The organism is Paenibacillus sp. Marseille-Q7038 (genome assembly GCF_965111595.1).
Window position 1 is genome coordinate 1,560,001 of record NZ_CBCOOM010000001.1, and the last position, 461,373, is coordinate 2,021,373.

368 protein-coding genes, 17 pseudogenes and 3 other annotated features (2 of these 388 cut by a window edge) are annotated in these 461,373 nt (G+C 40.9%); of the genes and pseudogenes, 76 read left to right on the top strand and 309 right to left on the bottom strand.

Features of this window, described 5'->3' with window-relative positions; genetic code table 11:
• The 10 genes from ACWPWY_RS07605 to ACWPWY_RS07650 all read right to left on the bottom strand — a co-directional run.
• A protein-coding gene (locus ACWPWY_RS07605) for a cytosine deaminase (protein ID WP_454191109.1) crosses the window boundary here: on the bottom strand, positions 1–1,097 show its 5' portion. Its footprint begins 172 nt before the window's first position; the window shows 1,097 of its 1,269 coding nt (coding positions 1–1,097); it begins with the start codon at positions 1,095–1,097; its stop codon lies off the left edge, out of view.
• On the bottom strand, positions 1,066–2,343 hold the full coding sequence (gene codB, locus ACWPWY_RS07610; RefSeq protein WP_454191110.1) for a cytosine permease: 1,278 nt from the start codon (positions 2,341–2,343) through the stop codon (positions 1,066–1,068). Before codB ends, ACWPWY_RS07605 begins: the two co-directional genes overlap by 32 nt.
• A gap of 542 nt (positions 2,344–2,885) precedes the next feature.
• A complete protein-coding gene (locus ACWPWY_RS07615; RefSeq protein WP_454191111.1) occupies positions 2,886–3,857 on the bottom strand; it encodes a 3-oxoacyl-[acyl-carrier-protein] synthase III C-terminal domain-containing protein in 972 nt (323 codons plus the stop codon).
• A gap of 14 nt (positions 3,858–3,871) precedes the next feature.
• Positions 3,872–4,231 (bottom strand): hypothetical protein, encoded by a 360-nt coding sequence (locus tag ACWPWY_RS07620; RefSeq protein ID WP_454191112.1) that lies wholly within the window; start codon positions 4,229–4,231, stop codon positions 3,872–3,874.
• Between the two features lie 298 nt (positions 4,232–4,529).
• Complete coding sequence (locus ACWPWY_RS07625) at positions 4,530–4,796, bottom strand: hypothetical protein (protein WP_454191113.1); 267 nt, start codon at positions 4,794–4,796, stop codon at positions 4,530–4,532.
• 318 nt (positions 4,797–5,114) lie between these two features.
• Positions 5,115–5,657 (bottom strand): cysteine hydrolase family protein, encoded by a 543-nt coding sequence (locus tag ACWPWY_RS07630; protein ID WP_454191114.1) that lies wholly within the window; start codon positions 5,655–5,657, stop codon positions 5,115–5,117.
• 51 nt (positions 5,658–5,708) lie between these two features.
• Positions 5,709–6,368, bottom strand: coding sequence for a nicotinate (nicotinamide) nucleotide adenylyltransferase (gene nadD, locus ACWPWY_RS07635; RefSeq protein WP_454191115.1), 660 nt, complete (start codon positions 6,366–6,368; stop codon positions 5,709–5,711).
• A gap of 39 nt (positions 6,369–6,407) precedes the next feature.
• Positions 6,408–7,271, bottom strand: coding sequence for a hypothetical protein (locus ACWPWY_RS07640; protein WP_454191116.1), 864 nt, complete (start codon positions 7,269–7,271; stop codon positions 6,408–6,410).
• Between the two features lie 325 nt (positions 7,272–7,596).
• Positions 7,597–8,769, bottom strand: a complete 1,173-nt coding sequence (locus ACWPWY_RS07645) for an MFS transporter (protein WP_454191117.1) — start codon at positions 8,767–8,769, stop codon at positions 7,597–7,599.
• Between the two features lie 141 nt (positions 8,770–8,910).
• Positions 8,911–9,675, bottom strand: coding sequence for an MBL fold metallo-hydrolase (locus ACWPWY_RS07650; protein ID WP_454191118.1), 765 nt, complete (start codon positions 9,673–9,675; stop codon positions 8,911–8,913).
• Positions 9,676–9,813: 138 nt separating this feature from the next.
• On the opposite strand from ACWPWY_RS07650, the gene ACWPWY_RS07655 reads away from it, so the two are divergent.
• Together ACWPWY_RS07655 and ACWPWY_RS07660 are read left to right on the top strand one after the other, a co-directional pair.
• Complete coding sequence (locus ACWPWY_RS07655) at positions 9,814–10,227, top strand: Lrp/AsnC family transcriptional regulator (protein WP_454191119.1); 414 nt, start codon at positions 9,814–9,816, stop codon at positions 10,225–10,227.
• A 194-nt stretch (positions 10,228–10,421) separates the two neighbouring features.
• On the top strand, positions 10,422–11,750 hold the full coding sequence (locus ACWPWY_RS07660; protein ID WP_454191120.1) for an exosporium leader peptide: 1,329 nt from the start codon (positions 10,422–10,424) through the stop codon (positions 11,748–11,750).
• Positions 11,751–11,898: 148 nt separating this feature from the next.
• Here ACWPWY_RS07660 and ACWPWY_RS07665 read toward each other — a convergent pair whose 3' ends face one another.
• The 5 genes from ACWPWY_RS07665 to ACWPWY_RS07685 form a co-directional block, all read right to left on the bottom strand.
• Positions 11,899–12,546 carry an MBL fold metallo-hydrolase gene (locus ACWPWY_RS07665; protein ID WP_454191121.1) on the bottom strand — a complete coding sequence of 216 codons (648 nt, stop codon included), beginning with the start codon at positions 12,544–12,546 and terminating at the stop codon, positions 11,899–11,901.
• Positions 12,533–13,216, bottom strand: a complete 684-nt coding sequence (locus ACWPWY_RS07670; RefSeq protein ID WP_454191122.1) for a DsbA family oxidoreductase — start codon at positions 13,214–13,216, stop codon at positions 12,533–12,535. Before ACWPWY_RS07670 ends, ACWPWY_RS07665 begins: the two co-directional genes overlap by 14 nt.
• A gap of 45 nt (positions 13,217–13,261) precedes the next feature.
• Positions 13,262–13,585, bottom strand: coding sequence for an ArsR/SmtB family transcription factor (locus ACWPWY_RS07675; protein ID WP_454191123.1), 324 nt, complete (start codon positions 13,583–13,585; stop codon positions 13,262–13,264).
• Between the two features lie 534 nt (positions 13,586–14,119).
• A complete protein-coding gene (locus ACWPWY_RS07680) occupies positions 14,120–14,302 on the bottom strand; it encodes a hypothetical protein (RefSeq protein WP_454191124.1) in 183 nt (60 codons plus the stop codon).
• Positions 14,303–14,322: 20 nt separating this feature from the next.
• Entirely contained in the window at positions 14,323–15,162 is an 840-nt protein-coding gene (locus tag ACWPWY_RS07685) for an SDR family NAD(P)-dependent oxidoreductase (RefSeq protein WP_454191125.1), read from the bottom strand.
• Positions 15,163–15,517: 355 nt separating this feature from the next.
• Between ACWPWY_RS07685 and ACWPWY_RS07690 the strand changes: the two genes are divergently transcribed.
• Positions 15,518–16,408 carry a LysR family transcriptional regulator gene (locus ACWPWY_RS07690; RefSeq protein ID WP_454191126.1) on the top strand — a complete coding sequence of 297 codons (891 nt, stop codon included), beginning with the start codon at positions 15,518–15,520 and terminating at the stop codon, positions 16,406–16,408.
• 86 nt (positions 16,409–16,494) lie between these two features.
• Here the strand turns inward: ACWPWY_RS07690 and ACWPWY_RS07695 are convergent, their stop codons facing one another.
• The 5 genes and pseudogenes from ACWPWY_RS07695 to ACWPWY_RS07715 all read right to left on the bottom strand — a co-directional run bounded on the left by ACWPWY_RS07695 (position 16,495) and on the right by ACWPWY_RS07715 (position 20,490).
• Entirely contained in the window at positions 16,495–17,139 is a 645-nt protein-coding gene (locus ACWPWY_RS07695; protein ID WP_454191127.1) for a DUF3885 domain-containing protein, read from the bottom strand.
• A gap of 43 nt (positions 17,140–17,182) precedes the next feature.
• Positions 17,183–17,467, bottom strand: a pseudogene (locus tag ACWPWY_RS07700) (aldo/keto reductase); the annotation flags it as partial.
• Between the two features lie 286 nt (positions 17,468–17,753).
• The gene (locus ACWPWY_RS07705) at positions 17,754–18,938 is read right to left on the bottom strand and encodes an epoxide hydrolase family protein (RefSeq protein ID WP_454191128.1); all 1,185 of its coding nucleotides are present in this window, start codon (positions 18,936–18,938) and stop codon (positions 17,754–17,756) included.
• A gap of 99 nt (positions 18,939–19,037) precedes the next feature.
• A complete protein-coding gene (locus tag ACWPWY_RS07710) occupies positions 19,038–19,982 on the bottom strand; it encodes a helix-turn-helix transcriptional regulator (protein ID WP_454191129.1) in 945 nt (314 codons plus the stop codon).
• A gap of 94 nt (positions 19,983–20,076) precedes the next feature.
• Positions 20,077–20,490 (bottom strand): hypothetical protein, encoded by a 414-nt coding sequence (locus ACWPWY_RS07715; protein WP_454191130.1) that lies wholly within the window; start codon positions 20,488–20,490, stop codon positions 20,077–20,079.
• Positions 20,491–20,626: 136 nt separating this feature from the next.
• Between ACWPWY_RS07715 and ACWPWY_RS07720 the strand changes: the two genes are divergently transcribed.
• Entirely contained in the window at positions 20,627–21,016 is a 390-nt protein-coding gene (locus tag ACWPWY_RS07720) for a hypothetical protein (RefSeq protein WP_454191131.1), read from the top strand.
• Between the two features lie 115 nt (positions 21,017–21,131).
• On the opposite strand, the gene ACWPWY_RS07725 is transcribed toward ACWPWY_RS07720, so the two are convergent.
• The 8 genes from ACWPWY_RS07725 to ACWPWY_RS07760 form a co-directional block, all read right to left on the bottom strand.
• Positions 21,132–21,491 (bottom strand): DUF3221 domain-containing protein, encoded by a 360-nt coding sequence (locus tag ACWPWY_RS07725; RefSeq protein ID WP_454191132.1) that lies wholly within the window; start codon positions 21,489–21,491, stop codon positions 21,132–21,134.
• Positions 21,492–21,682: 191 nt separating this feature from the next.
• On the bottom strand, positions 21,683–22,168 hold the full coding sequence (locus ACWPWY_RS07730) for an NUDIX hydrolase (RefSeq protein ID WP_454191133.1): 486 nt from the start codon (positions 22,166–22,168) through the stop codon (positions 21,683–21,685).
• 229 nt (positions 22,169–22,397) lie between these two features.
• Entirely contained in the window at positions 22,398–23,009 is a 612-nt protein-coding gene (locus ACWPWY_RS07735) for a histidine phosphatase family protein (RefSeq protein WP_454191134.1), read from the bottom strand.
• A gap of 245 nt (positions 23,010–23,254) precedes the next feature.
• A complete protein-coding gene (locus ACWPWY_RS07740; RefSeq protein ID WP_454191135.1) occupies positions 23,255–24,283 on the bottom strand; it encodes an ABC transporter substrate-binding protein in 1,029 nt (342 codons plus the stop codon).
• 119 nt (positions 24,284–24,402) lie between these two features.
• The gene (gene yjfF, locus ACWPWY_RS07745; protein ID WP_454191136.1) at positions 24,403–25,371 is read right to left on the bottom strand and encodes a galactofuranose ABC transporter, permease protein YjfF; all 969 of its coding nucleotides are present in this window, start codon (positions 25,369–25,371) and stop codon (positions 24,403–24,405) included.
• Positions 25,361–26,401: an ABC transporter permease gene (locus ACWPWY_RS07750; RefSeq protein WP_454191137.1), complete on the bottom strand. Its 1,041-nt coding sequence runs from the start codon at positions 26,399–26,401 to the stop codon at positions 25,361–25,363. The genes yjfF and ACWPWY_RS07750 overlap by 11 nt, the downstream gene beginning before the upstream one ends.
• 6 nt (positions 26,402–26,407) lie before the next feature.
• Complete coding sequence (locus ACWPWY_RS07755; RefSeq protein WP_454191138.1) at positions 26,408–27,919, bottom strand: sugar ABC transporter ATP-binding protein; 1,512 nt, start codon at positions 27,917–27,919, stop codon at positions 26,408–26,410.
• A gap of 101 nt (positions 27,920–28,020) precedes the next feature.
• Positions 28,021–29,031: an ABC transporter substrate-binding protein gene (locus tag ACWPWY_RS07760; RefSeq protein ID WP_454191139.1), complete on the bottom strand. Its 1,011-nt coding sequence runs from the start codon at positions 29,029–29,031 to the stop codon at positions 28,021–28,023.
• 260 nt (positions 29,032–29,291) lie between these two features.
• Here ACWPWY_RS07760 and ACWPWY_RS07765 point away from each other — a divergent pair, with 260 nt between their 5' ends.
• The 3 genes from ACWPWY_RS07765 to ACWPWY_RS07775 are packed head-to-tail and all read left to right on the top strand — an operon-like array spanning position 29,292 to position 33,645.
• Complete coding sequence (locus ACWPWY_RS07765; protein WP_454191140.1) at positions 29,292–31,091, top strand: sensor histidine kinase; 1,800 nt, start codon at positions 29,292–29,294, stop codon at positions 31,089–31,091.
• 11 nt (positions 31,092–31,102) lie between these two features.
• A complete protein-coding gene (locus ACWPWY_RS07770; RefSeq protein WP_454192831.1) occupies positions 31,103–32,689 on the top strand; it encodes a response regulator in 1,587 nt (528 codons plus the stop codon).
• On the top strand, positions 32,686–33,645 hold the full coding sequence (locus ACWPWY_RS07775) for a sugar ABC transporter substrate-binding protein (RefSeq protein ID WP_454191141.1): 960 nt from the start codon (positions 32,686–32,688) through the stop codon (positions 33,643–33,645). The genes ACWPWY_RS07770 and ACWPWY_RS07775 overlap by 4 nt, the downstream gene beginning before the upstream one ends.
• 89 nt (positions 33,646–33,734) lie before the next feature.
• On the opposite strand, the gene ACWPWY_RS07780 is transcribed toward ACWPWY_RS07775, so the two are convergent.
• From ACWPWY_RS07780 to ACWPWY_RS07795, 4 genes are all read right to left on the bottom strand, one after another.
• Positions 33,735–39,935 (bottom strand): family 43 glycosylhydrolase, encoded by a 6,201-nt coding sequence (locus ACWPWY_RS07780; RefSeq protein ID WP_454191142.1) that lies wholly within the window; start codon positions 39,933–39,935, stop codon positions 33,735–33,737.
• 444 nt (positions 39,936–40,379) lie between these two features.
• Positions 40,380–42,086, bottom strand: a complete 1,707-nt coding sequence (locus ACWPWY_RS07785; protein WP_454191143.1) for a cellulase family glycosylhydrolase — start codon at positions 42,084–42,086, stop codon at positions 40,380–40,382.
• A 515-nt stretch (positions 42,087–42,601) separates the two neighbouring features.
• Positions 42,602–43,168, bottom strand: a complete 567-nt coding sequence (locus ACWPWY_RS07790) for a DUF4256 domain-containing protein (RefSeq protein WP_454191144.1) — start codon at positions 43,166–43,168, stop codon at positions 42,602–42,604.
• A 116-nt stretch (positions 43,169–43,284) separates the two neighbouring features.
• Positions 43,285–43,500: a hypothetical protein gene (locus ACWPWY_RS07795; protein ID WP_454191145.1), complete on the bottom strand. Its 216-nt coding sequence runs from the start codon at positions 43,498–43,500 to the stop codon at positions 43,285–43,287.
• A 460-nt stretch (positions 43,501–43,960) separates the two neighbouring features.
• On the opposite strand from ACWPWY_RS07795, the gene ACWPWY_RS07800 reads away from it, so the two are divergent.
• Positions 43,961–44,293, top strand: coding sequence for a hypothetical protein (locus ACWPWY_RS07800; protein WP_454191146.1), 333 nt, complete (start codon positions 43,961–43,963; stop codon positions 44,291–44,293).
• Positions 44,294–44,484: 191 nt separating this feature from the next.
• Here ACWPWY_RS07800 and ACWPWY_RS07805 read toward each other — a convergent pair whose 3' ends face one another.
• The 3 genes from ACWPWY_RS07805 to ACWPWY_RS07815 form a co-directional block, all read right to left on the bottom strand.
• Entirely contained in the window at positions 44,485–45,555 is a 1,071-nt protein-coding gene (locus ACWPWY_RS07805; RefSeq protein ID WP_454191147.1) for a leucine-rich repeat domain-containing protein, read from the bottom strand.
• Between the two features lie 189 nt (positions 45,556–45,744).
• Entirely contained in the window at positions 45,745–46,725 is a 981-nt protein-coding gene (locus ACWPWY_RS07810; RefSeq protein WP_454191148.1) for an aldo/keto reductase, read from the bottom strand.
• A 256-nt stretch (positions 46,726–46,981) separates the two neighbouring features.
• The gene (locus ACWPWY_RS07815) at positions 46,982–47,926 is read right to left on the bottom strand and encodes an AraC family transcriptional regulator N-terminal domain-containing protein (RefSeq protein ID WP_454191149.1); all 945 of its coding nucleotides are present in this window, start codon (positions 47,924–47,926) and stop codon (positions 46,982–46,984) included.
• Positions 47,927–48,199: 273 nt separating this feature from the next.
• On the opposite strand from ACWPWY_RS07815, the gene ACWPWY_RS07820 reads away from it, so the two are divergent.
• Positions 48,200–49,051: an aldo/keto reductase gene (locus ACWPWY_RS07820; protein ID WP_454191150.1), complete on the top strand. Its 852-nt coding sequence runs from the start codon at positions 48,200–48,202 to the stop codon at positions 49,049–49,051.
• A gap of 136 nt (positions 49,052–49,187) precedes the next feature.
• Here ACWPWY_RS07820 and ACWPWY_RS07825 read toward each other — a convergent pair whose 3' ends face one another.
• The 4 genes and pseudogenes from ACWPWY_RS07825 to ACWPWY_RS07840 form a co-directional block, all read right to left on the bottom strand.
• Positions 49,188–52,232 carry an AAA domain-containing protein gene (locus ACWPWY_RS07825; RefSeq protein ID WP_454191151.1) on the bottom strand — a complete coding sequence of 1,015 codons (3,045 nt, stop codon included), beginning with the start codon at positions 52,230–52,232 and terminating at the stop codon, positions 49,188–49,190.
• A 220-nt stretch (positions 52,233–52,452) separates the two neighbouring features.
• Positions 52,453–52,878: pseudogene (locus ACWPWY_RS07830) on the bottom strand (5-methyltetrahydropteroyltriglutamate--homocysteine S-methyltransferase); the annotation flags it as partial.
• Positions 52,871–53,638, bottom strand: a complete 768-nt coding sequence (locus ACWPWY_RS07835) for a tetratricopeptide repeat protein (RefSeq protein WP_454191152.1) — start codon at positions 53,636–53,638, stop codon at positions 52,871–52,873. The pseudogene ACWPWY_RS07830 and the gene ACWPWY_RS07835, both read right to left, overlap by 8 nt.
• A 22-nt stretch (positions 53,639–53,660) precedes the next feature.
• The gene (locus tag ACWPWY_RS07840; protein ID WP_191801454.1) at positions 53,661–54,620 is read right to left on the bottom strand and encodes an ATP-binding protein; all 960 of its coding nucleotides are present in this window, start codon (positions 54,618–54,620) and stop codon (positions 53,661–53,663) included.
• Positions 54,621–54,737: 117 nt separating this feature from the next.
• Between ACWPWY_RS07840 and ACWPWY_RS07845 the strand changes: the two genes are divergently transcribed.
• Positions 54,738–55,052, top strand: coding sequence for a hypothetical protein (locus ACWPWY_RS07845; protein WP_454191153.1), 315 nt, complete (start codon positions 54,738–54,740; stop codon positions 55,050–55,052).
• 225 nt (positions 55,053–55,277) lie between these two features.
• The gene (locus ACWPWY_RS07850; protein WP_454191154.1) at positions 55,278–56,651 is read left to right on the top strand and encodes an amino acid permease; all 1,374 of its coding nucleotides are present in this window, start codon (positions 55,278–55,280) and stop codon (positions 56,649–56,651) included.
• 104 nt (positions 56,652–56,755) lie between these two features.
• On the opposite strand, the gene asnA is transcribed toward ACWPWY_RS07850, so the two are convergent.
• The 12 genes and pseudogenes from asnA to ACWPWY_RS07910 all read right to left on the bottom strand — a co-directional run bounded on the left by asnA (position 56,756) and on the right by ACWPWY_RS07910 (position 69,604).
• Complete coding sequence (gene asnA, locus ACWPWY_RS07855) at positions 56,756–57,718, bottom strand: aspartate--ammonia ligase (protein ID WP_454192832.1); 963 nt, start codon at positions 57,716–57,718, stop codon at positions 56,756–56,758.
• 180 nt (positions 57,719–57,898) lie between these two features.
• Positions 57,899–58,534 (bottom strand): LysE family transporter, encoded by a 636-nt coding sequence (locus ACWPWY_RS07860; protein ID WP_454191155.1) that lies wholly within the window; start codon positions 58,532–58,534, stop codon positions 57,899–57,901.
• A gap of 195 nt (positions 58,535–58,729) precedes the next feature.
• Positions 58,730–59,575 carry a manganese catalase family protein gene (locus tag ACWPWY_RS07865; protein ID WP_454191156.1) on the bottom strand — a complete coding sequence of 282 codons (846 nt, stop codon included), beginning with the start codon at positions 59,573–59,575 and terminating at the stop codon, positions 58,730–58,732.
• 183 nt (positions 59,576–59,758) lie between these two features.
• The gene (locus ACWPWY_RS07870; protein ID WP_454191157.1) at positions 59,759–60,631 is read right to left on the bottom strand and encodes a YitT family protein; all 873 of its coding nucleotides are present in this window, start codon (positions 60,629–60,631) and stop codon (positions 59,759–59,761) included.
• A 239-nt stretch (positions 60,632–60,870) separates the two neighbouring features.
• A pseudogene (locus tag ACWPWY_RS07875) lies at positions 60,871–61,761 on the bottom strand (hypothetical protein).
• A gap of 106 nt (positions 61,762–61,867) precedes the next feature.
• The gene (locus ACWPWY_RS07880) at positions 61,868–62,428 is read right to left on the bottom strand and encodes a DUF6434 domain-containing protein (protein WP_454191158.1); all 561 of its coding nucleotides are present in this window, start codon (positions 62,426–62,428) and stop codon (positions 61,868–61,870) included.
• Between the two features lie 234 nt (positions 62,429–62,662).
• Complete coding sequence (locus ACWPWY_RS07885; protein WP_454191160.1) at positions 62,663–63,016, bottom strand: DUF3221 domain-containing protein; 354 nt, start codon at positions 63,014–63,016, stop codon at positions 62,663–62,665.
• Between the two features lie 114 nt (positions 63,017–63,130).
• Positions 63,131–64,294 carry an aminotransferase class I/II-fold pyridoxal phosphate-dependent enzyme gene (locus tag ACWPWY_RS07890; RefSeq protein WP_454191161.1) on the bottom strand — a complete coding sequence of 388 codons (1,164 nt, stop codon included), beginning with the start codon at positions 64,292–64,294 and terminating at the stop codon, positions 63,131–63,133.
• Positions 64,288–65,229 carry a D-alanine--D-alanine ligase gene (locus ACWPWY_RS07895; protein ID WP_454192833.1) on the bottom strand — a complete coding sequence of 314 codons (942 nt, stop codon included), beginning with the start codon at positions 65,227–65,229 and terminating at the stop codon, positions 64,288–64,290. The genes ACWPWY_RS07890 and ACWPWY_RS07895 overlap by 7 nt, the downstream gene beginning before the upstream one ends.
• Before the next feature lie 13 nt (positions 65,230–65,242).
• Positions 65,243–66,694 carry an aminotransferase-like domain-containing protein gene (locus ACWPWY_RS07900; protein WP_454191162.1) on the bottom strand — a complete coding sequence of 484 codons (1,452 nt, stop codon included), beginning with the start codon at positions 66,692–66,694 and terminating at the stop codon, positions 65,243–65,245.
• Positions 66,695–66,793: 99 nt separating this feature from the next.
• Positions 66,794–68,383, bottom strand: a complete 1,590-nt coding sequence (locus ACWPWY_RS07905; RefSeq protein WP_454191163.1) for an alkaline phosphatase family protein — start codon at positions 68,381–68,383, stop codon at positions 66,794–66,796.
• A 231-nt stretch (positions 68,384–68,614) separates the two neighbouring features.
• A complete protein-coding gene (locus tag ACWPWY_RS07910) occupies positions 68,615–69,604 on the bottom strand; it encodes an NAD-dependent epimerase/dehydratase family protein (RefSeq protein WP_454191164.1) in 990 nt (329 codons plus the stop codon).
• A gap of 89 nt (positions 69,605–69,693) precedes the next feature.
• Here ACWPWY_RS07910 and ACWPWY_RS07915 point away from each other — a divergent pair, with 89 nt between their 5' ends.
• Entirely contained in the window at positions 69,694–71,370 is a 1,677-nt protein-coding gene (locus tag ACWPWY_RS07915) for a DUF2339 domain-containing protein (protein WP_454191165.1), read from the top strand.
• Positions 71,371–71,496: 126 nt separating this feature from the next.
• On the opposite strand, the gene ACWPWY_RS07920 is transcribed toward ACWPWY_RS07915, so the two are convergent.
• The 15 genes from ACWPWY_RS07920 to glpX form a co-directional block, all read right to left on the bottom strand.
• Positions 71,497–72,408 (bottom strand): CPBP family glutamic-type intramembrane protease, encoded by a 912-nt coding sequence (locus ACWPWY_RS07920; protein ID WP_454191166.1) that lies wholly within the window; start codon positions 72,406–72,408, stop codon positions 71,497–71,499.
• 93 nt (positions 72,409–72,501) lie between these two features.
• Positions 72,502–72,903 carry a copper amine oxidase N-terminal domain-containing protein gene (locus tag ACWPWY_RS07925; RefSeq protein WP_454191167.1) on the bottom strand — a complete coding sequence of 134 codons (402 nt, stop codon included), beginning with the start codon at positions 72,901–72,903 and terminating at the stop codon, positions 72,502–72,504.
• 224 nt (positions 72,904–73,127) lie between these two features.
• Positions 73,128–74,636, bottom strand: a complete 1,509-nt coding sequence (locus tag ACWPWY_RS07930) for an S-layer homology domain-containing protein (protein ID WP_454191168.1) — start codon at positions 74,634–74,636, stop codon at positions 73,128–73,130.
• A 118-nt stretch (positions 74,637–74,754) separates the two neighbouring features.
• The gene (locus ACWPWY_RS07935; protein ID WP_454191169.1) at positions 74,755–75,447 is read right to left on the bottom strand and encodes a response regulator transcription factor; all 693 of its coding nucleotides are present in this window, start codon (positions 75,445–75,447) and stop codon (positions 74,755–74,757) included.
• Positions 75,440–76,924 (bottom strand): sensor histidine kinase, encoded by a 1,485-nt coding sequence (locus ACWPWY_RS07940; protein WP_454191170.1) that lies wholly within the window; start codon positions 76,922–76,924, stop codon positions 75,440–75,442. Before ACWPWY_RS07940 ends, ACWPWY_RS07935 begins: the two co-directional genes overlap by 8 nt.
• Positions 76,925–77,191: 267 nt before the next feature.
• Positions 77,192–77,488 (bottom strand): hypothetical protein, encoded by a 297-nt coding sequence (locus ACWPWY_RS07945; protein ID WP_454191171.1) that lies wholly within the window; start codon positions 77,486–77,488, stop codon positions 77,192–77,194.
• 128 nt (positions 77,489–77,616) lie between these two features.
• The gene (locus tag ACWPWY_RS07950; protein WP_454191172.1) at positions 77,617–78,273 is read right to left on the bottom strand and encodes a GAP family protein; all 657 of its coding nucleotides are present in this window, start codon (positions 78,271–78,273) and stop codon (positions 77,617–77,619) included.
• Entirely contained in the window at positions 78,270–79,046 is a 777-nt protein-coding gene (locus ACWPWY_RS07955) for a MerR family transcriptional regulator (protein ID WP_454191173.1), read from the bottom strand. The genes ACWPWY_RS07950 and ACWPWY_RS07955 overlap by 4 nt, the downstream gene beginning before the upstream one ends.
• 25 nt (positions 79,047–79,071) lie before the next feature.
• Entirely contained in the window at positions 79,072–79,212 is a 141-nt protein-coding gene (locus tag ACWPWY_RS07960; RefSeq protein ID WP_454191174.1) for a hypothetical protein, read from the bottom strand.
• 272 nt (positions 79,213–79,484) lie between these two features.
• Positions 79,485–81,458: an FUSC family protein gene (locus tag ACWPWY_RS07965; RefSeq protein WP_454191176.1), complete on the bottom strand. Its 1,974-nt coding sequence runs from the start codon at positions 81,456–81,458 to the stop codon at positions 79,485–79,487.
• A gap of 21 nt (positions 81,459–81,479) precedes the next feature.
• Complete coding sequence (locus ACWPWY_RS07970; RefSeq protein WP_454191178.1) at positions 81,480–81,920, bottom strand: MarR family winged helix-turn-helix transcriptional regulator; 441 nt, start codon at positions 81,918–81,920, stop codon at positions 81,480–81,482.
• A gap of 175 nt (positions 81,921–82,095) precedes the next feature.
• Positions 82,096–83,322 carry a staphylopine family metallophore export MFS transporter CntE gene (gene cntE, locus ACWPWY_RS07975; protein ID WP_454191179.1) on the bottom strand — a complete coding sequence of 409 codons (1,227 nt, stop codon included), beginning with the start codon at positions 83,320–83,322 and terminating at the stop codon, positions 82,096–82,098.
• A 258-nt stretch (positions 83,323–83,580) separates the two neighbouring features.
• Positions 83,581–86,391 (bottom strand): glycoside hydrolase family 2 TIM barrel-domain containing protein, encoded by a 2,811-nt coding sequence (locus tag ACWPWY_RS07980; RefSeq protein WP_454191180.1) that lies wholly within the window; start codon positions 86,389–86,391, stop codon positions 83,581–83,583.
• A gap of 679 nt (positions 86,392–87,070) precedes the next feature.
• Entirely contained in the window at positions 87,071–87,598 is a 528-nt protein-coding gene (locus ACWPWY_RS07985) for a hypothetical protein (protein WP_454191181.1), read from the bottom strand.
• A gap of 182 nt (positions 87,599–87,780) precedes the next feature.
• Positions 87,781–88,899, bottom strand: a complete 1,119-nt coding sequence (gene glpX / locus ACWPWY_RS07990) for a class II fructose-bisphosphatase (protein WP_454191183.1) — start codon at positions 88,897–88,899, stop codon at positions 87,781–87,783.
• A gap of 260 nt (positions 88,900–89,159) precedes the next feature.
• Between glpX and ACWPWY_RS07995 the strand changes: the two genes are divergently transcribed.
• From ACWPWY_RS07995 to ACWPWY_RS08005, 3 genes are all read left to right on the top strand, one after another.
• A complete protein-coding gene (locus ACWPWY_RS07995; RefSeq protein WP_454191185.1) occupies positions 89,160–89,945 on the top strand; it encodes a glucose-1-dehydrogenase in 786 nt (261 codons plus the stop codon).
• A gap of 314 nt (positions 89,946–90,259) precedes the next feature.
• On the top strand, positions 90,260–90,772 hold the full coding sequence (locus ACWPWY_RS08000; protein ID WP_454191186.1) for a hypothetical protein: 513 nt from the start codon (positions 90,260–90,262) through the stop codon (positions 90,770–90,772).
• Between the two features lie 140 nt (positions 90,773–90,912).
• A protein-coding gene (locus ACWPWY_RS08005; RefSeq protein WP_454191187.1) for an IS3 family transposase occupies positions 90,913–92,291 on the top strand; the annotation gives its coding sequence in 2 pieces (ribosomal slippage) (positions 90,913–91,366 and positions 91,366–92,291; 1,380 coding nt in all).
• A gap of 66 nt (positions 92,292–92,357) precedes the next feature.
• Here ACWPWY_RS08005 and ACWPWY_RS08010 read toward each other — a convergent pair.
• Together ACWPWY_RS08010 and ACWPWY_RS08015 are read right to left on the bottom strand one after the other, a co-directional pair.
• The gene (locus tag ACWPWY_RS08010; RefSeq protein WP_454191188.1) at positions 92,358–93,146 is read right to left on the bottom strand and encodes an AAC(3) family N-acetyltransferase; all 789 of its coding nucleotides are present in this window, start codon (positions 93,144–93,146) and stop codon (positions 92,358–92,360) included.
• A 59-nt stretch (positions 93,147–93,205) separates the two neighbouring features.
• A complete protein-coding gene (locus ACWPWY_RS08015; protein ID WP_454191189.1) occupies positions 93,206–94,459 on the bottom strand; it encodes an SGNH/GDSL hydrolase family protein in 1,254 nt (417 codons plus the stop codon).
• A 389-nt stretch (positions 94,460–94,848) separates the two neighbouring features.
• On the opposite strand from ACWPWY_RS08015, the gene ACWPWY_RS08020 reads away from it, so the two are divergent.
• Positions 94,849–96,552, top strand: a complete 1,704-nt coding sequence (locus ACWPWY_RS08020; protein ID WP_454191190.1) for an RICIN domain-containing protein — start codon at positions 94,849–94,851, stop codon at positions 96,550–96,552.
• 150 nt (positions 96,553–96,702) lie between these two features.
• On the opposite strand, the gene ACWPWY_RS08025 is transcribed toward ACWPWY_RS08020, so the two are convergent.
• Entirely contained in the window at positions 96,703–98,763 is a 2,061-nt protein-coding gene (locus ACWPWY_RS08025; protein ID WP_454191191.1) for a beta-galactosidase, read from the bottom strand.
• A gap of 100 nt (positions 98,764–98,863) precedes the next feature.
• Entirely contained in the window at positions 98,864–102,514 is a 3,651-nt protein-coding gene (locus ACWPWY_RS08030) for a glycosyl hydrolase 115 family protein (RefSeq protein WP_454191192.1), read from the bottom strand.
• Positions 102,515–102,644: 130 nt separating this feature from the next.
• Between ACWPWY_RS08030 and ACWPWY_RS08035 the strand changes: the two genes are divergently transcribed.
• The 4 genes from ACWPWY_RS08035 (at position 102,645) to ACWPWY_RS08050 (ending at position 107,279) form a co-directional block, all read left to right on the top strand.
• Positions 102,645–103,454 (top strand): AraC family transcriptional regulator, encoded by an 810-nt coding sequence (locus ACWPWY_RS08035; protein ID WP_454191193.1) that lies wholly within the window; start codon positions 102,645–102,647, stop codon positions 103,452–103,454.
• 217 nt (positions 103,455–103,671) lie between these two features.
• Positions 103,672–105,276 (top strand): hypothetical protein, encoded by a 1,605-nt coding sequence (locus tag ACWPWY_RS08040; RefSeq protein WP_454191194.1) that lies wholly within the window; start codon positions 103,672–103,674, stop codon positions 105,274–105,276.
• A gap of 207 nt (positions 105,277–105,483) precedes the next feature.
• Positions 105,484–106,374, top strand: a complete 891-nt coding sequence (locus ACWPWY_RS08045) for an ABC transporter permease (RefSeq protein ID WP_454191195.1) — start codon at positions 105,484–105,486, stop codon at positions 106,372–106,374.
• 14 nt (positions 106,375–106,388) lie between these two features.
• Entirely contained in the window at positions 106,389–107,279 is an 891-nt protein-coding gene (locus ACWPWY_RS08050; RefSeq protein ID WP_454191196.1) for a carbohydrate ABC transporter permease, read from the top strand.
• Positions 107,280–107,363: 84 nt separating this feature from the next.
• Here the strand turns inward: ACWPWY_RS08050 and ACWPWY_RS08055 are convergent, their stop codons facing one another.
• From ACWPWY_RS08055 to ACWPWY_RS08100, 10 genes are all read right to left on the bottom strand, one after another.
• Entirely contained in the window at positions 107,364–108,236 is an 873-nt protein-coding gene (locus ACWPWY_RS08055) for a sensor histidine kinase (RefSeq protein ID WP_454191197.1), read from the bottom strand.
• 105 nt (positions 108,237–108,341) lie between these two features.
• A complete protein-coding gene (locus ACWPWY_RS08060; RefSeq protein WP_454191198.1) occupies positions 108,342–109,109 on the bottom strand; it encodes a cache domain-containing protein in 768 nt (255 codons plus the stop codon).
• Positions 109,110–109,131: 22 nt separating this feature from the next.
• On the bottom strand, positions 109,132–109,629 hold the full coding sequence (locus tag ACWPWY_RS08065) for a helix-turn-helix transcriptional regulator (protein ID WP_454191199.1): 498 nt from the start codon (positions 109,627–109,629) through the stop codon (positions 109,132–109,134).
• Positions 109,630–109,635: 6 nt separating this feature from the next.
• Positions 109,636–110,745, bottom strand: coding sequence for a response regulator (locus ACWPWY_RS08070; RefSeq protein ID WP_454191200.1), 1,110 nt, complete (start codon positions 110,743–110,745; stop codon positions 109,636–109,638).
• Between the two features lie 274 nt (positions 110,746–111,019).
• Positions 111,020–111,436 carry a hypothetical protein gene (locus tag ACWPWY_RS08075; RefSeq protein WP_454191201.1) on the bottom strand — a complete coding sequence of 139 codons (417 nt, stop codon included), beginning with the start codon at positions 111,434–111,436 and terminating at the stop codon, positions 111,020–111,022.
• A 43-nt stretch (positions 111,437–111,479) separates the two neighbouring features.
• Positions 111,480–111,788, bottom strand: a complete 309-nt coding sequence (locus ACWPWY_RS08080) for a hypothetical protein (protein ID WP_454191202.1) — start codon at positions 111,786–111,788, stop codon at positions 111,480–111,482.
• Between the two features lie 13 nt (positions 111,789–111,801).
• On the bottom strand, positions 111,802–112,218 hold the full coding sequence (locus ACWPWY_RS08085) for a hypothetical protein (RefSeq protein ID WP_454191203.1): 417 nt from the start codon (positions 112,216–112,218) through the stop codon (positions 111,802–111,804).
• Positions 112,219–112,269: 51 nt separating this feature from the next.
• Positions 112,270–113,001, bottom strand: coding sequence for a stalk domain-containing protein (locus ACWPWY_RS08090; protein WP_454191204.1), 732 nt, complete (start codon positions 112,999–113,001; stop codon positions 112,270–112,272).
• A 94-nt stretch (positions 113,002–113,095) separates the two neighbouring features.
• The gene (locus ACWPWY_RS08095; protein WP_454191205.1) at positions 113,096–113,704 is read right to left on the bottom strand and encodes an RCC1 domain-containing protein; all 609 of its coding nucleotides are present in this window, start codon (positions 113,702–113,704) and stop codon (positions 113,096–113,098) included.
• An 813-nt stretch (positions 113,705–114,517) separates the two neighbouring features.
• Positions 114,518–115,099 carry an LOG family protein gene (locus ACWPWY_RS08100; protein WP_454191206.1) on the bottom strand — a complete coding sequence of 194 codons (582 nt, stop codon included), beginning with the start codon at positions 115,097–115,099 and terminating at the stop codon, positions 114,518–114,520.
• A gap of 85 nt (positions 115,100–115,184) precedes the next feature.
• Between ACWPWY_RS08100 and ACWPWY_RS08105 the strand changes: the two genes are divergently transcribed.
• Positions 115,185–115,511 carry a MazG nucleotide pyrophosphohydrolase domain-containing protein gene (locus tag ACWPWY_RS08105; protein WP_454191207.1) on the top strand — a complete coding sequence of 109 codons (327 nt, stop codon included), beginning with the start codon at positions 115,185–115,187 and terminating at the stop codon, positions 115,509–115,511.
• A 173-nt stretch (positions 115,512–115,684) separates the two neighbouring features.
• Here ACWPWY_RS08105 and ACWPWY_RS08110 read toward each other — a convergent pair whose 3' ends face one another.
• The 10 genes from ACWPWY_RS08110 to ACWPWY_RS08155 all read right to left on the bottom strand — a co-directional run bounded on the left by ACWPWY_RS08110 (position 115,685) and on the right by ACWPWY_RS08155 (position 127,145).
• Entirely contained in the window at positions 115,685–116,086 is a 402-nt protein-coding gene (locus ACWPWY_RS08110; RefSeq protein WP_454191208.1) for a hypothetical protein, read from the bottom strand.
• A 266-nt stretch (positions 116,087–116,352) separates the two neighbouring features.
• Positions 116,353–117,162, bottom strand: coding sequence for a polysaccharide deacetylase family protein (locus ACWPWY_RS08115; RefSeq protein WP_454191209.1), 810 nt, complete (start codon positions 117,160–117,162; stop codon positions 116,353–116,355).
• 191 nt (positions 117,163–117,353) lie between these two features.
• On the bottom strand, positions 117,354–117,527 hold the full coding sequence (locus ACWPWY_RS08120) for a hypothetical protein (protein ID WP_454191210.1): 174 nt from the start codon (positions 117,525–117,527) through the stop codon (positions 117,354–117,356).
• 47 nt (positions 117,528–117,574) lie between these two features.
• Positions 117,575–118,858, bottom strand: coding sequence for a tyrosine--tRNA ligase (tyrS, locus tag ACWPWY_RS08125; protein WP_454191211.1), 1,284 nt, complete (start codon positions 118,856–118,858; stop codon positions 117,575–117,577).
• A gap of 49 nt (positions 118,859–118,907) precedes the next feature.
• Positions 118,908–119,138 (bottom strand) — a binding site (T-box leader).
• Between the two features lie 112 nt (positions 119,139–119,250).
• Positions 119,251–121,359, bottom strand: coding sequence for a GDSL-type esterase/lipase family protein (locus ACWPWY_RS08130; protein WP_454191212.1), 2,109 nt, complete (start codon positions 121,357–121,359; stop codon positions 119,251–119,253).
• 109 nt (positions 121,360–121,468) lie between these two features.
• Entirely contained in the window at positions 121,469–122,305 is an 837-nt protein-coding gene (locus ACWPWY_RS08135) for a formylglycine-generating enzyme family protein (RefSeq protein ID WP_454191214.1), read from the bottom strand.
• A 125-nt stretch (positions 122,306–122,430) separates the two neighbouring features.
• Complete coding sequence (locus ACWPWY_RS08140; RefSeq protein ID WP_454191215.1) at positions 122,431–123,066, bottom strand: glycoside hydrolase family 11 protein; 636 nt, start codon at positions 123,064–123,066, stop codon at positions 122,431–122,433.
• 288 nt (positions 123,067–123,354) lie between these two features.
• Entirely contained in the window at positions 123,355–124,779 is a 1,425-nt protein-coding gene (gene araA, locus ACWPWY_RS08145) for an L-arabinose isomerase (protein ID WP_454191216.1), read from the bottom strand.
• A gap of 51 nt (positions 124,780–124,830) precedes the next feature.
• On the bottom strand, positions 124,831–125,526 hold the full coding sequence (locus ACWPWY_RS08150) for an L-ribulose-5-phosphate 4-epimerase (protein ID WP_454191217.1): 696 nt from the start codon (positions 125,524–125,526) through the stop codon (positions 124,831–124,833).
• Between the two features lie 17 nt (positions 125,527–125,543).
• On the bottom strand, positions 125,544–127,145 hold the full coding sequence (locus tag ACWPWY_RS08155) for a xylulokinase (protein ID WP_454191218.1): 1,602 nt from the start codon (positions 127,143–127,145) through the stop codon (positions 125,544–125,546).
• Between the two features lie 342 nt (positions 127,146–127,487).
• Between ACWPWY_RS08155 and ACWPWY_RS08160 the strand changes: the two genes are divergently transcribed.
• Positions 127,488–128,570 (top strand): substrate-binding domain-containing protein, encoded by a 1,083-nt coding sequence (locus ACWPWY_RS08160; RefSeq protein WP_454191219.1) that lies wholly within the window; start codon positions 127,488–127,490, stop codon positions 128,568–128,570.
• A 24-nt stretch (positions 128,571–128,594) separates the two neighbouring features.
• Here the strand turns inward: ACWPWY_RS08160 and ACWPWY_RS08165 are convergent.
• Positions 128,595–129,241, bottom strand: a pseudogene (locus ACWPWY_RS08165) (LysR family transcriptional regulator substrate-binding protein).
• 1 nt (position 129,242) lies between these two features.
• Entirely contained in the window at positions 129,243–129,491 is a 249-nt protein-coding gene (locus ACWPWY_RS08170; protein ID WP_454191220.1) for a LysR family transcriptional regulator, read from the bottom strand.
• A gap of 136 nt (positions 129,492–129,627) precedes the next feature.
• On the opposite strand from ACWPWY_RS08170, the gene ACWPWY_RS08175 reads away from it, so the two are divergent.
• The gene (locus tag ACWPWY_RS08175; protein WP_454191221.1) at positions 129,628–130,818 is read left to right on the top strand and encodes a coenzyme F420-0:L-glutamate ligase; all 1,191 of its coding nucleotides are present in this window, start codon (positions 129,628–129,630) and stop codon (positions 130,816–130,818) included.
• Between the two features lie 106 nt (positions 130,819–130,924).
• Here the strand turns inward: ACWPWY_RS08175 and ACWPWY_RS08180 are convergent, their stop codons facing one another.
• The gene (locus ACWPWY_RS08180; RefSeq protein ID WP_454191222.1) at positions 130,925–131,491 is read right to left on the bottom strand and encodes a hypothetical protein; all 567 of its coding nucleotides are present in this window, start codon (positions 131,489–131,491) and stop codon (positions 130,925–130,927) included.
• Between the two features lie 320 nt (positions 131,492–131,811).
• Between ACWPWY_RS08180 and pelA the strand changes: the two genes are divergently transcribed.
• Positions 131,812–132,726, top strand: a complete 915-nt coding sequence (gene pelA, locus ACWPWY_RS08185; protein WP_454191223.1) for a pectate lyase — start codon at positions 131,812–131,814, stop codon at positions 132,724–132,726.
• Between the two features lie 376 nt (positions 132,727–133,102).
• Here the strand turns inward: pelA and ACWPWY_RS08190 are convergent, their stop codons facing one another.
• Positions 133,103–133,903 carry a phosphodiester glycosidase family protein gene (locus ACWPWY_RS08190; protein WP_454191224.1) on the bottom strand — a complete coding sequence of 267 codons (801 nt, stop codon included), beginning with the start codon at positions 133,901–133,903 and terminating at the stop codon, positions 133,103–133,105.
• A 191-nt stretch (positions 133,904–134,094) separates the two neighbouring features.
• Here ACWPWY_RS08190 and ACWPWY_RS08195 point away from each other — a divergent pair, with 191 nt between their 5' ends.
• The 4 genes and pseudogenes from ACWPWY_RS08195 (at position 134,095) to ACWPWY_RS08210 (ending at position 140,201) form a co-directional block, all read left to right on the top strand.
• Entirely contained in the window at positions 134,095–135,834 is a 1,740-nt protein-coding gene (locus tag ACWPWY_RS08195; protein WP_454191225.1) for an ABC transporter ATP-binding protein, read from the top strand.
• Positions 135,831–137,339: an ABC transporter ATP-binding protein gene (locus ACWPWY_RS08200; protein ID WP_454191226.1), complete on the top strand. Its 1,509-nt coding sequence runs from the start codon at positions 135,831–135,833 to the stop codon at positions 137,337–137,339. Before ACWPWY_RS08195 ends, ACWPWY_RS08200 begins: the two co-directional genes overlap by 4 nt.
• Positions 137,327–137,509, top strand: a complete 183-nt coding sequence (locus ACWPWY_RS08205) for a hypothetical protein (RefSeq protein WP_454191227.1) — start codon at positions 137,327–137,329, stop codon at positions 137,507–137,509. Before ACWPWY_RS08200 ends, ACWPWY_RS08205 begins: the two co-directional genes overlap by 13 nt.
• 1,738 nt (positions 137,510–139,247) lie before the next feature.
• Positions 139,248–140,201 (top strand): annotated as a pseudogene (locus ACWPWY_RS08210) (IS30 family transposase).
• A gap of 654 nt (positions 140,202–140,855) precedes the next feature.
• Here ACWPWY_RS08210 and ACWPWY_RS08215 read toward each other — a convergent pair.
• The 20 genes from ACWPWY_RS08215 to ACWPWY_RS08310 all read right to left on the bottom strand — a co-directional run bounded on the left by ACWPWY_RS08215 (position 140,856) and on the right by ACWPWY_RS08310 (position 168,387).
• Complete coding sequence (locus tag ACWPWY_RS08215; RefSeq protein WP_454189844.1) at positions 140,856–141,899, bottom strand: DUF1835 domain-containing protein; 1,044 nt, start codon at positions 141,897–141,899, stop codon at positions 140,856–140,858.
• 1,172 nt (positions 141,900–143,071) lie between these two features.
• Positions 143,072–143,275, bottom strand: a complete 204-nt coding sequence (locus ACWPWY_RS08220) for a hypothetical protein (protein ID WP_454191228.1) — start codon at positions 143,273–143,275, stop codon at positions 143,072–143,074.
• A gap of 156 nt (positions 143,276–143,431) precedes the next feature.
• Positions 143,432–143,755 carry a hypothetical protein gene (locus ACWPWY_RS08225; RefSeq protein ID WP_160037194.1) on the bottom strand — a complete coding sequence of 108 codons (324 nt, stop codon included), beginning with the start codon at positions 143,753–143,755 and terminating at the stop codon, positions 143,432–143,434.
• Between the two features lie 226 nt (positions 143,756–143,981).
• Positions 143,982–144,659 carry a DUF4304 domain-containing protein gene (locus tag ACWPWY_RS08230; protein WP_454191229.1) on the bottom strand — a complete coding sequence of 226 codons (678 nt, stop codon included), beginning with the start codon at positions 144,657–144,659 and terminating at the stop codon, positions 143,982–143,984.
• 808 nt (positions 144,660–145,467) lie between these two features.
• Positions 145,468–145,656 carry a hypothetical protein gene (locus tag ACWPWY_RS08235; RefSeq protein WP_454191230.1) on the bottom strand — a complete coding sequence of 63 codons (189 nt, stop codon included), beginning with the start codon at positions 145,654–145,656 and terminating at the stop codon, positions 145,468–145,470.
• A 1,286-nt stretch (positions 145,657–146,942) separates the two neighbouring features.
• Positions 146,943–148,325: an ABC transporter substrate-binding protein gene (locus ACWPWY_RS08240; protein WP_454191231.1), complete on the bottom strand. Its 1,383-nt coding sequence runs from the start codon at positions 148,323–148,325 to the stop codon at positions 146,943–146,945.
• A gap of 38 nt (positions 148,326–148,363) precedes the next feature.
• On the bottom strand, positions 148,364–149,182 hold the full coding sequence (locus ACWPWY_RS08245; protein ID WP_454191232.1) for an alpha/beta hydrolase: 819 nt from the start codon (positions 149,180–149,182) through the stop codon (positions 148,364–148,366).
• 99 nt (positions 149,183–149,281) lie between these two features.
• Complete coding sequence (locus ACWPWY_RS08250) at positions 149,282–150,307, bottom strand: endo-1,4-beta-xylanase (protein ID WP_454191233.1); 1,026 nt, start codon at positions 150,305–150,307, stop codon at positions 149,282–149,284.
• Positions 150,308–150,457: 150 nt separating this feature from the next.
• Positions 150,458–152,779 (bottom strand): glycoside hydrolase family 95 protein, encoded by a 2,322-nt coding sequence (locus ACWPWY_RS08255; protein ID WP_454191234.1) that lies wholly within the window; start codon positions 152,777–152,779, stop codon positions 150,458–150,460.
• Between the two features lie 27 nt (positions 152,780–152,806).
• Positions 152,807–153,304 (bottom strand): DUF1854 domain-containing protein, encoded by a 498-nt coding sequence (locus tag ACWPWY_RS08260; RefSeq protein ID WP_454191235.1) that lies wholly within the window; start codon positions 153,302–153,304, stop codon positions 152,807–152,809.
• Positions 153,297–155,495 carry an ABC transporter ATP-binding protein gene (locus ACWPWY_RS08265; RefSeq protein ID WP_454191236.1) on the bottom strand — a complete coding sequence of 733 codons (2,199 nt, stop codon included), beginning with the start codon at positions 155,493–155,495 and terminating at the stop codon, positions 153,297–153,299. The genes ACWPWY_RS08260 and ACWPWY_RS08265 overlap by 8 nt, the downstream gene beginning before the upstream one ends.
• A gap of 116 nt (positions 155,496–155,611) precedes the next feature.
• Positions 155,612–156,562 (bottom strand): carbohydrate ABC transporter permease, encoded by a 951-nt coding sequence (locus ACWPWY_RS08270; protein WP_454191238.1) that lies wholly within the window; start codon positions 156,560–156,562, stop codon positions 155,612–155,614.
• Between the two features lie 17 nt (positions 156,563–156,579).
• The gene (locus ACWPWY_RS08275; protein ID WP_454191239.1) at positions 156,580–157,491 is read right to left on the bottom strand and encodes a carbohydrate ABC transporter permease; all 912 of its coding nucleotides are present in this window, start codon (positions 157,489–157,491) and stop codon (positions 156,580–156,582) included.
• Complete coding sequence (locus ACWPWY_RS08280) at positions 157,488–160,046, bottom strand: DUF5696 domain-containing protein (RefSeq protein ID WP_454191240.1); 2,559 nt, start codon at positions 160,044–160,046, stop codon at positions 157,488–157,490. Before ACWPWY_RS08280 ends, ACWPWY_RS08275 begins: the two co-directional genes overlap by 4 nt.
• Positions 160,047–160,068: 22 nt before the next feature.
• Positions 160,069–160,695 (bottom strand): YIP1 family protein, encoded by a 627-nt coding sequence (locus ACWPWY_RS08285; RefSeq protein ID WP_454191241.1) that lies wholly within the window; start codon positions 160,693–160,695, stop codon positions 160,069–160,071.
• On the bottom strand, positions 160,692–162,152 hold the full coding sequence (locus ACWPWY_RS08290; protein WP_454191242.1) for a hypothetical protein: 1,461 nt from the start codon (positions 162,150–162,152) through the stop codon (positions 160,692–160,694). Before ACWPWY_RS08290 ends, ACWPWY_RS08285 begins: the two co-directional genes overlap by 4 nt.
• A 16-nt stretch (positions 162,153–162,168) precedes the next feature.
• Positions 162,169–163,032, bottom strand: a complete 864-nt coding sequence (locus ACWPWY_RS08295) for a carbohydrate ABC transporter permease (RefSeq protein WP_454191243.1) — start codon at positions 163,030–163,032, stop codon at positions 162,169–162,171.
• A gap of 13 nt (positions 163,033–163,045) precedes the next feature.
• Positions 163,046–163,939, bottom strand: coding sequence for a carbohydrate ABC transporter permease (locus ACWPWY_RS08300; RefSeq protein ID WP_454192834.1), 894 nt, complete (start codon positions 163,937–163,939; stop codon positions 163,046–163,048).
• A gap of 78 nt (positions 163,940–164,017) precedes the next feature.
• Entirely contained in the window at positions 164,018–166,912 is a 2,895-nt protein-coding gene (locus tag ACWPWY_RS08305; protein WP_454191244.1) for an extracellular solute-binding protein, read from the bottom strand.
• Between the two features lie 95 nt (positions 166,913–167,007).
• Complete coding sequence (locus ACWPWY_RS08310) at positions 167,008–168,387, bottom strand: ABC transporter substrate-binding protein (protein WP_454191246.1); 1,380 nt, start codon at positions 168,385–168,387, stop codon at positions 167,008–167,010.
• Positions 168,388–168,659: 272 nt separating this feature from the next.
• Between ACWPWY_RS08310 and ACWPWY_RS08315 the strand changes: the two genes are divergently transcribed.
• A complete protein-coding gene (locus ACWPWY_RS08315; RefSeq protein WP_454191247.1) occupies positions 168,660–169,409 on the top strand; it encodes a response regulator transcription factor in 750 nt (249 codons plus the stop codon).
• Positions 169,410–169,514: 105 nt separating this feature from the next.
• Here ACWPWY_RS08315 and ACWPWY_RS08320 read toward each other — a convergent pair whose 3' ends face one another.
• The 10 genes from ACWPWY_RS08320 to ACWPWY_RS08365 all read right to left on the bottom strand — a co-directional run bounded on the left by ACWPWY_RS08320 (position 169,515) and on the right by ACWPWY_RS08365 (position 184,082).
• Entirely contained in the window at positions 169,515–170,411 is an 897-nt protein-coding gene (locus ACWPWY_RS08320; protein WP_454191248.1) for an ABC transporter ATP-binding protein, read from the bottom strand.
• A 3-nt stretch (positions 170,412–170,414) separates the two neighbouring features.
• Positions 170,415–173,291 carry an ABC transporter permease gene (locus ACWPWY_RS08325; RefSeq protein ID WP_454191249.1) on the bottom strand — a complete coding sequence of 959 codons (2,877 nt, stop codon included), beginning with the start codon at positions 173,289–173,291 and terminating at the stop codon, positions 170,415–170,417.
• Positions 173,292–173,333: 42 nt separating this feature from the next.
• Positions 173,334–174,398 carry an efflux RND transporter periplasmic adaptor subunit gene (locus ACWPWY_RS08330; RefSeq protein ID WP_454191250.1) on the bottom strand — a complete coding sequence of 355 codons (1,065 nt, stop codon included), beginning with the start codon at positions 174,396–174,398 and terminating at the stop codon, positions 173,334–173,336.
• The gene (locus tag ACWPWY_RS08335; RefSeq protein WP_454191251.1) at positions 174,379–175,086 is read right to left on the bottom strand and encodes an ABC transporter ATP-binding protein; all 708 of its coding nucleotides are present in this window, start codon (positions 175,084–175,086) and stop codon (positions 174,379–174,381) included. Before ACWPWY_RS08335 ends, ACWPWY_RS08330 begins: the two co-directional genes overlap by 20 nt.
• Positions 175,087–175,104: 18 nt before the next feature.
• Complete coding sequence (locus ACWPWY_RS08340) at positions 175,105–176,619, bottom strand: glycoside hydrolase family 43 protein (protein WP_454191252.1); 1,515 nt, start codon at positions 176,617–176,619, stop codon at positions 175,105–175,107.
• Positions 176,620–176,858: 239 nt separating this feature from the next.
• Positions 176,859–178,505, bottom strand: coding sequence for a response regulator transcription factor (locus ACWPWY_RS08345; protein WP_454191253.1), 1,647 nt, complete (start codon positions 178,503–178,505; stop codon positions 176,859–176,861).
• Complete coding sequence (locus ACWPWY_RS08350) at positions 178,490–180,241, bottom strand: sensor histidine kinase (protein ID WP_454191254.1); 1,752 nt, start codon at positions 180,239–180,241, stop codon at positions 178,490–178,492. The genes ACWPWY_RS08345 and ACWPWY_RS08350 overlap by 16 nt, the downstream gene beginning before the upstream one ends.
• 51 nt (positions 180,242–180,292) lie before the next feature.
• Positions 180,293–181,957, bottom strand: a complete 1,665-nt coding sequence (locus ACWPWY_RS08355) for an extracellular solute-binding protein (protein WP_454191255.1) — start codon at positions 181,955–181,957, stop codon at positions 180,293–180,295.
• Positions 181,958–182,227: 270 nt separating this feature from the next.
• On the bottom strand, positions 182,228–183,553 hold the full coding sequence (locus ACWPWY_RS08360; RefSeq protein WP_454191256.1) for a DUF4179 domain-containing protein: 1,326 nt from the start codon (positions 183,551–183,553) through the stop codon (positions 182,228–182,230).
• Positions 183,504–184,082 carry an RNA polymerase sigma factor gene (locus tag ACWPWY_RS08365; protein ID WP_454191257.1) on the bottom strand — a complete coding sequence of 193 codons (579 nt, stop codon included), beginning with the start codon at positions 184,080–184,082 and terminating at the stop codon, positions 183,504–183,506. Before ACWPWY_RS08365 ends, ACWPWY_RS08360 begins: the two co-directional genes overlap by 50 nt.
• Positions 184,083–184,758: 676 nt before the next feature.
• Between ACWPWY_RS08365 and ACWPWY_RS08370 the strand changes: the two are divergent.
• Positions 184,759–185,397: pseudogene (locus tag ACWPWY_RS08370) on the top strand (pectate lyase).
• A gap of 215 nt (positions 185,398–185,612) precedes the next feature.
• Here ACWPWY_RS08370 and ACWPWY_RS08375 read toward each other — a convergent pair.
• A complete protein-coding gene (locus ACWPWY_RS08375; RefSeq protein ID WP_454191258.1) occupies positions 185,613–188,180 on the bottom strand; it encodes a rhamnogalacturonan lyase in 2,568 nt (855 codons plus the stop codon).
• A 665-nt stretch (positions 188,181–188,845) separates the two neighbouring features.
• On the opposite strand from ACWPWY_RS08375, the gene ACWPWY_RS08380 reads away from it, so the two are divergent.
• Positions 188,846–189,709: an alpha/beta fold hydrolase gene (locus tag ACWPWY_RS08380; protein WP_454191259.1), complete on the top strand. Its 864-nt coding sequence runs from the start codon at positions 188,846–188,848 to the stop codon at positions 189,707–189,709.
• 134 nt (positions 189,710–189,843) lie between these two features.
• Here ACWPWY_RS08380 and ACWPWY_RS08385 read toward each other — a convergent pair whose 3' ends face one another.
• Together ACWPWY_RS08385 and nirB (ACWPWY_RS08390) are read right to left on the bottom strand one after the other, a co-directional pair.
• A complete protein-coding gene (locus ACWPWY_RS08385; protein WP_454192835.1) occupies positions 189,844–191,964 on the bottom strand; it encodes a molybdopterin oxidoreductase family protein in 2,121 nt (706 codons plus the stop codon).
• Between the two features lie 53 nt (positions 191,965–192,017).
• Complete coding sequence (nirB, locus tag ACWPWY_RS08390; RefSeq protein ID WP_454191260.1) at positions 192,018–194,111, bottom strand: nitrite reductase large subunit NirB; 2,094 nt, start codon at positions 194,109–194,111, stop codon at positions 192,018–192,020.
• Positions 194,112–194,542: 431 nt separating this feature from the next.
• Here nirB (ACWPWY_RS08390) and ACWPWY_RS08395 point away from each other — a divergent pair, with 431 nt between their 5' ends.
• Positions 194,543–195,793: a nitrate/nitrite transporter gene (locus ACWPWY_RS08395; RefSeq protein ID WP_454192836.1), complete on the top strand. Its 1,251-nt coding sequence runs from the start codon at positions 194,543–194,545 to the stop codon at positions 195,791–195,793.
• A 188-nt stretch (positions 195,794–195,981) separates the two neighbouring features.
• On the opposite strand, the gene nirD is transcribed toward ACWPWY_RS08395, so the two are convergent.
• The gene (gene nirD / locus ACWPWY_RS08400; RefSeq protein WP_454191261.1) at positions 195,982–196,296 is read right to left on the bottom strand and encodes a nitrite reductase small subunit NirD; all 315 of its coding nucleotides are present in this window, start codon (positions 196,294–196,296) and stop codon (positions 195,982–195,984) included.
• Between the two features lie 28 nt (positions 196,297–196,324).
• A complete protein-coding gene (nirB, locus tag ACWPWY_RS08405; RefSeq protein ID WP_454191262.1) occupies positions 196,325–198,736 on the bottom strand; it encodes a nitrite reductase large subunit NirB in 2,412 nt (803 codons plus the stop codon).
• A gap of 363 nt (positions 198,737–199,099) precedes the next feature.
• Between nirB (ACWPWY_RS08405) and ACWPWY_RS08410 the strand changes: the two genes are divergently transcribed.
• Together ACWPWY_RS08410 and ACWPWY_RS08415 are read left to right on the top strand one after the other, a co-directional pair.
• Entirely contained in the window at positions 199,100–199,687 is a 588-nt protein-coding gene (locus tag ACWPWY_RS08410; RefSeq protein ID WP_454191263.1) for an ANTAR domain-containing response regulator, read from the top strand.
• Positions 199,688–199,707: 20 nt separating this feature from the next.
• Positions 199,708–200,763: an anthranilate phosphoribosyltransferase gene (locus tag ACWPWY_RS08415; protein ID WP_454191264.1), complete on the top strand. Its 1,056-nt coding sequence runs from the start codon at positions 199,708–199,710 to the stop codon at positions 200,761–200,763.
• A 284-nt stretch (positions 200,764–201,047) separates the two neighbouring features.
• On the opposite strand, the gene ACWPWY_RS08420 is transcribed toward ACWPWY_RS08415, so the two are convergent.
• The 23 genes from ACWPWY_RS08420 to ACWPWY_RS08530 all read right to left on the bottom strand — a co-directional run bounded on the left by ACWPWY_RS08420 (position 201,048) and on the right by ACWPWY_RS08530 (position 229,572).
• Positions 201,048–203,603 (bottom strand): glycosyl hydrolase family 95 catalytic domain-containing protein, encoded by a 2,556-nt coding sequence (locus tag ACWPWY_RS08420; protein ID WP_454191265.1) that lies wholly within the window; start codon positions 203,601–203,603, stop codon positions 201,048–201,050.
• The gene (locus ACWPWY_RS08425; protein ID WP_454191266.1) at positions 203,600–204,745 is read right to left on the bottom strand and encodes a glycoside hydrolase family 88/105 protein; all 1,146 of its coding nucleotides are present in this window, start codon (positions 204,743–204,745) and stop codon (positions 203,600–203,602) included. Before ACWPWY_RS08425 ends, ACWPWY_RS08420 begins: the two co-directional genes overlap by 4 nt.
• Before the next feature lie 40 nt (positions 204,746–204,785).
• Positions 204,786–205,934, bottom strand: coding sequence for an oligogalacturonate lyase family protein (locus ACWPWY_RS08430; protein ID WP_454191267.1), 1,149 nt, complete (start codon positions 205,932–205,934; stop codon positions 204,786–204,788).
• Positions 205,935–205,971: 37 nt separating this feature from the next.
• Complete coding sequence (locus ACWPWY_RS08435) at positions 205,972–208,029, bottom strand: glycoside hydrolase family 65 (RefSeq protein ID WP_454191268.1); 2,058 nt, start codon at positions 208,027–208,029, stop codon at positions 205,972–205,974.
• A gap of 30 nt (positions 208,030–208,059) precedes the next feature.
• Positions 208,060–210,369: a helix-turn-helix domain-containing protein gene (locus ACWPWY_RS08440; RefSeq protein ID WP_454191269.1), complete on the bottom strand. Its 2,310-nt coding sequence runs from the start codon at positions 210,367–210,369 to the stop codon at positions 208,060–208,062.
• Positions 210,370–210,483: 114 nt separating this feature from the next.
• Positions 210,484–212,670, bottom strand: coding sequence for a glycoside hydrolase family 88/105 protein (locus ACWPWY_RS08445; RefSeq protein ID WP_454191270.1), 2,187 nt, complete (start codon positions 212,668–212,670; stop codon positions 210,484–210,486).
• Positions 212,667–213,998 carry a Gfo/Idh/MocA family protein gene (locus ACWPWY_RS08450; RefSeq protein WP_454191271.1) on the bottom strand — a complete coding sequence of 444 codons (1,332 nt, stop codon included), beginning with the start codon at positions 213,996–213,998 and terminating at the stop codon, positions 212,667–212,669. Before ACWPWY_RS08450 ends, ACWPWY_RS08445 begins: the two co-directional genes overlap by 4 nt.
• Positions 213,995–215,536: an extracellular solute-binding protein gene (locus tag ACWPWY_RS08455; RefSeq protein WP_454191272.1), complete on the bottom strand. Its 1,542-nt coding sequence runs from the start codon at positions 215,534–215,536 to the stop codon at positions 213,995–213,997. Before ACWPWY_RS08455 ends, ACWPWY_RS08450 begins: the two co-directional genes overlap by 4 nt.
• Before the next feature lie 23 nt (positions 215,537–215,559).
• On the bottom strand, positions 215,560–216,429 hold the full coding sequence (locus tag ACWPWY_RS08460; protein WP_454191273.1) for a carbohydrate ABC transporter permease: 870 nt from the start codon (positions 216,427–216,429) through the stop codon (positions 215,560–215,562).
• Positions 216,429–217,388: an ABC transporter permease gene (locus ACWPWY_RS08465; RefSeq protein WP_454191274.1), complete on the bottom strand. Its 960-nt coding sequence runs from the start codon at positions 217,386–217,388 to the stop codon at positions 216,429–216,431. The genes ACWPWY_RS08460 and ACWPWY_RS08465 overlap by 1 nt, the downstream gene beginning before the upstream one ends.
• A 320-nt stretch (positions 217,389–217,708) precedes the next feature.
• Positions 217,709–218,500, bottom strand: a complete 792-nt coding sequence (locus ACWPWY_RS08470) for a phosphotransferase (RefSeq protein WP_454191275.1) — start codon at positions 218,498–218,500, stop codon at positions 217,709–217,711.
• Positions 218,501–218,547: 47 nt separating this feature from the next.
• Positions 218,548–219,432, bottom strand: coding sequence for a class I SAM-dependent methyltransferase (locus tag ACWPWY_RS08475; protein WP_454191276.1), 885 nt, complete (start codon positions 219,430–219,432; stop codon positions 218,548–218,550).
• Positions 219,433–219,542: 110 nt separating this feature from the next.
• Positions 219,543–220,040 (bottom strand): RrF2 family transcriptional regulator, encoded by a 498-nt coding sequence (locus tag ACWPWY_RS08480; protein WP_454191277.1) that lies wholly within the window; start codon positions 220,038–220,040, stop codon positions 219,543–219,545.
• Between the two features lie 110 nt (positions 220,041–220,150).
• Complete coding sequence (locus ACWPWY_RS08485; RefSeq protein WP_454191278.1) at positions 220,151–220,930, bottom strand: Cof-type HAD-IIB family hydrolase; 780 nt, start codon at positions 220,928–220,930, stop codon at positions 220,151–220,153.
• A 20-nt stretch (positions 220,931–220,950) separates the two neighbouring features.
• The gene (locus ACWPWY_RS08490) at positions 220,951–221,934 is read right to left on the bottom strand and encodes a phosphotransferase enzyme family protein (RefSeq protein WP_454191279.1); all 984 of its coding nucleotides are present in this window, start codon (positions 221,932–221,934) and stop codon (positions 220,951–220,953) included.
• Positions 221,935–222,362: 428 nt separating this feature from the next.
• Entirely contained in the window at positions 222,363–223,118 is a 756-nt protein-coding gene (locus ACWPWY_RS08495) for an ABC transporter ATP-binding protein (protein WP_454191280.1), read from the bottom strand.
• On the bottom strand, positions 223,118–223,927 hold the full coding sequence (locus ACWPWY_RS08500; protein WP_454192837.1) for an ABC transporter ATP-binding protein: 810 nt from the start codon (positions 223,925–223,927) through the stop codon (positions 223,118–223,120). Before ACWPWY_RS08500 ends, ACWPWY_RS08495 begins: the two co-directional genes overlap by 1 nt.
• Positions 223,928–223,940: 13 nt before the next feature.
• Complete coding sequence (gene opp1C / locus ACWPWY_RS08505; protein ID WP_454191281.1) at positions 223,941–224,777, bottom strand: nickel/cobalt ABC transporter permease; 837 nt, start codon at positions 224,775–224,777, stop codon at positions 223,941–223,943.
• Between the two features lie 2 nt (positions 224,778–224,779).
• Positions 224,780–225,709, bottom strand: a complete 930-nt coding sequence (opp1B, locus tag ACWPWY_RS08510) for a nickel/cobalt ABC transporter permease (protein ID WP_454191282.1) — start codon at positions 225,707–225,709, stop codon at positions 224,780–224,782.
• Positions 225,710–225,774: 65 nt separating this feature from the next.
• Positions 225,775–227,373: a nickel ABC transporter substrate-binding protein gene (gene nikA / locus ACWPWY_RS08515; RefSeq protein ID WP_454191283.1), complete on the bottom strand. Its 1,599-nt coding sequence runs from the start codon at positions 227,371–227,373 to the stop codon at positions 225,775–225,777.
• Between the two features lie 34 nt (positions 227,374–227,407).
• On the bottom strand, positions 227,408–227,938 hold the full coding sequence (locus tag ACWPWY_RS08520; RefSeq protein ID WP_454191284.1) for a GNAT family N-acetyltransferase: 531 nt from the start codon (positions 227,936–227,938) through the stop codon (positions 227,408–227,410).
• 148 nt (positions 227,939–228,086) lie between these two features.
• Entirely contained in the window at positions 228,087–228,740 is a 654-nt protein-coding gene (locus ACWPWY_RS08525; protein WP_454192838.1) for a M48 family metallopeptidase, read from the bottom strand.
• 40 nt (positions 228,741–228,780) lie between these two features.
• Positions 228,781–229,572, bottom strand: coding sequence for a helix-turn-helix domain-containing protein (locus ACWPWY_RS08530; protein WP_454191285.1), 792 nt, complete (start codon positions 229,570–229,572; stop codon positions 228,781–228,783).
• Between the two features lie 288 nt (positions 229,573–229,860).
• Between ACWPWY_RS08530 and ACWPWY_RS08535 the strand changes: the two genes are divergently transcribed.
• On the top strand, positions 229,861–232,362 hold the full coding sequence (locus ACWPWY_RS08535; RefSeq protein WP_454191286.1) for a pectate lyase family protein: 2,502 nt from the start codon (positions 229,861–229,863) through the stop codon (positions 232,360–232,362).
• 167 nt (positions 232,363–232,529) lie between these two features.
• Here ACWPWY_RS08535 and ACWPWY_RS08540 read toward each other — a convergent pair whose 3' ends face one another.
• The 10 genes from ACWPWY_RS08540 to ACWPWY_RS08585 form a co-directional block, all read right to left on the bottom strand.
• A complete protein-coding gene (locus ACWPWY_RS08540) occupies positions 232,530–232,838 on the bottom strand; it encodes a hypothetical protein (RefSeq protein WP_454191287.1) in 309 nt (102 codons plus the stop codon).
• Between the two features lie 171 nt (positions 232,839–233,009).
• Entirely contained in the window at positions 233,010–233,852 is an 843-nt protein-coding gene (gene rhaD, locus ACWPWY_RS08545; RefSeq protein WP_454191288.1) for a rhamnulose-1-phosphate aldolase, read from the bottom strand.
• 265 nt (positions 233,853–234,117) lie between these two features.
• On the bottom strand, positions 234,118–234,501 hold the full coding sequence (locus tag ACWPWY_RS08550; RefSeq protein WP_454191289.1) for a hypothetical protein: 384 nt from the start codon (positions 234,499–234,501) through the stop codon (positions 234,118–234,120).
• A gap of 63 nt (positions 234,502–234,564) precedes the next feature.
• Positions 234,565–235,599 (bottom strand): phosphotransferase enzyme family protein, encoded by a 1,035-nt coding sequence (locus tag ACWPWY_RS08555; RefSeq protein ID WP_454191290.1) that lies wholly within the window; start codon positions 235,597–235,599, stop codon positions 234,565–234,567.
• A gap of 213 nt (positions 235,600–235,812) precedes the next feature.
• Positions 235,813–237,315, bottom strand: coding sequence for a UDP-N-acetylmuramoyl-L-alanyl-D-glutamate--2,6-diaminopimelate ligase (locus ACWPWY_RS08560; protein WP_454191291.1), 1,503 nt, complete (start codon positions 237,313–237,315; stop codon positions 235,813–235,815).
• Between the two features lie 413 nt (positions 237,316–237,728).
• Positions 237,729–238,088, bottom strand: coding sequence for a hypothetical protein (locus tag ACWPWY_RS08565; protein ID WP_454191292.1), 360 nt, complete (start codon positions 238,086–238,088; stop codon positions 237,729–237,731).
• Positions 238,089–238,176: 88 nt separating this feature from the next.
• Entirely contained in the window at positions 238,177–238,992 is an 816-nt protein-coding gene (locus ACWPWY_RS08570) for a class I SAM-dependent methyltransferase (RefSeq protein ID WP_454191293.1), read from the bottom strand.
• Between the two features lie 165 nt (positions 238,993–239,157).
• Positions 239,158–239,424 carry a hypothetical protein gene (locus ACWPWY_RS08575; protein WP_454191294.1) on the bottom strand — a complete coding sequence of 89 codons (267 nt, stop codon included), beginning with the start codon at positions 239,422–239,424 and terminating at the stop codon, positions 239,158–239,160.
• 131 nt (positions 239,425–239,555) lie between these two features.
• Positions 239,556–239,978 carry a VOC family protein gene (locus ACWPWY_RS08580; protein WP_454191295.1) on the bottom strand — a complete coding sequence of 141 codons (423 nt, stop codon included), beginning with the start codon at positions 239,976–239,978 and terminating at the stop codon, positions 239,556–239,558.
• 946 nt (positions 239,979–240,924) lie between these two features.
• Positions 240,925–241,608: an NAD(P)-dependent oxidoreductase gene (locus ACWPWY_RS08585; protein ID WP_454191296.1), complete on the bottom strand. Its 684-nt coding sequence runs from the start codon at positions 241,606–241,608 to the stop codon at positions 240,925–240,927.
• Positions 241,609–241,904: 296 nt separating this feature from the next.
• Between ACWPWY_RS08585 and ACWPWY_RS08590 the strand changes: the two are divergent.
• Positions 241,905–242,457: pseudogene (locus ACWPWY_RS08590) on the top strand (TetR/AcrR family transcriptional regulator).
• A gap of 206 nt (positions 242,458–242,663) precedes the next feature.
• On the opposite strand, the gene ACWPWY_RS08595 reads toward ACWPWY_RS08590, so the two are convergent.
• A complete protein-coding gene (locus ACWPWY_RS08595) occupies positions 242,664–243,029 on the bottom strand; it encodes a DUF4181 domain-containing protein (protein WP_454191297.1) in 366 nt (121 codons plus the stop codon).
• A 333-nt stretch (positions 243,030–243,362) separates the two neighbouring features.
• Between ACWPWY_RS08595 and ACWPWY_RS08600 the strand changes: the two genes are divergently transcribed.
• A complete protein-coding gene (locus ACWPWY_RS08600; protein ID WP_454191298.1) occupies positions 243,363–244,187 on the top strand; it encodes an SMP-30/gluconolactonase/LRE family protein in 825 nt (274 codons plus the stop codon).
• A 554-nt stretch (positions 244,188–244,741) separates the two neighbouring features.
• Here ACWPWY_RS08600 and ACWPWY_RS08605 read toward each other — a convergent pair.
• Positions 244,742–245,698, bottom strand: coding sequence for a poly(ethylene terephthalate) hydrolase family protein (locus ACWPWY_RS08605; protein ID WP_454191299.1), 957 nt, complete (start codon positions 245,696–245,698; stop codon positions 244,742–244,744).
• A gap of 214 nt (positions 245,699–245,912) precedes the next feature.
• On the opposite strand from ACWPWY_RS08605, the gene ACWPWY_RS08610 reads away from it, so the two are divergent.
• Positions 245,913–246,464, top strand: a complete 552-nt coding sequence (locus tag ACWPWY_RS08610; protein WP_454191300.1) for a TetR/AcrR family transcriptional regulator — start codon at positions 245,913–245,915, stop codon at positions 246,462–246,464.
• A gap of 380 nt (positions 246,465–246,844) precedes the next feature.
• On the opposite strand, the gene ACWPWY_RS08615 is transcribed toward ACWPWY_RS08610, so the two are convergent.
• Complete coding sequence (locus ACWPWY_RS08615) at positions 246,845–247,156, bottom strand: hypothetical protein (RefSeq protein ID WP_454191301.1); 312 nt, start codon at positions 247,154–247,156, stop codon at positions 246,845–246,847.
• 755 nt (positions 247,157–247,911) lie between these two features.
• Between ACWPWY_RS08615 and ACWPWY_RS08620 the strand changes: the two are divergent.
• Positions 247,912–248,867 (top strand): annotated as a pseudogene (locus ACWPWY_RS08620) (IS30 family transposase).
• Here the strand turns inward: ACWPWY_RS08620 and ACWPWY_RS08625 are convergent.
• The 3 genes and pseudogenes from ACWPWY_RS08625 to ACWPWY_RS08635 all read right to left on the bottom strand — a co-directional run bounded on the left by ACWPWY_RS08625 (position 248,828) and on the right by ACWPWY_RS08635 (position 251,240).
• Positions 248,828–249,769, bottom strand: a complete 942-nt coding sequence (locus tag ACWPWY_RS08625; protein WP_454191302.1) for a sensor histidine kinase — start codon at positions 249,767–249,769, stop codon at positions 248,828–248,830. The pseudogene ACWPWY_RS08620 and the gene ACWPWY_RS08625 sit on opposite strands and share 40 nt — an antisense overlap.
• A pseudogene (locus tag ACWPWY_RS08630) lies at positions 249,766–250,463 on the bottom strand (response regulator transcription factor). Before ACWPWY_RS08630 ends, ACWPWY_RS08625 begins: the two are co-directional and overlap by 4 nt.
• A gap of 228 nt (positions 250,464–250,691) precedes the next feature.
• The gene (locus tag ACWPWY_RS08635) at positions 250,692–251,240 is read right to left on the bottom strand and encodes a 2'-5' RNA ligase family protein (RefSeq protein WP_454191303.1); all 549 of its coding nucleotides are present in this window, start codon (positions 251,238–251,240) and stop codon (positions 250,692–250,694) included.
• 202 nt (positions 251,241–251,442) lie between these two features.
• On the opposite strand from ACWPWY_RS08635, the gene ACWPWY_RS08640 reads away from it, so the two are divergent.
• The gene (locus ACWPWY_RS08640; RefSeq protein WP_454191304.1) at positions 251,443–252,516 is read left to right on the top strand and encodes an SDR family oxidoreductase; all 1,074 of its coding nucleotides are present in this window, start codon (positions 251,443–251,445) and stop codon (positions 252,514–252,516) included.
• A 36-nt stretch (positions 252,517–252,552) separates the two neighbouring features.
• Here the strand turns inward: ACWPWY_RS08640 and ACWPWY_RS08645 are convergent, their stop codons facing one another.
• The 22 genes and pseudogenes from ACWPWY_RS08645 to ACWPWY_RS08750 all read right to left on the bottom strand — a co-directional run bounded on the left by ACWPWY_RS08645 (position 252,553) and on the right by ACWPWY_RS08750 (position 276,981).
• Complete coding sequence (locus tag ACWPWY_RS08645) at positions 252,553–252,945, bottom strand: winged helix-turn-helix transcriptional regulator (RefSeq protein WP_454191305.1); 393 nt, start codon at positions 252,943–252,945, stop codon at positions 252,553–252,555.
• A 288-nt stretch (positions 252,946–253,233) separates the two neighbouring features.
• On the bottom strand, positions 253,234–254,226 hold the full coding sequence (locus ACWPWY_RS08650; RefSeq protein WP_454191306.1) for an aldo/keto reductase: 993 nt from the start codon (positions 254,224–254,226) through the stop codon (positions 253,234–253,236).
• Positions 254,227–254,354: 128 nt separating this feature from the next.
• Positions 254,355–255,266 carry a helix-turn-helix domain-containing protein gene (locus ACWPWY_RS08655; RefSeq protein ID WP_454191307.1) on the bottom strand — a complete coding sequence of 304 codons (912 nt, stop codon included), beginning with the start codon at positions 255,264–255,266 and terminating at the stop codon, positions 254,355–254,357.
• Positions 255,267–255,464: 198 nt separating this feature from the next.
• On the bottom strand, positions 255,465–257,543 hold the full coding sequence (locus ACWPWY_RS08660) for a pectate lyase family protein (protein ID WP_454191308.1): 2,079 nt from the start codon (positions 257,541–257,543) through the stop codon (positions 255,465–255,467).
• A gap of 294 nt (positions 257,544–257,837) precedes the next feature.
• Positions 257,838–258,761 (bottom strand): dihydrodipicolinate synthase family protein, encoded by a 924-nt coding sequence (locus tag ACWPWY_RS08665; protein ID WP_454191309.1) that lies wholly within the window; start codon positions 258,759–258,761, stop codon positions 257,838–257,840.
• Positions 258,762–258,765: 4 nt separating this feature from the next.
• Positions 258,766–259,659 (bottom strand): ROK family protein, encoded by an 894-nt coding sequence (locus ACWPWY_RS08670; protein WP_454191310.1) that lies wholly within the window; start codon positions 259,657–259,659, stop codon positions 258,766–258,768.
• A gap of 39 nt (positions 259,660–259,698) precedes the next feature.
• Positions 259,699–260,139, bottom strand: coding sequence for a YhcH/YjgK/YiaL family protein (locus tag ACWPWY_RS08675; protein ID WP_454191311.1), 441 nt, complete (start codon positions 260,137–260,139; stop codon positions 259,699–259,701).
• A complete protein-coding gene (locus ACWPWY_RS08680; RefSeq protein WP_454191312.1) occupies positions 260,136–261,260 on the bottom strand; it encodes a Gfo/Idh/MocA family protein in 1,125 nt (374 codons plus the stop codon). The genes ACWPWY_RS08675 and ACWPWY_RS08680 overlap by 4 nt, the downstream gene beginning before the upstream one ends.
• 32 nt (positions 261,261–261,292) lie before the next feature.
• The gene (locus ACWPWY_RS08685) at positions 261,293–262,129 is read right to left on the bottom strand and encodes a carbohydrate ABC transporter permease (protein ID WP_454191313.1); all 837 of its coding nucleotides are present in this window, start codon (positions 262,127–262,129) and stop codon (positions 261,293–261,295) included.
• Positions 262,129–263,028: a carbohydrate ABC transporter permease gene (locus tag ACWPWY_RS08690; protein WP_454191314.1), complete on the bottom strand. Its 900-nt coding sequence runs from the start codon at positions 263,026–263,028 to the stop codon at positions 262,129–262,131. The genes ACWPWY_RS08685 and ACWPWY_RS08690 overlap by 1 nt, the downstream gene beginning before the upstream one ends.
• A 95-nt stretch (positions 263,029–263,123) precedes the next feature.
• Complete coding sequence (locus tag ACWPWY_RS08695) at positions 263,124–264,473, bottom strand: ABC transporter substrate-binding protein (RefSeq protein ID WP_454191315.1); 1,350 nt, start codon at positions 264,471–264,473, stop codon at positions 263,124–263,126.
• Positions 264,474–264,794: 321 nt separating this feature from the next.
• Entirely contained in the window at positions 264,795–265,577 is a 783-nt protein-coding gene (locus tag ACWPWY_RS08700; protein ID WP_454191316.1) for an AraC family transcriptional regulator, read from the bottom strand.
• Between the two features lie 201 nt (positions 265,578–265,778).
• Complete coding sequence (locus tag ACWPWY_RS08705; protein WP_454191317.1) at positions 265,779–267,827, bottom strand: sialidase domain-containing protein; 2,049 nt, start codon at positions 267,825–267,827, stop codon at positions 265,779–265,781.
• Between the two features lie 299 nt (positions 267,828–268,126).
• Complete coding sequence (locus tag ACWPWY_RS08710; protein ID WP_454191318.1) at positions 268,127–268,483, bottom strand: hypothetical protein; 357 nt, start codon at positions 268,481–268,483, stop codon at positions 268,127–268,129.
• A 119-nt stretch (positions 268,484–268,602) separates the two neighbouring features.
• Positions 268,603–269,280: a hypothetical protein gene (locus ACWPWY_RS08715; protein ID WP_454191319.1), complete on the bottom strand. Its 678-nt coding sequence runs from the start codon at positions 269,278–269,280 to the stop codon at positions 268,603–268,605.
• A 245-nt stretch (positions 269,281–269,525) separates the two neighbouring features.
• Complete coding sequence (locus ACWPWY_RS08720; protein ID WP_454191320.1) at positions 269,526–270,392, bottom strand: methyl-accepting chemotaxis protein; 867 nt, start codon at positions 270,390–270,392, stop codon at positions 269,526–269,528.
• 17 nt (positions 270,393–270,409) lie between these two features.
• Positions 270,410–271,864: an aldehyde dehydrogenase family protein gene (locus ACWPWY_RS08725; protein ID WP_454191321.1), complete on the bottom strand. Its 1,455-nt coding sequence runs from the start codon at positions 271,862–271,864 to the stop codon at positions 270,410–270,412.
• A 223-nt stretch (positions 271,865–272,087) separates the two neighbouring features.
• Complete coding sequence (locus ACWPWY_RS08730) at positions 272,088–272,759, bottom strand: VOC family protein (protein ID WP_454191322.1); 672 nt, start codon at positions 272,757–272,759, stop codon at positions 272,088–272,090.
• A 144-nt stretch (positions 272,760–272,903) separates the two neighbouring features.
• Positions 272,904–273,917, bottom strand: a pseudogene (locus tag ACWPWY_RS08735) (S66 family peptidase).
• Between the two features lie 559 nt (positions 273,918–274,476).
• Positions 274,477–275,346, bottom strand: a complete 870-nt coding sequence (locus ACWPWY_RS08740) for an AraC family transcriptional regulator (protein ID WP_454191323.1) — start codon at positions 275,344–275,346, stop codon at positions 274,477–274,479.
• A 100-nt stretch (positions 275,347–275,446) separates the two neighbouring features.
• Positions 275,447–276,574 carry a glycoside hydrolase family 53 protein gene (locus ACWPWY_RS08745; protein ID WP_454191324.1) on the bottom strand — a complete coding sequence of 376 codons (1,128 nt, stop codon included), beginning with the start codon at positions 276,572–276,574 and terminating at the stop codon, positions 275,447–275,449.
• A 200-nt stretch (positions 276,575–276,774) separates the two neighbouring features.
• Positions 276,775–276,981, bottom strand: coding sequence for a zinc ribbon domain-containing protein (locus tag ACWPWY_RS08750; protein ID WP_454191325.1), 207 nt, complete (start codon positions 276,979–276,981; stop codon positions 276,775–276,777).
• A gap of 205 nt (positions 276,982–277,186) precedes the next feature.
• Between ACWPWY_RS08750 and nrdI the strand changes: the two genes are divergently transcribed.
• Genes nrdI through nrdF form a run of 3 tightly spaced genes read left to right on the top strand, consistent with a single transcriptional unit; the run spans position 277,187 to position 280,637 of the window.
• Entirely contained in the window at positions 277,187–277,546 is a 360-nt protein-coding gene (nrdI, locus tag ACWPWY_RS08755; protein WP_454191326.1) for a class Ib ribonucleoside-diphosphate reductase assembly flavoprotein NrdI, read from the top strand.
• A complete protein-coding gene (nrdE, locus tag ACWPWY_RS08760; RefSeq protein WP_454191327.1) occupies positions 277,533–279,617 on the top strand; it encodes a class 1b ribonucleoside-diphosphate reductase subunit alpha in 2,085 nt (694 codons plus the stop codon). Before nrdI ends, nrdE begins: the two co-directional genes overlap by 14 nt.
• Positions 279,618–279,662: 45 nt before the next feature.
• On the top strand, positions 279,663–280,637 hold the full coding sequence (nrdF, locus tag ACWPWY_RS08765) for a class 1b ribonucleoside-diphosphate reductase subunit beta (protein ID WP_454191328.1): 975 nt from the start codon (positions 279,663–279,665) through the stop codon (positions 280,635–280,637).
• Between the two features lie 95 nt (positions 280,638–280,732).
• On the opposite strand, the pseudogene ACWPWY_RS08770 reads toward nrdF, so the two are convergent.
• The 27 genes and pseudogenes from ACWPWY_RS08770 to ACWPWY_RS08900 all read right to left on the bottom strand — a co-directional run bounded on the left by ACWPWY_RS08770 (position 280,733) and on the right by ACWPWY_RS08900 (position 310,543).
• Positions 280,733–281,457: pseudogene (locus ACWPWY_RS08770) on the bottom strand (DUF554 domain-containing protein).
• Between the two features lie 269 nt (positions 281,458–281,726).
• Entirely contained in the window at positions 281,727–282,197 is a 471-nt protein-coding gene (locus ACWPWY_RS08775) for a manganese catalase family protein (protein WP_454191329.1), read from the bottom strand.
• Positions 282,190–282,633, bottom strand: a complete 444-nt coding sequence (locus ACWPWY_RS08780; RefSeq protein ID WP_454191330.1) for a manganese catalase family protein — start codon at positions 282,631–282,633, stop codon at positions 282,190–282,192. The genes ACWPWY_RS08775 and ACWPWY_RS08780 overlap by 8 nt, the downstream gene beginning before the upstream one ends.
• Before the next feature lie 174 nt (positions 282,634–282,807).
• Complete coding sequence (locus ACWPWY_RS08785; RefSeq protein WP_454191332.1) at positions 282,808–284,346, bottom strand: glycoside hydrolase family 43 protein; 1,539 nt, start codon at positions 284,344–284,346, stop codon at positions 282,808–282,810.
• Between the two features lie 73 nt (positions 284,347–284,419).
• On the bottom strand, positions 284,420–285,076 hold the full coding sequence (locus ACWPWY_RS08790) for an SGNH/GDSL hydrolase family protein (RefSeq protein ID WP_454191333.1): 657 nt from the start codon (positions 285,074–285,076) through the stop codon (positions 284,420–284,422).
• 158 nt (positions 285,077–285,234) lie between these two features.
• The gene (locus ACWPWY_RS08795; protein WP_454191334.1) at positions 285,235–285,807 is read right to left on the bottom strand and encodes a TetR/AcrR family transcriptional regulator C-terminal domain-containing protein; all 573 of its coding nucleotides are present in this window, start codon (positions 285,805–285,807) and stop codon (positions 285,235–285,237) included.
• A gap of 103 nt (positions 285,808–285,910) precedes the next feature.
• Positions 285,911–287,644, bottom strand: a complete 1,734-nt coding sequence (locus tag ACWPWY_RS08800; protein WP_454191335.1) for a hypothetical protein — start codon at positions 287,642–287,644, stop codon at positions 285,911–285,913.
• A 73-nt stretch (positions 287,645–287,717) separates the two neighbouring features.
• A complete protein-coding gene (locus tag ACWPWY_RS08805; RefSeq protein WP_454191336.1) occupies positions 287,718–288,383 on the bottom strand; it encodes a hypothetical protein in 666 nt (221 codons plus the stop codon).
• Positions 288,377–289,339: a sugar phosphate isomerase/epimerase family protein gene (locus tag ACWPWY_RS08810; RefSeq protein WP_454191337.1), complete on the bottom strand. Its 963-nt coding sequence runs from the start codon at positions 289,337–289,339 to the stop codon at positions 288,377–288,379. The genes ACWPWY_RS08805 and ACWPWY_RS08810 overlap by 7 nt, the downstream gene beginning before the upstream one ends.
• A gap of 69 nt (positions 289,340–289,408) precedes the next feature.
• Positions 289,409–290,281 carry a carbohydrate ABC transporter permease gene (locus tag ACWPWY_RS08815; protein WP_454191338.1) on the bottom strand — a complete coding sequence of 291 codons (873 nt, stop codon included), beginning with the start codon at positions 290,279–290,281 and terminating at the stop codon, positions 289,409–289,411.
• 22 nt (positions 290,282–290,303) lie between these two features.
• The gene (locus ACWPWY_RS08820; RefSeq protein WP_454191339.1) at positions 290,304–291,206 is read right to left on the bottom strand and encodes an ABC transporter permease; all 903 of its coding nucleotides are present in this window, start codon (positions 291,204–291,206) and stop codon (positions 290,304–290,306) included.
• A 73-nt stretch (positions 291,207–291,279) separates the two neighbouring features.
• Positions 291,280–292,869 carry an extracellular solute-binding protein gene (locus tag ACWPWY_RS08825; protein WP_454191340.1) on the bottom strand — a complete coding sequence of 530 codons (1,590 nt, stop codon included), beginning with the start codon at positions 292,867–292,869 and terminating at the stop codon, positions 291,280–291,282.
• Between the two features lie 271 nt (positions 292,870–293,140).
• A complete protein-coding gene (locus ACWPWY_RS08830) occupies positions 293,141–295,390 on the bottom strand; it encodes a helix-turn-helix domain-containing protein (protein WP_454191341.1) in 2,250 nt (749 codons plus the stop codon).
• A 302-nt stretch (positions 295,391–295,692) separates the two neighbouring features.
• A pseudogene (iolB, locus tag ACWPWY_RS08835) lies at positions 295,693–296,419 on the bottom strand (5-deoxy-glucuronate isomerase).
• Positions 296,356–296,805: a Gfo/Idh/MocA family oxidoreductase gene (locus ACWPWY_RS08840; protein WP_454191342.1), complete on the bottom strand. Its 450-nt coding sequence runs from the start codon at positions 296,803–296,805 to the stop codon at positions 296,356–296,358. Before ACWPWY_RS08840 ends, iolB begins: the two are co-directional and overlap by 64 nt.
• A 50-nt stretch (positions 296,806–296,855) precedes the next feature.
• Positions 296,856–297,956: a glycoside hydrolase family 88/105 protein gene (locus tag ACWPWY_RS08845; RefSeq protein ID WP_454191343.1), complete on the bottom strand. Its 1,101-nt coding sequence runs from the start codon at positions 297,954–297,956 to the stop codon at positions 296,856–296,858.
• 114 nt (positions 297,957–298,070) lie between these two features.
• Positions 298,071–298,333 (bottom strand): annotated as a pseudogene (locus ACWPWY_RS08850) (TIM barrel protein); the annotation flags it as partial.
• On the bottom strand, positions 298,312–298,770 hold the full coding sequence (locus tag ACWPWY_RS08855; protein WP_454192839.1) for a LacI family DNA-binding transcriptional regulator: 459 nt from the start codon (positions 298,768–298,770) through the stop codon (positions 298,312–298,314). The pseudogene ACWPWY_RS08850 and the gene ACWPWY_RS08855, both read right to left, overlap by 22 nt.
• A 122-nt stretch (positions 298,771–298,892) precedes the next feature.
• Positions 298,893–299,653 (bottom strand): annotated as a pseudogene (locus ACWPWY_RS08860) (SDR family oxidoreductase).
• Positions 299,654–299,733: 80 nt separating this feature from the next.
• Positions 299,734–300,939, bottom strand: coding sequence for an FAD-dependent monooxygenase (locus tag ACWPWY_RS08865; RefSeq protein WP_454191344.1), 1,206 nt, complete (start codon positions 300,937–300,939; stop codon positions 299,734–299,736).
• 129 nt (positions 300,940–301,068) lie between these two features.
• Positions 301,069–302,574: an MFS transporter gene (locus tag ACWPWY_RS08870; RefSeq protein ID WP_454191345.1), complete on the bottom strand. Its 1,506-nt coding sequence runs from the start codon at positions 302,572–302,574 to the stop codon at positions 301,069–301,071.
• A gap of 226 nt (positions 302,575–302,800) precedes the next feature.
• On the bottom strand, positions 302,801–303,229 hold the full coding sequence (locus tag ACWPWY_RS08875; RefSeq protein ID WP_454191346.1) for a MarR family winged helix-turn-helix transcriptional regulator: 429 nt from the start codon (positions 303,227–303,229) through the stop codon (positions 302,801–302,803).
• 243 nt (positions 303,230–303,472) lie between these two features.
• On the bottom strand, positions 303,473–305,806 hold the full coding sequence (gshAB, locus tag ACWPWY_RS08880) for a bifunctional glutamate--cysteine ligase GshA/glutathione synthetase GshB (RefSeq protein ID WP_454191347.1): 2,334 nt from the start codon (positions 305,804–305,806) through the stop codon (positions 303,473–303,475).
• 21 nt (positions 305,807–305,827) lie between these two features.
• On the bottom strand, positions 305,828–307,171 hold the full coding sequence (locus tag ACWPWY_RS08885; protein WP_454191348.1) for an MATE family efflux transporter: 1,344 nt from the start codon (positions 307,169–307,171) through the stop codon (positions 305,828–305,830).
• A gap of 222 nt (positions 307,172–307,393) precedes the next feature.
• Entirely contained in the window at positions 307,394–308,062 is a 669-nt protein-coding gene (locus ACWPWY_RS08890; RefSeq protein WP_454191349.1) for a hypothetical protein, read from the bottom strand.
• 202 nt (positions 308,063–308,264) lie between these two features.
• Entirely contained in the window at positions 308,265–309,557 is a 1,293-nt protein-coding gene (locus ACWPWY_RS08895) for a UDP-glucose dehydrogenase family protein (protein WP_454191350.1), read from the bottom strand.
• Positions 309,554–310,543, bottom strand: a complete 990-nt coding sequence (locus tag ACWPWY_RS08900; RefSeq protein ID WP_454191351.1) for a sugar phosphate nucleotidyltransferase — start codon at positions 310,541–310,543, stop codon at positions 309,554–309,556. Before ACWPWY_RS08900 ends, ACWPWY_RS08895 begins: the two co-directional genes overlap by 4 nt.
• A gap of 203 nt (positions 310,544–310,746) precedes the next feature.
• On the opposite strand from ACWPWY_RS08900, the gene ACWPWY_RS08905 reads away from it, so the two are divergent.
• From ACWPWY_RS08905 to ACWPWY_RS08915, 3 genes are read left to right on the top strand one after another with little or no spacing between them, the layout of a single operon-like run.
• Positions 310,747–311,337, top strand: coding sequence for a hypothetical protein (locus ACWPWY_RS08905; RefSeq protein ID WP_454191352.1), 591 nt, complete (start codon positions 310,747–310,749; stop codon positions 311,335–311,337).
• Between the two features lie 9 nt (positions 311,338–311,346).
• A complete protein-coding gene (locus tag ACWPWY_RS08910) occupies positions 311,347–311,766 on the top strand; it encodes a glycosyltransferase (RefSeq protein ID WP_454192840.1) in 420 nt (139 codons plus the stop codon).
• A 1-nt stretch (position 311,767) separates the two neighbouring features.
• On the top strand, positions 311,768–312,508 hold the full coding sequence (locus ACWPWY_RS08915) for a glycosyltransferase (protein ID WP_454191353.1): 741 nt from the start codon (positions 311,768–311,770) through the stop codon (positions 312,506–312,508).
• A gap of 126 nt (positions 312,509–312,634) precedes the next feature.
• On the opposite strand, the gene ACWPWY_RS08920 is transcribed toward ACWPWY_RS08915, so the two are convergent.
• The 4 genes from ACWPWY_RS08920 to ACWPWY_RS08935 form a co-directional block, all read right to left on the bottom strand.
• Positions 312,635–313,135, bottom strand: a complete 501-nt coding sequence (locus tag ACWPWY_RS08920; protein WP_454191354.1) for a PIG-L family deacetylase — start codon at positions 313,133–313,135, stop codon at positions 312,635–312,637.
• A gap of 20 nt (positions 313,136–313,155) precedes the next feature.
• Positions 313,156–314,226, bottom strand: coding sequence for a glycosyltransferase (locus ACWPWY_RS08925; protein WP_454191355.1), 1,071 nt, complete (start codon positions 314,224–314,226; stop codon positions 313,156–313,158).
• A gap of 262 nt (positions 314,227–314,488) precedes the next feature.
• Entirely contained in the window at positions 314,489–315,625 is a 1,137-nt protein-coding gene (locus ACWPWY_RS08930) for a glycoside hydrolase family 88/105 protein (RefSeq protein ID WP_454191356.1), read from the bottom strand.
• A gap of 123 nt (positions 315,626–315,748) precedes the next feature.
• Positions 315,749–316,558 carry a phytanoyl-CoA dioxygenase family protein gene (locus ACWPWY_RS08935; protein ID WP_454191357.1) on the bottom strand — a complete coding sequence of 270 codons (810 nt, stop codon included), beginning with the start codon at positions 316,556–316,558 and terminating at the stop codon, positions 315,749–315,751.
• A 134-nt stretch (positions 316,559–316,692) separates the two neighbouring features.
• On the opposite strand from ACWPWY_RS08935, the gene ACWPWY_RS08940 reads away from it, so the two are divergent.
• Both ACWPWY_RS08940 and ACWPWY_RS08945 read left to right on the top strand, forming a co-directional pair.
• Positions 316,693–317,493, top strand: coding sequence for a helix-turn-helix domain-containing protein (locus ACWPWY_RS08940; RefSeq protein ID WP_454191358.1), 801 nt, complete (start codon positions 316,693–316,695; stop codon positions 317,491–317,493).
• Positions 317,494–317,548: 55 nt separating this feature from the next.
• The gene (locus ACWPWY_RS08945; protein WP_454191359.1) at positions 317,549–317,911 is read left to right on the top strand and encodes a hypothetical protein; all 363 of its coding nucleotides are present in this window, start codon (positions 317,549–317,551) and stop codon (positions 317,909–317,911) included.
• A gap of 74 nt (positions 317,912–317,985) precedes the next feature.
• Here ACWPWY_RS08945 and ACWPWY_RS08950 read toward each other — a convergent pair whose 3' ends face one another.
• Together ACWPWY_RS08950 and ACWPWY_RS08955 are read right to left on the bottom strand one after the other, a co-directional pair.
• Positions 317,986–318,591: a pentapeptide repeat-containing protein gene (locus tag ACWPWY_RS08950; protein ID WP_454191360.1), complete on the bottom strand. Its 606-nt coding sequence runs from the start codon at positions 318,589–318,591 to the stop codon at positions 317,986–317,988.
• A gap of 149 nt (positions 318,592–318,740) precedes the next feature.
• On the bottom strand, positions 318,741–319,253 hold the full coding sequence (locus tag ACWPWY_RS08955) for a PadR family transcriptional regulator (protein WP_454191361.1): 513 nt from the start codon (positions 319,251–319,253) through the stop codon (positions 318,741–318,743).
• A gap of 239 nt (positions 319,254–319,492) precedes the next feature.
• Here ACWPWY_RS08955 and ACWPWY_RS08960 point away from each other — a divergent pair, with 239 nt between their 5' ends.
• Positions 319,493–320,722, top strand: a complete 1,230-nt coding sequence (locus ACWPWY_RS08960) for a cytochrome P450 (RefSeq protein ID WP_454191362.1) — start codon at positions 319,493–319,495, stop codon at positions 320,720–320,722.
• An 89-nt stretch (positions 320,723–320,811) separates the two neighbouring features.
• On the opposite strand, the gene ACWPWY_RS08965 is transcribed toward ACWPWY_RS08960, so the two are convergent.
• Positions 320,812–325,239 (bottom strand): endo-1,4-beta-xylanase, encoded by a 4,428-nt coding sequence (locus ACWPWY_RS08965; protein ID WP_454191364.1) that lies wholly within the window; start codon positions 325,237–325,239, stop codon positions 320,812–320,814.
• A 300-nt stretch (positions 325,240–325,539) separates the two neighbouring features.
• On the opposite strand from ACWPWY_RS08965, the gene ACWPWY_RS08970 reads away from it, so the two are divergent.
• The 5 genes from ACWPWY_RS08970 to ACWPWY_RS08990 all read left to right on the top strand — a co-directional run bounded on the left by ACWPWY_RS08970 (position 325,540) and on the right by ACWPWY_RS08990 (position 332,637).
• Positions 325,540–326,541 carry a cation diffusion facilitator family transporter gene (locus ACWPWY_RS08970; RefSeq protein ID WP_454191365.1) on the top strand — a complete coding sequence of 334 codons (1,002 nt, stop codon included), beginning with the start codon at positions 325,540–325,542 and terminating at the stop codon, positions 326,539–326,541.
• A gap of 698 nt (positions 326,542–327,239) precedes the next feature.
• A complete protein-coding gene (locus ACWPWY_RS08975) occupies positions 327,240–328,811 on the top strand; it encodes an acyl CoA:acetate/3-ketoacid CoA transferase (RefSeq protein ID WP_454191367.1) in 1,572 nt (523 codons plus the stop codon).
• Between the two features lie 24 nt (positions 328,812–328,835).
• Positions 328,836–330,089 carry an L-lactate MFS transporter gene (locus tag ACWPWY_RS08980; protein WP_454191368.1) on the top strand — a complete coding sequence of 418 codons (1,254 nt, stop codon included), beginning with the start codon at positions 328,836–328,838 and terminating at the stop codon, positions 330,087–330,089.
• A gap of 52 nt (positions 330,090–330,141) precedes the next feature.
• A complete protein-coding gene (locus ACWPWY_RS08985; protein ID WP_454191370.1) occupies positions 330,142–331,104 on the top strand; it encodes a DUF561 domain-containing protein in 963 nt (320 codons plus the stop codon).
• 168 nt (positions 331,105–331,272) lie between these two features.
• Complete coding sequence (locus tag ACWPWY_RS08990; RefSeq protein WP_454191371.1) at positions 331,273–332,637, top strand: sigma-54 interaction domain-containing protein; 1,365 nt, start codon at positions 331,273–331,275, stop codon at positions 332,635–332,637.
• Between the two features lie 54 nt (positions 332,638–332,691).
• Here ACWPWY_RS08990 and ACWPWY_RS08995 read toward each other — a convergent pair whose 3' ends face one another.
• The 7 genes from ACWPWY_RS08995 to ACWPWY_RS09025 form a co-directional block, all read right to left on the bottom strand.
• On the bottom strand, positions 332,692–333,822 hold the full coding sequence (locus tag ACWPWY_RS08995) for an NAD(P)/FAD-dependent oxidoreductase (RefSeq protein ID WP_454191372.1): 1,131 nt from the start codon (positions 333,820–333,822) through the stop codon (positions 332,692–332,694).
• A gap of 135 nt (positions 333,823–333,957) precedes the next feature.
• Positions 333,958–334,935: a glycoside hydrolase family 5 protein gene (locus ACWPWY_RS09000; protein ID WP_454191373.1), complete on the bottom strand. Its 978-nt coding sequence runs from the start codon at positions 334,933–334,935 to the stop codon at positions 333,958–333,960.
• A 342-nt stretch (positions 334,936–335,277) separates the two neighbouring features.
• Positions 335,278–336,225, bottom strand: coding sequence for a glycoside hydrolase family 113 (locus ACWPWY_RS09005; protein ID WP_454191374.1), 948 nt, complete (start codon positions 336,223–336,225; stop codon positions 335,278–335,280).
• A 16-nt stretch (positions 336,226–336,241) separates the two neighbouring features.
• Positions 336,242–337,264, bottom strand: a complete 1,023-nt coding sequence (locus tag ACWPWY_RS09010) for a glycoside hydrolase family 130 protein (protein ID WP_454191375.1) — start codon at positions 337,262–337,264, stop codon at positions 336,242–336,244.
• Between the two features lie 28 nt (positions 337,265–337,292).
• Positions 337,293–338,126, bottom strand: coding sequence for a carbohydrate ABC transporter permease (locus tag ACWPWY_RS09015; protein WP_454191376.1), 834 nt, complete (start codon positions 338,124–338,126; stop codon positions 337,293–337,295).
• Positions 338,126–339,007 (bottom strand): carbohydrate ABC transporter permease, encoded by an 882-nt coding sequence (locus tag ACWPWY_RS09020; RefSeq protein ID WP_213531694.1) that lies wholly within the window; start codon positions 339,005–339,007, stop codon positions 338,126–338,128. Before ACWPWY_RS09020 ends, ACWPWY_RS09015 begins: the two co-directional genes overlap by 1 nt.
• A gap of 90 nt (positions 339,008–339,097) precedes the next feature.
• A complete protein-coding gene (locus tag ACWPWY_RS09025; RefSeq protein ID WP_454191377.1) occupies positions 339,098–340,420 on the bottom strand; it encodes an extracellular solute-binding protein in 1,323 nt (440 codons plus the stop codon).
• A gap of 217 nt (positions 340,421–340,637) precedes the next feature.
• Between ACWPWY_RS09025 and ACWPWY_RS09030 the strand changes: the two genes are divergently transcribed.
• From ACWPWY_RS09030 to ACWPWY_RS09040, 3 genes are all read left to right on the top strand, one after another.
• On the top strand, positions 340,638–341,840 hold the full coding sequence (locus ACWPWY_RS09030) for an AGE family epimerase/isomerase (RefSeq protein ID WP_454191378.1): 1,203 nt from the start codon (positions 340,638–340,640) through the stop codon (positions 341,838–341,840).
• Positions 341,821–343,002, top strand: coding sequence for a glycoside hydrolase family 130 protein (locus tag ACWPWY_RS09035; protein WP_454191379.1), 1,182 nt, complete (start codon positions 341,821–341,823; stop codon positions 343,000–343,002). Before ACWPWY_RS09030 ends, ACWPWY_RS09035 begins: the two co-directional genes overlap by 20 nt.
• Positions 343,003–343,161: 159 nt before the next feature.
• Positions 343,162–344,187, top strand: coding sequence for a substrate-binding domain-containing protein (locus ACWPWY_RS09040; RefSeq protein ID WP_454191380.1), 1,026 nt, complete (start codon positions 343,162–343,164; stop codon positions 344,185–344,187).
• A 53-nt stretch (positions 344,188–344,240) separates the two neighbouring features.
• Here the strand turns inward: ACWPWY_RS09040 and ACWPWY_RS09045 are convergent, their stop codons facing one another.
• The 13 genes and pseudogenes from ACWPWY_RS09045 to ACWPWY_RS09105 form a co-directional block, all read right to left on the bottom strand.
• Positions 344,241–344,609, bottom strand: a complete 369-nt coding sequence (locus ACWPWY_RS09045; RefSeq protein WP_454191381.1) for a hypothetical protein — start codon at positions 344,607–344,609, stop codon at positions 344,241–344,243.
• A 98-nt stretch (positions 344,610–344,707) separates the two neighbouring features.
• The gene (locus ACWPWY_RS09050) at positions 344,708–345,940 is read right to left on the bottom strand and encodes an exo-alpha-sialidase (protein WP_454191382.1); all 1,233 of its coding nucleotides are present in this window, start codon (positions 345,938–345,940) and stop codon (positions 344,708–344,710) included.
• A 20-nt stretch (positions 345,941–345,960) separates the two neighbouring features.
• The gene (locus ACWPWY_RS09055; RefSeq protein ID WP_454191383.1) at positions 345,961–346,326 is read right to left on the bottom strand and encodes a hypothetical protein; all 366 of its coding nucleotides are present in this window, start codon (positions 346,324–346,326) and stop codon (positions 345,961–345,963) included.
• 214 nt (positions 346,327–346,540) lie between these two features.
• Positions 346,541–347,092: a GNAT family N-acetyltransferase gene (locus ACWPWY_RS09060; protein ID WP_454191384.1), complete on the bottom strand. Its 552-nt coding sequence runs from the start codon at positions 347,090–347,092 to the stop codon at positions 346,541–346,543.
• Between the two features lie 181 nt (positions 347,093–347,273).
• A complete protein-coding gene (locus ACWPWY_RS09065; protein WP_454191386.1) occupies positions 347,274–348,578 on the bottom strand; it encodes an aldehyde dehydrogenase in 1,305 nt (434 codons plus the stop codon).
• A 39-nt stretch (positions 348,579–348,617) separates the two neighbouring features.
• Positions 348,618–349,634 (bottom strand): NADP-dependent oxidoreductase, encoded by a 1,017-nt coding sequence (locus ACWPWY_RS09070; RefSeq protein WP_454191387.1) that lies wholly within the window; start codon positions 349,632–349,634, stop codon positions 348,618–348,620.
• Between the two features lie 163 nt (positions 349,635–349,797).
• Positions 349,798–350,094, bottom strand: coding sequence for an ArsR/SmtB family transcription factor (locus ACWPWY_RS09075; RefSeq protein ID WP_454191389.1), 297 nt, complete (start codon positions 350,092–350,094; stop codon positions 349,798–349,800).
• Positions 350,095–350,185: 91 nt separating this feature from the next.
• A pseudogene (gene larC, locus ACWPWY_RS09080) lies at positions 350,186–351,514 on the bottom strand (nickel pincer cofactor biosynthesis protein LarC).
• 3 nt (positions 351,515–351,517) lie between these two features.
• Positions 351,518–352,264 (bottom strand): nickel pincer cofactor biosynthesis protein LarB, encoded by a 747-nt coding sequence (gene larB, locus ACWPWY_RS09085; protein ID WP_454191390.1) that lies wholly within the window; start codon positions 352,262–352,264, stop codon positions 351,518–351,520.
• Between the two features lie 45 nt (positions 352,265–352,309).
• Positions 352,310–353,158, bottom strand: a complete 849-nt coding sequence (gene larE / locus ACWPWY_RS09090; protein ID WP_454191391.1) for an ATP-dependent sacrificial sulfur transferase LarE — start codon at positions 353,156–353,158, stop codon at positions 352,310–352,312.
• Between the two features lie 15 nt (positions 353,159–353,173).
• Positions 353,174–354,442 carry a lactate racemase domain-containing protein gene (locus tag ACWPWY_RS09095; protein ID WP_454191393.1) on the bottom strand — a complete coding sequence of 423 codons (1,269 nt, stop codon included), beginning with the start codon at positions 354,440–354,442 and terminating at the stop codon, positions 353,174–353,176.
• A 296-nt stretch (positions 354,443–354,738) separates the two neighbouring features.
• Positions 354,739–355,947, bottom strand: coding sequence for an MFS transporter (locus tag ACWPWY_RS09100; RefSeq protein WP_454191394.1), 1,209 nt, complete (start codon positions 355,945–355,947; stop codon positions 354,739–354,741).
• A gap of 169 nt (positions 355,948–356,116) precedes the next feature.
• Positions 356,117–357,004 (bottom strand): fructose bisphosphate aldolase, encoded by an 888-nt coding sequence (locus tag ACWPWY_RS09105; protein WP_454191395.1) that lies wholly within the window; start codon positions 357,002–357,004, stop codon positions 356,117–356,119.
• A 213-nt stretch (positions 357,005–357,217) separates the two neighbouring features.
• On the opposite strand from ACWPWY_RS09105, the gene ACWPWY_RS09110 reads away from it, so the two are divergent.
• Positions 357,218–358,639, top strand: a complete 1,422-nt coding sequence (locus tag ACWPWY_RS09110; protein ID WP_454191396.1) for an N-acetylmuramoyl-L-alanine amidase — start codon at positions 357,218–357,220, stop codon at positions 358,637–358,639.
• A gap of 112 nt (positions 358,640–358,751) precedes the next feature.
• Here ACWPWY_RS09110 and ACWPWY_RS09115 read toward each other — a convergent pair whose 3' ends face one another.
• From ACWPWY_RS09115 to ACWPWY_RS09190, 16 genes are all read right to left on the bottom strand, one after another.
• A complete protein-coding gene (locus ACWPWY_RS09115) occupies positions 358,752–359,216 on the bottom strand; it encodes a GNAT family N-acetyltransferase (RefSeq protein WP_454191398.1) in 465 nt (154 codons plus the stop codon).
• Between the two features lie 215 nt (positions 359,217–359,431).
• Positions 359,432–359,755, bottom strand: a complete 324-nt coding sequence (locus tag ACWPWY_RS09120) for a CHY zinc finger protein (protein ID WP_454191399.1) — start codon at positions 359,753–359,755, stop codon at positions 359,432–359,434.
• A gap of 1 nt (position 359,756) precedes the next feature.
• On the bottom strand, positions 359,757–360,560 hold the full coding sequence (locus tag ACWPWY_RS09125) for an energy-coupling factor transporter transmembrane component T family protein (RefSeq protein ID WP_454191400.1): 804 nt from the start codon (positions 360,558–360,560) through the stop codon (positions 359,757–359,759).
• Positions 360,550–361,410 carry an ATP-binding cassette domain-containing protein gene (locus ACWPWY_RS09130; protein ID WP_454191401.1) on the bottom strand — a complete coding sequence of 287 codons (861 nt, stop codon included), beginning with the start codon at positions 361,408–361,410 and terminating at the stop codon, positions 360,550–360,552. Before ACWPWY_RS09130 ends, ACWPWY_RS09125 begins: the two co-directional genes overlap by 11 nt.
• Positions 361,395–362,195 carry an energy-coupling factor transporter ATPase gene (locus tag ACWPWY_RS09135; RefSeq protein ID WP_454191402.1) on the bottom strand — a complete coding sequence of 267 codons (801 nt, stop codon included), beginning with the start codon at positions 362,193–362,195 and terminating at the stop codon, positions 361,395–361,397. Before ACWPWY_RS09135 ends, ACWPWY_RS09130 begins: the two co-directional genes overlap by 16 nt.
• Entirely contained in the window at positions 362,196–363,017 is an 822-nt protein-coding gene (locus ACWPWY_RS09140; RefSeq protein ID WP_454191403.1) for an SDR family NAD(P)-dependent oxidoreductase, read from the bottom strand.
• Positions 363,017–363,358, bottom strand: coding sequence for a MaoC family dehydratase (locus ACWPWY_RS09145; RefSeq protein ID WP_454191404.1), 342 nt, complete (start codon positions 363,356–363,358; stop codon positions 363,017–363,019). The genes ACWPWY_RS09140 and ACWPWY_RS09145 overlap by 1 nt, the downstream gene beginning before the upstream one ends.
• Positions 363,355–363,735 (bottom strand): FAS1-like dehydratase domain-containing protein, encoded by a 381-nt coding sequence (locus ACWPWY_RS09150; protein ID WP_454191405.1) that lies wholly within the window; start codon positions 363,733–363,735, stop codon positions 363,355–363,357. Before ACWPWY_RS09150 ends, ACWPWY_RS09145 begins: the two co-directional genes overlap by 4 nt.
• Positions 363,732–364,883, bottom strand: a complete 1,152-nt coding sequence (locus tag ACWPWY_RS09155) for a thiolase family protein (protein WP_454191406.1) — start codon at positions 364,881–364,883, stop codon at positions 363,732–363,734. Before ACWPWY_RS09155 ends, ACWPWY_RS09150 begins: the two co-directional genes overlap by 4 nt.
• Positions 364,880–366,361, bottom strand: coding sequence for an AMP-binding protein (locus ACWPWY_RS09160; RefSeq protein ID WP_454191407.1), 1,482 nt, complete (start codon positions 366,359–366,361; stop codon positions 364,880–364,882). Before ACWPWY_RS09160 ends, ACWPWY_RS09155 begins: the two co-directional genes overlap by 4 nt.
• A gap of 22 nt (positions 366,362–366,383) precedes the next feature.
• The gene (locus ACWPWY_RS09165) at positions 366,384–366,953 is read right to left on the bottom strand and encodes a biotin transporter BioY (RefSeq protein WP_191799728.1); all 570 of its coding nucleotides are present in this window, start codon (positions 366,951–366,953) and stop codon (positions 366,384–366,386) included.
• 172 nt (positions 366,954–367,125) lie between these two features.
• Positions 367,126–367,512, bottom strand: a complete 387-nt coding sequence (locus ACWPWY_RS09170) for a hypothetical protein (protein ID WP_454191408.1) — start codon at positions 367,510–367,512, stop codon at positions 367,126–367,128.
• Positions 367,513–367,939: 427 nt separating this feature from the next.
• Positions 367,940–368,734, bottom strand: a complete 795-nt coding sequence (locus tag ACWPWY_RS09175; RefSeq protein WP_454191409.1) for a PHP-associated domain-containing protein — start codon at positions 368,732–368,734, stop codon at positions 367,940–367,942.
• Between the two features lie 34 nt (positions 368,735–368,768).
• A complete protein-coding gene (locus tag ACWPWY_RS09180) occupies positions 368,769–369,602 on the bottom strand; it encodes an energy-coupling factor transporter transmembrane component T family protein (RefSeq protein ID WP_454191410.1) in 834 nt (277 codons plus the stop codon).
• Complete coding sequence (locus tag ACWPWY_RS09185) at positions 369,563–371,353, bottom strand: ABC transporter ATP-binding protein (protein WP_454191411.1); 1,791 nt, start codon at positions 371,351–371,353, stop codon at positions 369,563–369,565. The genes ACWPWY_RS09180 and ACWPWY_RS09185 overlap by 40 nt, the downstream gene beginning before the upstream one ends.
• Entirely contained in the window at positions 371,346–372,224 is an 879-nt protein-coding gene (locus tag ACWPWY_RS09190; RefSeq protein ID WP_454191412.1) for a cell division protein FtsQ, read from the bottom strand. The genes ACWPWY_RS09185 and ACWPWY_RS09190 overlap by 8 nt, the downstream gene beginning before the upstream one ends.
• 185 nt (positions 372,225–372,409) lie before the next feature.
• Here ACWPWY_RS09190 and ACWPWY_RS09195 point away from each other — a divergent pair, with 185 nt between their 5' ends.
• Positions 372,410–373,243 carry a MurR/RpiR family transcriptional regulator gene (locus ACWPWY_RS09195; RefSeq protein ID WP_454191413.1) on the top strand — a complete coding sequence of 278 codons (834 nt, stop codon included), beginning with the start codon at positions 372,410–372,412 and terminating at the stop codon, positions 373,241–373,243.
• 51 nt (positions 373,244–373,294) lie between these two features.
• Here the strand turns inward: ACWPWY_RS09195 and ACWPWY_RS09200 are convergent, their stop codons facing one another.
• The 16 genes from ACWPWY_RS09200 to ACWPWY_RS09275 all read right to left on the bottom strand — a co-directional run bounded on the left by ACWPWY_RS09200 (position 373,295) and on the right by ACWPWY_RS09275 (position 392,105).
• Complete coding sequence (locus tag ACWPWY_RS09200; RefSeq protein WP_213531623.1) at positions 373,295–374,443, bottom strand: Ger(x)C family spore germination protein; 1,149 nt, start codon at positions 374,441–374,443, stop codon at positions 373,295–373,297.
• A complete protein-coding gene (locus tag ACWPWY_RS09205; protein WP_454191414.1) occupies positions 374,443–375,567 on the bottom strand; it encodes a GerAB/ArcD/ProY family transporter in 1,125 nt (374 codons plus the stop codon). Before ACWPWY_RS09205 ends, ACWPWY_RS09200 begins: the two co-directional genes overlap by 1 nt.
• Positions 375,568–375,582: 15 nt before the next feature.
• The gene (locus ACWPWY_RS09210) at positions 375,583–377,040 is read right to left on the bottom strand and encodes a spore germination protein (protein ID WP_454191415.1); all 1,458 of its coding nucleotides are present in this window, start codon (positions 377,038–377,040) and stop codon (positions 375,583–375,585) included.
• Positions 377,041–377,207: 167 nt separating this feature from the next.
• A complete protein-coding gene (locus ACWPWY_RS09215; RefSeq protein ID WP_454191416.1) occupies positions 377,208–377,972 on the bottom strand; it encodes an ABC transporter ATP-binding protein in 765 nt (254 codons plus the stop codon).
• Between the two features lie 14 nt (positions 377,973–377,986).
• On the bottom strand, positions 377,987–378,493 hold the full coding sequence (locus ACWPWY_RS09220; RefSeq protein WP_454191417.1) for an FtsX-like permease family protein: 507 nt from the start codon (positions 378,491–378,493) through the stop codon (positions 377,987–377,989).
• 20 nt (positions 378,494–378,513) lie between these two features.
• A complete protein-coding gene (locus ACWPWY_RS09225; protein WP_454191418.1) occupies positions 378,514–380,319 on the bottom strand; it encodes an ABC transporter permease in 1,806 nt (601 codons plus the stop codon).
• A 33-nt stretch (positions 380,320–380,352) separates the two neighbouring features.
• Complete coding sequence (locus ACWPWY_RS09230; RefSeq protein WP_454191419.1) at positions 380,353–381,654, bottom strand: MFS transporter; 1,302 nt, start codon at positions 381,652–381,654, stop codon at positions 380,353–380,355.
• Positions 381,655–381,671: 17 nt separating this feature from the next.
• Entirely contained in the window at positions 381,672–382,295 is a 624-nt protein-coding gene (locus ACWPWY_RS09235) for a TetR/AcrR family transcriptional regulator (RefSeq protein WP_285742027.1), read from the bottom strand.
• 155 nt (positions 382,296–382,450) lie between these two features.
• Positions 382,451–382,975, bottom strand: coding sequence for a ferritin-like domain-containing protein (locus ACWPWY_RS09240; protein ID WP_454191420.1), 525 nt, complete (start codon positions 382,973–382,975; stop codon positions 382,451–382,453).
• An 84-nt stretch (positions 382,976–383,059) separates the two neighbouring features.
• Complete coding sequence (locus tag ACWPWY_RS09245) at positions 383,060–383,659, bottom strand: hypothetical protein (protein WP_454191421.1); 600 nt, start codon at positions 383,657–383,659, stop codon at positions 383,060–383,062.
• Positions 383,660–383,856: 197 nt separating this feature from the next.
• Positions 383,857–385,626, bottom strand: coding sequence for an ABC transporter ATP-binding protein (locus tag ACWPWY_RS09250; RefSeq protein WP_454191422.1), 1,770 nt, complete (start codon positions 385,624–385,626; stop codon positions 383,857–383,859).
• Positions 385,623–387,380 carry an ABC transporter ATP-binding protein gene (locus tag ACWPWY_RS09255; RefSeq protein WP_454191423.1) on the bottom strand — a complete coding sequence of 586 codons (1,758 nt, stop codon included), beginning with the start codon at positions 387,378–387,380 and terminating at the stop codon, positions 385,623–385,625. The genes ACWPWY_RS09250 and ACWPWY_RS09255 overlap by 4 nt, the downstream gene beginning before the upstream one ends.
• Before the next feature lie 434 nt (positions 387,381–387,814).
• The gene (locus ACWPWY_RS09260; RefSeq protein ID WP_454191424.1) at positions 387,815–388,750 is read right to left on the bottom strand and encodes a dihydrodipicolinate synthase family protein; all 936 of its coding nucleotides are present in this window, start codon (positions 388,748–388,750) and stop codon (positions 387,815–387,817) included.
• Between the two features lie 85 nt (positions 388,751–388,835).
• Complete coding sequence (locus ACWPWY_RS09265) at positions 388,836–389,723, bottom strand: carbohydrate ABC transporter permease (RefSeq protein ID WP_454191425.1); 888 nt, start codon at positions 389,721–389,723, stop codon at positions 388,836–388,838.
• Between the two features lie 11 nt (positions 389,724–389,734).
• Complete coding sequence (locus ACWPWY_RS09270; protein ID WP_454191426.1) at positions 389,735–390,631, bottom strand: carbohydrate ABC transporter permease; 897 nt, start codon at positions 390,629–390,631, stop codon at positions 389,735–389,737.
• A gap of 79 nt (positions 390,632–390,710) precedes the next feature.
• A complete protein-coding gene (locus ACWPWY_RS09275; RefSeq protein WP_454191427.1) occupies positions 390,711–392,105 on the bottom strand; it encodes an extracellular solute-binding protein in 1,395 nt (464 codons plus the stop codon).
• Between the two features lie 232 nt (positions 392,106–392,337).
• Between ACWPWY_RS09275 and ACWPWY_RS09280 the strand changes: the two genes are divergently transcribed.
• Positions 392,338–393,972 carry a response regulator transcription factor gene (locus tag ACWPWY_RS09280; RefSeq protein ID WP_454191428.1) on the top strand — a complete coding sequence of 545 codons (1,635 nt, stop codon included), beginning with the start codon at positions 392,338–392,340 and terminating at the stop codon, positions 393,970–393,972.
• Positions 393,973–393,978: 6 nt separating this feature from the next.
• Positions 393,979–395,826, top strand: a complete 1,848-nt coding sequence (locus ACWPWY_RS09285; RefSeq protein WP_454191429.1) for a cache domain-containing sensor histidine kinase — start codon at positions 393,979–393,981, stop codon at positions 395,824–395,826.
• Between the two features lie 67 nt (positions 395,827–395,893).
• Here ACWPWY_RS09285 and ACWPWY_RS09290 read toward each other — a convergent pair whose 3' ends face one another.
• Both ACWPWY_RS09290 and ACWPWY_RS09295 read right to left on the bottom strand, forming a co-directional pair.
• Entirely contained in the window at positions 395,894–399,616 is a 3,723-nt protein-coding gene (locus tag ACWPWY_RS09290) for a non-ribosomal peptide synthetase family protein (RefSeq protein ID WP_454191430.1), read from the bottom strand.
• 17 nt (positions 399,617–399,633) lie between these two features.
• Positions 399,634–401,415 carry a methyl-accepting chemotaxis protein gene (locus ACWPWY_RS09295; RefSeq protein WP_454191431.1) on the bottom strand — a complete coding sequence of 594 codons (1,782 nt, stop codon included), beginning with the start codon at positions 401,413–401,415 and terminating at the stop codon, positions 399,634–399,636.
• 444 nt (positions 401,416–401,859) lie between these two features.
• On the opposite strand from ACWPWY_RS09295, the gene ACWPWY_RS09300 reads away from it, so the two are divergent.
• On the top strand, positions 401,860–403,983 hold the full coding sequence (locus ACWPWY_RS09300) for a serine hydrolase (RefSeq protein ID WP_454191432.1): 2,124 nt from the start codon (positions 401,860–401,862) through the stop codon (positions 403,981–403,983).
• 65 nt (positions 403,984–404,048) lie between these two features.
• Here ACWPWY_RS09300 and ACWPWY_RS09305 read toward each other — a convergent pair whose 3' ends face one another.
• The 11 genes and pseudogenes from ACWPWY_RS09305 to ACWPWY_RS09355 form a co-directional block, all read right to left on the bottom strand.
• A complete protein-coding gene (locus tag ACWPWY_RS09305; protein WP_454191433.1) occupies positions 404,049–404,555 on the bottom strand; it encodes a DUF6944 family repetitive protein in 507 nt (168 codons plus the stop codon).
• 233 nt (positions 404,556–404,788) lie between these two features.
• Complete coding sequence (locus ACWPWY_RS09310; protein WP_454191434.1) at positions 404,789–406,456, bottom strand: L-lactate permease; 1,668 nt, start codon at positions 406,454–406,456, stop codon at positions 404,789–404,791.
• Between the two features lie 72 nt (positions 406,457–406,528).
• Positions 406,529–408,177: pseudogene (gene metG / locus ACWPWY_RS09315) on the bottom strand (methionine--tRNA ligase).
• Positions 408,178–408,248: 71 nt separating this feature from the next.
• Positions 408,249–408,535, bottom strand: a binding site (T-box leader).
• 73 nt (positions 408,536–408,608) lie between these two features.
• A complete protein-coding gene (locus ACWPWY_RS09320) occupies positions 408,609–410,816 on the bottom strand; it encodes a DEAD/DEAH box helicase (protein ID WP_454191435.1) in 2,208 nt (735 codons plus the stop codon).
• The gene (locus tag ACWPWY_RS09325; RefSeq protein ID WP_454191436.1) at positions 410,813–412,153 is read right to left on the bottom strand and encodes an ATP-binding protein; all 1,341 of its coding nucleotides are present in this window, start codon (positions 412,151–412,153) and stop codon (positions 410,813–410,815) included. The genes ACWPWY_RS09320 and ACWPWY_RS09325 overlap by 4 nt, the downstream gene beginning before the upstream one ends.
• Before the next feature lie 14 nt (positions 412,154–412,167).
• Positions 412,168–414,162 (bottom strand): TerB N-terminal domain-containing protein, encoded by a 1,995-nt coding sequence (locus tag ACWPWY_RS09330; RefSeq protein WP_454191437.1) that lies wholly within the window; start codon positions 414,160–414,162, stop codon positions 412,168–412,170.
• A 95-nt stretch (positions 414,163–414,257) separates the two neighbouring features.
• On the bottom strand, positions 414,258–415,628 hold the full coding sequence (locus ACWPWY_RS09335) for an FtsW/RodA/SpoVE family cell cycle protein (protein ID WP_454191438.1): 1,371 nt from the start codon (positions 415,626–415,628) through the stop codon (positions 414,258–414,260).
• Position 415,629: 1 nt separating this feature from the next.
• A complete protein-coding gene (locus ACWPWY_RS09340; protein ID WP_454191439.1) occupies positions 415,630–415,959 on the bottom strand; it encodes a PadR family transcriptional regulator in 330 nt (109 codons plus the stop codon).
• Positions 415,960–416,172: 213 nt separating this feature from the next.
• Positions 416,173–419,724, bottom strand: coding sequence for a response regulator (locus ACWPWY_RS09345; RefSeq protein ID WP_454191440.1), 3,552 nt, complete (start codon positions 419,722–419,724; stop codon positions 416,173–416,175).
• Positions 419,725–419,969: 245 nt separating this feature from the next.
• Positions 419,970–420,359 (bottom strand): ribosomal maturation YjgA family protein, encoded by a 390-nt coding sequence (locus tag ACWPWY_RS09350; RefSeq protein WP_454191441.1) that lies wholly within the window; start codon positions 420,357–420,359, stop codon positions 419,970–419,972.
• A gap of 79 nt (positions 420,360–420,438) precedes the next feature.
• Positions 420,439–421,599: a glycoside hydrolase family 88 protein gene (locus ACWPWY_RS09355; RefSeq protein WP_454191442.1), complete on the bottom strand. Its 1,161-nt coding sequence runs from the start codon at positions 421,597–421,599 to the stop codon at positions 420,439–420,441.
• Between the two features lie 207 nt (positions 421,600–421,806).
• Here ACWPWY_RS09355 and ACWPWY_RS09360 point away from each other — a divergent pair, with 207 nt between their 5' ends.
• Positions 421,807–421,926, top strand: a complete 120-nt coding sequence (locus ACWPWY_RS09360; RefSeq protein WP_454191443.1) for a YjcZ family sporulation protein — start codon at positions 421,807–421,809, stop codon at positions 421,924–421,926.
• Positions 421,927–422,029: 103 nt separating this feature from the next.
• On the opposite strand, the gene ACWPWY_RS09365 is transcribed toward ACWPWY_RS09360, so the two are convergent.
• From ACWPWY_RS09365 to ACWPWY_RS09385, 5 genes are all read right to left on the bottom strand, one after another.
• Positions 422,030–422,746 (bottom strand): DUF421 domain-containing protein, encoded by a 717-nt coding sequence (locus ACWPWY_RS09365; protein ID WP_454191444.1) that lies wholly within the window; start codon positions 422,744–422,746, stop codon positions 422,030–422,032.
• Between the two features lie 143 nt (positions 422,747–422,889).
• Positions 422,890–425,208, bottom strand: coding sequence for a stalk domain-containing protein (locus ACWPWY_RS09370; protein ID WP_454191445.1), 2,319 nt, complete (start codon positions 425,206–425,208; stop codon positions 422,890–422,892).
• A gap of 207 nt (positions 425,209–425,415) precedes the next feature.
• Positions 425,416–426,879 carry a carboxylesterase/lipase family protein gene (locus ACWPWY_RS09375; RefSeq protein WP_454191446.1) on the bottom strand — a complete coding sequence of 488 codons (1,464 nt, stop codon included), beginning with the start codon at positions 426,877–426,879 and terminating at the stop codon, positions 425,416–425,418.
• A gap of 62 nt (positions 426,880–426,941) precedes the next feature.
• Positions 426,942–427,472: a DinB family protein gene (locus ACWPWY_RS09380; RefSeq protein ID WP_454191447.1), complete on the bottom strand. Its 531-nt coding sequence runs from the start codon at positions 427,470–427,472 to the stop codon at positions 426,942–426,944.
• Between the two features lie 36 nt (positions 427,473–427,508).
• Positions 427,509–428,003: a GrpB family protein gene (locus ACWPWY_RS09385; RefSeq protein ID WP_454191448.1), complete on the bottom strand. Its 495-nt coding sequence runs from the start codon at positions 428,001–428,003 to the stop codon at positions 427,509–427,511.
• 180 nt (positions 428,004–428,183) lie between these two features.
• On the opposite strand from ACWPWY_RS09385, the gene ACWPWY_RS09390 reads away from it, so the two are divergent.
• Positions 428,184–429,374: an FtsW/RodA/SpoVE family cell cycle protein gene (locus tag ACWPWY_RS09390; protein WP_454191449.1), complete on the top strand. Its 1,191-nt coding sequence runs from the start codon at positions 428,184–428,186 to the stop codon at positions 429,372–429,374.
• A gap of 15 nt (positions 429,375–429,389) precedes the next feature.
• Here the strand turns inward: ACWPWY_RS09390 and ACWPWY_RS09395 are convergent, their stop codons facing one another.
• Positions 429,390–430,310, bottom strand: a complete 921-nt coding sequence (locus ACWPWY_RS09395; protein WP_454191450.1) for a LysR family transcriptional regulator — start codon at positions 430,308–430,310, stop codon at positions 429,390–429,392.
• 149 nt (positions 430,311–430,459) lie between these two features.
• Between ACWPWY_RS09395 and ACWPWY_RS09400 the strand changes: the two genes are divergently transcribed.
• Complete coding sequence (locus ACWPWY_RS09400) at positions 430,460–431,212, top strand: SDR family NAD(P)-dependent oxidoreductase (RefSeq protein ID WP_454191451.1); 753 nt, start codon at positions 430,460–430,462, stop codon at positions 431,210–431,212.
• A 102-nt stretch (positions 431,213–431,314) separates the two neighbouring features.
• Here ACWPWY_RS09400 and ACWPWY_RS09405 read toward each other — a convergent pair whose 3' ends face one another.
• Both ACWPWY_RS09405 and ACWPWY_RS09410 read right to left on the bottom strand, forming a co-directional pair.
• On the bottom strand, positions 431,315–432,871 hold the full coding sequence (locus ACWPWY_RS09405; RefSeq protein WP_454191452.1) for a 2-isopropylmalate synthase: 1,557 nt from the start codon (positions 432,869–432,871) through the stop codon (positions 431,315–431,317).
• 101 nt (positions 432,872–432,972) lie between these two features.
• Positions 432,973–433,224 (bottom strand) — a binding site (T-box leader).
• A 46-nt stretch (positions 433,225–433,270) separates the two neighbouring features.
• Positions 433,271–434,665: an MATE family efflux transporter gene (locus ACWPWY_RS09410; RefSeq protein WP_454192841.1), complete on the bottom strand. Its 1,395-nt coding sequence runs from the start codon at positions 434,663–434,665 to the stop codon at positions 433,271–433,273.
• Positions 434,666–434,820: 155 nt separating this feature from the next.
• Here ACWPWY_RS09410 and ACWPWY_RS09415 point away from each other — a divergent pair, with 155 nt between their 5' ends.
• Positions 434,821–435,687 (top strand): AraC family transcriptional regulator, encoded by an 867-nt coding sequence (locus ACWPWY_RS09415; protein ID WP_454191453.1) that lies wholly within the window; start codon positions 434,821–434,823, stop codon positions 435,685–435,687.
• A 51-nt stretch (positions 435,688–435,738) separates the two neighbouring features.
• Here the strand turns inward: ACWPWY_RS09415 and ACWPWY_RS09420 are convergent, their stop codons facing one another.
• Entirely contained in the window at positions 435,739–436,629 is an 891-nt protein-coding gene (locus ACWPWY_RS09420; RefSeq protein ID WP_454191454.1) for an LptM family lipoprotein, read from the bottom strand.
• A 167-nt stretch (positions 436,630–436,796) separates the two neighbouring features.
• Here ACWPWY_RS09420 and ACWPWY_RS09425 point away from each other — a divergent pair, with 167 nt between their 5' ends.
• Both ACWPWY_RS09425 and ACWPWY_RS09430 read left to right on the top strand, forming a co-directional pair.
• The gene (locus tag ACWPWY_RS09425) at positions 436,797–437,504 is read left to right on the top strand and encodes a FadR/GntR family transcriptional regulator (RefSeq protein ID WP_454191455.1); all 708 of its coding nucleotides are present in this window, start codon (positions 436,797–436,799) and stop codon (positions 437,502–437,504) included.
• Positions 437,491–438,711, top strand: a complete 1,221-nt coding sequence (locus tag ACWPWY_RS09430) for a CynX/NimT family MFS transporter (RefSeq protein WP_454191456.1) — start codon at positions 437,491–437,493, stop codon at positions 438,709–438,711. Before ACWPWY_RS09425 ends, ACWPWY_RS09430 begins: the two co-directional genes overlap by 14 nt.
• A gap of 103 nt (positions 438,712–438,814) precedes the next feature.
• Here the strand turns inward: ACWPWY_RS09430 and ACWPWY_RS09435 are convergent, their stop codons facing one another.
• The 3 genes from ACWPWY_RS09435 to ACWPWY_RS09445 all read right to left on the bottom strand — a co-directional run bounded on the left by ACWPWY_RS09435 (position 438,815) and on the right by ACWPWY_RS09445 (position 443,160).
• Positions 438,815–440,851: a catalase gene (locus ACWPWY_RS09435; protein WP_454191457.1), complete on the bottom strand. Its 2,037-nt coding sequence runs from the start codon at positions 440,849–440,851 to the stop codon at positions 438,815–438,817.
• A gap of 151 nt (positions 440,852–441,002) precedes the next feature.
• Positions 441,003–442,184 carry a NupC/NupG family nucleoside CNT transporter gene (locus ACWPWY_RS09440; protein WP_454191458.1) on the bottom strand — a complete coding sequence of 394 codons (1,182 nt, stop codon included), beginning with the start codon at positions 442,182–442,184 and terminating at the stop codon, positions 441,003–441,005.
• A 118-nt stretch (positions 442,185–442,302) separates the two neighbouring features.
• Entirely contained in the window at positions 442,303–443,160 is an 858-nt protein-coding gene (locus tag ACWPWY_RS09445) for an aldo/keto reductase (protein WP_454191459.1), read from the bottom strand.
• Positions 443,161–443,331: 171 nt separating this feature from the next.
• Between ACWPWY_RS09445 and ACWPWY_RS09450 the strand changes: the two genes are divergently transcribed.
• The 7 genes and pseudogenes from ACWPWY_RS09450 (at position 443,332) to ACWPWY_RS09480 (ending at position 450,105) form a co-directional block, all read left to right on the top strand.
• On the top strand, positions 443,332–444,009 hold the full coding sequence (locus ACWPWY_RS09450; protein ID WP_454191460.1) for a response regulator transcription factor: 678 nt from the start codon (positions 443,332–443,334) through the stop codon (positions 444,007–444,009).
• Positions 444,006–445,394, top strand: coding sequence for a sensor histidine kinase (locus ACWPWY_RS09455; RefSeq protein WP_454191461.1), 1,389 nt, complete (start codon positions 444,006–444,008; stop codon positions 445,392–445,394). Before ACWPWY_RS09450 ends, ACWPWY_RS09455 begins: the two co-directional genes overlap by 4 nt.
• Positions 445,395–445,527: 133 nt before the next feature.
• Positions 445,528–446,628, top strand: coding sequence for an ABC transporter permease (locus ACWPWY_RS09460; RefSeq protein WP_454191462.1), 1,101 nt, complete (start codon positions 445,528–445,530; stop codon positions 446,626–446,628).
• Positions 446,628–447,329, top strand: a complete 702-nt coding sequence (locus ACWPWY_RS09465) for an ABC transporter ATP-binding protein (RefSeq protein ID WP_454191463.1) — start codon at positions 446,628–446,630, stop codon at positions 447,327–447,329. Before ACWPWY_RS09460 ends, ACWPWY_RS09465 begins: the two co-directional genes overlap by 1 nt.
• A 147-nt stretch (positions 447,330–447,476) precedes the next feature.
• Positions 447,477–448,298 (top strand): radical SAM protein, encoded by an 822-nt coding sequence (locus ACWPWY_RS09470; RefSeq protein ID WP_454191464.1) that lies wholly within the window; start codon positions 447,477–447,479, stop codon positions 448,296–448,298.
• 233 nt (positions 448,299–448,531) lie between these two features.
• A pseudogene (gmtX, locus tag ACWPWY_RS09475) lies at positions 448,532–448,878 on the top strand (gamma-mobile-trio protein GmtX).
• 264 nt (positions 448,879–449,142) lie between these two features.
• The gene (locus ACWPWY_RS09480; RefSeq protein ID WP_454191465.1) at positions 449,143–450,105 is read left to right on the top strand and encodes an alpha/beta fold hydrolase; all 963 of its coding nucleotides are present in this window, start codon (positions 449,143–449,145) and stop codon (positions 450,103–450,105) included.
• A gap of 377 nt (positions 450,106–450,482) precedes the next feature.
• On the opposite strand, the gene ACWPWY_RS09485 is transcribed toward ACWPWY_RS09480, so the two are convergent.
• The 3 genes from ACWPWY_RS09485 to ACWPWY_RS09495 all read right to left on the bottom strand — a co-directional run bounded on the left by ACWPWY_RS09485 (position 450,483) and on the right by ACWPWY_RS09495 (position 454,240).
• The gene (locus ACWPWY_RS09485; RefSeq protein ID WP_454191466.1) at positions 450,483–451,997 is read right to left on the bottom strand and encodes an MDR family MFS transporter; all 1,515 of its coding nucleotides are present in this window, start codon (positions 451,995–451,997) and stop codon (positions 450,483–450,485) included.
• Between the two features lie 55 nt (positions 451,998–452,052).
• The gene (locus tag ACWPWY_RS09490) at positions 452,053–452,598 is read right to left on the bottom strand and encodes a PadR family transcriptional regulator (RefSeq protein WP_454191467.1); all 546 of its coding nucleotides are present in this window, start codon (positions 452,596–452,598) and stop codon (positions 452,053–452,055) included.
• A gap of 178 nt (positions 452,599–452,776) precedes the next feature.
• Positions 452,777–454,240 (bottom strand): SulP family inorganic anion transporter, encoded by a 1,464-nt coding sequence (locus ACWPWY_RS09495; protein ID WP_454191468.1) that lies wholly within the window; start codon positions 454,238–454,240, stop codon positions 452,777–452,779.
• Between the two features lie 144 nt (positions 454,241–454,384).
• Between ACWPWY_RS09495 and ACWPWY_RS09500 the strand changes: the two genes are divergently transcribed.
• Positions 454,385–454,933 carry a recombinase family protein gene (locus ACWPWY_RS09500; protein WP_454191469.1) on the top strand — a complete coding sequence of 183 codons (549 nt, stop codon included), beginning with the start codon at positions 454,385–454,387 and terminating at the stop codon, positions 454,931–454,933.
• Positions 454,934–455,032: 99 nt separating this feature from the next.
• On the opposite strand, the gene ACWPWY_RS09505 is transcribed toward ACWPWY_RS09500, so the two are convergent.
• From ACWPWY_RS09505 to ACWPWY_RS09525, 5 genes are all read right to left on the bottom strand, one after another.
• Positions 455,033–456,148: a WD40/YVTN/BNR-like repeat-containing protein gene (locus tag ACWPWY_RS09505; RefSeq protein WP_454191470.1), complete on the bottom strand. Its 1,116-nt coding sequence runs from the start codon at positions 456,146–456,148 to the stop codon at positions 455,033–455,035.
• 183 nt (positions 456,149–456,331) lie between these two features.
• A complete protein-coding gene (locus tag ACWPWY_RS09510; protein ID WP_454191471.1) occupies positions 456,332–456,745 on the bottom strand; it encodes a PaaI family thioesterase in 414 nt (137 codons plus the stop codon).
• A gap of 42 nt (positions 456,746–456,787) precedes the next feature.
• A complete protein-coding gene (locus ACWPWY_RS09515) occupies positions 456,788–458,464 on the bottom strand; it encodes a long-chain-fatty-acid--CoA ligase (RefSeq protein WP_454191472.1) in 1,677 nt (558 codons plus the stop codon).
• 88 nt (positions 458,465–458,552) lie between these two features.
• On the bottom strand, positions 458,553–460,343 hold the full coding sequence (locus ACWPWY_RS09520; RefSeq protein ID WP_454191473.1) for an acyl-CoA dehydrogenase family protein: 1,791 nt from the start codon (positions 460,341–460,343) through the stop codon (positions 458,553–458,555).
• An 820-nt stretch (positions 460,344–461,163) separates the two neighbouring features.
• Positions 461,164–461,373, bottom strand: the 3' portion of a protein-coding gene (locus ACWPWY_RS09525; protein WP_454191474.1) for an acetyl-CoA C-acyltransferase. It continues 996 nt past the right edge of the window; 210 of the gene's 1,206 nt are visible here — the last part of the coding sequence; its start codon lies beyond the right edge, outside the window — the gene reads right to left on this strand; it ends in the stop codon at positions 461,164–461,166.

Here is a 461,373-nt window from a genome sequence, read left to right on the forward strand (position 1 = left end):
CCTTCCTCAATACCATACATATCCTCGATATGCAGTGTTCTTGCGCTGTTTTTGGTAATAAGATCAATGGAATTCACGATTTGATCGTAACCTAGCAACTGCGAAGCATGGATACCCATATGCAGTACCTGAAGCATGTTGCCCGTTCCGAGCGGATACCATGGATCGAAGATATCATCGTGTCCGAAGCACACATTTAGACCGGCTTCCTGCAGCTCTTTCACACGAGTTAGCCCTCTTCTTTTCGGGTACGTGTCAAAACGTCCCTGCAAGTGGATGTTAACTAGCGGATTGGAGACAAAGTTCAGGTCCGCCATCTTCAGCAATCTAAACAATTTGTACGTATAAGCATCATTGTATGATCCCATCGCTGTCGTATGGCTTGCTGTCGTGCGGGAACCTAGCCCGCGTTCGTATGCTTCTTTGGCTACAACTTCCAAGAAACGGGATTGCTCGTCATCGATTTCATCGCAGTGAATGTCAATGAGACGATCATATTTTTCTGCGAGGTCAAAAGCAACCTTCATCGAATCGACGCCATATTCTCTCGTGAATTCGAAGTGAGGAATACCGCCGACCACGTCAACACCCATTTTCAGCGCCTCTTCCATGAGTTCCACACCATTCGGGTAAGAATGAATGCCTTCCTGTGGAAAAGCGACAAGCTGGATGTCAACGTATGGTGACATCTCTTCTTTCACTTCAAGCATCGCTTTCACTGCAGTCAAACTAGGATCGGTCACGTCTACATGCGTCCGTACATGCTGAATACCTTGTGCGATCTGCCACTTCAGTGCCGTTTTGGAACGTGTTTTGACGTCTTCATGGGTCAGGAATGCCTTACGTTCAGACCAGCGCTGGATGCCTTCGAACAATGTTCCACTCAAATTCCATTCCGGCTCGCCTGCTGTTAATGTTGTATCCAGATGAATATGAGGTTCAATGAATGGAGGCAGCACAAGAGCGCCGTTTACATCAAATACTTCCTCATTCGTTGTTACTTCCGAAGATTGCTTGATTTGCTCAAACTTTCCGTCTTTCACGACGATATTCCATAAACCTTCTTTACCCCGCAATTTTGCGTTCTGTATAATCATTTAAATTCCCCATTTCTTTGGATTCTTTCACAGGAACGATCACCATTAACACGATGTAGGCTGCCGCCGTACCAATCAGTGCATTGAGTGGCGTAATTCCCGGAGCTAGTTGAGCGAATGCAACTCCAATAGCCCAAGCCATCATCGCTACCCAGTTTACATTTTTGAATGTCATTTCGGCAAACGGTCTATAGTTTCTACGCTTCACAACAAAGTAGTCCGCGATGATGATAGCACCGATCGACGGAATCGCTGCGCCGAGCACATTCAGGAAACCAACAAAATTGTTATACATCCACATGGCAAATACAGTACCCACAATCCCGTTTACAATAACGAAGAACTTTTTCGAAATTTTAGTGATATTTGCAAAGCCTAAGCCGGAAGCGTAAAGGGCATTATCGTTCGTTGTCCAAATATTTAATCCCAGAACGATAATCGCAGGAACGATTAGTCCTTGCAGGAACATAACCTCCGAGATATCGGCCAGGTTATATGCCATTGCGCCGACTGCTCCGAACAGGAACATGAGCGAGTTACCTAAGAAGAACGAAATAACCGTAGCGGTAACTGCCTGTTTAGATGTTTGAGAATAACGTGCAAAATCTGGCGTCAACGTACCGCCGCTAATAAATGATCCAATACAAATCGTCAATGCCGCTGCCACGGTAATCGACTCTGTTGGCATGTAATCTAACAAACCTTGAAAACCGCCTAGTGTGTTTACTCCTTCAAATACGGAGTAACCGCCAAGAATGGCAATAGCGGGAACTGCAATATACCCAAGAATAACGAGTGACTTGATGCCGAAAATGGCTGTTGCTGTCATTGCTAAACCAAATATGAAAATCAAGAGATACACGTTCCAATCCATTGCTTTAGCGACTGGAACCGCGAACATCGCAACGCCGACACCAAACCATCCAACCTGTGTAAAGCCGAGCAGGAACGAAGGCAGATATGACCCTTTCCCACCAAACGAATATTTTGCTAACAAATGTGTGGAAAGACCTGTTTTAGCAGCAATGTGAGCCAGTGCTCCAGTATAGATGCCAAGAACTAAATTACCCCCAAGCACGATCCCAATGAACTGCATGAAAGTCAAACTAACTCCGAGCGTTCCCCCTGCCAGCATACTTGCAGAAAAGAAAGTGAACGCCAGCATAACTGAAAACGTCTTTCTAAAATTGTTTCTGTGCGTTTTCGGCACCTCTTGCCATGAAAACTCTTGATCTTGTTTACTCATCAGAATACCTCCAGGTTAAAGTCTCCTGATACCAAAAAAGCAGAAAAAAAGAGGCTACTTGTCAAGTCTCAAACTGACAAGTAGCCTCTTTTTCACATCATAATCCGCGCGAAGACACAGAGCATCCCATGACGGACTATGCCCAAAATCTCGCGTGATTATAAAATCCGCTGCCCTTGTCAGCCTCTCTGGACTGAATTAAAGGTACCAGTATTCAATTACAATCTATTATTTTAAAAAAGTATTCGTTTGTCAATGGTATCATTATCCATTAAATAATAACGGATTAATGTCTTCGATTAGCCACATAGTAAATAAGTGGACAGACTGGAGTGAGGAATGAAATTTACTCGTTATTAGATGAAGTGAAAATATCGACTGTTAAACGTCTCAGTAAAAGAGATCTCTAATCTTTTTTTACATAAAGCTCGTTCCAGGAGCAAAGAAAAGAGGCTCACACTGATTCGGAGAGCCTCTTTGGTAAAATTTGTTCGTTAACGTGAGAAAACGATTTTTACATAAAATAACTGCTTCACTTTATATTATAATCTGGCTAATAATCCACAGGAAGTAAAACCTGCTCCAACCGACCACATTATGTAGAGATCACCTTGCTTTAGCTTACCCTCTTCAATTGCATGATATAAAGCAAGAAATGGACTTGTTGTTCCCGTATAAGCATATTTGTCACCTACGTAAGTGAACTTTGATGCTTCCTCTTCTAATGATTCTTTTAAGTAATTAATCTTAGTCGAAAATAGCTGAGTCATTAAATAATGAGAAATGCTATCTTTGGTAAGACCATTATCTTTTAATAGATCATTTATTAAAGCGGGTGCCGTAGAGAACATGATATCGACTTTGTAGGAATCGGACACCCTTGTCTGGTTTATTTTTGAATTCTTAAATCCATGCTCAGGTAATACCAAATCTTCTGGTCTCTCAGAATGGGTGTAATAAGAAGAGTCAATTAAACCATAACCATCTTCTTCTACTCTTTCTAAAAGAATAGCACAGGCTGCGTCTCCGCTTAGGCCTTTATGTACCAAGTTTTCAGGTTTATAGAAGCTGCCAACTTGCTCAGATCCAACGATAAGCGCGTACTTCATTTTCGGATTATGTACCATTGCTCTACTTACTTGATCATAAGACACAACCATACCTGTGCAATTTGCATTCTGATCATAGATCGCACAACTGTGTTTACCACCAATTGCTTTATGAACAAAAGATGCATCGGTAGGAATATTATACTCGTGAGTACCAGACGATATGGTTATAAGGTCAATTTCATCACCACTTATATCTGCAGCTTGCAATACTTTTTTAGCAGCTTCAATTGCCATAGTAAGGGTATTTTCTTTCTCATCAGCTAGATATCTTTTATCTCTCCCTAAATGAGCCCACATGCCTAAAAGTTTCTCTTTATTTGGCGAAGAAGAAGCCATTTCTTCATTCGTATATGATTTTTCTGGATGATACACTGAAATCTGTTTTACTCTAACACTGGGCAAACAAAACACACTCCTTATATTCCTAGAATTGCTTTAGCTTCTTCCGTTGTTTTTACAAATTCACCTGTAAAACCTTCTACTTTTTTAGCAGTGTTGTGAAGCTGAATGTTAACAATTGTTTTCTTAGCTTCTACCATAATGCACCGTCCAAATTTAGAGTAGATTTCATAACACTCTGCTAAAACAGGTAGAATCTCTTGTTTAAATACAGCTAAGTTTGTAGAATCAATAACGATCGTTTGATTAGCAATCTGTGGTCCCAAAGTAGCTTTCAAATCAGCAACCTTTTGATTAGTTATCTCTAAGCTAGCGAACCCATTTAGATCTACCCAAATAATATTACCTTCATTATAAAACTTTGTAGTTGCTTCCATTTTTAGCATCTCCTTTTGAATTGTTTTCTTATACGAGATATTACTGACGAGCTTTTCTTAGTCCATCTCCTTTAAAAAGAGAACTTTTTTGTGAAGCCAATCATTAATTATCTTCTCGCTATAGCACTCCTCCTTTTTTAATATTTGGTCGCACAAAATGATTTATCGGCATTTTTTAGCTTAAAGTGAAGATATTGTATTTAAAATAATGATTATGAAGTTTACATACTCATACAAATAAAGATCTATTTTATTTTTCAATACTAAAAAAACTAGGCTCAAGTTACAGACGAAAACATTATATTTTTATATATTCTGTCCACTGCTTATACAGTTCAGGCTTGGTACACTGAAAGATCCCTTCAAAATCACGAGGGTTACGGATGGCTTTATTTAAAGCATCTATACCGTATCGATTCAGTACAAATTCCACCATCATATAGGAAAACTGAAATCCTTTCATTGTTTCAAAGTCCCATGTATCATTATCTAAATCATCAAAAGAAGGTATCGCTAGATTACGAATCATATCTTCCGTAGAACTTTTAATAAAGTCTTGCGTCATCAGTTTGGCTTCGTATTCCGCCTATTCCCAGCCTTATCCATTTCGGAGTAGAAGGATTAATGTCTTCGATCAGCCACATGGTAAATAAGTGGACAGCCCCTTTTAGAATAGATTCGTAGGTATGTTCAGGAGCTGGGTTTAGTGGAGAGACTAATTTTTGTTGATGGTCCGTAGTTTGAAATAACTTGATTACACTACTTAAACTTAGCAAAAAAACAGCCGGTCGTTTGATCGGCTGCTTCCTTGTTCTTATTAAATTAACGTTGTCTATTAGCTTCTTGTTATTATCAGATTGAATCGTTCCCATTGGTTTTGTATCTATTCAATAATCTCTGTATGGAAGCAACGCTTCATATGGTTGATCATTGTTTCTCCAAGATCCGTAAATGTTGCTACTCCTCGTTTATGAATGCAGGTTTTGAATCCTTCTGCATCAGCCCCTGCAACAGTTAGAAAGTCGCAAATATCCGTTGTCACCCCTACAGTATGGACCTTTTCTACTCCCAAACCTCGTAGCGTTTCAGCTAAATCCGTTTTAAAAAATGCATTATAGTTCGTTTTAGGCGAATAAAAGACATTTTCATGATGTTGATTCTCTTGAAACCAATCATATAAATCTCCGTACAATTGTTGCCCTTCTGTACCTTCAATATTATGTGGTGGCCATAATTTAAAATGCGGATCATTTGGTTGATGTGCATCCATTGAAACGACAACTACATTTCCTTCTGCTAAAAAACTTGATGCCAAGTCCCTAATATAAGGCACTATTTTTTGTGCTGGCTTACCCACCGTTAATGTTCCATGATCAGCTACAAAATCATTACTCATATCAACAATCACTAAAGCTTCTGCTGCCATTTTAAATCAACTCCAACTTTTTTATTTAGAAACTGTCATCATTCTTTTCTTTCAATCTTTATAACTTGTTTTAATGTCTCGATATAAATTGTGTTTCAGAATGTACTGATAACAAGTTTCAGGTAGTAAGTACCTTGGTTCGCCACCTAGTGCAAATTCTTGACGAATGTAGCTTGAACTGATTTCCATTGCTAACCCTTTATCAATCAAATGAAATCGCGAACCGTCATCGTAATTTCGCAGAAATGGACTTTTTGAAATTACTTTTGTCATGTCAATACCATCTCTAGCCATTACGATAAATTTGTTTGAGTCGATTAATTTCTCTCGATGACGCCACCGTTGATAGACGGGAACATCTTGATTATCGATATCACGTAACACGTCCGCTCCCATAATGAAAAAAACTTCATCGTTTGGAAATGTAGATCTGAAATACTCCATAGTATAATACGTATACTGTTTCCCAATTCCTGCACGCAAGGAAATTTCATAATCATCTGCCACAAATATCGGATTATCTTGAATGGCAAGTGAAATCATATTCCAACGATGTTCATCGTCCGTCTGCAATTGTTTGTCCATCCGATTACTAGCAGTGGGGAGAAAAATCACTTTGTCTAATTTTGCTCTGTGAGCAACAGTAGAAGCTGTCCATAAATGAACATTCGTGATCGGATCAAACGAAGAACCATAAATACCAATCTTCATGCAATAATCTCCTTTAGAATGAGACCTTATTGAATGAATCTATTTCGATTCATTCTTTCTCATCACAGCATCTTTTAATACCATCGCAATATCCTCTTTAATCGCAAGTCCTTTTTCTTCTATCTCCTGAGGAACGATTGCATCTTTCGGATTTATGGTAATGTAGTAGGCATTTGGAAAAGTATAAGTCATATTCCAGAACGGCTCTTTAATAAACATCGGGGTCATGGTTCCAACACCCAATTCCAGAAAAAGAATCTTTTTATCTTTGTTTTTGATAAGATATTGATTGTATTTTATTAATTCTTTTCTGTAGGAGCTTCCTTCCAGAAATACATAAGATCGCACCCATGGTTCCATTTCTTTTCCGCATGTCGGACATGTTGGAATTAACTCTGTTGGAATTCTGGTTCCTTCTATGTTTGCATACATGTTCTCAACTTGCTCTTTATTGTAATAGACATAATCATGACAACGGGAGCTACATTGAAAATATCGCCAATCTCCTTGAATTGGAGATACCTTCTCTTCAGGAAAAACCCTGGAAAACTGTGTGTCTTGATTCGTTGTAACAATGAAATAATCTTTATCTTGAAGTAATTTCAATAAATCAAGATAGGTTTGACCGACTTCGGTATCATTTACAAACTTAATTAATGTAGCAATATATGCCCATCGTTCTTCACTAGTAGAATAACGGTGATAAAAACCATGAAATATACTTTCAACACCATATTTCTCAGCGAATTTCCCGAAGTGTTTCAGGAATGTTTCGTTAGTCTCATACCAGTTATGTCCGTTTGCAGCAGACATCCCCGCAGCGCCACCCACTACAATCGCGTCCGCTTCTTTTATTTTTTGTAGTAATGTATTTATTTGTTCTTGATATTGTTGCGATAACATATTTTATTTGTCCTCCGTAATCATTTTCCACGGTTACCTCATTACAAGCATATTATATAGGTGGTATACATCCCGAGACAAGTATGTACTTTTTAGAAATATACTATCTTTAAAGATAGTGTAAATACAAAATGTTAGATAAGATGTGAAGAAGAACTCCTCATATCCAGATCCATAACTTTCGTTCTATCGTATTATCATGAGTTGACAATGTCTCGTTAGCAAAAAAAAGCATCCTGTATATATACAGGATGCTTCAGACTGTAGACCAACTAGCTTAAACTAGTTTTCCTATAGCCTTTTTTATGAAATTTAGTTATAGCCATTAGTTTTGAATGTTACGCTCTTTCTTTCCGTACAACAGATAATAAAACCAAAGCGTGGCTAATATAATGAATCCGAGTATTACATACAAACCATCATAACCTGTCACTGGGATGAGTAATCCAAGAATAGATGGGCCAAAACCATTTCCTAAATCATAAAATATAAAGAAAGTTGCAGTTGCTAAGCCAACTCGGTGGGGTTCAGCTAGACTGATTGCTATAGCTTGAGAAATGGAAGAAATATTACCAAACCCAAGAGCTACTAAAGCTCCTGCCAATAACAATATAGCACTGCTAGAAGCAGATCCTAAGAAGATCATTCCTGCTCCATAAATAATAAGAGCGGGGTATATGATAATGTTTGCTCCTTTTTTGTCCATCAATCGTCCTGTAAAAGGTCTTGATATCAATACAAAAACAGTATAGATCATAAAGAAGAAACTTGCTGCTTCTATTAATCCTAATTCCAAAGCATACACATTCAAATAAGAAACGATGCCCGAAAAACAAAATGCCATTATAAACATGATAATTCCGATCGGTATCGCTTTTGGCTCAATAAAGTCAGAGATTTTCAATCCTTTATCTTTCTTTATCGTTGCCTTATTCGTTACAGAAAACTTCACAAATATCCCGATGACTACATTTATAATTCCTAGGATCAGTGAAAAAGTGAAAATCATAGTAAAGTTAGCGTTTTGACTCATATTTAAACCAATAAATGGACCAATACCCGTGGCCAGTGCGGTACTGATTGCAAAGTAACTGATCCCTTCCCCTTTTCGTGAAGTAGGAAGGTTAAGAACGACAACTGTACTTACAACCGTAGTTATTATACCTAATGTGATCCCGTTCAAAAAACGACTTAAGATAAGAAAACCAATGTTAAAATGAACAAAGTAAAGTAATGTTGTTAAAATGAAAAAAAGTAACGAGGTCATCAAGATTTTTTTGGTTTGTATAAGACGTCCTGTAAATAAACGTCCTAATAATGAACCAATAATAAAGATCCCTGCTATGATTCCCGCCTCGCCAGTAGATGCATTAAATTCTTGAATTGAATATAGCGTAATCGTCGCATTTAATAAAAAGAAAATTAATGTCATAAAAAAATTGATTAACGAAAGAATAATAAAATTTTTCGTCCATAGTTTTGTATTAATCTGACTCATGGTTGTTCTCCTGCCTATCTTATGAATTCGGTAAATAAATAGATCCTTGATTTCACAAATAACTCGAGACCCTTGAAGGGGCTCGAGTTATTTGGTCATTTGTCTCCATAACGACTCATGATTCTTCCGTCGTCGTAGATTTTAAAAAGTGTACGATTCTCCGTCTTCAGGAACGAATAAACGGGAGGAAAATCCTTTTTCTTCTCCAAAACGTCTTAGCTCTTCTCTAGATAAAGTCCAGTGATTAACGCCTTCCATATGGACTGCGATAATTTTGGCGTCGGGGGATTCATTATGCACTTCATATACATCCTCTTTGCCCATGATAAGTAAGCCCATATCGTTCCAAGCATTGCCGCCAGCATTCACAATGATAATCTCAGGATTGTGGGTATTGATTTCTTTTTGGACACCTTCATACCATACTGTATCTCCAGCTATGTATAATGGCTTCTCGTTGGCATGTTTGAATACAACACCACATACCTGCCCCATCCTTTTTAACAGCTCTTCCCCTCTACCATGCTCGCCTTGTGTTTTAATTAATTGAATACCTTCAAAAATCGTATCTTCAGCAAGGATTTCTATTTGCTCGAAACCGTCATTTTTAACTTTTTCAGCATCTTCTTCGTTTTGAACAAAAACTTTAATTCCTTTAGGAAGCACTTCTTTTGCTATATCATCGTAGTGATCTAGATGCAAATGAGTCAGTATTACCGCATCGATATCTTTGATGATATCGTTAACTGACATCGGCAAATCTCTTATAGGATTTCTGATGTCCTCTCTGATTCCTGCAAAAAATGGAGGATACAGACCTTTCTCCGCAAGAACGGGATCGACTAAGAATTTTTTGTCTGCGTAATGGACAATGATTGTCGCATTTCGAATTTGTTGAATGAGCATATGAAAGAAAAATCTCCTTTTGTTATCTGTTTTGTTTCGCAACAGGGTTAAGTTTATACTAGAAGCTATGATTAATTACACAGTATAAATAAAGTATATTGTCCTTTTTACTTTATTTTTTAAAGGAGATGCGCTTGATTGGATCAAACAGACAAACGAATTATGGAAGAACTGACTCTAAATAGCCGAATTACAATGAAAGAATTAGGAGAAAGAGTTCACCTCACTGGTGCGGCAGCAGCAGCCCGTGTAGAGAAACTAGAGGATAATGGAGTTATTGAAGGGTACAGCATTAAGGTCAATCATATAAAATTAGGTTGCTATACGTATGCATTTCTTAATATCTACATCGAAAGTACACACCATCAACCATATCTCTCGTTCATTCAAGAAAAAAAGGATCACATCCTCAATAACTATAGAATAAGCAGTGATGCTTGCTATTTGTTAGAATGCAGGTTTACAAGTAACGAAGCATTAAACCAATTTTTATTAGAGTTAAACAATTATGCGAACTACAAATTATCCATTGTGATTGATAAAACCTTGTAGGCAACAACCTGAACAGCGTTTTTAGAACAAGATTATATTATTTGAATCATCTGACCTTATAAAAAAAGGAAGCCACATTGCACCAGGTGGCTTCCTTATTATTTTATTGATCACCTTTCTTGGATTAAACGGATGTAGCTTTGTCCAATCAAAGCCACTTTATTTAAAATATGATAGATTAAGGGGGGATTACTATGTCCATTTTTTCTACAGGGGTTATTGAAAATCGTAATCGTGAGGTTACTAATATTTCTGTCAGCATTTCCAATGAATCAACTGTCAATGCCAATGTTCAAGTTGCGGTATACTTCGTTCCAGCGATGGGGGTCAGCTCTGCTACGGTCTACTTTTTGAACGAATTTAGCTTAAATCCATTTAATACACCAGGTTCTATTCTTACCTTTGATAATATATATGCGAACTTTGATCAATTTGGAGTCCGTCTAATAACAGGACTTGAAGGGGCAGAAAACGTCGCGGTTACCGTAACGGGATTAGATAATTCGGCAAATCAAATTTTCGAGATTTTCCCTGGTGAAGTACTGGGTCCTCAAGGTCCGCCTGGCTCAATATGCTCTGATCCTTTACCCACAGCAACTCAGATTGTTTATGTAAATAAAGCAGGTAATGATGCAACTGCCGATGGAAGTAAATGCAAACCATTTCTCACGGTAACAGCAGCGATGGCCTCTATTCTAGATGCCTCTCCAACGAAACGGTATGCGATCTCCATTGGACCCGGTCAGTATATAGAGTCATTAATCCATCTTAAAGCAAATGTACAATTGGTCGGAACCAGTACACTGCTCACCCGTTTATCCATCCCCTTCGATATAAATGATCCTTCTTGGTTTGAGACCGGCTTTATAAATGATAACCGTTCGGGGTTTGTGGACCTGACTTTGTTAACGGCTCCTCTAAATTTTAATTTCGTAACTGCCAGCAGCTTCAGCGGCAAATTATTTTTTGTTAGTGTGAATTTAACCCCTGCTCCCACCTTCACCGCACTAACGACTTCCGTTAATCAAGTGAATATCCGTGATTCCATGTTATCGTCCGGTTACATTCAAAATGGGATTAATATGAGCCTTTTCTCTTCCTTCGTTTCTAGTGGAAATATCGTTATCAATTCACAAGCTACTACGGATACCCAAGTCAATCTAGTAGGCGGAGGAATAAATGGTAATATCATTGTTAATGTTCAATCCGGTCATATTCCCATAGATCCTTTGAATATAACGAGTTTTTCTATAACGGAAAATATCTTTAACCCTTTCCCTAACTCCGGGAGATTAATTGTAAATGGTATGAATAACGTCAGCACGAGGTTAAGAGCGACGGTAGATTCGATACCTATTCGATCTCGAGTGTCACTTACTGGAACGTCTACAACTTTGATTCGTGTTGATGATGCGTTTGGATTAGCCTATACACCTGCAAACCCTACAGATTGGACAGACCCTGATCCCACTACAGTGCAAGAAGCTTTAGATCGGATTGCTGCAAGTATTGGTCCTGTGTAGTTGCGTGTTGTTTCTTCATTATCATTGTCCGTCCCGAAAGGTTGTTTGCTGGCATAGACCTCGTTGAACAATATTCCCTATTCGTATATTTAAAAAGAAAACAAAAGACATATCTCCTGTACTCGACAGAAAATATGTCTTTTCATCTTTATAAACCGTATCTTTTCTTCTCATCACCAACCGTAGTTTTATCCGTATGACCATTATATAAAACAACGTCATCTGGTAAGGATAGGATCAAATTCAAACTTTTCATCAGGTTCTGTTCATTTCCACCTTCGTATTGAGTAGATCCAATATTACCTTTAAAGATGGTATCACCAACAAACGCTACTTTATCCCGTGGATTATAATACATAACTTGATCCATTGCATGACCGGGTGTATGTGTCATCGTTACTTTAAAATCTGAATTAGCCGTTAATTCAAACGTCTCACCTGATTTTACGTAATTCACATCATCAACAATGATATGTCGATTGCATAAAGCTGATAAATTCATTCTCGCATTTTGCACATATTTATGCCCGAGTTCGTGCATGTAAACAGGAATATTCAATTCATCTCTAATTTTATCGACTGCACCAATGTGATCAAAATGTCCATGTGTTAGTAGTATTTTTTCAATATGATAATCATTGGATTTGATCACACGCAATATTCTTTCGGCCTCAGCACCGGGATCAAATAAAAATCCATGTTTCGTTTCCTGATCTATATATAAAAATGCATTTGTAGAAAATACATCTTTTACTGTTATTTGATGTACGATGCTTTGATTGTTAATAGCATCCATCGATACCACAGCTCATTCCTGATACATCATTGTTCTGAATATCGTCTTGAATTGCTTCTTTTAGGGCCATTTTAAATGTTTCTACATTCTGAGCACCATTCAAAGTAAATTTTCCATTAATCAAAAAGAAAGGTACGGCTTGAATTCCCATTGAATATGCCTGCGATTCATCTTTACGTACATCACTTTCGAATTCATTGGAATTCAGAACTTTTTCCACTTCATTTTCATCCAGTCCATTTTTCACAGCAATATCTTTTAAAACATTTTTATCACTTAACTCTAAATTATCTGTGAAATAAGCTTTGAATAAATCTTCTACAATGGTTTTGTTCCCTTGTTTCTCTGCATAATGTGTTAAGCGATGAGCATCCATCGTATTTGTATATTGTGTAGTGGAATATCTAAAATCAATACCTTCTTCTTTACCCAACCGTTCGATTTGTCTTATTCTTTCAGCCGCCATGGCATTAGATAAACGATATTTTTTTGCGAAACGATCTTCTGTACTAGATACGACTTTGTAACTCGCATTAGGATCTAACTCAAAACTTCTCATTTCAATAGTCACTTGATCTTTAATTCCTAGATCATTCATCGCTTTTTCCAATCTTTCTTTTGCGATATAACAGTAAGGGCATGCATAATCTGACCATATTTCAATTTTCATGATTAATACCTCTTTCTCTTTCATTTATTAGTTGTCTCTAAAAATCTATAACTTTGTTCCTATAAAGTTTGCTAACTCATGTATGAGTTGCTCATTACGTTTATAGTACGTCCACTTTCCGATACGAGTTGCTTCGACCAGCCCTGCACGTTGTAAAGTTGCTAAATATTGAGATGTTGTAGACTGATTCATTCCCAGCTTATCTCTAATCTGACTTACACAGACCCCTACTTCATTCATTTCCTCTACCCCTTGTCGCGTTGTATCAAAATGAGTAGTGGGATCTTTTAACCAGTATAGTATCTTCAGTCTCGCTTCATTAGATAATGCTTTAAATAACTCAACCTGATCAAATTGAATATCCGTCATATCTTCACCTCAATATCTTTTACACATATCATCATATCACAATATTCCGATATGTAAATATGTAAGCTCATGGTTATTTATCCCTTAGAAACCTTTGGTACTATAATGTAATATAACAAACAGAAATTATCGCTACATTCGATCAGCAAAAGCTTTGGGAAATTTTACGTATGTCAAAACAAACATGGCGAACTCTCTCGGTTAGAAAATTCGAGAAAAGATCGCCGTCCAACAAAAAATATCTATTTTATAGTGACTACACGAAGTAGCTTAGAACCATTTTGTCATCTTCTCTACTTGGTAAAGTATCTTTCCCCAATAGCTTACCAAGTATGAATTTTTACAACATAAAATCAACTTGGTAACCCTGTTTTAATAATGATAAATGAGATGATTACAAACGCTCAGGAAAAGTATTTTTTTCTCAGGAATGGATTTTCACGAACCTAACCTCGAACTAACCATAATTGTGACCAAAAGAGATCGAAAGTTGATTGACGATGGTTGACTATTTGATTCGTTTGTCATCTCTAATCAACTACCAGAAGGTTCTTCCATTCCCATTGTCACTAACCGAAGAATCAGCTCGGCAGCGCGCTCTGCAGTTCTCGGCGTAGAGGGTCCGCCCATATCCATATTTACCCAGCACGGATCGGCTGCATAAATTTTGATATCTCCTCGAACTTCTGCAGAAGTAAGTTGGGTCAATGCATTCATTGCAAGTTCAAATGATATGTTTAGGCGTCAAACGCCATGGACCTAGAGAGATCACGGTAACCATTAATCTGCATTTGGAGGTCTGCGATTTTTCGCTCTGCAATGTCGATCGCGTCAGCACCTGCAATGAAGCGTCGTGGCGGTTGCGTTTCGCTTGCAATCATGAGAAGAGCTTTCGCGAGCTTTTCCGGATCCCCGGGTTGCTGCCCGTTCTGATTATTAAAAAACTCCATTTGACTACTTCTACGGTCTGCATAATCTTCGACTGTCGGCTTAGCGAACGTTGACGATGCCTCCGTAAGAAATTCCGTGCGGAAAAAACCTGGGTTGACAATGGTCGCATGAATACCAAATGGAGCTACCTCAAGCGTCAAAGCCTCCATCCATCCCTCAAGCGCAAATTTTGATGCACTATAAGCGGAATTAAACTCAAAACCGGAAATGCCGGCTCCTGAAGAGATCGAGATGATATGACCAGAACGCTGTTTGCGCATCACAGGTAATACGGCCCTGGTAACGTTCATGGAGCCAATGAGCGCCACCTGCAACTGACGTTCGATTTGCTCGGGGGTCAATTCCTCGAAGAATCCCCCACAGAAATGTGCGGCATTATTAACGAGCACATCGATGGTCCCGAACTGATCGATTGCCATCTTAACTGCCGATTTCGCATCTGCAGGTTGGCATACATCCAAGGGAACAACTAATACATTCTCGGAATCACCTATTGCCTTTGCCACCGATTCGGGATTACGGCCGGTAGCCACAACCTTATGTCCCGCGTTTAAAGCAGCTTTCGCGATATTTCTACCCATCCCTCGACCGGCACCCGTGATAAACCAAACCTTTGTCGTATTCATGTTATTCATTCCCTCCCGTTTTCTTTTCATTTTAATGTGACAATAATGATTAAATCCTACAGAGGATTACACTTGACGGGAATTACCATGTCCTGTTTCATTCATCTAGTCCAGCCACTGATCCAGTTACGAAACCATGGTGTTCCTGGTCTAATTAGTTTCTTCCCTCCGGTCTCATCCACCGTAGGAAGTAACCATTTCAAAGCAAAATTCTATAATGATATCAACAAATACCTCTTTCACTATTAAGTTTAGCGTGCGAATTATGTATAGCAAATACTTATATCTTATAAACAGATATGCTTGAAAGGCATTTCTAAAAAGACTATTGTAAAAACATAAAGGAGGAATCTAGATGGAAGTTAGAGTTTTGAAATATTTTCTTACGGTTGCTAGAGAAGGTAGCATTACGGCTGCTGCAGATTTTTTGCATGTTACACAGCCCACTTTGTCCAGACAACTAAAAGACCTTGAGAAAGAGTTAGGTAAAAAACTATTTGTTCGCAGTAGTCACAGTATCATTCTCACAGATGAAGGAATGCTTTTAAGAAAACGAGCGGAAGAAATCGTGGAAATGTTCGATAAACTAGAGACGGAATTTGAATCTATGGAAGAAGTAATAAATGGGGATATTTATATAGGCGGTGGGGAAACCGAAGCCATGAAACAGATTGCAGCGGTAGTAGGAGACTTACAGTTCAGCAATCCAAATATACGGTTTCACCTTTACAGCGGAAACGAAGATGATGTAACGGAGCGGCTTGACAAAGGACTGCTGGACTTTGGTGTTCTAATTCAACCAGCGGATGTATCAAAGTATAATTATATCAATCTCCCTGTTAAGGATGTTTGGGGAGTTATTATGAGAAAAGACAGTCCACTTGCTTGCAAAGACACCATTCAGCCAACGGATTTACTAAATGTCCCGCTAATCTGTTCACGACAAGCCATGAAGCAGACATTTTCGAAAAATGAATTTGCCGATTGGTTTGGAGAAGATTTTTATAAATTAAACGTCGTTATTACATATAACCTTGCGTATAATGCTGCCATAATGGTTGAACAAGGTGTTGGTTATGCATTAGCACTTGATAAAATCGTGAACACGTCTAATGAAAGTAATCTTTGTTTTAAACCACTAGAGCCAAAGCTTGAATCTAGCTTAAATATAGTTTGGAAAAAACATCAGGTTTTCTCGTCTGCTGCCGATTTGTTTTTAAAAGAAATTCAGGTTAAATTTGCTTGAAGTAAATAAAAATGACCTTCTATAGGCTAGAGGGTCATTTGGTTTGACGAGATCGTCAATCTAGGAAAGAATAGAAATTCGCTAAATTAAACTGAACTTTCAAAATTCCATCCGGTATAGGTACCATATTTTTTGCCATACATACTCATAAGATGTGTTTGATAATCTATAAGCGCTAAGGCCTGCCTTTTGGTAGCTTTAAAAGTGACTATTTCATTCATTGTAGATGTCTGTTCAATCTCGAATGATGTGAGTGCGATTTCTTTTGCAAACTTACTAGCGTTTATGAACGGAATCTCAAAATGATGCGATATGTGACAAGTATTCGTTTTTCTAAGGTCGATATCGGAAGCAGCAACTTTTTTTTCGTTGAGTTCACACCGAATCTTTCGTTCTTGATCTGTTTCAATTATACCTGCGAGCCCTTCAGCGAATAGTTCGTCAATTTCATATCGGTTATAATCCAAAATCCATTTTCGATATGAATGGTAAATAGGCAAAAGAGTGTCTTTTTCGAAACTAAAAACATCACAGCCGCGATCATCATACATATGAAACAAAATGCCTTTTGTTTTGTTATACAAATAGATCTGCCCACCAGCCATCGGTTTCCGCATAAAGTCAGCATTTACAATACATTCAACTACATATGCCATTCGGATTTCTTTCGCCTTAACTTCAACAAATCGAATATATGGATCATGAACTATCATTTCTTTTAAAATATTCACTGTAGAAATCCCCTTCTAGATGTAACTTTACTATTTTTCGCAACTATTCTGATCGATTTTTAGCAACATCATAGTGCTGGCTTGGCCAATGCTGTAAATACAAATCAATATAGTCTGTTTTCAAGCGATCTAAGCTTGCTTCTGCTGCTTCAAGAACACCTCTGTAAGAACAATTATTCGCTGAAACTTTACTGACTAGGAACACGTCGTTTCTAATATCATGAATGGCTTGTCCAACAATTTTCTCAGCTCCTCCACTTCCATATTCTTCAGCAGTATCAGTTAAGTTGAGCCCCTTTCTAATACCATAACGCAATGCCTCTACTTCATCTTTTTCTTTCCTCGTATCTTCCCCATATTTCTAAGTCCCCTGACCAATAACTGGGATATCTACTCCCGTATTACCTAACTTACGATAATGCATCAACACAGCCTCCTATAAGAGTAGTACTCTTTGTTTCTAATTCTATTACACTTTTGATTCGTGTTAGCGTAAAGATGGCCTGTCAACAATGAGCTATTCCCCGTAGTTCAATAATATCTAACTACCTAAATTTCAGGTTATCTCTCCAGAAATATTACTTGCTGTGTGTTCTATAGGATATTTACTAGTATTAACGAAGTTGACTAAAGAACAATCGGATGTCATTAACTAATAAATCAGGTGCTTCCATTGCTGCAAAATGACCTCCGCGATTGAACTCAGACCATTGTATGATATTATGTTCGCGTTCAACAAAACGACGAATCGAAACATCTTGCGGAAAAACCGCTACAGCGGTAGGAACTTTAGAGCGTTTTGCAGGAATCCCCCAGGATTTAGCTTCCTCTTTATAAATTCGTGAAGATGACCCTGCCGTTCCGGTTAACCAGTACAATGTGACATTTGTTAGCAATTGATCGAGATCAACCGCATCTTCTGGAAGATGTGCCATGGGGTCTGTCCATTCTTTGAATTTCTCAACTATCCAAGAAAGTTGACCGACAGGGGAATCCGTTAGTCCATAAGCAAGTGTCTGAGGTCTTGTAGATTGTATAATTGCATAACCGGTAGTTTCATAACCTCGGTCAGTCAACGTTTCATAGCGCGCTCGTTCGGTTTCCGTTAAATCATGTGATTCTACAGAATCTCCAGGCGGAAACGATTTAAGACCATTTGTATGTACCCCAATGACAGAGTCTGGTGTAAATCGTCCGAGTTCTGGTGAAACCAGTGCTCCGGTATCCCCACCTTGTGCACCGTAACGCTCATAACCTAGTAGGCTCATCAGTTCAGCCCAAGCTCTGGCAACCCGACCAATGTTCCAGCCTACCTCCGTTGTCGGTCCTGAAAAACCAAAACCGGGTAGCGAAGGTATAACAACATGGAAAGCATCTACCGGGTTACCACCATGAGCACGGGGATTGGTTAGGGGGCCTATAATGTTCATGAACTCTACGATTGAACTTGGCCAACCATGTGTGATGATGAGTGGCATTGCTCCTGATTCTGGAGAACGAACATGAATAAAATGTATGTTCTGTCCGTCTATGGTGGTGGTGAACTGTGGGAATTGGTTAAGAGATTCCTCATGTTTGCGCCAGTTATATTTGGACTTCCAGTATTCCGTCAATTCCTTGAGATAATCAACGGGAGTACCATACTCCCAGCCTACACCTTCCAAACCATCTGGCCACCGGGTGCGCGTTAAACGATCTCTTAAGTCATCAAGATCACCTTGTGAAACATCAATGCGGAAAGGCTTGATCTCAGCATGCTGGTGACTACGGGGCAAACTTTGTTGTTCTGAATAAGTCATTTTTGATAAGCCTCCTCAAATTCATCTTATTATCTTGTGACTGATTACTGTGTTGTCTTTATAAACTGATAATAAACGAGGCTTGTTGACAACTGTGTGTCAACGATCAATATAAAGTTTTGATATCTCTATAGCACTTTTTCGAACCGATTCTACAATATACGATGGTTCAAGAATGAACACATGGGTCCTAAATTGAAGTAAAAAGCCAATTAACCAGTCGTTATCCGGGAATCGGACTCGAACGATAAGTGAACCATCGGTTTGCCGTTCAATTTCATCCGGATCAAAATGATCTTCGGCTTGAACCTTAGCGGGTCCTGTAAATCTAAGAACCAGATCGACCATCTTGGAAGCTTTTTTCCGATCCCAATTTTCATTCACCTTAGGCTGCATCACCATTCGGCCCTGGAACGTATCCTCAAGGGAGATTAAATTCCGGATTCGAGACAGCCTGAAAATACGGTTATCATCTCGCTTTAAGCAATAACCGTGGATATACCAAGTGTAGCCTTTGAGCACTAACCCCATAGGTTCAATACTACGTTCTGTTTCTTCTCCTTGTCCGTTAATATACGTAAAATGGATCAATCTTTTATCTCTTATGGCTCTATAGAGCATGTCATACTTGTTTCGTTCTGAAGGGCTGTTTTTCCACGGATTTAAGTCTATGATAACTTGATCAGCACTAGCCATATGACTTTGTTCTGCCATAGAGACTAATGCGCCAACTTTATCGAGAAGCCCGTCCAAATTCCGTTTACTAAATGCTTGTGTAGATTGAAGACCTCGTAAAGCTGTAGAGAGAGAAATAAGTTCATCAATTGAAAGCAATTGCCGATCCAATCGAAAGTTTTCAATGATTTCGAACCCGCCTTCCACTCCTGTGTAAGAAACAATAGGGATTCCAGCTAGATTTAATGATTCCAAGTCGCGATATATTGTACGTAATGAAACTTCCAAACGATCAGCCAATTCTTGAGCCTTTACACGTTTTCGGTTTAATAGAAGGATAGTAATAGCCATAAGTCGTTCAAGTTTCATTGTTGTCCCCCTGTTCAGTGGATAATTTGACGCTTACTTGAAAAAGATCCTTCACCTTAAAAATGCAAAAAACGCATGAAATGAACACTGCATTTCAAGCGCTAATAAAATTGTAAATAAGCAGATTCAAAATGTTTTTCAAAAAGTCGTATTTGTTGTCGTCAACTTTAATAAAATAATTCATTGAGTCAGTAGACCAAATAATACTCTCTCCCGTATCAATTTTATAAAATACTTTTACAGTGAGAATATCATTTTCTATCAAAATCACTTCATTTTCTGGTCGAATTAAATATCCGTATAAAAATGGAGATAATATATTGATAAGATTCGAATTAAAATGACCCATCTTTTCAACATGATCAGAATGAGTGAGTAAACGTATAGAATACTTAGATGGTTCCGGTGGCTTTTTAGTGAAATCATATACTAAACTTCCCCCAACCATTAAAATAATAATTAAAACCATGATGAATATCCCTCTAAAATCTTTCAATCTAGTGCTCATTCCGCTCCACCCCCTCTAGTTTTTCTTAATAACAGTCCAGTAAGGAGTGTCTCCAAGGTGATGGAAGATAGAATAACTATAACTGCACTAATTAATCTCATCGTGCAACCAACTCAAAATAATAAAAGAAGGATGGATGAAAGAAGTTGAAGACAAAAAAGAAGTGGTATGCATTGTCGGTTGTCTTGTTCTAGTACTAATGCTTGGTATTTGGTACATTTTAAGTTCTGATATTTTGTTAGGATGGCCATCTCCATCTAAGCAACAGGAATATTACAGAGGCACTATTGTTGAAATCGTTGAGGAGAATTCCACAATTGATGGAGATAAAGTACTTCATTCTATAAAACTCGACACCGGAGATGTGTTAACAGTAACTAGAAATACAATGTTTTTTGACCAGACGAGTACTGTCAAACGAACAGAATCCGATTTTGGTATAATACAAGAAGGTGTTGAAGTTGAAGCATGGAGTAGACAAGTCAATAATCATATGTTTGAAGCATTTGAAATAACAGTGAAGTAGAAGATCAATAAAAAACTAGACTTGATCAAGGCTTGTTTTCGATGAACCCACCCATACGAATATGCATGTAAAGAGATCGGGCGGCTGGAGAGAAGAATATTTAAATGCCGCCTTCTCAATCCTTACGTCTTTCTATCTGACCAGCTATAATTTGTGGGGGATCGGACTGCATTACAGCATGTTCACCTTTGTCATTCGTTTTTGGGGTTACCTTCACTCTTTCGCCTATCTGAAGCTCGTTATAGAGCTGGGTATCCTCGACAATATAGTTAATTAATTCGACGTTATTCTTTTTGAGGTCAGCAAAGGTCTTACTTTCAGAATCCTTCTGTGTAATATTCTTCGCTACTAAGATTTTTTGGTCTTCCTTCGAAATAATATAATCCCCCTTAGTGGCTTCGGGCGACGCATTGCAACCGTTAAGTATACATATGGCAAGTACTAAGGTTACTCCTAAAACTAACTTTCTCATCATTTCAACTCCTTCGCGTAAATCTTTCTACTTTTTTAGACGAAGATGGAATAGATTTGTTACGTAAACTAACCGTACGTTTAACGAAAAATAGAGCTGCTGCCAACCGGCAAACTGCTCTATGCTGCTTCTGCACTAACGTTTCTCGTAAGTACAAAGATTTATAAAAAAGTGGATATATTGCTCTTTAACAGCTACACATGCCTTTGAAGCTTGATACTACATTCTGATGTTGTCGTGGTGACATACTCCATATAATTTACAGAGCCGTTAAAGTTTAAATAGGCTTCATAACGCATGCGGATAGCAGGTAAAGTAATGAAATCCAGAACATTTTCCTTTGAAACCCACCTGCAATCGCTCGTTTCATTAGAAGTAGCTAACTCTCCACCCACGGCTTTGCACACGAAATCAAACATAACCTTCGTAGGAACATCTGTCACACCGTCATACCACTTATGAATCGCCGTATTAGAAACAATGCTAACTATATAGCTAACCGTGGCGTCTATTCCACTTTCCTCTTTAATTTCACGAATCACGCCATCCATCAGGTTTTCTCCAACTTCCGTTATCCCACCAGGATATACCCAACCATCGTCATGGGCTTTTACTAATAGGATATTTCCATTTCCATCTTCTACAATTCCGCCAGCTGATACAATATGGGCCGGAAACACCAATTAAAAACCTCCTAATACAGTAAGTTGTATATTTATTACACAAACTTCCTCTATTCTCCTTCATATGTGAATTTGAACGATTCCTTTCACGAAACTTTATTTCTGTCCGTTAATGTTGCTCTATTAAGAAACATTAATATATCCCCTAAAAATGATGTATTCATATGTTCACGAATTCGATTTTCCATTGAGCTATCCTCCTCATTTGCGTAGCAAGTCGCTGATATTATAAATGCTCCAAAAAATTTTCAACGGTTACATTCCACTGTCCATTTGAATATTCCACTTTATGAATGCCTGTATTGGAAACGGGGAATGATTTATTCTTATTTGTCCATTCTTGACCTTTTAACATATGGTAGACGACATTAATAACTCCGCCATGAGTAACAATGATTACGTTTTCAAGATAATTGTTACTTGATTGCTCCTCACCTAACCTTTTAAATGTTTCTTTAATCCGCAGATAAAACTCCAAAGGACTCTCACCTTCAGGGTACCTCTCTTCCATTCGTAAACTCGAAAAAAATAACCCTGGGAATCTTTCATTGACGATTTCGTTAGGCATTCCAGCAAGTACACCATTATTCGTTTCTCTCCACTCACTGTTACTTTCAACGGATAAATCCAAATATTTTGCGATCTCATTGGCTGTATTAAGTGCCCGTTGCAAGTCACTACTCACGATACGATGTATTTGATAAGTATTCTGGTTATCCTTAAGATAAGAACCTAGTTTTTCTGATTGCCTATAGCCTTCAACATTAAGTCCTCTTTGACTCCAGCCCCCACGGTATCCTTCATCGTCTGCCCCATGTCTAACAAAATAAATAGTCATATGCTTCCCCCTAAGATTCACAGTGTTTATTTGTTCCGATGGCAATATTAATAAAAATTGACACATGATAATATTAACATATATTGGAATGTATCTGTCTGTTAACAATAAGCAAGTAACTCTAACTAAGCAGGATGTATTTCAAAGTATGGGGGTGTAGATTGATTCGAAGGAAATATGTAAATGAGATAAGAACATCAAAGAGGCAACCCTCTATTCAGTCCAAAAATGTCGGAAGACTATGGCTAATATGTACGATTCCCTACTTCCATTGCTGCAAGTTCCTGAGGAAAAATATCTTCCGGAGGTACCATGCGCTTGGGGAGGGTCCGTCCCGACATAATCTCTTGGGTAGCCTGCATCAATAGAGGGCCAAGGAGCGGATTACATTCGACGACTGCATTAATATTTCCAGCAATCATTTGTTCAAAAGCCCGCCGCGTCCCATCAACAGAAATAATAATAATATCAGTGCCCGGATTCAGCCCGGCTTCCTCAATCGCTTTTACTGCACCAATGGCCATGTCATCGTTATGGGAAAATAGCACCTGCGGCCACTCATCTTCAGATAGGCTTAGAAATTCCCGCATGACTTTATATCCGCCGGCCATAGTAAAATCTGCAGGTTGGGTCAGCGTAATTTCAAAGGAATTCAGACCCTTGATAGTTTCCCGAAACCCTCGTCCACGGTCAATCGAAGGGGTCGACCCAATCGTACCCTGCAATTCGGCAATTTTTATTCGTCCCGAGTGATTACGCATCTTGTCCAGCATATATTTAGACGCCTTCACGCCTTCTTCAAAAAAATCGGAACCAATACAGGTAACATAAAGTGAGTGGTCTTTCACATTCACGGCGCGATCAAGAATGATGACGGGAATACCGGCTTGCTTGACTTCCTCCAGAATGTCATCCCAACCGGTCTGCACAACAGGAGCGATGGCGATGATATCTACTTCGCTCTCTATAAACGAACGGATTGCTTCTACTTGGCTTTGTTGGGATTGTTGAGCATTTTTCATAATCAAAGTAATGCCAGCCTCAAGGGCTGCCGCTTTAATAGAATGCGTATTTGCAGCTCTCCAGGTGCTCTCTGAGCCCAACTGGGAGAAACCAAGTACAATCGTTTTGGGTACAGGAAGCTCCACTGACGGAGGGGTAATGATACTCAACGGCATCTCCGAAGGCGTAATCGAAGGCTGAACAATCCTCTCTCCAGTCTCAAAACATCCAGTTAACAACAAAAATACTAGGCATATCAACCATCTCCTCACTTTAACTGCAACCCCCTTTAATAATGATAGCGATTACATGAATAAACAAAAAAACACCGGATAACCAGAGTTGGATTCCGATGCTAATTGTATCAACATTTCTAGCGTATGGACAGTTGTTATTGCTTCAAAATAGAACGTCTTTCACTAAGTATTCGCTGAAACAGAATAAAGATGAAAAGAAGCAAGCCGATTACAATTTTAGTCCACCATGAGCTGAGCGTGCCATCAAAGCTAATTAGGGTTTGGATTACTCCCTGAATCAGGACACCAAAAAAGGTTCCAAGTACATATCCAACCCCTCCGGTAAGTAAAGTTCCACCTATTACGACCGCTGCAATCGTATCAAGCTCAAAGCCAACGGCATGTAGCCCATATCCCGACAACATATAGAACGTAAATACAACACCGGCTAATGCAGAACAGAATCCGCTAAACGTGTAGACCAGTACTTTGGTGCGTGCTACCGGAAGCCCCATGAGGAGCGCCGATTGTTCGTTCCCTCCAAGAGCGTACACATTCCGACCAAACCGAGTATAGTGAGCGATAAAAATTGCGGCGGCTGTGACAATCAACGCAATAATTGCGCTAATTGAAATAAAACTTCCTCCTGGGAGCGTGATCTTGGTCTGAGCAACAGCCGTATAGAAGGAATTATCAATCGTTATTGTATCGATGCTAATCACATAGCATAATCCACGAGCCAAGAACATTCCCGCTAAAGTTACGATAAAAGGTTGAATTTTAAAATAATGGATCATGGCTCCCATTCCGGAACCGAATACAGCACCCATAACCAGTACTAGCGGAATAACGATGGCTGGAGACCATCCCTGCTGTTGAATCAAGCTCGCTGATACCATTGTTGTGAGCGCAATAACCGAGCCGACGGACAAATCAATACCACCGGAAAGGATAACAAAGGACATACCAACAGCAGTGATCAGCAGAAAGGCATTATCTACGAAAAGATTCATCAGCACTTGCAAAGAGAAAAAACCAGTATATAGAAAAGAACCTGCTACAAACATGACTAGAAACAACGATATCGTTACAATAATGGGAAGATATTTGTTTTTAAGATACATGGCGTGATATCTCCTTTTCTGCTGGATAATGCCGCGTTCTCCAGCGCAAGGCAATAGCGGATCGGAAAGCAGATGACTGGACCAAGCAGACCATAAGTACTACGAAAGCTTTGACAACTAACGTAATCTCCGGCGGAACACCGATCATGTAGATCGTTGTAGTCAGCGTTTGGATTATCAAGGCGCCTACAACCGTTCCGAGTAAATAGAATCGTCCTCCGTTAAGTGAAGTTCCGCCGATAACGACTGCCAGAATTGCATCGAGTTCATACCATAGTCCAGCGTTATTTCCATCAGCGCTAGATACGTTTGAACTTAACAGCAATCCGGCTATGCCGGCGCACAATCCGCAAAACATATAAACCGATATTATAACCCAATTGGCTCGAATACCAGACATCAGACTCGCTACCGGGTTACAGCCCACCGATTCAATGAATAGCCCAAGTGCAGTCTTGCGTGTGAGCAGTGCTGCTATAACGAGAACAGCCGCAACCACAAAGATGGAGAACGGTAAAGTCGCGAGAGAACCGGATCCGATGTAAGAGAATATTTCACTAGTCACGGTGATAATTTGCCCTCCCGTAATAAGTTGAGCTATTCCACGTCCGGCCACCATAAGAATTAAAGTGGCAATTATCGGCTGAATTCCAGCAACGGATACCAGCACCCCATTCCATATACCCAGAATAAGAGAAAGCACCACTGACATAAGTACCGATAACAGTATCAAGGAGAGCATATTCTGATCTGAAGCTTTACTGATAGAAAGACAGGAAATAGCTCCCGATATAGCCACGATTGATCCGACGGACAAATCAATCCCTCTCGTAGCTACTACTGGAGTCATCCCAATCGCTACCAGTATTAATGGGGCCCCGAAGTTGAGAATATCGATCAGACTGCCGTATAAATGTCCGTCTTGCAGCGTAATTGAGAAGAAATCAGGAGAATAAATCAGATTAAATAACATCAGTGCAGCCAGTACGCACAATGGCCAGAATAAATGATGTTTATAAATGGTTTTCATATGATCTCAACTCCCTGCTATCGCCTGCATGATTGTATGCTGGTTCATATCCTTATCTGAAATTTCCATTACTTTATGACGGTCACGCAGTACTGCGATTCTATCGCTGACGCGTATTACCTCTTCCAGCTCTGAAGAAATAAACACAAAAGACATTCCTTGGCGTGATAGTGTCAATACCAGCTTCTGAATTTCTGCTTTCGCACCGATATCAATACCACGGGTCGGTTCGTCCAGAATAAACAAATTCGGCTCCGTCAAAAGCCATCTAGCGAGTAATACCTTCTGCTGATTCCCTCCGCTTAAATTCTTGATCAAATGATCAGGATTGGGAGGATTAATATTTAGAATACGGATATATTCATTCACAATTTCGTCCTGTCGCTTGCGGGATATTGTCTTGAACCAGCCCTGTTTGGCCTGCAAAGCCAAAACAATATTTTCCCGGATCGTAAGGTCTCCGATGATACCTTCCGTCTTTCGATTTTCTGAACAAAAAGCAATCTGACGATGAATGGCATCGCGCGGTGAATGTATGCTTTCCCCTCCATCAGCAAACTTCAGCTTGCCGGTATCGGCTTTATCTGCTCCGAACAATAACCGTGCAGCTTCGGTGCGGCCAGAACCCAAAAGACCTGCAAAGCCAACAACCTCTCCCTTATTGATAGTCAGATCAAATGGCTCAATTGCTCCCTTTCGGCCAAGACCTTCAGCTTGGAGAAGCTCCTCAAGTGAATTATCCTTATTCGTTCCTGACAGAACAGGTAGCTCTTCCAACAAATTCAGTTCCTTACCGATCATCTTCAGAACAAGATCAAGCCTGGTTAAATCTTCCGCTAAATGTTCACCTACAAATCCACCATTTCTCAGAATGGTCACTCGATCTGAAATCTCATACATCTGATCCAAAAAATGAGTAACAAAAAGAATGGCAAGACCGTCACTTTTCAACTTCCTCAATACACGGAATAATTGCTCGACTTCATTTTTGTCCAGACTTGAGGTTGGTTCGTCCAGGATCAGAACTTTGGCGGAAATATTTAATGCTCTGGCAATAGCAATCAGCTGCTGAACAGCCACAGAATACATGTATAGAGGCTGATCTACGTCTATATCCAGATTTAGGCGATCCTTCAGTAACTTTTCTGACCTTCGGTTCATTTCTTTCCAAAATATCCGGCCTAGTTTGCGCGGTTCTCTCCCGATAAAAATGTTTTCAGCCACTGTCAGATTGGGACATAGATTAACTTCCTGATACACTGTACTGATTCCGGCCGCCTGTGATTGTAGCGGACTATGAATAGTTATGGGGTTACCCTCCATTTCAACTGTTCCCTCATCGATGGAGTACACTCCGGTCAGTACTTTGATCAACGTGGATTTTCCTGCACCATTCTCACCCATTAGCGCATGCACCTCTCCAGGAAAGAGACGGAGACTTACATCGGAGAGCGCTTTGACTCCTGGAAACCGTTTATGTATGTTGGTCATTTGCAATAAGGGCGTAGTACCGCTCATATCTTCATCCACTCCTTGGTTTAGTGAAACCACTACCACTCCGCTGGCTAAGAAGGGGGGCGGAGTGGCGATGTAAACGAATTTTTTAGAATATGCTAGGTTTAATATTGACGGTTCGGCAAGGCTTCCTTGGCTTCTTCGGAAGTAAACGTTGTTTCTTCAGTCACAATACGGGCTTCAACTGACTTTCCATCGACAACATCTTGTACCACCTTCATTAACTGAGGTCCGAGCAAGGGGTTACACTCGACTATGAAGTTGATTTTCCCTTCGCTGGCAGCCTGCATTCCGTCCTTAACCGCATCAACTGAGATGATTTTAATGTCTTCTCCAGGCTTCATTCCGGCAGCTTCAATAGCTTGAATTGCACCAAGTGCCATATCATCATTATGCGCATAAAGAACATCAATATCTTTGTGGGCTTTCAGAAAAGCTTGCATAACTTCTTTCCCCTTGGCCCGTGTAAAATCGCCAGTTTGGGAAGCAATAATCTTAAGATTCGGATTGCTGGAGATCACTTCTTTGAATCCCTGCATCCGGTCATTAGCAGGAGCAGAACCTGTTGTCCCTTGTAGTTCAACGATATTAATATCCTCAGCGGCATCCTTATATTGCTCAGTCAACCACTGACCTGCTTTCCGTCCCTCTTCCACAAAGTCAGAGCCGAGGAACGTCACATACAGCGAAGTATCCTTTGAGTCGACAGCACGGTCAGTTAGGATAACTGGGATTCCTGCATCCTTTGCTTCTTTAAGTACAGTATCCCATCCGGATTCTACCACCGGTGAGAAAGAGATCACATCTACTTTTTGCTGAATAAATGAACGAAGAGCCTTGATTTGGTTCTCCTGTTTTTGTTGAGCATCCGAGAACTTCAAGGTATATCCGACCTCTTTCGCGGAATCCTGAATTGATTTAGTGTTTGCACTGCGCCAGCCGCTTTCTGCCCCTACTTGAGAGAAGCCAAGCGTGATGTTGTTCGTTGATTTCGTTCCGGAATTGCCAGAGTTCTCCTCTGCAGCACCTCCACCGTTATTACTGCTACAAGCTCCAACCATCATCATGGACAAGGTTAACGATAACACTAAACCTATTCTTCCAAATCTCTTCATAACTGTTGTTCTCCCCCTCATCAATCACCATTCCTTGGCGTTGACCTAATTATAAACCGCTTACAAAACAACATGATATGGACTGTCTTTCGCGTTTGTTTTCTATTTTTGATTTTTATCGTAATCTTGTTCTTCTTAGTGTAATTTTTTTATTGAAAAGTATAATATTTGGTTACGCTTTCTTATTTTACTTTCGAATAGATCATAGTTGGTATACACTAGAAGATGTTAGAACCATATCCCTTGAGAGGAACAAACTGATGAGGATAAAGCGCTGGATTTCGTCAAGCCTGAGGACAAAGCTGCTGGCCTTGTTTATCGTCCTCACCACCATACCGCTAATGACGGTGGGAATGATTTCATATCAGAAATCCTACAATTCAGTTGCAAGCCACAGTAAAGCCTCCACAATGCTCCAAGCTGATATGCTAGGAAGAAATATCGATAATTTGTTGATAGATACCGAGAGGCTTCTGGAACTAAGTAATAACCCCAAAGTTATCCATTTTCTCCTCTCACAGTCGGAGACTTACATGGAAGCCAAAGATATTCTTCGTACTTTTTCTCTTTACCGAGACACATACAAATATGAAAGCGTGCTCAATATTAGCTTGATTAATCTTTATGGGAAAGGGATCAGTGAACGCAGAGGGATTTTTCAGTCCAATACGAATCCGCTGCGGAATCAACATTTCCAGACACTTGCTGAAAACCCGGATATCGTGCTACGAATTCCGTCCGCGCAAATTAGCAGCCTTGATCAAATTGATGGGTTTACTTATAAAGATCGAGGAGTCATTTCGATTATGGCAGCAGTCAAGCAAAAAATTACTCATGAAGTAATAGGGTTTATTACAGTGGATTTAGACGATTCGTTTATTAAAACGTTTTGCGATCAGGTAAAGATCGGCAAGACAGGATTTTTTTACATTCTTGATCAGCATAGCAATCCTATTTATGTTCCTCCCATAGCGAACGCTGACAGGAACATCATTCAAAATACGCCCCTTCCTTTTCCCGATCAGTCCGATAGAGACGGATATGTATTACAAACGGACAATCAGCCACAATTTATCGTACATACTGCTTCTATTGCCACTGGCTGGACGATTATCGGTATCGCTCCTTTGCAGGAGATCGTTGCCGAAGCTAACAGCATCAGGCAGTTAATCATACTTAGTGTAGTACTCAGTATCGTATTTGCAATTACGCTTCATTACTTGCTGACCAAGCGACTAACCCGGCCTATCCAGCTTCTTCAGCATAAAATGAGGCTTACTGCAAGCGGTTATCTTGAAGCTAAAGTTAAACCGGTTGGAACGGATGAAATCGCGGATCTGGGACAAAGCTTCAACATTATGGTGGAGAAGATAAAAGAACTTCTGGAACAAAGTATACGGAAACAACAGCAGCTGCAAAAAGCAGAACTGCGAACACTACAAGCTCAAATCAATCCCCACTTTTTATACAACACACTTGATTCTATTGTTTGGATGGCCGAAGCGGGCAAAAACGACGGTGTAATCCAGCTGGTAAAAGCATTATCTGACCTGTTCCGAATCAGCTTAAACAAAGGTCGGGACTGGGTAATGATTCGCACTGAATTAGCTCATGCCAACAGTTATCTGGTCATTCAACAGATGCGATACCGGGATATACTTGAATATCGGATCGATATCGATCCTGAACTTTTAGATTACCCGATTTTAAACATGACTCTTCAACCACTGATAGAAAATGCCTTGTATCATGGGATTAAAAATAAAAGAGGGAAGGGCCTTATTGTCATTGGAGGTTATTTGGAATTAAAGGCCGTTATTCTTACAGTTACGGACAATGGGATCGGAATCCCAATAGACCGACTAGCTTTGCTAAGACATCAGCTCGAACAACCACTCCAGTCTGAGGAAGAAGAACCCGCCGAAGGAGGTTTCGGACTGCAGAATGTACATCAGCGGCTACGACTTTATTTCGGCAGTGAATACGGAGTCGAACTAGAGAGTATCGCAGGTGCCGGTACAACCATTTTTGTACGAATACCTAAGAACAGGGGGAACTGACTATAAAGAAGATCGTACTCGTCGATGATGAAATTTTGATTCGTGAAAGCATCCGGGATTCTATAGATTGGAAGAAAGAAGGTTTCTTATATTCCGGTGATGCTCCTGACGGAGAGTTAGCACTGCCGCTCATTGAAGGACAAGTACCAGATATTCTAATTACAGATATTAAAATGCCTTTTATGAACGGTCTAGAACTGGCTTCCGTAGTTAGACAAAGATTCCCTGATATCAAAATCATCATCTTAAGTGGACATGATGATTTTCATTATGCCCAAACCGCACTTCGGCTTGGCGTCGAGGATTACTGCCTGAAGCCAGTCGGCGCCGCGGAACTACTCCAGTTGCTGAATGCGGTCAGTACCAGGATTGATGAAGAAAATAGATTGAAACAGAAGAATATGTATAGTCCTGATAAGCTATATGCCGACCTTTGCGGAGGACTAATTAGCACAGGAGCTGCGATCGAAGCTGCTGCTGAGCTGAATCTGCAGCTTATAGCCCCTTACTATGCTGTCGTTATCTTATCTATTGTTCCATCCATCTTGGACGAATCCAATCTTGTGAACTCTAAGATTCAAGCAGCCGAGCTAATCGTTACGAATACACTAATTGAATACCCCGAACTTTATTACTTTAGGCGCAGCCGTACAGAAACGGTGATCATTCTAAAGGACAGCCTCCCGGATCAAATATCAAGCAGAATCGAGCTTCTGATCCAAGTATTGGAACCACAAAGTATCCATTTTGGCTTGCAACTGTCCATAAGCTGCGGAAGCGTCCACGAACGTCTTCAGGGTATACATCTTTCCTTCCAAGAGGCCGAAGATGACCGAATGATAAAAAAGCTGTCGAAGCTGAACAAAGCAGCTCTGATTGAGTCCTCGATCGACCAGACACCAGGCAGTGTGTTGCTTGACCGCTACCGACTAATTGAGTTTTTAAAGGTAGGTAATCCTCAAGAGGCTCCCTCTTTTATTCGTCAGCTGGGCATTGGTCTTCGTCAGATAAGTTTTAATTCGATGTATGCCTACTATCTGATCAACGACATTACCCTAGAATTAGTCCAGACCGCAAAGTTAACTTTTCGCTCAGAAGGAAATCAAGCAGAAATGATACATGAGTTGCAGAAGGATATCCGGAAAATTTCAAATGTTGAAGAATGCCTTGATTATATTTTTGGAGTATATGAGCAGCTGTGGGTGTGGCGGTCTAAAGGGTCTGACAAGTACGGAGAGTTAATTGAAAAAGTCAAACTCTATATTCGGCAGAATTACCACAATGACCAGCTCTCCCTTTATGAAACATCTAAACAAATTGGAGTCAGCTCCAGCCATCTCAGCAAAGTCTTCAGCCAAGAAACCGGGCAGACAATGACAGAGTACTTAACCGCCACACGAATTGGCAAAGCGAAAGTGATGCTTAAAACAACTCGCTGCAAAACCTTCGAGATTGCTTTTCAAGTAGGTTACAGTGATCAACATTACTTCTCTAACCTGTTCAAGAAAGTGACCGGAATGACACCAATGGAATACCGCAAACACGGCCGTGATGGTGAGTCGATCGTGACCACTGCGAAAGAAGGAGATCGCTTGTGAATTTCCGATTCAAAGCCGTTCAGACGCTGACGTTACTACTCGGAATCTCATTTATTCTCTGTGGATGTATGGAGACTGGAACTATAATGGACACATGGAATCAGAAGAAAGAGGTTCTCCCACTCGCTTCAAAAGACGTTCCCGAGCTAACCTTTGGCATTATCTATCCTATGGTAAACGACACATACGAGATGATAACGGAAAATGCGGAAGCCTCAGCCAGCGATCATAACATTAAACTGATCGTTCAAGCGCCAGATGAAGCAAACCTAGAGCAACAGATTCGAATCATGGAGATGATGATCAAACAGGAAGTTGACGGCATAGCTATTATCCCCGTTGACTCCGAAGCTCTAATTGACGTCATCAACAAAGCGGTATCCAGCGGAATCATTGTGATATGCTTCGAGTCGGACTCTCCGTCCAGTAAGCGGAATGTATTTATCGGTGCGGATAACTATAAGACGGGTAAAGTGATTGCCCAAACCGTAGACAATTTGCTTGGCGGCGAGGGGATGGTCCTGGTCCAGTCTGGCATGCCGCAAATGCTTGGATTAACTCAGCGGCTAAAAGGGCTTCAGGATTATTTAGATGAGTATACCGAAATAGACGTGCTCAAAGTTCGCCATAACCATGCCAGCGAAGAAAAAGCCATTCAGCAGTTGGAAGAAATGATATCGGCTCACCCACACTTCAGTGCGCTGATCAACCTGGATTTCGTTTCAAGTTCAAGTTCGGTTCTAGTCTGGAAAGCCAAAGGGCTTAAAAGATATAATGTCGCGCTCGGTCTTACTCCCTATGTCAATCAATCCCTCGAGAACGGCCAAATTACCCGCATCATCTCCCAAAATGAGCAGAATTGGGGCCAAGCGATCATTAACACCTTGCGTAGTCTATCACAAGATAAAACATTGCCAGAATTTATTAACACAGAAATCATAGAAATTCATAATTGACCATCATAACAAAGGGAAAGGGCAATCCAATTAAGGAATGCCCTTTTCCTTTGTCTATAGGTTTTACTTTATAACCTGTTTACGTAAGACTAGAACAACCCTGACTTTTTCATCAGTTCATGAGTCAATTTTGCTGCTTCAGCGCGGGTAATATACGCCTTGGGCGCTAGATTCGATGAACTTCTTCCGGAGACAATACCTGCCTGCAAGCTATCTGCCACACCTGATTTCGCCCAGCTTGAGACGCTGTTTGCATCTTCATAACTGCTTAGCCTCTCTTCCACTGATCGTTCTGCCAAACTTCTCTTCAGCTCAGTAATTTCCATCGCTTGAGAGGCAATGTGCATGGCTTGTTCCCTTGTAATCTTGTCATTAGGACGGAAAGTGTTGTCTTCGTACCCAGTGATCAGGCCGTATATTTGCGCCGTTTTCACATGTTCAGCGAACCAATCCGTTGTCTTTACATCCGTTAATGCAAGTTCTCCTTGCTCTGAACGAAGTCCAAGCGCCCGCACGAGCAGTGCAGTAAATTCGGCACGAGTGATTTCCGTATTTGGATGGAATAAACCGCTTCCCGTTCCATCAATAATCATCCGAGATCCGAGATTGTTGATGCTGTCTTGTGCCCAATGCGAGGTCAGATCGGTAAATGCTACGGAGTTCGTAACCACTGCGTAAGTGCCGCCAGTCAAGCTGCTAATTTTTGCGTAACGTTTCCCGTTCTCTGTAACGATTTGAGTCGGCACCTGATAAACTGTACCTTTTGGTTCGATCAAAGCACCAGTAGATAGCTGGTTAACTGATGAATTATCCGAAAGTGGAATCATTCTGTCCACATATCCAGTAAATGGAGTGACATCTGTAACGTTATTTCCTTGTACTGCTCTAACATTAAAGTCAAGCAGATCCGAGCTAAGCTTAAAGCCTTTTAACTTTGCTACCTGTTCTGCAACCTTGCTCATCGATGTATCCGGAACAGCAATCTCAATTTGAATCATCGTTTCCGTGCTTGTTCCATCCCCTGCTGACGGCAAGGAATTCAAACTAATTTTGGAAGCTGGAACCTTGAAGATCCCTAGGTCGGTCCGTAGTTCGAATACGATCTTCTTATCCTGAAGGGCTTTTAGAATATTCTTGTTAAATTGAGTAATTACATGCTCCGAGTCTGCCTTAACTGTAACGGCAATCACATCGGCTTCCTTCGCTGTTGAAAGCCAAGTTTCCAGCTTCTTCTGATCAAGTACTATTGTCGTTATTTTCTTGTTTTGCTGCGTTGTCGTGCCGATTGTACCCAAGTCCACTTCTTTGTCGCCAACTTTTATTTCTGCATCTTTCTTACCGATAGGTAAGGTCTGCTGTGGTGCCGCTGGAGTCAAAGGTCTATCCGATGGAGCTGGTGTTGAAGGGGCAGGGCTTGGAACAGACGGCGTACCGCTTCCTTCGTCTTCGGTGCTTACCTTAATTGTAATATGAGTAGTAATCTCTTTGCCGCCAGCAGTAACGGTTAAAGTCAACGTACCATTGCCAGCTGAGATTCCTTTTACATTTACCGTCTCTTTATCACTGTCACCTGTAATCTCAAGATGATTAAATGCTTCCCAGCGGTATGTTGGATTTGTCGCATTGACTGGATTTAGCTGGGAATCAAACGTAAGTGAACTGTTCACTTTAACAGATGTAGCTTCTCCTATTATGGAGACAGACTCCAGAGGAATCACTTCCGGTTCGATCTCATTCTTCGTAAACTGCCAGTAATCCATTCGAAGAGAATCCTGGCCTTTTGTCTTAAACATAAAGAAGATATTGTGAACACCGGTAACCGGTTTGACGTCTGTCTTCAGCGTTTTCCACTGATTCGCGCCGCCCGTTGGCGTCACATCAAGCGTACCAATGACATCACCGACTGGACTGTCCTGTCGTATTTCAATCGTTCCCCCAGCGGTTGCTGCTACACTAGTTTCAAAAATACTTGGTCCACTCGTACCGAAGTCTGCGTTTGCAACAGCAAGCCAATCTCCATCATTGACATCGGTTATATTGAGGTTGATGCTGTCCACCATGTTACCAGGCCGCAGGGACTTCTCCGTCATCATCCCGGCCTGCCATGCCATCGTTTCTGCCTCGGTGCGCTGGTATGGATTTAGAACAGCTAACTGTTCCACTCCTTCCATATCGCCCTTGATCGGTTTAATAAATCCGTTCTCATAAAACTCCACTTTATTGATGTGTGTAGAGCGATATCCTTTCGCTTTATTCATCGCCTTAGCAAGAGTTTGAGCGTGATAAGCAACATACCACTGATCTTTAAATTCGAAAATGGCATGATGATTGTTCCCCCCAACATCGAAAAACACGTTTGGATTTTGCAATATGGTTCCGACGTAAGTAAATGGCCCCATCGGATGATCGCTCACCATGTATGCAATTTCTCCTTTCGGCGGAGAACCTTCCGGATGTGTACCGGCGAAATTGGAACAGTAAGAATAATAGTACTTACCGTTATATTTGTGAATTCCAGAATCCTCAAAAAGATAAGGAGCATCAATGAGTTTTGCTGATCCTACTGTGCTTATCATATCGTCACCCAATTGAATTACTCTGCCGCTCTTCGGATGAGCAATTTGTTCTTCTGTCGGATTATTTCCGCCAGGGATTCCGCCGCCAAAATACAGATAACCTGTTCCATCATCATCTACCAGAACAGCCGGGTCAAACATCCACACTACCCCGTTCGTTCCTGGAACACTGCTATTAATAAATGATTTCCCCAGCGGATCAGTCCATGGCCCGATTGGACTATCGGCGGTAAGGACACCAATGCTGGAAGCATTATTAGCAAAGTACAAGAAAAACTTATCCTTTCCTTCAATTACCTTATGGGCAATAGCAGGAGCCCAAGAGTTGTTAGCCCATTTCGCAGCGCCATTCGGACCTGCTACGGGAATCTCTCCATGATCGGTCCAGTTCACCATATCCTCCGATGAGATGACACTGATTGTGTTGATCTTGGAATAACTATTATCTTTCAGGTTTCCATTTGCATCATATTCAAAAGCATCGCTTGTCATATAAATATACACTCTATCGTTAAAGACAAGCGCATAGGGATCTGCGCCGAATTTATGACTGACTAACGGATTCGCATATCCAGGTACTTTGGCAAGAGCTTTCGTGTCCAAAGCCTTCAAATCAATAGTTGCCACTGCATCACTCACGTTGTATACCACATTGCCGCCTTCCGTTTTGATGTAATCCGTTCGGATTTTAACCGCTTGATCCTTCGGAACAAAATCTTTCATTTTTAGTTTAATGGTGGCGAACAGATCAGATGAGGTATTCGTAAAATTCACGTTACTGCCTGATACCTTCAGTTCCAATCTTCGGTCAGCAAATGAGTAGGATGGTGTACCACTAATATTGTCTGTATGAAATGATACTCCGGTTACGGATACAAAATCCGGAATATCGAAGGAAGCAGAGATTCCATTATAGGTTCCGTCAGGCAATGCCTCCATTTTTACCGGAACTTCGAATTCTACATTCGGAACACCTAGAACGTCCGAGACATCATCCAGACTCGCAGAAAGAATAGGAGCCAACTCCCCTGTTCCTGTCATCTTGTTGCCTACTCTAAAATAGTCGAAGTCGACGTATCCGCCTACCGTTTTGGTAGCGTAATTAAATAATGCATAACGATAACCCATAAAATGAGGCAGGGTATACGTCATTTGCAGCTGCTCTCCAATTGCTGTCCAACTTACCCCGTCAAGACTGTAATAGAAATAAGCTTTGTCTGTTTGCTTTTTAAAATCCATATCAATCTTCAGATAAACTCGGTCCTCAGCAAGCGGAATGCTGGCAACCTCTTTCGGTTGTTCACCGCTGCCGTTAACCATTACGATCGATTTAGAGGTTCCTGACTTTTTAACACCGACATAACCATAATTTTTTTGGAAAGCGGCAAGACCTGCTACATCTCCGTCTTTCATATGATCGGTTTCAATAGCAATGTAACCTGAACTTTCCGGTCCAAATGTTCTCTGTGTGAGTGTATTGCGTGCATCTAGAATTCCTGTGCTTTTTCTGCCCGTTGTTAGACGTAAGAATCCAGAACGCTGGGTGAGCGACCAGTTGTTGTTATCTGGATTATGGTTCCACTGCCACGAAAGCCCTAGATTGGAGCCATTACCTTCACTCTCTCCTGGCTTTTGTGTATCTGGAATGGGAGCAGACGAAGCTGTAAACGAGATGTTGTCAACATAGAAGTCCATTAGATCTGTGATGGGATCCGGGTTACCGGTCCATGGTGTCTCAATGAAAATAAAAGTGTGGGATAAATCCGCATCTGAAGGAAGCGTATAAGTGCCTCGGAGTGTTCCCCACTCCCCTTTTTTCATCGTAGCCGAACCAAGCACCTTGATTCCTTGCCAGCTCGGACCGTTCTGGATGTTGAAGTTGAACTGTTTCTGCTCCGGTCCTTCATCGTACCTTACCTTTGCAGAGAAGGTATAAGTGACATTGGTATCCACCTTTCCGGTAATCAACTGCATCGGCCCATCTCCCGTTGCCTTGCGTCCGGTCGTCTTCAGTGCTGATATACCGCTGTAATATACGTCATTTGAAACAGATACCGATGCTGCTCCATTAGCAGTCCAAGGCTCGATACCGCTTTCAATATCACTGTTGATAATTAGCTCTGAGACGGAAGTATCTGCAAAAGAAATGTCATCGACATAGAAGTCCATCAGATCTGTGTTTTGATCGGGCGTGGCTGTCCATGGTGTCTCAATAAAAATAAAAGTATGGGATAAATCGGCGTCCGATGGGAGCGTGTACGTGCCTTGGACCGTTCCCCACTCTCCTTTGGTGATCATAGCCGAACCAAGCACCTTAATTCCTTGCCAGCTCGGACCGTTCTGTATGTTGAAGTTGAACTGTTTCTGGTCTGGCCCTTCATCGTACCTTACCTTGGTAGAGAAGGTATAGGTGACATTGGTATTTACTTTACCCGTTATTACCTGCATTGGACCATCTCCGGTCGCTGTCCGCCCCGTCGTTTTCAGAGCAGATGCGCCGCTGCCATAAACATCATTAGTAACGGATACGGAGGCTGTGCCGTTTCCAGTCCAAGGTTCAACACCACTCTCGATTCCACCGTTAACTAACAGTTCCCTCCCTGATCCTCCAACAGCTGCAAGCATATCCGCTTCCGAGAGTTCTGAAGATAAATCTGGTGCGTTGCTGTCTTCAAAAGTATAAGGGAGTCCTGATCGTGCTGAGCGATTATAGAACTCATCGGAACTTACAATATTGGATTCCCCTTTATGTAATGGAAGAGAAATTTCAGCAGGGACTTTGCCATTGACACCAAATACCGGCCAGTCATTCTCCCATGTGACGGGAACTAAATAAGGAATACGTCCGACGGAACCACGGTCACCGAACAGAAAGGCATACCAATCTCCTGAAACCGTATCGATCAGCCCGCCTTGTGCAATCCCTGCATCCTGCAGTGCGACTTTCCCTTCATAGGGGCCGTCTATAGTGTCAGAGCGGAACACCAATTGTGTTCGCATGCCGCCGCTCGGCCAAGTGATTAGAGAAATATAATATTTCCCATTCACTTTTTGGATATGAGCACCTTCCGCTTGAAGTCCCACATTCGGTCCTGCAACTAGACTCGAATCCTTAATGATGATTTTGTTCATTCCGTCTTCCTTCACTGCAGTGGCGTCCGAGTTCAGCTCGACAATCCGAATATCGCCGCCTCCATGTACAAGATACACTCGTCCATCGTCATCAAAAAGAAGGGACATATCGTGATAAAAAGGGAGCGTTGAGTGTGTCCAAGGTCCATTTTCGATATCGGTCGTTTGATAAATATATGTCTTTCCTGTTGTACTGGAAGAAAACACTACATAATATTTACCGTTATGGTACCTGAGACTGCTAGCCCAGGATCCTTTTCCATACTCATTTTCATTGTTACTCAATCTTTGATTATCGGTCTCGTCCAAAATATCATATACATAATTAACAATATCCCAATGTACTAGATCATACGATTTCATAATCGGAACGCCTGGATTCATATGCATCGTCGTACTGGTCATATAATAGGCATCACCCACACGAATGACATCGGGATCAGGCACATCAGCCCAAATAATCGGGTTATTCGCACTTCCCAGTTCTTTGGGGGTTTCCTCTGCAAATGTGAGCCCAGCTGGCATCAAATTCAGAAATAATGCAGCCGTTGTAAGAATCGAAATTAGCTTCTTTTTCCCCACTATACTGATTCTCCTTTAATATAATAATAAATAAAGCGCTTTCTAAAATGACGAAAAAGTGCAGCCGAGCTCGATATTATCCGATTGCCTCCCTTCTGGTTACTGCTTTTATAACTACTTTGTTTAAAGTTCGAGTTCATTATATCTTGCCCCTTCAAAAATCACGATGTAATATCTTTTTTAAAAGGTGAATTTTTTTGTTTTTTCAAAACAAAACTACCTTCTATAATGATAATGTAAGTATCTTACTAGAAAGTTTTAGGTTTAATCCGTAGCTGGTAAGATAAGAAAAAGCCGATCCAAAAGACCGGCTACCGTTGAAACTGTATTTTATGAAAATTAAATCATACATTTCCTACCATAAACTTCGCTTAGCAATCTCACATTATTCGGAACATACAAAAGAACATTCAAAAGAACATAAAAAACAGGATTATACACTCCTTAGGATTTAATGGCTGTTACCGTAGTCCCATCTTTCTCAATAATGTACTCTATATTTTCTCCACTCCAAAAGTGAAACTTCAAAGTGACTTTCCCATCACTGATTTCATCAAAGAAAGCTTTTGTTAATTTGATCTCATTTGTCTCATAGGATGGAACGAATGAGTGTCCAAATTCTTTAAACGAAGTCCAATCCGCTGGTCCCGCATTTCGCCCATCCTCATAGAGCGATTCCATCGTAGCCAGTTGATCTCCATTGAATTGTACTGGAATGATCAGTTCATCCGAAGATCCAGAAGTCTCACTTAGCTGAGGTACATCGTAGGTAATAATGTTAAGTTTCCAATCGGCTCCTGAAGTGAAATTGATATTGAGCTCTGCTTGCTTCCCATAAGCAGTATCAGACCACTGACCAAGGAAATTGGCTTTTAGAGTGAGTATGTTCTCATGAATTGTGTAATCTTGGTCTTTCATTAGTGTCTTTCCGTTCATATTTACATTTTGAAATTCGTTTCCGTTCGGCTCAAGAGGAATGGATACGTCCTGAACATTCTCTCCCTTCTTCAGATAGACAAGATCAGACATCGCATGGGAGGAACGACCTTTGAAACCAGCTTTGATAACAGCATACAAATCTTCATCAAACCAATTGAACTCCCTGCGGTTAAAGTGTTGACCGTTATCCCATAACATCGTTGTAAACCCTTTTTGACCGGCATAATCATTTACAAAATCAAAATATTTCAGTTTCTCTCCGTGCTGGATGGTCCCCAAAAACTTGTCAAAGCCCAATAACCCGAACTCACCCACAATGACCGGAATACATTCCTTCGTAAACCGCTCATATGTCCGATCAAACGTATCCATGATATCTTTCTGAGCGGCTCCATCAAAACGAGTTGCTCCCGCCATATTGACACTAAAAGGATAAAATCCGTAATAATGAATGGTCGCAATCAGATTAGGATCGTTATAACTGGTTATCGTCTTGTATAGTTCCTCTAATCTGGCTTCGGAAGCAGAGGCCGTTATACTTGGAATAACTAGCGGGCGCTTTCCATTTTCCCCTCCAGAAGTCCGAACGATGTGATGAAAAGAATCATTCAATTCACCAAGCATCGTAAAATATTGAGGTTCATCTTTATTCCAATCCTCTGAGAATCGAGGTTCATTAATGCTCTCAAACATTAACTTGCTGGGATGATCTTTGAAATGATCTGCTATTTGTGTCCACAAGGCATTGAATCGCTCTAATACTTCATCATGATTCGTATCCATGTACCTCACCCATTCGCTGGAGTCGTGATGGATATTAATCATGACATAAAGGCCTTCATCCAGTGACCAATCTACAACTTCCTCAATTCTTCTCATAAAATCCGGATCAACCGTATAGTCAGGAGCGTCGCCCATACGGTGCTCCCACGTAATTGGAATGCGGATACTGTTGTACCCTTGTTCGGCAATCTCAGCGATCAACTCTTTGGTGGTCAGTGGGTTTCCCCAAGATGTTTCATCACCCGTTGCATCAAACGTATTTCCAAGGTTCCATCCTGGCTGCATTTTTTCTACATAAGTTTGCATTTTACTCTTCTTCTCCTTCTGCTTATCAGCTGAAATGATGGAACCAACTACAAAAAGAATGCCTGCCATTAACACCAAAGAGATCAGCATTGCCCATAAAGGAAGACTCTTTTTATTAATCATACCAAGTCCTTTTTTTCATATTTTTGGCATATACCATATGATGAATGGATTACGAAGATGTAAGCTGCTATTCGATGGTTCTCTTTACAAAGGGAAGAGAATACATTTCCTCCACTGTGATATCTGTTAGAACATTAGTGGTATCTGTTAGAATATTGCCACGTGGATACGATTGAAGAGTAAGCTGGCAAAGAGGAGAAGGATCACCTGCTTTCTTTTACTGTAATCGCTTTCTTCATCTGTGAGTATAAGCTTAACCCTTCTCTAACTCAATAGCTATAAGAGACATGAATCTTATATTTATTAACGAATTGTGACCCCGGATCGATAACCACTTGTTGATCGCATTCATACAAGGAATTGTTGTTGGATAAAGACTTACTATCCCGCTCGTTAGCACTTATGAAAGCAAAGATACGAAAAAAGTCGCCATATAGGCGACTTATGGGACTGACCACTTCTTTCCGAATAACTCCATTAATTCATCCTAACATTCTTAGAAAATAACAACAAATTCAGACTCTTAGCGAGCCACGAAAACTCCTGACACCATAATAAGAATCTGCACCATTGTGGTACACAAAAACAGTGTCGTAGCGACGATCACAAAAGAGGGCACCACCCAGTTGTCTAATATGATCAGGTGTTTTCACCCAGCTCGATGTTTTCGTATCAAATGGCCCAAGTCTCTGCAGCTCCCGGTATTGTTCTTCTGTCAAAATCTCAATCCCCATGGCAGTTGCCATATCCATAGCACTATTCTGCGGTTTGTGTTGTTTCCTTGATTCCAACGCGGTCCGATCGTAACACACACTTCTGCGGCCTTTAGGGCTTTCTGCCGAACAATCACAAAAAACATATTCACCCGTCTCTTTATCATAAAGAGTAACATCAGGTTCGCCGCCGGTTCTTTCCATTTCGAAAAGTGACCACAGTTTTTCTGCATTCCGTTCCAGTTTTGCTTCTACTGCTGCCCATTCAAGTCCTTCGTGGCGATTCATGTTTTTCTCAAAACGTGTTTTTAATGTTCCGAGTAATTCGTCACGTTGTTCTGGTGACAACGCTTTACTTTCATTGTTCATACTGAACCTCCCCATAATATGTTTGGATCTTTATAAAAGTATCATCACTTTCATTTCTCTCTTCGAACCTATGTAATTATTCGGTTAATTTCCGACTGTTTTCGCCAGTAATAATTTTATGGAATATTTGATATCTCTGTACATCCAATCATAACATATTCTGTTTTATAAATACTTTTGAGTGCTCCAGTTATGTTTGAATGAAGCTGTTGCAACAGAGCTTCCTCAAGTTGCTTTTCCCTAACATCTGGATTTGAAGCAAACGAAAGAGTTGGAATATGGAAAAAAGCACTCATCAAGATGACAAGTACCACACATTGTTTTATGTTCAAATGAAACACCCTTTTTTTAATATAAGGTGCTTCATCTATATTGAATTTATACAATATTTACGTTTATTTCTTACACTATTCGGAAAGTTAACATACCAAAAAGCAACTGATCGCACTGACCAGTTGCTCTGTTTATATTCTAATCCCCTCTGCGAAATCATCGCTCTAAGGTGATTCGATTGGTGACGGAGCTCAAATCACTCTCCCCTTCATATGTAAAAATATTTAAAAATTTATACATTTGGCTCTATAATTGATATATACTATTTATACGAAAGAAGCAATGTCGGTACTATTTGCAATAAGAATTTCATTCTACTTCGAAGACAGGTGAACCAAACTGAACATAGAATTATTTAATCAGGCTGTAACTGAGCTACTGAAACGCTCAGGTAGCCGTGCGCTTGTCCAAATTGAATCCACTTTCCCGGACAATCGCCTCGTTGGTGGCAAATATCACATGAGTAGTCATACCGTGTATCTATATCAAAAAGAAATTATGGAGCAATGCAGAATGTTATTCGGCTCACTTGCTCCCTTACATTCATATATTTCTGTTATTCTAGCTCATGAATTGGGTCATGCTGAGGATGCAGAATTGAAACATCTATCAGGTCTTCTTGATGGACCTCTCACTGTCTCTGAACAAGCCCAAATTCGGCTGCGCATTGAAGAGAATGCTTGGCGTTATGCGGAATCCCTACTATGGGACATTGATCCCGTTTTCTTGAGTACAATCATTGACGAATCCCTGTACAGTTACCATCAAGCTATTGAACCACATATCGCTTAACGTTATCCATGATACAGCCTTAATAAATACAAGGTCAGTCTTCCCTTTTTCATAGGTGAGGTCTGGCCTTGTTTTTCTTTGACTGCACATCATCCTTCTACATCCATCCAATTTTAATTTACTTCATGATTAGACACTGAATATAAGATCTATATCTTTATTTACCCTCTCTTCTGGCTTTCAAACATACTTTAATCCATTTCATATTCATTCAAAGCAAGACTTTCGAAGATTGAATTCCTTGAAACATTAACGTACTCTAGCTGCTTCATCCGTTGAAGAAAAGCTGGTTTCTGATCTATCATACAATTTTCTATGTTTAGAGACCTGAGTCGCTTGAGTTTCTCTAACTCAATTGGTAGTTCATGGATCGAAGTATAATTGATCGTTAGCTGCTCCAACTGCTCAAGTTCTCCAATCTCAGTGGGAATACAATTTAAACTGATCTCTTCCTTTGATTTCGTCCGCCAAGTGGAATCAGGTCTATCTGAACTAGCACAACTGATTTGAAGCTCTTTTAGGTTCTTTAACTTGGCAATAGATCCGGGAATGCTTTCAAGGTCTGCTGTCATGATCCTCAAACTTTCTAACTTACTTAACTCGAACAATGCTTGAGGTAACCGATAAAGATCTTGTTCAAATATTTCTAACCATCGTAACTCTGTAAGTTCGCAGATTCGATCTGGCAGCTTCTTCAGTCTATGTCCACTTATATATAGCCGATCCGTTTTTTGCTTAATAGCATCATCTAGCAGACGATTGAAGTCCCGATGTGCCTCTATTTCTATGAAAAGTCCTGTAATTTGATCCATCAGCTCGATCGCTTCGTTCTCTGACACATTTATCCCGTACATACCCTCATGGACAACGGAATAAAGGTAGTCTTCGCCATCTTTTTTTAAGAAGCACAAGTCTTCTGGTAAATTAGGAAAAATCCAATCCGATAGGCTTCCTGCAAATTGCTTTAATAGAAGACCACTTTCTTCACAGGATTTATAAAAATAGTAGGTTCCCGAACAATAAAAGGCATGACTGCGATATGCTTCTCTTATTTGTATGACTTCCTCCCTATTGTTGTTTTGTATCACGATTGTTTTCATTAAATAAGGTTTCAATTCTTCCAGTACACTTTGATACTTTTGATTCTCACTAGGCAAATCCACCATTTTGTAACCCAGCACAAAACATTCCGAATTCTGTATCGCTAAATCTATAACTTGTTTATAAGCTTCACCTTTAGGGTCTGTATACATTCTTAACATACTAGTTCTCCTCCTATAAAATACATATTATTCCTATTATAGATTAGCACCTCTTTCTCTCCAACTAAATATGAAAATGACACGAAAACAACGAAAAACCATCCATCTCATTTATGAGATGAATGGTTTTTAGGAATCCGTCTACGTTTCGTCATAACAATTTAATAGTCTTACTTATATATCAAGCAATTAATTGTGACCTACTATTGGGTGCGGTACATATGGCTCTTCAAGGAACAAAATTTCTTCAGGTGTTAATGTAACCGATAGAGCTTCTATCGCGACTTCAAGGTGAGATATCTTCGTCGCTCCGATAATAGGAGAAGTAATTGTTTCTTTCTGCAGCAGCCAAGCAAGAGCGATCTGAGTACGGGGAACACCAAGTTTTTCTGCGATAGATGCAACACGCTCTACTACGATCCGATCCGCATCCATAGTTCCATCGTACTTAGACTTTTGAATTTGGTCGGTTTCGGAGCGAAGCGTAGTTTCTGACCAATCACGTGTCAATCTCCCGGATGCGAGTGGGCTGTATGGAGTCACCCCAATTTTTTCTTCCTTACATAGAGGCAGCATCTCTCTCTCTTCTTCACGGTAAATGAGATTCAAATGATTTTGCATAGACACAAATTTAGTCCATCCATTCTTTTCCGCTACATGTAATGCCTTTTGGAACTGCCATGCAAACATTGCAGAAGCACCAATATATCTTACCTTTCCTGCTTTTACAACGTCATGCAACGCTTCCATCGTTTCTTCAATGGGTGTATTGTAATCCCACCTATGAATGATATAAAGATCTACATAATCCGTTCCCAGTCTCTTAAGACTTTTATCTATTTCACTCATGATTGCCTTTCGAGAAAGCCCAGCACCATTTGGACCTTCATGCATTCGGCCCCAGACCTTGGTCGCGAGGACAATTTCATCACGGTTTGCGTAATCTTTGAGTGCTCGACCTAAGAATTCTTCACTTTTTCCTAGCGAATACCAATTTGCTGTATCAAAAAAATTAATGCCTTTATCCAAAGCCTTTTTTATAATCGTTCGAGAATCTGCCTCATCAAGTACCCATGGATGAACCCAATGCTTTGCATCACCAAAACCCATACACCCAAGACAAAGCTTAGATACATCTAAACCTGTGTTTCCAAGTTTCACATATTCCATTAGAATTCTCCTTTTTTGTTTGTTTTCAATCCGTATTATCTATCCACCCCTTATTATGCAATAAATGGATGGACAAGTGTGATCCTATTTGTCTCATTTCATTGCCCGATCCTCTCTGCAATATAGGATAACGTCTATCGACGATTGAGTTATCTTATGTATTGTTCGGTAACGAAAAACGGTAGCTGGAATAAGAGCAGCTACCGTTTTTATTATGATGAGTTTACTCTGATCAATAGATTTTCACTTTTGACACTTAGGATGTACCAATAAGGTTTTGATCTGTATTCGCTTCTATTGTCTCAAATTTTTCCTTTAGTCGCTTTATGTCCGCCTTTGGGGGAAATCCAAACATCCGAGAATATTCACGGCTAAACTGAGAGGCACTTTCATAACCAACCCGATACGCAACTTCAGAAGCATCCCCTGATTCCATTAATAAAAGACTCCGGGCTTCTTGTAACCGAAGGTGTTTTTGAAATTGAAGCGGGCTCATGTTAGTGATTTCCTTAAAATGTCTATGGAATGAAGAAGTGCTCATATTAGCGACTTCTGCAAGCTCTTCCATTCGTAAAGGTTGATCATAATGCTTGATAATTAGATCAATTGCTTCTCTGATACGATAAGTGTTACTTCCTTCCATTGCAATTTGTGAAAGCGCCCAGCCATATTTCCCCTGAAGGAGTCGATAAATGATCTCTTTCTTATGAATAGGTGCAAGAAACGAGATGTCCTCAGGAGAATCAAGCAATTGAACTAAACGGAGCACGGCATCCAATATCGATAATTCAATCTGACCAACGAACATGGCTCTTGAAGCATTGTCCTTTGTGTTGATGTGAATTTTAGCGTCTTTCAACACCTCTAAAATTTCATTTTGGTTAATCTCAAGTTTTAAACTTAAATACGGAACCTCAGGTGAAGCCTTTATTACCTGCCCAATTACCGGAAGATCCATAGAGGTTATCAGGTAATTCGACGGGCCATATTCTAAGCGCTCCTCAGCCAGATAAATTTCTTTCAACCCTTGAGTAACAAAACAAAAGGAAGGATTAAATACTCTATAGGCGGGTTCCTCCATCTTATCCGAACGAATAAGGAACAAAGAAGGAATCATCGTCTTTGATACTCCTGGTTGTTTACAATGGCGGTTAATCAGTTTTGTAATGTTTTTTTGTCTGATTTCTATTTCTTCAACCATTGGCCCCTCCTTAATGAGTGTTTTATATGATTATACGCATTCGTTTGTAGAAATGAAATCGTATTGAGAGGATTAGGCAATGATTTGAGACGAATTAGATATCGGTTCTTTGTTCAGGGATGCATAATATAGACGTGCCCCAAAGGTATGACTATTAATAATAACTGAGTTTTTTGGAATTAAAAGGAGCTTACATTAACCGCACTTTTCACAGCTTGTATTCGCTTGCCGTATGACGTGGGGGATAACTTTCAAAAACCAGGAGGATTTCACATGCAAAAAGTAACTTTAAATAACGGTGTTGAGATGCCGATACTTGGATTTGGTGTTTTTCAAATTGCAGATCCAAAAGAATGTGAACAAAGCGTTTATGATGCGATTACGGCAGGATATCGGCTGATTGATACCGCTGCCTCTTATGGAAATGAGGAATCTGTTGGCAGAGCAATTAAACGTAGTGGTGTGGCAAGAGAAGACTTATTTATAACGACGAAACTTTGGGTCCAAGATACTGGTTATGAGCGTACAAAAAAAGCATTTGAAAAATCACTGGAAAGATTGCAACTTGATTATTTAGATTTATATTTGATACATCAGCCTTTTGGCGATGTTTATGGTTCATGGCGCGCGATGGAAGAATTGTATCGTGAAGGAAAGGTACGTGCCATCGGCGTTAGTAACTTCTTGCCAGATCGTCTAATCGATTTGATTATTCATAACGATGTAAGTCCTGCTGTAAACCAGGTCGAAACACATCCCTTCAACCAGCAAATGGAAAGTGCTAAATTCATGAAAGAAAACAATGTTCAGATCCAGTCCTGGGGCCCTTTTGCTGAAGGAAAAAACAACTTGTTCCAAAATGAGATATTGCTATCCATAGCTAAAAAGTATAATAAATCCGTCGCTCAGGTAGTTTTGCGTTGGTTGACACAAAGAGAAATTGTTGTGATTCCAAAGTCTGTTCATCAAGAAAGAATTGTTGAAAACTTCAATATCTTTGATTTCAAATTAAACCAAGAAGATATGGAGTTAATTACTACCTTAGATACGAAACAAAGTTCATTCTTTTCACATAACGACCCTGAAATGGTGAAATGGATTGGTACTCGTAAGCTTGATATCTAACAATATCTATTTCAAAACTAAGTAATGATCATCAACGTGAACAAGCTCTTGCTCTCAGTTTGGGAGAAGAGCTTGTTTAATTGTTTAAGGGGGAAGACATGAGCGAACTTAAGATAATAATTCACGAATCTTCGGATTATTTAACGGCCAATCTACTACCGATTTTGACTTCATCTACGTTTTCTACAATAGAAGAATAATAAAGTTTCTTAGAAAATCGCTGATAATCACCAATTACATAGAACTCTTTTTTAGCGCGTGTCACAGCTACATTTAGTAGATTGGGCTTGGAACATGACCAGTTTGCTGCTCCATCACCGTTCTCGTCAGTTCCCGTTACTAAATAAACAATATCTGCTTCTTTTCCTTGAAAGGTATGGACCGTACCTACAGAATTCCTCAACCAATCATTTAATACTTCTTTAGAAATCCCCAATTTCTTTAATTTCGCTCTTAGAATTCTTTTAATACCATCCTTAACTGCCGTAAAGGGAGAAATGATATATACATTCGGAGGACCCGCGTTTTTCTTCCATAGTGCAATCATATGATCTGCCACCAATTCTCCTTGTTCTTCTACAAATTGACGATTTTTAGCCGATCCTTTACAGTCATACCAGATACTCTTACCTCGCCCCTCTTTACCCAATACCATTTTGTTATCATAAGCTATTTCGTTCGCAACAGTGAACATAGGATTTAAGCATCTTCTATGAACCCATAACGGTATGCCAATCCATTGACCATAACCGCTCGTCATTCCATATCGATTAGCTGCATCTGCTATGGTTTGAACAGAGGATCCCATTCCAATATATCTATCACTTACGTTAAAATATTTCTTAATGTCTCCTAAAATGGTTTGATCTAAGGTTATGACTGGCTCAATTTGAATTGGGTCACCTACTACTACCACATTTTTAGATCTCCATATTGCACCCGCCGATTGTTGTGGACTCGCTTGTCCTGCCTCATCTATAAATAAATATTGAATAAAATCCTTTTCTATTCCTTTATACATCGAACTAAAACTTGCAAAAGTTGTACTTACCAAAGGAGTAATTAAATGAACCGTTTGCCACATATTCTTCAAGTATTCTCTATGTTCCATATCGTTAAGATCTAAATTTGCACGATTGATCAATAAGCGTAAAGTTGATTTAATGGCTTCTAAATTGAAAGCCAACATCATTTTATGGATTTTCATAGCCTTTAAAAACAGTAATCCTCTTTCGAAATTCAGTTCATCTGTAAGCCAAATCGTATTTAATTGCCGAAACTCGTATGCCTGTTGTGTGTTCGACCAATAATCTTCATCAGGTAATATTAAACCCTGCATTTTAAAATCTTTCAGCTGTTTTGCAAAAGCAGATTCCCTTTCTTTGAGTTCCTCTATCATCTTTTTAGATTTTTCAACCTCTGTCTTTTTTATATAAAACTTATTCCCTTCTTCTTTCAACCGAGTAATAATATCGTAGAGTTCATTTTCCAATTCTATTTTTTTAGTATTTTTTTTACCTAATACCTTTTGTAAGAGAGAAAGTTTTGGTAGGGATCGAATTTGTTGTTCGGTGAGTTGCTTTTGCTGTTCTAAATGGGACTTCCCGTTCCCTAGATCCATTAGTTCTTGATTAAGTTCAGGTAATTGCTCCTCTAACTCTCTCAATAGGACAATAGAAGATTTTATGCTCTTATATTCGTCGTGAAATTTCTGGAGACTCTCCTTTTTTTTCTTAACCGAGTTAAGCGTATCTTCAAATTCTTTTACAGCTTTCTCCCAATCCTTTGTGTTTACTTGTTTACTATCTTGTTCGAGTTGTTGAAGAAAAGAAGTTCCATCCTCTTTCTTCCTAAACAAACTCCAAGCATACGTTGATATATTATCTGATTTACCAAGGGCTCCTGAAAATAATCCCCATGCCTCATCGTTACTACCTAGCAAATCCATTGCCGCAACTTTATACATAGATAAATCCTCGGCCTCTACAGCGTACGACTCTTCATAATGATTGAACTTACTTTTATCCGAAGAACGTATAACTTCATTTCGTTTAGGTAGATCCTTAGAGATATTTTCAACTGCTCCATTATTACTCGAAGCCACTACCATAGAATACGCCTTAATATTTGAATCTAATAAATAGATGGGATAAAATCTACCATTTAAATTAATTGACTTTACTTTTGTAAAAGCTTGGGACGGGGTATCCAATTGCGCTATTTTTTCAGCTCTTTGAACTACAATGTCAGCAAAGATGTCTTTTAATAAAGTGGTCTTTCCTGTGCCAGGCGGTCCATTCACAGAACTTATTTTTTGATTACTATTCATAATTTGATTTACAGCAACTTGCTGCATTAAAGATAGTCTATGTTCTACGGGAGATGGCCACCGGCCATGTGGTAAATGAATCGGCTGTAAAATATCTTCGATATATTCCTGATTTTCATTTATATTTAAGCGCTGTTCTATAGGTACTCCTTCTACAAACTGACTGAGCGCTTCGTTTTCTCCTTTCTTTAAGATGAGTTCCAAGTCACTTATATAGAAGCTATTAAAATTCTTTTGTTTAGAAATTTGACCAGCTTTCAATACTTCAATCTCCAAATAATGTAATGAATTGTCATCTAATCTATGAAAAAATTGTTGGTATACTTGTTGAATTAAGAGTAAGGATTCCTTTGTTACTCCATTAATAAAAACGGTTTGTGCTTGTTCTTCAAATAATTTCAATTTACTTTGAAAAGGAGTTAACAGATCCTCATATTTCACCTCCGAAGTTTTCGCCAAAAATTGTATTACATACATCAAAAAAGGAACGAATATTGACTCTTTTATATAATTACCTTGATCATCAACCAAAAAAGAAAAACTAAATAATGTTTTATTTTCCTTATTAACAATCTCATCCTGATTCATAAAAGCTTCACGTATAAAGCTGACAAGTTTATGATGCTCAAAACAAGCGAAGTAATAGCGGAATTGAACCTGAAACTTATCATTTTCCTTTACTATGTCGTTCTTCCACGGAGTTTCATTAAGATCAATCAAACGTGTGCGGTTCCGATTTTTATTGTCTGTGAAATAACTTCCTTTCACCGTTTCTCCCTTACCGGGCACTTCACTTGGGACCAACGCTTCAACTAAGTGCCAAGTCTTTAAAACCCGTTTGGTAATCTCCATCTTTTCACTCCTCTAGTATTCAGTTACATAATATTATAATAAAATTTGGAAAAATAAGTTATGAAATGATGAAATGAAGTGATATGTTTAGGGATAAAACAAAGGAGCATATAAAAAAGGGAGCGAATTCGCTCCCTTTACTTAAGACAAGACGTCTAACCTGTATTACATTTAATAGCTCCATTTCAATCTTGGTACAGCTTCACATATATGAATTAAATTACTTCCAAACCTCATCTGCGATTTCCTTAACAAAGCGAAGTTTACTCCATTGCTGTTCTTCGGTTAAAATATTGCCTTCTTCCGTAGATGAAAATCCACATTGCGGACTTAAACATAGCTGTTCAAGCGGTACATAGGTTGCTGCTTCTGCTATGCGAGCTTTTATCTCTTCTTTATCTTCTAATTCACCTGATTTAGATGTTATTAATCCTAATACAATTTTTAAATTTTTGCGATTCACATATTTCAATGGTTCAAAACTTCCTGACCGCTCATCATCGAATTCCAAGAACAACCCATCCACGTCTAAACCGCCAAAAATCGTTTCAGAAGCATAATCATATCCGCCGCTAGCGAAAAAATTAGATTTATAATTACCACGACAAATGTGCATCGTGATGACTAAATCTTCTGGTTTATGAGCACACGGCCACAACCCAAGTGAGCAATATTTGCCAAGTCTTCATTCTCCGCACAAATTTTCCTGGCCATAAAAACACTTTAAAGAGTATTTCGTTATGTTGAAGTGCCTCTAAAAATTCTTCCTGGTACACCTTGCTGTCCGGATTTAAGCGAATCGCACTCCGCATATAAGTCTCCTTTAGCTTATACTCTCCGCGCTCACCAGCTGCCCATCCGAGATACAAAAATACTTGAGATAATTCCCTATTATATTTCAGGGCGAGTTTTTCCACCCTCGCAGAATCCTCATAGTTTTTGTTTAATGCTTCTGTGTAGCTTAACAAAGCCAAATAAACCGGAGATTCCGGACGCAGTTCGAGCGCTTGTGAAAGGGCCGTCTTTGCTTGATTTGGCCTGTCTATTTTGTTATATAAATGCGCTTGTAAAAAATAATAATGAGGCTCGTAGGGATCGATCCGCAAGGCTTCCTGTATAGCTTCTTTGCACTCCCGATCCTGATTCGTATCGTAGTAAACGCCAACCCGCACGAACCAAGCTAGTTCATGTTCTGGCTCTCGAGTGAGTGCTTGGTTCGACCAATACAGTGCTTTATCATATTCATCCATTAAAAGGTGAATTTGTGAGATCAACGCAAAAACATCCGGGTTCTCCGGCTCTTCGCTTAGAAGTTGCTCAGCTTCCTTTAGTGCTTCTTTGTACCGCCTCCATTCGATCAGCTGCTGCGCCTTCGTATAAGCGACGTTATCATGTACGTTCTCCACCTGCTCTGCCCCCCTGTTACGATTATGACTTCACACCATGCTTACTAATGTAATCCAGCACAATTTGATAATCGCGGTTCACATCACTGAACGTCGCATAATTCTTTGCTGTAGCAAACCAGTCCAGCGTTGTCGCCTTCCGTCCTTTAGCAGATCTCTTTAAATCGTCCTGAGTAATGGGCTGGATCTCACCCTTCTCAAAAGTACGCTCCATCGCAGATTCCACAGCATCCTTGACTAACTGCTCCAAATCTGCTCCCGAATAATGCTTCGTCTCTGCGGCAATTTTGTTCAGGTTCAGCGAACCCAGCGGCTTACCGGAAAGCTTCAGTTCTAGTATCGTTTGACGCTCATTCTCTTCAGGTGGCGGTACAAAAACAAGGTGGTTAAATCGGCCGGGACGTCTCAGAGCGGAATCAAGGTACCAAGGCGTGTTGGTAGCGCCGATGACAAACACGTGATCATTCTCCGCCTGCAGACCATCAAGTTCCAACAATAATTGGTTAACGAGCATGCGGTCATGATGTTGGCGCATTTGATGACGACTTCCTCCAAGGGCATCGATTTCATCAATGAAAATAACACATGGCTTGCTTTCTCGTGCTTTTTCGAAAATATCGTGTAAGTTATGTTCGCTCTGGCCAGCATACATGGAAAGGATAGACTGAAGCTCAATATGCAAAAAGTTAGCATCGATCTCACCTGCCACCGCCCGCGCCAAGAACGTTTTTCCGCATCCAGGAGGACCGAATAAAAGAAGACTTCCTCCAGCTTGTTTGCCGTATGCAGCAAACACTTCCGGCTGTTGCAGCGGTAAGATGAAATTCATTCTGATTTTTTTCTTAACTTCTTCCAAGCCACCGACGTCAGCAAACGTTTCCTTTGGTTTCTCTGACTCAACAAGTGATTGATCCTCTTTGCTGAAATGAATGAGCTTTAAATTTTTACGTCTTTGCTCCGCTAGTTCATCATGGTCCGACATATCCTGCTCTCTCCTCCTGCAATGTTTTTATTCAGTCTACCATATTTCCATAAATTGGGGGATTACTAAACAAAAAAAGACTACTCAGAAGAGTAGCCTTTACACAGTGATTCACTTTTGCTTCGACTTATGGAATTTATCAGTACTATTGAAATGTTCGAAATGTTCTATATGGAGGATTGGAAAAACTGTTGTCCGGTTGTGGCTGGAATGTCGTATTCATACTACTCTGAACCGATTGCTCCAATTGCTTGCAGATTTGGCTTACCTGTTGCATTTGCTGAACAGCCAGCTGATGTCCTTGCAATGCAGTCTGGATCATTTGAGCTGCTCGATTTTCACGTTGAGCTAACTCTTGTAAACGCTGCTCATTTTGTTGTTCCTGTTGAAGCAGCTGTTTATACGCTTGGGAAGCTTGTTCTGTTTGATTAATGAGTTGTTGTACAATTTGCTTGCATCTTTGGATTTGCCCAGTAATTGTCGTGTTTTGTTTAGAAAACTCCCTTGTATTTTATTTGTAACTAGCGTGTGAAGACATCCTATTTTGTCTGAATTCTTATTTGATTATGTATTCGTTAATGAACGTGAAATAAACAAAAAAAGAGTACATACTCCTTACATCAAAAGAACATCATAACGAAGAAGGAGGAATGCGCTTTGGATTCAGCAGGATGTACAGGCACAGGAGAAGGGAATTCATCAAAAGAAACAAAAGGACACTTAAAATGGTGGCAACTTTCACTACTTGGTATAGGCTGTACCATTGGTACAGGTTATTTCCTAGGCTCTGGTATTGGAATCAAGCTGACAGGTCCCTCTATGGTTTTTTCATTCCTGCTTGCTGCCATTGGAACATATATCGTCTTTCATTTTTTAGCTAAAATGACCACGGCGGATCCTCAGGAGGGTTCTTTTTGCTTTTATGCCGGTAAAGCATTTGGCCGCTGGGCACGTTTTGGGAGCGCATGGAACTATTGGAGCACAAAAATATTAATAATGGGAAGCCAGCTCACTGCTCTTTCCATACTAACGAAGTTTTGGTTCCCAAATATCCCTTTGTGGATTTTCGCAACCATATACGCTGTATTATCCATTGCTGTCGTTCTACTAGGTACAAAAGGTTTTGACAAGGTGGAAAACGTTCTTGCCGTTATCAAAACAGCTGCCATCCTTATGTTTATCATTCTTGCTATCGCTGCACTAATGGGCTTGATTCATGGTGGAACTGATAGCAGACCTGGGTTCCCTAAATCAGTTAACGCTGTTTTTCCTGGTGGTATTACCGCCTTTTGGTCTTCTCTCCTGTATGCTTTCTATGCTTTTGGGGGCGTAGAAACGATCGGCTTAATGTCAATTCAACTCAAAGATAAAAAAGATGCACCAAAAGCAGGAAAAGTGATGTTAATTGGATTAACAGTAATTTATGTAATTTCTATTGGTCTTGCTGTCTACTTGGTTTCATACCAGGCATTTAGTGAGAAAGAAAGCCCGTTTGTCACCGCTTTATCGACTTATCCGCTGTCTTTCTTTCCCCATGTTTTCAACGGAGCAATTATCATGGCCGGATTCTCGACAATGAGTGCGTCGTTGTTTGCAGTTGTAAATTTACTAGTGACGATGGCGAAAGACGGAGATGCACCCAAATTATTCACTAAAAAAATAAAGAAATTCAGAAAACTACCTCTCCCTTCACTCGGGCTAGCTACAATAGGTTTATCCGCTTCCATTATCGCAGCACTCCTACTGCCGGGATCGATTTATGAGTATATTACAACGGCGGCCGGTATATTGCAGATGTATAATTGGTCGTTCATTATTATCTCAGCGTATAAGATCTTAAAATTCAAAGTTAGAGATATTATCCTAGGAGGAATTGGAATTTTGCTTCTGCTAGGCGCTGTAGCCGGAACGATTTTGGAAAAGAGTATCAGACCCGGATTTTTTGTCAGCTTAGCCCTCGGCGCTTTAGTAGCTATCGTGACATTCATTATGGTGAGAATATGGAAGAAGATGAATACAAATACGGTCTAACATAAGAGAGAATAGAAAAACCCTGAATGGAGTCACTTTTTTATAAGTGTCTATCATTCGGGGTTCAGTTCATGGTTAACTTTACATATCCTTCACTTTCTTACTTATAAAATGGGAATATTGGCGGCTTCGCATTCTTTAATCGTTTTATCATTCCATATGGACACCTGTACTTCACAGATGTGAGCTTTTTTCAGAAGAAACATGCACAACCTAGATTGGCCGATTCCTCCTCCTATGGCGGGTGGCAGCTCTCCTGCAGCAATAGATCGATGAAAATCAAGATTCATACGATCTAAATGATTACTAGTTAAAAGTTGTTCTCGCAGCGATTGTTCATCCACTCTAATCCCCATCGAAGAAATCTCTACTCCGCAGTTTAATACAGAATACCATAGAACAATATCACCATTTAACGACCAATCATCATAATCCGGAGAACGATCGTCATGAACCTTGCCAGACTTCATTTCCCCGCCAATCCCTATAATAAATACAGCCCCGTACATTTTGGCTATCTCATTTTCTCTTTCCTTCGGTGATAGTCCAGGATAACGATCTTCCAACTCTTGAGCCGTAACGAAACATATTTGATCCGGGAGAACAGGTTCTACATTAGGATAGAGCTCGTGGACATAGCTTTCCGTTGACTTTAGGACAGCATATATCTTTTGTACTTCGTTTTTTAAAGTAGCGAGGTTTCGTGAATCGCTGCTGATCACTTTTTCCCAATCCCACTGATCGACATAAGTCGAATGAAAATTATCCATTTTTTCATCTCGCCTTACCGCTTTCATATCAGTATACAACCCTTTTCCATTCGCGAAACCGTATTGTGCAAGCGCAGAGCGTTTCCACTTTGCAAGGGATTGCACGATTTCAACCGATTCACCTTCTAAATCCAGTAGATCAAATGAAACAATTCGCTCTGTTCCGTTCAAATTATCATTAATGCCTGTTCCTGCTTTCACCATAATCGGAGATGAGACTTGCGTAACATCTAATGTCTCTTCCAGCCCAGTTTGAAAAAACGATTTTACTTTCTGAATAGCGACAGCAGTATCCATTCTATTTAATATGGATTCATAACATTCAGGTATAGTTACTGTTCTCAACAAGTAGTTTCCGCCCTCTCATAATGTACTTAAACATGGTCGGTTAGGATGACAGAACAGTGTATGTATGCCTAAGTAAACTGTCGCTTTGTCCAATAGAGATTACCCATAAATAGGCTGATAACCACGAAGCTAACCTATTAGAGCGATCATGCCTTGAATACCAAAATAAACACCGAAACCAATGAGTGAAATCCCTGATATCACAGAAATAGTAGCAAGTAATTTATCATTCAGAAAACGGCGTAGTCCAGTGGTTAAACCTGCTACAAATAAGTCCCAAATCATTAATCCCAAAAAAATCATGCCACTGTACAGTAATAAATGACTTGTCCCAAATGAAGTAGCTGTCTTGGCTAGGATTGAGCCGTAGATTCCAAGCCAAAATAGAATGGATAAAGGGCTTGTTATGGACATGAAGAAACCGAGTAAAAAACAGCTAAGCATGGAATCTTTTTTTATTATTACTTCACTCAGATTTATTTTGTTCACTTTGATGATACTTTCAATCCCACTATAGATTAAGACGAATCCACCAAAGAGCCATAAAAACACTTGGACAAAAGGTATATAGAGAAAATGAACAAGTCCTAAAAATATGCATAACATGAAGGCTGCATCTGCCAACATAGAGCCTGCCCCCACGATCCACGCATGCCAAAAACCGTTCTTTATACCTTTGTCAATCCTAGCGGAGTTCACCGGCCCTATGGGAGCGGCTAAAGTTAGTCCTAAAATAATATAACTAAGTAGTATATTTACGCTCATCTCACATCACTCCCGCATAGGTATACAAAGCTTGTACTATTTACATTTTATGTACATTAATAACGAGATATGACCTAAGATCATCTATATACCTTTACTATCCCTAAACTCGATTAGGCGTTCTTATCTATATTGGCAGAATAAAAACGCTGAGATCTTAATCTCAACGTCATTTAACGTATAGTACTACTCGTACTAGTAGGGTCTTAGATTACTTTTTCTTAAAGCACAAGGTGGAGTGTCAAATATATATTCAGGTGCTGGTGGTAACTTAGGCTCAGGTGCTAAGGGTTGAGGGGCAGCTACATACTGGAAATGTCCTCTTCCATCTGGTGCTATTCCCGTTGCAAATGAAGCATCTTCTTCTCCGCGAGAAAAATTAAATAATACATAGGATACCTCTTGTTTTTCTAGTTCCCTAGGGAAAGTGGTTGGGACTACTACATCACATTCCTTTTCTTCCAATTCTCTAATCGCTTTTATCCATTGATTTTGATGCATTGTATCTCTAGCAAGCAGCCAAGATAGCATATCCTTGACCCCACGATCGTTGGTCATTTCGTACAGCCGAGCCACTTGTAATCTTCCTTGGGATTCAGCATTTAGATTAGCTCTAAAATCTGCCAAAAGATTACCGCTGGCTATAATATATTTTGCATTCCAAGGATAGCCGTTACTATCAGATGGCATAGCTCCAAGACCCGATACGATGGCATGTTGTGGATTTGACCCACCTAAGATAGCTGCAATAATCGGATCCTTAGCGGCATCTTCAAGTTCCAGATCTGGTGCACCATCAAGAAGCCTAGCTATCATCGTTGCAAGCATCTCAATATGAGCAAGCTCTTCCGTTCCTGTATCCATAATTAAATCTTTGTATTTACCGTCTCCTCTAACGTTAAAACCTTGGAAAAGATATTGTAGAGCAACAGAAATTTCACCAAATTGTCCGCCCAATACTTCCTGGAGTTTTCTTGCATAGACAGGATCTGGACGATCAGGCTTTGCTTGATATTGAAGTTCTTTAATATGATAAAACAACAAAATCACCTCTTATTCGATATGCATTATATCTAAAAGTATGTGAACGCACGAAAATCATGCCTATAATGACAAAATTATCATTAAAGAAATTAGAAAGCTATAATAACCGTCATCGAACATACAAGGTAAACAAAAAACGCGCTGGCGAGAAATACTTCTCCCCAACGCGTTTTTTTATTATTAATGAATATTTTGTTTTTTGAAACTACCGCCCTTCACTTCTGCTACATCGTATACGACAATAAAGGCGTTCGGATCAATTTCATGAATAATTTCTTTAATTTTACTTTCTTCCATGCGGTTAATTACACAAGTGATTTCTTTGAATTGTTCATTAGAGTAACCACCGTATGCTTCTGTATATGTTGCTCCACGTCCTAATCGGTCACGAATGGTTTCTACCATGATTTCCGGTTGTTTTGTAATAATCTTGAACGTTTTAGAGCCGCTAAGACCTTCCTCAACTATGTGGATTACCTTAGACGCAATAAAATAAGCGAGTGCGGATAAAATGGCCCCTTGTAGACCAAATACAGTAGAAACAACAATAAAGACAAACATATTTAAGAATAAGATTAGATCACTCGTACCGAAAGGTAATTTTCGAGATAACAGAACAGCTAACATATCGATCCCATCAAGTGCCCCACCATTACGTAAAGCTAACCCCATACCAAAACCGATGATAATCCCGCCAACCACGGTAATTAACAAGGTATCACCTTCAATAATCGTTGGTACATGGTGCATAAGACTAGTGCTTACTGCCAGCGTCGCAATACCGATTACCGAATAAATAGCAAAGCTTTTACCTATCTGCTTATATCCGAGCCACACAAAAGGAATGTTAATTATTCCAATTAACACCCCTAGTGGTAAACCAAACAGTTGGGAACCCACGATACTTAGTCCGGTTACCCCACCGTCTGAGACGTTGTTCGGTATTAGGACTGCTTCTAAGCCATATGCAGCTATGATAGCCCCAATCATAATCAGTAATACTTTAGAGACTATTTTTGGTGTATTTAGTTTTTGTTGTTTCTTTTGAATCATTACATTTCCCCCTTGGACAATATCTGCTAGAAAACAGTCTATAATAATTATCACCATTTTGGCAAATTGCTTGTCATTAGTATGAAAAGGAGTTCTTCTAACATACATGATGCTTCTATTCATTCTTTCTTTCCTCCAAATAAACATACATTCGGTGGGGTAAGGATGAAAAAAGAGGCAACCGATCGCTATGCCGGCTACCTCTTCGTATTTTATCTGACTATAGGACTTCGTTTGCGTTATAGAATACCTTTATTATCTGTTCGAATCTCTTGGTTCGTTGATGAAATAACATATTCTGAGATAATCTCTTCTAAACGTTGCTTATAATCCTTCATAGTATAATTGGAATTATCCACTTTTTCCTTTGATATATGTAGGAGATTAAATATAACTTCTTCCCATTCCCTTCTTGCCTTAAGAACTTGAATCGTTCCTTCTAATCCATAGTAACCCTGCTGTTGTCCAAATCCTTGGTTTGTGTAATATTCAATAAACCCCTCTGACCATTCTTAAGGTCTCTCCTTAACCGCTTTCCGGAAAGAGTGAGCAAGATCATTTTGTTCTACGTAAATTAACAACGGATTCAATTTCTCAACAATGGTTGCAAGTTCTATAACACAACTGATGACGTCTTCTTTCTTAGCACCATATTTAATCATTCCCATCGTAACGGGGTTTTGTATAAAACAACATTCGAAGACATAGATATCTGTTCCATTCAAAACTTGTTCAGTAAACTGCCTCCATCTTTCGGTGATCAGTTTCCTATTTTGATCCAGCGATAATTCATAGATATCGTGTTTAAAAATTGCCTGTACTAATTCATTTGGAATACTTGTCCCATATTCATTTATTATTTTTCGGTATTCTAGGAAGTAATTGTTCCCTTGAATAGTAGTGTAGCTATTAAATAGATCTTTAAACTTGTCATGGGTACTTAATAGTTCATCATATTCATACTGGGTAAAACAAGCGACTCCGTCATAGTCTGCCGGATGATCCAGATTCCCTTCTAAAAACAATTGAGACTTCAAGTTTTTCTCCGTAAGAATTTCATGAACAAGTTGAGCAGTTGTTGATTTCCCAGATCCAGGTAGTCCCTCGATCAAGATTAATTTCGGTGTCATAATAAAATCCCTCCGTTCTCAATACCCTTATGTTATGTAGGAAGTTCAGGTAGCTGTGGTGTAGCATGAGATAATATAATGGTTCTTAGAACAAAAACAGGTCATGTTATTTATATTTATTGTTTCCAGGAAGTTTCTTGATTTGATTCCAACTTTCAATCGCTTCTTCCCGACTCTTCCCTTGATTTAGCGGGTCAGCAAAAAAGTCATGAATATACTGATTGTATTCAAATTGAGGGGCAATGTTTTTCTTATATGAGGGGTCTTTCTTTCGTTCTTCTTCCTCGTACCATGCACCTACAACATCACGATATGTTTTTCCAACATTGTTTTTAAAGTAGTCTTGGATATAGGTAGAAAAGTGGAATTTAGGGATAATTGTCTTAAAAAATGCTCTTACCTCTTGGCTACAACGATGGCTTTCCCGAATAATTGTATCAAGACTTAAATTTACTGGAGACTCTACTCTCTTATTCACTCTTGTTTTTTTAGTAGGTTTTTTTATCTCTCCCGTTCGAAGAAATGTTTCTATCCGATCGGCAATTTCTATCTTTGAGCCTGAAGCACTGATCCCATTCTCTCTGCAAAACATTTGAAGTTCTTCTTTCAACCAATAAAAATCTATAAAACTTTGAATGTTAATATCTTTTGTTAGATTAGGTCTCAACACAACACATCCTCATTTCCTAAATATATCCATTATAGAACGTTTGTTCCTTTTAATCAAAAGAAATACAGATATAAACAACTAACTTTTAGAAAATAGCTGTGGCTTAAATAAAAACAGCGTCAGCCATGGATTGAATACTAATATCCAAGACTAACTGTTTTATTGAACGATCTTATTACGATAGCGATGTAATTTATTTATTCGATTGGCCAATTAAAATTCTATTAGCAATCAATTGATTATTTCTATTTTTATTGCTTTTCCTTGAATCGGGTTGCTTTCTTCATATTGTCCTGTAGTCCAGACCTTTACTTTGTCACCCACTTCTGCAACGTAATCTATTTTCGTTGTTGCAAGTGTATAGATTCTTTTTACCTTTTCATTGAGTCCGCTTTTGGAAACAGTTACTGATGTCTCATCCTTGTTTACTACGATAGCTTGAAAATCTTCATCAGTGTCGACTATTTCTTGAATTCCCTCATTCCTAGTATCGATTTTGTTGCCCCCACTTGTTTCTGTAACACAACCAATCAATACGAATGACATCAGAAATGTAATAGAAAAGATACGTAATAAAGCTTTCATAGTCAGCCTCCATATGATTACGTTATATGGAGATTGACGCAGAGCATGATCACTTAGTTCCATCAAATTCAAATAGTATACAATTGACGTTTTTTTAATTCTCTATTCCTGCATTTATATTTTCACCTTCATGAAACTATCCATCCGCTCAAGCGCTTGCGTTAATTTGTCCGTAGATACCGAGTAAGAACAGCGGATATGACCTTCTCCCCCTGAGCCAAACACATGCCCGGGAACAGTGGCAACACCCGATTCCTTCAGTAACTGATAGGCAAACGTCTCCGAGTCAAGCCCTGTGTGAGCGATACTTGGAAAGGCATAAAATGCTCCTTCCGGTACATGGCAAGGTATTCCGATCGACCGAAATCCGTTCACCAGATGTTCCCGGCGCTTCCGGTACGCTTCTCTCATCTCATTCATCGACTCAAGACCATGACGCAAGGATTCGAGTGCAGCAATCTGTCCTAGCACGGGGGCACACATTGCCGTATATTGATGGATCTTCAGCATCGCTGCCAGCAGATCGCGGTGACCACAGGCATAGCCGATTCTCCAGCCCGTCATTGCGAATGCTTTAGAAAATCCGCTTAGTACAATGGTTCTCTCCTGCATTCCTGGCAGCGAAGCAATACTGACATGCTTCCCGTCATAAGTTAGCTCGGCGTATACTTCATCGGAGATAACTAGCAGATTATTTTCCTTAACAAGGTCAGCAATCGGTTGCCAGTCCTCGGCAGTCATGATCGCTCCCGTTGGGTTGTTCGGATAATTCAGCATCAGCAGCTTGGAACGTGGAGTAATCATCTGCCGTAAACGATTGGCAGTTAACTGGAAACCCTCTTCCGCTTTCGTTTCTACCTCCACTACTGTACCTCCGTTCAAAGAGACGATCGGCGAATAAGCGATATAACTCGGAGAAGGAAGAAGAATTTCATCGCCCGTAGCGGTGAACGCTCGGAGTGCCAGGTCCAGTGCTTCGCTGCTACCTACAGTAACCAGCACCTCGCTTGCAGGGTCGTAGTGCAGATGGAAGTTTTTTTGTAGATAGCTGGCAATTTCCTCTCTAAGTTCAACCAAACCTGCGTTGGGTGTATAACTCGTTGCTCCCTGGTTCAGTGCATCTATACATGCTTTTCTAATGTGTTCGGGGGTAATAAAATCCGGCTCACCTATACCGAGTGAAATGACATCCTGATTGCCGCTGCTTAGTTCGAAGAATGCACGTATTCCCGATGGTGGAATGTCTCTTACCTTCGGGGAAATCCAATGAGTTAACATGAAGCGACACCCCTTTGGTCTTGTTGCGCTTTCTTAAGGGAACAGCTGATAATCCGGTCGAGTAATGAACTGAAAGATATTCCGGCTGCGGCAGCACTTTTAGGAAGAAGACTCGTCTTTGTCATTCCAGGCAGCGTATTCATCTCCAGGACATAAGGAACACCATCCGACAACAAAATATCGACACGGGCATATACACTGCACTTCAATGCTTGGTAACAGGTCATTGCCGTCTTACGTACCAACTCATCTAATTCTTGGGGCAGGTTCACTACCACCTCATCCGCTCCACCTTCCTCATACTTGGCACTGTAATCGAACCATTCCGAAGATGCCGAAGTAATTCCTATCATAGGCAGAACTTCTCCATCGAGAATGGAGCACGTCATTTCCTGACCTGTGATATATCGTTCAATCAAGATCGACTGATCGGGGTCACTTGCAAAAGCCCTCATGACCGCGCTATGAAGATCCTGTTCATCGTTCACTTTTTCCATCCCTATGCTGGAACCGCCTGTATTTGGCTTTACCATTACTGGATATCCCAGCTGCTGAACGTCTTTTGGTGAATAGTCTTCCATACTGTTCCAACACAGCCAGCCTGGTGTATTAACTCCTTCATAGCGGAGGATTTTTTTGGACAGATCCTTATCCATGCACAGACTGCTCGCCAGTACTCCGCTTCCTGTATACGGGATACCTAGCGTCTCCAGCATCCCCTGTATTGTCCCGTCTTCACCGTAAGCCCCATGCAGAGCTAGAAGTGCAATATCAAGTCTCTTTACCTTCTCCACAAGTTCTGCAGGCTTACTAAATACAACAGGAATCACCTCATATTTATTAGGGTCCAAATGATTCATCATCTCTCTGCCGGTGTTCAGTGACACCTCCACTTCAGAAGAAATACCTCCCATAATTACGCCAACCTTCAACATTTTCATCATTCCTTCATCCCATTAGTTTGTGCGCCGTTTTGCCAATAATCGCAATCCCCTTGCGTATATCCTCATCCGTCACTCTGGAGAACCCCAGCCGCATCGTATGCTGTCCCCCGCCATCGGTATAGAACATCTCTCCTGCCGTAAAAATAACACCTTGCGCACGACATGCCTCAAGCAGTTCTTTCGTGTTAAAACCATCCGCAAACTCCACAAACAAATGCAGTCCGCCGTCCCCGGTCAATGCTTGAAAAGGTACATGCTGCTTGCAACATTCCAGAGTCAGCTCATATTTGCGTTTATATTCCGCTTTCGCCTTCTTCAAATATTTATCTAGATTACCGTTGTATAGATATTGATACAGAATGGATTGATCTAGAGTTGACGTATGAATTGTCTGTGCCCGTTTGATACTCTCCAGATAATAGATTAATTCCTGATCAGCCAGCACCCATCCTACCCGAAGACCAGGGAACAAGACTTTAGAAAAGCTTCCAAGATAAATCACACTATTGCCTGCACCGGCCGTTGCGATCAGCGGCGATACATGTGAGCCCGAATAACGAAGTTCTTCATTAAAACCATCTTCAATCACTGGAATTCCGTATCCCGCCATCAGCTTCATGAGGCCCTGTCTTTTCTCGGGGGACATGACTATCCCTGTCGGATTATGATACGAAGGCACAAAGTATGCACAATCATACTCTCCTTCACCCAGCGCCTTCTCGAGCTCACCCAGATGAATGCCATCCCGCTCCATAGGAATCCCCCTGATTCCAAATCCATTCAGTTTCAGATTCTTAATCGCTGTATGATGCGTAGGATTTTCTGTAAGGACCTGCCCACTCCTCTGATTCAAAGCGGAAAGTACGATATTAAAACCTTCCGTGAAACCATTGGTGATTAGGATGTCCTTACCTTTCATATCCACGCCCTTGTGCTCCATATATTGGTGTAGATAGTCAATCAATGGCTTGTAACCTTTAGCATAGCCGTAGTTCAGCAGGACATTTCCTTCCACAGCCATACGGTCCATGAAAGCCCGCTTTACATTATCAAGGTCAAACAGCCCTTCATCAGGAGCAATACTGGTAAAAGAAATCGTCCCCTTCTCCGCTCGAATCCCCCGTTTCATGATATCGAGTTCTTCGGCCTGCAAGGCGTGGTCGTTCAAATACGCTTTCCAGTCCATTATTCGAGACGAGATCTTTACCGTGCCTGGTGCTGATGGGGCTACGTAATTCCCCTGGCCTTTAACGGCGTAGACAAACCCATCGTCCTCCAGTCCCTCATAAGCGGCGATGACCGAGTTGCGGCTCACCTGCAGAAGTACACCCATTTCACGTGTGGATGGGAGCTTCTGGTTACTTTGCAGCGCGCCTTTTATAATTAAGTGCTTCATATAGTCTTTAATTTGTATATATACCGGTCGTCCGGCAATGAGCTTAAAATCCTTAAACATGTATCATCGCCCCCATAGCTATCATGGCATAGTCAGAACGGTAAAAAAAGAACCACGGACTCGGATTTTTTATCCAGTCGTGGTTCTTAGGCGTTATTTCTATTCTTTTGTTAAGAGCTTTAGGAAAAATGGTTTTAAATCTATAATTCGTAAATATTGAGGTTTTTCGTTCGTACCGCATATGATAAGAGGAACGAGTGATTCTTTTTCATGAAGCGAACCGTGGCCTCCACCTCCTTCATGAGTTGGAGAACTTCGATCTGCCAATTCATATCCGGGTTTTGCAGTAACTACGAGAAACTCTCCTTGATGTGAATGTAATGCCCCTGATAACCGTCCTAAAACATCGGGATACTTACCGTAATCTAATCTTTGATTCTTTGTATTTTGTTTTAAATCGAGCACATCTAACTCCTGTTCGACCGTCCATTTCTGTTGGTAGGTATCGACCATTTTTCCATTCGGTTTAAACTTTATCTCTTTTCTTGATTCTCCTTGTAGTGCATAAATCCAATCGTTCTCCTTCCATGACACCACATCGATGCGTGGATCCGAGGTGAGAACATTAGCAATATCTCTTAATGAATTTTCCTTGTTAAGCTTGTAAACATAAGCCATCGTTTCGTTTACCGCAAGAACAATATCTGTTTCATCCGTTACGGATTCACCTTGTCTTAGTACACTGTATCCCTTAAGTAAAGAAGGTAAGTCGACAACCGAATCATTTTGGGAAGAATAAAGGGAGGTCATTCCACTATCACCAGCAACCATAAATACAACTTTGTTCAAAGCTTCTTCTCGTGAACCAAACTGTTGTAACAAGGACTCAAGCTGCTCGTCAACTTCCTCTACTCCACTTCGTTCTTGTGGTCCTTTCTTATGTATTTTCTGATCAAGATCTGGTAAATAAACGAACAAGAAATCAGGTAATTTGTTCTCTTTAATCAGGTATTTTACTGCTTCCATTGAATATTGATTGTTGAGACCTAAACGTCCCGTTAAGCCTTCGGGCATATCTTTAACATTCTCTAATGGATTTGCAAGCGAACCTAAGGCTAAAAAATCCGGACCTTTTACTTGAATTTCTTTGGGTAAAGAGGTAATCCCCTTAAGCCAATCTGGAATCGTTAACTTATGATCCTCCACACCTCGATAGATCAGACCATTAATTGAACCAGATTTTAAACCTTGCTTGGCCAAATCTTCATAAATCGTAGGAATTTGTGGATTTAAATGTTTTCCATTCAGGTTGATTAAAGCATCTTTTAATACTTGATTACCACCCTGTTTCAATATCTCCATCGGCCCCGTTCCATAATTGATTACTTTTTTCTCATCCGATGAATACCATGTAAGACCCGGTACATGATGCCTGTTCGGATATGTTCCTGTAATTAGAGAACTATCTATCGTTACCGACATCGTGGGAAATGAACTAACCATGTTCTTGTAATAATTTCCATGTTCCGTTAGATATTGAAAAGTAGGCAGCTTGTTTTGTTTGATCCCTTCGTCAATTGCTTGAGACATTAGAGAATCAATCATGAGAAAGATCACTTTCTTGGCGTCTTCGCCTTTCATTGATTTCACCTGTACTAGCTCTTTTTTATCCGGATTTGATTCTTCCTTTTCGCACCCAGAGATCAACATAAAAACAATGAGCAAAGACCAAATCACTATTTTTCTCATAGGAGTCACTCCTCTCTACCTATCAGTTTTATCCCAACAACGCCAAAATCTGTTAGGTTTGCTTGTGCAAAGTGTGTCTCATTTCAGCCCTGATCATGTAAGTGGTAATTTGGTAAAAAATGAATGTGGTAAATCCTACGCATTAACACAGCAAAATAAGACAACCGAACGGAGTCCGGTTGTCTTATTAATACAAAATCACATAAAATTTATCGTAAAACGAAAGGTTTATTAAGAATTATCTCTTATCTCTTCCTGAACACATTTACGGAGTGTCTCCCTGATTGACTCGCGGATATCATATTCATGATATGTAAGAAGAGACATGGTGTCCGCTGGGTGGAGATAGGCGTCTCGATTTTGGATCTCTGCCATCATACTCATGTGAACTCCCTGTTCTTTACCCGCTTCTGCATTTTTCACATCGATCTCTGCCATGATCGGCTTCATTTGATCTAGTGACACAACTGTAACTGTGCTATCTTCCTGTCCTAGTGCATCTACTACCATTTGATAAAACTCGCTATGCTTCATATTCATGCCGCATATGGCATACATACCGCGATGTTCACCGTACTCCATCGCTCCGATGGTTGCTTCCGCTACTTGCTGCGCAGTGACCATTGCTGTACCTCCGCCAAGTACGGGAATGACCTTTTGACCTTTTACTCTATTCACAAACATGGACCATAGCGGCATACGGCCCGGCATCACACCGAAAATGTAAGGCAACCGAATGCTCATCACATCCATCCCTCCTTCACCTTCAAGACATGCTAGTTCCTCTTGAAGCAATCGAGAGCGAGGATACGCATTCTGTTTCAAAGGGATATCGGACCACTCTTCTGCAAAATGCGCAAAGTAAGAGCTCAGTAATACAAACTTTTTCACGCCTGCTTGTTTAGCTAATCTAGCAAGACGCTGAGTAGGAAGTACATTTGCCTCATAAAAAAACTTCAAAGCCGGAGCTTCAGGTAACGTCCGTTCATCTGCTCCCGCAGCATATACAAATCCATCAGCGCCCTCAAGCATCTTCCGAATTTGGTCATCTGACATGTTATTAATATCTCCTACTCTGTACTCAACTTCACTAGGCAAAAGACCCTCTGTTGGCATGGGTTGCCGCGATATAGTTGATACTTTATATCTCCGTTTCAATAATTCTATAACTGTGAAATAACCGAGAAATCCAGTTCCACCTAATACGAATACATTTTTCACAATGTCATCTCCCATGAGTTAATTGCTGCTTCACTTTCCAAGACATACCTTAATATAGTTAAATAGAACATACAAGGGAGGGTCTGTTATTGAATAATGATGAACGATTAAATCTATTGGAAGAGCGGATCGGGGAACTTGAAAAAGAAGTACACGAATTAAAGCAGTATAAAATATCGAAAAGAAATACTACGGATACAGGATCAACGACCCAACCTTTAATAGAAGTACCTGTCCCCTCCGGTACATCATACGGTGAAACGAGAGAGAAAACGCCACAGGAGCACATCAGGCAAAAAGAAACGGATTGGGAACATCTCATTGCGAGAGTTTGGCTTCCTCGTGTATTTATGTTTGTCTTTTTAATTGGATTAATCTGGGGCTTTAAAGCAGCCGTGGATGGCGGTTTTATTACTGAGGGAATGAGATGCATTATTGGTCTTCTCGCTGGTGCGGCTTTCGTTTATCTTGGTACAAGACAACACAAGCATCAGCGCTTTTTGTTATCACAAGTGCTTTTCGCGGGTTCCATAGGTATTTTCATGCTTACCACCTTTGCAGCGCATTATTTATATGGCTTTATCAATGCACCAATCGCTTTTATCTTCAACGTACTTTGGACAATGTTGGGACTTTTGTTCTCCTACCGCTACAAATCACAGACATTAGGCGTACTAGCCATTGTATCAGGAATCCTGACTCCCTTTCTGGTCGATAATAACAATCCATCTACTGCCTTTTTTGTATGTTACGAAGTACTGCTCTATATTAGTGCCATGATTTTTGCGATTAAGCATCGATTTGTAACTTTACTTTATACCTCATTTATCTTGATACACCCTGCGTTTATGATTTTTATTCTTGGTTCGATCTCATCCGAAAGATGGATCGTCTACGGTGTTTTGGTCCAGCATCTCATTCTTTTAGCTTCCATCTTACTTAGAACAGGCATTTTAAATCATCAACTCCGTATACTGATAACCAGCTTTGTCTTAACCGCTATATGGTTCAGATTAATCTTAGACTCGGACATCATTCTAATCTTGTTATCTTTCACTCTGCTATATAGTGTGATCTCTGCTTACACCTGGAGTAAAGGTTTCAAAGATACATTACCTTTTATGCTTGTAATATCCTCCTACTCTTTACTTTTCTTATTGATGGAAGTTGTCGAAAATAAATGGGTTGTCGGTCTTCTCATTATGGAAGGTTTTATCGCTCTTTCTCTGGGTTTCATTATTAAATCATTATTCCAAAAAATAAACGGTTTTCTCATTTATCTTGCAGGGTTTCTCGCTGGGATTGTAATCTTATTAGACGGCATGGATTCCCTTGCATCCGTTAATACCTTTATATGGATCGTGATCTTGCTTACCTTAGCAGGTATTACGGTTTTATTGAGATATTACCCAACTGAAAACCAAACAAAAGAATGGATTAGAGTGCTTTACTACGGAATAGGCGTACTATTCCTAATCTTTATTACAGATGTCACTACTGTACTTACTCGAAAGGTAAGTGGAAATGCTCAGCACTTAATCATTTCATCGACATGGGTCGGATATGCCATCGCCGTTATAGCCTACGGTCTCAAGAAAAGAATCAAACAAGTTCGGCTTGCGGGTATCGCTCTACTCTTCTTAACTTTAATCAAAGTCATCTTCTTCGATCTTCCTACCGTTTCTATGATTATGAAGGCAGTTCTGTTTATCGGACTCGGGGGAATAGGGATATTACTTTCTCGATTCTTTTATAAGAAAGAATAAGATGGGACATCATAAAGAAGGTCTCTCTGTAGTAAGAGAGGCCTTTTTTATATGACTATAGAAATTCGTACCCTTACATTAGCGGAAGACTGGGTTTGTTTTTTTATTCATCTAATTCATAAGCAGTTATAAATAGTTAACTTTAATAATAAACACAACTATTGACAAGATAATGGGAAGGCTCCAACCAAAGTAACGGAGCGGGGAGGAATCATCTATCTTCTGTTCTTCAACTTCATCAGGCTGGTCAAACCGTGTGAAAAGCCACTTGCAAATCATGAAAGTGACAATAGAAGCAAAACCTGTTATTAGTATAATTTCCAGTCCGGGACCTTCTGGAGTAGAAATGCTTTCTAGCATATCCCCTCCCTGCAGGTATGAGCTGACTACGTAAGTCGAGTTTGTTATCAAATGAACAAAAATCCCGGGAATAATCGAGCCTGATTTGATTACCAGTAAAGAGGAAACTAGAGCGGCCCCAAATAATTCGAGCAACCGGTACGGATTGTCATGAAACAGGGCAAATAAAAAAGAACTCAATACAGCTGCGAACCATAACCCGTGCCTAGAATAGCCAGTAATGAGTACTCCCCGAAACAGAAGTTCTTCACATATAGGCGGAATAATTCCGATACTCAGTAAAAGAATACAGAAGGAAGAGAACGAATCCGCAACCGGATAATGTGATGTTTCATAGGATGCTCCAAGCAAGACGGATACCAATTCAGTAACTTGATGAAAAAACAACAATATAATTTGACTGAGTGCAAAAATCACCAAAGAGAGTAAGATATTTTTAAGTGAAACTTTATGTAACCTGAATACTGTACGAAGAGATATATTCCGGTATCGGCACCAGATTACAGCGGGTAACACATTGAGTACAATTTGTCCGACCGCCACGTAACCCAGAAATAAGAATAGATTCTCGTGGTGTCGGTTCCCATTCAAGCTCATCCATCCAGACAGTATGATGCCGGTGACATAGGATACAAAAAATATCCATCCTGCACTCTTCATTGTCAGTTTGTTGGTCATGTGCCACATCCCTTATCATCTTAGCCGCATTTATCCTCCAGCCATTAGGATCATATATTCGCTTTTCTATTAACAACGTTTACAATACACTGTTCATTCCACCAAATAATCGGTCAATAACACTGATTTAATCAGCTTATCATCTCTTTCGTCGAAACCATTCATATATGTTCCAATAAGGTTCTTAACACCCGCCCAACTACTACTAATTAATTCAAGTTCCTTATTCCAAATGTCATTTTGATTAGAACGAGTGTTGTTATTAATGGTGATCGTTTGAGTCTTTTGATCCCAGTTTACATTGGTGCCTAATGCCTTCGATATGACACTTATGGGTACCATAACTCGATTATTAACCATCTGGGGTACTACATCTGATGTAATGATCTGATCATTAACTACAATTTTAATGTTACCTTTAGCAAAAGCTAGCCCGATGATGCTGCTAAAAGAGCATAGAACAACAACAAGTGTGATATACAACTTCTTCTTCATTTTTTTCAGCCTCCTGTAATTAGTCAAATATAATAAATGACGTTACAGATTAGATATCGTTATATTTATTTTATTTTCATATCCATTCTGTAATAGAAGGTGGTTCCCATAAAACAAAAAAAGCCGCCATATAGGCGACTCCTTTACAAATTCTTTCCTCTTAACCATTCATGTTTAAGCTTCGGATTATAGGAATGATTGGTTATTTTCTCATTTCACTTTTCTTATTCATAAATCACTGTTACCGATGAAGCGACTCCCCAATCCCCTACTGGTGTTAATGTATATGCGGTTCCAGGAGTCAACTTGTCATTACTACCAAGATCGAATACGCCCGTCTCACCTTTACGGCTCGAATATTTGTACGTGGCTGTCAGTACGTCACCGCTCGGCGATGTTAATGTAACACTTCGGCCTGCGAATAGCTCATCGCCAGGATCTTGTGCGAGACTCACTTCAATCGACGTTTCACTTATCGCCTTAGCACTTGTAACCTGTAGTGTATCGAACAACTTCGCTATGAACGAAGCATTATTAATGTTGGCCCAATCAGAAGATACTGTATATTTAATTCCAGGGACTAAGGTTTCACCTACTGGCAAACGGAACTTTGGTTCTTGCTTACCATCCGTTGATTGCGTGAACGGGACATACCTGGCAACGATCGGTTCGCCACCTTCCGGTGTAATCACTACTTGTCTTGCCTGCATGGAAGGGATGATCTGATACGTTTTCCCTCTCGCTTGCTCGCGGTCATCCAGCACGAAGGCATTAGCCCCTCGACCGCCGCTATATGCCGAAATAATATAACCGTAATCAACGACTCCGTTCTCTTGAAGTGCTGCAATCTCGAAAGTATCATTCGTTAGTTGGCTGACCGTAGTCATATTTAATTTTGTACGATTTCCCTCAAAAGACCCTGCTGCTTGGCCTTTATAGGTGAGGGTGTACTCTTCCCCCGCTTTTTGAACGGATGTTGGGATTATGTATGTGGCGATCGATCCTGTTTTTAGGCGAGGCATATTAGTTAACGTTAGCCCCCCGCTAAATGCAAAATCCGTCTGGGCCTTGGTGAACACTTCATTCTCTGCCGTCAATGGTTTATCGAAAGTGACGATTAACGTAATTGCATTTAGTGATCTTACGTTTTTGATCTGAGCTTGGTCGGATGAAATAGCCTGGCGAGCCGTTTGCAATAGAACTGCCGTTTCACCGCGCGTTGCTGAGCTATTATCTATAAAGTAAGCACTCATCCAGTGTTGAACCGACTTTGTATCCCTTTGCAGTGCTTTAGATACAACCTGTACCAGTTCTGCATCCGATACTTGGCTATGCGGATTGAATTGGCCATTACTTGCCTCCATTATTCCAAGTCCAGCCACCTTCAACACATAAGATGCATACCATGCGTCAGGATTTACATCCGTTAGTTCTGCATCCTCTCCTGTCTTGTCCTTCAAATGAAACGTTTTGTAGACGAGTGTCGCCAATTCGGCTCGGCTAATCGCTTGATGTTCTCCCATTGAACGGTCTACATATCCATTCATGATACCGAGATTGTTCAATTCCTTAACTGCAGCTTCAATCTGCTGATTGGTAACCTGGGCTGTTGTTGCTGCAGAGTTAGTAACGTATGCAGCTGCATGTGCATGATTTGCGGTTAGCGGCAGTGCGCCTGCTGTTAAGGTAATTATAGTTAAACATGCGGCGATTTTTTTTGCTGTAGGTTTCATATTGAAATCCTCCTCTATTCGTTTTCGTTGCCTGTAACTAAAGAATAGAGGATAAAAAGAAACTCCCTAGGGTAAAAATATGAACAAAATATAAACTGCGTCTAATTTTTATCGAAACTTATACAGTAAACCGGTAACCAGCGCCCCACACGGTTTCGATATATTCTGGATTCTTAGGATCAGCTTCTAGTTTCCCGCGGAGTTTACGAATATGTACAGTAACCGTCGCGATATCTCCGCTAGAGTCCATATTCCAGATTCGTTCGAACAGATCCGATTTGCTAAATACGCGGTTCGGATGACTCGCCAGAAATACAAGTAAATCAAATTCTTTCGTCGTAATCGCCACTTCTTCTCCATTCACGAACACTCGGCGTGACGCCTTGTCGATATGCAGCCCGCGAATGTGGATTTCATCTTGCTCAGCAGGCTTCCTTTTTCCGAGTAATCTCTCATACCGAGTCAAATGAGCCTTCGCTCTTGCAACGAGCTCGCTCGGGCTGAAAGGTTTCGTAATGAAATCGTCAACACCTAGATTGAAAGTCCGAATCTTATCAATCTCCTCCTTCTTTGCAGAGACGACCAGAATCGGCACCTCTTTCACCTCACGAATACGCCTACATAATTCAAATCCATCCATACCCGGAAGCATCAGGTCAACAATAATGAGACCATAGTTTTCCTTTAAAGCCAGCTGCAGCCCTTCATCACCGGTATGACATAGCTCCACAGAAAATCCGTTGAGTTCAAAATAGTCCCGTTCCAGTTGCGCGATTGTTGTTTCGTCCTCGATAATCAAAATGTTAGCCATTCCCATTCCCTGTCTCCTCGTTAGTCAGCCTCTTCAGTTGGATATAAATCGTCGTACCGATATTTGGTTTACTATTCGCCCAGATGAATCCCCCATGCCCATCGATAATTTGGCGGGCAATGGCGAGCCCTAACCCACTACCGCCTGTCGAGGAATTACGAGATTGTTCTGCTCGGTAAAATCGTTCGAATATATGAGGCAGATTTTCTTCTGGTATTCCTCTACCGTTATCTTTGAACATGATTGTAATCCATTCCAAATCTGCATGAAGCGTAATGCCGAAGCGTTTGTGCTCATTGTCCATATACTTGAGTGCATTATCCACTATATTAACAACCGTACGCTTTAATTTATCCAGATCTATTGAAGCCATAACGGGTCTAGTAGCTTGGTTATCCCAATCAAAATCAATCCTCTTGTCCTCTAGATCGTATCTGAGTTCTTCCATGCTGTCTTCGAGGAAATCGACAATGTCCACCACTTTAAACAAGAAAGGTTCTTGATTTAGGTCAAGTTTCGAATATAAAAATAGTTCATCTACCAACTTGTCCATGCTGACGGCTTTTGCATGAATGATATTCACGTAGGTCTCCATTTTCTCAGGTGTACTCGCCACTCCATCCCGTATGCCCTCAATGTATCCTTTTATATTGGTTAGCGGCGTGCGAAGATCATGCGAAATGTTGGAAAGGAGTTCTTTACGGTTTGCTTCAACTTGCTGCCGAAGTTCATTGGACTGCTGTAATTGATTCCGCATACTTTCAAACGTTTCACTCAGTTGGCCAACCTCGTCGTTTGAGTTAAGTTTGAGTTGGAAGGCAAGGTTACCTTCCTTGATTTGTTCCACAGAGTTTCTTAATTGATGTAAGGGTGTAATAAAGCTGCGAGTGATCCAGCGGAATAATAGCAGGTTAGCTATAATAAGTACGCCGATCAGCAGTAGCGACATCATTGGCAGCAGCTTGCGAGTAAGTTCTGCAAAAGGACTTCTCTCCCGAATTACAAAAATACTCCCTCGCTCGCCATCAGAATACTGAAAATCAAATTTCGCGTATGCGTAGAATCTTTCACTAATGTTGAAGGTGCTACGGATCTGATAATTGTTAAGATCATAGGCAGGAAGCGCCTGCTTTAGTTCCGGCTGATGAAAGGTTAGTGATTCGAAGAGCTGGCTATTTTCACGCCTGACATAAAGACCCGACTTCTCGGCTCGAAGCTTCATGTCATATTCACGCAGCAGAACTTTATTCTGCAGTGCGTCCGGATCGTTTTTGGCTAGAAACTTCATCTCTTGGAAAATAGATTCTCCCTGTTCAGTCAATGGATTGACCTGATAGTGTACCTTATAAATATCTCGAAAGCTTTGAAGATCTCCTGTCGCCGCAATCGTATAGAGACTTGCCGTGAGTAGAATAAAGAGCAAACTTATAACAAACATGCTCGTAAAGGACAGCAGCATTTTTAATCGAATCGACATGGGATCCCTTTCTATATTCGCTATTTAATTAGTTAGTGCAAATGGTAACACAACTCTAATCAAATTGACTATATAATGGGTGGAATTGAAATTAATTCATTCATGAATCACTATTAGCTCTTTAAAACCAACGCAAAAAATCCCCGTAATCATGTGACGGGGAGAAAACTCAAGGACTCCTTTTACTTGGTATGCACTACTTTATCTAGAAAAGAATTCGTGAATATCAGCATTTCATCTGTATAATTCGATTGATCAAGTTTTTTATCAGTAATCGATTCGAATGGGATTAATTAATTGATAGTCACTTAAAAATTCTTCGACTTCTTCTACGGATTTCAATCCATTTTGACAAACAAAAGTCCCAGCGATATGCAAATCCGAATCTATGAAAGCAATCCCCTCTTTTACTTCGAATACATCATTTTCAATAAGATAGATAAAAGGTACTTGTGGTGTGAAGTGAATGAGTACACTGTAGAGACTTACGTTCGAGCTTTGTTCTACATAGTTTGGCGTTTCAAGGTCTTGAGATTCATTCCTTCCAAATATCCTTCCAGCCATAAAATCCCTCTATTCCAATTGTTTTTTTGTTTTAATATATGAATCAATATCTAAACACCTATGATCCCATGAATGTTTCTTTCTGTAACCCTAATTCTCTACTAATAAACTCCGTTATCATTTTCTAGTTATAAATAATCCACACTATAAAGCATTAATAACACCCCAACAATACACATGATCCATGAAGCCAGTGAACTCGAACTATTCGACACATAATTTTGGATGGATTTTAAAGGCTTCTGCATTACTGAACCTAATAACAGATATAACATGTACAATATGAGTGGCGGGAGTACCATGACTACATTATAAACGAACAGTATAGGGAGCCACTCATACCATATCAAACCTGCATTCGTCATGAGAGCAATGGCAGTGAAGTAAGGAAGCGCTGTCCCCACCTCTACAAGTGATGTTGTAACACCTAGAGCAATCATTCTCGAATTCGTTTTCGTTGTTGGACTTGTAAAGACAGTCTTCTTTCTTTTGGGAACATAAAAGCTCCAAATAAACAAAATCCCCCCTACTATAAATAGCATCCAGCTAACTACACGATTCTGTAAGAACGAAGAGAACATGTCGATAAAGAATCCAAATCCTAACTTCATTGCCACACCGGCGATAAAATAAAATCCAATGACAGTAAATAAATATACTATTAATCTTAAGCCTACTTTTTTCTTTTCGGTTAGAAGTAAATATACGGTGACCCCTAATGTGGCTGGACTGAGGGTATCGAGTAGGGACAATCCACCAATCATTAGTAACAGTTCGGTATTCATGTGTGCCTTCCCTCCGGTGTACTTGTTTGTTTATCGCTAGATATAAAAATTTCGTAAGCCTCGTCCATATATTCAAGAACCTCGGTGTTCATTGGGTATAATCCAAGTTTTTCAGACGCGGATGGACTTTTTCGTAATTCCCATAACTTATCGACAAAGGCTTCTTCTCCCCCATACTCTGCTTCTTGTTTCTCTAACATTCTTCGAATCACATGTTGCACACAAGGAGATGATGGTTTCTTGCATGTGTAGTATTTCGTCATTAAGCCAACAAGGGCAATCCATTCCATCGACTCCGGATCATCCGCATTCATTTTCGGCAGTTTAGCCCATAGACCAAGTTCAGCATCAGTAAACGTCGATTGTTTATATTGGTCAAGTCTTTTTTTATCTTGCAAGGTTAACTTTATCAGTTGCTGAATTGCTTTTTTCTGATCTCCACCCTCAACGGCAATGCCACTTACTAATGCACGTAAGGACTGCTCCATCTCATGTAACCTCGATTGCTCACCTAAAATATAGGTTAACTGATTGGCTAATCCAGCGTTCCAATTCCACTCTGGATCTATTAACATCTCCTTGATATCTGAAAGTCGGTATCCCATGCTTTTATAAAATTGAATCTGCTGAAGTTTTAGTAGATCTTCTTCCGTATACAGCCTATGTCCCCCTTCCGTCTTGGAGGAAGATACCAAGAGTCCGATTTGTTCGTAGTAACGCAGCGTTCTCACTGTAATATTCGTCTGCTCTGCTAGGTTTTTAATGTGTATCATTTCCCCTATGCCTCCAAACTTCAGTTTACTTCCTGCTCATGGCGACCTTTATCATGTAGCCTATTCCAAGACCCATGCATACTGCTGGCAGCGGGTTATCAATCAATAGCCCAATTCCTCCACCAATAATTACGCATCCATATATAATCATATCTTCTTTCTTCACACCCACATCCCCTTTTATTAGGCATTTTGTATTCAAGGAATCTCTGGTAGTGTCATTATAATAAATGACGTTACGTCACTTTCAAGTCTTTATTTCGAAAATGGTCAAAGCTTATCAGGTTACCTATGAAAGAAAACGTCTAACCATTAAGTCTTCGTTTGACTATGCGAGGATGGTTAGTTGAGATCTGTCGTCACCTTGATAAAAAAAAGCGCTGCAGGGTTTCCTGCAACGCTTGATTTCGGTATTTCTTTTATATTATGAGAAGAAAATTAAGATTTTGTGTAATTCAGAGAAGAATCAAGGACGCGAAGCGAACGCTTTAACTGCATAATGTCTTCATATACAGCAGGGAATTCAGGCAATGCAGGCATGTCCATAACTGGTTTTTTGTTATGTTCAATAGATTCCGCAAGCACGGCAAAACCATGTTGATACTTCTCAATTCGTTCACTTGAAACATGATTAATATGGTCATGATTACGAGATGCAGCTAATAACATGTAGCCAAGATGTAAACTATCTCCTATAGCAGGCCATAAAATGGTGGTTCGTGCATTTCTTCTCATCGATTCAGCAAAAGCATTATCATAGACGAGTCGGAGCTGTATGAGCGCATCTTGAAGCTTTTCTTCGATTGATTTTTTTACCTCGTTACTTTCACAGTTTAAAATGGCAGTTAACAGTTCACCTTCTCTATGTACCGCCTCTTTAAATACGGAAGGTAATCTTTTCGAAGCCGTTTTCCTCCATAACCAGGTAATGCCGACCATGGCTACCGCACTTCCTATGATAATATCAATGACCCGCGCAGAAATGAAATATTGGCTTGTCAATTCTGGTTGTAAAGTGGAGCCGATTAACAAAGTACTAGGTGTAATAAAGATAACAGCTAACGAATAATTCCGACCATAGATTAGCTCCACAACAAACTGCAGACAGGCTAATATTAAAGGAACCGCCAAGTATTGAGGATGCAGCCATAATAAGATTGCACCTACGATAATTCCGATGATGGTACCCACAGAACGCTGTATACCTCTATGTAGGCTACCCACATACGTCGCCCCGCCCATAACCGATGCACTAGATAAAGGCACCCAATAAGAGCGGTCGAAATGGAATCCATATGCAATCGCTGCTGAAATCAGAAGTATAATTCCATATCGAAGCGCAATAAAAGGAGCATTGGATCCCGATTTAAACACATTTTTTAATAATACGTAAAATCCTACTTTTGTTTTGTAGTCCTTAGGATTTGTTTTAAAATCAATTGCATTGGTCGAGTTTATCTCATAAGCGATTTTAATGTGATAATACAGGTTTTTTATTGAATGATTTAATTCGCCATCAAACGAAGGCACTATAAATCCGGATTCCTTTTCTTTTCCGAGCAACTGGTTACCTATGATTTGTAAAGAATGGCTGAGTTGTTCCTCTACTTCATGTTTTGGCATTAGGGAGATATCAAGTATGGAAAGAAAAATTTCTCTTGCCTGTGTATTGAGAGCTCTTAATTTTTCTGTGTATTGTTTGTCTCTCCGTCCGAACCATTTCGAATTTATTAATGTACGATCAGCCTGTTGCATGAGAGAAGCCGTTTGGTGCTGAAGATCCGTAAACTGTGCGGTCCCCACAGCAGATAGAAGATTTGCCAGACTTAAATATACCGCAGAAGTTGCCTTGCTCTCCGTACGGTGTGGCTTCAAAACAACCCCAGCCATACCTACAATCCAAGCAAACATTCCCCCAAGAAATAGAATGAGACTATTTTGCAAAATTACATTCAGATTCGCTGTCATAGAGGTACCTACTGCATACGCAAGCACAAAGAACATCCCGCTCGGTCCAGTGATCTGAAAAAGAGTAAACATAAGGGTAGATACCCCCCCTACGATACCGAACATAAGCACCGTTAACATTGTGTTGTAAGAGCATAATGCTCCCAGCGCGAAGGAAGCTGCTAACCCAAGAGCAATCCAAAATAATCGAACAGCACGCTGTGCATAGGTCTCATTAGATACATATAAAAAAGTGAATCCTCCTATAGAAGCCAAGATTCCTAAGGCAGGATTCCCCATTAATACTCCGAGCAGGGACGGTGTTCCGACACTAATTGCAGAGCCTACTCCTCTAAACCAGTTCAAAGGAATCGGCTTTATTTGAAAAGCCTCTTTGTACATTGTTTTCTTTGGGAACGTGTGTTTAGCACGCCGTCTAGAGCTATAAGAATTCTGATTATTCATGTTGTGTACCTCGATTCAAAACTAAGTATCCATATCGTTTATTGCATTTTTCTCAATCTGTTGAAGCACTTTAGTAAAGATCGTTAATTCTTCATTTGATATTCCTTCTAGAACTTGTTCGAATAGGTGTTCCAAATGTACATAAACTTCATTTCTTAGTTCTGTTCCTTTTTCAGTAATAAATATGAAGTAGGAACGCCGATCTGTGTGATTCGTTTTGCGAATAATGAATTGACCTCGTTCCAATATATCTAAGATCTTCGCCAACGTTGCGGGATCTTTGTCTGCGATGGAGGCCAGCTCTTTTTGTTTAATACCATCATTTTCATACACTCTTTTTAATACCGTCCACTGTTCCGGTGTAATGGAATACCTTTTAAGATGACCTGTTAGAAAACGAAGGAGCGATCTACTGGTTTTCGTAATGGAGTAACCGTAAATTTCTTCTGTGCTGAGATTCATCTGTAACCTCCCCTTCTAATTCGTATGTATACAAATAATATGTATGCTAATTAATTATAGTTAAAATATTAATAAAATTCAATCCTTCTTCAAAAAGACTAATAGCCCCCTTGATCCTTCAAGGGAGCTATTAGTTGTAAATCGAAGTAATCAACCTTCATTACCTACGTTTTATTCAGTTTGACGCCGCTGATCGGGCCCTATTCCCTGCTTCCATGCGCTTTCTGAAAGCCAAAACCAAGATCATAGCGATGATGGAAAGAAGCGTACAAATCGTAAACATCGTCGAGTACGAGCTGCCTTGCACAACAAGTCCCATTACGAGTCCGCCCAGAGAGAAGCCCAAATCATACGAGGACATGAAAATGCCCATAAGCACATATCTAGATTCAGCTGGAAGCACAAAAGACAAATAGGTAGTTAATGTGGGGTAGAGAAATGCCAAGGCAAAACCGCTGAGTACCGCAGAAAGATAAACCAGCACTCCTATCATTTCCATTAGCGCAAGCAGCCCGGTTCCCAGTGCAGCACATAACAGCAGACCCGCCATCAGCCAGGTGTTCCAGCTGCCGTCTGAAGGGATTTTTTTACGTAGAATGAATCTGCATAGAATCACAATGAGCCCCTGAATTGTTAAATAGACTCCCGCACTCGCTTCCCCGGTCGAAACCATATAGAGCGGTAAAAAGGTCGCGGTTGCCCCAAATACACACGAGGCAAACAACATGACAACACTACTTATTAACAGCGGTGTACTATGCCAGATACCACCGAATGAACGCATCATATCTCTCAGCGTATATGATTTGTTCTGCACCGTAGTCTGTGGCAAATCCACCTTGTGTCCAATCATAAGCGGGAAAATCGCTAGCCCAATCATCAGCACAGTAAACCAGATGTTGTTCGCATTTTCCCAGATTTGAATAGCAAGTATGGGGATGACCAGAGAAGGAACCATTGTAAACAAAGTATACATCGATAGACCTTGTGCCCGGTCTTTATCCTCTAGCTTTTCTACAATCCCTGCCTGCATTGTCATGGAGAAAAACGCAGTAGCCACACCCTGCAGTGCTCGCAACCAAAAATACGTGTCTACTCCAGAGATGACAAACAAAAGCAGCGTTGAAGCATGTAAAATTAGCAGCCATTTCATTACACGAAGCGGCCCATACTTCCCTAGAAGCCCTGCCGCAAACGGTCTTAAAAGCATACATGTAAACATATATGCCCCCATCATCAGACCAATTTCAGCCTGATTTAATCCAGCAGCCTCACTCCGTAAGGGTAGAATAATAGTCAGCGCTGAGTTCGCAGCGAAAAACAAAAAAGCCAACATATAAAATCGGATAAAAGAAAAAGATACCGGATTTAATTTTCCATTGGTCGTTACAGAAGAATCCAAAACATCGTCCCCACTTTCTTCGTCTAGCAGTCAATCCAAAGATGTAGATATAACTTGTTTTCGTTATGTAAGTTCATAAATATAGTCAATCGTCCTACGCTAGAATAGCATAAATCGTCTACATAAATGAATAGATGGAGAAGTCAACAGCGGGACCATTCTTACCATCATCATAAAATGCCTATGATTACTAAACAAAAAAAGCCGCTGATCATGTAAACATGTCAACGACTTTAATCGTTTTTTTATAATATTCGTTCAGCTAAACAAACTCTGAAGCTCCTCTACTTCAAGACGGGTTACTGGTTGATAAGCTGGACTTTTTACATATTGGATGAAGCTATATAATAGCTGCCTTCCCTCTATTGTAGTCATCAGACGCTCATGATGAAGTGCACCCATTAGAACTTTTCCATTCAAAACACGGCATTCCATCAGTAGACCAAGTTTATGGTTTCGCTCAAAATTATCAATGGTTTGAACCAGAGGATTCAAGTCTTTTTCCAAGTGATCTAGAATGATGGATGATGACTGAGAGACAATACTCCACCACGGATAAGTCGAATACTCGTCTGTTGCAAAGTGCTTGAATATAGGATGGTCTTTTTGTATGAGTAAACCCATCGTTCCCACAGGAACCTCTTTGTTCATACTCTCCGAGATAGAGCGAAACATCGGATAGGACCAAAAATCTGTACAATAGAACCCTTGAATAGCATTTTGAATGTGATTAGGTGAAGGGAAAAGCATAATATCTTCTCCTCGCTCAAGCAGTTCCAAAGCTTCCTCTGAAATTTCGGTAAACAGATGCACCCCTTGCCACTCTACTTTCAGCCCATTCGGGTAAATCCAAAGATCATAGGTCTTATAAATATCTGTATTCGGAATAGACAATCGCAGGGTTACTTTCGTCATGGTCGAGACATCCGGCATAGGAATGCTAAGATCGGTAAGAACCCTATAATTCTCATCATGTCCTGAAGGTATTTTTGTAATACCGTCCGCTAAGTTGTTACCTTCGCATTGCAACTCCCATTGAAGATGAAGTCCATCTAACTCCTTTTTCCTAAAGTAACTCAGCTCAATTCGTGCCTCGAAGATTTCGCCAGATTCATAGTTATATTTTGGGAACCTTGCTAAAAGAACGGCGTCAGAACAGAATGATCTCCACTCTTCAGGTGTAATCATTCCCTTTGAATCCATAAACGCATCTAGTATGCCTACTAAAGCAGTTCCCTGACCGCTAAAATCCTGGAGATCAAGCAGTTGGAACCCCGCAAGGCGTTTAGAACGAAAAGCCGCTTCCAGCTCTTCTTTGTAACATGCTACTGCCAGTTTACCGGAAGCAGTGAAATACTTAGCCGCTAGATGTCCCAAACCCTTGGCTTCTAAACGTTCGCGAAAGACCTCGAAATTCTTCGCTTTTAATGAACCTGTATACTTATGAATCTCATCAAAATTAGGGAACGTCGCGTACTGCCCTATTTCATGTGAAATGACAGGTACACGGGAAACGAGCTGCTCACTTCCAGCTTCAGCGGTAACGGTTTTGAAACCTGTGCCATATTGAATCTGAATTTCTTGCCCTTCCATTTCAGCGGAATCGTCTGAAGTGCTATTTTGCTCTGGAAAAATATTTGAGTCATAGTCTTTCCATGTGTTTGGCAAGTCCGTCTGCACATGTCCAAGGGGGGCATCACACATCGCATACGAACCTCTGAACAAGCGATCTGTAGAAAACCGTACTCCGCAAAAAAATTCACTTTCAGTTAGAATGTCCGGAGCAAACTGAAAGTTATTGGACCCTTCTGTATATAGATGACGGCTGTCATACTCTTTATAAGCTTTTAAAATCGAATTCAGTTGGTCTTTGCTTCCCCACAGTTCATTCCCCATGGACATCATCACAAACGAGGGATGGTTTCCAAAAGCCTGCAGCATTGCATATCCCTCACTAATCAAGTAGTCCTGCTCAGCTTTATTATGTGAATCAGAGGATTCATCTGTAATCGTTCCCCAAAATGGAAGCTCAGGCTCCATATAAATTCCGAGCAGGTCCGCGGCAATAAATGCAGCTTCCGGAGGACAGCAAGTGTGAAAGCGGTAGTGATTGATCCCATAGGATTTAGAGATCCCAAGAATACGAAGCCATTCGTTGACATCCGTTGGTGCATAACCGGTAAGGGGAAAAATCAATCCATCATGCTTACCTCGCAAAAATGTTTTATGACCATTGATTGAAAACTTGTCTCCATCCGCTTTGAACTCCCGTAATCCTGTGATCATTTCTTCCGAATCGAGAGTTTGTCCATTGGAATCTTGTAGAGAAATATGGAGTTTGTACACATTAGGTTCATCGTCACTCCATAACAATGCGTCTTCACCTAGCTCATATGTAAAATGCAAATGGTTGGAATCGGCAAGGAAGATTTGCTCTTTTGGCGTATGAATGGGACTCGTATTAAGGGTGTGAGACGATACAACGGCACGAAGATCCTGACAGTCACCTACAAGTTCAGCTTTGATATCTAATGAGCGGTGAGTAAGGTTGGGGTATGCCTGAACATTTTTCAGAAATACACGTTCGAAGAATTGAAGTTCCATTTTCCCGGTGATCCCGTTCCAGTTGGTCTGCGTATCTTCAGATGTAAGGTGTCCACCCTTTGTTGGATAGTTGGTATTGTCGACCCGAATCGTAATCTGGTGTGTTCCAGCCGTCAGGCCTGCTGCAATTTCGTAACGGTGAGGTGTATTAAAGCTGTTTTGAGTCCCTTTTAGGACTCCATCAATCCAGAGAGTTGTCACTCTTGTTCTTTCCAGATGCAGATAACAAAGTTTACCTGCCAAATGATCAGGAATATTGATTTCTCTTGAAAACCAAGCATAACCTTCAAAGGAATACTCGTCAGTCAACGAACCCACTAAAACAGCATCATTTTTCCTTCCTTTTTTCGCGTGAGAGGTTGTATTAGGCAAGGAAATAACATCTGTGTAAACGAGTCCGGCTTCTGACTTTTGTTCATCCAGTTGTAAATCCCAGTTCCCCTCCAAATTAATTTTAGTAAGCATAGTGTGGTCTCCTTTTAAAGTTGATTTCATTTATAGTAGTCGGCCATCGTTTATGTAATCGCTTTCTAATTTAGGTGACAAATTGTAAAATCCTATCTATATTATAAACTCATCTCACTTATAAAGCTTACTTTATTTAGGAGTTCATCATCCTAATAGATTGGTTTCCGCCAAACCATCCACCATCCCTCGTTAAGGGTTCTATAGACTCCATTAAATCTTGATGTGAACAGAAATAAAGCACCCTCTTAAGAATTCTTAAGAGGGTGCTCCATTTTATCATGTTCTAGTTTAGATGGTACCGATTTATAAGTATCAAAATTGTATTCCGCTACTTTATCCGCTTGTTCAATGTAAAGCTTGTTACCTTTCAAAAGAATCTTTTTTTGCCATACTCATATGGTGGCTCCCCCGGTACTTTCCATTTATATTCGCGGCTACCCTTCAATTCAGAAATTATTAGAGTTATCAGTAAAAAAAAGCCGCCATCAGCGACTAGATTAATGTATGTATTTTGAAATAAAAGATTATAAGGATTGTACGAATTAAATGAAAGATCATTTCATATCTAATTCTAATGTTATCCTCAATTATTTCCATTCCCTCTTCTTTTGGAAATAAACATCAAATATTCTCATCTGGTGTTTTTATGATGGGTATATCTTTTCTAATTCAGTCACTAATCACGCATTATTTCTACATTCGTCACCCTATCTTTTTCGTCAAAATCAAAGACAAGCCACTCACTATCAATAGAAATGAATCCACGCTCGTTGCCAAGATAATACACCGACCGATTAGGTGCTTGGAAATAGGCGGTTTCCGTTTCTTTGCCAAGTATAGATTCTAACGATAATGCATCCATACCAACAAAATCGTATTCTGCTAACAGGTCATCTACCATCCAAATGCGATTCTCCGGCTCAGCTACCCAATGAACCATCGTAAAATGAGATTTCTGCTCATGTATCCCTAATTGATACACAGCACCCACGAAAATAGTAACACATATTGCTAATGCTACATGGGTGCCCCAACGAGCTGCTTTCCGATTAACCATATATAACGCAATCAATAAGATAAAAGGCAGTACTATACCGGTTATACTGAGTATATTAAAGCTGCTATGCATTAATTGAATCCAACCATAATAACCGAAGAATAAGACAATGAATAAAAACACATACACTCTCCACATCATTTTCACAGCGAAGCCCACCTTTTTAAGATTAGATCTTTGAGCGAGAAAGTATAAGTAAGATGATTATACCATCGCAAACCTTTTATTATAAAAATAGCGCTTATGGTCTTCTTATATAGAATGAAAGAATTCTAATGTTCGAAGACCACAAACGCATATTCTGCTCAATGCTCATACAGCGATGAACATCAACCTTTTTTCAAAGATTCTTTCACTGGTTCTTGTACTGGTTCTCTTACGGGTTCTTTCAAAGGCTCTGCAGGATTCTCCTCTTTTTGCACTTTTGCCTGCTGCTCAAGTACACTCGCTTCTTCGGATTCTTGTGCTGCCTGTGCTTTTCTAACCTTATGAAGCACTTCCTTCCCTGGAAGGAAATGCTGTGTTCTTATGTAGCGGATTGTTTTGGTTTTGACTCTCATGACAATCGAATGTGTCTCCGCTCTATCATCAGCAAGATATCTCACGCCGCCGAGGATTTCACCAGGTGTAACCCCAGTAGCCGCAAAAATGACATCTTCCTTACCGATCATGTCCTCCATTGTAAGCACTCGATAAGGATCTGTAATTCCCATCTTCAAGCAGCGCTGAAATGCATCCGCATTGGCAGGCATGAGTCTTCCTTGGATTTCTCCTCCAAGACAAGATAACGCAGCTGCGGCAAGAACTCCCTCAGGTGCTCCTCCTGAACCCACATAGATATCGATGCCTGCTTCGGGAAATGCAGGTGCCATGGCTCCTGCCACATCACCGTCACTCAAAAATTTAATTCGCACGCCCACCTTCCGCAGTGTCTTAATAATGCTTTCATGACGATCGCGATCCAAGATCATAACGGTTAGATCGGAAATATTCTTGTTTAACTCTGCAGCGGCTTTGCGAATGGTCACATCAATAGGATCCTCAATGCTCACTTTCCCTACTAATGCTGGACCAACAGCGAGCTTTTCCATGTACATATCGGGCGCATGAAGCAGATTTCCTTTATTCGCAACGGCAATAACGGAGAGTGCGTTGTTAAGCCCCTTCGCAACAATTTCCGTTCCTTCCAGGGGATCGACAGCAACGTCCACTTCAGGTCCCTCACTGTTCCCAACCTCTTCACCAATGTAAAGCATGGGCGCTTCGTCCATTTCACCTTCTCCAATAACTACGGTTCCTTTAATAGATACAGAATCGAACATGGCGCGCATCGCCAAAGTCGCTGCCTCATCCGCACTGTTCTTATCACCTCTGCCCATCCAAGGAGCTGAAGCCAATGCTGCTAGTTCTGTTACCCTAACGATCTCAAGCGCCAATTCACGTTCCACTTATCTACACACCCTTTCACCCGTTTGAGACTTATGATAATAGAAGTAGAATTATAAATCTACCAATTAGATCCTTATTTTGTATTTAAATGGATGAATATTAGATGAATATTTCTTCATACTCTCTCGTGAAAATAGTTACACTTCAGCAAATCATGCATGTCTGGCAAATATTTCTGATTATAAACTGCTTACTCTTTAAGTTAGTTGTTTAATAATAGTTAGTTAGTCTAACTTATTAATTATTTTTGGAGGTTACTATGTATACAGAATTGGAAGGCAAAACAGTCATCATTACAGGTGCATCTACAGGGTTAGGAAAAGCGATGGCACTTCGATTTGGCCGAGAGAAAGCGAATGTGGTCATTAATTATCACAGCAAAGAAGAAAACGTGAAAGAGATTATTCAAGAGATTGCCCAAAATGGAGGTCGTGCGATCAGTCAAAAGGGCGATGTTTCTAAAGAAGAGGATATAAAAGCACTTATTCAGAGCGCACATGAAAGTTTTGGATCGGTTGATATTTGGATCAATAATGCGGGAATTGAGAATGAAGTTCCTTCCGAAGAAATGACACTGGAGAACTGGAAAGAAGTAATTGATGTAAATCTAACCGGTGCATTTTTAGGATGTCGTGAAGCGATCAGTTACATGCTCGAACATAAAATCAAAGGAAAAATAATTAACATATCTAGTGTTCACGAGCAAATACCATGGCCTCACTTCGTCCATTACGCAACTAGCAAAGGCGGTGTTAAATTAATGACCGAAACGCTAGCCCTAGAATTTGCACCTAAAGGCATCCGAATTAATAATATCGCGCCAGGTGCTATAGAAACCCCCATCAATGCGGTGAAGTTCGCAGATCCAAAATCGAGAGTCGCTGTTCAAGATCTGATACCGATAGGTTATATTGGGAAACCGGAAGAAATCGCATCCGTGGCGACTTGGCTGGCATCGAATGAATCTAGTTATGTGACCGGTACTACCATTTTTGCTGATGGAGGAATGACGAAGTACCCTTCCTTCCAAGGCGGCAACGGTTAAGTTAACGTAGATGGATTCCATTTTGACGCACATCATTCACATGAAAAACTCTATTGAATAGATAGACATATAAATAAATATTCCTTCGGATTGTTATTTATAGGAGTGACGTTTGCTCATAACAGTTGGAAGGTTACAGAGGGGTACATTTAATAACTAATTTCAGTTATTATGTAGCCCTCTTTTATTCTATCTTTGTTGATCCTACTTACAACTATTGTAATTAAAAGTATTCAAAAGAGAAACGAAGCCCTCTAAGGGCTTCTATATAATCTGAGAAGTATGGTATGATCGTTACATAAGGAGAGGATTTTATGCGTAAAAAGAAAACTTGGATCATCCTTCTAACTTGCCTCGTTGTGCTTTTCTTCGGAGGAAAGTGGGCATATAATACCGTAATTCATACGGTCATGAATCAAATATCAGCAGAACTTGCTAAGCCGGAAGTAGAACAAGCAATTAATCAATTAAAAGAACAGTATTTAACAGGTGACTCCCAAAATATAAAAAACGATTTAAAAGATATAGCAAATGAAGCCAAAGAGATAACTAAAGATGATATAACAAAAGATACTAATAACGATACAACAAAAAAAGGTGCTAAAGAAAACTCAGTTGAGTCCTCGAATAAAGAGGATGCGGCGTTTAAAAGTCAAGATGAGGCTTTAAAATTTGTTGTCAGCCGAGTATCCGTATCCGATATAAAATACGTTAAAGAGATTGCTTCTGAAGGGTTGACCGAAGAAAACAAAGAGAAACTACAGAAAATGGCGTTTGAGAATTTCACAGTTGAAGAAATTGAGGCTGTACTCGAAGCGTTACAATAGAGGTTCATACTTTCATTAATATAAAAATACGAAATGATACCAAGTCAAGATTAAAATGAACAGATAAAAAGCAACCACACCTTAATTGAACTGCACCCCAAATGTTAGACATCAACTAACATTGGAGGTGCAGTTTTTATATGGCTAAGTTTAGTTCAGATGAAAAATTACAAGCAGTTATGCGCTATCAAAATGGATCGGAAGGTATAAAATCGATTGCGAGATCTATAGGGATCCATCATTCCGTTTTATTAAATTGGATTAAACAATATGAGCACCATGGTGAAGAGGTTTTTAAAAAGCGCTATACACCGTATTCCTTACAGGATAAACTAGACGTACTTAATTATATGAACGAATTCGGGACGTCTGCTAGAGAAACGGCGACAATATTTAATATTGCGAGTCATAGTACCATTTTAAGCTGGCAAGAGAGCTTAGAATTACATGGAATAGACGCCCTAAGACCAAAGAAAAAGGGGCGTACACCCGTGAAAAAAGAATCGATCAAACAAAAGAATCAACCGTTAGTAGAAGGGTCTGTAGAGGCCTTACAGGCAGAAGTGGAACGTTTACGAATGGAAAATGAGTATTTAAAAAAGTTAAATGCCTTAGTTCAAAACAAGAAAAAATCACCAAGGAAGACAAAGTAAAGGTCATCTATGAATTAAGGCATAAATACTCGGTGAAGGCGCTTGTGGCATTCGCCGCTATTCCACGAAGCACGTATTACGATGTAGTGAAGAAGCTAGATCGTCCAGATCCAGATGCTGATTTAAAGGCTGAAATCAAAGCGATTTACGAGGAACATGAAGGTCGATATGGCTATCGTCGCATTCGAGATGAACTAGCCAATCGTGGGCAAAAAGTGAATCATAAGAAAGTGCAACGTATCATGAAAGAATTAGGGTTAAAAAGCGTAGTTCGCATGAAAAAATATAAGTCGTACAAAGGAACAGTGGGCAAAATTGCACCAAATATTCTAAACCGTAACTTTACGGCAGAAGCTCCGAACGAAAAGTGGGTTACAGATATTACAGAATTTAAATTATTTGGTGAGAAGCTTTATTTATCACCTGTATTAGACTTGTTTAACGGTGAAATCATTTCCTACACAATTGGCTCTAGACCAACGTATTCACTCGTTTCTGAGATGCTAGAAAAAGCATTAGAATGTTTACCAGAGGATCACAAGTTAATGATGCATTCAGATCAAGGCTGGCATTATCAAATGAAATCATATCGCGAAGTTCTTCGAAAGAGAGGGATCACACAAAGTATGTCGCGTAAAGGTAACTGCTATGATAACTCAGTAATGGAGAATTTCTTTGGGATTATAAAGTCGGAACTCCTTTACTTAAAGGAATTTGAGAGTGTAGAACATTTTAAATTAGAACTAGAAAAATATATGAACTACTACAACACAAAACGATTGAAGGCAAAATTAAAAACGAGTCCGGTACAGTACCGAACTCGTTTTACCCAAGCACCTAATGAAATAACCGTGTCTAACATTTAGGGGTCACTTCAAATAAAGTGGTTGCTTTTTACGTTTACTTTTGTAGCTTTTATAAAATATTCAATGTTACCGAACGGGTCTCATTACTACATATTCACGATCCAAAGGGTTATTGTCTGAGAATAAATCCGGATTCTCTTCGAGCATTTCCGTGATGATACTGGCAACCTTAGCCGCATCACAAACCCTAACAACCGCATCTCCAAGCCGTCCTTTATACATCGCACCGTTATTCTCAAGAACCTCATCTACTTTCCAAAAATGCTCCGACCACGATAACCCACAATGTCTGCGGGACGGCACAGGGATTTCGGTTCCATCGGGTAAAACCGTGTAAAGCATCTCATGGGCATCTGTTAATCTGCCCGGTATGTCCACCCACTCTTCCACACCATGAATAAAGGTATTACGTTTTAAATCGACTCCAACTAATAATATCGTCGCCTTTCGGTCGAGCAATTTCCCCCAGGCGGAACCTCTAGCACACGGAGTATCAAAACGATGATCATCCTTAGTGAATTCTATAGCATCCTGACCCAATGCTGCCACCGAATGAGTGGGATGTAATGAACGCACGACATCCGGCCGTTTACGAAAAAGTTCAGGCAGAATTCCGACGCAGGAAGGTGACTGTTCAACGTTAAATCTTGGGTTTCCTCCATTTATGTAAGACCAAGTGTGGGTAGGCAACACCAACAGACCGTCCTTCATATACTCTGTAAACGCATCCAAAACTGTGTCCGCATCGCCCTTGACTTGCCCGATACTTTTCATCGAAGAATGTATTAACAACGTGCCTTTCCTATCCATGTTCAGCTGTTCTAATTGTTCCATCAAACTTTCTACCGTGTACATGTTTATCCCCCTCCCTGTGGGTCATTATATCAAACTTGCAGTACCGCGGTAATCTTTACTTAGGACACATAACCGAATCCCAGGATCGTAAATCGCTTATTTTCCTGTTTATCATCCATTCTAATCTCCACCGTATGCTCGCCAGTGTCCTGTTCATCGTATAGTAAAATGGCATTACAGCGGGTCCAATTCACTTTATGGGGATCTGCTGTCCTCACCCGTTTCCCATTAACCCATATACTTGCACTCCCAAAATCAGCACTTCCCGTGTCCTTAAAAATCATGATGAGTCGTTTGCTCCGTATGGTCATTTTAAAATAGTGTTTGTCTGCTTGGCCCCCGTGCATCCAGTTATTAGGGAATTGCAATGTACTAAACGAGTGATCATCCATCTCGGCCTGTTGTAGATCAGTATCCATCTCTTGAAAACCACCCTCATCAATTACAGCAATAAGGTCACCATTCAGGCGATCCAGCAACTTGATGTCTACAAAATCATTTCCAATGAGTGGTAGCTTCTCATTTGTATAATCATCTTTATCAGGGGCAGATCGGTCGACCTCTTCAAATAACTTTCCTAGACAATCGCTCATGATCTTATGCCCTGCATTCGTTGGGTGATAAATATCGTGGAAAAACTGCTTTTTAGAAATAACCTTTCCTTGTTCCTCCGTCCATTGAAACTGATCTACTACGGCATCCTTCACACTGACCATAGGCAGATGATAATGCCAACCGACAGGAGCAAGCCGATCTTGAAGATTCCAATCACTCTCAAACACACTGAATAATAAGATTACCGCTGGCTTGTTCTCTGCACCAAGTGCTTTGAGCACAAGACTCTCGTAACAATTCCCTTTTGTCTCATCGTCAAGGTCATTAACAGCAAACTCTACGATTACGATATCCGTCTCGGCCGTACCATCTCGTAGGACATCACGGTCATAACGGACAATTCCCAGCTCTGAGGGTGTGCCGCCCACTCCTGCTTTAATCAAGCGAATGAAACTTCCATCTTCTCTAGCAAACATACGCTTAAATAGATCATATGTCTGGTATACATAACAATTTAGATGAAGCGGTTCAGCCCCTGCTCCGTGAGTGATTGAACCCCCAATGAAAGCCACCGTGACAGGCTCGCCACGTTTTGCTTTATCAATCGCCTTTTTTAATCTGTATGTATTGCCTTTGCTTAAAAGCGACTTATCTATCATATTACGATAAGCCTGTGATTCGAAATCAATCGTAGATTCTTTCCGAAGAGACAGGAACTTGATGCGGATCGCGTGGTGCTGTCGGACCATGGGCTTCATTTACCGATCCCGGTGTAGGGTTACGCATGGATCATCATCCTTTCGGGTGCATCTTGATAAGAAAGCTTCTGAGTAACCATAAAAGTTCTTCCGTATGCCCATTTTTTACGTTCACCGCATCATTGTAGCTCTTATTTTCAGTTACATCTACCTGTCAATCATGGTTTGAATGATAAATCTACTACACACCCATAATTAGACAGGTTGTTGTCTTCTCTTGCATGATTGTAAACTCCTTTTGTAAACGTATACAACATTTGATTATCTAATTTCTTTGTACTCCAAAATGACGTCACTGGATAATCACAGAATGGAGGTGATCCTACTTATTCAAGTAGCTTAGTCATACTTACTGCCAAACGCAAAAATATGAAGGAGTTGACTGATTAATGCAGAGGAGAACAATGATCTGGACAGTAAAATACTTACTCGTGGTAACTCTTATGATCCCGTTATTACTGAATGGACAAGTGGCTAATGGATGGGAAGGTGTGCCTGCATCTAAGCTTCATGTTAGTGGGAACCAGCTGGTAAACAGCAGTGGCCAAGCGGTTTTATTAAATGGATGGCATCAACCAGGGGGCTCATACTGGACTTACCAGGGTAGTAAATACTATTTGGATCGTAACGGTGGCAATCGTCATGCGGCGATTTTAGACTATTTAAAGGATATCACGAATACATTTACCGACACTTCTCCGAAATATGGAAACAGTCATGGATGGTATATGAACCAGGTCCGCTTATTTATCGACAAGGAGGATATGGGTGACGTTGCAGCAGGCACATACAATTTTGCTGGTGCACAAGCATTTACGCAAAATGTCCTTATCCCTTATATCGTATACGCTAAGACTAGAGGCATTTATGTAACGATTGGACTCGATTTCACACTGAAAGACAATCAAGCAACCACGCAAGCAAATCTCGATAAATTCAATCAAATCTGGGGCTACCTCGCCTCTGAGCCAAAGATTAAGAGCGCAGATAATGTGATGTTTGAGCTAGTTAATGAACCCGTTCTGTCATATGCTAATGGAAAATGGGGAGGGCATCCCAGTCAAGCTGATTTTGTAGCACACTGGGGCGCACTTAACGATTTTCAAAATTCGATGATCTCGACAATCCGAAGCAAAGGTGCAGACAATGTGATATGGGCAGCAGGCTTAGGCTGGGATCAGTACTATCAGCTGTGTGCATCCCACCCACTAACTGATCCACTGAACAACATTGGGTATTCTGTCCATTGGTATCCAGGCTACGGTGCCAAAGATGACTATACAACCTTGCAGCAACAATGGGAAACCAACATTAAGCCTTGTGCTGATAAATATCCCATTAACATCACAGAGACGACTTGGTTTAAAACACTTCCGGGAGACTCTTCCTATTGGGAGTTATTTAATGGTTCAAATGAAGGGTTTGGCAAAAACACAAAAGCAATCTTCACGACTGCAGGAAATGTGAGTATTGCGGTTCATATGAACGGATTTTTGCTTGGGACAGGCGCAAGAAGTACTTTTGCGGACCCAACGGCCGGTTTGTTGTATGACGGGAATACTTCTCGGGATGGCATGGCCCGCTTCATTTTCGAATGGTATTATGAGCGTGCGCAGATGAACCCTTGGAATGGGATCTGGAACGGAATCGCATCCGGCGGCACATATAAACTTGTGAATCGAACTTCCGGTAAAGCCATTGACGTGCCAGGAGGACAAAACACAAATGGACTACAGCTTCAGCAGTGGCCGGATAATAATGCAACGGCACAGCGCTGGGTGGTTCAGGACCTAGGCACTTATAACAACTACTACAAATTCGGAAGTGTAAGTTCATCCGATAATAAAGTCATGGATGTACGAAATGGAACGAAAAGCAACGGGGAAGCGATTCAATTATGGGAAGACTTGGGCAATACCGCACAACAGTTCAGATTAATTAAGCTAAGCAGCGGTTATTGGAGCATCCTTAATATGAACAGCAATAAGGCTGTAGAGGTAGCCGGGTCTTCAACGGCTGACGGAGCGAAGTTGCAGCAAAATCTTTACCGTGGCAATTATAATCAACAATGGCAATTAATTAAGGTGGATTGAGAAATTGATTGAATTGTGAAGTTCACTCATTGGAATAAGCATATAAATACAAAAAAATAACCAGAACTGAACCCAGTTCCGGTTATTTTTCTATTTTACCTAATAGGCTATACTCTTCCATTCAAGAAATAAAAGACCGATGTAACTCACTTATCTTCTTTTCAATATCCAAACTCCATAAGGTTCCATTTGTGTGGCACCCGTCAGTTTGGAACCAGACAGTAGCTCCTCCGCCTCAGCGCCTAGTATAATCCCAGCAGGTTCTCCACTGTAATTGAGAAGGAATACCAGTTCTTCCCCTGCATCTGCACGAATCGCAACTTCTACGGTTGTGGGAGCTTGGCACCATCCATCTAACGGAGATTTCACTGGCAATCGCCCTAGAAGTTCACTTGCTAATGCTAAATCAAAAGCGGCACCCCAATAGTAAACAAGTCCCTTACCTATTCGATTGACGGTCAAAGCCGGTTTCCCATCATAATAGCTTGATGAGTAGTTTGCTAACACTTCTACCGTATCGGATTGGACACGTAAGATGTCGTTGAAGTTTGGAGCCATAACATCAATATCTTGATCTGTAAACTTCACTGATACAGGTGATGCGGTTCCATTTACCATAGTAAAGTCCTCAACATCTATGCCACACATTTCGGCTACTGGGCCTGGAAGCGGCTGCATGCGGCAGTGTCCGAATTCATTCTTATACCCTGTTCGGCAGCCGAATATAACAATTCCGCCACCCTCTGCATATTTCTGTAACATCGCAGCTGTGCTGTCCCGTAGAATTGCCGGATGCGGATAGATTAGCACTTTGTATTTGGACAACTCCGATTGTTGCTCTGCCTCCATCCCCGGACGGATCATCAATATATCAACGGGAATATGTCCGTATTGCAGTGCTTTATACCAACTAAGCTCACTCTGCTTGGTCAAAGGACCATGCCACTGATCCAGCTCCCCGTCCCATTCATTATCATAATCACGAACCAAAGCAACTTCTGCCACATTATGTTTACCTACAATACGTTCTCCAACCTTTTGCAGCTCTTGTCCAATGTGACTTGCTTCCGCTACCCGGCGATTCGGCTGATTGTGATAATCATTGATCCCATGCCAGTAAATTTCTGTACCGAACGTTGCCGTTCTCCAGCGGAAATACAAGATCATGTCAGCTCCATGAGCGATGCTTTGGTAAGTCCATAATCGCATTTGCCCAGGCAATGGAGATGGCATCTCCATTTTATTCACCCAACCCCCAGGTCCAGATTGTTGCTCCATCACGCAAAAGTTTGGTGACATGGATCTGACGTTACTTAAAGACATCCCCCACTTACGGTCGAGTAACGGCTTATCTCCAAGGTCCGGATAAATGGTGCTGAACTGAGGATAGGAGTCATAAGAAAAGAAATCAAGCAGGTCATCCGTCATAAGGTGGCTGTCTAAATGTCCAAACACACCATTTGTTGTCACCCAATGATTAGGTGCTTCGCTTCGGAGTATATCTGCCTGTAATTTTGCAAATGAGATCGTATTATCGGAAATAAACCGTTTTTCATCCAAAGATTGATGCGGATTTGGCGATCCAGATACCGTCGGACGAGTAAGATATACCTGATCCCAACTGCTATAGGTTTGATTCCAGAATACAGCACCCCATGCAGAGTTGAGCTGCTCTAGAGTAGCATATTTTTTCTGCAGCCACTGACGAAATGCAAGATGATCTGCTTCCGAGTAGAAAACATTGATTTCACAGTTGAACTCGTTATCGATCTGCCAGCCGACAATCGCGGGGTGATCTTTATAGTGTTGTGCCATCTTCCTAGTAATTCGTTCACAAAGTTCTAAATAAACGGGACTGCTGTAGTTATAGTGCCTTCTCTGACCATGTTGATATGTAACCCCTTCCATAGATACGTTCAGCACCTCAGGATACTTATGAGTAAGCCATGCGGGAGGCGTAGCTGTCGGGGTTCCCATGATTACTTTTATACCGCTCATTGTTGCTTCTTTTAGGAAATCGTCAAACATCGTAAATTCAAACTTACCTTCCTCTGGTTCAAAAATGGACCAAGCAAATTCTCCAATTCGAATGATGCTAAAGCCCATCTCCTTCATTCTTCTCAGGTCATCTGACCAAAGTGATTTGTCCCATTGTTCTGGATAATAACAAGCACCTAAGTGAAAGCGTTTTAAAGATAAAGTTTTGGTCATGGTACATATCTCCCTCGCTAGAAGTCGTGATGCTAAGATCTGTATTTATATCATTTCTTTACAATACATAGATTACCATATCTAAAATTTATTGTTTTGACTATAATAGCTTTCTTATCGAATCTTTCCACATGAGATCAGCAGGGGGCAGTTCTTCACCCATCGACATATAAATACGGTCCATCCTGAGTTCGGACTTTCTCGCAATGATTGAAAATATATGATCCCCCGACGTGAGTTCCAAATCGGAAATGTAGCACCAGTAATATAATTGCGCTGTGTTATAAGTATGAAGTTCCCCTTGACCTGACTGCTCAGATAATGGTCTCACAACGCCGTCAAGGGACAAATAACAAGAATCGGATTGATCATTATAATGGCGAAGAAGCAGCCAAATATGATACGTTCCAGGAGTATGAATCCGAATTTGGTAGTGCATAGCCGGCGCAATATTCGGATCTTCCCATAGGATACCAGGTTTAGGAACATGCATGGCAAAGCCAGTTCTGCCATTGGTTTCAGACTGTAAGTGACTCCAAGAAAGAGCAGTCCCGTCTTTACTTGACGTCAGATAAGCATTTTCTGAATTTTCCAACACATACTCCGCTTCCATCGCAACAATGCCATTCGTTTCTAGAAATTTCCCTGCACCAAATTCGTTGATTACATCTTTTCTACTATCTGGATTATCACGGTTAACGTAGCGTTTCACACCAAGTGTTGCCTGCGGTATGTTTAAACCTTTCAAGAAAACATTACGAACCGTTTTATAAAAATCTCTCGTTGCATAAAGTACATTCGGAAGAGGTACTTCACTCTCTTTTGTCTTATACAACTCACTACATAACCGTTCTACTTCATTCCACTCTACGTCAGGGGATTCGAATCCATGTTCAGAAACGGGTATGTTATTATGCCAACTGGTAATCGGACCTATATTGGATTCGATATTTGGCTCGTCTGTATAGAGTACAATCTTGCTGATCGTTACATAATGATCAACCATATACAGTTTTAAAACATGCATACCTGCAGACAAGTAAGGGAGTTTAACTATCATTTTTTCTCCATTGTTAATGACGGATTCCTTCCAGTTCCCCATCCATTCATCACGAGTTTCAGATTCGACTATAATGGGCTCTGCATCATCTATCCCTATTCCAAATCGGATTCTCCCTGTCGAATGTAATGTGAGAAAACGATGTATCTCCAGTGTGAATTGTCCGCTCTCTTTAATTAAAATGTCGTATCCTAAAAAAGGATGTTTCTTTACCTCTCCCTCAAGTGGTCGTAAGTTCTCGTTCCAAGCCATCACCGTTGCGCCTTCATATCTTCCCATCCCCGGAACAGTCACCCAGCCGCACTTTAGCTCGGTACCCATCTCATCGTGATGATGATGGCATGAAGCTGCGGGAATCGCAACATAACCATCCGCTTCTATATATCCGCTGAACCCTTGTGGGACGTCTACATATTCCTCAATTAGAACACGTATCGGATGAGCAGTCCTCTCTATAAGATTTTGGATGATAATGAGTCCAGTCTTGCCCGCATGCTGCTTAGGATCTTTCACCGATACCAAAATTCTCTTCTCTGTTTGGATTGATCCTTCTTTTTCGGAGATCGAAATAAAGTCGGCCCCTTCGGTTACATCAATATGAAAAGGAATCTTTCCTGCTCCTAGATTACCGATCTCAAACCATTTTTGTCTTTGACCATAGATAGAGAAATGTAGCACGTCCCCTTCATCCCATAGATGGATACTCATACCGCTTCCCGATATTTTTAGTGCAGGTTTTCTCGCAGGATACATGGCAGTAGGCGGAGGAGGAAAGCTTTCCGGAGTGAGAATCCCCTCCCATTTAGCATCACTCATCTTTTTGTTATAAAAATGAAGCATGCTTCGCTTATAATCCATCATTTTTTTGGTAAGTTCGACATAGTGATCTGCTGCCTGCATGTTTCCACGATCATAAGAAAGCACACTTCGATCCGCATAATAGAATTCATGATTGGTGTAATAGGAAGCGTGGATTCTCATTAAAAATAGTTGAAAAAATGCATCTCGCTCCTCCCTTGGAAGGCGATTGATCATGTTGTTTCCCCGTCTAAAGATATCCTCAAGCTTCTTTAATCTACGGCCTGCTTCATCACCAAGTACGGTTTGTGAGAAGACATTGGAATTCATATGTTCAATTTTTCGTACATTCGTTACTTGTGCAAAAACTTCATATATTTCCGCAGCTTCCGAGCCATGATTTCCGGAAAAATTAGTGTTAATCCAGTGTTCAGTAAACTTCAACGCATTTTTCGTTAATGCTTTATCTTTTCCTGCTTCCCATCCGTACCGCAAGAAAAACTCCATATCCTGTTCAAGGGGCTTCAGCCCTCCCACATTTAGAATCCATAGTTTCCGTATTCCAGACTCATATGACTTTTTCAACTCATTCCCCGTGTGAGCCAAAGGAATTGAATTGATAAATAGATAGCTCATTGCGGTTCCTGGAGCAGCCCAGTACGAATTGTGATAATATAATCCGTTTCCTCCCGTTCGTTTGCGCTCCGTTTCATTTGGATACCTGCGCACATGACCAAAGTTATCATTTGCCCATATTAAGGTCACGTTATCAGGTAACTCAAGCCCATGATCATAAAGCTTCAATACTTCTTTGTAAGGAATAAAGGTTTGTAACGAATGTTGTTCCCTTTCTTGACCAATGACGTCTCTAATGATATTCCTTTGATTTTGTATGACTTCCCCTAGTAAAGAAACTCTCGCTTCTGTCTTCTCATCCTCATTCATTGATTGATTTTCATCGATCGCCCGAGTATGAAAACCGGAATCGTGGATTCCGCGCATGCCAACGGTATAACTCACTTCATAATTCTGGTTATTTTCGACACTTTCACGCCAATACTCATCCAGAATCTCACGATTTGTGCCTTCGATCGAATAATCATATACAGCGTCCGTATATCCTTTTGCCTCAAGCCAAGGTTCCCATTCGTTCTGATTACTGCGAAGCAGCATATCGCAATGAGATGTCCCCACCACCATACCCATTCGATCCGCAAGTGCTGCATTTTCGGGATTCTCATTAAAATAATTCACATGCATGGCTGGCCAGATGAAATTTGCTTTTAGACGAAGTAACAGTTCAAAAATAGGCTGGTAGGTAGCTGGTCCGATGGTACCATCCGGAGTATGAAGCTTAGCCCACTCATTAAGCTCCTCCTCATCATTTAAGAAGATTCCCCTATACTGCACAGAAGGCCAATCTGCTTTTGAATAATCAAGTGGCAGGTGGAATACATCTTGTGTTTTTACGGGAACATCCGCAAAGTAATACCATGGCGATACACCGATCGCCTCACACAGATCATAGATTCCAAAAACGGTACCTCGTCTATCCGTTCCTATTATATAAAATACGTCGTCTACTACTTCTTGAAGGAATGCTTCCCAGTGATATGAACCATCTTCTTGCTTCAGCTTATCTAGTGAAACCCCTTTTTCTAGTAGATGAGCTAGCAAGGACTGATTATTTGCAAGCGTACCAATGACCATACTGCCCTGTTCTATTTTTTTCGTAATGACTGCCTTACAGCCGCAAGCCCTGTCTATATCTCGTGTTACATTTTCAACAGCTAGATGCACTGCACTATTTTCCGAATCCGAAACATAAACCATTACCAATTGATTTCTTCTCAATAATTCAAGTTGATTGATCATTCCTTGGTTTGACTTCAAGATTGTGCCCCTCCTCATATCCCTTCGTAGGTAGCTAAACTATACCTGAATACCTAGCAATCATCTTTTATTATGTTGCCATATTAAGGATTTGTTATATTATATTGCTATACAGAACGGAGGCTGAGCGATGAGTGCAGATTTGTTTCAAACGCATCCGCTATTTTCAATTGAATATGTAGTTCATGACAAGAGCCACGTGATGTCTAATGAACATTACCACAATGCTTATGAACTCTATTTTCTAGAAGAGGGCTATCATCAGATGTTAACTAATGATTCCATTTATGACGTGACCATGCATGATGTTGCTTTATTTAAACCCAATTCATTTCATCGTAGTTATAAAAATCAAGCTTGTGCTAGAACATGTCTCTATTTTACAGAGCGTTTTCTGCATTTATATTTTACGGATAGGTCCATAAAATCTTTATTAAGATGCTTCGATAAAGATATCATCTCACTTACTAAAGACGTATTCCCGAAGGTGAAAAAACAATTGTTGTTATTAGAGAAAGAGAACATCGATGACACGAACAATCGCATTTTTGTATATCTGGCTGACCTGTTAACTCTATTAAATGATCATAAAAGTTCATTAAAAACAGATCAAACCTCCAAAGACTCCAACTTTACACAAATCCTTTCGTACATCAATCAGAACTATAACAAGATTACAAAAATTGAAGAGATCGCAGAACATTTTTACATATCCAAATATTATTTATGTCATCGCTTTAAAGAAACGACCGGTCTTACTTTAGTTCAATATATCAATAACATTAAAATTCAACATGCATGTAACCTGCTTATAAATACGAAATTATCCGTTTTAGAGATTGGAATCGCATGTGGCTTTAATTCTTCCATGTACTTTTGTAGAGTCTTCAAACAAGCTTTATTCATGACACCAAGTGATTTTAGAAAACAAGCTAAATAATAGTGATCAAAATCAGTCTTAACGTTACGAAGTAAAAAAAGATTCGGTAAAAGTAAAATAAGTGCAAGGTCCTCTTTTTCCCATATCTCCGCTATGAATCGAAAGTAAAAATACTTCCTGTTTCTCGTCAATAACTTTTATATCACCTGCCCCCTTTCTCGTTTACAATATTTTCAAGAAAGGTCATCAGTACCTATCGCGAAAAAGGGGGAGCATTATGAAAAAGAAAACGAAAACCTTACTATTGTGCTTATGCATGTCGACCTTATTTATCGCAGCCTGTACGAGTGGAGGTAACAATGACAAAAGTTCAACAAAAACGGATTCGGATACCACTGAGGGCGGAACGACAACAATTCACACCGTAACTTCAGAATACACTTCTGCAAAATACCCACAGGGAGACGATATCACAAACAATGTGTGGATTGAGCGATACAAAGAGAAGTTTAATATCGACGTCAAAACAGACTGGGTTAGTGATGAGTACGATACCAAATTGAATTTGGCTATAGCATCGAACGATCTACCTGACGTGTTCAGGGTCAACCCATCACAATTGAGACAGTTGGTTGAAGCAGATATGGTAATGGACCTTACGGATGTCTTTGATCAACATGCTTCAGATCGTCTCAAAGGTTATATGGAAGCGGATACAGACAGTTATGAGTCTGGAAAGAAGGACAGCAAGCTGTACGGAATACCCCAGATGCACTGGGGATTAATTGAACAACCAGACTTCGTGTGGATTCGAAATGATTGGAAAGAAGAACTTGGACTACAGGATCCGAAGTCGATTGAAGACATTAAGAATATCGCGCTGAAATTTATGGAGAAGCATGGGGGTTATGGCATAGCGGTAGATCAAACGCTAGATTACCTGAACCTGCTTGCCATCGCATGGAATGCGCATCCGGATATGTGGCTCGAGGATAACAGTGGACAACTAGTGTATGGCTCAGTTCAGCCTGAAATGAAGAATGCACTGGCTGAATGGTCAGAATGGTACAAGCGAGGGATCATTGATCCGGAATTTGCAATCAAAGACTTTAACGCGATGAATGCCGACATCGTTTCCGGTAAAGTGGGAATACAGCCTTATTACCAGTGGTGGGGGTATAATCCTGGTGTCGATACGGTAACTAATCTAGGTAAGGACGCAATCTTTTATCCTTATATCATCCCTACCGTCGATGGAAAGGAAGCGAAACAATCTATTTTCTTCGCCAACAACAATTATATTGTTATGAAAAAGGGATTCAAGAATCCTCAGGAAGTGATTAAAATTTTGAACGACTATGCTTATATTGTTGATGAAGGTAATGGTAAGGAATCCCCAGAAACTCTATCCGCCTTGCTGGACAACGATATTGCCCATATTGTCGGAGCATTCCGTGTACTTAATCCAAATTCTGACTACGAGCAGTTTGAGGCTGTATCAGCAGCCCTTCAATCCAAGGATACCAGTGGACTCACTACTTCGGGAATGTGGCAAAAATATAACAACAGTGTCGAGTTTATGGAGAATGCAACACCAGGTGCAGTCGGTGATTATTTGCAACAAGGGGCTCCAAAGAATGCTTATGGTCTTGCTAAGAAAGTACTCGACAGCGAGAACTACACGAAGACGGCGCTATGGGGTGTGACACCCGAGGTACTGTCAAGCTACGGTTCAACTTTAGATGATATTCTCACAGAGGGATTTACCAAGATCATTATGGGTAGCGAAAGTGTTGATTATTTCGATGTTGTCGTCCAAAATTGGCGAGCTGCCGGAGGCGATGAAGCAACCCAAGCAGTCAATGACGCCTACGGAAAATAATAATACTCTCACAAAAAGGGGATGAGAATATTCTCGCCCCTTTTTGAAGATTATTGAATTTCATAAGTTTTCAGCCGTGCTGAAGAATTTCGATAATCGAAAGAAAAGATCCGCTAAACACGAATGTATCATCATCAATAATGCTACGATCAGAAGCTTTTCTTATAACGGTTACATCTTTAATACGCCAAGAACGGAGGAATATTAATGCTGAGAAAATGGAAGCAGCAGAGTCCCTACCATCTAATGTTGATCCCAAGCCTTGTCTTGGTCTTCATCTTCAGTTACATCCCTTTTTACGGGCTTATTATTGCGTTTCAGAAATACAACCCAGGTCTCGGCTTCAGCTCCCCCTGGGTTGGGTGGGACAATTTTGCGCACGTGTTTAATCAGCCGAACTTCGTAAGAACGATCTGGAATACACTTTACATGTCCGTCTTCAAAATTATTGGCGGTATTATCGTGCCCGTTATTTTCGCATTACTACTTAACGAAGTATTGAACAGCGGGGTCAAACGTATATTCCAAACCCTTGTGTATATTCCAAACTTCCTGTCATGGGTCATTATGGCTGGCATCATGCTGGATATACTCAGCTCCGATGGAATTATCAACACATTTCTTGCCGCATTTGGAATTCAGCCTATCTCCTTTCTTGGTACACCTTCCATATTCCCTTGGACGATGATCGTAAGTGACATCTGGAAAGGATTTGGATTTGGCACGGTAGTTTACTTAGCAGCCCTCACCAGTATTGACCCGGGACTTTATGAGGCTGCGGTAATTGATGGAGCCAAACGTTGGAAGCAGACGATCTACATTACTTTGCCTCTCCTTATGCCAACGATTGTATTAATGACGGTATTGTCACTTGGTAACGTTCTGAATGCCGGCTTCGACCAAATATATAACCTATATTCTCCTGTCGTGTATCAGACCGGTGATATTATTGATACCTATGTATATCGTTTGGGGATTCAGCAGGCACAGTATTCGATTGGTACCGCTGTCGGATTATTTAAATCTATCATTTCCAGTGTTCTGGTTGCCGTATCATACATTCTTGCCTACAGGGTAGCCGGCTATCGTATCTTTTAAGGAGGAACTATATTATGATCCATGATAAAAGTATGGGCAGGCGTTTGTTTCATATCATGAATTACACCATATTGCTTCTGATCTCTCTTCTCTGTATCCTCCCGTTTATCAATCTTTTAGCTGTGTCATTCAGCAGCAGTTCGGCGGTATCTGCTGGTAATGTTACATTCTGGCCCATCGAATTCACGACAAAGGCCTATGAATTCGCATTAACTGGAGGAGCATTCTTCCCGTCTCTCTGGGTTGCCACCCAACGAACTGTTCTCGGAACGCTTGTGAATCTCGCTTTAATCGTACTCACTGCTTACCCGCTTTCCAAAACAAAACAAAAATTGATGGGCCGTAATATTTATATGGGATTTTTTATTGTAACGATGTTATTTAGTGGAGGTTTAATTCCAACATACCTCGTGGTGGTCAAGATGGGACTAATAGATTCGATTTGGTCTCTGATTCTGCCCGGAGCTTTACCCGTATTTAGTATGATCATACTCATGAACTTCATTAGAGGGTTACCAGAGGAAATTGAAGAATCAGCCATCATCGATGGTGCGGGGCCTGTACAGGTACTGCTTCGTATTCTACTTCCGCTGCTCAAGCCTGCTCTTGCTACAGTCGGTTTGTTCAGTATTGTCGGACACTGGAACTCATGGTTCGATGGCATTATCTATATGAACAATCCAGCCAATTATCCATTACAAAGCTATCTACAAACCCTCCTTCAGAGCTTTGAGCAAATTATGCTGAAATCTGGATCCGATTATACTCAACTACTATCGATGATGAACGCAAGAACCGGACGCGCTGCTCAAATGTTCTTAGGTGCCATTCCGATTTTGCTCGTTTACCCGTTCCTACAGAAATATTTCACCAAGGGTTTGGTACTTGGTAGCGTGAAAGGATAAATAAGAGGGTTTGCAGATCACACTGCAAACCCTTTTTATTGTATTCATTATTGTATTCAAGTTTTATTAACACCAAGAACAAGACTACTTGAACTCTGAGATAGCAGGTAGCAGAATGGTAAACATCGTACCATCTCCAATTTGACTATCCACCTGTATTCCATAGGGCTTACCAAAATGAAGTTGAATACGTCTCTGCACATTATACAGACCGATTCCTGTGGTTCCTGTGCCAACCTCGGGCTTTTCTTCCCTAAAGTTTAGGATTGTATGATGGTCCATACCGACACCATTATCACAGACTTCGATCGTAACATCACTTCCCATCGGTTGAATCCGAATGGTAATAACTCCGTCTTCTTCGAGTTCGGCCAAACCATGAAAAATCGCGTTTTCAACAATGGGCTGCAGGATCATTTTGGGCATACGGTAATCCATCAGTCTATCCTCTATCTCATATCTCATCTGAATACAACCATAGTATCTGACATTCTGAATCGTTACGTAATTCGCTATGTTTTCGATCTCCTCACGAATCGTTACGAGGGTTCCATCGGATCTGGTCGCATAGCGAAGCATAGAGATTAGTGCATCTGTCATCTCTACGATTTTGTCAGCTTGTTGCATAGAAGCGATCCATTTTACCGACCCAAGTGTATTATATAGAAAATGAGGGTTGATCTGGTTATGAAGTGCACGCATCTCGGCGGCTGCTTTCTCTATTTCTTCTTGTTGCATCCTCTCGACCATACGTTTTAATTCATATGACATCTTATTAAAACGATTCGATAAATGTCCGATCTCATCTCGAGAGCGAATAAGTTCTACTTGTTCGAACTGTCCTTTTTCAACCAAAACGATATTGTGTAGGAGTTTTTTAATGGGGTGAGTAATGACATGAGATAAAAAGATGGAAATAATGGCAGCAAAAAGAGACATCACAATGGCCAGCGTCACAAGATTGCTACCTAGTATTTTCCCGTCGGCAGTTAGCTCATCCAAAGGCATATATAAATAAGTTGTCCATTTTTGCTGACTAAGTGGACTTGTTATTACGATATTCTATGATTCGACTGGACGAACATTATCTCGGAACAATGTGCCGATCAATTGATCGTTGACGTTATACACAATTTTGTCGTCCTCGTCGACGATCATGAACCTTGAACGTAGTCCCTCCTGCAAGTTGCGATTGACAATTTCGATAAACTTTATATCAATGCTGACGACGATCACACCAAGTAGTTTTCCATTATCCACATCATGAATTTTACGAGCATGTGAAACTGCAAGGATTTTATTCTCCAACTGCTTATCGATTCGGGTTGTCAAAGTGATGGTTCGATCCTTTGAATGCATGAACTTCTTAAACCACAATTCATTCGACATTTTAAAATTATTATCAATGGGTTGGTTGGGGCTCACGAACAGATCTTCACCCCCATTCAAATTATATAGATAAATGGAGAATACGCGATCCTTCATCATAATGTAATTCATCAAATTATTGTATGCAGCAACCTCATTTTTCTTTTCACCATCCCGTAAGAAATCTTGAATGGGGAAGCTTCCTTCCTGAGTCGCAGATAAATTGTTGCTAAGTCCATTGCTGGCCAGAAGTGAGATCTTTTCAATTTCCTTAAGAAACTCATCTATGCGAATATTTGTCTGTTTGGCTAGATCGCTTAGAAGATCCGTATAATTTTGCGCCAACAATCGCTCGGAAGAGTAATAAGAATTGATCGTCATTACGAATACGGGAAGGATAATTACCGTCATACAAATCACCATGATTTTATACTTGATTTTAAAAAGTTGGGCACGCTTCATGTGATGCACCTCTATTCACGTATTACTGCTGTAGTTCTCGATATTCCTCAGGCGTGACTCCTACAGATTTTTTGAAGATCTTACTGAAATACGTGTAATTGTGGTAACCCACTTTGTCTGCTATCTCATATACTCTCAATTCTCTGCTCAATAGGTAAGCCTTTGCATGATCAATCCGCACTCGTGTTAAATAAGTAATAAAGTTCTCACCTTTCTTCTGCTTGAATAATCGGCTGAGATACGAAGAATTGACATTGATTTGGCTAGCTACACTTTGCAAAGAAATATCCTCGGCATAGTACTTTTCGATTACGTAAGTGGCGAGGTCTGCGTAGGTATGTTCCTGCATGACTTGGGAATCAGTTTTAAAACAATTCGCGATATAAGTAAGCATATCTTGATGGATATCCTTCCAATTCTCTCCATTCAAAACGGTTTCATATGGCAATTTCTCCGTAACAGAAAGCTTATCCCTTTGTGTAGCGCTTGATAAATGCGAGTGTATCACTTCCATTACCATGATGTATTACTTACGAATACTGCTTTCATCCGCATGTAACTCCTCCAGTTCAGATCGAACTTTATCAAGGAAAACCTCTGCTTTTTTAAGGTCTTTGCATACCCATAATTTTAAAAATTCTTGTTTTTGCTGCAGACTTAGTATCCCATTTATTTCTTTTCTCGCTGGAACTTGGACCACATCCTCATAAAAAAACACCTGATTATTGTCGGTGAAAAAATGCTGTCTAAGGGCAAATTCTGCCTCTTGGCATGCCTTTTTAATATAATGGAAGTCAGGAACGATTGTACTTACTCCCGCTGTGAGAGATAGATTCATAAAATCTTTTATTGAGGAAATCAGCTTATTGCCAAGTTTATTTATATCAGCGTGTACGGAACCACTATCAGGAGGAATATTAACTACAACCCAATAGTCAGATGAACTTTCAACGAAAATCTCTTTCTCCCATTTGGATGGGATGACCTCTTCCATTATATTTAGAATAGAAAATCGGAGTAATTTTTCCCCCTTCTCAACGTATTTCTTCTTTGCATCCTCGTAATAGTTTACGATAAACTTGATGATAATTAGCTTGTCCGATCTTACGCGGAAATGTAACTCCTCAGCTTTCTTTGCCATATCCTTTTCACTGATGAATCCGCTTACAATATCTTGGAAAAAGCTGTCCTTTAGATGTCTCAAACTCTTAGAATAATCATGCGGCATTAAAGGTACGTTGGTCGGTCCATAATGTTCTTTATGCAGTTTCTGTTTAACGGTAGTAAGGAGCTCAATAAGAGAAGTCTCGGAAATCTCACTTTTAATCAGGTAATCTGTCGCGCCAAGCTTAAGTGCTTCTTTCACATAATGTAATTCGTCAAAATTACTCAAAATAACATACTTACAGGTTTTCAGTAAGCAAGATGCCTCTTGTATAAACTTTAGACCATCCATTACAGGCATCTTGATATCCGTAATAATTAGATCGGGAAACACTTCTAGTGCGAGCTCCAATGCTTCCTTGCCATTCCCCGCTTCACCCACAACATAAAAACCAAATTCCTCCCAGTTAAGCATGGAACGAATTCCCACCCTCATTAACAATTCGTCATCCACAATCATCAGTTTATACATTAGACTCCCCCAATTTTCATTATTCAAGGACCAGACCTTGCTAATCTAAAGATTTTAGAAAACGGAGACCAACCTACCTAGATCATTTTCAGCTATTTTACCATTGTAAAGAGTACGCGACTATCTTCTGTAGACACAAAAATGCGAACCATCTGTGTTCCAAGCTTAGTTGCTGGAAGGTGGATAGCTCGCATAATTTAATTACTATTGTGTTAGCATCTCTGATTAGATTCATATTGGTACTTCTTATTCTTTTATCCTATTTCAGAAGCTACTAATTTATTGCGTTCCTGTATAAATGACCTTCCGGGAGATATAGAGGGGAATCAGGTTCATCCTGAAAGGCGCCATATATTTTATTCTCGCCTTCATTAGCTACGACAACGAATATGGTTTCATCTTCTCTATCTTTAACCCATTCTCCTACCTTCAAAGTGGACAAATCCGGGTCGGTAATAGCTACATTTATATTCTCCTCTGTCCAAGTTACACCTTGGTCTCTACTAATGATACACAGTTCGAAACGTGGCTTGTGTCGTTGTTCATTTAGAAAAGAAAATAAAGCTTCCCCAAAGATCCTCCCGACCTCATTGTCGTTCAGTTCGTTAACAAGGCTACTATTTCGTACCTTTGCAGCAGCCCTGCGCTTTATTCTCCGTGCTTTTCGTTTATCTACTTTGTGTATACCCATGGTTGTCTAAGCTCCTCTAATGAATTGAAATAATCAATAACAATTAAAAATGTATTGTTGCTTCTGGCACGATATCACCTGTATTTTTGACCCTAACTGCAACTTTATCATTGTATTTGTCAACATTAATCCAGCTGATAAAATCATCTGGACCATAGACATTTACATAATCAGCAAATGATTTTCCTCCATCTCTTTCCACAAATTCTGTATAGATTCTAAATGGATGATTTCCTTCAATCGTACTCATCCAGCTTCCAAACTCTTGTTGTAATTTCTCTAAATTGGTACCAACCTCATCTATTACATTATAATAAGATGGATCCTCATGTATCATAATTGCAATAATCATAATCGTATTCACCTCAAATTAGTTTCAGTATTTTCATTCCTTCTATTAATCCAGGAGCCTGGGTTACTACCGATAGAAAGTACTCTATTAACTCTTCATACGTTAGTAGGGCGATGTACTTACTATGTTTTTTTAGCAGCTCTTCCTCATTTTCTTTAATTTCCATCTCAATGATTTCTATCGTGTTATTATAAAAATGATGTCTTTCCCCTCTTTCATGGTATCCAATGGAAGCTACCGCATAAATAGTTTTCAAATCTTGAAGATCACAATTCGAAAGAGCTTGTTTTAGCATCGATTTTATATTTATAATATTTATTTTCTGTTGAACATTAGATCTTTGTTCTGGTGAAAACAAGACTTCTGATTGTCTGTAAATATCAATAAGCTGATTAATAATTCCCACATTTTTTTGTGCGATCAGGTACATTATCTTTATCATCTCCTTGTTGGAAGTTTATTCTCGCCTTGTATCTGATCTTCACTTTGGCACATTAATATAAATGGTATTCTTATCTGACTGCCACTTGACCTCGGCTCCTAACGTTTCAGAAAGGAAGCGAAGAGGAACCATTGTCACGTAATTCACACTTATTGGTTTCAACTCGCCCGTTAAAGTCTCACCGTTCAGTTTCATTCCTTCAGAAGAAGTATTAATTTCAATCGTAATATCGTCTTTTTTCACCACACCCGTGAAGTTACCTTGATACCATTCAATGGTAGCGCCTAGCGGTTCGAATACTCCTCGTAGCGGTACATAGCTAACATTGTTAATAATGATCGGTGGAATGACTAAACTTAGTGTTTCTCCTTTCATGACAACATTTATAGGAGCATTAACAGGTTTCGGTTCAGATGGCTCTCCAAGTTCCATGGTCCATTTCATAACTGTCCCGTTTTTGAGAAGTGCGTAATGACCATTAAACTGGCTGCTTGCCAGATCCACCGCATTTTTTATTCCCTTAACTTGTATAGCTTTGTAAGAAGATTTATCCCAGTAACTGTCCCATGTCCATACTGTACCGTCTTTTTTTATGATGCTAAAAGAAGAGCTGCTACCGCCGACAATCTGACGTGCATTTTCTGTACTCTGGACTTTTATCGGATTCAGCAATTCCCCTGGAGAAGGAAACTGCTTTGAGTTGTTCCATGTCCATACGGTTTCATTTGTTTGTATAGCAGCTCCTCTTTGTCGAGATGTAGCGATTGCCATATATTCCTTTGATCCGCTTATTGCTGTTGGATTTCTTAATTTGTCTGGGTTCGTGTCATATAGCCTCGTCCCCCATACATGTACTTTCCCTCGATTATCCCATCATCGCCGAACCATTACCAACCGAAATTTCCAAACCGGAAGAAAGTTCTTCAACCTTAACGGGTTTATTAGAAGGGGGATTTACTCGATCTGTCTTTCCCCATTGCCACACTGTACCGTCCTCTAGCAACGCAAGACTCTGATTACTTTCAGCGGCAATCGCCTTCACATTTACTAACTCTTTTATCTGTACAGGTTCTAGTGCTTTGTCATAAGATGTACTCCCAATACCAAGCTGTCCATCTTCATTTGATCCCGTTGCCCAGACTGTGCCATCCTTTTTCAAGATCAGTGTATGTCTAGATCCACTTGCAATATCTTTCGCGTTGTCGATCTTCATCTGAACAGGAGACGTAGATGGAACCGTATATCCGTTTCCGAGCAACCCACTATTACGAAAACCACCCCATGCCCAGACGGTACCATCTTTTTTGATCGCATAAACTGCCCTCTCTCCTGCAGAGATAGCTACGGTATCCGACAATATCTTCTCGTTGTTACCTGATAGATCTGAAGCATAGAGGCTCACGGGCATTAAGAAAATAACCACCGCTATCAGTCCGCTCAATACTGCTGTTTTAAAAGACCCACGCTTTATCATCGCTATTCCCCTTCCTGCAACTTTGAATTTCCTGTCTGTCAGCCACTAACCCAAGCAACAACTAACCACGATATCTTTGGATGACATCACAGCATATTTATGCTCAACAACCTCACTATAAAAGTTAACGACCAAGAATAAGATAATGTTTCAAATCATTTATAATCAGTAATAAAAAAGAGCACCTCCGTATAATAGGTAGCGGAAGAGGCGAAAACCTCACCCCCTATCTGGAGGATGCTCTAATTTGAAATTTATGTGCTGTTTGAATAAAGCTTAAGTTCTTTGATTAAAGTTCTTTGATTAGAATTCATTATTAAATCCTTCTTCCTAGGGGAAGAAGAATTGTAGATATAACCACACTCAATATGTATAATACTGGTTAATTAGATTATCAAATCTAGCTAGCAGGAGGTAATATTACTAATGCTTTATACAAAAGGTCAATATTATTTAAAATGGGAAAATTACCTTGCATTATTCGTATTCATTGCTATTGGAATCACGGTGTTAGGATTCATTTTGACAAAAACGAAATTAAAACGTGCTTATTGGAGCCTTGGTCAGATCATCTTAAGTTTGATTTCTTTCTTTCTTTTCGTTGGAAAACACAGTCTCGGTGCCACTGGAACCGTAATTATATCTTGTTTCTTTTGTCTTATAGGTGCGCTAATTCTCCTCATATCTTGCTTTTTCTTGAAGAATAAAAGAGTGTAATCAAACTATACAGATTAGAATGCTGGGTCTCCTTAAAGATTTAATGAAAAGGGGATAATGACATCCCCCTCAAACGATTCTAAATGGCTATCTAACTTATGTCTGTTGCTGTGTAATATAGGTTTTAATTGCAGGAGGTTCGTACGTATGGAACAGTTGAAGCAGTTCTCCTATATCCTCCGTAGATATCGCCATACCACGGTATTTTTCCTGTAGAAATCCCTCTTTCACCATATGATCAAACAAGGTTAGCAACGGATTGAAGTATTGATTTACATTGAGGAAACCGCATGGTTTTTGATGTAACCCTAATTGAGCCCATGTAAAAATTTCAAAGAACTCTTCTAAAGTTCCAGGTCCACCAGGCAACATGATGAAGCCATCAACGAGTTCAGCCATTTTTGCTTTTCTCTCATGCATGGATTCTACTATAATTAGTTCCGTTAAACCTTTGTGGGATATCTCTCTTTCTTCTAGGAACCTAGGCATGATCCCAGTAACATGACCTCCGTTTTCTAAGACCGCATCTGCTACTGCTCCCATAACCCCTACACTGGCTCCTCCATATACAAGGCCAATATGATGTCTCGCTAATTCTTCTCCTAACTTCTTAGCCGCGTCCTTATACTCTTTACTTGTTCCATCGCTTGACCCACAAAATACAGCTATTTTTCTCATTTAACTCTCCTCCTTATACCATATATTGTATCAAACAACTTATTATATGTTAAACTAAACAATGTGATAGAGAGGATGAATACATATGGATGTAAGCGAATTTCAAAAATGGGTTCAACTATACTATGAACAAAGGGGATGGTCGGAGCTAGATATTTTCATTCGGATTGGTTTTTTAGCGGAAGAAACGGGTGAAGTGGCTCGCGCTATAAGAGATTTGGAAATTGGTAGAGATCGTCCCGATGAAATATCCGGTTCATATCTGGATAAGAAACAAGAGTTAACAGAGGAATTAGGCGATGTTCTAGGTAATCTCACTGTTATAGCTAATAAATACAATATATCTCTTGAAGACATTTTTCTATCTCATAAAAATAAGCTTTCTATGCGCTATCCAGACTACAAAGTTTGATAAGTTTGCCCCTGCTTCTACAAGCAAGGGGCCCCTTTTTTATTCCACGTCGATAGAGATTCTTCCCTTCTCATTTTAAGACCTTTTCCGGGATTGGTGATGTTGATTGTTGAGTGAGATTTTTTTACTGGCGGTGAAAGTTTCGCATTTTAGAGAGTATAGTATAGGACTTCTTACTCCACTTCCATTGTATGTACTTTGCGCATCAGATTTATGGGAGAGAGAATTGCGACAATAATCACGATCAGTGCAATTAGATATAGAGTTCCCATGTTTAATGTCGCATTTACTAGAATGTTGCACATCAATGAACCAAGAAGAACGGCTGATACAATCGTAGTTGGGACTGATTTTTTAAAAAATCCAATGGCAACTGTAATAATACCGATACTTGCAGATATAAAAGCCATAACAATCGTTGTTTTAAGCGCTAGAAGCATGAATGCCACAGTGAATGGTTCGTTTATGAGGGGTATAAATCTTTCTGTAAGTCCAAATATGGTGAAAATAAGCAGATTGCTAATGAGTAATGATAGAATCGTAAATATGCTCACAACGCTTAATTTGGAAAGCAATACTTTTTTTCTGCTGACTGGATATGAGAACAGCAACAGAGGGCGTTTTCCGGAATAATCTTCAATAATAAACTTGGAGTACATCACAGCGGATAAGACACAAAAAGCAGCCATATTGAGTACTGCGAATAAAGGAAACTTCTACAGCCAGTGTATTATTCATGTGTTCCCCTCCTTCACAACTTTAAAAGGATAGCTCTATACAAGGATCAGAACTACCCTTTATTTGATACCGTATTATTAAAATGCATCCTCTTTATGTAAGGTCAGAATAACGTTAGCGTGCGTCCTCCGGGAATTTCAATAGGTTGTTCATCGAGTAACACCCATACACTCTGAGCAGAAGGGTTATAGACCAAATGTTGATCTGCTGAAAATCTTAGATTCTTGTATGCCTTTACATAATCAACAATCTCAATATTCGTAGCGTACCAAATATCGTCGTGCCCACCAATATACTCGCAAAACTGTTCTATGACATCCCAATTGTCTTTATCATCAAATTCGTAACTATGACCCCATACATACATCAGGTTAATGTTCTTTGGAGGCAGTGACACAAAAGTTTCGGCATGTTGCATCAGATTCTGATTGTGGTGACAGGTGGCTTTCCACTCCAAAAAGTTTTCTGGAAGCTGGTATCCGCCGCCCGTTGTCTGTACAACCCTTGCATATTCGATTCCGAAAACAGGAAGCATTTCGATGATCTCCTGGCTGTACGAACCATTAGGATAAGACATTCCTCTAACGGGATACCCAAATAGCCGCTCCAGATTCTTTCGATCGTCCATGATTTCATAGAGGACTTGTTCCTTAGGACAGCGTGCAATTGAAGGATGGGTAACCGTATGTACGGATACTTCATGACCTTGATACACTTCGAGGGACTCTTCTTCTGTCAGCCGGGCTCGATACCTCGTATCGCCAAACATCCCCGAGTTGATATGAAATGTTCCCTTGATTCCGTTCTCATTAAAGACGGATGCTAGTCTCCTGTCAGATAGGACACCATCGTCATAACTCATCGTGAGTGCTTTCAGTTTACCTTCCGGATAGCAGCTAAGAATTTTAGGCATACGAAATACAGCTCCTTTTTCATATAATAATCACCTACAAATTGTAACACACAAACAACCTATAAATTACATAATAAGGAAAAAGAGATAAGGATACTGCATAAAATTCCTAGACTACAACAAAAGTGAATTCTCTACCTCTACATTCCATAGGAGGCCACCCTTAACTCTGGATTCGTTTTGTGGTGACTCTAAAATAAAAGGCCTATCAGCATCAAAATAAGCGGTCCAACGAATGTAAATCCAAATATGATCGCAATAATTGCTAATGGAGCCGACAGGCCTTTCCCGCTATCTAAACGATCTAGTTTTTCGTTTATTCTTTTCAGTTCTTCGAGTATTTCCTTATTCATTTCATCTGACATGATAACCCTCCATAATATTATGATTTTATAGGAGTCCGAATCAGGTACTACATTTGTTTAGTGTCAATGTGCTCAGCTATGACTAATTTAGCAAACTTCCTTTTTCCTGATTGAATAATATCTCCGTTGTATACTTTCACCTGATCAAAAGGATCAAGAATCTTGCTTCCGTTTATTTTAACCGCCCCTTGAACTACACTTCGCTTTGCCTCGCTATTTGACGATACAAATCCAAGTTCAATAAGCAGCTTACTGATTGAAATCCTCCCTTGTTCAAGCAGTTCGTTACTCACATGCCGTTCGTCTATATTCTCCGGAATCAAACGTTTCTGAAATAAGGTAATAAAATGTTCCTTTGCTTGTTCTGCTGCCTGCTCACTATGAAACATTCGAACATAATATTTTGCCAGCTGAATTTTAGCATCCCGTGGGTGTAGATCCCCACTATGTAGATCTTGCTTTAGCTTCAATAGCTCATCATTCGTAATAGGGGTACTAAGTTCAAAGTATTTAACCATTAACTCATCTGGGATCGACATGGTTTTGCCAAACATTTCATTGGGTGATTCATCAATGCCGATGTAGTTTCCGAGGCTTTTACTCATTTTCTGGATCCCATCAAGTCCTTCCATAAGTGGCATAAGAACAGCAACTTGACTATCCTTACGGCCAAAAGTCCCCTGCAACGTTCTCCCCATTAAAATATTAAATGTTTGATCGGTCCCGCCAATCTCAATATCACTTTCAAGCGCCACCGAATCATATCCCTGCATTAATGGATAAAAAAATTCATGAATGTGAATAGGCTGGTTACTCTTATATCTTTTTGAAAAATCATCACGCTCCAGCATTCTTGCAACGGTAACATTCGCACCTAATTGCATGACATCCTGAAAATTCATTTTCTCAAGCCATGCCGAATTAAAATAAAATTTCGTTCGTTTTGGATCCAGTATTTTATACACTTGTTTTTCGTAGGTAGCTGCGTTTCGTTTTACATCGTCCTCTGACAATTGCTTTCTTGTCTCTGATTTCCCGGTAGGATCTCCGATTCTTCCTGTAAAATCGCCTATGATAAGCTGAACTTCATGACCCAAGTCTTGAAATTGTCTTAGCTTCTGCAGAACTACGGTGTGTCCAACATGGATATCTGGTGATGAAGGATAGAGACCGAGCTTTACCTTAAGAGGCTTTCCAGTCAGGACTGATGTTGCGATCTTATGAGTCAGAGCATCCTCTGGTATGATCTCTGCGGCTCCTCGCCGGATGATACTTAGTTGCCGTTCAACTTCTTGTTGTTGTTCCTTGGTAAGTTGATGGTTAGCTTCCATGAATATTCCTCCTTATCATTACAAAACAAAAAGACAACCTTCTATCCCCTAAAGGGACGAGAAGATTGTCTCGCGGTACCACCCTAATTAAAGAAGCAATCATAGCTTCTTTCGCTTCATTTGATTAACGGCAAGATCATGCCGGGAAAAGTTACTTAAGATTCGATCCTGTTCACTTTTCCAACTCCGGAAGTGTAATTCGGAAAGATGTCTGCACCGGTTCACACCAACCACCGGCTCTCTGTAGGCATTCGTTCATCTTTCTTACTTCGGTTATAAAAAAACCTTTCCATCACCGTTTGTATGATTTTCAATTTTTACCATTTAATCACACATGTAAGAGCGTGTCAACTTTGATTTATCTCCTCTTTTAATCTACATAAATACATAATCTATTTCAGAGAGGCAACATCATTTTCTACATTCACTTCATTAGTAAGCACCCACATAAAATAAAGTGCCTTCGCCGCTTTTTCTCGAGTAACAGAAGCTTTCGGTTCTAATTCGTTTCCGTTCACCATCTTGCCTCTGGTAATTCCTTTTTCTGATCGGATAAGCCCAAGTTCATAAGCATCCTTCACTTTTGAAATCCACTCGGGATTAATTTCTGTAGTATCTATAAGCTGCTCCCACGATACTAAAGGATAGTACATGGTTCCTCTGAGCGCAGGATCTAGATTTGGATCATAGTTAGGATCTCCAGGTATTACGCTCGCTCCGTTATAATTCGTCATATATTTCGGCTTCACCGGGAAGTGCATACGATATGCATCATCTAACATCGAGGCCATCATTTCTCGTGACAATTTTCCATCTTTGTATTCCGAGAATTCCTTTTTCTTCAATCCCAGCAGTTTGGAAAGGCTTTCAACAAATTCATCGACTGTAATCGTCAATTCTGGATTAAAGTTACCATGGCGGTCTTTACTCATCACACCGAGTTGAATTAATTTTTCGATCTGATTGCGGTAATATGCTCCTTCACCCGTCGTTGTGTCATTCGTTATCTCTGGAAAAATCTTAGTCCAGTCCCCTGTTATAGCCGCACGCCTTACATCTCCTTGCAGATAAGACACAAGAACAGTAGCAGTCGCATCCCCTTCTTGTTCCCTATTCAAAAGCTCTGTAACGATCATTCTTGCATATTGTTTAGACATCGCTTCTTTGAAGTGAGTTCCGTCATTTTTATTGGATGGGTGTCCGTTAGCGTAGCTGCCGTCACTCGTTTTACCCGGTGTTTCTCCTGCTTCAATCGACATAAACATCGCTGTTGTCGCTTCTACACCGATCTCGTTATAATAAGCTACACTTGCAGAATTAAGATCAATAAGTGTAATCTCCTTATCTTCTGCAATTCGTTTAAGAATATCAGGAAATTGCCGAGTCTTGAATGAGTTCGTATAGACATAGCCAGGACTCGCGTCCCCCTTAATCCGAGACATCGGTGTTACTAGAACAGGGATCATACCTTGGGCACGGATGGCGGGCAGGTAAACCTCTTCAACATACGTTTGATACATCGCTTCCGTTGATCCTCTGCCATAACGTCTGAACTCATCCGTGCTCTCGTCATTATGTCCGAACTGGATAAACACATAATCGTCGGTATTTCCGCTTAGCAAAATATCGTTCAAACGCCCTTCGGTGTACGCATTTTTGAATGAACGACCACCCATAGAGTAGTTTAAGATATTCACTTTGTTGGAATGAAACATAGAGTCAATGACTTGGCCCCAACCGCTCATCGGGGCTTCTTCGAAAATATAGGATTTAACAGTAGAATCGCCAAGAAGAAAAAGAGTAGGACGATTTCCAGGTTCACGTTTTTGAGGGGAGACCGGATGTAATACAATTTCTTCAATACCCACCAGAGTATTTATTTTATTCGGTTCGATTTCAATATCCAGAAAATTTCGTCCGTGAACATACGTATATGTCCACTCTTTACCTTTTGCTTCGGCCGTATTTTTTATAGGTACCAGCTTGGCTGCATCCCAAAAACCACCTTTCAGCAAGCGGCTGGTCTGCATACCCGATACCGATACTGTTGTGTCTGCTGCATCAGATGTTGTTCTTACATATACACGGTACGCACCGGGAGGAGCCTGAATACGAAAAGCCATACCGTAATGATTATAGTTGTCCTTCTCATACTTCGGTTCAGCATAAAAACTAGGCTCTGTAATGAAAAAACCAGTACCATCGGATGTAATCGAATCGGTATGCACTTCCCGTGCTGGCATCGCATTTGTCTGCTCTACAAAGCCATAGCCCACGGAAGAGTCATACAAAGGAACACCCTGTTCTTCGTCATACACAACGGACTTGTATCCCGACTTTTCTTGATTAGTAAAGTTAAACTTATACTCATTATCAAGCGAAATGGGAGCCGCACCCTCATCAACATTCGTTACTGGATTTGCGTTCGTTATACTCGAGATGGGAACAAAGAATGTGGTAAGTAAAAGAGTAGATATTGTCCATAGCTTGAACTTTTTCAATCCATACACTTCCTTCCTGAATTCTCGGACCCTAGTCTTAGCCTAGACTTTACTTTCGCCCAATGTGAGAATACCTCACCACCTCAACATTTTATTTTCAACTTTGATTTTATTCGCCACGAACGACACGAAAACCTTGATCTGGCCCAAAACCATTGGGATCGAATTTACCTCGAAATGATATCTCATTGCTGCTGACATCACCGATCCAACCGCCACCTTTTACTGTGCGGAATGAATCTTTGCTACTCTCGTCTTCATACCAGTCCCAACACCATTCCCTGACATTACCCGACATATCATAGATTCCAAGTTCATTAGGTACCTTAAGTCCCGCTGTCTTCGTCCTTGTTCCGTTATTTTCGATGGCAGGCCAGCTCCAATCTCCTGATAAATATTGATCTCCCGCATTTCTCCAGTACCATGAGACTTCATCTGCTTGGTTACTGCCGCTATATGCGTAATCCTTGCTCATATGGCCTCCACTTGCAGCGTATTCCCATTCCGCCTCTGTCGGTAACCTGTAACCGTTAGCCCCCTCATTTATAGTTACTATCCATTTAATAAGGTCATGTTCATTCTTGTTTTCCGGATCTTTTTTGCTCTTATCTATATCATAAAAAGGTTGTAATCCCTCTTTTTCACTTCTTACGTTACAATACTCTATTGCGTCATACCAGCTAACCATTTCTACCGGTAGTTGTTCGCCTTTAAAATGAGAAGGGTTGCTTTCCATAACTTCTACCCACTCTTTTTGAGTCACCTCATATTTGCTGATATAAAAATTTTGAATAGCTATATCTTTTCCATAATAGTTAGAGTTCTTATTTTCAAATACCCCGCCTTTGACTAGTACAAAGTTGTCATCGTTTATCTTATTTTCCTGCGAACAAGCACTGATCATCATTAAAATCAATGTAAAAAGGACAAAACATCGTTTTCTCATTCACTTATCTCCTTTGTACGTATAGAAAAAAGTTATAGGCCACTAGGGCCTATAACTTGCCTTCGGCAAAGCGAAGCGCCTTCTCTAACGGCAATTAAAATTCAGGGTCATCCTCTATTAGAGTGTTACCATACGGTTACATTCGAACTGCCACTACTTTGGTAACCCTCTGTTGCTAATACCTGATATGACCAACTGCTTCCTAAATTCATCCCTACTTTTTTCCATGCGTTAACGTGGTTGCCAAACGTGATCGCTGAATTAACTCCGGTTGGTCTCTTGGATTGTCGTACGCTCCAGTACTGGGTGAATGTTTGTGTCCCGTCTATGGAAGGGGCATTATATCTTGCTGTTGTGTAAATATCATATGTGCCGCCGTCACTTGTCACCGTTCCTTTATGAGTTCCTGTTGGTCTATAAGTACCCCAAGTATCAACAACATAGTATTCAATTAATGAATTCCTTGTCCACCCATAGAGGGTTAAGTATCCATTACCTGAAGGTGCCCAGAGGCCTGCATTATAATTAACTGTTCGAGACGGTGATCCGGTGGTCCAGCCTTTACCGACAACGAAATTTCCAGTATTACTCCAGTTGACGCTGTAATTCCCCCCAGATCCGTTAGTGGCATTCACCGTCCCGCCGCCGTCCGTCCAGTTTTGCCAGTAATCGGTCGCTGCACTCGAAGTCGCGGCAAACACGCCTAAACTCATGGACACCGCAAGGATTACCGCTCCCATTTTTTTCTTCATTTTAAACATAAACTGCCTCCTCACCTATTTTTGCCTTTCAACATGCAGCAGTTTCTTGGTTGCTTTTTTGTATCCATTGCAACATACCTATCTCTGCCTGTGTACTATTTCTTCAACCTGTACAATCACCTCCTTCTTGGCAAGATTATACGAAGAAAGCGCATACATTTATACCTTGCAAATTATAGGTGTTACTTCATTTTTCACATGTAAAATCAATCTCAACAAAAAAAAGCCGCCCCTCTATAGGACGGCTCTAACTATATGATTCTTATCATTGTAGAAGAGAATGAATGATTACTTAATGACTACATATTCCAAGTTAACAAGTTTAGCGTAAGTTACAATTTGATCTGTAGTTAAGTTAAGGGATACAACGGTATGGTGACCGCCGCCATTTTCGATCCAAGCTTTAACTCCATCTTGGAAGTTTGGTTTCACGTTCCAAAGCACGCGAGCTACAGGAAGTTTTGGAGCTGGAGTTGTCGGCTCGAACGCAGTAACTTCGTTGATCAAAAGTTTGTAGTGTGTACCGAAGTCAGCCATAGATACGACAACACCGTCTCCTTGTTTTCCGTCAAACACCAAACGAGCTGGATCTTCTTTATCGCCAATTCCTAGTGGAGAAACAACAACTTTAGGTTTGTTACAAGCGAGTGTTGGATCAACTTCAAGCATATGAGATTGAAGAATAGATTCTTGTCCAGCTGTGAGTTCATACGTGTAATCTTCCATAAAGCCTGTAGACTTGTTATGGCTCATTACTTTGAGCAAACGGTCAAGTGCCGCTGTCTTCCAGTCGCCCTCTCCAGCAAATCCATATCCTTGTGCCATCAAACGTTGGACAGCAAGTCCAGGAAGTTGTTTCATTCCATGTAAATCTTCAAAGTTTGTTGTGAAAGCATTGTAGCCGCCTCGATCCAAGAAACGTTTGATCGCGATTTCATAGCTGATTTGTACTTTCACACTTGCTTCCCAAGCTTCTTTACTATACGTACCATATTCAAAATCATACAATTCTGCATATTCAGCAAACAAATCGTTGATTTCTTCTTCCTTAACTTCGTTTATAACCTCAACCAGATCACCGATACCAAAGTAGTCAACCGTCCAGCCAAATTGAATCTGTGCTTCGACTTTATCTCCTTCAGTAACCCCTACGTTACGCATGTTGTCGCCAAAACGAGCAACTTTGATATGGAAGCTTTCATTATAAGCAACCGCTACGTCCATCCATTCTGCAATTTGTTTTTGCACTTCAGGACGTTCCCAGTAGCCAACAACAATTTTATTTTGTTTGTTCAAACGTGCATTAATAAATCCGTACTCTCGATCTCCATGAGCAGCTTGGTTCAAGTTCATGAAGTCCATATCAATGGTTGCCCATGGAATGCTTTCGTTATATTGAGTCGCTAGATGAAGTAAAGGTTTTTGCAACAGTTTTGTTCCGCGAATCCACATTTTTGCTGGTGAGAAGGTATGCATCCAAGTAATTACACCGGCAACTTCATCACGATAGTTCACTTCTTTCATAATGTCTGTAATCTTATCTGCACTTACTGCTAGATCTTGTAGTACCAATGGGTAAGGAAGAACACCGCTATTATTTAATGCATCTGTCATTTCTTGAGCGTGAGCTTTCACTTCTGCTAATGCTACTTCTCCGTATAGATGCTGTGAACCAACAACAAACCAAAATTGTTTTGTGCTAACTGTTGTCATATGAATCCTCTTTTCTATTATTTTTGTTTAATTCTATTTCGTATTCCTTACTTACTTTTGTCCGTAATAAGCGTTTTTTCCATGTTTACGTAAGTAGTGTTTATCTAAAATGCGCTGCGGCAGTTCCTCAGCAAAATGATTCAACTCTCTAGCGAATAAATTCATTTTCGAAACTTCTTCTAGTACAACACTATTCATTACTGCGGTTTTCGCATTTTTACCCCAAGTAAACGGTCCATGACCCTTAAGCAACACACCTGGTACTGCCATAATATCGATACCGCGGCTTTCAAAAGTCTCGATGATGACATGACCTGTTTCGGCTTCATAGCCACGGTCAACTTCCTCTTGTGTTAAGAAACGCGCACAGGGAATCGAACCATAGAATGTGTCTGCATGTGTAGTTCCCATGACTGGAACATCAAGACCCGCTTGTGCCCATATCGTCGCCCATGGTGAATGAGTATGAACAATACCACCGATTTCTGAATATTTTTTATAAAGAACGGCGTGAGTTGGTGTGTCAGAAGAAGGTCTATACTCACCTTCCACAACGTTTCCATCTAGATCGACAACGACCATATCACTAGCTTTCATCGTTTCATAATCAACACCGCTAGGCTTAATAACAAACAAACCGCTTTCACGATCGATGGCACTTACATTGCCCCATGTATATTTAATAAGTCCTTGTTTAGGTAGATCGAGATTGGCTTGAAACACTTCTTCTTTTAGTTGTTCTAACACCGGATTCCCTCCCCTTTTTATGCTAAGTTGTCAACAGCAGCCTGCTCAATAGCCAGACCTTTTTTGTATCGTTCAATGAATATTTCAAATCCTTTAACATCTACTTCATCCGGATGAACTTCCTCGGCCACTACATCTTTAAAGACTTTTTGATCCAGGAAGTCTTCTAAACGTTCATCTGAGTCTTTATTTATCATGTAAGATGCAAGAATAGCCATTCCCCATGCGCCGCCCTCTCCGGCTGTGCTTGTCACAGATACAGGAACATTAAGTGCCGCTGCAACCATCTTCTGTCCAACGAGAGGAGTTTTAAATAAACCGCCATGAGCTAAGATGCTGTCGATTTCTACATTTTCTTTCTTCGTCAGAATGTCCATTCCGATCTTAAGGGCTCCAAATGCAGTGAAAAGATGCGTTCTCATGAAGTTAGCTAAATTAAAATTACTTTCAGGGGTGCGGACAAAGAGTGGTCGCCCTTGCTCTAATCCTGTAATATTCTCACCCGAGAAATAACCGTAGCTTAGCAGTCCGCCGCCATCTGGGTCCGCTCCCAATGCTTTATTGAACAGGACACTGAACAGTTTTTCCGTCTCCACTTTATGACCCATCGCTTGTGAAAACTCGCGGAACAGCCCCATCCAAGCATTGATATCACTAGAACAGTTATTGGCATGTACCATTCCAACCGGGCTGCCATTTGGAGTCGTTACCATATCAATTTCCGGATGTAATTCGGAAAGATCATTTTCTAATACAATCATCGCAAACACGGAAGTTCCTACGGAGACGTTTCCTGTGCGCTTTTTAACACTATTGGTAGCAACCATTCCTGTACCCGCATCGCCTTCAGCAGGACAAAGTGGAATACCTGGTTGTAAATTTTCTGATTTATCAAGGATTTTGGCTCCAGCCGCTGTTAATTTACCAGCTTCTTCACCTGAGACATAAACTTGAGGCAGAATATCTTGTAACTTCCAAGGGTAACCCTTGGCAGCAGTAAGTTGATCAAATTGTCTCATCATTGATTCATTGTAATCTTTTGTTAATTCATCAATTGGAAATATACCTGAGGCATCACCGATGCCGATTGTTTTATGATCCGTGAGTAAAAAGTGAATAAATCCTGCCAACGTAGTGATAAAACGAATCCGAGGTACATGTTCCTCTTCATTAAGAATGGCTTGATATAGATGAGCAATGCTCCAGCGTTCTGGAATGTTGAATTGGAACAGATCCGTTAACTCTTTTGCTGCAGCACCGGTTGTTGCATTACGCCATGTCCGAAACGGGACAAGCAGCTGATTATTTTCATCAAATGCCATATAACCGTGCATCATTGCGGAAAATCCAATAGAACCGATCGTTTGAAGTGTAACTTCATATTTCTTCTCTACTTCTTGCCTCATTTCGCTGTAGGCTTCTTGTAGTCCACTGATGATATCCTCTAAGTTGTACGTCCAAAACCCATCTACTAACTTGTTCTCCCACTCGTAACTACCGGAAGCAATCGTCTCAAAGTTATTAGCAATGAGGACTGCTTTGATCCGTGTGGACCCAAATTCGATACCAAGTGAAGTTTCTCCCTTAGTAATTGCTTGTTTGATATTTAGCTGGCTCATTCTTACGTTTGTCCCCTCTCAGATAACACTTTTAGAAACCTTAAAATCGAAAGAAGGCGCTTTCCTTTTGACAGATTCAGTATATTTTTTGTTCGTACATTTGTCAACAATATTTAAAATATATACATACAAATTGATAACGGCAGTTCCTCTTTTTTGGTATTTATGTATACATAAAGATATTATGCGACATAAAGCTACGTAGATAATATAATTGTTTTGAACTTTGTACATAAATAAGATAAAATAATTGTTTTGATTAGTTATTAACGAAATTTGTACTTACAACTATTTTATATAAATTCGATGTATTAACTACCAACGATGAAAGAAGTGAATTCAGTGAAACCGAAATATCAATTTATCATTGACGATATAAAAAGTAATATTCTCTCAGGCGTTTATAACGTTGGGGAACAAATTCCTACAGAGTCTGCATTACAAGAGCAGTATCAAGTTAGTCGGCAGACGGTACGAAAAGCGATTTTAGAACTGTCAAACGAGGGATTTTTAAGGAGTGAAAAAGGTTCTGGTACTTATGTCAGCAACCAATATCGTTCTAAATCGAATGGAAATACCAATAATAAAATCATTGGCGTAATCACGACTTATATATCTGATTACATTTTCCCCTCCATTATCCGCGGGATTGAAGGAAGGCTAAATGAAGATAATTACTCACTACTATTAGCAAGTACAAATAACGATGTCGCACAAGAGAAAAAGGCATTAGAAATGATGTTGTCCTATGGTGTAGATGGTTTAATTGTTGAACCTACGAAAAGTAATTTATACAATCCCAATATTGCCTACTACCTAACATTTAAAGAACAAGATGTTCCATTCATTATGATCAATGCTCATTATGAAGAACTCGAAGTTCCTTTCTTTTGTCTTGATGACGTTCAATCCAGCTATCTAGCGACAAAAGAATTAATCTCAAAAGGACATGAAAAAATTGGGATTATTTCAAAAATGGATGATCTACAAGGTAAATACCGAATGAAGGGATATATTAAAGCGCTTGGAGAAGCCAAATTACGGTTTCAACCGGAGCAAGTACTCTCATTTGATACAGAGTCGAAGCAAAATTTATCCGTTAACATAAAGAATTTCCTGATTGAAAATAGAGATGTGCTGACGGCTATTGTTTGTTATAACGATGAGGTAGGACTCGAAGTAGTAAACGTGTGCAGACAACTAGATATATCGATACCGAATGAATTATCTATTATTGGACAAGACAACTCTTATATCGCAAAAAATGCGAATATTAAACTAACTACGTTGACACACCCGCAAGAGAAAATGGGACGGGATGCTGCCGATTGGGTCATTAAAAAATTACAAGGAAAGAAAGACCTCCCTACGACCACATATTATCAGCCGGTATTAATAGAAGGCGAGACTGTAATAGAGAAATAGCCTCTCAAAAATCAAGAGCACCGTCTATTTAGACAGTGCTCTTTGGTTTATATTTTCTGCAAACTTCTTCGCTGCACGAGATAATGGAACATTTTTTAAATAGCATATGCCAATATTTCTTTTGGGGATTTCCTCTTCTAATATGATCTCGTGTAAGTCTCCTCTATCTAAATAGTCCTTCGAGAACTCTTTAATGACACAAGAAATACCTAAATTTATTTTTGTAAATTCTAATACTAAATCATGCGATCCAAGCTCAAATACGGGAGACAGAGGGTGCCCTCTTTTTTTTAAAAAATCTTCTACGTACATTCTGGAGTTCGATTTTTTCTCTAGAAAGATAAGGGGCATCTCCATTAGATCCTCTAAGCTAACCGGATTGGATGTTAGTTCTTTATATTTTTCTCCACATACAAATATATCTGAATTTCCTGACAAGGAATGACCTCTAGATGATCCTCTTGAATGGGCAAGTTACAGATGCCAAGATCCGCTTTTCCCGTTTTTATAAACTCGCAGATTTCCATCGTCGTTCCATTGATAATATTTAGTTTGATACCAGGGAATTCTTTATGAAATTTCTCTAAGTAGGGTAGTAAATAATAACGAGAAATGGTATCCCCTACTCCGATTCGTAACTGGCCTGTCTTTAATGACTTGAATTCGAGCATTTTATCTTCTGCAAAGATGAATGATCCCTAGAGCCGAATTAATATGTTCGTTCAATAATTTCCCTTCAGTTGTTAGAACTACTCCCTTTGATGTTCGATAGAAAAGCGATATTTCTAACTCTTTCTCAAGTTTAGTAATGGCTTGGCTCACGGCAGATTGTGTCAAAAATAGTTCCTCTGCCGCTTTAGAAAAGCTTTTATTTTGGCTAACGACATTAAATACACGATATAGATCTAATTTTCCAATCATATTAATTCTCCTATATCAAACATTACGAATATTAATTTTACTTATAACACTTTTAGAAGGTATAGTAAAATCATAGTGTTTAAACATTTGGTTACTAGTGATACATAACATGAACTCGGTAAAGGGGAGATTTATCATGACAAGAGCAGTGGGAACGGTTGTACGAGGACTTCGGGGTCCGATCATTAACCAAGGTGATTCTATTGAACAAATCGTAGTAGATACGGTAATAAATGCAGCAAAAAGCGAAGGATTTTCGATTGGCGATCGTGACATTGTTACCATAACTGAATCCATTGTTGCTCGTGCGCAAGGAAACTATGCGACAATCGACCATATAGCGACGGATATCAATGAAAAATTTGGCGACGAAACCATCGGTGTTATTTTCCCGATTCTTAGCCGTAACCGATTTGCCAACTGCTTAAGAGGGATTGCAAAAGGCGCGAAGAAAATCATCTTAATGCTTAGCTATCCTGCTGATGAAGTGGGAAATCATCTGGTAGACATCGACGAACTAGATGTGAAAGGAATTAACCCTTGGACTGATGTATTGTCAGAAGCTCAATTCCGTGAACATTTCGGTTATAAAAAACATCCATTTACAGGTGTGGATTACATTGAATATTATAAATCTCTCATTGAAGCGGAAGGTACAACTTGTGAGGTCATTTTTTCAAATAACCCTAAAACCATTTTAGAGTATACAAAAAATGTGCTAACTTGTGATATTCACTCCCGTTTCAGAACCAAACGTATTCTAACAAACAATGGTGCTGAAAAAGTATTTGGTCTTGATGATATTTTATCAAAATCAATCCATGGCAGCGGCTTTAACGAGGCGTATGGTCTACTTGGATCTAATAAAGCAACGGAAGAAAGTGTGAAATTATTCCCAAATAATTGCCAACCGATCGTTGATCGCATTCAAGAAAAACTGAAAGAACTAACAGGTAAGACGGTTGAAGTTATGGTTTATGGAGATGGAGCTTTCAAAGATCCGGTGGGTAAAATTTGGGAACTGGCAGATCCTGTTGTCTCTCCTGCTTATACCGAGGGACTTAATGGTACTCCAAACGAAGTAAAACTGAAGTACTTGGCAGATAACAACTTCTCCCATCTTCGTGGCGAAGAGTTACAACAAGCGATTACTGCATTCATCCAGAACAAGAATGATGATCTCGTTGGTGAAATGGAAGCTCAAGGCACAACACCTCGTAAATTAACCGATCTCATAGGTTCATTGTCTGATTTAACTTCAGGTAGCGGCGACAAAGGAACACCAATGGTCTACATTCAAGGCTACTTCGATAACTATACAAAATAAGATAAGTCAAAAAAAGAAGCCTCAAGTTCGGGCTTCTTTTTTGCTTAATTAAAAGGAACCCCCCCACTCATTATCGAGATCAGGATTAGTCCGTAATGCAACTTCTTTATTTCCTTACTCTTCTCCAAACTAAGAAAAAGATCATACCGATGATAACTATTCCAAGCATTGTTATCCATGTGCCTGAACTTAACCGATTGAGTTCCCTTGTAAGATCTACTTGTTTTGTAGGTGCTTTACCTTCCCCTAATATAGCTAAATCCTCTTCTGCTTGAGCTAGTACACTAGTTCGATCACAAATGATGGTTACCAGCTGTTCTTTGTCACCATACATAGAAGATGGATTCGCATATACTAAATAATCCTCTCCTTTGTTAAATTGATACCCACAATCACCTCCACCGCCGCCGGTACGAATTATGATTTGAGATTCTGAACCACCCTTCCAGATCTCACTGGTTTCAAATAATACGGCATTCGACAGATACCCGTTCGCTCTATCTTCCTTTACTTCAATTACGCGACCCGAAAAAACGGTTTCTGAACGACTGAGTTCATCTTGAACACTTATAGGCTCAACACAAGAACAAGCATATGCATTGGAAGGAATGGAGATCGTCATGATGCTTACCAACAGACAAAACAATAAAACCATATTTATTTTCCTTTTCATCGTCATCCCCCTCATACTTATATTAACGTACCCACTTTAAAGTTTGTTTCTAAATAAACTTATCTAGCGTTTGAATTTACTGCCAAAAATTTTACGAATAATACATATTTTGTTTTTTGTTTTATTATAATAAGTTGTATACTATGGAAGCGTTTACAATAGCTTGTTTCTAACTCTTTCTACCTACTTATTTCCCTAGTGGATTATGACGGGTTTGGAACGTATCTATTCGCTTTACATGTACAACCAAACGAACAAAGGAGCTGGTTTACCTGATTACATCAACAATCAAAAGAATTCCCTTTCTACTCGCTTTAACATTGTTCTTCTCCACAATAAGTATCCTGTTTCTATCTCCTTCTGCCGTAAATGCCGCTTCTGGGGAAACGGCAAGCATCTCAGACATTCTTAAGTACCAGCAGGCCGATGGCGGTTGGAAAAAGGACTATACGACAACGAGTGGGGAGTGGGCCAAATCTACAATTGATAATAAGGCTACTTATACCGAGGTTAGAAGACTAGCAGCTGAGTATCAAAAAACAAAGGATAGCAAGTATTCTGCTGCAGCGATAAAAGGAATCAATTTCTTGTTAAACATGCAATATGCAAATGGCGGCTGGCCCCAAGTGTATAACAGCTCTGGTTATCATAAACACATTACCTTTAATGACAATGCCATGATTAACGTGATGACACTGCTGGACGATGTTGCTAACAAAAAAGGAGATTTTTCCTTTATCGACAGTACCTTAGCCGGAAGATGTACAACGGCCGTTACAAAAGGGGTAAGTCTTATTTTGCAGATGCAGGTGGTTGTCAATGGAAAGTTAACCGTTTGGGGACAGCAGCATGATTCAGTAACACTAAAGCCCGCTGGAGCAAGAGCTTACGAGGTTCCTTCTCTCTCCGGTCAAGAAAGTGTGGGAATTGTTAAATTCCTCAAAACTAGATCTTCAACAACCCAAATTGCTGCTGCGATCAAAGCAGCTGAAGATTGGTTTAAAACCGTGAAAATCACAGGAATCAAAGTAGTAAAAACGAGCGATGATGTAATCGTGACGAGTGATCCAAATGCTCCCGCAATCTGGGCGCGTTTTTATGAAATCAGTACAAATAAACCGATCTTTGTGGGTCGTGACGGGATTGTAAAATACAAACTCAGCGATATTGAGCAAGAAAGACGAGTGAATTACTCATGGTATGGAAATTGGCCTAATGGTCTTGGGATATACTAAGCAGCAATGGTGAAGATGGTTAGTACTGTAAAGAACAAAACAACCAGCCTGAGATATACGGGTCTGGTTGTTTTTCATTTTTTCGATAGCATCCTTAAAAATTAAGGGTACATCTATTATGAAATTTGATGCTCAAAGTCATGCAATAGGTATATACTCTCCATTGAAATGATACTGGTAGCTGTCCGCTATTCGAATATATCCGAGTATACAATGACTTCTATCCCTATATAAAATACCAGAAACATTCTTGTTATCTATATTACCTTCCGCAACCATAATCTGATTGTCGTCACAGGCTAATCTCAACAATCACAGAAATATCATTAGAGTGTTACCCCTTTTACCACATTATCTTTCGCCTAGCTTATGTATGTTAGCGCCCCTCTCCATTTACAACAATCATCTGGACCACGGTTCGGGAGTCCCCCTTAAGCTTGACATTACCTGCGAGCAGTTGGGAGGAACCATCCCCGTCTAGAAAAATACCTTCCTGCAATTTCCCTACGCCAACATTACTCTTTATCGCAGAACGAAATTGCTCCGCTGTACATTTAGAAGATGAGACAATCAGGTAGATGTCCCCCGCGGAATCGTAGGCCATTGCACTGCGAAGACGCTTGTCATCAGGAAACGGTAGTCCTTCTCCATTAATCGCAACGTCAACCCACTTATCATCGTTCGTTATATTCATACTTACTCCACCCTGAGCCCAGTACTTCGTTTCATCTGTAATCCGCAGTTCGTCGGCACTTGAAACCTGCTGCACATTCACTTTCTTTGTGATGCGATCATATACCATGGTCCCGCGATCGTATTTAACGTTAAACCAGCCGGAGCCATATTCATTAGCTCTTCCGTTTGTAGGCTCGCCATCCATCACCGCGATACTGAGCAACCGATCTTCCCAAAAGTATCCGCCGTTGATTCCGTACGACCCCGATCTTACAACGTTGTCGTTTATAGCTTTCAGAGAAATATGACTTGGTTCCGTCTGCAGCACGTGTAGAACAACCCCATTGTCAGCGGTAGTTTGAACATAATGAATTCCTTCTGGGATGTCCTCTGTTTTAAAAAATCGCAAAATTACGATACCCAGAACTAAAATAGAAGCGCATAAGAAGATCAATAAAGCACGTTTTATTAGAGTGAATCTATCTACTCTATTATTCCGCAATTTTATACCACCCCTCTTACAAATATAGACTTGTATTTATTCGTTGTGATTTCTGTGATAATGTTACATGGAATATGTCATATAAAGTTATTTTATGCAATATTAAACATGAATATCGGAACGTTAACTCAAATTCATATCATACTACAGTTACTGTATTGGAGCTGCTATGTAAATAAGGGGATATAGACTTGAAAGATCATGATGTAAGGGAAAGTACTCTCTATCTTTGGATACTTTCTTTTTTGAGTAATCAAAAGAGAAAAGTATTCTTATTCATCGTATGCGGTACGTTAGCAACGACCATAGAAATGCTATTCCCAAAAGTGTTACAACTCTTTATTGATGACGTTCTACCCAAACAAAATGTTAGAGATTTAATAGAGTTACTTGGAATCTTAGTTCTTTTAACAGGAATCATGTTTGGGCTAAATGCATGGAGAAATATACTACAACGTATTGTTTCTGAAAATGGATCAAAATCACTGCAGCTTGCTATCTTTAACCAGCTGAGACTCTTAGGTTTCTCATATCATGAAAAAACACCCGTTGGTACTACACTCTCGTTATTTCAAGTAGACGTTGCAAACGTACAACGTGTTTATGGGCTCTACATTCCTAAGATGGTTAAGGAACTCCTTTTGCTTCTTGTAGCAACCATTTTTATGTTCACTATTCATTGGAAGATCAGTTTATTAGCTATGTCTTTTTCTCTTCTTTACTATGTAATAGGCCCATTTTTTGAGCGAAAAGCAGTATCTTCTGGAGTTGAATTACGTATACAGCAAACTCAGTTTACACAAAAACTACATAATAGCTTATCAGGGATCGCTGAACTACGTACTTATGGAGCTGAGGAGTGGAACATGGGAAAGATGAATGCAGGACTTGCTACGATGAATCGTGCACGGTATCGTTACTCATTCTTTGCTGGGATCCGATCCGCGTTAAAATTCATCTCTATAAATATGGGACTACTCATTTTATTTATTTTCGGTATTTGGGCTGTTAAGAATGGGTCAATCCTTGTTGGTGAATTTGTAGCCTTGTCATTCTACTGCTTTAGAGTAATGAATGAACTTACTAGTGTTGTCAAGTTATATACCGAGCAGAAAATACTAATGAATCAGGCCAGAAACCTTTATGAATTTATGAACATAAAGCCAGACGTAATGGATCATGGAACAGCAAAACTATCTAAATTACATGGTGATATCGAACTTATGAACGTCTCATTTGGATACGATAAAGATCATCTCATCATTAAAGATCTCTCATTTCAAGTTCAATCAGGTCAACGTGTAGCGCTAGTTGGTACCAGTGGAAATGGAAAATCGACCATTTTAAAGCTTATCGCACGATTCTATGATGTAACGCAGGGGCTGATCAAGATAGATGGCTATGACATTAAAGATATTCCCCTACCTCTCCTTAGGAATCAAGTCGGGATCGTTTTTCAAGAAACATATTTATTCGGTGGCACTATTCGAGAAAATATACTCTTTGGTCGTACGGATGCAACCGAATCTGAAGTGTACGCAGCTGCACATGCAGCCTATGCACATGAATTTATAGAAGCGTTACCCAATGGGTACGAAACTACCATCGGTGAGCGCGGAGTAAAACTTTCTGGGGGGCAGAAACAGCGAATAGCGATTGCTAGATTGTTTCTTAAAAATCCATCTATTCTGTTATTGGATGAAGCTACATCGGCATTAGACAATACTAGCGAACGGGAAGTACAACGAGCATTTGAAGAGTTGCTTCAAGGTCGTACTACTATCACCGTCGCACACCGACTAACTACGGTCCAAAATGTTGACAATATCTTGCTTATTGAGCATGGCAAGGTCATTGGTGAAGGAAGTTATGAAGAGTTGTTGGTACACAGTCCCACATTCAAGAGACTCGTAACTGGGGTGAGCAAATGAACACGATTTCAATCTTGATGCGCTATGCGAAACCAATGAAATGGTCCTTGTTTGGCATCATCATGCTTATGGTTGTGGAGAATGCAGCGGGGATGCTGATGACTGCTGTGCAAAAGTTCATCATTGATGAGCTGTTCATCAACGGTAAGTATCATCTATTCATTCCTATCATCCTTCTGTTTTTTGCTTCTTTTCTCATCTTTAACTTATTGAATATCGTAGTCGCTCAATACCGTCTCCATGTAGATAATCAAATACAGCATCATCTCATGAATGACATGTTTGGAAGTATACAAAAGATGCCGATTCATTTGTTGCAAAATGAGCGCGTAAGTAAATTGACCAACTATTTCACTACCGATTTAGCAAATGTGTCCGGAGTTATTTCTAACTATATCCCTAATGTGATGAATCAATTTATAAGGATTATTCTACTCCTTTGTATTGTCGGATTTGCAGACCCCTTCTTAATGATTATCATCGTAGGGATAACTTTTCTCTATATAGCCTTAGGTAAACGTATGGTGAGCAGGCTGTCATCTCAATCCAGAAAAGTTCAAGACAGTAGAGCTGAACTTCAGGTAGTTATAGAAGAAGGGATTTCTTCCTCACGTGAGGTGATCGCTTTTGATCGAAGTACATGGGAACTTAGCAGGTACCTTACTCGTTTTCATACGATGTACGAACATGTCATGACAGAAGGAAAACTTCAAAACAAATTCATGTTTCTTAGTGATCCACTTCGAATGGGCGTTATAATAATTACGCTTGCTTACGGGAGTTACAGGGTATTAGAAGGGGATCTAACGCTAGGTATGTTTGTTATTCTGTACACTTTCTCTTCGCAGTTAATGGAAACAATAAGAGATATTCACAGCATTATTCAAGATTTTAGCAGTCGAAAGGCGAATATCGAGCGATTAACGTCCAACGTATTACAATTAGAACAAATCGAAGAAGGTATACATGAATTAGACGGTGCGATTACCTCCATTTGTTTGTCTGGAGTTTCCTTCGCGTATAGTCCTGATCAGTCATTTGTATTAAGAAACGTAACCCTTGATTTCCCAATTGGGAAGAAAATAGCGTTGGTTGGCATGAGTGGAAGTGGAAAATCGTCAATCCTACAATTGTTAAATCGATTCTACGAACCACAGGCAGGACAAATTCTAGTCAACGGTATCCCATTATCTTCGATAAAACGGACGGATTGGAACAACCGGATTAGTGTTGTAGCTCAGGAACCCTACTTATTTACGGATACGATTCGAAATAATATTAAGCTCGGTCGCTCCTTTACAGACGATGAGGTGATTGCTATGTGTAAAGCTTCTGTGATTCATGACTTTATACAAACACTTCCTCAAGGCTATGATACCGTATTAGGTGAACGAGGGTTAAATCTATCAGGCGGGCAACGGCAGCGGATTGCTATTGCACGGGCTTTGATGAAGCAACTTCGGCACTTGATATGGAGACGGAGCGCTTTATTATGTACAATGTAGAAAAAATTCGAAAAGGTAGAACGACAATTGTGATTGCCCATAGGCTGTCCACTATCGAGAATGCGGATAGGATCATGGTCATAGAAGATGGAATGGTTGCAGAAAGTGGTACCCATGAACAGTTACTGGCTGCTGAAGGTCGCTATGCTCAACTTCACTGTGTTATATAAAATAATAGAAATATGTCCAATAAGAATAGATTATCCCAGCGCGCCGCATGAAGGCGTTTATTGCGGTGTTGCCTTAAACCCATTAGCTTCATAAAAAATGGAGCAGCTGCCAACCGGCAAACTGCTCCATACTGTTAATAAACTAACGTTTCTACGTTAGTTTATTAAGTAACGAAAATATTTTCTAATCGGTATTTGTACTACTGTTTTGGTTTCTTCAGATCAATTAGTAAGTCTTAAATAGTGATGTTTCATATCGTGTAATGCAATACTTAAATCATAAGATGCATCAATAGCAATATATAATGCAACCATACTTGCTAATACAACTACAATGGCACTATCTTTAAGTGTTTTTCGGTTCTTCTTATAAAGGAAAAATGAAATTACTGCCACAAATAAAAAGTTAAATACCGATATGATCAGTTTTGAAAGGATCCCTTTACTATCGCTTACAGCCATCATAAAATTCTGTAATTCATCTGTATTTTCGATATTTTCTTCGATAGTGGTTATATCTCCTTTGTAACCTACCTTCCAAGAGTGATTTTTCCTTGTTGCTTACGGTGTATTCATAGCCCATAACTTTATCATCAACAATAATTCCTGAATATCCTTGTTCTTCTTCAAGTTGGGTACAAGCCGTTAATATTAAAGTGAAATAAAGCAACACAATCGGAATATATTTTTTTATACTAATCCCTTCCTTAACCAGACATAATATCGATACATGGAATGAACTTATATGTGTCGTAAGAACTGCTAATTCCTGATTTTAACACAGTTTGACTATCAAAAAGATAATTAAAAGCTCTAATAAATTCCTGTAAATTGGAAATAAACTACCCATTTGCTTAATAAAGATAGAGAGAAGCGACTACCGTAGAAACTGCTTCTTGTTTGTTTATTTATTTGTTGAACTAAGGTTTCTAGATTAGCGTATTGTCTTCGCATTTAAGATATATGTAGAATAAAATTATATAAATACAATAAGATGAATATAAGAATCTAAGCAAGGAGGAAATCAATATAAAAATTTTCTTATTGATTTGGACAATTGGCTTTGGCTTCATGTTATATATCATTCAAAGAATAGAGAATTCTATTCTGGCTATAAATCGGTTACATTATGAGTTTAATCCGAATAACATTTCAATATGGTCAATATACTTCTTTTTAGGCATCTACCTGTCCTTTATTTTTATTAAGAGGAACTTCAACATTGATTATCTATTTCTTTTATATACTTTTGTACCAGGTCTCCTCTTTCTTTTATATGTGAAACTAACTAATACAATATCCCTCGTTCATCCAAATGCGGTAGCTGTATTTATAGGTTTCACTCTTATCTATGGTTTGTTTAAAGGAACCAACAAAAGCCCATTATAGGGTTGATTACTTATTATTCTGTCTTGCTTTAACCAAGCGAGGTATTTTTTTCTCGTAAACAGATAATACTTGTGAAATCAATTTTTCGCTAGGAATCTCGTTATCTTTCAAAATAGCCAGTTAGCATAACGAGTTATCCTAAATTAACGGCTCCTATTGAATTAACTAAAAGAAAAGATTTTGAATTGTGTTATTAAGTAGACAGTAATGAGTACGTTTGTTGCGAGTATAAATATTGACGGATTGTAACATGAAGTGCGACACCTAGTTCAAAATAAAAAATGGCCCATGGTCGGATTCGTGTAAAATGAAGGTTCCTACACCACATTCACACAAGGAGAATCCGCCCATGAGCTACACACATCTTAGCATAATTGAACGCAGTAAACTAGAAGCATTACATCAACTGGGGCTGTCTGCCCGAGTCATTGCTCTCAAATTGAAACGACATCACTCCACGATCAGTCGGGAGCTCAAGAAAAATCAGAGCCCGGATGGTTACCTGGCGGCAACATCAGAGAAACGGTACCGACGTCTTCGTCAGGATCAAACCTCTGGAGGAAAGTGGACAGAGGCGCTTGGGAAAGAAATTGAGCGAGCGCCTTCATGAAACCTGGTCTCCCGAGCAAATCTCTATGCGTTATTATCTGAGCCAGCCCATGATTTCGTTCAAAACGATATATCGCTGGCTTTATGAAGGTCGTTTGATTCGCATGACAGTTCAGCAGTTAAGGCACAAAGGAAAGAGACAGAAGCCACAAGAAAAGCGTGGTCGCTTCCTCGTTGGCACCTCTATTAAACAACGACCTAAAGAGATTCGTTTCCGAGAAACCTTTGGACACTGGGAGCTAGACACAGTCGTCTCCAGCCGAGGAAAAAGCAAGGCTTGTGTCGCTACATGTATCGAGCGAAAAACAAGGCTGTACACTGCTATTAAAATGCCAGATCGCACTTCATTATCTATGGAAATCGCTATTGGTGTAGTTCTTTCGCACAGTACCCTGCCCAAACCTTCCAAACAGCTACCGTTGACCGTGGTAAGGAGTTCGCATGCTTTCGTGAACTGGAAGAGTCACACGGGATGAAGGTGTATTTTGCAGATCCTTATTCTTCATGGCAACGAGGCTCCAATGAGAATGGAAGGCTCCTTCGAGAGTTCTTCCCAAAAGGGAAGGACTTTGCAGAGGTGACCGAGGAAGAATTAGAACATGCCCTCCAACTCATTAACAACAGACCAAGGAAATGTTTAGGTTGGAAGACAGCTCACGAATCATTTGAAGAAGAAGTGTCGCACTTGGATTGACAATCCGTCTATTGTATTCAGATTTACTGAATATTTTATCAAATAACGACGAAAAACAAATGAAAGTAAAGTCATGCTAACAAAGTACCCAATCGGTATAACGAAACTATAAAACACTTTTTCTGTTGTACTAATGTCACCTGGTGGGGCATCTTGCTGTGAATCGTCCCATTGCTATCCATATCTTGAATACCCAGTAAAATAAGAATGATGTGGTTGATATAACTAATAGATAAGCTACATAACTAATTAGACCAAGTTTAATCTTCAAACAGTTGCCTCCAATTTTATGCGTTTTTCATTGTAATGCCCTTAAGCCAACACTTCATTAAAATAAGAACGATTGTTGTATCCACATCAAGATGGATTTTGAGAAACTTAAACGATCGTATGTGTCCGACAATCCCAAATGTTGTGATTTTTGGTTTCGTTAGGCAGGTCTAAAGCATTAACTATATAGGATAATAACCTCCAATCACAATACAGAAATTTACATCTAGAGTGGGTAGAGCGTTGGTTGGTACGAACATACTCAGATGATTCTCCGCTCTGAATCTTCATTAAGCTATTCTGCTCGTAATCGAAAAGACGGCAACCACGATTGGTCGCCGTCTTTTATATTATTACTTATTCAACTATCGTTTCTACGTTAGCTTAATCTACGGTTCCAAGTTTAATAGAGAACTGATGTAAAGCTCCCGGTACCCCTCTAAACATAAAAATTCCTTGATTAACTAAAATCCAAATCCTATAAGAAATAAATGAATATCCTACAAGTTGTCGCGATATATCAAACACCTTCTCGACAACTCTCCCTGCCTTGATAAATCCATCCTCATCATGTTCTTGCTCTAGTTCCATAACTGACCTTATTATCACTTCGTCTAGTGAATTCTCATCGTTGCTTTTAACAGTCCCATCTTCCCACAAACGAAGTACATGACTTCCTTTCGTCAGCATTAACCATTCTGATTCATACCTTCTTCTTTGACTAGGATCAAGTGGAACACCTTTAAAGTAGTTTCTCACTATTTCCTGAAAATGCTCGTGATCAATTAAACTTCTAGCATAGGGAACTCCTTCTTTATTTTGTAGCTTAGTAGCATTAACGATCTCCGTTACATTTACAACATTAACTGGCTGTTTACGTTCTCTCAACAAATGCAACACAAAACGTAATCCTGTTTGATCATGTGCATTATCAGCACACCAAATAACGATGGCTTTATTTTCGGGAATGTCTTTAACTACTTTTACCATATTGTCAAGCTGATGCTCTTGGTTGAAATGTTGACCATATCTGAAAGCCTCATCGTATTCCATTAACCAAAAGCACCTATTCTGTTGTCCAGTTGTTGTATCTAAATTAGATATTGGTCCGATTGAGAACCAATCATTGAATGCTAGGACTTTACATTGAGTTTGTTTTCCGATTTTATTGAGTGTGACTTTTAGCGAACCTGCATCAGAGAGACTGAAAACTAGATGAACGTATTGTTGGAGTTCATCCTTTTGTAATTGATGGTTGCGAACTTCATTTAAATTGTTTTGAAGCATGTTAACAAGTCCTTCTGCTAAATTTTTTTCTTCGAAGTTACCGTCCTTACAATAGCGATCAACTGTATTCAATAAATTGTAAAAGTACATTCGCAGGTCCTTTTCACTAAATTGATTTAAGCTTTCATATAACTTCTCCATGGATATCCTCCTCATTGGACAACATCCATAACAATACCATATATTGGGGCTATCCTGCCCGTTTGCATAACTAAAAGGGAGCAGTTGCCAACTGGCAAAGCGCTCCATGCTGTTATTGAACTAACTTTCCGTTAGCTTAATGATTTATCCTAATAAAACAATCATTCGGCTCCTATAGAAATTAACTAAAAGAAAAGATTGTGAATTGTGTTATTAAGTAGACAGTAATGAGTACATTTATTGCGAGTATAAATATTGTTTTCAGATTAACTGAATATTTTATTAAGTAGCGACGAAAAACAAATGAAAGTAAGGTCATGATAACAAAGTACCCAATCGGTATAACGAAACTATAAAATACTTTTTCTGTTGCACCAATGTCACCTGGTGGGGCATCTCTTTGCTGTGAATCTTCCCATTGCTATCCATATCTTAAATACCCAGTAAAATAAGAAAGATGTGGTCGATATAACTAATAGATAAGCTACATAACTAATTACGCTAAGGTTAATCTTCAAACAGTTGCCTCCAATTTTATGTGATTTTTCAGTATAATGCCTTTAAGAAGTAATTACTTCATTAAAATAAGAAAGATTGTTGTATCCACATCAAGAAGCTCAGAAATCCTGTTATGCTGAAAGTGATTAAGATAGTTACTATTCCTCTTGAAACAGACTTTAAATTTTTATTACCTGTTAGTCCTATTATTCCAAGGATTAAAGTAGTTAATGAAAGGATGTAAACAATATTAAAGGCGTCTGGGACGGATATTTTATGGATAAGTCTATAGATTTCGATCCAATATGGCATTGTCAAATACGAAACTAAACAAATTATTGAAAGAAAAAAAGACCATAAATTTAATTTTTCTCTCATAAATTCCACCTCCTCATATAGCTAATTAGGCATAAGAAATATACCAAGGATTTTGAGAAACTTAAACGTTCGTATGTGTCCGACAATCCTGAATGTTGTGATTTTTGGTTTCGTTAGGCAGGTTTGAAGCATTAACTATATAGGATAATAACCTCCAATCACAATGCAGAAATTTACATCTAGAATTCAGTTGAAATACAAGAAACACATAGGCTGTCCTAATAAAAGGGAGCAGTTGCCGGCAAAGCTCCCTGCTGTTTTCTACTAACGTTTCTTCGTTAGTTCAAATGAGTAGTTCATTTTTTTAATTGAGTAATTTTTCTTAGAATTACTGCTGTACAGACAGATATAACACTAGCTAAGTATAAAAGAGCGTATGCTATAGCAAGATAATATGTCAGTTCAGCTTCAATACCGGATCTTGTAAGAACTAAAATAATGGCAAAGCCAACAACAAAAACGACAAAACCCAATAGAGCATTTTTAATAACTTCTTTCACAAATTCACCTCCTAGGTTTATACCAGTTCCCAGCTACCTATACTAACCCGAACAGCCTAATCGACTGTAATCTTATTTATCTAAAGTTTTACGTACGCTTATAGTCCAACGGATTTATGTAGAAGATCCCATCGTCCGACAAACTTTTTCTTTAATTTATTTTCTAAGTGGCTCAGTAATTTTGAGATTTTTAATATAATTACCTCTTATAAAGTTATGGTAATACGTAATGAAGTAAGTTTGATTAGTCTCTACCAAACTATATGTAGATTCAGGCACAGATATTTTTTCTCGTTCGCCATTCCCACTAGTAATTGTGATATAGTTCTTGAATTTCCCAACTTCCTTACCTTCTACCTTTGTAATAGTAGTTATACTTGAGCTATAGAAAAACAAATAAAGTAAAAAAAATATTATAAAACATGTAAATAAAATTTTTTTCGCATCTCTCTGATAATGAACCTTTACTAATTTAAACATAAGCATCTCCTTTATTTTATTTAACTTTCTTTTGTAATCGTGAACTAATGAATTTCCCCTTCCAATTTTTACTTAATCGTAGATTCTAACATATCGTCTGTTTATAACTATAGGTTAAAATATGGAAATACGATTAAAATTGTAGGTTTCATTATTAATCCATGCAATGTGAATATGGGTCCTAAACTGTCCAGGAGCTTAAAGAAAAAGCAACTTTTTCGTTAGTTCAATTATCTATAATCTCACCATGGCAACCTCTTTGAGCAGTTGCTTTGTTAATGATCTCATTAAACTCAGAAATCAATCCCCTTCCAACATGTTTTTTTCCAATCCGATTAATTGCCCATGTTGCAAAAGAAATAGCCTGCTCATTATTGTTCATATGCAGATGTATTTTAGAAAGCACTAATGCTAGTCTCTCTCTTGTATACTTATTACCCAACCGCTTTACATTTTTATTCCATTGTTCTATATCCTTTATACTAATATTGGTGAGACATTCAGGGAAATTACTGAATTCCTCAAAGTATTGCAAACCGTATTCTAAAAAGATTTCTGTCATATGCCCGATGTTCTCTAGAGCTTCGCTTTCCGTCTCGCCATAACTCCACCATAAGTCTTCATTTTTAAGGTCTGATAGTCTCCACCGAAATTCACAATCATACGGAGAAACTTTATTGAGAGGGACATGAACACCCAAAGTGTTTGGGATGAAGTCAATGTATACTCCAAGTTCAACACAACAACACCCACCATATTTATCACCCTGAATATTAACAGTATAGATTAAATGATTATTAGGTTTGGTTCTATACCTACCAGCTGTGCCTTGGAATCCGTGTTTTCTTAGTTCTCGTGTGAATGTTTCTTTTAACAATTGCTTAAATTTTTTTGTATCAATCATTGATAATATAACAACTTCCTTTCCTGAAACATTAATGCAAAGTGTTGGATACATAAATTACAATATTTCAAAAAAACATTTTATCATCAAATTAACCTTGAAAGGAATTGATATATGATTTTCTTCAATTGGTCAAATATAACAGGCACTCCACGCTATCCTGCCGGTTTGCACAACAAAAAGGGAGGCCGCCAACTGGCAAGCGTATTTGCCCTTTAACGGAATCTTCTTCACTTCAACATCACTTTCTAATTTGTGCAATATGTGTTTATTTGAATCTTCATCTGAACTAATTATTCTTACATTAACCCCAGTGTAGCAACTCTTCAAATATTTCATTATCGTAAACCATGCTACTGCAATCCATATCGAATATTTCCCATTTCTAATACCCTGAATAATTGTCTCTTTTATCTCATCATGTTCTGTTGTCTCATCTTCCTCTAGATCAACAGGTTTTGGTTTAATATTTAATCCGTGAAAGTCATATTCGTCCGTTTCTATATATACTAAAGATGCTATTACTTCTAATTGGCTCTTGAAAGTTCGTTATATCATTTAATAGACGGATAAATTACGAAGGTTTCAAAATATAATTTATCTGCTCGCTCTTCTTTCTCATCTTCTGGTAAGTTCTCTACATCCTTCGAATACAATTCAATACTTCTCCACAATCTTAGACCTAGCTCAGGAAAATCATATTGACACCCTTCGCTATAAAAATTATTAATAGCGTATGGAGAAATTTCATTTAATTTTGGAATTAAGTCTTCCACTTTTGTCTGAAATAAATCGATATTGTACCCTTCTAAGACTGCTTTGCAATCGTTCTATCGTTTGAAATTTCAAGTTCAGTTAAGCTTGAATTCGTATAGCTGGTTGTAAGAACCGAAAAAGAATATTCTAAATCGTTTAAAATATGATTAATTTCCGTTTCAGGCATACCTAATTTCAGTGGTCCAACATATTCTCCAGGCTTAATTGTTACTTTATGCATTTTCTAAAAAACTCCTTTACTTTGTTCTAATCCCAGGCAACTATACCAAGGTAATCTTCTAACACTAATGTCGTGAGAAGTAGCTCGTTAAAATATATGTTGTACAAGTCTATTTTCCGGATTTTAAATAATTCACTAATGGGCTAGCCGCAGTCATTAGCTCTTTTTTTATGCGGATTTAGGATAATACTATATTTACCTTCACCTTTAAGTCGCTAATAAGACACCACATGAAAATAAACTTAGGAGCAAGAATATTAATGGCATTTCACTTTATCTTATAGCCAATAGCGACTTCCTCTGTCTTATCATAACCATGCCAAGAGGATCTACCAAGATGTGGTTTATGCTCATTAGTTCTTCTAACATGACATTAAAGAATTAATAGATATGAAGCGAGATTCTGTAAAGATTATTCGAAATGAAGGCCAGTGTTATACAGGCAATTAATAAATATATCTTGTAGTGCTTCTGACTTTTAAAAATCTGAACAAAACAAATGAACAAGACTATACATAAAACAGAAAAAATTGTATCAGTTCCTGTAAATCCCAACATGCACCTTGACACTCCATCCATAAATATTTTAATAGCTTTGCTCTTTACATAATACTAGAGAAGTATATCACGTCATCGTCACACTTATTAGTTATAATTTACCAATATTAATATAATTTCTATAATGACTCTTTAGTAATAGGGGCTCATATTAACAAACACGCATTCATCCACAAAACATCTAGGTTATACTTTCATAGTAACCTATCTTATACCCGCCATTTTGTCCAACTCATGTATCGCTTTTTTTATGTAAACAATATTCAGGCTCAGTATACTACACAGCCACACATTTATTGAACTATACTGCCCGTTAACTTAATGGGATTATAAGACAGTTGGTCGAGCGGCTGATTCCTGATATTTCACAACTCTAACCTGTAAATCCACATTTTTGTCGTCAAAACCCACATAAAAATAGAAATGTGGTCTTAAATTAAGATATCCCTCAAGAAGAAGGTCATAGGAATCTCCTACTAAGTCAAATGTTTTTCCGGATTTTTCATTTAATTTCAATTGCAACGGAACGTTGCTGACTTGAAATCATTCGTTTCTTTTACAATGGAAGTAATTTAATTTTACTGAGCGATGAAATGGATATTAGCTTAGACAATTTGATTAGAGGTAACAGCAATATAAAAAAACAAATCGTAAATAATCAAAAAGCAGTCCCCACTAAGTCAGAAATCGACTCCGTTCGGACTGCTTTTTATATGGTTTACACTATCTTACTTTTTCCATACTTCATCAATTGCCGCTTGGAACGGTTCTTTATATTTCTCAACAACCGTTGATACGGACACACCTTCTAGAATTTCACCGGTGAATTCATAATATGGCATGCTAGGGTAACCTGTAATATCATCAATAACTTTAATACTTTCCCCAGCATTGCGGGCATTGTTTAGATCGTCCTCATTACTGAACATCGTCTCGAATCTAGATTGTTTCGGATAATCATACATGGATTCAAACTCATTCATTTTCTCATAAATATAGACGATTTGATCCGGATTTTCGATAGCACTTGGAACCGTTAAATAGTTAGGTATTGTGTTGTGAGAGTGATATCCGGTAGCACTTGGTCCTTTAGGGAACGGCAAGAATCCAATGTCATAATCCGGCATATCTTTTGCGAAATTTTCTATTTCATAATCACTGCTCGCTACCATTAAAGTATTACCTTGACGGAAAAACTGTCCTGGTTCAGTCCAGTCTCCTCCTTCTGTCGGTCTTGCAACGGACTCCGTGGCAAGTGTAGACAAGAAGTTTAATACTTCTAATGTTTTTGGATCATCGAGATTTTGTTTATCATCGGCAACCAAGTTAGCTTCATTTGCGGCCATAGCCTGAACAAGAATGGAAGCAGTAGCTAGCCCCCAAATATCCAATTTCCCATCATTGTTGGAATCTTTGTTAGCTTCTTTAGCGACCTGTATAAAGGTTTCCCAATTCCAGTTGTCATCGTTAACATAATCTTGTAATGGCTTCATTCCTAACTGATTCATCAACGTACGATTGTAAAAAACACCGGAAGAAGCTCCATTAATTCCTGTTCTAAATCCGTATCCTCTTCCTTCAAATTGCGAGTATTCGTTCGTATACTGCTGAATAAACACTTTTTCGTTCTTGGTGTATTCATCTACTGGGGAGAATAAACCTTGCTTCACCAGCGTCGGAATCATCCAAGGTCTAGCTACCCTGATAATATCTCCGAGCGGTTCGCCGGCTACGAGCGATGCAGTCACTTTATCTTGATATTCACCAAAATCAACGACAACATATTCAATTTTAAAATTATGTTTCTCCATAAGAGCATCCAAATTTTTCTTTACTTCAATACTGTCTGGGTTGTCTTCCTTTACGGACTCATCGTACCAAGATACCCATTTAAGTGTCCGTCCGCCCATGTCAAAATCCATCTCAGGTGTCCCGGTGGCTTCCTCGTCTACTGCTGCTTCCTTATCTTTATTCTCAGCCTCTGTTCCTGCTTCAGTGCTTACATTTTCCGGTTCTGGTTCCGAAGCCGTACCTCCGCCAGCACTGCTGCATGCTACGATGAACACTAGTAGAAAACAACATAGCAGCATTCCCATTTTACGCATCCACATGTTTATCCCCCCTAAAATTGAGCCACCTCAGATTCACCTCAAGATATAGCGCTTTCATTTCTTGATTCTAAAGCCCATTTCAACGCATCCGCTATATAGTCATTCCAAAAATCCCATGTATGAGCACCTGAAGTTTCGACATATGTATGATCGACATCTTCGCTCAATAGATATTGATGTAACCGCTGGTTGGCATGAAGTAAAAAGTCTTCCGTACCACAAGCCATGTATATTCGCGGTATATCTACCTCGTCTTTTTTAAGACAGCGGATTAGCTCCTCCGGATCTTTATCACTTCCAAGAACATGGCTGAGATCCCCAAATACACTCTTGTAATAATCGTAACTAGCGATCCCATTATGAACGTCTGGCCGCATGTTTGGTAATGAGTATGGCAACAACGCTGAGGATAAGGCGATAATCCCTCCAAAATGCTCAGCATACTTCAATCCATTACGTAGGGCACCATATCCGCCCATTGATAGGCCGCCGATAAATGTATCCTTCCGCTCAGATGATAATGGGAACATACGCCGAGTAAATTGAACGAGTTCACGGCCAATATATTCCCCTAGCCATTCTTCTCTCTCTTCATTATCGAGATAGAACTTATTCTCTCCCGCAGGCATAAACACGGCCACATGATGCCGTTCGGAAAGTTCTCGTATCCTGGAATAACTAAGCCAATCCGTATGACTTCCACAAAAACCATGAAGTAAATACAAAGATTTCAGACCCTTCATGTTCTCATTAGAACTCGATTTCTCTTCTGACGTTTGATCAAGGGGCAACAATGCATGGAAAGTCACCTCTCTTTTCATACACTTAGAGAAGAAGCTGATCTGCATTACAGCCATATATTTCCTCCTCTCATGAATAGATATCTTTACTGATCAAAATCCATTACATTTTCAGGTCCCTTATCCATCTATCTTATAATCCCTATATCTGTTGTCTTAGGACTGCACTGCATCAAGTACATCCCAATAGGAAGCTTTAGGTTTATGCTGTGTATCAAAGAGAAACGGCCAGTTTTTACGATTGCGGACAGGAAAATGATCCAGCCAAGTGTAATCATCCGCAGCACCCCAGAAAGTAACAGAAGTGATGTGATCACTGTACTCTTTAAATAATCGGAAGAACTGGGCGTAACGCTCCGCTTGGAGTTCAAGCATCTCTTCTGTCGGTGCAGTCAGATCCGTCCTCTTATCTTCATGAGCAAAGAGTGAGACGTCCATTTCTGTAATATGAAGCTTCATTCCAAGACTCGCATATCGTTCGATTGCTTCCCTTATATGATCCAGCGTCGGATGGATCAAGTTCCAGTGCGCTTGCAGACCAATGCCATGTATGGGAACCCCTTGCTCGATCAGCGACTTGACAAGTGTAACTATTTTTTCTCGCTTTTCAGGTACGGATTCGTTGTAATCGTTATAGAACAAGAGCGCATCTGGGTCCGCTTCGTGTGCATATTCGAATGCTTTTGCAATAAAGTCTTCACCGATAATATCAAGCCATTTGGATCGACGCAGTATTTGTTCGCCACTGTCTGAAACAGCTTCGTTTACAACATCCCAGGCATAAATACTTCCTTTATAGCGTCCAACTACCTCATCGATGTGTGATTTCATTCTTGTAAGTAAGAGTTCCCGGTCAGCTCTGCCTCCCGAATGTTTCTCGAAAACCCAATCCGGGGTTTGGTTATGCCATACAAGTGTATGACCTCTGACTGCCATTTTGTTCTCCAATGCAAAAGCAACTAACCGATCTGCTTTTTCAAATGTATACTTTCCCTCCTCTGGTTGAACTCTTTCAAATTTCATTTCATTCTCTGCCGTTACACTATTGTAGTGCTGTGACAACAAATCTTTTTGATTAATTAATGACATCGGATTGACTGCTGCTCCAATGTGAAACAGTTCCCTATAAACCTCATGGAGTTTTGGTATGGATACTTTTTGATCGACTGTCTGATCTGCCAATTTTGCTGACCCCCTCTATACTGATTCAGAAATTTGAGACTTTTCGCAATACGGAAGATTGTTCTCCTCAAAAGTGTAGCTTTTGCCCTTATTTACAACAACCTGCTAAACGGTAGTATTTCTCTGTACAAATGAGTGAGATCCATACTTTCACAGGTTTTTTTCATTGCTATGATCTTCTATCCCAATAAGATAGATTTCGTTCGTAAGTGTATCAAAACAAATCACATCACCCATCCTTACGGTTTCGATGTTTGTCCCCGCTTCGGTTCTAACCGTTAAGGGATGCCCCTCACATCGAACCTGGCATACTGTGCTGGATGTTGCACGGATGACAGCCTGCAGAAGAATGCTGTCGTTCCATTGAATCGTAACTTCGAAACCTCCCCGTGCCCGCAGACCGGAAACCGTCCCTGATGTCCATGCTTGCGGCAAGGCAGGAAGCAAATCGATGATCCTTTCATGGCTTTGCAGCAACATCTCCGCAATACCGGCTGTCCCGCCAAAGTTCCCATCAATTTGAAACGGAGGATGATTATCTAGCAGATTCGGCAGTGTTGAATCACGTAATAGGGCTGTAATGTTACGATAAGCTTCCTCTCCATCGCGGAGTCTTGCCCACATATTGATAATCCAAGCACGGCTCCATCCCGTATGTCCTCCTCCAAAAGCAAGCCTGCGATGTAACGTCACACGAGCGGCATCAGACCACTCTGGCGTACTTCGCGGAGTGATTCGAGAGCCGGGATGAAGTGCGAATAAATGTGAGATGTGCCGGTGACCCGGCTCCACTTCTTCATAGTCTTCCATCCATTCCTGCAGCTGCCCGTGACGACCAACTTTCGGCTGTGGCAGACATGATCGTACTGTAGCAAAACGTTCACGCAGTGCATGATCGATATCTAGCAGTTCCGCTGCTTCAATACACGCCCCAAATAAATGGTCAAGGATTTGGCTGTCCATGGAAGGGGCGATACATAGTGCACCTGTCTCCCCATTTGGTAGACGATATTTGTTCTCTGGCGAGACAGATGGGGAAGTGACTAGCTTTCCATCCGAAGTTTCTATCAAATACTCCAGAAAGAAGACCGCTGACTCCTTCATTGTTTCATATGATTTCAAGAGAAAAGCTCGGTCTAATGTATAGCTATAATGCTCCCATAGATGGAGACATAGCCACGCTGCTCCCATAGGCCAGATTGTCGAAGAGATCCAAATATCTTGAGGTGCCGTATCTCCCCATAGATCCGTGTTATGATGAGCAACAAACCCACCGCACCCATACATTCGGCGTGCTGTCTCTCGGCCATTCGGACGCATCTTCTCAATCAAATCAAACAAAGGCTCATGACATTCGGCTAGATTGCACATTTCTGCCGGCCAATAATTCATTTGAGTATTGATGTTAATTGTATATTTGGAATCCCACGGCGGTGTAAAATGTTCATTCCAAACCCCTTGCAAATTGGCAGGTAATGAGCCCGGTCTACTACTCGAAATAAGCAAGTAGCGCCCGTATTGAAAATAGAGTTCAATTAAACCGAGATCTTCCACTCCTTGCTGAAATACAGCCATTCGCACATCCGTAGGCCGGTGGACAGGAGCTTCCCTTGGCATAGCAAACGTTAGGGAGACTCGTTTGAACAAACGTTGATAGTCAGCAATGTGCATTAGCCGCAATTGTTTATAACCTTTTTGTTTAGCTTCTCTAACTGTATTTCGACAATAGGTTTCTGGGTTCTCATATCGATAGGTTGTTCCTGCTGAGACGAGAATGACGGCTTCATCTGCTTGATCAACAAGGAGGAACTCACCGCAGTTTGTGACCTTTCCCCCGCTAACTTGTATTTCGACGACTGAACCTATTTGAATTCCGTCCTCCCCTCCCGTTCCGGCTTTCATGATAAGTCGGCCGTCTGCTTCCGTATGTAGACTATCAATGAATCGTTGTCGCCCCCGTGTAAACCGGAGTCTGAACGATACCGCTCTTGTTTGATCCGCCTTGATTCGCACAGCAATGACCTCATCAGGAAAACTCGCTATATGCTCTCTTTCGTAACGTATACCATGCCATTCATAATGTACGGAAGAGATTCCGCGCTCAAGGTCAAGCTCTCTCCGGTAATTAACAACTTCGGATTCATCATGACCAAATTCTATAGTAAGATCACCTAGTGGTTCATAGTGGCGCTGGCTCTCCGGCGATCCAGATAAGGACATTGCAGCAAGTTTTTCCGCTTCGCTAAGACGTCCCTCGTTAAGCAACTGGCGAATCTTAGGGAGACTAGGAAGCGCATCAGAGTTGTTACGGTCCATTGGTCCTCCAGACCATATGGAATCTTCATTCAATTGGATTCGTTCCACATGAGTCCGTCCGAAGATCATAGCTCCGAGTTTTCCACTTCCAATCGGGAGTGCTTCATTCCAGCTATCCGCAGCTTTTTCATACCATAGTTTCAGCGTTTCATTCATCGATTCGTACCCCTTTCATCATGAGGATTAAATGATTTCTTGAAGCTGTTTCTGACTGTGAGAATCTAACATCCGCCAATCCTTAATTTCACATCGTTTACCATTCATATCTGTTATAATCATCCAGCCCTCTCCTGGGTATAGAAGATGCTCATGGAGATTTCGCATCGCCATTCGAGTCGGCCCTAAGTTCGTTTGTAATTCCCATAGCCATAAACCCGATTTATTCTTCACACGATCGATGCGTGTTACTTTTGGCAGGAAGTAACGAAGTTCCAGCTCTTCTTTCAGTACGCATGCACTTTCCTTGTCCAGCTCCCCAATCTCGCGGACAATGCCAAGTTCTTCATCCTGGGCATTTCGAATGGAGATATAGGAAGAATCATATTGAAACGGGAAACATCGATAAACAATAAGTTCTTCGTAATATTTTTCATTCACAGTACCCTGTATGACCCCTCCCTTGTTTCTCGAAATTAATATATCTTCCTGCCGAAGCAGCCGAATATCAAAATGTTCAGCCATTCACGCCCACTCCCCTAATCTGCGACATTTCTTTCTGCGCATCGACTAATTTTCGGTATACTCCATCCGGTTTATTGAGCAGCTGCTCATGTGTTCCGACCTCGGCAATCTTGCCTCGATCCAGGACAACCAATCGGTCAGCATTCCGAAGAGTAGACAGGCGGTGAGCAATAGCAAATGTAGTTCTGCCTTGCACGAGCCGATTGATTGCTTCTTGGATTTGTCTTTCCGTTTCTGTATCCACAGAGGCCGTAGCTTCATCTAAGATAAGTATTCGCGGATCATGGATAATTGCTCGTGCGATCGCGATACGCTGTTTTTCTCCGCCAGACAGCTTATGTCCTCTTTCTCCTACTCTCGTATCGTAGCCATCTGGCAATCGAACAATAAAATCATGTGCGTTAGCGATTTTTGCCGCACGCATAACTTCCTCAGGTGTTGCATCTTGTTTGGAGTAGGCGATATTATCCGAAATCGAACCATCAAACAAAAAGGTTTCCTGTAATACAACGCCGATTTGTCTACGAAGATCAAGCTGACTAATCTGGCGAATAGGTACACCGTCAATAAGAATCGTTCCTTCATCCGTATCATAGAACCGGCATATTAAATTAACAAATGTTGATTTTCCGGCGCCTGAATGACCGACGAGTCCAATCATCTCTCCTGCTTTCACTTGTAAACTTACGTCCTTTAGTACAGGATGATGCTTTTCATACCCATAGGTCACTTGCTCAAAATCCACATCGCCGATGATTGTTTTTATCGGTACAGGATTACTGGCTTCAGGTACTTCAGACGGTGTATCCATAATCTCAAATATACGATGAGCGGCCGTGAACGCATTACTCGCCCAGCTCACCATTTGGCTGATCCATTGCAGCGGCCCGAATAACATCCCAAGATAAGTAACGAGCGCCAAAAGTACGCCTAACTGAATTTCGTTTCCGAGAACCTTTCCCCCTCCGTAATACCAAATCAGCAGCGTCCCCACTCCAGCAATGAGTTGGAAAGCAGGAAAAATAAACTGCCACAGTCCTTCCGTTTTAATATTATTTCGAATCACTTCCAGATTGGCGTGATCATAGCGAGTCATCTCTTCATTTTCGCGTCCAAACGCCTTCACCACCCGAATCCCTTGCATGGATTCTCCAACCATCGTGTTAAGACGGAAAATGGAACGCCACTGCTGATATAACCTTCGGCCAACCTTTGGCCAGATGGTAACAGATACAATGATGATGAAAGGAACTGGCAGTAAAGCAAGCAAGGACAGTTGCCAATCCAAACTAAAAATAATGACGCAAATAGCAGCGATTCGCAGCATCTCGCCACTGACATACATAACACCATCTGTCATGAACTGGCGCATGGATTCTGCATCACTATTAACTCGGCCGATAAACTGAGAGGTTTGCCTTCTATCAAAATAGGCGAGTGACAACCTCATAAGAGAACTATAAATATCATTACGAATGTCGCCCATCAGCTTCGAGCCAACCCAAATGCCGATATAACCACGAATAGTTTGCATTAAGGTCATCAAAACGGTTGTGGTCCCTAGCGCTAATACGAAGAAGAGAAGTGTCGAGATCGCAGCCTTAGGCTGAAGTACATCATCTATAATTAGTTTTATTAAATAGGGCGGTGCTAGTTCTACAAGTGTGGTAAGAATGAGCAGAACAGCAGCGATTCCCATCTTCAATCGATATGGTTTTGCATAACGAAGTATTCTTGCTGCCGCCTGACCTTTATTCATACAAAACTGGCAAACCTGTGTCCCCTCGCCAAGCGGGAATTCACATGTTGGACAGTGCCGCGGCAGATCTTTCTCTGAAATAATCGGTATCGTCTCTTCTTTAACAAGGGCTTCAATCAGCTTCGCTGCGAAACCAAATATAGATGAAAGTTCAGCGGTGTACCGACCAATAGCTATAGGTCCTTCCTGTGTATCAACAAGCAGTGCACCTCCGCCGATCCCTTTTGCCGTTCTCGCATGACTGATTTCTGACAAGGATATGATTTGTTCCGGTAAATCCCCCGTTCCCCACAAGTAGATCACATCGTCTGTCACCACAATCCATTGCTCACCAAAACTACCGCTTCGAAGCAGGTCCGTTTTTGCGCTAAACAGCACTTCTCCTGTTAACTGCTTCGCAATAGACTTCGGAATCTGATCATAATAGGACATAGCACCCTCCATACAAGAATGATTATTGAGTTAGACCTGTAATTTGAACAAGTAAAAGCGCCTTGCACAAGCTCTTCGAGTGGCAAGACGCTTCCTTTCGGGAAGATCCTATTGAATCATCCGACAATCCCTGTTCTTTCAATACTTTCAACAAAATAACGCTGAACAAACAAATAAATGATAATAAGCGGTAAAATCGCAAGCAGAATGCCGGTATCCTGCACCATACTCAAATAGAATGGGTCCGCTTTAGAAGCGTCACCTCCTGAGAGTTCGATTGCTAGATTATAAGGCAGTGAAGACAATTGGGTCGACATGACCTTGCTTGAAGTCAAATACGTTGTCGTAAAAAAGCTGTCATTCCATTGCCAGACAAAAGAGAACAAAAGCGTTGTAATAATAGCGGGAACCGCATTCGGTAACATGATACGAGTAAATGTTTTACCTACCCCTGCACCATCGATATAGGCTGCTTCTTCCACCTCTCGAGGAATACCTCTGAAAAACTGACGGAATATAAAGATGTATAATCCAGCCTTAAGCGAGTTCGCTGTTACCGATGTCAGAATAAACGGCCAATACGTGTTGAGCAGATTAATGGATTTGCCACCTGTAAATAATGGAATAATCCCCATGAGATTAAAATCTTTTAAGTTTAGATAGATAGGAATTAGAATCGTTGTCGGAGGAACGAGTATCGTCAAGATCACTCCAGCAAATAACAGATTGCTTCCCTTAAACTTCAGACGGGCAAAACCATACCCAGCAAATGCACATGAAATCGCCGTCAGAATCGTCGTTGTTGCCGACAATGCAAATGTATTCAGTAAGGTCTCCCAATAGTCCATAATCTGAATGGCATTAATGAAATTATCAAGCGTGAAATTCTGTGGTATCCACACAACAATCGGAGAATACAAGTCGTTCTGATGCTTAATTGCCGTTGATATTTTTTGAAGTATCGGAAACAAGATGACAAACGACAATCCTATAATTAGTGTAAACCGGACGATTATCCATATCCATTTCTTCCAATTGTCAATTGATATAAACCGGGAAAAGATCATCTTTACCCACCTTCTTCCTAATCCTGATAAAAGACTTTTCTAGATACGAGATATGTGCTAATCAGTAGGATAATGGCTATCGCCATGAAATAAATCCAGGCCATTGCCGAGCTAAGACCGAAATTAAAATTCACGAAACCCGTGTTGCGAATTAGATCCGTAAGCGCATTACGAGAGAAGGAATCTATAATCGTGTAAATCATATTAACCAGGATGATCGGACTAACCATGGGGAACGTGATTTTCCAAAAAGCCTCATACCCTGTAGCACCCTCGATCTTCGATGCTTCATACAACTGGGGCGAAATGGTCTGAATCGCTGCCAGAAAAATGAGGATTTGAACCCCTGATTGGCTGACAATCTGATAAATTCGGTCTACAGCTCCGGTCAAATAATCCACAATCGTCTCACTGACACCCGCCTGAAGCATCATATTAGAAAGTTCGAAACTGCTAAACCCTCTTAGAATACCTGTGCTCTGACTTTGATCATTTATCGCTTGAACCAGACTTGAGCTCTCTAAACTCAGAATGATACCCGAAGACAAAATTACGGGTAAGAAGAAAATAGATCTGGCTACCGACCGTAAAGCAAATTTCTGATTCAAGAGAACCGCCAGGAACAAACTGAAGATGACGATCAGCGGCACATTGACCACCATATTAATAACCGCTTCCGTCAATGTACGGTTAAAGCTCGTATTGACCGTTAATGCTTCGATATAATTCTTCATTCCAGCAAATGTTATGGAGATCCCTGCTGAATTTGCTTCAACGTTGCTGAAACTGTATCTGAGTGAAGATAGTAACGGCACCATAAAGAAGAAAATGAAACCCAGTGCCCATGGCAAGACATAGATGAATCCCCAAAATGCTTTTTGCTGTGCGTATGTTCGTTCTTTCAGTCCAAGCTTCATAAAGAGCTTCATGAATCTGCACCACCCGTCACATAACTCTCGGCTTCGATCGTTCGCCCGTCGAATGTAACGGCAGAGCGATTATAGTTCACAATAATAAATAACCCGTTCTTATATTCTGTCCGAAACACACCGTCAGCGAGCTTCTCATGATGAGTAATGCTTTCATTCTTAACATTCTTCAGGATTGCATTGACTTCTCGGTAGATATCGGAAGCCTCATCCATCCAAAGTTCATAATTCACGGCATATAAATGACTATCTTCTGAATCTTTTACTTTGTAGTTCGGTTCGTGAATCCATTCAAAATAAACATTAGCCCCATATTCCAAACTTTTCAAAATATATGGCTTCACATCGGTGTATGTTGATAGATTATAAGGATCGCCAGTGTAATCAATGTATCCACGCACGACCATTTGATAAAATGGAATCTCTTCATCTTCAATCTTAAATTTACTGCTCACCATCGGCGCATTCGTAATATCTGTGAGGTAGGGAAGTGTATAAGCATTTCCGCCCTCTGCCAAAACATCGAATCCCGATGCTCGTATTTTTTCAAAAGATTGTATGGATAGCTGTTCTGATTCTATCCGGTCAATGAGTTTGTTTTTACGAAAATCACTGTTAAGTACATCTGCCAGATCTCGCAGTGAGATACCGCTTGAGTTATATTTCTGAAATTGCTTTAGTAAGTCGTCCATATAGGCATTTGCTGTCTTTGGAGAAATAATGTATGAAGGCAGGCTGTTAGAATCCCGGCGACCCATAGCTACGTCAAGAGGATACAATGTTGCAGGATCTCCCTTCAGCGTTCTTGCCGCTTCTCTTGCTTCATTAAAGCTAGAACCTGAATTGGCCATTAAAACGGCGACGTCCGGAAATAACGAAATATGTTGTTCTTTTGCAAACAAAGCGAATGATTTCATTCCTGCCTTGCCGCCAATCGCCTGATCAACCGAGATCTTATCGGGTACCTTATGATTGAGTCCTTCGTTAAACCATCCTGAATATCTTAGCTTAATGTCACGGATTTCACGTTCTTGTAATTCGGTAATGATGTCTTTAGCTTGCTCAAACGTAGTTAGAGGTTCTAATGCCTGATAAGGAATGCCTGCAAAATGCTTTTGTTTTGAAATACTGCCAATCAGTTGAAGATAAAACGGGATATTGTCCGACTTTTGTTCTGACTGTTCTGTTTGTGGAAGTCCATTGTGCTGAACTAGATATTGTTGATAATAAGCTGCCATTCCTGGATAGGAGGCTTGATTGCCGCCAAGGAACGCATACCGAATAGTAAAGTCGGTTGCCATCGGTCGCTGTTGAAAGGAAGGAATAGAGCGTTGCTGTCCGTTCGCATCCAAGGTCAAGTCTCTCTTATTCAGTACGGTAAAGCTTGGATATACATAGTTGTAACTGTTTACTTTGCCGCTGATATCCGCATTAACCGTTGCTGCGGGTGCTCCCTCTTCAATAATACCGAGGAATGCGGAGTTTTCCCGCAAGATGCCGAATACTGGCAATCTTATGGCTTCCGTACTTAACGCATCTTCCGTTCGATCCATTGTCTTATCTGTACCATAAACCGGCTGTTGATAAGCAGGATACTGCGTTTTTCCATTGTTAAAATGAATGAGCGCTCCCGACCCGTCCGGTACGAAAAGAGAACCTTCCTCCTGAGAGCTACCTGCTCCAAAATAACTAAGCAGCGATAACGTTCCGAGAGGATACTTTTCTGGGTATTCAATTCGATCAGCAGGTACTTTTGCGATAAGGCTGTCACCGTCTAGCGTATATTCAATAGAAGCGAGAAACATTCGAGGTTCTGGTTTGGTTTGATCTAAGTTGTTTTCTTCAATATCGATTGCTAGTTCTTCTTCCGTATACCCTGCGTCTTCAAATGCCTTGAGTGCTCGTTCGAGCTGAAGACCTTTTAACGCGCCGTCATTACGAACATAAACTCCGTTATCACTTTCTTCTGTGTATACCAGCATGAGTGCCCGCTGTCCTGTTTTATCTAATGTAGCGAGAAGCGCCTCATAACGAGTCTTACTTATTTTCTGCGGCATATCATCTGCTGACTTGGCACTCGTTCCGAATTGATAATTTACTCTAACTCCCTGATCCATCGGTTCAAAATTCACTTGCTTATGCATCACGGCATCGGTATGCGAGTTAACAGCATTCACTTGACCAAATGAGTTGTAATATTGAAGCTTCAGCTGCGCCGATAACTCACTCTTATTAACCCCGGCGGCCAGAGGATCGGTATCCCGGTCAGCTGGATTGCTATACCAAATTTCACCACTGGCTTTATGAATGACAGCCACCGATCCAGACTGATCGTCTATGAGCAGTCTTAGTGCATCATTTTCGGCTACTCCTTTCATATTCGCAGCGCGGGAATCTGTGAAGGAAGCTGTCAGTGGCTTACCCTGATCAAAAGTTTTCGTCTCGGTCTCCGTATTATTTGCGCTGACCGGATCAGCGGAATTCGTACCGGAACAACTGCTGAGAAGCAGGCAGCAAACGAGGCCTATACTAATAAGTGCATTTTTGGAATTCATATTTATCTCTCTCCCTCCTTCCCTAACTCCTCATAACCAATTCTTGATAGATGACGGATATGAAGGCGATAATTTGCTGAACCAGACTGAAAAACAGCATGCCGATAAAGGCCATAAAACCCATTGCAACAACCGTCAGCAACATAATGCCAATTGTTTTTGCAGGAGTAAATTGATGTACCGTCATATTGCCTACGAAAAGCAAAAACAGAAACCATAGGATAGAAAGTGCATTTGAAAAATAATAGAAAGTGGCTTCTTGGATGGATATGATGTTGCTTAACCAGATCCAAGGAAAGTTAATAATAACAAGGGGGAGTAAAGCAAAACATGTCGATGTAAAGATTTCAACAAATTTCCCTTCCCCATCCATTAGCGTAGTCAGTGACCAGTTGGCAACACACCAAAATAGTACCGGAACAACGATATAAACTACTTCCAAAAGACTGTTCATGTCCTTGGGGTTATACAAATTGACCAGAATACCACTGTACTGCGTGCTTAAAATGTTCGTAATCACCAGGAAAAAGAGAATGATGTAAGAGAGAATCAAATTCCTTTTCTGACTTTGCTCATATTTCAAATCCCAAAATCCGTTAAATGGATGCACGATGAGCTGGAACGGAAATGTAACGAGTTCTTTATTCAAGCAGACACACCTCTTTTTCTCCGCACAGATTTTCGGTATATACGAGCTCCCAAGAAGGCCACTACCATCACGACAACTAAAGTCATGATCGTGCTGAAATAATCTCGTAACAATTCTTTGCGGTAAAGTAGGAACGACTTCGAATAATTGGCCAGATCCATGCTTCGATCAAAATAACTCATTGCATCTTTATAATCCCCTTGGCGAAGCAGCGCTTTACCAATCCCCGAGTAAGCAAATTCTAAATTAGCGTTCAAATTTATCGTTTCATTAAACAACTCAAAAGCTTTCTCTTCATCCCCAATATAATAGCTGCGTACCGCTTCATTAAGTGTTCTTCCATAGGCAGTCGTCCGGAATAAAGTGATTTCACCCAATGCTTTATCAAGTACGATAAATTCATCACCTACACGTTCGATAGCCGTCGGTGTTTTAAATTCACCAAGAAGGTTCCCGATACCACCAAAGATATACATTAAGTGTCCATCTCCGTTATATGTGAAAATTCGTCCGCGCTTAGAATCCAGCACACTATACATTTCACTATCGGATACTTCAATATCAACCAAGCGAGAAGGACCCGCATCCACTGTATATTTGATATCGCCTTGCGGTTTGAAATATCCAGTACGCCGTAAAATATCATTACCTTGAGCATTTAGCTTCTTAATGTTGTCTCCCCACTGATCCCCGTTGGTCGCATAGATAAAGCCTTCATTATCAATGTCAAGATTGGTGAATTCTGTAGGTGTGTACATGATCATCTGGCTGCGCTGAGCTTGTGTGGAGATTCGCTTCCAAAAGTAATCGATCGGATCGATTTTTACTCGGTTTGCTCCTATAAAAGAAGTGAATACTCCCTCGGCATTAAATTCCATAAATCCGTCAAATACACCAATCGACATGACATATAATCGCTGTGCATTATCCATCACAACACGTACAGGCTGAAACTGAAAATTCCCTGGCAGCAAATCGGATTCTGGCGCTCCAATCACTTTCACTAAACGAAAATCCTGGTCTAGATGAACAATTCGGTTATTTCCTGTGTCTGCAATGATGACATGATTCTGATCTGTGACGAATAACCCTTGAGGATTTAAAAAGGTATCCTCCACTCCATCGTGATCGAAAGAGGTAATCGTCACCGCATCGGTGAAACGATCATTCAGTACAACAACTCTGCTGTTACCTGAATCAAGTACATAAATCCGCTGGTCACTCGATACATGCAGATCACTCGGTTCTTTTAATGGTCCCACGCCAAGATCAGCGCCCGTATACAATTCGGTTGCCTGATAAGCTGCAGGTGCTGTAACGGTATCTCCCCAAAAAGAATAATTGTAAGAAGATCCCTCACCTGCTGCATTTGTTACTCCCCCGCCCAGCGTAACACCTAGCATGAAGCAGATTGCTGTTAGGAGCAGCTTCTTTCCTTTCGATTTCGTCTTTCGCATCGTGCAAGGCTCCCTTCTAATCCTTCATACCTGATGTCGCCATGGTTTGCATAACACTGCTCTGGGAAATAATGAAGAGCGTAATTGGAACAATCATCAGAAGCAGTGCAACGGCTGCCCCGACACCCGCTCTGGCGATACCGCCTTGTATAATTTGACCGAGCGCATAATGAAGTGTCTTCAAATTTTCACTGTAGATAAAACTTCCTCCGTCAGATCCCCACAGTGCTGGAAATTGCAAAATCATAAGTGTAAGCCATGCAGGCTTAACATTCGGCATCATAATACTCCAAAAAATACGATACTCGCTTGCCCCGTCAATTTTTGCCGCTTCAATAAGAGCATCCGGTATTTGTTCCATGAACTGTTTCATTAAGAACAAACCAAGCGGAAAGGCTAGAGATGGAATAATGATGGATGCATGTGTATTAATCCAGCCAAGCCATGACATAACCATGTAATTGGGAATGGATGTAACATGTGCAGAGAACATCAAAGATAGAATAACGATGGAAAACAGTATTTTCGAACCGAAGAATCGGTGCTTCGCCAGCGGATAAGCAGCGGCAGAAGCGAGTAAAATATGACCTACTGTACCAATGATGGTAATCAACAGCGTATTAGCGATATACCTTGTTAAAGGTACCCATGAATTCCCCATTAAGGACACCAAATCATAGAAATTATCCATCGTTGGATTGATAACAAAAAAACGCGGTGGAAAAATGAATAGCTCATCCAGCGGTTTAAATGCGTTATTGATGGCATAAATAAGCGGTAAAGCCATGAAGGCACCAAATAGTGCCAGGATGACGAACAACATCACGTTGACAGTCAAGGAACGATTGAGTTTCTTCGGCGTCCGAAAAATATTCATCATTTTTAGTACCACTTTATTCTCCTACCTTTCTAAGGAGTTTCTGCGTCAGCTTGTTAGAGCCAATCATTAAGAAGAACAAAACGGTTGCGATCGCAGAAGCATAACCCATTTCAAACCGGATTGTGCCATAGTCCATCAAATGCGTCACGACGGTATGCGCCGCATAGTTAACACTTGGGAAGCCTGCTAGAGCAATGGAAATATCCGCTACGGCAAAGGAAGCCGTGATCTGCATAACCGCTCCAAACATCAGTTGAGGTCTCATCGATGGCAGTGTGATGTACCACAATTCCTGCCACCGATTCTTAATACCGTCTACAGCTCCCGCTTCAACGAGCGTTTTGTCAATCGTCTGCAGCCCTGCAATAAATGCCAGGAAACTCGTACCTAAACTGAGCCATAACTGAACGATCATCACAATTGCAAGAATATACTTTTCATCAAGCAGCCATTGAATGGGTTCTAGAATAAATCCGGCTTTCATGAGAAAACCATTTAAATATCCGTAACTATCTCCAGAAAAAATGATGAGCCATATGAAGAACACGTTCCCTGAAATCGAAGGCGCGTAAAAAATGAGAGTCATGAACGCTCGAATCTTAGGTGATAATTCATTAATGATCCATGCAAATATAAAACAGGCTATATAACTGATCGGACCTGTAATGACCGCAAACATTAATGTGTTCTTCAAAGCAATCATGAAGATATCATCATTCAAAAACAGTCTGGCATAGTTCTGCCAACCGACGAATCGCGGAAACTCTAGCATGTTGAAATAGAAAAAACTGAGACCAAATGACAATACGACGGGTATTACCGTAAATAAGAAAAAGATGATCATGTACGGACTCATTAACAGGTAAAAATGCTTGCTTCGATGAAATTCTTTTTTGATTCGAAACATTCGGCTTGGCCGTATCGGATGGACGGCTTCTTTTATCGGTTGAACATTCGTCTTTGTCTGCACCTTTTCCCCACCCCCTTATTCGTAAGGCAATTTAAATTCCTTTCGTTTGATCTCGATTTCATCATTGATGTAAAGGATGTAATCTGAGAATGCTTCCCGTGGATTCTGGTTCGCGTTCACTACTTTACGGAAGGCATTATCCAGATGTCTGCCTGTAAAATACCCGCCTGGAACTTGCGGAATCCCTTGTACCCATTTCCACTGACTTTCCAGATTGTTATAATCCTTCACGGGCCAAGGTAGTTCTTCCAGTGCTTCTGTATTGGCTGTCGGGTATCTTGCCGCCTCGCCCATCAGCCCTTCCATCTCTCTGCCGTAACTAATTTGAACCTCTTTATTGGTCCACCATTTCATAAATTCCCACGCTGATTCTTTATCGTCGGCATTATTCAGCATCATAACTCCTGTTGTATGACTCGCTACCTCATGGTTGACCGAACCATCGGCAAGTTCAGATCCTGGTACAATCGTGAAGTCCCAAAGTCCTTTTATTTCCGGTGCCATTACGGTTAGCATATTGTAAGTCGTGTAATCGGCAATACCGATGGGCATTTCACCTGTCCGGAATCGGTTAGGGAAATCTGCTTGTAGTGGGAACTTATAACTGGTATAAAATTGCGTCCATTTCTTAAATGCATCCATTGAAATATCGGAATCCAGCGTGCTGCGCATCCCGTTTTCTTGATAGAATTCTCCTCCATTTTGGTACAAAAGCATCGAAAAAGTCGCATTAGGCACAAGACTTGCATTCGATGATTCCAGAGGTAAATAGAATTCCATATTATGTTTTTGAAGCACGGAAATCATATTGTAGATATCTTTCCAGGTTTTTGGAGGTTCAAGCTCCAGTTCTTTCAAAATATCTTTGCGATAAAACAACATAGGAAACGTCTGCTGCTCTGGGAGTGCATAGACCCCTTCATCGTACATATACGGCGTTAGTCCACTTTCACGAAAACGAGTTGCTACCTCTTCATAATCTTCAAACTGTGTCAGATCAGCGGCGGCTCCCCGCATTGCATAATTCACTGGGAGGTCTTCGCCAATCTGCATCGCAATGTCCGGTCCTTCGTCAGCAAGAGTAGCCGGCAGCAAAATGTTGGAAGGAACAAGTCTAAGATTTACAGAGATCTCCGTCTCTGGAGTGAACGTATCATCGATTAATGCTTTCAGCACCTGCGCCTGATCTCGTCCAGTGGTTACCCATACATCAAGGGAACGGTTACCTTCCGCAATATTACCGATGCTGTCATAATCCTCCGTATAGGAAGCAATATAAGCTCCAATCTCGTGTTTTATCTCTTCAAAAAAGGTAGCTTCCGCTCTTGGTAATTTCATGTCAGGTGACGAAACAACCATATAATCAAGAGAAAGCGGTTGTTCACGTACGGTCAAAATCCATGTACCAAGTCCGCCGACGTTGATCTTAAATGAATCCAGCCGCTGGGCTACAGTCTCAGGTTTCTGCACCATTTCTTTCAGCTGATATACCATCGCATAAAGAATGGCTACCTTATCGCTCTTTTCTCCTGTTACTTTCTCTAGATAATCTGCTACATTTTGAATCGTCTCTGCTTGCTGTTCGAACACTTCTACCATATCGGGAATCCGCTTCTGCAGCTGATAATCACGGTAAGGATCTGGTGTATTTGACGTAATCATCAGTATTTTCCGGTACATCTCATTCAGTTCCAGGACACTTGATTCAATGGTTCTCAGCAGTGGCGCAATTTCACCAAGCGATACGGTCATGCGAATCTGGTGTTTGCCTTTTGTTAAGTGGAATAGATAAGGTTCCTCTCCACCAAGGACGTTCATCTGCCAATCACGATGAAATTTGAATCGGATTCGTTTCATTTCTTGAAATGGATATTCACCATCAATCATCAAGCTTCTTGTTGCGTATATTCCGCGGAGCTGATCTTGTTTTTCCTTCAGAGCAATCTGATACAATCCATCTTCAGGTACATCAATTTCCCATTCAATCCATTGACCTGGGAGCTTCCAGTTCGTCCCGCCAATTGAATTGATGCGGATTTTAGATACATCATATGGAATTACGGTTGGACTCGAGCGGTCTGATATAGGGGCTAAAGTTGGAGAAGACTTATACGCCGCATTCTCAGCTTGAATCAGCATGTATTGATCCTTTACTGGCGTTAGTCCAGCGGATGCATATTCACTGCTTACTTGTTCATAAGTTTTCTGCCCTGACTGCTGATATAATTCGATATAATCAATCGCCATCGGCTCCCTTAACGCAGTAAAAGAAATTTCTTGATCGCCAGACTCAAAATAGAATGAAAACGGTTCATCGTAATACCCCTCTCGGTCCGTTAAAGCTGCAAATTGCCAGGAAGGTTTCTCAATTTGTCTTGGACGAAGATCATTATTCCTGTCATCTTGCTGAAATTCATCCAGTTTATTTCCCCAGATTCGATCGAATAATAGAATTTCCGCTCCTTTAAACGGAATCTTACCGTTGATCTCTAATTGTCTTTCAATCGCTGAACTTTTCCCTTCAATAGGGTAGTAATGTACTCTCACGTTATATAAGCCCGCTTCCTGTACAGGTACAGACCAGGATATTGTTCCTTCTTCTGGTGTTATGACAGCAGTCCCATCAAGTTCATAAGCTTGGTCTGCCACTTCAAATCCTTCGCCTTCCGCGTTTACATAACTTTCACCTTCGATTCGGATTACACGGTCTGGTCTTGCCGCACGAGTGTGACGATCTAAATATGCGGAATATCCGTTTTCATCATCTGAATTCACGACCGCTTCAAAATCGGAAATCGGTTCTATTTCGCTGGCCATAATGAATTTCGAAGGATAAAACGACCCTATAAATACAGCGCACAAACTAAATACGAGCAATGAAATGGCCCATCGTTTCTTATAGATGTTCAACGCTTTCTCCCCTCCAGCTGCATGACGTAATAAATCGACCCACAGTCCCTTTAAACCGATGCTTAAAGGGACTGTCAAGGATCAATATCTAACGTTTAATTGCCGTATACTTCGTCAATCGCTGCTTGAAAAGTTGCTTTGTACTTCTCAATTACGGTTGAGACCGAAACTCCGCTGTTCAGCTCTCCTTGAAAATCATAAAATTTCAGATTTGGAAATGTATGATGATCGAGCACGAGCATATTCGGTGCAACCATTTTCGCATTGTTCAGATCTTCTTCATTTGAGAATACGGTTTCATATGAACTTTGATCTGGGTAATCATACACGGAATCAATATCGTTCATTTTTTCCCATATATACATTAACTGCTCCGGATTCTCTACAGATTTTGGAATGGTAAGTGCTTGAAACAGTGCCTCTGCAGAATGGTATTCGGTTGCACTTGGGCCTTTAGGGAAAGGGACGAAACCTAAATCATAGTCAGGCATATCCGTTTTCAAACCGCTAAGTTCATGTAGTGCACCGGCGTACATTAACGTATTTCCTTGACGAACAAACTGACCTGGTTCAGTCCAGTCTCCGCCCTCTGTTGGTCTTACAACTTGCTCATTAGCGATGCGGTTAACAAAGTTAAGAGCCTCCACTGTCGCAGGATCATCCAGATTCTGTTTTTCGTCTTTAGTAAGTGAAGTATTATTTGAATACAGAGCTTGCTCTAAAAGAGAATTATTTGCCAAACCCCATGTATCCAGCTTGCCATCGTTATTCGTATCTCTGTTCGCCTCTTTAGCAACTTGAATAAAAGTATCCCAATTCCAATTGTCTTCATTTACGTAATCTTGAAGCGGTTTAATACCGAGTTGGTTCATAAGAGTGCGATTGTAAAAAATTCCTACGACTAGATTTGCCTGATTCTCAGTAAATCCGTACCCTCTACCTTCGTAAGTGTAGTATTCGTTCGTTACCTTTTGATTAAAGGCAACAGGATTCTTCGTATATTCATCGATAGGCCATAGCAAATCTTGTTTAACCAGAGCCGGAACCGCATAAGTTTTACCAAGACGAACAATATCTCCAAGAGGCTCTCCTGCAAGTAGCGACGCTGTCACCTTTTCTTGATATTCCCCATAATCAACAGCCACGTATTCTACTTTAAAATTATGTTTTTCCATAAGTGCATCGAGATTTTTCTTACGCTGAATATTATCTGGGTTATCCTCTGAGATCGTCATATCCCACCATGAGACAATCTTGATTGTTTTTCCGCCCAGATCAAAATCCATCTCTGGGGTGCTGTATACACCTTCTACTTCTGTGTCGTCAACTGCCTTCTCGCCGCTGTTTACCCCGCTCGTTTCTTCCGTATTTGTAACGTCTGTAGAAGCATCATTCTCGCTGCTTGAACCACTGCTACAAGCTGCAAGCAACAGAATTATCGTGAAGAATACAATGATCATTTTGCTGATCCGCATGATTCCATCCCCCTCTTGATTTGTGAGCACAATCAAAGTGTAGCGCTTACATAATAAGGCGAACAACCTGCGATATACGTGGTTTATTACCCCTCAAAATATGGGTGTCAGGACAGTTGCCATTTGTAATGTGAGAAGAAGTAAACAAAAGATAGATAAATAAAGATATGCACATTGAGAACTTCCTTTTATTTTTACATAATGAAAGCGTAATCATTTTTAGATAGAGAGGATCACATGATTCATAAATAATTACATGGGGGGCTATGATTATGTTTAAGATCCTGTTCGTTGATCTACATCATCATTGGGATGCCAAAAGGCAAGATTCCTTTGATTGGAGTAATCTGGGGTTTACTTTAGAAGATTACACGAATGAACCCAACTTGGCTTTATCTCTCCTCAAATCAAAATGCTATTCTCTTCTGATGATCGATATTGTAAAATGCCCTGAACAAGGGATTACCCTATGTAAACATGTACGCACGATAAGTTCCGTTCCCATTATTCTGATTAGCGATAGTACTGATTTTCAGCTTGCTCGAAAAGCCATGCAATATCAGGTCAGCGACTATTTACCTGCCCCTGTTTCTAGCGAAGATATGACAACCTGCCTACAGCTCATGTACCGAAAATTAGATGTATTAAGAACGGAGATTGAGGGGGCAAATTACGATATAGCAGATGATTCAGAAGAATCCGTTATTGATAAAGTGAAAGAGTATGTGACAGAATCGCTTGGACAGAATATTACCCTGAAGGAAATATCGAGCACCTTGCATTTTAACTATTCGTATCTCGGACAAAAATTTAAATATCACGAGAATATGACCTTTAATGCCTATTTGTTGCAGCAACGTATGGAAAAAGCGAAACTGCTTCTTGAAAAGACAGAAATGAAAGTATATGAAATTGCTAATGAAGTCGGATATTATGAAATGGATTGGTTTTATAAAAAATTCAAGTTATACACGGGTGTAAGTGCTAATGAATATCGAAAAATGAAAATGGTCACCGCGTAAAATGGTTGAACTCCCTTCTTGTCTCCATACAAAATAGCCGCTTACTTATCTTTCAGTAAGCGGCTATTTTCGTGGATAAATATCATTCCCATTCCTTATCCTAATCTAACCAGGAAACTTTGTTTCTGTAGGAGGGTAAAGAACAATCCGCCCCTCCTCCATTTCCACACGAACTTTGTTACTGTTCTTAAATTCTTCTGCATCGAGGTACCCCGCTGGGATCTGAAGCCTTCCCGCCTTATCAATCACTGCGTACTCAATATGACTCTCTGACATTCTCTGTTTTTCCTCTGCATCCATAATAGCTAATTCTTCAGAATAAGAAGTGCGCCGAATCATTTCTGCTGAGGTTTTACCATCGCGAATTTGCACGACCCGATCTACCTTTTGGGCTAAGTGAGGATCATGCGTAACAATGACAACCGTAAGACCCGTAGAACGGTTAAGCGAGCGAAACAGATCCAACACTTGGTCCGATGTAGTGGTATCAAGTGACCCGGTAGGCTCATCTGCCAGCAGTAAACGCGGGTTATTAGCAAGTGCAATGGCTATCGCTACCCGCTGCTGTTCACCGCCAGACAGCTCACTTAAGCGGTTTTTCATCCGTTGCTCCAGTCCAACGGCGGCAAGCAGTTCCATCGCACGCGCCCGGCTTCGCTTACCGCGCAGCAGCATTGGCAGTTCAACATTCTCTATGGCTGATAAATAAGGAATCAGGTTACGGGAATTATTTTGCCATACGAACCCTACCGTCTCTCGTTTATAGACCTTTAAATCTTTCTCTGTAAAAGAAAGCATGTCTTTACCATCTACAAATAACTTGCCTGCGGAAGGCTTATCAAGCCCGCCAAGCATATTTAGCAGTGTAGATTTACCACTGCCTGAATTTCCGATGATCGCCATTAACTCGCCATCTTCTACCGACATATCGAGTCCTTGAAGTGCAACGACTTCAAGTTCGGCTGTTTTATATATTTTTACGAGTCCTTCGCCATAAATCAAGGCTTACTCCTCTCCCAGTCTCAACGCCTCGGCAATCCGAGTACGTGATAAGCGGAAACTGATTACCGTCAGTCCAATGATCAGCATACTTCCGATAATACCGTACAATTGTAAATAGTCGCTGAGCTGATAGGTGATTTGAAAAGGCGGTACCTGATCTGTTGTTGCAAACGACATTTCAAACAAAGGAACAAATCGCTCGCTTGTTACATTACCAATCATGACTCCGATAATGACAGCAGCTACCGAGGTTAACATCTGCTCGCTGACAAGCATACCGATAATGTGACGGAAAGGCATGCCCATCGCTCTCAGCACTCCATATTGGAGCGATCTTCCGGCTAATGTCAGTGTCCAGAACAACAGAAAACCAAAGAAGCAAATAAGCATAGAAATAACGAATCCAAGCGTCATCACTCCATTAATAGCCAAACGGAAAGGGTCATTAACGGAACGAACCAGCTCTTGCGTCGCATCCCGAAGGCTTGTAACCGGTACCTTACGCTGTTCTAACTGCGTATAGATGTCTTGGCTGGGCACCCCCGCTTTAAGCTTGAGCCAAACTTCATAAGGTTCGACGGCCAATCTATTTTGAATGGTGCTTAAATGTCCGACGATCAGAAGCGGATCTGTCCCTTTTCCCTCTGTGTCACGACTAGTAGGTAGTGGATTCCAACTCGGCCAATAATCGATTATGCCATAGACAGTAAGTGGAATTTGATCGAGTCCATCCCAAGAAACTCCAATGGTATCACCCGGTTCAAGCTTCGCTTTATCCGCGAGCGAACGTGAGATGAGTACTGCTTTGGGATTTGGGGCGATCAGATTAAGATAGCTATTCATTGGATAATCCATTAATCCGCTCTTCATCCATGCGGTATTCCCAAAATCCAGCGTATCAATGCCTATAAGTTCTACCTTCCCTGATGTTCCGCTCTCTCTGGCACTATAACGGGCATCCTCATTACGATATACTTTAGCAACTGACTCTGCACCTTCCAGTTCTTCAAATGGGGTGAAAGGAGGTTCCGTATACTGCACACGTCTTGATTCGGTAAATTCACTCGTCGCCGTACCCGTCTGAGCTGCTGAAGCTACATTTACAGGTGGAAGTGCATCACTTTCCCACTTCGACGTAACTACGATATCTGTCCCAACGGAATAGCGGATTTTGCTATCCAAATTATCGTTAATTGTCCGTGCCGCATTTGCGCTGAATATACCTGTAGCAACAGTCATGATCAAAAACACATTGATCGTTACATATTGTCCTGAAGAGCGGCTAATCTGCACAAGTGAGCTATAAAGCGGCGGGGACCACCATTTTTTCCCCGATACATAAATGATACGAATCAGCCAAGGATATACTCGCAGCACGAGAAGTCCTCCGCCGAGAATGAATAATGCTGGAATTAAAAACACAAGCGGATCCACTTGAAGTGATCCTGAATCCAGTGCAAGCCGCTTTAAGTCAGCCTGTCGTTTATTGAAATTATAAAGTAGATACAATGAGATCCCGACTAAAAGGAAGTCGATCCCTGCCTTATACCAGAACGGTGTATGACCAAGCCTCGCGCTTTGCTGCTTATGGCTCACGATACTTACTTTTGAAGCAAGAAATGCAGGAATTAAAATAAGCAGAATGGCGCCTGCCATAGCAATGACCGCAATCCGATAAGCATCACTTGATAAGCTGATTTGCAGGGCAGAACGCTGAACAAATTCAAGGAATCCGTTAGATGCTCCAAGTATTTTAGTGAACCACACACCAAGTATAGGTCCCACAGCTAAAGCACTGATGCCAAGAAGCGTACTTTCGATGACGTAAATGGACATGATTTGGAAACGACTGGCACCTCTGCTTCGTAGTACAGCGATCTCCGTCTTCTGCCGATCAATAATCAGGTTTGCGGACATGTATATGTAGAAAGCTAACATCATCATAACGGGAACATATAGAGACAACATCATCAAGTCGAGCTTACCTTGTTTGTCCTGATAGGATGCTACAGTCTCGGTCGCTGGGATATTAACTTCCTCCACTCCAAGCTTTCCACGAAAATAACGTTTCACATCCGTAGCAGCTTTAGCGAACTGTGCTGTTTTCTCAACCGTTAGCTGTTCATAATTCAGTGCATAACGCCATTCTAGTTCGGTAAGACGTGCCTTTCCACCTTCAATAAATTCACGCTCAAATTGCTCGAAAGGAATAAGAAAACCATTCTCTTCGTCTGTTGTCAAATAGGGGAGATAGGGGTCCACAGCTGGATCCGTCTCGATTATGCCGACAGGAATTACGCGGAAGGTACTTCGGTCTGCTTCCGGCGATACCATCAAGAGTTCATCGCCAAGTCCGCGCTTGACTGCCAGCAGAAACTTCTGTGTCACGAGTGCTTCAAATACGCCATCTTGCCGATCCAGCGGTATACGTCCCTGAGTCAGCTTCACTCGTTTCTCCATATCAGATAAAGACTTGAAAATCCCTGTTGTTTTCTGAACCTGCCTTTCCTGGTCAGAAGCGTCGGCTCCATACACTTTCATCTTATGAGTCATCCGCTGTTGGTAGAAAGACATTGCTTCAATTCCAGTTCTATCCGGGATACTCGCAGCAAATTGATCAGCACGAGAAATCGCCTCTATTGTCTTCTCATCCATTACAGAAGAAGATACACTTGTACTGATTCGCATAAACCCAGGATATACACCGCTCTGGTGCTGGATCTCCTGTAACTCCTTGGTCAATGTCCGCTGCAAAATGGCTTCTGAATAGAGCGGCATGGAACTAAACAACGCCACACAAATGGTTAGGCCAAACCATAAATTTAATTGGAGCCATTTGTTACTTGCCATTTTGCGAAGGATCATCGTCCACAAAGCCATATGATCACCCCCTCCTTCCTGCCTTGAAAGTGAGTACAAACGCTAATTATTTAAGATAACTTGCTGAGTTTCTTCCAGGCCTTTCACAATTTCTACCTGTGTAGGTGTCGTAAGTCCAAGCTCCACATCAACTTCTTTACGCTGATCCCCATCGGTTACCTGAACATAACTGCGCCCCATATAAGAGCGTATAGCGGACCTTGGAAGAAGGATTACGTTCTCACGGCTCTGTAATTTGATGGTAAGTTCTGCGCTATGACCAATCTTCACATCGCTCGGTGCCTCTTTCATTCCGATAATGATGGTCAGCGCATTTCGCTCCGACTTTGCTTCATCTGTCGTCTGAGGTGCTTCCGCAGGGGATTGAATCACTGTTCCTTCATAATCTTTACCTTTATATTTCAAACCTACTGGCATGCCCGTCTGAATCGATAATAGATCTTTAGAATCTGCAGCTGTATACGTTAGCTTCATATCAGAAGGATCTGCAATGCTAATAACGGTTTGATAAGCGCTTACATTATCACCTGTGTTTAGTGTTTCCGTAAAGGTAACAACACCTTGGATCGGGGCATAAATTCGGGATGAAGCTAGCTTTTTTTCCATACTGTCCAGTAGTAATTTCTCTCGTTCCAAATCAATTTCACGTAGCCGCAGTTCCGTCTTAACCGCACCGGATTGCTGAGCCTCTTTATACAATAAGCTCGCACGCTCCACGTTCAATTTTTGCAAACGGATTTGAAGATCGAGATCGTCTGTTTCAAGCTCCGCTAGCAGTGCACCAGCCTTTACCTCTTCTCCAACTTTTGCCATCATGGACTTTAGACGCCCTCCGTTATCTTTAAAAAATAGTGTCGCTGAGCTTGCTGAAACAAAATTTGCCGTCCCTCTTAAAGATGTCTCGATATTCCCACGGGCCGCCTCCACGATATCAAGCTCTTCCTCGGCAGGCTGAACAAGCGGCGGCTGAAGACTTTCGTCTTCAACAGGAAGAAGCGAACAGCCCGCAAGAGTAAGCATGGCAGCTAGAAGAATACTTACCTTTACATTCGGTTTTCTTTTATAGGAACGATGATTCTTAGATCGGTTAGGGTACAATTTTGCCATCCTCCAATGCAATAACATAGTCAGCAAGCTCCATGATCCCCGGATCGTGTGTTGTTAAGACAATCGTCATGCCTGAATCATGCACTAGATCCCGAAATACACGCATCACCTGTAGACCCATCTTACTGTCCAGCTCAGCTGTGGGTTCATCAGCAATTAGAATTGCAGGCTCATGGGCGATTGCTCTAGCGATCGCCACGCGCTGCTGCTCACCACCCGATAACTCCATGGGACGATGTTTCATTCTATCCCGCATACCCACCCGCTCAAGCGCTCGTTCTGCAGCTTCTTGATTTCCTTTAACCGAATCGCTTGCAATGCGAAGGCCAAATTCAACATTTTCGTATGCTGACATAAGCGGAATCAGTCCAAACGATTGAAAGATAAGTCCAATTTCTTTACGTCGGAGCTTGCTTTTTTCTGCTTCCGACAGCCCCGTGATTTGTCGTCCTTTCAGAATGACGTGTCCTTCTGTTGGTTCATCTAAAGCAGCAAGTATATTAAGAAGCGTGGTTTTCCCTGATCCTGACCTTCCTTGCAGCGCTACCATGCTGCGAGCGGGCACAGATAGATGAATATTATCTAGTGCAGTAACCATGGTATTACCTCGCCCAAACCTTCGGTACACACCGTTGGCCTCGAGAATCGGATCACCGTGAGTCTTCCTTTCCTGCTTTGTATATGGCATGAGGCTCCCTCTCTTTAACTAACGAATGAATTGCCATGCACCAAACTGGAACAGTTCTTGATCAGATTCACCTCTAAATACAAAATAAATATCATGAATATCTTCTACATTTGAAATTTCCGTGCTGATTACTTCCCAACGCTCCACGTCTTCTGTATGCACTACGGCAAGGGTTCCTATTAATTCACCGTTTGGAGTATCCATCCGAATTTCAATCTCACCTGCACTTGATCCAATAACCCAAGCTACGATGGAGGAAGCACCTTCAGAAAAATTCACATTCGCTGCTGCGATCCAGTCACCATCATGTATATTAGTAATGACAAGTTTATCAGAAGGTCCGTCTTCATCATTCACAGTAAAAGGCTGGACGTTTATTCCTGCATTCCATGCCATAGTCACCGCATCAACTAGATAAAATGGATTTAGCGTTTTGATTGGCTCTACACCTTTTAAATCTGCCGTGATCTCTTTAATAACACCGTTTTCTTCGAAGTCGACTTTATTGAGATGAGTTGAACGGTATCCTTTTGGAACACCCATCGCAGCAGATAAAGTCTGAGCATGATACGCGATATACCATGTGTCTTGAATAGAGAAGAAGGCATGGTGATTATTACCGCCTACGCCAAAAAAATGACCTGGGTTCTTCAGAATCGTATCTTGATAAGTCCATGGCCCCATTGGATGGTTACTCGTCATATAAGCAATCTCTCCCGCCGGAGGACTTCCTTCAGGACGTGTTCCTGGATAGAAGTTAGAGCAATACGTGTAGTAGTAAACACCGTTATATTTATGGATGCCTGCATCTTCGAACATGAACGGAGCCTCTATTACTTTTGCCTCGCCAACCACACTAACCATATCTTCACCGAGCTGAATGACTCGGGCGGTATTCGGCATTTCAGGCTCTCCTTCAGGTATACCTCCTCCATAATACAGGTACCCTGTTCCATCTTCATCGACCAGAACAGCAGGATCAAATAACCAAGTCACACCTGCTGCTGCTGGCATTTCCCGGGATATAAGCGGTTTGCCGATAGGGTCCACCCAAGGCCCAGTTGGGCTATCACTTGTCAAAACTCCAATCCCGCTCGCATTATTAGCAAAATATAAGAAAAATTCGTCTTTTCCGTTCCGTGTTTTATGAGCTGCAGCTGGAGCCCACGATTGTGTTGCCCATTTTGCAGCACCCTCAGCACCAGCCACCTTAATTGTGCCGTGATCTGTCCAATTGATCAGGTCATCAGAAGATATTACTGAAAGTGTATTGATCGTACTATACGTATTTTCTTTCACATTCCCTTCACGATCGTACTCTAGTGCATCGTGAGTATTGTATAAATACACCCGTTCCTTATACACCAGTGCGTAAGGATCCGCACCAAATTTATGGGATACGACTGGGTTTCCGTTCCGAGGCAGCTTGCCAACCGCCTTAGCCTGTGACTTCTCACCGACCTTACCCTCATCAACCGTAACACCATTTACATCCGTCTTACTGTCTTCATAAAAACTTAATTCCTCTTTCATTGATCCCTTCATCTCCTTGTTAATTCATCATATTTTCTAACTTCGATCTGAATATAATGTACTGTCGAATTACATACTTCCTGCTGTGTCTCTTTAAAAAGTGTATCGCTTACATATACGGGCAACAACCTGCCGAATCGTATATCCCGTACCTGTCTATTTCTAGTCCCAAAGCACAACAAAAAGCCCGCAGCTCTCATGTCTGCAGACTTTTCCAGGGACGTATAGCACCTTTTCAACTAACTGTTACGACCCACAGTCGACTCTTTGTACAAACTGTCACGAAACTCTTGGGGCGTTATGCCGGTCATTTTTTTAAAAAATCGGGTAAATGAATGGGCTGCTTCGTATCCCACGGATAGAGAAACATCCCGTACTTTTAGTTCATGATTACGAAGCAGCTCCTTCGCTTTCCGAGTGCGACATTTATCGATATACTCTGATAGATTGATGCCATACTCTTGTTTAAAAAATCTAGATAAATAGGATGGGTTGAAAAAGTGAAGCTCTGCTAACCGTACTAACGAGAGATCCTCGTTCAAGTTTTCTTCAATATACTGACAGATATGTTCAATTACCTGAGTAGCACGGTCTCGTTCGTCTTTATTTTTATATTGAAAAATCATTTCGGCAATTTTCTTAAGATATAAAAACCCTTCTTTCATTGAAGCATGTCCATCGAGCTGCATCAATTTATTGATGTTACCCATTTGGCTGTGCAAGCCCATCCGATTAATATGTGAAAATAGAACCAGAGCAGCTGCGTAATATCCTTCCAGTGCTTTTTGAACGGAGCCGCTCGTCTGCAGCAAGGTAACTGTCAATTCATTTAACTGGTCCATAAACTCCGTTGCTTTTCCACTTTCCAAATGTGCCTCTAGTCGTTCAATTCGATGACTTATATAAGAAACATCCTTTAGAACAAGATCGTCTGATGTCTCCGCTCGATCTACTAAAATCATAGATATGCCGTTCCCAATCTTCAACTGCTGCAACTGCCGAAGTCTCTCATATTGTGATGTAACTTGTGTCCAATCGCAGGCCCTGCCGCTTAGCGTAAAATTGAGCGTCAGACTTAGTGAAGACTGACATGCTTCTTGAATAAGTTCGAGTGTTCCCTCCATAAAGCGAACAAGATGAAAAGACTCTTGTTCTTCATAACAGGGTTGAAGCAACCACAGTAGATCCCCATGCTTATCGATCGTCCCTATACTGCTGCTCTTCTCGGACATAAAGGAATCCCAGATCATTCTAACCGACGTGAGTAGTCTACTTTTTTCTAAGTACCCGGTACCTTCAGCAAAAAACAATCGACCAAGCGCTAATATAACAGGAGCTTTCGGATCTAAAGCAATACCAAGCTCTTTAAAATCTTGGGCTAGAATATCTGCACGATCCATCACGTGGTGACTTTCCTGAAGCAGCTGTCTAATATAATCCCCTTGTGCCATGAGCTGAAGGATACTATTCTGTTCCTGAGATTTTTCAATTAATCTCTGGGTTTGAATATCCTGGTCTAGTTCTTGAACGACTTCGAGTACCGTTTGAGTTACCTTTTCATATCCCTCTGTTTTCAGTAAATACCGCGCATTTGGCAATTGAATAGCTTGATAGGCATAATCAAATTCACTAAAACCGGTCAGAAAGACAATTTTGCATCTTGGCCAGTGGGTTTGGATTTCTAGACTCATGTCCAAACCACTCATTCCAGGCATACGAATGTCCGTAAGAACAATATCAATCCGGCTTCTTGACATCCATTTCAGAGCCTCTTTAGCAGAATACGCTTTATAAATATCGAGCATTTCTGGCTTGAATCGTTGCAATACTTCATATAATCCATCTGTTATAATTTCTTCATCATCCACAATTAAGAGTCTATACAATCGATCTCCTCCTCCGTCTTGATTCGTATAAGCACTTCAAGACCATTCAGCTTGCTTTTCGATAAAAACAAACCACTCCCTTCGCCAAACGTAAGTACAAGACGCCGATGAATATTGATCATTCCCGTTATTTCATAAGAGTCGGCTGTATGACTAAGATGTTCGCGTAGTGATTCAAGTTCCGAATCCGTAATTGCATTTCCGTTATCCTCAATGCGGATTACTATTTCATTTGGGTTCTTCTCAAAAGCAACATGAAGGATTCCGTCCTCTTCCATCTTCTCAAGGCTATGTTCGTAAGCATTTTCGATAATCGGTTGGACGATCAAGCGAGGTACCCGTATACATTCCATTTCCTTTGGCAACTCATCAAAAAAGACGGTAATACGCCTTGAAAATCGTAGATTTTGGATTTCAGTATACGTACGTGAATGCTTAATTTCTTCTGACAACGCTACAAAGTCTTCTCCATTTCGAGTAATAAAGCGGAAGTATTCGCCCAGCATATTCGTAAATTTTTCAATTCGATCTGCATCTCCCATTCTTGAGAGCGTATTTAAAATAAAAAAGCTGTTATATAGAAAATGGGGATTGATTTGAGATTGCAGCTGTTTCAGCTCTGCTTTTTGCATCATCATTTTTTGTTTAAAATCCTGATCAATGAGGGCTTGCAGTTTACTTAACATATGATTGAACCGAGTATATAAATAACCAAACTCATCTTTACGCTCATGTTCGATGTGGCTGTCTAAAGAGCCCCCTTCCATTCGTTTAAATCCTTGAATCAGTTTTAACAATGGTTGATGAATAATCCGGTACGAAAAATAGGAAAAAACGATGATAGCAAGAAAGGAAGTCATGATGAATACCCATGCCCATTTAGAAAACGTACTCAGCGGTCGCTTCACCGTTTCTTCAGGTATATACATAGCTACAGAGAGTCCTGTTGCATCTGAATACACTTTGTTCATTTGAAATGTTTTGTTATTTAGCTTCATTACAACAGCATCATTGCTTGACGGGGAGTTTCTTATAAAATCTTGAATGGCTAAATCTGCATCCTTATCCGTACTGAGCACGATCCCCGCTGATTCGGATAACAACAAAGAACCACTTTCCGGATATAGGTTCACTTGTTCCAAGGACTTTAGCAGTTTTTCGACATCAAGCTCAATTTGAACTGTGAAAAGTGGTTCTGCTCCTTTTCTTCCGCTTTCCTTTGATCCGTTAAGATATATGGAATTATTCCATTTGATCAATCGATGTTCACTTTCTTTAGCTCCAGAACGAAAGAAATAATATTGGATGAGATCAAAATCTTGAATGGCTTCTGCTGTAGATAACGTTTTGTTGATAGATGGAATATGAATATAAATATCTTTAATATAGGGACTGCTGTTCTGAACAGAGGTCATCCGTTGAAGTAATCTGCTTAATGCTGATCTTTTATCCGCGTTATCAATGAAATCCCATGTTACAGAAAGTGTATTAAGTCCACTATCTTCCACCATATCGAACAACTGAAGCTCAATCCATTCGACTTCCCGATCAAGTGTACCTAAGTAATAATTCAATTGTTTTACAGTAGCTCTTGATATATCTTCGCTTGCATTCTTGTAACTCCACTGATAGAGATACAAACCGAGCAAAATGATAGGAATGACAACAAAGAGGTACGTAAACACCAAACGTACAAATATAGAATTCCGTAGAGAAACAGCGGGAAATGTAAACAAATAAATGCCTCCGATACTGCGAGATGATAAATATTCGAATAAGAAGACATCTTACTGTTCAGAAAACCACTGATTAACTTCTTCTGTTATCTGATCACCGCCTAGTTTCTTCCACTGCTCGACAAAACGATCAAACTCTTCGATCGGCCTGCCGAGGATAATATCCCTATACACCTGAAGTTGAATTTCATTTAAAATGGATTGTTTCTCAATCATTGTTTCTGTTGGTATGCCTACAAAGCTTTCATACAATAATTGATTATTTTTTTCGTAACGATCAATAATGGCCATCGCCCCTTGTTCACCATAGGTCCGTTCCCAGCCCCAGCCAATCTCGATGTTACCGCTTCCAGAGAGATACATCACGATATTTTTCTGGATTGCTTTGGCTTCTTCGTTCAGTTTTGAATAGTCACCTGTAATGCGGGCTTCCTTCAATTGTTGAAAAGCTTCCATGTTTTTTCTTGCTGGATACGGTGTTATAGGAGATAGCTGCCAAACGGGATAAGGAGAACTATAGTATTTTTCATATTCTGCAGTATCGCCCCAATTCTTTTCCAAATGTAAGTTGAACATCTTAATAATCGCTTCCGGATGCTCGACCCCTTTTTTTACAGCGATAAAATGAGTAGTGTTGAACTTTAGCGGTACTTTTGGTGCTTCTCCGGAAACAGAAACAATAGGAAAGGCTCGCCAATCCGCATTCGAATCACTCTCACGGCTCTCTTGAACAAAAAAAGACCCCCACTGCTCTCCGAATAACATTCCAATTTTCCCTTTGGCTACTTGCTCTTTGACTTTAATCCCATTCTTCATGGCAAATTCACTGTCCAAATATCCATTACGAAACATATATTGCAGTGATAACAAAGCTGATTTTACCTCAGGCTGAATACCTCCGTACGTAAGCTTTCCTGAATCATCATGAATCCACATCATTGGAAAAGCATCATAACCTGCCATAAAGGAGGTTAGTCCCATAACGGGGTCCCACAAATACTGGGTTGCTCCAATCCCAAATGTGTCATTTTCTCCATTTTGATCAGGATCTTGTTCTGTAAACGCTTTCGAAACTGCGATCAGTTCATCCATCGTCTGTGGTGGTTCCAGGTTCAGTCTTTCAAGCCAATCGGTACGAATCCAAAGTACCTGAGCCGTCTCAATCGAAGAATTCGTTTCAGGAATACCCATCAGTTTTCTATCAATGGTGGCTGCTTCAAAAGGTCCTGATCCTTCTTGGTTCAAAATTTCTTTGGTGAGCGGGGTAGCATACGCATCAAATACCTTAGTCAAATCTTGAATATAACCAGCATTACTTAACAATCTTAGCTGCTCAGCATTCACCTGTACCACATCAGGAATATTACCTGACGATAGATCAACACTAAATTTTTGTGCGTATAAGTCACCTTTAGCGGTCCAATCATACTGAACTTGGATACCTAAAACTTCTTCGTAAAGTTGACTCCAGGTGTTATCGTTTAGTGATTGACCTGGCAAGCTTCCAATTAGTTCATCAAGCTGAGCACTCGTTTCTCTTACAAAAGAGACCTTGATGGGCGGATCGTACTTGCTTAGTCCCATCTCTTCATACTCATGTCTTGTCGTATTTTTGTCTACTAGAGGATCAAACTCATTGTTTACGTTGCTAGGACTGCAGGCATATAGTAACTGAAAACTAAGGAACACTGTAAGTGCAATATTCAATTTATCCATTACGCATATCCGCACGGACAGACCCCATTTCACTAGTTATATAGAAATGACGAGTTACATTATGATAATTATCAAGAACCGCTTTGTCATAGGCAAGATGCATTTTTCTATTTCGTTACCAACTCTTTACATTTTTCTATGATTATCGCATAGGTTATCTTTGTCTACAATGGACCTTTTTCTTTTATCAAAACATAAAAAACCGGAGGTCGGGCACTTCCTTTACAGAAGTCACTTTCTCTCCGGTTACATATACATTTTTTTAAACTCTTACTTCTTATTTACTGGAATAGTTATGGACTTATTATGTTTCTCGATATAATCAAATTCGTCTAGGAGGAGAAAATCCGGTTTGTCTGAAGTGTTGAAAGAATACGTCTGCTCCCATAAGATATTACCGTTTTTGAGATCCCATGGACGGGTTGTAGAAATGGAAGATACGGGAATGACTTTACCGCCGGCTTGAACGGATAAATTGTCCGTTTTCAGGAATACGAATTCTTTTCTAGCGATGATGACATCATAACCTGAATCTGTTTTGGTTACGCTACGAATCCATATTTTTTCACTGCCTAATCTAATAGATTGATCTGATGGTGAAGCAAGGGATATCGGTTCTTTTACTTTTTGTTTACCTGGAAAACTTACAAGTTCAAGTTCAATGGTTTCTACTTTGTCGGTAGGAAACACATCATATTCAAGAACAAATACAGGTTCGACCAGAACCCCCTTTTCGTTCACACTTTCTGAATGCATTCCCCATTGTTTTACTTCTGTTTCATTAACATAAAGCTTTGTTTCAGCTGGAAATCTAGGTGAACCTTCAATATCCAATTCATAGTGTCCCTTCACGATTGTTGAAGTTGGTGTAGCAGTGATGGAGTCATAGTGGACAGCACCCTGATCTACAGTAACAGATTTTGAAATCTTTTCTTTGATGATACTCTTTAGTGCCCTATTGGCTTCGTATTTAAAAGAGATTGAATAAGACACCTTTTCCCCATTATCCGGCCAATCTATAAATGTAACGGTTAGTGTTTTAGAGAACGGACTAACAGGCTCAAATTTATATACTCCTTCATAATGAGACTCGTCTGTGCTAAGAATTCCGCTCTCTCCCTGAAAGCCGGAATCAGTCAAGAAACCTTTAATACGATGTGCAAAGTAACGATATGTACCATTCTCCTTAAATACAGATCCCTCAGGTCGATCAATGCTGTAATACATTAAAAATGCGTTGTCATCTGCAATAACCCCGTCTATGGTAATAACTGTTCCATCATCTAACGTTGTGCTTTTATTGACCATTTGCCCATATCCACTCTCCGCTACTTCATTAAAGCTAAGAGAACCCAGCTCCATTTTATTAAGAAACATACCCCCGTAGTAAGCAAATGCAGAATAATGATAAGTTCCGAAAATCAGAAGGAGAGCAGCAGCGGATGAGGCAAACCATGTCATCGTTTTATTTCTTTTCTTATTCTTAACAGGAACATGTTCAAGTGTACTCCGAAGTCTACTCTCAAGTTCTGACGGAGCCTTTATCCTATGCGAGGTCTGTTTGTGTTTTTCTAATTGTTCCTCGATTATCGTCATCACGCTCACCTCCGATCATAAGTTTTAATTTCTTCATTCCAATGGAGATTCTTGATTTGGTTGTGCCAAGCGGAACACCGGTCATGTCCGCGATCGTCTGATAGGCAAGATCATGAACATAACGAAGCTCGATGGCTTCTCGCTGTGGACCATCTAAGTGAGATAGCAACACCTGCATGTCCATCTCCGACTCCATATCACGATAAGGAGAGTCATCGGTAAATACGGAATATGCTGATTCCTCATCGTCCTCAAGTGACAGGTAACGTTCCTTTTTACGTAGTAAAGTTTTGCAGCGATTGACGAGAATGGTCTTGCTCCAGCTGTAGAATACCTCTCCTGTATGCAGTTGTTCAATTTTTTCATAGAGTGTAACAATCATATCTTCCATTGCATCCATCGCATCATGCTCGTTTCCCATGTATGTATAGGCAAGACGATAATAAGCGTCCTGATCAGCTAGGATTAGTTGTAATAAAGCTTCTTTATTGCCTTTTTTGGCTTGTTTGACAAGACGACTTATTTTCATGTTCTCCCCCCTTTCATAGATAAGAGATTGCAAAAGCTATAAAAGTTCATTTTTCACAAAAATACTTTTAATATTCTTATTCGGTTGAAAATGAATCTCTCTGCTCATGTTGCATGGGTATGTAACGACAAGTTAAAAACCAGTCCCTCTGAAGATCGATAGGGACTGGTTCATTAAAAAACAGCTTTACATAAAACGACAATAGCATTGAATATATAGACTGTAATCGTGGTTCCTACAGTATTTAAAAATACAATCTTCCAGTTCATTTTTCTATCTTTCCCCATAAATTCTAGTATGAGAACAAAACAGAACATAGACAGGGCTACTCCGATAACCCCATATTCATTAACAATAAAAAAATCTCGGATAGTAAGCTCCGTCACACCTTTCAACACCTCTCGTTCACTTTTACATTATTATCCATATTAATCTATTGAACTCCTGCCGTCTATGTATTGCTTGTCATTTCTCCTTAGAAAATATATATTACTCATGCTTATTCCCCAAGTTCTATGTTAGCGCTTACATAATATTCTGTTATAATCGGGTTATGCGCAGAGGTGCACATCTGTGTATAACCCTCGTGGTACCGACACAAGGTCGGACCAACAACCTACACTAGAAAGGGTGGAATTAATTGAAAAAAGTTTTGGGTTTGTTTCTGTCTTTAGCTATGGTTTCCTTGTTTTATGTTGCTCAGCCCGTTCCGGTATCAGCCGCCTCGCCAATTGTAGTCAGCACAACGATTATTGTGCCCGAAGGTCAAACTTTTGATGGCAGCGGCCAAACTTACGTGGCTAATCCAAGTACCCTGGGAGATGGTGGACAGGGAGAGAATCAGAAACCGATCTTCAAACTTGAGAAAAATGCAACACTGAAGAATGTAATCATCGGTGCTCCCGGCGCTGACGGGGTACATTGTTATGGAAACGCTACGATATCTAATGTAACGTAGCAGGATGTAGGCGAAGATGCACTAACACTCAAAGCCTCAGGCACGGTCAATATTACAGGTGGCGGTGCATATAAAGCTTATGACAAAGTGTTCCAGGCCAATGCAGCGGGGACCATTAACATTAAGAACTTTAGAGCGGATGACATCGGTAAGCTGGCACGTCAGAACGGAGGAAGCTCTTATGCGGTGAATTTCACTCTGGACAGTTCCAACATTTCAAATGTAAAGGACTCCATCTTCCGTACGGACAGCAGCAGTGCCGCAAAAATCACCAACACGCGTTATCATAAAGTGCCTACTCTGTTTAAAGGTTTTGCCTCTGGTAAAACTACGCAATCAGGTAACACCCAATATTAATACGGCAGTCAAGCCAAATCACTCGTAATACTTCTTTCTGTTTACTACAATAAAAGATACTGAATCTATTCTTCTAATAACTTCCCAATTCTTGCATGTTTCAATGAAATAAAATAGCAAAGGCAGCCCTCGTTCGTGAGAGGGCTGCCTTCTTTAACGATTATTTTAGCTAATAGAGCAACAAATATGCTCAGTGTTATAGTAAATCAGGATCACTATTTCCACTGTTCGACTAACTGCTCCGCGTGATGAATCAGATTCAGCTTCGCCTTCTCGGTAACAGTGTCTTTGCCGCCCCGTTTAGTCAGTTGCGAGATGTACTTCTCAAGGAAGAACGAAGCCTGTTTCAGGTCTTTCTTGTCATAATGATGACGTGCCTGCTTGAGTGAATTGGTCGTCTGATTCACCACAGCACCACGGAGTTCTCCTTGTTCCACATATGTGCCATGATGCTGTTCAAGAACATTCAGTAATCCGGGAATGAACACATTTGGAATGTTTACTTGATTAAAATCGGTATCCGAGGCAAAGTAGTAACTGGTGTACACAGGCTGATTATAGCCTGTATTTTGGGTAGCTACTCCTGCACGGTACTGAGGATCATGCAAGAGCGTATGCAGCTTACGCTCTGTTACTTCCGTATTCGTATATATACGAATGGCACTGCTATCCACCGTGCGGACAAGCATTTCTTCCCGCCAATCTCCAAACACATCCGCTACAAGGGATGGCGTTCCCTTCGTGTGGTTATTCGTGCGTGTTCCTTCCGCAGTCAGTACAGTCCCTTTTTTCCAATCATCAATTGTCGGTGTATTTTCCAGCGCTCCGTTGATGATTTGAGTCGTCATATCCTTCGACCATTTGATATTCATGTTCGTACCCGGTATTTTGTCACTGATTTTTTCACCTTGAGCGGTATAAACGCCAACGGCCCAGGTTTCAAGCCCCGGATGATCTGGATCAATGTCACCAATCATACCACGTCCGGTATCTTTTCCAGTGTAACCGCCATAGATGACTTCTCCCGTCTTCGCATCTCTCAGTGCATAACCATAGGGGGCATACGGTCCACCTTCGTGCACCATGTATACTTCTAGCCCTCCCCGCGTTGGATCAATATTGGCAACATGCAGTGCATCACCGTGACCTAAGTTGGAAACAGCTCCAGGATTAGCACTTTCCGGAGGCATCACCGCGGAAGAATTAGACAACACAGACCCATCATGATCAATTGTCGTTGATCCATATACTATTTCCTGCTTGCCGTCTCCATCCACATCGGCTACGCTGAGGGAATGTGCTCCTTGGGTCGTAATTTGACCGTATTCAGGGTCCGTACCCGGTCTTCCATGTGGACCATCTCTGAACGGATTCGTCATCGGGGCCCAGCCGCTGTCTACATACCAATATTCATTTAGTTTCGTTCCATCCCAGTTATAAGAAACTAAGGTTGTTCGAGTATAGTAACCCCTTGCAAATACAGCATAAGGCTGCTGCCCATCCAGATACGCAACGCCGGATAAGAACCGATCCACCCTGTTTCCCGGCTCTATACGATTCATCGCATAGTCACCCCAGCGTAGTCCGTCATCGGTACGACCTGGTTTGTAACGGATTGTCTTCAATTCTTGTCCCGTTGCTCCCTCAAACACAGTCAAATATTCAGGGCCGGATAAAATAAAACCTTCGAACTCACGGAATTTATTCCGATTCGCATCCTTGGATGGAGCAAACACGTCCATGAAATAATCAGTCAACTGTTCCGCATCAGCACGAGATAGCGGATAATCATATTTCTTTTCGATACCGAAAACCTCTTCGAGGGTTTGCGGCCAGCTTCCATTTAGTACTTCCTCATAGTCATGCCAGTCCATAAACATGTCTACCATGTGCTCGTAATATCCTTCTCTGCTTACTCGATAATCATCTTCATTCGTATAACCTGCAGCTAGATCTTCGTCCAGCACAGTAATGTATTCTTCGGAAGTCTGCTCACCTTGCTTATTATAATGAAGGATTTTAGTTCCCGGTGCTGTTTTAAACATAAATTCTGCCTTGCCATCCCCATCAAAATCATAAACCAGGAACTGCGTATAATGCGCTCCAGAGCGAATATTAACGCCAAGGTCGATTCGGTAAAGCAATTCACCCGTAAGCGTATAGGCATCAACGTAGGTATTTCCGGTATATCCCACCTGAGAGACGTCTTTGGCATTGCTCGGGTCCCATTTCACAAAATACTCTAGTTGTCCGTCACCATCCACATCCCCTACGCTCATATCATTTGCAGAGTAACTATAAGCTTCACCGGCTGGCGTAATCCCATCAGCAGGCTTCTGAATAAGAAGATCATAATATCCATTATTCCAAGGCGTAACGGAGTTGCTCTGATCCACTTCTTTTCCATTAGACACTGCCGAGACATAATAAGAGGAACCTGCAACGCCTGCAGGGTCAAGAAAATTTGTGCTGTCTGTCACTTCACCTACAAATTTACCATCCCGGTACACATGAAAATCAGTGCCTGTCAGTCCTTTTTCACTGCTTCCCGATACCTCTTGAGCGAGCAATCTCCAACTCAAAAAGTTACCTTCTCCTGTCTTCACCGCAATAAGTCCTCGGTCTAAATACTCCATCTGAATGCGATTCTCCATATTCTGATGCCCCTTTCCACTTGTATCCTGTGCGGCAAAAGCTGTTCCACCTGTACTTAACAGGACAACACTTATTCCTGTTGCAACTGCTTTTTTCCATCCCCGAAACTTTGGTTTGACTTGTGGCATGAAAGCACTCCTTCTATCGTTATAATGTTTTCGCTTACAAGGAAGTTTCTAGCAATCTTTCATTTCCCCCCTTTTCATTCATTTTCATATTAAAACAGATTATAAACTTGTCTTCTGCCTGTCGCCATTCACATTTCAGTGTTTCTTGTTCATATATCAGAGTTGTTATGTTCGGTATTTTGGCTCGTTCGCTCCATTTGTTTTGCTACGCAAAGCCAAAAGTCGCTCACAATCCAAAAACCTCACTCAGCAATCGGATATTTCTAAACTCACAAAGTTGTTTCGTTATCACTAGTTATTAAGGAAAAGTAATCATGTTTTCTTTGGTTCAGCACGGATGTATCAATATAGAATACATGTAGTTTCAAAAGATTGAACTTTCAAAACTGAATAACGAGTGAGTGTTCACTTTGCTTTTGCAAAGTGGTCCACCGACTTTCGTCGTACGTAGTTTTGAATGTTTCCACCCTCCGGAAATGATTCTCCATAGAAAGGCGTTGATCATTATGAAAGTTGTTTAAATAAAACGGTGGGAACTTCAAGCGCATATGGATACCTTGACATATACAAGCGAGAAGCGTAGTTTATTTTACTAGGGTCGTATCCCACCAAGAATTACCACTCTGTTGGTATCTTATACTTTATTACGTAATAAGGAGATTCATATGAAGACTACAGTAACTAAAACTACACTCACATTAAATGGTATGGATTATCTCTGCCGTACGGCAGGATTAGAACAAAACGGCGAACTGGTTATTTTCCTTCACGGATTTCCAGAAAGCTCGATTATATGGGAAAAAACAATGTCTACATTGGCCTCGCTAGGCTATCGCTGTTTAGCTCCTGATCAGAGAGGTTATTCAGACGGCGCCCGCCCAGACGGCTATGGAAATTATTCATTGAAAAAACTTGCCGCTGATGTCATTGGATTTGCAGACTTAATGGGTTGTTCAGGTAAATTCCACCTGGTTGGACATGATCTAGGAGCAGCCGTTGGTTGGAACGTTGTCACTCTATATCCTCAGCGGATACAGACGTGGACAGCTATGTCTGTACCTCATTGGCCTGCTTACAAATGGGCGCTGGAAAATGATCCGGTGCAGAAACAAAAAGGTTCATATGTAAATAAATTCATGGAGCCGAATGTTCCAGAAGCCATATTAGCTGCTAATGACTATGCGGTTTTACGACATTTATGGGAAGGCTTTGATCAAGAAACGTTAGAAGACTATATGCGGATTTTCTCGCAGCCAGCAGCCAGAACAGCGGTTATCAATTGGTATCGCGGCATCATGCAGGTCCAAGAACAGATTCCATATGGAGATATTGAAACTCCGACCGCTTTCATATGGGGAAACGAAGACTTGGCTCTTGCGCGTGCAGGAATAGAGAAAAGTCACACCTATATGAAAGGTTATTATGATTTCCATGAACTTAATGCCGGTCACTGGCTAACCCAATTTAATGAACCAGAGGTAACTGAAATTATCATTAGTCACATACAAAAGTTTCCAATAAAATTATAGAATTATTTACGAACATAGAGAATTCGATAATAAATGCAAAGAAAAGCAACCGACACCGGTAATAATCCAACGACCGGTTGCTTTTTTATGTCTTATCTTTGGGCTAGTTATTCGCTAGTGAACATAAAAACATATCAAGTAATCTGCTCTATCCTTACGGCAGTCGTCTTAAACCCAGGCATTTTGCAAAAAGGATCTAGCTCTGCTCGAGTGGCCCGGTTGACATTTTGCACACCACCCCAATGCATCGGTACAAACAAAGTGTCCTTTCGAATCTGGTCATTAAAACGACATCTTACCTGAAACGCCCCATAACGCGACGAAATCTTTACCCATTTCTGATCCTCGATCCTATAATGCCGCGCGGTTTCCGGATGAACTTCCACATAACTTTCTACTTGCCTTGATAAAAGTGTCCGACTGAACCTTGTCTGTACCCCAGTCAAATAATGGGATAGCACTCGGCCGTTCGTTAGCATGAGAGGGTAACTTGCTGTAACCCTTTCCTGCCGTACATCACTTTGCTGAAAAGTAAACACGGCTCTGCCGTCTGAATGAGCAAACCTCTCTTCAAAGATCCGACCTGAACCGGCATCATCTTCCGATCTACATGGCCAATAGATTCCTTCTTCCTTACGAAGCCGGTCATACGTAATACCATAATAATCGGCTATTCCTCCACGGCTAGCTAACCGAAGTTCATCAAAGATTTCCTCGCTAGAAGAGTAATCAAAATGCTCCCCTCGATCCAAAGCAATCGCCAACTCTCTTAAAATCTCCCAGTCCTGTTTACACTCTCCCGGCGGTGATACCGCAGCTTCACGAAGCAGTACTCTTCCTTCAAGATTCGTTAATGTGCCTGTGTTTTCAAAATACGAAGTTACCGGAAGCACGACATCTGCTAATTGTGCTGTTTCAGATAGGAACATATCCGCTACTACCAAGAAGGGAATGTTCTTCATCGCTTCTTCTACAAATACAGCATTCGGATTAGACACGATAGGATTCGATCCCATCACGAATAACGCCTCCATACTACCTTTATCAATAAGCTCCATCATTTCATAGGCAGAAACCCCTTTTCTCGGCAACTGATCGGGAGTCACTCCCCATACGGAAGCCACGTACGCTCGATCCTCATCATTCTCTATGGAACGATACCCGGGGAGTTGATCTGCCTTTTGCCCGTGTTCTCTTCCGCCTTGGCCATTGCCTTGACCTGTAACAGCTCCGTATCCACAACCTTCTCTGCCGATATTTCCCGTTGCCAGCAGTAAATTAATAAAATGTCTTACCGCCAGATGTCCATCTGTCTGCTGTTCCACACCTCTTGCTGTAAGCACCATGCCGGTCTTTGCTTTGCCGAACATTTGTGCCGCACGTCTAATCTTCTCTTCGTCTATCCCTGTCGTTTTTGCAATATCCTGAATGGATAACGAATCCAAATATGATGCTAATTCATCATAATCTCTGGTTCTTTTTTCAATAAAGTTCTTATCTATATGGCCTTGTTCTATCATCATTTTTAAAATTCCATCGGCTAGAAGTAAATCCGTTCCCGGATGTACCGCAAGGTGTAAGTCTGCGATAGTTGCAGTTGAGGTACGGCGCGGATCAATGACAATAATTTGAGCACCACTTGCCTGAGCTCTTGTAAAATATGGCATGAGTGTAGGCTGGCACTCTGCAATATTCGTACCTGCCAAAATAATGCACTCTGCGTGCTCAATATCAGCTAATGGAAAAGTCAGACCGCGATCCATACCGAAAACGGCTGCACCTGCCGAAGCTGCCGCTGACATGCAAAACCTGCCATTATAATCTATATATTTTGTTCTAAGGGCGCGAGCAAATTTGCCTAATAAATAGGCTGTCTCATTCGTTAAAGAACCGCCGCCATATACCCCAATCGCATCCGGTCCTGATTTCAACTGGATTGCTTGTATTCTTTTCCCTATATAATTGGTGGTTTCCTCCCAAGTTGCCCTAATGAACTCACCATCTTTTTTAATTAGAGGATACATGATTCTGCGGGTGCTCTCTGCATGCTGATGTGCATGTAAACCTTTGACACATATTCGCCCTTCTGAGGCCTTGTTATCCCAGCCTTTTACTTCTGTAACTTGATGACTGGTTGCCTCTCCATGTTCGCTGCTTCTACGTAGTTCTTGTCTCGGTTCGATCGTGACCGCTGCCTTGCATTGGACACTACAAAAGGGGCATTGAGTGATGACAGGACCTGTCATTTCGGTCATTACTGAAGTAACATCCCCTATTTCACTGCGTTTTGATGAACACTCTTCCTTTTTCATCCCTGCTCCCCCTTGTTATCTGATCCCGTTTTGATTAATTGATCCTCATTCGTCTTGATCATTTCTCTTGTAATTCCTGGCTGCTCCAATGCCCGCTCACGCAGGTTCATAATACCGATTCGTTCCGTCCACTCCCAAGTTTTTTCGTTAAACCAAGCTTCCTTTTTGTATAATCTCACACATGCCGTTGCAATCTGAATTGCTTCTTCTTTTGTATAAGATAAGCACACAAGTTGCCCTTGTTTTACCGGATGATCAGCGTGACCCCCAATAAAAATTTCATAGCCGGCAGGACAGGCTTGAATCGCAATATCATAAAGCAGTATTCCGAATATGGAATCCATCTTTTCAGTTGCAGCGGCTTGGATGGAGTGGGGAAGAATCTGTTCTTCACACCACTCTAAGTATGTAGTAAAATCACGAAGCCGAGGGGATACTGCGGCAGGTTGCTCCTTCTGAGAAGTTTTTATATAAAATGTGATTGCTGCGTTACAGGTTGCACAACCATTCTCATTTTCTAATTCAAGTAACTTTCGAATATCGCAAGGGGTGGTCGTTTCAAGTGATACTTCTCGTGCTTCTTCTAGGGATCCTATATACCGTTTCAATTCTTCGTGTCCTATTGACACGCATGGACAAACGCTTATAGCAGTTTTTTCTTGATTCATCATTCCACTGTTTTCAGCGTCACCCGACAGAGCTACCTTTACTAGTGCTTCTACCATAGGACGGCAACCTCCACATGATCCGGAAGCCTTTGTTTTCTGCTTCACCTGATCAACTGTTGTAAGTCCATCAGTATGCACCGATTTCATAATCGCCAATTTGGAGACCTGGTTGCATGCACACACCATGTCACTAGGCGGCATCGCTTGCACTAGAGCTTCCATTTTATTCTCCGACCTTGGAGTAACAGTTAGTTTAATAAGCTCCTCCGTACTTGCCTGACGGCTTATATACTCAAGCAAGACAGGAGAGTCTGTGGTATCCCCATATAATATGGCTCCTTTCATTCGTCCATCTCGCATCGTTACTTTCTTATATTTATTATTCAGTCGATCATACTCCTGTAGGGCAATTGGGATATCAGACCCGACTTCACCGACCGAAAACACATTCACACCTGATACTTTTAATTTGGAGTAAGGAATGGAGCCTCTGTACGGCTCCGTCCTTTGCTCACATAATGTTCTAGCGAGAATTCTGGCTTGTTCATAAAGAGGCGCGACTAGACCATAACAAATTCCCTGATGCTCTGCACATTCGCCTACTGCATAGACATCTACATCGCTTGTTTGTAAATAATCATTTACGATGATGCCTCGGCCTATTTCTAGTCCGCTATTCTTCGCCAGTTCAACATTAGGTCTAATCCCTACAGCAAAAACAATCAAATCTGCGTCAAGTTTACTTCCATTAGCCAATCGAATTCCTTTTGCTCTATTGCTGCCCACGATTTGTACGGTTCGTTGCCCTAGTCTGAATTTCATACCTTGTGCTTCAAGTTCCAATTGAAGCAACTCCGCGGACATGGAATCCAATTGACGATTCATCAAAAAAGCTGCATTATGAATGACCTCCGTTTCCATTCCAAGATGAAGCAGTCCTCTTGCAGCTTCCAGACCTAGAAGTCCACCTCCAATGACAATCGCTTTTTTATATTTTTTTGCGTACTCCATCATGATCATACAGTCATCCATGCTTCGAAAAGTAATTACTCCTTCCTGATCTGCACCCGGAATCGGGGGAATGAATGCTGATGAACCCGTAGCGATCAAAAGTACGTCGTAATGAAGTTTCCTTCCGGACTCCGTTTCAATCATTTTTTCCTTACGTCTGATTTGGGTCACTCGCTCTCCTGCGTATAGATAAATTCCATTCTCTTCATACCAAGCCCAATCATGAAGGATGATATCCTCAAATGAGGTTCCTCCTTGAAGTACCTTCGATAGTTCGATACGGTTATAGCTCGGTCTAGGCTCAGCACCGAGCACCGAAATCACAAAACGATCTTTATTGATCTTCAGGATTTCCTCTATACATTTCATTCCTGCCATACCGTTACCGATGACGACTAATTGTTTTTTCACTGGATTAGCCCCCTATTTATCCATCTCATCGAAGTCATGCCTACCTATAGGAATCAAGTATAAAAGAACAAAAAAGCCCCTTTTCCATAGAAAAGGGGCTACGTTGCCTCTCAAAACAGCACGTCGTTGTGCTGAACTTGTATAAAAAACGGAACTGATAAGAAAAGAATATAACACGATGATATCAGTGTCAATATTTTTAACATCGTTTATGTATTATTTTGATTTTTCACAAATTTGCGTTAAGTATATTGACATCCAAGAATACTGTTTCTATAATCCAGTGTAAGTCATTCAAATTAAATACATCGTTGATTCACAAAGAAGTGAATCATATTTACACGGCAATGAAGCCGCAATTTCGTTCCTTTATTACAGGACGAATTGCGGCTTTTTGGTTTTTTAAATGAAAATAAAAGGAGAGAATCATGATGAAGACAAAAAGTTTTTGGGAAAGCGGGCATAAGCCTACACTCCTCGGCTCATTTTTATATTTTGATATCAGTTTTATGATCTGGGGTTTAATCGGTCCCCTAAGCGTTATCATTGCATCTGACTATCCGATGGATGCCGTACAAAAAGCAAATCTTGTTGCACTCCCGATTCTCAGCGGCTCTATTTTAAGACTTGTCTTTGGTTATTTATCGGACCATATCGGTCCCAAACTTACAGCTCAGATCGGCATGACGCTTACTTTTGTCCCCCTGCTGCTGGGCTGGCAGTGGGTTACTTCACTAGATCAACTGTACATCGTTGCCTTATTGCTCGGTATAGCCGGCGCCTCTTTCGCCGCTGCCCTGCCTCTCGCTAGTCAGTGGTATCCAAAAGAACATCAAGGACTGGCCATGGGAATTGCGGGTGCGGGAAATAGCGGAACCGTACTTGCCACCCTTTTTGCAAACCGACTGGCTACGCATTTTGGAAGCTGGGAGGTCGTGTTTGGGATTGCCATGATCCCCATTATGATTGTATTTATTCTTTTCACGATTTTTGCCAAAAACAGCCCCCATCGCCCAGCACCTAAAACCTTATCGCAGTACGCAACAGTACTTCGTCAAAAAGACACCCTCATTCTTTGTTTGTTCTATTGCGTAACCTTCGGAGGATTCGTGGGTTTATCCAATTATTTAACGATCTTCTTTAATACACAGTACGGTCTGTCCGCTGTAAGAGCAGCAGATATTGCTACCTTCTGCATTATTGCAGGCAGCTTCTTCAGACCTGTAGGAGGATTTCTATCCGATCGATTTGGCGGGACTCGTATTCTTACGATTCTTTATGCGGGTGCAGGGATCATGTTGGCAGCAGTCTCCTTTTTACCACCGCTTCCGGTCGTTATTGCACTTTTGTTTGTCGGCATGATGTGTCTTGGGGCCGGTAACGGTTCGGTCTTCCAACTTGTTCCCTTACGATTCGGATCAGAGATTGGACTAATGACAGGTATTGTCGGTGCAGCCGGGGGACTTGGGGGATATGCCTTGCCCCTCTTACTCGGTAACCTATATAAATCACTTGGATCCTATACAGCAGGATTTCTCATCCTTAGTGTTATCGCTGTGCTATCCTCTATCCTTGTCTTTACAATGAGTTTGCAGTGGAGAAGAACGTGGCTGAAAAACCAGTTAAAAACAAAACTCGACAATGGCACGGCCTTAACTACTACTGGAGAAATGAAAATATAACCATACAAAATGACAAAAGGGCAGAAGATCTTGATCAAGGTCTTCTGCCTTTTGTATGTTCCCTTTATTATTCCTCTAATCTATAGCCCTGTTTAGTACATCGCTCCATAAAAGAAACCCGTGATCATCATCACGGGCTTTCTTCGATAATATATAGTCATCCTATCTACTTCCTCACACCTGATTCATCATATTGTTACATATACAATACCACTCGGAGGGTCAACTTCCACAAGATAAGTTGAGACTTCCCCATCGTCAGGGGCTTGAACCTTGCCACTGGTTAGATGAATTTTCCAGTCATGGAGGGGGCAATGCACCATTTTTCCGCATACCATGCCCTCTGACAATTTGCCCCCCTTATGTGGACAGCGATTCTCCAGTGCTTTGATGGTTCCATCGCTGAGTCTAAATAAGGCAATTTCCGTATTTTCGATCGTTACAACCCTTGTTCCCAGCGTGTCGATATCGGACTCATGTGCTACTAAATATCTTTGACTCATGTCATCCCCTCCTTCTTCATGCGTTAACTCAAACATGATTCAGTGACTCAAAATTTTTCCTGAGTTCCTTATTTTCCGCAATCTCCTTCCAAGGATCTACCGTATGCTCAAGGGTCTCTTTCAGTCGAGCGACAAGCTCCGATCTATACACTGAATCTGCTAGAGCATCCTTAGTGGCAACAATCCCTACACGATCCAGCCAGTGAGAGGTTCGCTCACTCCAGCTCGCTTGTTCTCGGTAATATTGAATAAAGGCTCCCGCCCACTCTAGCACTTCATCCTCTGTCTTCACCGTACAGAGCAGCTCTCCTGCTCGTACCTTGATCCCTCCGTTACCTCCAACATAAAGTTCCCAAGCCCCATCAATGGCTACTACGCCAAAATCCTTGATAATGGACTCTGCACAGTTTCTTGGGCAGCCTGATACTGCCATTTTTACTTTATGAGGCGTATTCAGTCTTTCAAATGCTTTTTCAAGACGTATCCCTAAAGCAATGGCATCCTGTGTTCCAAATCTACAGAACGTAGATCCTACACACGTTTTTACTGTACGGAGTGTTTTACCATAGGCATGCCCAGAGGGCATAGCAAGATCTTCCCACATGCTTGGCAAATCTTCCTTCTTCACACCTAGTAAATCCAGACGCTGCCCACCTGTAAACTTCACCATGGGTACATCATACTTCTCTGCTACTTCCGCAATTTTCTTGAGTTCACTTGGTGAGGTGACCCCGCCGTAAATACGTGGTACTACAGAGAAAGTGCCATCCTTCTGGATGTTCGCATGATATCGTTCGTTCGTAAATCTCGATTCTTTCTCATCCACGTATTCTCCTGGCCAGAGCATACCAAGATAGTAATTAAGAGCAGGCCTGCATTTCGTGCAGCCTTCTGGCTCATTCCATTCCATCACATACATAACTTCCTTCACCGTCTTAAGCCCCATTTCCTTTATGCCATTAATGATCTCCTCTCGGTCAAGTGAGGTACATGAGCAGATCCCTTCTTTTAATTTTATCGTGGCTTCTTCTCCTGCATAAGCAGTAATTAGCTGCTCTACAATCGGTTTACAACCTCCGCAAGACCCCGAAGCTTTGGTGCAGTTTTTCACTTCCGCTACACTGTGACAACCTTGCTCAATCGCATCTAGAATGATCTTTTTTGTCACACCATTGCATCCGCAGACAATTTCATCCTCACTCATCTCGAGTATTTTAGTGCCTCCGGAAGAGCCATTCGTCTTCATACCAAGCAAAAGTTCTTTTTCCCGTCCTGAGACCGATTCCGCGCTTCGAATAATCGAGAATAAAGACGGACCGTCATTGGTATCGCCGAAAAGCACAGCTCCGACCAGCCGATCTCCGCGAAGAACAATCTTTTTATATATGCCATCCACTTCATCCTGATATCGAATGGAATGTGTATCTTCTGCATCCAAAAAATCACCTGCTGAAAATACGTCAACTCCAGAAATCTTCAGTTTAGTAGAGGTTACTGAACCACGATATCCTTCATGTTCTAATCCTGATAAATGCTTAGCAAGAACACTGCCTTGCTCATAGAGCGGAGCGACCAGGCCATAGGTTATACCATTATGCTCAGCACATTCTCCAACGGCATATACATCTTTTATGCTCGTCTCCATATTGTCATTTACGATAATACCCCTTTTTGTTACCACTCCTGCTTCCTTTGCGAGTAAAATGTTCGGTAATATTCCTACGGCCATGACAACCAGATCGGCTTCAAGCTTCTCACCATCACTAAATCTGATCCCCTTTACACGTTTCCTTCCCGTCACCTCTGATGTATGTTTGTTTACTAGAAATTTCATTCCTTGCTGTTCTAGCTCTTTACGAAGCATCCTTGATGCAGGTACGTCGATTTGCCGATTCATTAAATACTCACTATTATGAATAACTGTAACTTCCATGCCCAGATTCAGAAGTCCACGAGCTGCCTCAAGGCCCAAAAGTCCACCGCCAATCACCGCAGCCTTTTTATATTCTTGAGACGATTTGAGCATCATTTCGCAATCCCTTATATCCCTGAAGCCGATAACCCCTTTCTTATTCGCACCTGGCAAAGGGAGGATAAATGCATTCGATCCGGTCGCAAAGATCAATTGGTCATAAGACTCTATGATTCCAGAAGAAGATGTGACTGTTTTCTTCAGCGTATTTATTTCCGTTACAGGATCACCCGTATAAAGGCGAATCTGATTTTCTTCATACCAAGCATAGTCATTCAGAATTATGTCATCTACCGAAGTACCACCAGCAAGTACCGAAGATAACAGGATACGATTGTAATTTGGATGAGCTTCTTCTCCGAACACCGTAATTTCGTATTTATCTGGTGCAAGCTTAAGCAAATGTTCCAAGGTACGTATTCCGGCCATTCCGTTCCCTATAAGTACAAGCTTGTTACGACGATTCATAAAATGCCACACCCTTTCTAAACCTCTATTTAATAAAAAAAGCCTGCCACGCTATAGGAGAACATATTTGTTCCCTAACTATTAAGCGAGGACAGGCTTCATTGCCATACCTAGACGAATACGCCATTGTATTCGCGGACGTTTATGAAATTGATGTTATAACTATAAATCGGCTCCAAACTTATGTCAATATACATGACGCAATTATCTTAATCACACCTATATTTATTCCTTTAAATAATTTCAAGTGAGGTTATCTAACAAATTTAAGTTGATTTTTGGAAATAAACAGGAGAAAATGAACAGAAAGATCTAACGAACGAAAATTCCGATATTTAGACATTCAGGGGGGCCGATCCTTCTATGCGTTCTTTGTTACTTGTAGAAACCAATGACCAAGGTATGGAGATGTCACATGAGCTTCTAAGTCCAGAAAAGTTGCTTACATCTAGTGGATATCTTGTTCATGTTGTGAGTAATGAAGTCGAGATCCATACATTTCTTCCCAAGACGGACGCTGTCATCCTACATTTGCCGGTTGGTGATATTAGGCTGTGGACGGAGAAGCTTATCCAACTCAAGTCCCTTCCCATTCTATGGTGGTGCAGTCCAGATGCAGCGGAATCCTCTATAACTTCCTGTGAAGTTGATGTACCTATCGATGGGGTTCTGACTCCTTCCATGAAAGAATACGAACTGGATTGGGCACTTCACTTCAGTGAAAAACGTTATTTTGAACGACAGGAATGGGCTAGTGAACGCAAACAGTTGCTTACTCGAATTGAAGATCGTAAATGGATTGATATGGCAAAAGGGATACTCACTGAAATTAACAAAATTAGTGAATCTGATGCTTATGATCTACTACGTAAAAAGGCAATGAATGAACGAATGCGAATTGTGGATGTCGCGATTTCTATCGTAAAAGCACATCAAATGCTGAAACTGTAAGTTTCGAAGGGGGTATCCGCATGAACATGATTCATTACTTAAAAGAAGTCGGCAGAGGTAAAAGAGGATCACGTGATCTCACTTACGAGGAGGCAGCTGTATGTGCAGAACTGATCTTGTCTGGCATCTCTACTCCTGCACAGACCGGAGCCTTTCTGGCCTCAGAAAGATTAAAGTTAGAAAGCGCCGAAGAACTGAAAGCATTCGTTGATGTATGTCGAAAAAATGCGGACCGTTCATACCAACACGCAGGTATTGATTTTGCTGGGCCGTACGATGGGCGAAATCAATCTTTTTACGCTTCGCTCGCAACCGCATTTGTAGTTGCAGCCGCAGGTGTCAAGGTTACAATACACGGATCTGATCCGATTCCTCCCAAATGGGGGGTAACCTACTCCCTTCTATTCAAGTCTCTTGGTATAGACACAACCATGATTCCAGCAAAGAACATGATTTATGCCGCAGAAGAAAGTGGCGTGCGTTTTGCAGTTGCTGAAAGATATGGAGGCAACCTCAACAAAATCCGTCTCCTTCGAGAAGAAATTGGACTGAGGTCCATTTTTAACACAGCAGAGAAGCTGATAGACTATAGCCACTCCCCTTATCTTGTTCTCGGTATTTTTCATAACACGGTATTAAAAAAAACAGCAAATGTACTGACCGACTTAAACTATCGACGTGCGATGATTATACAGGGATCAGAAGGCTCCGAAGATTTGCATATCCATAGACCTACCAGAACCTACCTTATTGATCAAGGAGAATCGACTCTTCAGGTTCTTGATCCTGAAATGTATGGAATCGATTCTTATGTGCCTGAAGTGGAATGGACTGCAGACAAACAGGCTGAAGTGACACTGGATGTTCTTCAAGGAAATGGCTTAATGCCATTCACAAACCAGGTCCTCTTTAATTCGGGAGTAAGACTGTATGTAGCAGAACATACCAATTCCATAGAAGAGGGGATTTATATAAGCAAATCACTTCTAGAAAGCGGAGCAGCGTGGCGAACTTATCAGCTGTTCTGCTCGTGTATGACAACCTCTATAGAACCAAAAGGAGCCCTAATTGAATAAAAGAACGCAAAATAAGTAAGCCCTTATTCAATGGAATAAGGGCTTTTTTTTGTACTTAAAAGTCTTACAATCAGATCCTTGATCCTTGAGGAGACCTATTATTCCAAAGCGAACCAAAGTAAAATCCTTTATAAAGTATCCTAACAATTTGAGAAAGAATTTTAGGAAATAAATAAAGACAATAAAGAGCGAATAATGTTTTTTTCATCTCTCCTCTTTTTATTGTTAGTTTAACTAATTGTTATTATCTTTTTAAAAGAATCCCCTACTTGTCTCATTAGGTCCTATTGCTCAAAAATCAGTTTTTCCCCGGCTTCAAGTTTAAGCTCATAGTTGCCATCCATAGCAGCACCCAAGGCGGTGTCATATCTACTATGCACCTTACAAGCAGTGATCCAGTCCGGCAGCTGAAGCTTCGTGGTGATTTGGCGATTTGCAATTAGTTCTGCTCGAAATGATCCTGCTGTCCGGTCCCATGTAAGGGATAGGCTGCCTCCCGGTATACACCAGCCATGGATAGACCCCCTGAACCACCGCGCTGGCAATGCTGGTAACAGCTTGATCCATTGCGGTGATACATAGAGCAACATCTCCTGAACCGCATTAATCCACCCTAGATTGGCATCGAGCTGAACGGGTGCTGCGGGCATGGACATACATACCCCCATATTGCGCCAGTCGTTATGAAGGGTAAAACCGTTATTCAACACACAAGAGCGTGCCAGAATATCCAGACATTCTAGGGCACGATCACCATCGCCAAGCCTAGCATATATGGAGGACATATGGGCAAGTGACCAGCCGCTTTGTGCTCCAATTTTTCGCTGATGCACCGCTGTCTCAAAGGCCTCAAACAGTTCTGGCTGCTCCTCCCGATTGACTTCCTGTCCAGGAAAAACAGGATACAGATGCGAAAGATGACGATGATATTGCCGATCTTCAAATGCGGGATGCAGCCACTCTTTCACTGCCCCGTCCCTATTAAGAATATAGGGGGGCAAACGTTCCAGCATGGCTTCCCACCCCGGAATCTCATCGGTATGTATACCTGCGATCCGGCTGGCTTCAATGACATTCTGTAATAATTCCTTAATGATGGCTATATCCATTGTGGCATTGATTGCAGTAGGCATCGGATGGGCGAGTTGCTGCCCATCCTGTGGCATAAAGTTTTCCGGCGTGTTCTCCGGGGAGACGGAAGGATATATGATATATTGCCCGTCTGCATCCAGCACTAGAAAATCTTCATAGAACTGCAGTGCTTCCCTCATAAAGGGCAGAGCCTCTTCAAGTAGAAACTCCATATCGGCCGTATACCGATAATGCTCATAATAATGCCGAGCGAGCCAGCCCGCCCCCCCGGTCCAGTTCATGATAACAGGGACAATCTGATTTGGGACACCCATGCCGGGTGTAGTTCCAGCAGGAATATATATGCCTCTGCAGCCATAGAGCTTGGTTGCGTTATTTCGGAAATCCTCCATCAAACCATTGTAATATCGGAACAAGGACAGATTCAGGTGAGACAACCCTCCAACAGCAGTGTGCCAATACATCATCTGCACATTCTCATTGGCCATGTTATGCCCCCAGATCAGCCGGTAATCCCCTCCCCATAGACCGTATAGTCCAAAAGGTGATTTGCTATGTTCCGAGGTTCCGCTAATAAACAAATACCGGCCGTAAGCCCATAACTTGCGAACTAGCCCCATGGGAGCCTCCCCTTCATAGGCTTCCATGAGTAGCTCTTCATTACTAAGACGGTCACCAGCCGCATCATCAAGTTCAAGCTCAGCGGAGCGAAAAAGCGGCTGATGCAGCTCCGTATGCTTTGCCAATAACTCACCGTAACTTGTGCTAAACAACGCCAGTTCCTGTTTTAATCGTGCCCATTCCTGCTCACGTTTTCCTGAGCAAAACATTTTGACAAGAATAAGTAACTTGCCCGACATTTCAAACTGAAGCTTACTGTCATTGAGTTTATCTTGTTTATCTCTTTGGGCATCATCTGAATTTATATCTATGTTTCCTAAGGAGCTTGAGTAGTTTCTGTCAGCCGGTATCTGTTCCTGAACTGGCTCTTCAGCCACTCTGATCAGGCGGAGTACTGCACCAAAATCTTGTCCGTCTTCATTTTTGCCCCCATAAAACAGGTAATCGTCATCCACTTGGACTGTTATTGACGATTTTAATGCCATGAACTCCTCATCTTCCCGCACACGATCACCTGGATGAAATTGTAGAGCAATTGTTCCTGTAAGCAATAGCTTACTTGCAGCTGATATTCCCGTTTCCTGGTCCGCGTTTGTCTCCTTCAGCTCCTGGCCTTTCAGCTCATAGACGACACAATCATCTGCACGAGAGACGAAAAGGCTTCTTGAATAGCACCGGTTTTTCTCCTCCCAGCGCACATGTACCTCGCCGGTGTCCATATCCAGTTCCCTTCGGTAATTACGAAAAGCGTTGTCACAGGTCATTGACACCGTCAATGCTGCCAGCGGAAAACGGGAAGAAAGCTTGGAAGCATATCCCTTTTCCTGCAGAGTTCGGGTCAGATGCCAGCTTGCCTCTAGATATCGTTCCTCCTCCATCATGAGCCGTGTCTCGGACAATGTATAACTAACATCAGGTAGCTCATCCTTCCGTCCCCAATGCCATAATTCACTGTGCTGCAACAGTACCGTTTCTTCCTGTATGCCGCCTTGGACAGAGGCGCCAATCTTGCCGTTACCGGAAGGAAGTGCCTCACGCCACATCCCCTGCCACCAAGAAGCCGGGTATCTTAACCGTAGCCTGTTTTTGTCCGGCCTTATGTCTGATTGTCCGTTCCTTTCCTTCATGCTTCGAATCCTGCTAGCTTCTCCATTTCAATGCTGGCTAGCAGGAAAGGAGCGACACCCATTTGAACATCGCTTACGATTTGTTCGCTGATGTAATAGGCATATGAACCGTCGCGATATTTCTTGCCGCCTAATCCAGCACCATGACAAATACGGTGCAGGTGCACTCCTTTTTCGTCCTCTGTGACCAATTTCTTCAAAATACCCGCATATGCATTTTCTACGATTCTAGGGTCCACTTCTGCTAAATAATGTAGCCGTTGTCCTTTAGCAAGCGCATAAGTCAACATACACGAAGCAGAAGCCTCTAGATAGTTGCCTTCCCTGCCATTCTGGTCCATTACTTGGTACCACAGCCCGCTCTCCTGATCTTGGGCATGCGCAATCGCTTGAGCCATCCGTTCAAAGATTCCCATGATCTGACCTCGCTGTGGGTGATCGATTGGAAAATGCTCTAGTGCATCCACCACCGCCATTGCATACCAACCCATGGCGCGGCCCCAGACATGAAAGGATTGGCCAGTATCCTTATCGCACCACCGCTGTTCCCTACTCTCATCCCAGGCATGATACAGCAGACCGGTTCGGGGATCGCGAGTCTTCCTTTCGATCAGCAGAATCTGCCGAGCCACTTCATCGAAGCTATCCTGATGATCAAAGGTACTAGCGTATTCCGCCAGAAACGGCGAGGACATATATATTCCGTCCAGCCACATTTGGAACGGATAGATCTTCTTATGCCAGAACCCACCTTCACTTGTACGCGGTTGTCCTTTCAACTGAGCAACCAGTTGCAGAATTGCTTGATAATATTTTTCTTCGCCGGATCGTTTCCACTGGGTGAAGAGGTTTTTACCTTCATTAATCATATCCAAATTGTAATCCTCGAGCCGGTAGGTCCGTATGGTACCATCGCTCTCTATCAGATCATCCATGTGACGGTGAACAAGCTCAGCGTATTTCGGTTCCTCGTTCCATTCGGCTGCACGTTCTAAAGCCATCAGCGTCATCCCGCCTACGTACCCCCACTTTCCTGCAAGCTTCGGATGATCACCGTCCTTACATTCAGAGAGCAGAGTATCTGCAATTTTGACGGACATTCTGCGCATCTGTGAAGTCACCTCTACCAAAGTTTGGGCCATGCAAAATCCCTCCTTTTACTAAGCAAAACCGTATACAGAATTATTTTGAGCTTTCAACCATAGGCAACGTAGATGTATCTTGCGGAAGATCAATGAGATAGACATTGGCGTACCCCGTACGGTCACTTGTAAAAACCATCTGCTCCCCGGAGCCGATAAACCGGGGATGAGCATGCACTTTTTGCGAATGAAAGCTGCAACGCAGCTCACACAGAATCCGTGGAACATCAAATTGTCCATCCGCCATCCTACGCCAAAGGTTCAGGGTCTTTACATTTCCCTTACCGTCAGCCACTGCCTGAGATAATCCGTCTGCATGGGCGTGCCAGGTATCAAAATGAAACTCGGTTTCTTCCAGATCTGAATTATCGTAATTGATAGCTCCGAAGAAATTAGTTCCGTCAGGACGAAAGCCATGATAACCGATCCGATCTCCTTCTGGGAAAAAGAACTCATGCCCCACCATTTCTCCCGGAGCAAACCGTTCACGGATTTTCCAAACCTTACCCGTCTTAAGGTTCAGGCCCCAGATCCGGTGATCCACGAGATGCCAGGGACCTTCATGACAGAAGGTCATTAACCATGGCATAGTAGGCGATGCATTAACATGTGTAATGAAGCAATCGGACTGGTATACCTCTTTCGTCAGGCCTGAGACTAGATCAATGGAAATTATAATGCTAGAAGGTGCGGCCTCCATCAGCTCGCGATGACCGACATATCCGTTGCCAAGATCTAAATCTAGTCGGTGAGACAGGTCTTCTTGGATACAAGTCAGAACGGACAGACCGTCTGCTGTGCAGCTGAGATTGCCTATGTTGTAATCGTCAGGGCATTCATACAGCAGTTGCTCCTCAAGTGAGTTCAGGTCTAGAGAAATCACAGCTTTTCCGCGTCTAAGATACGCATGAGTACCCTCTGGATGAAGACAAGCCTCGAGCTGGTCATTATTCTTATAATCTGTAAGCTGCGTAATTTGGCCATTATCCATCAGTACCGAGAACAGATTCGTCGAGTTGCCACGATCCGAGAAGAACAGCAACCGTTTTCCCTTGTCATACCAGCCGTTTTCGGTAAAATACAAATGGTGGCTATGTGCCTTATAATCCGTCAATTGCCGGATGGGCAAACCAGTGATCCGGTCATAATAAATTTTCCATTCTGCAGGAGTAACAGTCCCTTTCACCATGTTGAATTGCTCCTTTCCAAATTGAGTGGCTTATTAATCAGAGCAGGGGCTTAAGTCCTTCCCACTCCACCGACCAGCTTCCGTTCTGCGGAAATCCCGGGTTCTCTTGTTCCTCTTCCCCAGCCCAACCGGCTACCATCATCGCTACTGCCGTTAGAAGACCGCCGTTCCCCGGTAAATACGCCCATAGACCAGGTCTTTGATAGTTGTGACCATTTGGCAAATACGTGTTTTTCGTAGCGTCCATCAGCAAAAAATCCACCGCCATCTCTGGCTCACCCAGTCTAGCCGCTGTCATGGCACACATGGGAAAGTCCCACCCCCAGGCGGATTCCCAGTCCCAGCAATCTTTGACCTTAAGCAGTGTATTCCTCATAATCTCTTTATCGATCAGCGATCCTGGCAGCAGTCCAAACGCTCCAACCATCGAAGGATGGTCATGGTTCTTAACGGTAAACGTGTCTGGGCAATTTTCGTGAGCCAGATAGACTCCATTCTCCTGCCGGGGTCTTGCCATTTGTGATGCTACCCTCGCCCAGGCTGGATTAGCTGGATGATCCAGTCGCTCTGCCCACCGAACGGCAATCTCAAGCCCGTATTTCCAGTACTCCAGTTCATATGGCGGATTCAGGCTGTCACTCATTGCATGATTCTCCTGCGCAGGGATCAGCGGCGGACCTAGCACATAGGCTTTTCTTTCCATATCCCAATAAGCGTAGGACACCATAAAATCAGCCGCTTCAAATACAATATCTCTATAATGTTCCAACACGGATCGCTCATGCCCTGCTACATAACACATTTCGGCCAATGCCATTGGATGCGGCTGTTGCCAGATCAAGCCTGGGGCTACCGGTGACGGGGTTTGCCGTCCATTATAGCCAACCATTTTAGGCCAGCGCGCTCCCTCATAGCCTTGGGAACGGGCAAGTTCACGAGCTTCTGGCAGGATGCTTAGATACCAGTTCATACTGCGTCGCAGCAAGTCGGTACGGTTCCAGAGCGGGAAATGCGCTGCATGCCACCAGTGCATCTCCAAATGCACTTTTCCAAACCAGCTGTTGTACATATACCCTGTTTCCTGCGGAGGCATGGAGCCTCCACTGTGCACAGCGCATAGGAACTGGGAAAGTACAACCCTTCGCTCGAGCTCAGCAGCTCGGGGATCTCTACTTCCGGAAAAGTCTAAAGCTCCCCCGCTGTTCCAAAATCTCTCCCAGTAGATTTCGCTTGTGTTTAGAACTGTATCAGCAGGGTGGGCCTTCGGTTCTTGCGCAGCAAACGCTACACTGCAGGACCAACTTTCAGAGTCATGGACCGCTTCCGGTATTAACGTGAATTCATGAGGACCCGTTTGCTTAAGACGACCCGCATCCCAGATCCATTTCACTGTATATTCATCTTCATCCAGTACACGTTTAATAGAAGTTGAGTCTGGGTTGACCGCAGTCAGCTCTGTAAGGTGTCTACTTTCCTGGTTCCAGTCAGGGAATACTGATTTGGACCAATTTCGATGAGTCATATCAGGTGAAGGGAAAACAAGGAAAATTTGCAGACGTCCCTCACGGATTAATTCGGAGTGCACACGAATGGATATGCAATCTTGCTCCGGGTCACAGGCTGTCTCCACCCGAACCTCGGTTCCCTGTACGGTGAATATACTGTGCAGGATACCGGTCCAGAGATTCAATTCCTGACGTACGGGAACCACATCGATAGCAGTTGCTTCTTCTCCATCTTCCCGCAGCAGTCGAAACGATATTCGCCCAAGCTGAAGACGATGTGGGTTTTGGCGCAGCCAGTGGTAAGCATCTTCCTTGTCTTCCGGTTTCATGGGATACAGCACCTTACGCCCGTAAGTATCAAATGCCTGATAGACGATATCCTGATCTCCATAGATCTCATGTCCGCCTGTATAATGCCAGCCCCAATTGGACTGTGTACCCAGCGGTATTTCATATATATCCGGAAAACTCTGTAGACCCGTAAAGTCAGCGCTGAATGCAAATTCTCCATTGCCAACGGATAAGGGTGATTTTGGCTCTATCTGCGTAAATACCGGATGGTTCCTGGTAACGATCGATTTACGATCCATGAATGACTTTTCCTCCTTAACATTTGACGGTCATAGGGGAAGCTTGGATTCTAATAGCGAGTCTCTGCGACTGCGCATCATCTCCCTGTATTTTCCCGGTGTAACGTCTTTATATTTACGGTACACACGAATAAAGCTGTTCTCATGCTGATACCCCACCATGGAAGCGATTTCAGAAATCCTATAATCCGTATCCACCAGCAGCTTACAGGCGTGTTCCATCCGTAGTTTAGTGAAATATCCATGAATAGTATCATTCATTTCCTGTTTAAATAGCTGGCTTGCTAGACTGGTACTGATGCCGGTATGCTCCGCAATCTCCTGAATGCCAATAGAGTCTTCCAAATGGTTATTCATAAAGGCGATCATCTGTTGACATAGTACAAAGTCCTTTCTTAGTTGTAGGCTGCCGAACCATTCCGCCAGTGCTTCTACTTGCTGCCGCAGCAAATACCAGGCAGCTTCCAGATGCATCGTATGCAAACCCGACATTTCTATTCCACAGCCAGTTGTCTCTCGGCTCAGACGGATACGCTCCAGCGTCATTGCAACAGATTCCATAAATGTTTGTGCCGACGATGGGTGCCACTTCTCGTCCCTAATACGGATGAACATATGATTTAGCACTTTCTGTGCTTCATCACTGTTGCCTGCTTCTATGGTTTCAGTTAGCTTGACCATAACTTCATGTTCTTCGGCAGTACTCTCAGGCAGCCGATTGCCGGAAATCTCTTCATAAGAAATCACGTGTTCATATCCAAGATACAGTCTGTAGTTAAGTGCGCTCTCCGCTTCATGCATCGCTTGGTAAAGCCGCATGAACCCTTCATGATATCCACTAACACCGGCCGAGACTTGAAACTTGAGCAGATGAGGGATTCCACGAAGTGCTTCCCCCATGGCAAGTACTGCACTGTTGTCCCTACTCAGATCGAGCGGCTGGAGCATAACAAGCATCCGGTCTCTACCCAGATCTGCCGACAGCACACGCCACTGTCCGGACAACAGCTCAGCGATGATATTAGCAATAGCAAATTTCAACAGAGAATGATCTGACTTCTTGAATTTATTGCACCAGGCTTGATAATCATCAATAGATAACATCGCGACCGCCAGTGGCTCATCCTTCCAATCTTTGAAGTAACGATTCCGTTTTTCGGTGATTTCCCGGTTTCCTGTCATATTCCCCGTATAAATATCCATTAAAAATTTAGAAGAGGCTTCCGGTAAGGTTTGCCGAAGATTAATGGCCTGCTGCGCATGGTCTGTAAGCAGCTGGCCCGTTATTTTCTCCAGATCAATAAGTTCCAGATTGATCCACTCGCGGTCATAGCCACTAAGTAGCTGTCTCATCCGGCGTACTGGCCTAAAGGCAGCTGTATTGTAAAAAGTGATTGCGACTGTCCCAGCTCCAAGAGCCAACAAAGATACCATAAAGACGATATCACGGATTTTCTTAGCATTAGCTAGCAGACTTTCTTGCGATATCACCGACAGGTAACGCCATCCGGTGTAAGGTGAAATGGTCTGTGTTGCTAGTAATAACTTTCCTTCGTGGTTAAACTCCCCCAGCTTTTCACCCTCCAGTTGACTAAGAACCTGAGCCACCGCTTCCTCTCCAACAGCATAATTGCCGAGATCATACAGCGGATTGTTGTTGTTATCTAGAATGAAGCGGTGGCTGTCAAGGTCAGAGACGGAAGAGAGCAGCATATGCCTGAACATCGGCTCTGTTTTGAAATTTATTGCAATAATGCCCTTTGGCTGACCAGCAATCATAATCTTTCGGTAAAGTGTAATTTGAGATACGGATTTCCCTGAACCCGCTGCGGCGATCTCCCGTTGCTTAACCAGCATGGGCCGGTCTTCCAGATCAGCAACCACCCCCACCCAACCAGAATCTAGGAAATTCAATTTATTGGAGCTATAACCTTGTGGAAAAGCAACGATACTTTCCCGTTCCACATCATAAATGTAAGCGCTCTTAATATAGGATGTGCTACTAATTATAGTACCGAGAAACTGCACCAGTTCTGTGATATTTCGATAAGATCCTTGTTCTTCATTCGTGAGAAATTTATACACGTTGCTGTTCAGTGCTATTTTTACCGCGATCTTGTCACTTTCCTGAATCACTTCATCAATGTCATTCATACTGATGAGCAGCATCTGATGCTGAGGTTCGCTTAGCTCTTGCTGCAATACCGATTTGGCTGAATAATACGTTGTCAATCCTACCGCAATAATAATCATAAATACAACGATGGTCAGGATCAGCAGCAGCCGGGTCTGACTATTAGTGAAATTGAATTTCAGCCACTTCAAAAAGGAACGGGTCACATCCATCTCCTACCTTATCAGCGATTTACCAATATTATACAGATAGTGCTTGCTGAATACGACCCGTCCCTCCAGACTATTTTGTAACCTTATGATGTTACACTCCTGGATCTTCTACAACAACCCGCCGTTCCTAAGCTCCGTGCTCTGCATGGACATGACCTCCAGCCCAGCCAGTAATACAATACCGATCCCATGCGTATCGTTAAGATTCCAGCCCAGTTCATGCTTGTAATATTGGTTAGAGAAGGAGTAACTGGAGCCTCGGCATACTCCGTATACATTCCCCTGTTTATCAATGGAACGACAAATAAGTCCGTTCCAGCCATGTAAGGCAGCTTGTATATAAGTTTCCTGATCCGCTAGCCAGCCTAAACGCACCCCGCGGGCAAAAGAGTAAATGAACATTGAAGTACAGGAAGTTTCTTCATACGACTCGGGGTCAGTCAGTACCTGATGCCATAATCCATTTTGACCCTGTAGTCTCAAATATCCTGCACATAATTCAATGTAAAACGGAAGGAGTTCGTTGAAGGAAGCGTGTTCTTTGGGCAGCACGGTAAGCAACTCAGACAAAGAGAACAGCACCCAGCCATTACCTCTTCCCCACGGAGTACGGGTAGGTTCGCCCCGCCCCACATCAAATACGTGAGACATAATTTGAAGTTCAGGAATATAGAGATATTTTTTATATAAAAGCACCTGACTTGCCGCTTCCTCAAGTACTTCTTCATCACCCGACCATTGAGCATATCTGCACAAAAACGGGATGCTCATATACAGATCATCACACCACATGGTATTGTCCATCGTTTTAGAGACACCCACCTTGCGGTATAAAGCGTTATCTTTCAGCCGGTCCTGCCGATGCAAAATGTAGTCTGCGATATGAGTTGCAGTTTCGGCGGTGCCTTCCAGTTTACGCTCTTGTTCGGCCAGTAACATGGTGGCTCCGAATGATCCGCAGTCATCCAGACTGTCGATATGTGAGAGCTGGTTATTGAGGCCCGCAGCGCCATAACGTGCTCTGTCCCATAAGGAGTAACTGAAACGTGAGGAGGCAAATTCAATATGGTTCAGCACGTAGTCGCGAATATCCTGCCGATGAGCTGCTTTACCAAGTTGAAGCAGACCATACAAGGTGACTCCAAGCGGATAGTTCCACCTGCCATACCATTCATTTTCCAAGAACGGACGCACCTCTCCACCTTTAAGCTCTGTCCTCCAGTACACTTCTTCGCCTGTTGCACTACGGACCGTTTGCTTCATAGTCTGTGTCGAAGCCAGATCGATTTCCTGACCGGCCTGAAAAGGGCCTAAGTACAGCCATTTTCCGTTGTAGCCTTTTACATCATGCGCAGGAGTCAATAGTTCTAGTGAAACTATGTCGAGAAGGAAACCCCAATCATTTTCTCCGCATAGACACTTCACTGTCAGATTATGGCCGGCAGGAGACAATTGCAGCTCGAAGCGGAAAGTTCCCGCCTGCTCCTTTCGGAACACTTCCTTTCCGTCAACAGAAAACTCTACTGGACTAAAAGCTTCACCAGACAACACTACAGTCCTCTGCCCGTAGTACGCACCGCTAATCTTCGTCCACGCGTAAGCAAACTTTCCGCTTGTCAGACCATAGATCCGTGCTAGCTGTCCGTATGGCGATCCATCTGCATGGTTTTCCTCCTCGGGCAGCCATTTCACCCCCGTAGCCTCCTCGCTTAAGGGACCCGCAGGAATCTGGAACAGCGAAACATCAAGCGGTTCGGTGTATAGCCAACCTTCCTCTCCCTCCCGCTCGAGAGAAGGGACAATGAAGTGAAGGGGTTTATTTTTCTTAGAGCCTGTGCCAAATATCCCTCCGCTCCCTTGTTGCCCACGGCTGAATTCAAGAACGAAATAATTCCATCCTTTATTAAGCCTGCGTTTCAGCTTTAGCAGAGGTACCGCAGGATATTCTTCATCAGAGGAAGAGCCGTAAGCAACAAGACCATTATGATATACCTTAATCGGACCGAAGCAGGTCACATGAAAGATGAACTCCTGCTCATTGTCACTCCAAAGCTTTGCCCAGGCGTACACCTTTTGTCCCTTGCACATGTCAGAGAACATTTCTTCTATTGGGAAGCGGTATCGGTGGTCCTCACTTTTTTGCACAGGACCTGGTCTAGATACCCGGTAGACCGGAGGATGTGGAGGACTCGCGCCGATATACCTAGATCCAATGGTCATCAGGGCTTGCATTATGTTCTCACCGCTCTGATAAGCAATACTCTCTTCCGGATCAAAATATCCTTGTCTACTCATGTTTGCTCCTCCCTCATTCTTTGTGCTTGCACCGTACTTCCCCTACGGTCAAGCACTTCATCTATAGCAATAGGCCGGTGTTCTTCCACAGAACGCCATACTGCTTCTCCTGCGGCGACGGAATAAGCCCCGTCCGTAGCACCCGAAAGAATTTGGTAGGGCCGATTCTGGTCTTCACCCAGAAAAAAATCTTCAAGCAGTAGCGGATCTCCCCCTCCATGACCCCCTTCACGGTGTACGACATGGATTGTCTCCTTCGACCCAAATAACGGAAAGTAATCAATGGTCTGAACCGGGGTTGGAAAAGGCGTGCGAGCGGGCATATGGTATTCCAGCGTTTCCAATCTGCCCTTTGTGCCGTTCACCGCCAGCCTGTAACCTTCATAAGGAAGAGAAAAATTGACTGAATAGCTCATCAGAGCTCCTCCGTTATATTTCACGGTTGCCGTGTAGGTATCTTCAATTGTGATAGATGAATCAAAAATACATTGATCCGGACGGTATGACGTGTACGGGAAATCCTTCTGGTCTGCGCTGAGAAGGTTCAAATGATCATCCGGCACCCGGATCTGACTGCTGCGCGGTGTCCAACGGGAATAATAAGCGCAGTCTTTCGAGACACTGCACGTAAGGCAGTGTCTTCCATCCTCCTGTGCCGGATTCCATTCGCCTTCGGCACCGTAATAGTTCAGTGCTCCGTAGGCAAATACCTCCACTGGTTTTTGATTAATCCACCACTGGACCAAATCAAAGTGATGGCTGCTTTTATGCACAGACAGACCGCCCGAGAAGGCCCGCTCACGGTTCCAACGCTTAAAGTAGCTGGAGCCGTGATAGGTATCGATATACCAATTAAGATCAATGGAGGTAACGCGGCCAACCTTACCTTCCTCAATCATCTCCTTGATCCGCATATGAATCGGCATATAGCGGTAGTTAAAAGTGACGATTACTTTCCCCCGGCTCACTGCTTCTGCATCCAGAATGCGTCTCGCATCAGCTCCTGTAGTAGCCATCGGTTTCTCGGTAATCACGTCGATATCCTGCTCTAGTGCAGCTATTATATAGCGGACATGGGTATCATCCCTGCCAGCAACGATGATACAGTCGGGCTTCGTATCATGAACCATCGCCCCGAAATCAGATGCTCCATAAACAGCAACATCCGTATGCTGCGGGAACTGGGAACGATAGGCTTCAAATCGTGCTGGATCCGTATCTAGTAGTGCCACAACCTCTGAATTATGGGAAAACAGCTCATGGATCGGTTTAGCGAATTGTCCCAAAGCTCTGCCGCTGACACCGCATATGGCATATCTTTTCCTCATTTTTTCACCTTCTCATACCATTCCTGCACTCGCTGAGTAACCACTTCTCCTCCGGCAGCATTCCATTTCTTCACGTAATCATCATAAGCCTCCAGCGGCAGATCTCCGATGACAATCTTCGTCAGCACCTCATGGAACAGCTTGTGCGACTGTAAATCAGGATATCCTTCATATACGGAAGCAGGCAGACCATCGCCCGCAATTTGTCTAGCATCAGCAGTGCTGACGATAAACATGTCTTTGACCATTTTTTGTTGGTCTTCGGGATATGTTTCTTCTATCCGCTTATTCATGTCATCTACAGTGGTTAAGTTTTTCATCCCAAGTGCTAGAGGTTTGTTGTCGGCGTGAGGGATAATGACCTTGCGTCCGTCCTTGACTTCATGCTGTTCACCTTCAATACCGAATCGGCCAAACTCTTCGTACTCAGGATTATAGAAAAAATCTAGCAACTTTAGCGCATTTGGGGCATTTTCCTGCTTGGTAGTTGGAATCATCCATTCGGGTTCACCCATGCTCTTCTGGGTTACGAAAGCTTCATAGCCCTCGACTTTAGGCAACGGCATCGCTTCAATATAAGCATCCGGAGCCTGAGTCAGCATCGCATTGTACCGATCACGTATACTCGCCGGTAAATGATACCAACTGCCTACGAGGTTATTATTAATTTTAGCCTGCCAAACTTCACCCTTGTTTAGGAAAGTTTCGTTATCAAGCAGCTTTTCCTCATAAAGCATACGGATAAACTTAATTGACTCTCGCATATTGTCCGTGGTTCCCGCGTACTGAATCTTTCCATCGTATAGATCCCATTCAGGATACCCTTCCCACATCGCCACCCCGTACATCGCAAAAAGGTGATCCATCCATCTTCCAAATTCCCTGCCGCTTGTCGGCAACTCATCTGCTTTGCCATTTCCATTGGGGTCCTTATCGCGGAAGACTTTGAGCATTTCAACATATTCATCGGCAGTCTTTGGCATCTCCAAACCTACCTTATCCAGCCAATCTTTTCGAATCAGGGGTGCACGCTCCGGCACTAGAAACACTTTAGGTACATAATAGATTTTGCCGTCAGGGGAAGCCGAACGGACGATATCCCATGCTTCTTGGGGAATACTTTTCCAAACGTTCGGTGCATATTCAGGCAACAGTTCATCCAAAGGCAGCGCTCCGCCCTGCTGGATCAGCGTTTGTTCAATGCCTCCGATCGGACGCAGGATATCCGGCAACTCATCCGATGCGATCATCAGGTTTAAATATTCAGATGGTTCCGAACCAGGCGGTGTAGTAGTTAGCTCATACTGCACTCCCGTTTTTTCTGCGACGTATTTCACATGCGGATCATCCGGAGTAGGCATCGTCCCGATACCCGTATGACTTTTGAATACCTTGACTTTAGCAATCCCAGAATTCCCTTCAACTTTTGAACCTTCACTACTTCCTGCATTCGGAGTGCTTGAGCTACAACCGGCCATCAGCAGCAAAGAAAAACCGAGCGAAAGCAGTACAATCTTTTGGGTCAGTTGTTTTTTCATGGAATCATCCCCCTGATCATTTATTATTCTTTCAGCGATCCAAGCAGTGAACCTTTCACAAAATATTTCTGTAAATAAGGATACACCAATATGATGGGAACGCTCGCAAAAAGAATCGTCGCAGCTTTTAACGTAGTTGTGTTAAAGTCATAATCGCCTAGAAACATATTCACCTGAGCTAATTCCTCTGGGCTGGTTAAGTAAGCTCGCAGCTTCATCTGAAGCGGCCACAAACCGGGATCGCGGAGAAAAAGAACTGCTCTCTGGAATGTGTTCCAGTAGCCTACCGCATAGAACAAACTGACCGTGGCCAGCACCGGCTTGGATAGTGGTAAATAAATCTGGAACAGTATTCGAAAATCATGGCAGCCGTCAATTCGGGCAGTGTCATCCAGCTCCTTAGGCAAACTCATAAAGAAAGTTCGCAGGATAACCATATTAAATGTACCGATAACACCTGGAATGATCAAAGCCCATAGAGAATTCATCATTCCCAGTTCTCTTACCGTTAAAAAAAACGGAATCAGCGGTGCATTGAATATCATCGTAATGACGATCCCCAGCATCACTTGCTTACGGATCAGAAATTCCCGCCGAGACAGCGGAAAAGCAGTCAGCACTGAAAATAGCATACTAAGAGCAGTACCCGCCACAGTGATGAATACGGTTACACCAAATGATTGCCATAAGCCGGAACTTTGTAAAACATGTTTCCAGGAAGCGAGAGTAAAGTTGACCGGCCACAGGAAAACTTCTTTTGAATCTGCAGCCAATGGAGAACTTAGGGAAACCGCCAGCAGATGAAGCAGCGGCATGATCATTGTAAAAGCAGCAGCTGTTAAGAAGATATAGTTTGTCACTTGAAAACACTTTTCGCCAACGCTCTGTTTCATTACCACAACCCCTCTCCGCTTTTTCTAGCCAGACGGTTGAAGATCCAGAGCAGAATAAAACCAATGACAGACTGAAACAAGCCAATTGCCGTCGTTACACTATATTGTCCTTGCAATACACCTGAGCGGTAAACATAGGTCTCAATAATATCTCCTACGGAATAGGTCATCGGTGTCAGCAGGTTATATATCTGGTCGAAGCCTAGCTCTAAGAAATTCCCAATATTCAGTAGGAACAGGGTAAGGATCGTCGGGAATAAAGCAGGTAGTGTAATATAAATCGTCTGTTTCCAACGATTGGCTCCATCCATAACAGCTGCTTCATATTGAGTAGGATCAACACCGCTAACTGCAGCCAGGTAGATGATCGTTCCCCAGCCCACCTCTTTCCAAATAGAAGAAATGACAACTATAGAACGGAAATATTGCTCTTGTTGCATATATAAAATCGGCTCAAATCCAAACCATCCACGGACAGCGTTTACAAATCCACCTGAGGCCAGCACTTCAAAAACAATCCCTCCAACGACTACCCATGAAAGGAAATGGGGCAGATAAAACAGACTCTGCAAAAAGCGTTTAGCCAACATCTTTCTCACTTCATTAAACAAAAGCGCTAACAGAATGGGAGCAGGGAATCCAATCACCAGCTTATAAAAAGCAATCAGAGCGGTATTACGGAGAACAAGATAGAAATCTTGGTACGTAAAAATGTACTTAAAATTGTCTAGGCCCACCCAAGGACTGTTCCAAATCCCTTTCATGATTTGATAGTTCTGAAACGCAATTAGACTTCCTCCCAGTGGAATGTACTTAAAAATAATATAGAACAAAATACCGGGAAGAATCATGACATAGAGCATCCAGTGTTTCTTGACGTTATGCAGGTACTTTCTTTTTACCGGTTTATTGACTGTAACTCCGGGGTGTGGATTTGATGTTATAGGTAGCTCAGCCATATGATCTTGGACCCCCTTTTGCTAAAGATGGTGTGAATGATGAGCAAGCTCCTCTGTTTCACATGTTAAGGGGATGCGCAATTGATAACAATTGTGCAATCAGCCACAGGATGAACGAATCGTCTGTGGAACAGGGTTTACAGGAATGGTTCATTCGCTGGCTAATTGGTTGGTGCTACATTTGAAGTAATTTTGTCTACTATGTCATGACCATTCATTGACTGTTCTTATTCCACAGCTTGAGACAAAGCTTGTATTGGCAAAAAAGACGCCATCAAGGCGCCTTCTAAATTGAAAATATAGAAGGGAAACAGTGGAACTTACATCCACTCTTTCCCATGTTCCTGAATGAATGTAATATCACTCTGGTAATGTTCAAGATGTCCTTCATCTATCATTTTCTGGAATGCGACTTCCCCTTGCTTCGCTCTTCTCGTTATTGTTTTACATAGTCCTTCTAAACGCAGCACTACCATATCCAGAATATCACGATTTATTTCTGTACCGTAAGACTCAAGAAACAAAGAGATTCTTTGCTTTATTTTATCTGCATGCTTCACTCGATCATAAGGTACCTGTTCCCCCGTTTCAGACAGATAGAATCTGCTTAGGGGGACACATGTATACAGAGTGTACGCAATATCCCAAAGTCTCGGACCTGGCCCAGCAACATCATAATCAATAATACCTATGGGCATTCCGTTACTAAAAATAATATTGTATATGGCGAAATCATTATGACAGATGACCTCAAAAGGCCCTGGAGTATGATCAATTGCTTCCCAGCTAGGATCAAACGGATAATCCTGAACAGAATCATGATAAAGACGAAGCATTTTTGATATTCCTGTTAATGCATCATTCGACCACATATACTCTTTTACGGGGTAATTACCAGCCTCCCCCTCGATGAACGATAAGACCTCTCTTCCTAATTCATCGATTCCTAAGAATCTTGGAGCATAGTGAAAACCTTTTTTCTCTAGATGCTGTAACAGTTTATGAATTCTAGAGCTTTCTGGATGAAGTTCCCGCCGTACCGAATTACCTGCCCGGTACACTTTAGAGACATTTCCCCCAGTTAACTCTTCTTCATGCTCTTGGTTTGCCATTCTTTATAACCTCCCCAAGTAGAATCAAGTCCGCTTCGCTTCAGGCATCATTTTGTGTACATCTTTTCATCCTGTAAACGAACGAGTACCTTACCGTAGCGCCCACTTTGCTTAATCACGACTTTACCAGCTGGATAGGTTTCATCCAAATAGTCTATAACTATTTTCCGAATTCGATTATCAGTAGGCAAATCATGATTCTTTAACCAATGGAGTACTTCTTTTAGCGCATCTTCTTTAGTTACTTCCGTTGTTTTGGTTTCCTTCGTTATAAGCGACTCATAGGAGTAGCCTTTGAGGTACAGAAGATGAAGTAGATATCCCATTTCCATGTGTTTCTTTTGAAAAGGTTCGTCCGTAATCAGCGGCCATATTTCATTGATTAGACTAATCTCGATGGGACCTGCCGGCATACTGATATAACAATACTCACGAGCACAGAAAAGCAGCTTTTCAACACTCTCCCAATCTAAGATGACCGGACACATTGAGGCAAACACAAGATCGAAAGCATCTTCCCACCCTCTTGCGAGCACGTCGATATTTTCGAATGGTTCAGGTACGATGGTTACTTCATTTCCGGCGAGTGCAGCGACATTTTCTTTCAATAGCTCTACCAGGGGCAGAGAAGACTCTACTGCCGTTACATAGGCTCCCCTTTCTGCGAAGGGTACCGAGAATACTCCCGAGGCGGCGCCGATATCCAGTACAGACGCATTATTAAACTGTACCCCTTGTCCTTCAAGCCAGTTCATGATTCGTAAAGTTCTCTTTTTCCCCGCTTCGTTAAATGACTGCTCATTAAAAATCTTTGCTTTATGATCAAAAGCATTGGCCGGCTGAATTCCAGCTGTTTTCATTCTTTTCTGAGCGTTCTCACCATGGGCTTTCCATTCTTTTTCCCATATCGCCTCATTAAAAAAATCGTTCATCGTTATCCCTCTTTATTCCCTATATTATATTGTATCTTTACATTACGAAGTCTTTACCATCTGTCGCCTAATTATAGATATCATCTATCCATAATTAGAACAAAAAACACTTACTCCTTATTTTCATTATTTCCTTTATGATTACAACGTTTTGCTGCCTCTTCCACTATGGATCCAATTGTGTGTTCCCTTAAGTATTGATATAGGTGTTGCTCTGCCCCGTTCATCACCTTTTCAATCAAACAGTTCTTATGATTCTCTAAATGTTCCTGACATAAAGGTTCTTCTTCCTTGTGAGTAAGCAACTTATGCAAACGGGAATTGGCATGTGAACATTCAAACAGCTGCTGATTCCCTTCAATCACTTGAACCACATCAAGGAAAGAGATCTGATCCGCTGGACGAGCTAGTTCGTATCCACCGTTGACTCCAGGAACAGCACGTACAATTCCATTTTGCCGTAACTTAGACATGATTTTAGATAAATAACTTTCAGAAACACCAATGGATGATGATAATTCCTTGATTCCAGTATTGCTAAGACTGCTCGAGTTACCCAGATGCACTAATGCGTGCAACGCGTAGTCTGTACTTTTCGAGAATTGCATCTTCACTTCTCCTTTCCTAAAATCCCCTTAATTATGGACCTAGGGTGTCTATAATAAAGGATTAGTAATATTTTAGCAATACATTAATAAAAAATAAGACCGTGCGCCATCTACGAAATAATGCCAAATTTTCTTAATGCATAGGAAATGCCGCCTTCACTTGCCCTTTTCGTAACGAAATCTGCGCTTTGCTTAAGTAGTTCATTACCATTCCCCATCGCAATGCCCAAGCCTACATACTCCAGCATGTCGATATCATTTCCTCCGTCACCAAAAGCGATGGCTTCCTCTTTGGGAATGTTCAGATAGTCTAACACTCTTTTGATCGCAGCTGATTTGGATACTTCGGCTTCTTCGAGTACATTCGTTACATAACCATGAAATCGCTCAAACCTGAGCTGTGGGAATTGGTTCTCAAATTTTTGAATTTCATTAACATCCGCATATAAGCATATGCAGTATACTTCTTCAGACAGAGAAACTATTTTTTCCGGATACCGTGTAATACTCAATGTCTCTTGTAGTGCCCCCATGATCCGGTCATCATCAAAGCCAATCCCGTTCATAGCAAATTGTTCGGTGAAATAGGACATACCGTGACCGTTTCGTTCAGCAAAAGAAGAAATATCCCGAACCATTTCTATTGAAAGTACCGATTTATAGATGACTTCATCATCACATTTGATCAGAGCACCATTCGCAGAGATAATCGTGTTAATCCCCATCATCTTAAACTCTTCACACAGATTGTATGGTCTTCCTGTTGCCACTACGACTTTTATTCCTTTCTCTATCAATTCGCTGATTGCTTCTTTCGTGCTTAAGGGCAGGCTTCTGTCAATTTCACTTAATAGAGTGCCATCTACGTCAAAAAACACGATTTTATACATTGATTCTCGAAAATCCTCCCTTAAATCGGCTGACCAAATGAATACCCTTTTGCTTTGAGTGCAGCTGTCATTTTCTTTCGTAGATTCGTTAGCCATTCAGGCTCATGATCCCATTTCTCCTCCATCGATTTTAATATTCGCACATATCCATAGAGATTTGAAAAACGCCGGAATGCGGGTAAGAAAGTCTCCAGATCATTTGAATATTCGTACTGCGTGAGATAGCCATCCAGAAAAGATTGTTTCTTCTGCTGAAATAACTCCATTGGAGTATAGTCCTCTAAACTGTCCAGTGCTTGTTCAATATCCATTCCATACCAATGGTACATTGCATCATCAAAGTCAATGACATAACAAGACTCCGTATCTTCATCGTAAAATACGTTATCGTATTCAAAATCATAGTGAATTAATCCATAATTATGTGAAGATTTAGGAACTGTAGCAAAGTATGCTCTCAGTAATTTAATTTCCTTCCTTGCAGCTGATTCATCTGGGTTATCTTTCACCATTTCGTCCATCCAGTCTAACACATCGCTATAGGACCATCTTTTGTAATCACCAGGTGTGTATTGACTAGATAAGTAATGAAGCCTTCCCAGTGCTTTTCCATAACTAAATATGATTTCATCACTAAAATCCGTGTTGCTAATCTGCTTGCCGGGTACATGCTGAAAAGCCGATGCATAGTATTCGCCCCATGGTGTGCTTACCTCGATAAGCTTCTCACCGTGCTTTGATGGAGTTGATTCTAACACTCCATACTCTTTGCCACGCAAGTACGAGATAAAATCAAGTTCAGCTACTATGTTGGATTTCATTTTCTCTGCTGTAGGTGCAAACCGTAAGATCTGAGCTTTACCTTCGCTAATATACGGATAAATGGCGTTTGAAGATATCCGATAGTCCTTAAACAATTCCTCTGATCCTTCATCAAAACTCCAATTTTTTAAAATCATTTCTGCCAAGTCTTCATTATTGAATAGATACTTCAGTTGTAACATAGATTCGCATCGCTCCTCATATCGGATATATTCAGCTAACATGGATCTTTCTTATGGTGAGCATAACATGAACCGTCATCGTAGTATGGGGAGAATACGACTATAACTGAATTTAACTAATCAATATATGATTGTAGATATTCTCAACAAATGTTAAAATATGGTTCCTTGATAGCTGCACACCTAATTATTGTCCAGATCTCTAGGTTATTGAGTTGTATGATGTTACATATTTGAAATATTAGTAGGTTAGGAGGCGTATTATATGTAAAAAGGCAAGAAAATTGGGATTCTATTCGTACATCATTTTTTCGGAAAATAAAGATATATATATCTAATCCCTTTAAAGGGTTCAAAAAAAGGCTGCTGAATCTACCAGCAGCCTAAAACTCATACAGTTATCTTTTCCTCAACTTACCCAACGCCCACTAGACATGAAATGAAATAACGGAATCCAGCAGTTTTTTTGCATAGTCGTTCTGAACCTCAGAGAGGTTGCTAGTTGAAATCTGCTCTACAATTTGGCCGTTCTCCATAAACATGACTCTATCACATAAATGGGATACAGCCTGCAGATCGTGAGCGATGAAAAGAATGGTCATATTATCGTTTTCTTTCAGCCTGTACAGCAGCTCCATAATTTGCGACTGCGTTGAAACATCAAGTGAACTAATCGCTTCATCCAGCACTAGGAATCTAGGGTTTGCACTAATGGCTCTTGCAATGCACACTCTCTGTAATTCGCCGCCGCTGAGTTCATGGGGATAACGATTTGCCACGGATAAAGGGAGACCGACTTTTTGTAACAAGTATTCCACTTGTTCCTGAATTCCTCCAGCGGTTCCAAAGGCTCGAAGCAGCTCACTAATGACGTCACTTACTTTATAATAGGGATTAGCGGACGAAGTATAATCCTGAAAAACGACGCTCATTTGTCCCTTGTTTTCTTTGATCCAGGTAGTTACCTCTTTGTCTTCCATACGTATGGAGCCCTCGTCTGCCTTTTCAAGACCTAAGATCAATCGGCCTAACGTACTTTTCCCGCTTCCGCTCTCTCCCACCAAACCGACACATTCGCCTGCACGTATACGAAAGGAAACATCCTGTAATACATTCAGTTTCTCTTTTCTAAAACCCTTCCCTGATTTTTTATAGCTCTTATACACACTTTTGACTTCAAGCATTACTCTGGATCATCCTTTCTCATCGAATCTGAAAAGGACTTCGTTAATTGTTCTCGGGTACGAATTAAAAACTTCGTATACTCCTGTTTTGGCCTTAAAAATACATCTTCTATTCGTCCATACTCAACTTGTTTTCCTTCTTTCATAACAAGTACCGTTTGCGCTAGTCTTTGTATGACGCCGAGGTCATGAGATATAAAAATAACAGCCGTATCGAGTTCACTTCGCAGACGTTCAAACTCTTTTACTACCTCATTTTGCGTGATGGAATCAAGTGCTGTTGTAGGTTCATCCGCAATAATAATATCGGGTTTCACTGCCATCGCAATAGCAATCATACATCGCTGCAGCATACCGCCTGATAACTGATGCGGGTATTTCTTCAGCACTTGTTCTGGTTCTTTAATTTGCATCTTTTCAAGCTCTATAATAGAGAGAACTCTCGCTTCTTTTTTCGATATTTCAAGGTTTTCACACAAGGTCTCGATCATTTGACTTCCCATTGTATATAGAGGATCAAAGGCAGACATCGCGTCTTGCAAGATCATGCAGATCCGCTTGCCTCTTATCTTTCTCATCTCTTTCTTACCCAGTTGCAATAGATCATCGCCATCAAAATAAACATGCCCCGTAACCTTCAACGAGGGCTGAGTCAGTCCGAGTATAGCCTTTGTGGTAAGGGATTTACCGCTCCCACTTTCACCGACTATACCAAGACAATGATTACGATCTAACGTGAAATTCACATTTTCTACGAGAACCGTCTTTTTCCGTTGATCTGTAATGGATAAGCCCTTTACTTCTAACACACTCAAGTTCATCTCACCCCTTCTTCGTTCCGCGTTTCGTATCAAAGGCATCTTGTAGACTGTCTCCTACGAAATGAAAAGCCGCTACCACGAGCAGTATCGCAATACCAGGAGCAAGCATTTGATAGGGATGTATAATCATTACGTTTTTTGCTTCGTTGAGCATCATACCCCACTCTGGTGTCGGAGCTTGTACACCTAATCCTAAGAAAGACAGCGCTGAGATGACCAGGATGACAGATCCCGTATCCAGTGTGGCTAAAACGGCGATTTCTCCGGCTGCTCCCGGTAAAATATGCGTTTTTACAATATGTCTCGTGCTGCAACCTGATACTTTGGCAAACCGGATATAATTTTTGTCGGTATATTTTAAAACAATGGTCCGTATCATGCGAGTGTACCAAGCCCATTTTGCGATAATACTTGCGATAATCACATTAAATAAACCTGGTCCCATCATCCCCACAATCGCTAGAATCATCACTTCACTTGGAAACGATAAAAAAACATCACAAATTCTCATAATCAATTCATCTACTTTACCACGTGAAATCCCAGCGATTACCCCTAGAATTGTCCCTATGATAATGGTTACTGCCATCGCTAATAAGGAAGTAAACACCGTGGTACGTATCCCGTAGAGTAATCTTGACAAAATACAGCGCCCAAGCTGATCCGTACCTAACGGATAGTTCATACTTATCCCTGCAAATTTCTCTTTTACATTGGTTTCAATCGGGTTATGCGGTGCAATCATCGGAGCGAATACCCCAGCTAAAATAACAACAAATAGAAATCCTATACATACCATCGCTAGACGATCATTCTTTAATCTATTAATTACCCCCACGGTTAAGCCTCTTTTCTAAGTCTTGGATCTAATAACATCGTAATGATATCCACTAGTAGATTACAGCCTACAAATAATACCGCCATAAGAAGTACATAGGCTTGAATGATTGGATAATCATGATTAAATATCGCTGTAATACATAATCGGCCTACTCCTGGCCATGCAAAGATGTTTTCCACGATAACCGTACCTGCGATAAGTTTAGGGATGGACATGCCAAGTGCAGCAATCGAGGATTGCAGAGAGTTTTTAAATATATGTTCGAAAATCTTTCGTTCCTTTAAGCCGCGAGCTTTTGCATACAGCACGTAATTCTCTAGCTTGTTCTTCACCATGTTATTTCGCAGCAGTCTTACGTAGGTTGATATATAGGCAAAAGAAAGAGTAACAGCCGGAAGAATAACGGAGCTCGGCGACTCCATTCCACTCGTTGGCAGTAAATTTAGTTTTACTGCAAATAACCACATGAGGAGTAAGCCAATCCAAAAGCTTGGTATTGCCTCCGATACAAAAACCATTCCTCTAATAAAACGGTCAATAATCGTACCCTCATATACTGTGCATATGACGGCGGCTACCATGCTAACCGTCAAAATAATCGCAAGTGACACCAATGCTAAATGCAAAGTTGCTGGAATCGCACGGCTCATTTCGCTAATGACCGGTTTGTTCGTAATATAACTGTTACCAAAATCTCCTTGCAGACTGTCTAGTACCCATGATGCATATCTTTCCATAAATGATTTATCGAGACCAAGTTCTGCACGCATTTCAGCTACCGCTGTTTCTGTCGGTGTGATTTCATTAACACGAAGTGCGACTTCAGCCGGGTCACTTGGACTTAAATTAATCAAAATAAAAGATAAAAAAGATATACCTAATAAGATGGGGATCATGCTTAACAATCTTTTTATCATGTAATTTCCCATTTCGTGATTCTCCCTAAAATGAATGAAAAAGACAGATTTTTGAGATCTGTCTTTTTCACCTAAAATTATGATTGTTCGAAATACATCTTTTCAAATGGTATCTCATACTGGGAAACATTAAATGTGACACCTTTTAACTCCGGAACATAAACCGCTTTTGTACGCGAATACGTTAGAGGAATATAGACTCCCTCATCATGTATATAAGAGAGAATATCTTTATACATCTCCTGACGCTTCTCTTCACTTGCCTCAATCATCACGGCTGTAATGGTGTCATCTAACCATTCTTTTTGATCCAGTCCAATCTGTGCTTGATAATCACCATGTGCCGGAATTCTCCATGAGGATAGATAAGACTGAGGGTCATATGGAGTACCCCATGATAAGGAGTACATCAGATCAAAATCACCTGATTTTTGACGATCTAGAAAAGCCTGTTTCTCCTCACCCATTATTTTCAATTCTACCCCTACGTTTTTCAAATCGCTTTGAATGAATTCGCTAATTGTTTTTTCTTGCGCATTGTTAGAATTATAGTAAATAGAAAGCTCTAACTTCTCTCCATCCTTATATCGGTATCCGTCATTTCCGAGTGCCCAGCCCGCCTCATCTAAAAGTTGGTTTGCTTTCTCTGGCTCAAACGTTCTTGCCTCTAAATTCAGATCACTATAGGGTACCGTAGGCGAAAGTAACGTATCTGCCACCGATTCAGAACCATTCAAAATCTCATCTGCAATGGACTTTTTATCAATAGCATATTGAAATGCTTCACGGACTTTAACATCACCTGTAATGGGCTTGTTGGAGTTGAGTAAAATGGCTCTTGAAGCAACCGGTTTACTTATATCTGTTGTATATTGACCTTGTTCTTCTAATGCTTTGAACGAGTCAATATCAATCATATCGCCATCAGCTCCAAAGATCAGATCCACTTCTCCTTTTTGAAGAGCAAGCAAGATCGTTTGCGGATCGGGCATAACCTTCCACTTCACTGTTGAAACTTTTGGTTTTTCACCCCAATAATTTTCATTAGCTGTAAACACCGCATATTGCCCTTCTTTATGTTCCGTTAGCACCCAAGGACCTGTTCCTGCATAGCTGCTAACTCCACCCTTTGTCTCTCCATCAATAAAAGATTTGGGCGAGATAAATCGGAATGGACGAGTAAGGCCGAGTTCAGTTAAAGCTGGATAGTAGGGATGCTTCAATACAAGTTTATATGTATATTCATCGACTACCACGTTTTCTTTGATCTCATTTACCATATCAAGCCAAGCATGGCGTTCACTATTATCTAATACCGCATCCATGTTTACCTTTACAGCTTCCGCATTAAAAGGCTCTCCATCGGTAAAAGTAACATCTTGTCTTAAATGAAAGGTATACTCTAACCCGTCTTCTGAAATTCCCCAGCTTTCCGCTAGAGCAGGCTTTACACCTTCATCTGTATTGATGACAAGTGATTCAAACACCATATTTTGGGCTGACATTTCCCCGCTATATAAATGAGGGTTGATATCTCTTATATCTTTTGTGCTAGCATAGACGATTTCATCGCGCGAACGATCTTCCATACTAGCTGCATTCCCCCCTTGACATCCTGTAACGAATACCATGAGTAAACAGAGTAATAAGGTCATATTAAGTTGCCATTTTTTCACTTCGTGTGCTCCCTTTTTGTTATAAATTAATATCCTATTCGTCGTGCTGATTTACTTGTAAATCCATATGAAGTGTATTCCAGATTGGATCATCTTCAGCGAACCTTTCTTCAAAACCTTTTGATTTCCAAAATGGGATTGCACCCGGCAGAAACGGATGGGTATGCAAATATAGCGTTTCATAGCCAGTCTGCTTACCATATTGCAAAGCTTCTTGAAATAAGACCGACCCCAGACCGAATCTCCTATATTCCGGATCAACGTAGCATTTGACGATTTCAGCCGTTTTACTATGATGATAGAATCTATCAAGATGTTTAAATCTTCTATCATATGGAGTGATCGCGATGGTCCCAATCACCGTTCCGTCCTCAAAAAAAGCAGCAAAAATCGCTGCATCGTCCTGCTCCATATAATATTCATTAAAATTAAGTAGGTCTGGCGGAAGCTCATCCTGAGTTAACATCGGGAAGATTTCTTTACGTACCCTCATCATAAACTCTACGATTTGGTCACGTTCATCAGCTTGCACTTTTCTAATACTATACGGCTGCTGTATTTTCATTTTCTCTCAAGCTTCCCCTTATCCTTAAACATTTCTATGAATTAATATTATTAGTCACAAAGCGAAAATTCAAGTTTTGTTGAGTGACTTCGACATCTTACGCACAAGAAAAGAACAAACCTTGCAATATATGGTTTGCCAGCTAAAATTACAGTGTCATGTCTTGCCCATACCTCGCAAGGTAGGCTTCTTTGGCTTTGTAATCCTTCATCATACTTCCGACTCGTCTCCAAAAAGAACGATCATGATTCATATGGAGCAGATGACAAAGTTCATGAATCACGACATAATCGATGACCTCCATCGGCGCCATGGCGAGACGGTAATTAAAAGTGAGCTGTTTCGCTGCGTTACAGCTTCCCCATTTCGTCCTGGATTCCTCAATGACAAAAGATTTGGGCGTGACTTTTAGCTGCTTCTGATAGATTTTAATGCGTTCGCTAATCACTTTCTTACAGCTTGTGAAGTAAAATTTCTTTAAAGCCTCCCTTAACTCTGCTTCTGACTTACCTTCTGTCTCAATCAATTCATGCAGGAAGTAATACTTCCCCAGATGAAGGAATTTCCCTTCTTCTTCGTATTCTCTTATTTTTGTCGGTGTGCGAGCAGCTTCAATGCTCTCGAGTTGTTTTACAATCTTATCCCCTTGCTGACGTACAGCGTTCATGATTACCTCATCTTCTGTGTGCTTTGGCGCTTTCACAATGATCAGGCCCGAAGAATAGATCTGAATCGAGAGTTTTTTGCGTGGACCGTATTCCACATGAAATTCAATTTGCCGGTTGTCTAGTTCGATTTTCATGATCAACATCGTTTCTATATCTTATTTTTTCTCTATATTACTATAAACGCAAGGCATCTGAAATGTTTCTCCGAAATTCATTAGGTGCGATGGCATATTCTTTTTTAAAAGCGCGATAGAAAGATCGCAAACTATTGAATCCAGAATCAAACGCAATGACGGTGACCGGTTTTGTAGTGGACGTTAGCAGCATGTAAGCGTAAGCGGCGCGCTGGGCGTTAATGTAATCACGAAAAGAGATTTGGAACTGTTCGGAGAACATCCGGGAAACATGAAATTTACTGATCCCTAGCTCCTTTGAAAGGGTATCCAGCGTGATCGGATCTAAAAAATGGAGGTCTATATAGGTAAGTATTTTTTGAATGATCGTCATGTCTTTCGTATAATCTGCTTTCTTCAGAGACAATAACGGAAACGCATGTCCTAAAATTACAGACAGGTATGCCTTAATCAAGCGACTGTCTACTTGTTCATTATATAATTTGCACAGCATGGTCAGCGCGTTCGTCACAACCTCGTGTTTTGGGATAATCGGATGGCTTGGAATATAGTTTAGTAAATCTCCCGTATAATCGCCTGGGAAGGTTGCATCAAAAAAGATCAGCAGAATCTGATTGTTTTCCACCGTTTTATAGCTATGAGGCTGGTTAGGAAAAACGATCGCCATCTCACCTTCAGACAATAGATAATCTTGGTGATTAATCCTGATATTAATTTCTCCCGATAACACCATGGTGATTTCGACATTCTTATGCAAGTGAAGAGGATATGTATTATTCGTAGAAATAAACAGATGAAAATCCTGATTACGATGCTGGTATTTGATTTTCATACCTTGCTCCTCCCCTATCCGCATTAGAAATTCCCTAACGAAGTTTACTGTGCTACTAAGAACATAGTATAGATATCCTCATTAGTACAAGAACAAGCTACAATATTTGGCACAAAAAAACAAACTTATGGCATGTAAATACAAATTAGAAGATTTAAAGTAATAGCGTAAGCAACATATTAATGAAGGGAGGGAGTATAACAGGATTGCAGTTACGTCCTAAGGGATGCACTCATGTTATACAACAATCAGATGAAATGGAAGTTAAGAGGAAGAGGTTCCAGAAAGATGATGACCGTCTTTTTGAGTTTTTCGGTAGCGCTTTCATTAACAGGTTTGCAGCCTTTTGGTCTTGATTCTGTACAGGCAGCGGAAGGAAGTCAGTTCAAAGGAGCTTTGATCCCTGCTTTTCCTGGTGCAGAAGGCGGCGGCGCTTATACCAGCGGCGGTCGTGGCGGCGATGTATACATTGTTACGAACCTCAACGATTATGGTGAAAAAGATCAACCTATTGAAGGATCGCTTCGATATGGGATTCAATCTACTCCTAAAGAAGGACGCACGATTGTCTTCAACGTTTCCGGTACCATTGAACTGAAAGGCTCCCTTCGTCTTAAAAATATTAAGAATTTGACCATTGCGGGTCAAACCGCACCTGGCAATGGAATTACCATTGCGGGCTGGGATACGAATATCAGCGATTCGGAAAACATTATCATTAGGTATCTCTCCTTCCGCCCAGGCGCAACCAATGTATATAATGGCAGTGATTCAATGGACGCCCTATGGGGAAGAGACAACAACTATTTCATTATTGATCACTCTTCCTTCAGTTGGAACACAGATGAGACCCTGTCTGCTTACAGAGGTGAGAACGGAACAATTCAGTGGTCGATCATTTCAGAGAGTCTGACGCTATCGGGGCACTCTAAAGGTCGTCATGGCTACGGCGGTATTGCGGGGGGAGATAAAACAATCTTCCATCATAATCTGTATGCAAATCATACTTCGCGGAATCCAAGACTCGGCGGCGGTTATGCAGGAGCTGCCAACGCAGATCATGTTGCTGTCGTTCAATTCTCTAACAACGTCATCTATAACTGGGGATTTAATACTACATATGGCGGAGGCTTTACCTTTACTAATTTTATGAATAACGTAGAGATCGCAGGCCCAGGTACCAGGGATAATGTGACAGACCGGGTGCTAGATGCGGGTGAATCGAAAAAAATGGGCGGTTTCTACATCTCAGGCAATCAGATTAATAATAAAAAAACGGGTTTACTCGATGCTACATCGAAATATATCCAAAACTCGGGTGATAACGAAGGCGATACAAAAACGACCTATGCAACTACCCCCTATCTGTCCGCAGATAGCACCGGGGTAAATCACGGAATTACGAATCAAGCTTTTGATGATTATGTACAAAATGGTGTGAAAATAGCGAACGGTCAATTACTTGACGCGATCTTACAAAAAGCAGGAGCCACCTATCCTCGTCGTGACGCAATCGATGCGAGAATTGTAGCTGAGGTAGAAAAAGGGTTAGGTAGATACATTAACACAGAACATGAGGTTGGAGGTTATGTCTCTCCTTTTGGTGTGATTGAGGAACAACATCCTGCGAGTTATGACACGAATCAAAATGGTATTGAGGATAATTGGGAAAAGAAAAACGAGATCTGGGATACCACAGATGCATATAAGACGGTGACAGACCAAGGTTATACTTGGCTTGAACTCTACATTAATAGTCTAGTGGATATGAACCATGTGGCGGAGAATCCTGAAGCCAAAATGACAAAACCAGATAATAATACACAGCTGAATGTAGGAGAAGCCGTCTCCGTGAAAATCAAAGCGGACTCCAAATTCGGACATAAAATTAGTAAGGTTGCTGTATACAATGGTTCGGAGTATCTTGGCGATGCTGTGAAAAAAGGAAATAACTACGAGTATACGATTAAAGATCTTGCAGATGCTTCCTATTATATCTCGGCAAGAGTTACGGATTCGAAAGGAAACTCAACCCAAACCACCGCTGCTAATATTCATGTCAGTGCACCTTCTCGCTCTCTTGCTAGTGAAGGTTTCAAATCTGACGATATCGGCTCTCCTGATCTTAAGGGTACGGCAAGTATGGCAGATGGCGTATTCACCGTAAAAGGTAATGGGAAACTCGGGATGAGTGAAGGCAGTACGAAACAATCTCGTGAGAATGATGCAGACAAGGACGATTTCCATTTCGTTTATAAGGAATTATCAGGGGATATGGAGATTACCGCGAAGCTAGAGGAGATTGGTTCTGTAGACAATCATGCTTTTACCGGTCTGATGATTCGAGATGACTTGAAAAAGGATAGTGCTACCACTGCTTTGGGACTCTCTTCTGTGAAATTATCCAAAGATTACAGCTGGTCTACCTATCTAGCTGGAAGAAACAGCAAGGGTGCGGACTTCGACCGATTAACGGAAACGTTGGATAGCCCAGCTGCAGCACAAGAAGCAGGAATTCAGCTCCTTCCTGACATTGCATTTAAACTGAACGGGGCGGAACAAGGGTACTGGCTCAAGCTCGGACGGAAAGGCGATACCTTCTATGCTTATGGTTCAGCAGACGGTAGCAACTGGACACGAATCGGTGAAAAGACGGTCACTATGCGAGATTCTGTATATGTTGGCATGGCCGTAGACAGCAATGATGTAGCAAATGATATTGAGCAGTTGAACTATGCGAAGTTCTCCAATGTTAGCATCAAAGATACCTTTAACCCAATTGGTGAATAAGCTATAAGGTCAATGTGGTGAATACAAAATACTAGATTATAATTTTTTATGGGGGATGGCAAAAATCCCCCATATTTTTGTGTATGAGGGATCAAAATTCACCTGGTTACCTGCTTTACCTGCTTCTATTTATTCATCCAGCTCTATGATTCTGTTAATGATAAGGTTTACCCTTCAACCACATCAGCTCGAAGATCTGATGAAATTTCAAGCATTTTAGGAATGACCGCTTCGTTTGAAACGGCTACATAGATGTCTCCCATGTAAAGCCGGAACGGTACTTCAAGATCTTCATGCTTCCACATGAAAAAATCACCTTTGATAGACATCGTGCTCTCTGTACCTTTTACGGTGAATACTTCCGTGTAGGTAAAATCGGGTTTCGTTGCAAAGTAATCTTTGCACTCTTCCAAAGTAATCGCTTGCTCTGCTATGTTTTCTTGCATCGATCGTGTTATACGAAAACGCTGATTCATTAATGTGCCTCCTATATGGTCATCACTTTCAATACTCTCTACATTTTCTACATCAAATTATATTTTCTCATTCCCTGAACCTTCTGTCAAAACCATTCCTGCCGATTCTTATTTAGCTTTAAAAACCCAAAAAGAAAAGCCCTATCCTAATGGATAGAAGCTTTGAATTGATTAATTTAAAATTCCTGGACGTGGCACGACTCCAAATGCCTCTGCAAGATCGATTAATTCTTGGTTTGTTATTTTTTGTTTGATTTCGTGGTGTGCAATTAACATATAGATCTGAGCTGCTTTTTCGATCGTTTCGATAAGCCCTAACGCATCATCAATAGAACTGCCTGTACCAAAGATACCATGATGCGGCCATAACACGGCACGATGTTCCGCCATTTTGAGTGCAGTCTCGCGACCAATCTCACTAGAACCGGGTACCATCCAAGGTATGATTCCAATACCGTCTGGAAAAACAACAATACATTCTGTACACATTTCCCACAAGGTTCTCGTAAACTTATCCTCATTTAATTCGTGAATGAAAGTCATCGCTATCACATTCGTCGCATGGTTATGTATGACTACACGATGGTTAGGATCGATTTTTATCCTTTCGATATGGCTCATGAAGTGAGCAGCGAGTTCACTTGTTGGCTTCGCATCATCTGGTAATCCCCAGAGAAGCTCAAGTGTCTCCCCATCCTTAGATATACGAATCACACCTAAGTTAGCTTCGGGATCATCAATAATGTTTTTAAAATATTTCCCGGAACCCGTTACGATAAAATATTTTCCCGCTAGTTCGTTAACTGGAAATGCAGGCTTAAATGTACGGATCACTCGATCAATATCCATATAGGCAGCAACTTCTGATTCATCGAGCAGATAGCTGACGTTGCCTCCATTTCGCTCGTCCCAGCCAAATCTCCACATATGCTGTGTAGCTTCAGCCATCACTCTAACAAATGGAATATCCAATGCGGGTACATTTTCCTTCTTAAATCCATGAGTCGTACTCATCTCCGTCACCACAATCCTTTCTAATTCAAGTAAACATAAAATTTACAATAGATCTTGTGAGACAATAAGAATATATTTGTTTGACTCCCTCAGTACTGAAATCAACCATTTTACCATCTATCATATCTGTTATTTTCTTTGAAGTCCACATAAACAAAGATACACCATATTAGATAAATAAGGTGTATCTTTGTTTACAATAGCTACGCTAAATTGGATCGTATTATTTTTTACCCATTAAATTTAGCCATAATATTACCTCTATTTAGTTAAAAGCTACAGTTATACTTGTAATAAGAAGCAGTATAGAAACAGGTGCCCAAATTCTTCTTTCCCATTTGCTCCTTGTCAGCATATTCAGTATCGTAGCAACCGTTGAAAAAACAACAACAAACCAAATTGCAGAATTTGCAAATGGATACGACCGAGGAAGTGTAATCCCAGACTTACTAAGTACGATTACAGCGAGTAGTGCCAGAATAAGAACCTGAAATAAAGCAGCTATGCGCATAATGGGTGGGTATTTCCCTGGATACTTCCCTCCCATTGCATAACTTCCCCAAGGTATTCCTGCGGCTAGTGCTAGTTGAAATAAAATGACAATGGCAATTAGAGAAGAGAATACAATTGCTGATATCAATGAGACCACACCCTAAGTTTTGATCTTATGTTTATGTCTATCGGCGCCCTTTAGAAGGAATATAGTGTCAATTTACTGACTCATCTCAGAATTTGAATCACAGGGAATTTCCAGTGCCTCAAATAGAAAAGATGTACCGTTCAAATAGGCTTTCAATATAGCCTCCGCATAAGGCTGCTCTTCAATTAAACCATCCGTCTCCGCAGAATTCTCCGCATGAAAACTATATGCTTCAATGAGCGCCATAATGAAGAAAGTTTCCAGCTTCGGTATGTATTCACCATCCAATTGTCTAATTCTCTTATACCCTTTCATAAAAAGAACTCTTTGCGGAGGGAATAGTCCAAGAATTGACTGTGCCATATCATATAAATGATAACCGAAGCCGCACCTGCCGAAATCGATCGGATAAGGTTCACCCTCAAAGAACACGATGTTACCATTATGTAAGTCAGCATGAATCATTCCAAAGTCATGTTCGTGACTAGTAAGTGTTTTGAGTAGTTCTATCACTTTCTCAGCGGCCATCGAATACAACTCTAACGCTTCATCTGATATAAAATGCCCATGATTCAGTTGAAGATGAGCCCAATCCCTTTCAAAAGTACGGATGCCCCAGGAAGGACGCGAGAAATTAGTAGAGGGACTAAAATCAGCGCTTGCTTCGTGAAGATTTGCCATCAATTCCCCCAACTTTTGAATGCTCTCCTCTGTATGCTCCCCCTTCTCTAAACGCTCACCTTCGACCCAAGTTAATAAAGTCGCATGGTACGGTTTTCCGTCATCAGAATATGTAGTGGTAACGAAAGAACCCTCCCTATTCCGCACGCCAACAGGTAAAGTTATGCCCTTCCTTTTCATCGCTGTTGTCCATTCTAGTTCAGAGCTAATCTCTCTCTGATCTTTATCTTTCGAATGAATGCGGAGTAAAAATGATCCATCCATATCTGAAACAATTCGAAAAGTAACATGCTCCGATATTTGGATAAAGTGAATTGAATTCCAATTAATTTCGTATTTTTGTAGTGCACGAAGAGCAGCTTGCTTGGTTTGTTTTAGCGTATCATTCCGATTGATCTCGGTATCCATCTGAAATCCGTTAACCATACGTTGTCTCCTTTACCTGAAGATATCTTTACGTTATTATAATTGACCAGTAAATGGGTAGAGAGATAATAAATCTTTTAAGCTAAATTTTACTGATTTACTAACCATTGTTCCAATTGTTCCTTAATCGAAAAAAGCCGCCAACTGGCGACCTTTTATACTTGATGGACTTTTAAAATAAACCTTAACTTGGCCAAACTCCAAGTTAGTAACTTAGTGCTTGGGTTTGATCCGAAGGATCGCTTCTTTTGCCTCTTCATGGTCATCAAAGTGTATCGTGTGATCTTTTAGAATTTGGTAGGTTTCATGCCCTTTCCCTGCAATCAAAATAATATCTCCTGGTTTGGCTAAGCTGATTGCTCGATTAATGGCTTGTTTGCGATCGGTGATGAGTTCGTATTGACCTGTAAATACATCGCTACCCAGCACACCTTGTTCAATGTCAAGAAGAATGAGATCGGGATCTTCAGAACGAGGGTTATCGGATGTCACGATAATGATGTCGCTGTATTCCGCTGCAAGCTTACCCATGATGGGGCGTTTTGTCTTATCCCGATCTCCACCGCAACCAAACACAGTTATGATATGCTGATCAGCAAATTCACGTAAAGTAGTAAGGGCATTTTCTAGTCCATCCGGTGTATGAGCATAGTCAACAAGTACAAGAAAATCTTGACCGGCATGAATAATCTCCATTCGCCCAGCGACACTTTTTAGTGATAATAACCCGCGTTTTATGTCCTCAAGTGATATCCCTTCAACCATAGCAGAGCTGATCGCTGCAAGTGCATTATAAACATTGAATTTACCAACCAGATTAAGTTCCATGATTTCCGTCCCTATAGACGTTTTGATGGTGAATTTTGTACCTTTGGAAGTAAGCTGAATGTCTTCTGCCATCACATCGGCTTTGCTCTCTATTCCGTACGTAACAACTTGTGCCGGTGTCACTTCTTTGAAAAAATGGCTTGATTCATCATCAGCATTCAGAATTGCATATTTCTTCCCTAGAGGGTCAGCTGAAAATGAGTTCCCCATTCGTGAAAATAACAATCCTTTGGCAGCAATATATTCTTCCATTGTCCCGTGATAATCTAAGTGATCCTGCGATACATTCGTTAATACCGCCGTTCTAAAATCACATCCCAGTACACGTTCCATATGTAGACCTTGTGATGAAACTTCCATGACACAAAAATCGACAGACTGATCTCTCATTTTCCGGAGATTGTATTGCAAACGATTCGGATCTTGCGTGTTTATATCTGTTTCGAACCATTCAGATCCTATTTTCGTTCCGATATTCCCCATGAGTCCTGTTCGGTATCCTGCTTCCGTAAGAATCGATTCAAGCATATAACTCGTTGTTGTCTTCCCATTGGTTCCTGTAATTCCAATCAATTTTAGCTCAGTACTTGGATAACCATAAAAATGGTTGGATAAAACCGCCAGAGCATACCTTGCATCGGACACTTTTATGGTTGGAATATTTACTTTTACATCACGTTCTACAACGACTGCAGCAGCCCCAGCTTCCACTGCTTTATCAATAAAAAGATGTCGATCCGCTTGAAGTCCATTCACTCCCGGAATACAAACAAAAATGTCCCCTGGCTTCAAAGTTTGTGAATGGATGCTAATCCCTGTGATATCAACGTTTGTATCCCCATTTGCGTGTTTCACATGAAGCTGATCGATGAGTTCTTGTAACCTCAATGTTACTCCCCCTACAATTTAACTTTTAACTTATTGTATAGATAAATGATGAGCATCAGAATCCAATCGATAATACTATAAAAAACAGCAATAGAGAGTGCAGACGTAAAACTGTGGATGTATATCCCATGGGAATAACTTGATATGAGATATATGAATATGCTGTTTATGATAATCGTAATTAAATGCTTTGTGTATTCAGAAATAATCCCCAGTGATTCGGCTTTTCACCCTGTTTCCGATCATGAAATTTAATCATCTCATTGATAAGCAAACAAATAACCACATAAAAAATCAGTAGAAAGACAGGAGTACTCACTAGGCAGGATCTTCCTCTCTAATAGTTAAATGTGGAGCAGTTTCTACACTGAACTGATTATAGTAGAACGAAGATTTTTTATATCTTTCAAGGCTCAATCTATCGATGGGTTAACTCTTGACCATATATAGTCGAACAAACCAAAGAGTAAAGCAATCAATATAGAAATAAATTCATAACTATCTAAAAAGGTGGGGATTATCATAATGATCGCCCCAGCAATGATGTATACCACAACGCGTACCCAAATACTCACGTTATAATGCTTAAGAATTACAAAAGGTGTTGTAAATGCAACAACGAGAATGGGATACACCACTAATAATGAAATAAATAAAACGAACGGAACATATTCATCCATGGACAAAGTAAAAGAAGCTTGCTTACTGTCCATATAGAATACAGTGATGGTAGCAAAGAAAGCGAGAAACAATAAGCTCAAACATGAGACCAAAATAAGCTTCCTTTCTTGTCTAAGAATCGCAATTCACCTCTTCGAGATATAGTAGAACGAACTCTTTTCCCATCTCTTCATTAGTTCATCAGATCGGCTTCGTTCCACAAGCGATATGAAAAATCATCAAGGCATAAGAATCCGGGTTATGCAGTAAATTATCATGTGCTTTTTCAATATGATGAAGATCGATTTCAGATAAGATGCCTAGTCTATAAAATTGCTCGAATCTTTTCGGATTAAATTGCTCCTGAAAACCTTCTAACCCAACTACATCACTATGTACAGAAACAGCTTCCAAATCGATATTGGAAAACCCTGCTTGTCTCAGTAATCTTGGCAAGCTTCGTCCAATTTCACGATTACCGCCTGCTTTTTTCTGCATATCTATTAATTTATCGAGGACGGAACGGAAGGATTCTATATTAGGCTCTACAATTCCAAATATGCCATCATCTATATCGATAATCGCTACTTTCCCTCCTGGTTTTAACACTCGGAAAATTTCTAGTGCTGCTTTCAATGGTTCAAATAAATGCAGAAAAATGAGACGAGCAATCACAAAGTCATAATGATCACTAGGAAGCCTGGTATCGTATACAGAGGCTTGTACGTATTTCACTTTCGATGAATCATGATTCTCCTTCGCTTTTTGCAGTAGAGCAGAATCGAAATCCAATGCTGTTATTTCACTATTAGGGAAGCTCTTATTAAGCTGTTCCGTCACATATCCAGGTCCGCATCCTACTTCCAGCACGTTCATTCCGTCTGATAAACCATACCACTGCAAATATCTACATTCTTTCTCCCATGCCATCAAAGCTTGAGTTTTGAGTCGGATGAGCTCCGCTTCCATCCCTAGACTTGTTTTACTAACATCATATGTTGAATCAGAAGTCTTCATATTTTTATCTGCCTCCGTCCTCTTACTTGAAATACAATGTAACTTACATAATAAACATATATTACCACAACGAAGAAACACTTCTCACTTCACGTGTGGATTTTATATCCGGATAAAACAAAAAGAGGCTCATGAGCCTCTTTCTCTATAGCAAAAAACTATTTACTATTTATCTGCAATTTTAGCTGGTAAGGGATCTCTAAAAGAGCCGAATATGCCTGTGATCAGTCCGATTAATCCAATGGTAAATCCATAGGCTGAAGAACTTTCAAAAGCGAATACAACAATCACCCCAAACAAAGTTAAATGAACACCGAAAAGTTGAACTTGAAGAACACTTGGCCTGATAAAATCCAATAATACCCCTGCGTGAAAGATCACAGTAACTATTAAAATTAGAACGGTTAATAACAATAACCCGAAATTAATCATTATGGCCTCTCCTTAACTCATACTAAAGCACTCCACCATCAAACTTTCCCCAAAATTCTTTTTACGTTGTTTTGTTTGAAATATACTTAGAAAAGAGTCTCGCCATCATTCTGGGTAACTCTTATTCGATTTTAATTTTCAAGTTCAGTATAAATTTGAAAAGTTACGCCAAATTTATCCGTTACATCAGCAAACCCAGGGCTGAAAGGTTCTTCCTTAAACGGCATATTGACTTGACCTTCTTGCCGCAAGGCTTCATAAATGCGTTTTGTTTCTTCAACGTCGTTCGTTGTAATGCAAATGGTTACCCGTTTCCCGTTTTCAATAGGCGAACCGTCTGGAGCATCAGAAAACATGAGTTCTGTTGTACCAACTTTTAACTTGGCGTGAGCTATAAGTCTTTTCAGATCGTCAGTGAACGTATTGGGCATGTCCGGCATCTCACCATAAGTAACTATGGATTGAATTTCTGCACCGAGGACTTGTTCATAAAACTGAATTGCTTCCTTTACACGTCCCTCCAAAGTAATATAAGGGGTCAGTTTTAGCGTCATAAGATTGTTCCTCCTCAATTTTTGATTCGATTGTGATTCATAAGTATAGACGATCCGGCCGCCATAAAATCATCGGTATATCAAAAATTCTTCTTTCCGTCCAAATCTGATGGTAATCCAAATCGAATAAATAAATCGGGGTCAATGAAATGATGGATATCAGCTAGCATCGGCTGCCTCTATAGCCGACCATCGGAAGACATCAATCAAGATCAGTACGGCGCGTTGCCGGGGCGGCAATATTTGCATCATAGCAATAAAAGATAATCGAATGGTTTCTCTGCTAACCACCGATAACAATAACCGATTAGTTCAGCACGAAACTCCTCGTGCAACTCTATTTCTTCATTTTCCCGGCTCATTTGACTGCCCTCTTCCACCCACAATCTTTCCGTTAGTAGTTACGGCAACTCTACTTAATCGGACTTTTTGTAGTGTTTCTTCCACTTCAACCAAACACTCTTCGATTTCATTCCAAGCTTCGTTAGACCCAACAAGTAATAGGTATACTACGTTATTAATCTTTTCTTTATCATCGCTACATAAGTTTACTATTTTTATGCATTATCTCCTTATATGGCAATCTGCGCCGATGTGAAGCATTGAGGCAGAGATGTACCTTTAATTTCTATATGCTGTATAAATTATCCTGTCTAATAGTTGAAAAGACGACACCCATCTTTCTGATTGCCGTCTTTTCTTCTTTATTGATCTATCGTTTCTACGTTAATTGAGCGACGAGAAGGACAGAAATATATATGTAGATATGGTTATTCTAAGGAGGAAATATCTTGTCTCTCCATTAGAATGTAATCAATATTGTTACACCGACTCCACTCATGAATTCGGTCTGGCTCCAAAAACCGGCAAAGAGTTCAAAAAAACAATACTTAGAAATATGAAAATTAAAATAACGAGAACCAACACTCCCTTTAAGACAACCTCATTACCGCCCAACGTTAACGATCTTCCTGACCCAGGTTGGCTCGTTCGTCGCCGCCCGTATGAGGCAATCGGCGCAATCGGCGAGGGAAAGCGGCAGGAGCGGAGCGATGCGGGCCGAGGGACCTGCTGTATATTTCGAAGTGGCGGCAACGTCGCTAAGTGCGGCCGGTCGCACAATGATCCAATCTAGGTCGCTCCGTTGCACTGCACGTTCGGCAATGGCTTTGTCCTCTACCGCCTTCGAGAAGATGCGGCCCGAAATGTGTATGGCCCAGCGATTGAGCACGGAAAGTTCTTTTCCGTCGCTCAGACCGATGCCGCTCTGCATGATGAAGCGCTTGACTTCGGCGTTCTGACAGGCTGCCAAGATATTCGAGATGCCCTCCGACATGACAGTGCCTGGCGAAAAGTTTTTGAGGATGTTCGAGATGCCCTCAGACTTGACGGTGCCTGTCGAAAATTTTCTGGTCGGCCCTATGCAACTAATTACCGCATCTGTATCGGCCAAGACCTTGGCAATACTCGGCATATCAAATACGTCTCCCTGTCGGACGCTGAGGCGAACTGTGGGGGCGATGACTTCCGGCCGGCGAGCCACGGCTACAACCTCATGCCCCAATTCAAGTGCTCGCTCAATCACTTTCCTGCCAGTCGCACCCGTCGCTCCAATTACCGTGATTTTCATTGAGCAGTTCCCCTTCGAATGTGATGATTATTACCTCTATCCGTAACTGATCCGCTAGACAGCACGGGTGGCTGCCAAAGCTTTGAAGCAGCTTGCCAACCGCGAAGAGGATTGACACCTACTAGTTTCAATTGATATCCATAGAAAAATACAAACTGGTATATTAGGTAACATTTGTATATAATTATAAACGAAAAAGATAGTGCCGGTAATTACCAAACAACGGTGATTCGTGCATTTGTGCACGAATCATTTAAAATTGTGTATTTTTTTTAGAAAGCTTGGTGACTCTCACAGTGTCTAAGGTGGATAGAAGGATAATCAAATCTCAAGAAGCGATAAAAAAAGCTTTTATTGAATTGATGACTGAAAAAAAATGGATCAGATTACTATACAAGATATTTCCGACAAGGCAAATATTAGCCGAAGAACCATCTATTTGCACTACATGGATAAATTTAATCTTCTAGATAAGCTAATCGAAGAACATATTTATGAACTACGGGAACTCTGCGAATTAGCAGTTAATAATACCGATTATATGGATACAGTATTGTTATGGTTCGAGTACTTTGAGAGTCATTATTTATTCTTTTCAACGATGATAGCGAGTAAAGGTGGTCTTTTTTTTCGAAGTCGGTTCCTTGAATTTGTCCTTCAAGAGTTAAACAATGGAGAGAACATATCCGAAGGAAGATCTCAAGGATTAAGTGACGGTGAAGATGTGATTATCCAATTTTTTGGAGCTGCTATCGTAGGGGTAGTGGAATGGTGGTTCAAAAAAGGAAAGCCCTATCCCCTCACTGCATGGCACAACGAGTGGGGGCATTATTAGAAAACAATTTATGACCGATCTTGAATCAACACACTATATTTCGTTATCCTGCCCGTTAACTTAATAGAGTTTGAAAGCATCTTTTTTCAACAGTTGAACTATTCCTGATCCTAAACGTTCTCAATAATAGAAAAATAACCCTGACCATTATAAGACTATGGTTAGGGTTACCACTACTTTAATGCTCACTCGGTAGATTTAAAATCTTATGTATTTCTATCTAATCCTTAAAAGGATAATTATCTATATTATATACAATAAGAAGAACCATTATTAGTAATATAGTTGTACTGATATACTGTCTTGATTGCTTTATAAAAATATATTCCATAATTGCCTGAAAACCAAATAAAAATGCCAAAAAGGTCATCCAATAAGACATTCTTAGAGTTTCTGATTCGTTAGTAATACCAGACCATTGTGTGATTAAAAAAAGTATAAGGATAATAATCCCACCCCAACGATCTACATTTCTACCAGAGGTTTCTGATATTTTTTTCTTTTCAACCCCAAGTATCTTATTTGATATTTTATCTATCAAGAATAACAAAATAAGCAGACCAATTATAAACACTAATAACTCCACCCAATCCACCCCTTATTGTGTTTCTCGTTAGCTTTTAATAATCCATACACATCATAACTTTACTTCATTGCTAAAAAACATAATCAGCCTTTTCTCTCGTTTTCAATAACGATACATTGTGGAAACCAGATATCAACAGAAAATCTAGCAAATTATACTTTGTTTTATATCATTTATAATAATTTTTGACGGCATTTCATAGTTTCGAGTTTTAATTTATGAGTTATCTTATCAAAATCAACATCAAATCTTTCATATATTATATTCTAAAATTTGATTACTGGTTAAAAATAGTTTACTATAAATTTGTTTTTAATTTATTTGGAGGACTACATGAGTCTAAAAAAAGCTGTATTAATTACTGGAGTGCTAGTTACAAGTTTCAGTCGGTACCATACCATTGTCAATTCACAAACAGGCTTTATAAGCCTACCCCAAGATACTACTGAAAGAGCAAACATCTCTACGGTCGTTAAGAAAAATGCCAAATGGGAAAAAGTCGTGACTGGGAAAGGTTTTATCGAAGGAATTAATTTCGATAATAAAGGACAGATGTGGTTAGTTAGCCCTACTACTGGAGAGATATTGAAAGATGTTAATGGTGAGGCAACACCTGTAGGTGAAAGCTATGGTGGACCTAACGGAGCAAAGTTTCATGAAAATGGTCTTCTTTATGTGGCAGACAAATCAGGTGAGCTTTACACTTTCGATACGTCCACAGGTAAGAGGGATACTATCGTAAAGTATTTTGGAAATGAGCATTTAAGAGGATTAAATGACCTTATCTTTGACAAAGACGGCGGTTTGTACGTAACAGAACCTTACGGATCTGATGCAACAAATCCAATCGGTCGAGTGTTTTATTTATCCCCAAGTAAAGATTCAAAGTTGCAATTATTTGAAAGCAATCTAGCTTATCCTAACGGTATTGCGCTCTCACCAGATGAAAGTATTGTATATATCGCAGAATTTAATAAGAATAGAATTATTGCGGCCCCTGCCATTAATGCTAAAGACTCTCCATTAACCCCTCATGTTTTTGCGGAATTCGAAGGTGGAATTGGCCCTGATGGAATAACAGTGGATAGCGAGGGGAATGTTTATGCAAAGACATTTCCAGGCAGGAGAAGTTATTGCATTAGATTCCAATGGGTTTGAAATCGGAACGATTCGTTTACCAAAAGAGGCTGGCTTATTAGCAACAAACATCACTTTTCACGATGGATATTTGTACATATCAGAATCATCGAAAAATGAAGTTTGGCGTATAAAAGTTCATAAAGAAGCTATCAAATAACATTTATTATAGAGAAAACACCCTCGTAGTTTACGTGGGTGTTTTAGTTTCATTTGTACTCCACTATACTAAACTGCCGAGTAGCTTAAAGAAAAAGCACCGGTCTATTGATCGGTCGCTACTTTTGTTCTTCAACTATTGTTTTCTATTAACTTAATTAATTAGCGTGCGTAAACCACTAGATTGCGCCTCGATAATACGAACAAGTTTATGTCCTTTGTTCAGGACATAAATTTTGAACTTGTATAAAAAAAATAACTCATTCAGCGACTTTCAATAGAAATATGTTATTGTCTCTGACATAGCCTAAAGGGGTTACTTGTGGGCTTCTGAAACAAATGAGAAACGGTTCAGAACGTGTTTCTGAGCCGTTTTTGCATTCTCTTAAATTAAAAACAACTTTTTCGAACTCGTATTAGTTGTTTTTTTCAACATCCTGCCAGTTAGCATTATTTAATATTTCTGCTCCCTCTCCAATGAATACTGCTCCTGCTTCTGCATCATTTTGTAGCTGATATAACATCCAAGCAGTCATATACCCATCTGTTGATAGCATATCCCAGTGTTCTGCTCCGTTGACTCTTGCACGTACCTTAAACACATTATTTCCGATACTATTATAGTTTTCAATAAGGGATGAAAGCGGTGCGACACCCCCAAAGCTAGTTTCCGGATCTTCGCCTGAGTCGTCAGAGCTACCTGTTCCTGCTGACATAAAATAAGGGATCTCAACTTTTGAAATATCATATTCCCAGCCCATATTTTTAGCAAGCAGTGAATAGGCTGCGCTTCCGGTAAATATCGTTTTATATTTATTACTGTTATCATATTCCGTGACGGCTCTGATCGCTCCTGCACCGCCCTGAGAATAGCCGATAACGCCAATATTTTCCTGGCTTATCTTCCCGTAGAATATACTGTCGGCATCGCTATTCAGTTCCAATACATAATCCAGTGTTTTTGAAGTTGTTAAACCTGTTCCCGCCTGCCTGTCCTCATTTCCTGTCACAATAAATCCCCAGGAAGCAAGTCTTTCAAAAAATGGCTCGTAAACGGAAGCAGCTGTATTACTTGCATTTGTCACAACGATCAGTGGATAGGCTTGATTTTTGTTTTCGAGTTCTGTAGGATACCAGATTCTGTACTCTTTTATCGTATCGTCCTCTGATTTCAACTTAATGAGAGATACCTCATTACTCCCCAATCCTGCATACTTTTCCTCTAATGCGGCATCAGATTGAAAATTCTCATAGTAGGTATCTTCGATAATCGGTTTTTTAGAATCCATGTAATTCTTAAGTAATAGGAACGCTAACAAGAGTACAATTAATGCGATACAACTTAAAACCGTAATCCCAATTATTTTCAGCATTTTTTTCATCTCTTCTACCTCTGTTTTTCTTTCCGTTGACAAAGAAATGTCTTGTAATAGAATAAAGTCAATGGGAAACATATGACCTATTTCGGTACATCTGTTCCAATTGCATTGTCATTATAACAGTAAAATTCTTAGATTGTTAATACCAATCAGCTTGAATATTGTCGTAAACACGCTATGCGGAACAAAAAGGAGAATTTGTACCTCTATGAAAAAGAATCAGACGGTATTTTTAAAATTATGTCTAGCAGACGCGCTTATAAAACTTATGGCAACGCAGGACTATGATAAGATCAATGTGAACGCGATCTGTGAGGCAGCTGGAGTTGGCAGAACGACCTTCTACAGACACCTTGATCATAAAAACAGCAAAGATGAACTATTAATTTTTAAGCTCAATTACGAATGGGAGTGTTATGCTGAAAAACACGATGAGGAAGTAACAAAAGACAAGGGCTTTGCCATGTTAAACTATATCTACGAAAACAGACGTCTGTTTACTTTGTTAAATAACAACGGATTGATTGTGACGGTTATGCGGGCTTTTGAAAAGCTGATACCTGCTGGCGAAACTTACGATAAAAGTCTCTCTTATCTAATCTCTTTTTTTTCCTACGGGTATTTTGGTATTATCTATCAATGGATAAAATACGATTTTGATGAGACACCTGAGCAGGTGCAAAAACATATTATCGACACTCTTTCGTTAGGGATGAAAAATCCAAATGCCAATTCAAATCCTGCCAGTTCTGATTGTTAAGTCGAAACTATAGAAAAGGTTAGCAATAATCGGATTTTTGGTGTAAGAAACAAAAAAATATACTGGCTTTATTGAAAAGTCGAAAAGTCGCATCAATTCAGTTGTTTCATCCAAATGCTATATAGAAGAGAGCTGCTAAAACAAAACGATATACTAAGAAAACACTACAATCTAAAATCGCTTAATGAGTTTAATGAAAGTCACAACCGTGATCATAGCAACAAGGAATAATGTCATAAAGTCAATTAACATTAGATATAAATCAGGAAAGTTTAGTTACATTAATCTGCCGGTTTGCATAACTAAAGGGGAGCAACTGCCAACTGGCAAGTTGCTCCCTGCTGTGTACAACTAACGTTGCACGTTAGCATTTTGAATTATTAATTTTCATACTCATCAATACATGATTTCGGGTTTGAAATATTGTTATCTATAAAGAATTGAGCCGCACTCGTTAGACTTTTAATAATCATATTTTCCGTCATTCTGTTAATCCCTTTATATGTTGTTATGTGTGCTATTTCTTCAAGATTCCCTTTTTTTTGTATTGTGTCATGCTTTACATCTATAACAACTTCCATCATCAACTTACCTCTGTATAGCACTCTTGCTGTAACTAATTTACTGTCTAAATCCACATTGGGGTAATCAAAAGTTATTCCTGTTGGTTCAAAGTGAGTGTAACCTGTCAAATACAACACCTCTTGTGCTATAGCATATTTTCTAGTAAAACACAGCTTCATAGAGTTTTAGGAAATTAGACATGTAATCAACTCCAGTAGGGTTACTATTTTCCCATTATTTTAGAGAACATAATTTACAAGTCATTTCTGCAATCAAGTCTAATATTGAAAAACATACAAAAAAACAACCGAAAGCAAGTGCTCCTACACTTGTTGAGATAGGTACAAACATCGCCGAGATTATCTTCCATATTCGGCTTTCCTGATAAACAAATTCCCAGTAATATTAGTATAAGTGCTTATACACATAGATGCAGTCCTCCGAAGTTCATGAACTCATACTTTAAAATCAATCCGTTAGTTAACTCCTATACGTATACTAAGTATAATCGACTCAATCTACTAGATTTGAGACTATATATTACACTTTAAGTAAGATGGGTGGAGCGAATTCCTAGAAGATCTCGGACAGGTATGGCGTGAGGATCGCATAGTTATACTAATTAACGAACATAACCAAGGTGCACTATTTATTTCAGGTACTGTATCAAACCAATGGAAATTTTATTCGCGATTCAATGCAATCGTGCTGTTAAGTGCTCCACTGGAAGTAATCCTTGAACGTGTCGCTTCTCGTCAGACCAATGATTACGACGGATTGTAACATGAAGTGCGACACCTAGTTCAAAATAAAAAATGGCCCATGGCCGGATTCGTGTAAAATGAAGGTTCCTACACCACATTCACACAAGGAGAATCCGCTCATGAGCTACACACATCGCATAATTGAACGCAGTAAACTAGAAGCATTACATCAACTGGGGCTGTCCGCCCGAGCCATTGCTCGCGAATTGGACCGTCATCATTCCACGCGACCGGGAACTCAAGAAAAATCAAAGCCTAAATGGTTATCAAGCGGCAAGATCAGAGCATCGTTATCAGCATCTTCGCCAAGCTCAGAAACCTAGAGGAAAGTGGATGAGACACTTGGAAAAGAAATTGAGCGACGACTTCATGAAACCTGGTCTCCTGAACAAATCTCCATGCGTTATTGTCTGAAAGACCAGCCCATGGTTTCGTTCAAAACGATATATCGCTGGCTTTATGAAGGTCGCTTGATTCGCATGACAGTTCAGCAGTTAAGGCACAAAGGAAAGAGACAGAAGCCACAAGAAAAGCGTGGTCGCTTCCTCGTTGGCACTTCTATTAAACAACGACCTAAAGAGATTCGTTTCCGAGAAACCTTTGGGCACTGGGAGCTAGACACAGTCGTCTCCAGCCGAGGAAAAAGCAAGGCTTGTGTCGCTACATGTATCGAGCGAAAAACAAGGCTGTACTGTACACTGCTATTAAAATGCCAGATCGCACTTCATTATCTATGGAAATCGCTATTGGTGTAGTTGTCGCACAGTACCCAGCCCAAACCTTCCAAACAGCTACCGTTGACCGTGGTAAGGAGTTCGCATGCTTTCGTGAACTGGAAGAGTCACACGGTATGAAGGTGTATTTTGCAGATCCTTATTCCTCATGGCAACGAGGCTCCAATGAGAATGGAAACGGGCTCCTTCGAGAGTTCTTCCCAAAAGGGAAGGACTTTGCAGAGGTGACCGAGGAAGAATTAGAACATGCCCTCCAACTCATTAACAACAGACCAAGGAAATGTTTAGGTTGGAAGACAGCTCACGAATCATTTGAAGAAGAAGTGTCGCACTTGGATTGACAATCCGTCACTAGATAAAGTCCCATACCGGTCGATTCATGATATTGGCGTCCGCGTTCACCGGTAAAATAAGGGTTGAATACTCTTTTAATATCATCCGGCGAGATTCCAATTCCCTGATCTGAAATCTCCAGAATCGTATCGTTGCCAAGCTGCTGTGTGGAAATCGTCACCGTTTTGCCGGAGCCAGCCGTGTAATTCACAGCATTGGTTAAGATTTGGGTCACCATGAAGATCAGCCATTTGGCATCACTATACACTCGTAATTCGGCATCAACCTGTATATTTACGGAAACACCCCGGCGGATAAATAACTTGCGGTTCTCAGACACCACTTCGCTGACTGTCTTGCGGAGAAATAATGATTCAACGTGGAAATCATCCTGAAAACGATCCAGTCGGGATGTATAGATGACCAATTCCAGTCCTTTGCGTAACTTCTCTAGCTCCTCCTGAATACTATCAGCGGTTTTTTCATCTTCGAAATCCTGCAGGCTGAGCTGAATAACAGAGAGCGGCGTTTTCATCTGATGTACCCAGCGGTTGATAAACACGATATGTTGGTCCATCTGCCGGACATACAAATTCAGCTTCTCCTGATATTGGCGATCAATGTTGCGGAGTAATTCATTAACAGCCTCGGGAAGCGGGTCATCTCCCAAAGGTGACAAATGATCTACAGGTATTTCACTAGGAGAACTTAATAGCGCATATAATTTCCGGTGTTGAACATAACTATATCCGAGGTATAGAAAAAGAATAACCCCGCTTAGGAGTACACCGTACCACAAGATCGCAGGGGGGCGTTTCTCTCCTGAGGCCCAATATACAACAGGAACAAGGATCATTTGAAGCACATAGAAGAGCAGTAGCGAAAGTTGTTCTCTCCAGAACAATCTCATAGCACTTCACTGGGGACACTCAAACGATAGCCAGCACCCCTGACTGTTTCAACCACATTTCCTACGCCAAGATCCTTGAGCTTTTTGCGGACACGCGTAATATAGACGTTCAGTGTATTATCATCGATAAAATGCTGATCTTTCCACATGAGATCCAGAAGTTTCTCCCGACGGACAACACGTCCCTCCTTTAGCATTAGCGATTCCATGAGGATAGCCTCCTTCTGTGTAAGCTCCATTGATTCTCCAGCATACTCAATCATATAACGTTCAGGAAATAAGGTTAGGGCACCTGAATGCAGCATACACTCCTCCTGGATCTGTGCGTAAGAACCATATGCCCTGCGCAAATGGCTGCGAATTTTGGCCAATACGACCTCATAGTGAAAAGGTTTTGTAATATAATCATCCCCCCCGTTCTCCAGCGCCCTCACCTGATCCATCCCGCTGTCTCTTGCGGAGATGAACAAAATTGGACAAAGCGAAGATTGGCGTATCTGACGACACCAATAAAATCCATCATATTTTGGCAGAACAACATCCAGCATACCAAATCAGCGGCGCTCTTCTTAAATTCTTCTAGCACGTTGTTAAAGTCATCAGCGATAACTACATGATATTCATATTTCGAAAGGTAAGCACTCAGCAGACCTGCAAGCTTAGCATCATCCTCAATGATAAAGACAGTCCCCATAATATTCCTCCTTATGTCAGTTATACAGTAACACAATATGGAAAAACGTATATATTTTTAGAGAAAACAATATAAACGCTACCAGCACTCGAATATTGTTCGTCTCATTAGCAAATAAATTGTTCGTCCAGTAGGTTCGTAGCTCTCAAACAAAACGTTGGGTTGCTGACTATACCTCGACTAAGAATATGTTTTTACCCTGTGTGTTTCTTCCTATCGGCCGTTCATTTAATTAATTTGATCGTTAGTTCCCAATTGGATATCTTCAAAGGGTGTGTATTTATCTGGTTCAACTTCTTTATATACACGTACATAATTGACATCAAAGGTTGGAAACGGAGCTAATTCGTTAATTGTTAAAAGCTTCATTTCATCAATTTCATTCTCGCTCAACCCCCAATAGGTTTGCCCTAAGGTCAAATGAGGATGATATTTATCCATTTCAAAGTAACGATCTAAAAGTTCTTGTGAAGGTAAAATTACCTTTACCAATTTTTTGTGTAGATCAATTACATTGTTTGTTTTCACATTAAGAAACGTGACATCGCTTCCAAATGAACCCGGATCTGATAATGTTAATTGGAAGCTTGGAATTAAAGAGCATGCTTTTCTTACACTTTCACTCCAATGTAGATCTACTGTAAGACCCCCTTGTGCTTTTACAGTAATGTGAGGCTCCACTACATCATTGAGACGATTACGGGACCATCGACCACGAAATGTTACTATTTTTTCTTTGTAATCATCTGGAGGGGTAATTCCAATGAAATATTTCATTTTATAGTCACTCCTTTACAAAACGGTATCGATTAAACTCCACTTGGACACTTATTCTTACGATTTGTTTCTTTGTTTCTTCGGCTTCTCTCTTGATTACTTTAAAGTGCTTATGTCACTTCAAAGTGCATACTTCCTAAATATTGCTATTTAATGCAGAATAACATTATTCATAGGAACGTACAGAAGGAGCTGAATGAATATGAACACTGCTGAATCTACATTAGCACGCAAAGTCGCCCTGGTTGTAGGCGCACATGGGGTTATCGGTCGTAATCTCATTGATCACCTGGTAACTCTCCCTGATTGGGACATAATTGGTATATCACGTCGCGGCGGTGAATCTAGCAACCGTGTCCGATATGTGGCGGCAGATCTACTCAATATAGACGAGCTTCACGAGAAGTTAAGCGATTTAACTGAGATAACACACATTTTTTATGCTGCTTATCAAGATCGTCCAACTTGGGCAGAACTTGTTTCTCCTAATCTCGCCATGTTAGTAAATGTGGTAGAAGTGATCGAACCCATCGCGGCGGGCTTGAAACATGTCAGTTTGATGCAAGGTTATAAAGTATATGGTGCACATCTTGGCCCGTTCAAAACACCCGCACGTGAGACAGACACTCATCATATGCCACCCGAATTTAATGTTAATCAGCAGAACTTTCTAGAAGAGAGGCAAAAAGGAAAACCTTGGTCGTGGTCTGCACTCCGTCCCTCTGTTGTATGCGGATTTTCTCTCGGCAATCCGATGAATCTTGCTATGGTTATTGCCATTTATGCATCCATCTCAAAGGAACTTGGACTGCCATTACGTTTTCCGGGCAAACCGGGCGCTTATGGCAGCCTCTTAGAGATGACTGATGCAGGGCTCCTGGCTAAGGCAACGGTTTGGGCAGCGACTGACGAAAGCTGTGCTAACCAGGCATTTAACATCACGAATGGTGATCTCTTCCGTTGGAACGAACTATGGCCTAAAATCGCTAAATACTTCGGTTTGGATACTGCGCCACCATTACCGATGTCACTAGATATAGTCATGAAGGACAAGGAGGAACTTTGGAATGGAATGGTCGAGAAGCACGGGCTTGCAAAGCATTCCTACAGCGACGTCTCCTCTTGGAGTTTTGGTGACTTCGTATTTGGTTGGGATTACGATTTTTTCGCCGACGGTTCGAAAGCCCGCCGCCTTGGCTTTCACGAATTCGTCGATACTGAAGCAATGTTTATGAACATCTTCGATGATTTCCGCAAGCGTAAAGTCATCCCGTAACGTACCGTTTGTAATAAAAAAAGCCGACCTTGTATATTAGGTCGGTTCCTTACTATCAATTGAGGATTTGAGGGGTGAATTGGTCAGAACGGCTGCCTTTCCCTCGTATTTTCTCTCTAGATGTAAATCTCCCCACCGGCACATCAGATGTAGGATTTCCTTTAGACTCCAACCGTAGTCTGTCAACTCATATTCAACTTTAGGTGGTACCTGATTATAAGAAGTACGCAAGATGATGCCTTCTTCTTCAAGTTCCCTAAGGTGCTGTGTTAACATCTTTTGAGTAATTGCGGGAACCAAGCTTCTAAATTCATTATTTCGTTTTTTACCGAAAGTTAGATGAAAGAGAATTACAGGTTTCCACTTCCCCCCAATCACTTCCAAAGTTGCCTCAACAGCTGTGTTGTAAATTTTTTTAGTCTCTTCCACACATCTTGCCCCTTTCTGACACTGCCTCTGATGAATCGGAGCAATTAATGACTCTGTTAAATATTATAACTACAACCAAAATATAACGCTATCCTTCACGTTAGCAAATGATCTTTCAGTTAAGGGTTACGAGGAATATTTAATTCAGATCTCTGTTCAAATTTCGAATAAGTGAGCAGATAACAAATAAATCACGGAACGCACGAACCATGTTAAAAGCGATAAGACAACCAAATTAAGTGGCCGACTTATCGCTTTTCTTTGTCCGTAACAGTCACAGTTATTCAATTATTTAAAACCTGCAATCGAATCGTATACAGGATGAGGTACATAGGATTCTTCCAGTAGTGTTACCTCATCAGGGGTTAACGTAATCGAAAGAGCAGCTACTGCGTCTTCAAGATGAGATATTTTCGTAGCACCGATAATGGGCGCTGTAACTGGTTCTTTCTGCAGCAACCAGGCAAGTGCAATTTGAGCTCGAGGAACTTCATGTTTTTGTGCAATGGCTGCGACTTGATCGATAATAACCCGGTCGACTTCCGCCGTTGCATCGTACTTCACTTTTTGCACTTGATCGGTTTCAGAACGCGTTGTAGTTTCCTGCCAATCACGAGTCAGTCGGCCTGACGCAAGCGGACTAAAGGGAATGACACCGATGTTTTCTTCCTTACACAGCGGCATCATCTCCCTTTCCTCTTCACGGTAGATCAGATTGTAGTGGTTTTGCATCGATACAAATCGGGTCCATCCATTCTTCTCAGCAACATGTAAAGCCTTTTGAAACTGCCAAGCTTGCATTACAGAAGCGCCAATATATCTTGCCTTACCAGCCTTCACCACATCATGTAATGCTTCCATCGTTTCTTCGATCGGTGTATTGTTATCCCAGCGGTGAATTTGATATAAATCTACATAGTCGGTTCCGAGTCGTTTGAGACTCTTATCGATTTCACTCATAATCGCCTTTCGAGAAAGACCAGCGCCGTTCGGACCTTCATGCATTCGAGAAAAAACTTTTGTTGCAAGAACAATTTCGTCTCGGTTTGCGTAATCCTTGAGTGCCTTGCCAACGATTTCCTCGCTTGTTCCCTGTGCATATACGTTCGCTGTATCAAAAAAGTTGATGCCAAGTTCCAACGCTTTCTTTATTATTGGACGACTGTTCTCTTCATTAAGTATCCATTTGTGAGAGCCAGGTCCAACTTCTCCAAATCCCATACAACCTAGACAAAGCCGAGAAACATCCAATCCGGTATTTCCAAGTTTACTATATTTCATTTGTTTAACCCCTCTCCTTATAGATATGATTCCACACTTTTATTTCCAGTATGAACAAGCTGTATTGAATGTATAGCATGAGATAAGCATATCAAGTACGGTAATAAGTTTCTTTGCTGATAAGCTCATTATGCTTGTCCATTCAGCTCATTTTGCGTGAATCGCTTTCGATATTCCGAAGGCGAGAGTCCAAACTGCAGCTTAAACACTTTGGAGAAGTGGGCAATATTTTCGAACCCAATGGTGTAGCATATATCTGTGACGGAGAATGTCGTTTCTAACAACAGCTTCTTGGCTTCATCGAGCCTACGGTTGCGAATCCACTTCAAAGGGGACGTATGATACGTTGCCTGAAACTCTCGTTTAAACGTCGACAGACTTCTTCCCGACATATAAGCCAGATCATGAAGTGAAACAGGATTGGTGAAATTCTCCTCCATCATTCTTCCAATATTATGATTTTCATTATTTTTCGAATGTAGCAGTTGATATAAGAAACGTTCATTTGAATCTGCCAGATGAAATAACAATTCCATCATTTTCACCTTAACCAACCCATCACTGACATTCCCAGACTTCTCAAGATAGGGCTGTAAGGACTCAAAATATGATTGGGTAAGTTCATTAACAGGAATGATGGATACGGGTATAAAATCGTTTACTGGGGTAATCAATTTCAAATCAGCGAATTGAACAAATTCCTCCAGTAACTTATCATTCAGGAAAAACATCATGTAATCAAGTGTGTAATTTGAACCGAGCTCCCCCGATTTTTCGTATTCAATTAGGGTCGATTTATGAATAAATATCATCTCGTTGCTCCGAACAGTGTATTCTCTTTCATTAAAGCGAACAGTATAAATGCCCGACTTTACGAATAGCAAAAGATGATCCTTTAGAAAGAAAGCCCCCTTTTTACCTTGTGTGTGCAAGCAAAAAGTAATAACGGTAAACCCATTCTGATGTAAGCTTCCTTTTTTGTCCGGTGCTTTTTCCATTTCTTGCGGTGCCTTGATTGTCTTTCTAGCTTTAATGGACATATGCAGAGTCCCGCCTTTTTTATCATTTTACCTATAGAATAACAAGAATAAGGAATAGATACTTAACTATTAAGCTCAAATCATTTGTTTATTTCGCTCAAGCTACTCATCATGTTTCACATCTGTAAAAAAGAACTGTCCCCTCCGTAGAAAATCTACATTAGGACAGCCCTCTAATCAGGATCTATTATTCAATTTTTAATTATAGTTTGTTGATAGCCACTGAGCCGTAGTCAAAGATAGTTGACCTGCTCCTGCACCATTCGCGGACGTTAATCTAGTCTTTAGTCCTGCTGGATCTTCTGCTGTATAACTGTAGGGCAATACACTAAAACCGTTCCATGAAAAAGGGATTACCGCTGCCGGAACTGGTGCGAGTGGACTACCCGCATCCTCACTTCCACCTCTATACTGAATTCCACCGAGCTCATAGATCGTATCTACCGCTGCAATTTTACCTGTATAATTACTTTGGGTTGCACTCACCTGGTTGTTACGCAGCGGGTACTGAACACCACGAATTACGGATTTCTCCAATAATACGGAACCGCTTTCAGTTGAGATGGCACCATTACTAGTGATCCCAAAGTGATACCCTTTAGCTGAAATGACCTTTGCCATATCTGAAGTGATGCTATTCTTAATCGTCCAAGCTTCTGCATTATCCATGACTATGTTGTATACATGCACATTACCTCCTCGCAAGCGAGGCATGCGATCCTGAATATCTTTATAATAATTGTGGTGCAAGGTGACTTCTAGATCTGGATTATCTGTAGCAAACTCGTTGGCTCCAATGAGATGCCCTTTCTTCTGGCTTGCTGCTACCGCGATAATCTGTTCTTTGCTCATTCCGACAGAACTACTTCTCAAATAAGCATACATAGGGTAAGCCGCTTTATTCGCTTCAAGCGCATTGATCTGCTGAGTAACCCAGCTGTTTGCACTTTGATCATCTCCGACAAAAGAAGACCAAGAAATCGTTACACCATTACTGCCTTTTTTAATATCGATAAGCCCGTCATAGGCTTTATGAAATGTCGTATGATCAATCCAGATATTACTACTACTCTCTACCGTGATGTAGTCCCAATCGTTCTTATCATAATCGCCTTTCGAAGCTTCGTCCCACTCCCACAACTCGTCAAATTCCAAGTTACGAATTATGATGTTGTTACTCCGTTTAAAAGTAAAGGCAGCATGTTTGATCGTTGCTCCGCTCGACGAAAAAATCGTCAGTCCATCAAAACTATCAATGCTTACTTTGCTTACCCCAGTCTCGATCAGAACGGGATGTGTCGATGCTTTATTATGTGCGCTAAAAGGTGATACCTTAGCTGCGTCAGGAATTTCATTCCAACCAAGATCTAGATCATTCATAATCTCAATGACTTTAACTTTTGAACCTTTCTTCAAGGCAAGAGCCAAGTCTGAAGCATTGTACACTTTAACATAGTTAGGATCGGTATCAGCAATTTCACCTCCACCTGTAGTCCCTATCGCAAAACCGCTCAAATTATAATCACTAAGCTCATATGTATCATCTGGTGTTTCTGTTGGTGGATCTACTGATGTTTCTGGATCTGTTGGTGGATCAACTGGATCTACTGGCGTTTCTGGATCTGTCGGTGTTTCAGGTGATGTGTCCGGTTCAGATTCTGTCAAATCTGTGATGCTTACATTATCGTACATCGCAGCAGATTTAAAAGTCACCAGACCCGTACGTCCCTTCATAAGGTCAGTATCTGTAGCGGTAAGTTCCAATACATCATTCACATACATTTCTATGGATGAACCATCCATTTCAAGTTTAATGTGATACCACTCATTCGTTTTTAGCTCATAATTAGATTTCATAGCTAGCGTCGTTGATGAACCTTTCACCTTTTTGCGGATCTCCAGTTTTCCGCCAGCACTGTTGAACAGCGAAGCTGCGTAATAGTTGTTCGCATCTGTGTATCGTCCAGCTACATAAGTACGGGTTGAACCATTAAAGTCAGTGATTTTTACATCAGCTTCGACGGAATAATCGGTCCACTCCGGATCACCTGCAGAACTTCTGCCTTCACTTTTACTAGATTGATAATATACCGCATTGCCTTCATCAGTAACAACGGACCAGTTACCACTTGTCGCTGCCCAATGCGTGTCACCTTCCTCAAAGGTATCCTGAGACCATACATCGGCCTGAACGGGTTGAATAAACCCGAAGAAGAGCACAAGACATATGCTCAGCGCCAGAATCACCATTTTGTTAAATCTCTGTTGTCTACGCATGAATTTACTCCTCCAATATTCTATCTTTCATCTCCAATAGTATTTATCGGACATAAGATTAAAAAAAGACATAGGCTAGAAGTATTATTTATTGATCATTCAGGTGATCTTCTAACTTCCGCTTTTATCATTACTCTAAGTTTATTTATCGCTCTGAATAATATGTATGAACAGATCATCACGAGAATGTAAAAAAGTCCTGTTATAAACAGGACTTTTTTACACTAAAACTTTCATTAGCAAAACAGTAATGCGAAGCACTTTTCTGTCCAGCCATTTAGGCGAGGTGAGGGTTTACTTGATAAGCTCGAAGTTTAATTCAGAGATCACCTGCAATATATCTTGATTCAATTCCTCTAATGATGCATGATGCTCTTCAAGTACGGGGAGCATAGGTGATCTTGGATCTCCGGTCTCGATTCCGCGAAGCTGTAGTATATACTTACAGGCCCCATACAGAGATGGATAAGCTAGTAATCGCTTAATAGATCCATTAATTTGATTTTGTAAATTTTGTGCTTTAGCAATGTTTCCTTCTATAAATAGGCTGTCTAACGCACAGAACAATTGTGGCATCACACCATATGTACCACCAATCCCTCCATCTGCCCCCATAATACGTCCCGCTAAAAATTGTTCATCCGGTCCATTAAATACAATAAAGTCATTACCGCCAGCTTCCTTCAGTTGTTGTATCTCAAAAGTACTCTCACCTGACATCTTTACACCGATCACCTTAGATTGCTGAGCTAATTTAGCACATAAAGCTGCACTTAGATGAAAACCTGTCGTTTGTGGAATATTATAAATAATAAATGGCAATTCACTGCTATCAATCATAGCCTGCCAATGACTTTCAACAGCTGCTTCAGATAAACGGTAATAGATCGAAGGTACAGCAGATATCGCATCTGCTTCATACTGTTCCGCATGTTTCGATAGCTCAACTGCATCTCTCGTCGCATTCGCTCCTACATGTACAATAACCTTTAATTTTCCCTTTACTACTTCCATTACGGCTTCAAGTACTGCTTTACGTTCCTCAACGGTTTGAAGTATACCTTCCCCTGAACTTCCACCAACATATAATCCTTTTACACCTGTATTGACGTAATATTGAGCTAGTGCTTTAACTCGTTCTCGATCAACTTCACCTTGATTATTATACGCAGAATACATTGCTACATATATTCCACTAAAGGTATCTACTACGGACATGGTCTCAACACTCCTCTTGATTCATAATTAGAAAATAATGTATTGCTCCATATAGTGCTGCTTGATTTCCTAACGCTGCCATACTTAGCACAGGTAAAACAAATGAAACGGGCAAGGCATTCGTGAGCTCTTTTTCTAACTTTTTCAGAAGAAAATCGCCTTGCTTAGATACAGCGCCTCCGATAATAACCGCTTGCGGATCAAACACATATATAATATTCACGATACCTGCAGCAATTTCTTTACACCAATCATCAATTAACTGCATTGCTTGTGAATGACCATCTTTAGCAAGCTGAAATAACTCCGAACCATCTCCTTGGAATGACAACTGCTCTTTTGCTCTTTCCATCAAAGCTCTCATCGAGGCTCTCTGTTCATATGTTGTATTTGAGGCTGGTTCATATAAGGTATGACCTATCTCTCCTGACCTTCCATGTGCTCCATATACAATCTTATGATCCAAGACAAGGGCTCCACCGATCCCAGTCCCCAATGTCATACAAAAAAAATGCGAAAATCCTTTCCCAGCTCCTAAACATTGTTCTCCAGCGGCTGCTGCATTCACATCATTGAGTACATTAACGGGTAATGAATAACGTTCTTCAATCCATTGTTTAAGCTTCGTCCCAGCGTATCCAGGCATAGTGAGTCCTGCAAATCGTATTTCTCCCGTATCCAGATCTACCACACCTGCCGTACTGATTCCAACACCTTTTATTTCAATATCTAGTGATAAACATACTTCAATAATCGAAAAGACTTGCTCTGGAATCTTTGTCATTAATGAAGTTGTGGCAGTGGGCAGTTGGCCTTCATGAACCATCTTCAGCCCTCTTGTGATTACTGCATATTTAATGCCTGTTCCGCCAATATCAATCGCAATATAATGGCTCATATATCTTACAACCTCTTCGTCTCTTAGTATCAAATACACTTATTCAACAGGAATTTTATACACCATTTTTTGTACCTGTTCGGATTCAGTAATATGTGCGCCTACCAAATGAGCATCTTCCGGAAAGACAATTAGGAAATAATGTGGAGATAAATAGCCTTGAAATTTATTAACTGTAATTAAGTTCCCAAAACCGATATCATTTTGTTCATCAAAATTGGTGCATTCACTCAATTGATCAATATGTCCAACCTCTACATACTCTTTACCTTCAAGTACAATGTGAATATCAATATATTTACGATGATACTCCGCTTGTTTGGCGTTTGCTAATTCAGTGTTAAACGAAATTATATTGTTTTTGTAACCCTCTGAATCTTTCGTTAATTCGTTACCTGATATGATATTCTCAATTGCCTTATTCAAAGCTGATGAAGTGAATTTATAACGAGAGATAAGCTCAATCTTGTCATAGATCATACTTGTACCTCAACTTTTCTTATGATCTCCGACACATTTACTTTTCTATCTTCCTTCAATGAGAGTGTTAATGCATCAGCGGTTGCAATAGCAGCTCTAGCAGCCGTACCATCTAGTAAAGGTTTGAATTCATCGTCTATTTCATGACCCGTCATAATTTGATGAAAATAATGCATTTCCTTTTCCATAATGCCGTATAGCCACAGTGGTGGTTTCTTTGATGGATTACCGTACATGATCGCTCCATCCATCTCTAAACCTTTATTAATTCTGGTGCGGTCATCATCCTCTTCTTGACTACGATGCAGCAAGTACCTTTCTTCGCCATCTGGTGTTTTCAGTACAACCTTTACGTCCTGTAGATCAATTAGAATTGCGCCTTTGGAACCCTGAATTTTCACAAAATGATCACTCCAGCGAAACGCTGATCCATATTGTAATGTCGCAAATTTATTATCAGGAAATTCTAATGAAATAAAGAGCATATCATCTTCATCGCCAAAATGTTCACCTTGATGAGCAACGTTACCACCAATCATTGTTACACGCTGCGCAGGGCCCATCAAAAATTGAATGAAATCGAGTTCATGAATATGATGATATAAATGTCCACCTGATACATTCCTTAACTTTTTCCAACTAATCTGATCCTGTGGCTCCTCCCAGCCATTACGTTCAGCATGAGTGAATAGGATATCGCCAATTTTCCCTTCATTAATAAGGTGCTTTGCAGTTCTTACTCCATCCATGAAGTTCATTACATGACCAGCCATAAAAGTGACTTGCTTTTCCTTTGTCATCGCTATCATTTCATTACAGTCCTCGAAGGAAAGTGCAATCGGCTTTTCACAGAAAATATGCTTTCCATTATCAGCTGCACATACAACTGGGTGCTTATGGTATGCATTTGGTGATGCAACAATAACAGCGTCTATATCTTCTCTGCTGCATAAGGTTTCAATACTTTCTTCCACATCACACTCTAATTCTTCGGCAACAGGCAACGCATGTTCAGGATCGAATACGGCTACAACCTCTGCCCCCTCAATTTTATGCAAAATACGCGCTAATCCTGCACCGAAATACCCGGTCCCTACTACTCCATATTTAATTGTTTTCATTATGAAAATTAATCTCCTTCCGATGAGTAAAGTTATTTTACTGAACCATCTGTCATACCGCCAGCAATCTTATTCTGAATAAACATAAAGAATATAATCGAAGGAACAATCACAATAACAGAAGCGACCATCATTTCTCCCCAGTCTAAAATTTCAGAGCCTGTTAAGGAATATAAAGCAACGGAAATTGGCATTTTCTTAGATGTATTAATAAGAAGTAGAGCGAAAAGAAACTCATTCCATGTATTTATAAATGTATAGATTGCTGTGGCAACAATACCAGGTGAGACAATAGGTAATACAATTTGGATAAATACCCTTAACTTCCCTGCTCCATCTACTTTTGCGACCTCTTCGATCTCTAAAGGTACGGTTTGAAAGAAACCGATTAACATCCATACGGCATAAGGGATAGAAAAAGATAGATATGTTATTACCAGACCAAGATAACTATTAACTAATCCTACATTGACTATAATGATGGAATACGGAACCGCCAAAAGTATAGGGGGAAACATATACGTTGTGATCAACATCTTTGTCATACGTTTACCAGCTTTCGGAAAGAAACGTACAACTGCATAAGCGGCTAACGATGAAATGACAATGGTAATTAGCGTAGAAAAAGACGAAACTAGAATACTATTTTTAATATTTACGCCGAAATGCAGATTATTGATAACTCGATCATAATATTCAAATGTCCATTGTTTTGGAAAAAAAGCTAACGGACTACTTGCCATTTCTCCGGAAGATTTAAATGAAGATAATATGATCCATAGGAGAGGAAAACAAGCAATAATAGAAGCGATTGAGAGGAGCACATAAAGTAAAGCTATTGATATCTTGCTGCGACCGACCACATTCATTAATGATCCTCCCTCTCCCATTTATTTAATATTTTAAAGAATCCTAGACATAGTAAGAGTAAGAACACTAATAATATAATAGTTATTGCAGAGGCAACACCCAGCTGCTTCATGCCCCAGCCCACTTTATAAGCGAAAATAGGAATTGTTGTTGTTAAATCTGACGGTCCCCCACCAGTAATTAGATACAATAAATCAAAGTTATTAAAGATCCAAATGGTCCGAAGTACGAGAAGTAAACCAATGACACCGCGAACATGTCGAAGCGTTATATATTTGAATGATTGCCATCCACTAGCACCGTCCATAACGGCTGCCTCGTATTGTTCCATTGGAATTGTCTTCAATGCCGATAGAATGTTCACCATGAACAAAGGGGTACCAAACCATACATTAATAAATACTACGGCTACAAAAACAAGTGCTGGATCCGCGAAGAAGTTGATGTTGCTGTTAGTTATTCCTATTGTTGTTAATAGATTTGGAAGAAAGCCATACACATCATTTAAAATCCATTTCCATGAGAAGGCAATGACGATCGCAGGGAAAGCCCAGGGAATGATCAATAATACTCTAAATAACCCTGAATACTTGGGTATTTTGTTAAGCGAAAGCGCTAATATAAAACCACATAACAGTTGTCCAATGATCGAGAACACTGTCCATTTGATTGAATTTAAGAATGCTGCATAAAAATCCGGGTTTGTCAGTACGAACACGAAATTTTTCAACCAAATCCAATCGAAATGTTCTCTAATTAGATGCCGCGATGTAAAACTATAAAAAACGCTCGATAAAATCGGATAAATTAATAGCAGTACAACAACTAATATTGCGGGAAGAATAAAGAGCAACCCTGTCGTATTAATATTTTTTAATTTTAGAATTGTGCCTTTCATTCGTTTCACTCCGCTTCGAATTAAGAATTAGGTTTACGCGGAAATTATGAGGGAGAGAAGAGAATTTATGCTAGCCCTTCTCTTCTCTCCACTTTTTATTGTGATAACTCAAAAAGATTATTCAATTCATTTTCTGCTTTTTTCGCGGCTTCCTCCACATTGAGATTTAGTAATACGATCTCCTGCATCATCTTCTCTACTACGCCCTGACTTGTTATTATACCGGCCTCTAATCTAGGGCCATATTCCATACCAATCGCAGTACCTTTATTTACGGCTTCACTAATTACATTTACTGCATCGCCAAATTTTTGAATGGTTGGATTATCTAGAAATTTCTCGTTCTCTGCAACATCCTTCATTGCCGGTAGCATGCCGCCTGGAACGGAATGGAGGAATTCAATATATCGATCATCAGAATATAAGTATTCTACAAATGCTTTTGACACGTCTTGGTGCTCACTTCGTTTCCATACAACAATTGGAATATTTGATGTTTCAACACCACCATTTTCCGCTCCTTTTTCTACCGTTGGGATAGGAGCTGCTGCGATAGAATCAAGTAATTTCGGTGAGTTCGTTTCAACGCCGCCAATATGGAATCCACTATTAAAATCAAATGCTGTCTTCCCTTGATAGAATAAATTGGATTGATCTAAGGTTACAAAGTTAACGGAACCTTCTGGAGATACTGCTTTAAATAAATCTGTCCAATATTTAATGCCATCTAGTGCAGCTTGACTCGTTAAGTTCGCTTTACCATCCTCCGTTATTAACGTTTCTCCGGCAGAACGTACATAGAAATTCAAAAATCGAGTAGCCAACAAATCACTTGCACCCATTGGCACAGATAAACCATAAACATCGGGTGGATTATTTACTGCCACTGCTGCGTCCTTTAGTTCAGACCAGGTTGTCGGAACATCTAAGCCTTTTTCCTCAAGCAGATCTGTACGGTACCACATAACTTGTGCATGTGAATATAAAGGAATGGAATACTCAACACCATCAACAGTACCTTCGGTTAACGGTGCTTCGTAGAAACGGTCTCGCCCTATATTGTCGATCACATCATTCATTGGAGATAATGCATCCGCATCGAGCATTTCTACCACTTGGTTTGGTAAAGCAGTACTAATATCAGGCACTTGACCTGCACGAATGCCTGTAGTCCATTTCGTATAAAATTCCGACCAAGCGAAGGTTTCAATGGTAATTTTCACTTCAGGGTTTTCAGCCATAAAAGCAGCAGCTGCTTGATCAATAAAGTCTTTTCGTGCTCCTTGAGTAAAAGAGTGCCAGAATACAATATCCCCTTTTAGTTCTCCATTGCTTGCATTCCCTGATGTGTCGCCATTTGAGTTTGACGATGATTCAGTATTGCCACAAGCAACCACAAATACCGTTAAAAGCACTAATACAAGACATGTTAATTTTCTTGTCATAAGAATCGACCTCTTCCCCCTAGTGAATAGTACAATTCATACACGTTAGCACAAAACAATGGCAAAATTCATTAATCCCATTACTAAGCGAAAACTAGAAAGTCCGGCTCCTTTTCTCTATGATTTATAAGTGATTTCACATTACTTACCATAAAAGCAATGTTGATATTTATACAATATATTAAAAAACGATCAGCGTGAACCTATCAACTCAATCATAACTAGCACAAATCAATCATTTGTCTATATTCGTTTGTGAACTTTTATTACAAACTTCTTACGTTATTGCGGTAGATGTAAGGGGTTACACCAAAATTTTTCTTAAATACTTGTGAAATAATTAGGATCTTGTATACCGATCAAGTATCCAATATCTGAAATGCGTTCATCTGTTTCTAACAATTTTCTAGCCGCGACCGTCATTTTAATATCCATCATAAACTCGCTTGGGGACTTCCCTGTATGCTGACGAAATAATCTGCGCAACGTTGTTGAACTCACGTTTACCATATTGCTAAGTTTTTCAATACTAAAATCATCAGCATAATGCTCAATCATATAGTCGACGATTACCTGTGCCCGATTATCCTTTATATAGTTCTTTTGAAGTTGTACCGGTTTTAGTTGTTTTATTTCCTCGTCTTTCATTTCATTAATTAAGTACGCCATAATGATTTCCAAATAACCACGCAACATTAAATCTTTTCCTCGCTCATTGCTATTGCTTTTCATAATAATGTTGCTGAAAAAAAGTTTGATTTGTTCATCCTCACATTTCATCTTGACCTCATAACTAAACAAATTAGGCCATATCTCAATATTCGTAGTAGAAAACGTGGCAGTGAATCGTAGGCTGGTAAATGTTAAATTTGCGGAAAGGGAAGAACATGATAAACTACAACCTTGTGGAATATATATAATGTCTCCTTCTTCCAGCATATATTCGTTGTCATTGATAACAAAAACGGCCTTGCCTTTCTGAATTAATCGAACCATTGCATAGGGAATCGTAGATTCATAATAGTTCCAATCCTGTTGAAATGAATATTGTTCACCATATAGATAATTTAAACGAATACTTTGAAGCAATAGATGATCTTCCATACTCTCGTCTCCTTTGAAAGGATTGTATACATTAAATCTATCTAAATAAATGAATTTAGAATACAAGAGATTAAAAGATATGTCTATACGTTATATAAAAAAAACGATACAGGGAATTCCCCCTGCATCGCAGCGTAGCATATGTCCTCTGCATGATTTCGAGGTACATATATTATTCATAGTCTCACAGCAGCTACGAGCTTACTGTTGCAATAAAGTGCTGAGCGTATACTCTTCATATACCAAATGATCCAAGGTAAATCTCGTATTATTTTCCTCAAACAAAATACCAATGTTTCCGTTCGGAAGCTCAGTTAAGCTGGAGTATGCAAATTCACCAGTACGAATTACTTTGCTAGCAATCCAATCAAAGGAATAGATCATTCTATTATTTTTATTTGGATCACTACTAGAATAAGTACCGTTCTCTTCAATGACACCAACACGAATAGTTCCATTAGATCGAGTAGTCGCTGCTGGATTTAAAAATATGAGGGCTGGTTTACCATTTATTAATCCGCTGTAATTAATAATCGACAATTGGCATCCACTCGAAGTACTCATGACAAGAATAGAGGACAGTTCTACTTGATCATCCCAGGTCATACCGCCATCAAAACTTGTAGCAATCGCCGTTTTTCCTAGAGTCCTGGCAAACATTTTCACCTGTCCATCCGGCATTTCTACTAACTGAGACTCATGTAACTTCTGTGAGCCACCTGTTCGACCATCATTGGGTGACTCGCCTAAAGTCCAACTCCCCCCGTTATCATCACTGTATATGACAGCACTAAACTCCGTTGTATTAAGTGTAGATGTATAGTATACAGGGACGAGCAATCGTCCTGCATGATCCCCATTATTCAATTGTATGCCTATGCCAGGTGATACTCCTAAAAACTTCATATCTTCTGTCTTGATACTGTCATTCATTATTTTAGGGTTTGACCAAGTAGCCCCTTCATCATCAGAATAAATCATCATAACAAAAGAGGTTGCCTCAACCGTCAGTGGCGATGTTTTGTAAAAAATATGCCCGACAACATTTCCATTATTGAGCAATTCAAACTGATCATTTACGGTATAATCCGTAATAGCAGAGGTCGCTGCATTTATTACTTGGTTCATGTCATTCTTATAGTATTTAGTACCTAAACTATCTACTAACGTTAAGTGTTTATTATTCCCTATCGTTGTGTAGCCGCTCGAATTTATCGAGTTAGCCTGACCCACTCCCCCTTTAAAAGCATCAACAAAGAGGAAGATCCGACCATTATTTCCTTCGACCATTACCGTGTCAATGAGAGAAGCACTATTCGTTAACTGCGAAGTAGGGGCATTAGGGTAATCTAAAAAGTTTAAAATTAACTTAGGATCGGTCCAGGTATTCCCTCCATCAAAGCTACGGCGAATTCCAATATCGATATTATTAGGAGAGTCATTACTGTCTCCATAACGGATGTCTGCTACTGCCAAAGTCGTACCACTGCTTGTAGTTAATAATGATGGAATCCGAAATGCTGGTGAATTCCAATCTTCCTCATCAAATAACAGTGATGATTGAACGGGATTAGCGCTGGAAGGCTGAGTAAATGCGATAGCTTCTTCACTTGATAAAACGGTATTGTAGAGTTTGAATTTTTTAATTGTTCCACTGAATGGATATTTATTGGCATTTGCCCCGTTTCTCTCCGTTAGACCAATTTTTGCTGAGTTTGCATTTGTAATTACGTTGAAAAATCCATAGCCACGAGTATTCGTCCAATCATCCGGTCCATGATCGAGTACTAATTTACCATCCAAATAAATGCGATATCCATTCGCATGATCCGCTGTTAACACTAGGGCATGTTCCCTATTATTAACTAAAGGAACTCTTACACTTTTTTTCTCATAGTCTCCGCCTGTCTGATTACGAATCTCAAATCCTATTTTGTTGTTTGTCATATAAATTTGAAAATGAGTATTGGGAGTGGAAGTGCCGCTATTGGAGATGCTGAACAAAGACTGTATTGTGGTTGTTGCTGAAGGAGTGAACCGAACTGCGATTGAACCTTCGTTCAAACTCCACAGATTGTTCATCGTCAACTCAGAGGATAGATCATGTCCCAAGTGATTAGTAGAGGAGAATATCAAATCATTAGCTTGAATAACTTCGTTATTTGAAGCAGAATGAACCTGAGATGATTCTGGTAAACTAAGAAACGTCAGCAAAATTATAATCATTAAAACGGCAGAAGCTTTTTTCATCAAATCCCTCCAGTATCATGATTAATTGAATTAGCCGCAAAAAGATATACGCTTCAGAACGAGTAACTCTCTCCCATTCATAATTTGATCATAACAAAATACTCGCCACATGAAATAGGAATGAATAATCATTACTAGCATATATCAAGCAAGAAAACTTCTAGCCATTTATCCTAATTAAACGTCGCCTTTATAAGAGATTTGAATATAAAAAAGAAGAAATACAGATTCTGTATTTCTTCCCGATTGTCTAAAATATAATAAGCTCAAAAGTGTGAGTAATTATCATAGGTTTCCTTTTAAACTTGCTGTTTTGATTTATTCATGTACCACAAACGCATCCAAATCAGGAGATATATTACCCCCATAAAAATAATATGATCGTTATCAAAAAATCCTTTGTCCAAAACTACATTAGAATATATAAATTGAGAAACAACAGTAACCGCTAGAAATATGAATAAAATGGAAGTGCTCATTTTGTAGGATATTTTATTTTTCTTAAAGAGACCTTTAATAATAAACAATACTGCCACTACGAGGCCTAGATAAATCAGCAATTTATAGTTTAGATCAGGCCATAAAGTTTCAATCGTCACAAAGCATAAAATCACAACTACCCCCAAAAGAACATGTAAACCCGCATATTTATTCATCGTTCCTCCTTCATCGCCCTTTAATGGTATTATAATACAAATATATACTTTTGCTTTCTTTTTTCCAGTCACCATTATTCTTTATTAAGTGTAAATTCTGTGTCGTGGATTTGATTACATCAGCGCATGAGTTCTATGTTATTACTATCATCAAAAGTATTAATGATTCCATCAGCTACGAGTTCCCCTTTTTGGTTAAATCCTTTAATTTCTATAGGAGGAACAACTGCCGAAGGGATTAACACAAACCAGATTGTTTTATCTGAATCAATATTGATTAGCTTTGCCTTAATGACTCCACTTTCATTGTTCTCGGCAGTTATGCTCTTTATTGATGGGTCCAAAACATTCCCAAAGATCAAGGGAAAAGGGGTCGGAATATCATTTAGTCCAGCCATACTCATATAAATAAGGGCAGCATTTGATTTTGATGAACCAAATCCTCCGCCCCATACCCATTTCCATCCGAGCCCTGCTTTCCTTACAAACTCCACCTGAAGATTCGTTGTATCCTCTTTTTCGGGATGATTCGTGAATACGAGCACTCCCTCTTCAACAGTTTCTTGATAAATGACTCGGTTAGGTGAATCATTCCCTCTAAATTTCTGGACAGCCTCTTCCGGAGTTTTGCCAAGTGGAATCTTGATTGAACTCGTCATTCCTAGAGCCTTGGATGTACGATAATCTGAAAACCCGCCTGGTCGATCATTGAGAAACATGATAAAGAAAAGGAGTACGCTAAGAAGAACAATGGTTATTATCCAAATTAATCGTTTGTATCTTTTAAAAATTTCCATATCTCCGCCTCCAAATACATTATTCCTTACTAACTAAAGGTCAAGGTCAGGTCAAGATCATACTTACTCTTGTTAATACTGACATATCGCTCATTTAATCTAACACAAAATATTTCGTAAAGTTACACTACAAAGCTCATAAGCATCGTGAAAATAAAAAAAGAGGAAATACAGAAATCTGTATTTCCTCTTTTCATTCGATAATCATTGCATTCCATAACATAATGTAAGAGTGCTAAGAACACTTATTTGTTTTCTTTTGTGAAAAGTGTTTCTTGAGCAACTTGTGCTAGTTCCTCGGCTTTGTTGCTTATCTCCATAATTGTTGCTGAGAATTCTCTAATCGTTATTGCCTGCGTATCTGTTAATGCGTGGATATCGGAAAAAGCATGATTTAATAACATCAGAAGATCTTGAATGTTCTTCGTGATGCCATTAATCTGAATCACATTCTCTTTAGAACTTGTCGCCAGTTTTCGTATCTCGTCGGCTACGACAGAGAAACCTCTACCCACTTCTCCTGCTCTTGCTGCTTCTATAGCTGCATTAAGCCCTAACATGTTACTCTGATCCGATATCTCCTTAACCACACTAGAGATCTTACCTATCTGCTGCGCGCTAGAACTAACGTCATCCATTTGGCTTGTTATCCCGCTTACTCGATCATTAAGATGAGTTACCGACTGACTGATATCCTCAATAGAAGCTGTAGTCTGTTCGACAATAGCGGAGAAACTTTCTGCCATTTCAAACAGCTTATTCGCTTTTTCTAAGCTAGTCCCCATCCCAACACCGCCAATAACATTCCCTTGTTCATCACGCAGTGGTATCGCACGTGCAGCAAGCGGAAATCCAAATAACTCTTTTGGAACAACCGCGGAAAGATCTGTATTATTTCGAATGGCGTTCGTTACAATATCTCCTTCTACCAAAGGGTCGCCAGGAGTAACATTCAAGGAGAATGTATTGCCCGGAATGTTAATGAGCAGTTTTTCGGTATCATAGATCCCAATCGTAATGTCATCATTCGTTAGACTTTTCAGTAGGGGTGCGATCTTTACGAAAGCTCTAATCAGCTCGTGCTGCGTGTGATCTTCTGATATCTGATTCATGCTATCTCCTCCACCCATTAATATGGAAAACTTCTTTGTCCGTAATTGACTGAAATCCATTTCATCGTAGTGAATTCATCTAAGCTCCATTGTCCATTCAGACGGCCCATACCTGATTGTTTCTCGCCGCCAAATGCTACAATCGGCTCGTCATTAATCGTAATATCATTGACATGAATCATGCCTGTGTGAACTTTCTTCGCCATTTCCACCCCGCGCTCAACATTGGACGTATGAATGGCTCCGCTGAGTCCAAACGGTGTATCGTTAGCAATTGCAATTGCTTCTTCTTCCGTGTCAAACGGAATTATACATACTACCGGACCGAACAACTCTTCTTGAGCTACTGCCATATCTGTTCTCACATTAATGAGAACGGTCGGCTCCACCATTCTGCCCGTGATTTTTCCTTCTACGAGAAGTTCTGCGCCTTGTTCAATACCTTTTGCTATTAGTTTTTGTAGTGTCTCTGCTTGACGATTATTGATAACCGGACCAATTACCGTCTGCGGATCACTCGGATCACCTGTCGTTAACGAAGCGACTTTTTCTTTGAATTTAGCTACAAATTTCTTATAAACGGAGTTCTGTACCACAATTCGGTTCGCACACATACAGATTTGGCCTTGATGTGTAAATCTGCTGAACGTCGCAGCTTGTACCGCATAATCAATATCTGCATCTTCTAAAATAATAAAGGCACTGTTTCCGCCCAGTTCAAGCAGTGGTTTTTTATAGTTTTTAACGGCCAGTTGACCAATATAACTTCCGACTTTTGTCGATCCAGTAAATGAGATAATTCTCGGTATTGGATGTTCTACAAATGCATCGCCAATCTCTTTAATGTCGGTAACAACTACATTTAATAGACCTTTTGGTAATCCCGCTTCTTCAAAGATTTTACCAATTAGAGTTCCACCCGTAATTGGTGTATCCTCATGCGGTTTCAATACTACGCCATTACCGGCACCAAGTGCTGGTGCTACGGATTTCATGGACAAGAAGAATGGGAAGTTAAATGGACTAATTACTCCCACTACTCCTGCTGGAATTCGATACAATCTGTTTTCCTTCCCATCTTCTGTAGAAGGTAAAATCTTGCCTTCCATACGAAGCGGGAATGTAGCCGCTTCTTTAATCATATTTTTCACTAAGCCAATCTCAAATGCTGCTTTCATCCGTGTTCCACCCAGTTCTTGAATGATCAGGGATGTAATCTCTTCTTCGTTTGCTTCAATATATGTAACTGCTTTTTCTATAATATCTCTTTTTTTGTATGCGTTAACCTTATCCCATTCGAGTTTTGCTTGGTGCGCTGCTTGATATGCGTCATCAATATCAGCGACATTCGCGATATGGAATGTAGTAATAACCTCATCATTATATGGATTGATGTCAGATAACGTCTTTTCGCTTCTACCATCTCTCCATTCCCCATTAATAAATTGTTTGCCTAAGTCTGTAAATTGCATTTTCTTCCTCCTATGTAAACTCTATTATGACAGTATTATTTATATATCGACACATCGCTCGAGGTTATTAAGCTTTACTTTTTAATAATTTGAAATTGATAACTTATTACGTTAACTCGAAGCTGCTGTATAGGTACTAAAAAAGCCGCCTGGATGGCGACTTAATCATAATTAATTACTCATTCTCGATGAACGGGTAATCTATTCATGTATGTATTTCTATTTAAATAATTTGATAAGGTAAATTTGAGAATTTGTACTTTTTATCATTACCTTTAATTTTAACGGTTATCGGGAAGACGGTAGCTTTCTCACTCGTTGGCAACCAGATCCGGTTTGTAACTACGACAATAAACAATCCATGCTCATCTCCGACAGGCTGAAATATGGAGCGATCCCCTTTCCATAAAGGCAGGTTCATGTCCGCTTCTAATGCAGAGACCACACTTTCAACATTAGGAACGGGTAATCCTACTTCACTTACACATAGAATATCTTCGTTCGTAAATTCAATGGTAGAAACACTTTTACTTTTGATATTATGGCGGGCGATAAATTCAACAATGTTCCCTGCAGGATCACAAAAATAAACAGCATGAGCGTTCCAACTTTCAAACTCGAACTCATCTTGCGATTCGCTTTTTAGCAAAGTAACCCGTTCTGATAGATGTGCCTTAGCAAGTTTGAATTTGTCTTCATTAATATTCACTGCGAAGTGATAAAAAGGTTTCTCTGCCTGCTCATCTGCCTGTATAAATGTAAGTCTTGTTTCTCCAATGGCTACTGTAAACGAAAGGGAATCTTCTTTTACTAAACCTAATCCTAAGGTATGGACATAGAATGTTTTCAAATCTTTTAATTCGTGAGTGTTCAATATAACTTTTTCAAAAATCAAGATTCACCACACCTATCATATTTTTATAATTCATATTTCTAATTTAACATAATTTGAGCGAGTAAGATGTCCTATTGTCGAATTTTCTTACGAATGCAATAAGAACATTGGATATATTTGTATTTTAACAAATACGACCAAGACCTATGGTTCAAAAATCTGTATGATTGTAGCTTTGCCATTCCTCACCTGGGCTTCGGCTACTGCTCCGTTCACCAATGTGATCTGAGGTGGCATATGCCCACAGTCTATATCGTAAACGACCGGGATCCCCAGTTCTTCTGCAATTTCTTCGTATATATCTCGTTCATCATAACCTTCTACTGGATTATTCGCATGGCTTCGTCCAAATAAAATGCCGCGCAATGCGCAAACCAACCTGCCAATTTCATTTGAACAAGAGACCTGCGAAGATCCGTTGCACTAAGTTCACAATTTTCTAAATACCAAAGAATAGGTTCACCATTTATATACTGACGCTGAAATGTTTGCACATCACCATAAGGAGTCCCTATCAAATGCCGGATGACATCAATGCACCCACCAAGTAAACGACCGCGCAGAGTTACAGAAGATTCTGATATGGTCTTCCATTGTACGTTCTGTTAACTCAAAGATACAGGGTGAAGGCTTCTCATGCTTCCATTCCTTCTGATATCGTTCTGAAGAGAATTGCTGATTCGTTTTACGCGGCCGTGTTGTTAAAACCGTTTCCCATTTATCAGTAGTTTCGTCGGAGCATATTCCTCTTATATCCATCAGATTCGGACCGTGCGCTGTAGCAATCCCTGTCATAAGCGTAACAGCCAGCAGTAACACACTTGTATCTGAGTAACCCAAGATCCACTTGGGCTGAATTCGTTCGTATTCAATTTTATCCACGATCTCAATTAGTAACTCGCCACCCCAAGGCGGAAAAATCATGCCGATTTTGTCATTCTGCAAAAAATCATTCAGTTCATCTGCGCGTATGCTGGCAGGTGCGGATTTTGCTTTATGCTGAGTCCACACCGTTTGACCGCACACCACGTGGTATCCTTTCGCCTCTAGACGAATGACTGCCTGCTCAAGAAGATTATGTAATGTCTTCTCAACTCCTGATGAAGGAGCAGTAACTCCAATGGTCGTCCCCTTTTCTAAGAATGGATACTGAATCATCGGATTCCTCCAATTTTTATTTTTAAAAAAACTATGAATTTCCGTTATTATAATCTATCTTTTTTTAGAATAATATGTTTTCTTATTTTTTAATACCTAGTTAATGAGATAAATACGAAAAAAGGTTGGTTGTAGAAGAAGTAGATAGAAAGCGATATTGGATTTGTTATTGTGAATTTTTCATATGTTGAAATAATAATATAGATAGTAGGTTGGCCCCGAAAGAGTAAAAAAACAAGAATTAACCTTGTGCGAAAAATTCACAAAAAAAGCAACCGGCTATATCGGTTGCTTTTTGGTTTATTCAATTCAATTAATCACTTGGTTCTTTAAGCGAATTTTTCGGATTGTGATTTATGCAACACCTTAGTTCCCCTCTTCAACACCTGCCGTGCTACGATTTTTGTATTAACCATTTCTTCTCCAATACCAATCCAAAAATAAATGAAGGCAAAATGGAACAAAGATAAAAAACAAACCAATCAGGTTGAATTAGAAAATGGAAAAGAATATTTTCGTTTTTCATCAATACTCCTTGGTCGTTATGATCTTTAGGCATTCATACTCTATTTCTCTCATCTGTTCTCTCCGTAGAAATATGTAGTTCTCTGTATTTGGCAGGCGTAATCCCTTCCTTCTTTCGAAACGTTGCCACGAAATGACTCACATCGTTAAATCCAGCCTGTGCCGACACTTCTTTAAGAGTCTTATCAGGATTCATGATCATCATTTTTTTAGCCTGGCGAAGACGCAGATGAATTAGGTAAGAGTATGGACTCATGCCAAACGCATCCCTAAAAAGCTCATTTAAGTACGAAACACTCATATTCGCTTGTTCCACCATCTCAGCCAGCCCCACGTTCGATGAAAAATGCTGTTCCATCCATCGCACAACGGGACGAAGTTTATCATAATACTGAGAAAGCGAGGGCTGTTCGTTACGCATACCGTAATTTCTTAGCAGCATAAGAAAACGATATAGTGCTGTAGATAATTCCATTCCAGAGAGCTCCGTATCCCAGTCCGCTTTATGAATCATTTCTTCCATGAGAGATACGAAAGAAGCGCCTTCTGAAGCGATGGAATAAATGGCTGAAGTATTCATATCAAGCGAGTTCAGTATGGCCTCAGCAGCCGTGCCGCCAAATGTAATATATACAGTTACCCATCGATCCGATGCAGGGGAATAGGAGTGAGGTGTGAATGGGGTGAGCAGGACTCCTTGACCTGATGTCAGCAAGAATCGTTCTCCCCTCATTTCCATACTTCCTTCCCCTTCCAAAGTAAAGAGCCAGTGATAATACGGGTATCCGTCCGTTCGTGTAAATATCCGTTCCCACGCACTATAGCCTATCGTTTCAACAAATAGTGGAAGTGAGCGCTCTATTGTATTAAATACACATCTTCGGTTCTCGTCGCCCCAGTTCACCTTACCCTCCTCCTTCAATAAAGCCTTTACTATTCCATATGATAACAAAAAAAGCCAAGTAAAGAGCCAAAAACTCTATACTCGGCTTTCTGATATTCCTTTATTTGAGGAATACATCTAATGAAGCTAACGCCTTACCCTCAAAATCGAACAATCCTTGATTGGCCCAATGATTTCCCATTTCGGAAACATCGTTGCCATATTTCATACCCGCTAGACTTGCCCAGCTCGTCCCTTTTACCGGCAACCAGGCCGGCTCCCAGTATACGATACCGAGACCTTTTCCGTCAGGAACCTTACGGACTGTCTCCATCAGATCTTGAAGAAACTGCCCCTGACCTTCCACCGTTGGTGGATATCCAGCAATCTTGGACATTTCTTCTGTGAAAATATCTGCTCCCGACAAACTTTCCGTCGTATGGCCATAAGCCGTTTCTACTACAAGCACCTCTTTATTGAAGCGAGTACTGATGTCTTCCAAATTAAACTGCAGATCTTCGAGACCACCATGCCAGATCGGATAGTAAGATAACCCGATAATATCATAATCTACCTTCCGTTTACTCATTTCATCAAACCATGTGCGGTATAATACATTTTGCCCACCGGCATCCAGGTGCAAAATAATTTTCACAGGTCCTGCTTCTCTTGCTGCCCGCACCCCTGCTTTCAATAGTGCCGCAAGTGAATCGTACGACTTATCCCACTGCGCCGCTTCTGTTTCTTCAAAACTTTGCTTCTCAGGAACATAGGTAGGTGTTTTACCTTCTGGCCAAAGCATGCCGTTCGTTGTCTCATTCCCGATTTGTACCAGATCCGGCATGACATCACACAGTCTGCATACTTCAAGCACTTCCCTGGTATAGCGATAAACTTCCTCTTCCAACCTCTCACCTGTATAAGACTGCCAAGCCTTTGGCTTGTCTTGTTTCTTAGGATCTGCCCAAAAGTCGCTGTAATGAAAATCTAGCATAAACTGCATTCCGTGTGCTTTTGCTCTTTTTGCCAGTTCAATCGTCGTTTCCAGATCATTTGTGCCGCCCATATATGGCTTGCCTTCTTCATCATATGGGTTCACCCACAAACGCAATCTGACCGTATTCAGCCCTTTTATTTGTAAAATTTCGAATAAGTCTTTTTGTTCCTCACCTAGATAATATGCCCCGTCTAGATCTTCCACTTCTTTCAGCATAGAAATGTCTACACCTTTAACATATAAATCATTCATAAAGATCTTCCCTTCTATTAACAATATACCAAAAATTATAAAGCGTTTTCAGTAGTGAGGATATATAAAAAACGATGGGTGATTCGTATAAGAATATGATGAAAACAGGGTGTTGAAAAATAAAAAGGACGATCTATTAGGGTAGACCCTCTAGAACGTCCTTTTTAGGTATCGATAACTTCAAGCTCCTTATTTAGGATTTATCCACCGAAGAAGAAGTCGATGATATTCGAAGCCTTCGAGGATTTTTTATTATAGAATTCGGAATACCCGCAATTTTTGCAGTAAACTACAATAAATTGATTATTTTGTATATCAAACATTTTTGATAATCCAGTGCCTGTCATCGCTACTTCTTTGGTGTCCGCTTCCATACCTCCACATTTAAAACAGCCTCTTCCACTCATTTAAAATCGCCTCCTATTTACTTAATTAGGAATACGAAATACAGGAAGTTCTGGTTCCAATCTTTGTCTTGGAAATCTGGAATAAAGAGTCATACGTGACTCTCATAAACATTTGACAATTCTATATATTGATATAAAATTATAAATAAAGTCCATATATAGTATAAAATTATTACTTTTTTTAATAACAAGGAGGATCATGATATTGCTAATTGTTTATGATTCCATGACCGGAAATGTAAAAAGATTCATTTCAAAGCTTTCACTTCCGGCAGTTCAAATTCAGAATCAAATGACGATTGATGAACCGTACGTACTCGTCACATATACAACAGGTTTTGGTCAGATACCTGATAAGGTGTCTTCTTTTTTGCAAAAAAACGCTAAATACCTCATCGGCGTTGCTGCCAGCGGTAACCGCAATTGGGGTGAACGTTTTGCTAAAAGTGCAGATTTGATATCCGCATCTTATAACGTTCCTGTTATTAGTAAATTCGAATTATCCGGGACAAAAAGTGATGTTGAATATTTTAAACAAGAGGTGAACCGCATTGCGTCATATTGAATTAAATAACATGTTGCTACAGCGTGACTCTGATGGCTTCTTTCAATTACATAAAGACAAGGAAGCTGTAGAGGAATTCATGAAAGAAGTAAAAAGTAAGAGTCTGCAATTTGAAAGCATCGATGAGCAGATTAAATATATGATTGAACATGATTATTATGAAGACTTTTATGCTCTCTATACCCTGGATGAAGTTAGAACCATATTTGAAATTACACACGGGTATGGGTACCAGTTCCCTTCCTATATGGCAGCATCCAAGTTCTACACAGACTATGCACTTCGAAGCCGTGACCGAAAAACCTATCTTGAATCGTATGCTGATCGTGTAGCGGCGGTGGCTCTTCATCTGGGACGAGGTAACTTTGATACGGCTTGTTTGTTGTCTCGTTCGATGATGGAGCAACGCCTTCAACCTGCAACGCCCACATTTTTAAATGCAGGGAAAAGTCGGCGTGGTGAACTCGTTTCTTGCTTCCTGCTTGAAATGGATGATGCACTAAACTCGATTAACTATGTACTGAACACTTGTATGCAGTTGTCCAAAATTGGCGGCGGTGTTGCGGTTAACCTATCCAAACTTCGTGCTCGTGGCGAAGCTATTAAGGGTGTTGAAGGTGCTGCAAAAGGAATTACACCTGTTCTGAAACTGATGGAAGATGGTTTCTCTTACGCAGACCAGATGGGTCAACGTAAAGGTTCGGGAGCAGCCTATTATAATATTTTCGGCTGGGATGTAATGGAGTTCCTCGATAGCAAAAAAATTAACGCAGATGAGAAAATTCGTCTAAAAACACTTTCAATCGGACTTATTGTTCCAAATCGGTTTTATAAGCTCGCTCAAGATAATGAGCCGCTCTATGTGTTTGCTCCTTACAGTGTATATAAGAATTATGGAGTTCATTTGGATGATATGGATCTTGACGTGATGTATGACACGCTGCTGGCTGACGATCGTGTGAAGAAGAAAAAAGTCATGGGCGCACGCGATATGCTGACCAAAATAGCGATGGTTCAGCTTGAATCCGGCTATCCGTATATCGTCAATAAAACAAACGCCAACCAAGCCCACCCGCTAAAAAACGTCGGACAAGTAAAAATGTCAAACCTCTGTACAGAGATTTTCCAGTTGCAGGAGACCTCTGAAATTACGGACTACGGACAACCCGACATTATTCGTAAAGATATTAGCTGTAATCTTGCTTCCCTTAATATTGTAAATGTTATGGAGAGCGGCAAGCTCAAGGAATCGGTTCATGAAGGTATGATTGCACTGACCTCTGTCAGCGATATGACTCATATTGAAAATGCTCCCGGTGTCGCAAAAGCAAATGCTGAAATGCATTCTGTCGGTCTCGGTGTAATGAATCTTCACGGCTATTTTGCTAAAAACAAGATTGCTTATGAAAGCACGGAAGCCAAAGATTTTGTACGCACTTTCTTCATGACAATGAATTATCATTCCTTGGAGAAAAGTATGGAGTTTGCTAAGCAAACCGGTCAGACCTTCTATGGATTTGAAAAATCTGATTATGCAACGGGTGTCTATTTCGACCGTTATCTAACCACCGATTACCGACCTGCAACATCCAAAGTACAAACGTTATTTAACGGAATCTACATCCCTACTCCGGATGATTGGAAACTACTAAAGTCTGAGGTTATGGAACACGGTCTCTATCACGCGTATCGTATGGCTATTGCTCCAACAGCCAGCATTTCCTATATCCAAAACGCAACATCTAGTGTAATGCCGATCGTAGAGCAGATTGAGACACGAACCTATGCAAATTCAACAACTTATTATCCAATGCCGTACTTGCAAAAAGATAATCTCTTCTATTACAAATCGGCATATCAGATGGATCAATTCAAAGTTATTGACTTGATTGCAGAAATTCAGCCTCACGTAGACCAAGGTATCTCGACCGTACTGCATGTGAACAGTGATGTATCGACTAGATATTTGGCTCGGTGCTACCTCTATGCTGCTCATAAAGGGCTCAAATCTCTGTATTATACACGTACCAACAAGCTAACGATGGAAGAATGTCTTGCTTGTTCTATATAAATGTAATGATCTTTTAGAGCTATTAAGATAGGAGTTTGATATAAAATGACGGCAATTCAAGCTGTGAACTGGAATCGAGCTGATGATGAATTCACACTTATGTTCTGGAATCAGAACATTATGCAATTTTGGACCGATGACGAAATCCCTTTATCCGATGACAAAATGACTTGGGTAACGCTCAGTGATACTGAAAAAGATGCTTATATGAAAGTGCTTGGAGGTTTAACCTTACTGGACACGATTCAAGGGGGCGTTGGTATGCCTCAGATCATGGAGCATGTTGATGGGCTGCAGCGTAAAGCCGTCCTTAGTTTTATGGCGATGATGGAGCAGATTCATGCGAAGTCGTACAGCAGTATTTTCACAACCTTGGCTTCGACGGAAGAAATCGATCAAGTATTCCGCTGGGTAGAAGAGAATCCTTATCTGCAAACCAAAGCAGAAATCATTCGTGAGTACTACACAAGTATAGAAACCTCAAAAGATTTATATATGGCGATGTGCGCTTCTGTCCTGCTCGAGAGCTATTTGTTCTATAGTGGTTTCTTCTATCCGCTATATTTAGCGGGGCAAGGAAAACTAACATGCAGCGGGGAAATCATTGATCTCATTCTACGTGACGAGAGTATTCACGGTGTATATGTAGGTGTGTTAGCACAGGAAATCTATGCCTCTTTAGATGCACAAGAACAAAGAGAATTATATCAGAATCTAGTCGATTTGTTACAAAAGCTTCATCTTAACGAGCTGCAATATACGAAAGAGGTTTATACTCCTATTGATTTAGTGGAGGATGTAGAAGTATTCCTGCGCTATAATGCGAACAAAGCGATGATGAACCTCGGTTTTGAACCTTTATTTGAAGACGAAGAAGTGAACCCGATTGTGTTAAATGGGATTAGCACTCACACTAAACAGCATGACTTTTTCTCCAAAAAAGGAAATGGTTATATTCGTGCTTTGAAAGTAGAACCGCTGACAGATGATGATTTCAATTTTGATGAATTCGATAAATAAGAAATAAAAAAACTCAGCCCGTTCTTTACAAAGAACGGGCTGAGTTGATTAAGGAACCCCGTCTTTTTCAAGACATGGGTTTCTTTTATTTTACTTTAACCCATTACTGCAACCCAAAAATGAGATAACGGCATAACAATCAAGAGCGCTGGCAGCATGTTTGCAATAGGGAATGATTTTATTCCGCAAATACGGAAACCTGTAGCAATCATAATAATTCCGCCAGTAGCTGAAAAGTCTGCAATCATCGTTGCATCCGTCATAGGTACGATGAAACTTGCACTCAAGAACAAAGCTAAAAGTATAAAGAATTGGGGCACGGCAATGGTCATAACTATAAAACCAAGAGCAGTTGCAAAAATCGCTGCGGTAAAGAAATCAAGAAATGACTTGGTTAATAGAATCGATGGGTCCCCCGTCATCCCCTCATTGAAAGCTCCAAAAATACCGGTGCCGCTAGCACAAAAAAGAACTACTATACCCACAAATTGTTCCATAAATATATTTGGATCTTGAATTCTTCCCGTATCCTTAAAAATTTTGTTAATCGGTTTCTGAACAAGGGTAGCACAATGCTCAATCCCTTTTTCTAATTTAAAGATTTCACCGATTATGCTTCCTAAAATTAAGATAGTACTACGGCAGGCAACGTTTTTAACTGTACAGTTAAGCTGATCCCCATGACCATTGAGGCTAATCCCAGTGTCAAGGGTAACGCCGTTCGCAATCTTTCTGGTATTTTATTTCCTAATAAAGCACCTGCTAATCCCCCAACTAAAACGGTCAAACAATTAACAATAACACCTACGGGTAAATGCATTCCATACTCTTTCCTCTCTTACTAAGTTCTAATAACAAGCAATCACTAATAGCCCCCTATAACTATGTATATCTTTCTCAGCAATACTAGATTGATACTTAGGTATTAGTCGTTGTTCTCCTCCTTTGTAGCAATAAATATAATTATATCAACTACAATTTTGTGGAACAATTAATATTGTCATTGAGAACTAAAAAAGCCGCGCTGATCGGTCATGCGGCATTCATCGTTTATTACATATATTAGATATAATCTTCATCTTTATTAAACTATAAACCTGCTGACCTTTTTAACCTTTCCGCTATTTGAATAAGATCTTCAGCAGAGATCCCAGGTGCATTCTTCTTCAGGTAAATCCGGCAGTTCCGGTACGGGTCCACTATATCCTGGCAGTCCCGCAAATGCCTCAAGTTTCCCCCATCTGTTGGATGAACCCCTTTCCAGATCTGGGCAATCTGCTGATAGTCTTTATCACTGAATGTGTAAAGTCTTCGATGTTCGCCGGCCGCTTCCCACTTTCTTGTCGTATCAAATACTTTATTATCGAGTCTAGGTATGGGGAATAGCTTGGTTACATCGACTCCTGTTGCCATTTCAAGTGCTTTCGCATAAGCCAAAATATGTACACCGCCACGCACAAGTAAATATCCGGTCATTTCCCGAGCCGCCGGATGATCTGTCATTTCATACACTCTCATTTTATGTGTACGCGCTCCGCATTCCAAGAAGAAATTATGCAATAAATCGAATATTAGATTCCCCGCTTACCACATACGACCCGTTCCAGGGTCTTCCCATGGAATCATACGGAAGCGCAGTCTGTGCAGACTCAATAAAAAAATGAGATGTCATCCGTGCATCTTTACCTACTCGTAGCGGCGTTGTATCTGGATCTCCTGGGGATGTCGTACCGCTAAGCATAATATTAATCGTATTTGCTACAAGCTCAACATGACCAAATTCTTCTGCTGTAATGCTCGCTACAATATCATAGAACGGGCGCAACTTCGATTTCCCTCTAAAGTTGAAGGACTGAAACATATAATTATTCAAGGTCGACATCTCCCCGAAGCGTCCACCCATCAGTTCCTGAACGGCACTCGCACCGTTCGGATCCGGTCCTGAAGACAGGGGAAGCGGTAATTCAATGGCAAGACGATCTACTCGTTTAAACATTCCTATTTCCTCCTTAATTGCTCTTTGATTCATGTTATGTGGCGAGACTCGCACGTTATGCATGGACAGGTTTTTTTGTCATTTCTTGTTGTTGGTTTATAAAAATAAATAAAATGGTAGTAAACAAAAAAAAGAGCCCCTCTAACCGGAGCTCTCATTCGTTGATAGAACGTGTTAATTTAATACTTTATAATTGAAATCAGAAAAATCAGCCGTTCCGCCGATTTCTTCGGTAGAGAATAAAAACAAACCAATACGGCATCCCATAAATTGATCCAATTTATACACCATATGATGTGTAATCCCAAGCTTTCTCCAGCTCTCGCCGTCCAAGTAGTGGAACATACATTCATCCGTGTTGTTTATGAAGTTTGCCGATGCTTTTAACGTCACTTTGTTTTCTTTTACCGGAATTTTTGCATAGATGTTTCCCGGATTCGTATCTACTAAATTTCCAAAGATCGACTTATCGTCCGTATCTCGAGCGATCATTACCAAGTAATATTGCCCGCCCTCTTTCGTTAGAGCAATCAAACCATAGGTGCCAATTAAGAAACCTATACCGGCATAATCCCCGTCTTGTAGTTCACTGCCATCTAGAGTAACAACTGCCTCACATGCAGGACCCATCGCTCGCTGCGTCAGTGTATTCTGAGCAAACGTTACATTAGGACTGATTTTTCCGGATTGAATACGGTATGTCCCTGGCTTGTCTGTCACAGACCATAAATCATCATTCGGAATATGATTCCACTGCCAGAAATCTTTCAGCTTCACTTTCCCATTCTTATCTATATCATAACTAAAATCATCGCTCCCGATTAGGGGCTTATATTCATACCCGGGTCTCGTACTTGGGATCTCAATGTGTGTTGGCGCCTCTTTCGCAAATACCGGAAAGTCATCTTTAAAATGCAGAGGAACGATGACCGGGATACGTCCTACAGCACCATGATCCTGAAATAGCATAGCATACCAGTCGCCATCAGGAGTATCGACAATCCCACCCTGAGCTACTCCGGCATTAAAATACCCCATGTCATCATTAAAAACTTCTCCGCCTGTAAATTCACCCTCTAATGAATCGGCAACATAACAAGCCTGCGTTCTACGTCCATTTGAAGCAGGTGTAATATGTATAAAGAAAGCATAGTATTTTCCGTTTATTTTATATAAATGGGCACCTTCATAACCTAAGAAGTACTCTCCCGGTTCTTTTACGATAATTCTGCTCAGTCCGTCTGGCTTGGGTCCAGATAAGTCCTCTTTTAGTTCGGTAAGATGAATGTCAGCGTTACCATAAATGAGATAAACACGGTCGTCGTCATCAAACAGAAGAGAACAGTCATGATAAAATCCTTCAATATACTGTTTTGTCCACGGGCCACTGATTTCACTTGATGTATATAAATAGGTTTTCTGCGTATCGTTTGCTACAAAAACAACATAGAATTTCCCTTTGTGATGACGGATCGAAGCTGCCCACATCCCTTGGCTGTAGATTTGCTGATCTCCCTCCAGCCTTTGCGCAGGTGTATCCTCCAAAACATCATATACATGCGTAGCTACTTCCCAGTTGATCAGATCGTAAGAACGCAGGATAACACACCCGGGCATCATATGCATCGTTGTACTAATCATATAATACGTATCTTCTACTCTAATCACGTCAAGATCTGGGTAATCGGCCCATATAATCGGATTGTTCTTCATGTTTTCTCTCCTTCTACTTTTTGATATTATCGAAGCGTGTAATCTTAAGAGGTTATACGCACATCAAAACACACTATTGAATAGCGTACTCACTTTGCTGCACAACCTTTAGCCACTCGTTAGCAATAAGCTCGTGTCCCGCAGCGGTCGGGTGAATTCCGTCCCACATCCAATACTCAGGGGTGACTCTCTCTGCTGCTTGATCAAATATCCCTTGCAGAGGAACAAATAAGGTATGGTATGTATGTGAGAGTTCTCTGACAATAGAGCGATATTCATCCGTCTTTTTACGCAGCTCTGTCCAATCTTTTGATGTTAACTCTGTCTGTAAGATAAAAGGCTCACATAGTACTAAACCTGTCTCAGGAAGAACCTCTCTTGTTTCGCTCAGCAGCTGGTGATAGATTCGTTCGAAACGGTCTGTAGCTCCGCGTGGATCACCAGAAATAAGACTCGTTGCATCATTAACACCAATAAGAATACTAATCAGGTCAGGACGTAAACTAATCGTATCTTCGTTCCAACGTGCATACAGATCGGAGACTCGATTTCCACTAATTCCTCTATTGATAAAATGAGGCTGGCTATCTGCAAACTCCGCTCCTAACTGGCTGGCAAGAAGGTATACATAACCATGTCCAAGAATATGATTAAGGTCCATATCTCGTCCCCAATTCCCATCCGTAATGGAGTCCCCTTGAAATAAGATCGTTTTACTTTTTCTCTCCATAAGTCTCCTTCTCTCCATTCATCAGGTATAATTTGAATAATTATCTTTATATTGTACAGAATTCCAGTTGTGCTTGACTAGGATAGATTTTCTCAAATGCAAAAAACTCATCGTCTCCCTTAGAGGCAATGAGTTTTTAAACGCTGAGGATGATTATTCTATGACAATCCCTCTTCTTGTATTTTCAAAAAGCCGGACAACTGTTCATTCATATATTCAGGGGTATGTGAGAAGCCCTCTTCACACCACTGGATAAGAAGTCCCATAATCGCATTCGCTTGGTATGCTACTAGTAAAGAGATATCTCGATCTTCGAGTATATGTTTTGAAATACTGTCTTGTATTAAACTCTTTACTTTTTTCAGTAGTGAATAGTAATACGTCAACGATGAATGTTTATCAAACACAATCTCATAAAAAGATTGATACTTTTTCACATGATGAAAGATACGAATGGTACTAGGATCAAGATTACTAGAAATGAGATTCGATACATGACGATACGGCTCATAATAGGAATCCTCTAAATCCTTCAACAAATAATGAAGATGCTCATCAAATAATGCACTCACATCCTTATAATGCAAATAGAAGGTACCTCTATTTATACCTGCTTCCCGGCAGAGCATAGAGACCGTGATCGATTCGAGGGTACTTATTTTTAATCGTGTCAATAACGCTACGTGCAGCGCTTTTTTCGTTTTAATAACTCTTACATCACTTTCATTCATACCCTATACCCACCTCATGTTAATTACGCGCTGTGATTCTACTTATTGAACATATTTATCATGAACTGTTCAATAATTTATTATGAAATGTATTATATATGGTTCAGGGCGATAAGGTAACCGTAAATGTTTTATCAAAAGGAGTTACTAAGTTAACGGAAACGATCTTACATTCTTTTTGAAGAATTGTATTTGAAACATTGTGCGCTCTATGCCCTAATTCGCCTCCAGTAAGTTCGACCCAACCTGTACCACTGGTGTACTTAAGCTTATCTCCCTTCCAGCAATAACATCCCTCGCTTAATTCCAAAAGGTCTCCAGAAACAAAATCCCCTTCATCACCAAATAGGAATGAAATTTGAGTCATTACTTCTTTTGGCTCGCTAGATTTTATACGTATTGTCCAACAATTATCCGAGTGAGTTACATCCGTCTCCATAGTAAATAACTGCTCATGTGTTACGGGTCGGCTCTGATGGGGAAGCAGGTACCATGGGCTTAGGAATGAACGGGATGTTTCAGGCAGCAGTGTCTCAGCTAAAGGACCATAAAAACCCTTCTTTTGTTCTCCTGTTAATCGATATCCATCAGGTAACTTTTTCATTTCCTGTAAATGTACATACCCCGGATAAAAGTAAGAGGCAATCTGTACCCCTAAAAGCCGTACTGGACCATGACGTAGGGAGAAGAAAGAGGGTGTTTCTGTCATCAGCGTCACACTCGTTAGTCCATCTCTGATACGGGCAATGGGTGCGCCGAAGTCTGTATGCAGACGACTATGGAAAATTCGGCCGTAATGACCGGAAGTCTCCATTTTCAACAAATAGTCACCTCGTAAGAACTCTCCGTTTATGATTTTTTCATAATGACTTGGCGGCGGATCTATTATAGTAAAAGGTTGCTGGATTTCCGGATTCAATAACATCCATAACAATACATTCGCGGAACAAACCCCTGGATCAGTTAGAGTCGTTGCTGACATACTTGCCATACCGGCAAATTGTGCATCCTGATCCAACTTTGCCATAATGGTATAAGGTAAATAGTACGGTGAGAGGTTATATACACGACCGACATCCTGCCGTCCAGAATAATCAGTGACAATCTCGCCTTCTGGGTGCACAAGATACATCATCATTCGTAAATTTAATCTGACTGGTAACAGCAGCTGCGGCCGATTCAAAAGCAGTGCAGTATGAATTAACATAATGTTACTAACTGGACTATAGATTCCGTTACTTCTTTCTGTCCATTCTCCGTCTGGCGTAATATCCATACCTTCAGCCAGCCACTGATCTATTCTTTCCACTGCTTCTTCTATTCCGAATAATTTATGTATAAAAGCAAGTGCGGCACACATCACCCAACGATGGTTTGGGGTATGGCAACCTCCTGTCAGCAGGGTAGGAACCGTACCTTCCAGAAATTTACGCATGTTAGATAGAACTGACGCTAATGGCTTCCAATCCTGTTGTTCCAATAATAAATACAACTGTGTATACCCTACCACAACAAATGCAGTATCCGGAGGTGAATGAAAGTTCGTCCAGCCGGGAGAAATCGAACCGTCGCTATGCTGAAAACGAAGTACAAATTCTGTTGCTAGAAGCAGTTGCTCCAGCAGTTTTTCATCTCGATAATAAATGGAATCTGGATTTACCAGCGCAGTTCCCCAGTAACACATTTCTGTGGGAGTACCCGTTGTATGGTTTACCCATGCTAAACCCGTAGAAGGATCTATCGTTCCTCCATAGTAGCGGCTCATAGGGTCCAAATCCTGGCGTAATCTTCCTTGCTCAACAGCCCGTTCGTTATACTCTACCAGTTGTTTATACATGAGATACCCTCCACAGACAAGGATTTAACTGTTGTTATAAAAACCATGCAATTATCATTGAAAGCATATCTATTTATTTTAAATTACTTTTTTTGAGATACTCTAATTCCCTATGAATGAGAAAAGGAATTTCATTACACAGTTCTACCCATGACAAGAATAGATCAACTCGTTCTGCATACTCCCATTCCGTATATAGATGGGCTGGCTCAAAACGATGTGTTTGTAAATAGTTGCGAATTCGGTCGTTGGCACTTTGATCAGTACTTATCCTTCCATCTAAGAAGTCCCCATAGATTAGTCCATCAGCCCCAGCCTCCTCCTGTGTACAGGAAACATAAGTGGGAAGCAACTGAAAAAGGTCAGGTATGGGGGAAAACGCATGTTTACCTGGTTGAATGTAAAGACCAACGCGTGACCCGCACAGGTTTGATCGATCCCTAAGTAGTGACTTCAAATACTTACCGTGAAAGCTCGCCTCGGCATCTGCAATGTTCCCATCTTTGTCAATAAAGATCCATACATGTTCCAAATCATACATGTGCTGGATATCATAATCATAATAGATAGCATACTCAATAACAGTATCTGCGACTAAATCACGTTTAAAAGAAGGGGAACGTCCCGCTCCATGCAACACGGTCACGCCAATGCGAACAGGGAAGAAAGGTTCATTTTGATCAAAATATAGCCGCGGAGCATAACACTGCGCTAGTTTGAGATCATTCATACTCAACATTTGATCTGTCCACTGCTTTTTAGCTTAGAAGTAAGAATCCCATGACTTTCATGTATTTCTTCAGGAAGACAAACTGCTTTTAGCTCATATACTTTGACCTGTGCACGTTCGATCATCGGCAGATAAGCATCATAGAAATTCATATCCTGACTATGCACATACGGACACCAGTGATCACTAAGACCCAGTGTCTCATGGATGTGCACCCCTACGATATCATCCATAAGACCTTCCATTTCGACTACACTATCATATAGACCAAGCCGATCCATCATAATTGCGTGTCCCGTATCGTACCATATACCAACAGGAGCTCCCTTAAGCTCCTCAATAATCGTTTTTGCTTCCGATATGGTAGGAATTTGCTGCGGCCTGGATCTAGTCTCGATTCCAAAACGTACATCAATTCCTTTGGACTCCGTTTGGTTACATACCTCATAAAGACTCTCAATGATCTTGTGGATATACTTATGACTGTGCTTCTGGCGCTGTTCAGAGAACTGTTCCCACTTATGACGATAGACATCAGAATCTTTCCCTTCGGTGTTATAAATCTGCACCAGTTCTTTACTAATGTCGAGAGGAATTGGAATCTCCCCTGGATGCACAACAACGGCCTTACCACCGTAGCGGTGGGTATATTCGGCTGAGCCAACAAGTAAATCAATTGCCCGCTGCCGCTTATCTTGATCCTCGAAGCCTAGCAGTACAGAATCGGTACCATAATCAGGATCAGCAATATGAGGAAAGGTATTATGAACACTAGACACAGCAATCTCCTGCCGTTCAATCATCGGCTCAATCGTAGTCAACATTTCACGAGTCACGTTATAATTCAGCTCTACTTGATGAAAACCGAGTTCTGCAATTTCCTGGAGCATATCTCTTCCATTCTCATGACGTTTTATATTCCAACAAGTTGAAAATGAAAACTCTCCTTTGTCATTCAATCTCATTTCCTCCTTTCATCACATGAATTCTAGCCCATCTGCACCTCATAACCTCATGATAAGAATGTAGCTTTATTATCCTTTTACAGCACCTAGCATTACACCGCTTACAAAATACTTTTGTAACCATGGATAAACGCAGAGAATCGGAACCGTAGCGAAAATAACAGTGGCTGCCTTCAAACTTTCAGGAGTAAGAGGAGTACGGTTAGCTCCCTCAAGCTGTGTTAATTCACTAACCATATTGTTCTGAACCATCTGGAACAGTTTTAACTGAAGCGGGTATAAGTCAGGGTTTGAAATATACATAAGAGAATCTTGAAATCCATTCCAACGCCCAACAGCATAGAACAAACCAAGTGTAGCCATGACTGGCATAGACAGTGGCAATACTATTTTTAATAGAGTATAGAAATGAGAACTTCCATCGATTTCTGCAGATTCTTCTAAACTTGGAGGGATGTTTCTGAAGAATGTAATCAGAATGATAAGATTAAACGGACTGACCAAGCCGGGTAAAATAAGTGACCAGATGGTGTTCAACATATTCAGATCACGAATTAGGAGATATTCAGGGATGATCCCCCCGCTAAAGAACATCGTAATGATAATCACATACATAAACAGCTTGCGCCCCTTCAAGTTCCTCTTTGTTAGCGGATAACCAGCGGCAATCGTGAATAGCATACATAAAACGGTAGTAACCACGGTTAAAAAAACGGTAAACCCAAGGGACTTAATTAGAGCTTGATTCGAAAATACTTGAATATAAGCGTCCCAGTTGATTTCTATTGGGAAGATTGTGACTTCTCCGGATGTGATTGCACGGTTAGAGCTGAGTGAAACCGCGATTGTATGCAAAAACGGCGCCAAGCAGAAAAGGACAAATAAGCTAACAAATGTAATATTGACAATATCGAATATCTTATCTGATCTGCGTTCACTCATTTTAAGTCTCCTTTTCTTCATATTATAGAATCCCGTCGCCGGTAACTTTTTTTGAGATATAATTAGATCCGAGTACAAATATTAGACCTACCACTGCTTGGAACAGTCCCACTACAGTAGCAAGCGTGTATTGACCAGATTCTAGACCAATACGGTATACGAAGGTACTCAGTACATCCGAATATTCCCTTACAGCTGTATTTCCGATAATGTAAGGTCGATCAAATCCGATGCTGACCATTTTCCCAAGATTAAGAATAAGCAAAGTAACAATCGTCGGTTTAATACATGGCAATGTAATGTGCCAGATTCTCTTGAGTCTTGTCGCTCCATCCACTTCGGCAGCCTCATACAACTCTTTGTTTACTCCAGTCAGCGCAGCAAGATACAGAATCGTTCCCCATCCGGCACTTTGCCACACACCTGTAAATAGATAAGTGATCAGCCAGGAATTTTTTTCCGTCAGGAATGGAATAGGTTCATACCCCATACTTTCGATTACTCCATTGACCATACCAGACTGGCTGCCAAACAGCTGATACACGATTCCACCGATAATGACCCAGGAAATAAAATGAGGAATGTACAAAATCGTCTGTGATATTTTTTTGAACCATGTGGAGCGGATCTCATAAAGCATAATGGCTAGTATAATAGGAGCTGGAAACGAAACGAGTAGATCAAGAAAATTAAGCATGAACGTATTTCTTAGCGTAGTATAAAAATCTCGCATCGCGAAAACTTCACGAAAAGCGTCAAAGCCGATCCATTCACTGCCGCTAATGCCCTGAAATAAATTAAAGTCTTTGAATGCGATCTGAACACCATACATTGGACCGTAACGGAAGATCACAAAGTAAAGAATGGGCAGCGAAATAAGCGCATACAACTGCCAGTATCGTTTAAAGTAGGCCGTTTTGGTCACTTGATCTCCCCCTATCTAAAAAACCGGAACGAGAGCAATAACCTTCTCGCGCTCCGGTTTTCTTTGATTAATTTTACTGTGCTGATAATTCCTGAACCGCTTCTTCTAACTCTTTTTTTAACTCCGCACCACCAAGAGACATATAATCATTTATCTCTTGTTCGTATACTTTTTCAAATTCATCGGGCTTAGCCATCGCCGTCTTTACAATAATGACATTTAGCTTATCTTTAAGTGCTGTTCCATATTTCGACTCCGCATCAATTGGCTTTCCAAATATGAGGGGTCCTACTGTGTCGGTATTTGCAATATCGATGGATTGCCGTAGTAAATCCTGATTTTGCTTAGGGAATCCCATAATCCATGCTTTTTCATTCATAGCCTGATCACCGATATTTTTTCCATTCGAGATGATGGCCGTATCACCTGCATTAAAGAGACGATCGGTGAACTCTTGAGAAACGTTAGACTTGACCACAGGAATTCCATCAACCAGGTCATAATTTTCTCCTTCGACACCACTGTAAATATCTATTAAATTGTTATCAGAAGCCATCCAGTCTAAATACTTAATTGCTTCTGCCGCTCGCTTACTGCTCTTCGGAATCATGATGTACATCCCATTTGTTCCATAGCGAGACTTCATATGCTTATTGTCTACATTCGCGTTAGTATACACATCAACAGGAAGCACTTCTCTGCCTTCTACATTTTTGTATAGATTGTCTAAAGTTCCGTCTGCGTAAAATAAAACATCCACATCTTCTGACCAATAGCCGATGTTTCCGTTCTGAATATCCTTACCTAATTGCGTTTTATCTTCATCCAAACTGAAGTCCTTGCTGATCAGACCTTCGTTATATAACTTGTTTAAAAACTTCATCGCATCTTTGAAGCCCTCATGGAGCGGCAACTCATAGCGCTGTCCATAGGTCAGGTCTCCGCTCACGGGTTTAATAAAGGAATAAATCAGAGTTTCAAACTGTGCGGGGGCAAGTGCCATTCCCATCGGAATATTTTTACTTCCAAGACCCCCCGGATCTTTTTCTTTAAACGCTTTCAAAGTTGTATATAATTCATCCGTTGTAGTCGGCACAGGGAGTCCTAATTTGTCCAACCAGTCCTTACGAATGTATGAGCTATAACGACCTGTAATCGCTCGTTTTCCTGGTATAGCAAACTGCTGGCCATCAAGTTGACCAAACTTCAATGTATCTTCTCCTAGAAACTTTTTAAGGTTAGGTCCGTGTTCATCAAGGAGTTCTCCAACATCGGTTAAGCCACCCTGCTGAGCATAGCGATAAAACACGCTGGAGTCGTACACAAAAACAATATCAGGAACGTCGTTATTACTTGCCATTAGTACATTCAACTTTGTAATCTCCTCAGATCGCTGAATCGGAAAAAACTCGACATCTATATTATTGGGATCGCCGAATTTCTCCTGAACTAATTTTGTTAAAAAGTTGTTTGTAATTGTATAGGGTGCTGGGCTGCTGCCGCGATCAAATACTTCCACCTTTAACTTGACTCGTTTTCCATCCCCTGCACTTTCTTCACTCGCTCCAGAGGTACATCCGGCTAGCAGAGAAATGACTAGTATTGCTGTCAAGGTCAATCCCATCACTTTTTTAAATATTCTTCGATGTGATTTAATAGTCATTGTCCCATCTCCTTTTTCTTTCATGTATTCAAAGTATTTCATAGCCCTTAGCATTCTGACAATAAACTTGTTTCGTTTAGAAGATCCAGCCCAAATAAGACATACAGTTTATCCCTCAGACCATTTTCGTAAGGGCAGTGTTCACTTCATAAACTGAATTCGTATGACTGTTAATCTAATACGGAGATATAAAAAAAGCATTACTGCTTAAGATTCTCCAGTATGAGAATCATGCACTAATGCGTTCCTAAATCATAGACCAGATCCCCCATCACTGTTCCGAAAGAGATCTCTGCCGGTTTATTTTGCGGAAATCACCCGGTGTAATGCCAACAACCCGCTTAAACACGCGTCCGTATGTAATAGAGTTAGCATAGCCTACTTTTATTGCAATATCCTGAAGCGAATTGTCTGTCTCAAGCAGTAATTTTTCAGACTCCTTCATTCTTAAATCCGCCAGAAAATCAACAAATTTCATATCAAATTCGCTCTTAAATAAGTAACTAGCGTATTTTCCTGACATATGAAACCGATCACTCAAATACTTCAGTGATAAGTCCGGATTAGAAAAATTCTCTTCAATATAATTTTTCATTTCATTAACCATAGCCCGATAACTCTTCGTTTCATTAACAGAAATATACGTGCGAAATAAATCTGTTAGATAGTCAAACAGCAGTGTTTTGATGGAATCCAGCGTTTCTGCATCTTCCAACTGCTTTAGCCGATTTTCAATACTTTCCGCAGACAACTCTTCCTCCAACTGTTCGGACATCATGGCTACTTCCCTGCTTAACATTTGGAGCATCGCCTTAATTAATGATCTAATATGATCGTCTGGTAAAAATTGCCTTTCAAACATTGAAAATATGCCCTCAAGCTGATTCCTCCAATTGCCGCTCGACATTCGAAACTGTTTCACAAATTCAGCAATCATTTGCAAATAAGTATACGTGTCAATCAGTTGCTGAGAAGAACCTACGTCTCCGCCTAACGCAATCTTATCGTTACTTAGCAGTTTGTACTGCATAGCGGAATCAGCCGCTTCATAAGACGATTGGATTGAGGCTACGCCTTCGGCTACAGGACCCATACCAAAACGAAGTGAAATGCGCAGATTTTGCTCTACCCAACACTGACAGTCTTCTGCTACCTGTCGAAGCTTTTCTGTCATTTCTTCATTACTGTCAGATACAAGGAAGATAATAGCAAACCGATGGGAACCGACCCATTCGGTCCACCCTTGTAACTTCGTGCCTCGTGCTTGTTCCTGAAAGACGTTCATAAGAGCAAATTTAAGAGTATTCTGCTCGCCTCTTGTGTATCGTTCCTCAAATACCTTCTCATAATGGTTTATCTCGCTGACAACGACAGCAAAACGCGAAGAAGGTTCAACGTTACTAAATGGAGACAGCTGATCTAACCGTAAAAGCGCATTGTCTAGCTTTTCTCCTTGCAGCAAATCAGTGAACAGCTTACTCCGCTGCAACAGAAGATTTTCGTTCTTCTTCTTATCGTAGTCTGACATATTGTTAATCAGATTCTCTAATACTCCATCAATGAACTTCATTTCGTCCGTATTAGATTCAGAAAGGTCGATAGACCGGATTTGGTGGGCTTCAATTCGGTTCATGATAACTTGAATCGGTTTGTAATTGCGGCGCGTAATGTAGACAAAATAAATAATCGCACATAGCACAGTGCCTACAGCAATGGCTATCCACAAGTAGGAAATAACAGAAACCCATCCAAACAGTTTTCCTGCCTTAATCCCACTGGAAAAGTGCCAGCCGAGCCTTTCCAGCTCAAGGGAATTTAATACTTTCCCTTCTGCATTCTCTCTCTCGGCGTGGGACTGGTAAACAATATTTTCATGACGGTCGCGAATGGTCAGGAAAGAAAGCTGTCCATTCACCATGCTGTCGACGATCTGCTCAATACCACTCATCTTAACATTGATTACAAGGACACCTTCGGCACCAAAAGGCAAAGGCATTCCTTTATTTATGGTCATAACACGAACTGGAGTACGCTGTATGGACCCTGCGTCATATTCTCTTACTTGCTGCCATCCTGAAAGCTTTTCACCTTTCTTTATTTTATCAATCCAGTCTCCATCAGAAAATCCGGCGATTTCTTTTACTCCTGCAGAAGTTAAAACGCTTTCATTTTTCATGTCGTACAAATATACGGACTGAATCAGAGAGGAACTATCGGTTATATTCCGAAGACTTTGAGCAATTGTATACATAAGTTGCGTATCCGAAGGACCATGATTATTAAAATAGCTCTTATATGCCGAAGTACTTTCCACTGTTTCCAGTACAGATAATTCCGTTTCCATTATAGCCCTGTCTATACTGTCGGCTAAATAGTTAGTAGCTATTCGGTCCGCTTTTTTAGTTTCCATTTGGGAAATGTCATTAACAAAAATGAAGGAGATAAAGATCAGAATTGTCACCGTTAAAAGAAAAATAGGAAAGTAAGAAAGAAGTAAGCGATGGTACCATGTACGAGACAATAGCAACAGCTCCTCACCCTTGCAAAATTTTTCGCTATAAGATAGCCAAGGATAAAAATCTGATGTTCTTATATTTTCCTCAATTCAATCCAGCATTTTCTTTCGTCAATTTAGTAATTATATCATAATTATTACTTATAATCCCATTATTTCAATGGTTTCAGATCCCTTATTGTATATTGCAAAATACCCCAGACTGCATTTAGCATCTGAGGCCTAAAAAATACATTCAATTAGACCTCCGATATTACTTACCTTCTCAGAATCAGAGGTCACTCCTTTATGACATAACCATTTCGCTTTTAATCTTGGGGACGTGAAGAAAAAAGGTGCTCGTGATCTGGATCATTATGAAATACCCAGGTTCGTATTGGCCCAGCCATTACATTTAGATAGTAGGAATGATAGCCTGGTGGTACAGATACCGGATGATATCCTTCTGGGACAAGCACTACACTACTGTCGGTAACTGCTAGTGTTTCGTCAAGAGATTGGATGAATACGGTGATAGTAAGTATCTTCTAAATAAGATTCATGCGGTAAATTGTCTTGATCATGCTTATGAGGGGGATAGCTAGACCAATTTCCTCCATCCGTATACACTTCAACGACCTGCAAAATCTCGGTTTCTTTCTGCTCTGGCAAAATGTTTATTACCTTGCGCGACATACTACCAGATCCGCGATCTTCTACCACTTCTTCAGATGGATGGATCAGTCTAGAGGAATATTCTCCCTTGGCAGGAGCTAAACATACCGCTAGTTCAACTTCCGTTAGAGCTTCTACCTCATAAGCCTTTCCCGCGGATACATATACTGCATAGGGCGGAATTCCTTCAAACATGGACATCCGCATACCGATCCCCTCGAACTTTTCTTCTCCTGCCAGCACGTCTGCTTTCCCGGAAAGTAGAACGAGACATGCTTCATTCTCTGTAGTGAAACGGGATAGTTTACTGCCGGCCTTTAGCCGGTAAACTTCAAATCCGACATACTTCCATCCAGCACTTTCCGGAGTAACGGATAAGATGCGCCCCTGTTGTAACCAACCTGAAGCTTTACACCTGCTTCCTTTACGATTTGAAGCGCCTCAGCCGTTTCCGCATTTGACAGGCTTATTGGCTTTTCACAAAATATATGTTTTCCAGCCATCGCTGCCCGCTTGATCCAGTCTGCATGCGAATCCGTTGGTGTACATATAAAAACAACCGCAATTTTCGCATCATTTAATATTGCTTCGGCATCTCTGAGTATAGAATCTAGCTCCCTTTCTTCCGTCCATTCCATTAATTCATTAGTAATCACCATGTCTGCAATACCTCTTAGAGAAAACCCAGGTAATCTGCGAAGATTTTCTGCATGCAGTCTACCGATCCGTCCGGCACCTATAACGCCGACTCCGATTCTATTTATCATCGATTACATGATCCTCCTCTATAGATAAATATGGAATACGGTAACCTGCGTTAACAGAAATATAGAGCTTCTCCGAGCAATACAATGGCTAGCGCCTGACCATATGCCATTGGTGCTATTATGATTTCTTGATAATCTTTCTTTACAGCACCTATTGGCGTTCCGCCCGAAACACCCTGAACTATTCCAACTTCATCAATCCTTTCAATGACGCTGCGAACTGTTTTTAGAGCCGACTCTGCATAGAAGTCAGGAAGCAGACCTTGACGAACGCCGAGTAACATCCCCGCTGCAATGGCTGCCGAACCTGATGTTTCCGTATAGCTTTTCGGATCATCTAGAATTGTGTGCCACAATCCGCTCTCATGCTGTAATGAGAGCAGCGCCTCGACTTGTGAACAGTAAGTCTGCTGCAAATAATGATAGATACCTTCGTCTAAGTAAGGTTGCATAAGACTTAAATATTCCGGGAGTCCCAGCGTAAACCAGCTATTTCCGCGGCACCAGAAAGCTTCACTAAAATTGTGTCTGCCTGTAAAGTGCCACCCATGGTAAAATAGACCTGTTTTTTTATCATATAAATACTTAATGTGCAGTAGCAGCTGATGAAGTGACGTCTGACGCCAATGTGAATTGTCATATTTGACGCCCATTTTGGCCGTAAACAAGATTGCCATAAACATAGTGTCTGCCCAAATTTCGTTATCGTGGAGTTCAACCTCTTGAGATGACGCCCCAGTCGTTACATGTTGATACCCATCTTCTTCCGTGCGCGGTAATCCATTCATCAACCAATCGATCCATTCAAGACTGAGCTCTTCCGCTATATCGAGATCCATAAGAGATAGCAGCGGTATGGTTGTATTAATATTTCGACTAGGCAGGCCCTTGGTCAGCTGTTTGTTCATCCAAGGTTTGGCATAATTAGCGAAGCGATCATCTTGGAAGAAATCACCGATTTTCTTTAATCCATATAAACCCACACCCTGAGGCCAATCCCATTCCTCCATTCCAAAATCTCGGGGAAAATACCCTCGCCGGCTTGCGGATTCTCCAAGTTGCTGCAGCGCGTTTTCGTTGGAAGGACGATCTAGATTTACTAATCTTTCTGTAATCTGATTTAGCTTCATGATCAGTTCATTTTTTTCCATCCCATGCTTCTCCTTATCGTTCCCGTGCTTGATCCGGGAGGCTGAAGTAACAAACATTTTAAAACCTCTTCTTTCCCTTTCTTTCAGCTGTCCTTTTCTAGATACAGATTATTTCTAAAGTCCACTGGTATTCTTGATGTAACGCCGGGCTTTAAAAGCGGGTCTGTAAGTGCTGGATCCTGCTCAGCCTCAACGATAAGCCATCCCTTATAACCGGATGAAGCTAATGTGGTAAACACAGGCCCAGAATCGATGGAACCATCTCCTGGAACGGTAAATGCACCCGCTTTTACAGCTTGAAGAAAGCTGAGTCCTTCTTCTTTCACCCGATTCAACGTTTCGTTACGGATATCCTTTAAATGGACATGATGAATACGGTGTCATCCACAGTTACGCTGTTGACTTGAATCGAAGGAATATCAGCAGAGAAAAGCACCGTCGGCACCCTGTCTGTAAGCAGACTCTGAATTAACTCTACTTTTCCTATATGGGAAGCGATAATTAACCTATCAATCCGTTTACGCTGTAAAAGTGATATGTAACGACTAGCTATGGCGTCATCACGATCCGTGCTGCAGATCATAAGATCATGGTCTGTACTCTGAGCATGATCCTCAAAATGTCGAGCCGCCTCCGCAAAAAAAGGATTCGCTATATCGGGAACCATCAGCCCGATGGTTCCCGTTTTTTGGCTGGTCAGAGCGGAAGCTACCCTACTTGGCTGGCAATTCAGCCTATCCATAATAGCGGCGACCTTTTTCCTCGTTTTATCGCTGATTCGGCCATTGTTATTTAATACTTTTTTTGGCAGTATGGCTCGTTTTTGTTATTATAAAAAATTAATTTACTTATAGAAAAATATTTCTTTAACTAGAATAAAGGCTGCAAGCATTTATGCCCGCAGCCCTTTACGTATTTAGAATTCTTTTTAGCTGATTAGAAACCTGCTGTCCAGCCACCATCCGCAGTAATGACCGCACCATTTACGAAGCTCGACTCATCCGATGCAAGAAATAGAGCGACCCCAGCGATTTCTTCTGCTTGTCCAATGCGAGGAATCGCGCCTTGTGTAACTTTTGTTCTCGAAGCTCCAAACTCGTTCACGTTCTTCATAGTTGAAGAAATATTAGTCATTGTAGCACCCGGTCAATCGCATTACAGCGAATACCTTTCTGTGCATACATAAAACCCGTATTTTTCGTAATCCCAATAACGGCATGCTTGGACGCTGTATAAGCTGCACCCGCATGAGCTCCGCTAAAGCCGCCTGTTGAAGCTGTATTTATAATTATTCCTTTTCCTTTATCCAAAAAGATCGGAAGTGCTTTACGGATTTCGCGCATCACGCTTTTCGTATTAACATCAAAAATTAAATCCCAGCTCTCATCGGTAACATCACCGACTGGACCCATATTATCCATAATACCTGCGTTGTTCACTAAAATATCAAGTGTTCCAAATTCGTTAACTGCCGTATCGATCATTTCATTAATATCGTTCTGGTCGGCAACATTGGTTTTTACAGCAATTGCCTTTCCGCCATTGGCTTGAATACCTGCTGCAACCACTTCGGCACCTTCGATGTTCAGGTCTGACACAACAACGCTTGCTCCCTCTTTCGCATATAACTCTGCAATTGCTTTTCCCATACCTGATGCTGCTCCGGTGACGACCGCAACTTTACCTTTCAAACGCATGACAATCCCTCCAACCATTTATTGAACACTTGTTCATTTAAATTATAGAAGGTATTGAATGTTTGTCAACAAAGAAGATGCTAATTGCCTAAACGATCTATTGACTTCCCTAATAAGAACTTCCGCTTTGCCAGTTGGAATAATTTCGTTTTTGAAAGGAGCGGTGCAGCAATTATCACCCATTTTTTCGTCCATTTTGGAGCTTTAATAATCGCCTTTGTGATCAGCCCTTGCATTCGGTGGACCATCATTACTTCTTTCGTTCGTAAAGCAGTTAAAGACTCTACTTCTCTAAATTCGAGATCCTCATCTTGTATAGACGAATGAATTAAATCCGCTAATACGGCTGCTGTCTCTGCTGCCAAAGAAATGCCAATGGCGCCCACTGGAGAAGAGCAATGAGCAGCATCCCCAATTAATACACATCCTTTTTTATACCATTGTTCAACAAAGAATACATCGGCTTTTAACGTCACAAAAGACTGGACATCAGTCATCTTTCGCAGCGGTTCTTGTAAATCAGGAAATACGCTAATTAGCTCTTCTAAGAGAACATCGATCCCCCTCTGCTTCGTTCCTTCCCATTCCCCTTTTCTCACTGTAAATCCGATTTGTAGTTCGTCCTTCGACTTTGGTACAACAATGAAATTACGTAAAGTAGTTACTCTAAAAAAAATATCTTTATGCCGCTCTTCCTCGATGGGTACGATGAACCAAATCATATCAAAATCGTGCGTCTTATATTTGTAAGTAAACTCGCCCTGTTTTCGAATGGTTGAAAAACGTCCGTCTGCACCTACCGTCAAATCAGCACTCATTCGAAATTCTTGTTTCTCTATAAGGGCAACCACCCCTTTTATCTTGTCACCCTCTGTGATTAACGTCTTCACTCTGGCATTGAAAATCATGTGGAAATGTTCATTCTTTATAGCTTCATCATATAGCGCTTGGAGTAATATCGACTGCTTCATTCGTACGGAAAAAGGCACTTCTGGCGTATCCACTTCATAATTAATAGACGAAATCAGTTTATTCTCGCTCCAAATTTCTCCTGTTAACAGCTTTATATGTTCATACTGGTACAGATGGTGATCCAGCCCTAATTGTTTCATTAAGCGAATGAATCGAGGTTGCAACACTTCGCCTCTGAATTTACGTTCGAAATTGGCTTGGCTCTCCAGCACGGTCACATGGATTCCTTGCTTAGCTAACAAGAGACCTAATAGCAACCCTGAAGGTCCTCCACCAACGATACATACGGTTGTGTTCCTATGTTCACTCATCATATTTGCTCCCAACATTCCTTGTTTTCCGTGTGGCTTTATCCGTTATCTTCACTTTAACATCTTTACACATGGAATATCATATATGAAAAAAGACGAAGAACTTAGAAGTCCTTCGCCTCGATGGCAAGATTAAACGGTCGTTTTCTCTTTTTTTACTAAAGCATGACCTTTACCGGTTGCCATTTTCCCTATCGATGCAATTAACATAATGATACCTAAGATAAGCAGTATCGTGAATAGGCCATGGTAAGCGCTAAGTATTGCTGCCTTTTTGGCATTTATATCTGCTGCGGCATCGACTTGACTAAGCAGCCCTATCTGTTTTTCATATTGATTTGCATTCAATCGATAGAGGAACCACCCAAGGAACGGTGCAAAAATGGCACCGACATAGTTTCTAATCGTGTGCAGTGAAGCAGATCGGCTGGATGCTTGATGTGCATTCCCTGCAAAAAGAGTTCCTATTGCCCCGGATATAAAGGTCATACTGAGACCAAATCCTAAACAAGCCATTTCGAGATTAAGCCCAATCAGGGATGCTTCAGGCTGTATCGAGGTCCATTTTATACTCACGATAACCGTGAGGATGGAACCTACAATTCCCAGAATTCCTGCTCCCCACTTATCGAAGAATAGAGCGCATAAAATAGCGGATACGACAATGCCGATAAAGAAACAGCAATAAAAATAAGTGAAGTCGATGAACGAAACGTTTTTAATCGTTCGCATGTATCCATTAACCCCCACAAAGATAACAATTAGGGAGATATGTCCCGCTACAGCCATCATTGTACCAAACACAGCCTTGGGCTGGGCTAAAGCACGAATCGGCACAATAGGAAAATCATTCCGACGATCACTTTTGAATAGAAGCACCATAAGAATTATGGCAATAACGAGAAAAGGCCACACATACACGGAATAAAAACCTTTTTCTTGTAAAGTGAGTATGGGAAAAGCTAAGGCTACCGTCAGAAGACCTAAGAAGAAAAGTCCGTTTTTATTGATCACTATTTTTTCTTTTTGTTCTGCTTCTTGTTTAGGTAATGTAACAAAACCAACACAGAGACAGAGTATAGAGCAAAATATATTAATAATGTACAGCCAGCGCCAAGCATCCGTGCTTAAGGATATCGTACCAAATATCGCTCCAATGGCTGATGCACCAAAAAGTCCCACAACGACTGAGAACAAAAAGAACTGACGTAAATGGTTAGGAAATGAAAGGAATTTAGCAGACAGGATCGTTAGAAACAACATCCCTGCACTAAGCCCTTGTATACTTCTCCCGATGATCAAAGTGGTTACATTATAGGAAAATGCATCGATAATCGTCCCACACAAAAAAACAAACACAAGGCTAAGATAGAAGTTTCTCAGACCGAATTTTTTAGAGAAAACACGTCCGAGTGGTATTCCGAGTGCAAAAGCAAGACTGGATAAACTTGAAGGAATAAGCATCTCATTCGAACTCAGATGAAGCCCGTTCTGAATAACACTTTGTCCAACAGTATAGGAAAGATTAAGAAAATATTGCGGTCCAATCGAAAAAATAGTAAGAATCGACATAATTATGTATTTAGGAATACTTAATTTCTTTGGATTGGTTGTCAATGTATGATTGGTTTGACTCATGTATGTCCTCCTCTAGTTGTCTAACGAGCCCTAACCTAATAGGAAAAGAAAAGATTAGCTCAATGAATAAAATGGAACCCTCCTACATCGAAATAACTCACTTTATGTACTTGTAACATACAAGTTGTATATTACAAGTTAAGCGAGTAAGTATATATTATACAACTTCGCATCCATAAATCAATCACTAAAATTATCCAATAACAAGATTTGATTTGTATGTAGATTATTTATTCCATCTTTTGAAATCTTGATTTAAGCGCAGCAAATTAGCTTCTAAAGTTTTCAATTCATCATTTGTCCAATCTTGAAGTACCTTTTCATATACTGCATACCTAGCGCTCTGAACCCTATTCAGCACTTCTTTCCCCTCCTCCGTAATCTCCAATAGGCTAATTCGGCCATTATGAGGATCTGGAAAGCGCTGAATTAAATGTTTTGTTTCTAGCGTTGCAACTTGTCTGCTTGCAGTGGAAAGGCTAAGTTGTAATTTCTCAGCAAGGATGTTCATCGCTAGCGGGCTATAGTTATCCAGTTCGCTAAGCAGAAGATACTCAGAACGATCAAGAACTCCCAAACGAGGTTTATAAGCAGTTGTAAGACGTACTAGCAAAGCGATCTCGTGCTCAATAGTTTGAATTGGGTCATGTTTCATGGTTAATCCCTCATTTATAAGCGTGTAGTTGATGAAGATTAAATTCTTTCTCTCATCATTCGTTATCGTTATTGTGTCATATTCAAACTCAGGGTACAAGATTAGGTTTCATTTATTCCCCTCCAAGTTCAATTATCTCTTCATGATAACATGAGGTTTTACAAGTTGAAGCTTGAAGGGGATAATATTACTGGATTCATAGTTTACATATTAAAGTCAATTTCATACAAATTACTGTTAATCCTAATTAAACAGCAGATCAAGCACTTTTTCATTCGCCTTCCGATTCATTCCTTTATAAGGGTAGCAGTGAATATGAATCGCAGGATTAAAGTTGATTTCGATAACGCTGTAATTAGAGTCTGTCGCTTGAACATAAACATCATCAATCATCATATCAACTCCGCAGATCGTAGCACCGGCAGCATTCGCCGATTGAATTGCAATCCGCATATAGCTTTCATCTACCTCATCCGTAAAATCGATGCTATCTCCACCCGTGCTGATATTCGAGTTTTCTCTTAGGTATACGACTTCCCCTTTTGCAGGAATATCGTACCACCCTTTATTATGATTCTTCAGGAACATCTCTTCTGAATCTCCGAGCTGGATCTTCTCCAAAGGTGTCTTATATCCTCGTCCCCGGAGTGGGTCTTTATTCTTCTCATGAACTAATTCCTCTATCGTATGAATACCGTCTCCGACGACATTTGCAGGAACGCGGTGCAGCACCCCAACAACCTCGTCCCCCATCACAAGAAAACGATATTCTTTCCCTGTCATGAATTCTTCAAGAAGAACAGTTCGGTCATGCGCAAAAGCGATCTCGAAAGCTTTATCCATGTCTTCTCTTGAATAATCTTCGTTAAAAATAGTGATACCGAGTCCAAAATTGGTCGATTTCGGCTTAATCACGATGGGTTTACCTCGGTACATTTCATACGATTGTTTCGCTTCCTCTAAACTTTGAAACACTTCGCCGGACGGAACACGTATACCATGCTGAGATAGTACAGCCTTAGTAACGACCTTATTTTCCATTATTAACACTGTGCTATACGAGTCTAACGAGGTCTTAGTCGCTTGCTTCACGTATTCCTTATGATTCCCTTTTGTTAGTACAACAAAGTTTTCTTCTCGGTCGAGTAGTTCAAACTTTATCCCGCGTTTTACCGCTGCTTTTAGAAGCAGTTGAGTAGATAGTTCAAGATCCTCATATCCAGAAAAACGATATCCGGTTGAAACACTCTGCTCCGCATACTCTTTGGCTTTTTCAAGATGATACGTAAGGTACGAACATTTTTGGATTTCAGACTTCACGATCGAAGCAGCACTAAGTTCTGGATGCCTAATTTTTCGTTTTGCATTCTCTAGAATCTGTACATACATCTCTTTCTTAGGGAACAAAAGAGCCACCATCTCTTCCATTTCATCTATGCAAGTGAGCGCAGTCTCTTTCATCCATTTATTACTGTCCTCTACATCATGTAAATGACCATCCAACCCATTTGTAATTAACTGATCATGATTCAAATCAGCCATTTCTTGATCCTGCTCGCTAAACGGCTCGTCCTTCTTCAGCAACATAAAGATCAAGAACAAATGAATAAGTCTAAGGGTTTCGATGCTAATCCCATTCTTATGAAGCGGGTTTAAATCAATAAATCGCAGTTCCAAATAAGCGACTCCCTCTTCCAGAAGTTCTTGCAGCGGATCTACGCCTGTTGCCGTTTTGATACGAACCGGGCTATAAAATTCTTTTACACTCAGTAATTCACCTTTCTGAATCAACTCATTTAGATCATGGACATAATCCTTAGCAGAATCATAAGAAACCCTCATCGGTTTTGTATTTCGGTAGCCACATGAACTATTTCGCAGTGAGTTCATATTGGGAAAATAATAGCTTTCGTTATCATCGGAATGTCCTGTTGCTACACAAATATCCATATAGGTCTTATCAAACACAGGGCTTGCCCCCGTTAAATAGATCAGCATCCAGCGGTACCGAAGCATGTTACGTGCTACTTTGAAGTAAACTGCATCTTTATATAATTTGTATTCTTCGCTGCCGCCTTCGATTTGGTGCAATTTGCGGAGAAAACGTTCTTCAAACGAAAAGTTATAATGAATTCCGCTAAGCAGCTGGCGTTTCCGCCCATATTTATCTGCTAGCTCATGACGATATTCATCCGCAATTGGATCGTTCATTTGCGCGATCGGAATTTCATTTTCTTTTGGCAGCATAGGGGGATTACTGCTCGGCCACAAATATTCCCCCTTCTCCATTAATTCGTGAGAAATGATATCTTGCAGTGCTTCTAAAAAATAGTAAGCTTCCTCTATTGATTTAAAAGTGGGAGTAATCATTTCCATTTGGCTTTCCGAAAAATCGGTTTGAATATAAGGGTGCTCCAGCTTATTACCAAAAGCTTCAGGATGAGGAGTTAAGGCAAGTTTTCCCTCTTGATTTACCCTTACATTCTCTTTCTCTAGTCCAAATCGACCGTGGAGCAACTCTTCTTGTAAGGAATGTTCTCTTATTGTTTGCATGAATTTATGATCTAGTAATCTCATGAATGTACCTTCCTTCTTGTTTTAGATCACTGTTTGTGGAACCGCCATTCTGCGTAAAGTTCTTCTAAACCAAAAGACGAGAACCAAACCTTTAAATACACTGCTTAGTGCAATTGCCATCCATATCCCATTTAAACCGAAAGGTTCCGACAAAATCATAGCAAGCGGTATTCTTAGTGCTGTAAAAGTGATACTAAAAAGCGGCGGAATATGCGTTTTGCCTATTCCATTAAATGCACCCACCGTCATAAGTTCGAGACACATAAACAATTGAGAATAACCTAAGATTCGCATATAATCCGCTCCGAGAGCTAGACTCTTCGCATCTGATAAAAATAAAGAAAACAGTTGTTGCGGAAAAAGTATAAAAATAAGAGAAATAACAATCCCAAATCCAGAAGTCAGTGAAAGTGCCTTGGCATAACCCTCATGGATACGATCCATCCGACGAGCTCCATAGTTTTGACCGAAAAAGGCCGCAATCGCACCTTGTAAACCTCCAATCGTCATATAAGAGATCGATTCGATTTGGATGCCTACTTTTTGAACAGCAATAGCTTCCGCTCCGAAACGAACAATTAATTTCGCAATAATAATCGAAATGATCGTAAAAGTAACGCGTTGGATCGTGATCGGTACCCCCATGCGCATGACTTCTTTTAAAAGCTGAGTATTCCATGCAAGCGAAATGGTAACCAGATTAGAATGACGAGTCTGCAAGAAAAATAACAGGGTCACAACAATATTCGCTGTCAATGTCGCTATAGCAGCCCCTGCAACCCCCCAACCTTCAAAACTCCCGAAACCGAAGATGAGGAATGGGTCTAGGACAATATTCAAAAGGAGTCCAATCGTATAAATTCGAAATGGTTGTTTACTGTTCCCCATTGCATTTAATATCGTTGCATATAACGTATTCAGTATAGAAAAGACAGTCCCTAAAATAGAGATGAGTAGAAACTGCTTTGCCATTCGTTCCACTTCACTACTTCCTAGATCAAAGAAACCAATCAGCTGGTCCTGAGTAAGAAAAACAAAAATCATATACAGTACACTTAATAAAACGGACATCACAAATCCATTTTTCACATAAGAGTTAGCTTTGTCTTCCTGACCCGCTCCCATACAATGAGATACTTTGATCCCGGTACCTATCGTAATTAAGGTTGATAAAGCAATGGCTAAATTAATAAAAAAACTGGCTGTACCAATCGCTGCAACGGGACCGCTACCAAGTCTTCCAACCCAGATCATATCCACAAGTCCATAAGTGGTGGAGATGAAATTCGTCGCAACAATAGGAAGCGCTAATTTCATTAATGTTGACATAATCGGACCTTGAGTTAAATCGTTTGTACCTTTCATTCCTATGTATCTCCTTCCTCCAAGTATAAAAAACCGATCACAAGGATCGGCAAAACAAAACGATTTCATTTCTTTACGCGAAAATGAGAGGTTACGAAAATCATTACTTCCCTCTCTACATACAGCATAGGAGATGAGCATATAATTACATATTTATATTACGATTTGCATTATCAAGAATACCACAAGAAAAAAGCTTCTTCAATTGAAGAAGCTGACCTACTAATCAATCAGATTAGCACCCATCATAAGACCCGTATCCCCAGGATCCTGCAAAGATATTTCCGAGATCGCCCAATATTCAGGGTCACCTGCTTTCACAATAGTGAGGACTGCTTTCCCATAATCTATAGTCCCATCTGCAGGTACGACCAGCGGATAGGCAAATGAAATTTGTACTTTGTCTGCTGACAAGGTTTTTAAATCCATCTTCGTTACCGTTCCCATATGCGGACTCGATCCGCCTGTAACCCAGGAATGATCTTCAAATTCTTGTTTGGTTTTTTTCTGCAATTCTGAAGTCATCACTGCATACTGAGTTGGACCGCTTCTACGCTGAACTCCGCGAATCCATGTATTTGCTGCTTCTTCCGGTGTTGTTGCAACAAGCCCCCTCATCAGACCATCTACCTGTCTAGCTAAATGAGTTGCTTCTGGAAGGGTAATATAAATACCGTGGTCTTTGTATGTCACTTCTCCTTTAAACAGTTGCACCATGGTGCGTAAAGAAATCATCGCCGTACCTTTTTCGATTTTTAATTTTCCATAGGAATTTGCATATTCCTCGTTATTAATATAAATCTGTGGCAAGGATGTCATAGCGACAGCAGAACCGGATATCAATAGAAAAGCGGAACATGTCACTATCATGACCTTACATCGTTTTTTCATGTCGCATCATTCTCCTGGTATAATTTGTCATATACACATAGTAACATGATCATTTCTATGAAAGTTACATTCAGATGACATTTAGTTTACGTGTTTTACAAGTAAAAAGCCGCCAAATTGGCAGCTAGTATCATAAGCTCTTGTCCCTATAAGAACATCATTAGTAGAATGTATTTACTCCTGTGATAGCTATTTTTGTCCTCTACTTATAACCAATGCCCTCATAGTAGTAACCTAATGACTTCATGCTCTCTGCGTCAAGCATATTCCGTCCATCAAAAAGATTGGGCTGTTTCATTTGCTGATATAATGATTTCCAGTCTAGTTCTTGGAACATTGTCCATTCGGTACATATGAATACTACATCTGCCTCTTTAAATACATCTTCAGCCATAGGAACAACGGTCAGATGTTCATGCGAGAAACCAGCGGGTAGTTTAGCGATTGGGTCATATAGATGAACGATGGCTTGTTGATCGAGTAAGTCCTGAATCAAACGAAGTGCCGGAGCTTCACGGATATCATCTGTGTCAGGTTTAAATGCTAAACCTAGTACAGCCACCTTTTTCCCTGCAAAATCTCCGAGCCTATTCTTTGCTTTATCAAGCAAGTATACATATTGGCTTTTATTTACGTTGACCACTTGTTCTAGTATCTGTAGTTTCATTCCTAACTCTTCTGCCGTTTGTTGTAAAGCAGATACATCCTTAGGAAAACAGGATCCTCCGTAGCCGATACCAGCTTGCAAGAATCTTGAGCCAATTCTGAGATCGAGACCCATGCCTTTGGCTACCTCTTTGATATCTACACTCAGTCGATCACTTAACCTGGAAAGTTCATTCATATAAGAAATTTTGGTGGCAAGGAATGCATTGGAGGCATATTTAATAAGTTCGGCCGTTCGCGGGGTAGTTTCAATCATTTCACATTTCATGGAGGAATACAGCTTCTGAAGCATTTTCGCGGCTTGGTCACTTTCCGTTCCAATAACAATACGGTCAGGGTGTAACGAATCTTCCAGTGCTTTCCCCTCACGTAAAAATTCAGGGTTAGAAGCGACATCATAGAGATGTGCATGTCTATTCGATTCCGAGATCCATTCCGTAACTTTTTCTTGTGTTCCCACGGGAACGGTACTTTTATTTACAACAAGTTTATAGCCATTCATATGATAAGCCACATCTTCTGCCACCTGTTTCACATAGGATAGATCTGCACTACCGTCCGGACGTGAAGGGGTCCCAACACAAATAAAGATAACGTCATTGTTTTGGATGGCTTCTTTCTTATTCGAAGTGAATTGAAGTTGACCTGAATTATTATGCTTTACAAGCAGTTCCTTTAAGCCAGGTTCATGAAAATAGAGGATACCCTTCTGCAGCTGATCTAATTTCTGCTGATCTGTGTCTAGCCCCGTTACCTTCCATCCCATTTCGGCAAACACCAAGGCTGTGGTTGTGCCCACATACCCTGTGCCAATTACTAGTATATTCATCCTTGATCTTCTCCTTTTTGTTCGATCCCGACCCAAGCGGAACCTGAGCCAACCACCATCTTCCGAATTGGCTGAGATATTTTCTTCATATGAACATGACTGAGGAGGATACTGTCCTGAATAGTGCAGCCATTTATTGTCGAGCTCTCTCCAATCGATACATAAGGACCTATAACCGCATCTTCGATCACACTGTTTTGTTCGATGGAGACGGGTCCAAAAATGGTGCTATTCTTTACAATAACGGAGGGATGAATATAGCTCTCAGATGGCATTTCTCTCAGCATTTTTCGGTTGGCTGCAATCCATCTCTCCACTGTTCCTACATCAATACTGGGTATTTCTGTCTTGTGATAAGCTACGGGATACCCTTCCTGAATCAGCCACTGGATCGCGTCCGTGATCTCATATTCGCCTCTAGCAGATGGCTGGATCGATTCAGCCGCCTTAAATATGGATGATGAAAACGCATAAGCACCCAGAACAGCCAGATTAGATTTAGGCTCTTGCGGTTTTTCCTCTAATCTTATGATTTTCGAGTCAGCCACCTCGGCAATTCCATAATCTTGAGGACAATCTACTTCTGCTAACAATAATGAAGCATCATTCTTCTCTGTATCCACTTGATCTTTGAGGATCTGGAGTGAAGTGGAGATTAAGTTATCTCCTAATAGCAATATGAAGGAAGCCTGACCAATAAAATCCTTCGCCTGCAAGATTGCATTTGCGATCCCGGCAGGTTTGAGCTGATAGATATACGTAATATTGATATTTTGCCCGCTCATTTTTTGCACACTTTCTCTAATACTAGATTCCTGAGTAGGATGGATCACGATCCCAATCTCGGTTATGTTTTGATCAATCAATTTATCAATACATCCGTGAAGCAACGGGACGTTCGCTACAGGAATCAATGTTTTAGGATAAGAAATGGTGAACGGATATAAACGGGTTCCTTTTCCTGCACATAAAATTAGTCCTTTCAAAGGATCGTCACTCTCCTTTCAATTACTACATTCTCAGTATTCTATGAAAAATAAATAGCTTTGGATTGGATTCTCGTACCTTAAATAAGAAAGAGTCATTCGTTTAATAGGTTCTAAAAAGGCCCATTCCTTCCCAAAGCAATCGGCATAGAATGTGGAGTAGCAAGGCTTAGCTTCGGCTAGTTAAAGGAGGCGTAGTTATTTTGAAAATCATTCAAGTATCGACAAATTCACTTCCCGTTCCACCTATTGATTACGGCGGCACGCAGCGAGATGTTTATTATCTTACGGAGGAACTAGTTAATCGCGGTCATGAAGTCATTCTTTTTGCAAAAAAAGGATCGAACACTCGTGCCACGAAAACGTTTGAATATCCAACAGATAATAAAGAAGAACAACTAGAATTTATCATTAAAAACACTCCATCTGATGTAGATATCATTCATGACCACTATGGAATCGCAGCGAAATCTAATCCTCCTATTCCCACCATCCGTAATTCACATTCTAAAAGTGCAGCAGGAAGCCAAATCCCTGTGTTTGTCAGCAAAAAAATAAGAGACATCAATAAAAAAGGCTATTATGTTCATAATGGAATTCGTCTAAGTGACTACCCTTATAAAAAGAAGAAAAAAGGTTACTTACTCTTTATTGGCAGAATGATGAGCGGAAAAGGGGTCCATCTTGCGGTTGAAGTCGCACAAAAAACAGGCAAAGAGCTGATTATCGCAGGGACCTTTAATAACAATCCCAATTATGTAGAGTACTTTAATGAACAAATTAAACCTCACTAAAATGACAAGATCCGGTTTATTGGTCCTGTTGGCGGTGCTCAGAAAATGAAACTGTTATCTGAAGCAAGCTGTGTCCTATTCACTTCTACTTGGAATGAACCTTTCGGTTTAGTTCTTATTGAAGCATTAGCTTGCGGTACACCTGTACTTGCATTTAAAGCGGGGGCTATCCCTGAAGTTATGCATGGCTTACCGCAGTTACTCTGCAATAATGTGAATGAGATGGCGCGCAAAGTGAAGAGTGGCAAATCTTATCCCTCTCCAAGAACGTGCCGCTTGTATGTCAAGAAATATTATTCAGATAAAGTGATGACAGATAACTTTTTAAAACTCTACAAAAAGGTAATCAAAAAGAAAAAATATAAAGTAAGGAAAGATTCTTCGTGGAGTAAAAGAAAAGCGATTATAGATAAGGAGTTGAACAAATAATATGGCTTCCATCATCGCTTGCACTATGAGACCCGAGTTTATGGACAATATTTTCTCGAATTATGAACGGCAGGAGTGGCAGAATAAAGAACTGATTATTATCCTGAATCATGACAGTATGAGTCTCAGAAAGTGGAAGAAAAAAGCGAAAGATTATGATAATGTGCGAGTCTACAAACTCCCTGAGCGTTATACATTAGGGAAATGCCTGAATTGGGCCATTGAAAGAGCAAAGGGAACTTTTATAGCAAAATTTGATGATGACGATTATTATGGACCCCATTATTTAAAAGAATCTCTTCTTGCTTTGAAGGCAAAGAAAGCACCGATCGTTGGCAAACATTCCACTTATGTGTACTTTGAAGAAAAGAAAGCGCTCATGGAATATCGTCAAGGAAAAGAACATATGCTCGGAAGAAGACTGAAAGGCGGCACATTATTCTTCCGAAAAAGCGTATGGAAAAAAATTAAGTTTCCAGAGGATACCATCGGAGGATCTGACGCAAAATGGTTGAAAAAGTGTTACAACGCTGGGTACAAAATCTATTATGTCTCTAGTAAAAACTACGTTTGTGTTCGCAGAAAAAACATACAATCTCACACGCAAAAAAGAGCCACCAAACAATATATGAAATCTTGCGAACTTGTCGCCTACACGGATGATTTCGTCAACTTTGCTACTGCTCACATTCCTGATGATTATGAGGAGTATGCTAACCCTTTTTCTCATAAATCATCCTAACTTCTCATCTATTAGAGAATAAAGCAACCATCCTCATGGTAGGTAGAGGGCTGTCTGAAGAACTCCGTATGGGAGATCATCTCACAGCCCTCTTAGCTATGACATTTAAAATTGAAAAACCTGATTTTATTTGTGTTTTCGTATATTCTCGTATTCAATATATTTTTTTAACCAATCTATATCCTGACTTTTATATCGTTTTAACAGCGTATATTTTCGCTTTAATACGCCTTTATCCAATTTTTGCTTCGAGCGTTTAAAAATATATAGTTTATCTGGTGCGATCTCTTTCACAATTTCATGCAGAGCTTTATGCTGTGTGTGTCCGTACTCTCCTCCTTTACTATGGGTAACGATCATGTTAATCCTGGGATTTTCTTTAAGCACTTTCTCTATATCTTTCTTTAACGATTTACGATTGAAATCTCCTTCCCATTTATCTTTGTAGTCCCACATTTCATATTCAGCTCCAATGTCTTTCATTACTTTTCTGAACTCTTTGGAGCGAACTTTATTCCCGCCATTTGTTACACATATAACCTTGAAGCCCTTTTCGGCTAAAAGAAAGGCTCCTCCAAATATACTCTCGTCATCCGGATGAGCCACAATCATCAATTTATTTATCATATAGCAATCCCCCAGCTTCTTTAGATCATCTTTTGGTATATAGCGAGTAACTTATCCGTGATACCCGATATATGAAACTTGTTCTTAACAAACTCTCGTCCTGCGTCTCCCCATACAGCAGATGTTTTCTTAGAACGGAGTGCAACCCCAATTAATCGCTCAATTCTCTTTGTATCCGCCGTTTGTTTCGCTCTGTGATCTCCGAAATAATACTTCCAGGCCACATTGAAATTTTCCGGTTTTACAATACCAAAGACCCCTTTGCTGCCGATCGCAATCACTGGACGTTTACAGGACATGGCTTCAAGCGCAACTCTTCCTGTGCCTATTACTACATCGCTTATCGAGAAAAGTGAGACCGTGTCTAGTCGCTCTCCTAATATATGAATACGCTGAGCATGTTTTTTTGCAGCCAGTTTTTGTACACTACCCAGATCAGGACCACCGCCAACAATGACCACTTGTACATCCGTTTCTTTATCCATAAAACGCTGAGCCGCTCGAATAAAATTTTTACAGACATCTCCTTTTTCATCTTCTAAACGACTGACATATAGGAGCACTCTCGATTTTCTAGATATGCCAAGCTGTTCAAGAAGTTTTCTATTTTTGCTATATATAAATTGTTCTGTATTAATACCGTTCGGGACCACAATGGAGGGGATGCTTTTCTCTTCCAGCCATTTTTTCACGGGGAAACTAACACTGATTACTGTCTTGCGTTCATCACACCTTTTCATGACTCTTTTAATCAGGGAGCGAGGATAATAGGTTCCGTGAATGGTGAATATAAAAGGGATTTTAAGCTTCTTGCTGAGATGGCTGCCAAGTAATCCTGTCGTTTCGTGGTGAGCATTGATCATGTTAATCTTATGTTTTACAATCCATCTCTCCAACTTTGCCTGATTACGAATACTCGTAAAAGTAGGACAACCAATGGCTTTAAACTTTGACAGTAGACTACCTGGTTTACCTGCTACATAGACAGTAATCTTACGTCTTAACATTTCTTCTACGACAGCGGATACATAGGTCTCTGTTCCACCTACCTCGAACTTATCTATAATCATGAGTAAACGTATTGCTTCCATAGTTCTCCCTCCACTGTCTCAAAATCTATTTTATATACTATGGAAGGAAGCGAGTTTGCGTTACGGAAATACGTCTATATTCACTAGAATAGTTGATAGACATGATATTTATCATTTATCTATGTATGTATCATGATTAACTGCCTACTGACCCTTACTAATAGAGTTCTAGTAAATGAAACAAAAAAACAAAAAGCCGCCAAAATTAGGCGACTTCTACGGTATATCTCCTCTGATTATTTTAACCTTTGATTTTATCTGCTTAGTGTGTAGGCCGGTTTAGATTTTCATATTCCGTGCTTGCCTGCAAAAATGCTCCCAGTCCCTTTTGATCATTCGTAATGATCGGTTCACTAATATAGTAAGCATACGTTCCATCTCGGCGGGAACTGCCGCCAAGTCCTGCTACCTGACAATTTTTATTCAGGTTTACCCAGCCTTCTTTTGTCTCCAGAATAAATTCAGTAATCAGACCAGCATAGGCCTGATCTAATACGTTCAACCATTCCGAAGAAAGCAAATTCAGACGAAGTCCTTTGGCAATCGCGTATACAATCATACTGGAAGCGGAAGCTTCCAAATAGTTACCTTTGCGTGACCCTTCATTTACTACTTGATACCATAAACCCGTATCTGGATCCTGCACCTCACGAAGAGCGTCTAAAGTATCATTCAAGATACGTATCAGTTCCCCTCGATCTTGATGATTTGCTGGCAATAGTTCCAGAACGTCAACCAAAGCCATCACGTACCAACCAAGCGACCTTCCCCAAAAATTCGCTGATAATCCCGTTATTGGATCTGCCCATGGCTGTTCACGTTTCTCATCCCAGGCATGAAATAGGAGTCCCGTCTGTTCGTCTTTGGTATGCCGTTCACAAAGAATAAATTGCCGGGTCACATCTTCGATATCCCCATCTTGTTCAAAATTTAGCAAGTACTCTAAGTAAAAAGGCGATCCCATATATAGCCCATCCAGCCAGATCTGATGAGGGTATACTTGTTTATGCCAAAAAGCGCCTTCCGAAGTGCGCGGATGGCTGCGAAGTTGATCGCGAAGGAGAGCAGCAGCCTGCTTATATTTTTCTTCACCTGTCTCCTTGTATAGTACAAATAGGAGTTTACCATTGTTTATATGATCAATATTATATTCTTCCTGACGGTATCCTCGAATCGTACCATCATCCTGTATAAAATGATCCATATTGTCCCGAATGTACTGAAAATATGGAGCTTCACCGGTAATCTGCCACAGTTTCGCGAACCCTTTCAATATTACACCGTAATCATATGACCATTTTCCATTATAGCCTTCACCCTCATACAGCTTAGGTGTTCGTTCCATTATGGAAGCAGCCACCTTTGTTGCCCACTTATACTCTGATTGAATCAGGACCATTATTTTCTTACCTCCTATTCGTCTAATAATTCCTAATAGGCATTCATATAGATCATATTATAGCGTTTACAATTGGTAATTGATATACCATTTTCCGTATTAATCCCATTTGGAAGAGCATGATTAATGAGGATAAATATTATCAAACTCTATACCACAAGGTCCCCCATCTAGATTTATCTCCAGATCGATAGCAGAACCGTCTGCACGATAAAGAGGACGATAATGGTTACTAATATGAGTGGCGGATGCACCCACATAGTGGCAGATAAATGCGCGGCGGAATTGATCTTTTGTTTTGTTCCGGTACGAACCGTGAATAAGATTTCCATTAAAAAATAATACATCACCACGATCCATAATTGCGGGTATGGCTGTTGTATCCTTCGGTGGTTTCACATAATGCGTCGTAAAAGATTCTTTGGAATCCGCCTCTTCCGGACATACGATGTCATGCTCGCTAGTTTGGGGGACTACAAGCAGTCCGCCATTCTCAAGCGTAGCAGGATCAATGGCAGTCCAAGCTGCTATACAGTTGCCAGGCTCTACCTGCAAATAAAAATTATCTTGATGCAGTGCCTGGCCTCGGGAACCGGGTGGCTTATAATAGAACATAGTTTGCGCAGCTAGCGCTTCTTCACCATAGAGATCTTCTAGTACTTCAAGTACCGGTTTATGCAGCATGTAGGATTTGGCCGTTTCATTGAAACGATGCGTATGCATGACCCTTGGATACCGCTTCAGAGGATCGTCCGCAGCAGTCTCTAAATCAGGTTCAAAATATCCTGGAATAAATGAATTACTGATTTCTTCAAATGTATTATCAATCCGGCACAGATCTTCTTCACTAAACAGCCCTTTTACGATGATATACCCTTCCTTTTGATACAGATTCAACTGTTTGGGGGTTAGCGTTTTCAATCCTTTGTTCACGGTTATTCATCTCCTTATTAAACATACCTCATCGGTTGACAACAGCTTACATGAATCCATAATAGATAAGAAGTAGGATTCTTGCTGTAAACTGCATGGATTCTGCTAACGATCTCGAGTTAGGAGGACAGTGCATGGCTCCTCAATATCGAACTGTGAATTATACAGCTACGCGTTATGGAGATATTCTGAGCGGACATTTTAACGAAGATGACACCTATAGTCACAGCCGCCCCAAGGGAATGGGAGACTGGCTCATGGTATACACACTCGAAGGGGAAGGATATTTTCACACCCCTGAAGGGAGTAAGCATATCCAAGCAGGAGAACTTGGATTACTACGCGCCGACACTCCTCATGAATATGGTACAGTGAAAGACAGTCGCTGGAACTTTATTTGGGTTCATTTTCATAAACTCATGGAAATCAGTTACTTGCCTCAGGAAGAGTTTCTTATCGTACCGATCGCGGAGGGATATACACAGCAACGAGTTCTCGATGGATTGGACCATATCCTCTATCATGTAAGGGAGCGATCCGATTATTGGTATGCTTTATGTGAAAATACAATTCGAGAGATTATCTTGCTGCTCGCACAGCAATTACATAGAAAGCACGACCCGCGGATCATTCTTACGCTGCAAAATCTATCTCACTCCATGAATAGCGAGATACGAATTCAAGATTTAGCCGATGCCGCCGGCTTATCTTCTTCAAGACTGTCTCATCTTTTTAAGGAAGAAATGGGGGAAAGTATGATAGAACATGTAAATCGAATGAGGATCAAGCAGGCTGCCATCTATATGGAATATATGGGGAGAACGGCAACCGAAGCAGCACATGCTGTAGGATTTAATAACTATAATCATTTTGCGAATCTGTTTCGTAGAATCATAGGAGTAAGTCCAGCAAAGTTTAGAAAAGGTAAAGGATGAAATGACAGTCATATATTGACTGTTGGATTATAAAAAAAAAAAGTGTGGTTTGTATATGAATACGGTTAGCCAAGAGATCAAGGATTTGTCCATTAAATCCTTGGATTCAACGATGAATAAACTTTCAAATGCTTATCAAAGTATGACAGAAAAAGGTTCAAGTACAACGCTTGTCAAAAAGAGACTAAACGCAGTGAAGATTGGTTTGGAAAGCCTAAAAGGTAGTTGGAATGGAGAGGATTTTAGCTATAGTGAAGAAATCATATTGACATCTAAAGAAGTCCTACAAGGTATCCTTCCATCTATCGAAAAACAAATAGCAAAAGCAAAAGAAGGCAGTTCTCAAAAAACAGTAAATGAGCGACGCTTAACTGCACTTCTACTGGCAATCGAATCTTTAGAGAAGCGGCTTAGATAAAACGCAGACAAAAATAAAAGCTAGCACCCATAAATAACACCGGTGTTAGCTTTCGTTTTCCTCTAGTTCCGTCGTTAGTCCACCTTTGCTCCATGAGAAAGTGTGAATAATACCGCCTGATCCGTGTCCATTCGCACGCCTGCAATGCTCCACGTTTTGAAATCCACGCCTTGCATCGCGGCTCCTCTTAGGTCAACCCCCTGCATGTTCGCTTTAGCTAATACTGCCATTGTTAAATCACTATTTCTTAAATCGGCTTTTTCCAGATTGGCTCCTGACAAGTCAGCTTCATAAAACTTAACTCCTCGCAGGTCCTGTTTATTAAGCCGGGAATGTCTTAGATTCGTATATGACCAATCCCCTTCGACGATCGTGATGCCATCAATATCTACACCTGATAAATCGGAGCCCGTCATTTTACATTGTTCAAATTTCGAAACATAAAGATTAGCTCCTTTAAAGTTGCAATTCTCAAATGCACTTTCTTTATGAATGGAACCGTTCAGAGATGCTCCACGAAAATCACACTCCATAAATCGGCAGTTGCTGGACGTGATCTCTTCTAATGAACCGTTCATGAATGAACAACGATAAAATGTACAGCTGATGAGTTCTCCATACCGCAGATCTTGAGTACTAAAATTAACTTCTTCGTAATGTTGATTGCTATGTTGAAACATGTGATGCCTCCTATGAATGGGTAGTAGTTATAGTATAACAAACGGCTGTCAAGCACCTGTACCACTCAGAGTAAATGTCAAGAATTTTATTTTCATTTACATATTATAAAAAGTTCATATTATAAAAAGAGCAGAAAAAATTACTCCTTCTACTCCCCCGCCTTACGAAGCAGCTCTCGTATCCATTCCATCTCGCCTCTCACCTGAGCGATGGATAGTTGTAACACTTCATACCTGTACATATCACGAACATGTTTCTTTTGCCATTTCGTAAGATCTGCTTCGAGTAATTCCAGATCTTTTTTTCTCATATTCAAGATTCGAAGCTGGTTTTCTTTCGAAATTCGCTGAAAAAGAGATACCCGAATCAAAAACTCAATTTGATGCTTCGACTCTTTATCCGAAAAAGCATTTATTAAATCAGTAATCTTGCTTCGACCAGAATCCGTAATTTCATATACATATTGATTGGGTCTCCCATTTTGTTCATTAATCTTCTTCGTAACAAAACCTTGCTCTGTAAAACGCCGCAACGTCGGATATAGCATATTGTGATTGACATCCGTTAAATATCCTAAATCATTCTGTATTTCTTTTTTGATCTCGTATCCATATTTCGGAGATTCTTCAATCTGCATTAATATAAGTAGTTCGATGTACATGAACGCTTCCCTTTCATTAATTACTGTTGTATCTGAATTATGCCTTGTTATCGAAACAACCGCTAGTCTTAATTCAATCAGAATTCGACATATTTTTAATAGGTACTAGACTTTAAGCCATGGGTCGTTGGGATGTATCACCAATTTACTCTCATATGTTAAAATAACATATGTTAACTTAACATAACTTGCCAGTAAGGAACATAACATCGAATTCAAAAAACAGAGGAGGATACGACATGAAAAATGAAATCATCTCCTTAGAGGAAATTACTCAATTTGAATCACCTAGTGAAGAATTTAACCCATACGAATGGTATAAGAACAAACTAGAAAATGAACCGGTAAGCTTTAATGAAGCAACGAATACTTGGAACGTATATCGGTATAAAGATGTAAAAAAAGTGCTTAGTGATTATGAACATTTCTCTAGTGTTAGAACGCGTACAACCATTAGCGTTGGAGCAGATAACGATGAAGGAAAACATATGGGAAAAGTGAATCTAATGTCCGATCCTCCTGAACACAGAAAGAGCCGTTCTTTACTTTCTGCTGCTTTTACTCCGCGCAGTTTAAAATTATGGGAGCCGCGGATTCATGAAATTGTGAATGGGCTTCTCAGTGATATAGAAGAAAATGAAGTCATTGATATTGTTAAAGATTTTGCCAGCGCCCTTCCTACCATAGTGATTGCCGATCTGCTAGGTGTCCCTTCCAAAGACCGTGAGTTATTCCAAAACTGGGTATACGATTTATTCCTTCCCATTCCAAAAGAGAATGCAGAAAAGATAAATGAATTAAAACGTGAAGCTGCTAAGGAATACTATAATTATCTCTTCCCTTATATTGTACAAAAACGATCAAATCTAGCGGACGACATCATATCTGATCTGATCCAAGCTGAAGTAGACGGGGAACGTCTAACGGATGACGAGATTGTAAGAATGACGATGTTTATTCTCGGTGCCGGCATCGAAACAACGAGCCATTTACTCGCGAACACGTTTTACTCTTTTCTATATGACAATGATCAAATATACGAAGAAGTCCGAGCAAATCGTGAATTGCTGCCTAACACAGTAGAAGAAATGCTCCGTTTCCGGTTTAACATTGCGAAAATGGACCGGACTGTCAAACAGGATAACAACTTGTTAGGCGTTCCCTTAAAGAAAGGTGATGTCGTCGTTGCTTGGATGAGCGCAGCGAACATGGATGAAGAAGTATTCAGCAACCCGTTTACTTTAGACATTCACCGTTCCAACAACAAGCAGCATTTAACTTTCGGCAATGGACCTCATTTTTGCTTGGGTGCTCCTCTCGCCCGGCTTGAAGCGAATATAGGGATCGGGTTATTCATGGATAAATTCTCGCGAATTGAACCCATGCCTGGCTTTAAGCTTGAAGATCATTTAACTCCTGCTGCGACGGGACAAACCTTAATTTCCCTCCCTGTTCGTGTATATAAATAGTTCTTTTTTTAAAAAAGGTACACAATAAAAGAAGATCGCCTATGAATGAGCTTAAAGCTGATTCATAGGCGATCCTATTGGTTTTTTACTTATTGATTCAGACTAAGTAATTCATACAGAATTACCGCTGCCTCAGCTCGGCTAGCTGTAGCCTTAGGCAAAAATTTGTCATTCGGCATACCGCTCATGATGCCCGCTTGCTTCATCGCTGCGATCGCCTCTTGCGCATAATCAGCAATGGCTGATTGATCTACAAAAGCGGATACTGTGTTATTCCGATTCCATGTGAGTTCAGTCGTCTTTAATGCTCGGAAAGTCATGACTGCCATATCCTCACGAGTGATTTTATCATCGACGCCAAAAGTACCGTTTTTCTTACCTTGAACGATTCCAGCTTGATAAGCCGCTATAATCGCTTCTGTGTACCATTGACCTTCCTTAACATCGCTAAACTTTTGTCTTGTATCCGTGGCTTTCAGGTTAAGTGTCCGAGCTAACATCTGGACAAATTCAGCTCGTGTTACTTCTTTTTGAGGCAAGAATAATTCATTTGTTACACCTAAAGCGATTTGACGGGCTACGATCGCAGTGATACTCTCTTTAGCCCATAACACTTGATTTAGATCAGTAAAATTCACTTTTTCATAGGCTGCGGTGAATTGACTGAAGTTGCTAACACGAAACTCCACCATAGAGGAAGCTGGATTATAGCGCCCATTGTTAATAATCTGGAAGCTTCCTTTGTCGTTTATGGAGTACACGACAACTTGTTCCTTCTTCTCGTTTTCATGTAGCGTATAAGGAAGGGCGATTAGAACCGTTTGGTTTGCACCCAAACTTCCGACCTTCTTCCCGCCGATGGTTAATTGAAAGTCGAACACGATGTTGCTTCCGACTATGCTGCGAATTGCATCAGATAATGAAGTTTGATCCATTCTCTGGATGCTGAATTCGGCATCAGCTGTAGGATCTGAGTCAGAAATTAGAGTGCTAGGTATAACAATTTTAGCTAGACCCGCGTTGATCTCGATTTCTTTAATACCTGATGCCTTAGCAGCCAGAATCTGATCAACAGGCAGCTTCACATTCACCTTTATTGTACCGCTTGGTAACGGAATATCGAACAAGATTCGGCCTGCTGTTACTTTCTTCAACGCTTCAGTGAAAGCTGCATTGCTCACTTTTGCGGTAGCATGACCATTCGCATCCTTGCTTACTTGTATTGAAGCTGACTCATTTGTATTTTGATTGGTGTTTGGTGACGGACTTGGCGCTGGACTCGGTGATGGATTCGGAACAGTCTCTTTATCCTTAAACTGCAGGACACCAAACCTAGATGTATTCGTGTACGAAAGACCGGTAAGATCATTCCATATAAATACACTATCCCTAGTACCGCCGTCCTGATCATTATTCACCTGAAGATCAAAGCCAATTGTCGTATTCGGAGTTACTTTAATCTTATCTAGTGATATTGCTGCTTCGACAACATACCCTCCTGGAACAATTTTTGTCTCCGAAGTGAAATTATCTTCCGATGCATGCCCAGCGGTCGTTCTCACATTTTTGAAATTAATACGATACTGACCATCATCATCTTGATATGCTGTTGTCTTTCCATTATTCTGATCCACAAAAATTTCAATGGAATCTTGTTCATGAGCACTTTCTTTAATAGCATCGCTTAATACGCTGTCTGTGACCATTGCATATACGTATAAGTTTTCATCATCCCACATCGTGCGGAAATCTGCTTTGGCTGCTCCACTGCCTGTCTGTTCAACTTTCACATCCGTTTTATACACAGGTACCCCCGCCCAAACTGCATCCAGTTCACCATCAATAATAGGTGTGCCTTTGATAGCCGTGCCGATTTTCATTGCTTCAATATAAGTGAGTACCCCGTATCCTTGTGTATCATGCTCCTGCGCATTTCGCGGGTCACTCCATGATACGATCATGCCATTCCCGCCCTGTTCAGAGCCATCGTTAACACCAAGGTCAGTTACTCTTACATCGAATTTGACTTTATCTCCGAGCTTTCCTTCCAGTGGAATTGCTGTTGTTAATACGTATCCACCTTCTACTTCAGTTACTGATGAGTCACCACGTGTAAATGTCCGTTTATTGTTACCACCCTCATCCGTAAACAGTTCAATCTGATCTGTAGAGTCTTTCGTGTTATCTTTTACTGCCACTCGAACATATAAATGAAGCGCGTCCCACAACAATTTTACATCTGCTTCAAGTGTACCAAGACTTTCCGTTTTCATAGCCGGAATTGTACCCCAGGCAATATCTTGAGGATCCCCTGCTTTTGGTGTACCTTGCGCTGCGGTAGCCGCTTTTCCGGAGACAGGAAGTTTGGAAGGGAATATTGTTTTTACCGCTTCAACCATTCCCCAGTATGCATATTTGATTTGATGTTGTTTGTCAAATGGGAAAGGTGCATCCTGGCGATCGATCGGACGGTTATGGAGCCAGGTGTGATCATCTGCTATGCCCCAAAGTGTCACATTGCTAATCCATCCTTCAGGATTCTTATCTGTTCTTCCAAGATCATCTAGGCGTATCAACTCTTTGAATAATTCTTTGTATCGGTACCCTTGCGATACGAGCAAGTTCTCAGGAATCGTATCATAGCTCGTCGTATTGTTGGTGTATACAGATACGTCAACCTCTGTTAATTGATTATCAAAACCTGCTTCACCGAATTTTCGAATCGAATCAGAGATTTGCTCAATGGAAGGACCGCTGATATTAATATGTGTTTGGTGACCGACTCCATCGATAGGTACACCTTCGTCTTTAAGTTTCATAACAAGATCAAACATAGCATCGCGTTTTTTCGGACTGTGTGTATTATAGTCATTGATATACAGCTTCGCAGTTGGAAGCTCTTCTCTAGCGACGATAAATGCAGTTTTAATAAAGTCTGTACCCGTTAACCGGTACCATTCACTTCTGCGCATACCGTCCGGCTGACCTTCATCAATGACTTCATTAACTACATCAATATCGTGGATCGTAACTCCCATATCCTTAAAGTGGCGAAGCACAACTTGTATATAATTCGTTAGTCTATCCAGGACAAGTTTTTTATTTTCTAGTGTTGCTTCAAGAGCCTTGCCATTTGCATCCTTAAACATCCACTCTGCAGCCTGTGAGTGCCACGCAAGGGTATGCAGCCGTAAATTCAGGTTATTGTCCATCGCATATTTTGCAATTTTATCCGCTGATGAAAAGTTCCAATTTCCTTCGGACGGACTCAGGGACTGCGGTTTCATTGAGTTCTCAGCTACAACCGAATTATAGTGGAAATCAAGAAGCTGCTGAATGTTTCCACTCAATTGAGGAGGTTCCACTGCTGCCCCAATATCGAAATATTTCTCATAGACCGTTTGAAGAGCATCAACGTCGGTCTGAATCGGCAGCGGCTTTGGACCAGATACAGGAGCACTTATAGACAACCCAAAATCATCTAGGTAAAACGATCTTGTCTCAGCAGGCTTTTCTGCTGATTCAACATAAACGTTAAGTACTTCAGGTGCCGCAGGTACAGTATATGTACCTTTTAGCTGTACCCACTCTCCTGATGTGACAAGTACGTCTGAGGACACATTTGAAAAGCTGCTTTCGCCTGATTGAACCGATATTCGAAGTGTCGTTGGCGGCGAATCAGGTGCCATTTTCACCCAAGCGGATAAGTCGTATTTATCGTTTGGATTCATCTTTTTTAGTACATCGAGAAGAGGTCCATCATACTGCTCAGAAATGGTAGTCAGCAAGCTTTTTGAACCGTCTTTCGTATGATTATCTTGATCAGTGATACTAATCTGACCCTCTCCAAAGCGACGAATCCAATCACCTTGGCCGCTTTCAAAATCGAATGTATTACCTGGTTGATCAATTCCCCCATCACCCGGTAATGTTGGCTCAGAGTCTTCCGGCAGTTTGACAAGTTTAGCAGAGAACGTATCGATGTAATAATCAACCGTTGCATTGTCGGTAGATTGTACGTACACTTGATATCCGCTCGCACGCTTATCAACTTGAACCTCTCCTACCAGATGTACCCAGTCGGCTTCTGTTACGGTATTTGAGTCGATTTTGACGTAAGTAGCCGGATTCTCTTTATCATCTATTTTTGGCAAATCAGATTGGTTCAGTGTCAATTCAATGGTAGCTGAACCTGCTTCTTTTAATTTGGCATAGATTGAGAACTCATAGGTAGCACCCTTCACCAGCTCTTCTGTTACATTAATGCCTGGTCCATTCCATGTCGCCGTACGTCCCGTTGTTAGCAAACTTCCCTTGCCGCTCTGCGCATCATACGTACTTTGTGTAACGGTTTCAGAACCACGCTTGAACCACTGATCAACTCCTGTTTCAAATTCACTGCTTACAACCGTATCTCCTACTTCTGCAGCATTCACTTTCGGAAGCCAAAGACTTTGCGGTGCCATGATGGTTATACACATGATGAAAGCTAATACACTAGATATTTTACTCCTCATTACTTTACCTCCCTTTTTATTCGCATCGTAAAGCAAGCGCTTTCAAAATGCTATGCGTTACTCTTAATCTATTATGATGGGTAACAAAGTTGATGGACACCTGACAAACTATAGATGTTATTGTAAAAATCAAAGATGTTACGGTAATAAATATGAAAAATAAAATTACATAAAGCTTTTTACATCCTCCCAAGATGGGTAAAAGAAGTTATAATTCGGTTACATGGAAAAACATGGTTGAAAAAATTAGTCTTAATTGCAAACATCTATTACAAATGTTCTCTGGGAGGAAAAGAAAAAGTGATCGAACAACCGAAATCGGAAAGTTTCATTTCTCTTGTAAAAAAAGGGAATGCTTCATCTGCTATTGCGATGGCAGGGAATGCGCTGCTTGCTCTATGCAAAGGAGGAGCATTTTTATTCAGTGGAAGCGGAGCTATGTTTGCCTCAGCGATGCATTCGCTTGCAGACGCCATTAACCAAGGGTTTGTGTTTGTCGGTAGTGTATTGTCTGAGAAAAAGCCAACAGATCGTTTCCCTACTGGATTCGGACGTGTAATCAACATTTTCTGTATGATTGCAGTCATCGTCGTTACCATTATGGCTTATGAGACCATTCATGAAGGGATTCATTTATTGCAGCATCCTACCGGCCATTCAGGTGGTCTATGGATTAATATTGGGGTACTGGTACTGAATATTATCATTGACGGTGCCATTTTGTTTAAAGCGATGAAAGAGATCCTCAAGGAATCGCGCGCTCCTGAAGCAAAAGGATTTGCTCTTGTTCCCGCCGCTATTAAAAATGTGGGTCGGGCTGCTCCGCCAACAAGACTTGTATTCTATGAAGATGTGGTTGCTGTACTAGGTGCACTCTTTGCCTTGATCTCTGTCATCGTCATTGCCCTCACCAATTTTGCACTCATGGATGGAATTGTCACCACACTTATTGGCTGCTTGATGATTGCCGTTGCTTTCCGGGTCGGTTATGACAATATGATCGGTTTGATCGGGGTTGCTGCTCCTCAAGATATTGAAGACACCGTATCACAAACGATTTTTGCAGATACGCATGTAGCAGATATTCAAATGATGCGCATTATTCAAGAAGGGCGTTATTACCATGTGGAGGGATTAATTGAACTTCATAAAGGGTTGACGCTTGCTGATGCCGATGATGTTAAATTCCGGATCCAAGAAAAAATCATGCAAAATCCAGATATCGCGGATGCCGTGATCTCTATTATCGAAGATGATGGAACTCCGAATTGGCTTAAAAAGGATACAGAAATTTTAAAATAAATATATATAAAAGAGTTGTGCTTTATAAAAGCATAACTCTTTTTTTACTTTCTATAGCTATTATGTGTCTTGACTTGCAAGTTCAACGGTTGGAATGTACCCGGTTTCGTAACTAGATTCAGCTAAAATATATTGTCTCAAAAAAGCGAATAAAATTGTTTTTCAAGCTTTTTCTCCTTTAATGATGATTGTCGAGCGTAATTCATAAATTGTTCAAACTATGATTTATCTCCCCGTTTATTTATTACAACATCAGCTTAGCTCAGAGATGGCCCTGAAATCTGATATTCATTTCTATGATTCATGTCACTTTCTCAAAGCATGTCTAATATATTTCATTTTCCCTCCCCCATCTTAAAAAGAATCGCAACACCTTTTTTGATTTAAAATCCGTAAAAAAGAAAGCTGAAAAGCTACACAGATTCCCCCTATCACATCTTACTTCTCTAATTTAAAAAAGATATAGAGACTACTTCAAGCAAAGAGACCCATTTTTGTAGCAATTTATCTACACAAATTCTGCTTGCTGATTCAATCTCCCACTCAATTGACGAAAAAAAAGGCTTGAATTAAGATACAAGTGAAAGTATTCACAAACATTTGTGTCTGACTTAAATCATGAATATAGATATCTGCGATAACATGTGAATTCTTTCACTATACAAATATTGGATCAAAATGATAAGGGGTGTGTCCTAATGTCAAAAATTATTACTGCAATGGAAGCTTCTAAACTGATAAAAGATGGCGATACAGTGGCAGCAAGTGGATTTGGATTATCCTGCTGGGCCGAAGAAATGGGTATTGCGATTGAAAAACGTTTTCTTGAGACAGGTCATCCAAAAAATTTGACCGTGATTCATGCGAGTGCAGTCGGTGACCGCCGGGATAAAGGAATGAGTCACCTCGGTCATGAAGGCTTAATTAAACGATGGATTGGCGGCATCGCTATTGCTTCCCCTGCTATGGCAAAACTGATTGAAGAAGATAAATGTGAAGCTTACAATTTGCCGCAAGGTGTGATTACTCAGCTCTATCGTGAAATTGCAGCAAAACGTCCCGGCGTGATTACCAAAGTAGGACTAGGCACTTTTGTCGACCCACGAATTGAAGGTGCCAAAATGTCTCCCTCTACAAAAGAAGATATCGTTAAAGTAATCGAACTTGAAGGCGAAGAATGGTTGTTCTACAAATCCTTCCCTATCCATGTTGCTCTAATTCGAGGCACAGTAGCGGATGAGAACGGAAATCTAACGCTTGAAAAAGAAGGGCTTCATATGGAAGTTCTCCCGATCGCTCAAGCCGTACGTAATTCTGGCGGTATTGTTATTGCTCAGGTTGAATCGGTTGCGAAGGCTGGCACACTAAGTCCTAAAGATGTTGTGGTTCCCGGTATCTTAGTTGACCATATTGTCGTTGCAGATCCTGCAAACCATTTTCAAACCGAAAACACGCAGTACAATCCAGCATTTTCAGGACATATCAAAGTACCAATGGAAAGCATTGAAGCACTTCCACTCGATGAGCGCAAAGTTATTGCCCGCCGCTCTGCTGCTGAGTTAAAACCTAATACCATTCTTAATCTTGGTGTCGGTATTCCTGTCAACGTATCTATTGTCTCTGCAGAGGAAGGCGTAAGTGATCAACTTATTCTAACGACGGAAGCAGGGTCTATTGGGGGCGTACCAGCCGGACTGAAAGATTTTGGACATGCATATAACAGTGAAGCCATCGTTGATCATCATGCTCAGTTTGATTTCTATGATGGCGGCGGGATTGATCTCTCTGTGCTTGGTCTGGCACAAACTGATGGAGACGGCAATGTGAACGTAAGTAAATTCGGGACTCGTGTTGCTGGATGCGGCGGTTTCATTAATATATCTCAATCCGCGAAAAAATTAGTCTTTGCAGGTACGTTTACGGCTGGAGGATTAGACGTTCGTGTCGAAGACGGAAAACTGAACATTATTAAAGAAGGTAAATCCAAAAAATTCGTGAAACAAGTTCAGCAAATTACGTTTAGCGGTGCCTATGCGACAAAAACAAACCAACCTGTCATCTATGTAACGGAACGTGCTGTGTTTGAATTATTAAACGGAAAGCTAACTTTAACCGAAATGGCTCCAGGTGTTGATCTTCAAAAACATATTCTAGATCAAATGGAATTTGAACCTGTCATCTCCCCTAATCTAAAACAAATGGATCCTGGTATCTTTCAAGAGCAATGGGGAGAATTGAAAAACATCCTTTTTAAACAATCACAAAATTAATAAATGATAGAAAGGGATACAATCATGCAAACAAAACTGAATCGATGGACAATTTTATGGGCATCTACCCTTATTAATTTATGTGTAGGTGCGGTATATGCCTTCAGTATATTCGCTTTACCATTATCCGAAAAATTTAATGCTTCGATGGGCGATATTATGATGGCCTTCACCATCAATGCTGCCATTTCTCCTGTCCCGATGATTCTCGGCGGTAAATTAGTGGATAAAGGCGGTGCGAAAAAGGCGATTTTTATTGGTGGTACCATGTTCGGTCTTGGGTTCTTGCTGTCGGGGCTCGCAACCGCTCCATGGATGCTTTATATCACTTATGGCTTAATCGCCGGTATAGGACAAGGGATTGTTTACGCTTCGACCATTGGTAACACAGCAAAGCTTTTCCCAGATAAACGAGGACTTGCTGCTGGTATCGTAACTGCGGGTTACGGTGGCGGAACAGTAATCATCTCTCCTATTGCGAATGCCCTAATTAGCAGCAATGGTGTGAATATGGCTATGGTTACCCTCGGAATTGCTTTCTTAGTCATTATTCTTGGCTGCGGATTCCTAGTGAAACCAGCACCCGCAGGCTACATGCCGGAAGGTTGGATTCCTCCTGTCTCATCAGGCGCAAAAAACAGTGTGAACTTCCACTGGAAGGAAATGATCAAAACTCCTTTATTCTATGTTATTGCATCTATGTTCTTGATTGGTGCACTATCCGGAATGATGGTAACCTCAAATGCTTCTGTTATCGGTCAAACTATGTTTGGTTTAACTCCAGCAATAGCTGCACTATATGTAAGTTTGTACAGCCTCAGCAATTGCTTGGGCCGTGTATTCTGGGGAGCTGTTTCCGATAAAATTGGTAGATTCAAATGCCTTATGATGATTTATCTCGTCATTTCAGTAATGATGTTCATTATTGCACAGTCAACCTCAGTAGCCGGGTTCGTCATTGCCATTGTCGGCATCGGACTTTGCTTTGGTGGAACCATGGGTATTTTCCCTTCCATTGTCGGAGAAAAATTCGGCATGAAATATTATGGTGTAAATTACGGAGTTGTCTTCATCGGATATTCCGGCGCTGCATTCTTTGGACCAAGAATTGCTTCCAGTGTAGCTGCAGCGAATGATGGGAACTTCACTAATGCATTTTACATTGCACTCGTTATTTCTTTAGTTGGTCTACTGTTAACATTTGTATATAACGCTATGGATAAAAAGAATAAATACACTTCAACATCCACACAAATGTCAATGGAAACAGCAGAATAATCAAATTTAAATATCAAAACCACTTCATTATTATAATTAGGAGGAATTACAAATGTCTATTACTAAACTTCTAGGAATCAAGTACCCTATCTTCCAAGGTGCTATGGCACAAATTGCACTTGCTCCTCTCGCGGGCGCAGTATCCAATGCAGGCGGGCTTGGTATTATCGGTTCTGGCGGGTTATCCGCTGATCGCCTTCGTGAAGAAATTCGTAAAACTCGTGAAATTACAGATAAACCTTTTGCCGTAAACCTAATGCTCATGATGCACAATATCCCAGAACTCATTCAAGTGGTTATTGAAGAAGGTGTTAAAATTGTAACGACTGGCGCGGGAACTCCAGCTCCTTACATGCAAACTTTTAAAGAAAACAATATTATTGTTATTCCGGTCATCCCTTCCGTAAAAATCGCGAAGAAAATGGAAGCTCTAGGTGTTGATGCTGTCGTTGCTGAGGGTACGGAAGCTGGTGGTCATGTCGGCGAAACGACTACAATGGCACTTGTTCCTCAAGTTGCGAGCGCTGTGTCTATTCCAGTAATCGGGGCTGGCGGTATCGCTGATGGTCGCGGTGTTGCTGCCGCATTTGCTCTGGGTGCCCAAGGTGTACAAGTAGGTACTCGTTTCTTAACAACGGTTGAATGTCCAACTCATGAGAACTTTAAGAAAGCCGTGCTTGAAGCTACAGATACCAGTACAACAGTAACAGGCCGCAGCATTGGTGGTCCGGTTCGCAGTATCAAAAACAGCATGATTGCCAAATACCTAGAACTTGAAAATGCAAAAGCAAGCCGTGATGAATTAGAAAAATTATCCCTTGGCTCACTGCGTAGAGCCGTCTTTGAAGGAGATACAGATAACGGTTCTGTCATGGCTGGTCAGATTTGCGGTTTATGCAACGAAATCACAACCGTGGAGGAAATGATTACTTCCATGTTCGAAGAAGCAAAACAAGTATTTGATCAGCTTGGAAAAGTAACTTTCAATGAGGCACCCGAGTTAGCATTTGCTTAATATGACTCTTTAACCTGGACATTTATCTTGGATGTCCAGGTTTTCTTATGTCATGTTTCTTTTAACGTACGGCATTTGGTTGGCTAAAATGGTTTGAAACAGCCTATAATAGAGTTGTACTTCTTATTCATTAAATAAACTTGGATTGCTGATAAAGGAATGACACTTATGAAAAACACTGAGAATTCAGGAAAATCGCAGGAGCAGAATGTTTTTCCTTCTACCCTCTTCGTAACAGATCGCTTTGGTAATATTCTAATCTCTAATGAATTTACTGCACTGACGATTGGGATGCCACTCGAAGAGATTTTAAGGTCCAACGTCATGGATCTTGTAAGTGCTGGATACTACGATTATTCGATTACGATGGAAGCAATTAGAACAAAAAAAAGAGTTACTAGAAAAATTAATACAAACCGAGGATTTCGTATTCTATCTACCTCAATTCCGATCCTTGAGCCAGATGGAGAAATTCAACTTGTAGTAACGACATCTAATAAATGTTCTATTGAAGAAAGTAATATAGAAGCCGAGGAAACTGAACCTTCTAATAAAGAATTGGATGTTCATATAGATCCACCTGATATTGTGGCTGAAAGTATTGCAATGAAACAAATTATAAAAGTATGTGACCAAATCGCTCCTTACGATAGCAAAATTCTAATCACTGGGGAATCAGGAACAGGTAAAGAAGTGATTGCGAACTATATACATCAAAAGAGTAATCGTTCAAAGGGTCCTTTTGTAACTTTAAACTGCGCTGCGATTCCGAGCTCCTTATTTGAATACGAAATGTTTGGCTATGAAGAGGGTGTACATGACAGTAGTTCAAAAAGGAAAGTAGGACTTATTGAAACAGCCCACCAAGGAATCCTATTTCTTGATGAGCTGTCAGAGATGCCGCTGGATATGCAGACAAAGTTACTTCGAGTCATTGAGACGAACGAACTTCGAAGAGTCGGAGGAATTGAAAATATCAAGGTGGATTGTCGTTTCATTGCAGCTACGAACTGTGACCTTTGGAAACTCGTGAAGCAAGGGAAATTCAGACAAGATCTCTTTTACCGAATCAACGTCATTCCCATTCATATTCCTCCCCTTCGTGATCGTAAATTAGATATCGTGGGCCTTCTCTCTAGGTTTATTGATGAATTCAATCAAAAATACAATAAACATTTCTTATTAAGTGCAAATGAATTTCAACACATGTTATCACTTAGTTGGCCGGGAAATGTGCGGGAATTGCGTAATTATGTTGAACGATTGGTAATTATCAATAATCTGTCTTTAAAAAGTAAGAATGAAGTAGTTACAGACTGGTTTGCACTCGATTATTTCATTAACAACAATCAATCTCAATTTAATTCACTGAAAGATTTCACAACGATAACAGAAGGACGATTTATTGAAAAAGTGCTTGACTCCTGTCAAAGCAACATAAGTGAAGCTGCTCAGAAATTAGGTGTCCATCGTTCTGTTATCTATCGAAAGCTTAAAAAAATGGATGAGATTTTAGAAAATGATCGACTTTAAACTAAAGAGATCTAGATGTTTGAATTACTAACGTCTAGATCTCTTTATGCATGTTTAGATCCCTTGCATTGCTTTACGCACATCATAAGGATCAATATCTATATCGAGCGGTAACCCGAGTGCCAACTTCGCAAGCTGACTACCAATATAAGGACCCATCGTGAGGCCTGATGAACCGAGCCCATTAGCGACTAACAGCCCCTCCCACTCCGGAACCGTACCGAATACGGGCAAAAATCCGGGAGTAAACGGACGAAAACCGACCCTTACCTCTTGAAGTGAGCTGTTTACTAAACCTGGTGCGACTTCCAGCCCTTTTGTGAGCACTTCATACATTCCGCCTGCGGTAACTCTTGTATCATATCCTTCCATATCATTTTCGTGTGTAGCTCCAATCACAATCTTTTGATTGTCAAAAGAAAGCAAATATTGATCGGAAGGTGGCATAACTACAGGCCATAGACCTGTATTCTCACCATCTGGAACTTGCAGATGCATTATTTGCGCTTTTTGATAACTTACTTGAAAAGAAATATCTAAAGCTGCTAGCAAAGATGCAGCCCAAGCCCCTGCACATACGATCACTTGATCAGCTGGAATACGGTCCGTTCCCACGGATACCCCTGTTATTTGGTTTGACTGATGCTGGAGTACAGCATCTCCATGGATTACGGTTGCTCCTTTTCGCTGTGCCGAGCGGATTAGTGCATCACGCAGTGCACGGCCGTCAACACGAGCCGCACCGCTGATATGTACAGCATGGTAATCTTCTTTTAATAAGGGAAAACGTTCACGCGTTTCTTTTTCTGTAAGTCTTGTGATTTCCCCTATTTCTGGCGCATCTGGCTTACGAATATGTGCTCTTTCCTCTATTCTCCTGGTTTTCTCTACATCGGTATGGATACTAAGAGCACCCACTTTCGCATATCCGGTTTCTGTTTCTCCTTCGGCTTCAAGTTCTTGAATTAGATTCGGGTAAAATCCCGCCCCCGCCTTTGCAAGCTGGTACCAATCTTGATTACGCCTCTGTGATAACCACGGACATATAATGCCAGCAGCTGCATCGGTGGCTTGTCCTACATCACCGCGGTCTATAAGAATGACCTCTGCTCCCTCTTTTGCCAAATGATAAGCGGTTGATGCTCCTAGAATCCCTGAACCGATGACAATGACTTTCTTCTTCATGTATTACATTCCTTTCCTTACAACCTGTATCCATGATAACAAACCCGCACTTCAAAAAGAAGGCGGGCTGTTAATGCTTAAGGTTATTTCGTTAGGGTTATTTCTATTGAACGAATCCATCATAGTATATAGAGATTAAAAAATACCAGCTTTAACTGAAGTTTGTTTAATTCCGTTCGTACCATAAACCACGGTATTCCCCCAGCTTGTAAGACTTCCATTCGGACCTGTTGCAAGATCTAAGTAATTCAAATCCGCACTATTTCCATGCCATGACCAGGCCAGCCAGCCGATTCCTTTTTCTTGTCCATACTTCATAATGGCCGTTTCATCTACATCTGCCCCTTGATGATATCCACCAAATTCACCAATGATAAGCGGCAGGCCTTTGTTGATGACATTCTCCATATTTGTCTTCACGGACGCTGCATCTTTCCCAGCAAATTCATACATATGAATGGAGAACACTGTATTCTTCTGAGAGTCCGCTGCAAATACACTTTGTCCAGAGTCGACTATCGATTGCGGGTATTGTCCCCATCCTGCGGCATCCACAATTAATGTGTTTTTAATTCCTGCATTACGAAGCTTCGGAATGGCCTGTTTGTATCCATCAGCCCATCCGCTGCTGTTCCAGCTTCCATACCATTCATTCGCAATGTTGATCATGACTCTGTCTTCTTTTCCGATAAAAGCATCCTTCATGCTGATCCAATAATTTACGGCTGCATCAAGCGATGCATAATCATCTTTTCCTGTTGCATCATGCACTTCAAGAATAGCAACCATTTTATGCTGTGAAACCAAAGAAATGATATTTTTAACACTATTGATATCATCTTTAGTGTACTGACTTCCATTTGATAATACGATACGGACGGTATTAGCTCCCGTGCCTGCTATCGCAGGAATGGCTGTATTTAGATCAGACTTAAACCATGTATGTGCATAATTAATCCCTCGCATCACAAAAGGTTTTCCCGTGGAGTCGTAAATTTTGGTTCCGCTTACATAAAAGCCTGTTGCAGCTTCTGCTTTCGGCACGATTCCTCCAAAGGCGAACACAGTAAGTACGGCTAAGATGGAAATAAAACTTTTTTTCACTCGAAGCATATAACTACCTCCTCATTTTTATTTATTTCAATTCACATCTTCTTGATGGAACTAAAACCAATGTAAGGTTAAACTTGCACTTTATTTAAGTTATTCAGCGAGACAAAAATAATAAAACAAGTTAACTTTATCGATTAAGTTACCTTGAATTTTACACAAGAAACCGCTTACAGTAGATGGTCTATAGTGCTTATTTTCTGTCTTTCTTTTTCCGTGTTATCTTAATGGTTATCCCATGAAAATGATTCAAAAGTCCGTCAGCATAACAGTTCTAGAACCTAGCCAAGTGAAATAAAAATGATGACCCCTGATAAGTAGGAGTCATCTAGATTTGCGAACTGGTTACGAATTTACTTGCTGATAAAATGCGTTGATTACAGATTCAGCAGGCTTACCGTATACACTATAACCATCATCTGTCGCGGCAATTTCTTCCTTGTATAATAAACCTGGCCAATCCCATAGACCTAAACCTCTAACCCATGGACGCGCACGAGTATGTTCAATCATCGCCTCATAATAACGCGCTTGTTCCTCCAAGGACACTCCGCCGGAAAGTCCCCAATCATTAGGAGTGAAGGAAGAACCTTCTCGGCTTGGACATCCTGCTTCTGCAAAAAAGAAAGGCTTATGATAAAAACCAATTTCTTGTTCAATTCGATCAAGTTGTCTTTCCCAGTCATCGATAGGATAGTATCCGCTAGATGAAATCACATCGACTGCATCCCACCAGTTGACATTAGATTCCTGATACTTGTCTGTGTTATAACTGATGATTCCCGTATATTCACCACGGACTTTAGCAATCAGTTCACGCCATTCATCAGAGCGGCGTTCAGTCTGTACCATCTCGCACCCTACAATCAGCATCTCACAATTTGATGATTCTGCTATTTTTGCGTAATGAAGTTGGTACTCCGTGTAACTCTTGAACCAATCCTGCCATTTCGGCTCACAAGGCACATCCAAATCAAAAAAGTTAATATGTGCTCGCCAAGTTCCATCACTACAGTTTACGGTAGGCTTTAGTATGATTTTTAGATCAAGGGAACGAGCATACTGAATCATATCGATCAGTTCCTCATCCGTTACCATGTGATCCCCTTTATAATCAACTTGAGTGGAATGAGGTGTATCTTGTAGAGCAGCAAGAGCAAAGATAACATAATTGCTATTCGTTCTTTCTTTCATTAGCCTTAGTGATTCTTTTGCTTCCGATTTCGTAAAATCACCTTTCTTATTTAACCAACCGAAAGTAAAACCTTTAATATATTCTAATTCCAACGGCATTGATCATATCCCTTTCTTAGATGAGGCCGATCTCATGATCGTCTGCTATATCTTCATGCGTATTTTTAATATATTCTACAATTTCGTTTACATCCGTATAAGCAACACCTACATAGGAATCCGCAGCTCCGTAGTAAATTGCAATTCTGCCTGTATCTGCATCTTGAAGGGTGGCACAAGGGAAGATTACGTTGTTAACGAATCCTCTCTCTTCATACCAAGTCTCAGGAGTAAGTACAAAAGTAGAGGAACGATATTTCACTTTTGAAGGTTGCTCTTTATCAAGGATAACGGCACCCATGCTATATACGAAACCATTGCAAGTACCCGTTACACCATGATAGAACATCAGCCAACCTTCTGAAGTTTCGATAGGAGCTGGTCCGCCGCCAATCTTCACAGATTGCCACCATCCTTGACCGCCTTTACTCATGACGTGACGATGTTTCCCCCAATACACGAGATCAGGACTTTCACTAAGGAAAATATCACCAAATGGAGTGTGTCCGCTATCACTTGGTCTGGACAACATTAAGAACTTACCGTCTTTCTTCTTAGGGAACAGAACTCCGTTACGATTGAAAGGCAGGAATGGATTCTCAAGTCGAGTAAACGTTTTGAAGTCCTCTGTTTTCGCAAATCCCAAAGCAGCTCCGTAAAAATCCGTACACCAAATGATGTAATAAGTGTCTTCTACTTTTACTACGCGAGGATCATAAGCATAATTTGGTCGATAAGGCTGGCCGTTATCATCTGTGAACACGATCGCTTCTTCCTCAATTTCCCACTGTAAGCCATCATTACTTTTTCCTAAATGTAAATGAGGACGTCCGTTGATGGTTTCGGCACGAAATACACCCATATAACCATCCTCATATGGCACTACTGCACTGTTAAAGATTCTGGCAATCCCTTTCACCGGATTACGATCAATAATTGGGTTAGCTGAATGTCTCCATACGGGTGTCGTAACCCCTTCTGGTCTGTTCTCCCATGGCATGTTCGGCAAAGCTTGTCCAATAATATTTACTTTTGACATTGTAAAATCCCCTCTCCATTTTTTAGAATTATTTAACAGAACCATTTGTTAAACCATTGTAAATATACTTTTGAAGGCTCATGAATATAATGAGTGTTGGAATAATCGCTATCATAATTCCCGCACTGATGACTTCCCATTGGGATCCATAAGGACCCTTAAATTTAAATAATGCGGTCGATATTACTTGTAAATCTGTTTTCGGCATATACAGGAAAGGTGTATAGAAGTCGTTATAAATATTCACACCTTTTACAATAATGACAGTGACGATCGCCGGCATAAGTAATGGTAGAATAATTCTCCAATAAATCGTAAAGTACGACGCACCATCAAGCATCGCTGACTCATCTAGTGCCTGCGAAATGGTATCTAGGAATTGCAAGAAAATATAAACCGCAATGATATCGGTTCCTAAATACAGCACGATTGCTGCCCATCTCGTATTCATAAGATCAAGAGCATTGATAATCTGGAAAGTGGCTACCTGTGTTGTTACACTAGGAATCAGGGTTGCCAGCAGGAAAGCACCCATAAGCCATTTTTTGCCTCTAAATTTAAACCGGCTTAAGATATAAGCGATCATAGAACCAGTTAAAGTTGCACCTACAATGGAGATAATTAATATGATAAAAGTGTTCATAAATCCGATGAGCATATTTCCATCAATAAAGGCAGTTACATAGTTACTAACGTTCGTCCAATCCGATGGTGGTGTAATCGGACTCGTCGTTGCATACTCTTCTTTTGTTTTAAATGAAGCAAAAAATACAACCATGATCGGTACAATGGCGACGAGAGAACCTACGATTAAAGATATATATTTAATAGCCGATGCTACTGATTTCTTAAGGGTAAACATTAGTTATCCTCCTTAATGACAAGACGCTGCAACAAGGTGACGATGATGACGATAAATAAAAGCACCACTGCCATCGCTGAGGCAAGACCGAACTTACCATATTTGAATGCCATATCAATGGTCTGGATAACAAACGTTTTACTGCCATTTGCTCCGTCAACCATAATGTACGGAATATCAAAAGCACTGATCGCGCCGCTAATCGCAAGAATTAGATTGAGTTGTACGATCCGTTTAATACTCGGGATAATAATATGTTTGAATTGATGCCATTTGTTCGCACCATCAATATCCGCAGCTTCATAAATATCTTTATCAATAGAGGAAATAGCCCCGAGGAAGATAATGAAGTTAAAGCCCATATATCTCCATACGGAAGCACTTGCAAGTGAAATATTAATTACGTCTGGGTTACCAAGCCAAAGGGTAATATACTCACCAAGCCCGAGTGCATTCAGTAACGTATCAAAGGTTCCATCTGGTCTAAAAAAGAATAAAAATATAAAACCAATGGCAACTCCATTCAACATATAAGGGAAAAACAAAACGCCTTTAAAGAAGTTTTTAAACCGGACTTTAAAACTTAATATCGTTGCAAAGTATAGAGCCAGACCCATTTGGAAAAAGGTAGCTACAAAGTAGTACAAGCTTACTTTAAACACAGCAAAATATTCAGGATTTGTAAAAATGTTAATATAGTTTTTAAAACCTACATATTCCATGTTTTTGCTGTAACCATTCCAGCTCGTAAAACTGTATTTGAACATATTAACTACGGGCAGGTAAGCAAATGTAACTAATAGAATAATCGGAATTAATGAGAACGCCAGTATAATTAATTTTCTCTGATTGGCGTAACTTAAATTAGATAATTTAAACATGCCATACCTCCACTTATCCAGCCATTTAATATGAATTTTCAGAAGATCATCTGCACTGTCGTAGATGATCTTCTGAACCATTCGCTATCTCTATTCGGCTACTGTTTTACGAGCTTCTATCCAAGCATCATTCAGGTCTTTCATAATGTCATCGAAAGATTCTTTTCGGTTACCAAGCGCCGCTTCAATAATTCTTTTCTTAAAGTCAGGCTGCCAGAGACCAACTTCCGCTTCTTTATCAATTTTGTCTACTAAACCTTCTTGTCCTTCTTTGGAAGCTGTAATAGTTTTAAACTCAACGCCTTTATCGCCGTACTCTTTCAGAATCTCAGGAAGTTCCGCGCCAACAACCGCACTGATGCTGCCTGCTTGTTCTACTGCATAGTTAGATTCATGAATGAAAAAGTCTACCCATGCTTTTGCCGCCGCTTTATTCTTACTATTTACGTTAATAGCAAGGTTGTAATCTGCTCCGAGCGGTACGATTACTTTGTCCGCATTGGTAGGGAAAGGCATAAATCCAATATCATCTGGGTTGGTTGCCGAAGCTTTAATTTGGTCAATCGCCCAGGATCCAAGAACCATAGTCGCTATTTTTCCTTGACCTAAATCTGCTTTAGAACTTTCCCAATCTGTTGTGGTAGGATCTCGTTCGATCAGACCCTCTTTCGTTGCATCAAACAAAATTTTATAAAGATCATAATGTGGCTGACCTGCTACAAAGTTCTCATCACTGTTTGGCTGTGTAACATTCACATAATCTACATCACCAGCTACAGAAGTAAGATCAGATTCCCACTGTGTCAGCGGCCAACCTGCCGCATAGTTTGTGTACAATGGAGTAGCATCTGTCTTTGCTTTCACACTTCGAAGAGCTTCCATAAACTGATCAATCGTTTGCGGAACTTCCGTTATACCCGCATCTTTAAACACTTGCTTGTTATAGATGACACCGGAGTATGTAATAGCTACTGGAATTCCGTAGATGGTATTGTCTACCATTCGTTCTTCAATACCTGTGTACTTTGTTTTCATCTCATCATAGCTTCCTAGTGGTTCAAAGAAACTGGGAAGGTCTGCAACAGGAACACTGGTTGGGATCAAGAGAACATCACCATATTCATCTGTGTTCATCCGAATTTTGATTTGACCTTCATAATCAGAAAGTGCTTCAAAATTCACTTTTACATCTGGATACTTTTCATTAAACTTCGCGGCGTAATCTTTGAATACCGTATCAACAATATCTGTTCTCTGCGTTATAACAGTGATTTCACCTTTAATCGCCCCAGGATCGTCTGTTGCTGAATCACTTGAATCATCTCCTCCATTAGAAGAGCATGCTGCCAAGATAGAGATGATTAGAAATACGGATAAAAATTTAAATAATCCTTTTTTCTTACTCACATTCATAACCCCTTTCAAACCTTTTTTAAGTTAACGATTAAGTTACAAACCAAAGTTTATAATGATAACGCTTTCCAGTCAACCCTTATTTTTGTTTTATTTTCCCTTTCTTTTATAGTGAACTGTTTCCGTTAAATCATTGACAAGCATTAAAAAGATATTTACTATTTGATTAAGTTAACGTTTACTTAAATATATTTCATTTTAGAGAGGTTGTGACTTTTTGGTCCATTCTTTAAACACCCTAACTGCCGAGATTCGAGATGAATGGATATCCCATATTCTTCCTTTCTGGATAAATATGAAGGATGATGAACAAGGGGGATATTACGGGGAGCTGGATTACAACTTGAAGTTAGATCAAACCGCAGCAAAAGGCGGAATCGCAAACTCCAGGATCCTGTGGTCTTTCTCAGCTGCTTATCGATACATAAACTCTCAAGCGTATGCTGAACACGCCCATCACTCCTTCCGTTTCCTGAAAGAGAAGCTTCTTGATCCTGAATTCGGCGGAGTATATTGGTCTGTTGATTATCAAGGGAATCCGCTCGACACACGCAAACATATCTATAACCAATCTTTTGCCGTGTATAGTTTAAGTGAGTACTACCGGGCATTACGAAATGAAGAAGCTTTGGAACTTGCAAAGACTTTATTTTTCCTTATAGAAGAAAAAGGGTATGACCCTGGGATCAACGCCTATAAGGAAGAATTTAATCGCAGTTGGCAAGAACAGCCTAACGAGATGTTAAGTGAAAATAATGTCATCGCAAGCATAACGATGAATACACACATTCATATCTTGGAAGCGTATACTACGCTTTATCGTGTGTGGCCCGATAGCAGAGTTCAAGCTGCGCTTGAAAATCTACTATGTATACTTCATGACCGGATGTATGATGCAAAACTAGGCAGACTTCATGTTTTCTTTGATCAGCACTGGAATTCTCTCCTAGACCTTACTTCGTACGGTCATGATATTGAAGCAAGCTGGCTTATCGATGATGCTATGCAAGTTATCAGTTCTGAGAATCCTGATCACAAAAAAATGATTATTAATTTGGCTTATTCCGTTGCAAAAAGTGCTATTCAAAGTGATGGCTCTCTTGCTAATGAACGCGAAAAAGATCATTTGGATACGACAAGAATATGGTGGGTACAAGCAGAAGCTATTGTAGGATTCTATAACGCCTATCAGCGTACGAACGATCCGTTATTCATGGAACTTGTTACAAACCTATGGAAATATACGAAAGACCATATTATTGACTCAAGACCTGGAAGTGAATGGGTGTGGGCAGTAAAGGAAGATGGCAGCCATGATCAGCGTGAAATCGCAGGAGCTTGGAAGTGTCCCTATCATAACAGCCGTTTTTGTATAGAAATCATGGAGAGGATGAATGAATATGATACACAAAAAATATAATGAACTGCTTGCAAAACAAGAGGAATTGCTTAACAAAAAAAATAAAGTGAACGAACAATTTTACAATGGAATCTATGATCGATATGAGAACCCCGTTCTTACACGACATCACGTTCCCCTTCACTGGAGATTTGACCTGGATGAAGAACAAAACCCTTACTTTATGGAAAGACTCGGGATTAATGCAACATTAAATCCAGGCGCGATTTTTCATGATGGAAAATACGTACTTGTATCACGCACAGAAGGTCTAGATCGCAAATCTATTTTTGCTTTAGCAGAAAGCGATAACGGTATCGATAATTTCCGTTTTGTAGGAGAACCTTTAGTATGGGAAGATATTGATGAGAACGAGACGAATATGTATGACATGCGGCTCGTAAAACACGAGGATGGATGGATTTATGGTATCTACTGTTCTGAACAAAAAGATCCGGATGCAGCTCCTTTTGATACCTCTAGTGCAGTTGCACAAGCTGGATTCGTACGTACGCAAGATCTGAAGACTTGGACAAGACTTCCTAATATTAAAACAAACTCACCGCAGCAGCGTAATGTGGTTCTTCACCCTGAATTTGTAGATGGTAAATATGCATTCTACACTCGTCCTCAGGACGGATTTATTTCTACAGGATCTGGAGGCGGTATTGCTTTTGGTTACTGCGAGGACATTGTAAACCCTGTTATTGATGAAGAATTTATTATTGATGAACGTCAGTATCATACTGTGTATGAAGTAAAGAATGGACAAGGCCCTGCACCGATCAAAACACAGCGCGGCTGGATTCATATCGCTCATGGAGTAAGAAACACGGCGGCCGGACTACGCTATGTACTCTATACGTTTGCGACTAGTCTTTCGAACCCTACAGAAATCATCGCCAAACCAGGCGGCCATTTCCTAGCTCCTTATGATGATGAGAGAGTCGGAGATGTATCAAATGTTGTGTTTTGTAACGGAGCTGTTGTGAATGATCAGGAAGAAGTCTTCATTTATTATGCATCCAGCGATACTCGTATCCATGTGGCAACAACAACCATCGACAAATTGATCGATTATACATTTAATACACCAGCCGACACATTCCGTTCCCTGGGTTCCGCAGCACAGCGTGCACAATTGATTAAGAAGAACGAATCCTTATTAAAAGTAACGAAATAAATTCGCTTTTTAATATGAATGTCACTGCATTATTTAATTCATCTTCTTTATTCGTTTCCCATAAGAAGGTATACTTAACATGCGTATAACTAATTACATTAAAAACATTAGTTTACTTCATATATAATCAACACCCGCGGGAATAAAGGAGATGATGTGATGAATAAAAACATCACTATGCGTGACATAGCGAACCAGCTTGGCGTGAGTAGCGTAACGGTGTCGAAAGCACTTAATGATAAAGAAGGCGTAAGTGACGAGCTCAAAGAGCGTATTAAACAGCTGGCAAGTGAACTTGGATATCGAGTAAATATGGCAGCTAAAACGATGCGTGAAGGATTAACCTATAATATTGGGGTCATTATTCCTGAAAGATTTACGGGTCCCGATCAATCCTTTTATCTACGTGTCTATCAAGAAATATCAAAGTCCTTAGAAGCCACTGGGTATTATGGAATTTTGCACATTCTTAGCAGTTCGGATGAAGAAGGACTTCTTCTTCCTCGGATTTACTACGATCGTAAAGTAGATGGCTTTATCGTGCTTGGTCAAATTAATAGGTCTTATATAGAAGTGATTGAGAACATAGACCAACCAAAACTGTTTTTAGATTTTTATGACGAGCACTCGAATATCGATTCTGTGGTAACGGATAATTTCTATGGTGCTTATGAGCTTACAAATTATTTAATTCAACAAGGACATCGAGAGATTGCATATGTGGGTAACCTTTATTCCACAAGCAGTATTCAGGATCGTTTCTTAGGATACTATAAGTCTCTGCTCGAGCATCATATTCAATTAGAACCCAAGTGGATTATCAATGATCGGGACAAGCAGGGGACCTACATCGACATTGAACTCCCCTCTCCGCTTCCTACTGCATTTGTATGTAACTGTGACCAAGTAGCATACTCTGTTGTACAAAAGCTCAAGCTGATGGGTCACCGGGTTCCAGAAGATTGCTCCGTTGTTGGTTTTGATAATGATATTTATGCCACTCTTACGGAGCCTCATCTAACCACCATTGATGTAAACATCAGTCAAATGGCTCAAACTGCGGTTCAGTCTCTTCTTCGTCAAATCAATCATCCCGATGTTCGCTTTGGCAGACTGATTGTACAAGGTGAAATCATCTTCAGAGATTCCGTAAAACCATTGAATGCGGCAGCTACAACGGAATAACACAAAAAGGATGCAGAGCAATAATAGCTCTGCATCCTTTTACGTTTTTTAGTTTATACTTCTTTTTGTATATTTTCTACGTTATTATCTTCTGTCTTCGGTTCATCTTCGGAAGATAATTCATGTAGTTGAAACATGTGAATAAAATCATCATTAATCATTTCGGTTGCTTTTAATTCACCGCTAATCACTTGTTTAATCGATTCAAACTGAGGATCATTCAGTTGCTGCTGTAAAGTCTCACGATTTACACGAAGCTTATCTAAAAAGGCGACCGCTCTGCCGCGACGAAAAGTTTGTGTGCTTTTGGGATGCGAATCCGAGAAATCTTTCTTTTTAGGTTTAGACCTATGTCCATGGTCTCGGTGTCTTCCACCTTCTCTATGCCTTAATTCGTCATTAGGTCCATGTTCGTCACGCATTGATTGCCCTCCTATATTATGTATACATTTGTATACATAATATATACAAATGTTAATACGATTACTCTAGTCTGTGAATGATCTTCCGTTTTCAGAAATTATGTTCCATAATAAACATCCATTTTCCCAGTAGGAAGAGTGGTCGCATTCCATACGGCAGCCAGATTATCAGGAGCAATCGTTACAGCCGTAATATAATCACCGATAAGGTCTGTAGGGATCGGCGATATTCCGTTAGGGTTGAATGAGGTCGTTGTGACCCGTCGGTTCGTAAAGGAAGCTCCCCCGTCAAATGACTCAGCTACAAACACATCCAGAAGAAATCCATCAATCCTGTTCGTATAATAGATCACACGTATGGTTCCCGTAAATTGCGACACTGTAATAGAAGGACTGAAGTTTTGCGAACCTGCCGGCGCTCCCGTAATACTAACCGGCGCCGCCCACTGAAGACCATCGGGAGAATTGCATAACAGGATATCGGTATAACCATTTCTAGCATCATTCCATACGCCATAAACATTACCGCTAAAGGGTCCATTTGATATATCTGCACCTAAACTTAAATTGGTCTGAACACGAAAGTTATAATTAGGTACAGGCAATGGGGATGGTGCTTTGACTACAGAAGATATGAATGAAGACTGCCTTAGAACGGGAGGTTGATAGGTTATTCCTCCATCATATGATATTCTCAAAAAAGCGATTGGGTTAATTGGACCTGTTAGGATGAAACCAGCATAGACTTGCCCTGAAAAACCAATCGCAAGTGCTGCACGATCATGAAATCCTCGCGGATCTGAAATACGATCTGGTGCTTCCCAGTTCAAACCTTGGTCCAAGGACCGCTGTACAAAGATAGCAGATGCAGATCCAGCAAGTGGTGTATAACCGACATATGCATTCCCACGGTATGGGCTACCGGGAGATCGATCTACTGATATAAATGGTTCATCATTATGCACTACTGTACCATATCCGCGCTGAACAAAGACAGGCAATGACCAAGTTTCGCCGTCATCAAAAGAGGTATAGCTGACGATTGTACCGTCATTCAAATCATTAAAAACATGTACGGTTACAATGAACGTTTGCGGAAACGTATAATCTATGGTAGGTGCTTCCGCTCCTGAGAACCCTGTGGGTTGAGGAAGGATTTCAGTGGTCCATGTTACTCCACCGTCTATTGATCGATAAAAACCGGTTCGTGTAGGTCCCGAACTTGTATCTACGGCTACGACGCATAGAACATTTGAATTTAAAGTATTTACTGCAATGGAAGGCTCGAACTGCGTACCGCCAAGTCCTGCAGTTATATTAACCACCGGCATTTCATTCACCCTCCCTTTTTCTAAGAAGTAATCGCAAATTGATCAATGTACGTCATTTCAGATTGAAGGACACGCTGAATGATTCCTCCTGCTGAATCGATGCCATATACATGGGTCATGGTGCTTGTTGCACTGAAAAAATCACTCTGAACTTCATAATAGCCTGCGTCTGAAAGTGCATAGAGTAATGTTTTTGCAGTAAGCGGCAGAACTTGAATTAAATTTAGACCGATTGATGTTCGGCTTGTTAGTGATATGTTCCACTTAAAAACTTGAATTTCAATATTAGAAGGAATATAGGGTGAATCATTTAAACAGGTTACTAAGATTTGCGTTGCCCCGCTTACACCCGAAGAATTATAGATTAAACCCGTAGAATATGGCACAAGTCTCCCTCCTTTCAGCTTACCTTCTATTAATGGTTTGTATTAATCTATTCTATGTTCATAGGTTACGAATGACACGGCTGCCCAATAGTAGAACAATGGATCTGAAGGAAAGGTGCCGATACATATCTTTCAAAAATAATTCTATAAAAATAAACCCCAAAGACTGCCACTCTTATTGTAAAGTGACTATCTTTCGGGTTAACGGTAAGGCTTACACTATTATTTTACGATTCAGTACATCCTCCAACAAAGACCACGCTTCATCACAAGTTGGACCGGTCAGGAAAGGTTCAAATCCATAGTTTAAATACATATTAATCGCTTGATAACTTGTAGTTTGGGAGGTAAGGTACGCTTTTGAGTGATGATCAGCTAGTATATTCATTGCAGCACTGAGTAACGGTTTGGCCAGTTTCTGCCCTTGATATTCAGGAGTAACACCTACCCAATGAATTCTGCCTGATATGTCTCCATTACCTAGTAAATTACCGTACCAGGCTGTTGTAGTCGCAATTACTTCTCCCTCTTTATTCTCAATAAATAGACAGCGCTTTGTCATATCATCAAGATAGGGTCCAAATTCTTTATTGAAACGCTCCAGTGCAGCTTCTTCATTTTTAAATTCACCTACACTGGTTTCCACCCGAGCCCAATGATGTTCATCACCTTTCTCAAACAACCTAATACGGTATCCATCAGGAAGTGAGTACTCTGGAATCGCAAGTAAATCTTTTCTGACCATTTTAAGTGGTATTCTCTTCATTCTTTCATCATCCCCTTATGATTAGACCAAAGAATAATCTAGCTTGTCCTTAAACTAAAAGCAACTCACAGTTACTTTATCCTCTTATTCACAAGAACACATCCATAATCATCACATCTAATTACTCCATAAAAAAAGAGAATCCCCATCCTATTGATGGAGATTCTCTTTATTCTCTATTTTACTCTGCTTTGCGTTTCAAAACACTTTTATGATGTGTGAATGTATCAAAACTTGCTTTACCATGATACGATCCCATACCGCTTTCACCCACACCGCCAAAAGGTAGATAAGGTGAAGTTAAGTGCGCAAGTGTCTCATTGATGCAGCCACCACCGAAGGAGACTTGGCTCAACAAATCATCTTGCACTTCTTTGCTCTCCGAGAAAACATAGAAAGCTAACGGTTTTGGACGATTCGTAATTTCTTCAATAATCTCGTTCAAATCATCATAAACGATCACAGGAAGAATCGGTCCAAAGATTTCTTCTTGCATAACTGAATCATCCCAAGAAATCTGATCAAGGATGGTCGGCTCAATAAATTGTCTAGAAGCATCTGTTCTTCCGCCAAAATACAGATTGCCATTATCTAAGAAAGCACTTAAACGATTAAATTGTTTATCATTTACGATCTTAGGGAAATCAGGATTTTTGGAAATATCTTCTCCATATAATCCTTGAATAGCTTCTTTCAGTTTGCTAAGAAACTGATCTTTTACATCACGCTGTATCAGTAGATAGTCTGGAGCAACGCAAGTTTGTCCCGCATTAAGAAACTTCCCTCTTGCGATTCGCTTAGCGGCAGTCGCAAGGTCTGCATCGTTATGCACGATACAAGGGCTCTTACCGCCGAGTTCCAAGGTAACCGGAGTTAAATGTTTTGAAGCAGCTTCCATTACGACTTTTCCGACATTCGTGCTTCCTGTGAAGAAGATATAATCGAATTTTTCTTTCAAAAGAGCAGTACTAGTCTCGACTTCACCCTCTACAACGGCAATATACTCTTCAGGGAAGTTATCTTTAATCATTTTAGAGATGACACCCGATGTCGCTGGAGTAAACTCTGAAGGTTTCAGAACCGCACAGTTACCTCCGGCAATAGCTCCTACTAGTGGCGAAATAGCCAATTGGAACGGATAGTTCCATGGAGCAATAATCAAAGCATCACCGTATGGCTCTGGGTAGATTACGCTCGAAGCATCAGTAATAAAAGCAGGTGTCTCTACATTTTTAGGTTCCATCCATGCTTTCAAGTTCTCTAGAGAATACTTAATTTCCTCAAGTACGAGTTTAATTTCGGAAGAATATCCTTCTGCTTCGGACTTATTCAAGTCTTTTCTTAAGGCAGCTAAAATTTCTTTTTCATTTGTATGAATTGCATTTTGTAAGGTATTGAGTGAATCCACTCGGTATTGCATAGGTTTCGTTTGACCTGTTTTGAAGAATGCCCGCTGTCTTTTTGCTAAATTCTCGTAATTTTCCATAACTCACATTCTCCTCTATATGTTAGTATAATTCGTATTTTACTCGCTAACTTTAACGAGCATCTTGCCTAGGTTCGCACCTTTGAACAATTGAAGGAAAGCCTCTACGACGTTATCAAAACCATCAACTACGGTCTCTTCGTATTTTAATTTTCCTTCAGATAGCCATTTCCCAAGCTCTTGAAGTCCTTCCGACTGACGATCTGCATAATCGCTAAGTACAAATCCTTTGAGCAAAGAACGAGTCTTAATCATCTGACCATGGATACGAGGTCCCATATCTCCATCCGTACTGTTGTAAGAAGATATCGCGCCACACAGTGGAATACGTGCGTGATCATTCAGCAAGCTCATCACTGCATCTGAAATGGATCCACCTACATTATCAAAATAAACATCGACACCCTCTGGACAAGCTTTTTCCAAATCCTGCTTGATGTTTTCTGTCGTTTTATAATTGATAGCTGCGTCGAAGTTTAGTTCTTCCATTAAGTACTGACATTTTTCATCGGTACCTGCAATACCAACTACACGTGCTCCTTTAATTTTGGCGATCTGACCTACGAACATGCCTACAGAACCAGCAGCGCCAGAGACAACAACCGTTTCTCCTTCTTTAGGTTGACCAATATCGAGTAGTCCAAAGTAAGCAGTTAGTCCGGTTAGACCAAGAACACTCAAATAGGCAGATACAGGGGCGATCGACTCGTCAATCTTGGTAACTTTGCTATCATCTACTGTATTAAAGAGCTGCCAGCCTAGCATACCGATTACTTTGTCCCCTTCTTTGTACTTGTCTGATTTCGATTCTACGATCTCTCCAACAGCCCCACCTTTAATCACTTCATTCAACTGATAAGGAGGAATATATGACTTCGAATCGTTCATTCTGCCGCGCATATAAGGATCTACCGATAGATATAAGGTTTTTACGACAACTTGTCCCTCTTGAGGACGTTCTACTTCTGTGTCTTGAAATTTAAAATCACCCGGTGTTGGCAATCCTTCCGGACGCTTTATTAATAAAACTTGTCTATTCTTTGTTGTCTGATTCATATGATCACAACTCCATTACTTCATAATTTTTTTTAGAATTCACATCTACTTATTACCCGTATGATTAGAAATCTAACGCTGATGATGATCGGCAGCCTATAATTTGATAGTTATAAAACTTTCAAATTATTATCGAAAAATGATGGGTTTCTGGACATTTGAGTTACAAACTGTCCAAGAAACCCGGTAAAAATTCGGTAAATGTATCTTCTCGAAGACTACTGCACTTATTCTGACCCATGCGTGTCACACTAACTAGATCCGCTTCGTATAAAATCTTAAGATGATAAGATACATTTGATTTATCCATTCCCATCGACTCACCAATCGAACCACATGTGTTACTGTCTCGGAGGTGATAAAGATATCGAATCATCTCTATACGTTTTACCTCTGACAATGCTTTGAAAATTTTAACCCGTTTTACATCATTCATTGAAGAATTTGGTTTGATCATCATAGAACTATTGTATTTCTCCTTTTTTGTAAAGTCAAATCTTACAAATTCAAAAGCTTAAAATACCCGTTAATCGCGACTTCTTATTTACATGCTAAGCATAAGCGTTTTTACGAATCTGATCATACACTTTTTTCAAAGGAATCCCATGGGAAATTGCAATCTGTTTACATTCTTCATATTCAGGAGCCCACTGAACGACTTGTCCTGCATACATTCCCTTCTTCACAGTTACATTTCCCCACTCGGTTTCCACTTGTTCAAATATTCGTTCCAAGCGGTGTACGGTTAATGGATAATAACGAATTCCGAGTGTGGTTGTTTCTGTAAAGAGAATTTCTTTCATTTTCTCTATTTTAGCAGTAGAACACAGCAATTGCAGTAAGGTGCCTGGTCTGTTTTTCTTCATAAAGATCGGCGTATAAAATACATCATTGGCCCCGTGATCAAGCAGCATATCCATGACATATCCCAGCCATTCTCCTGGAATATCATCCAGATTCACTTCCATTTTGACCATTTCCGTATCTACATGTTCGTGACTCGGAGGGTGTTTAGAATCCATAGTCCTGCTCCTCTCGGTTTTCAGCTATTCACCGATGATAACCCGAAGTGCATTCGGATGATCCGGGAATGTTTTTGTTCCTGCTCCGTAGCCAATCGTTTGAATCTTCATCGAGGGAATGGACCCAAAATTCTCTGCCAGGACTGCAATGAGCGCAGCGCCCGTCGGTGTTGTCAGTTCACCCCTAATATCTGAGTGCTCTATAGGGATCCCCCGTAGCATTTCTAGTGTTGCGGGTGCGGGTACAGGATACATTCCATGATCGATGCGGATTTTCCCTTTACCTACTGGAATGGGTGATGATGTCACAGCTTGTATTCCTAACTGATGGAACAAAATAGCGGCACCCACAATATCAATAATAGAGTCGACAGCCCCAACCTCATGAAAATGCACCTGTTCCAGCAGAACTCCATGTATTTTCCCTTCTGCTTCCCCAATTTTTTTGAAAATCTGCAAAGCTGTATTCTTCACTTGTTCTGAAAAACCAGCGGCTTCAATCAATCGAACAATGTCTTTATATGAACGATGATCAGAATGGTGATGATCATGTGTATGAGCGTGCTCATGTCCATGATGCTCGTGAGAATGAGAATGTTCATGCTTATGCTCACTTTTTTCATGAGTATGAGTATGTTCATATAAGTGATTAAGATCTTCCTGCAAAATCACATCGAATTTAGTACATGTAATTCCATTCTTTATGACCTTATCCCATCTCAACTCATACTCATCTTCGATATGAAGCTTGCTTAGTTCTTCGCTTAACTGAACCGGATCAGCTCCTGCATCAATCAATGCTCCAATGAACATATCTCCGCTAATACCAGAGAAACAATCAAGATATAGTGTTTTCAATATTTACAACTCCTTTTGTATCAGCTTATGAATGAGTGCAGCATTATACCCGCCGCCAAATCCGTTATCAATATTTACAACACTGATGCCGGAGGCACAAGAATTTAACATAGTAAGCAGTGCAGACAAACCGTTGAAGTTCGCTCCATAACCGATACTTGTTGGGACAGCGATGACGGGATGAGCAACTAAACCGCCTACCACACTGGGCAGAGCTCCTTCCATTCCTGCCACAACAACCGAAACAACCGCATTCTGGATTTCTTCCGCATGATGGAGTAACCGATGTATGCCTGCTACACCAACATCATAAATCCGGTGTACACTGCTTCCGAGAACTTCCGCCGTAACGGCTGCTTCTTCCGCTACACGAATATCCGAAGTGCCTGCAGCAATCACGGCAATATAACCGGGAATGTTATTATGGGTCTCTTTCTTTTTGTAATATAGAATTCTAGCGACATCGTTATATATGAAATCAGGCATAACGTTTCGAACTTCTTCCGCCTTCTCCAGGGAAACTCTCGTGACGAGTACTTGATTGTTCTGCGAACGTAAAGACTCGGCAATAGAAATAATGTGTTCCGATGTTTTGCCTTCACCATAGACAATTTCGGGGAACCCTTGACGTTTTTTTCGATGATGATCGACCTTTGCGAAGCCCAAATCTTCAAAAGCAGCTAATTGTTCTTGAGCTTCGGCCACACTCAGTTCTCCATTTTTCACTTGATTTAGTATGTTTTCCAGCATCTTTTACACCTCTTTACTTCGTTTCCCGCTCAACTTCCCTTCTTACTACATAGAAAGAACTTTATTCATACTTCCGCTGTGGTAACCAAGCAAATCCAACGTAACGTACTTATACCCGTACTTTTGAAGTTCTTGTACGATAACAGGATGATGCTCTAATACAATCTTCATATCTTGCGGTTCCACTTCGATTCTCGCAATTTCCTGATGTGTCCGAACGCGAACTTGTCGGATTCCGAGTGACTTTAAGTAAGCCTCTGCTCGTTCTACTTTTTTAAGTTTTTCATTCGTAATGTGCTCCCCATAAGCAATTCTAGATGATAGACATGCAAAGGAAGGCTTATCCCATGTAGGCAAATTACGTTCTTTAGAAAGTTCTCTAATTTCTTGTTTGTACAGTTCTGCTTCAAGCAGGGGACCCCGGATTCCTCTTTCTTTTGCCGCTTGCATTCCCGGTCGATATTCGTTCATATCGTCGGCGATGACACCGTATACAATATTCTGGAATGACATTTGTTCAAGTACAGGAATTAGATGGTCAAACAAGCTGCTTTTGCAAAAATAACAGCGGTTCTTATCGTTTTCCGCATAACCCGGAATGGCAAGTTCCGATGTTTCAATTACCTGATGGTTTACGCCAATCCACGCTGCCAGTTCCTTGGCTTCTTCCAATTCACTCGATGGATAGGTCTCTGAGTCTGCTGTAACCGCCAAGACATGGTCAGCTCCTAAGGTATCGACAGCAGCCTTAAGAAGAAAGGTGCTGTCAACCCCGCCGGAGAAGGCGACGACGACTGATTTCATTTCCAGAAGGATCGTTTGCAATTTGTTATATTTATTTTCAAGCACGGTTGATCTCTCTGATTTCCCTGTAAGTTCAAATCGATTCGTCATTTTTCTCCTCCTGCATCAAAATAAGTTTCCTTCACTATCAAAAGGTATATCATATAGATCCGAAATCAATTCCATCTGAGGGTGCTGTTTCACCGCTTCTATTAATGCCTCCGATACTTCGATCTCATTAAGCACGAGTGTATTTTGGATACGAACCATTTTCACTTGATGAAAATCTAGAATATTGCTTGTTTTAATCGCTGCTTGAATCGTTTCACGATCATTAGGTAACGTCGTAGCAATTTTGGTCGGTGCAACGACGGTGGATGTTAATCCGTTCGCATAAGTCGTTTCGAGGTCCATCTTGTCTACGAGTCTTTGGGTTGTGAAATCTGCTGTACCTACCCCATTCGCATTTCCTTCCGTTTGCGGAGTCAGATCGAGGACCACCATCTTATTCACATCAGGTCCTCCATAAGCGTAAGGCGTAGGATATCGGCCTGTAATGTTGGGGTCCATACCATCACCGCTTATGTTTTTACCGATCTGATCAATGACCAGCACTTCTAATTGATCAAAGAACAGTTTAGGCAACATTTCTTTAGCTTTCATCTGTAATCCTGCTTCTTTCCCTTCAATCTCATCTGGCGTGAGCGTCTCGATGACAGCTACTTTATCAAATGCATTTTCCACGGTTGCTACACCAAACAAAACTGGTTTCTCCTCCATAATCATCTTCGCCATGGCGGGCACATTCTCGGCCATATATTTAAATCCCAGCTGATGACAAGCTTCAGCACCTTTTTGCTTACCTAGACCAATACTAATCATCTTCATGATTCCGCTTTCAACAGGACCTCTAAAAGCAGTATGGGGCTTGATACGGTTAATAACTACGATTCCGTCAGCATTTGCTGCATATTGATCTATATATACAGGTAACCCATTAGGCAGCTCTCCAAGCTGAACAACTTCCATGGAGGAGCGAATCTCACAATTCACACTTTCTTCGGTTACCCCAAGATGCGCCAGAACTTCACGTTGGCCCTCAGCTGTAGCACCGCCATGGCTGCCCATACTTGGCACGATGAAGGGCTTAGCACCAGCATCTTGCAGAAATTTCACAGTCACAGCAGTGATCTCCAAAAGTCTGTCGAGTCCTCTGCTGCCAACGGCGATCGCAATTTCCATTCCTGGCTGAATCCTGCTTCGAATTTTTTCTCGATCCAGCTTCTTTCTGAGTTCTGTTCCCAAGTCTATTATCTGATTGTCTTCAAAATCCACTTTTACTTTGGCCATTTTGGGAACGGGAATATCTTTTAAAAGCTCTTGTAAAATCCCCATACTGCACTTCTCTCCTTTTTTAGCTACCTGTTTTTTCCTGCCTAAAATAATATTTTATGTTCCATATTCCTACTTACATCTATATTCTAGTGTTTTTACTAAATAAATGAATTTCCTGTATAATACCACTATATTTCCTTGATGTCCCCGTTCAGAATTGATCGCAGCTAAGGAGAGCGCGAAAAACGCAATGTAATAAAGGAATAATCCCATAAAAAAGCACCCCAATTGTTAGGTTACGTCTAACAATTGGGGTGCAGTTCATTGTTGTTTTTTTTCTTCTAGAGTCGCATTGTTTAAGTAACAACTCTTTTTCTTTTTTCAACCTGATAATAGCTTAATACGGCTCCGCAAATCCCCAAAGCCGCCATCAATCCACCTGCCAGCGGAATATACGCAAGACCGGCATGAGTAATAATGAGTCCTCCGATAAATGCTCCAGAAGCATTCCCTAGATTGAGAGCGGAGTGACTCGAGGTTGCAGCGAGTCTTGGGGCTTCATGTGCCAAATTCATGATGCGAAGCTGTATACCCGGCAAAATAGCAAATGCCGCTGCTCCCCATAAAAAGACACAAATCAGCGCAAGAACTGGGTAATGCAGCACCCCCGATAGAATAAATAACAGCGCCGTCAAGACACTGAATATAGCAATCAAAGAGGGCATGAGCTTCCAATCTGCAAGCCGCCCGCCCACAATATTACCAAGCGTGACTCCCACTCCGTACATTACTAGAATCCAGGTTACACTGTGTTCCTGAAAACCAGTAATATCCGTCATTAATGGCGTTATGTAAGTAAAGACGGTGAACATACTACACGCTCCAAATGCCCCCGTAGCAAGCACAAGCAGTACTTGTGGCTGGAAAAGACTACGGACTTCTTTGGACAGGCTATTCTCCGTTGTTTGCTCTATTTTTGGTATTAACAAGATAATGCCAATGAGTGAGAATATTCCCATAATGGTAATCGCTATAAATGAAGCACGCCAGCCCATATTTTGACCAATCATTGTGCCAAAAGGAACACCAATGATGTTAGAGATGGTCAATCCTGCTAATACCATGGATACGGCGCCGGCTCGCTTCTCAGGTCGCACCAATTGAGTTGCAATGAGTGAGCCTGTACCAAGGAACGTACCGTGAGCTAGAGCTGTTAACAGGCGTGAACCCATTAATAGTTCATATGTAGGCGCTATTGCTCCAATGAAGTTACCTAGGATAAAGATAGCCATTAAAATACAAAGCAACGGTTTTTGGGGAATCCGATTGGTGAGAATTGTAAGTACAGGTGCACCGATCGCGACACCAAGAGCATATCCGGTAATTAACTGTCCCGCCTGTGGAATAGTAACACTCAGATCGTTTGCGACATTGGGTAGAATACCCATAATCACAAATTCAGTCATACCGATCGCAAAAGCACCCAGCGTCAGACAAATGAGTGCAACGGGAAAACGCTCTTTCTTTTTTGTAGCTTTAGGATGTGTTGAAAACGAAGTTTGCATAATTCTCTCCTATTTTCTGAAAATTTTCTGTCTCTTTCTCTATACTATCATTTTTCCTATTACGAAGGCAGACAAAAAACGCTTGGATAAGTATCCAAGCGCTTGCTTTCATTATTCGAAACTGTAAAGTTATTAATGAATAGTCACCCGAGATGATGTCCTGATTTTCCTATGTTAAAGAAGCTTTATAGATCGTTTCTACGGAACTCGTTAACAGTTTATTGAAGTCTTGATCTGTTTGATCTGCAATCAGACTTTCCGCTAAGGCACGTGAGAAACTCGCAATTACACCATGGTTGCGTGCCAATTTCTCATTCGCTTCTTCTCGTTCGTATCCCCCAGATAAAGCCACTACTCGAAGAACGTGAGAATGGTTGACTAACTCTTTATAATAATTATCTTCGCTTGGCAAGGATAGTTTCAGCATTACTTTTACATTCTCATCAAGTGTAGACAGATGCTTAAGTAATTCATCTTTCAAAATTTCTTCTGATTGTTGTTTATCTTTACTATATATATCTACTTCAGGTTCGATAATCGGCATGAGTCCTTTTGCTAAGATTTGCTTGGCAACTTCGAATTGCTGCTCTACAACCTCTTGAATTGCTTCTTTATTCGCTTCTTTAATCACGGAACGCATCTTCGTACCAAAAATCCCTTTTTCATTTGCTCGATCAAGCAAACGATCTAGTTCAGGCATAGGTTTCATGAGCTGAACTCCATTTTTCTCCTCAGCCAATCCTTTATCGATCTTGAGAAATGGAACAATACCTTTCTCCTGCCACAAGTACTCTCCCGTAAATTTCCCATCTATTTTACGATCCATTGTATTTTCAAACAAGATCGCTCCTAAAATATATTCTGAAGAAAAAGCCGGACTCTTTATGATTCGTGTTCTCATCTCGTGAACTAGTGTGTACATCTCTTCTTCATTGCTATACTCATTTTCTTTTACTCCGTATTGTAGCAAGGCTTTTGGAGTACTGCCTCCGCTTTGGTCTAGCGCTGCAATAAATCCTTTACCTGATCCCATTCGTTTTACTTGTTCTTGATTCATCTTAAAATACCCCTTTCTCTTACTGCACTAAATTAAAATGATATGACTCCAATTTGTTGACTCTACTATTCCTATAACGTAACTCAGCAATTTCCAAACATTCACCACGAAAAAAGGTGAAGATTTTGTAATGCAAATAAAGCAGGATAATTATGGTAAAATGTTGAATATTGTCCATATAAAAAGAATCTTAATCAAACATTGGGGTGCGCAATGAAAAAAACAATCATATTATTTCTTTTCAGTTTATTCGTATGCAGTATTTTTCCAAACATCGGGCATGCTTCCAGTAATCCGCCTAAAGCCAAGATTATACTTGATGGTAAAGAAATTAAATTGCCTTCTAATGCACAAGTGAGCATCATAAATAATTCAGTAATGATTCCGATTCGTGTCGTTGCAGAGAATATGAATTTTAAAGTAACCTGGGATCAAAAGATAAAACGCATCAAAATCCAGAATAGTACGGATACCTTAACGCTCACTGTGAATAAAAAAGAAGCTTTAATCAATGACATGCCATCCCTACTAGAGGTATCACCGAGAAATCTGAATAAAACGGTCGTTGTGCCCCTTCGTTTTGTAAGTGAAAATATGGGGCTTGCTGTGAAATGGGATAATAAGAAAAAAGTAGTTACTCTTACAAGCAGTATCCCTGTAGCTGGTTCAAATGAGAGTGAGGGAGAAACAGACGAGGAGTCTGTCAAACATGTGAATGATATGTATTTTGCAGATAACCAACTAGTCGTTTCTTTAGATGGGGAAGTAAAACCTTCGATATCTACTCTCGCTAATCCTCAACGTATTGTGGTCGATATCCCGAACGCGACTTTCTCAAGTTCTTTCTCACAACCTTTAAGCATTGGTACGATAGGTAAACTAGATGTTAGCGGATACTCAAGTGTTTCCGAGGTGAGATATTCCTTATTCAGTCGTGATCCGGAAGTTGTTCGAATCGTTATCGTTGCCGAAAATGAAATTCCTTTTGAGTTTCAAACGGAAATGGATTCAAATACACTCGTTGTCGATGTAACGGAAGCGGATGAAAACAATACTTCTGTTCCTATTCCTGTTCCACCGGTTGACAATTTGGGACGTAAAACCGTTGTTATCGATCCCGGTCATGGCGGCAGCGATCCAGGTACAATTGGTATTACTAACAAACATGAAAAGGATTTCAATTTAGCTTTGTCGTTAAAAGTAGAAGCTCTCTTACAAAATGAACCGGAGATCCATGTCGTCATGACTCGTGATGAAGATGTATATCCCACCCGGACTGAACGAGTCGCCTTAGCGAATGCGTTAAAGGCAGATATATTTATATCGATTCATGGAAATAGTGTCCTAGCCTCCCCCCAAGCTAGCGGGACCGAAACGTATTATTATCAGCGAAGCAGCAGTAAGGATTTAGCAAGTGACATTCACAAGCATCTAGTGAAGGCACTCGGGTTTAAAGACCGCGGTGTAAAAGAAGGGAATTGGCAAGTCATTAGAGAAACAACGATGGCCTCTGCTCTGCTGGAGATTGGGTTCCTAAGTAACCTAGCAGAAGAAGAAGCGCTCTTCACAGAAGCGGTACAAGATAAAGCAGCACAAGCAATTGTAGAGGGGATTAAAGAATATTTGGGTATTTAGAAAATAAGTTCACTCATCTGCATATTCACATTTGTATGACATAAAATTATTGATCTTAGTTCTGAATAAATAGACCGTTGACACTTATGTCAGCGGTCTATTTATTCAGAATTCAAATGGACTTAACCATCTTGATATTTGTAATCTCATATCCCATCTTTTCATATAATCCTCGAGCCACTTGGTTGTGACCAAACACGTGAAGCCGAATTTTCTTCATCCCTAGTTCTTTTGCTTTTACTTCGATTTCTTTCATGGCTTGTGTGCCGTATCCCTGTCCTTGAAATTGCTCCCATATCACAAAATCATAGATAAAGCCTTCTTTATAATTTGTTGATGACTCCGGTGCAATCCATATTATTCCGAGTAGCTGCTCGTTATCGAAGATGGAGTACAAATGATTACACTCGGTTTTCTCACCTTTTGGCAACAGCCTGGAAAGTTCTTCCTCAGAGCGATCCATCGCTTCTTCTTCCGACCAATTACCCGAAAGAATCTTATCCTTTGCATAGTCTTTAATGGCATAACGTATGTACTGCTGAAACTCTGCTTGGTTCATCGGATGTAATGTAACCATATATTCTCCCCCTGTCTTGTTGCTATTTCTAAAACTACATCATTAATAATGTTTCATTTCATAATTTATTATGTATTTATCATCATATGTAGAATACCATTAAATAGATGATGAATGCAGATTCTTTCGCGAAGCAATCCATACTATCATAAAAAAGACGGGTAATAGTTCTATCATCGTGTTCAGTAGCGGAATTAAAAAAAGAAACCATACCCTCACGGGCGGTTTCTTTCTTCAAAATATATGTAATAATGGGTAGCACATCCTTCATTAAACAGAGCCTCGCAATGTGGACAGCTATCCGTATTCATATACTCTCTGATTGACAATTGAGTGTGGCAATTTCCGCATAGGATGGCGAGTTCATCGAACTGCTCCTGCGGCCAGCGCTGAATGGCGTGATCAGCATGTTCCTCATGGCACTTATAGCATGGATAATATCGGTTGCAGCATGCAAACTTAATTGCAATAATATCTTTCGCCGAATGATAATGAATACAACGCGTTGCACTATCCAACACAGCCCCATAGACGTTCATTTCAGATCCCCCCGATCTTAAACAATAACAGTACCAATGAAAATAAAAGTGCGATAGCAGAGGCTATATAATCCAGCCGCTTCATTTCAAGCTGTCTATATGCGGTTCTTCCCTTGCCATTGCCATACGCTCTAGCATCAATCGCATACGTAAGTTGTTCCGCACGTTTTACCGTTGTGAAAAGCAAGGGAATGAGAATGGGAATATACGAAAATATACGTTTTGTCCAGCGTAGAGACGAAATATCATACCCTCTTGCCTTCTGAGCAAGAAGAATCCGATCCAGTTCTTGCATGATGGTGGGAACAAAACGGATCGCGATGACAATCATTAGCGAAAATTGTTCTATCGGTACATTTAGTTTGGATAACGGTGCGAGAAGCCTTTCAAGTCCTTGAGCTAATGTTAAAGGTTTGGTAGTTAATGTTAAGATCGAGGCAAGTAAAATCAGTAAACCAATTCGCATCACAAACCGCATTCCATTTTGCAAACCCTCTACGGTCACACTTATAAAGGAATAAGACCAAATAATTGTACCTTCCGTTGTCAGCGTATGAAAGAAAAAAGTGAAAGCTAATATAAATAAAACAGGTTTTAAACTTTTCAAAACGATGCGAAGCGGGATGTTTGATAAACGTAGAACACCTATAACAAACAGGGTAGCTACCACATAGCTGACAAACGTTTTCAGCATCATGAAACTAAGCATAATAATGAATACACTAAGTATCTTTGTTCGAGGATCCAACTGATGAAGAATCGATTCTCGTTCCCTATATTCGCCTAGTAATAAGCTATTCGCCATTCGTAAAACCCCTTGCATGCCAAATAGGCAATATTTGATCAAAAACATCCCGTTCCTTACAGCTTTTCACTTCGATCGTTTGTCCGTACAATTGTTCCATGAACTGCAGGAACTCTAAATGCTCTGGTAATGATAAACCCGCTTGTCTTAATAATTCTGGCTTTTTCAAAAATAGAGTGTTCGCCTCTTCATGACCTATGAGTAATCCTGCCTTAAATACCATGACTTCATCCGAATATTCGGCAACATCATCGATATGATGGGAAACAAAAATAATCGTGCGGTTATTTTTTTGCTGCCATTCTTTCAGCATCTTGAGTAGAGCAACTCGGCTTAAAGGGTCAAGTCCTGCTGTTGGTTCATCTAAAATAAGCAGTTTTGGGTTCATAAGCAATACAGAAGCAATGGCAAGCCGTCGTTTTTGTCCTCCACTTAATTGAAAAGGTGCATAGGTCAATAAGTCTTTAGAAAGCCCAACCTGTGGAAGTATATTTTCTATAGCCTCGTCAATCTGCTCCGCCGAATAGCCCTGTATCTTTGGTGCAAAAGCAAGCTCTTTATAAACTGTCGTTTCAAAAATTTGATGTTCCGGGTACTGAAAAACAAAACCGATTTCAGGTATGACTTTCATCCTTCCTTTGGAATCGGTCGGAACCGTCTTTTTATCAATCCGATATTGTCCATGAATCGTAGGAATGAGCCCCTTTAATACTTTGACAAAGGTAGATTTACCGGCCCCTGTCGGTCCGATGACGGAGATCCATTTTCCTCCATGCAAAGTGCAGCTGATCTGTCTTAGAGCCAACCGTCCGTCATAGTCCACAGCTACATCTATTAGTTCGCATTCCATTCCGAACGGATCATCTCCTTCCAATCTGCTGTAAGTGGTGTATTTAAATGAAGATTTTGATGTAGTCGGACAGAAAAAGGCTTATCCAACTGATAATCGGTTACATTAACAGTTTCAAAAAAAGTCGCAGGTTCCCCATCAAATTTAATTCGGCCTTCATGTAAAAGCAGCAACCGCTTGGCAAATAGTACCTCATCCATATGATGGGTGATATGAATAATCGTCATGCCCTGACGGTGCAGCTCCTTCATGATCTTCATCACTTGCTCTCTTCCCTCCGGATCAAGCATGGATGTTGCTTCGTCAAAAATGATAATTTGTGGACGCATCGCTAATATAGCTGCAATGGCAACGCGCTGTTTTTGTCCTCCAGACAGGAGGTGCGGCATCGCCTCTTTATAGTCCTCCATATGAACCATATGTAAAGCTTCCTCCACACGCTGATCCATTTCTTCTCTAGGCACCCGAATATTCTGAAGTCCAAACAGGATCTCATCCAGCACCGTTGTGGTGATAAACTGATCTTCCGGGTTTTGAAAGACAATCCCGATTTGCTCATGAATACTTACAAGATCCTCCGGATTTGAAGTCTCCAGATTGCCGAATGTCACATGTCCCTGCTTCGGCAAGAGCAGTCCATCCATGAGCTTAGCTACCGTAGATTTTCCACAGCCATTGGCTCCAACCATCGCGACGAATTCACCAGGCTCAATTGTAAAGCTCAAATCATCCAAGATCGGATGTTCTTGTTGATAATAAAAATGTACATGATCAAAGATAAGCATCTATTTCGTTCCCTTCTGCCGATACCAAGCTGCGAAAAATCTGTCTATTCCTTCTTCAGAAAAGACAGGCGCAGGTTTTTGCCATCGAGTCACCGTTGAACCATTTACTCCAAATATCTCACCAGTTATATCCTGATCAGGCTGTGCCAGCAATGCGGCTACGAATTTCGCGACATCATCCGGTTCACCGATTTTCCAGAAATCAGGAAATGAATCTTTGCGCCTAGCGCACTTTTCTTTTATATGCTCAATTACAGGTCTAGTCATATCCGTTAATGCGGCAGGCGAAATACCATTTACACGAATCTGATAGCGCGCAAGCTCTGCAGCTAAAGTCCACACCATGCCGAGCATTCCGGCTTTTGCTGCACTATAATTCAACTGTCCTACAGAACCAGATAACCCGGCAGTCGATGTCATGAACAGAATATCGCCTCCATATGGAGTCATATAAGGCAATACTCGCTGAGTGCAATAGAAAGCACCATGTAAATGAACATCGATAACCGAGTTCCACTCATGATCCGTCATGCGTATACACTTTTGGTCATGTAAGTTACCAGCAGAGTGAATCAATACATCTATCCTGCCATACTTTTCTGCAACATGGTCTACCATCGCAGTAACTGCTAATGGGTCAGCGACGTTAGCACAGTATCCAGTAGCCACGCCTCCTGAGCTCTGAACTTCTCTTACCACTTCATCTATGAGACTTTGCTTGGTACCATTGATAACGACTTGATAACCGCTTAATCCAAGCTGAAGAGCAACACTTCTTCCAATGCCCCTGCTCGATCCAGTAATTAAAGCTGTTTTACCCATTAGAACCTCTCTTCCACTGAAAAAGTGCCCTTCGCAATGACTTCGCCAGTTTCTGCTGTAACAGTTATGTCAATTTGATCTACGCAAACTTCAAAATGAAAACTTGCTACCGCATCTGTTAATAGTGGATTGATAAATTTCATGTTGCAGGTTTTGATCCATTGAGCTGGATGTTCCGCTAAATACAAGGACTGTGCAATACCCATGATGTACATTCCGTGTACAATAGGTCGTTTATACCCAGCCCTGGCTGCAGCTTCCGCATTCAAATGAATGGCAGCCGTATCTTTAGAAGAAGCAGCATACTGCTGAACAAGAGCAGTTGTGATTTGCTTTTTCATATTCCATCACCTACGGAGATTAATACCGTTTCTGCTGTAACGATAAGTTTGTTCTTACTGGTACACACGAGGCTATGAGTATACAAGGTCAAATTCCCATGCCGTCCTGCTTTTTTTTCTACTTTTTGTAACGATAATTCACAATCCAGAGTCATACCCGCCGTAATTGGAGCCTCGTAGCTAAATTGCTGTGATCCATGAATTAGAGGTTCGTTCATAGGAAGCCATGGAATATCAAATTCACTCCAAAAAATAATCGGCATTGTGGCTGGGGCAATCAACTCACCACTTGATGTTGGCACGGGGAATTCGATGCTCTTCGCATACTGAGTTATCGACTTCGCAGATACATAAATCCGCTTCTGAAGCATATTCATTCCACCGCCTCCACTAAGGTCGCAAGACCAATTCCTCCGCCAATACCAAGTGTAGCAAGCCCGCGTTTGTAAGGTTCTCGCAGCATTTCAGCACATAATCGCGTCATTAAAATAGCGCCGGATGCACCGTAAGGATGACCGATCGCCAGCGCACCACCACCACGATTGACCTTATCCTCTGGAATCTGAAGCTCTTTTAATGAGGCCAATACTTGTGAAGCAAAAGCTTCATTGAATTCAACGAGATCTATATCCTCCACTGTCAGCTGCTGACGGCTTAACAATTTTTGGACAGCAGGAACCGGCCCGATCCCTAAGTAATGTGGATCTACCCCTGCCGCCTGCGCATCCACAAAACGTAAGATAGGCTGTAATTTGAGCTCAGTACATTTATCACGGGACATGATAAGAACCAGTGCAGCACCATCATTGATTGGACATGCGTTACCAGCAGTAACCGTACCTTGATCCCGAAAGATAGGCGGTAATTTCTGCAATTTCGCAAAACTCGTATTGGCTCTTGGACATTCGTCCGTATCCATCCATGCTCCATTCGACTGAATAGGAACAATCTCCTCATCAAATCTTCCCCATTGCTGTGAATGTATTGCTTTTTGATGGCTCTTCAAAGCATACTCATCTTGTTCTTCTCTCGATATCTCATACTTTTCAGCTACATTCTCCGCAGCAACGCCCATATCTGGGTCGCCGTATGCACTTGGAGTGAAAGAGGCCCGCGTATATAGCTGCGGTACGCCCATTAAGGTTTGCGGCTTGGTCATTTTCCATGGAGCACGGCTTGTACTTTCGACCCCGCCTGCTAAATACACTTCACCCGCACCACTCTGAACTAGCCTCGCTGCAATATTAATCGCCTCTAAACCGGAACCGCACTGCCGATCAATGGTGACTCCAGGTACCGTGACAGGAAGCCCCGCTTCGAGTGCAGCTACTCGTGCAATATTACCTCCTGGTCCTACCACATTGCCAATAATAACGTCATCAATGTGGTCCCCCTGCAAGTTTGTCGCAGATACGATATGCTCAATAAGCGGTGCTAATAAGGACTCCGGTTCCAGCTCACTAAAAATCCCGCCCATTTTACCGATCGGTGTACGTTTTGCCATGACAACGACAGCCTCTCTCATATCATCACTTCTTTCATGTATTCTTTCATCGCATGGCGAGCGACCTTTCCGCTGCTAGTATAGATGAATTGATCCACTGTAATGAGTTGTTTCGGGGCTTTGTAACTGGCTAAGTACCTGCGGCAATGATTTTTTATTTCTTCTATGGATAGGTTTTCTTCTCCACTCCATTGTACAAGTGCTGTCACTTGTTCTCCCCAATAGTCATCCGGCAGCCCAAGTACCATTACTTCTTTGATCGCCGGAATAAGCTTCATAACGGACTCGACTTCCTCAGCAAAAACATTCAGGCCTCCCGATACGATCATATTTTTAGCACGACCGGCCAAATGCAAATATCCATCCTCATCCTTCGATACATAGTCTCCAAGCATAAGCCATCCTTCACGGAAGATATTTGCCGTTTCGTTAGGTAATCCGTAATACCCTGAAAACATCATGTCACTTCGAATATATAGCTGTCCGATCTGTCCCTCAGGTACCTCTTTAAAATGTTCATCGCGAATCGAGATTTCTACGCCTTGAAATGATTTCCCAACCGAATTCGGTTTATTTTCTGCATATACATCAATATAACTGATATAGCTCGCTTCAGAAGAACCATAAAATTCGTAAAGCTTTGCTCCACCAAAGATCTCCTTGGCCCTTTGCTTGGATGCTTCGGACCATTTTCCTCCCGAACTGATCAGGGCTTGCATATGTGCCCTGCCTGGAGTAGCTTCCTTCATCATCGATTCAATCATCGTAGGAACAACAAATAAAATCATGTCAGGATTACGTTCGCATAGTTCCAGTACCTTCTTAGGAACAAAATGTTCTACGATATGAAATGTCGCCCCACTTACGAGACTCTGTAATAAAGCAAATAACGACAAAGAGTGAACGAAGGGACCTGGTGCCATAATATGTTCCATGTTGTGAAACTTGAAGGCTTCATTTGTTGCTTCAAAGCTTTTCATCCAAGACAAATGAGTACGCATATACCCCTTGGGCACTCCTGTTGTACCTGATGTGAAACCGATAAATAATAATTCGTTCGTTTCATCCACTTCGGCTGTTGGCTCGAAAGATTCGATCCAATCGTAATACGAGCCCTCTTCTTCGGAAGCAATGGTGAATAGCTGAATCTCGTTATCCCACCTAATCAGTTTGTTCGCATATGCATTCTCCGTAAAAATTATACGAGGATCACATCGCTGTAAAATGGCATTAACCTCTGCCTGACTCCATTTTGGATCTAGAGGTATAGGCACGCAGCCTGCAAAGATGGCTGCAAGAAAAACTTCCACAAACTGGGTGCGATTCGTAGATAAAATGGCAATCTTATCATGATAGAGACCCTTCTGTTTGAAACCATGGGCGACTTTTTTGATCCTGGTTACTAATTCAGAGTAAGAAAGACTAGATCCATTATGAGATAAAGCAATTTTATCTGGCTGAACCGCTGCATGTCGCAATATCGGCTTTACTATATTCAATTTCATCACACCTATTTATGACTTAAATTTCCGTATTTAAGGATCGATGGACTTTATCTTCAATGGGACTGATGGTTTTTAATTGAACTGCAACGATCGCTGCAATGAGTGCTTTGATACAATCTCCTGGTATGAATGCCAGAGCTCCTATAAGGCCAGCCCAAATTGATGTATTCGTTACGAGCGCCATAACGGGTGCACCAATTAAACTAACAAGCAAGACACCAAAAACAAAATTAATCATAAATAATTTCCATGTTTTTAGCTTGCCCCATACCTTTTCCGTCATAAACCCTATACAGAATGCGGCAATGGGCCAGCTTAGTATGTATCCTGCACCCGGTCCAATTATAGCAGATAGACCTCCGCGGCCGCCGGATAATAATGGTAAACCTAATGAAACTAACACGATAAATAAAATTAAACTAAGTCCAGCCGTTTTCCTTCCTAAAAAACATCCTGCCAGCATGACACCAAGAGTTTGAGCAGTGATTGGAACAGGAATAAATCCTAAAGGAATGGGTGGAATCAAACCTAATACTCCTATGAACGCTGCAAATAATGCGGCAAATACCATTTCTTTTGTCTTCAAGTGAATACCTCCAATAAGTAAAGTAAAACGATGATTCTATTAGCGTCGACATCTAATGATAGAATTATATCCTCAGATTTTATTATTGTAAACTTAAAATTATAATTACAGGTTTACAATAGAAAAAAACCACAATCTTTTGTGGTTTCGATAAAGGTATCTATTTTACTATTTACATTGAAGTTATGCCAGCAGATATTACAAATAACATGAGCAGTAACATGCCTAAGACCATTTGAACGATGGAACAGAGCACAACAATTTTCGAAGACATATTAACACCTGCGATCCCAGACATAATCCCCAATATTCCGGCGCTGCCCCAATATAGATCTGCCCATGGATCTGTCAACTTATATAATTGATCTGTTAAAAAAACAAGTAGAAAACTGATTTGGTAAAGAAATACGATGATCACAAGGATGGAATATATGTACTTTGTTCGTAATGTGAAACCTGCAAATGTAGGAGCTAACTTTTTTCTAACCAATCGTACAAACGGAAATGCAAGAATAAGTACGATGAACATGAATAATATAACCAATGAACTAAACGCCACATCAACACCCCCTCATCATCACTTTAATTTAACTGACAAATACCAGAAAACATACGCTTTGAATCATCACGGTCCTCAGAATTTCATTATACTCCCCTCCCTCTCTTCTCGAGTGAATCTCCATTCCACATGTGATAGCAGCATCATTAATAAATTTCCTCCCCTCGATAACCTTGCGGGTTGTCCTTAGTGACACCAAAATTGTGCCCTAGTATCTCTTGCTAGTGTCTCTTTCATTCATTTCAGTTAATAAACGTTTATATTGTGTTCATAGTTACATAAGTATTTTACTACATATAAAAATAAAAAAGACTGCAGATCAACTAGTTAAGCTAGTTGATCTGCAGTTTGCCTAATCAAATTCGATTAGGCCAGTTGGTAGGCAGCTAACTCACTCTAGTTAGTCTGCCATTTTTACACACCATATTTAGCTGGTGTAGACTTCCTCCAGTTCTTCGCGGGAAGGCGGTTCACCTTTTAATTGTTTAAGTACTTTCTTCAGCATCACAGATGCTTTGACTTTTATATCAAGTGCTGCGGAGATTTCAATCTCATATCTGCGTTCCTTAATTGCTTGCTTCAGTTCTTCCACCGTATGAATGGGTTCATTGAAACGATTCACAACGCTTCCATATTGCAGACACTGATGAGTATCGCTCCCTGCGACAATGGGAAGACCAAGCTCCTCAGCAAACGGTTCTAATTTCTGCCGATTCACTTCTACTCCTTGTTTATATAAATCTTTTGCATTGAGATCCAGTGCATCTAATTGAATGAGCAGTTCTCTATTTAATTGATGCAGCGGAGTTGAATCCCGGAAGGGATGTCCTCCAATTTTTAATAGATGGTACGTATCAGCAAGCTTTAACAGCTGCGCAAATGGAATGAAGTTTTCTTTCGAGGTATAAGGTTCAAGCTCTGCTCGAATGGCCAAGATTTCTTCCTTTTTACCTATCAGCAGAATATGTCCTGTTTCTCTTATATCGACTTCGATTCCTGGGAATACCCGAACCCCATGGGCTTCATAGTAGTGACCATTATAAGGGAAGGCGGAATCAAGTCCTTCATATATCGCTTCATAGTTTTTTGTATTAAAATGTTCGGTTAATGCTACCGCATCTAAACCGTTCAATTTTGCTTCTTGCATCATTTCGTGAAAATAATCTAGTGAGAAATCGGATTGTTTGGATAGTTTTCCGTGGGTGTGTAAATCGATTAACATGTAACTTCATCTCCTCTATGTGTGTTGATATCAATTAATACAAAATGGATGGGAATTTCAGACCGAACCAGAACAACCAGTTGATATAAAGAATAGAAAATGCAATAAAATACAAATCTAGCATGCCAAGTTTAAGGTAGGATAATCTCATCTTTTTCACCTCACGGTTATTAAGCCCATAGGTGAACCCTCGTGTTTCAAGTGCTTCAACCGTGGTTCTGGAACGTTTAGCCGTATTTAACATCAGCGGATAGAAACAAAGCACCGTCAGGCGCAGATAATAAATGATGACCCGAATGTAGAGAAAACCAGGCCGATCAGGAGACCTTCCTCTTAGACGGAAAGACAACAGAATTTGATGAAATTCTTCTAATAGAGTAGGTAGAATGCGGTACCCGTATGACAAACTAAATGAGAATGTATCCGGTACACCGAGAGCGGACAGGCCATCACTTAATTTTTCCGGGTCCATACTTGAAAATACAGCGATACTGGCAAGTGAAATCACCGATAACTTCAGCGTTAACGTAAGAAGAGGTAAGAGAGAAGTTAGATCGCCTCCAAACAGCATCGAGAATAAGAACATCCACCCTACTTGACCGGCCAGTCCTAAACATAATATGAAAATAAGGATGGAACTAACGCGGGATAACACCGTCATACCTACCATAAGTACGAACATGCCGATTAGAATCGTCCGGTTATGAATAAACCAGGGAACGATGGCAAAAAACAAATACCAAGATAAAAGCGTACGCGGATCAAGCCGCCCGATAAATGTGGTGGAATTACCATAAGCCGTACCGAGCAATTCCAGCTTGATTCGTTCTACAGAGATGCGGTCAAGTGTCTTTTTGACGATTTCCACGGGGTATCCTCTCCTTCCGGTTGAGATTGTTCTCTAGGTGTGTAAAACGAAATGAATTCATCCAGCGAGTAACAAATCTTCGGCAATCCGAGACACCGGCTAAGTTCCATGAGCTGCGTAGGAAGCAGACCCGCTCGTTCAAGAAGTCTCTCATCTTCAAAGATCTGTTCCTTCGTACCGTCCGCAATGACAACCCCTTGATTCATCACAATAATCCGGCTTGCCCACTCCGCCACAAGCTGCATATCGTGAGTTGCGATAGCGACCGTCTCCACATGTGATTTCAAAGTAGAGAGTACACTGAGCATCTCTTGCTTTGTTGCAATATCCAAATTTGCTGTTGGTTCATCAAGGAGCATAATGGATGGCTGTATAGCGGCTCCAATCGCTAAGGCTACACGCCGCTGCTGCCCCCCGCTGAGCAGTCTTGCGTCACGGTCCTTAAGTCCAGTAAGGCGGAAGCTTTCGAGTACGCTCTGAATACGTTCTTCCGCATCCGGCAAACGGTGGGCATGAACATAATAACCGACTTCTTTTTCAACAGAGTCCTCAATAAACATCTCTTCCGGGTTCTGATATACATAGGATACATGTCCTGCCATTCGCTCGGGGCTCATCCCTTTTAGCGAAAATCCATTCACATTCAAGTATCCGCCCGTAGGTTTTACGATTCCTGCGATCAGTTTAAGTAAGGATGATTTCCCTGCACCGTTATTGCCGATAATCGCCACGGCTTCACCAGAGTGCAAAGTTACATTCACTCCATCCAGTACAGGGTGCATCTTCTTATGAATGGTTCGATATGATAAACGAACATCTTCTGCCACAACTACTTTTTTTTGAATACTGGGCTCTGTGACCACTGGTGGTTTTTCTATGTTTCCATGAGTCAAGGTTACTTGGCGCGATTGAAACCACTTTTCTCCTTCTGTTATATGAACCGGAAGTAAAGTCCCGCCTTGTGGTAATGATTCGCGATTCTTCAAATCCAGCCATGCTGCTTGGGTCACTTGCGGCGGATAGATCCCAAGCCCAAGTAACGTTTCTACCGAGGATAGAGCTTCCCGAGTTGGACGCTTCCATGCGACCTTTCCTTGATCCATGAGAACAACTTCCTTACAATAGTCAGCGATAAATTCGGCATGATGTTCGATGACAACAATGGTTTTTCCGTAATCTTCGTTTAAGCGTTTTAAAATATCATAGATATGCCTCGCATGCTGCGGATCAAGCTGTGATATCGGCTCATCAATCACTAAAATGTCCGGATCCATAGCAAGCGCTCCCGCAAGTGCGAGCAAATGTTTTTGTCCGCCGCTGAGTGACCAAATGAATTCATCTTTTACATTAGACAGCCCCATCATCATCAGTGCTTTTTGACCACGAGCTTGATAGTCAGCATAACCGTAGTTGAGCGGGGTAAAAACGACATCATCAAGTACGGTCGGACGAACTAGTTGATTCTCGAAATCTTGGTATACATATCCTACCTTTCTCGATAGTTCCGCAACACTGCTGGTCTCAGACGATTGCCCGCATATGACGGACTCTCCTACGTAATCTCCCGTATAATAATGAGGAATCAGACCATTAAATAGTTTACAAAGCGTGGACTTCCCTGAACCGTTACTTCCAATAATCGCTGTGAAATCTCCAGGGTACATTGTTAACGATACATCACTCAATACAGGCAGCTCAGACCCGGGATATGTAAAAGAAACATGTGATAATTCAATTAAAGGCTCACGCATTTTTCGTATCCGTCCTGTTTGCAGATTTTGAAGCCTTACTGCGAAGGATAGAAATCGTGACGATAGCGATGACAGCAGCTGCTGCAATACTAACCCAGATCAGCGTATTTTCCGAAGATTCAGCAAAAGGAAGCTCCCACTCCCCAAAACTCCATTCCGTTTCGGACATAACTTCAGCACCCACGGCAAGGAGCGCAAGTACTACGCCCATAATGATAAATTTAGGAGAAAGCCAATTAGACATCTCATACTTTGTATCTTTGTGGCGCGGTCTCATTCCAAGAAGCGGTTCGATTTTGCCATATAGACGTGGAACTAGATACAGTGTCGGCAGCAGTGCAAACAAAATACCAGAGAATAAAACATCGTTAAGAAATCCAACACCTTCAATGATTACAATACTTTCAGCTAGCCCTTGAACCGCTTCAAGTTCCTCTACCCCAACCCATACTTTAACCACATCGACGATAGAACTCAGCAATTGATGGATAGCGACGCCTGTCATTGCAGCGATCCCAACCTGCCGTTTATTCGTCGGATCAGACACCATTCGGCCAGCTGTATACATCGCAAGGGAGAAGGTAATGAATTTTTCTACTTCGCCAATTCCTCCGAATTGACCCAGCATGAGCTCACCGAAGATGATTTCTCCAACAGACGCACCTACCGCCGCATAAAGAGGATGAAACAGCATACAAAGGGTGAGTGGAATAAATGCAAAATACTCAACAGACAATTCAATCGGTCCCAGCTGGATGCTGGGTATGAGCTCGGTGAACATGTTAGACAAGCCATACAAGGACATCGAAAGTACAAAAATCATCATTTTTTGAGATTGTGTCAGTGTATAGCGTGTAGACAACGTACTCATTAATAAAATCCTCCCTTAACATCTCATAATATAATCTCATTATAGGAAGGAGGCATTAACGCAACTTGGTAGTTTTATCAATGCTGTGTTAACTTTTTTTCATTATTTTTAATGATGTAAAAATATTTACATGACATTTCACCTGTAAGGTAGAGAAATAGAATATTTTGCGGGGTGAAATGAACATGTATGAGAATTGGAATAAGAAAACATTTTCAAGAAATCAAAGATTGCTTGCAGAATTTATTCAGCGTAATGAACAGCGTGTGCTCTATTTGACTGAACAAGAAATAGCAGATGAACTTGGAATAAGTATCGCTTCGGTGTCGCGGTTTTGGAAAGCAGTTGGATTTCTAAATGCCAAACAATTCAAAGCAAGACTTCGATTTCGACTGGAAACATCACCCGCGATGAAACTTCAAGAAACGATGAATCTAGTGAAGGAACTTTCCCTGCCGGAGACGCTGTTAAATAGCAGCTTGCACCATTTAAAAGAGACAAGTAAGAGACTTTCTCCTCAGCTGTTAAAGGACGCATCTGACATGATTCAGCAAGCAAGACAAGTGTATGTATATAGCCCGGGGCCTTGTATTTCGCTGGCACAATTGTTTGCTTTTCGGTTACGTCGTTTTGGAATAGGCATTCAAATAATGGCGCCAAGCGGTCACGAATTGTTAGAGACCCTTATGCATGCAAGTGAGAAGGATGTCATTCTCGTATTTGGATTTGTTCACCTTCTGCCCGAAATTGAAGTCATTATGGATCATGCGCAAGAGGCTCGTTACCGTATCATCCTAATTACAGATCGTTTCATCTATCCTAGGTCAGATCATGCCGATCTTGTCCTTTATGCAGGGCGAGGCGAAGTTTGGGAATTTCATTCGATGATCGCTCCTATGTATGTAATTGAAAATTTGATTTTACATATTGGGATGAGCCTGCCGGAACATCATGTAGATAAACTAACTCATCTTCAGCAAATGAGAGTTACTTATGCTTCTAAACTTCCTCGGCAATAACACACAAAAAAGGACCATTCCGATAAAGGAATCATCCTTTTCATGTGGTCCTTACTCAATTATTCCAGTACGAATTGTATCAATTTGTGCTTTCCCATGAATCTTTGTATTTGGAAAAATATCTTCCCACTGCTCGTCGACAAACTTGCCGTCCTTCGCATGACTTCGGTAAAGCTCACCAAAACCAATAATATCGGAATTTACTTTCCGAATCTTATCGAGAAACGATTGCAGATCTTTAGTTACTTCTATGTCTAATTGTTTCTCCAAAGCAATAATGGCTTTATTCTGTTTAAAATCATACACTTGAGATATTTCCTCAATGTTAATATCCATATCTATAGAGGCCTCAAATGTTCTCGATTCCTCGTCTATTAATTTGACTTTTCCTTTATTTTTAATAATACTAAACACTACTTTTACTTCGTCTGTATTTTCATCATTGAATTCTGTCAGGAAATACTGATCCATTCCGCTTTTTTTCATATCTTTTTTCTTAATGATAGCTTCATAAAGAAAGGGTGTTCTTTTCCCTTTTAGTGCTTTTAGAAAAAAACCTTCTTTTGGGGATGCTTCTCCTACGATGTCCCCGCCATGTAACAAAGAGAGCGAGTTGATTACAATTTCCTCCCCTTCTCTTTTTAATGTTGGGATTGCGAGATCTAATGTATTCGTGTCCCTGAAATATGTGAAATCGTGAAGCGTTAACTCAGGTACCCAGTTAAATTTCGTATTATGATCAAGCAAACTGTTAAGTGACATCCCGACATTCTTATATTTCTCATACGGGTGTGTTAACAAATCTTCTGTAGAACCGTCTACGATCGCAATCTTAATCATATCTCCAAAAAACGGATCCCGACTTAAAACATATACCTCATTCAACATTTTTAGATCAAAGATCGCTTTATTTAATAAAACGACCCTTGTTTGGCCTGTTGCAATTTCATTCGGCAGCTTCTCATTGAGTTTCCTCCGCGCAGATTTACTTGTCTCCGCTTCTACCGTGACTATATGACTGGTATCTTCCGCATGCTCCTCCGACTCTAATAGAGTCGCCGTTACTTGAAAAGAATGATTTTCTTTTGCGTCATAGCCAATAGCAAGGGTAAGGGATTGCTGCTCTAGTATATTTGCTTTAGGACAGCCGCTAAGAAGAAACATAACGAGTAGGAATAACAGGATCCGCAGGTGCTTCATTATGTATGTTCTCCTCCTTTTCGCTGTTTCTTTTTACGCCATGCAAATACAATAAACACGATGCAACAAAGCAATGCTGGGTAAATAAAAGAAAAAAAGATGCTGCTTACTTCAAGTCGAATCATAAAATTTTTCACTTCAAGACGCTTATGGAATACAAACGACATCAATAGAATGATAAAAAACACGGCGATTAAAACGGGTTTTGGGTTTAACTTCCACATTCTCTTACAACCTCTTGTAATCAGCCATGTATTTAACAGGATTCCAGAAAGAATGACTAACATCCATGCGGAGATAACGATAAACTCCAGCCGTTCCAGGTAAGGATACTCGACAATTTTGAGCATATTCAGAGACGGCCAGAGAGATCGTAATAATTGATCTGGAGCAAAGTACCCGATCGATATAACCATAATAAAAAGGTATAGAACGTTACTGAATAAAACTGCGAGTTGTGAATGTAACATAACTCGGTTCTTATTCAGTATAAACGGATAAACCACCGTAATAATCTCAAATCCTGCCAGACTAAATCCCATTCTCACTGCGCCGTTCATTATGTCCCAAGCGCTTGAATCAAACACAGGAAGCAGCTGTGTCCATATTGCATGCTGTATCGAAGAATGAAACAGGATGAGAGTCAGCACCGTAGCTATAAAACTAAACAAACATATGCCAGCAATGACTCTTATTCCTCCCATCGCTGCATAAAATGCTAAACAGCTGATTAAGATGATCAGCACCCAAGTTGGTATATCAGGAAATATCCAAGCCTGAACTACAGAAGCATAGTTTCTCATCACCGCAAAGGTAACGAGAAAGTAGTACACGATATAAACCAAATTAAATACCATACCAATCCATTTGCCATACAGGTCGTAATGAATGCCAAATAGATCAGCCGTTTTATATTTCTGCAAGGTACGGACGATAAGCCACATGATCAAATGGGTAACAACCCCAGCAATAATAACGGAGATCCATGCATCTCGCATGGAAGCTTCATATACTATTCTCTGGAAAGTAAATATCCCTACCCCCACCTGGGTATTGGTTATGATAAAGAAGAGAAGGTATGCATGGAGCATCATATTTTTAGGTGGAAAGACATTAATCTTCATAGCTCTACCTCCCGATCAATCATCATTGTCAGATTTCAACTTCTTCATCCATTTGGATCTCCAAGAAGAATCGTTCCTTTTCGTTAAATCCGTTTGATATGCAAACTGTGTAGAATTTGTAATCAATGTGGCATTAAGCATCCCTTTGGTATCCGGTGGATAGAGAGGATACAGGTATGGTTTACCATAACTTGTCATTTTAAGTAAATGAATCAACAAGAAGATAGCAAAGAAAGCAATGCCTATTAACCCTAAAGCCCCGGCAGCGATCAGCATTGGGAATCGTACAAAACGAATGGTAGAACCCATCATATAGTTTGGTGTCGTAAAAGAACCAAGTGCGGCAAGGGCAACGAGCATGACGAGTGTATTGCTTGTAAATCCTGCTTGTACGGCAGCTTGACCAATAACGATACCACCTACGATACCCATGGTTTGTCCCACTTTTGTCGGCAGACGTGCCCCTGCTTCTCTTAATAATTCAATGGATGTTTCCATGAGCAAGGCTTCTAAGAGCGGCGGAAACGGAACTCTTATTCTTGTACTGATTAGCGGCTCTAACAAGGGTACAGGAATCACTTCATAGTGATATGTTAAGGCAGCTACATACATCGGTGTGAGGAAAATCGAGAAAATAAAAGCAATCGCTCTTAATAAGCGAGTGAATGTTCCGATTCCCCACGTATTGTACCGATCTTCTACCGAGTAGAAGAAATCAAAAAATGTGGTAGGACCAATAATAACTTGAGAGTTGCCTTCCATTAAGACAACAACCTTCCCCTTTAATAAGGCGCGCGAAGTAAGGTCTGGTCGTTCGGTTAATGACATTTCTGGAAAAAGTGAATATTTATTATCCGTTAAAAGCTTCAGTAATAACGGACTTCCAAAAAAACCTTCTACTTTCCGCCTTTCGATCCGCTTTCGGATCGTCTCAATAAACGGAAGGACATCGGGTGATTGGATATAAAGCATCGTTGCTACCGTGTTGGTTTCTGTATTTAACTGAATTTCTTCTTGAATTAACTTCGGACTTGTAATGTAGGAACGAAGTAGTGCAATATTTTTCCCCATGGACTCGGTAAATGCCATCATTGGTCCATAAATGGTGGTTTCATTCTCAGCGTTGGCCGGTGAACGAGCAGGAATATTAGCTACACTCACAAGAATCCCTTCTCTGCTCCCTTCCATGAAAACAAGAGCATAACCGCTTAGCAGATTCTTGATTGCATCTGACATTTGCTCAAACTTTTTACAATCGCCGATGGCAATCTGATCTGAAACAGAATCAATGTCCTCATAATGAGTTTTCTCTATAATTTTTCCAATGACATTCTGATTGATCTGCTCACAGTCCACCATACCAGACATAAAACAAATAGCGATTTTGTCACCGACTGGCTTAGTAATCAGTCCTTCACTTTCGTTTAATAACGTCTTCAGTTGTTTTTCGATCTGTTTGCTATAATCTGACATAATGGCTTTATCCTTTTCCCTCATCGTTTTACACCACAGCTAATATTCTCCACTATGGAGCATACATAATATGTCCGTATCATCTTCGATTCATTCATAAATCATGACATTGCATTGAGATGAGCTCCATGTAAACGCAAAAAAACCGCGGAGTTTTCCGCAGTCTCTTAAAATCCCAATTGATATAACCAAGCTATGATTTGTTCTTCCCGGTTTTTCAAATTACCATTCACTTTATTATATTTCCCCAGGTGCAGCTGTGCAGTTATCTTTCCATCCAGCATATAAAGTATTCGTTCCGCGTTAGCCGCAACTTTTGAATCATGTGTTGCGAGCAGTATAGTCGTTCCTTCGTGATTTATCTCATTCAAAATCTCCATGATTTCGCCCGCAGACTTAGAGTTCAGTGCACCTGTCGGCTCATCACCGATCACCATCAGTGGTTCATTGATAAGTGCGCGGCAAATCGCAGCCCTCTGTAATTGCCCCCCTGATACCTGTGTGATATCACGATCTGCAAGAGATAAGATACCTGTTCTACTCATTAACTTATCAGCTCTTTTATTAATCGTATTACGGCTGAGTTTCTTTGCGCGATATGCAGACAAAATAATATTGTCACGAATATTCAAGTTTTTTAGCAGGTGCATCTGCTGAAAAATAAATCCCATCTTCGTAAGCCTTACTTCTGCCAATTCCTCCTCAGACCGATCAGCAATTTCTTGCCCTTCAAAGATAACACTTCCCGAACTTATTTTATCCATACCGCTGATCGAATAAAGCAAGGTTGATTTACCAGAACCGGAAGGACCCATGATTGCAACAAACTCACCAGACCAAATCTGCAAGTGAATATCTTGTAACACGGATTTCCGAAAACCTTGGCTATTTACATAAGTTTTGTTTAGCTTCTTTGCTTCTAATATAAGCATACCGTCCCCCCTTTTCACTTGGCAATTTGTTCAGCAATACTGTGTTTGTTCTTTGCGCGAGTGTTCAATAAACTTGTCATTGATATCATAGCTAAGAAAAAAAGCGGATAAAGAACATAGGTGAGGAATGGATTAAATTCTAAATTAATTTTTGGAGCCCCCATAAATGAACCTGCTGCATGAACAAGCCCCTGCCCAATAGTAACCGTACCTAATGTTCCAATAATAATCCCCATTCCTCCTAGCAAAAGCATTCTTATTAAAAACTGAATTTGGATATCCCGGATTGTAAAACCGAGACTTCTCAGCATCGCGAGTTGAGGAGCTTCCTTTGCTAACAGCATTTTTAAAAATAAAGACGTAATGAGAACCGTAATAGACAAAGAAATAACAATTGCAAAAATAGTGACAACCTGGAGTTGTCTAATTGTATTGCCTAAGGTTTGTGCGAGGTAGCTTTTTAGGTGAGTTATTTTCGCCGGATAAAAGGCTTCTGTGAATTGGTCTACTTTCTCGTCCACGGAAACATCTGGTTTAACATCTAAGGCGATGACATGCCATATGACGAATCATAAGGTATTTGTGCTTTCGCGGTTCGCCCCCCATTCGTTATATCTTGATAAATTCCACTAACCCTCATTTTCATTTGACCCTCGCCTATTTTTATAACAAGCGTGTCATTCACCTTTTTGTTCAAGTCCTTAGCCAGAAGAGCAGAAAGCACAAGTTCATGAGTCCCTTTTGGAGCTGATCCGCTCATATAAGACAAAGGAAAAATCGTAAAGTCACCTGTTTCCACGTTTACACTCTCCCAAATCCCTTCATCTTTCTGTATCTTATAGCGGGAGGTGATTAGTGGAGAGAATTTTTCTATGTCGGGATCATTATTTAACGCGGTTGTTATCTGTGAAAATGGTTGCAGAGTGTTGGCTGATTGCGGCAAGTCAATACGGATATCACTCTGCCCTACCCCTAAATAAGAAATGAAGCTAGGCATCTGAAGCGTATGCAACAAACCTAGCGGCACCATAATAATAAATACATTCAATGCATAAACGAAAAACAGTAATGTATACTGGGTGATTCGTCTGAAGATATCTTCTATTCCGAGGAAAACGTTTGCTCCTACATATTTATATCTGCTAAGCTGTACTCTTCCGATCGGATTTTTTGACTTCATAGAAATACTTGACCTCAGGGACTCTACTGCTGATATTCGATTTAATTTTTTAAGCATTGCTCTGCAAGAAACGACAACAATACAGAAAGTTAGACCGACAGCCAAAAAAGGAATGACATAAGAAATCAAGCTTCTCGTGACTGCGCCTAAATACAGGCTAATATTAGCGGTGACTAAATTCATGGTTAATAGGGACAGTAAATACCCACATAACGTTGCTAGTGCGGAGATCACAATGTATTTTGAAAGATAGATTCGTTTGATATCGAGGGTAGATAGACCTATAGCTTTCATGACGCCAATCTCTTGATAATCCTCCTCCATCGTTGCGGCAATGGTAAGTCTTAAGCAAAGTAAAGCGATAACCATTAATAGAAAACTTACAATAATAATGACAATAGCTATCATTCCATCGGTAAGTGCGTTTAACAAAGTGATTAATGAATAATCAATGGCAGGACCCTTATTTGGCATATTAGATGAGAAGTAGTTACTACTAAAATCGCTCAGTTTACTAAGATCGGTTAGTCGAAATTCAATGAGGTATTCTATATCTCCCCCATTTTCTTTAAGTTCAGCAAAATCCTCTCTACTTATGACAAAACGCTTTGAACTGACCATAGCGGAGTTCATTTGTGCATCACGAACAAAATCAACAATTGTAAACTCTCGTTTGAAACGCTCTGTTTGAATGAGGACCATATCTCCAAGATTGAGGTTCTTCTGCTGCATGTAATAAATAGGCACTGCAATCTCTCCTGGGGCCACCTGAATAACTTGATTCTCTAAATTCAATAAAAAATCGAAAGAACCGTTTTGCCTTACAAAACCGATATCCATCACACTATTAGCTTCGGGCTGTTCTGAAGATCCTATAAAAACATTTGACCCGTCCATTCTAAGCATCTCTACCGTCTGCTGTTCCTTAACGAGAGGATCGGTCTTCGCGAAATCTTCGATCCCTTTTTCATCGATGGGCCCTGTATGCATTTGTACAAAATGAGGAGCTCTGGATAGCGACAATAAATTGTTTAGCGAACTCGCTAATTCCATAAGTACATGTGAAGCAGTAGCCATGAGCAGGGCCGAGAGCATAATAAAGACAAATAAGATGGTTGTGATGATTTTATTTCTTTGAAAATCTCTCTTGACGATGTGCAGCAGCATAGATCGGTACCTTCCCCCTTCTTCTTAAATCAGCTACGTATTCTCTAGTGCTCGGATCGATTTCATATGTGGAATAATAAGAGAAAGGATCACAATGAGGAACCCGCAGATGATGAACAATAATCCTGTACCTCGTCCCTCCCCGGTCCCAATAATATTACCCAAAGCAGGAACAAGCGGTCCTCCTTCACGTAATAATGGATTAAATACAAAGTCCGCCAGAGTTCCAGCAAGTGCATACGACGCTACATAACCAAGCTGGGAAAGTATTCCGATCATGCCCCATGCTCTTCCCTGTGCTTCACTAGAGATTTTTCTGCGAATCATCACATCGGCACTTGTATTAATAAAAGGAAGCGCAGCAAAAAATATAAATCCGGACACGGATAGAAAGAAAATATTCGTTGATATTCCTAATAGGGAAAAGAAGATGCCAGCAATACCAAGACCTATGGTTAGCACAGTGATGTAGTTTCTTTTTATATTAAATATACCTATAATCAGGCTGCCGATCAGCATACCGGATGCGCTTAGAGACATAATGGTACCAAGGGTTCTGGAATTCATATAAGGCAGGAGCATCGGAGTAAATAATGTCTGGAGAAGGCCCATATAAAAAGTAACAATGGAAAGAATCATCGTAATCTGCAGAACACCTTGCGAAGCTATAAGGATATCCCAGCCATCTTTCAGATCTTTGACAAACGTTACTTTCATTCTCGTTTTTTGTATCACACGCAGATTTCTTTTTACAAAGAACACAGCAAAGAGGGTAATGAAAAAGGTAGCAATGTCGATGACGAGTATTTTGCTAACATCCATAATTGTGAGGAGTATTCCGGCAATAATGGGGGAGAGAAGATATTTAGAGGCGCCGGCGAGTTGTACAAGTCCACTAGCTTTAGCAAACTGTTCTTCCGTTAGTAGGTCCGTTATCGTAGCTTTGTAAGCAGGTTCTAGCAAGGAGACAAACATGGAGCTAAACATCACTCCAATACATATTTGCCACAGCGCCGGTTCACCCAGCAACATCGCGATAAGTATAAATAGTAGGCCAAACGCAGAAAATAAATCGCCAATAATCATCATTAGACGTCGATCAAATCGATCTGCAAATACTCCGCCAACAGGTCCAAGGATAATGATGGGGAGAAAAGCACATAACGTGACCATTGCCACACTACTGGCCGTCCCTGTCATCTGGTATACATATACACCGAGCACAAATGCTGTCATACCGCTGCCAATACTGGATATCCATTCTCCAGCCCACAGTACCATAAAATACCCAAAAGATTTATTGACCTGTGTCTGCGTCTCCAGATAGCTCCCCACCTTTCAGCATTAAAAATCTATTCAAACATTTGGGACACGTAAGAAAAACTTCCTCTCTCTGCCCCTAGTGTCGACTCCATAATATAGATAAAGGCCTGGATCTTCTGTACCATTTCTTCAGGTGTCCATTTGAATATTCCTTCATCAAACAAAAACTGGGATGAACTAAGCAGAAACTCTATTGATTCACGAGGATAAGGGGTGCTAAAGAGTTTTTGCTCGATTCCCTGCTCAATCACTTCGGTCAAAATAGGTGTTAATTGCAATATGGTTTCCGTTAGACTTTTCTGATGGATCTGTGCATTATCAGGTTCATGAAACTCTTCAATCATCTGCCTTTTGCTCGGGGTATTTGGCTTTTGTGCCATAATGATCTGGAGCAATTTTTCGTGGACAGTAAGCTCCTCATTCGTCGCAATTTTCTTGGCAGCTATAACTCCCGTCTCGATAAACCGCATCACAACCGCATCCATCACTTCTTCCTTTGATGTAAAGTAATAATAAAATGTACCTTTGGCGATACCAATAGCCTGCAACATATCATTCACGGTAGTTTTGCTGTATCCTTTGGTGAAAAACAGTTGTTCAGCTGTATCCAAGATTTCATTTCTACGGTCTTCCGGATCCTTTGTGACTCTCATCCATTCTGCCTCCTGTTCAAATAACTGACTGACGGTCGGTCTACTAATGATTATACAAAATAACCATATTATGTCAATGTTTTAATTTCTATATTAACGCAAAAAAACCGCAGAGTTTTCCGCGGTTCCATTTAAATCAATGTTTTTGATTGATTTTACTTTTTCATCATTTTACTAAGATACAAATTCAGGAGATAATTATATTTATCTGCATGTTTTTGTTCGTCCGTGATTATTTCATAAACCATATCTCGATAGTACTGATTAGGCATTCCCGCTCTGATATTCCGATAGCGCTCAACTGCGGAGAGCTCTCCGAACAGCGCTTTTTTTACTCCTTCTATATAAGAATTTGGTTTCTTGAAATCTACATCAGTTGGAGTAGTGATGGTTTGTCCTGTAAGTTCTTGATAGATTCTGCGGAACATTTGATTATGCTTACGCTCGTCATTTCGAATACTCTCAATGATTTCTTTTTCTTCCTGGGAGGGTGCTTCTGAAATTAAGTAATCGTAAAACAGCTCATCTTCACGTTCGCCGCTAACCGCTTTTTTAATTAAAGCCAGCGCTTCTTCCAGTGATTTATAAGTAGTCATTTCCTGACGCATCTGCCCGTACGGATCATAAGAATTTGGAGTAACTGAACAATATCTTACTGGATAATACGTATTGTAATACATGGGTTCCCCTCCGGTATCGTTTGGTTTTCCTCCAATATATTCGGAAGTGGGCGCTTCGGTACCATGTCCTGCGTATATCCAAGTTTAGATTGGATTCTTCAAAAGAATATCCCTGATTTCTTTCGTTTCGAATCCGAAATCACCAAATGAAATTACAACTCCTCCGAGCGTGGCATAGTAAAATACCTCTTCTGTTTCGATGACGGTACTTAAACTTAGAATCATCTCTCTTTTTATTCCGCCTTCATCTACGAAACCTCCACTAATATTGCCCCAGATTAGATGATCGCCTGATTGCAATACTTCTATATCAAGCTCTGAACTTGATACCGTAAAAGGGTATTCCTTACCAAATATCGTTAAAACACCTTCCCCTTTCGCTTTATATAATTCTCCATTTGGCGAGAATGTTGCATCTAGCTTTAATGTATCTTGTTCGCTCATTTTATTGTAAAAATCAGAACTGCCAAACATCTTTTCAGCCATTTCCTCATTCGTTGCTGTCTTGAAATCTTCAGGCACAGCGTCAATATATGTACTTTGATAATGAATGGTAACTTCCCCATCTTCATTAAACTTCTGTTCACTTGGCGTCCCTGTTATGAATATGTACATAGCAAATATAACGGCAACAAATAATAGTAGTCCGCTAATCGTACCTATCATTTTCTTTTTCTTCTTCATGCTGTTCCCCCTGTTGTTGTCTGAAAAAGTTGACCTTATATCATTTCTTAATTATATAAATCTCTTTTCTCATTTTCGCTATCATACTACCATAGAACATAGAAGATAACAAAATGAAGTATATCCCCATTAATTAATGAAAAACACCTCTCCAATGAACAAAGAGGTGTAGTAAATTTACCCGTTAATATGCCTATTTAAACTCTGGCTGGCACCTGTTCTCCCTGCCATAATAGCTGCATTTCTTCATTTTCTTCAAGCAGCTTATTTAGACTGCCTTCTGCTTCAATTCGCCCATCCTTCATTACAATAATATGGTCCGCTTTAGTAAGTGCTGCTTTACGGTGAGATACGGCAATGCAGGTTACATTCTTCTCTTTAAATAATCCATCCCATACTAGCTGCTCTGTCTCTACATCCAGTGCGCTCGATAGATCATCAAATATGAACAAATCCGCTCCCGTCATGATCATGCGTGCCGTTGCTGCTCGCTGAATTTGCCCGCCAGATAACATGACCCCTCGCGGTCCCACAAAAGTCTCGAGCCCTTGATCTAAATGGGTAATATCTTTTTCCATAACAGCAAGACGAATGGCTTTATTTAAAGACTCATCTACATTCGATCTCTTTCCTTGGACAATATTCTCTTTTAGAGTATCACTGAATAGGCGAGGAACCTGCGGTGTATATGCGGCTCGTGGAGGCATTAAGAAAGTGGCAGGATCGACTTCCTCACCATTCCAGCGGACCGTGCCCCCTTGCTTCGGAAGAAGTCCAAGCAGCGTGCGAACAAGCGTAGATTTACCAGCACCAATTCGGCCTGTGATGACAATAAACTTCCCTCGTTCAAGACGAAAATTAATATCTGAAATTCCTTTATCTGAATTCGGATAATGGTAGGTTAAACGGTTTACCTCGAGGACTCTCAGCTGTTCATTCGGCTCTCTATGAATGATAGGTAGCTCAGGAGGTTCCTCATTCAAATAGATTTTTCGTGATTCAATAATTCGATCTTCTTCACCAGGACGAAACAAAGTACGCATTCGGTCAAACGATATTTTAAGGCGCTTATGTTGAAAAACCATGTACCCGAATAGCGAAATACTGTACCCGATATTAGCCAGATATGTGGTGAATAAAGCAAAATCTCCAACCGTAAATCGGCCTGCCTGCATTTCAGAAGCGCACATAAGAAGAATGAGACCCGTACATATGCTGATTACATGTTGATTGAGTGATTTCATCCACTGCTTAAACAGATTATCTTTCAGCGCCGCCTGACGGCGATCTTCATTCAATTTGGTAAAGCGATCATGAACATGATCTTCGGCCTGACCTAACTTCAGTGCTTGCACAGCACCAAAGGATTCTGCAATAAAACTGGTAATGCGCCCAGTTGCCTCTTTGTTTTTCTGTCCATATCTGCGGGCTCGATTCCCTGACAAATTATTAAGGAAAGTAACGAGTACAAGAGGTAAGACTGCCACCAGCATGATCTTCCAGTTGATACTCGCCATAATGCTGATCGATACGACCGAAAAAACAAGTTTCCCCCAAAAATCTACCCATGACTCTACATACTCTACAGCCTCATCCACATCATCTCGAAAACGACTCATCGCTTCGCCTGGTGAAGCGGGTAAATTTCGACCAGGCCAGCGCATTATGCCTGAGAGCATATTTGTACGAAGTATCGCTTGAATATGAAAGATATAGGTGATCCATTGATAGAATGCGGTAAAGAAAGTACCTACTCTGATGAACCTTACTACCGCAATAAAGATCAGCGGAACCGCAAGCCACATATAGTCATTTGAACTTGCAGCGGTTGCCCGATCAAAGAACCACTGCATGCCAATTCCGATAGCGAGGGGTAAAGAGTGAAATACACACCATAACACTCCATTAATTAAAAATAAAAAGGGATTATACCGAAATAATCTTCCTATAAATCCAGCTACCGTCATGCTAGTTCCTCCTCAGTGCCTGTCGCCAGCAGTCTTGCATAATGCGAATTCGGACGCAGTGCAAGTTCTTCCCGTACTCCAAACTCTAAAATTTCGCCATCGCTTAGCACTAGAATTTTATCTGCCTTCTCTAATGTAGCTAGTCTGTGCGCAATAATAATGCCGGTGCACTCTTCCATTAATTGATCTACTGCGATTTGAAGCATTGTTTCTGTGGCTGCATCCAGCCGAGATGAAGGCTCATCGAGAATGACTAGACTCGGTTTCGTTAAAAAGACACGCGTTAAAGCAAACAGTTGCGCCTCACCTGCGGATAGGGAGGATCCTCCCGCCGTCAAATGTGTATCCAGCCCACTTGGCTGTGCATCAATCCATTTGCGAAGACCAAGCTGCTCGGTCGTTTTTAGTATAGAATCATCAGACACACTCGCATCAAATAAAGTTAGATTGTCACGTAGCGAGCCATCGAACAGCTGGACATCTTGTGTAACCATGCCAACTCTGCGATAGAGTGCCGGAAGCTTCAGTGAAGTAATATCTATCCCACCTACACGAATCACTCCGCTGTCTATATTGTATAAACGAAGTAAAATACGGCTGAGACTAGATTTTCCGCTGCCTGTTCGCCCGATGATGCCAAGCCTTTCTCCCGGTTTAACAGTAAAGTCAATGTTTCTGAGCACAGGTTTATCTTGGTTATAACTAAAGCTCACCTTATCAAACTCTAGACCAAGAGCTCCTTTTGGAAGCTGCTCCTGCTCCCCGTCCAAAATGCTACTTTGATGAGAGAGTAATTCTCTTGAACGAAGCATGCCAGACTTTGCTTTTTGGAATTCTTGGACCTGATCACCCAGCATCTCAATCGGGTCATTTAACATTTGAGTATATTGGTAGATTAGAAAGAGCGTACCCAGACTTATTTGACCTATTAAATAGTAATGTACGCCAAGTAGCAACACAGCGGTAACCGCTAAGGCAAACAAGATCACCGTCGTATTCCATGGGATGACTCGAATCATCCAGGCTTTTCTCCCTTTCAGGAATACGGCCCGCATTAATTGATGAAATCGGTTCATCACATAAGGCACGTTGCCGTTCGCTTGCACATCTTCAATACCGGCAATCCGTTCTTCAATGAGTCCGAATAAGGAAGCACTTGCTTCACGCTCATCCTTGGACGGAGCAACACCTAAATCACGAATGAATACCATAAACAAGATCGAAACGAGGGTAAATACCGTCATAACGATAGCAATAGGTAAATTCACGGTAAACATAAACCCAAGTATTCCGGCAAGCAGAACAAAGCTCCCAATGACCTGAACGATAAACATGGAGAAAAAGTTCGAAATACTCGTCACATCTCCATCCACACGTTCGATCATCTCACCAGGTGTTTTCATGTTGTGAAACCGCATATCAAGCCTTAAACAGTGCTTTAGTAAGTCACCCCGAAGTCGGTTGGTCGCACGCCAAGAGACATCGTTACCTAGGTAACTTACTGCTACGGTTATGACCTGATTTAGAACAGCCACGATCAGAAATAGACCTGCCAGCTGTATAAGTGTAGTCAGTACACCTCCAGCTGCTGCCGTATCAATAAATCGTTTAATGATTTGTGGACTAATCAGTTGCAATGCCGTTGAAACTAACAACATGATCAGCAGGATAGCTAATCGACCTTTTACTGGCCTTAAATACTGAAACAACCATGTCATTGATAATTTCTTTTCTTTGGTCTTTTCTTTGGGCATATTGCCCACCCCCATATGTATGTAAATGTATATAAAACCATTTGAAATGAAAACGGCCGAAAGTAAATCTTTACCATTTTATCGTATGTTTTCTTTTTTTCCTAGGTAAAAAATAATTATAAATCCACCTTGATCTAGCAGCGGAGCTAAAAAAGCACCCATTAATAGGCCAAAGCCTAACAAAGGATGCTTTCTAATGAAATGAATTACTCGGACTCAGAATACCTATGATACAGAGATGCTACTCCAATCAGAGCTGCTTTATTTCCTAATTCGGCAGGGAGAATCAGTGTATGTTTAAAACTATCTATAAGTAATACGAACTGTGAAGCGGTTCCTCTGGAAGCGCTTGGCATGACACAATTTACTTCCCTTTTACGTTTTGGAGTACATTACTATTAATGGACATATTTGCTATCCTCCGTGATGACGTTTTAGCTGATACGCTCTGAAGTGAACCGGCTTTCTGTTTGTTGTAGGAGTAGGATGATCTCATCAATTCTAGCAGTATCCTGTTCCGTGATTCCTGCTAGTGGAAGTCTGACGCCTCCGATGTTAACTCCCTTTCTTCGAAGCACTTCTTTAATACCCGCATACATTGAACCATCCAAGGAACAAAGGGCTATAATGATCTCATTAATGTCGCTCTGAATTTGCCTTGCCTCTATGAATTGTCCTTGCTCTATATACTGATCAGCGATGATGAAAAGCTCCGGCATTACTCCGTATGTCCCTCCGATTCCTCCATCTGCTCCCATGATTCTACCTGCTACAAACTGTTCGTCAGGACCATTAAAAACGATAGAATCTTGACCTCCGGTTCTTTTAAATCGTTCAATATCGAAAGTAGGCATTGATGAATTTTTTACACCGATTACTTTTTCATTCTTCAGAAGCTCTTTATAGAAGGGAGTTCGCAAGGTATAACCTGTCGTCTGAGGGATGTTATAGATTAGAAAAGGAAGTGATGTCGCATCAATAATATCGTTCCAATATTGGGAAACGGCATGATCTGGAAGAGTGAAATAGATAGGCGGAATCGCTGATAAAGCATCATAACCAAGAGAAGCGGCGTGCTCAGCAAGTAGAATACTATCTCTTGTAGAAGGCGCGCCTACATGGGCAATTAATGTCATTTTCCCCTTCAAACGGTCGGCAACAAATGTGAGTACAGCCTTACGCTCCTCTACATTATGATAAATGCATTCTCCTGAGCTGCCGCCAACATATACACCCTGCACTTGTTTCTGAAGATAATAGTCACATAATGTGTAAGTACGCTCCTGCGATATTTCACCATCTTCATCGTAACAAGCATAGAAAGCAGGAATAATACCTTTGAATTTTGACAAATCAAATGAAGTAGTCATAATAACTTCCCCTCTTTTCTTAAGAAAATAAAGCACGGTAGTTCCCTTTTAACCCGCCTCAAATCTAATCCCTTTTGTAAAGCAGCTATCCTTTTACTGCTCCCATCGTGATGCCTTGTGTAAAGGCTTTTTGAAATAAGAGAAAGATTGTAATCATAGGAAGGGAAGCAAGAGCAGCACCTGCCATCAGTACTCCATAAGGAGTTGTGTATTCACCTTGAAGTGTCGCGAGTCCTAAAGGAAGTGTCATCATCGGTGTAGACCTCGTGATAATGAGCTGACTGAAATAATCATTCCACGCATTAATAAATGTGAAGATCGCCAGTGCCCCAAGTGCTGGTTTGAGGAGAGGCAGAATAATCGTTGCAAACAATCGAACTTCGGAGCATCCATCGATTTTGGCTGCCTCCACTAATTCAGATGGAATCGTCTGCGAAAATTGTTTCATTAGGAATACACCAAACGGCCAGCCAATGGCAGGTAGAATAAGACCCTTGTACGTATCAATCCAGTTCAGATCAGCTAACATGGTAAACAGCGGTACAAGAATTACCTGCTTTGGAAGTGCCATCGCAGATACAAACAGAATAAAAATAATTTTGCGTCCAGGAAACATCTTCTTTGCCAGCACATATCCGGCCATGGATGCGGTTAAGCACACCCCAATCATCTCGGAAGAGGCTACAAAAAAACTATTGAATCCCCAGCGCCATATCGGATTCTTAAAGAGTGCTCTAAAATTATCTAGCGTAGGATTTTCCGGAAACCACTGAGGTGGTATTGCTACCGCTACATTTTGTACCTTAAATGCACCTGTGACAATCCAGTAGAATGGAAATAGAAACAGTAGTGCCAGCAGAACAAGCGGTACATTGGCGAGAATAGAAGGGATACTGAGGGTCTTTTTCCTCAGATTCGTTCCGCTGGAAAGAGATTCGGGACGGGATCCTGTGATTTTTGAGAAAAACGTCATCCTTATGCCTCCTAGTACTCAACATCACTGCCGAGATATTTAAACTGAATAAACGAAATGGCACCGATAACGATAGCAAGAATAACGCCCATTGCGGCTGCAATCCCAAAATTCCCTAGTTTGAAAGCTTGTTCATATACTCCGTACATCACTGTAGATGTCGCGTACATTGGACCACCAGAGGTGAGCAATTGAATGATCGCAAATACCTGGAACGTATTGATCGTGGTGATGACGATAATGTACAAGTTGGTTGGCATGAGCATGGGCCATAGTATGTTTTTGAAAATTTGCCAACGGTTAGCCCGGTCCATTTGTGCAGCTTCAATATAAGATTTCGGAATATTACCAAGTGATGCGACATAAAGGATAATCGGTTGTCCAACCGACGTTGTTATCAGAACTAGTATGATCCCAAGAAGCGCTGTTCGTGTATCCCCAAGCCAATTTACCTGCTCTATTCCAAATAGGCTTGTAATGTAGTTCAGTATTCCGTAATTCGTATGATAGATCGAAGCCCAGACGACCGTAATACTAACAACAGAGGATACAGCGGGAAGATAAAATATTCCTCTAAATAGAGATCGCACGCCTTCCGATTTTTGATATATCATCATCGAAACATAGAGTGAAAATATAACGACAACAGGGACTGCGATGAAGACGATAAGCATTGTATTCCACATCGATTTACCGAATGTTTCGTCCTGAAAGAGGTACTGGTAATTATCTAATCCTATAAAATCAAAATCTCGAAGCGTATAAGAGAAAAAACTGATGTAAATCCCCTTCAGCATAGGGTAGGCAACGAATATACTAAAAAATGCTAGTGCCGGGAGTAAGAACAGATAACTTGCTATCCAGTCACGCCATATGTATTGCTTATTTCGAAAGAATGTAAAATTCATGATTTCCCTTCTTTCCTCACTTCTGTACTAAAAGAGAAGCGTGTCTTAGAGCACGCTGTCTCTTTTTTGTACATAGATCTTATTTTGCTGTATTCGCTGCTTTGGCTTTCGTAATCGCATCATTAGCTTTGGTCGCAAATGTGTTTAGTGCTTCCTCACCGGTAGCGGCCCCTAATAAAGCGCGTTGTAATTCAGGGAACCAGAACGTACGAACTTCAGCATAACCATCTGCAATCGTCGGTGGATCGGTGACGAATTTCCGTGCAAGTTCTGAGTATTCATATTCAGAGTCGTCATATAATCCAGTGATGGAATTTCGTACTGACAAACCGCCCGTTTGAATCAAGCTTTTCTTGCCCCATTCCGGATCATTAGCGACGAAATCGATGAACGTTTTGGAAGCGGCGATTTTAGCCTCATCGTCATTATTAAAGATCGCCATTCCCCCAAGATAAGGTTCGAGCTTTGGTTCGCTTCCGTCCAGTGTTGGATAAGGAAGAAGTACATCCTCAAACTCTGCTTGTTTTAACGGGGCATTCTGTGCTCTAAGTACAGCGGAGTAGTTAATACTGAAAGCAAGTTTTCCTTGCAAGAACAAATCATTGACATCAGCAGCAGCAAGGGATGCTGAGCCTGATACAACTAATTCATCTTTCTGAGCTTGAACAAGCCAGTCCAGCGCAGCTCCTGCCTCTTTCGTATTAATCGCAACCGCACTTCCCTCTTCATTCAGAAATCTGGAAATCCCGAGATTCGCTAGGTAACCGCGCGTTCCTTGATCCCCTGCTTGACTTTTTGCATAGAACCCGGAAGGAATGACATCCGGTGCTTTTTCTTTTACTGCCTCTAGTGCTTTCTTATATTCTTCTAATGTCCAGGTGCGATCTGGTTTGTCTAAAGGAAGAAGATCAAGTGCTCCGATCTTTTCAAAGACGGTCTTGTTGACAGCCATCATAAAGGGAGCCGTATTAATGGGATACATATAAATGGATTCATTCACTACCGACTGCTTCCAAAATGCCGGAGCAATGTCATTTTTAATTTCATCTGTAACCATGTCATCTAATGGAGTAAGTAAATCTTTCTTCGCCCAGTCAATAATCCGGCCCGGGGCATCATAGATAACATCCGGCGCTGAGTTCGTGGCGATCGCTACATTCAGTTTCTCTGGTCCTCCATCATAAGTTATCATCTCTAGATTCACTTTGATTTCAGGATGTTTTTGATTAAAGGCTTCAATTAATTGTTTCTCGTACTTCCCTACTTCTCCGTCAAGGGCTTGATACGTGGGGAAATTCCACCATGTAATCTCAACCGGTTTATTTGTGTCTGTCGGTTTCTCTTCTGTGTTCCCCTTCTCTCCACTGTTTGTGGTGGATGTTCCACCTTCTTGATTCGGACTACAAGCAGCTATCATAGTAACCATGAGAAGTACGGAAATAAAACCAGTAATCCGTTTCCTTACAGCGATCATTGCCATTCCCCCTTGTTAGTCGATACCCGAAAAATATTCTTTTCGTGATCTATCTCAAGAATAATGTAAAATTTACGGATCGAGAATCCCTATAACTTGATATTAGGGACACCTTTTTTACTTATTTATAGGGAACTACCTTTACATATCCCTACATTTTGTATAATGATGGTTAAAAACCTCACCAGTTACTGTCTTAGTAATGAAATCCTTCAAATGCGAGGTGCTACCTATGTGCAAGCTGCTAATAGTGGAAGATGAATGGATCATTCGTACGGGACTTAGGCATTATTTTCCGTGGCAGGAATTAGGCGTAGACGACATTTATGAAGCAGAGAATGGAGCAGATGGATTACAACTTGCACTTGAAGTCAGGCCCGATCTCATCATCAGTGATATTCGGATGCCAGAGATGAACGGACTTGAAATGATTGAGCAGCTGCGTCCGCTTCTACCTGATACTTTCTTTATCATTCTAACGGGGTATAATGACTTCGATTATGCGAAACAGGCGATACGCCTCGGTCATATTCAGGATTATTTGCTGAAACCGCTGGAGTACGAGGAGAGCATGAAATCAGTTCAAAACACACTCCAGTTCATTCAAACGAAAAAAGAGGATGAGAAGGAACGATTAATGCGAGTGGAGGAACAAAACAAGTGGAATCAAAGTGTTCTTGTCAAGCAACTCTTAGAGACTTCCTATGATAATAAAGCACCAGACAACCTATTCTATCCTTCAGATCAAAACAAGTCTGATCATGCTATTTATATACCAATTGTCAGTACCCATATTGCTCCCTATGGAAGTCTTTCAGTACCTGACTTGAAGTGGTCTGGAGAAGTGTTGCAACTCATTGCGAATCATGTACCCACTGTCCCTATCTGCTTGGAGGATCATTCTTCTCCCCTTCTCTCTTACTTCCATCAGAACCGATTATACATGATCGTCTGTTGCCAACAAGAAAACCTAAATGATCTCAACCTCGCTCTAGCGCTGAATACGTTGAATCAAGGGCATGTAGATAAAACATATATATCTATCGGACATTCCTCTCCCTTCCTATTAGAGATGGGGAAACATCTTCATCATGCGGAGGAATTATTGTTAATGCGTTATTCAGAGCGTGAGACGTACTTTTTCTCTCCTAACTCAAATTCTTCTTATCCTAAGGTAGAGACTTCGACTTTCAGACTGGATGGAAAGGAAAAAGCACAGCTCATGACTACCCTTGAGCAGAAAGATACAACCTCGCTTCACGAGCTTATTCTAAGTTTCTCTCAACGTACTTACCAACTGAATGTAAAGGAAAATTCGCGTCAATGGCTCATTTTTCTTCAAGAACTCATAAGTTTAATCCTGCGTTATGCGGATCATCATCATCCTTCGTCCTCGGACATCTATAGTGAACAATTAATTAAACTAAGCTTTATAGAAGATTTCCAAACTTCCGAGCAGTTGTTTACCTGGCTAGCCGATTGGGCAGAGCAGATTATTTCTAATCCAGATCAGATCGATAACAGCAGCCTGCCTGATTCTAAAGATACCTATATTTTTTCAGAGATCGAAAAGTTTATTAAACAGCATTTGGATCATGATCTTTCGCTTCAGATGGTGGCAGAACGTTTTTTCTACAATCCTTCCTACTTGAGCCGACTATTCAAAACAAAGTTAAATAAAAACTATATGACTTACGTTACAGAACTTCGTATTAGATACGCCAAAGAATGTTTGAAAGACCCTAGTCTTCTTATCAGTGATGTTAGTCTGATGTGCGGATACAAAAGTTACAAACATTTTGTGAAAACATTTCGCAACATTACTCACATGACACCAACTCACTATCGCAAACGAATAGGGATGTGATTTTATTTGAAGCTGCTCACCCATTGGTTTAGCCAAATTCACTTCAAACGCGTAAATCAGCAAATTTTCGTCCTCATGATTTTAATCATCACCATTCCTCTTGCTGTTATGTCTTGGTTCATCTATTTATTTTCAGTCCAATCGATCAAGCATGAATATCAGAACAGCTCCAGTCTGATTCTAAACAATCTGTCCTTTAACATTGATCAATATTTGCAAAGTATCGAAAAAGGTACCCTGAATGCTCAGCTTGACAGCAGTCTTCAGGATGCCCTCTACAGGTGGCTGCAGCATCCGGAAGAGGACCAAAACTATCAATATCGAAATGTGATTGAGAAGTTTGTCAGCACCATCGAAATTACGATAAAGAATGTAGATAGTGTTCAGATTTATGCGGGGAATCGAGTCTTTTATTCAGCTGATTTTAATCGTTACAGTTACGTAGAAACAGACTTTCTAAGTAAGCCATGGTATCAGGAAATTCTAAATGGAAAAGGAAAAATCGTCCTCTTTGGCACACATACCCCTTTTCACCGATTCGGCGGAGAACAAGAACATTCGGTTATTTCCATTGGCAGAGTCATCAATATTACAGGTAGCAAACAACCGCTTGGCGTCATTCTTGTGGATCTCCGTCCAGATTCACTAAAGGAAATCCTCAGTCTCTCAGAAAATAGTAACCAAAGTTTTATCATTGTAGATGAAAAGGGAAGCACCGTATATGCATCTTCGAGAGATTATAAAGAGCGGAATGAAGCAGATGGGGAAGAAACTATGTTAGAGAAGTCGTTATTGGAACAAGTCACAAAACACGCTTCGGGAAACTTTTATGCTTCTGTGCAAGGAACTCCCTCTTATATTAATTTTGTTACTTCAGATTACTCTGGTTGGAAAGTCATTCAATATGTAGATGAGAAACAAATGACCGATAACGCGGAGTTCCTTCGTTTTATCCTGCTTGGATTTGCGGTATGTACCCTACTCGTAGCCTTGTTATTTCTTGCGATCCTTTCTGCTAGAGTAACGAAGCCTATCATCTTGTTAAGCAGACAAGTTCGTGCTGTTGGATCAGGGAATCTGAATATTCAGCTGAATACAAATCGTAGGGATGAGTTTGGTATTTTATATCGAGGGATCAGCAACATGGCGGAAGATTTGAAAAATAATCTTGAGAAAACATCTGAAATGCTGGCTCAGCAAAAATTAGCACAATACGGTGCATTAAAAAGCCAGATTAATCCTCATTTTCTCGCCAATGCACTTGAGTCGATTCAGATGAAAGCGGTGATTTCAGGACAACGGGATTTAGGGGAAATGGTAGGGCTGCTGGGAAGAATGTTCAGAGTACATATCCAGACTGGCAAAGAACTAGTGCCACTAGAAGAAGAACTTGCTCATACTCGTCTTTATATACAACTCCAGCAAATGCGTTTTGGAGATAAAATCAAGTATCGTGAAACCTGTGATCCTGCAGCTCTTCAGCTTCCTGTCGTTCATTTTTCACTTCAACCCTTGATTGAGAATGCGATTGTACATGGATTGGAGCGAAAAAAAGGAAACGGTTATTTGGAAGTGAGTGCCGAGGTCACTGATCAAATCATGCGTATTGAGATTAAAGATGATGGATCAGGAATTACTGAAGATCAGCTACTCGAGATTCAGAATAAACTTCATGACCCTACTAGCAACCTCGATATGGATCATATCGGAATCAAAAATGTTCATGACCGAATACAATATCATTTTGGCGATCGGTATGGTCTGCATATCGAAAGCAGTTCAGCAGGTACCAAAATCACTATTTTATATCCCTCTCACCACTCGCTAGATATTACCAAAGACATTGATTTGTAATAAGGAAACTTACCAATCAAAAAGAACCAGCAGTGCCGGTTCTTTTTTGATCTCTTTACCTATCGAGTTACTTACTTACCTCTGGAAAATAGCCAATATTCACTGCATAACGAATTAATTGGTGAATAAAGGATTCATCCGGTTCAGCACATACTACACCCGTACCTTCCAGATACTCTACTGTTTGTGGACAAGCATAACGATATGCAGAATTCTTCGCTCCATCCCCTTCGAGCTGTGCCATGGCCAGTTCAAGTCCTGCTTGATCTTTCGATTCTGCTGGATTCAGCAGCCAAGATTCAAACGCTGGGAGTGCAAGCAAGGTAATATCATAACCATAGTTATTAAAATGTTCTACCATCTGTTCATATGCAATCGTGACTGGGTTACAAATGTGGAATACCTTTCCGATGGTTTCCTGCTGAAGAGCCAAAGTGACAATTGATTCTCCTGCATAATTGATCGGAGTTAGATCGACTTCCCATCTTACATTTGGCGTTTTCTCTAACAGCAGCATCGCTTTCAGCATCCGGTAGAATGCGTTCTGATCAATATTTTTTTGAAAAACTCCTGTATCCGAATTGCAAGAAAGATTCCCTACACGATAGATACTTGTAGCAACGCCTTCTTCCTCACCATACTTCACAACAAGTTTTTCAGCTTCGAGCTTACTATTCGTATACACATTCTCGATATAGGAAGTTTCGTAGCCTGACCCCTGAACGATACCATCCCATTGACCGTTAAAAGCCAAATCTTCTGGTATACCGAGTGTAGATATAAAATGAAAACGGGTATCCGGTTTATTCTTCGCTAGTTTCAATAGTCGTCTCGTACTATCGATGTTTACATTTGCAAAATGTTCGGAATCTCCGAAATGTTTCACATCGGCTCCACAGTGTACAATCGAATCGACCAGTTTATCCACGAGCATCCGATCTGCTTCGCTGAAACCGAGGTTATCCTGCGAGAGATCACCTTCAATGACCACTACACGGTTTTTCATCACCTCTACGATGGAACTTCCGAAATATCCCTGCATAACATCTGCCAATCGATTCTGAGAAGACAACTCACGGGAAGGACGCACGAGACAATAAATAACTGCTTCTGATTTACGTAACAATTCATAGAGCAGATGAGAGCCTAAGTAACCTGTCGCACCCGTAAGTAAAATATTGTTTTGTTTAGACAGGTTATCTTTCCTCACTTCATCTGAACCAAAGGTAAGCGGATACTCAACCAAATCTTGTATCGGAAGATTAGTGATATCTTCATCATTGTGAAGTAAGTCTTCTCTACCCATCTCTTCTATTCTCTCTGACATTTTGGCGATGGTAGGATACACGAAGAAATCATTAATTTTAAGCTGCGGATAATGGGGTTTTAAAATCACCAGAATTTCCAGGATTTTTAAAGAATATCCCCCAATTTCGAAAAAGTCATCATGAATACCGATTCTTGTATGACCCAGCGCTTTCTGCCAAGCTTCGCTTACCTGTGTTTGTAATTCATTCACTGGAGTTTCATAATCCGTGTCCATAGCTTCCATCTGAATTTCATATAAAGCCAGTTTTTTTCGATCTATCTTTCTGGTTGGCGTTAATGGCATTTGCTCTACGTGACTAAAGTATTTAGGAACCATATAGCTTGGTACTTTTTTACTTAAAAATTGCACTAGCTCACTTTGAGAAATAGCCTGTCCATGATTTGTTGTATAAAAACCCACCAAAATCTTTGAACCATCCTCTTCTGGTCTTGCGATAACGGCAATATCTTTGACGAGATCATGTTTAGCCAGATTATCTTCAATCTCTCCAATTTCAACCCGGAATCCCCTGATTTTCAACTGGAAATCTTTTCTGCCTCTATACTCCACTTCACCGTTTGGCATAAGTCTAACAAGATCTCCTGTCCGATAAAATGTTTTTCCTGAACCTACGGTAATTGGGTCAGGTATAAACGCTTCCTTCGTTTTATCCGGTTGATGTAAATACCCTTTCGCAAGTCCAATCGAACTAATTAATAGTTCGCCAGTTACACATGTCGGGCAGAGATTGTTATTCGCATCTACCACATATAACTCATAGTTTGCGAGCGGCTTACCAATAGATACAGTAGAAATATGTTCTGGAAGTTCATAGTCAATCACATGCGCTGTTGCTACAGAAGTAATCTCAGTCGGTCCATAAAGATTCATAACAGGTACGGATAGTTTTTTCTGAAGCATACGTACCATTTCACCGGAGAGAGCCTCTCCTCCTACCGCAATACTCTTAATATTACGATAAACATGTGTTTCCTTCTCTCGTAAATGAGCAGCGAGCTGATTAAAGAAAACCGTAGGCAAAATAGCAAATCTCGTAGCTCCTGTTTGTTTTACCGCATCAGTAAAAGCATCTATGGAAAAGCGCTCTTCATCTGCTAGCAGATGGAGTCTAGAACCACTAGCAAGGGAACCGAACAAATCGTATACAGAAGCATCAAAGCTGAAAGTAGAATACTGTAAGATGATATCTTGTTCTGTTAGCTGAAGCTGGTCTTTTGTTGCTATCGCGAGATTCACAACACCCTTATGTGAAATAAGTGCTCCTTTTGGTTTACCGGTCGAACCGGACGTATAGATAATATAAGCTAAGTCATCTCCGTCCAAGTCTTTAGGAGTTATATTCGTATTTTCTGTAAATACCTCAAGACTCATTTCTGGGTACATAATTAATGGCTTTACTTCGAAATTGGACAATAACACAGCGAGTTTTGCCGTAAAATCATGCTGAGCTAGAATCAGTCTTGACTTCGTATCACTAATAATATAGGCATTTCGTTCATCCGGATGAGTCGGGTCAAGCGGAACGTAGGCTCCACCCGCTTTGATAATACCAAGAAGACTCACAATAGTAGAAAGTCCACGCTCCATAAAGATAGACACGAACTCACCTTTCTGCAGTCCATTTGAAAGCAACATATGAGCTAGATGACTAGATAAATGATCCAGTTCTTGATAAGTGACCTCTCGATCACCATAAGAAATTGCGGTTCGCTCAGGGTACTTCTCTACCGATGCAGCAAACATGGATGTAATCGTAAGAGCTGAAGACAGATCTTTTTTATTACTATTGAGCTCCTCGTAGGCAGCTACATCTTCAGGGGTAAGCATAGAAATTTGTTCAATCGGCATATTCATATCTTCAATTAGCTGATTGCACAGATACAGATAGTTGTTAATGAATTTGCAAATCGTTGATTCCTTATAAAGTTCCTCTGTATAAGTAATATGAAGCATCCCACGACCAGATGCCTGCTGACTAACAAACCAATGTAGATCGCTGTTCGGATAAACAAGATGTTCTCCGTAGAGTGTAGGGATGGCCACCGATTGTCCCAATAATTCTTCCAACTCTGTAAGTGTAAGATCCGTCTCCTCGATTGCTTTAAGCTTCATACCTACTTGTTCATACACTGTTTTAAAAGTTTCAGATCCACTGAGCACCATACGTAGCGGGAGAATACCGCCTTTGTTATCACTAACCCCAATCAGTAAATCCTTATCTCCACTCATTCTGTACAAAAAGACGATATAAGTTGAAAGCATCCAAGTCGTTATGTTGTACGACGAACGAAGCTGTTCAAGCCTTGGCATTTTCCCATCCAGTACAACATCCATTTCTTTCATTGTTCTGCCCGACATCATTGCCGGGTAGTCTGTGTACATATGAAATCCCGGCAAAGGAAGTTGTAACTCCTCAGTCCAATACGTAGCATCGTATTTTGTTAGTAGCATTGTATTCATATCAATCCACTCCTGCTCTATTTAACTTGTAATTCTTCAACTAATTCTTCTAGTCTGCCTGACACCTGATTCAGTTGTTCAGCTGATTCAAAGATCTGAGCAAAGGTAGCTTGTTGTTCCTGAGTACTCATTTGAATGCCGGTAGATACGGATGAATTTTTTTCAGCAAGTACAGCAAGTTGTTTAATAGCAGCCGTGATCTGTTCTGTCTCCGCTACCATTTCCTGCGTAGCTGCTGAGACTTCTTGAATTTGGCTCGTTACGGAATCTGTTGAAATTAATATTCCTTCAAATAACGAACCCGTTTCTTTTACTACACGAATGCCCGTCTCGACTTTCTCTTCTCCTTCACCGATTGCTTTCACCGCTAATTCTGTTTCATCTTGAATAAACTGAATTAACGTAGCAATCTGATCTGCAGACTTCTTGGATTCCTCAGATAATTTCTTCACTTCACCTGCTACTACGGCAAAACCTCGCCCTTCTTCGCCAGCACGGGCTGCTTCTATACTTGCATTTAAAGATAGTAGATTCGTTTGTGCAGCAATCTCGGTGATCACCTGTACGATCTGTCCAATCTCCTGAGAGCGACTCTGTAATTTCTCTATGATATTCACGGAATCTTTGACTGAATAATTAATAGAATTCATTTGTTCAATGACTTGCTCAATATTTTGATTACCTAATTCGGATTGCTCTTTCATATGTAAAGAAATTTCGGATAATTCTGTCGTATTTCCGGCGATCGTCGTTACACCTGTCGTAATTTCTTCTAGCGAGACCACACTTTCTGTGATCGAAGCACTTTGCATATCGGCACTATCAGACATTTCTTTCATATTCTTCGTGATTTCTAACGCGTTCTTGTTATTTAATTCTACAGTTGAAAACAAAATATTCGATTGCTCGGCAGATTGTTCCGACACCTTCTTAATCGTACTTACTAATTCATTCATATGATTAACTGTCATATTAAACTTCGTATTTACCTGACCAAATTCATCATCACTTGATGGTAATAGAACTGTAAAATCACCGTTACTTAGTTTTTCTAGGGCAACCTTTAAGTCACTGATCGGTCTAAACGTACGTTTCATCGTATAGTACTGTAGCGCCAGAACAATAATCAAAGTGATAAACAAAGCTATGAGTGTAGAAGTCAGCAATTTGATTTTACCTGCATGTATTAAGCTGGCATCTACATCAATTCCCATATAGGCAAACACTTCTCCGTTATTATCTAAAAATGGATGTAATACTGTAATCCATGTACCATAATCATCTTTATAAGCTTTCGTAAAGGAGATTTCCTTTGTTTTCAGCATTTCTTTCACAGTATCTGCGTGAACTTTGGGTTGTTGATATAAATCACCAAGCATCAAGTTTTCTTCTTTGAACATATCTAAAACTGCTGTTGGCAGAGCGATAATTGATGTTTTGTTGCCATCCTCAAGTTCCGGACCAAATATGTAACCTTGGGCAATATTAGGATGCGTAATGGCTAAATCATTAAAGATTTCCGTTACTTTCTGCTGTAAAGGGGAATTTGGATCTGGTGTTTCTTTTGCTGCTTCGGCATCTTCCTTTGATACCTGTTTTACTAGAGCTTCCATTGTCTTTCCTGAATCAGTCTGAAGCTGATTCGTCAGAACATTTCCCTGAATATAATAACTGTACCCAATCACTACGGCACCCGTTAGGATGATATAAAGACTTGTAAATATCATATTCCTCGTGACAATACTTTGGTTCTTAAAGATGGAATTCAACTTCTGTATAAAGCTGTTTTTTTCATTCATGTCTGATGTTTCTCCTCCCGATCAATCCTTGTGGTTTTTCAAAGAAAAAAATCTCTCACTCTACAGCGATTATTAATCCCCTGAAATTAATGTTAATAAAACCCAAAAATAGTTTTTCCCGTTTTTGCAGCTATGTAAATATTGCCTTCATGTAGGTCCTTATAACTAATCGGCTATTCGTTAAGGATTTTTTATACCTTTTTTGATTTATTCTCGTCAAGTTTTATTTCTCGGTTAAAAAAAAGGAGACTGTAATGGAATATAAATTTCCTGGATATTACAATTGTTACATTATTAATAATTAGTTTTCTTTTCCGCTTCTCTTTGTTTCCTTCACTAAAAACAATGGTAAAATTCCTTTAATTGGAATAACCTCTCTGTTATACTTATCTTGATATCCGTGAAGAACACACGGAATAACCACATGAAAGAAGGAGCGATTCCATGAACTTTTCATCTAACTTTTTTCGAAGGAAACCGTTATTAGCTGCTTTTCTGGTACTATTCCTCTTCTCAGGCTTACTCTTGCCCGCCGCACATGCAGATGTCTCCCCCTCTACTTCCGCTGACGCTATAAAAAATTTATCTCCCGAGACGGCTCAAGTTTTTCTGGATGAATTCTTTAATTCTCCTGAAGCTTTATCACACTATGTAGGCGCTTCCGTCACAATTGTTAAGGATGGCAAAGTGATTGCAGAAAAAGGGTATGGTTACTCTAATCTTCAAGATAAGACTCCCGTTGATCCGAAAAAAACAGCTTTTCGCATTGCTTCCGTATCAAAAACGTTCACTTCCATTGCGATCATGCAACTCGTCGAACAAGGAAAAATAGGTCTTAAGAATGATTTCCAAACTTATGTCCCTGGCCTTGATTTCGATAATCCCTATGATAAGCCCGTAACCATTGAAAACTTACTTACCCACACGACCGGTTTTGAAATACGCGATCCTAAGGCAGAAGATATACATACCGATTTTGACAAATACAGATCCATAGAGGACTACGTTCAAGAGCACATGCCTCCCGTTGTTCGTGAACCAGGCAGTTCCTATATGTATGATAATTTTGCTTCCCTGCTTCTAGGACTCGTTGTCCAGAATGTCAGCGATGAACCATTTGAATCCTATATGCAGAAGCATATATTTGAGCCTCTTGGTATGCAGAACAGTGACTTCATGCTGACAGACAAGTTCAAAAATCAACTCTCCATCGCTTATGATGCCGCTCATAATCCCATTGATCTGTACGCTCTTTCACCTGCACCTATGCCGCAAGGAGGCATGATGTCAACAGCAGAGGATATCGGCAAATTTATGATTACTTTCCTGAATGGAGGTACTGACGGTAAGAACCGTATACTGAATGAAGCTACCGTAACAAGTATGGAAACGTACCGTTCAGAAGTTCACCCCCTATTACCAGACACCACCTATGGATTTGAATCACCATTTCAGATCCCGGGAGCAGGAAGCAGTTCCAAAATTATAACCAAGGCAGGAGATCTCATTGGTTTCAGTTCTTATCTCTTCCTTATTCCAGAGCAAAATACAGGGGTCTTCCTTACTTACAACCAAGCCGGTGCTTTACGTAATTTATTCTATCCTGCATTTATTTCAACTTTCTTCCCAGAGTACGCAGAACCAGCCAAGTTCGATCATTATGAACCACAAACGGCAGATGAACTGCAGCGTTATGCAGGGCTCTATTCAGATCTCCGTCTGAAAACAATTGTAAGCAAACTATCAGATGCTGACGATCAGGCAGGAAAAATGGAGATATCCGATGCCTTTATTGGTTCTCGTACCTTAATACAAGTAGACGATCATTTATTCATGGATGAACTCAGCGGTCAATTCACTGGCTTTAAAGAGAATTCCGACGGAACTATTTATATGAAAGAACCTTATCTAAATCCTTTTGGATACGAGCAAAAAGGAGCTAAAGCAGCAGGATATAGAGACGTCCGTCCAGGAAGTACCTATGCTCCATTTATTTATGGAATGCAATCTCTTGGACATTATCCAAACGAGGCAAGTACCTATTTCCATCCTAAACATGCGCTGACCCGTGCAGAGTTTATCGAGCAAATCCTTGACCTTAGCGGTATCCCGCAAAGCAAAACTCCACCGAAAACAGACAGCGATTGGGCTACTCATTCTGCGGCCGGTTACATTCAGGCAGGTTTTGAGATAGGCATGATCGAGGGTGCAGATGAAAAGCTGTTCAAACCAGATCAGGTCATTACCCGCCAAGAGGCTGCCGTGATGATTTGGAGAATTTACAAACAACAATACCCAGATCACTTATTCAGTAGTGTAAAACTATCCGGAAATACAGATACTTGGGCCGTTCCTGCTGTACAAATGATGGTCGGACTAGGACTCTATGGTCCTGAGGTTAAATTACAAGGGAATGGTTCTGCCAATTACCAATCTACCAAACCACTTATCCGTCAAGAAGCAGCGGCTCTTATGTATAAATTGCTGACCCAGCCAACCGACCAGATCGTCGCTGGACTTGCTAAAGAGCAAGAAAATACACAAGTAGATAGTAAGGATACCAATTAAGATTAAATAAGAAACAGGCTTTCCCTTTAAGACGTTTTGTCTATTAGAGAGAAAGCCTGTTTCTTTTATTCTATATTCAGACTGAGGGCATCTCCCACTGTCTCTAAAATATTCCCATAGTATCGAATCCGTTCCACTCTAGTCGTTGGTTTTTCACTCTCCACAATTTCATAACTTCCCCCGAGTACAGCTAGTATGTTGCCTTCCTCTATAAGTTTTTCTCTTTTTCTATTGCTGCTAGGCAGCTCCAGACCTAATAACGCCGCTGCATTACCAATGGCTCTAAAAGAAGCGGCAATACGGATACTGCTAGACATGCCTTTAGCTTCGGCCACTAATGCAAATCCAATCGCTCTTAGAAACGTTCCTCGTTTTTCAAGTTTTTCTCTGACTACCTTTCTGATCTTCACTGTCTTCGTTGCTGCCAAAGCTGATAATATAGCTCCAATAGCAGCAGAACAAGTACCAATTACGTATAATCTGGAGGTTTCTCCTTCATTTGAGACGGAGGCGATCAGTGTGGTTCCCAAGGCCGCAATCCATAGACCTATACTTTCTATGCCCTGGGCCATTGTATTCTCCTCCCTCCCTCTACAAATAAGATATTTTATTATATGTATGAATAAGAGATTGGTCTTTACTTTACGAAAATTGGTTGCTTGTTCTAAGCACTTTGGCAGAAATGAGTTGTGTTTTGAATCGAACTATTATGTAAAACACTCATGAAAAATAGAAAGAAGCAGATGAATATGCTCAGCCGCTTCTTTCTATTTTTTTATATTTGGTGAACGATCTGCTTTTTCAATTAAATGAATGCCACAGCAATCAACATAGCAATCATCCCCGACAAGATAACGTAAAACAAGTTTGGTACTAAAGCTAGTCTGATGATCTGGCCTTCTTTACCAAGTACCCCAACGACCGCCGATACAGCGACTACATTACTAACGCAGATCATATTTCCCGCAGCGGCTCCGATCGCCTGTAGTGCAATGATCAGATCTGGGGCAAACCCATTCACGGTAGCTACATCAAATTGCAATGAACTAAACATCATATTGCTGAATGTTGCACTTCCTGACACAAACGCACCTAGTGTTCCTATGAATGGGGCAGCTATTGGCCACGCTCCTCCGAACACATCAGATGCAAGCTGTGCGAGTTCCGTTGGCATACTTTGTAATGCCGCACCCTCTATTCCAGAGTTCAGGAAGACCCGTACCATGGCTGTAGAGAATGCTAGTGCAATCGCGGTTCCTACCATGGAGCCTGCTGCTTCAGAGAAAGCCAGTTTCATTTTATTTCTTGGAATCTCATGAAGAACCACGGTAATGGCGACAACTAGCAAGAAGATGAATCCAGGAGAGTATAGAATTTGCCAATTCTGACTAATCCCTGTTCCGAGGATATCGCTCCATGAGATGCTTATCCCCTGCAACCACTGCTGTAATGGTTTAATGACTCGAGTCAAAACGAGCAATACGGCAATAAGAATATAGGGAACCCATGCCTTTGCCAGCGTTAACGTATGTCCCGATGCTTCCTGTTCCTCTTCTGCTTTTATCTCTTTCTTGACATACTCAGAAGGACCGAATTTGCACCAAGGTTCTCCTTTAGGCAGTAGAAATCCTTTTTGGGCAGCAAGAACAACAATGATTAGGCTGACTAATGCTCCCAGCAGAGCAGGGAACTCATAACCTACAAAAGTAGCAACAAGGGCTGCGGGAATGGTATAAGTTAGTCCTGCAAAGATCGCAAATGGAGCCATTTGAAATCCTTCTTTAAAGGACTTGTTTTTACCGAATACTCTTGTAATCATGAGAACTAAGATTAGAGGAATAAAGGTACCGATGAAGATATCGATCTGAGTTAGCCGCATCGCAATGGCTTGTAAGAACCCACTGATATCTATACCTTGCTCTGTCAAATAGTTCATAAATACAGGTGATGTTTCATCAAGACCCTGTCTTATTCCCACATTAAAGGTTGTTCCTACGGCTCCAAAAGCTACCGGCGTACTGTCTGCGATTAGTGCCACAACCACAGCTGCTATAGGAGGAAATCCTAGTGCTAACAGCAAAGGTGCAGCAATAGCAGCAGGCGTACCAAAACCCGCCGCTCCTTCAATAAATCCGCCAAAACACCAAGCAACAATAATAACTTGCACACGCATGTCAGCAGAAATATTCATAAATCCTTCCCTGATCACAGCAAGTGCGCCCCCATGGGTCAACGTATTCAGAAGCAAGATCGCCCCGAATATAATGAATAACACGGTAAGAGTAACAAATACACCCTCAAGTGTAGAGGCGGTAAGGTTAATCAGAGGCATATCCCATACAAAATAAGCTAGAACAGCAGTGACGACAAAGCTGAGCGGCATAGCAACGGTTGCAGGCATTCGCAAGATCACAAGAAAAACCAACACCGAAAGAATCGGCATAGCTGCCGTAATTAATTCAAGGAAATTCAAGTTAGTTACCCCTTTACTCGTTCTTAAAGTGTAGTAATAAATATTCCCTAAATTTCTCTTTCTAAGTCTTTTTTAGTTTCGAATGTTTTGCTGTTTTAATTTTTCGACTTCTACTTCAATTTGCTTCACATCGATCCGCTGAAAAAGCAACTCGATTTTCCTTAGTTCATGACCTGCAGATATCTCATTGTAATTCCAGTTATAGTCTAATTTGTCCAGGTTAAGAATATGTCTAATCTTTCTGCAAGCGAAAGGCAAGAAGGGATCTAGCAGGAGCGATAAATTCAAGATTACCTGTGAACATGTATAGAGGGTGGCTTCACAAGTAAGTCGATCTTCTTTCACCTGAATCCATGGTTTTTGTTCATCTACGTATTTATTACAAGATCGAATAAAGCTAAAAATGGACTCGAGTGCTTCCTTTAATTTTCCTTGTTTTATAAGTTCCCCACTGAAAATATACAGCTCTTTTATTGTTTGTTGAATACTGTCATCCATCCTCCCGTCTGGAATTGTATGATTGTACACTTTATCTATGAAAACAAGATTGCGGTGCACAAAATTGCCAAACGCTCCAAGGAGTTCACCATTATGACTATAAATAACTCTCTCCACGAAAAGTCGGTATCCCGATTCACCGGACCGTTTGCAATGAGAAAATACCGCACAGTATCTGGATCATAATGTTCTAGTAGATAGGGAACCCACACTGCCCAATTATTACTCGTTGAAAACTTCTTTCCTTCTAACGTTAAATACTCACTGGATAAGATATGATCTGGCAAATGTAAGTCTCCTGCGCCCAAAAGTAGAGCTGGCCATAAAAGGGTATGAAACGGAATGTTATCTTTTCCGTGGACATAATAAGATATCACTTCATTATCACTCCAAAAATCCTTCCATAGATCTGGAGCACCTTGTTCCTTAGCCCATTGTTTACTAGCTGATAAATAACCCATGATCGCCTCAATCCATACATAAATCTTCTTACCAGCACTGCCCTCGATCGGAACGTCAATACCAATATCCAAATCACGTGTAACCGCCCGGTCCTGTAGACCTTCCTTCAGATAACGAGCAGATAGTCGTATCGCATTCTCTCTCCATCCGCTTGCATGATCAACATAGGTTGCCAGTTGATTCTGAAAAGCTGATAAATCTAGAAAATAGTGCTCTGTTGTACCTGTCGTCGGTACTTCGTTACATAACTTGCATATTCGGTGATGAAGCTGGAGCGGATCTAGAATAGATGAACAGGTATCACATTGATCTCCCCTAGCAATATGCCCGCAATGCGGACAGTTACCTTCTACATAACGATCAGGCAAAAATCGTTCACATGAAGCACAATACACCTGTTCTATTGTTTTCTTATAAAGCACTCGCTTCGCTAATAGATCTAGAAACATAGACTGCACTACTTCTGCATGAAACGGATCGTCTGTCCTTGTGTAGAGATCGTAAGAGAAACCAAGCTTTGAAAAGCAGTCTATAAATTGTTCATGATAGCGATCTGCAATCGATCTGGCGGATATTCCCTCTTTTTTTGCTTGTAATGAGATCGGTGTTCCATGACAATCACTTCCGGATACATAGAGTACTTTGTCTCCCGTTAACCTATAGTAGCGTGCAATTACATCTCCTGAAAGTAACCCTGATACTCTTCCCAAATGCAGGGATCCATTCGCGTAGGGCCATGCCCCTCCAATAAATACATTCATCTTTCATTCCTCCTATAATCTAATGTGATCTACTCTCAAATAACGATGAAAACAAAAAAAGCCCCCGTCCCCAAAAGGACGAGAGCTTTGCTCACGTGTTTCCACCTTAATTCACCGCTTCCTCACGAAAAAACGGTCTCCATAAGTACGTCATCTTACGATTCATCATCATAAGTTGATTATACCCTGGCACGATAACGGGCGCACCCGGTGCAGCCTACCATCTTCCTGAATGGAAAAGTTCGGTGCACAGCTCAGAGACCATATTCGTTGGACGCTTCTTTACTCCTTTTCAGCTACCGGAGCTCTCTGTTCAAAGAAGATTGTCTTCCCTACTCTTTCTCATCATTGCTTTTTTACTGTTTTTACTATTATAACCATTTTATAGATAGATGCAACCAAAAAATTACGTTTGTCATGATCAGACTGATTTACTCAAGTGCATGACCTACTCCTTTATCTATTAACACGTTAGCGAGTCCTTCTAAATCAAGACCATCCACATGAAATGCCCTACGTACAAGCTGCGGAGAAACAAACTCATCATATTTACTGAGATAAGGGGCTTCATCTTCATCAAGGAGTGTACTTGCGTCCTTGTTGTTCTCAAGTTCCGAAAGAATTGCATTCCAGATCGCAGATTCATTTGTGTTCCCGGCAACGACCATATAATAGGGTTCCATCGGAACGAGAGAACGAAGTTCAAGCCGTCCAGCCAGGTTATGCTTCAGCATCCGTTCTAGCGTACGAAACTGCTTACTGCCCGCCCACGGTAAAATAAAGAACGAGTCTCCTCCTGCAGGAATGACGACACTTTTCAGAAGTCCACTTTCTCTCGCGAGTCTTCTCGCACGCTCAAGTCGATTCGCTGCGCTCGGCGTAAGGTAAGGATATATATCACTGGATGCAAGAACCTCACGCATTTTCTGTATCACAAGTGTATGAATATCCCCACCGGCACCGAGCCAAAGCGTATCCACCTTGCCTTTAGCTGACTTTACATATAACGCCTTATGCTTCGTATCTACTTCTTCTACTTTCCACAGCTTTCCTGCAAGCGAGAAGCAATACCCTGGCGGGGGAACGGTGGTAATCGAGCCAATCTCTTCTGAACCGTTATATACCGTATGCTCTTCATCATCTTTAAACACGGCATAGAATCGGTAGTTATTCACAATTTTCTCTCCGCCTAGACCAATGATGAGTGTCCCTTCCTCTGTACGCTGGATATGATCGATGTCTAGCAGATATTGCAGAAACGTTTTATATTCAGCAGGTTCAATCTGTCGAAACGAAGGAAGCGTAAGCACCGATCTAGCCAGTTCTGCCGGCTCTGCCTCTCCCATGCTTTTAAGTGTACTCATCGTTTGGTGATAGAGTACACCGATTGGTTTTTTACGAATGTAGACAGGCTCGACCCATTTGTGTCTTACGTATAACTCCGTTACTGCGATCGCACGAAGCAGTGTCCACGGCATCCGGGCCGGAAGTTCAGCTTGTTCGTCCTCTTCTTCCGGACACAGAAACAACATCTCAGATGCCTGATCTCCCCGTCGTCCGGATCGTCCAAGCCGCTGGACAAAGCTTGAACAGCTATACGGCGCACCTAACTGAATAACGCGTTCCAGTTCGCCGAGGTCAATGCCGAGCTCAAGCGTTAACGTAGCTGCAGCGACAGCTGGACCTTGCCCTGTACGAAGCGCTGTTTCTGTCTCTTCCCGCAGCATCGCTGAGATACTCCCATGGTGAACATGGAACACATCCCGCTGTTGTCTCTTTGCAGCAATTCGTCTCAGTTCAAGCGTAGTTAGTTCTGCATCGGACCGGCTGTTCGTAAATACAAGCGCCTTTTTTAGATGTGTTACATCATATATATAATCATAATAGGCTTTCTTAGCCAGTTCTAATTGTTCAGCCTGCTTCTCGTCTCTCGCATCCGGGAATGAAAAATGATCTATCGAGATTCGCAGTTTACGTCTTCCTTGTGGTGATACCACCTCAACCGCCTGAGGGGTACCTGCTCCAAGCCATCCTGCTGCTGCATCGTAATCACTCAGTGTCGCAGATAAACCGATTCTTCTTGGATTGCTACCCGCCATTCGCTGAATACGGGTTAACTGTGATATCACCTGCATTCCTCGATCTGCACCCATAAATGCATGAACTTCATCAATAATAATGTACCTGAGGTCATGGAACAGTGCAGGAATAGCATTCGGACGATTCATCAACAGTCCTTCTAATGACTCAGGCGTAATCTGGAGCACGCCCGATGGTTTTTGCATCAGTTTCGTTTTCTCTGTTTGACTGACATCTCCATGCCAGTGCCATACAGCAACTTGTCCTTCTTTGAGCAGATCACTAACCCGTTCAAACTGATCGTTAATGAGTGCCTTAAGCGGACCAATGTATAGAACTCCCACCGATTCTGATGGATCATTATATAACTCCGTTAATGCAGGAAAAAAAGCAGCTTCCGTCTTCCCCGAAGCTGTTCCGGATGCGATAAGCAGGTGGTGATCTGTATCAAAAAGGACACGGCATGCTTCCACTTGCGCTTCACGCAGTGTGTCCCATTTCTTTTTGTAAATAAATTCTTGAATGAACGGTGCCAGTCTTCCAAACGGCCCACTGCTCATAGTTCAAACTCCGAGAATAAATCATCCAGATCGTCCTTGTTCATAGACGGATTTCCTTTTTGGGTGCGGCCAGATAAAGCTTCTTTCTCACCAAGCAAACCTTCAAAAGTCGCTTCTGGATGCTGATGCAAAGTATGAAGAAGATCCATAAAGTCTCTGACCACTTCCCGTGTCGTCAGCATTTCTTCTGCTCCTAGTCGTCCTACCGCGGCTTGCATAAAAGTAATCAACTGTTCATCGCTTAGCTGTGCTTCATATCCAAAATGCATTGCGTGTATATCCCGCAGTTTCTGCAGTAAGATGAGAATCTCTTCATGAGATAACAAGTCCAACTTCAAAATGGGTGATGTATAGGTTTTGAGCGCACCTCCGCCATAGCGTCCATCAATCAGTCTTGAGCGAAGGGCATCATAACTAAAAAGACCCCTTCGTTCATCTTCCACAAATTGCGGAGTCCCGCCCATATAGATTCCCAAGTGATCTGCTTTTCCTTGCATCGTATCGTTAAACATCATTAGCAGTTTCTCATAGTTACTTTGCCGGGATATCGTATTTGTTATCTTATAGAGATTAACCCCTTCATCGATGAATAAAAGCAATCCTTTATAACCTATTTTTGCAGCAAATTCAGACCATAGTTTCATATAGTCATACCAATTGTCATCATCGATAATTACGCCAACACCAAGCTCCTTGCGTGCTTCCGTCTTCGTAGGCACTTCACCCCGAAGCCATCTCAGCGCGGCTGCTTTGCGGTCCTCGTCTGCAAGTTTATAACCAGACCAATAAGCGGCAAGAACTTTAGCAAAATCAAACCCATGCACGAGGTTCTGCATGTCACTTGTTACCGCGTAAATCTTCATTTCAACTGCTTCGTTCATTGCCGGATCATCTGGGCGCAGACCACTGCTCATCATGACTTCCTGCTGAAGAGCAGCAATCCATTTTTGCAGCATAATCTCTAGTGCACCGCCATCAGGTCTTGTCTTCGTAGATAAATGCATCATCAGTTCACGATAGGTTGCGAGCCCCTGACCTTTCGTTCCCACAAGGCGGCGTTCCGGTGATAAATCGGCATCGGCTACTACAAAATCACGATCCATCGCATATCCCCGGATCATTTGCAGCAAAAAGCTTTTCCCACTCCCGTATCGTCCAGTTATAAGCCGAAAAGCAGCCCCGCCTTCTGCAATGTTATCCATATCTCTCAGGATCGATTCAACCTCTGGTTTACGTCCAACCGCGATATGTTCTAGGCCTACTCTTGGCACGACCCCTGCTGTTAAAGAATTGACGAGCGCTGTCGTTAGTCTTTTTGGTATTTTCAGTTGTTTCATGAAGCCGTTCACCTCTATTCATCCGTATATCTCAAAGTTCCTAATATTTCTATATATTCTTCCGTAATTTCTTCTCCATCAATCAAAATATCACCTATCATATCCATCGATATCTCATTAATTTCTTCAATGAGTAATTCAGGCATGGATCCCGCCTTAGTAGCGATCTTTTGCAGCTCAGCAGACCCTTTTTGATCTCTAAGGATATAAAGAACCTCCAGTTGAGAAGAGCTTAAACGCTCAGCCAGTTCCTTCCATTCTTCATCCAAATTGTCTGTATACCAAACCAGATGTGATTGTTCCCGTTTACCTTCTTCACCTGTATCAGGGGAAGGTATGTCTACCTTAGTAGTTTCTATATCAGGAGAATGATCTTCCTCTACAGATTGAGGGCTATATAGGGCAGAATCGTCAAAGTTCATCTCCGTTTGGATCGTTTGCCGTTTGCCTGGAATCGATTTATCTTGCCTTGTTGGCATATCAACATTACTTACTTCTTTTGCAGAATTTTCTACAGTCTCATAATCGATCATCAGCATGTCCCGAACTTCTTCCGATTCTTGCTGTAAACGTCTTAATTTCTTCGCGTTAATGGTCACCGCAGGAGGTGCCTTCTTTACCTCTTGCACTTCACGTTCTTTTATTTCTCTTCTCAGGTAACGGGTTACCAGCTCTTCCACCTCGGATTCTAATTTCACTCCGCGAAGCCGACCTTTAAACCCCATAAATTCACGAAGCTTATTCTCCGTATAACGCACCAGCTGTGTTAAGTAATCACGAAACGGAGGATGGTCACTGATGGGGAACACCCTAACTTCAGCGTGTTTCCCATAGAAATCAGGATCATACACTGCACTGCGGAATAAAATTCTCTTTCTTGTCACTTCTTCTGGCCAAAAACGATGGATTAGACGGAGCCCGTGCTTTTTCAACCAGTACCGATCAACTAAAGCGATCACCTTCGGAGCATAAGTTTTCATCTCTTTACGTCCTTGTTCTTTGAAGAATCGGCTCTGTTCCGCATCATAATTTAATAACATAGAAAGCATATCCCAAGGTAAATCTAAAGGATCTGAAGTAAATCTGCGCATCCATTCGCGTTCCTTTAATTCATCAGACAGTTTACGCGGGATTTTCTCCATGAGCTCTTTATATGGCATTTCAAGTCCGTGTACTAAACAAAAATCATATATCCATTCTCGCATGTACGTATCAATCTTCTTCTCGCGTTCTCCATAACCAAACCAGACTTCGTCCAGTAAGGCGAGTCCTTCCTCGGGAGCAGTCCATCCTACACCATGGATCAGTTCATAGATATAGAGGAACAAATAGGACAGATCTGTATCTGGATATCTGCCTTGTTTTACTTCCTTACGCCAATAAAAATACCATTTCTTCTGGGCTGAACTCATCTGTTCATAGGTTGGCCAGTAGGCTCGATAAGAGACAAATGGCGCTTCCGAACAAACGACAGATTCGAATTCTCTTGCCTGCTTCACAAAGGTTTGCTCGCGTGTAAGAAACATGAACTGCTTTTCCCAATCCGCATCTCGTTCAAACGTTTGTGGAGACACGACAAGGTTCCCTTTTCGTTTCAAGGTATCTTCTGGCATCATGATTGGTTTCACTTTATCTATATCAAAAGCAGGATCCACATTCCTGTTATATAAGGGAGCCGGAGTATTGTTTCTCTTTCCTTGCTTACTTGAGAAGACGTCTTCACTGCTCTCCTCATTCCAATGGTTCCAGTCGTCCACCTGCATATCATCTAGAAATTCAAGCCCGTCCCATTCAGCGTCAATAGGCACATAAGTAAGATCCTGAACTTCTTCCTCAGGTTCTGACCGAGCACCGGAAAAATCTTCTCTTCTCGGAATGTCTGCTTCTTTCTCTTCATCCATCCATTCGTATTCCGCAAAGCGAATCTCATTCTTCTTATGAATGGATTGTTTCGGGATAGATTTCCCTTCATTTGCTCTTCGCTGATTCCTATTCTGATTATCATCCATAAAGGCTATACCTCCATCACGATTACATTATAACAAATCACTTCCTATCAAAGGAGGGTTAAACTGCATTTATTGTTTAACATTAAGAAAGCTACTTAAGCCCAGTTACATTCTTTGTGTGGTTTTATTATACATTTGAACAAAGCGATTCTCGCCATCGGAGAAGAAGAAAAGGTAGCCGTAGGAATCATATTTTTCCTGCGATATATAGAAAGAACTAGTCCTATAGCTGATAAGTCAATCCACTGATTCGTTCCTCCATATCCGATGAAAGGTAATTCCATGCCTACAAACGGCAAGAATCCAAAAGACATAAGTATGGGCCAAGAAAATCTGATCGTGAAAAATAATAACACAACAAAAATGAGTTGCTTGCCGTATGATTCTTTGACTTGAAATAGTAACTGCATGATATAGCCAAGGAACAACCCAATCAAAACAATGGTGATAAGGCCAAAAATCCAGCCAAGACAATAGATCAGATAAGGAAATAAAGAATCACTTTGTACATAAGAAAGACCGGGATTGCTTGAAGCAAATCCTTGCCCGAACCATCCTGCCGATTGGATTGCTTCCATCGATGTTATTTGAAGATAGGCTTGATCCCCTACCGGTCGAATAAATGTCATGAATCTTTCCTTAATCGTACTGAAATGCGGCAATGTATAATACAACATAGCTACAGTCGGAATCATGGTGACTATGGCAAACTGTTTTACATTTCTCTTGGTGAGCCACATCAACATCACATACCCAGCTATGTAAATCATACCGTATAGTACAGAATTGCCTACGTAAGTGAGGATTAATAGAGGGAAAACTCCTCGATAAAAAGTCTGCAGGATTGTATGGGTCCAGTTCATTTCTTTTATCTGCTTCATTCCAGCAAATGCTAACAAAAACAATATAACAGAGACATATAACATATTTATAGGAAATGGACCTAGTGCTACATAACCCTTAACACCGTTAATCATAGAACTATTCATCAGGATAAATGTATTCATAAATAACAGAAGGAAGAAAAGATTGTTCGAATATTTCTGAAGCTTCTGATAGTCAAAAAAATAAAAACTTGCTAGAAATACGATTCCAATTGCCATTTGCAATGCTTTTCTAGCCGTCAGATCAGGAATCAGAGATGAACCTGATAATTCAAGGCATACAGCCCCAACAATTCCAATCAAAGATATAATCGTAAGAAGTAGAGCGATCCTCCAATTGAGTACTGGCTTATGAGTTTCATTCATGCTTCGGCCTATCACATCTGGAGCTCCCATTTCTTCGATTGCCATATGCACTGAGGTTTCTTTCGAGCTACCTCGCAACTGTAATTCCTCCATCCGATCCTCGATATGATTCGTCAGTTCTTCTCGGATTTCAGGGTGCATCTTTTTCACCTTAATATGACGGCATACTTGATCCAAAAATTGCTGAATCACTTCATTCTCTTCACTGTTCTGCACGTTATCCTCTCTCCCCTATTACCGTATCGACTGCTGTACGAAACCGAATCCACTCATTCTTCTTTTCCTGAAGTTTTCTCTTTCCTTCATCCGTGATCTGATAATATTTTCGTTTGCGTCCATCCTGCTGACTCCAGTAAGCGTTAAGCAAACCTTCTGACTCTAAATTATGTAGAATGGGATATAAAGTCCCTTCTTTCATCGCAAACACTTCATCCGACTTGTTTTCAATTTCTTTGATCAACTCATATCCATACATCTCTCGTTCATTTAACACAGTGAGCAGCAAAATTACTGTACTCCCCTTAAGGAGCTCCTTATTCACAGACATCTTTACATCCCCCTTCAATACCTCGTATATCTATGCATTGTTAATCTATGTATATAATATACCGAATTTTTCCTATAAACAAGAATAAATACCCAGTTATTCAATATTATAAATAAAAAAAAGCGACCGGTGCAGAGCGCCGATCGCTTTTTTTATCTTTAGGTACTAATGCTTCTATCTATGATTAGTCTGTAATTTTACACCGAACACCTATTACGTGTACAACCATACCTTCAGTATCGAGAGCAGCTTTTCTTTATCAATAGGTTTAGTAATATAATCTGATGCTCCTGCATCAATACAGCGCTGGCGATCACCTTTCATTGCCTTAGCCGTAAGCGCAATAATAGGAATAGAATGGAGATCCGGCATAGAACGAATCGCTCTCATCGTCTCGTAACCGTCCATCTCCGGCATCATAATATCCGTTAGAATCAGATCAAAATTCGGATTTTGTTCAAGCAGTTCCAGCGCTTCTCTGCCATTTTCGGCAAATGTAACGTTAAGATGATAGGATTCCAGGATACTGACTAGTGAAAAAACATTACGTATATCATCCTCAATCAGTAGAATATGTTTGCCTTCTAAAGCAACTTCGTCATTGTATAATTTCTTCAGAATTTTCCGGCGATCTTCCGGAAGATTCGATTCAACCCGATGCAAGAACAAAGCCGTCTCATCAAAGAGCCGTTCTTGTGATTTCACATTTTTCACAATAATACTTTCTGCATATTTCTTTAGCTCAATTTCTTCTGTCCTATCTAACTCTTTCCCTGTGTAGATAATGATAGGAAGCTGCTTTAGTTTTGGATTAGTACGAATTTGATCAAGCAGGTCAAAACCGGAAATATCAGATAGTCCTAAATCCATCACCATGCAGTCAAAATGCTCTCGATCAAGTACACGTAATGCCTCAGCACCTGTCGATACGGCCGTGATGGCAACATCGTTATGTTGAATTAGTTCAACCATACTCTCTCTTAACCCATCATCATCTTCAATGATGAGCAATTGCTTTAGATCTCGATTAATAAACGATTCCATCTGACTCAGTGCATCTTCGATCTGGTCTTTGTTCACCGGCTTTTTGAGATACGCCATTGCCCCCATCGTAAACCCTTGCTTCGATTCATCGACAACCGAAATAATATGGACGGGAATATGGCGAAGTTCCGGATGTTGTTTTATTTTTTCTAGAATAGTCCACCCATCAAGCACAGGAAGCTGAATATCTAGCATGATCGCATCCGGTTTGTATGCATGTGCAAGTGCTAAACCCTGATCTCCCTGTAGTGCTACAATCCCTTTAAAATGGCGGCTACGAGCCATATCAAGCATAATTTTAGCAAAATTTTCATCATCTTCAATAATGAGAATGACCCTGTCTCCTGGCTCAATATGATACCGGTCATCTTTCACTGCTCCATCACATAGCAGTTCTGGATCGGTAATCTCAATACTTGGAGCCAGCAAATTTTCTGTTCTGGCATGATCAGATGGTAATGTATCTGAAAATGCAACCTGCTCGGGTAATTCAATGTACATACTCTGCTCTTCGGGCACATATAAAGTGAACGTACTGCCTTCACCTTCTACACTTTCAAATTCAATATATCCGCCGATTAAGGAAGCCAGCTCTTTGCTAATCGCTAGACCTAGACCCGTTCCTCCATATTTACGACTCGTCGATCCATCCGCTTGCTGAAATGCTTCAAATATGGTTTCTTTTTTATCAGGTGGTATTCCTATACCCGTATCTTTAACTGTAAAAGCGATCATTTTATTTTGTTCCGTTTGTCCTAAGAACGGAATTCCGTGGTTTGTACCGCTCACGTGCAAAGAAACCGATCCCTTACTCGTAAATTTAATAGCATTTGATAATAAATTTTTCAATATTTGCTGTAAACGATGTGAGTCCGTAAAAATCGTATCTGGAAGGTTTTCATCCATCGTAACTCGAAACTCGATCTGCTTCTTAAGTGCCATTGGCTCAAAACTACGTCTCATACTTTCTTTTACATCGTCAATAAAAACGGAGTCCATCTCTACTTTCATCTGACCCGCTTCAATTTTAGACAAATCAAGAATATCATCAATTAAATGCAGCAAATCATTACCGGATGAATGAATCGTCCGCAAGAAATCAACCTGTTTTACAGTTAAATTACCTTCCTTGTTACTCATCAAGATATCGGATAAAATAAGCAAACTATTTAAAGGTGTCCGCAGCTCGTGAGACATATTTGCAAGAAATTCAGACTTATATTTAGATGCTGTCATTAAATCTGCTGCCTGTTGTTCTAGTACAATGTTCTGTTTCTCTACTTTTTCCTTGATCTCTTCAATTTTGCGCATCTGCGCCTCTACCTGTTTGGTACGCTTCATTAACTCAAGATTATTATGTTCCAGTTTCTCTGACTGAGTCTTGAGCTCCTCGGTTTGTACTTGAAGTTCCTCTGACATCACTTGTGATTGTTCTAAAAGGCGTTTAACTTCCATTTGAGAAAGCACACTATGAATTGCTACACCAATTATATCTCGGGCTTGATCTACGAGTTGCTGATGAAGTGTCGTAAATGGGTGTAGTGAAGCAAATTCGATAACCCCTTCCACTTCACCCTCATATTCAATCGGAAAAATCATAATATGTCTCGGAGAAGAGTCTCCAAGTCCTGTTGCAATTTTAACGTGATCTTCAGGGACAGAATCAAGTATCATCAATCTGTTCTCTAGAGCTGCTTGCCCTACCAATCCTTCACCGATCCAGAACTGTTCTGTGCCCGCTTCTGGTCCATTAGCAGCGTAGGATGAAGTCTTGACAAGATGATTTCCTGAGCGGTGATAGAAGACGCCATAAGATGCATCCAATAAATGGGCGAGTTTTGTTACTATTGCGTTGGAGAGAGTTGATAATTCGGAGACTCCTTGATAGGATACTACTACTTCTCCAATACTCGTCTGTAACCAATTGTCATTCTCGTGGCGTTCAAGTAATCGATTGGTAGCTTTCGCAAGATCACGAATTTCATCTTTACTTTTCACATGGATTCGTCTTGACTTCTGACTTAATTCCGTGGAAGCAATATCTGATATTGCCGAAACAACTTGTTTTACAGGCTGTACAATAGATTTAGAAACAAAAATAGACAATATAATGGAAAGAAAGATCAAAATAAACCATACGATGTATAGAACCATTTTGAATTCCGTATTTTTTTGATCTAAATCAGCTACACGAACCTTTGTGAGTTGCTTCTCTGTATCCCTAAATTCCTCAAGTTGCAAGCGTAGCTCATCTATAATCTGTTTTCCTGGATCGGCCGCAAAAAAATCAAGTACCTCCTGATTTTGGTCCTGCCTCTTCATAATAATAACGGGCTGTCCAGCCTTCCCAATCCACTCCCTAATATTGTCTCTAATCAGATTTAGTTTATCTTGTTGACTTGGATTGTCTGCGACGAGTTCGTATAATTCATCATAATCTGTTTCCCAATTATACCTAGTCAATTCGTAATGAATTAAATATTTCTCCTCACCTGTTAATGCAAAGCCTCGTTGACCTGTTTCCATATCCAGTACATTTTTCTCGATTTTATTCGTTAATTCATGTACTTCTATATCATGATCAACAATAAAATTGATTTCTTTCTGCATCGACGTAATCCGGCTTTCTAGAAGTAAGATCGAAGCACCTAGACATACAAGTAATATAAAATAGCCAATCATAATTTTAATACCGATCGTAAACCTCGGCTTGTTAAACATCTTTCACTTCTCCTTCGTGTCTATACAGCTTTCTTGCAGAGGCTATACTCATAGTGAAAAGCAGTCCGTATGTAAGGAAAATTCTCAAAAAAAAGAATCCAGTACATTTGTAAGGATTCTTCTTGTTAGAAGATGCGCATCACTATTATCTTTCTAGCCTATTTATTGAAAATACGAATTCAACGCTATCAAAGATTAGCAAGTGATTTCTCATTTTTAGTTTACTTTAAAAAACACGAATATGTCTAGATTCGTGGGCCTGTATCCTTCTGTTTACTGCCCGCTTTTTGTTCTATAAACACGCTTATTACATAAGATACGAGAATCGCAGAGGTGTAAGCGATGAGATCCCAGACACCGAAAACACCTTGTCCCAGAATCAGCTGAATGAACCTGTTTTCACGGAGCATATTTATCCAAGGTGCGTGATATAACTGAGTAAACTCTATGAAATAACAGAACAATAGTGGAATAAAGAATTGATACCGATGGGGAGCATTCAAGAAAACAAAAGAGAATAAACAGAAAATGAGCGCTGCCCATAAAAAATCGCCTATAAAGGGTACTGCCGATCGTAATGTTAAACCTAATAAAATAAGGAATGCGCAAGTGATTCCCAAGATGATTCTCTTCATAGTTGACTCCTTTCTGCAAGAAAAAGAATCCTGTCACCAGGATTCTCACGATCAAGCAATTAGCGATAAAAAACGAACTCTATTCCCAGAAAATCCGATGATTCCCACGCAGTCTAGCAAGACCCTCGACATAAAAATAATCACCGTAAATTAACGGGACATCTACATTTTGCCCTTGAGGATAATGACCTGTTCCGTATGAGATCAGCCCTTCTTCTTCGGAAGATTCCCCTGTTCCATAATTCGTATAAAGCGACTCTAGGATACGTTCACCCGCTTGCCGATATACTGCCCTTTCCGATTCAGAAACAAGTGTTGATAAAAGTAAGAGGCCACTAGCAGCACATGCTCCAGCAGAAGAATCCTTGATGTGTCTAGTATCTTCCGGTGCTCGAAAATCCCAAGCAGGGACAGAGTCTTCCGGCAGTTGTGATAAAAAGAAGTGCGCCGTTTGTTTGGATGCATTCAAATAGGCCTCATTACCGGTATGATGATATGCAAGAGCTAGGCCGTATAAAGCCCAGGCGTTTCCTCTGGACCACACTGAATCGGGTGCATATCCTTGACCCCCGAGATATTCTTCTACTTCTCCTGTATCTGGATCAAACCGAACGATATGACGGACCGATCCATCTAGCCGAACAAAATGCGTTAGCACGGTATTCATATGTGCGTTAGCAATGTGAGCATATCTTGGATCTCCACTCTCCTTAGAGGCCCAGTACAGAAGAGGTACATTCATTGCACAATCGATAATCGCAAGACCCGAATTCAGCTCTCCTGGCGTCCATGGATTCCATGCTCTTATGTAATTCCCTTTAAGATTAAATCTACCCATCAAATAATTAGCTGCTTTAAAAGCCCTACGTCTTGAGGCTTCACCGCCAAGCAGTTTATAGTTAGCCAAACTCGTAAGTGTCCACATAAATCCGATATCATGGTCCAGCCGATCATAACCATCAAGTACCTTATCCAGATGATTCTCACATTGTTCTGCCATGTCGCGAAACTGCTGCTCACCGCTGCCTTCATACAGAACCCATAACATACCAGGCCAAAATCCAGCAGTCCACCATGCAGGTTCTTCTAACACATAAGCCCCTTGATGACTGGCATGTGGGAAATTCGCACCGATTCGCTTCGAGGTAATGAGTACTTTCTTAACCGCTTGTTGAAAAGCCTTATCAACCCAACTTTTTGTATGTTCAGAAATAAGCTGTTCTATTGGCGCATTGTTCAAGTAAATCCCACCCCTTTTGCTATAAATTATAGACTTTAAGTAAAATATTGTATCCCTTTAAATTCTACCATGGTTCATAAAAAAATACCGACACTATTTGTCGGCATACCAATCTTTTTATTCAATTTTCATAATATGACAAACGTGCAATCGCATTCTTTGTGTCTCGCATAAGATAGATTAGGAACAAAAGAGGGGGTGAACTGCATGAGTGAAGTATATGGAAACTACGAAGGTGGTCATGGTAACAATAAATCTAGTGTTGCAGCGATTCTTGTCTTGTTCATTTTGCTTGTTATCATCTCTAAAGCCTTTAAAGGTTATTAATTGATGCTTGCAAAGGCTTAATTAATGATGTAAAACAAGACTCCAAGGAGCTTACGATCAAAGATGCATGCCATCTTTATCATAAGCTCCTATTGATCATGTGCTACAACTCAATTTCGTGTTTATTCTTAGCAACACCGTGATGACGATGAATGATACGAACTTCTCCATCTTCTGTCCACTCTGCATAAAAAACGGAATCGATAGTTTGATAACCCTGCTTGGTCAATTCTTCAAGCAGCCAGTTTTCATCCCTGTGAATTGCAGCTAGAGCTTCTTTATTCAGCTTACTATTTTCGATTAAAGTTCGGGGAAGTTCAACCGATTTGGTCTCCAGTTCAAGATCATTTCGACTCGGTTGATCGGAATCTGATTTTTTCAAAATACTAAGCGAACCGTTTGTTTCATATACTGCAAAAGCCACCTCGCTTAATGAAAAAACATTTTGTTGTCGCATCATCATTTTCAATTCTTCAAATTCCACTTTGTTTCGCTTCATGGCTTTCATATCGATTTCACCATTCATGATTAACAAGTCCGGATTTCCTTCTAGTTTTTTACGTATAGATTTACGGTATTCCATGATTTTATCAAATACATAGGATAGTAACGCCCATACTATTAATGAAAAAACAAGCTTCCACACGGACACTTCTTCATCGTAAATGGTATCTCCTACTAGGTCCCCGAATACGAGGGCTGATATAAAATCAAAAGGGGACAACTGGTTTATTTCTCTTTTTCCTATTAATCTTGTTGCCGCCCATAATCCTGCAAAGGCAGTAGTGAGTTTAATTAGGAGAAGCATGTATTCATCCACGTTTTACACCTCTTTATACTGATACTATTCCATTTCTATTACCCATTAAAGAGTCCGTGATATCATACATCTACTTCCCAATTTCCCCCACATAAAAAAGCCGTCTCCTATATTTCATAGAAGACGGCTCTCTACAAACGTATTTATTTTTTCGGCATTTGTGTAAACAGCAAGTTAACAGGAAGGTTACTACCTGGTGCTGCCGTCAGTAGAATTTCTACTTTTTGCTCATAGTCACCTGTGCGGTAGAGTACCGCTTGCTCATTTGGAGCACTAACTTGACCTTTAGAATAGATCGCAACTATATCTCCGTTAACCATTGCATAACCAGAGTACTTTCCTCCACGCGGATTAAAAGAGATCAATGTATTTGGCGCTACGCGGTCAAGTGTGATTTTGTATAATACACCAAAATTCCCTGAGTTAGAAGCTTCTACACCGAGCATTGGGTCCATACCTGCTAGGTTTGGATCATCTTGATTATCTCCCAGTGCTAGACGCATAGAAGTCGCTCCTACCGGTTCCGAATAACGAATAACGCGGGTCGAATTAGGGTACGTACCTCGGTTATGAACGCCATCCCGATCCAGAATAGGAAGTTTCTCAAGCACAGTTAACGGTTCCAGTTTCTCATCAATCATGATGACATCGTATTGGATGGGTAAGTCACTGTTCATGTCAGAGAATAACGAGATCACGCCGCCCTGTTTCATAACAGATTTATTTAGTTCCGTCATCACAAGTTTGCTTTCGCCTGGAGCAAGGGTCATGGATGAACGCTTGCTTCCATCTTGCATCGACTGAAAATATCGTTCAACTGATGATTTACCAGCAGCCGTTGCAATCGGGCTTGGCCCTGCAAAGCCAAGGTTTTCTGTTTTAATCGTTGCTTCTGTGAAGTTCGTATTGGTTGCAACTACGTACATCTTCACATTCTTGCCTGTATTATTCACATGGTGAATCATGAAGCGCGTGTTACCCACTGCCGTTTCTTGGTATACAACCCCTTCCGAATTCACGGTTTCCGGGCTATTACTACGGATCAGAGTACTTGGTTCATCGCTAAATGTATAAGGCACTTTAGTCCAAGTTGGAACTGCTGAACCATCAAATACGAATTTTTCGCCGGCTGGCAAGAACATACGATAAAATTCATCTTGTGAATAGAGCGTCTCACTTGATACAACAATCGTTTTTTCAAAAGTAGCGGTTTGTCCACTATCATCAGTCACCGTCAGGCTGATATTTTTAGGACCTGGTGTGAAGAACGCATAAGCGCTGTTATTCCAGTCATGTTTTACAATGGTACCGTCATCCGTACTTTGATCCGTGATCGTAATGAGTTCACCCATTTTGTACTCTTCTTTATCCGTCATGAATAAGGCTACTGGGGGAAGATTAGGCTGTTTCACTTCAATTGTCACTGTATATGGATCGCTCCAAGTGCCATTTGAATCCTGAACAGAATAGGAAACATCATACTTTCCAGCAGATGCAAACACTTCCTGTTTTCCTTCCCAACGTTCGTCAACAATAGATAGCCCTTGCGGTGAAGAAGAATCTGTACTGTATGTAACTACCGTTTGCCCCGCCATAATCTCACCCGGCTGAATCGTGAACTTAGCAACAGGTTTGGTGGCCAGATTCATGATGACTTTCTTACCTACATTATCGACTTTATATTTAATGTCGAGGGCTGCTGTGATCGCAGTCAGAGGAACCATAAACGTATTTTTCGTCTGATAGGAAGTGCCCTTCATCGTTTTGGTCACGCCGTTTACCGTGTATTTACTGCTGTTTGTCTTGAACCGGAGTTCATTCGCACCACTGACAATGACCGTTTCTTTCGTCTTTTTATCATAACTTACTTTATACCCTACACGATCCACGAGAGCGCGAATCGGAACATAAGATATTCCCTTTTTCACTTGCATAGGCTGAGGAGCATTGTATGTTACTCCTCCTTGTTCCATTTTTGTACTGTTAAAATAAAGAACCAAATCCGTTGGTAATGTAGTTGGAGCCGTCTTAGTCGCTGATTTTGATTCCGCAGACGCTTCATTCGGTGCTGGCTTTACATTAGGTGTTGTCGTCACTTCATTTGTAATTCCATCCTTTTTTTCATTCGGTACGGTTGTCTCCTCTGTTGATTTAGAGCTCTCTGTTGCTGGTCCTGATGATACTGCAGGTTCTGTATCTTCAGAGATCCCAGCGGCTTTCGATGTTTTTGAATCCGTAGCTGTTGCTGGTTCTGTTTGCGCTGCTTTTTCCGTTTCTTGTTTTGTTACACGTGTTTGTGGTGCGTTTTGTACTTCTTCTGCCGTTTTTTTCTCTCCGTATACTTCCTGAGCAACGACCTGATTTGCAGTAGAAGTAGCTACTTCCTGTGCGCTTACCGGGACTGCTGTTGCCACTTGGGACAAAGCTAGAACGGCCAGCATAGATAATTTCTTCAGTTTCATGCTTAGACTCCTTTTGATTCTATTTTCTATTCTCTTCGAATTCGTCTACTATTAGACGCTAATTTCTTGAAAAAGTTTCTAATTAAATGGGTTGAAACTATAATAAGTGATAAAATGTTCCAAATAGTGAGATAATTTCTCTTTTTTTCGCCAGGATTACACTAAAAACCCCTTAATGAGATTGGCTCATCAAGGGGTTGGTTTCTATTACAATCCTAAACGTATTCTTTTTTCTTGATCCGGATCTCGAATCACTTCAATATCTGAATTAAAGATCATGGTTTCTCTATGTTCTGTTGTGTAAGGTGGCCAATGGTAATCACCTGGATTTGGAACTTCGCTTTTAGCAAAGGTAATCCATGCGTCTTGCATCCTAGAAGCAAGCTGCTGCATCGAATCACTTAGCGTAATTCCCATCGAGGTAAAAAACTGCAAATTATGAAATACAAAAGCAATTTCACCTGCATGAATTGCTTTATTTAACAACGGATGACCTGCAAGCGTCCAATCGAAGCGGTACATAAACACCGGTGCATACTTAGCCTGAGCAGCTGCGAACTCAACGGAGGAACGCCAAAAGAATAGATCTGTCATTAGCTGTGCCTGTCCATCTGTTGTTTTTGGATACTGGGAAACGATTTCATGCCCGTCAGGTACACCTGTCATCATTTCCATCGCTCGCACCATATCACCATCATTCATAATTTCTGTATCTGGACGAATAAATAGTGCTCCTTCGTCAAGGTTCGTTCCAATAAGAAGCCGTACGTCATGGGCATCTCCATCTTTTATTGCTTGAATAGGTGATTTTGGAAGGGTTGATTGGTCCATCACGGGCTGAAATAACAAGGCCAGACCTGCACCTGTTTGCTCTTTGAAACGTTCTCCTGCAGCAAGGATTTGTTCCGCAGGCAGGGTTTTCAGTTTGTGAACCTCGTCAGAACGAATTCCGAGCATCTGAAGCATTCCAGCTGTAACCTGAGCAGCTTGTTCTGCTGGTATATGCTGAGAAGCACCGCTTTGCATAATGACCTGTTGAAAGAGTCCTTTTGCTTTTGGCATTGCCATAAGAGCAGCAATACTCATACTTCCTGCCGATTCACCAAACACAGTCACTGCGCCAGGGTCTCCTCCAAAACCGTCTATATTTTCTTTTACCCATTCCAAGGCGGCAATCTGATCAAGCAGTCCCGCGTTTGAAATAAATGATTCACCAAGCGGCGATAAGTGCATAAATCCAAAAGGACCAAGTCGATAGTTCAAAGTAACAACAATAACTTCACCCCGTTTTACGAACTGTGTTGCATCGTAGAACGAAGAACTCCCTGATCCTGTAACGAAAGCACCTCCGTGAATCCATACCATGACCGGAAGCTTACGTTTGGTTGTATGCTCAGGAGCCCATACATTCAGATAAAGACAATCTTCAGATTCTTTCGGCTTATATCCTGGCGTCTGAAATAATCCTCCTTCTGTTCTTGGTTGAATACATTCAGGTCCAAACTCATCAGCTTCCTTGACGCCTTCCCAGGAATCAGGCGGCTCGGGAGCTACAAAACGCAGTTTATTCACGGGCGGTTTCGCATAAGGGATTCCCTTCCATACGGCGACTCCATTTATGTTCTGTCCCTTTAACACACCATATCTTGTATCTACTTGCAGCTCTCTCATCTCATATCCTTCCTTCCTGATGTCCACTTCTTCGAACGTTTGTTATAACTAATAAACCATTTTTATTGATGTGCTTTACGAATTCTTTGCAATTGACCAATATGTCTTATTTCATGGATGGCGATAAAATGAGCCCACTGATTCGCATTTAATTCAAAACCAACCGGATGAGGAAACTTCAGATCATTCGTATTCCTTTCGGCCAGCTGATGAATTATCATTTTCGATTCCGCTCGAATCTCATTCAGCTGATCCATTGCTTGTTCATAGCTTAGTTGACCGCTTGGTTTTGCTAATGCAGGTGCGTCCACTTTTTTTTCGATCAATCCGCTCTCTTTAACAATATCCATAACATCCGTTTTCTTTTCATGTAGTGGTTCTGAAGGTAGAATCGGTTCAGCAGCAAGTGCCAATTTCAGCTGATGCTGGATCATGCCTTCTAATTTGCCTAAATGCTCTACGATTTCTGTGACATTCCAGCCGTTCTCTACTTCTTTTAACCCTTTCTCGTCGGGACCAAAAGAACCTAGAACTTCAAGCAATTGATTTCTTACTCCGTCCATGTAAGGGATAATTTCATTAAATTGTACCATCTTGTATTCCTCCCAGTATGCGTGCATTCTCCAGTATTACATGCTTCTATATTCCGGTGTTTTCTTTAACTGATCAAAAAAATGATGCTGGGCTTCTCGGTAACTCGCCATATCCCTTCCCTCATAGGAAGCTTTCAGTTCATCGTATTGATCTCGGTATCCTTCATTAATCAACAATACATCACGAAATTTATGAAATACATCATGTTTGGTATGACATACCGTTAGCTGAACACCGAGTGGCAGGATTGTCTCCTCTGTATAAAAGGAACGAAAAGAAGTCGTTTGTTCTCCTTTTTCATCAACTGGGTATAAAGATTCTAGCACCCGAGTTGCTTCATCAAAGTCTTCTTGCTTTACTCGAACCTGAATATCGACATCTCCTTTCGTCAGGGTGCCGGGAATTGCTGAGCTTCCTACATGATGAATATCTGCATGTTGAAGAAGTTCCTTCAACTTCTTATTTTCCTGCCAAAATAGTTCTGTCGCCTGTTCATTATATTTATTTCTTGCGAAAGATACGATTTCCATACTTGCTTCCTCTCCTTATGTATAGAGTAGGGATGAATGACCATCCATTTAAACCAAAGTACTATCTTTCAAACATTCGAAATCCGGATGAAAACTCCTTCTGGATTGGTAAATAAATCTATATTCATCTATAATTTAGTGAGATTTAGCACTAGCTTAGCAAAGGAGTGATTGATTTACATGTTGCAAAAACTAAAAAAGATAGATTCCACAATCATCTGGATCCTTTGTTTTTTCATGCTAGCCAGCATCCTTTTGATTCATAGCGGAATTCAATATAGTCCCGAAAAATTTGCCGGTTCCGAAACAAAAATGGCAATCTATTACCTGCTTAGTTTTGCCGCTTTATTCGTGACTGCATTTTTTCACTACAAACTCATATTGAAATATTATTGGTATATCTACGGAGCAGGAATTTTACTGCTTGTATACGTCTCGTTTTTCGGAAAGGTCATCAACGGCTCCAGGGGATGGATCTCTATCCCTTATTTATTTAATGTACAACCTGCGGAAGTTTTTAAAATCATACTCATCATAACGCTTGGTGGTATCTTAATAAAACAGAACAAGAAACTTACCTTTTGGAGAAATATCATCCCCCTTTCCCTGGTCACACTCCTGCCATTTGCCTTAGTTATGAAAACAAATGATATGGGAAATGCACTTAGCTACCTGATCATCTTAATCGGTATGTTGTGGATCGGGGACATCAAGAACAGACATGCACTTATCATACTACTACTCATCGCCGTTCTTTCGGTTGGTGGCATTAAGTCATATATTACATTTCATGATCAAATCACTACTTACCTTTCTAATACGGAAAAAGGGCACTGGCTCGATCGTATCGATCCGTGGCTTATGCCTGAAGAAGCAAGCAAAGATGCTTCTTACCATACAAGAAATGCGAAAATCGCGATTGCCTCGGGCGGATTACTTGGAAAGGGATATAAGCAAGGGACGATGGTCCAGACTGGTTATGTTCCGTATACCTATTCAGATTCCATTATCGTCGTCGCTGCGGAAGAGTTTGGATTTCTAGGTGTATCTCTATTATTATTCCTCTATTTCATCCTTATTTACCGGCTGATCTATATCGCGCTGGAATGTAAAAATAAAGCGGGTCCTATCCTGATTGTTGGTATTGTTGCTATGTTTATCTATCAAATTTTCGAGAACGTTGGCATGTTTATCGGACTTATGCCTTTGACGGGGATTACTTTACCTTTTCTTAGCTTTGGAGGTTCTTCTCTACTCATTAATATGCTCTGCATTGGTGTAGTTCTGAGTATTAAAGTGAATGATGATGAAATCGATGATATGTTATCAAGCACAGAGAGCTTACAGCTAAATAAAAGAACTGCCTTATGAGGCGGTTCTTTTTTCTTACCATTTTTCGTTAAGTTCATGAAAGTGATATTGATTCGCCAACTGATTCAAGAAAATAGATACTTGCTTTGGGATGTTTCTCCTGTTCGGTTGTACCCATCCTACATAAGAGGAGACCGAGGTTGGAATCGTGAGTGGCAAGACTACAATATCACTGCTGGACATATGCGCATGTTTACCAAACGACAAATCAAATCCAATCGTAATCGCCACATTTTCTCGAACCAATTTGGAAATGACAGAAGTCTGATTCGTGGAAAATAACAGTTGACCTTTTCCGTAATCCCGCTGGAGATCTTCGTAAAATTTCAGCAGCAGGTCGTCTTTATATAAAACAATCTGATGTTTCAGAATCTCCTCCGGTGTAATCGAATCCTGTAAGGCAAGGGGAGAGCCCTTGCTAACCCCAACGACCATTTCTTGCTGGATCAGCTTACCGAATAATAACGATTTATGCTGATTTCTCAGTTCTTCTTCAAATATAATCAGTCCCACATCAAAACGTCTTTCATTCATTTCATGAATGATATCATTCGTACTCATCTCACATAATTCAAGCGTAACTCCGGGAAACTGCTTCTTAAAATCAATAATCGCATCGGTGTAGATCAGTGTTGGAAGCGGAATGGTCGCAATTCTGATGATACCTGTAAGCTGTTCAGGTTGAACTTGAGCCTCTTTTTTCAGTTCATCAAATGCTTCTAGCACTTTATATGCTTTGGATAAAATACGTTTTCCTTCTTCTGTAGGAATAGCTCCTGCTCGTGATCTTTTAAATAAAGGGAATCCTAATTCATTCTCCAGACTCGTAATCGCCTGACTAACCGCAGATAGCGTAACATTACACGATTCTGATGCCTTTGTGAGAGATCCAGTTCTAGCCGTTTCCGTTATATACAAGAGTTGATCTATGTTCATAGATCTCCCCTCCTTTAGTTAAATTATTCTTAACTTTACTTAAAATACTTTAAATATATTTAAGATCTAAACGAGTATATACTAATTCCAAGTCAAAAAAAGCAATGATTCATATCACAAATAAGTAGTTTACATCGGAGGATTTTATCATGAGTAATGAAAAAAGAGTTGCTGTTATTACAGGCGGAGCAAGTGGAATTGGTCGCGAAACAAGCCTCATTTTCGCAAGAAAAGGCGACCGCGTTATTGTTGCAGATTATAATGAAGCAGGCGGTAAAGAAACGGTTGCTTTGATTGAGAAAAATGGCGGCGAAGCTGCATTTATTCAAGTCGATGTGTCTAATTATGAAAGTGTAGAAGCGCTTGTAGAGCAAACCGTACAACAATACGGCCGTATTGATGTCATGTTCAATAATGCGGGAATTGGTCTGCCTACCCCTGTTGCTGCTCTTGACTGGGATACCTACCACCAGGTTATTAATGTGAACCAACACGGAGTAGCCCACGGAATCATAGCAGCAAGCAAAAAAATGAGAGAACTTGGTACCAAAGGGGTTATTATTAATACAACTTCGGTATTTGGATTCCTTGCATCTCCAGGTTCTTTCGCTTACCACGCTACCAAAGGTGCTGTCATTATGATGAGTAAATCAGCTGCGTTAGAACTTGCACAATACGATATTCGTGTCGTTGCTGTTGCTCCGGGTGTAGTAGACACTCCTATAATTCAAGGATATAAAGATTTAGGTATGGCGAATGAGATGGCTCATAAAGTCATGGGCGGCAAGCTGACTCAACCGGAAGCCGTAGCTAAAACCGTATATCTTGTATCTCTAGAAGAAGCGGAAGCGATTAACGGCAGTGTGGTTATGGCTGACCAAGGTTATGCGTCCTTCAAATAGTGTGTAGCTCATTGATTTAATCAAAAAAAAGATGACCTCAGTTTATTGAGAGTCATCTTTTTAATCGTTATTTTGTCATAATGTGATGAAGTATATTACTTGTTACTGTTCCACCAGGTCTTCCGCAAGCTCCATCTGATCCAAGATCACTGCGTTAATCCCATTAAGATAAGCGATCGCACTCGCCTTAATGATATCCGTATCCATCGCACGCCCTGTGTACGTCTTTCCATCACAGGAGATTTGCAAATGCACTCGTCCAACCGCCTCTTTTCCTCGGGATATACTATTTATTTTGTAGTGGATCAACTGAACATCAAGATCCGCTAACGTTTTAATGACACTATAGAGCGCATCAATAGGCCCGTCACCGATGGAGCTTCCTCTAAGGACTTCATTTCCCTTTTTCAGTTCCACACTAGCCGTTGGATACTGATCATTCGTGACCACTTGAAAGGATGCCAGTTCATATAAATGTCCCCTTGTCTGAGGCTGGTTAAGATGTTCGGTCACCAGATAAAATACATCATGGTCGTATACCTCTTTTTTGGCATCGGCCAGGGTAATGAACTTCTCGAACAAAAATTCAAATTCTTCTGTACTCGAAACGCTGAAGCCCATACGTTCCACTGCATTTTTAAATGCATGTCGTCCGGATCTCGCCGTAAGGATAAGCTCCATTTTTTCTCCGCCGACTTCTTCTGGTGACATAATCTCATATACATTCTTATCTTTGAGCAAACCGTCCTGATGAATTCCAGAGGAGTGAGCAAAAGCATTATCACCCGTAATTGCCTTATTCACTTGGACATCCAGCCCTGTTAAATGCGTCAGCAACCGGGATGTCTTCAAAATTTCTTTGGTTTTAATTTGGGTCGTACAGCCGTAAAAGTTCTCACGTACCTTCAGTCCCATGACGACTTCTTCAAGAGAGGTATTCCCTGCACGCTCACCGAGTCCATTCATGGTACACTCTACTTTTTCTGCCCCATTCTTAATTGCACTCAGCGTATTTGCCGTTGCCATCCCCAAATCATTATGACAATGAACACTCAGGATCACTTTATCGTTTAGATTCTTAAGACGCTCATTAATTCTTCTTACTAAATTACCAAACTCTTCAGGAACGGCGTATCCAACCGTATCGGGAACGTTAATAATCGTTGCCCCTGCTTTCACTACTGCCTCAATCGTTCTCCACAAGTATTCAAAATCAGACCGCGAAGCATCCTCCGTCGAATACTGTACTTCGGGAAGCAGCGTCTTTGCATATTTCACCGCATCTACTCCCATCTGCATGACGGCATCCTCCGAGCGGGCGAATTTCTTCTCGAGATGTATAGTTGAAGTTCCCAGCACAATATGAATGAATGGATTTTGTGCGAGCTTAATACTTTCATAGACGGCATCAATATCACTTTTCACCGCTCTTGCGAGAGCCGTTATCGAGATTTGATCTCCTACTTTCTTCGCGATTTGTTGAACCGCATGAAAATCTCCTTGTGAAGAAGCGGGAAAACCTGCTTCAATCATGTCTACATTTAACCGTTTCAGCTGTTGTGCAAATTCAATTTTCTGCAAGGTGTTTAGTTTCGCTCCAGGAACTTGTTCTCCATCTCTCAGGGTCGTATCTAGTACCAATACATTGCGATTTGCCATTTTAAACTTCCTCCTCACGGAAAATATGAATGTAATCCATTTTATGTAAACACGAGGCTTGCTAAACCCGGAATTTAGCAAACAAAAAACCCCGTCTCTGCTATAGAGACGGGGTTAACCCGCGGTACCACTCTAATTCGTTTCTTATCTATACAAAGGTACAGATAGGAAACAATCTTTGTTCGATGGCTAAGACCATCTATCCTTGTAACGGCGGAACCCCGGCGAACCCTACTCTATTCAGGCAGCTGTTCATAGACGAGTTCAAAGTGGTCCCTGCTGCCGTATTCACACCTACCAACGGCTCTCTGAAAGAGTTCCTCACTTCTACTATTTCTAATCAGCACATTTGAATTTTCAATTGGTTAAATGGAAGTATATTGGTATTTATTTCCTTTGTCAACCTTGAATTACTACAGCAGGTTCTACCGTCATCCCATCCGCCTTTTGCTGCTCTGCCGCTTCTGCTTTTCGCAAATACTTCTGACCCCGCCACCTCACATAAGACAAAATCCCTCTTAAGTACTCATCCACAATCATGCACGAATAGATACCAATGAGACCATAACCAAGATGAATCCCAAGTACATATGACATTCCTGTGGCAATGATCCACATGGACCCGAGCGAGATATACATGGTAAATCTCGTATCACCGATCGCATTAAGTGAATTACCTAGCGCCATATTCAGCATTTTACCCGGCTGAAGAATGAGGTTCATCCCGAGCAAGGAAGCGCCAATCGCGATAATGGTCTGATCATCCGTAAAGAGTCCGAGAAGCTGTCTCCCCAATAGAAAAAGAATTAACGCATTTACAATCACATAGATCGCCCCGACACCCAGTGCACGGTAGGCACTCCGGTAAGCTTCGCGGACTCGACCAGCTCCAAAGAGGTGGGCAATTTGGATCTGAGCTGCCATTGCGATCGATGACCCAAGCAGGAAACAGAATGATTCAAGCGTATTCATATAGGTTCGTGCCGTTAGTTCTGCCGCACCAAGTGTAGCGATATAGGAGTAAATAATGAGCTGAGAAAATACCCAGCACGACATATTGACGCCAAGCGGCCATCCAATCTTTAGTATTTCACCGAATAAGGGCCGATTAAATACAGTGAGTTCCCTCCACTTGATCCGGTATTCAAAGGACCGTAAGAACATCAGGAGAAGCAGAATGACAGCAAGTAAACGACTCGCTACCGTAGAGATCGCTACGCCGGTCAAGCCCCACTGCGGAAATCCAAAGGCTCCAAAGATGAAGGCATAATTCAAAAACACATGAATGACATTCATCCCAAGTGCGACATACATAGGACCTTTCGTATTTCCTGTATTCCGTATGACCGTGCTCATTGTGGCCATCATAGCAATCAAGACCATGCCTCCGCCAACAATCGAGATATAGATACCTGCAAGCGGCAACAGATGCTCCGGTAATTGTAACGCTGTTGCAATTTTTTCCGGAGATATAACAAGAATGATACTGCATACCATTCCTAGGATGGTTGTTACCGTAAAAGCCATGATTCCAATGACACGGGCATCCATCTTTTTATGCGATCCCAGCTTCTGAGCGATCAGAATTCCTGCTCCGCTGGCCACCGTTGTGAACAGAACCGTCATCGCTTGAAACAGTTGATTTGAAAATCCAACGACGGCTACTGCGTCATCCGAAATACGACTGACCATTAGTGTATCTACCGCTCCAAGCAAAAATTGCAGAAACAGCTCGATAAAAATAGGCCAAGCCAGCACCCACAGGGTGAATTTTTTGGTATCCATATCTAGTATTCCAACCTCCGATGAGAAAATGGCGCTATAAGAGAAATTACAAATACAGCGCTTTAACTTTTCAAATTATAGTTGGTATAATGGATTTATAATATCATTTTATGAACTCATACTTATAAATTTAAAACCTCAATTTGATTTGAAAGGTTATCCATATGACATCACTACATTTTACGGTCCCGCCTCTTCCGGAGTACATCATAAGCGGACTGTGTGAGGCACCTTATGCAGGTAAACAGCCTAATCGAAAAAATTTCGGTATTTTCGATTTGCTCGTCGTCGTTAGCGGTCAACTTGATGTTATGGAGAACGGCGAACCCTACCAAGTTGAGTCCGGGATGTATCTTATTCTAAGACCGGATGCTCATCATTATGGGACGAAGGATTGTTCTGCAGATACAACCTACTACTGGCTGCATTTTAAGACGAGCGGAGAATGGGGCATCGACAAGTCACAGATGTATCAAAGAGAGGATGCCATTGAGCTGCAGTTTATGATTCCCAATTATTTTACGATTGAAATCCCTCAGTTCGGTCGTTTGACGCAAATGCAGCGTACGGTAGAATTATTAGATACGCTCACAGGACTTGTGCAAAACGGACATCAGACAAGGGCACTCTGGAATCAGCAAGTTCTTTTTCAAGAACTGATTCAGCTGCTTGCCGCAACAGGAGTGCATCCTTCCGCGTCTCCTTCTTTAGCCTGTGCTGAGAAAGCAGCCAGTTATTTGCGGTCACACTACCGAGATGAATTCAAAGCTCATACGATGGGTCTGAACATTAATTTCCATCCGGTATATATTGCTCGCTGTATGCAAAAAGAGTATGGCTGTTCTCCAGTAGAGTACCTGCAGCGATATCGAATTGAACAGGCCAAGCTTTTACTGGTACAAACCGATTACAGTATCAGCCGTGTTGCAGAAGAAGTCGGATTTAATCAAGCTGCTTATTTTACTTCTTGCTTTACCAAGCAGGAAAAAGTCTCTCCGCGGAGATACCGCCAGCAATTTTTTATGGATTAAAAAACGCAAGCCTCCTTGTTTATAAGGGGTTGCGTTTTTTTCTACAATTTGTTATTCCAGTTCAATCGTATTTAGACTTGCATATACATGCGGCTCAAAACCTTCCGATGGTTCACCTACTGGAATCGTGAGGTTAAAAACGAAATCATTTCCGTCTAGTTCCTTCACAATATATTGATGTGATGTTCCGCTCTTTTCTTCCTTTGCAGTTAGAAAGAGGCTGGCATCTTTCATTGCTTCAGGTCTCTTCTCTTCAGATACGACCTCTACCTCTCCATACTCCGCAAGGGCCGATGTTCCTTTCTCCTTTTGTTCCCGGAGCTGAATATCAGAAGGCAGTTTCTCGATCTGTGTCGCATAATTCGGATCAACATCCATCGTTAGTAGCCCTGTTTCCGGATTGAATGTGAAAATATCAAAAACATAAAGGGAATAACCATCTGCAGCAGAGATGATACTCGCTTCTTTTTGTTCGGTCATCCCCTCTAGCGTAAGTGTCAGCTCTTGTGTAGCGGGACGACTTTTGGAATTGTCGTCATCTTCGTTAGGTATCTTTCCAACGCTTGTCCCTGTTTTCAAGATCTCGACAAGTACCCGCTGCTTTAAGGTATCTTCTCCTTCGATCGCTTTCTCTTCATATTTCAAAGAAACGGTATCATTCTCCTGAAGCTTTGATATTTCTTCCATCAACGATTCGTCGAATTGAAAAGCCTGCGGTTCCCCATTGTCAAGAATCACTTCAATGGTATGCGAATCCGCGAGTCCTGTAAATGTTCCGCTAGCTTCCTTCACGATTACTTCTGATTCGGTTGGTTGATTGTTTTCCTGATCCGTTCCCGGTTCTTCTGATGGTCCGTTTGCTCCATTCTGCCCGCAAGCTGCGAGTGTAAGTACCAAGATGGTCATGATCACAACGGTCCGCTTTTTCATCTTTTTTCTCATCAGAACACCTCCTTATCTTATGTAAACGCATTGAACCCTCCATGAGTTACGTAAGATTCACCTTATTTTCAGGAAGCGAACCATTTCCGTTTTTATCCTTTTCCTTTTACTCTCCAAACAGCTATAATATCAAAAGGCCCAAACATCCTACGTTTGGAGGTACAGAAATGAATTTGCGTAAAACAACGAAGCGTTCGCTGACCGAACAGATTGTTGACCAAATGGAACAGTTAATTGAAACGGGAGAATGGCCTCTCGGATCAAAGATTCCCCCTGAACCCGAACTGATGGGTCAATTAGAGGTTAGCCGAAATACGCTGAGAGAAGCGATAAAGGCCTTAACCCATGCGGGACTGTTAAAAACAAGGCAAGGCGACGGAACCTATGTTTCTGCATCTAGTTCGCTTGGTCCCGTATTACAGAAAAGAGTGCACAGAACGGATTATATCCAATCACTCGAAGTACGCCACGCGTTGGAGCGAGAAGCGGCCTATCTCGCAGCGAATAACCGAACTGAGTCCGACATAGAACAAATCAGGCTATGTTTTCAGTATCAGAATGAAGCCATACAGAATGGACAGTATGAAGAGTTTGCGGATTGGGATGTAGCATTTCATAAGGCTATTGTTGCAGCAAGCAAGAATGATCTTCTAATGGATCTCTATGAACATATTACGGATGCCCTCAAAGAAATGGTTACCAAGATAACCGCAAAGACTGGCGACACCTACTACTGTAAAGACACGCATGAACAACTGTTAAACGCAATTGTAGTACAAGATCAGGTACAAGCAGTAGATGCTGTCCATCATTACATCGAAGAATCTAAACAACATTTTATACAACTTGGAGGCAGCATGAATGAAATCAACTGAAAAATCCGCTGTAACACAGCGGCAATGGAGAATAAGCGAAAGCTTTATTCTTGTCGTAGCCCTTCTTTTAGTAGGAGCAAATTTACGTGCTCCCATTACTTCCATCGGTCCCTTGCTTGGTTCTATCAAAGAGAGTACAGGGATCTCTAACACATTAGCAGGTATGATTACAACTGTACCTTTACTTGCTTTTGCTATCCTTTCCCCATTCGCTTCGAAACTTTCACGCCGATTCGGTATGGAACGGGTTATTTTTTGTGCTTTGTTATTCATTGCGCTTGGGGCTATAGGACGAACCTTATTTGGTGCAGGATCACTCTTTGCAGGTACAGTACTCGTTGGACTTGGTATCGCCGTATGTAATGTTCTCTTACCGAGTCTTGTGAAGCAGGAATTCCCGGATAAAGTAGGAGTTATGACCGGTGCCTATACACTATCTATGAATATATGCGGTGCTCTCGCTTCGGGAATCAGCATCCCGCTTGCTGTACAGCTTGGAATCGGATGGAAAGGTGCGCTTGCTTGCTGGGTCATCCTTACCGTTCTTGCCTTGGCGACCTGGCTGCCTCGGATGAGATCAGCCCGGCTAAGTGCAGCCACTTCAGCTTCTTACCAATCTCATGTGAACATGTGGAAGTCACCGCTTGCTTGGCAAATCACCTTCTTTATGGGACTGCAATCTTTTATTTTTTATAATATTGTGTCTTGGCTGCCAGAGATCCTTATGGACCGCGGCATGGTAGCAGACACGGCCGGGTGGATGTTATCCCTCACCCAGTTTTCGATGATGCCATTTACTTTTCTCGTTCCGATCTTGGCTAGCCGAATGAAAAGCCAAACTCCACTGGTGTACGTAACTTTCTCACTGTATACGGTAGGAATTTTAGGTCTGATTTTCGGAAGTACCGCCCTCGTTCCTCTCTGGGTTTCCCTGATTGGAATTGCTGGTTCCTTCTCTTTTGGTCTAGTGATGATGTTTTTCAACCTTCGCACCAAAACAGCAGGAGAAGCAGCCGAATTATCAGGTATGGCGCAGTCCGTTGGTTATCTTATGGCAGCTGTCGGTCCTATGATGTTTGGTTACCTGCATGATCTGACTGCAAGCTGGACGATTCCGCTGTTCTTATTATTTGGAGCAAGTATCTTGATATTTATTTGCGGACTTGGAGCAGCAAAAAACAGATTTATAAGTGAAACAAATTCATAAATTAATTCAAGTGAAAATAAACCATAATCTCGTCTATAGAAAGAGGGTCTTCCTGTATTCAGGAAAGACCCTCTTTTTTCACTATCTATTTCTAAAAATAAGCTTAGTAACGATCCCAAAAACGCTGTTTTGCCATTGCTTCCGTAAATGCTTTTTCAAAAACTATTGCTGAATGGTCAGTAACTACACCTGGTTTACCAACGATACCGAGTTCCTTGAGCAACTTCTCGCCTAATGGTGAACTTCCAATCGGTTTAAAATGATTATAAGATTCCACAATGAATGCTCTCGCCCGGTTATTATAATACGGATCCGCATTCTCACTTCCTACAAGATAAAGGCCATCATAAAGAACAGGAGAGGTGGTTAGAAAACTTGCATTCACGATCCACTGGTCTCCCTTATCATCACGAATCATACCATTTCTGACACTGATGATCACTGGTTTCAAACCATTTTTAATTAGTATTTCTAATACTTCTCTGGTTTCTTCGCCTGCAAATCCTTCATCAACGATCACACCTACTTTTAACGTATCTGGTAGATACCTTGTGCTTGTCATACTCAAGGCGGAGCTTGATTCTGTCACAGGAGATTCGGGAACTTCTGCCGGTTGTAAAGTCAAACTCTCCCCCACACGCACAGCCAGTACCCGATCAATATGCGCAAGCATGTTCACCAGTTTTTGCCGAATTTCAATCGACTTCACTTTTCCAAGTTCAAAGGAGTACGCGTCGATAATATGGTGTTTTTCTACGGGACTCATGCTGTTCCAAAACAGTTTTGCCTGTGAGAAATGATCCTCAAAACTTGAGGACGTAGCTCTATCTTTATGTCCGTTAACGAAAGATGGATAAGTTACATAACCGCCTTTCGTTCCCGGAACGGTATATGGCGTATTGTTAGCAAGCGAGTTGTTATGATAAGCCACTTTACCTTGATCGATGATATACCTGGCATTGCCGTCTCTTTGGTTATTATGAAAAGGACAAACCGGTCTATTAATCGGTAGCTGCTGATAATTCGTGCCGAGGCGATATATTTGTGTATCTGTATACGAGAACAATCTACCTTGCAATAAGGGATCATTCGTAAAATCGATTCCCCTGACAATGTTTCCTGGATGTAAGGCAACTTGCTCTGTTTCTGCGAAAACATTATCTACATTTCGATTAAGAGTCATCTTCCCGATTTTCCGAACCGGAATCAGTTCTTCCGGCCACAATTTTGTAGCGTCGAGGATATCAAATGTAAATCCACACTCATCTTCTTCTTCAATGACCTGAATACCTAGTTCCCATTCTGGATAGTTGCCTGCTTCAATATTCTCCCATAAGTCTCTACGGTGAAAGTCAGGATCAGCACCACCAATCTTCTGAGCCTCATCCCATACTAAAGAGTGAATACCGAGCATCGGCTTCCAGTGAAATTTCACAAATCGTGATTTTGCATGTTTGTTAACGAGCCGAAATGTATGTACTCCAAACCCTTCCATCATGCGAAAGCTGCGAGGAATTGTTCGATCCGACATAATCCAGAGTGTCATCGCTGCCGACTCTTGATTGGAAGTAACAAAGTCCCAAAAAATGTCATGCGCTGTCTGCCCTTGCGGTATCTCATTATCGGGTTCTGGTTTCACTGCATGAATCAGGTCAGGAAATTTGATACTGTCCTGAATAAAAAAGATCGGAATATTATTGCCTACCAGATCAAAGTTTCCTTCTTCGGTGTAAAATTTAGTTGCAAAGCCACGTACATCGCGGTCGGTTTCATTCGCACCTTTTGATCCGGCCACTTGTGAGAACCTTAGAAATACAGGCGTTTTCAAGCTCGGATCTTGCAGGAAATGAGCCATTGTTAATTCTTCTTGAGATTCATATACCTGAAAGATGCCATGGGCTCCGAATCCCCGGGCATGCACAACACGTTCAGGAATACGTTCACGGTCAAAATGAGCCAGCTTCTCCCGAAATAGAAAATCTTCAAGCAGTGTGGGTCCGCGGTCTCCCGCTTTTAGCGAATTTTCATCATCTGTTATCTTAACGCCTTCATTTGAAGTGAGCGGTTTATCCTTATTATCTCGTATAAAAGATTTCAACTGTTCTGTTTTTTTATTTTCATTGTCGTTCTGTTCGTTCATCTAATCACCCCATCATTATTCTTACGATGACGGTAACAGGTTCATTACTAAAGCTTTGATTTCTATCCTCTTCCTTTATAGCTTAACCAAAATAAAAAGACGAAGACTGCCGTCTCCGTCATGAATATATCCATAGACTGCCCTGATTCATTTAAACGAACAATCCAACCACTGTAGCCGTCAGGATCGAAACAAAGGTAGCTGCGAGCAGCATTTTAAGTCCAAAAGTAGCGACTATCTTTGCTTTTTCACCATTTAACGCTTGGATGGAACCCGAGATGATCCCAATTGAACTAAAGTTAGCAAAAGAAACGAGGAACGAAGACACGATCGCTACCGTTTTTGCAGAAAGTCCGGGAATCAAAGGTTGAAACTCCAACATGGCTACAAATTCGTTTGTTGCGAGCTTTGTCCCCATGATCGCACCTGCGGTTGTTATTTCATTCGATGGAACCCCCATAATAAAAGCGATCGGGCTAAATATATAGCCTAACAGTTGGGTGAATGAAAGTCCGATAACTGCTACTAATAAGCCGTCAACGAGTGCGATAAGCCCTACATACGCAACCAACATAGCTGCTACGATCAGTGCTATCCTTCCTCCATCAAGCGCTCCGGCTGATATTGCTTCAAATAAAGATTTGGAATTTGTGGTGTCTTTAATATTAATTACTTCTTCTTCTGCTTCCTTCGTCGGTGCTATGAAGGTCGTAATAATGAGTCCCGATAGTGCATTAAGCAGCATCGCGACCAGCACGTACTGTGGAGGAATCATCGTCATATAAGATCCCATGATCGAGGCAGAGACACTCGCCATCGCAACCGTCGATACAACAAACAACTTATTCCGATTCATCTTATCGAGATGGGATTTAATCGCAAGAAATGCCTCAGACTGACCAAAGAAAATACTATTCACACTGTTAAAAGTGAGTACTTTCGATAATCCAGTGATTTTGGCCAAAGCACCACCTATGTACTTGATTGCCAATGGCAATATTCGAATATAGGTAAGAATAGAAAGTAGCGTGGACGTGAAGATAATCAGCAAAAGAACATTAAAGAAAAAGATGCTGCCATCTGCCGGAACCAGATCACCCAGAATAAAACTAATTCCTTCATGTCCATAGGTAAGTACGTGGGAAACTCCATTAGAAATTGCTTCTACAATTACATTACCAAATGTCGTTTTAAACATGACTATGGTTACTGCTAATTGAACTAAAATCAGGACAATAATAGCCCTGAAATTGATATTCTTTTTATCGTTGCTCAGTAAATAACATACACCAAGCAGCAAGAGTATTCCTACAATACCAATGAAAACTGACATGAATATCAAGCCCCTTTTGATCAAAGTATGATCACCATTTGGTAATGGCGCCTAAGTACAACCATCTCACGATTACATAGTGTATGGTGATCAAATTGGGGCTTGTTTATTCTATTTTTTATACAATATCAAGTGGAACCTTATTCATAGGTGCCGGAAAAGCCTCATCCAATTGCTTAAGATCTTCCGCTGATAACATCACTTCATATACGTATGCATTTTCCTTAACATGCTTTTCACTAGAAGATTTAGGTAGCGAAAGGACATTACCGGATCTTATTGTCCAGGCTAATAGTAATTGATATGGACTAATGCTGTGTTTTTCGGCTATTTTGGCCACCGTCTCATGCTGCACTAACTCTTTTCTAAGACTTCCTCCTTGAGCTAAAGGTGAATACGCCATGATTGGCATCTGATGTTTTTCTTGCCACGGTAATAAATCGACTTCGATCCCTCTCGAACCCAGGTGATACAGCACCTGATTTACCATGCATCGATTTCCTTTATCTAGCTGCATTAATTCTTCCATATCGTTCGTATCCAGGTTCGATACACCCCAGCGATCAATCTTCCCATCCTCGACGAGACGCTGCATTCCTTGAATGGTTTCTGAGAGCGGAATATCGCCTCTCCAGTGCAACAGATAAAGATCCAGGTGGTCTGTTTTCAATCTTCTGAGGCTTTGTTCACAACTTGTAATGATTCGGTTTTTTCCTGCATTATGAGGGTATACTTTAGATACAAGAAAAACTTCATCTCTGATCCCGTGAATCGCTTCACCTACCAGTTCCTCTGATAAACCTTCACCATACATTTCAGCGGTGTCAATTACTTTCATCCCGAGTTCTACACCTAGCCTAAGTGCTGCTATTTCCTCCATTCTTTTGTTTGGGTCATCTCCAATATGCCATGTTCCTTGTCCAATAGCCGGAAGCTGCGTACCATCTGGAAGTGTAACTGTAGGTTGTTTAAACATGTTCTTCATCCTTTCTATCATTCACTATTGTAATGTGTTCATTTGCCTTTCTTCGGTTCGGGGTATAAGATAATTTGTTGAATAGCTTGGGTTACTGTACATTAACCTCAAATCTGTGCAATATATCCTTCTATTTCAAAGTTATAACAATAGAGAAAGGTATGAACTCTTATGATTCATATTTTAGTTGCTGATGACGACATACATATCCGGGAACTGGTCCATTTTTATCTATCTGCAGAAGGATATACCGTATACGAAGCGGCTGATGGGAATATAGCTTCCTCGCTTCTATCCAATGAACAAATTCATCTCGCCGTCGTTGACATTATGATGCCTGGCAAAGATGGATATGAGCTGGTTGAGGAAATTCGCAAGTATTATGATATTCCGGTCATTTTACTGACTGCGAAAGATCAACTGATCGATAAGGAAAAAGGATATGCGCTAGGAACGGATGATTATGTAACCAAACCTTTTGAACCAAAAGAACTTATTTTTCGTATTAAAGCCCTGTTACGACGTTACCGAATGGTTAATTCTCAAAAGATTACACTCGGAAGAACGATCATTGATCGAGACAGCTATGAAGTATACTGTGATGACCAGCTATTAATGCTTCCTATGAAAGAATTCGAATTATTATCTCAACTCGCTAGCTACCCAGACCGAATCTATTCTAGAGAAGAATTAATTCATCTTGTATGGGGAGCTGACTTCAGCGGAGATGATCGTACAGTTGATGTACATATTAAACGTCTTAGGGAGCGATTCCACCATCGAAGCGACGATTTCGTTATAAAAACAATTCGCGGAATTGGGTATAAACTGGAGGTCTGCTCACGGTGAAAACACTGTATCTTCGTATTGTGCTTACTACCGCTTTGGTAATGCTGCTCAGCAGTCTACTCGCTTTTGTAATCTCTAATATGTACTATCAGTATAATTTAAAGCCATACAACGATGAAAAAATGACAGACATGACAGACGATATTATTCAATTTTATAAAGAGAATCCAGAAGTGAGCTTACCTGCTTATCTAAACAGCATCGGAGATTTAGGGTATCAAATTTATCTAGCGGATTCACCGGATCAAGGAACTTTTTATGGCGGAGAGTTTCGCAAGAAAAATGTAGATGCAGACGTTATTCGCCAGGTGCTTGGTGGACAAGTATATCACGGCATTGCCGATTTTCCTGCAAAACTGTTCATTACTGGTTTTTTTGATAATTCACTCGGCAACACGATTGGTATGCCGATTACCGTTAACGGGGAGACTCACGCTCTTTTTGTTCGCCCTAATGTAGAGCTTCAGTTCGGGGAACTTCGTATTTTCTTCGCCTTACTTCTCGTTCTGACGACACTCATCAGTATTATACTTGTCTTCATCAGCACGAGATATATTGTGAAGCCCGTTACTCGCTTAACGGAAGCAACCAAACAAATTGCCAAAGGCAATTATCATATTAAGTTAAATGCTCGAAGACGAGATGAAATCGGTATGTTGGCTAATCATTTTTCACAGATGGCAAAAAACTTAGAACAACTCGAATCCATGCGGCAAGAGTTTGTCTCTAACGTTTCTCATGAAATCCAATCCCCCCTTACTTCGATCCAGGGATTTTCTGAACGCTTGAAATCAAATCAGTTAACAGAAGAGGAACGCTTACATTACCTTGATATCATTTCTGACGAGAGCCGAAGACTATCTCAATTAAGTAAACAGCTGCTCACTCTAGCCTCACTAGATAAAGAGGAATCCATTATTGATAAGCAGCATTATTCTGCCAAGGATCAGATTAAACAGGTTGTGTATATGCTGGAATGGAACTGGCGCGAAAAAGAAATTGCTTTAGATCTACAGCTCTCTTCCGCCTCTATTTATGCTGATCCAAAATGGATGCATCAGGTATGGGTTAATCTAATTACGAACAGTATTAAGTTCACAGAGCCCGGAGGGACCATTCGAATTCGGCTTGAAGAGGAAGATAACCATCATCTGATCGAAATCGAAGATACCGGCATAGGGATACAAGAAGAAGACCTCCCTTACATCTTCAATCGATTCTATAAAACCGATAAAGTAAGAAATCGCAGCGAAGGCAGCAGTGGTCTTGGACTCGCGATTGTAAAACGAATTATTGATATGCACAATGGACAGATTACGGTTCATAGTGAACCAGGAAATGGCACACGCATTCAAATATGGATCCCTATCTCCTCCTCGGATTAAAACCCAGGAGGAGTTTTTTTATATGCTCTATTTGTAATATGCTGTTCATCCTCCGTTCATATTTCAGCCTGATACTTAAGCGGTGGGTGAGAAATTAAAATATAGAAAAGTTTAAGGAATGGGGTTGAATCGTATGTTTTTAGCTTTACGTGAAATGAAGCATGCCAAATTACGCTATCTGCTGATCGGTCTCATTATGGTCCTCATTGCATGGCTCGTCTTGTTCGTTACGGGTCTTGCCAAGGGTCTCAGTAATGATAACGTATCGTCGCTGCAAAATATGGACGCAGATTACATCGTTATGCAGAATGAATCCGAACTCAAAATTAATCGCTCTGTATTATCGAGTGAAACACTAGATCAAGTAAGGTCCATCACAGGGGATGAAGAGGCTACTCCTCTCGGTCTGCAGATGAGTACGTTAATCAAAGAGGGGACAAGCACAAAGATTGACGCTTCCTTCTTTGCTATTGATAAGGACAGCTTTATTGCTCCGACCGTTGTAGAGGGTTCAATGATCGACAATAAAGCGGCGGACGAAGTAGTCGCTGATATTTCACTGAAGGAGGAAGGATTTGCGGTTGGCGACCGAATCCAGGATCAATCCTCAGGCAAGTCGTTCACCATTATCGGATTTACGGAAGGACAATCCTACAGCCATACTCCGGTTCTTCATATGAATATGGCAGGCTGGTTTGCCCTTCATGATGCGAATCCGGATAGTGAGATTTACCATTTTAACGCAATCGCTTTGAAAACAACAGATGCCGTTGCTGATGAAGTCAGTCAAATCAGTGGTATTGAAGTTATCGCCAAGGATGACACGTTAGCTGGCATTCCCGGGTATAAAGAAGAAAGCGGTTCGCTTCTTATGATGATTGCCTTCTTATTTGTCATTGCAGCCTTTGTTCTAGCCGTGTTCTTCTACGTTATTACCATTCAAAAGATGAATCAATTCGGTGTACTCAAAGCCATTGGCGCAAAAAACAGTTACCTGGTGCGTAATGTGATGTCCCAAATTTTAATAATCACGATTGCCAGTCTCATCGTGAGTATCCTACTAACTTATGGTGTCGCAGCTATACTGCCTGCGAGTATGCCATTTGACCTGAGTCCATCACTGGTTGCTCTTTGTTCAATTCTGTTTATCGTAGTATCTATCCTTGGTTCTCTACTGTCCGTGTACCGAGTTGCTAAAATTGATGCGATCGAAGCTATAGGGAGGGCTGCTTAATGAACACTGCAAATCTTAAATTACAACTCGAGAACATTACAAAAACATTTGGTGATGGTGACTCTTCTATTAAAGTACTGAAGAATGTAACCCTGAGTGTACAAGCCGGTGAATTTGTTGCCCTTGTCGGTCCATCCGGTTCCGGGAAAAGCACCTTTCTCTCCATCGCTGGCGCACTGCTCGCACCATCCAGCGGACGCATTGTGATTGGCGGGCAGGACTTAAGTCAATTCTCAGAGAAGGAAATGAATGAAATACGTCTTGATAAAATCGGATTTGTATTTCAATCCGCCAATCTGATCCCTTATCTGACGGTGAAGGATCAACTGCTCTTAATTGCTGAACTGTCTGGTAAAAAAGGAAAACAAGCAAGCCAAAAAGCGGATGAGATGCTAAGTAGACTTGGGCTAAGTCACCGCGCCCATGCTTATCCAGAAAACCTCTCGGGCGGTGAACGTCAGCGTGTTGCGATCGCAAGAGCCTGGATGAATGATCCGGAAATTCTGCTGGCCGATGAACCAACAGCAAGTCTTGATTCAGAACGGGGCCGTGCCGTCGTGGAAATGCTCTCACAAGAAGTAAAAGAAAGAAACAAAGCGGCAATCATGGTTACCCATGATACCCGGATGCTTGATCTCTGTGATCGGGTCGTATACATGGAAGATGGCGTACTCACAGAACAACCTGCATTTCAGCATTAATTGTTAAAAGCAGCAGCCTTCATAGGACTGCTGCTTTTTTATCGTTATCTACTTCTCCAATCCCAAGCCGGTTTCATATTCCATCATTCGGTTGTGTAGGTGTAGTATAATAAGAAAGATATAACACTTCTTGAAAGGATTTCACTTATGAATATCGATTATAGTTACAAACAACCTAAAACTTTACTAAATAAGGGCACCGGTTTTCTAGCCGGGTATTCCCATTCCCTTAATCCATATACTGGCTGTACTTTTGGCTGTTCCTATTGTTATGTTCGTAAGATGCCCGTTTCTTTATTTCGAGGAAAAGAATGGGGAACTTGGGTGGACATTAAGAAAGAAAGTGCAGCATTACTGCGCAAAGAATTGATCAGAGAAAAGAAAAAAGGTCCGGTTACGATCTTTATGTCTTCAAGTACAGACCCCTATCAGCCTGCCGAATACAAAGAAGAAATTACTCGTTCTTTGTTAGAAGTCATGACAGAGGTTCAGCCCGATTTTCTGTTGGTACAAACCCGAAGTCCGCTCGTAAAAAGAGATATTGATCTTCTACAAAAACTGGGTAATCAGGTCCGGGTAAGTATGACTGTGGAAACCGATCTTGATGAGATTCGCACCCATTTCTCTCCCTCTGCCCCTCCTATTCAGGCTCGTATACAAACACTTCGCAAGCTGCGCGAAGCTGGAATCCCTACACAAGTTGCCATCGCCCCCGTACTGCCTAGCAGTAAAGCATTTCCCGAACTTCTTCGTCCTGTCGTAGATTTAGTATGCATTGATGACTTTTTTATGGGAGACGGAGCCAATGGGAGACGAACGCAGCAACTAGGCATACGAGATAAATACGAAGAACTAGGATACAGTGACTGGTATCATCCGGAAGCGTATCAAGTGGTGGCTCGCCGGATGCGTGAAGTCTATCCCGAACAGCAGGTCCGAATCAGTCAGGAAGGATTTGCTCCTTTCTAATCTGCTAGAGATGAACTTTTCTAGCCTGATGTATAGTAGAATTCTATACATCTATAAATAAAGACCATGAGAAGAATATCTTATCTAGGGTGAAATATTTATAATCAAACTACTAAAAAGGTATTACATTTTAATGATGTAGTACCTTTTTTATTGTAGTTACATGTAAACATATATTGTATTTTATGTAATATTATAATCAAACTATAGGTATAGGAGGATATATAATGGAAATGCATCCAGATGAACTGTTCTCAAAGTTTTACGAGAACGCTTCTACAAGGAAAAAGAAAACATTAGAACTCATAAATAACGCCTGTAAAAAACAGTCCGAGTCTGACATAAAAGATTTTTCCATTGGCACTATAGCCAGACTGATAGCAGATGATGGCGGTCCAAGTGAACAGGTACTTAGAAACAAAATGCCGAGGATTACAGAGCTTTGATAAGCCAGTGGGCTGAATACTATAAAACTACCACTAAAAAGCCTAAAAAAGAAAAGAAAACAACCGTAAACGATGATATCTTAGCAAGTATCTCCGAACCAAAGGCACTGGTTGGTATGCTTATGGCAGAGTAAAAGAAAATGGCATTCAGGTATATAAGGCAGGCTATATAACTGCCATATAAAAAATTCTTAATGAAATATAAAAAATACATGCATTATCTCATAAAAGTATTTTTATATACGGGGTCTCACCAACATTCCGGAAATTTTGTATATTAAGCGAAATAAAGTTACCAAACGACGCTTTGGGTGCATTTTCATTATTCAACAATCGGGCCATTATGTGGGATAATTAAGTTAAAATGTCCCATAAAATGAAGAATGCAGGTGATAAATATGAAAAGAGGATTTAAACGTATTGTGATGATAATATTTACAGTTATGATTTCGCTTTTTGTGTTGATTCTTTCCGTGAGCTTTATTAATCACACAATACAATTATCAAAAGAAGAGGAACTATTTGTTTCGACTGGACAACTTGTAGAAGTTAATGGTCATCAAATGCACATTTATACAGAAGGAAAAGGAGAAGAAACACTTGTTTTTATGTCTGGCAGTGGCACAAGCTCACCTGCATTAGATTTTAAATCACTTTATTCCTTGTTAAGCGATAAATATAAAATTGCTGTTGTTGAAAAGGCAGGTTATGGATTTAGCGAAGTCACAGATACTGATCGAGACATTAATACAATTCTAGCTGAAACAAAAGAAGCTCTTTTTAAATCAGGAATTGAAGGACCATTTATTTTATTACCTCATTCTATGTCTGGCATTGAAGCCTTGAAATGGGCGCAAGACTACCCTGATGAAATAAAAGCTATCATTGGATTAGATATGGCTGTTCCAGCTACATATGAAGAGTTTGATATCAATATGTTCCTCGTTCGATTAGGTGCCTTAGCTGCAAATACTGGTTTAACCAGATGGATTTCAAATCTATCGGAAAGTGACGCGATAAAATATGGAAATTTAACAGATAAAGAGAAAAAGTTGTATAAAGTAATTTTTTATCGAAGAACATTGACTAAAGATATGATCAATGAAATAAATAATATAAAAGCTAATGCACAAAAAGTCAAAAAAGTTGGAATGCCAAACATTCCTATACTTTTGTTTTCATCCAATGGTGAGGGAACAGGTTTTGATAATAAAACGTGGAATGGATCTCAAAATGACTTTATTAGTATGATTTATAATAGTAAATTAATTGAGTTAGATTCATCTCACTATGTTCATAGTATTGACTATAAGCGAATAGCTGAGGAATCCGAAGAGTTTATAGAAACTTTACATCGTTAATATTAGCGAATATTTAACTTTTAAGTAGATCTAATGTTCAGCAATTGGGCGCGATTATGGAGTAATGCTGGTATAAAATGTTCAAACTTTTTTATAAAAACTAAAATTAAAAACGCAAAAGAAGAATCCATTTTGATCAATCTTGTTTCAAAATGGATTCTTCTTATTTATCATAAAATAAGGATTTATGAGGTGTTTTGCTCAAAATTTATTTCAAAGCTATATATATACAAATATAAAGTTTGATTATATATAATCAAACTCAAAACCTCTAAACATAAGGTCTGGTTTTATTTTTTTATACTATTCACCCTATATTAACAGAGCTTCTCATGGTCTTTATCTTTCTATAGATATTCAATTTACATCATTAATCATCAGACAGACTCTTTCAATTCCGCTTCACTAGACTGAGCACGTTCCGATCCCATCAAAAACACGATGACTACAGCAATCGCAATCGGGATAATGGCGATCTGGAATACATGGGTGATGGAATCCGACATCGCTTGCGTAATTTTACTTAGAACTTCAGGTGGAATTTTCTCACGACCCTGAGGAGTGAAGATCTCTCTTGTATCCATATCTCCCGCAAAACCGCCGCTCGCTCCGCCAAAGGCATCAGCTAGATGTTTGGTAAAGGTATTCGTCTGTAAAGTACCAAAGATGGTTAGGCCCACGGTCATCCCGAACGAACGAAGGAACGAATTCGTCGAGTTCGCCGTTCCACGAAAGCGCGGAGAAAGTTGATTGATAGAAGCTGTTGGCAACAGTGAAAAGGAGAACCCAACACCAAAACCAGCAATAAACATGTATAACGTTAAGATTATTCTTGAAGTCTCGGGTGTCATTGTTGATAGTAAAATCATACCTGCCAGGAAACTGAATACAGACATGATCATCAACGAACGAAAACGGATTTTCGTCTGTGTAAGCCCGCTAATCATACTACCGATCACTGTTCCGATAACCATTGGCATCAGTACAACTCCTGCGTTGGTTGCAGAACCGCCGTATACAGCTTGCACAAAGATCGGGATAAACACCGAAAGAATGATAAACGTTCCGCCATAAATAAAGGCAAGTGCTTGTGAGGTTGCAAATAACCGCTTTTTAAACATCCAGAATGGGATAATCGGTTCCTCTGCTTTCGTCTCCACAATAATGAACAAGATCAGAGATACGACGGCAACGGAAATTAACGTAATGATCGTACCCGAATTCCAAGGGTATTGATCCCCTCCGCCGAGTTCCAATGCAAACATAAAGCATACGATGGCCAGTACAAGGGTAAAGGCACCCGCCCAGTCAATTTTCTGCTTCTTGTGTTCCAATGTTTCTTTATAATATTTAGCAATGAAGAAGATCGATAGGGCACCGATCGGAAGATTCACATAGAAAATCCAGTGCCAGCTTAAGGCATCCGTCAAAAAGGCACCTAATAGTGGACCTACTACACTCGATAATCCAAATACAGCACCTAACAAACCTGTCATTTTGCCTCGTTTTTCAACGGGGAACAAATCAAAGATAATGGTAAATGCGATCGGCATAAGCGCCCCGCCGCCAATCCCTTGAATGACCCGAAAAGCGATAAGCTGTCCCATCGTTTGAGACAATCCGCAAAGGGCGGAACCAATAATAAACACGGTTAATCCAAATAAGAAGAACCGCTTTCTCCCGTACATATCAGACAGTTTACCGTAAATCGGCATACCTGCCATCATCGCCACCATATAAGCGGCAGTAACCCAAATAAATTGATCATAATTACCCAGATCGCCTACAATGGTTCCCATTGCCGTTGCAACAATGGTGTTGTCGATAGCCGAAGCGAAAATCCCTAGCAAAAGTCCGACGGTTACAAATGTGGCAGCTCGATTCTTTTTCATCTTCTCATCTCCAATTTATATACCTATTAAATTATATTGAAATAATCATAAAAGATTATTTTTTATTTCCGCTTTCTTCCTCGTCCTGTAGTTCCCTTAGCTGATCTTCAAGCCAAGAAATCTCTGAACTTACGAAGTGTGCCCGGTGTTGCAATGTCCTTTGGATACTTATTCGCTCTTTGTCACTAAATATAGGATTTCTGTTAACCACTTTCATGCCGAGGTCATAATGTTGTTGAAGAAAAGACAAGTACTGACGATAGTCCTCATAAATCCGTTCTTGCTGCTCCTTAGATACATGGTGAAGATTGGCAAATTTGATGTCAAAATAATCTTTGGTATCCGAATTGTACGTAGTTTTCTCGTCCATTAAACGAAAGAACTGCTCTTTACCCGCTTCTGTTATACAATAAACCTTCCTATTACCATCTTTTCCTGACATTTCAATGAACTTCTCTTTTTCAAGTCTTTGAATAAGCGGGTAGAGCACTCCCCAACTAACTTGTCTTACCGGGCCTATAATTCTGGACAGGATATGATGTAGTAAGTATCCATGCATAGGTCTATCCATCAGCTCTCCCAGAACAAATAGTTCATACAAAATTCATTCCCTCCTTTTCTTATTTTGGAGCACATTTCCGTTTAAATATATCGTGATGATATAAGACTATATTATAATATATCGCTGCGATATAAAAATCAACACTGTCATGCATAAAGAAAACCGTCTGTTTTTATCACAGACGGTTCACACATGTATCAAACAATTTATTAGAAATTTACGAACTCACACTGTTCGCCGTGTTTTCAGGAAAAGCAGCTAGCTGATGAAGTATTTTCTGACTGGAGTCATTTAGGCCAATCAAGGTAACTTCATTATGATTCTCTGCATATTTAACTCTGATTTTATCAATCACTCCTACAGCCGAATCATCCCAAATATGCGAATCTGAAAAATCAATGACAATATGCTGTTCTTGAACAGACGTATCGAACGCTTTTTCAAAACTTTGTGTTGAAGCAAAAAACAACTGTCCTTTTACATAAAACACATGTTTATTCTCTTTCTTCTCACTTGTTACGGTAAGTTTAGAAACCTTGGCAACAAAGAAGATGGAACTCAGTATGACCCCTGCAATCACACCTTTAGATAAATCATGAGTTGCTACCACGATGATAACCGTCATAAGCATGACAAATGCGTCTCCTCGTGGAGCTTTTCTCAAATAATGAAAGGAAGTCCAGTCAAAAGTGCCCACACATACCATAATCATAATTCCCGCTAATACTGGCATGGGCATAAGAACAACAAAATCGCCAAGAACTAAAATGAGGAACATTAAAAAGAGTCCAGCTACAAGGGTTGATAACCTGCTTCTGCCCCCTGATTTTACATTAATAACCGATTGGCCGATCATCGCACACCCTGCCATCCCGCCAAAGAATCCGTTAATAAAATTCGCAATACCTTGCCCTCTTGCTTCTCTATTCTTATCGCTGTCTGTATCTGTCATGTCATCAATAATAGAAGAAGTCAGCAGCGACTCTAGTAAACCTACCAGTGCAAGTGCAAAAGAATAAGGTAAAATGATCTGCAGCGTATTGAGCGTCAGAGGTACATCAGGAAACAATAAATGGGGAAGAGTCTTCGTAATGGTGCCCATATCCCCTACCGTCTGAAGATGTACACCTGCTACCGTGGAAACAATCGTAAGGACAACAATCGCAATCAGAGGCGCCGGAATCGCTTTTAAAAATCTGGGAACGAAGATGAGAATAAGTAAGGTAATCCCTAGAAAAATAAACGTCATTTCTGATTTGCCTAAAAAATAAGGTACCTGCGCCACAAAGATAAGAATAGCGAGGGAATTGACAAAACCAATCATAACCGCCCTCGGTATAAATTTCATGAGACGAGCAACCTTGAATGCACCTAACAAAAACTGAATAATACCGGTTACTATCGTAGCCGCAATCATATACTCAATCCCGTGATCTCTTACAAGCGGGGCGAGCACGAGCGCCATGGCTCCTGTTGCCGCTGAGATCATAGCCGGCCTTCCCCCTGCAAACGAAATAATGATCGCGATACAAAAGGATGCATAAAGTCCAACCATCGGACTTACCCCTGCGATCAAGGAAAAAGCAATCGCTTCTGGAATCAGCGCTAGCGCAACAACCATACCGGATAAGATATCCGCCCTTACATTAAAAAACCAGTTACGTTTTAACCGTTCAACCAACTTAACTCCACACCTTTTCACTGTGATATAAATCATGTAGTATTTTTCCATGAGTGTATCACGAATCGTTCCTAAATGGAACCTTTTTGACACTGCAAAGTATGTTATGATAACGAGTAAAAGTATAGTTTAGGAGAAAAACCTATGCGTATCGGATATATGAGACCCTATCAGGATGACGAGAGTCTGAACATGCAGACAAGTGCTCTGGATCAGTTGTCCTGTGATAAAATAATTATAGAAGAACATGCATCCGCTAAAAGAAGAAATGAACTCGAACAATTGATGAATGAGCTTAGCAAAGGCGATATCGTCGTTGTATACAAATTATTTGCGCTAGCCGATTCGACCAGGCATCTTGTAGAACTACTTCAAAAGCTAGAAGAGAAACAAGCACATCTCTGCTCTCTTACCGAAGGGATCGATACAAGTAAGTCTGAAGGATATCCTTTTCCCGTGATCGTAAACCATTTAGTAGATTTCCAAAGTGATGTCATTAGTGAGAAGACGAAAAAAGGGCTTTACGAAGCAAAACAAAAAGGTAATCACCCGGGACGGCCTCGTAAAGCAGATGATAATGTAAAAAGAGCGATCGTTATGTATCAAAGCAATCAGTATAGTCTCGCCCAAATCCGCGAAGAAACAGGAATCAGCAAATCGACGCTGTATCGTTATTTGGACTCTGAGAATTAGTGATTTCCTATTCGCAAGAAGAAAAGAGTGATTCCGCCATGGTATTTGTGGCAGAATCACTCTTTTTTTAATTCACTAGAATACGTTTATTAATCCATGCTACTTATTTATCTTCAGCTTCGAAGTCCAGGTTTCCCCTCCATCTTTAGTCAGATAGATCGCTCCTGAACTAGTATCCGCCATCCATCCTATTTTCCCGTTAATAAAATCAATATCGCTCTCGAATCCAGTAATAGACGGCAGGTTTGCCCACGTTTTCCCTCCGTTTGCAGATCTTCCTACTCCAATCTTCTCACCTGCTGGAGAGAATCCGCCAAGATAGGCTCCTCCCTCTACAATGGATAGGTTACTAGGATGTCCACCAGGAGAAGCGGGGCCTTCTTTTACGACACCGCTTGAGTTACCTGGTGCTTTTCCTCCTCCTGCTGTATCTTGGCTGATTACTTTCGTCCAGTCCTTACCTGCATTGCGGGATGAATATAACGCATAGGACTGTTGTGACATCCCGGCTCCGCCATTCAGTTGAACCCATACCTCATTCCCGTCTACCGCCATTTCTCCACCGCTGCTTTCTGCGGAAGGAACCGATAGAATAGGGTTCCAGTTCGTACCACCGTCCGTTGTTTTATGAATCTTATATCCATAACCCGGAACGACAACAAGTGCATAGCCTTTCTTCTGATCTGAGAACTCAGCATATCTCGTATTTGCTGGTGTTTTCATTTTCGTCCATGTTTTCCCGCCGTCCGTAGTGCGGTAGGTGAAGGCTCTAGAATACCCAAAGCCCATGTTTTCGTTCTTAAAGGATATACGTTCTAGATGCATCGAACCTGTCCTGATCTTGGTTAATGTACTGCCTCCATTTTTCGTGTAAAGCAGTGCATTTGGACCATTCGCCGCAGATTTGGCAAGCATCCATCCTGTCGTATTATTAATGAAATCCAGCTGTGTAAATTGCCATGTCCCTTTATAGATCGATTGCCAATCATTGCCGAAATCTGAAGTACCAATCATGAACCCGTTTCCGGCAGCACGACCTGTATTTCCAGTTAAAAACTGAATATCACTAAACTGAAATTTGTCAGAACCTGCTGGCTTACTTCCCAATAGATCACTAGTTGAAGAAGAAGCCGCTCCTGCTGAAGCTGCACTCATCGTCATTGCTGCGGTGATTGCAAGGGTGGTAATCCCTTTAGTGAATTTACTTTTTCTCATTGGTATTACCTCCTGTCTATCGGTTATTCACATCATTTCCATACGATCTACTTAAACCACCTGCACATATGTAAACATAATCATATAAGAGTGAAGTCATAAAAATAGACGAACCTTTGGTGGTTCGCCTGAGTCCTGTCAGCTAAAATGAAATATCTCCTTTGCCGTGGTTCACGCTTCTATCTATTTTGTAATCCGAAATGATCCCGTACTTAGTGCAACCAGTTCATGATCACGATCTACCACTCGTGATTCGGTCGTTAGTGATCGTCCGGTTTCATGAACTATTTTTGCAGTAACGGTAAGTGGGCCTTTTTTTGCTGGTTTAACGAAATGCACATTCAGGTTACTGGTCACCGAAGCTTCTCCAGGACGCCCTACCATGACCGCAATTCCCATTGCGTTATCCATCAGCGAAGAAAGTACACCCCCATGAACAATTCCCATGAGATTCAAATGGTGCGGCTTCGTATCAAGCGTAACCACTACTTCACCTTTTTGAATGGCTGTAAGCTCACATCCAAGGTATCCCCAAAAAGTGGGTTCCGCCGCCTTCGTCAAAGATTCTATATACTGCTTTCCTTCCATGCTCTCCATCAAAAAGAGCCTCCTTCTCTATCTGGGTAGGCCGCAAAACTTTCAACCTGCCGGAGTTTCTTCCTCTTCCTCAAGTAATTTACGGCGCAATACTTTACCTACCAGGGTCTTCGGAAGTGATTCACGGAATACATAGTGTCTAGGCACTTTATAAGCTGCAAGCTGGGAACGACAGAACATTTCTATATCTTTTGGATCAGGCGTCTTCCCATCCTTAAGGACAATATAGGCTTTCACTGTTTCACCGCGGTACGCGTCTTTTATCCCTATTACAACAGCCTCTTTTACGGCTGGATGTTCGTAAAGAACTTCTTCAATTTCACGCGGATAAATATTGAAACCGCTCGCAATAATCATATCTTTTTTCCGGTCAATAATCGAAAAATAGCCTTCCTCATCCATGGTTGCCATGTCACCGGTAAATAACCAGCCGTTTCGAATCGTATCAAAGGTTTCCTCAGGCCGATTCCAATATCCTTTCATCACCTGCGGTCCTTTGACAATGAGTTCCCCTGCTTCCCCCGGCAGAACGTCTTCACCCGTAACTGGATTTACCACTTTCGCTTCGGTGTCAGGAACCGGAATACCAATCGTTCCTATCTTTCTTCTCCCCCATATCGGGTTTACATGCGTTACTGGCGAAGCTTCCGTAAGTCCGTAACCTTCGATTAATTTTCCTTTTGTCAGCTCTTCAAAACGATCTTGCACTTCAAGCGGAAGCCCAGATGAGCCGCTGATACAGGCATTAATCGAGGATAAGTCGTACTCTTTGATCTTAGGATGATTAATAAGGGCAATATACATCGTGGGTGCTCCTGGAAAAAGGGTCGGTTTTTTCTTATCGATGATTTTGAGAAGGGAATTCAGATCGAATTTAGGTATGAGGATTAGCATCCCTGCACGGTAGACCCCTTGGCTGAGAAGCGTAGTAAGCCCAAACACATGAAAACAAGGCAGTACAGCTAAATATCGTTCTTTGCCATTCTCCACTTGATAACACCAATTGGCGGATTGGATGGTGTTTGCAATGAGATTCGTGTGGGTTAGCATGACCCCTTTAGGGACACCAGTCGTCCCGCCGGTGTACTGTAATAATGCTAAGTCATGATCTGCATTCACCTTTTCACAGCAAGGTGCATCGTCCGCTGAAGCAAGAAGTGCTGTAAACGAATGGACAGTTCGGCTGTATTCAATTTGTGGCAGCGGTCCTTGTTTTTTAGCGACAAAGGGATACAATATTTTTTTAAAAAAAGGCAAGTAATCGGGGATAGCCGTAACGATGGTATGTTCAAGCCTCGTTTCCTCTGCAACATTCTGAACTTTTGAATAAAATTGATCCAGGGTAATCATGATCTTCGCTCCTGAATCCTGCAATTGATATGCCAGCTCCCGCTCTACATAGAGCGGATTCGTCATTACAACGATGCCCCCGGCAAGGAGGGTTCCATAATATGCAATCACAACCTGCGGGCAATTGGGCAGCATAATAGCCACCCGATCCCCCTTCTTAAGTCCTTTACTTTTCAGCGCGTTTGCCATACGGTAAGCAGACTCTACCAGCTTTTTATAACGAATGGTCTTTCCCATAAAATACATGGCCGGCCGGTTCGGATACTGCCCAGCAGAGCTGATCAGAAACTGCGCCAGATTCTGTTTAGGATAATCGAAACTAGGGGCCACTTCGGTCGGGTAATACGGAAGCCAGGGCTTTGCATTCATCGAATATCAATCCTTTCCTCTCGGAATGCTTCCTGCTGACCTACTCCTCATCCAAAACCATTTTATATCTAGCAAAGATGATGCGCAGTTATACGGTATAACGTTCGTTTGTTACCACCCTAGCGGCAATGCTGCGTTTCAGTGCTACCTTGTCTACGGGACTTAATTTTGTTAGTTTTTTCAGCACAGATAACTGCATCCGGAGCATATCGCCGGATTCAAGAGAAGTGAGTGTTTCCTTGGCGGTAGCTTCCGCTCTTTGCAGCGCTTCATAAGCATACACTTTGGTCATCTCCACCATGTTCATGGCTTTTTCTTCTGATACGCGAGCTAGTTGTTTCTTTGTACGAAGCAGCGCACTCTCCAGCGCAAACACATCAATTAAAATATCCGCTAGATTGGACAAAGTCTCTTGTTCCTTCTCTAGGCTGGTACCTAGTTTCTGCACGGCAAATCCGCCTGTAAGCAGGAATATTTTCTTCACCATATCCAGAATGTGTTCCTCTTGTCCCAGCACCCCTTCATATTCCTGAGCCGGAACCATTTGCAGCAGTTCACCTTGGAGACCTTGTGCTTTTTGCATAAGGGCGATTTCCCCTTTTAACGCTTTTTTCACTAAGGTACCGGGGATAAGGAGTCGGTTAATTTCATTCGTTCCTTCAAAAATTCGATTAATACGGGAATCTCGGTAGATTCGTTCAATTTTATATTCCTGAATATATCCATACCCTCCATGAATCTGGACTCCTTCATCTGCAATAAAATCGAGACCTTCTGAAGAAAATACCTTATTGATCGAGCACTCAATGGCATAATCCGAAATTGCGTTTGCTGAGTGAACACCTGCCTCTGGATGACTGTAATCAATGTCTGCGAGAGCTTCATCCAACAGCCCCGCTGTACGGTACACCATACTTTCCATCACAAACGTAATAATATTCATTTCGGCCAGTTTTTTACGTATGAGCGGGAAGCTCGAGATCGGGGTTTCAAATTGTTTGCGTGTATTCGCATACTTGGCACTGAGTTCTATCGATTCTTTCGACGCACCCACGGTACCTGCCGCAAGTTTATAGCGTCCGATGTTAAGAATATTAAAAGCGATACGGTGACCTTTTCCAATTTCTCCGAGTAAATTTTCTTTGGGGACTTTCACATCTTCAAAAAAGAGCGGGCGTGTAGAGGAACTTTTGATTCCCATTTTCTTTTCCTCCGGCCCAATCGTAAATCCTTCCATCTCTTTCTCTACAATAAAAGCAGTGAAATGCGCTCCCTCCACCTTCGCATAGACAATGAAAATATCGGCAAATCCCGCATTCGTGATATACAGTTTTGATCCATTTAAAATATAGTACTCTCCGTCTTCCGAGAGACGAGCTGTTGTTTTTGCAGCCAGAGCATCAGAACCGGATGTTGGCTCGGTCAGACAGTAAGCAGCGATTTTCGCTCCGCTTGCTAAGTCGGGTAAATATTTATGCTTCTGCTCCGCTGTACCAAAGTAAACGATGGGCAGCGTCCCGATTCCTACATGAGCACCAAAGGAAAGGGCAAACCCTGAACTTTTGGAAAAATACTCGGTAATGATTGTTGAACTTACTTTATCAAGACCAATTCCTCCAAACATCTCAGGAACATCTGCTCCAAGAAGTCCAAGCTCTCCTGCTTTTTGAAGCAGCTCTACGGTCAGGTCATAATTTAGTTTCTCTAGTTCCTCATCTTTAGGAATCACTTCGCCATCAATAAAATCGCGTACCGTTTCTCCGATCATACGGTGTTCTTCGGTAAAATCCTCAGGTGTTACGATGCGATTCACATCGACGTTATCGATGATAAAACTTCCGCCTTTGATTTTTGGTTCTTTGGTTTGGTTGTCAGTCATGAGTTATTCTCCTTTCGGCTGGGGGATTCGGGGTGGATCAGGATCGGTCGAGCATCGTTGGTGGTGCTTCGGATGCGGATCGGCCAAGCATCGTTGCGTGGTGCTTTGAATGTGGATCGGCCGAGCATCGTTGCGTGGTGCTTTGAATGTGGATCGGCCGAGCATCGTTAGGTGATGCTTCGAATGCGGATCGACCTTACGATCGCTGTTGAATCTGGATTTCTTGATGGAATGGGGTAAGGTTGAAATCCAGATTCAAAGGCGAGCGCTTCGCTTCTTCAGGACGATTCCGCTTTCTACGCAAGCAGGGTTGGGTACTGCCTTCAAGACATACTGCTCCTACACAAATTTGGTGTAGGCAGGGGCGAGTTTCAAGGTTTCCCCCCTTGAAACTGCCTTGGATAAAGCGAACTACTTAGTGTGAGTGTGAGTATGAGTAATGAGGTAATAAGAATCAGCTTGGCTTCGTTCCGCTTCAATTCTTGCTTTCAGCCACGAACTTAATCCTCTTTATCTGCATCACATCTTGGAGCTGAATTGGATTTCCAAGGGCTAGCTGTTCGCCCATTAAAGTGGTACACGAGCTGGGTTCAGAACTCATGAGACAGTTCGGTACTCGTAAGACAGTTCGGTCCCTATCGCTGCTGCATCTCAATTTGAGGATAATATTAGGTAAGGTGAAATCCAGATTTATAAAGGGAATGCTTCAATCAAGTGAGAGGATTATCTGCACTTCTCGGCAATTTGTTTTAAACCAGTATCAGCAGGTTTTATGTCTATCAGTGTTTATATCTTTCAGTGTGGTATGTTTTTTAGTGACTTAATACCCCATGCTGAACTGTTTCTGTGGGTGGACTTCAAACACCCCGGCGGCTCCCATCCCTCCGCCGATACACATACTTACTACACCGTAACCTCCTCCCCGCCTCGCCAGTTCGGAGATCAAGCTGACCGTAAGTTTAGCTCCCGTACAACCTAGCGGGTGACCCAGGGCGATCGCACCCCCATTCACATTCACCTTGTTCTCATC

Coding starts and splice junctions, on each gene's coding strand:
- codB (WP_454191110.1), bottom strand. CDS start 2,343: ATGAGTAAACAAGATCAAGAGTTTTCATGGCAAGAGGTGCCGAAAACG.
- ACWPWY_RS07620 (WP_454191112.1), bottom strand. CDS start 4,231: ATGGAAGCAACTACAAAGTTTTATAATGAAGGTAATATTATTTGGGTA.
- ACWPWY_RS07625 (WP_454191113.1), bottom strand. CDS start 4,796: ATGACGCAAGACTTTATTAAAAGTTCTACGGAAGATATGATTCGTAAT.
- ACWPWY_RS07630 (WP_454191114.1), bottom strand. CDS start 5,657: ATGGCAGCAGAAGCTTTAGTGATTGTTGATATGAGTAATGATTTTGTA.
- nadD (WP_454191115.1), bottom strand. CDS start 6,368: ATGAAGATTGGTATTTATGGTTCTTCGTTTGATCCGATCACGAATGTT.
- ACWPWY_RS07640 (WP_454191116.1), bottom strand. CDS start 7,271: ATGTTATCGCAACAATATCAAGAACAAATAAATACATTACTACAAAAA.
- ACWPWY_RS07645 (WP_454191117.1), bottom strand. CDS start 8,769: ATGAGTCAGATTAATACAAAACTATGGACGAAAAATTTTATTATTCTT.
- ACWPWY_RS07650 (WP_454191118.1), bottom strand. CDS start 9,675: ATGCTCATTCAACAAATTCGAAATGCGACAATCATTGTCCATTACGCA.
- ACWPWY_RS07660 (WP_454191120.1), top strand. CDS start 10,422: ATGTCCATTTTTTCTACAGGGGTTATTGAAAATCGTAATCGTGAGGTT.
- ACWPWY_RS07665 (WP_454191121.1), bottom strand. CDS start 12,546: ATGGATGCTATTAACAATCAAAGCATCGTACATCAAATAACAGTAAAA.
- ACWPWY_RS07670 (WP_454191122.1), bottom strand. CDS start 13,216: ATGAAAATTGAAATATGGTCAGATTATGCATGCCCTTACTGTTATATC.
- ACWPWY_RS07675 (WP_454191123.1), bottom strand. CDS start 13,585: ATGACGGATATTCAATTTGATCAGGTTGAGTTATTTAAAGCATTATCT.
- ACWPWY_RS07680 (WP_454191124.1), bottom strand. CDS start 14,302: ATGAATGCATTGACCCAACTTACTTCTGCAGAAGTTCGAGGAGATATC.
- ACWPWY_RS07685 (WP_454191125.1), bottom strand. CDS start 15,162: ATGAATACGACAAAGGTTTGGTTTATCACGGGTGCCGGTCGAGGGATG.
- ACWPWY_RS07690 (WP_454191126.1), top strand. CDS start 15,518: ATGGAAGTTAGAGTTTTGAAATATTTTCTTACGGTTGCTAGAGAAGGT.
- ACWPWY_RS07705 (WP_454191128.1), bottom strand. CDS start 18,938: ATGACTTATTCAGAACAACAAAGTTTGCCCCGTAGTCACCAGCATGCT.
- ACWPWY_RS07710 (WP_454191129.1), bottom strand. CDS start 19,982: ATGAAACTTGAACGACTTATGGCTATTACTATCCTTCTATTAAACCGA.
- ACWPWY_RS07715 (WP_454191130.1), bottom strand. CDS start 20,490: ATGAGCACTAGATTGAAAGATTTTAGAGGGATATTCATCATGGTTTTA.
- ACWPWY_RS07720 (WP_454191131.1), top strand. CDS start 20,627: ATGAAAGAAGTTGAAGACAAAAAAGAAGTGGTATGCATTGTCGGTTGT.
- ACWPWY_RS07725 (WP_454191132.1), bottom strand. CDS start 21,491: ATGATGAGAAAGTTAGTTTTAGGAGTAACCTTAGTACTTGCCATATGT.
- ACWPWY_RS07735 (WP_454191134.1), bottom strand. CDS start 23,009: ATGACTATTTATTTTGTTAGACATGGGGCAGACGATGAAGGATACCGT.
- yjfF (WP_454191136.1), bottom strand. CDS start 25,371: ATGTATCTTAAAAACAAATATCTTCCCATTATTGTAACGATATCGTTG.
- ACWPWY_RS07750 (WP_454191137.1), bottom strand. CDS start 26,401: ATGAAAACCATTTATAAACATCATTTATTCTGGCCATTGTGCGTACTG.
- ACWPWY_RS07755 (WP_454191138.1), bottom strand. CDS start 27,919: ATGAGCGGTACTACGCCCTTATTGCAAATGACCAACATACATAAACGG.
- ACWPWY_RS07760 (WP_454191139.1), bottom strand. CDS start 29,031: ATGAAGAGATTTGGAAGAATAGGTTTAGTGTTATCGTTAACCTTGTCC.
- ACWPWY_RS07765 (WP_454191140.1), top strand. CDS start 29,292: ATGAGGATAAAGCGCTGGATTTCGTCAAGCCTGAGGACAAAGCTGCTG.
- ACWPWY_RS07785 (WP_454191143.1), bottom strand. CDS start 42,086: ATGATTAATAAAAAGAGTCTTCCTTTATGGGCAATGCTGATCTCTTTG.
- ACWPWY_RS07790 (WP_454191144.1), bottom strand. CDS start 43,168: ATGAACAATGAAAGTAAAGCGTTGTCACCAGAACAACGTGACGAATTA.
- ACWPWY_RS07800 (WP_454191146.1), top strand. CDS start 43,961: ATGAGTAGTCATACCGTGTATCTATATCAAAAAGAAATTATGGAGCAA.
- ACWPWY_RS07805 (WP_454191147.1), bottom strand. CDS start 45,555: ATGTTAAGAATGTATACAGACCCTAAAGGTGAAGCTTATAAACAAGTT.
- ACWPWY_RS07810 (WP_454191148.1), bottom strand. CDS start 46,725: ATGGAATATGTGAAACTTGGAAACACAGGTTTAGATGTATCTAAGCTT.
- ACWPWY_RS07815 (WP_454191149.1), bottom strand. CDS start 47,926: ATGGTTGAAGAAATAGAAATCAGACAAAAAAACATTACAAAACTGATT.
- ACWPWY_RS07820 (WP_454191150.1), top strand. CDS start 48,200: ATGCAAAAAGTAACTTTAAATAACGGTGTTGAGATGCCGATACTTGGA.
- ACWPWY_RS07825 (WP_454191151.1), bottom strand. CDS start 52,232: ATGGAGATTACCAAACGGGTTTTAAAGACTTGGCACTTAGTTGAAGCG.
- ACWPWY_RS07840 (WP_191801454.1), bottom strand. CDS start 54,620: ATGTCGGACCATGATGAACTAGCGGAGCAAAGACGTAAAAATTTAAAG.
- asnA (WP_454192832.1), bottom strand. CDS start 57,718: ATGGATACTGCTGTCGCTATTCAGAAAGTAAAATCGTTTTTTCAAACT.
- ACWPWY_RS07860 (WP_454191155.1), bottom strand. CDS start 58,534: ATGAGCGTAAATATACTACTTAGTTATATTATTTTAGGACTAACTTTA.
- ACWPWY_RS07870 (WP_454191157.1), bottom strand. CDS start 60,631: ATGATTCAAAAGAAACAACAAAAACTAAATACACCAAAAATAGTCTCT.
- ACWPWY_RS07885 (WP_454191160.1), bottom strand. CDS start 63,016: ATGAAAGCTTTATTACGTATCTTTTCTATTACATTTCTGATGTCATTC.
- ACWPWY_RS07890 (WP_454191161.1), bottom strand. CDS start 64,294: ATGTTAACTCATTGGATTTCCCCGAAGGTAAGAGACATTCCACCATCG.
- ACWPWY_RS07895 (WP_454192833.1), bottom strand. CDS start 65,229: ATGTTGAAGGTTGGCGTAATTATGGGAGGTATTTCTTCTGAAGTGGAG.
- ACWPWY_RS07900 (WP_454191162.1), bottom strand. CDS start 66,694: ATGTTTAAGGATTTTAAGCTCATTGCCGGACGACCGGTATATATACAA.
- ACWPWY_RS07905 (WP_454191163.1), bottom strand. CDS start 68,383: ATGAGAAAAATAGTGATTTGGTCTTTGCTCATTGTTTTTATGTTGATC.
- ACWPWY_RS07920 (WP_454191166.1), bottom strand. CDS start 72,408: ATGACCAACAAACTGACAATGAAGAGTGCAGGATGGATATTTTTTGTA.
- ACWPWY_RS07925 (WP_454191167.1), bottom strand. CDS start 72,903: ATGAAGAAGAAGTTGTATATCACACTTGTTGTTGTTCTATGCTCTTTT.
- ACWPWY_RS07930 (WP_454191168.1), bottom strand. CDS start 74,636: ATGAAACCTACAGCAAAAAAAATCGCCGCATGTTTAACTATAATTACC.
- ACWPWY_RS07935 (WP_454191169.1), bottom strand. CDS start 75,447: ATGGCTAACATTTTGATTATCGAGGACGAAACAACAATCGCGCAACTG.
- ACWPWY_RS07940 (WP_454191170.1), bottom strand. CDS start 76,924: ATGTCGATTCGATTAAAAATGCTGCTGTCCTTTACGAGCATGTTTGTT.
- ACWPWY_RS07945 (WP_454191171.1), bottom strand. CDS start 77,488: ATGGCTGGAAGGATATTTGGAAGGAATGAATCTCAAGACCTTGAAACG.
- ACWPWY_RS07950 (WP_454191172.1), bottom strand. CDS start 78,273: ATGAATACCGAACTGTTACTAATGATTGGTGGATTGTCCCTACTCGAT.
- ACWPWY_RS07955 (WP_454191173.1), bottom strand. CDS start 79,046: ATGATACACATTAAAAACCTAGCAGAGCAGACGAATATTACAGTGAGA.
- ACWPWY_RS07965 (WP_454191176.1), bottom strand. CDS start 81,458: ATGAATAATCAGAATTCTTATAGCTCTAGACGGCGTGCTAAACACACG.
- ACWPWY_RS07970 (WP_454191178.1), bottom strand. CDS start 81,920: ATGAATCTCAGCACAGAAGAAATTTACGGTTACTCCATTACGAAAACC.
- ACWPWY_RS07980 (WP_454191180.1), bottom strand. CDS start 86,391: ATGCTTACTAAAATTAATTTGGAGGGGAACTGGGATTTACAACTGGAT.
- ACWPWY_RS07995 (WP_454191185.1), top strand. CDS start 89,160: ATGTATACAGAATTGGAAGGCAAAACAGTCATCATTACAGGTGCATCT.
- ACWPWY_RS08000 (WP_454191186.1), top strand. CDS start 90,260: ATGCGTAAAAAGAAAACTTGGATCATCCTTCTAACTTGCCTCGTTGTG.
- ACWPWY_RS08010 (WP_454191188.1), bottom strand. CDS start 93,146: ATGTACACGGTAGAAAGTTTGATGGAACAATTAGAACAGCTGAACATG.
- ACWPWY_RS08015 (WP_454191189.1), bottom strand. CDS start 94,459: ATGAAGCCCATGGTCCGACAGCACCACGCGATCCGCATCAAGTTCCTG.
- ACWPWY_RS08020 (WP_454191190.1), top strand. CDS start 94,849: ATGCAGAGGAGAACAATGATCTGGACAGTAAAATACTTACTCGTGGTA.
- ACWPWY_RS08025 (WP_454191191.1), bottom strand. CDS start 98,763: ATGACCAAAACTTTATCTTTAAAACGCTTTCACTTAGGTGCTTGTTAT.
- ACWPWY_RS08035 (WP_454191193.1), top strand. CDS start 102,645: ATGAGTGCAGATTTGTTTCAAACGCATCCGCTATTTTCAATTGAATAT.
- ACWPWY_RS08040 (WP_454191194.1), top strand. CDS start 103,672: ATGAAAAAGAAAACGAAAACCTTACTATTGTGCTTATGCATGTCGACC.
- ACWPWY_RS08045 (WP_454191195.1), top strand. CDS start 105,484: ATGCTGAGAAAATGGAAGCAGCAGAGTCCCTACCATCTAATGTTGATC.
- ACWPWY_RS08050 (WP_454191196.1), top strand. CDS start 106,389: ATGATCCATGATAAAAGTATGGGCAGGCGTTTGTTTCATATCATGAAT.
- ACWPWY_RS08060 (WP_454191198.1), bottom strand. CDS start 109,109: ATGAAGCGTGCCCAACTTTTTAAAATCAAGTATAAAATCATGGTGATT.
- ACWPWY_RS08065 (WP_454191199.1), bottom strand. CDS start 109,629: ATGGTAATGGAAGTGATACACTCGCATTTATCAAGCGCTACACAAAGG.
- ACWPWY_RS08070 (WP_454191200.1), bottom strand. CDS start 110,745: ATGTATAAACTGATGATTGTGGATGACGAATTGTTAATGAGGGTGGGA.
- ACWPWY_RS08075 (WP_454191201.1), bottom strand. CDS start 111,436: ATGGGTATACACAAAGTAGATAAACGAAAAGCACGGAGAATAAAGCGC.
- ACWPWY_RS08080 (WP_454191202.1), bottom strand. CDS start 111,788: ATGATTATTGCAATTATGATACATGAGGATCCATCTTATTATAATGTA.
- ACWPWY_RS08085 (WP_454191203.1), bottom strand. CDS start 112,218: ATGTACCTGATCGCACAAAAAAATGTGGGAATTATTAATCAGCTTATT.
- ACWPWY_RS08090 (WP_454191204.1), bottom strand. CDS start 113,001: ATGGCAATCGCTACATCTCGACAAAGAGGAGCTGCTATACAAACAAAT.
- ACWPWY_RS08095 (WP_454191205.1), bottom strand. CDS start 113,704: ATGATAAAGCGTGGGTCTTTTAAAACAGCAGTATTGAGCGGACTGATA.
- ACWPWY_RS08100 (WP_454191206.1), bottom strand. CDS start 115,099: ATGAGAAAAATAGCTGTATTTTGTGGGTCAAGCGATGGAACAAGTAAA.
- ACWPWY_RS08105 (WP_454191207.1), top strand. CDS start 115,185: ATGGATGTAAGCGAATTTCAAAAATGGGTTCAACTATACTATGAACAA.
- ACWPWY_RS08115 (WP_454191209.1), bottom strand. CDS start 117,162: ATGCCTAAAATTCTTAGCTGCTATCCGGAAGGTAAACTGAAAGCACTC.
- ACWPWY_RS08120 (WP_454191210.1), bottom strand. CDS start 117,527: ATGTCAGATGAAATGAATAAGGAAATACTCGAAGAACTGAAAAGAATA.
- tyrS (WP_454191211.1), bottom strand. CDS start 118,858: ATGGAAGCTAACCATCAACTTACCAAGGAACAACAACAAGAAGTTGAA.
- ACWPWY_RS08135 (WP_454191214.1), bottom strand. CDS start 122,305: ATGAGAAAACGATGTTTTGTCCTTTTTACATTGATTTTAATGATGATC.
- ACWPWY_RS08140 (WP_454191215.1), bottom strand. CDS start 123,066: ATGTTTAAAATGAAGAAAAAAATGGGAGCGGTAATCCTTGCGGTGTCC.
- araA (WP_454191216.1), bottom strand. CDS start 124,779: ATGACAACAGTTAGCACAAAACAATTTTGGTTTGTTGTTGGTTCACAG.
- ACWPWY_RS08155 (WP_454191218.1), bottom strand. CDS start 127,145: ATGAGCCAGCTAAATATCAAACAAGCAATTACTAAGGGAGAAACTTCA.
- ACWPWY_RS08170 (WP_454191220.1), bottom strand. CDS start 129,491: ATGATTGGAAAATTAGATCTATATCGTGTATTTAATGTCGTTAGCCAA.
- ACWPWY_RS08175 (WP_454191221.1), top strand. CDS start 129,628: ATGACAAGAGCAGTGGGAACGGTTGTACGAGGACTTCGGGGTCCGATC.
- ACWPWY_RS08180 (WP_454191222.1), bottom strand. CDS start 131,491: ATGAAAAGGAAAATAAATATGGTTTTATTGTTTTGTCTGTTGGTAAGC.
- ACWPWY_RS08200 (WP_454191226.1), top strand. CDS start 135,831: ATGAACACGATTTCAATCTTGATGCGCTATGCGAAACCAATGAAATGG.
- ACWPWY_RS08205 (WP_454191227.1), top strand. CDS start 137,327: ATGTACAATGTAGAAAAAATTCGAAAAGGTAGAACGACAATTGTGATT.
- ACWPWY_RS08215 (WP_454189844.1), bottom strand. CDS start 141,899: ATGGAGAAGTTATATGAAAGCTTAAATCAATTTAGTGAAAAGGACCTG.
- ACWPWY_RS08225 (WP_160037194.1), bottom strand. CDS start 143,755: ATGTTTAAATTAGTAAAGGTTCATTATCAGAGAGATGCGAAAAAAATT.
- ACWPWY_RS08230 (WP_454191229.1), bottom strand. CDS start 144,659: ATGATTGATACAAAAAAATTTAAGCAATTGTTAAAAGAAACATTCACA.
- ACWPWY_RS08235 (WP_454191230.1), bottom strand. CDS start 145,656: ATGCATAAAGTAACAATTAAGCCTGGAGAATATGTTGGACCACTGAAA.
- ACWPWY_RS08240 (WP_454191231.1), bottom strand. CDS start 148,325: ATGTGGATGCGTAAAATGGGAATGCTGCTATGTTGTTTTCTACTAGTG.
- ACWPWY_RS08245 (WP_454191232.1), bottom strand. CDS start 149,182: ATGGCTGTAATGCAGATCAGCTTCTTCTCTAAGTGTATGAAAAGAGAG.
- ACWPWY_RS08255 (WP_454191234.1), bottom strand. CDS start 152,779: ATGAATGAAACGCTGAAACTATGGTATGAAAAAGCTGCGGATAGCTGG.
- ACWPWY_RS08260 (WP_454191235.1), bottom strand. CDS start 153,304: ATGGCTGAACATTTTGATATTCGGCTGCTTCGGCAGGAAGATATATTA.
- ACWPWY_RS08265 (WP_454191236.1), bottom strand. CDS start 155,495: ATGTCCTATTATGATCAGATTCCGAAGTCTATTGCGAAGCAGTTAACA.
- ACWPWY_RS08270 (WP_454191238.1), bottom strand. CDS start 156,562: ATGATCTTTTCCCGGTTTATATCAATTGACAATTGGAAGAAATGGATA.
- ACWPWY_RS08275 (WP_454191239.1), bottom strand. CDS start 157,491: ATGAAGCTCTTTATGAAGCTTGGACTGAAAGAACGAACATACGCACAG.
- ACWPWY_RS08280 (WP_454191240.1), bottom strand. CDS start 160,046: ATGAATTCCAAAAATGCACTTATTAGTATAGGCCTCGTTTGCTGCCTG.
- ACWPWY_RS08290 (WP_454191242.1), bottom strand. CDS start 162,152: ATGCGAAAGACGAAATCGAAAGGAAAGAAGCTGCTCCTAACAGCAATC.
- ACWPWY_RS08295 (WP_454191243.1), bottom strand. CDS start 163,032: ATGATGAATATTTTTCGGACGCCGAAGAAACTCAATCGTTCCTTGACT.
- ACWPWY_RS08300 (WP_454192834.1), bottom strand. CDS start 163,939: ATGTTTCGAATCAAAAAAGAATTTCATCGAAGCAAGCATTTTTACCTG.
- ACWPWY_RS08310 (WP_454191246.1), bottom strand. CDS start 168,387: ATGCGGATCAGCAAAATGATCATTGTATTCTTCACGATAATTCTGTTG.
- ACWPWY_RS08315 (WP_454191247.1), top strand. CDS start 168,660: ATGTTTAAGATCCTGTTCGTTGATCTACATCATCATTGGGATGCCAAA.
- ACWPWY_RS08325 (WP_454191249.1), bottom strand. CDS start 173,291: ATGGCTTTGTGGACGATGATCCTTCGCAAAATGGCAAGTAACAAATGG.
- ACWPWY_RS08330 (WP_454191250.1), bottom strand. CDS start 174,398: ATGGCAAAATTGTACCCTAACCGATCTAAGAATCATCGTTCCTATAAA.
- ACWPWY_RS08335 (WP_454191251.1), bottom strand. CDS start 175,086: ATGCCATATACAAAGCAGGAAAGGAAGACTCACGGTGATCCGATTCTC.
- ACWPWY_RS08340 (WP_454191252.1), bottom strand. CDS start 176,619: ATGAAAGAGGAATTAAGTTTTTATGAAGACAGTAAGACGGATGTAAAT.
- ACWPWY_RS08355 (WP_454191255.1), bottom strand. CDS start 181,957: ATGGATAAATTGAATATTGCACTTACAGTGTTCCTTAGTTTTCAGTTA.
- ACWPWY_RS08360 (WP_454191256.1), bottom strand. CDS start 183,553: ATGACGATAATCGAGGAACAATTAGAAAAACACAAACAGACCTCGCAT.
- ACWPWY_RS08365 (WP_454191257.1), bottom strand. CDS start 184,082: ATGAAAATAAGTCGTCTTGTCAAACAAGCCAAAAAAGGCAATAAAGAA.
- ACWPWY_RS08375 (WP_454191258.1), bottom strand. CDS start 188,180: ATGCCACAAGTCAAACCAAAGTTTCGGGGATGGAAAAAAGCAGTTGCA.
- ACWPWY_RS08380 (WP_454191259.1), top strand. CDS start 188,846: ATGAAGACTACAGTAACTAAAACTACACTCACATTAAATGGTATGGAT.
- ACWPWY_RS08385 (WP_454192835.1), bottom strand. CDS start 191,964: ATGACCGAAATGACAGGTCCTGTCATCACTCAATGCCCCTTTTGTAGT.
- ACWPWY_RS08395 (WP_454192836.1), top strand. CDS start 194,543: ATGAAGACAAAAAGTTTTTGGGAAAGCGGGCATAAGCCTACACTCCTC.
- nirD (WP_454191261.1), bottom strand. CDS start 196,296: ATGAGTCAAAGATATTTAGTAGCACATGAGTCCGATATCGACACGCTG.
- nirB (WP_454191262.1), bottom strand. CDS start 198,736: ATGAATCGTCGTAACAAGCTTGTACTTATAGGGAACGGAATGGCCGGA.
- ACWPWY_RS08410 (WP_454191263.1), top strand. CDS start 199,100: ATGCGTTCTTTGTTACTTGTAGAAACCAATGACCAAGGTATGGAGATG.
- ACWPWY_RS08415 (WP_454191264.1), top strand. CDS start 199,708: ATGAACATGATTCATTACTTAAAAGAAGTCGGCAGAGGTAAAAGAGGA.
- ACWPWY_RS08420 (WP_454191265.1), bottom strand. CDS start 203,603: ATGAAGGAAAGGAACGGACAATCAGACATAAGGCCGGACAAAAACAGG.
- ACWPWY_RS08425 (WP_454191266.1), bottom strand. CDS start 204,745: ATGGCCCAAACTTTGGTAGAGGTGACTTCACAGATGCGCAGAATGTCC.
- ACWPWY_RS08430 (WP_454191267.1), bottom strand. CDS start 205,934: ATGGTGAAAGGGACTGTTACTCCTGCAGAATGGAAAATTTATTATGAC.
- ACWPWY_RS08435 (WP_454191268.1), bottom strand. CDS start 208,029: ATGGATCGTAAATCGATCGTTACCAGGAACCATCCGGTATTTACGCAG.
- ACWPWY_RS08445 (WP_454191270.1), bottom strand. CDS start 212,670: ATGAGTAGACAAGGATATTTTGATCCGGAAGAGAGTATTGCTTATCAG.
- ACWPWY_RS08450 (WP_454191271.1), bottom strand. CDS start 213,998: ATGAGGAAAAGATATGCCATATGCGGTGTCAGCGGCAGAGCTTTGGGA.
- ACWPWY_RS08455 (WP_454191272.1), bottom strand. CDS start 215,536: ATGAAAAAACAACTGACCCAAAAGATTGTACTGCTTTCGCTCGGTTTT.
- ACWPWY_RS08460 (WP_454191273.1), bottom strand. CDS start 216,429: ATGAAACAGAGCGTTGGCGAAAAGTGTTTTCAAGTGACAAACTATATC.
- ACWPWY_RS08465 (WP_454191274.1), bottom strand. CDS start 217,388: ATGGCTGAGCTACCTATAACATCAAATCCACACCCCGGAGTTACAGTC.
- ACWPWY_RS08470 (WP_454191275.1), bottom strand. CDS start 218,500: ATGGCAAACCAAGAGCATGAAGAAGAGTTAACTGGGGGAAATGTCTCT.
- ACWPWY_RS08475 (WP_454191276.1), bottom strand. CDS start 219,432: ATGAACGATTTTTTTAATGAGGCGATATGGGAAAAAGAATGGAAAGCC.
- ACWPWY_RS08480 (WP_454191277.1), bottom strand. CDS start 220,040: ATGCAATTCTCGAAAAGTACAGACTACGCGTTGCACGCATTAGTGCAT.
- ACWPWY_RS08485 (WP_454191278.1), bottom strand. CDS start 220,930: ATGTATAAAATCGTGTTTTTTGACGTAGATGGCACTCTATTAAGTGAA.
- ACWPWY_RS08490 (WP_454191279.1), bottom strand. CDS start 221,934: ATGTTACAACTGAAGTATCTATTCAATAATGAAGACTTGGCAGAAATG.
- ACWPWY_RS08495 (WP_454191280.1), bottom strand. CDS start 223,118: ATGCTTGAAGTCAAAAGTGTGTATAAGAGCTATAAAAAATCAGGGAAG.
- opp1B (WP_454191282.1), bottom strand. CDS start 225,709: ATGGGAAATTACATGATAAAAAGATTGTTAAGCATGATCCCCATCTTA.
- ACWPWY_RS08520 (WP_454191284.1), bottom strand. CDS start 227,938: ATGAAAATACAGCAGCCGTATAGTATTAGAAAAGTGCAAGCTGATGAA.
- ACWPWY_RS08525 (WP_454192838.1), bottom strand. CDS start 228,740: ATGAAAATCGAACTAGACAACCGGCAAATTGAATTTCATGTGGAATAC.
- ACWPWY_RS08530 (WP_454191285.1), bottom strand. CDS start 229,572: ATGAAAATCAAATACCAGCATCGTAATCAGGATTTTCATCTGTTTATT.
- ACWPWY_RS08535 (WP_454191286.1), top strand. CDS start 229,861: ATGATGACCGTCTTTTTGAGTTTTTCGGTAGCGCTTTCATTAACAGGT.
- ACWPWY_RS08540 (WP_454191287.1), bottom strand. CDS start 232,838: ATGAATCAGCGTTTTCGTATAACACGATCGATGCAAGAAAACATAGCA.
- rhaD (WP_454191288.1), bottom strand. CDS start 233,852: ATGAGTACGACTCATGGATTTAAGAAGGAAAATGTACCCGCATTGGAT.
- ACWPWY_RS08555 (WP_454191290.1), bottom strand. CDS start 235,599: ATGGTTAACGGATTTCAGATGGATACCGAGATCAATCGGAATGATACG.
- ACWPWY_RS08570 (WP_454191293.1), bottom strand. CDS start 238,992: ATGAAGACTTCTGATTCAACATATGATGTTAGTAAAACAAGTCTAGGG.
- ACWPWY_RS08575 (WP_454191294.1), bottom strand. CDS start 239,424: ATGATTAATTTCGGGTTATTGTTATTAACCGTTCTAATTTTAATAGTT.
- ACWPWY_RS08580 (WP_454191295.1), bottom strand. CDS start 239,978: ATGACGCTAAAACTGACCCCTTATATTACTTTGGAGGGACGTGTAAAG.
- ACWPWY_RS08585 (WP_454191296.1), bottom strand. CDS start 241,608: ATGAAAATCACGGTAATTGGAGCGACGGGTGCGACTGGCAGGAAAGTG.
- ACWPWY_RS08600 (WP_454191298.1), top strand. CDS start 243,363: ATGAGTCTAAAAAAAGCTGTATTAATTACTGGAGTGCTAGTTACAAGT.
- ACWPWY_RS08605 (WP_454191299.1), bottom strand. CDS start 245,698: ATGCTGAAAATAATTGGGATTACGGTTTTAAGTTGTATCGCATTAATT.
- ACWPWY_RS08610 (WP_454191300.1), top strand. CDS start 245,913: ATGAAAAAGAATCAGACGGTATTTTTAAAATTATGTCTAGCAGACGCG.
- ACWPWY_RS08625 (WP_454191302.1), bottom strand. CDS start 249,769: ATGAGATTGTTCTGGAGAGAACAACTTTCGCTACTGCTCTTCTATGTG.
- ACWPWY_RS08635 (WP_454191303.1), bottom strand. CDS start 251,240: ATGAAATATTTCATTGGAATTACCCCTCCAGATGATTACAAAGAAAAA.
- ACWPWY_RS08640 (WP_454191304.1), top strand. CDS start 251,443: ATGAACACTGCTGAATCTACATTAGCACGCAAAGTCGCCCTGGTTGTA.
- ACWPWY_RS08650 (WP_454191306.1), bottom strand. CDS start 254,226: ATGAAATATAGTAAACTTGGAAATACCGGATTGGATGTTTCTCGGCTT.
- ACWPWY_RS08655 (WP_454191307.1), bottom strand. CDS start 255,266: ATGTCCATTAAAGCTAGAAAGACAATCAAGGCACCGCAAGAAATGGAA.
- ACWPWY_RS08660 (WP_454191308.1), bottom strand. CDS start 257,543: ATGCGTAGACAACAGAGATTTAACAAAATGGTGATTCTGGCGCTGAGC.
- ACWPWY_RS08665 (WP_454191309.1), bottom strand. CDS start 258,761: ATGTCCGTAGTAGATACCTTTAGTGGAATATATGTAGCAATGTATTCT.
- ACWPWY_RS08670 (WP_454191310.1), bottom strand. CDS start 259,659: ATGAGCCATTATATTGCGATTGATATTGGCGGAACAGGCATTAAATAT.
- ACWPWY_RS08675 (WP_454191311.1), bottom strand. CDS start 260,139: ATGATCTATGACAAGATTGAGCTTATCTCTCGTTATAAATTCACTTCA.
- ACWPWY_RS08680 (WP_454191312.1), bottom strand. CDS start 261,260: ATGAAAACAATTAAATATGGAGTAGTAGGGACCGGGTATTTCGGTGCA.
- ACWPWY_RS08685 (WP_454191313.1), bottom strand. CDS start 262,129: ATGAATGTGGTCGGTCGCAGCAAGATATCAATAGCTTTACTTTATGTG.
- ACWPWY_RS08690 (WP_454191314.1), bottom strand. CDS start 263,028: ATGAAAGGCACAATTCTAAAATTAAAAAATATTAATACGACAGGGTTG.
- ACWPWY_RS08695 (WP_454191315.1), bottom strand. CDS start 264,473: ATGACAAGAAAATTAACATGTCTTGTATTAGTGCTTTTAACGGTATTT.
- ACWPWY_RS08700 (WP_454191316.1), bottom strand. CDS start 265,577: ATGGAAGATCATCTATTGCTTCAAAGTATTCGTTTAAATTATCTATAT.
- ACWPWY_RS08705 (WP_454191317.1), bottom strand. CDS start 267,827: ATGAAAAAAGCTTCTGCCGTTTTAATGATTATAATTTTGCTGACGTTT.
- ACWPWY_RS08710 (WP_454191318.1), bottom strand. CDS start 268,483: ATGAATAAATATGCGGGTTTACATGTTCTTTTGGGGGTAGTTGTGATT.
- ACWPWY_RS08715 (WP_454191319.1), bottom strand. CDS start 269,280: ATGGAAATTTTTAAAAGATACAAACGATTAATTTGGATAATAACCATT.
- ACWPWY_RS08720 (WP_454191320.1), bottom strand. CDS start 270,392: ATGAATCAGATATCAGAAGATCACACGCAGCACGAGCTGATTAGAGCT.
- ACWPWY_RS08725 (WP_454191321.1), bottom strand. CDS start 271,864: ATGCAATTTACAGACTTAGGCAAACAATTTATTAATGGGGAATGGAGA.
- ACWPWY_RS08745 (WP_454191324.1), bottom strand. CDS start 276,574: ATGAATGATTTATATGTTAAAGGTGTAGACATTTCTATGCTGAAAGAA.
- ACWPWY_RS08750 (WP_454191325.1), bottom strand. CDS start 276,981: ATGAGTGGAAGAGGCTGTTTTAAATGTGGAGGTATGGAAGCGGACACC.
- nrdF (WP_454191328.1), top strand. CDS start 279,663: ATGACGGCAATTCAAGCTGTGAACTGGAATCGAGCTGATGATGAATTC.
- ACWPWY_RS08780 (WP_454191330.1), bottom strand. CDS start 282,633: ATGTTTAAACGAGTAGATCGTCTTGCCATTGAATTACCGCTTCCCCTG.
- ACWPWY_RS08785 (WP_454191332.1), bottom strand. CDS start 284,346: ATGAAGAACAATCCGATTATATGGGCCGATTACCCAGATCTTGACGTG.
- ACWPWY_RS08790 (WP_454191333.1), bottom strand. CDS start 285,076: ATGGAGAGAAAAAGTAAAACGATCTTATTTCAAGGGGACTCCATTACG.
- ACWPWY_RS08795 (WP_454191334.1), bottom strand. CDS start 285,807: ATGAATGAAAGTGATGTAAGAGTTATTAAAACGAAAAAAGCGCTGCAC.
- ACWPWY_RS08800 (WP_454191335.1), bottom strand. CDS start 287,644: ATGTATAAACAACTGGTAGAGTATAACGAACGGGCTGTTGAGCAAGGA.
- ACWPWY_RS08805 (WP_454191336.1), bottom strand. CDS start 288,383: ATGTTGAGTATGAATGATCTCAAACTAGCGCAGTGTTATGCTCCGCGG.
- ACWPWY_RS08810 (WP_454191337.1), bottom strand. CDS start 289,339: ATGAGATTGAATGACAAAGGAGAGTTTTCATTTTCAACTTGTTGGAAT.
- ACWPWY_RS08815 (WP_454191338.1), bottom strand. CDS start 290,281: ATGAGTGAACGCAGATCAGATAAGATATTCGATATTGTCAATATTACA.
- ACWPWY_RS08825 (WP_454191340.1), bottom strand. CDS start 292,869: ATGACTATTAAATCACATCGAAGAATATTTAAAAAAGTGATGGGATTG.
- ACWPWY_RS08840 (WP_454191342.1), bottom strand. CDS start 296,805: ATGATAAATAGAATCGGAGTCGGCGTTATAGGTGCCGGACGGATCGGT.
- ACWPWY_RS08845 (WP_454191343.1), bottom strand. CDS start 297,956: ATGGAAAAAAATGAACTGATCATGAAGCTAAATCAGATTACAGAAAGA.
- ACWPWY_RS08865 (WP_454191344.1), bottom strand. CDS start 300,939: ATGATGAGTGAACATAGGAACACAACCGTATGTATCGTTGGTGGAGGA.
- ACWPWY_RS08870 (WP_454191345.1), bottom strand. CDS start 302,574: ATGAGTCAAACCAATCATACATTGACAACCAATCCAAAGAAATTAAGT.
- ACWPWY_RS08875 (WP_454191346.1), bottom strand. CDS start 303,229: ATGAAACATGACCCAATTCAAACTATTGAGCACGAGATCGCTTTGCTA.
- gshAB (WP_454191347.1), bottom strand. CDS start 305,806: ATGAGATTACTAGATCATAAATTCATGCAAACAATAAGAGAACATTCC.
- ACWPWY_RS08885 (WP_454191348.1), bottom strand. CDS start 307,171: ATGAAAGGTACAAACGATTTAACTCAAGGTCCGATTATGTCAACATTA.
- ACWPWY_RS08890 (WP_454191349.1), bottom strand. CDS start 308,062: ATGAAAAAACGATGTAAGGTCATGATAGTGACATGTTCCGCTTTTCTA.
- ACWPWY_RS08895 (WP_454191350.1), bottom strand. CDS start 309,557: ATGAATATACTAGTAATTGGCACAGGGTATGTGGGCACAACCACAGCC.
- ACWPWY_RS08915 (WP_454191353.1), top strand. CDS start 311,768: ATGGCTTCCATCATCGCTTGCACTATGAGACCCGAGTTTATGGACAAT.
- ACWPWY_RS08920 (WP_454191354.1), bottom strand. CDS start 313,135: ATGATAAATAAATTGATGATTGTGGCTCATCCGGATGACGAGAGTATA.
- ACWPWY_RS08925 (WP_454191355.1), bottom strand. CDS start 314,226: ATGGAAGCAATACGTTTACTCATGATTATAGATAAGTTCGAGGTAGGT.
- ACWPWY_RS08930 (WP_454191356.1), bottom strand. CDS start 315,625: ATGGTCCTGATTCAATCAGAGTATAAGTGGGCAACAAAGGTGGCTGCT.
- ACWPWY_RS08940 (WP_454191358.1), top strand. CDS start 316,693: ATGGCTCCTCAATATCGAACTGTGAATTATACAGCTACGCGTTATGGA.
- ACWPWY_RS08945 (WP_454191359.1), top strand. CDS start 317,549: ATGAATACGGTTAGCCAAGAGATCAAGGATTTGTCCATTAAATCCTTG.
- ACWPWY_RS08950 (WP_454191360.1), bottom strand. CDS start 318,591: ATGTTTCAACATAGCAATCAACATTACGAAGAAGTTAATTTTAGTACT.
- ACWPWY_RS08955 (WP_454191361.1), bottom strand. CDS start 319,253: ATGTACATCGAACTACTTATATTAATGCAGATTGAAGAATCTCCGAAA.
- ACWPWY_RS08960 (WP_454191362.1), top strand. CDS start 319,493: ATGAAAAATGAAATCATCTCCTTAGAGGAAATTACTCAATTTGAATCA.
- ACWPWY_RS08965 (WP_454191364.1), bottom strand. CDS start 325,239: ATGAGGAGTAAAATATCTAGTGTATTAGCTTTCATCATGTGTATAACC.
- ACWPWY_RS08975 (WP_454191367.1), top strand. CDS start 327,240: ATGTCAAAAATTATTACTGCAATGGAAGCTTCTAAACTGATAAAAGAT.
- ACWPWY_RS08980 (WP_454191368.1), top strand. CDS start 328,836: ATGCAAACAAAACTGAATCGATGGACAATTTTATGGGCATCTACCCTT.
- ACWPWY_RS08985 (WP_454191370.1), top strand. CDS start 330,142: ATGTCTATTACTAAACTTCTAGGAATCAAGTACCCTATCTTCCAAGGT.
- ACWPWY_RS08990 (WP_454191371.1), top strand. CDS start 331,273: ATGAAAAACACTGAGAATTCAGGAAAATCGCAGGAGCAGAATGTTTTT.
- ACWPWY_RS08995 (WP_454191372.1), bottom strand. CDS start 333,822: ATGAAGAAGAAAGTCATTGTCATCGGTTCAGGGATTCTAGGAGCATCA.
- ACWPWY_RS09000 (WP_454191373.1), bottom strand. CDS start 334,935: ATGCTTCGAGTGAAAAAAAGTTTTATTTCCATCTTAGCCGTACTTACT.
- ACWPWY_RS09005 (WP_454191374.1), bottom strand. CDS start 336,225: ATGCCGTTGGAATTAGAATATATTAAAGGTTTTACTTTCGGTTGGTTA.
- ACWPWY_RS09010 (WP_454191375.1), bottom strand. CDS start 337,264: ATGTCAAAAGTAAATATTATTGGACAAGCTTTGCCGAACATGCCATGG.
- ACWPWY_RS09015 (WP_454191376.1), bottom strand. CDS start 338,126: ATGTTTACCCTTAAGAAATCAGTAGCATCGGCTATTAAATATATATCT.
- ACWPWY_RS09020 (WP_213531694.1), bottom strand. CDS start 339,007: ATGTTTAAATTATCTAATTTAAGTTACGCCAATCAGAGAAAATTAATT.
- ACWPWY_RS09025 (WP_454191377.1), bottom strand. CDS start 340,420: ATGAATGTGAGTAAGAAAAAAGGATTATTTAAATTTTTATCCGTATTT.
- ACWPWY_RS09035 (WP_454191379.1), top strand. CDS start 341,821: ATGATACACAAAAAATATAATGAACTGCTTGCAAAACAAGAGGAATTG.
- ACWPWY_RS09040 (WP_454191380.1), top strand. CDS start 343,162: ATGAATAAAAACATCACTATGCGTGACATAGCGAACCAGCTTGGCGTG.
- ACWPWY_RS09045 (WP_454191381.1), bottom strand. CDS start 344,609: ATGCGTGACGAACATGGACCTAATGACGAATTAAGGCATAGAGAAGGT.
- ACWPWY_RS09050 (WP_454191382.1), bottom strand. CDS start 345,940: ATGCCGGTGGTTAATATAACTGCAGGACTTGGCGGTACGCAGTTCGAG.
- ACWPWY_RS09060 (WP_454191384.1), bottom strand. CDS start 347,092: ATGAAGAGAATACCACTTAAAATGGTCAGAAAAGATTTACTTGCGATT.
- ACWPWY_RS09065 (WP_454191386.1), bottom strand. CDS start 348,578: ATGGAAAATTACGAGAATTTAGCAAAAAGACAGCGGGCATTCTTCAAA.
- ACWPWY_RS09070 (WP_454191387.1), bottom strand. CDS start 349,634: ATGAATCAGACAACAAAGAATAGACAAGTTTTATTAATAAAGCGTCCG.
- ACWPWY_RS09075 (WP_454191389.1), bottom strand. CDS start 350,094: ATGATGATCAAACCAAATTCTTCAATGAATGATGTAAAACGGGTTAAA.
- larB (WP_454191390.1), bottom strand. CDS start 352,264: ATGCTGGAAAACATACTAAATCAAGTGAAAAATGGAGAACTGAGTGTG.
- larE (WP_454191391.1), bottom strand. CDS start 353,158: ATGACGAATCGATTTGAACTTACAGGGAAATCAGAGAGATCAACCGTG.
- ACWPWY_RS09095 (WP_454191393.1), bottom strand. CDS start 354,442: ATGGGGATTTTACAAGAGCTTTTAAAAGATATTCCCGTTCCCAAAATG.
- ACWPWY_RS09100 (WP_454191394.1), bottom strand. CDS start 355,947: ATGCAAACTTCGTTTTCAACACATCCTAAAGCTACAAAAAAGAAAGAG.
- ACWPWY_RS09105 (WP_454191395.1), bottom strand. CDS start 357,004: ATGAATCAAGAACAAGTAAAACGAATGGGATCAGGTAAAGGATTTATT.
- ACWPWY_RS09110 (WP_454191396.1), top strand. CDS start 357,218: ATGAAAAAAACAATCATATTATTTCTTTTCAGTTTATTCGTATGCAGT.
- ACWPWY_RS09115 (WP_454191398.1), bottom strand. CDS start 359,216: ATGGTTACATTACATCCGATGAACCAAGCAGAGTTTCAGCAGTACATA.
- ACWPWY_RS09120 (WP_454191399.1), bottom strand. CDS start 359,755: ATGAACGTCTATGGGGCTGTGTTGGATAGTGCAACGCGTTGTATTCAT.
- ACWPWY_RS09125 (WP_454191400.1), bottom strand. CDS start 360,560: ATGGCGAATAGCTTATTACTAGGCGAATATAGGGAACGAGAATCGATT.
- ACWPWY_RS09130 (WP_454191401.1), bottom strand. CDS start 361,410: ATGGAATGCGAACTAATAGATGTAGCTGTGGACTATGACGGACGGTTG.
- ACWPWY_RS09135 (WP_454191402.1), bottom strand. CDS start 362,195: ATGCTTATCTTTGATCATGTACATTTTTATTATCAACAAGAACATCCG.
- ACWPWY_RS09140 (WP_454191403.1), bottom strand. CDS start 363,017: ATGGGTAAAACAGCTTTAATTACTGGATCGAGCAGGGGCATTGGAAGA.
- ACWPWY_RS09145 (WP_454191404.1), bottom strand. CDS start 363,358: ATGAAAAAGCAAATCACAACTGCTCTTGTTCAGCAGTATGCTGCTTCT.
- ACWPWY_RS09150 (WP_454191405.1), bottom strand. CDS start 363,735: ATGAATATGCTTCAGAAGCGGATTTATGTATCTGCGAAGTCGATAACT.
- ACWPWY_RS09155 (WP_454191406.1), bottom strand. CDS start 364,883: ATGAGAGAGGCTGTCGTTGTCATGGCAAAACGTACACCGATCGGTAAA.
- ACWPWY_RS09175 (WP_454191409.1), bottom strand. CDS start 368,734: ATGTTAATCGATTTACACACCCACGGAAAACTATCCAAACAATCCGAT.
- ACWPWY_RS09185 (WP_454191411.1), bottom strand. CDS start 371,353: ATGCGTGAGCCTTTAATTGAATTATCACATGTTTCTTTTACATATCCC.
- ACWPWY_RS09190 (WP_454191412.1), bottom strand. CDS start 372,224: ATGAGTACGTTGTCTACACGCTATACACTGACACAATCTCAAAAAATG.
- ACWPWY_RS09195 (WP_454191413.1), top strand. CDS start 372,410: ATGTATGAGAATTGGAATAAGAAAACATTTTCAAGAAATCAAAGATTG.
- ACWPWY_RS09200 (WP_213531623.1), bottom strand. CDS start 374,443: ATGAAGCACCTGCGGATCCTGTTATTCCTACTCGTTATGTTTCTTCTT.
- ACWPWY_RS09205 (WP_454191414.1), bottom strand. CDS start 375,567: ATGAAGATTAATGTCTTTCCACCTAAAAATATGATGCTCCATGCATAC.
- ACWPWY_RS09210 (WP_454191415.1), bottom strand. CDS start 377,040: ATGTCAGATTATAGCAAACAGATCGAAAAACAACTGAAGACGTTATTA.
- ACWPWY_RS09215 (WP_454191416.1), bottom strand. CDS start 377,972: ATGCTTATATTAGAAGCAAAGAAGCTAAACAAAACTTATGTAAATAGC.
- ACWPWY_RS09225 (WP_454191418.1), bottom strand. CDS start 380,319: ATGCTGCTGCACATCGTCAAGAGAGATTTTCAAAGAAATAAAATCATC.
- ACWPWY_RS09235 (WP_285742027.1), bottom strand. CDS start 382,295: ATGAGAGTCACAAAGGATCCGGAAGACCGTAGAAATGAAATCTTGGAT.
- ACWPWY_RS09240 (WP_454191420.1), bottom strand. CDS start 382,975: ATGTATTACAATACGTATTATCCAGTAAGATATTGTTCAGTTACTCCA.
- ACWPWY_RS09245 (WP_454191421.1), bottom strand. CDS start 383,659: ATGAAGAAGAAAAAGAAAATGATAGGTACGATTAGCGGACTACTATTA.
- ACWPWY_RS09250 (WP_454191422.1), bottom strand. CDS start 385,626: ATGACGGTAGCTGGATTTATAGGAAGATTATTTCGGTATAATCCCTTT.
- ACWPWY_RS09255 (WP_454191423.1), bottom strand. CDS start 387,380: ATGCCCAAAGAAAAGACCAAAGAAAAGAAATTATCAATGACATGGTTG.
- ACWPWY_RS09260 (WP_454191424.1), bottom strand. CDS start 388,750: ATGACTACTTCATTTGATTTGTCAAAATTCAAAGGTATTATTCCTGCT.
- ACWPWY_RS09265 (WP_454191425.1), bottom strand. CDS start 389,723: ATGACGTTTTTCTCAAAAATCACAGGATCCCGTCCCGAATCTCTTTCC.
- ACWPWY_RS09270 (WP_454191426.1), bottom strand. CDS start 390,631: ATGAATTTTACATTCTTTCGAAATAAGCAATACATATGGCGTGACTGG.
- ACWPWY_RS09275 (WP_454191427.1), bottom strand. CDS start 392,105: ATGATCGCTGTAAGGAAACGGATTACTGGTTTTATTTCCGTACTTCTC.
- ACWPWY_RS09280 (WP_454191428.1), top strand. CDS start 392,338: ATGTGCAAGCTGCTAATAGTGGAAGATGAATGGATCATTCGTACGGGA.
- ACWPWY_RS09290 (WP_454191430.1), bottom strand. CDS start 399,616: ATGAATACAATGCTACTAACAAAATACGATGCTACGTATTGGACTGAG.
- ACWPWY_RS09295 (WP_454191431.1), bottom strand. CDS start 401,415: ATGAATGAAAAAAACAGCTTTATACAGAAGTTGAATTCCATCTTTAAG.
- ACWPWY_RS09300 (WP_454191432.1), top strand. CDS start 401,860: ATGAACTTTTCATCTAACTTTTTTCGAAGGAAACCGTTATTAGCTGCT.
- ACWPWY_RS09305 (WP_454191433.1), bottom strand. CDS start 404,555: ATGGCCCAGGGCATAGAAAGTATAGGTCTATGGATTGCGGCCTTGGGA.
- ACWPWY_RS09320 (WP_454191435.1), bottom strand. CDS start 410,816: ATGAGCAGTGGGCCGTTTGGAAGACTGGCACCGTTCATTCAAGAATTT.
- ACWPWY_RS09325 (WP_454191436.1), bottom strand. CDS start 412,153: ATGAAACAACTGAAAATACCAAAAAGACTAACGACAGCGCTCGTCAAT.
- ACWPWY_RS09330 (WP_454191437.1), bottom strand. CDS start 414,162: ATGGATGATAATCAGAATAGGAATCAGCGAAGAGCAAATGAAGGGAAA.
- ACWPWY_RS09340 (WP_454191439.1), bottom strand. CDS start 415,959: ATGTCTGTGAATAAGGAGCTCCTTAAGGGGAGTACAGTAATTTTGCTG.
- ACWPWY_RS09345 (WP_454191440.1), bottom strand. CDS start 419,724: ATGTTTAACAAGCCGAGGTTTACGATCGGTATTAAAATTATGATTGGC.
- ACWPWY_RS09350 (WP_454191441.1), bottom strand. CDS start 420,359: ATGAAGAGAATCATCTTGGGAATCACTTGCGCATTCCTTATTTTATTA.
- ACWPWY_RS09360 (WP_454191443.1), top strand. CDS start 421,807: ATGAGTGAAGTATATGGAAACTACGAAGGTGGTCATGGTAACAATAAA.
- ACWPWY_RS09370 (WP_454191445.1), bottom strand. CDS start 425,208: ATGAAACTGAAGAAATTATCTATGCTGGCCGTTCTAGCTTTGTCCCAA.
- ACWPWY_RS09375 (WP_454191446.1), bottom strand. CDS start 426,879: ATGAGAGAGCTGCAAGTAGATACAAGATATGGTGTGTTAAAGGGACAG.
- ACWPWY_RS09380 (WP_454191447.1), bottom strand. CDS start 427,472: ATGGTACAATTTAATGAAATTATCCCTTACATGGACGGAGTAAGAAAT.
- ACWPWY_RS09385 (WP_454191448.1), bottom strand. CDS start 428,003: ATGGAAATCGTATCTTTCGCAAGAAATAAATATAATGAACAGGCGACA.
- ACWPWY_RS09390 (WP_454191449.1), top strand. CDS start 428,184: ATGTTGCAAAAACTAAAAAAGATAGATTCCACAATCATCTGGATCCTT.
- ACWPWY_RS09395 (WP_454191450.1), bottom strand. CDS start 430,310: ATGAACATAGATCAACTCTTGTATATAACGGAAACGGCTAGAACTGGA.
- ACWPWY_RS09400 (WP_454191451.1), top strand. CDS start 430,460: ATGAGTAATGAAAAAAGAGTTGCTGTTATTACAGGCGGAGCAAGTGGA.
- ACWPWY_RS09405 (WP_454191452.1), bottom strand. CDS start 432,871: ATGGCAAATCGCAATGTATTGGTACTAGATACGACCCTGAGAGATGGA.
- ACWPWY_RS09415 (WP_454191453.1), top strand. CDS start 434,821: ATGACATCACTACATTTTACGGTCCCGCCTCTTCCGGAGTACATCATA.
- ACWPWY_RS09420 (WP_454191454.1), bottom strand. CDS start 436,629: ATGAGAAAAAAGATGAAAAAGCGGACCGTTGTGATCATGACCATCTTG.
- ACWPWY_RS09425 (WP_454191455.1), top strand. CDS start 436,797: ATGAATTTGCGTAAAACAACGAAGCGTTCGCTGACCGAACAGATTGTT.
- ACWPWY_RS09430 (WP_454191456.1), top strand. CDS start 437,491: ATGAAATCAACTGAAAAATCCGCTGTAACACAGCGGCAATGGAGAATA.
- ACWPWY_RS09435 (WP_454191457.1), bottom strand. CDS start 440,851: ATGAACGAACAGAACGACAATGAAAATAAAAAAACAGAACAGTTGAAA.
- ACWPWY_RS09440 (WP_454191458.1), bottom strand. CDS start 442,184: ATGTCAGTTTTCATTGGTATTGTAGGAATACTCTTGCTGCTTGGTGTA.
- ACWPWY_RS09445 (WP_454191459.1), bottom strand. CDS start 443,160: ATGTTTAAACAACCTACAGTTACACTTCCAGATGGTACGCAGCTTCCG.
- ACWPWY_RS09450 (WP_454191460.1), top strand. CDS start 443,332: ATGATTCATATTTTAGTTGCTGATGACGACATACATATCCGGGAACTG.
- ACWPWY_RS09460 (WP_454191462.1), top strand. CDS start 445,528: ATGTTTTTAGCTTTACGTGAAATGAAGCATGCCAAATTACGCTATCTG.
- ACWPWY_RS09465 (WP_454191463.1), top strand. CDS start 446,628: ATGAACACTGCAAATCTTAAATTACAACTCGAGAACATTACAAAAACA.
- ACWPWY_RS09470 (WP_454191464.1), top strand. CDS start 447,477: ATGAATATCGATTATAGTTACAAACAACCTAAAACTTTACTAAATAAG.
- ACWPWY_RS09480 (WP_454191465.1), top strand. CDS start 449,143: ATGAAAAGAGGATTTAAACGTATTGTGATGATAATATTTACAGTTATG.
- ACWPWY_RS09485 (WP_454191466.1), bottom strand. CDS start 451,997: ATGAAAAAGAATCGAGCTGCCACATTTGTAACCGTCGGACTTTTGCTA.
- ACWPWY_RS09500 (WP_454191469.1), top strand. CDS start 454,385: ATGCGTATCGGATATATGAGACCCTATCAGGATGACGAGAGTCTGAAC.
- ACWPWY_RS09505 (WP_454191470.1), bottom strand. CDS start 456,148: ATGAGAAAAAGTAAATTCACTAAAGGGATTACCACCCTTGCAATCACC.
- ACWPWY_RS09510 (WP_454191471.1), bottom strand. CDS start 456,745: ATGGAGAGCATGGAAGGAAAGCAGTATATAGAATCTTTGACGAAGGCG.
- ACWPWY_RS09515 (WP_454191472.1), bottom strand. CDS start 458,464: ATGAATGCAAAGCCCTGGCTTCCGTATTACCCGACCGAAGTGGCCCCT.
- ACWPWY_RS09520 (WP_454191473.1), bottom strand. CDS start 460,343: ATGACTGACAACCAAACCAAAGAACCAAAAATCAAAGGCGGAAGTTTT.